423 protein-coding genes, 6 tRNA genes, 1 other RNA gene, 3 pseudogenes and 2 riboswitches (2 of these 435 cut by a window edge) are annotated in these 459798 nt (G+C 71.2%); of the genes and pseudogenes, 282 read left to right on the top strand and 151 right to left on the bottom strand.

The features are described from left to right. The 4 genes from ACWPQI_RS16835 to ACWPQI_RS16820 form a co-directional block, all read left to right on the top strand. A protein-coding gene (locus tag ACWPQI_RS16835; protein WP_474738399.1) for a non-ribosomal peptide synthetase crosses the window boundary here: on the top strand, positions 1-11609 show its 3' portion. The gene continues 520 nt to the left of window position 1, outside the view; 11609 of the gene's 12129 nt are visible here — the last part of the coding sequence; its start codon lies off the left edge, out of view; the stop codon is at positions 11607-11609. A gap of 553 nt (positions 11610-12162) precedes the next feature. Beyond that, positions 12163-18003 carry an amino acid adenylation domain-containing protein gene (locus ACWPQI_RS16830; RefSeq protein ID WP_474738398.1) on the top strand — a complete coding sequence of 1947 codons (5841 nt, stop codon included), beginning with the start codon at positions 12163-12165 and terminating at the stop codon, positions 18001-18003. 226 nt (positions 18004-18229) lie between these two features. Next, the gene (locus ACWPQI_RS16825; RefSeq protein ID WP_304433755.1) at positions 18230-31888 is read left to right on the top strand and encodes a non-ribosomal peptide synthetase; all 13659 of its coding nucleotides are present in this window, start codon (positions 18230-18232) and stop codon (positions 31886-31888) included. Positions 31889-32030: 142 nt separating this feature from the next. Next, on the top strand, positions 32031-33059 hold the full coding sequence (locus ACWPQI_RS16820; protein ID WP_010595609.1) for an alpha/beta hydrolase: 1029 nt from the start codon (positions 32031-32033) through the stop codon (positions 33057-33059). An 82-nt stretch (positions 33060-33141) separates the two neighbouring features. Here the strand turns inward: ACWPQI_RS16820 and ACWPQI_RS16815 are convergent, their stop codons facing one another. The 5 genes from ACWPQI_RS16815 to ACWPQI_RS16795 form a co-directional block, all read right to left on the bottom strand. Then, the gene (locus tag ACWPQI_RS16815; RefSeq protein ID WP_017681446.1) at positions 33142-34125 is read right to left on the bottom strand and encodes a lipase family alpha/beta hydrolase; all 984 of its coding nucleotides are present in this window, start codon (positions 34123-34125) and stop codon (positions 33142-33144) included. A gap of 119 nt (positions 34126-34244) precedes the next feature. Continuing rightward, positions 34245-35102, bottom strand: coding sequence for an ABC transporter permease (locus ACWPQI_RS16810; RefSeq protein ID WP_017681445.1), 858 nt, complete (start codon positions 35100-35102; stop codon positions 34245-34247). A gap of 7 nt (positions 35103-35109) precedes the next feature. Further along, positions 35110-35961: an ABC transporter permease gene (locus ACWPQI_RS16805; RefSeq protein ID WP_017681444.1), complete on the bottom strand. Its 852-nt coding sequence runs from the start codon at positions 35959-35961 to the stop codon at positions 35110-35112. Further along, a complete protein-coding gene (locus tag ACWPQI_RS16800; RefSeq protein WP_010595606.1) occupies positions 35958-36959 on the bottom strand; it encodes a daunorubicin resistance protein DrrA family ABC transporter ATP-binding protein in 1002 nt (333 codons plus the stop codon). Before ACWPQI_RS16800 ends, ACWPQI_RS16805 begins: the two co-directional genes overlap by 4 nt. A gap of 131 nt (positions 36960-37090) precedes the next feature. Next, on the bottom strand, positions 37091-37786 hold the full coding sequence (locus tag ACWPQI_RS16795; RefSeq protein WP_026137935.1) for a GntR family transcriptional regulator: 696 nt from the start codon (positions 37784-37786) through the stop codon (positions 37091-37093). 142 nt (positions 37787-37928) lie between these two features. On the opposite strand from ACWPQI_RS16795, the gene ACWPQI_RS16790 reads away from it, so the two are divergent. The 25 genes from ACWPQI_RS16790 to map all read left to right on the top strand — a co-directional run bounded on the left by ACWPQI_RS16790 (position 37929) and on the right by map (position 52845). After that, the gene (locus tag ACWPQI_RS16790) at positions 37929-39593 is read left to right on the top strand and encodes an amidase (RefSeq protein WP_040272334.1); all 1665 of its coding nucleotides are present in this window, start codon (positions 37929-37931) and stop codon (positions 39591-39593) included. Between the two features lie 435 nt (positions 39594-40028). Beyond that, complete coding sequence (rpsJ, locus tag ACWPQI_RS16785; RefSeq protein WP_003938093.1) at positions 40029-40334, top strand: 30S ribosomal protein S10; 306 nt, start codon at positions 40029-40031, stop codon at positions 40332-40334. A gap of 45 nt (positions 40335-40379) precedes the next feature. Next, positions 40380-41033, top strand: a complete 654-nt coding sequence (gene rplC, locus ACWPQI_RS16780; protein ID WP_003938092.1) for a 50S ribosomal protein L3 — start codon at positions 40380-40382, stop codon at positions 41031-41033. Continuing rightward, positions 41030-41713 carry a 50S ribosomal protein L4 gene (gene rplD, locus ACWPQI_RS16775; protein ID WP_458602821.1) on the top strand — a complete coding sequence of 228 codons (684 nt, stop codon included), beginning with the start codon at positions 41030-41032 and terminating at the stop codon, positions 41711-41713. Before rplC ends, rplD begins: the two co-directional genes overlap by 4 nt. Then, a complete protein-coding gene (gene rplW, locus ACWPQI_RS16770) occupies positions 41710-42015 on the top strand; it encodes a 50S ribosomal protein L23 (protein WP_003938090.1) in 306 nt (101 codons plus the stop codon). Before rplD ends, rplW begins: the two co-directional genes overlap by 4 nt. 37 nt (positions 42016-42052) lie before the next feature. Beyond that, complete coding sequence (rplB, locus tag ACWPQI_RS16765) at positions 42053-42886, top strand: 50S ribosomal protein L2 (protein WP_003938089.1); 834 nt, start codon at positions 42053-42055, stop codon at positions 42884-42886. 19 nt (positions 42887-42905) lie between these two features. Further along, positions 42906-43187 (top strand): 30S ribosomal protein S19, encoded by a 282-nt coding sequence (gene rpsS / locus ACWPQI_RS16760; protein ID WP_003938088.1) that lies wholly within the window; start codon positions 42906-42908, stop codon positions 43185-43187. Continuing rightward, the gene (rplV, locus tag ACWPQI_RS16755) at positions 43184-43582 is read left to right on the top strand and encodes a 50S ribosomal protein L22 (RefSeq protein WP_026137933.1); all 399 of its coding nucleotides are present in this window, start codon (positions 43184-43186) and stop codon (positions 43580-43582) included. Before rpsS ends, rplV begins: the two co-directional genes overlap by 4 nt. Next, positions 43582-44379, top strand: a complete 798-nt coding sequence (rpsC, locus tag ACWPQI_RS16750; RefSeq protein ID WP_003938086.1) for a 30S ribosomal protein S3 — start codon at positions 43582-43584, stop codon at positions 44377-44379. Before rplV ends, rpsC begins: the two co-directional genes overlap by 1 nt. Before the next feature lie 3 nt (positions 44380-44382). Then, positions 44383-44799 (top strand): 50S ribosomal protein L16, encoded by a 417-nt coding sequence (gene rplP, locus ACWPQI_RS16745; RefSeq protein WP_006947154.1) that lies wholly within the window; start codon positions 44383-44385, stop codon positions 44797-44799. After that, positions 44799-45035, top strand: coding sequence for a 50S ribosomal protein L29 (gene rpmC / locus ACWPQI_RS16740; RefSeq protein ID WP_003938084.1), 237 nt, complete (start codon positions 44799-44801; stop codon positions 45033-45035). Before rplP ends, rpmC begins: the two co-directional genes overlap by 1 nt. Further along, positions 45032-45316 carry a 30S ribosomal protein S17 gene (rpsQ, locus tag ACWPQI_RS16735; protein ID WP_026137932.1) on the top strand — a complete coding sequence of 95 codons (285 nt, stop codon included), beginning with the start codon at positions 45032-45034 and terminating at the stop codon, positions 45314-45316. The genes rpmC and rpsQ overlap by 4 nt, the downstream gene beginning before the upstream one ends. A 297-nt stretch (positions 45317-45613) precedes the next feature. Then, on the top strand, positions 45614-45982 hold the full coding sequence (rplN, locus tag ACWPQI_RS16730; RefSeq protein WP_003938082.1) for a 50S ribosomal protein L14: 369 nt from the start codon (positions 45614-45616) through the stop codon (positions 45980-45982). Further along, positions 45982-46299, top strand: coding sequence for a 50S ribosomal protein L24 (rplX, locus tag ACWPQI_RS16725; protein ID WP_010595602.1), 318 nt, complete (start codon positions 45982-45984; stop codon positions 46297-46299). The genes rplN and rplX overlap by 1 nt, the downstream gene beginning before the upstream one ends. A 1-nt stretch (position 46300) precedes the next feature. After that, the gene (gene rplE / locus ACWPQI_RS16720) at positions 46301-46867 is read left to right on the top strand and encodes a 50S ribosomal protein L5 (protein WP_003938080.1); all 567 of its coding nucleotides are present in this window, start codon (positions 46301-46303) and stop codon (positions 46865-46867) included. A gap of 4 nt (positions 46868-46871) precedes the next feature. After that, positions 46872-47057 (top strand): type Z 30S ribosomal protein S14, encoded by a 186-nt coding sequence (locus ACWPQI_RS16715; protein ID WP_003938079.1) that lies wholly within the window; start codon positions 46872-46874, stop codon positions 47055-47057. A gap of 184 nt (positions 47058-47241) precedes the next feature. Then, positions 47242-47640, top strand: a complete 399-nt coding sequence (gene rpsH, locus ACWPQI_RS16710; protein ID WP_017681442.1) for a 30S ribosomal protein S8 — start codon at positions 47242-47244, stop codon at positions 47638-47640. 14 nt (positions 47641-47654) lie between these two features. Beyond that, complete coding sequence (gene rplF, locus ACWPQI_RS16705; protein WP_040272340.1) at positions 47655-48194, top strand: 50S ribosomal protein L6; 540 nt, start codon at positions 47655-47657, stop codon at positions 48192-48194. Positions 48195-48196: 2 nt separating this feature from the next. Next, positions 48197-48604, top strand: coding sequence for a 50S ribosomal protein L18 (rplR, locus tag ACWPQI_RS16700; protein WP_010595600.1), 408 nt, complete (start codon positions 48197-48199; stop codon positions 48602-48604). A gap of 31 nt (positions 48605-48635) precedes the next feature. Continuing rightward, a complete protein-coding gene (gene rpsE, locus ACWPQI_RS16695; RefSeq protein WP_003938075.1) occupies positions 48636-49286 on the top strand; it encodes a 30S ribosomal protein S5 in 651 nt (216 codons plus the stop codon). Continuing rightward, positions 49286-49486: a 50S ribosomal protein L30 gene (gene rpmD, locus ACWPQI_RS16690; protein WP_006947165.1), complete on the top strand. Its 201-nt coding sequence runs from the start codon at positions 49286-49288 to the stop codon at positions 49484-49486. The genes rpsE and rpmD overlap by 1 nt, the downstream gene beginning before the upstream one ends. After that, on the top strand, positions 49483-49926 hold the full coding sequence (gene rplO, locus ACWPQI_RS16685) for a 50S ribosomal protein L15 (protein WP_003938073.1): 444 nt from the start codon (positions 49483-49485) through the stop codon (positions 49924-49926). The genes rpmD and rplO overlap by 4 nt, the downstream gene beginning before the upstream one ends. A 247-nt stretch (positions 49927-50173) precedes the next feature. Further along, positions 50174-51487, top strand: a complete 1314-nt coding sequence (gene secY, locus ACWPQI_RS16680) for a preprotein translocase subunit SecY (protein ID WP_010595599.1) — start codon at positions 50174-50176, stop codon at positions 51485-51487. Next, positions 51484-52029, top strand: coding sequence for an adenylate kinase (locus tag ACWPQI_RS16675; RefSeq protein ID WP_010595598.1), 546 nt, complete (start codon positions 51484-51486; stop codon positions 52027-52029). Before secY ends, ACWPQI_RS16675 begins: the two co-directional genes overlap by 4 nt. An 18-nt stretch (positions 52030-52047) precedes the next feature. Beyond that, positions 52048-52845 (top strand): type I methionyl aminopeptidase, encoded by a 798-nt coding sequence (map, locus tag ACWPQI_RS16670; RefSeq protein ID WP_474738397.1) that lies wholly within the window; start codon positions 52048-52050, stop codon positions 52843-52845. Positions 52846-52926: 81 nt separating this feature from the next. Here map and dtd read toward each other — a convergent pair whose 3' ends face one another. After that, a complete protein-coding gene (gene dtd, locus ACWPQI_RS16665; protein WP_010595596.1) occupies positions 52927-53364 on the bottom strand; it encodes a D-aminoacyl-tRNA deacylase in 438 nt (145 codons plus the stop codon). 171 nt (positions 53365-53535) lie between these two features. Here dtd and infA point away from each other — a divergent pair, with 171 nt between their 5' ends. The 9 genes from infA to ACWPQI_RS16620 all read left to right on the top strand — a co-directional run bounded on the left by infA (position 53536) and on the right by ACWPQI_RS16620 (position 59385). Next, positions 53536-53757 (top strand): translation initiation factor IF-1, encoded by a 222-nt coding sequence (gene infA, locus ACWPQI_RS16660; RefSeq protein WP_003886926.1) that lies wholly within the window; start codon positions 53536-53538, stop codon positions 53755-53757. 91 nt (positions 53758-53848) lie between these two features. Next, positions 53849-53962, top strand: a complete 114-nt coding sequence (gene rpmJ, locus ACWPQI_RS16655) for a 50S ribosomal protein L36 (RefSeq protein WP_003938068.1) — start codon at positions 53849-53851, stop codon at positions 53960-53962. Positions 53963-54206: 244 nt separating this feature from the next. Beyond that, complete coding sequence (gene rpsM / locus ACWPQI_RS16650; protein WP_003938067.1) at positions 54207-54575, top strand: 30S ribosomal protein S13; 369 nt, start codon at positions 54207-54209, stop codon at positions 54573-54575. Further along, positions 54575-54988, top strand: coding sequence for a 30S ribosomal protein S11 (gene rpsK / locus ACWPQI_RS16645; RefSeq protein ID WP_003938066.1), 414 nt, complete (start codon positions 54575-54577; stop codon positions 54986-54988). Before rpsM ends, rpsK begins: the two co-directional genes overlap by 1 nt. Before the next feature lie 21 nt (positions 54989-55009). Then, on the top strand, positions 55010-55615 hold the full coding sequence (gene rpsD / locus ACWPQI_RS16640) for a 30S ribosomal protein S4 (protein ID WP_003938065.1): 606 nt from the start codon (positions 55010-55012) through the stop codon (positions 55613-55615). 102 nt (positions 55616-55717) lie between these two features. Then, positions 55718-56779: a DNA-directed RNA polymerase subunit alpha gene (locus ACWPQI_RS16635; protein WP_006947180.1), complete on the top strand. Its 1062-nt coding sequence runs from the start codon at positions 55718-55720 to the stop codon at positions 56777-56779. A 31-nt stretch (positions 56780-56810) separates the two neighbouring features. Continuing rightward, on the top strand, positions 56811-57383 hold the full coding sequence (rplQ, locus tag ACWPQI_RS16630) for a 50S ribosomal protein L17 (protein ID WP_003938063.1): 573 nt from the start codon (positions 56811-56813) through the stop codon (positions 57381-57383). Between the two features lie 5 nt (positions 57384-57388). Beyond that, positions 57389-58303 (top strand): tRNA pseudouridine(38-40) synthase TruA, encoded by a 915-nt coding sequence (truA, locus tag ACWPQI_RS16625; protein WP_064066055.1) that lies wholly within the window; start codon positions 57389-57391, stop codon positions 58301-58303. 89 nt (positions 58304-58392) lie between these two features. Further along, positions 58393-59385: an alpha/beta hydrolase gene (locus ACWPQI_RS16620; protein WP_017679667.1), complete on the top strand. Its 993-nt coding sequence runs from the start codon at positions 58393-58395 to the stop codon at positions 59383-59385. A 274-nt stretch (positions 59386-59659) separates the two neighbouring features. On the opposite strand, the gene ACWPQI_RS16615 is transcribed toward ACWPQI_RS16620, so the two are convergent. Both ACWPQI_RS16615 and ACWPQI_RS16610 read right to left on the bottom strand, forming a co-directional pair. Further along, positions 59660-59794 carry a hypothetical protein gene (locus ACWPQI_RS16615; protein WP_263623492.1) on the bottom strand — a complete coding sequence of 45 codons (135 nt, stop codon included), beginning with the start codon at positions 59792-59794 and terminating at the stop codon, positions 59660-59662. Positions 59795-60089: 295 nt separating this feature from the next. Further along, positions 60090-61232, bottom strand: coding sequence for an acyl-CoA dehydrogenase family protein (locus tag ACWPQI_RS16610; protein WP_048773479.1), 1143 nt, complete (start codon positions 61230-61232; stop codon positions 60090-60092). Between the two features lie 57 nt (positions 61233-61289). Between ACWPQI_RS16610 and ACWPQI_RS16605 the strand changes: the two genes are divergently transcribed. Next, the gene (locus ACWPQI_RS16605; protein ID WP_010595592.1) at positions 61290-61871 is read left to right on the top strand and encodes a TetR/AcrR family transcriptional regulator; all 582 of its coding nucleotides are present in this window, start codon (positions 61290-61292) and stop codon (positions 61869-61871) included. Positions 61872-61889: 18 nt separating this feature from the next. Further along, entirely contained in the window at positions 61890-62456 is a 567-nt protein-coding gene (locus ACWPQI_RS16600) for an NADPH-dependent FMN reductase (RefSeq protein ID WP_040272351.1), read from the top strand. On the opposite strand, the gene eccE is transcribed toward ACWPQI_RS16600, so the two are convergent. After that, the gene (gene eccE, locus ACWPQI_RS16595; RefSeq protein WP_029540132.1) at positions 62444-64069 is read right to left on the bottom strand and encodes a type VII secretion protein EccE; all 1626 of its coding nucleotides are present in this window, start codon (positions 64067-64069) and stop codon (positions 62444-62446) included. The two genes, ACWPQI_RS16600 and eccE, sit on opposite strands and share 13 nt — an antisense overlap. Positions 64070-64174: 105 nt before the next feature. Here eccE and eccB point away from each other — a divergent pair, with 105 nt between their 5' ends. After that, entirely contained in the window at positions 64175-65629 is a 1455-nt protein-coding gene (eccB, locus tag ACWPQI_RS16590; protein WP_064066058.1) for a type VII secretion protein EccB, read from the top strand. Here the strand turns inward: eccB and mycP are convergent. Further along, positions 65575-66972 (bottom strand): type VII secretion-associated serine protease mycosin, encoded by a 1398-nt coding sequence (mycP, locus tag ACWPQI_RS16585; RefSeq protein ID WP_040272358.1) that lies wholly within the window; start codon positions 66970-66972, stop codon positions 65575-65577. The genes eccB and mycP overlap by 55 nt on opposite strands. Position 66973: 1 nt before the next feature. Continuing rightward, on the bottom strand, positions 66974-68434 hold the full coding sequence (gene eccD / locus ACWPQI_RS16580; protein ID WP_048773474.1) for a type VII secretion integral membrane protein EccD: 1461 nt from the start codon (positions 68432-68434) through the stop codon (positions 66974-66976). A 231-nt stretch (positions 68435-68665) separates the two neighbouring features. Between eccD and eccCa the strand changes: the two genes are divergently transcribed. The 10 genes from eccCa (at position 68666) to ACWPQI_RS16530 (ending at position 79433) form a co-directional block, all read left to right on the top strand. Further along, positions 68666-72649, top strand: coding sequence for a type VII secretion protein EccCa (gene eccCa / locus ACWPQI_RS16575; protein ID WP_474738854.1), 3984 nt, complete (start codon positions 68666-68668; stop codon positions 72647-72649). After that, entirely contained in the window at positions 72646-73971 is a 1326-nt protein-coding gene (locus tag ACWPQI_RS16570) for a type VII secretion-associated protein (protein ID WP_010595584.1), read from the top strand. The genes eccCa and ACWPQI_RS16570 overlap by 4 nt, the downstream gene beginning before the upstream one ends. 128 nt (positions 73972-74099) lie before the next feature. After that, positions 74100-74441, top strand: coding sequence for a WXG100 family type VII secretion target (locus ACWPQI_RS16565; protein ID WP_228287068.1), 342 nt, complete (start codon positions 74100-74102; stop codon positions 74439-74441). Between the two features lie 63 nt (positions 74442-74504). Next, positions 74505-74804, top strand: coding sequence for a WXG100 family type VII secretion target (locus ACWPQI_RS16560; RefSeq protein ID WP_225223062.1), 300 nt, complete (start codon positions 74505-74507; stop codon positions 74802-74804). A gap of 307 nt (positions 74805-75111) precedes the next feature. After that, complete coding sequence (gene rplM / locus ACWPQI_RS16555) at positions 75112-75555, top strand: 50S ribosomal protein L13 (RefSeq protein ID WP_010595582.1); 444 nt, start codon at positions 75112-75114, stop codon at positions 75553-75555. Next, a complete protein-coding gene (rpsI, locus tag ACWPQI_RS16550) occupies positions 75552-76058 on the top strand; it encodes a 30S ribosomal protein S9 (protein WP_003938048.1) in 507 nt (168 codons plus the stop codon). Before rplM ends, rpsI begins: the two co-directional genes overlap by 4 nt. Positions 76059-76220: 162 nt before the next feature. Then, positions 76221-77558 carry a phosphoglucosamine mutase gene (glmM, locus tag ACWPQI_RS16545; protein ID WP_474738396.1) on the top strand — a complete coding sequence of 446 codons (1338 nt, stop codon included), beginning with the start codon at positions 76221-76223 and terminating at the stop codon, positions 77556-77558. Positions 77559-77631: 73 nt separating this feature from the next. Then, on the top strand, positions 77632-77958 hold the full coding sequence (locus ACWPQI_RS16540; RefSeq protein ID WP_228287067.1) for a hypothetical protein: 327 nt from the start codon (positions 77632-77634) through the stop codon (positions 77956-77958). Continuing rightward, entirely contained in the window at positions 77955-79235 is a 1281-nt protein-coding gene (locus tag ACWPQI_RS16535; RefSeq protein WP_048773471.1) for a hypothetical protein, read from the top strand. The genes ACWPQI_RS16540 and ACWPQI_RS16535 overlap by 4 nt, the downstream gene beginning before the upstream one ends. A 30-nt stretch (positions 79236-79265) precedes the next feature. Continuing rightward, a complete protein-coding gene (locus ACWPQI_RS16530) occupies positions 79266-79433 on the top strand; it encodes a hypothetical protein (RefSeq protein WP_162919327.1) in 168 nt (55 codons plus the stop codon). On the opposite strand, the gene ACWPQI_RS16525 is transcribed toward ACWPQI_RS16530, so the two are convergent. Next, positions 79406-80251, bottom strand: coding sequence for a dienelactone hydrolase family protein (locus tag ACWPQI_RS16525; protein WP_040272368.1), 846 nt, complete (start codon positions 80249-80251; stop codon positions 79406-79408). The two genes, ACWPQI_RS16530 and ACWPQI_RS16525, sit on opposite strands and share 28 nt — an antisense overlap. A gap of 98 nt (positions 80252-80349) precedes the next feature. Between ACWPQI_RS16525 and glmS the strand changes: the two genes are divergently transcribed. Genes glmS through tsaD form a run of 8 tightly spaced genes read left to right on the top strand, consistent with a single transcriptional unit; the run spans position 80350 to position 88723 of the window. Next, a complete protein-coding gene (glmS, locus tag ACWPQI_RS16520) occupies positions 80350-82215 on the top strand; it encodes a glutamine--fructose-6-phosphate transaminase (isomerizing) (protein WP_017679652.1) in 1866 nt (621 codons plus the stop codon). 20 nt (positions 82216-82235) lie between these two features. Further along, positions 82236-83684: a bifunctional ADP-dependent NAD(P)H-hydrate dehydratase/NAD(P)H-hydrate epimerase gene (locus tag ACWPQI_RS16515; RefSeq protein ID WP_040272370.1), complete on the top strand. Its 1449-nt coding sequence runs from the start codon at positions 82236-82238 to the stop codon at positions 83682-83684. A gap of 58 nt (positions 83685-83742) precedes the next feature. Further along, a complete protein-coding gene (alr, locus tag ACWPQI_RS16510) occupies positions 83743-84927 on the top strand; it encodes an alanine racemase (protein ID WP_010595575.1) in 1185 nt (394 codons plus the stop codon). Beyond that, positions 84924-85982 (top strand): alpha/beta fold hydrolase, encoded by a 1059-nt coding sequence (locus ACWPQI_RS16505; protein ID WP_474738395.1) that lies wholly within the window; start codon positions 84924-84926, stop codon positions 85980-85982. Before alr ends, ACWPQI_RS16505 begins: the two co-directional genes overlap by 4 nt. Continuing rightward, complete coding sequence (tsaE, locus tag ACWPQI_RS16500) at positions 85975-86460, top strand: tRNA (adenosine(37)-N6)-threonylcarbamoyltransferase complex ATPase subunit type 1 TsaE (RefSeq protein WP_010595573.1); 486 nt, start codon at positions 85975-85977, stop codon at positions 86458-86460. The genes ACWPQI_RS16505 and tsaE overlap by 8 nt, the downstream gene beginning before the upstream one ends. Positions 86461-86490: 30 nt before the next feature. Beyond that, complete coding sequence (gene tsaB, locus ACWPQI_RS16495; RefSeq protein WP_010595572.1) at positions 86491-87195, top strand: tRNA (adenosine(37)-N6)-threonylcarbamoyltransferase complex dimerization subunit type 1 TsaB; 705 nt, start codon at positions 86491-86493, stop codon at positions 87193-87195. Beyond that, the gene (gene rimI, locus ACWPQI_RS16490) at positions 87192-87686 is read left to right on the top strand and encodes a ribosomal protein S18-alanine N-acetyltransferase (RefSeq protein WP_010595571.1); all 495 of its coding nucleotides are present in this window, start codon (positions 87192-87194) and stop codon (positions 87684-87686) included. The genes tsaB and rimI overlap by 4 nt, the downstream gene beginning before the upstream one ends. Continuing rightward, complete coding sequence (tsaD, locus tag ACWPQI_RS16485; RefSeq protein WP_010595570.1) at positions 87683-88723, top strand: tRNA (adenosine(37)-N6)-threonylcarbamoyltransferase complex transferase subunit TsaD; 1041 nt, start codon at positions 87683-87685, stop codon at positions 88721-88723. The genes rimI and tsaD overlap by 4 nt, the downstream gene beginning before the upstream one ends. A 29-nt stretch (positions 88724-88752) precedes the next feature. On the opposite strand, the gene ACWPQI_RS16480 is transcribed toward tsaD, so the two are convergent. Continuing rightward, the gene (locus tag ACWPQI_RS16480; protein WP_225223063.1) at positions 88753-90273 is read right to left on the bottom strand and encodes an Hsp70 family protein; all 1521 of its coding nucleotides are present in this window, start codon (positions 90271-90273) and stop codon (positions 88753-88755) included. A gap of 697 nt (positions 90274-90970) precedes the next feature. Between ACWPQI_RS16480 and groES the strand changes: the two genes are divergently transcribed. Further along, positions 90971-91273: a co-chaperone GroES gene (groES, locus tag ACWPQI_RS16475; RefSeq protein WP_003938034.1), complete on the top strand. Its 303-nt coding sequence runs from the start codon at positions 90971-90973 to the stop codon at positions 91271-91273. A gap of 86 nt (positions 91274-91359) precedes the next feature. Further along, positions 91360-92976, top strand: a complete 1617-nt coding sequence (groL, locus tag ACWPQI_RS16470; protein ID WP_040272379.1) for a chaperonin GroEL — start codon at positions 91360-91362, stop codon at positions 92974-92976. A 111-nt stretch (positions 92977-93087) separates the two neighbouring features. Here the strand turns inward: groL and ACWPQI_RS16465 are convergent, their stop codons facing one another. Then, positions 93088-93381: a WhiB family transcriptional regulator gene (locus tag ACWPQI_RS16465; RefSeq protein WP_010595567.1), complete on the bottom strand. Its 294-nt coding sequence runs from the start codon at positions 93379-93381 to the stop codon at positions 93088-93090. 500 nt (positions 93382-93881) lie between these two features. On the opposite strand from ACWPQI_RS16465, the gene ACWPQI_RS16460 reads away from it, so the two are divergent. From ACWPQI_RS16460 to ACWPQI_RS16450, 3 genes are all read left to right on the top strand, one after another. Continuing rightward, positions 93882-94724 (top strand): hypothetical protein, encoded by an 843-nt coding sequence (locus tag ACWPQI_RS16460; protein ID WP_010595566.1) that lies wholly within the window; start codon positions 93882-93884, stop codon positions 94722-94724. A gap of 121 nt (positions 94725-94845) precedes the next feature. After that, on the top strand, positions 94846-95424 hold the full coding sequence (locus ACWPQI_RS16455; protein ID WP_010595565.1) for a sigma-70 family RNA polymerase sigma factor: 579 nt from the start codon (positions 94846-94848) through the stop codon (positions 95422-95424). Beyond that, a complete protein-coding gene (locus tag ACWPQI_RS16450; RefSeq protein ID WP_268965464.1) occupies positions 95417-96460 on the top strand; it encodes an anti-sigma-D factor RsdA in 1044 nt (347 codons plus the stop codon). The genes ACWPQI_RS16455 and ACWPQI_RS16450 overlap by 8 nt, the downstream gene beginning before the upstream one ends. A 67-nt stretch (positions 96461-96527) precedes the next feature. Here the strand turns inward: ACWPQI_RS16450 and ACWPQI_RS16445 are convergent, their stop codons facing one another. After that, positions 96528-96938, bottom strand: a complete 411-nt coding sequence (locus ACWPQI_RS16445; protein ID WP_003938028.1) for a DUF5319 domain-containing protein — start codon at positions 96936-96938, stop codon at positions 96528-96530. Positions 96939-97212: 274 nt separating this feature from the next. Between ACWPQI_RS16445 and guaB the strand changes: the two genes are divergently transcribed. The 4 genes from guaB (at position 97213) to guaA (ending at position 103522) form a co-directional block, all read left to right on the top strand. After that, a complete protein-coding gene (guaB, locus tag ACWPQI_RS16440; protein ID WP_048773501.1) occupies positions 97213-98736 on the top strand; it encodes an IMP dehydrogenase in 1524 nt (507 codons plus the stop codon). Positions 98737-98823: 87 nt separating this feature from the next. Continuing rightward, positions 98824-99963, top strand: coding sequence for a GuaB3 family IMP dehydrogenase-related protein (locus ACWPQI_RS16435; protein WP_048773467.1), 1140 nt, complete (start codon positions 98824-98826; stop codon positions 99961-99963). 205 nt (positions 99964-100168) lie between these two features. Next, positions 100169-101902, top strand: coding sequence for an FAD-dependent oxidoreductase (locus ACWPQI_RS16430; RefSeq protein WP_474738394.1), 1734 nt, complete (start codon positions 100169-100171; stop codon positions 101900-101902). Positions 101903-101950: 48 nt separating this feature from the next. Next, the gene (gene guaA / locus ACWPQI_RS16425) at positions 101951-103522 is read left to right on the top strand and encodes a glutamine-hydrolyzing GMP synthase (protein WP_102031313.1); all 1572 of its coding nucleotides are present in this window, start codon (positions 101951-101953) and stop codon (positions 103520-103522) included. A gap of 60 nt (positions 103523-103582) precedes the next feature. Here the strand turns inward: guaA and ACWPQI_RS16420 are convergent, their stop codons facing one another. Both ACWPQI_RS16420 and ACWPQI_RS16415 read right to left on the bottom strand, forming a co-directional pair. Next, positions 103583-103819: a hypothetical protein gene (locus ACWPQI_RS16420; protein ID WP_010595558.1), complete on the bottom strand. Its 237-nt coding sequence runs from the start codon at positions 103817-103819 to the stop codon at positions 103583-103585. Continuing rightward, positions 103812-105173, bottom strand: coding sequence for a PspC domain-containing protein (locus ACWPQI_RS16415; RefSeq protein WP_140188720.1), 1362 nt, complete (start codon positions 105171-105173; stop codon positions 103812-103814). The genes ACWPQI_RS16420 and ACWPQI_RS16415 overlap by 8 nt, the downstream gene beginning before the upstream one ends. 133 nt (positions 105174-105306) lie before the next feature. Between ACWPQI_RS16415 and ACWPQI_RS16410 the strand changes: the two genes are divergently transcribed. Then, the gene (locus ACWPQI_RS16410; protein ID WP_010595556.1) at positions 105307-106581 is read left to right on the top strand and encodes an ATP-binding protein; all 1275 of its coding nucleotides are present in this window, start codon (positions 105307-105309) and stop codon (positions 106579-106581) included. Beyond that, complete coding sequence (locus ACWPQI_RS16405) at positions 106578-107240, top strand: response regulator (protein WP_010595555.1); 663 nt, start codon at positions 106578-106580, stop codon at positions 107238-107240. Before ACWPQI_RS16410 ends, ACWPQI_RS16405 begins: the two co-directional genes overlap by 4 nt. 7 nt (positions 107241-107247) lie before the next feature. Here ACWPQI_RS16405 and ACWPQI_RS16400 read toward each other — a convergent pair whose 3' ends face one another. From ACWPQI_RS16400 to ACWPQI_RS16390, 3 genes are read right to left on the bottom strand one after another with little or no spacing between them, the layout of a single operon-like run. Further along, positions 107248-107733 (bottom strand): hypothetical protein, encoded by a 486-nt coding sequence (locus ACWPQI_RS16400; RefSeq protein ID WP_059174393.1) that lies wholly within the window; start codon positions 107731-107733, stop codon positions 107248-107250. Then, positions 107730-108797, bottom strand: coding sequence for a DNA polymerase III subunit beta family protein (locus tag ACWPQI_RS16395; protein ID WP_474738393.1), 1068 nt, complete (start codon positions 108795-108797; stop codon positions 107730-107732). Before ACWPQI_RS16395 ends, ACWPQI_RS16400 begins: the two co-directional genes overlap by 4 nt. A gap of 39 nt (positions 108798-108836) precedes the next feature. Then, positions 108837-110030, bottom strand: a complete 1194-nt coding sequence (locus tag ACWPQI_RS16390; protein WP_026137517.1) for a serine/threonine-protein kinase — start codon at positions 110028-110030, stop codon at positions 108837-108839. A gap of 163 nt (positions 110031-110193) precedes the next feature. On the opposite strand from ACWPQI_RS16390, the gene ACWPQI_RS16385 reads away from it, so the two are divergent. Genes ACWPQI_RS16385 through ACWPQI_RS16375 form a run of 3 tightly spaced genes read left to right on the top strand, consistent with a single transcriptional unit; the run spans position 110194 to position 113315 of the window. Further along, a complete protein-coding gene (locus tag ACWPQI_RS16385; protein WP_026137516.1) occupies positions 110194-110979 on the top strand; it encodes a hypothetical protein in 786 nt (261 codons plus the stop codon). After that, positions 110976-112544 carry a DNA polymerase Y family protein gene (locus tag ACWPQI_RS16380; RefSeq protein ID WP_474738392.1) on the top strand — a complete coding sequence of 523 codons (1569 nt, stop codon included), beginning with the start codon at positions 110976-110978 and terminating at the stop codon, positions 112542-112544. Before ACWPQI_RS16385 ends, ACWPQI_RS16380 begins: the two co-directional genes overlap by 4 nt. A 15-nt stretch (positions 112545-112559) precedes the next feature. Next, positions 112560-113315: an alpha/beta fold hydrolase gene (locus ACWPQI_RS16375; RefSeq protein WP_026137515.1), complete on the top strand. Its 756-nt coding sequence runs from the start codon at positions 112560-112562 to the stop codon at positions 113313-113315. A 23-nt stretch (positions 113316-113338) separates the two neighbouring features. On the opposite strand, the gene ACWPQI_RS16370 is transcribed toward ACWPQI_RS16375, so the two are convergent. Beyond that, entirely contained in the window at positions 113339-113641 is a 303-nt protein-coding gene (locus ACWPQI_RS16370; protein ID WP_010595548.1) for a nucleoside triphosphate pyrophosphohydrolase, read from the bottom strand. Positions 113642-113673: 32 nt separating this feature from the next. Between ACWPQI_RS16370 and ACWPQI_RS16365 the strand changes: the two genes are divergently transcribed. From ACWPQI_RS16365 to ACWPQI_RS16340, 6 genes and pseudogenes are all read left to right on the top strand, one after another. After that, complete coding sequence (locus ACWPQI_RS16365) at positions 113674-114774, top strand: HNH endonuclease (protein WP_099528003.1); 1101 nt, start codon at positions 113674-113676, stop codon at positions 114772-114774. A 29-nt stretch (positions 114775-114803) separates the two neighbouring features. Continuing rightward, a pseudogene (locus tag ACWPQI_RS16360) lies at positions 114804-115270 on the top strand (DIP1984 family protein). Between the two features lie 505 nt (positions 115271-115775). Continuing rightward, the gene (locus ACWPQI_RS16355) at positions 115776-116258 is read left to right on the top strand and encodes a hypothetical protein (protein ID WP_010595545.1); all 483 of its coding nucleotides are present in this window, start codon (positions 115776-115778) and stop codon (positions 116256-116258) included. Positions 116259-116376: 118 nt separating this feature from the next. Further along, positions 116377-116898 carry a hypothetical protein gene (locus tag ACWPQI_RS16350; RefSeq protein ID WP_010595544.1) on the top strand — a complete coding sequence of 174 codons (522 nt, stop codon included), beginning with the start codon at positions 116377-116379 and terminating at the stop codon, positions 116896-116898. A gap of 2 nt (positions 116899-116900) precedes the next feature. Beyond that, entirely contained in the window at positions 116901-117494 is a 594-nt protein-coding gene (locus tag ACWPQI_RS16345; protein WP_010595543.1) for a YdeI/OmpD-associated family protein, read from the top strand. Between the two features lie 4 nt (positions 117495-117498). Further along, positions 117499-118371: a sucrase ferredoxin gene (locus tag ACWPQI_RS16340; RefSeq protein WP_026137513.1), complete on the top strand. Its 873-nt coding sequence runs from the start codon at positions 117499-117501 to the stop codon at positions 118369-118371. A 58-nt stretch (positions 118372-118429) separates the two neighbouring features. On the opposite strand, the gene ACWPQI_RS16335 is transcribed toward ACWPQI_RS16340, so the two are convergent. The 6 genes from ACWPQI_RS16335 to ACWPQI_RS16310 all read right to left on the bottom strand — a co-directional run bounded on the left by ACWPQI_RS16335 (position 118430) and on the right by ACWPQI_RS16310 (position 127547). Then, entirely contained in the window at positions 118430-120409 is a 1980-nt protein-coding gene (locus ACWPQI_RS16335; RefSeq protein ID WP_395705332.1) for an SDR family oxidoreductase, read from the bottom strand. 32 nt (positions 120410-120441) lie between these two features. Continuing rightward, positions 120442-122565: an MMPL family transporter gene (locus tag ACWPQI_RS16330; protein WP_395705333.1), complete on the bottom strand. Its 2124-nt coding sequence runs from the start codon at positions 122563-122565 to the stop codon at positions 120442-120444. Between the two features lie 57 nt (positions 122566-122622). Next, positions 122623-124206, bottom strand: coding sequence for an ABC transporter permease (locus tag ACWPQI_RS16325; protein ID WP_395705334.1), 1584 nt, complete (start codon positions 124204-124206; stop codon positions 122623-122625). Beyond that, the gene (locus tag ACWPQI_RS16320; protein ID WP_010595537.1) at positions 124203-125120 is read right to left on the bottom strand and encodes an ABC transporter ATP-binding protein; all 918 of its coding nucleotides are present in this window, start codon (positions 125118-125120) and stop codon (positions 124203-124205) included. Before ACWPQI_RS16320 ends, ACWPQI_RS16325 begins: the two co-directional genes overlap by 4 nt. A gap of 10 nt (positions 125121-125130) precedes the next feature. Beyond that, on the bottom strand, positions 125131-126666 hold the full coding sequence (locus ACWPQI_RS16315; RefSeq protein ID WP_059174395.1) for a multicopper oxidase family protein: 1536 nt from the start codon (positions 126664-126666) through the stop codon (positions 125131-125133). A gap of 173 nt (positions 126667-126839) precedes the next feature. Then, entirely contained in the window at positions 126840-127547 is a 708-nt protein-coding gene (locus ACWPQI_RS16310) for a ScbR family autoregulator-binding transcription factor (protein WP_010595535.1), read from the bottom strand. A gap of 375 nt (positions 127548-127922) precedes the next feature. Here ACWPQI_RS16310 and ACWPQI_RS16305 point away from each other — a divergent pair, with 375 nt between their 5' ends. From ACWPQI_RS16305 to ACWPQI_RS16285, 5 genes are all read left to right on the top strand, one after another. Next, the gene (locus ACWPQI_RS16305; RefSeq protein ID WP_010595534.1) at positions 127923-128501 is read left to right on the top strand and encodes a carboxymuconolactone decarboxylase family protein; all 579 of its coding nucleotides are present in this window, start codon (positions 127923-127925) and stop codon (positions 128499-128501) included. Continuing rightward, entirely contained in the window at positions 128498-129361 is an 864-nt protein-coding gene (locus ACWPQI_RS16300) for an RNA polymerase sigma-70 factor (protein ID WP_010595533.1), read from the top strand. The genes ACWPQI_RS16305 and ACWPQI_RS16300 overlap by 4 nt, the downstream gene beginning before the upstream one ends. A 77-nt stretch (positions 129362-129438) precedes the next feature. After that, on the top strand, positions 129439-132699 hold the full coding sequence (locus ACWPQI_RS16295; RefSeq protein ID WP_026137510.1) for an error-prone DNA polymerase: 3261 nt from the start codon (positions 129439-129441) through the stop codon (positions 132697-132699). Between the two features lie 11 nt (positions 132700-132710). Further along, positions 132711-133550, top strand: coding sequence for a DUF4349 domain-containing protein (locus ACWPQI_RS16290; protein WP_010595531.1), 840 nt, complete (start codon positions 132711-132713; stop codon positions 133548-133550). Continuing rightward, the gene (locus tag ACWPQI_RS16285) at positions 133543-133851 is read left to right on the top strand and encodes a rhodanese-like domain-containing protein (protein WP_010595530.1); all 309 of its coding nucleotides are present in this window, start codon (positions 133543-133545) and stop codon (positions 133849-133851) included. Before ACWPQI_RS16290 ends, ACWPQI_RS16285 begins: the two co-directional genes overlap by 8 nt. A 35-nt stretch (positions 133852-133886) precedes the next feature. On the opposite strand, the gene ACWPQI_RS16280 is transcribed toward ACWPQI_RS16285, so the two are convergent. The 3 genes from ACWPQI_RS16280 to ACWPQI_RS16270 form a co-directional block, all read right to left on the bottom strand. Then, positions 133887-134087, bottom strand: coding sequence for a hypothetical protein (locus ACWPQI_RS16280; protein WP_010595529.1), 201 nt, complete (start codon positions 134085-134087; stop codon positions 133887-133889). Positions 134088-134316: 229 nt separating this feature from the next. Then, positions 134317-134838, bottom strand: a complete 522-nt coding sequence (idi, locus tag ACWPQI_RS16275) for an isopentenyl-diphosphate Delta-isomerase (protein ID WP_040272413.1) — start codon at positions 134836-134838, stop codon at positions 134317-134319. Positions 134839-134962: 124 nt separating this feature from the next. Next, positions 134963-135427, bottom strand: a complete 465-nt coding sequence (locus ACWPQI_RS16270; RefSeq protein WP_010595527.1) for a tRNA (cytidine(34)-2'-O)-methyltransferase — start codon at positions 135425-135427, stop codon at positions 134963-134965. Between the two features lie 163 nt (positions 135428-135590). Between ACWPQI_RS16270 and ACWPQI_RS16265 the strand changes: the two genes are divergently transcribed. After that, positions 135591-136445 (top strand): bifunctional methylenetetrahydrofolate dehydrogenase/methenyltetrahydrofolate cyclohydrolase, encoded by an 855-nt coding sequence (locus ACWPQI_RS16265; protein ID WP_010595526.1) that lies wholly within the window; start codon positions 135591-135593, stop codon positions 136443-136445. Between the two features lie 4 nt (positions 136446-136449). Continuing rightward, positions 136450-136752, top strand: coding sequence for a DUF3017 domain-containing protein (locus tag ACWPQI_RS16260; RefSeq protein ID WP_010595525.1), 303 nt, complete (start codon positions 136450-136452; stop codon positions 136750-136752). 36 nt (positions 136753-136788) lie between these two features. Here the strand turns inward: ACWPQI_RS16260 and metX are convergent, their stop codons facing one another. After that, a complete protein-coding gene (gene metX, locus ACWPQI_RS16255) occupies positions 136789-137889 on the bottom strand; it encodes a homoserine O-acetyltransferase MetX (protein WP_029540125.1) in 1101 nt (366 codons plus the stop codon). A 23-nt stretch (positions 137890-137912) separates the two neighbouring features. Continuing rightward, the gene (locus ACWPQI_RS16250; RefSeq protein WP_234575025.1) at positions 137913-139238 is read right to left on the bottom strand and encodes a bifunctional o-acetylhomoserine/o-acetylserine sulfhydrylase; all 1326 of its coding nucleotides are present in this window, start codon (positions 139236-139238) and stop codon (positions 137913-137915) included. A gap of 86 nt (positions 139239-139324) precedes the next feature. Beyond that, positions 139325-139440: riboswitch (SAM riboswitch) on the bottom strand. A gap of 266 nt (positions 139441-139706) precedes the next feature. On the opposite strand from ACWPQI_RS16250, the gene ACWPQI_RS16245 reads away from it, so the two are divergent. From ACWPQI_RS16245 to yhjD, 4 genes are all read left to right on the top strand, one after another. Beyond that, on the top strand, positions 139707-140924 hold the full coding sequence (locus ACWPQI_RS16245; protein ID WP_010594845.1) for an NADP-dependent isocitrate dehydrogenase: 1218 nt from the start codon (positions 139707-139709) through the stop codon (positions 140922-140924). An 85-nt stretch (positions 140925-141009) separates the two neighbouring features. Beyond that, positions 141010-141813: an exodeoxyribonuclease III gene (locus tag ACWPQI_RS16240; protein WP_208643849.1), complete on the top strand. Its 804-nt coding sequence runs from the start codon at positions 141010-141012 to the stop codon at positions 141811-141813. A gap of 72 nt (positions 141814-141885) precedes the next feature. Continuing rightward, on the top strand, positions 141886-142926 hold the full coding sequence (gene trpS, locus ACWPQI_RS16235; RefSeq protein WP_040272418.1) for a tryptophan--tRNA ligase: 1041 nt from the start codon (positions 141886-141888) through the stop codon (positions 142924-142926). Between the two features lie 58 nt (positions 142927-142984). After that, on the top strand, positions 142985-144049 hold the full coding sequence (gene yhjD / locus ACWPQI_RS16230) for an inner membrane protein YhjD (protein WP_040272420.1): 1065 nt from the start codon (positions 142985-142987) through the stop codon (positions 144047-144049). Here yhjD and ACWPQI_RS16225 read toward each other — a convergent pair. Next, the gene (locus ACWPQI_RS16225; RefSeq protein WP_026137506.1) at positions 143994-144590 is read right to left on the bottom strand and encodes a TetR/AcrR family transcriptional regulator; all 597 of its coding nucleotides are present in this window, start codon (positions 144588-144590) and stop codon (positions 143994-143996) included. The two genes, yhjD and ACWPQI_RS16225, sit on opposite strands and share 56 nt — an antisense overlap. Positions 144591-144712: 122 nt before the next feature. Here ACWPQI_RS16225 and ACWPQI_RS16220 point away from each other — a divergent pair, with 122 nt between their 5' ends. Then, positions 144713-145720 (top strand): NADP-dependent oxidoreductase, encoded by a 1008-nt coding sequence (locus ACWPQI_RS16220; protein WP_010594840.1) that lies wholly within the window; start codon positions 144713-144715, stop codon positions 145718-145720. Between the two features lie 89 nt (positions 145721-145809). Continuing rightward, a complete protein-coding gene (locus ACWPQI_RS16215) occupies positions 145810-146850 on the top strand; it encodes an NAD(P)-dependent alcohol dehydrogenase (protein WP_010594839.1) in 1041 nt (346 codons plus the stop codon). A 58-nt stretch (positions 146851-146908) separates the two neighbouring features. Here the strand turns inward: ACWPQI_RS16215 and ACWPQI_RS16210 are convergent, their stop codons facing one another. The 4 genes from ACWPQI_RS16210 to sdhC are packed head-to-tail and all read right to left on the bottom strand — an operon-like array spanning position 146909 to position 150229. Further along, complete coding sequence (locus ACWPQI_RS16210) at positions 146909-147685, bottom strand: succinate dehydrogenase iron-sulfur subunit (RefSeq protein ID WP_003935736.1); 777 nt, start codon at positions 147683-147685, stop codon at positions 146909-146911. Then, on the bottom strand, positions 147685-149436 hold the full coding sequence (gene sdhA / locus ACWPQI_RS16205; RefSeq protein ID WP_003935735.1) for a succinate dehydrogenase flavoprotein subunit: 1752 nt from the start codon (positions 149434-149436) through the stop codon (positions 147685-147687). Before sdhA ends, ACWPQI_RS16210 begins: the two co-directional genes overlap by 1 nt. Before the next feature lie 15 nt (positions 149437-149451). Beyond that, positions 149452-149892 (bottom strand): succinate dehydrogenase hydrophobic membrane anchor subunit, encoded by a 441-nt coding sequence (locus ACWPQI_RS16200; protein WP_010594838.1) that lies wholly within the window; start codon positions 149890-149892, stop codon positions 149452-149454. Position 149893: 1 nt separating this feature from the next. After that, the gene (gene sdhC / locus ACWPQI_RS16195; protein WP_003935733.1) at positions 149894-150229 is read right to left on the bottom strand and encodes a succinate dehydrogenase, cytochrome b556 subunit; all 336 of its coding nucleotides are present in this window, start codon (positions 150227-150229) and stop codon (positions 149894-149896) included. A 322-nt stretch (positions 150230-150551) separates the two neighbouring features. Here sdhC and ACWPQI_RS16190 point away from each other — a divergent pair, with 322 nt between their 5' ends. The 5 genes from ACWPQI_RS16190 (at position 150552) to ACWPQI_RS16170 (ending at position 156966) form a co-directional block, all read left to right on the top strand. Then, positions 150552-150974, top strand: a complete 423-nt coding sequence (locus ACWPQI_RS16190) for a cytidine deaminase (RefSeq protein WP_026137505.1) — start codon at positions 150552-150554, stop codon at positions 150972-150974. Further along, positions 150967-152250 carry a thymidine phosphorylase gene (locus ACWPQI_RS16185; RefSeq protein WP_017679621.1) on the top strand — a complete coding sequence of 428 codons (1284 nt, stop codon included), beginning with the start codon at positions 150967-150969 and terminating at the stop codon, positions 152248-152250. The genes ACWPQI_RS16190 and ACWPQI_RS16185 overlap by 8 nt, the downstream gene beginning before the upstream one ends. 17 nt (positions 152251-152267) lie before the next feature. After that, complete coding sequence (locus tag ACWPQI_RS16180) at positions 152268-153365, top strand: adenosine deaminase (RefSeq protein WP_010594834.1); 1098 nt, start codon at positions 152268-152270, stop codon at positions 153363-153365. 39 nt (positions 153366-153404) lie between these two features. Next, a complete protein-coding gene (locus ACWPQI_RS16175) occupies positions 153405-155495 on the top strand; it encodes an ATP-binding protein (protein ID WP_029540064.1) in 2091 nt (696 codons plus the stop codon). A gap of 82 nt (positions 155496-155577) precedes the next feature. Further along, a complete protein-coding gene (locus ACWPQI_RS16170; protein ID WP_040272515.1) occupies positions 155578-156966 on the top strand; it encodes an NAD(P)/FAD-dependent oxidoreductase in 1389 nt (462 codons plus the stop codon). Here the strand turns inward: ACWPQI_RS16170 and ACWPQI_RS16165 are convergent. The 5 genes from ACWPQI_RS16165 to ACWPQI_RS16145 are packed head-to-tail and all read right to left on the bottom strand — an operon-like array spanning position 156899 to position 160233. Next, positions 156899-158131 (bottom strand): hypothetical protein, encoded by a 1233-nt coding sequence (locus ACWPQI_RS16165; protein ID WP_010594830.1) that lies wholly within the window; start codon positions 158129-158131, stop codon positions 156899-156901. The two genes, ACWPQI_RS16170 and ACWPQI_RS16165, sit on opposite strands and share 68 nt — an antisense overlap. Positions 158132-158191: 60 nt before the next feature. After that, entirely contained in the window at positions 158192-158497 is a 306-nt protein-coding gene (locus tag ACWPQI_RS16160; protein ID WP_010594829.1) for a YbaB/EbfC family nucleoid-associated protein, read from the bottom strand. A gap of 5 nt (positions 158498-158502) precedes the next feature. Further along, positions 158503-158835, bottom strand: coding sequence for a hypothetical protein (locus ACWPQI_RS16155; protein ID WP_010594828.1), 333 nt, complete (start codon positions 158833-158835; stop codon positions 158503-158505). A gap of 40 nt (positions 158836-158875) precedes the next feature. Next, positions 158876-159889 carry a C40 family peptidase gene (locus ACWPQI_RS16150; RefSeq protein WP_040272521.1) on the bottom strand — a complete coding sequence of 338 codons (1014 nt, stop codon included), beginning with the start codon at positions 159887-159889 and terminating at the stop codon, positions 158876-158878. 5 nt (positions 159890-159894) lie between these two features. Then, entirely contained in the window at positions 159895-160233 is a 339-nt protein-coding gene (locus tag ACWPQI_RS16145; protein ID WP_010594825.1) for a hypothetical protein, read from the bottom strand. A gap of 121 nt (positions 160234-160354) precedes the next feature. Beyond that, positions 160355-160421: riboswitch (guanidine-III (ykkC-III) riboswitch) on the top strand. A gap of 10 nt (positions 160422-160431) precedes the next feature. Here ACWPQI_RS16145 and ACWPQI_RS16140 point away from each other — a divergent pair. Further along, positions 160432-160746 (top strand): DMT family transporter, encoded by a 315-nt coding sequence (locus ACWPQI_RS16140; protein WP_010594824.1) that lies wholly within the window; start codon positions 160432-160434, stop codon positions 160744-160746. Between the two features lie 25 nt (positions 160747-160771). Here ACWPQI_RS16140 and ACWPQI_RS16135 read toward each other — a convergent pair whose 3' ends face one another. Genes ACWPQI_RS16135 through ACWPQI_RS16120 form a run of 4 tightly spaced genes read right to left on the bottom strand, consistent with a single transcriptional unit; the run spans position 160772 to position 164370 of the window. Further along, positions 160772-161749 carry a glycine betaine ABC transporter substrate-binding protein gene (locus ACWPQI_RS16135; protein WP_010594823.1) on the bottom strand — a complete coding sequence of 326 codons (978 nt, stop codon included), beginning with the start codon at positions 161747-161749 and terminating at the stop codon, positions 160772-160774. Beyond that, positions 161746-162540, bottom strand: a complete 795-nt coding sequence (locus ACWPQI_RS16130; protein ID WP_010594822.1) for an ABC transporter permease — start codon at positions 162538-162540, stop codon at positions 161746-161748. The genes ACWPQI_RS16135 and ACWPQI_RS16130 overlap by 4 nt, the downstream gene beginning before the upstream one ends. Further along, entirely contained in the window at positions 162537-163727 is a 1191-nt protein-coding gene (locus tag ACWPQI_RS16125) for an ABC transporter ATP-binding protein (protein WP_010594821.1), read from the bottom strand. The genes ACWPQI_RS16130 and ACWPQI_RS16125 overlap by 4 nt, the downstream gene beginning before the upstream one ends. Before the next feature lies 1 nt (position 163728). Beyond that, positions 163729-164370, bottom strand: a complete 642-nt coding sequence (locus tag ACWPQI_RS16120) for an ABC transporter permease (RefSeq protein ID WP_010594820.1) — start codon at positions 164368-164370, stop codon at positions 163729-163731. Between the two features lie 176 nt (positions 164371-164546). Between ACWPQI_RS16120 and upp the strand changes: the two genes are divergently transcribed. Beyond that, positions 164547-165170: a uracil phosphoribosyltransferase gene (gene upp, locus ACWPQI_RS16115; RefSeq protein WP_010594819.1), complete on the top strand. Its 624-nt coding sequence runs from the start codon at positions 164547-164549 to the stop codon at positions 165168-165170. Positions 165171-165535: 365 nt separating this feature from the next. After that, on the top strand, positions 165536-166231 hold the full coding sequence (locus tag ACWPQI_RS16110) for an MspA family porin (RefSeq protein WP_010594818.1): 696 nt from the start codon (positions 165536-165538) through the stop codon (positions 166229-166231). Between the two features lie 69 nt (positions 166232-166300). Here ACWPQI_RS16110 and ACWPQI_RS16105 read toward each other — a convergent pair whose 3' ends face one another. Further along, positions 166301-167776: a phospho-sugar mutase gene (locus ACWPQI_RS16105; protein ID WP_010594817.1), complete on the bottom strand. Its 1476-nt coding sequence runs from the start codon at positions 167774-167776 to the stop codon at positions 166301-166303. Beyond that, positions 167773-168585 (bottom strand): purine-nucleoside phosphorylase, encoded by an 813-nt coding sequence (locus tag ACWPQI_RS16100; protein ID WP_010594816.1) that lies wholly within the window; start codon positions 168583-168585, stop codon positions 167773-167775. The genes ACWPQI_RS16105 and ACWPQI_RS16100 overlap by 4 nt, the downstream gene beginning before the upstream one ends. Before the next feature lie 65 nt (positions 168586-168650). Between ACWPQI_RS16100 and ACWPQI_RS16095 the strand changes: the two genes are divergently transcribed. The 6 genes from ACWPQI_RS16095 to ACWPQI_RS16070 all read left to right on the top strand — a co-directional run bounded on the left by ACWPQI_RS16095 (position 168651) and on the right by ACWPQI_RS16070 (position 175399). Continuing rightward, positions 168651-169349, top strand: coding sequence for an enoyl-CoA hydratase/isomerase family protein (locus tag ACWPQI_RS16095; protein ID WP_010594815.1), 699 nt, complete (start codon positions 168651-168653; stop codon positions 169347-169349). 34 nt (positions 169350-169383) lie between these two features. Continuing rightward, the gene (locus tag ACWPQI_RS16090; RefSeq protein WP_010594814.1) at positions 169384-170544 is read left to right on the top strand and encodes a M20 family metallopeptidase; all 1161 of its coding nucleotides are present in this window, start codon (positions 169384-169386) and stop codon (positions 170542-170544) included. After that, positions 170541-171695: a M20 family metallopeptidase gene (locus tag ACWPQI_RS16085; RefSeq protein WP_010594813.1), complete on the top strand. Its 1155-nt coding sequence runs from the start codon at positions 170541-170543 to the stop codon at positions 171693-171695. Before ACWPQI_RS16090 ends, ACWPQI_RS16085 begins: the two co-directional genes overlap by 4 nt. Positions 171696-171750: 55 nt before the next feature. Beyond that, positions 171751-172785 (top strand): iron ABC transporter substrate-binding protein, encoded by a 1035-nt coding sequence (locus ACWPQI_RS16080; RefSeq protein WP_026137503.1) that lies wholly within the window; start codon positions 171751-171753, stop codon positions 172783-172785. A 104-nt stretch (positions 172786-172889) separates the two neighbouring features. Then, complete coding sequence (locus tag ACWPQI_RS16075) at positions 172890-174344, top strand: ABC transporter permease (RefSeq protein WP_052455296.1); 1455 nt, start codon at positions 172890-172892, stop codon at positions 174342-174344. Then, a complete protein-coding gene (locus tag ACWPQI_RS16070) occupies positions 174341-175399 on the top strand; it encodes an ABC transporter ATP-binding protein (protein WP_040272432.1) in 1059 nt (352 codons plus the stop codon). Before ACWPQI_RS16075 ends, ACWPQI_RS16070 begins: the two co-directional genes overlap by 4 nt. On the opposite strand, the gene ACWPQI_RS16065 is transcribed toward ACWPQI_RS16070, so the two are convergent. Further along, the gene (locus ACWPQI_RS16065) at positions 175396-175866 is read right to left on the bottom strand and encodes a gamma-glutamylcyclotransferase family protein (RefSeq protein ID WP_006939627.1); all 471 of its coding nucleotides are present in this window, start codon (positions 175864-175866) and stop codon (positions 175396-175398) included. The two genes, ACWPQI_RS16070 and ACWPQI_RS16065, sit on opposite strands and share 4 nt — an antisense overlap. Positions 175867-176044: 178 nt before the next feature. Here ACWPQI_RS16065 and ACWPQI_RS16060 point away from each other — a divergent pair, with 178 nt between their 5' ends. The 3 genes from ACWPQI_RS16060 to ACWPQI_RS16050 all read left to right on the top strand — a co-directional run bounded on the left by ACWPQI_RS16060 (position 176045) and on the right by ACWPQI_RS16050 (position 178738). Beyond that, entirely contained in the window at positions 176045-177445 is a 1401-nt protein-coding gene (locus ACWPQI_RS16060) for an NAD(P)H-quinone dehydrogenase (protein ID WP_010594809.1), read from the top strand. 61 nt (positions 177446-177506) lie between these two features. Next, positions 177507-177926: a VOC family protein gene (locus ACWPQI_RS16055; RefSeq protein WP_010594808.1), complete on the top strand. Its 420-nt coding sequence runs from the start codon at positions 177507-177509 to the stop codon at positions 177924-177926. Next, complete coding sequence (locus ACWPQI_RS16050) at positions 177923-178738, top strand: MerR family transcriptional regulator (RefSeq protein WP_010594807.1); 816 nt, start codon at positions 177923-177925, stop codon at positions 178736-178738. The genes ACWPQI_RS16055 and ACWPQI_RS16050 overlap by 4 nt, the downstream gene beginning before the upstream one ends. Before the next feature lie 63 nt (positions 178739-178801). Here ACWPQI_RS16050 and glpK read toward each other — a convergent pair whose 3' ends face one another. Beyond that, complete coding sequence (gene glpK / locus ACWPQI_RS16045; protein WP_010594806.1) at positions 178802-180316, bottom strand: glycerol kinase GlpK; 1515 nt, start codon at positions 180314-180316, stop codon at positions 178802-178804. Positions 180317-180411: 95 nt separating this feature from the next. Between glpK and glpD the strand changes: the two genes are divergently transcribed. Beyond that, on the top strand, positions 180412-182145 hold the full coding sequence (gene glpD / locus ACWPQI_RS16040; protein ID WP_010594805.1) for a glycerol-3-phosphate dehydrogenase: 1734 nt from the start codon (positions 180412-180414) through the stop codon (positions 182143-182145). A 61-nt stretch (positions 182146-182206) separates the two neighbouring features. On the opposite strand, the gene ACWPQI_RS16035 is transcribed toward glpD, so the two are convergent. Next, entirely contained in the window at positions 182207-182743 is a 537-nt protein-coding gene (locus tag ACWPQI_RS16035; protein ID WP_010594804.1) for a hypothetical protein, read from the bottom strand. A gap of 152 nt (positions 182744-182895) precedes the next feature. On the opposite strand from ACWPQI_RS16035, the pseudogene ACWPQI_RS16030 reads away from it, so the two are divergent. Together ACWPQI_RS16030 and ACWPQI_RS16025 are read left to right on the top strand one after the other, a co-directional pair. Continuing rightward, positions 182896-183447, top strand: a pseudogene (locus ACWPQI_RS16030) (TetR/AcrR family transcriptional regulator); the annotation flags it as partial. Positions 183448-183516: 69 nt separating this feature from the next. Continuing rightward, positions 183517-183774 carry a DUF7218 family protein gene (locus tag ACWPQI_RS16025; RefSeq protein WP_003935700.1) on the top strand — a complete coding sequence of 86 codons (258 nt, stop codon included), beginning with the start codon at positions 183517-183519 and terminating at the stop codon, positions 183772-183774. Positions 183775-183851: 77 nt separating this feature from the next. On the opposite strand, the gene ACWPQI_RS16020 is transcribed toward ACWPQI_RS16025, so the two are convergent. From ACWPQI_RS16020 to ACWPQI_RS16000, 5 genes are all read right to left on the bottom strand, one after another. After that, positions 183852-184646, bottom strand: coding sequence for a DNA-formamidopyrimidine glycosylase family protein (locus ACWPQI_RS16020; RefSeq protein ID WP_010594803.1), 795 nt, complete (start codon positions 184644-184646; stop codon positions 183852-183854). Beyond that, positions 184646-189163 (bottom strand): ATP-dependent helicase, encoded by a 4518-nt coding sequence (locus tag ACWPQI_RS16015; protein ID WP_474738391.1) that lies wholly within the window; start codon positions 189161-189163, stop codon positions 184646-184648. The genes ACWPQI_RS16020 and ACWPQI_RS16015 overlap by 1 nt, the downstream gene beginning before the upstream one ends. A 68-nt stretch (positions 189164-189231) precedes the next feature. Further along, positions 189232-189789 carry a hypothetical protein gene (locus ACWPQI_RS16010; RefSeq protein WP_010594801.1) on the bottom strand — a complete coding sequence of 186 codons (558 nt, stop codon included), beginning with the start codon at positions 189787-189789 and terminating at the stop codon, positions 189232-189234. A 44-nt stretch (positions 189790-189833) separates the two neighbouring features. Then, positions 189834-191204, bottom strand: coding sequence for an FAD-binding oxidoreductase (locus ACWPQI_RS16005; RefSeq protein WP_167522881.1), 1371 nt, complete (start codon positions 191202-191204; stop codon positions 189834-189836). Beyond that, complete coding sequence (locus tag ACWPQI_RS16000) at positions 191201-192745, bottom strand: AMP-binding protein (RefSeq protein ID WP_342659532.1); 1545 nt, start codon at positions 192743-192745, stop codon at positions 191201-191203. Before ACWPQI_RS16000 ends, ACWPQI_RS16005 begins: the two co-directional genes overlap by 4 nt. Before the next feature lie 138 nt (positions 192746-192883). On the opposite strand from ACWPQI_RS16000, the gene ACWPQI_RS15995 reads away from it, so the two are divergent. The 3 genes from ACWPQI_RS15995 to ACWPQI_RS15985 are packed head-to-tail and all read left to right on the top strand — an operon-like array spanning position 192884 to position 194677. After that, positions 192884-193852 (top strand): hypothetical protein, encoded by a 969-nt coding sequence (locus ACWPQI_RS15995; RefSeq protein ID WP_010594798.1) that lies wholly within the window; start codon positions 192884-192886, stop codon positions 193850-193852. A 22-nt stretch (positions 193853-193874) separates the two neighbouring features. Then, entirely contained in the window at positions 193875-194246 is a 372-nt protein-coding gene (locus tag ACWPQI_RS15990; RefSeq protein ID WP_010594797.1) for a hypothetical protein, read from the top strand. Continuing rightward, the gene (locus ACWPQI_RS15985; RefSeq protein ID WP_010594796.1) at positions 194243-194677 is read left to right on the top strand and encodes a pyridoxamine 5'-phosphate oxidase family protein; all 435 of its coding nucleotides are present in this window, start codon (positions 194243-194245) and stop codon (positions 194675-194677) included. The genes ACWPQI_RS15990 and ACWPQI_RS15985 overlap by 4 nt, the downstream gene beginning before the upstream one ends. 10 nt (positions 194678-194687) lie before the next feature. Here the strand turns inward: ACWPQI_RS15985 and ACWPQI_RS15980 are convergent, their stop codons facing one another. After that, the gene (locus ACWPQI_RS15980; RefSeq protein ID WP_010594795.1) at positions 194688-195848 is read right to left on the bottom strand and encodes a DUF4429 domain-containing protein; all 1161 of its coding nucleotides are present in this window, start codon (positions 195846-195848) and stop codon (positions 194688-194690) included. After that, positions 195845-197350 (bottom strand): L-piperidine-6-carboxylate dehydrogenase, encoded by a 1506-nt coding sequence (amaB, locus tag ACWPQI_RS15975; RefSeq protein ID WP_010594794.1) that lies wholly within the window; start codon positions 197348-197350, stop codon positions 195845-195847. The genes ACWPQI_RS15980 and amaB overlap by 4 nt, the downstream gene beginning before the upstream one ends. Before the next feature lie 36 nt (positions 197351-197386). Here amaB and ACWPQI_RS15970 point away from each other — a divergent pair, with 36 nt between their 5' ends. Beyond that, positions 197387-197836: an Lrp/AsnC family transcriptional regulator gene (locus tag ACWPQI_RS15970; RefSeq protein ID WP_010594793.1), complete on the top strand. Its 450-nt coding sequence runs from the start codon at positions 197387-197389 to the stop codon at positions 197834-197836. Positions 197837-197902: 66 nt separating this feature from the next. Then, complete coding sequence (lat, locus tag ACWPQI_RS15965; protein WP_017679599.1) at positions 197903-199246, top strand: L-lysine 6-transaminase; 1344 nt, start codon at positions 197903-197905, stop codon at positions 199244-199246. Between the two features lie 80 nt (positions 199247-199326). Here lat and ACWPQI_RS15960 read toward each other — a convergent pair whose 3' ends face one another. Then, the gene (locus tag ACWPQI_RS15960; RefSeq protein ID WP_474738390.1) at positions 199327-201264 is read right to left on the bottom strand and encodes a sensor histidine kinase; all 1938 of its coding nucleotides are present in this window, start codon (positions 201262-201264) and stop codon (positions 199327-199329) included. A gap of 224 nt (positions 201265-201488) precedes the next feature. Between ACWPQI_RS15960 and ACWPQI_RS15955 the strand changes: the two genes are divergently transcribed. Then, on the top strand, positions 201489-202313 hold the full coding sequence (locus ACWPQI_RS15955) for a tyrosine-protein phosphatase (RefSeq protein WP_010594789.1): 825 nt from the start codon (positions 201489-201491) through the stop codon (positions 202311-202313). A 31-nt stretch (positions 202314-202344) separates the two neighbouring features. Here the strand turns inward: ACWPQI_RS15955 and ACWPQI_RS15950 are convergent, their stop codons facing one another. The 9 genes from ACWPQI_RS15950 to ACWPQI_RS15910 all read right to left on the bottom strand — a co-directional run bounded on the left by ACWPQI_RS15950 (position 202345) and on the right by ACWPQI_RS15910 (position 209225). Beyond that, positions 202345-202740 (bottom strand): MmcQ/YjbR family DNA-binding protein, encoded by a 396-nt coding sequence (locus ACWPQI_RS15950; protein ID WP_010594788.1) that lies wholly within the window; start codon positions 202738-202740, stop codon positions 202345-202347. Between the two features lie 102 nt (positions 202741-202842). Then, complete coding sequence (locus tag ACWPQI_RS15945; RefSeq protein WP_017679596.1) at positions 202843-203184, bottom strand: VanZ family protein; 342 nt, start codon at positions 203182-203184, stop codon at positions 202843-202845. Further along, complete coding sequence (locus ACWPQI_RS15940; RefSeq protein ID WP_048770727.1) at positions 203181-203441, bottom strand: hypothetical protein; 261 nt, start codon at positions 203439-203441, stop codon at positions 203181-203183. Before ACWPQI_RS15940 ends, ACWPQI_RS15945 begins: the two co-directional genes overlap by 4 nt. Then, positions 203442-203822, bottom strand: a complete 381-nt coding sequence (locus tag ACWPQI_RS15935; protein WP_010594785.1) for a DUF1707 SHOCT-like domain-containing protein — start codon at positions 203820-203822, stop codon at positions 203442-203444. A gap of 20 nt (positions 203823-203842) precedes the next feature. Beyond that, positions 203843-204433: a DUF1707 SHOCT-like domain-containing protein gene (locus ACWPQI_RS15930; RefSeq protein ID WP_010594784.1), complete on the bottom strand. Its 591-nt coding sequence runs from the start codon at positions 204431-204433 to the stop codon at positions 203843-203845. 80 nt (positions 204434-204513) lie between these two features. Beyond that, positions 204514-206310 (bottom strand): acetyl/propionyl/methylcrotonyl-CoA carboxylase subunit alpha, encoded by a 1797-nt coding sequence (locus ACWPQI_RS15925; protein ID WP_010594783.1) that lies wholly within the window; start codon positions 206308-206310, stop codon positions 204514-204516. A 120-nt stretch (positions 206311-206430) separates the two neighbouring features. Further along, complete coding sequence (locus ACWPQI_RS15920) at positions 206431-207915, bottom strand: condensation domain-containing protein (protein ID WP_072786532.1); 1485 nt, start codon at positions 207913-207915, stop codon at positions 206431-206433. Positions 207916-207921: 6 nt separating this feature from the next. Then, positions 207922-208335: a SufE family protein gene (locus ACWPQI_RS15915; RefSeq protein ID WP_010594781.1), complete on the bottom strand. Its 414-nt coding sequence runs from the start codon at positions 208333-208335 to the stop codon at positions 207922-207924. Then, positions 208332-209225, bottom strand: coding sequence for a sulfurtransferase (locus ACWPQI_RS15910; RefSeq protein ID WP_010594780.1), 894 nt, complete (start codon positions 209223-209225; stop codon positions 208332-208334). Before ACWPQI_RS15910 ends, ACWPQI_RS15915 begins: the two co-directional genes overlap by 4 nt. 90 nt (positions 209226-209315) lie before the next feature. On the opposite strand from ACWPQI_RS15910, the gene ACWPQI_RS15905 reads away from it, so the two are divergent. Then, positions 209316-209717, top strand: coding sequence for a group III truncated hemoglobin (locus tag ACWPQI_RS15905; RefSeq protein ID WP_474738389.1), 402 nt, complete (start codon positions 209316-209318; stop codon positions 209715-209717). Here the strand turns inward: ACWPQI_RS15905 and ACWPQI_RS15900 are convergent. The 5 genes from ACWPQI_RS15900 to ACWPQI_RS15880 form a co-directional block, all read right to left on the bottom strand. Further along, positions 209683-210042, bottom strand: a complete 360-nt coding sequence (locus ACWPQI_RS15900; RefSeq protein WP_010594778.1) for a cupin domain-containing protein — start codon at positions 210040-210042, stop codon at positions 209683-209685. The two genes, ACWPQI_RS15905 and ACWPQI_RS15900, sit on opposite strands and share 35 nt — an antisense overlap. A gap of 93 nt (positions 210043-210135) precedes the next feature. Continuing rightward, complete coding sequence (locus ACWPQI_RS15895) at positions 210136-210933, bottom strand: class I SAM-dependent methyltransferase (RefSeq protein ID WP_017679590.1); 798 nt, start codon at positions 210931-210933, stop codon at positions 210136-210138. Positions 210934-210958: 25 nt separating this feature from the next. Further along, positions 210959-211615, bottom strand: coding sequence for a Maf family protein (locus tag ACWPQI_RS15890; protein ID WP_461874672.1), 657 nt, complete (start codon positions 211613-211615; stop codon positions 210959-210961). Between the two features lie 2 nt (positions 211616-211617). Then, on the bottom strand, positions 211618-211935 hold the full coding sequence (locus ACWPQI_RS15885; RefSeq protein ID WP_010594775.1) for an acyl-CoA carboxylase subunit epsilon: 318 nt from the start codon (positions 211933-211935) through the stop codon (positions 211618-211620). Positions 211936-212086: 151 nt separating this feature from the next. Further along, on the bottom strand, positions 212087-213727 hold the full coding sequence (locus tag ACWPQI_RS15880; RefSeq protein ID WP_010594774.1) for an acyl-CoA carboxylase subunit beta: 1641 nt from the start codon (positions 213725-213727) through the stop codon (positions 212087-212089). Between the two features lie 117 nt (positions 213728-213844). Between ACWPQI_RS15880 and ACWPQI_RS15875 the strand changes: the two genes are divergently transcribed. The 4 genes from ACWPQI_RS15875 to ACWPQI_RS15860 are packed head-to-tail and all read left to right on the top strand — an operon-like array spanning position 213845 to position 217340. Beyond that, complete coding sequence (locus ACWPQI_RS15875; protein ID WP_010594773.1) at positions 213845-214711, top strand: biotin--[acetyl-CoA-carboxylase] ligase; 867 nt, start codon at positions 213845-213847, stop codon at positions 214709-214711. 46 nt (positions 214712-214757) lie between these two features. Beyond that, positions 214758-215303 (top strand): PH domain-containing protein, encoded by a 546-nt coding sequence (locus ACWPQI_RS15870; protein ID WP_010594772.1) that lies wholly within the window; start codon positions 214758-214760, stop codon positions 215301-215303. Between the two features lie 38 nt (positions 215304-215341). After that, a complete protein-coding gene (locus ACWPQI_RS15865) occupies positions 215342-216025 on the top strand; it encodes a response regulator transcription factor (RefSeq protein WP_010594771.1) in 684 nt (227 codons plus the stop codon). A gap of 10 nt (positions 216026-216035) precedes the next feature. Continuing rightward, on the top strand, positions 216036-217340 hold the full coding sequence (locus ACWPQI_RS15860; RefSeq protein WP_010594770.1) for a sensor histidine kinase: 1305 nt from the start codon (positions 216036-216038) through the stop codon (positions 217338-217340). 36 nt (positions 217341-217376) lie between these two features. On the opposite strand, the gene ACWPQI_RS15855 is transcribed toward ACWPQI_RS15860, so the two are convergent. Next, on the bottom strand, positions 217377-217925 hold the full coding sequence (locus tag ACWPQI_RS15855; protein ID WP_096824245.1) for a GtrA family protein: 549 nt from the start codon (positions 217923-217925) through the stop codon (positions 217377-217379). Between the two features lie 227 nt (positions 217926-218152). Here ACWPQI_RS15855 and ACWPQI_RS15850 point away from each other — a divergent pair, with 227 nt between their 5' ends. From ACWPQI_RS15850 to ACWPQI_RS15840, 3 genes are all read left to right on the top strand, one after another. After that, positions 218153-219355, top strand: a complete 1203-nt coding sequence (locus ACWPQI_RS15850; protein ID WP_064066358.1) for a 5-(carboxyamino)imidazole ribonucleotide synthase — start codon at positions 218153-218155, stop codon at positions 219353-219355. Between the two features lie 22 nt (positions 219356-219377). After that, entirely contained in the window at positions 219378-219851 is a 474-nt protein-coding gene (gene purE, locus ACWPQI_RS15845) for a 5-(carboxyamino)imidazole ribonucleotide mutase (protein ID WP_048771101.1), read from the top strand. A gap of 82 nt (positions 219852-219933) precedes the next feature. Further along, positions 219934-220308 carry a hypothetical protein gene (locus ACWPQI_RS15840; RefSeq protein ID WP_010594766.1) on the top strand — a complete coding sequence of 125 codons (375 nt, stop codon included), beginning with the start codon at positions 219934-219936 and terminating at the stop codon, positions 220306-220308. On the opposite strand, the gene ACWPQI_RS15835 is transcribed toward ACWPQI_RS15840, so the two are convergent. Both ACWPQI_RS15835 and ACWPQI_RS15830 read right to left on the bottom strand, forming a co-directional pair. After that, positions 220286-220993, bottom strand: a complete 708-nt coding sequence (locus ACWPQI_RS15835; RefSeq protein WP_102031296.1) for a TIGR03089 family protein — start codon at positions 220991-220993, stop codon at positions 220286-220288. The genes ACWPQI_RS15840 and ACWPQI_RS15835 overlap by 23 nt on opposite strands. A gap of 14 nt (positions 220994-221007) precedes the next feature. Next, the gene (locus tag ACWPQI_RS15830) at positions 221008-222537 is read right to left on the bottom strand and encodes an LCP family protein (protein WP_010594764.1); all 1530 of its coding nucleotides are present in this window, start codon (positions 222535-222537) and stop codon (positions 221008-221010) included. A 131-nt stretch (positions 222538-222668) separates the two neighbouring features. On the opposite strand from ACWPQI_RS15830, the gene rfbD reads away from it, so the two are divergent. From rfbD to ACWPQI_RS15810, 4 genes are read left to right on the top strand one after another with little or no spacing between them, the layout of a single operon-like run. Further along, positions 222669-223529, top strand: coding sequence for a dTDP-4-dehydrorhamnose reductase (rfbD, locus tag ACWPQI_RS15825; protein WP_010594763.1), 861 nt, complete (start codon positions 222669-222671; stop codon positions 223527-223529). Between the two features lie 36 nt (positions 223530-223565). Continuing rightward, positions 223566-224471: a glycosyltransferase family 2 protein gene (locus tag ACWPQI_RS15820; protein WP_017679582.1), complete on the top strand. Its 906-nt coding sequence runs from the start codon at positions 223566-223568 to the stop codon at positions 224469-224471. Further along, entirely contained in the window at positions 224468-225553 is a 1086-nt protein-coding gene (manB, locus tag ACWPQI_RS15815) for a mannose-1-phosphate guanylyltransferase (protein ID WP_010594761.1), read from the top strand. The genes ACWPQI_RS15820 and manB overlap by 4 nt, the downstream gene beginning before the upstream one ends. Before the next feature lie 15 nt (positions 225554-225568). Continuing rightward, positions 225569-226324 carry an SGNH/GDSL hydrolase family protein gene (locus ACWPQI_RS15810; RefSeq protein WP_010594760.1) on the top strand — a complete coding sequence of 252 codons (756 nt, stop codon included), beginning with the start codon at positions 225569-225571 and terminating at the stop codon, positions 226322-226324. Here ACWPQI_RS15810 and ACWPQI_RS15805 read toward each other — a convergent pair. The 3 genes from ACWPQI_RS15805 to cofD are packed head-to-tail and all read right to left on the bottom strand — an operon-like array spanning position 226321 to position 229254. Further along, a complete protein-coding gene (locus tag ACWPQI_RS15805; protein ID WP_010594759.1) occupies positions 226321-226884 on the bottom strand; it encodes an NUDIX hydrolase in 564 nt (187 codons plus the stop codon). The genes ACWPQI_RS15810 and ACWPQI_RS15805 overlap by 4 nt on opposite strands. A gap of 1 nt (position 226885) precedes the next feature. After that, a complete protein-coding gene (locus ACWPQI_RS15800; protein ID WP_010594758.1) occupies positions 226886-228268 on the bottom strand; it encodes a coenzyme F420-0:L-glutamate ligase in 1383 nt (460 codons plus the stop codon). Continuing rightward, positions 228265-229254, bottom strand: a complete 990-nt coding sequence (gene cofD / locus ACWPQI_RS15795) for a 2-phospho-L-lactate transferase (protein WP_474738388.1) — start codon at positions 229252-229254, stop codon at positions 228265-228267. The genes ACWPQI_RS15800 and cofD overlap by 4 nt, the downstream gene beginning before the upstream one ends. Positions 229255-229653: 399 nt before the next feature. On the opposite strand from cofD, the gene ACWPQI_RS15790 reads away from it, so the two are divergent. Then, on the top strand, positions 229654-229917 hold the full coding sequence (locus tag ACWPQI_RS15790; protein ID WP_051059567.1) for a WhiB family transcriptional regulator: 264 nt from the start codon (positions 229654-229656) through the stop codon (positions 229915-229917). Between the two features lie 4 nt (positions 229918-229921). Here ACWPQI_RS15790 and ACWPQI_RS15785 read toward each other — a convergent pair whose 3' ends face one another. Continuing rightward, positions 229922-230416: a metallopeptidase family protein gene (locus tag ACWPQI_RS15785; protein WP_040272457.1), complete on the bottom strand. Its 495-nt coding sequence runs from the start codon at positions 230414-230416 to the stop codon at positions 229922-229924. A gap of 87 nt (positions 230417-230503) precedes the next feature. Between ACWPQI_RS15785 and ACWPQI_RS15780 the strand changes: the two genes are divergently transcribed. The 13 genes from ACWPQI_RS15780 to secA all read left to right on the top strand — a co-directional run bounded on the left by ACWPQI_RS15780 (position 230504) and on the right by secA (position 246595). Continuing rightward, a complete protein-coding gene (locus ACWPQI_RS15780; protein WP_172603582.1) occupies positions 230504-230899 on the top strand; it encodes a DUF3499 domain-containing protein in 396 nt (131 codons plus the stop codon). A 72-nt stretch (positions 230900-230971) separates the two neighbouring features. After that, positions 230972-232339 (top strand): phosphomannomutase/phosphoglucomutase, encoded by a 1368-nt coding sequence (locus tag ACWPQI_RS15775; protein ID WP_010594753.1) that lies wholly within the window; start codon positions 230972-230974, stop codon positions 232337-232339. A gap of 82 nt (positions 232340-232421) precedes the next feature. Further along, positions 232422-233507 (top strand): hypothetical protein, encoded by a 1086-nt coding sequence (locus ACWPQI_RS15770; protein WP_010594752.1) that lies wholly within the window; start codon positions 232422-232424, stop codon positions 233505-233507. Next, positions 233507-234778, top strand: coding sequence for a mannose-6-phosphate isomerase, class I (gene manA, locus ACWPQI_RS15765; RefSeq protein ID WP_010594751.1), 1272 nt, complete (start codon positions 233507-233509; stop codon positions 234776-234778). Before ACWPQI_RS15770 ends, manA begins: the two co-directional genes overlap by 1 nt. Positions 234779-234846: 68 nt before the next feature. Then, positions 234847-235509: a TetR/AcrR family transcriptional regulator gene (locus ACWPQI_RS15760; protein WP_010594750.1), complete on the top strand. Its 663-nt coding sequence runs from the start codon at positions 234847-234849 to the stop codon at positions 235507-235509. Positions 235510-235567: 58 nt separating this feature from the next. Then, positions 235568-237055, top strand: coding sequence for an adenosylhomocysteinase (ahcY, locus tag ACWPQI_RS15755; RefSeq protein WP_010594749.1), 1488 nt, complete (start codon positions 235568-235570; stop codon positions 237053-237055). A 25-nt stretch (positions 237056-237080) separates the two neighbouring features. Next, entirely contained in the window at positions 237081-237746 is a 666-nt protein-coding gene (locus ACWPQI_RS15750; RefSeq protein ID WP_010594748.1) for a dTMP kinase, read from the top strand. Positions 237747-237751: 5 nt separating this feature from the next. Beyond that, the gene (mtrA, locus tag ACWPQI_RS15745; protein WP_010594747.1) at positions 237752-238429 is read left to right on the top strand and encodes an MtrAB system response regulator MtrA; all 678 of its coding nucleotides are present in this window, start codon (positions 237752-237754) and stop codon (positions 238427-238429) included. Then, positions 238426-240171, top strand: a complete 1746-nt coding sequence (mtrB, locus tag ACWPQI_RS15740; RefSeq protein WP_190242312.1) for an MtrAB system histidine kinase MtrB — start codon at positions 238426-238428, stop codon at positions 240169-240171. Before mtrA ends, mtrB begins: the two co-directional genes overlap by 4 nt. Then, positions 240168-241934, top strand: a complete 1767-nt coding sequence (lpqB, locus tag ACWPQI_RS15735; RefSeq protein WP_026137494.1) for an MtrAB system accessory lipoprotein LpqB — start codon at positions 240168-240170, stop codon at positions 241932-241934. Before mtrB ends, lpqB begins: the two co-directional genes overlap by 4 nt. A 41-nt stretch (positions 241935-241975) precedes the next feature. Then, a complete protein-coding gene (locus tag ACWPQI_RS15730; protein WP_010594744.1) occupies positions 241976-242620 on the top strand; it encodes a ComF family protein in 645 nt (214 codons plus the stop codon). A 289-nt stretch (positions 242621-242909) separates the two neighbouring features. After that, entirely contained in the window at positions 242910-243584 is a 675-nt protein-coding gene (gene hpf, locus ACWPQI_RS15725) for a ribosome hibernation-promoting factor, HPF/YfiA family (protein WP_010594743.1), read from the top strand. A 209-nt stretch (positions 243585-243793) separates the two neighbouring features. After that, entirely contained in the window at positions 243794-246595 is a 2802-nt protein-coding gene (gene secA / locus ACWPQI_RS15720) for a preprotein translocase subunit SecA (RefSeq protein ID WP_051009385.1), read from the top strand. Positions 246596-246635: 40 nt separating this feature from the next. Here the strand turns inward: secA and ACWPQI_RS15715 are convergent, their stop codons facing one another. Continuing rightward, on the bottom strand, positions 246636-247139 hold the full coding sequence (locus tag ACWPQI_RS15715) for an Rv3235 family protein (RefSeq protein WP_010594741.1): 504 nt from the start codon (positions 247137-247139) through the stop codon (positions 246636-246638). A gap of 196 nt (positions 247140-247335) precedes the next feature. Between ACWPQI_RS15715 and ACWPQI_RS15710 the strand changes: the two genes are divergently transcribed. From ACWPQI_RS15710 to ACWPQI_RS15685, 6 genes are all read left to right on the top strand, one after another. Next, on the top strand, positions 247336-247794 hold the full coding sequence (locus ACWPQI_RS15710; RefSeq protein WP_010594740.1) for an HAD-IA family hydrolase: 459 nt from the start codon (positions 247336-247338) through the stop codon (positions 247792-247794). After that, positions 247791-249203 (top strand): WS/DGAT/MGAT family O-acyltransferase, encoded by a 1413-nt coding sequence (locus ACWPQI_RS15705; RefSeq protein ID WP_010594739.1) that lies wholly within the window; start codon positions 247791-247793, stop codon positions 249201-249203. Before ACWPQI_RS15710 ends, ACWPQI_RS15705 begins: the two co-directional genes overlap by 4 nt. A 3-nt stretch (positions 249204-249206) precedes the next feature. Beyond that, positions 249207-249719, top strand: a complete 513-nt coding sequence (locus ACWPQI_RS15700; RefSeq protein ID WP_010594738.1) for a DUF6912 family protein — start codon at positions 249207-249209, stop codon at positions 249717-249719. 97 nt (positions 249720-249816) lie between these two features. Beyond that, positions 249817-250947 carry a ferredoxin reductase gene (locus ACWPQI_RS15695; RefSeq protein ID WP_017679566.1) on the top strand — a complete coding sequence of 377 codons (1131 nt, stop codon included), beginning with the start codon at positions 249817-249819 and terminating at the stop codon, positions 250945-250947. A gap of 35 nt (positions 250948-250982) precedes the next feature. Next, positions 250983-252215 carry a fatty acid desaturase family protein gene (locus ACWPQI_RS15690; RefSeq protein ID WP_017679565.1) on the top strand — a complete coding sequence of 411 codons (1233 nt, stop codon included), beginning with the start codon at positions 250983-250985 and terminating at the stop codon, positions 252213-252215. 61 nt (positions 252216-252276) lie between these two features. Beyond that, entirely contained in the window at positions 252277-253512 is a 1236-nt protein-coding gene (locus tag ACWPQI_RS15685) for a fatty acid desaturase family protein (protein ID WP_048770748.1), read from the top strand. A gap of 134 nt (positions 253513-253646) precedes the next feature. Here the strand turns inward: ACWPQI_RS15685 and rsgA are convergent, their stop codons facing one another. The 3 genes from rsgA to ybaK form a co-directional block, all read right to left on the bottom strand. Then, positions 253647-254666: a ribosome small subunit-dependent GTPase A gene (gene rsgA / locus ACWPQI_RS15680; protein WP_040272459.1), complete on the bottom strand. Its 1020-nt coding sequence runs from the start codon at positions 254664-254666 to the stop codon at positions 253647-253649. Then, complete coding sequence (aroA, locus tag ACWPQI_RS15675) at positions 254633-255901, bottom strand: 3-phosphoshikimate 1-carboxyvinyltransferase (protein ID WP_010594731.1); 1269 nt, start codon at positions 255899-255901, stop codon at positions 254633-254635. The genes rsgA and aroA overlap by 34 nt, the downstream gene beginning before the upstream one ends. 107 nt (positions 255902-256008) lie before the next feature. Continuing rightward, the gene (gene ybaK / locus ACWPQI_RS15670) at positions 256009-256506 is read right to left on the bottom strand and encodes a Cys-tRNA(Pro) deacylase (RefSeq protein WP_010594730.1); all 498 of its coding nucleotides are present in this window, start codon (positions 256504-256506) and stop codon (positions 256009-256011) included. Positions 256507-256666: 160 nt separating this feature from the next. Here ybaK and ACWPQI_RS15665 point away from each other — a divergent pair, with 160 nt between their 5' ends. Both ACWPQI_RS15665 and rsrA read left to right on the top strand, forming a co-directional pair. Then, positions 256667-257296 (top strand): sigma-70 family RNA polymerase sigma factor, encoded by a 630-nt coding sequence (locus ACWPQI_RS15665; protein ID WP_010594729.1) that lies wholly within the window; start codon positions 256667-256669, stop codon positions 257294-257296. Then, the gene (rsrA, locus tag ACWPQI_RS15660) at positions 257293-257574 is read left to right on the top strand and encodes a mycothiol system anti-sigma-R factor (RefSeq protein WP_010594728.1); all 282 of its coding nucleotides are present in this window, start codon (positions 257293-257295) and stop codon (positions 257572-257574) included. Before ACWPQI_RS15665 ends, rsrA begins: the two co-directional genes overlap by 4 nt. A gap of 66 nt (positions 257575-257640) precedes the next feature. On the opposite strand, the gene ACWPQI_RS15655 is transcribed toward rsrA, so the two are convergent. Next, positions 257641-257715 (bottom strand): 50S ribosomal protein bL37, encoded by a 75-nt coding sequence (locus ACWPQI_RS15655; RefSeq protein ID WP_022597109.1) that lies wholly within the window; start codon positions 257713-257715, stop codon positions 257641-257643. Between the two features lie 96 nt (positions 257716-257811). Between ACWPQI_RS15655 and ACWPQI_RS15650 the strand changes: the two genes are divergently transcribed. Both ACWPQI_RS15650 and ACWPQI_RS15645 read left to right on the top strand, forming a co-directional pair. Then, positions 257812-258027: a biotin/lipoyl-binding carrier protein gene (locus ACWPQI_RS15650; protein ID WP_003939128.1), complete on the top strand. Its 216-nt coding sequence runs from the start codon at positions 257812-257814 to the stop codon at positions 258025-258027. Between the two features lie 17 nt (positions 258028-258044). Continuing rightward, positions 258045-259523: a sensor histidine kinase gene (locus ACWPQI_RS15645; protein ID WP_040272462.1), complete on the top strand. Its 1479-nt coding sequence runs from the start codon at positions 258045-258047 to the stop codon at positions 259521-259523. A gap of 102 nt (positions 259524-259625) precedes the next feature. Here the strand turns inward: ACWPQI_RS15645 and ACWPQI_RS15640 are convergent, their stop codons facing one another. Together ACWPQI_RS15640 and ACWPQI_RS15635 are read right to left on the bottom strand one after the other, a co-directional pair. Next, positions 259626-259880: a WhiB family transcriptional regulator gene (locus ACWPQI_RS15640; RefSeq protein ID WP_003939130.1), complete on the bottom strand. Its 255-nt coding sequence runs from the start codon at positions 259878-259880 to the stop codon at positions 259626-259628. A gap of 224 nt (positions 259881-260104) precedes the next feature. After that, complete coding sequence (locus ACWPQI_RS15635) at positions 260105-261055, bottom strand: diacylglycerol/lipid kinase family protein (protein WP_010594726.1); 951 nt, start codon at positions 261053-261055, stop codon at positions 260105-260107. Positions 261056-261102: 47 nt separating this feature from the next. Here ACWPQI_RS15635 and ACWPQI_RS15630 point away from each other — a divergent pair, with 47 nt between their 5' ends. After that, positions 261103-261531: a hypothetical protein gene (locus ACWPQI_RS15630; protein WP_010594725.1), complete on the top strand. Its 429-nt coding sequence runs from the start codon at positions 261103-261105 to the stop codon at positions 261529-261531. Here the strand turns inward: ACWPQI_RS15630 and ACWPQI_RS15625 are convergent. Next, positions 261501-262001, bottom strand: coding sequence for a GNAT family N-acetyltransferase (locus ACWPQI_RS15625; protein ID WP_102031290.1), 501 nt, complete (start codon positions 261999-262001; stop codon positions 261501-261503). The two genes, ACWPQI_RS15630 and ACWPQI_RS15625, sit on opposite strands and share 31 nt — an antisense overlap. Before the next feature lie 93 nt (positions 262002-262094). Between ACWPQI_RS15625 and ACWPQI_RS15620 the strand changes: the two genes are divergently transcribed. Further along, positions 262095-262883, top strand: a complete 789-nt coding sequence (locus ACWPQI_RS15620) for a ParA family protein (protein ID WP_102031961.1) — start codon at positions 262095-262097, stop codon at positions 262881-262883. 18 nt (positions 262884-262901) lie between these two features. On the opposite strand, the gene ACWPQI_RS15615 is transcribed toward ACWPQI_RS15620, so the two are convergent. Then, a complete protein-coding gene (locus tag ACWPQI_RS15615; protein WP_010594722.1) occupies positions 262902-264119 on the bottom strand; it encodes an Rv3212 family protein in 1218 nt (405 codons plus the stop codon). 9 nt (positions 264120-264128) lie between these two features. Then, positions 264129-265745 carry a DEAD/DEAH box helicase gene (locus ACWPQI_RS15610; RefSeq protein WP_010594721.1) on the bottom strand — a complete coding sequence of 539 codons (1617 nt, stop codon included), beginning with the start codon at positions 265743-265745 and terminating at the stop codon, positions 264129-264131. Between the two features lie 212 nt (positions 265746-265957). Between ACWPQI_RS15610 and ACWPQI_RS15605 the strand changes: the two genes are divergently transcribed. Continuing rightward, positions 265958-266656, top strand: a complete 699-nt coding sequence (locus ACWPQI_RS15605; RefSeq protein ID WP_026137492.1) for a ferritin-like fold-containing protein — start codon at positions 265958-265960, stop codon at positions 266654-266656. Positions 266657-266702: 46 nt separating this feature from the next. Continuing rightward, a complete protein-coding gene (locus ACWPQI_RS15600) occupies positions 266703-266933 on the top strand; it encodes a DUF3107 domain-containing protein (RefSeq protein WP_003939138.1) in 231 nt (76 codons plus the stop codon). A gap of 85 nt (positions 266934-267018) precedes the next feature. Here ACWPQI_RS15600 and ACWPQI_RS15595 read toward each other — a convergent pair whose 3' ends face one another. Further along, complete coding sequence (locus ACWPQI_RS15595; protein WP_017679558.1) at positions 267019-267696, bottom strand: HTH-type transcriptional activator FasR; 678 nt, start codon at positions 267694-267696, stop codon at positions 267019-267021. Positions 267697-267970: 274 nt separating this feature from the next. On the opposite strand from ACWPQI_RS15595, the gene ACWPQI_RS15590 reads away from it, so the two are divergent. From ACWPQI_RS15590 to ACWPQI_RS15580, 3 genes are all read left to right on the top strand, one after another. Then, complete coding sequence (locus tag ACWPQI_RS15590; RefSeq protein WP_372446902.1) at positions 267971-268969, top strand: DUF3152 domain-containing protein; 999 nt, start codon at positions 267971-267973, stop codon at positions 268967-268969. A 49-nt stretch (positions 268970-269018) separates the two neighbouring features. Next, positions 269019-270221 carry an adenylyltransferase/sulfurtransferase MoeZ gene (gene moeZ, locus ACWPQI_RS15585; protein WP_372446878.1) on the top strand — a complete coding sequence of 401 codons (1203 nt, stop codon included), beginning with the start codon at positions 269019-269021 and terminating at the stop codon, positions 270219-270221. A 93-nt stretch (positions 270222-270314) separates the two neighbouring features. Next, the gene (locus ACWPQI_RS15580) at positions 270315-271169 is read left to right on the top strand and encodes a TIGR02569 family protein (protein WP_010594716.1); all 855 of its coding nucleotides are present in this window, start codon (positions 270315-270317) and stop codon (positions 271167-271169) included. 12 nt (positions 271170-271181) lie between these two features. On the opposite strand, the gene ACWPQI_RS15575 is transcribed toward ACWPQI_RS15580, so the two are convergent. After that, positions 271182-271847, bottom strand: a complete 666-nt coding sequence (locus tag ACWPQI_RS15575) for a FadR/GntR family transcriptional regulator (protein ID WP_059174414.1) — start codon at positions 271845-271847, stop codon at positions 271182-271184. Positions 271848-271902: 55 nt separating this feature from the next. On the opposite strand from ACWPQI_RS15575, the gene ACWPQI_RS15570 reads away from it, so the two are divergent. The 7 genes from ACWPQI_RS15570 (at position 271903) to ACWPQI_RS15540 (ending at position 281381) form a co-directional block, all read left to right on the top strand. Beyond that, positions 271903-273198: an MFS transporter gene (locus tag ACWPQI_RS15570; RefSeq protein WP_010594714.1), complete on the top strand. Its 1296-nt coding sequence runs from the start codon at positions 271903-271905 to the stop codon at positions 273196-273198. Between the two features lie 96 nt (positions 273199-273294). After that, positions 273295-274758 carry an MFS transporter gene (locus ACWPQI_RS15565; RefSeq protein WP_010594713.1) on the top strand — a complete coding sequence of 488 codons (1464 nt, stop codon included), beginning with the start codon at positions 273295-273297 and terminating at the stop codon, positions 274756-274758. A gap of 44 nt (positions 274759-274802) precedes the next feature. Further along, complete coding sequence (gene nirB / locus ACWPQI_RS15560) at positions 274803-277316, top strand: nitrite reductase large subunit NirB (RefSeq protein ID WP_010594712.1); 2514 nt, start codon at positions 274803-274805, stop codon at positions 277314-277316. 56 nt (positions 277317-277372) lie between these two features. After that, positions 277373-277795, top strand: a complete 423-nt coding sequence (gene nirD, locus ACWPQI_RS15555; RefSeq protein WP_010594711.1) for a nitrite reductase small subunit NirD — start codon at positions 277373-277375, stop codon at positions 277793-277795. Beyond that, positions 277792-278976 carry a uroporphyrinogen-III synthase gene (locus ACWPQI_RS15550; RefSeq protein ID WP_040272478.1) on the top strand — a complete coding sequence of 395 codons (1185 nt, stop codon included), beginning with the start codon at positions 277792-277794 and terminating at the stop codon, positions 278974-278976. Before nirD ends, ACWPQI_RS15550 begins: the two co-directional genes overlap by 4 nt. 45 nt (positions 278977-279021) lie before the next feature. Continuing rightward, complete coding sequence (locus ACWPQI_RS15545) at positions 279022-279726, top strand: sirohydrochlorin chelatase (protein ID WP_010594709.1); 705 nt, start codon at positions 279022-279024, stop codon at positions 279724-279726. A 65-nt stretch (positions 279727-279791) separates the two neighbouring features. Next, positions 279792-281381 carry an FUSC family protein gene (locus ACWPQI_RS15540; protein WP_048771107.1) on the top strand — a complete coding sequence of 530 codons (1590 nt, stop codon included), beginning with the start codon at positions 279792-279794 and terminating at the stop codon, positions 281379-281381. Positions 281382-281391: 10 nt separating this feature from the next. Here ACWPQI_RS15540 and ACWPQI_RS15535 read toward each other — a convergent pair whose 3' ends face one another. The 4 genes from ACWPQI_RS15535 to ACWPQI_RS15520 all read right to left on the bottom strand — a co-directional run bounded on the left by ACWPQI_RS15535 (position 281392) and on the right by ACWPQI_RS15520 (position 285182). Then, on the bottom strand, positions 281392-283128 hold the full coding sequence (locus ACWPQI_RS15535) for an NTP transferase domain-containing protein (protein ID WP_474738387.1): 1737 nt from the start codon (positions 283126-283128) through the stop codon (positions 281392-281394). Between the two features lie 432 nt (positions 283129-283560). Then, positions 283561-283857 (bottom strand): MGMT family protein, encoded by a 297-nt coding sequence (locus ACWPQI_RS15530; RefSeq protein WP_010594705.1) that lies wholly within the window; start codon positions 283855-283857, stop codon positions 283561-283563. After that, entirely contained in the window at positions 283858-284634 is a 777-nt protein-coding gene (locus tag ACWPQI_RS15525) for an alpha/beta fold hydrolase (RefSeq protein ID WP_010594704.1), read from the bottom strand. Beyond that, a complete protein-coding gene (locus ACWPQI_RS15520; RefSeq protein ID WP_202637477.1) occupies positions 284631-285182 on the bottom strand; it encodes a winged helix-turn-helix transcriptional regulator in 552 nt (183 codons plus the stop codon). The genes ACWPQI_RS15525 and ACWPQI_RS15520 overlap by 4 nt, the downstream gene beginning before the upstream one ends. Positions 285183-285234: 52 nt before the next feature. Between ACWPQI_RS15520 and ACWPQI_RS15515 the strand changes: the two genes are divergently transcribed. The 3 genes from ACWPQI_RS15515 (at position 285235) to ACWPQI_RS15505 (ending at position 292514) form a co-directional block, all read left to right on the top strand. Continuing rightward, positions 285235-285645 carry a PaaI family thioesterase gene (locus ACWPQI_RS15515; protein WP_010594702.1) on the top strand — a complete coding sequence of 137 codons (411 nt, stop codon included), beginning with the start codon at positions 285235-285237 and terminating at the stop codon, positions 285643-285645. A 117-nt stretch (positions 285646-285762) separates the two neighbouring features. Further along, positions 285763-289089, top strand: coding sequence for an ATP-dependent helicase (locus tag ACWPQI_RS15510; RefSeq protein WP_102031287.1), 3327 nt, complete (start codon positions 285763-285765; stop codon positions 289087-289089). Further along, positions 289086-292514, top strand: coding sequence for an ATP-dependent helicase (locus ACWPQI_RS15505; RefSeq protein WP_237210791.1), 3429 nt, complete (start codon positions 289086-289088; stop codon positions 292512-292514). The genes ACWPQI_RS15510 and ACWPQI_RS15505 overlap by 4 nt, the downstream gene beginning before the upstream one ends. Here the strand turns inward: ACWPQI_RS15505 and ACWPQI_RS15500 are convergent. After that, on the bottom strand, positions 292461-292853 hold the full coding sequence (locus tag ACWPQI_RS15500) for a DoxX family protein (protein ID WP_064066110.1): 393 nt from the start codon (positions 292851-292853) through the stop codon (positions 292461-292463). The two genes, ACWPQI_RS15505 and ACWPQI_RS15500, sit on opposite strands and share 54 nt — an antisense overlap. Before the next feature lie 103 nt (positions 292854-292956). On the opposite strand from ACWPQI_RS15500, the gene ACWPQI_RS15495 reads away from it, so the two are divergent. Further along, entirely contained in the window at positions 292957-294024 is a 1068-nt protein-coding gene (locus tag ACWPQI_RS15495; protein WP_010594695.1) for a potassium channel family protein, read from the top strand. 26 nt (positions 294025-294050) lie between these two features. Continuing rightward, entirely contained in the window at positions 294051-294953 is a 903-nt protein-coding gene (nudC, locus tag ACWPQI_RS15490) for an NAD(+) diphosphatase (RefSeq protein WP_017679544.1), read from the top strand. A gap of 5 nt (positions 294954-294958) precedes the next feature. Here nudC and ACWPQI_RS15485 read toward each other — a convergent pair whose 3' ends face one another. Then, a complete protein-coding gene (locus tag ACWPQI_RS15485) occupies positions 294959-295570 on the bottom strand; it encodes a TetR/AcrR family transcriptional regulator (RefSeq protein ID WP_017679543.1) in 612 nt (203 codons plus the stop codon). Between the two features lie 105 nt (positions 295571-295675). Here ACWPQI_RS15485 and ACWPQI_RS15480 point away from each other — a divergent pair, with 105 nt between their 5' ends. Further along, positions 295676-296521 carry an SDR family NAD(P)-dependent oxidoreductase gene (locus ACWPQI_RS15480; protein WP_203010855.1) on the top strand — a complete coding sequence of 282 codons (846 nt, stop codon included), beginning with the start codon at positions 295676-295678 and terminating at the stop codon, positions 296519-296521. Positions 296522-296557: 36 nt separating this feature from the next. Here ACWPQI_RS15480 and ACWPQI_RS15475 read toward each other — a convergent pair whose 3' ends face one another. Further along, positions 296558-296812: a mycoredoxin gene (locus ACWPQI_RS15475; protein ID WP_172603605.1), complete on the bottom strand. Its 255-nt coding sequence runs from the start codon at positions 296810-296812 to the stop codon at positions 296558-296560. 114 nt (positions 296813-296926) lie between these two features. Between ACWPQI_RS15475 and ACWPQI_RS15470 the strand changes: the two genes are divergently transcribed. Both ACWPQI_RS15470 and ACWPQI_RS15465 read left to right on the top strand, forming a co-directional pair. Continuing rightward, positions 296927-299059: an ATP-dependent DNA helicase UvrD2 gene (locus ACWPQI_RS15470; protein ID WP_225222608.1), complete on the top strand. Its 2133-nt coding sequence runs from the start codon at positions 296927-296929 to the stop codon at positions 299057-299059. Between the two features lie 385 nt (positions 299060-299444). Further along, positions 299445-299723, top strand: a complete 279-nt coding sequence (locus ACWPQI_RS15465) for a WhiB family transcriptional regulator (protein WP_010594688.1) — start codon at positions 299445-299447, stop codon at positions 299721-299723. Positions 299724-299739: 16 nt separating this feature from the next. Here ACWPQI_RS15465 and ACWPQI_RS15460 read toward each other — a convergent pair whose 3' ends face one another. The 3 genes from ACWPQI_RS15460 to ACWPQI_RS15450 form a co-directional block, all read right to left on the bottom strand. Further along, positions 299740-301071, bottom strand: coding sequence for an ABC1 kinase family protein (locus ACWPQI_RS15460; RefSeq protein WP_010594687.1), 1332 nt, complete (start codon positions 301069-301071; stop codon positions 299740-299742). 47 nt (positions 301072-301118) lie between these two features. Then, positions 301119-301967, bottom strand: a complete 849-nt coding sequence (locus ACWPQI_RS15455; protein WP_474738386.1) for a TOMM precursor leader peptide-binding protein — start codon at positions 301965-301967, stop codon at positions 301119-301121. A 94-nt stretch (positions 301968-302061) separates the two neighbouring features. Further along, entirely contained in the window at positions 302062-303558 is a 1497-nt protein-coding gene (locus ACWPQI_RS15450; protein WP_017679540.1) for a zinc-dependent metalloprotease, read from the bottom strand. Between the two features lie 88 nt (positions 303559-303646). Here ACWPQI_RS15450 and ACWPQI_RS15445 point away from each other — a divergent pair, with 88 nt between their 5' ends. Then, on the top strand, positions 303647-304672 hold the full coding sequence (locus tag ACWPQI_RS15445) for a YlbL family protein (RefSeq protein ID WP_017680863.1): 1026 nt from the start codon (positions 303647-303649) through the stop codon (positions 304670-304672). A 14-nt stretch (positions 304673-304686) separates the two neighbouring features. On the opposite strand, the gene ACWPQI_RS15440 is transcribed toward ACWPQI_RS15445, so the two are convergent. Next, positions 304687-305292: a PPA1309 family protein gene (locus ACWPQI_RS15440; protein ID WP_010594682.1), complete on the bottom strand. Its 606-nt coding sequence runs from the start codon at positions 305290-305292 to the stop codon at positions 304687-304689. 156 nt (positions 305293-305448) lie between these two features. On the opposite strand from ACWPQI_RS15440, the gene ACWPQI_RS15435 reads away from it, so the two are divergent. Then, complete coding sequence (locus ACWPQI_RS15435) at positions 305449-308445, top strand: UPF0182 family protein (protein ID WP_461874710.1); 2997 nt, start codon at positions 305449-305451, stop codon at positions 308443-308445. Between the two features lie 67 nt (positions 308446-308512). Here ACWPQI_RS15435 and ACWPQI_RS15430 read toward each other — a convergent pair whose 3' ends face one another. Then, positions 308513-309091: a transglycosylase family protein gene (locus ACWPQI_RS15430; RefSeq protein WP_461874712.1), complete on the bottom strand. Its 579-nt coding sequence runs from the start codon at positions 309089-309091 to the stop codon at positions 308513-308515. A gap of 434 nt (positions 309092-309525) precedes the next feature. Here ACWPQI_RS15430 and ACWPQI_RS15425 point away from each other — a divergent pair. Further along, positions 309526-309602, top strand: a tRNA-Met gene (locus tag ACWPQI_RS15425). Positions 309603-309654: 52 nt separating this feature from the next. Here the strand turns inward: ACWPQI_RS15425 and ACWPQI_RS15420 are convergent. Next, positions 309655-311298: an acyl-CoA synthetase gene (locus ACWPQI_RS15420; protein WP_048770764.1), complete on the bottom strand. Its 1644-nt coding sequence runs from the start codon at positions 311296-311298 to the stop codon at positions 309655-309657. Positions 311299-311420: 122 nt separating this feature from the next. On the opposite strand from ACWPQI_RS15420, the gene ACWPQI_RS15415 reads away from it, so the two are divergent. Beyond that, the gene (locus tag ACWPQI_RS15415; RefSeq protein ID WP_017680859.1) at positions 311421-311594 is read left to right on the top strand and encodes a hypothetical protein; all 174 of its coding nucleotides are present in this window, start codon (positions 311421-311423) and stop codon (positions 311592-311594) included. 149 nt (positions 311595-311743) lie between these two features. On the opposite strand, the gene ACWPQI_RS15410 is transcribed toward ACWPQI_RS15415, so the two are convergent. The 3 genes from ACWPQI_RS15410 to hisN all read right to left on the bottom strand — a co-directional run bounded on the left by ACWPQI_RS15410 (position 311744) and on the right by hisN (position 315275). Continuing rightward, complete coding sequence (locus tag ACWPQI_RS15410) at positions 311744-312952, bottom strand: acyl-CoA dehydrogenase family protein (RefSeq protein WP_010594677.1); 1209 nt, start codon at positions 312950-312952, stop codon at positions 311744-311746. Positions 312953-312995: 43 nt separating this feature from the next. Further along, positions 312996-314390, bottom strand: coding sequence for an acyl-CoA dehydrogenase family protein (locus ACWPQI_RS15405; protein ID WP_026137793.1), 1395 nt, complete (start codon positions 314388-314390; stop codon positions 312996-312998). Between the two features lie 90 nt (positions 314391-314480). After that, positions 314481-315275 (bottom strand): histidinol-phosphatase, encoded by a 795-nt coding sequence (hisN, locus tag ACWPQI_RS15400; protein WP_017680856.1) that lies wholly within the window; start codon positions 315273-315275, stop codon positions 314481-314483. Between the two features lie 78 nt (positions 315276-315353). Between hisN and prfB the strand changes: the two genes are divergently transcribed. The 17 genes from prfB (at position 315354) to ACWPQI_RS15315 (ending at position 327625) form a co-directional block, all read left to right on the top strand. Further along, positions 315354-316478, top strand: a complete 1125-nt coding sequence (gene prfB, locus ACWPQI_RS15395) for a peptide chain release factor 2 (protein WP_010594673.1) — start codon at positions 315354-315356, stop codon at positions 316476-316478. Positions 316479-316538: 60 nt separating this feature from the next. Continuing rightward, positions 316539-317393: a mechanosensitive ion channel family protein gene (locus ACWPQI_RS15390; protein ID WP_167522837.1), complete on the top strand. Its 855-nt coding sequence runs from the start codon at positions 316539-316541 to the stop codon at positions 317391-317393. After that, the gene (locus ACWPQI_RS15385; RefSeq protein WP_010594671.1) at positions 317390-317833 is read left to right on the top strand and encodes an Rv3103c transmembrane domain-containing protein; all 444 of its coding nucleotides are present in this window, start codon (positions 317390-317392) and stop codon (positions 317831-317833) included. Before ACWPQI_RS15390 ends, ACWPQI_RS15385 begins: the two co-directional genes overlap by 4 nt. Before the next feature lie 31 nt (positions 317834-317864). Continuing rightward, positions 317865-318554 (top strand): cell division ATP-binding protein FtsE, encoded by a 690-nt coding sequence (ftsE, locus tag ACWPQI_RS15380; protein WP_010594670.1) that lies wholly within the window; start codon positions 317865-317867, stop codon positions 318552-318554. Between the two features lie 60 nt (positions 318555-318614). Further along, a complete protein-coding gene (gene ftsX, locus ACWPQI_RS15375; RefSeq protein WP_010594669.1) occupies positions 318615-319520 on the top strand; it encodes a permease-like cell division protein FtsX in 906 nt (301 codons plus the stop codon). Positions 319521-319613: 93 nt separating this feature from the next. Beyond that, positions 319614-320087 (top strand): SsrA-binding protein SmpB, encoded by a 474-nt coding sequence (gene smpB / locus ACWPQI_RS15370; RefSeq protein WP_010594668.1) that lies wholly within the window; start codon positions 319614-319616, stop codon positions 320085-320087. Between the two features lie 20 nt (positions 320088-320107). After that, on the top strand, positions 320108-320938 hold the full coding sequence (locus tag ACWPQI_RS15365) for a DMT family transporter (protein WP_026137791.1): 831 nt from the start codon (positions 320108-320110) through the stop codon (positions 320936-320938). Between the two features lie 101 nt (positions 320939-321039). Then, positions 321040-321408, top strand: a transfer-messenger RNA (tmRNA) gene (gene ssrA / locus ACWPQI_RS15360). Between the two features lie 67 nt (positions 321409-321475). Next, positions 321476-321832 carry a fluoride efflux transporter FluC gene (locus ACWPQI_RS15355; RefSeq protein WP_010594666.1) on the top strand — a complete coding sequence of 119 codons (357 nt, stop codon included), beginning with the start codon at positions 321476-321478 and terminating at the stop codon, positions 321830-321832. Then, positions 321829-322173 (top strand): fluoride efflux transporter CrcB, encoded by a 345-nt coding sequence (gene crcB, locus ACWPQI_RS15350; RefSeq protein WP_026137790.1) that lies wholly within the window; start codon positions 321829-321831, stop codon positions 322171-322173. Before ACWPQI_RS15355 ends, crcB begins: the two co-directional genes overlap by 4 nt. A 78-nt stretch (positions 322174-322251) precedes the next feature. Further along, entirely contained in the window at positions 322252-323886 is a 1635-nt protein-coding gene (gene pgm / locus ACWPQI_RS15345; RefSeq protein WP_474738385.1) for a phosphoglucomutase (alpha-D-glucose-1,6-bisphosphate-dependent), read from the top strand. A gap of 62 nt (positions 323887-323948) precedes the next feature. Further along, on the top strand, positions 323949-325157 hold the full coding sequence (locus ACWPQI_RS15340; protein WP_017680855.1) for an MFS transporter: 1209 nt from the start codon (positions 323949-323951) through the stop codon (positions 325155-325157). 26 nt (positions 325158-325183) lie between these two features. After that, complete coding sequence (locus tag ACWPQI_RS15335; RefSeq protein WP_010594662.1) at positions 325184-325672, top strand: MauE/DoxX family redox-associated membrane protein; 489 nt, start codon at positions 325184-325186, stop codon at positions 325670-325672. A gap of 37 nt (positions 325673-325709) precedes the next feature. Then, complete coding sequence (locus ACWPQI_RS15330; RefSeq protein WP_010594661.1) at positions 325710-326456, top strand: DsbA family protein; 747 nt, start codon at positions 325710-325712, stop codon at positions 326454-326456. 133 nt (positions 326457-326589) lie between these two features. Next, positions 326590-326665: transfer RNA gene (locus ACWPQI_RS15325), tRNA-Ala, on the top strand. Between the two features lie 73 nt (positions 326666-326738). Next, positions 326739-326811, top strand: a tRNA-Ala gene (locus ACWPQI_RS15320). 397 nt (positions 326812-327208) lie between these two features. Beyond that, a complete protein-coding gene (locus tag ACWPQI_RS15315) occupies positions 327209-327625 on the top strand; it encodes a DUF7144 family membrane protein (protein ID WP_010594660.1) in 417 nt (138 codons plus the stop codon). Here the strand turns inward: ACWPQI_RS15315 and ACWPQI_RS15310 are convergent, their stop codons facing one another. Then, the gene (locus tag ACWPQI_RS15310; protein WP_017680853.1) at positions 327626-329128 is read right to left on the bottom strand and encodes an AMP-dependent synthetase/ligase; all 1503 of its coding nucleotides are present in this window, start codon (positions 329126-329128) and stop codon (positions 327626-327628) included. Then, positions 329121-329906, bottom strand: coding sequence for an IclR family transcriptional regulator (locus tag ACWPQI_RS15305; RefSeq protein ID WP_017680852.1), 786 nt, complete (start codon positions 329904-329906; stop codon positions 329121-329123). Before ACWPQI_RS15305 ends, ACWPQI_RS15310 begins: the two co-directional genes overlap by 8 nt. A 242-nt stretch (positions 329907-330148) precedes the next feature. On the opposite strand from ACWPQI_RS15305, the gene ACWPQI_RS15300 reads away from it, so the two are divergent. Continuing rightward, entirely contained in the window at positions 330149-331426 is a 1278-nt protein-coding gene (locus tag ACWPQI_RS15300; RefSeq protein ID WP_010594657.1) for a LuxR C-terminal-related transcriptional regulator, read from the top strand. Here ACWPQI_RS15300 and ACWPQI_RS15295 read toward each other — a convergent pair. After that, positions 331410-331958: a gluconokinase gene (locus ACWPQI_RS15295; RefSeq protein WP_010594656.1), complete on the bottom strand. Its 549-nt coding sequence runs from the start codon at positions 331956-331958 to the stop codon at positions 331410-331412. The genes ACWPQI_RS15300 and ACWPQI_RS15295 overlap by 17 nt on opposite strands. Before the next feature lie 33 nt (positions 331959-331991). Next, a complete protein-coding gene (locus ACWPQI_RS15290; protein WP_003938109.1) occupies positions 331992-332306 on the bottom strand; it encodes a WhiB family transcriptional regulator in 315 nt (104 codons plus the stop codon). Between the two features lie 265 nt (positions 332307-332571). Here ACWPQI_RS15290 and ACWPQI_RS15285 point away from each other — a divergent pair, with 265 nt between their 5' ends. The 3 genes from ACWPQI_RS15285 to ACWPQI_RS15275 all read left to right on the top strand — a co-directional run bounded on the left by ACWPQI_RS15285 (position 332572) and on the right by ACWPQI_RS15275 (position 335427). Further along, positions 332572-333657 (top strand): S-(hydroxymethyl)mycothiol dehydrogenase, encoded by a 1086-nt coding sequence (locus ACWPQI_RS15285; protein ID WP_010594655.1) that lies wholly within the window; start codon positions 332572-332574, stop codon positions 333655-333657. Between the two features lie 26 nt (positions 333658-333683). Beyond that, positions 333684-334343 carry an MBL fold metallo-hydrolase gene (locus ACWPQI_RS15280; protein WP_017680850.1) on the top strand — a complete coding sequence of 220 codons (660 nt, stop codon included), beginning with the start codon at positions 333684-333686 and terminating at the stop codon, positions 334341-334343. 61 nt (positions 334344-334404) lie between these two features. Next, positions 334405-335427 (top strand): CobW family GTP-binding protein, encoded by a 1023-nt coding sequence (locus ACWPQI_RS15275; RefSeq protein ID WP_026137788.1) that lies wholly within the window; start codon positions 334405-334407, stop codon positions 335425-335427. A 33-nt stretch (positions 335428-335460) separates the two neighbouring features. On the opposite strand, the gene ACWPQI_RS15270 is transcribed toward ACWPQI_RS15275, so the two are convergent. The 4 genes from ACWPQI_RS15270 to ACWPQI_RS15255 all read right to left on the bottom strand — a co-directional run bounded on the left by ACWPQI_RS15270 (position 335461) and on the right by ACWPQI_RS15255 (position 339763). Next, entirely contained in the window at positions 335461-336915 is a 1455-nt protein-coding gene (locus tag ACWPQI_RS15270; protein WP_165276451.1) for a DEAD/DEAH box helicase, read from the bottom strand. Between the two features lie 175 nt (positions 336916-337090). Further along, positions 337091-337537: a molybdenum cofactor biosynthesis protein MoaE gene (locus ACWPQI_RS15265; RefSeq protein ID WP_010594651.1), complete on the bottom strand. Its 447-nt coding sequence runs from the start codon at positions 337535-337537 to the stop codon at positions 337091-337093. Continuing rightward, a complete protein-coding gene (gene moaCB, locus ACWPQI_RS15260) occupies positions 337530-338576 on the bottom strand; it encodes a bifunctional molybdenum cofactor biosynthesis protein MoaC/MoaB (RefSeq protein WP_017680847.1) in 1047 nt (348 codons plus the stop codon). The genes ACWPQI_RS15265 and moaCB overlap by 8 nt, the downstream gene beginning before the upstream one ends. Then, on the bottom strand, positions 338573-339763 hold the full coding sequence (locus ACWPQI_RS15255; protein WP_043805479.1) for a molybdopterin molybdotransferase MoeA: 1191 nt from the start codon (positions 339761-339763) through the stop codon (positions 338573-338575). Before ACWPQI_RS15255 ends, moaCB begins: the two co-directional genes overlap by 4 nt. Positions 339764-339882: 119 nt before the next feature. Between ACWPQI_RS15255 and moaA the strand changes: the two genes are divergently transcribed. Continuing rightward, positions 339883-340944, top strand: coding sequence for a GTP 3',8-cyclase MoaA (moaA, locus tag ACWPQI_RS15250; RefSeq protein WP_048770775.1), 1062 nt, complete (start codon positions 339883-339885; stop codon positions 340942-340944). Then, positions 340937-341197 carry a MoaD/ThiS family protein gene (locus ACWPQI_RS15245; protein WP_010594647.1) on the top strand — a complete coding sequence of 87 codons (261 nt, stop codon included), beginning with the start codon at positions 340937-340939 and terminating at the stop codon, positions 341195-341197. Before moaA ends, ACWPQI_RS15245 begins: the two co-directional genes overlap by 8 nt. Before the next feature lie 30 nt (positions 341198-341227). On the opposite strand, the gene nadE is transcribed toward ACWPQI_RS15245, so the two are convergent. After that, a complete protein-coding gene (gene nadE, locus ACWPQI_RS15240; protein ID WP_010594646.1) occupies positions 341228-342067 on the bottom strand; it encodes an ammonia-dependent NAD(+) synthetase in 840 nt (279 codons plus the stop codon). 75 nt (positions 342068-342142) lie between these two features. On the opposite strand from nadE, the gene ACWPQI_RS15235 reads away from it, so the two are divergent. Together ACWPQI_RS15235 and ACWPQI_RS15230 are read left to right on the top strand one after the other, a co-directional pair. After that, positions 342143-342916 carry a fructosamine kinase family protein gene (locus ACWPQI_RS15235; protein ID WP_010594645.1) on the top strand — a complete coding sequence of 258 codons (774 nt, stop codon included), beginning with the start codon at positions 342143-342145 and terminating at the stop codon, positions 342914-342916. After that, positions 342913-343461, top strand: a complete 549-nt coding sequence (locus ACWPQI_RS15230) for a nucleosidase (protein WP_010594644.1) — start codon at positions 342913-342915, stop codon at positions 343459-343461. Before ACWPQI_RS15235 ends, ACWPQI_RS15230 begins: the two co-directional genes overlap by 4 nt. A 9-nt stretch (positions 343462-343470) precedes the next feature. Here the strand turns inward: ACWPQI_RS15230 and ACWPQI_RS15225 are convergent, their stop codons facing one another. Next, positions 343471-344262: an META domain-containing protein gene (locus tag ACWPQI_RS15225; protein ID WP_026137785.1), complete on the bottom strand. Its 792-nt coding sequence runs from the start codon at positions 344260-344262 to the stop codon at positions 343471-343473. A 5-nt stretch (positions 344263-344267) separates the two neighbouring features. Further along, on the bottom strand, positions 344268-344897 hold the full coding sequence (locus ACWPQI_RS15220) for a TetR/AcrR family transcriptional regulator (RefSeq protein ID WP_010594642.1): 630 nt from the start codon (positions 344895-344897) through the stop codon (positions 344268-344270). An 87-nt stretch (positions 344898-344984) separates the two neighbouring features. Between ACWPQI_RS15220 and ACWPQI_RS15215 the strand changes: the two genes are divergently transcribed. The 8 genes from ACWPQI_RS15215 (at position 344985) to nrdF (ending at position 353565) form a co-directional block, all read left to right on the top strand. Further along, positions 344985-345545, top strand: a complete 561-nt coding sequence (locus ACWPQI_RS15215; RefSeq protein WP_010594641.1) for an NAD(P)H-dependent oxidoreductase — start codon at positions 344985-344987, stop codon at positions 345543-345545. 140 nt (positions 345546-345685) lie between these two features. Further along, positions 345686-346234 carry a 2Fe-2S iron-sulfur cluster-binding protein gene (locus tag ACWPQI_RS15210; protein WP_010594640.1) on the top strand — a complete coding sequence of 183 codons (549 nt, stop codon included), beginning with the start codon at positions 345686-345688 and terminating at the stop codon, positions 346232-346234. Then, on the top strand, positions 346231-347220 hold the full coding sequence (locus ACWPQI_RS15205) for an FAD binding domain-containing protein (RefSeq protein WP_040275046.1): 990 nt from the start codon (positions 346231-346233) through the stop codon (positions 347218-347220). The genes ACWPQI_RS15210 and ACWPQI_RS15205 overlap by 4 nt, the downstream gene beginning before the upstream one ends. Next, positions 347217-349331: a xanthine dehydrogenase family protein molybdopterin-binding subunit gene (locus ACWPQI_RS15200; RefSeq protein WP_040275048.1), complete on the top strand. Its 2115-nt coding sequence runs from the start codon at positions 347217-347219 to the stop codon at positions 349329-349331. The genes ACWPQI_RS15205 and ACWPQI_RS15200 overlap by 4 nt, the downstream gene beginning before the upstream one ends. 193 nt (positions 349332-349524) lie before the next feature. Beyond that, positions 349525-349755 carry a redoxin NrdH gene (locus ACWPQI_RS15195; RefSeq protein ID WP_003936942.1) on the top strand — a complete coding sequence of 77 codons (231 nt, stop codon included), beginning with the start codon at positions 349525-349527 and terminating at the stop codon, positions 349753-349755. Positions 349756-349825: 70 nt separating this feature from the next. Continuing rightward, positions 349826-350254: a class Ib ribonucleoside-diphosphate reductase assembly flavoprotein NrdI gene (nrdI, locus tag ACWPQI_RS15190; protein WP_454297008.1), complete on the top strand. Its 429-nt coding sequence runs from the start codon at positions 349826-349828 to the stop codon at positions 350252-350254. A gap of 93 nt (positions 350255-350347) precedes the next feature. After that, on the top strand, positions 350348-352513 hold the full coding sequence (gene nrdE, locus ACWPQI_RS15185; protein ID WP_017680840.1) for a class 1b ribonucleoside-diphosphate reductase subunit alpha: 2166 nt from the start codon (positions 350348-350350) through the stop codon (positions 352511-352513). Positions 352514-352557: 44 nt separating this feature from the next. Beyond that, the gene (nrdF, locus tag ACWPQI_RS15180; RefSeq protein ID WP_017680839.1) at positions 352558-353565 is read left to right on the top strand and encodes a class 1b ribonucleoside-diphosphate reductase subunit beta; all 1008 of its coding nucleotides are present in this window, start codon (positions 352558-352560) and stop codon (positions 353563-353565) included. Between the two features lie 73 nt (positions 353566-353638). Here nrdF and ACWPQI_RS15175 read toward each other — a convergent pair whose 3' ends face one another. Together ACWPQI_RS15175 and ACWPQI_RS15170 are read right to left on the bottom strand one after the other, a co-directional pair. Next, positions 353639-354700: an ABC transporter substrate-binding protein gene (locus ACWPQI_RS15175; protein ID WP_017680838.1), complete on the bottom strand. Its 1062-nt coding sequence runs from the start codon at positions 354698-354700 to the stop codon at positions 353639-353641. Between the two features lie 31 nt (positions 354701-354731). Beyond that, positions 354732-355721, bottom strand: a complete 990-nt coding sequence (locus ACWPQI_RS15170; RefSeq protein ID WP_010594633.1) for an ABC transporter substrate-binding protein — start codon at positions 355719-355721, stop codon at positions 354732-354734. A 258-nt stretch (positions 355722-355979) separates the two neighbouring features. Here ACWPQI_RS15170 and ctaD point away from each other — a divergent pair, with 258 nt between their 5' ends. The 3 genes from ctaD to ACWPQI_RS15155 all read left to right on the top strand — a co-directional run bounded on the left by ctaD (position 355980) and on the right by ACWPQI_RS15155 (position 359973). Further along, the gene (gene ctaD, locus ACWPQI_RS15165) at positions 355980-357734 is read left to right on the top strand and encodes an aa3-type cytochrome oxidase subunit I (RefSeq protein WP_081005275.1); all 1755 of its coding nucleotides are present in this window, start codon (positions 355980-355982) and stop codon (positions 357732-357734) included. A 174-nt stretch (positions 357735-357908) separates the two neighbouring features. After that, positions 357909-359123 (top strand): phosphoserine phosphatase SerB, encoded by a 1215-nt coding sequence (serB, locus tag ACWPQI_RS15160; RefSeq protein WP_017680837.1) that lies wholly within the window; start codon positions 357909-357911, stop codon positions 359121-359123. Between the two features lie 124 nt (positions 359124-359247). Then, on the top strand, positions 359248-359973 hold the full coding sequence (locus tag ACWPQI_RS15155; RefSeq protein ID WP_395704366.1) for a peptidyl-tRNA hydrolase: 726 nt from the start codon (positions 359248-359250) through the stop codon (positions 359971-359973). Here the strand turns inward: ACWPQI_RS15155 and glgX are convergent, their stop codons facing one another. Continuing rightward, entirely contained in the window at positions 359974-362007 is a 2034-nt protein-coding gene (gene glgX, locus ACWPQI_RS15150; RefSeq protein WP_017680835.1) for a glycogen debranching protein GlgX, read from the bottom strand. It abuts the gene before it with no gap. Positions 362008-362184: 177 nt separating this feature from the next. Here glgX and ACWPQI_RS15145 point away from each other — a divergent pair, with 177 nt between their 5' ends. The 7 genes from ACWPQI_RS15145 (at position 362185) to ACWPQI_RS15115 (ending at position 367724) form a co-directional block, all read left to right on the top strand. Then, positions 362185-363018: an ABC transporter ATP-binding protein gene (locus ACWPQI_RS15145; RefSeq protein ID WP_026137783.1), complete on the top strand. Its 834-nt coding sequence runs from the start codon at positions 362185-362187 to the stop codon at positions 363016-363018. A gap of 174 nt (positions 363019-363192) precedes the next feature. Continuing rightward, a complete protein-coding gene (locus ACWPQI_RS15140) occupies positions 363193-364020 on the top strand; it encodes an NUDIX hydrolase (protein ID WP_010596607.1) in 828 nt (275 codons plus the stop codon). 10 nt (positions 364021-364030) lie between these two features. After that, entirely contained in the window at positions 364031-364810 is a 780-nt protein-coding gene (locus ACWPQI_RS15135; RefSeq protein ID WP_010596606.1) for an enoyl-CoA hydratase/isomerase family protein, read from the top strand. A gap of 53 nt (positions 364811-364863) precedes the next feature. Continuing rightward, complete coding sequence (locus ACWPQI_RS15130) at positions 364864-365835, top strand: class I SAM-dependent methyltransferase (protein WP_026137782.1); 972 nt, start codon at positions 364864-364866, stop codon at positions 365833-365835. A gap of 1 nt (position 365836) precedes the next feature. Next, the gene (locus ACWPQI_RS15125) at positions 365837-366994 is read left to right on the top strand and encodes a THUMP-like domain-containing protein (RefSeq protein WP_017680833.1); all 1158 of its coding nucleotides are present in this window, start codon (positions 365837-365839) and stop codon (positions 366992-366994) included. Between the two features lie 56 nt (positions 366995-367050). Continuing rightward, positions 367051-367347 (top strand): ArsR/SmtB family transcription factor, encoded by a 297-nt coding sequence (locus ACWPQI_RS15120; RefSeq protein WP_017680832.1) that lies wholly within the window; start codon positions 367051-367053, stop codon positions 367345-367347. Next, a complete protein-coding gene (locus ACWPQI_RS15115) occupies positions 367344-367724 on the top strand; it encodes a VOC family protein (RefSeq protein WP_010596602.1) in 381 nt (126 codons plus the stop codon). Before ACWPQI_RS15120 ends, ACWPQI_RS15115 begins: the two co-directional genes overlap by 4 nt. Before the next feature lie 28 nt (positions 367725-367752). Here ACWPQI_RS15115 and ACWPQI_RS15110 read toward each other — a convergent pair whose 3' ends face one another. Next, a complete protein-coding gene (locus ACWPQI_RS15110) occupies positions 367753-369054 on the bottom strand; it encodes an outer membrane protein assembly factor BamB family protein (RefSeq protein ID WP_010596601.1) in 1302 nt (433 codons plus the stop codon). A 97-nt stretch (positions 369055-369151) separates the two neighbouring features. Here ACWPQI_RS15110 and ACWPQI_RS15105 point away from each other — a divergent pair, with 97 nt between their 5' ends. Together ACWPQI_RS15105 and ACWPQI_RS15100 are read left to right on the top strand one after the other, a co-directional pair. Beyond that, positions 369152-369913, top strand: coding sequence for an acyltransferase (locus ACWPQI_RS15105; RefSeq protein WP_010596600.1), 762 nt, complete (start codon positions 369152-369154; stop codon positions 369911-369913). Between the two features lie 14 nt (positions 369914-369927). Beyond that, the gene (locus ACWPQI_RS15100; RefSeq protein ID WP_040275056.1) at positions 369928-371418 is read left to right on the top strand and encodes an amidase; all 1491 of its coding nucleotides are present in this window, start codon (positions 369928-369930) and stop codon (positions 371416-371418) included. 12 nt (positions 371419-371430) lie between these two features. Here ACWPQI_RS15100 and ACWPQI_RS15095 read toward each other — a convergent pair whose 3' ends face one another. The 3 genes from ACWPQI_RS15095 to ACWPQI_RS15085 are packed head-to-tail and all read right to left on the bottom strand — an operon-like array spanning position 371431 to position 374998. Then, positions 371431-372675 (bottom strand): glycosyltransferase family 4 protein, encoded by a 1245-nt coding sequence (locus ACWPQI_RS15095; RefSeq protein ID WP_010596598.1) that lies wholly within the window; start codon positions 372673-372675, stop codon positions 371431-371433. Beyond that, positions 372672-374222, bottom strand: coding sequence for a 1,4-alpha-glucan branching protein domain-containing protein (locus ACWPQI_RS15090; RefSeq protein ID WP_064066651.1), 1551 nt, complete (start codon positions 374220-374222; stop codon positions 372672-372674). The genes ACWPQI_RS15095 and ACWPQI_RS15090 overlap by 4 nt, the downstream gene beginning before the upstream one ends. Continuing rightward, complete coding sequence (locus ACWPQI_RS15085) at positions 374219-374998, bottom strand: class I SAM-dependent methyltransferase (RefSeq protein WP_253261051.1); 780 nt, start codon at positions 374996-374998, stop codon at positions 374219-374221. Before ACWPQI_RS15085 ends, ACWPQI_RS15090 begins: the two co-directional genes overlap by 4 nt. Before the next feature lie 230 nt (positions 374999-375228). On the opposite strand from ACWPQI_RS15085, the gene ACWPQI_RS15080 reads away from it, so the two are divergent. The 9 genes from ACWPQI_RS15080 to ACWPQI_RS15040 all read left to right on the top strand — a co-directional run bounded on the left by ACWPQI_RS15080 (position 375229) and on the right by ACWPQI_RS15040 (position 385009). Then, on the top strand, positions 375229-376014 hold the full coding sequence (locus tag ACWPQI_RS15080) for an electron transfer flavoprotein subunit beta/FixA family protein (RefSeq protein WP_010596595.1): 786 nt from the start codon (positions 375229-375231) through the stop codon (positions 376012-376014). Between the two features lie 46 nt (positions 376015-376060). Beyond that, positions 376061-377017, top strand: coding sequence for an electron transfer flavoprotein subunit alpha/FixB family protein (locus ACWPQI_RS15075; RefSeq protein ID WP_010596594.1), 957 nt, complete (start codon positions 376061-376063; stop codon positions 377015-377017). 137 nt (positions 377018-377154) lie between these two features. Then, positions 377155-377994: a GNAT family N-acetyltransferase gene (locus ACWPQI_RS15070; protein ID WP_010596593.1), complete on the top strand. Its 840-nt coding sequence runs from the start codon at positions 377155-377157 to the stop codon at positions 377992-377994. Positions 377995-378037: 43 nt separating this feature from the next. Beyond that, positions 378038-378892, top strand: a complete 855-nt coding sequence (locus ACWPQI_RS15065; RefSeq protein ID WP_268965635.1) for a lysophospholipid acyltransferase family protein — start codon at positions 378038-378040, stop codon at positions 378890-378892. 42 nt (positions 378893-378934) lie between these two features. Beyond that, positions 378935-380161: a cysteine desulfurase family protein gene (locus ACWPQI_RS15060; RefSeq protein WP_010596591.1), complete on the top strand. Its 1227-nt coding sequence runs from the start codon at positions 378935-378937 to the stop codon at positions 380159-380161. Positions 380162-380166: 5 nt separating this feature from the next. Further along, complete coding sequence (gene mnmA, locus ACWPQI_RS15055; protein WP_026137780.1) at positions 380167-381258, top strand: tRNA 2-thiouridine(34) synthase MnmA; 1092 nt, start codon at positions 380167-380169, stop codon at positions 381256-381258. Continuing rightward, the gene (locus tag ACWPQI_RS15050; RefSeq protein ID WP_010596589.1) at positions 381255-382307 is read left to right on the top strand and encodes a methionine synthase; all 1053 of its coding nucleotides are present in this window, start codon (positions 381255-381257) and stop codon (positions 382305-382307) included. The genes mnmA and ACWPQI_RS15050 overlap by 4 nt, the downstream gene beginning before the upstream one ends. Positions 382308-382317: 10 nt before the next feature. Further along, positions 382318-384441, top strand: coding sequence for an NAD-dependent DNA ligase LigA (gene ligA / locus ACWPQI_RS15045; RefSeq protein ID WP_026137779.1), 2124 nt, complete (start codon positions 382318-382320; stop codon positions 384439-384441). A 79-nt stretch (positions 384442-384520) separates the two neighbouring features. Next, the gene (locus ACWPQI_RS15040) at positions 384521-385009 is read left to right on the top strand and encodes a GNAT family N-acetyltransferase (protein WP_010596586.1); all 489 of its coding nucleotides are present in this window, start codon (positions 384521-384523) and stop codon (positions 385007-385009) included. 9 nt (positions 385010-385018) lie between these two features. On the opposite strand, the gene ACWPQI_RS15035 is transcribed toward ACWPQI_RS15040, so the two are convergent. Beyond that, the gene (locus ACWPQI_RS15035; RefSeq protein WP_003936974.1) at positions 385019-385669 is read right to left on the bottom strand and encodes an ACT domain-containing protein; all 651 of its coding nucleotides are present in this window, start codon (positions 385667-385669) and stop codon (positions 385019-385021) included. 290 nt (positions 385670-385959) lie between these two features. On the opposite strand from ACWPQI_RS15035, the gene gatC reads away from it, so the two are divergent. Continuing rightward, a complete protein-coding gene (gene gatC, locus ACWPQI_RS15030; RefSeq protein WP_003936975.1) occupies positions 385960-386259 on the top strand; it encodes an Asp-tRNA(Asn)/Glu-tRNA(Gln) amidotransferase subunit GatC in 300 nt (99 codons plus the stop codon). Next, positions 386256-387731, top strand: coding sequence for an Asp-tRNA(Asn)/Glu-tRNA(Gln) amidotransferase subunit GatA (gene gatA / locus ACWPQI_RS15025; protein ID WP_017680823.1), 1476 nt, complete (start codon positions 386256-386258; stop codon positions 387729-387731). The genes gatC and gatA overlap by 4 nt, the downstream gene beginning before the upstream one ends. A 28-nt stretch (positions 387732-387759) precedes the next feature. Here the strand turns inward: gatA and ACWPQI_RS15020 are convergent, their stop codons facing one another. Next, complete coding sequence (locus ACWPQI_RS15020) at positions 387760-389085, bottom strand: alpha/beta-hydrolase family protein (protein WP_010596582.1); 1326 nt, start codon at positions 389083-389085, stop codon at positions 387760-387762. Continuing rightward, positions 389070-389648 (bottom strand): hypothetical protein, encoded by a 579-nt coding sequence (locus tag ACWPQI_RS15015; RefSeq protein ID WP_225222834.1) that lies wholly within the window; start codon positions 389646-389648, stop codon positions 389070-389072. Before ACWPQI_RS15015 ends, ACWPQI_RS15020 begins: the two co-directional genes overlap by 16 nt. A 104-nt stretch (positions 389649-389752) precedes the next feature. Between ACWPQI_RS15015 and ACWPQI_RS15010 the strand changes: the two genes are divergently transcribed. The 4 genes from ACWPQI_RS15010 to gatB all read left to right on the top strand — a co-directional run bounded on the left by ACWPQI_RS15010 (position 389753) and on the right by gatB (position 394339). Further along, positions 389753-390967 (top strand): sensor histidine kinase, encoded by a 1215-nt coding sequence (locus ACWPQI_RS15010; RefSeq protein WP_082061362.1) that lies wholly within the window; start codon positions 389753-389755, stop codon positions 390965-390967. A 57-nt stretch (positions 390968-391024) separates the two neighbouring features. After that, the gene (locus tag ACWPQI_RS15005; RefSeq protein WP_167522819.1) at positions 391025-391651 is read left to right on the top strand and encodes a response regulator; all 627 of its coding nucleotides are present in this window, start codon (positions 391025-391027) and stop codon (positions 391649-391651) included. A gap of 85 nt (positions 391652-391736) precedes the next feature. Then, positions 391737-392768 (top strand): 6-phosphofructokinase, encoded by a 1032-nt coding sequence (locus ACWPQI_RS15000; RefSeq protein ID WP_010596578.1) that lies wholly within the window; start codon positions 391737-391739, stop codon positions 392766-392768. Between the two features lie 59 nt (positions 392769-392827). Next, positions 392828-394339 (top strand): Asp-tRNA(Asn)/Glu-tRNA(Gln) amidotransferase subunit GatB, encoded by a 1512-nt coding sequence (gene gatB, locus ACWPQI_RS14995; protein ID WP_017682349.1) that lies wholly within the window; start codon positions 392828-392830, stop codon positions 394337-394339. A gap of 72 nt (positions 394340-394411) precedes the next feature. Here gatB and ACWPQI_RS14990 read toward each other — a convergent pair whose 3' ends face one another. Continuing rightward, positions 394412-394828, bottom strand: a complete 417-nt coding sequence (locus tag ACWPQI_RS14990) for a VOC family protein (protein ID WP_268965604.1) — start codon at positions 394826-394828, stop codon at positions 394412-394414. 277 nt (positions 394829-395105) lie between these two features. Between ACWPQI_RS14990 and ACWPQI_RS14985 the strand changes: the two genes are divergently transcribed. Further along, positions 395106-396056 carry a linear amide C-N hydrolase gene (locus tag ACWPQI_RS14985; protein WP_119699862.1) on the top strand — a complete coding sequence of 317 codons (951 nt, stop codon included), beginning with the start codon at positions 395106-395108 and terminating at the stop codon, positions 396054-396056. A 24-nt stretch (positions 396057-396080) separates the two neighbouring features. On the opposite strand, the gene ACWPQI_RS14980 is transcribed toward ACWPQI_RS14985, so the two are convergent. Further along, positions 396081-397193: a PQQ-dependent sugar dehydrogenase gene (locus ACWPQI_RS14980; protein ID WP_017682351.1), complete on the bottom strand. Its 1113-nt coding sequence runs from the start codon at positions 397191-397193 to the stop codon at positions 396081-396083. A gap of 112 nt (positions 397194-397305) precedes the next feature. Here ACWPQI_RS14980 and ACWPQI_RS14975 point away from each other — a divergent pair, with 112 nt between their 5' ends. Beyond that, positions 397306-398097, top strand: a complete 792-nt coding sequence (locus ACWPQI_RS14975; RefSeq protein WP_061064830.1) for a DoxX family protein — start codon at positions 397306-397308, stop codon at positions 398095-398097. 54 nt (positions 398098-398151) lie between these two features. On the opposite strand, the gene ilvD is transcribed toward ACWPQI_RS14975, so the two are convergent. Further along, entirely contained in the window at positions 398152-399993 is a 1842-nt protein-coding gene (ilvD, locus tag ACWPQI_RS14970) for a dihydroxy-acid dehydratase (RefSeq protein ID WP_010596572.1), read from the bottom strand. Between the two features lie 121 nt (positions 399994-400114). Further along, complete coding sequence (locus tag ACWPQI_RS14965) at positions 400115-400588, bottom strand: PH domain-containing protein (protein WP_043805945.1); 474 nt, start codon at positions 400586-400588, stop codon at positions 400115-400117. 266 nt (positions 400589-400854) lie between these two features. On the opposite strand from ACWPQI_RS14965, the gene ACWPQI_RS14960 reads away from it, so the two are divergent. The 6 genes from ACWPQI_RS14960 to ACWPQI_RS14935 all read left to right on the top strand — a co-directional run bounded on the left by ACWPQI_RS14960 (position 400855) and on the right by ACWPQI_RS14935 (position 409102). Then, positions 400855-402801, top strand: coding sequence for an acetolactate synthase large subunit (locus tag ACWPQI_RS14960; protein WP_026137646.1), 1947 nt, complete (start codon positions 400855-400857; stop codon positions 402799-402801). Beyond that, positions 402798-403301 (top strand): acetolactate synthase small subunit, encoded by a 504-nt coding sequence (gene ilvN / locus ACWPQI_RS14955; protein ID WP_010596569.1) that lies wholly within the window; start codon positions 402798-402800, stop codon positions 403299-403301. Before ACWPQI_RS14960 ends, ilvN begins: the two co-directional genes overlap by 4 nt. A 50-nt stretch (positions 403302-403351) precedes the next feature. Continuing rightward, the gene (gene ilvC / locus ACWPQI_RS14950; RefSeq protein WP_029540232.1) at positions 403352-404353 is read left to right on the top strand and encodes a ketol-acid reductoisomerase; all 1002 of its coding nucleotides are present in this window, start codon (positions 403352-403354) and stop codon (positions 404351-404353) included. 76 nt (positions 404354-404429) lie between these two features. Next, positions 404430-406208, top strand: coding sequence for a SulP family inorganic anion transporter (locus ACWPQI_RS14945; protein WP_302069557.1), 1779 nt, complete (start codon positions 404430-404432; stop codon positions 406206-406208). A gap of 212 nt (positions 406209-406420) precedes the next feature. Then, on the top strand, positions 406421-408013 hold the full coding sequence (serA, locus tag ACWPQI_RS14940) for a phosphoglycerate dehydrogenase (RefSeq protein ID WP_010596566.1): 1593 nt from the start codon (positions 406421-406423) through the stop codon (positions 408011-408013). Positions 408014-408091: 78 nt separating this feature from the next. Beyond that, the gene (locus tag ACWPQI_RS14935) at positions 408092-409102 is read left to right on the top strand and encodes a 3-isopropylmalate dehydrogenase (protein WP_010596565.1); all 1011 of its coding nucleotides are present in this window, start codon (positions 408092-408094) and stop codon (positions 409100-409102) included. Positions 409103-409147: 45 nt separating this feature from the next. On the opposite strand, the gene ACWPQI_RS14930 is transcribed toward ACWPQI_RS14935, so the two are convergent. Then, entirely contained in the window at positions 409148-410320 is a 1173-nt protein-coding gene (locus ACWPQI_RS14930) for an MFS transporter (RefSeq protein WP_064066645.1), read from the bottom strand. Between the two features lie 114 nt (positions 410321-410434). On the opposite strand from ACWPQI_RS14930, the gene ACWPQI_RS14925 reads away from it, so the two are divergent. The 5 genes from ACWPQI_RS14925 to ACWPQI_RS14905 all read left to right on the top strand — a co-directional run bounded on the left by ACWPQI_RS14925 (position 410435) and on the right by ACWPQI_RS14905 (position 413289). Continuing rightward, complete coding sequence (locus ACWPQI_RS14925) at positions 410435-411211, top strand: fumarylacetoacetate hydrolase family protein (RefSeq protein ID WP_017680301.1); 777 nt, start codon at positions 410435-410437, stop codon at positions 411209-411211. A 68-nt stretch (positions 411212-411279) separates the two neighbouring features. Further along, positions 411280-412752, top strand: coding sequence for a glutamate--tRNA ligase (gene gltX, locus ACWPQI_RS14920; protein ID WP_010596560.1), 1473 nt, complete (start codon positions 411280-411282; stop codon positions 412750-412752). Between the two features lie 162 nt (positions 412753-412914). Then, a tRNA-Gln gene (locus ACWPQI_RS14915) sits at positions 412915-412986 on the top strand. A gap of 92 nt (positions 412987-413078) precedes the next feature. Continuing rightward, positions 413079-413154, top strand: a tRNA-Glu gene (locus ACWPQI_RS14910). A 59-nt stretch (positions 413155-413213) separates the two neighbouring features. After that, a tRNA-Glu gene (locus ACWPQI_RS14905) sits at positions 413214-413289 on the top strand. Between the two features lie 56 nt (positions 413290-413345). Here ACWPQI_RS14905 and ACWPQI_RS14900 read toward each other — a convergent pair. The 3 genes from ACWPQI_RS14900 to ACWPQI_RS14890 are packed head-to-tail and all read right to left on the bottom strand — an operon-like array spanning position 413346 to position 414845. After that, positions 413346-413513 (bottom strand): DUF5302 domain-containing protein, encoded by a 168-nt coding sequence (locus ACWPQI_RS14900; RefSeq protein ID WP_010596559.1) that lies wholly within the window; start codon positions 413511-413513, stop codon positions 413346-413348. Positions 413514-413559: 46 nt separating this feature from the next. Next, positions 413560-414102 (bottom strand): pyridoxamine 5'-phosphate oxidase family protein, encoded by a 543-nt coding sequence (locus ACWPQI_RS14895; protein WP_010596558.1) that lies wholly within the window; start codon positions 414100-414102, stop codon positions 413560-413562. Between the two features lie 41 nt (positions 414103-414143). Beyond that, positions 414144-414845, bottom strand: a complete 702-nt coding sequence (locus ACWPQI_RS14890) for an IclR family transcriptional regulator (protein ID WP_010596557.1) — start codon at positions 414843-414845, stop codon at positions 414144-414146. Between the two features lie 129 nt (positions 414846-414974). Between ACWPQI_RS14890 and leuC the strand changes: the two genes are divergently transcribed. From leuC to ACWPQI_RS14875, 3 genes are all read left to right on the top strand, one after another. Further along, positions 414975-416393, top strand: a complete 1419-nt coding sequence (gene leuC / locus ACWPQI_RS14885) for a 3-isopropylmalate dehydratase large subunit (RefSeq protein ID WP_010596556.1) — start codon at positions 414975-414977, stop codon at positions 416391-416393. Between the two features lie 26 nt (positions 416394-416419). Then, a complete protein-coding gene (gene leuD / locus ACWPQI_RS14880; RefSeq protein ID WP_017680306.1) occupies positions 416420-417016 on the top strand; it encodes a 3-isopropylmalate dehydratase small subunit in 597 nt (198 codons plus the stop codon). A gap of 169 nt (positions 417017-417185) precedes the next feature. Further along, on the top strand, positions 417186-417923 hold the full coding sequence (locus ACWPQI_RS14875) for an HU family DNA-binding protein (protein WP_048770802.1): 738 nt from the start codon (positions 417186-417188) through the stop codon (positions 417921-417923). Between the two features lie 132 nt (positions 417924-418055). Here ACWPQI_RS14875 and ACWPQI_RS14870 read toward each other — a convergent pair whose 3' ends face one another. The 3 genes from ACWPQI_RS14870 to cofC are packed head-to-tail and all read right to left on the bottom strand — an operon-like array spanning position 418056 to position 421995. Then, positions 418056-418994, bottom strand: a complete 939-nt coding sequence (locus ACWPQI_RS14870) for an NUDIX hydrolase (protein ID WP_010594219.1) — start codon at positions 418992-418994, stop codon at positions 418056-418058. An 8-nt stretch (positions 418995-419002) separates the two neighbouring features. Continuing rightward, on the bottom strand, positions 419003-421219 hold the full coding sequence (locus ACWPQI_RS14865) for an RNA degradosome polyphosphate kinase (protein ID WP_017680309.1): 2217 nt from the start codon (positions 421217-421219) through the stop codon (positions 419003-419005). Positions 421220-421269: 50 nt separating this feature from the next. After that, complete coding sequence (gene cofC / locus ACWPQI_RS14860) at positions 421270-421995, bottom strand: 2-phospho-L-lactate guanylyltransferase (protein ID WP_099527997.1); 726 nt, start codon at positions 421993-421995, stop codon at positions 421270-421272. Positions 421996-422111: 116 nt separating this feature from the next. On the opposite strand from cofC, the gene ACWPQI_RS14855 reads away from it, so the two are divergent. The 14 genes and pseudogenes from ACWPQI_RS14855 (at position 422112) to holA (ending at position 436051) form a co-directional block, all read left to right on the top strand. Continuing rightward, the gene (locus ACWPQI_RS14855) at positions 422112-423110 is read left to right on the top strand and encodes an NAD(P)H-dependent glycerol-3-phosphate dehydrogenase (protein ID WP_010594222.1); all 999 of its coding nucleotides are present in this window, start codon (positions 422112-422114) and stop codon (positions 423108-423110) included. 4 nt (positions 423111-423114) lie between these two features. Continuing rightward, positions 423115-424236 carry a cystathionine gamma-lyase gene (locus ACWPQI_RS14850; RefSeq protein WP_026137647.1) on the top strand — a complete coding sequence of 374 codons (1122 nt, stop codon included), beginning with the start codon at positions 423115-423117 and terminating at the stop codon, positions 424234-424236. A 49-nt stretch (positions 424237-424285) separates the two neighbouring features. Further along, a complete protein-coding gene (locus tag ACWPQI_RS14845; protein WP_026137648.1) occupies positions 424286-425392 on the top strand; it encodes a D-alanine--D-alanine ligase family protein in 1107 nt (368 codons plus the stop codon). Between the two features lie 30 nt (positions 425393-425422). Continuing rightward, positions 425423-426727: a glutamate-5-semialdehyde dehydrogenase gene (locus tag ACWPQI_RS14840; RefSeq protein WP_010594225.1), complete on the top strand. Its 1305-nt coding sequence runs from the start codon at positions 425423-425425 to the stop codon at positions 426725-426727. Between the two features lie 66 nt (positions 426728-426793). Then, a complete protein-coding gene (locus ACWPQI_RS14835) occupies positions 426794-427675 on the top strand; it encodes an AAA family ATPase (RefSeq protein ID WP_003937011.1) in 882 nt (293 codons plus the stop codon). Position 427676: 1 nt separating this feature from the next. Further along, entirely contained in the window at positions 427677-429128 is a 1452-nt protein-coding gene (locus ACWPQI_RS14830) for a vWA domain-containing protein (protein WP_017680311.1), read from the top strand. 70 nt (positions 429129-429198) lie between these two features. Next, positions 429199-429870, top strand: a complete 672-nt coding sequence (nadD, locus tag ACWPQI_RS14825) for a nicotinate-nucleotide adenylyltransferase (RefSeq protein WP_010594227.1) — start codon at positions 429199-429201, stop codon at positions 429868-429870. Then, positions 429867-430262: pseudogene (gene rsfS / locus ACWPQI_RS14820) on the top strand (ribosome silencing factor); the annotation flags it as partial. The gene nadD and the pseudogene rsfS, both read left to right, overlap by 4 nt. A 155-nt stretch (positions 430263-430417) precedes the next feature. Continuing rightward, positions 430418-431071 (top strand): histidine phosphatase family protein, encoded by a 654-nt coding sequence (locus tag ACWPQI_RS14815; protein ID WP_010594229.1) that lies wholly within the window; start codon positions 430418-430420, stop codon positions 431069-431071. Further along, positions 431058-431831, top strand: a complete 774-nt coding sequence (gene octT / locus ACWPQI_RS14810) for a diglucosylglycerate octanoyltransferase (RefSeq protein ID WP_026137649.1) — start codon at positions 431058-431060, stop codon at positions 431829-431831. The genes ACWPQI_RS14815 and octT overlap by 14 nt, the downstream gene beginning before the upstream one ends. Positions 431832-431836: 5 nt before the next feature. After that, positions 431837-432655 carry a DegV family protein gene (locus ACWPQI_RS14805; protein WP_026137650.1) on the top strand — a complete coding sequence of 273 codons (819 nt, stop codon included), beginning with the start codon at positions 431837-431839 and terminating at the stop codon, positions 432653-432655. A gap of 92 nt (positions 432656-432747) precedes the next feature. After that, positions 432748-433551, top strand: coding sequence for a ComEA family DNA-binding protein (locus ACWPQI_RS14800; RefSeq protein WP_010594233.1), 804 nt, complete (start codon positions 432748-432750; stop codon positions 433549-433551). After that, complete coding sequence (locus tag ACWPQI_RS14795; RefSeq protein WP_474738384.1) at positions 433548-435086, top strand: ComEC/Rec2 family competence protein; 1539 nt, start codon at positions 433548-433550, stop codon at positions 435084-435086. Before ACWPQI_RS14800 ends, ACWPQI_RS14795 begins: the two co-directional genes overlap by 4 nt. Next, entirely contained in the window at positions 435083-436051 is a 969-nt protein-coding gene (gene holA, locus ACWPQI_RS14790) for a DNA polymerase III subunit delta (protein ID WP_010594235.1), read from the top strand. The genes ACWPQI_RS14795 and holA overlap by 4 nt, the downstream gene beginning before the upstream one ends. 61 nt (positions 436052-436112) lie before the next feature. Here holA and rpsT read toward each other — a convergent pair whose 3' ends face one another. Next, positions 436113-436373 (bottom strand): 30S ribosomal protein S20, encoded by a 261-nt coding sequence (gene rpsT / locus ACWPQI_RS14785; protein WP_003937021.1) that lies wholly within the window; start codon positions 436371-436373, stop codon positions 436113-436115. Between the two features lie 342 nt (positions 436374-436715). Between rpsT and ACWPQI_RS14780 the strand changes: the two genes are divergently transcribed. Next, on the top strand, positions 436716-437597 hold the full coding sequence (locus ACWPQI_RS14780; protein ID WP_010594236.1) for an aquaporin: 882 nt from the start codon (positions 436716-436718) through the stop codon (positions 437595-437597). 38 nt (positions 437598-437635) lie between these two features. Here the strand turns inward: ACWPQI_RS14780 and ACWPQI_RS14775 are convergent, their stop codons facing one another. After that, the gene (locus ACWPQI_RS14775; protein WP_026137651.1) at positions 437636-438205 is read right to left on the bottom strand and encodes a type II toxin-antitoxin system PemK/MazF family toxin; all 570 of its coding nucleotides are present in this window, start codon (positions 438203-438205) and stop codon (positions 437636-437638) included. Between the two features lie 187 nt (positions 438206-438392). On the opposite strand from ACWPQI_RS14775, the gene lepA reads away from it, so the two are divergent. Together lepA and ACWPQI_RS14765 are read left to right on the top strand one after the other, a co-directional pair. After that, complete coding sequence (lepA, locus tag ACWPQI_RS14770; protein ID WP_230831611.1) at positions 438393-440180, top strand: translation elongation factor 4; 1788 nt, start codon at positions 438393-438395, stop codon at positions 440178-440180. Positions 440181-440186: 6 nt separating this feature from the next. Next, positions 440187-441119, top strand: coding sequence for an NAD(P)H-dependent flavin oxidoreductase (locus ACWPQI_RS14765; protein ID WP_010594239.1), 933 nt, complete (start codon positions 440187-440189; stop codon positions 441117-441119). Positions 441120-441123: 4 nt separating this feature from the next. Here ACWPQI_RS14765 and ACWPQI_RS14760 read toward each other — a convergent pair whose 3' ends face one another. Next, entirely contained in the window at positions 441124-443082 is a 1959-nt protein-coding gene (locus ACWPQI_RS14760; protein WP_010594240.1) for a glycoside hydrolase family 15 protein, read from the bottom strand. 64 nt (positions 443083-443146) lie between these two features. Here ACWPQI_RS14760 and ACWPQI_RS14755 point away from each other — a divergent pair, with 64 nt between their 5' ends. Together ACWPQI_RS14755 and ACWPQI_RS14750 are read left to right on the top strand one after the other, a co-directional pair. After that, positions 443147-443353 carry a hypothetical protein gene (locus ACWPQI_RS14755; protein ID WP_010594241.1) on the top strand — a complete coding sequence of 69 codons (207 nt, stop codon included), beginning with the start codon at positions 443147-443149 and terminating at the stop codon, positions 443351-443353. A gap of 98 nt (positions 443354-443451) precedes the next feature. Then, on the top strand, positions 443452-444468 hold the full coding sequence (locus ACWPQI_RS14750; protein ID WP_010594242.1) for an extracellular solute-binding protein: 1017 nt from the start codon (positions 443452-443454) through the stop codon (positions 444466-444468). Between the two features lie 68 nt (positions 444469-444536). Here ACWPQI_RS14750 and ACWPQI_RS14745 read toward each other — a convergent pair whose 3' ends face one another. The 6 genes from ACWPQI_RS14745 to ACWPQI_RS14720 form a co-directional block, all read right to left on the bottom strand. Beyond that, positions 444537-445418, bottom strand: coding sequence for a universal stress protein (locus tag ACWPQI_RS14745; protein ID WP_010594243.1), 882 nt, complete (start codon positions 445416-445418; stop codon positions 444537-444539). A gap of 72 nt (positions 445419-445490) precedes the next feature. After that, positions 445491-446246, bottom strand: coding sequence for a sirohydrochlorin chelatase (locus ACWPQI_RS14740; RefSeq protein ID WP_010594244.1), 756 nt, complete (start codon positions 446244-446246; stop codon positions 445491-445493). Next, positions 446243-447565, bottom strand: a complete 1323-nt coding sequence (locus ACWPQI_RS14735; RefSeq protein WP_010594245.1) for a sulfate adenylyltransferase subunit 1 — start codon at positions 447563-447565, stop codon at positions 446243-446245. Before ACWPQI_RS14735 ends, ACWPQI_RS14740 begins: the two co-directional genes overlap by 4 nt. 2 nt (positions 447566-447567) lie before the next feature. Then, complete coding sequence (cysD, locus tag ACWPQI_RS14730) at positions 447568-448512, bottom strand: sulfate adenylyltransferase subunit CysD (protein ID WP_010594246.1); 945 nt, start codon at positions 448510-448512, stop codon at positions 447568-447570. Continuing rightward, positions 448509-449246, bottom strand: coding sequence for a phosphoadenylyl-sulfate reductase (locus tag ACWPQI_RS14725; RefSeq protein WP_010594247.1), 738 nt, complete (start codon positions 449244-449246; stop codon positions 448509-448511). Before ACWPQI_RS14725 ends, cysD begins: the two co-directional genes overlap by 4 nt. Further along, positions 449243-450970 (bottom strand): nitrite/sulfite reductase, encoded by a 1728-nt coding sequence (locus ACWPQI_RS14720; RefSeq protein ID WP_010594248.1) that lies wholly within the window; start codon positions 450968-450970, stop codon positions 449243-449245. Before ACWPQI_RS14720 ends, ACWPQI_RS14725 begins: the two co-directional genes overlap by 4 nt. Positions 450971-451482: 512 nt before the next feature. Between ACWPQI_RS14720 and hemW the strand changes: the two genes are divergently transcribed. Continuing rightward, the gene (gene hemW, locus ACWPQI_RS14715) at positions 451483-452685 is read left to right on the top strand and encodes a radical SAM family heme chaperone HemW (protein WP_102031218.1); all 1203 of its coding nucleotides are present in this window, start codon (positions 451483-451485) and stop codon (positions 452683-452685) included. Between the two features lie 118 nt (positions 452686-452803). Here hemW and ACWPQI_RS14710 read toward each other — a convergent pair whose 3' ends face one another. Next, positions 452804-453139 carry a type II toxin-antitoxin system VapB family antitoxin gene (locus tag ACWPQI_RS14710; protein WP_010594251.1) on the bottom strand — a complete coding sequence of 112 codons (336 nt, stop codon included), beginning with the start codon at positions 453137-453139 and terminating at the stop codon, positions 452804-452806. Positions 453140-453288: 149 nt separating this feature from the next. Between ACWPQI_RS14710 and hrcA the strand changes: the two genes are divergently transcribed. From hrcA to ACWPQI_RS14690, 4 genes are all read left to right on the top strand, one after another. Beyond that, positions 453289-454332, top strand: a complete 1044-nt coding sequence (gene hrcA, locus ACWPQI_RS14705; RefSeq protein WP_017680320.1) for a heat-inducible transcriptional repressor HrcA — start codon at positions 453289-453291, stop codon at positions 454330-454332. Between the two features lie 72 nt (positions 454333-454404). After that, entirely contained in the window at positions 454405-455556 is a 1152-nt protein-coding gene (gene dnaJ, locus ACWPQI_RS14700; protein ID WP_010594253.1) for a molecular chaperone DnaJ, read from the top strand. Positions 455557-455565: 9 nt separating this feature from the next. Further along, entirely contained in the window at positions 455566-456327 is a 762-nt protein-coding gene (locus ACWPQI_RS14695) for a 16S rRNA (uracil(1498)-N(3))-methyltransferase (RefSeq protein ID WP_017680321.1), read from the top strand. Positions 456328-456340: 13 nt separating this feature from the next. After that, positions 456341-457132 (top strand): alpha/beta hydrolase family protein, encoded by a 792-nt coding sequence (locus ACWPQI_RS14690; RefSeq protein WP_026137654.1) that lies wholly within the window; start codon positions 456341-456343, stop codon positions 457130-457132. Between the two features lie 4 nt (positions 457133-457136). Here ACWPQI_RS14690 and ACWPQI_RS14685 read toward each other — a convergent pair whose 3' ends face one another. Further along, complete coding sequence (locus ACWPQI_RS14685; protein ID WP_010594256.1) at positions 457137-458711, bottom strand: MFS transporter; 1575 nt, start codon at positions 458709-458711, stop codon at positions 457137-457139. A 127-nt stretch (positions 458712-458838) separates the two neighbouring features. On the opposite strand from ACWPQI_RS14685, the gene ACWPQI_RS14680 reads away from it, so the two are divergent. Both ACWPQI_RS14680 and ACWPQI_RS14675 read left to right on the top strand, forming a co-directional pair. After that, positions 458839-459513, top strand: a complete 675-nt coding sequence (locus ACWPQI_RS14680; protein ID WP_048771123.1) for a TetR/AcrR family transcriptional regulator — start codon at positions 458839-458841, stop codon at positions 459511-459513. 62 nt (positions 459514-459575) lie between these two features. Then, positions 459576-459798: the beginning of a PhoH family protein gene (locus tag ACWPQI_RS14675; protein ID WP_010594259.1), read on the top strand. Its footprint extends 845 nt past the window's final position; 223 of the gene's 1068 nt are visible here — the first part of the coding sequence; the start codon lies at positions 459576-459578; the stop codon falls past the right edge of the window.

Here is a 459798-nt window from a genome sequence, read left to right as displayed (position 1 = left end):
CGCACGCCGGCATCGCCGGCGTGATCTCCGCCGAGCGCGGGCACTACGAGGTCGATGCGGACGCGCGGGTGCTGCACGTGTGCTCGCCGAGCTTCGACGTCTCCCTGCTCGAGTTGCTGACCGGATTCTCCGCGGGTGCGACGGTCGTGGTGGCCCCGGCATCGGTGGGCGGCGGCGCCGACCTGGCCGACGTCCTGGCTGCCGCTGCGGTGACGCACGTGTTCATCACCCCGGCGGCGCTGAGCTCGGTGGATCCCGCGGGGCTGACGGACCTGCGGGTCGTGGTGGCAGCCGGGGAGGCGTTCGGACCGGAACTGGTGAACCGCTGGTCGGCTCCCGGCCGGCGGTTCTTCAACGCGTACGGGCCTACGGAGGCGACGATCCTGGCCACCAGCAGCGCGCCGCTGGTGACCGGCGAGCCGATCACGATCGGCACCCCGATCCCGGGTGTGGGAGCGTACGTCCTCGACGGCCGGTTGCGGCCGGTGCCGCCAGGGGTGGTCGGTGAGCTGTATCTGGCCGGCGCTCAGGTCGCGCGCGGCTACCACCGTCGACCGGGGCTGACGGCGGAGCGGTTCGTGGCCGATCCGTTCGGGTCGGATCCGGGAACCCGGATGTACCGGACGGGGGACCTGGTCCGCCGCGCGGCCGACGGTCCGATCGAGTACCTCGGGCGCAGCGATTTCCAGGTCAAGATCCGCGGGTTCCGGGTGGAACTGGGAGAGATCGACGCCGCGCTGACGGCGCGGCCCGACATCGAGTTCGCGGCGACCCTCGGGAAGGTGCTGCCGTCCGGGGAGGCGGCACTGGTCTCGTACGTGCTGCCGGCGGCCGGAACCCGGCTGGAGGTGCCGGCGGTGCTCGCCGGGCTGGCCGAGACGTTGCCCGCCCACATGGTGCCTGCCCTGGTGACGGTGCTCGACGCGGTGCCGCTCACGCCGGTGGGCAAGCTCGATCGGGCGGCGCTGCCCGAACCGGTGTTCGCCCAACGGGAATACCGGGCGCCGCGCACCCCGGTCGAGGAGACCGTCGCGTCGGTGTTCGCCGAGGTGCTCGGCCGCGAGCGCGTCGGACTGGACGATTCCTTCCTCGAGCTGGGTGGGAATTCCCTGCTGGCGACCCGGTTGGTGGCGCGCCTGGGCGCCGCCCTGGAGACCCGGGTGCCGGTGCCGGTGGTGTTCGCGGCGCCGACCGTGGCCGCGTTGGCGGCGCACCTGGAGTCGGGTAGCCTTGCGGCCCAGTCGGTTCCGTTGACGCCGCGGGAGCGTCCGGACCACGTGCCGCTGTCGTTCGCGCAGCAGCGGATGTGGTTCCTCAATCGGTTCGATCCGACCTCCGCGGCCGACAACATCCCGGTGGCGATCCGGCTGACGGGCCGACTCGACGTCGGTGCCCTGCGAGAGTCCGTGTACGACATCGCAAGCCGGCACGAGGTCCTGCGGACCCGGTATCCGGAGCGGGACGGGCTGCCGTACCAGGCGATCGTTCCCGTCGCCGGGTACACGCCCGACTGGGTGTCGGAGTCGGTGCGGCCGACGGATCTGGCGGACCGGATCGCCGACGCGGTGGCCACCGGTTTCGACGTGACCGCCGAAGTGCCGTTCCGGGTGCGGCTGTTCCGCGTCGCGGACGACGAGCACGTGCTCGTGTTCGTGGCACACCACATCAGCGCCGACGGTTGGTCGATGGCGCCGCTGACCCGAGATCTGATGACCGCGTATGCCGCGCGTGCCGCCGGCGGGGAACCCGGATGGGAGCCGCTGCCGCTGCAGTACGCGGACTTCGCGCTGTGGCAGCGCGAGGCGCTCGGATCGGAGGGGGACGCCGGCAGTCCACTCGCGGCGCAGGCGCGGTACTGGCAGCGGGTCCTCGCGGATCTGCCCGAGGAGTTGCACCTGCCGACCGACCGCGCCCGCCCCCCGGTGCAGTCCTTCGCCGGCGGCCGGATCGCCTTCGCCATCGATGCTCCGACGCATCGGCGGGCCGCGGAACTGGCGCGGCAGAACGGGTCGACCCTGTTCATGGTCCTGCACACCGCACTCGCGGTGTTCCTCGCCCGGATGTCGTCGTCGCACGACATCGCCGTGGGTACCGCGGTCGCCGGCCGCGGTGACGCCGCGCTGGACGAGATGGTCGGCATGTTCGTCAACACCCTGGTGTTGCGGACCCGGATCGATCCCGGTTCCGGGTTCGCGGACCACCTCGCACGAGTCCGCGACAGCGACCTCGAGGCGTTCGCCCACGCGGAGATCCCCTTCGAGCGGGTGGTGGAACTGCTCGCGCCGGAGCGTTCGACCGCGCGGCACCCGCTGTTCCAGGTGGCCCTCGCACTCGAGAACCTGCCCCCGGCGGGGCTCGAGCTGCCGGGCCTGAGCCTGGCGGCGGTGCCGTTCGAGGTGACCACCGCGAAGTTCGACCTGTCGCTGACCCTGCGCGAGCACACGGACCTCGACGGGGAACCGGCGGGAATGTCGGCGGAGCTCGTCTTCGCCCGGGATCTGTTCGACGACGAGACGGTGGCCGGATTCGCGCGACGGTTCGTGCGGTTGCTGGCCGGCGCCGTGGCGGAGCCGGCCGTGCCGGTCGGCGACCTCGCGCTCCTCACCGGCGACGAGGCCGCCCGGCTCACGCGGGTCCCGGACGCCGCGCCGGGCGGTGCCCGCACGCTTGCCGAGATCCTGACGGCGGCGGTCTCTCGCAACCCCGAGGCGCCGGCCGTCCGGTACCGGGACCGGACGATCACCTACCGCGAACTCGACGAGTCGTCGTCGCGGCTCGCGCGGGAGCTGGCCGCACGCGGCATCGGCCCCGACGACGTCGTGGCCCTGGCGTTCCCGCGTTCGTACGAGATGGTGCTCGGGGTGTGGGCGGTCGCGAAGGCCGGCGCCGCGCACCTTCCGGTGGACCCGTCCTATCCGGTGGACCGGGTCCGGTACATGCTCGCCGATTCCGGTGCGGCGGTGTGCCTCACCTCCACCGAATACGCCTCCGCGCTGCCCGGATCCGCGGTCCGGCTGGAACTGGACGATCCCGAGTTCGCGCGGGCCGTCGCGGCACGATCCGCCGCCGGGGTGCCCGAGCGCGTACGGCCGCTGTCGGCGCAGCACGCGGCATACGTCATCTACACGTCGGGGTCGACCGGGCAGCCCAAGGGAGTGGTGGTCACCCACGCCGGCCTCGACCCGCTCCTCGAGACCGCCGTGACCCTGTACGGCGTGACGTCGCGGGCGCGCTTCCTGCACGTGTGCTCGCCGAGTTTCGACCCGTCGGTGCTCGAATGGATGGTCGCGTTCTCCCAGGGTGCGACGCTGGTCGTGGTGCCGTCCACGATCGTCGGCGGGCCGGAACTGGCGGAACTGATCCGGGCCGAACGGGTCAGCCACACCATCATCACCCCGGCCGTCCTCGGGACGGTCGATCCGTCGGGCCTCGAGAGCCTCGAGGCCGTATCGGTCGGCGGGGACGTGACCTCGCCGCACCTGCTGGCACGGTGGGCGCCGGGGCGGAAGTACTTCAACGGCTACGGGCCGACCGAGACGACGATCATCTCCTCGTTCGCGCGGCTGCAGCCCGGGCGTCCGGTGACCGTCGGCCGGCCCGTCCCGGGAGTGTCCGCACTGGTGCTCGACTCCCGGCTGCGGCCGGTGCCGACCGGCGTCGTGGGCGAGCTGTACCTGGCCGGGACTGCTCTCGCTCGGGGATACCACCGGCGCAGCGGCCTGTCGGCCGCGCGGTTCGTGGCGAATCCGTTCGGGACGCCGGGCACCCGGATGTACCGAACCGGTGACCTGGTGCGATGGCGCGGCACCGGTGCGGTCGCCGAGCTGGAATACCTCGGGCGCGGCGACTCCCAGGTCAAGCTGCGTGGATTCCGGGTCGAACTCGGCGAGATCGACGCCGCGCTCGAGCGGCATCCGTCGGTCGCGCAGGCGGCGACGGTGCTGCACCCCGATCCGCACGGCGGGGACAGGCTGGTCGGTTACGTCGTCGGCGCCGCCGGCGCCGTGCCCGACCCTGCACACCTGCGCGAGTTCCTCGCCGGGAAGCTGCCGCACCACATGGTGCCCGGCCGTGTCGTCGTGCTCGACGCCCTGCCCCTCACCGGCGGAGGCAAGCTGGACAAGCGGGCACTGCCGGTGCCGCAGCCCGAGTCGACCGAGTACTGCGCCCCGGCGACGGACGACGAGCAGGCGGTCGCAGACGTGTACGGCGCCGTGCTCGGGCTCGAGCGGGTCGGCCGCGCCGACGACTTCTTCGCGCTCGGCGGCAACTCGCTGCTCGCGATGCAGGTCGTCGCGCGGCTCGATGCCGCCCTCGGCGTCCGGGTGCCGGTGCGGACGTTGTTCGAGGCGCCCACGGTGTCGGCCCTGGCGGCGCGGATGGGGGACCCCATCGCCGTCCCGTCCCGGACGCCCCTGCGGCGCCGGCAGCGCCCCGAGCGGATTCCGCTGTCGCTCGCGCAGCGGCGGATGTGGTTCTTCAACCGGTTCGACCCGGACTCCGCCGCCTTCAACATCCCGCTCGTGCTGCGACTGACCGGCGAGCTGGACGTGCCCGCCCTGCAGGCGGCACTGCGCGACCTGCTCGCCCGGCACGAGGCGCTGCGCACCGTCTTCCCCGACTCCGATGCCGGACCGTTCCAGTTGATCGTGCCGGTCGAGGACGTACCGGTCGATCCGGCGCCGCAGGACGTGACCGAGGACGAGCTGCCCTCGCGGATCGCCGCACTCGTCTCCCGCGGCTTCGACGTCACCGCCGCGGTACCCGTCCGGGCGGCCCTGCTGCGCCTCACCGACCGGGACCACGTGCTGGTCGTCGTCGTCCACCACATCGCCGGCGACGGCGGATCCCGGGCCCCGATGGCCCGGGACCTGGCCACCGCGTACCTGGCCCGGAGAGCGGGCGACGAGCCGGCGTGGGAACCCCTGCCCGTCCAGTACGCCGACTACGCACTGTGGCAACAGGATGTGCTGGGATCCGAGGACGACCCCGACTCGCTGCTCTCGCGTCAGATGCACTACTGGACCACGGCGCTGGCGGGCCTGCCGGACCTGCTGGAGCTGCCGACCGACCGCCCGCGGCCCGCCGTGCAGACCGGACGCGGCGCGAGCGTCGACTTCACACTGGACGAGTCGTCGGCCGCCCGGCTCGATCGGCTCTCGCGGGACCACGGGGTGACGTTCTTCATGCTCGTGCACGCCGCGCTCGCGGTCCTGCTGGCCCGCCTGTCCGGTACCGACGACATCCCCGTCGGGGCACAGGTCGCCGGCCGCGGCGAGGAGGCACTGGACGATCTCGTGGGGATGTTCGGCAACACCCTCGTGCTGCGTACCCGGATCGACCCGGACGCCACCTTCGCCGAGATCCTCGCCGCCGTGCGAGAGGTCGACCTCGCCGCGTTCGGCAACCCCGACGTTCCGCTCGAACGTCTCGTGGAGGTCCTCGATCCCGTCCGGTCCACCGCGCATTCGGCGCTGTTCCAGGTGCTGCTCGTGGTGCACAACTTCGCCCGCTCCGAGATCGCACTGCCGGACCTGCAGATCGCGCCGGTCGGAACGCCCCCGGGCGGCGCCAAACTCGACCTCGAGCTCCACCTGACCGAGATGCGCGACGAGCAGGGTCGCCGCGAGGGGATAGCCGGGTCCGTCGTCTACGCCTGTGACCTGTTCGACGAGGGCACCGTGCGGACGTTCGCTGCGAGGCTCGTGTCGATCCTGGAGGTGGCGGCGGCCGATCCGGGCGTTGCGGTCGGCGGCATCGACCTGCGCACGGCGGAGGAACGCGCCCGGCTCGACGAGCTGAACCGGACGGCTGCGCCGCTCGGCGACCGGTCGGTCCTGGACGCGTTCACCCGGCAGGCGCGGCGCACCCCGGACGCGACGGCAGTCGTCTTCGAGGACACCGCGCTGACCTACGCGCAGTTCGCCTCCCGGGTGGACCGGCTCGCACGGCGTCTCGTCGCGTGCGGCGTCGGTCCCGAGCGCCTGGTCGGTGTCCACATGAGCCGATCGGTCGAGATGATGGTCGGCATCTATGCGGTGCTCCGGGCCGGTGGCGGGTACGTGCCGCTCGACCCGGAGCATCCCGCCGAGCGAACGGCGTACGTCCTCGACACCGCCGAGCCGGTGCTGGTACTGACCACGACGCACGACCGGGGCACGCTCCCCGGATCCGTCCCGGTGCTCGTGGTCGACGAATCGGACGTCGCACCGACGCCGGTCACCGAGTTCGCCGACCACGAGCGGCTGGCGCCGCCGCACGAGGCGCACATCGCCTACGTGCTCTACACCTCCGGGTCGACGGGCCGGCCCAAGGGGGTAGCCGTCACCCACGGCGCCGTCGTCAACCAGATGACCTGGATGCGCGAACGCTACGACTTCGGCGTCGGGGACACGGCTCTGCAGAAGACCCCTGTCACGTTCGACGCGTCGGTGTGGGAGCTGTTCTTCCCGTTGCAGGTCGGTGCACGCCTCGTGATCGCGGCACCGGGAGGCCATCGCGACCCGGACTACCTGGCCCGTCTCTCGCGGCAGTGGGCCGTCGGCATCCTCGAGTTCGTCCCGACGATGCTCGCCCTGTTCCTCGCGGATCCCGACCTCGAACTTCCGGCGACGCTCAGGTATCTGTCCGTCGGTGGCGAGGCGCTGCCCGCCGAGCTCGCGGCACGATTCGCGGAACGCTCGGATGCGCTGCTGGACAACACGTACGGTCCGACCGAGGCGACCGTCACCGCGACCGTGCTGCGGTGCGACGGACGTCGCGGCGATGCCGGCACCGTTCCGATCGGCCACCCGATCCGCAACACCACCGCCTACGTTCTCGACGGGCGGCTGAACCCGGTGCCGATCGGGGTGCCGGGGGAGCTGTATCTCGGTGGGGTGCAACTTGCCCGTGGCTACCACGGCCGACCGGATCTGTCCGCGGAACGGTTCGTCGCGCACCCCGGCGGGGCGCGGATGTACCGCACCGGCGACCGGGTCCGATGGTTGCCGGACGGAACCCTCGAATTCCTGGGCCGCAACGACTTCCAGGTGAAGGTGCGCGGCCTGCGAATCGAGCTGGGGGAGATCGAGGCGGCACTCCTGGCGCAGCCGGAGATCGCGCAGGCCGCCGTGACCGTCCACGACGGGACCCACGGTGCGCAGCTCACCGCGTACGTCGTGCCGGCGGACGGTGCCGCGGTCGACGGTGCCACCGTTCGTGCGGCCGTGGGACGCGTGCTGCCGCGGTACATGGTGCCCGACGTGGTGACCGTGCTCGGGACGCTCCCGCTCACCACCTCCGGGAAGGTGGATCGCCGAGCCCTGCCCGAACCCGTCCCGGCCGTCCGGGAGTTCCGCCCGCCCGCCACCGCGGTCGAAAGGACCGTCGCCTCGGTGATCGGGGAGGTGCTCGGCGCGGAGCGACTCGGTCTCGACGACGACTTCTTCGCGCTCGGCGGGAATTCGCTGATCGCCACGCGCGTCGTCGCCCGGCTCGGGGCGGCGCTGCACGCGTCGGTCCCCGTGCGCGTGATCTTCGAGGCGTCGACGATCGAGTCGCTGGCGGCAGCCGTGGAACGCCGCATCGGGTCCGGCGGCTCGCCCGCCCTGGCCGCCCGGCCGCGTCCGGAACGGATTCCGCTGTCGCCCGCCCAGCAGCGGATGTGGTTCCTCAGCCGGTTCGAGGCGACCGCCGCGGCCTACAACATTCCGATGGCAGTGCGGCTGACCGGGCGACTCGATCGGGCGGCGCTGCAGTCGGCGATCGCCGACGTCGTCGCCCGCCACGAGGTCCTCCGGACCTTCTACCCCGAGGTCGACGGGGTGCCGGTCCAGCAGATACTGCCCGCCGGCGCCGGTGCGCCCGCCCTGGACCCGACGGACGTCGACGAACCGGCACTCCGCGCCGCCGTCCGGTCGGCGGCGGCGACCCGGTTCGATGTCACCGGGTCCGTGCCGGTCCTCGTGCGGCTGTTCCGGTTGTCCCCGGCCGAACACGTCCTGCTCGTCGTGGTGCACCACATCGCAGCGGACGGATACTCCGTGGCGCCGCTCGTCCGTGATCTGGCCCACGCGTACAGCGCGCGCCAGGCGGGCCGCGAACCTGCGTGGCAGCCACTTCCCGTGCAGTACGCGGACTACACCCTGTGGCAGCGGGACCTGTTGGGCAGCGAAACCGACCCGGCGTCGCGTGTCTCCCGCCAGCTCGCCTTCTGGGCCGACGAACTGGCCGGTCTGCCCGACCAGTTGCCGGTGCCCACGACCCGGCCGCGGCCCCCGGTTCAGTCCTACCGGGGCGACCGGGTTCCCGTCACGATCGATGCGGACCTGCACGGCAGGGTGGCGGCACTCGCGGCGGCAACGAGGACGACGCCGTTCACCGTCGTGCACGCCGCCTTCGCGGTGCTGCTGGCCCGGCTGTCCGGCACCGAGGACGTCGCCGTGGGCACCCCGGTGGCCGGCCGAGGCGAGGCAGCCCTCGACGACCTGATCGGGATGTTCGTGAACACCCTCGTGTTCCGGACGCGGGTCGACCCGGCCGCCTCCTTCACTTCGCTGCTCGCGCAGGCCCGGGAGAAGAACCTCCAGGCCCTGGCCCACGCGGACGTCCCGTTCGAACAGCTCGTCGAGGCGCTGGCGCCGGCCCGGTCCATGGCGCGGCATCCGCTGTTCCAGGTGGGCCTGTCGTTCCAGAACCTCGGAGCGGTCGATTTCGAACTCCCCGGCCTGACGGCGGCCCGGGTCGACGTCACAGGGGAGATCGCCCAGTTCGACCTGCACCTGATCGTCGGTGACAGCTACGCGGCGGACGGGACGCCGGCGGGGATCGGCGGGCATCTGTCGTACGCCACCGATCTCTTCGACGGCCACGCGGCGGCGTCCGTCGCGGACCGGTTCGTCCGGATCCTGGGCGAACTGGTCTCGGCTCCCGACCGCGCGGTCGGCGACGCCGATCTCCTCGTCGACGGGGAACGACAGGCGCTGCTCGAGGCCGCGAACGACACCCGCGTCGACAGTCCGGGCGGCGACCGTGCGGGCGGCGACTGTGCGGTCGGCGACTGCTTGCCCGATCTGCTCCGGCGCCAGGTACGCGAACGCCCGGACGAGGTCGCGCTCGTCGGGGACGGGGTGCAGTTGACGTACGGTGAACTCGGCGACCGCGTCGCCCGGCTGGCCCGCGCGCTGGTGGCGGTGGGTGTCGGGCCGGAGGTCCGGGTCGGTCTGCTGATTCCCGGATCGGTGGAGCTCGTCGTCGCGATGTACGCGGTGTCCGCCGCCGGGGGCGCGTACGTTCCGCTCGATCCGTCGCTTCCGGCCGCACGGCTGGTGCGCATGGTCGCGGCGGCGCGGCCGGCGACGGTGCTCGTGTCCGCGGCATCCGCCGGCGTCGCGAGCGAGGTGGTGCCGGAGCCGGTCCGGGTTCTCGATGTCTCGAGGGTGGATCTGTCGCAGCACTCGGCGGCCCCGGTGACCGACGCGGACAGGACTGCGCCGCTGCATCCCGCGAACCTCGCCTACATCTTGTTCACGTCGGGATCGACGGGTGTGCCCAAGGGCGTGGCGGTGGACCACGGCGCGGTGGTCAACCAGTTGCGTTGGCTGCATGCGGAGTTCGAGTTCGGTCCGGGGGAGGTGACGGTACAGCGGACCGTGGCCACGTTCGACCTGTCGGTGTGGGAGTTCTGGGGCGCCACGACATGCGGCGGCCGGCTGGTGGTTGCCGATCCCGAGTCCCGCCGCGATCCGGACCGCCTGCTCGCGCTCGTCGAACGCGAAGCCGTCACGACGCTGTACCTGGTTCCCTCACTGCTGAGCGCCCTGATCTCTGGTGCAGGCGGAGAGCTGCCCACCTCGGTGCGACGGGTGCTCTCGATCGGGGAGACGCTCCCGGGGGCTGTCGCCGGGGCGTGCCGCCGGTCGAGCCGGGCGGAACTCGTCAATCTTTACGGACCCACCGAGGCGGCCGTGTCGGTCACGGCACACCGGGTCACGGCGGCGGACGCCGACCAGGTGCCGATCGGGTTGCCCGAGTGGAACACCCGCGTCTATGTACTCGACCGGCGCCTGCGCCCCGTGCCCACCGGAGTGACCGGTGAGCTCTATCTGGCGGGCCGGCAGCTCGCGCGGGGATACAGCGGAAGCCCCGGGGTGACCGCGGACCGGTTCGTTGCCGACCCCTTCGGGGCCGGGGGACGGCTGTACCGCACCGGCGATCTGGCCCGGTGGACCGCTGAGGGAGTCCTCGAGCACGTCGGGCGTGGCGACTCCCAGGTCAAGCTTCGCGGATTCCGGATCGAGCTCGGCGACATCGAGGCCGCGCTGCTGCGCCTGCCCATCGTGTCGGCCGCGGTCGCGACGGTGCATCAGGACGCGGCGACCGGCGCGCGGATCGTCGCGTATGTCGTTGCTGCACAGAACGAATCGGACTTCGATGCGACGTCCCTGCGCAGCGAGCTCGCGGACGAACTGCCGAACTACATGGTGCCGGCTTCGATCGTGCGCCTGGACCGGCTCCCCGTCGGGGCGACGGGCAAGGTCGATCGTGGCGCGCTGCCCGTGCCGATGCCCGCGCGGGCGTCCTACCGGGCTGCGGCGACGCCGGTCGAGCGCGCGGTTGCGCAGGTGTTCGCGGACGTCCTCGCCGCGGACCGGGTCGGATCCGACGACGACTTCTTCGTTCTCGGCGGGTCCTCCCTCGTGGCCGTGCGGGTGACCCGTGAGCTCACCCGCCGACTCGATCGTCCGATCCCGCTCGAATGGGTGTTCGCTCATCCGGCGGTGGCCGACCTGGCGGACCGGATCGAGCGGTCGGCGGACGAGGAGCTGGCGGCAAGCGGAGGCTCCGACTCGGCCCTGGCCGTGCTGCTGCCGCTGCGCGAGGGCGACGAGGGGCGCGATCCGGTGTTCTTCGTTCACCCGGTGATCGGGCTCGCCTGGAGTTTCGCGTCGCTCGCCCGGTACGTCGAGCCGGGCCGCCCGGTCTACGGATTGCAGTCCCCGGCACTGTCGGGCGAGTCGGATCTCCCCGATTCGATCGCGTCCTGGGCGGGCCGGTACGTCTCGGAGGTCCGGCGGGTCCACCCGGACGGTCCCTTCCATCTGGTGGGGTGGTCCCTCGGCGGAGTGATCGCGCACGAGATGGCGGTCCAGCTCCAGCGGGCCGGACTCGAGGTCGGTTCGCTCGTGCTCCTCGACTCCTCCCTGCCCGACGCCGTGCGCTCCTCGGTCGATCCGGTCTCGGTGGCGGCAGTGGCCCTGAATGCGAGCCACGGTGGCGGACCCGGTGGGGTCGAGGACGGTCTCGAGGTGCTCGCCGACGACATCGACCCGGATCTGTCGGCGTCCGTCCTGACGAGCATCGAGCGCTCGTTCGATGCGCTCGAGGGGCATGTTCCGGGCCGGTACGAGGGGCGCATGCTGTTCGTCGGCGCCGCGTCGCAGGCCGGGCCGGACGCGGACTCGGGCCGGGACTGGGCGCCCTACGTCGCGGACGAGGTGCATCGGCACGACCTTTCCGTCTCGCACTGGGAGATGACCGGGCCGAGGGCGTGTCCTCGTCTCGGACCGCTGTTGGCAGGCTGGACGTCGGACGGTTCCTGCCCGGAATGCGGGTGTGCCGCGCGCTGACTCGTAGGGGTGCGGCATTCCGCGGGCGTGGCCTGCGCGCGCCTGCTGTGTCCGAGGTCACGTCGGACGCCGAAAGTGAATTGTCCAATCGGTGGACGAACCGGGGACGGTGTCGGCACCCGGCCGGGTGGCGACCGAGGCTGCCGGATCGAATTGCCGGGTCGACACGGGCGTCTCCCGCCGTGCGTTCCGCGTCTCTGTTCCGAAACCACAGGTGACGGGTCTGCCCCGGCAGGGAGGCGGAGGCTTGCGGGCGCCGCTCACGCGTGGGGCGACTCCGGAACGGCGCTGCGGCGTGCGACGAATCGGGCATCCGCACGGGCCGCGCGGGCACGGCCGGGCGCTGTCCGGAATGCCGGTCTACCTGCCGGTAACTTAGTTACTGGACGTACGAACAGGTGGCACGGTTTGTTTTCGTGTGGAATGGTGACGAAGTGCTCTTGCGCCGGGAATCGTCGGGGTTCCGGTGCGCGAGACGACAGCGAAGCGGCGTCCGCCGGGGAGGGCGGATGTGGCGGCAGTTCGTGCTACCCCGGCGATGAGCGGACCCGGCATGCGCACGCGCACAACGGATCCGGAATTCGGAGGGGACAGCAAGGTGGTCTACCCAACCGTCCGTGGCAAGCTCCGCGCGTCCCGGCGCCGGACGCCCACGACGATGCTGCCGCACCTGCTGTCGGCCGCCGTCGAACGCGACCCCGCAGCGCCCGCCCTCACGGCGGAGGGACACACCCTCACCTACCGGGAGGCCGACGCCGAATCGTCGCGGCTCGCCCGCCTGCTCATTGCGCGGGGCATCGGCCCCGAGGACCGCGTCGCGGTGCTTCTCACCCGCTCGATCCGGTCCGTTCTCGCCGTCTGGGCGGTGGCCAAGGCGGGCGCCGCGTTCGTCCCGGTGGACCCGCTCTATCCAGCCGATCGGGTCCGGTACATGCTGTCGGACTCCGACGCCCGTCTCGCACTCACGGTGGTCGCACACCGGGGGGTCGTGCCCGAGGGGTTCGACACCCTCGTCCTGGACGAGCCCGATACCCGGAGGGAACTCGACGCCTGCCCGGCCGACCCGCTCACCTTCGTCGACCGCGTACGTCCACTGCGCCCCGACCATCCCGCATACGTCATCTACACCTCGGGCTCGACGGGACGGCCGAAAGGGGTGGTGGTCACCCAGGCCGGACTCGCGGACTTCTGTGCCGAGCAGGTCGAGCGCTACCGGCTCACCCCCGCCGCCCGGACCCTGCATTTCGCGTCCCCCAGCTTCGACGCATCGGTGCTCGAACTGTTGCTCGCCGTCGGATCCGGATCGACGATGGTCGTCGCTCCGCCGTCCGTGTACGGCGGCGACGACCTGGCCGAGCTGCTGCGGAGGGAACGGGTCACGCACGCGTTCGTGACGCCGGCCGCCCTCGCCTCGGTCGATCCCACGGGCCTGGACGACCTGGAGACGGTGGTGGTCGGCGGCGAGGCGTGCCCTCCGGACCTGGTGGCGCGCTGGGCGCCCGGCCGCCGGTTCCACAACGGGTACGGCCCCACCGAGACCACGATCATGACCAGCATCTCCGGGCCGCTCGCGCCCGGGGCACCCGTCACCATCGGCAGGCCCGTTCGCGGAGTCGCCGCCCGGATCCTCGACACCCGCCTGCGGCCCGTGCCGGCGGGCACGGCCGGCGAGCTGTACCTGACCGGATCCGGCCTCGCCCGCGGGTATCACGAGCGACCCGGACTGACGGCCACCCGTTTCGTCGCCGCCCCCGGCGGCGCCCGGCGGTACCGCACCGGCGACCTGGTACGGTCCCCGCGTTCGGCACGAGAGGGCATCACGTACCTGGGCCGCAACGACTTCCAGGTCAAGGTGCGTGGCTTCCGCATCGAGCTCGGGGAGATCGACGCGGCGTTCGCCGCGCATCCCACCGTCGACTTCGCCGCCACCGTCGGTTACCGGGGCGCGACGGGGGACACCCGTCTCGTCACGTACGTGCACGCCGCCGCCGGTTCCGCGATCGACGTCGCCGTGCTCACCGCGTTCGTCGCCGAGCGGCTGCCGGCCCACATGATCCCGTCGTCGGTGATCGCGTTGGAGACCATCCCGCTGACGCCCGTGGGCAAGCTCGACCGGGCGGCTCTGCCCGAGCCCGAGATCGCGTCGGCTCCGTACCGGGCGCCGGCCTCCGCCGCGGAGGTGGCCGTGGCGGAGGCGTTCGGCGACGTGCTCGGGGTGCAGCGGGTCTCGGTCCACGACGACTTCTTCGACCTGGGCGGCAACTCGCTGCTCGCCACGCGGGTGATCGGCCGGATCAGGGCAGCGCTCGGCGTCACCGTGTCGGCCGCCGACCTGTTCGACGCCACCACGGTCGAGGCGCTCGCAGCCCGGGTGGCGGCCGCGCCGACGGCCGCGCGCGGCCTGCTGCCGCGGCGCCCGCGCCCCGACCGGATCCCGCTCTCGCCCGCGCAACAGCGCATGTGGTTCCTCAACCGCCTCGACCCGGACTCGGCGGTGTTCAACATCCCGCTCGCCGTCCGGTTGTCCGGCAGGCTCGACGTCGACGCGATGCGGGCCGCCGTGCGGGACGTCGTCGCGCGACACGAGACGCTCCGGACGGTGTACCCCGAGGTCGACGGCGTCGGTGAGCAGCGCATCCTCGACGTCGGCGACGTCCCGCTCGACCTCGGGCCGGAGGACGCGACCGACTCCGACGCCCCGGCCCGGCTCGCGGCCTTCGCGGGAGGGCGGTTCGACGTCACCGGCGAGGTTCCCGTGCGAGTCCGGCTCTTCCGCCTCGCCGACCACGAGCACGTGCTCGCCGTGGTCCTCCACCACATCGCGGGCGACGGCTCGTCGCTGGGTCCGCTCGTCCGGGACCTCGTCACCGCCTACACCGCGCGCTCGACGGGCCGGGAACCGGCGTGGGAACCGCTGCCCGTCCAGTACGCCGACTACACCCTGTGGCAGCTCGACGCCCTCGGCGACGAGGACGATCCCCGGTCGGGCACGGCCCGGCAGCTGGCCTACTGGCGGCGCGCCCTCGACGGCATCCCCGAACACCTCGAGCTCGCCACCGACCGGCCCCGGCCTCCCGTCGTCGGTCATGCGGGGGACCGGGTCTCGGCGCACGTCGACGAGACCACCTACGACGCGATCAGCGCACTCGCCCGCGAGCGCGGCGTGACACCCTTCATGGTGCTGCACGCCGTCCTCGCGGTGCTGCTGGCGCGCGTGTCGAACACGCACGACGTCGTCGTCGGCACGCCCGTCGCGGGGCGCACGGCCCCCGAACTCGACGGGCTGATCGGCATGTTCGTCAACATGCTCGCCCTGCGGACCGACGTCGACGCCGCCGACTCGTTCGCGACACTGCTCGAGCAGGTCCGCGACACCGACCTGCACGCGTTCGCGCACGCCGACGTCCCCTTCGAACGCCTCGTGGAGGTGCTCGATCCGGTCCGGTCCACCGCACGCCACCCGATCTTCCAGGTCGGGTTCTCCTACCAGAACTTCGCCCGGGAAGCCCTCGAGCTGCCGGGCCTGCGGATCACTCCGGTCGAGAGCGATTCGTACGCAGCGCGTTTCGATCTGCACGTCACGGTGGTCGATCACGCCGTGGGCGGCGGCCCGGGCGGTTTCGACATCGAATTCGGTTACGCCACCGACCTGTTCGACGCACCGTCGGTCCGGCGTCTGCTCGCGCGGTATCTGCGGATACTCCGGGCGGTCGTCGACGACCCCGCTGCCGTCGTCGGCGACATCGACCTGCACGACTCTGCGGAACTGGCCGAGATGATGCGGGCATGGGAAGCCGAACAGGCCGACCTCTCCGCCGGCCGGACCCTCGTCGACCTGTTCGACGAGCAGGTCGCGGCCACCCCGGACGCCCCCGCCCTCGTGTTCCGCGGCGGCACCCTCACGTATCGGGACTTCGACGCGCGCGTCAACCGGCTCGCCCGTCACCTCGTGACCCAGGGTGTGGGGCCCGAATCCACAGTGGCTCTCTGTATCCGGCGTTCGGTCGACCTCGTGGTGGCGATGTACGCCGTCGCCAAGGCCGGCGGCGCCTACCTGCCGCTGGACCCCGACCACCCCGCGGCCCGCAACCGGTACGTCCTCGACGCGGCGGCCCCGCAGTGCGTGCTGTCGACCACCGCCGACCGGGTCGACGCCCTGGCGGGCCGGAGGGTGCTCGACGTCGACCGCCTCGACCTGGGCGACCTCGATCCCGCGCCGCTCGCCGACACCGACCGGCGTGCGCCGCTGCGCGCCGCGAACACGGCGTACGTCATCTACACCTCCGGATCGACCGGACGCCCGAAGGGCGTGGCCGTGCCGCACGAGGCGATCGTCAACCAGATCGCCTGGAAGCGGGCGCACTACGATCTCGGTCCCGACGACGCGGTCCTGCTCAAGACGGCCGCGACCTTCGACCTGTCGGTGTGGGAGTTCTGGTCCGCACTCACGTGCGGCGCCCGGCTGGTGATCGCCGCCCACGACGGGCACCGCGACCCGTCCTACCTCAACGACCTGATCCGCCGCGAGAAGGTCACGATCCTGCACGTGGTGCCGTCGATGCTCGAGGCGCTGCTCGAGGACTCGGCCGGCACGCTGCCCGGCACCCTGCGCCGCGTCCTCGCCATCGGCGAGGTACTGCCCGCCCCGACGGCGCGACGCACGCTCGGCGCCTCGAAGGCGGACCTGGTGAACCTGTACGGCCCGACGGAAGCCGCGGTCTCGGTGACCGCGCACGCGGTCACCGCCCCGACGCACACCTCCGTGCCCATCGGCGATCCCGTCCCCAACACCCAGACGTTCGTCCTCGACGAACGGATGCATCCCGTGCCGCCGGGCGTGGCCGGTGAGCTGTACCTCGCCGGCGTGCAGCTCGCCCGCGGATACCTGGGCCGTCCCGGCCTGACCGCCGAGCGGTTCGTCGCCAACCCCTTCGGTGCGCCCGGCACCCGCCTCTACCGCACCGGGGACGTGGTGCGCTGGCGCATCGACGGCGACGACCCCGGCCGCGGCACCCTGGAGTATCTCGAGCGCGCCGACTTCCAGGTCAAGGTGCACGGGTTCCGGATCGAGCTCGGCGAGATCGAGGCCGCGCTGCGCGCCCAGCCGTCGGTCCGCGACGCCGCGGTCGCCGTCCACGGCGGGGACCGGCTGGTGGCCTTCGTGGTTCCGGCCGCCGGGCGGATCGACGTGGCCCGCCTCCGCGCGGCGCTCGCCGAGACCCTGCCCTCCTACATGGTGCCCGCCGGCGTCGTCACCCTCGATGCGCTACCGCTGAACCCGCACGGCAAGCTCGACCGTGCGGCGCTCCCCGAGCCGGTGATCGCCCCGCGGCACCACCGCCCGCCGCGCACTCCGCTCGAGACGGAGGTCGCCGCCGCCTACCGCGAGGTTCTCGGGCCGGCGGGGGACGCCGGCGGGTTCCGAGTCGGTCTCGACGACGACTTCTTCGACCTCGGCGGCACGTCGCTGAGCGCGGTGCGGGTGATCGCCCGGCTGCGCGAACGCACGAACCTGCCGGTGTCGTTGCAGTGGATGTTCCTCACCCCGACCGTCGCAGCCCTCGCCGCCCGGATCGAGGGATCCGCCGGCGACCCGGGTGATCACACCGCCGGGTTCGACGCGGTGCTGACGTTGCGCCCGGGCGGTGCCGCCGAGCCGGTGTTCTGCATCCATCCGGTGATCGGTCTGTCGTGGAGCTTCGCGGGCCTGGCCCGCCACCTCGACCCCGAGCGGCCCCTCTACGGTCTGCAGTCGCCGGCCCTGAGCGACGACGAACCGCTGCCCGAGAGCATCGACGCGTGGGCCGCGGGGTACGTGGAGCGGATCCGGCGGATCCAGCCCGCCGGCCCCTATCATCTGGTCGGCTGGTCGCTCGGCGGCATCATCGCCCACGCCGCCGCGGTCCGGCTGCGGGCGGACGGCCACGAGGTCGCCACCCTCGCCCTGCTCGACGCGCACCCACCGGGTGCCCCCACCGAGACGGTCCCGTCCGCGGTCTCCGTCGCCGACCTGCTCGGCGCGATCGGAACCGACGTCGGGGCCGGCCTCGACCCGGCGCAGTTCACTCCCGAGCAGGCACTGGAACTGGTCGCCGACCTGCCGGCCCCGTTCGACGTGCTGACCCTGCCCCGCCTCGAGCGCATCTTCGAAGGCGTGCGCCGGTCCTACCGGCTGCTCGCGGAGCACCGGCCCGCCCGCTTCGACGGGGACCTGCTGTTCTTCGCCGCGGGCGAGGACGGAACCTCGGCTGCCCGCGCCCCGCAGTGGCGGACGCATGTCGCCGGCACGCTGGCGGTCGAATCGGTCCAGGCCACCCACTGGAAGATGACGTCGCAGGAGGCCCTCGCCCGGATCGGTCCCGTGCTCGACCGCTGGATCGGGGGTGCCCGCTGACCCGTACCGCTCGTCGTCCTCCCGGTGGACGCGGAGTGTGATCCGCGCCCGACCTCCCGGTTTCGACCGTAACGAAGCCCCGGACACCCCGATGGTCTAATGGGGCTGGCGCGTGCCGCCCTGCACTGTCGTGTGCAGGGGGCGACGGCCGGGACGAAGAGGGATACGCGAGGTGGATGATGCTGGGTGTGCACGCGCAGGACGACCGGCGACGGAGCACGCGGGGATGAGTGTCGACGGTTCGGGGGACCGACGGCCGGACGACTCACGAGGCCGCCGGCCGGCCCGGCAGCGACCCAGCCGCAGGCGCGGACCCCGCGCCGCCCTTCTGCCCCAGCTCCTGGCAGCAGCAGTCGAGCGTGATCCCGCCGCGGCCGCGGTGGTGTTCGAGGACCGCACCCTGAGCTACGGCGAGCTCGACTCGGCCTCCTCCCGCCTGGCGCGACTGCTCATCCGGCGCGGGATCGGACCGGAGGACGTGGTCGCCGTCGCGTCGACCCGGTCGATCGAGTCGGTGCTGTCGGTGTGGGCCGTCGCCAAGGCCGGCGCGGCGTTCGTGCCCGTCGATCCCAACTACCCGGAGGACCGGGTCCGGCACATGATCGACGACTCGGGAGCCCGCGCCGGACTGACCCTCACCGCCTCGGTACCGGACCTGCCCGGCTCGGTGCCCTGGATCGCCCTCGATTCCACCGAGACCCGCGCCGCCCTCGCCGAACAGTCCGCGGCACCCGTCGCGCTCGACGACCGGGTCCGGACGCTGCGGGCGGAGCACCCCGCGTACGTGATCTACACCTCCGGTTCCACGGGCCGGCCCAAGGGCGTGGTCGTCACCCACACCGGACTGGAGGGCTTCTGCGCCGAACAGGTCGAGCGCTACGCGCTGACCCCGGCCTCGCGCACCCTGCACTTCGCGTCCCCCAGCTTCGACGCGTCCGTCCTCGAGTTGCTGCTCGCCGTCGGTGCGGGCTCCACCATGGTCATCGCCCCACCGTCCGTGTACGGCGGCGAGGACCTCGCGGAGCTGCTGCGCAGCCGGCAGGTCACCCACGCCTTCGTCACGCCCGCGGCGCTGGCGTCCGTCGACCCGGCCGGGCTGGACACCCTCGCGATGGTGGTCGTGGGCGGCGAGGCGTGCCCGCCGGACCTGGTCGCGCGATGGGCACCCGGCCGCCGATTCTTCAACGGCTACGGACCCACCGAGACCACCATCATGACCAACATCTCGCACGCGCTGCAGCCCGGCGAGCAGGTCACGATCGGCCGGGCAATCCGCGGAATGACCGCGCACGTGCTGGACGAGCGACTCAACCCGGTCCCGGCCGGAGTCGTGGGGGAGCTGTATCTCGAAGGCCCCGGCCTCGCCCGCGGCTACCATCGACGCGCCGCGCTGACCGCCGAGCGGTTCGTCGCCGGAGTCGGCGGCACCCGCCTGTACCGGACCGGTGACCTCGTCCGATCGGGCGAGGCCGGGCTGATCTACATGGGGCGCAACGACTTCCAGGTCAAGATCCGCGGATTCCGGATCGAGCTCGGGGAGATCGACGCCGCGCTGGCCGCGCACCCCGATGCCGACTTCGCGGTGACGGTGGGACGGGAGGCCCCCTCCGGGGAGGCCCGGCTGGTGTCGTACGTCCATCCCGTCCCGGGTGCGGACGTCGACCCCGACGCCCTGACCGAGTTCGTCTCCCACCGGCTGCCGGCCCACATGGTGCCGGCCGTGATCGTGCCGCTCGACCGGATCCCGCTGACCCCGGTCGGCAAGCTCGACCGGTCGGCCCTGCCCGAACCGGAATTGCCCACGCACGAATACCGCGCACCCCGTTCCGCCACGGAACAGGCCGTGGCAGAGGTGTTCACCGAGCTGCTCGGCGCCGAACGAGCCGGCCTCGACGACGACTTCTTCGAACTCGGCGGCAACTCCCTCGTCGCCACCCGCGCGGCCGCCCGCCTCGGGGAACGCCTCGCCACCCGGGTCCCCGCGCGGCTGTTGTTCGAGGCGTCCACCGTCGAAGGCCTCGCCGCACTCGTCGAACCCTCCGTCGGGGCGGGCGCGCAGCAACCGCTCGTCGCCGGGCCGCGCCCCGATCCGATCCCGCTGTCGCTGGCTCAGCAGCGGATGTGGTTCCTCAACCGGTTCGATCCGGCGTCGGCCGCGAACAACATCCCCGTCGCGCTGCGCGTCCGCGGGGCACTCGACGTCGATGCCCTGCGGCGGGCCCTCGCCGACGTCGTGGCACGGCACGAGGTGCTGCGCACCGTCTATCCCGAGCACGACGGCATCGGATCGCAACTGATCCTGCCGCCGGAGGAGGCGGCGCACCCGCTCGACCCGGTGCCGACGGCGCCCGACGAGATCGCCGCAGCGGTCGCCCGGCTCGCGACGGCCGGCTTCGACGTCACGTCCGAGGTGCCGCTGCGGGTCGAACTACTGCGGTCGGCCGACGACGAGCACGTCCTCGTCGTGGTCGTCCACCACATCGCCGCCGACGGCGCCTCCATCGCCCCCTTCGTGCGGGACCTGGTCACCGCGTACGTCGCACGCAGCGGCGGGGCGGCCCCCGCGTGGGAACCGCTCGCGGTGCAGTACGCCGACTACGCCCTCTGGCAGCGCGCCGTGCTCGGTGACGAGTCCGACCCCGCATCACCGGCGGCGCGGGAGATCGAGTTCTGGCGGGGCGCCCTCGCCGACCTCCCCGACCGTCTCGACCTGCCGACCGACCGGCCTCGGCCGGTGGAGGCCTCGGGCCGCGGCGCCACCGTCGACTTCGAGGTCGACGCCGCCCTGCACGAGGCGGTCGAAGCCGCCGCCCAGGCGACCGGCACGTCCGCGTTCATGGTCGTCCACGCCGCGCTGGCGGTACTGCTGTCGCGCCTGTCGGGCACCGCGGACATCGCGATCGGCACACCCGTCGCCGGCCGCGGCGAGCGCGCACTCGACGATCTCGTCGGCATGTTCGTCAACACCCTCGTGCTGCGCACCCGGGTGGAGCCCGACGCCACGTTCGCCGAACTGCTCGGCCGGGTCAGGGACGTCGACCTCGCGGCATTCGACAACGCGGAGCTGCCGTTCGAGCGGCTCGTGGAGGTGCTCGATCCGGTGCGATCGGCCGGGCACCACCCGCTGTTCCAGGTGGCGCTGTTCTTCCAGAACCTCGACCGCGCCGAGGTGACCCTGCCGGACGTCGAGATCGAATCCGTCGACCTCGGTGGGGCCGTCGCCAAGTTCGATCTGCAGCTGACCGTCTCGCCCCGCGAGGAAGCCGGGAAGCCCGCCGGAATGTCGGCGCAGTTCACCTACGCGACCGACCTTTTCGACGAGTCCACGGTGCAGGGTTTCGCCGGGCGCCTGATCCGTCTGCTCGCAGCCCTCGCCGCGGGCACCGACCGCGTGGTGGGCGACCTCGACCTCCTCGACACCGCCGAGCACCGCGCCCTCGCCGCGGGCAACGACCGTGCCGTGCATCCGGTCCGGGCGGCCGGGTTGCTGGCCGCGTACCGGGACGCCGCTGCCCGTCGCCCGGACGCGGCGGCCGTCGTCTTCGGCGACGAGACGCTCACCTACGCACAGTTCGACGCGCGCGTCAACCGGCTCGCCCGGTATCTCGTCGGTCTCGGTGTCGGACCCGAAACCCTTGTGGCACTGGCTATCCGGCGTTCAATCGACCTCCCGGTCGCGATCTACGCGGTCGTCGCGGCGGGCGGCGCCTACGTCCCGCTCGATCCCGACCACCCGGCCGACCGCATCGGGCACATCCTGTCCACTGCGCAACCGGTGTGCGTCCTGAGCACCCGCGCGGACGCGGCGGACCTGCCCGGCACGGTCGCCCCCGTCCTGGTCGACGACCTCGACCTGCGGGGCTACGCGCCCGACCCGATCCGGGACGACGAGCTGGCCGGCCCGATCCGTCCCGGCACCCCCGCCTACGTGATCTTCACGTCCGGCTCCACGGGACGCCCCAAGGGTGTGTGCGTCTCACACGAGGCCATCGTCAACCAGCTCGAGTGGATGGCCCACGAGTACGAGATCGCCGCCGGCGACGTCTATCTGCAGAAGACCGCCACCACCTTCGACGTGTCGCTGTGGGGCTGGTTCCTGCCCCTGCGCGCCGGCGCCGCCCTCGTCGTCGCCACCCACGACGGTCACCGCGACCCCGTGTACGTCGCCGAGACGATCGCGCGGCACGGAGTGACGCTGACGGACTTCGTGCCGTCGATGCTGAGCGTGTTCGCCGCGCATGCGCCAGCCGGTACCTGCTCGACGCTGCGGCACGTGTTCGTGATCGGCGAAGCCCTCCCGCCCGAGACCGTCGACGCCTTCCGTCGCGTCTGCGCTGCCGCGGTGCACAATCTGTACGGCCCCACCGAGGCCGCGGTCTCGGTGACGTACTGGCCCGCCGGCGACGAGCAGCAGAGCGTGCCCATCGGCGTGCCCGAGTGGAACGTGCGCGTCTACGTCCTCGACGGCCGGCTGCATCCGGTGCCGGTCGGTGTGCCCGGCGAGCTGTACCTCGCCGGAGTGCAACTCGCGCGCGGCTACGTGGGCCGGCCGGACCTCACCGCGGATCGCTTCGTCGCCGACCCGCTCGGTGCCCCCGGCGCTCGCATGTACCGCACCGGTGACCTCGTCCGGTGGCGCCGCACCGCGAGCGGTGAGCAGGTTCTCGACTACATCGGTCGTACCGATTTCCAGGTCAAGTTCCGTGGTCAGCGGATCGAGCTGGGGGAGATCGAGTCGGCGTTGCTCGCCCAGCCCACGGTCGGCCAGGCGGTCGCACTCGTCGTCCCCACCGTCACCGGTGAGCAGTTGGTCGGGTATGTGGTCCCCGCGCCGGGTGCGACGGTCGAGACCGCACAGCTGCTCGGCGCAGTCGCCGAGACCCTCCCCGCGTACATGGTGCCCTCGGCGCTTGTCGTGCTGGATGCCTTCCCCCTCAACGCGAGCGGCAAGCTGGATCGTAAGGCGTTGCCGGAGCCGGTGTTCGAGACCCGTGGCTTCCGCGGTCCGCGCACACCCGTCGAGGAGATCGTCGCGGGCGTCTTCGCCGACGTGCTCGGCCTCGACCGCGTCGGGTTGGACGACGACTTCTTCGCGCTGGGTGGCAACTCGCTCGTCGCGACCCAGGTCGCGGCGCGGCTCGGTGCGGCACTCGACACCAAGGTGGCGGTCCGCGTGCTGTTCGAGACCCCCGGGGTGGAGGCGCTCGCGACCCGGCTCGAATCCGAGTTCGGCCGGACCCGACGCGTCGCCCTGCGCGCGCGGCCGCGGCCGGAGATCATCCCGCTGTCCCTCGCCCAGCAGCGCATGTGGTTCCTCAACCGCTTCGACCCCGATTCCGCGGTGAACAACCTTCCGCTGGCCATCCGGCTCCGGGGGAACCTCGACGTCGAGGCGTTGCGGGCGGCGATCGACGACGTGGTGTTCCGGCACGAATCGCTGCGCACGGTGTATCCGGAGGTCGACGGGGTACCGCGCCAGGTCGTACTGCCCACGGCGGATCCGGCCGCCGGACTGGAGCCGGAGCCGGTGAGCGAGACCGGCCTCGCTGCCGCGGTCGCCGCCGAGATCGGTGCCGGGTTCGACGTGACGACCGGGGTCCCGTTGCGCCTGAAGCTGTTCCGGCTGTCCAGTCGGGAACATGTGCTCGTCGTCGTGCTGCATCACATCAGCGGTGACGGATTCTCGATGGGGCCGCTGACGCGCGACGTGATGCTCGCGTATGCCGCCCGGGCCGCCGGCCGGGAACCCGACTGGGCGCCGCCGGCGATCCAGTACGCGGACTACGCGCTGTGGCAGCGGGAGGTTCTCGGCGCCGAGGACGATCCCCGCTCGGTGCTCGCGCAGCAACTCGGCTACTGGCGCGGAACGCTGTCGGGCATCCCGGACCAGCTGGACCTGCCCACGGACCGGCCCCGCCCGCCCGTCGCGTCGAATCGAGGTGCCCTGACCGGCTTCTCCATCGACGCCGGCACGCACGCGGCGCTGGCGGCGCTCGCCCGGGCGCACGGCGTCACGCTGTTCATGGTGGTCCACGCGGCGCTGGCCACCGTGCTCGCGCGGCTGTCCGGCACCGAGGACATCGTGATCGGTACGCCCGTCGCCGGGCGGGGCGAGGCCGAACTGGACGACGTCATCGGCATGTTCGTCAACACCCTGGTGCTGCGCACGCCGGTCGGGCCCGGCGACACGTTCGCCGCGCTGCTCGGGCGCGTCCGTGAGACCGACCTGGAGGCATTCGGGCATGCCGACGTGCCGTTCGAGCGCATCGTCGAGGTCCTCGATCCGGAGCGGTCCCAGGCGCGGCACCCGCTGTTCCAGATCGCGCTCAGCTTCCAGAACCTGGCGCGCACCCGCCTCGAACTGCCGGGACTGACCGTCGAACCGGTCGACTTCGACGTCGATCAGGCGAAGTTCGATCTGCAGGTGACCGTCTCGGACGTGGTCACCGAGGACGGCGAGCCGGACGGGCTGTCCGTGGCGTTGACCTATGCGACCGATCTGTTCGACGTCGGCACCATGGAGTCCTTCGCCCAGCGGTTCACCCGCGTCCTCACGGCGGTAGCCGCCGACCCGGCCACCGTGGTCGGGGACATCCCGCTCCTGCCGGACGAGGAACGCGCCACCGTGCTCGAGGCATGGAATTCGCCGGGCACTCGAGCCGCCGACGGGACTCTCGTCGGCCGGTTCCAGGCGCAGGCCCACCGGACCCCCGACGCGGTCGCCGTCACCGCCGGTGACCGCAACCTGACCTACGGGGAGCTGGCGTCGCGCGTGAACCGCCTCGCCCGCACCCTGATCGACCGGGGGGTACGACCGGACACCCTCGTGGCCGTGGCGCTCCCACGCACCGAGGAACTCGTCGTCGGGCTCCTCGCCGTGCTGCAGGCCGGCGGCGCCTACCTGCCGCTGGACCTGACGTATCCGGCCGACCGCCTCGAGTTCATGCTCCGCGACGCCGCCCCCGTCTGCGTGCTCGTCTCGGGCACCGACCGGGAAGCATTGCCCGACAGTGCTGTCGAGGCGATCGACGTGTCGGCTCTCGAGTTGTCCGCGATCTCGGACGCGCCGGTCGGCGACGACGAACGACAGGCCCCGCTACGCGGCGACAACCTCGCGTACGTCATCTACACGTCCGGTTCCACCGGCCGCCCCAAGGGCGTGCAGGTGCCGCACCGGACGGTACTGGAACTGTTCGAGAACACCTGGCCCGCATTCGAGTTCGGCGAGCACGACGTGTGGACCATGTTCCACTCCTACGCGTTCGACTTCTCCGTGTGGGAGTTGTGGGGACCGCTGCTCCACGGCGGCCGGCTCGTCGTCGTCGATCACTACACCTCGCGCTCGCCCGAGGACTTCCGCGCCCTGCTGGCCCGGGAGCAGGTGACCGTGCTCAACCAGACACCGTCGGCGTTCTACCAGCTCGCCGAGGCGGACCGCGCGGCGGCGGAAGGCGGCGGGGAGTCCGGCCTCCCGGCGCTGCGGTACGTGATCTTCGGCGGTGAGGCACTCGATCTGCGGCAGCTCGCCGGCTGGTACACCCGGCACGCCGAGGATGCGCCGCGGTTGGTCAACATGTACGGCATCACCGAGACCACCGTGCACGTCTCGCACCTCCCGCTCTCCGCGGCCGACACGACACTCGCCGCGAGCGTGATCGGCCGCGGCATCCCGGGCCTGGGCATCTATGTCCTCGACGCGCGCCTGCAGCCCGTCCCGGTCGGCGTGCCGGGGGAGATGTACGTGCGCGGGGCGCAGCTCACGCGCGGGTACCTGGGACGCGCCGACCTCACCTCCGGCCGATTCGTCGCCGATCCGTTCGGCGCTCCCGGCACCCGCATGTACCGGACCGGTGACATCGCCCGCTGGAACGCGCACGGCATGCTCGAGTACGCCGGGCGCAGCGACTCGCAAGTCCAGCTGCGCGGATTCCGCATCGAACTCGGGGAGATCGAGGCTGCTCTCACCGGGGTCGACGGTGTGGCACAGGCCGTCGCGGTCGTACGCACCGACGAGCGCACCGGCGACCGTCTCGTCGGCTACGTGGTGCCGCGCGCGGGCCGGGACCTCGATCCTGCGGCGGTGCTGGACTCGGTGGCCCGGTTCCTCACCGGCTACATGGTTCCCGACGCGATCGTGATGCTCGAGGCGTTGCCGCTCACCGCCAACGGCAAGCTCGATCGCAAAGCCCTTCCCGCTCCGGTATTCAAGGGTGACAAGAAGTTCCGTGCCCCTGGCACGGCCGCCGAGATCGCGATCGCGGAGGTCTTCGCGGAGGTCCTGGGAGTGGAACGGATCGGCGCCGACGATTCGTTCTTCGCGCTCGGAGGCGACAGCATCGTCTCGATCCAGCTGGTGTCGCGGGCGAAGGCCCGCGGTGTGGTCTTCACCCCCCGCGACGTGTTCGAACGCAAGACCGTGGCCGGGCTCGCCGAGGTCGCGCGCGTCGGTGCGGAGGCGGCGGCCCCCGCGCTGGCCGAGCTTCCCGGCGGCGGCGTCGGCGACATCCCGTTGACGCCGATCGTCCGGTACATGGTCGAACGCGGCGGCCGATTCGATCGTTACACCCAGACGCTCGCGCTGGAACTGCCGGCCGGCATCGACCGCGACGGCGTCGTGGGAACCCTCACGGCCGTCCTCGACCGTCACGACATGCTCCGGGCCCGATTGCGCCGCAACGACTCCGGTGACTGGGAGCTGTCGACCACGCCGCCGGGCAGCGTCGACGTCGATGCGCTCGTCACCCGCGTCGAGGTCGCGGCCGGGACGGACGAACAAGCGCTCGCCGACCTCGCCGCGCGGGCACTCGACGAGGCCGAGTCGCGCCTGCGACCGGCCGAGGGCGTCGTGCTGCAGTTCGTGTGGCTCGACCCGGGCGCGGCGCGCACCGGACGGCTCGTCGTCGTCGCGCACCACCTCGTCGTCGACGGCGTCTCCTGGCGCATCCTGGTCCCGGATCTCGTCACGGCGTGGGCGCAGCTGTCGAACGGTGGGCGGCCCGAGCTCCAGCCGGTCGGCACGTCGTTCCGGCGCTGGGCGCACGCCCTCGCCGAGACCGCGGTCCCGGCCCGTTCGGCCGAGCTCGGGCTGTGGCGCTCGATCGTCGAGGGCCCCGATCCGCTGCTCGGCGCGCGCCCGTTCGATCCAGCGGTCGACCTCGCCTCCACGGTGGACAAGGTGCGGATCCAGGTCGATCCCGCGACGACCGACGCGTTGCTGACGACGTTGCCCGCACGGTTCCACGGCGGCGTCAACGACGCCCTGCTCGCCGCGCTGGCGCTCGCCGTCGCCCGCTGGCGCCGCGACCGGGGCGTCGACGAGCCGTCCGCGCTGGTCCGGCTCGAGGGGCACGGTCGCGAGGAGGAGGTCGTCCCCGGCGCGGACCTCGGCCGCACCGTCGGCTGGTTCACCACCATGTACCCGGTCCGGCTCGATCTGTCCGGTGTGGATCTCGACGACGCGTTCGCCGGGGGCCGCGCCGCGGGCACCGCGATCAAGGCCGTCAAGGAGAACCTGCGCGCCGTACCGGACAAGGGCATCGGCTACGGGTTGCTGCGCTACCTCGACCCTGCCGCCGGAGCCGTGCTCGGGTCGCTGCCCGCCGGGCAGATCAGCTTCAACTATCTCGGCCGGATCGACGCCGGCGAGATCCCCGAAGGTGCTGCGGGGCTCGGCTGGCTGCCGGCCGGCGACCTCGGCGACCTGTCGGGCCGCGACGATGCCGACGCCCCCGCGATGGCCACGATCGACATCAACGCGGTCGTGATCGGCGGCCGGCTCGGAGCGAACATCGGGTATGCGAGTGGCCTCCTCGGCCGCGACGACGTCGAGAAGCTCGCCCAGTTGTGGGTGCGCGCCCTCGAAGCGCTCGCCGCACATGCTGCCCGACCCGATTCGGGCGGCCTGACCCCGTCCGACGTCCCTCTCGTGCATGTGGGCCAGAGCGACCTGGACACCTGGGAGACGCGGTACCCCACCCTGGTCGACGCGTGGCCGCTCGCCCCGCTGCAGTCCGGCCTGCTCTTCCACGCGATGCTCGCCGACGGCCGAGCCGACGTCTACACCACCCAGGTGTTGCTCCACCTCACGGGCCGGGTCGATGTGGCCCGGTTGCGCCGGGCGGCGGAGGCGCTGCTCGAGCGCCATCCCAATCTGCGCACGGCGTTCGTCGCCGGCGAGTCCGGAGAACCGGTACAGCTGGTGCTCGACGACGTCGCCCTGCCGTGGCGCGAGGTCGACTCGCTCGGGGCGGACGGCTCCGAACTGGAGTCGACGGTGCGTGCGGACCAGGACGTCCCGTTCGACATGGCCGCCCCGCCGCTGATCCGCTTCCTCGTGGTGCGGACCGCCCCGGACGCGTGGACGCTGGCCGTCAGCAGCCACCACATCCTGCTCGACGGGTGGTCGATGCCGCTGCTGCTCAAGGACCTGCTCACCCTGTATGCCACCGACGCCGACGCGACGATCCTGCCGCGGGTACCTGCGTATCGCAGCTATCTCGAGTGGTTGGCCACGCGCGACCACGTCCGGTCCCGTCAAGCCTGGGCGGACGCACTGGCGGGCCTCGAGGAGCCGGCCATGCTCGCCGAGGTGCTCGGTGACGGCGAGACGGGAGCCGCGGGCGGCGCGGAGCACCGCGTGGCAGTCGACGCCGACACCACCGCTGCACTGACCGAGTACGCGAGCCGGATCGGCGTCACCGTCAACACCGTCCTCCAGGCGGCCTGGGCCGTGCTGTTGGCGCGGTCGACCGGCCGCGACGACGTGGTGTTCGGAACCACCGTCTCCGGCCGGCCCGCCGGACTCGACGGTGTCGAATCGATGGTCGGGTTGTTCATCAACACGATTCCGGTGCGCGTCCGCCTCGACCCGGACACCACGGTCGACGCGTCGCTGCGTGCCCTGCAGGCAGAGCAGGCGGACCTGCTCGACCACCACCACATCGGGCTCGCGGAGATCCAGCAGCTCGCCGGGACCGGCGCGCTGTTCGACACCCTGCTGGTGTACGAGTCGTACCCGATCGACCGGAGCGGCCTCGAGCAGGCGAGCTCGATCGACGGCATGATCGTCGCCGGCGTGAACACTCGCGATGCGACCCACTATCCGCTCACGGTGGTGGCCACGGTCGAAGAGTCGCTGACCTTCGGGTTCAAGTACCGCAGGGACGTCTTCACGGCGTCCACCGTGCAGGTCCTCGCGCAGCGCTACCTCCGGGTGCTCGGCGGCTTCGTCGCCGGAACTGCCGGGACGACAGGACAGCTCGAGATCCTCGGCGACGCCGAGCGGGACGATCTCGTCCGGCGGACCGGAGGCCCGGCGGAACCTGCCGTGCCGTTGGCCGACCTGCTGTCCGCCGCCGCCCGCGACCCGCAGTCGCCCGCCCTGTCGTACGACGGTCGCGAACTGACCTATGCCGAGCTCGACGCCCGCTCGTCGAGGCTCGCGCGTCTGCTCATCGCGCGCGGCGTCGGACCCGAGGACGTCGTGGCCGTGGGACTGACCCGCTCCTTCGAGTCCGTCGTCTCGGTGTGGGCGGTCGCCAAGACCGGCGCAGCGTACGTTCCCGTCGATCCCAACTACCCCGCAGACCGGGTCCTGCACATGGTCACCGACTCCGGGGCGCGGACCGGCCTGACCGTGGCGGCCGAACGCACTGTCCTGCCCGACACGATCCCGTGGGTGGTGCTCGACGACGATGGGATCGAGTCCGAACTCGACGCGCTGTCGACTGCGCCGGTGACCGACCGCGACCGGCTGCGTCCGCTGCGCGTGGACAATCCCGCCTACGTCATCTACACCTCCGGTTCCACCGGGCTGCCGAAGGGCGTCGTCGTCACCCACACCGGGCTGGCGAACTTCGCCGCAGAACAGCACGAGCGTTACGCCCTCGGCCCGGCGACCCGGGCGCTGCACTTCGCGTCGCCGAGCTTCGACGCGTCGGTGCTCGAACTGCTGCTCGCGGTCGAGCCCGGGGCCACGCTGGTGATCGCGCCGCCCACCGTCTACGGCGGCGCAGACCTGGCGGACCTGCTGCGCCGCGAACGCGTCACCCATGCGTTCGTGACTCCGGCGGCTCTCGCGTCGGTCGACCCCGCGGGTCTCGACGACCTGCGGACCGTCGTGGTCGGCGGCGAGGCCTGCCCACCCGAGCTCGTCGCGCGATGGGCGCCGGGCCGGGCGTTCCACAACGGGTACGGGCCCACCGAGACCACCATCATGACCAACATCAGCGATCCGCTCACCCCCGGCGGTCCGATCACCATCGGCGGGCCGCTCCGGGGCACACGCTCGCTCGTCCTCGACGGCCGGCTCCGTCCCGTGCCGGTCGGGGTGGCGGGTGAGCTGTACCTGTCCGGCGTCCAGTTGGCCCGGGGTTACCACGCCCGGGCATCGCTGACCGCCGCCCGGTTCGTCGCCGACCCGTACGGCACCGGCAACCGTCTCTACCGCACGGGCGATGTCGTGCGATGGACCGAGTCCGGTGAGATCGAGTACGTGGGCCGGTCGGACTTCCAGGTGAAGATCCGCGGCTTCCGGATCGAACTCGGGGAGATCGACGCCGTGCTCCGTCGAGATCCGTCGGTCGACTTCGCCGTCACCGTCGGCCGGACGTCCGAGGCGGGGGTCGTGAGGTTGGTCTCCTACGTGACCGCGCGGCCGTCGGCGACCGTCGACACCGCCGCGTTGCTGGCCTCGGCGGCGAGGGCGCTGCCGGGGCACATGGTGCCGTCGTCGATCGTCGTCCTCGACGACGTGCCTCTCACCCCGGTGGGCAAGCTCGACCGTGAGGCGCTGCCGGAACCGGACACCGCCACCCGCCCGTACCGCGCCCCGGAGACCGAGGTGCAGCGGGTCGTCGCGGACATGTTCGCCGAAGTGCTCGGGCTCGACCGGGTCGGCCTCGACGACGACTTCTTCGAACTCGGGGGCAATTCCCTGGTGGCGACCCAGGTCGTCGCGCGCCTGCGGGATGTCCTCGGGGTGCAGGTGCGGGTGCCGTGGCTGCTCGCGGCACCGACGGTGGCGGCGTTCGCCGCACGTCTCGGAGGCGGCGTCGGAGAGGACGCGGCGCTCGCCGTCGTACTACCGCTGCGCGCCGGTGAGCCCGACGTGACGCCGCTGTTCTGCATCCATCCGATGATCGGCCTGGCGTGGCCCTATGCGGCCCTTGCCGCGCGGCTCGCTCCCGGCCGCCCGGTCTTCGGGCTGCAGACGCCGGCGCTCACGGACCCGGGATTCGTGCCGACGTCGATCGAGGCGCTCGCGCGGCGATATGCCGACGAGATCGTGCGGGTCCGACCCGGCGGCCCCTACCGGCTGGCAGGCTGGTCGCTCGGGGGTGTGCTCGCCCACGCGGTGGCGGTGGAGTTGCAGGCCCGAGGCCTGCGAGTCGAACACCTCGCGATGCTCGACTGCATTCCGCGGATCGACACGGACCGCTTCGGCACGGAATTCGCCGAGAATCTCCGCAGCCTCGGAGTGGACGTGGATCCGGAGGCGCTCCGCGACGGTCTGCCGCCGGAGGCGGCGAGCGCCGTGGCTGCCGCGGTGCCCGCCGAACTGATCGACCTCGACGCGCAGCGAGTACAGCGCATCTTCGCTACCGCGGTGCTCTCCCCGGAGTTGATCAACCGGCACGAGCCGGGACTGTTCGCCGGCGACGTCGCCTTCTTCAGTGCGCGTGACGAACACCCGAGCGAAGCGGATGCGGCGAACCTGTGGGCCCCGCACGTGACCGGCCGGGTCCGGAACCGGTTCGTACCGGGGGCGCACGGCGCGATGATGGATCCCCCCGCACTCGACGTGATCGTGCCGGAGTTGGATCGTGACTCGATCGATGTGACGGATGTGATCGGTGAGGTTTATGACCCGCCGTCCGCAAGGTAACGTTCGTCCGCGTGCTGTCGATTCAGTACATGCTGCGCCGCAGGGCGCACCCCGGTCCGCCGGGGTTCGGGGACGCCCGCCTGCCGGGCCTGAGGAGGTTGACGGAATGAGTGTTGTCGAGTCGCGGAGCCGCGCTCGGAGGATGGGAGCAGCCGCGATCTCGGCGGCGGTACTTGCGCTGCCGCTGTTCACGGGCGCCTCGTTCGCCTCGGCCGACCCGGTGGCCGACACGCTGCAGCCCATCACGGCCGTCACGTCCGAGAACGGGTCGTACATCACCAAGATCGAGAACTACGGTGAGCAGCAGCTGCTCGTCTGGGTGTACTCGGCGTCGATGGACGAGGAGATCCTGCTGGACGTGTGGCGCCCGGCCGACACCAGCAAGCCCGCGCCGACGCTGTACCTGCTCAACGGCGCCGGCGGCGGCGAGGACATGGCCACGTGGCGGGGCCGTACCGACGCGATCGAGTTCTTCAAGGACAAGCACGTCAACGTCGTCTCGCCCGTCGGCGGCATGTTCAGCTACTACACCGACTGGAAGAACCCCGATCCGCAGCTCGGTGTGAACAAGTGGGAGACCTTCCTGACCAAGGAGATTCCGCCGCTGGTCGACGGGGCCCTCGGTACCACCGGAGTCAACGCCGTCGCCGGCATCTCCACCTCGGGCACCTCGGTGTTCCAGCTGCCCATGGCCGCGCCGGGGCTGTACCGGGGTGTCGCTGCCTACAGCGGATGCGCACAGACGTCCGACCCGATCGGCCAGCAGTTCGTCAAGATCACGGTCGAGACGTGGGGCAGCGGCGACACCGAGAACATGTGGGGACCGACGAACGACCCGATGTGGGCGGAGAAGGACCCGTACGTCAACGCCGAGAAGTTGCGCGGGCTCGAGATGTACATTTCCAACGGCAGCGGCCTGCCCGGTCCGCACGACACGCTGACCGGCCCGGAGATCGACGGTGACGCGGGAGTGCTGGCCAACCAGATCGTGGTCGGCGGCGTGATCGAGGCCGCAACCAACTACTGCACCCACAACCTGAAGAACCGGCTCGACAGCCTGGGCATCCCCGCGACCTACAACTTCCGCGAGTCCGGAACCCACTCGTGGGGCTACTGGCAGGACGACCTGAAGGACTCGTGGCCGGTGCTGCAGCGAGCCCTCGGCATCTGATCTCCGGTCCTCGGATCACTCGTACACGCGAACGGCCCCTCCCGGCGGGAGGGGCCGTTCGCGTGCCGCGACTGTCGAGTGTCTAGCCGGTGGGAGGCGCCGTGCACGGGGCCGGCACGGTCTCGGCGTACTGCGGATCGAGAGCCGACTTCACCAGGTGCAGCGACTCGGGCAGTTCGAGCAGGGCGAGGTGATCGGCCGGGCTGGTCGGACACGCGTCCTCGAGCCACACGTTGTGCACCACGCTGTTCTCGCTGGGCTGCAGGAAGGCATTCTCCGGTGGCGTGGCGACCGTGTCCTGACGGGTGGCGATCGAGGTGTACTCGATTCCCGGCAAGGTCTCGGCCCCGGAGTTGAGCCGGGCCAACACGCGCGATCCGATCAGCTGCTGACGTCCCGCGATACCGAAGACCATCTGCGCGAGGCGTTCGGTGGCCCATTCCTCGTTCCCCAGCCCGAGACGGGCGAACAGGGAGTACAGCTGCTGCATGCCATTGAACGTGGTTCCGTGGTTGGTGGCGCCGAGCATCACCAGTTTGTCGACCTTGTTGCGGTCCGGGTCCACCGGGTCCGCGCCACCCTCGAACCGCAGGTACTGGCGGGAGACCGGTCCACCCTGCGAGTGCCCCACGAGGTCGACCTGGTCCGCTCCGGTGTGAGTGAGCACCGCATCGACGAACTCGCCGACCTGCTTCGCGGAGTCCTCGATGCTCCCGACCCCCCAGACCATCAGCTCCGGGTCGACCAGCGAGCGGATGCCGCCGTAGTTCAGGGCGTAGACGCAGTAGCCGAGATCGGCGAGCTGCGGGGCTGCAACGGCCCACGTGCCGGTCATGTCCATCCTCGTCCCGTGGACGAGAACAACCGGCCGGGGATGCTCGGGGGAGGGCACACAGTCGAGGTCGTTCGCTCCGGCGGGACTCGGCCCCATCGAGTCGAGCAGCGCCGGCAAGGACGTGGGCTCCGCGGCAGTCGTGGGCTCCGCGGCAGCCGTGGGCAGTGCCGGCCCGGCGGCGGCCAGGGCGGCCGCCATCACGGCGACGGTGATCCGGCGGGCATACTTCATCGGCATTCCTCCGTGGGCCGCACTGGGTGACAGTGCCTCGGCTGCTTGCTGCAGCCGTTGTGCGGCCGCGGTCGGCGGACAGGATAACAGCCGGGGGTGGCCGCTCGGGGTCGCCGCGATCAGCCCTCCTCGGCCGCGCGCCGATAGCCCCGGATGGCCGGCACCGTGAACAAGGCGACGGCGAGGAAGAACCACAGCAGTGTCTTGACGAGCGGTTCGGCGAGCGGACCGCCCATCGCCAGCGCCTTCATCGCGTCGATCGCACACGACATCGGCTGGTTCTCCACGATCGGTTGCAGCCACCTCGGGTAGGCCATCACCGGGACGAACCCGGAGTTGAAGAACATCAGCAGGGTGCACCCGATCGACACCAGTTCCACGAGAGGCAGCTTGCTCGACATGGTGGCGAGGACGGTGACCATGAGGGCGAACCCGATCCCGAAGAGGATCGGGATCACCAGAATCCCGAGCACGGCGAGGTATCCCTGCGTGAACCGGAACCCCAGAGCCACCCCGGCCGCCAGGATGACGATGGTGGTGGCCAGCACCCGGACCGCCTCGGCGAACATCCGGCCCAACAGCCCGGCCGCCCGGTGGATCGGCAGGGTGTAGAAGCGGCCGAGCAGTCCCGTCTGCCGCTCCGTACGCAGACCCACGGCGCTGACCACCGAGCCGAACATGGCACCGACGAGGATGATCATCGGGACCGTGCCGTAGATCGCGGGCTGACCGGTCGCGGCGGTCACGGTGTTGCCGAGCACGACCCGGAACATCAGCAGGGTCAGCGCGGGGTAGAGCAGAGCCTGGATCATCGTCGCGGGATCGCGCGCCCAGCGCAGCAGCAGGCGCCCGCACTGGATTCGGCTGTGCTCCCACAGCGCCGCCGACGATCGCTCCGGGTGGGCGCGCGTGGGGTCCAGGAAGGCGAATGCGGCGCCGTCGGCGTCGACGGGCCGGGCGTCGGGCGTTCCGGTCATCTGCGGATCACCCCCGCCTCGTGCTGGCCCACACGGCGAGCGGCGCGAACACGAGCGCGAGACCCGTGCACCAGGCCACGGTGGGGAAGAGGACCTGCCAGGTGACGCCGCCCTCCGCCATGTCCTGCATGGCGAACGAGAACTGCGAGATGGGCTGGTTGCGGACGAACGGCCGGATCCACTCGGGGAAGCCCTCCTCCGGGACGAAGCCGCACGAGAGCATGCCGAGGATCAGCTGCGGCAGCGTCAGGGCCTGCGCGGTGGCCTCGGGACTCTTCGACAGCGTGCCGATCGCGTCGGCGCCCAGCGCCAGGACGAGACTGATCGCCAGGGCGGTGGCACAGAACAGCATCGCCTGGGCGAATCCCGCCGAGAACCGGAACCCGATCGCGTACCCGAACAGCAGCGCCCCCGCCAGGGACACGACGGACCGCAACATCGCGCTCGACATCCGGGAGAGCAGCGGGACCGCGCTGAACACGGGCATGGTCTGCAACCGGCTCGTCAGGCCCGTCATCGCCTCGCCCGAGGACAGCTGCGCCGCCGAGATGGCGGTGAACGCCATCGCCTGCAGGACGATGATCGGCATCAGGTACTGCGCGTAGTCGATGCCCTGCAGCGACATGACGAACTTCAGCGGCAGGTAGAAACCGAGGCCGAAGACGACCGGGGTGATCGCGGCGACGACGAGCTCGCCGTACCGCGCCATGGTGCGAACGGTGCGCATCGTGAGCGCACTCCACTGGTTGAGCACCGTCGGGTCGGCCCGTCGGTGCGAACCGACCCGCTTCTCCGGGAGGGTGATCTTCGCGTCGTGCCGCACCCGCTGGGCGCTGATGCTCTTGGTGTGCACGGTCACGCCGGCTCTCCCGTCGTCGGTTCCTGGGCATCGGCGCCGGCCGTGTGGCCGGTGAGGCTGAGGAACACGTCGTCGAGCGACGGCCGGCGCAGACCGATGTCGGCCAGCTCGATCCGGGTGGGTGCCAGCCGGCGCAGGGCCTCGGCGAGGGTCGCCGGACCGTGCGGCGCCGGGATGGAGACCCGGTCGTTGGAGTCGGACGCGGCCAGTTCCGCCCGGACGTCGCCCGGGACGAGGTTGCCGAGTGCGTGCACCACCCACGGCAGGGCCTTCGGATCGGCCGGGACGATCTCGCAGTAGCTGCCTCCGGTCGAGGCCTTGAGCTGGTTGGCCGTGCCCTCGGCGACGACGGTGCCCCGGTCGATGACGATGATGTTGTCGCTGAGCAGGTCGGCCTCTTCGAGGTACTGCGTCGTCAGCAGCACCGTGATGCCCTGCTTCTTGAGCGCGCCGACCAGGGACCAGACGCCCTGCCGGCTGCGGGGATCGAGACCGGTGGTCGGCTCGTCGAGGAAGACCACCTCGGGGCGCACGACGAGACCGCACGCGATGTCGACGCGGCGGCGCATGCCGCCGGAGTAGTGCCGCACCGCCCGTTTGCCGGCGTCGACCAGGTCGAATTCGCGGAGCAGATCGTCGGCGCGCTGGCGGGCGGCCGCGCGGTCGAGACCCATCAGACGGCCGAAGAGGATCAGATTCTCCCGGCCCGACAGCGTCTCGTCGAGGGCGGCGTACTGCCCGGTCATCATGATCGAGCGGCGCACGGCGGCCGGGTCGGCGACCACGTCGTGTCCCGCGATCACCGCGCGCCCGCTCGTCGGGCGCAGCAGTGTGGACAGGATCTTCACCGTCGTGGTCTTGCCGGCGCCGTTGGGACCGAGAATGCCGAGGACCGAGCCGCGCGGGGCGGAGAACGTGATGCCCTTGAGGGCATGGACGTCGCCGAACGACTTGTGCAGGTCGTCGACGAGGACCGCTTCGTCGTGGTATCTCAGCATCACTCTCCGCCGTGGAACTCTCGGTCGGCCGCTCGCGGACCCGTCGACGAGTAGATCCCGCCGTCACGCCGCGATGTTACCGGCCGCCCCGTGCGGTCCGGGTGGCCTGCGAGTGCCGCGCGGCGGCCGCGTCAGCTCCAGACGCCGATCTCGTCGAGGTGCCGGACCAGGCGCCGGGCCCCGTCGGTGAAGTGCCGGCGGGTCTCCTCACCTGCGGAATCGGTGTCCGCGCGGCCGAGCGCGTCGATCAGGCGGCGGTGCGACGCGACGGCGGCGGCGCCCCAGGCGGGGTCGGACGAATAGAAGTGCACCGGGGTGTAGCGGGTGGCGTTGAGTAGGAACCACGACAGTTTCCGCGCGCCGGTCACGCGGTTGAGGGTGCGGTGGAACGCGAATTCGAGGTCCTCGATCCGCGCCCCGTCACCGCCGCGCACCGCCTCGGCGAGACGTTCGTTGAGGTCGGAGAGTTCCGCGACGGTCTCCGGGGTGATCGCCGCCGCCGCCCGGCGCGCGAGCTCCTCCGCGATCTGTCCCTGCAGCCAGAACAGGTCGTCGATGTCGCCCCGGCTCAACGGCGCGACGACGTAACCGCGGTGTGGAACGAGCTCCACGAGTCCCTCGCCGCGCAGTGTGAGCAATGCCTCACGCACGGGGGTGACGCTCACGCCGAGTTCGGCGGCGGTCTCGTCCAGCCGGATGAAGTCACCGGGCCGGACCCCGCCGGACATGATGAGGTTGCGGACGTGCACCGCCACGTCGTCCGACAGCTGTGGCCTGCGGCGCAGCGGCCGGCCCCCGGACGCCCGGGACTGGGCAGAAGACGTCATCGGCACTCCCTACAGTCCTGCGTTCCGGTATACCGGTCGGTTCCGTCCGACGGATTATCGCGCACCGGTCACCCGCCGTGGGGGAGGGTGGCTCGGTGTGCTCGCCCTGCGGGTATGCGAAGCCGGCACTAACGTCGAGCCGGTGAGTCACCGAACGTCTCGGCGCCGATTCCTCGGCACCGCTGCCGGCGGCGTCGTCGGACTCGGATTGCTCCCCGGCGTACGTGCCGAGGCCCGGCCGGTGTCTCGTCTTCCCGACCCGGCGACCGTCCCGGCCACCGATCCGGCCATGTTGAGCGCGGTCGAGGCGGCCAGTCTGCTGCAGTCCGGACAGCTGCATCCGCGCGAACTCCTCGATGCGTACCTGCGCCGTACCCGGGACCACGACGGCGGCGTCGGCGCGTGGATCCACCTCTATCCGGACCTCGCCTATGCCGCCGCCGACGCGGCGGCCACCCGGCTCACCGCCGCCCGGACGACGGGCGAGCCCGTCTCGCCGGTGTGCGGGCTGCCGATCGCGCTCAAGGATCTGTTCGCGGTGGGCGGGCTTCCGCTCACGGCGTCGAGCAACGTGCTCCGGGACAACGTCGCCGCCGGGGATTCCGGCGTGTGGCGCCGGCTGCGGGACGCCGGGGCGGTCCTGCTCGGTCACGTGCACACCGACGAGTTCGCGATCGGTGTCGTGACCCCACAGGTGGCGAACCCGTGGAACCCGCGGTACTCCCCGGGCGGCTCGTCGGGCGGCAGCGCGGCCGCGGTGGCGGCCCGCTTCGCCCCCTTGTCCGTCGGGAGCGACACCGGCGGTTCGCTGCGGCTGCCGGCGAGCGCGTGCGGCGTCTCGACGATCAAGCCGACGTACGGGCGGGTCACCTCGCACGGGATGATCCCGCTCACCTGGACCAGGGACCATCCCGGCCCCATCGGGCACAGCCTCGCGGACGCCTCGCTGCTGCTCGGTGTCCTCGCGGGCGAGGAGACGGACGACCCGGTGACGGCCGGCGGCCCCGGCGTGCCCGAGGGGGGCTACCCGCTGACACCGCCCGCCGGGGCGACCCCGCTCGCGGGCGTCCGTATCGGCCTCCCGCACGGCGCGACCGACCGGTTGGCACCGGAGCTGCGGCGGCTGTTCGACGAGTTCCTCGCGACGGCGCGCGCACTGGGTGCCGAGCTCGTTCCGGTGTCGATGCCCCACCCGCCGGAGTCGCTCCTGGCCGGTGACACCGCGGAGATGGGCGCCTACCACCGGCAGTTCGCCGACCGGATCGGCGAGTACCGCATCGACCTCGCGCCGCTCGTCAGTGCCGCAGTGGCCTCTCTGGCGCTGCCCGTCGCCGACTACTTCTCGCTGGAGCAGGACCGGCTGCGTTATCAGCACCAGTACAACGCCATGTTCCGCGACCACGAGCTCGACGTGATCGCCCTGCCGGGCGCGCTCGACGACGGCTGTCCCCGCGATGCGTTCGCGGGTCTGAGCGTGCTGTCCGGGGTGGCCGGCGACGTCCAGTGGGCCAATTACACCGGCGCCCCGGCTGTTTCGTTCCCCGTCGGCCGCTCGGCGGTGACCGGGCTGCCGTTCGGCGTCCAGCTGGGTGCGCTGCCGTGGCAGGAATCCGGGTTGATCTCGGTGGGGCTGGCCCTGCAGGAGGCGCTGCCGGTGTGGCGCGAGGTGCCGACGGTCGCGCCGGCGGCGCGGGAACTGCCGGTGGTCACGCCGACGGTTCCGGGCCCGGGTCCCGATCCGACCAATACGCTCGGGGCGGCGGCGCCGGTGCGGACGCCGGCGACCCTGTCGACCGGAGGATTGTGACGGCCGTCCTGCCGACGCGAAGTTGAGAATGCCGGGGCGGTCCTGCATACTGGTCGGGTTGCCTTGACCGGGTCACGGTTTTCCGCGGCTCGGAACGAGATCGAGTGACAGTCGCGGATCGAGCCTGACGGCCTGGTCGCGGCCACATGCAAGACGGAAGCAGTACCTCCCTGTACCCGTACGGGTACATCCGGCAGGTCGGTCCGTGGTGTCGAGCATCGGTTCGACGCTGCGGAGCGAGCAGTAGGGCGACACGCCCGACCGCGTGTGCCGGAGAACAATGACAGATGAACAGCGGCATGCGGATCGGGTGCGCCCGGTCACGAGGTGTGGAGAGTGCTGTTCGCCGTCGCCGTTCGGGCGGAACTGTGCAGACGAGGTGGTTCCCGATTCGCTCGGGTGCTACGAAACGCGGCAAGAAAAGGACACATAAGCGTGGCGGGACAAAAGATCCGCATCAGGCTCAAGGCCTATGACCATGAGGCGATCGACGCATCTGCGCGCAAGATCGTCGAGACGGTGACCCGTACGGGCGCTCGCGTGGTCGGCCCGGTGCCGTTGCCCACCGAAAAGAACGTGTACTGCGTCATCCGCTCGCCGCACAAGTACAAGGACTCGCGCGAGCACTTCGAGATGCGGACTCACAAGCGGCTGATCGACATCCTCGACCCGACGCCCAAGACCGTCGACGCGCTCATGCGCATCGACCTCCCGGCGAGCGTCGACGTCAACATTCAGTGACTTTCGAGACCAGCGAGCTTGTAGAAGACGCAGCGGAGACAACACATGACTAACCAGATCAAGGGAATCCTGGGCACCAAGCTCGGCATGACCCAGGTCTTCGACGAGAACAACCGGGTCGTTCCGGTCACCGTCGTCAAGGCCGGACCGAACGTGGTCACCCAGATCCGTACCGAGGAGCGCGACGGCTACAGCGCCGTGCAGCTCGCCTACGGTGCGATCGACCCGCGCAAGGTCACCAAGCCGGTCGCCGGCCAGTTCGCGAAGGCGGGCGTCACTCCTCGGCGCCACATCGTCGAGCTGCGTGTCGACGACACCGACGGCATCGAGATCGGCCAGGAGCTCACCGCCGAGGTCTTCGAGGACGGCGCATTCGTCGACGTCACCGGCACCTCCAAGGGCAAGGGCTTCGCCGGCACCATGAAGCGTCACGGCTTCGCCGGTCAGGGCGCCTCGCACGGTGCGCAGGCTGTGCACCGTCGTCCGGGCTCCATCGGTGGCTGCGCCACGCCGGGCCGCGTGTTCAAGGGAACCCGCATGTCCGGGCGCATGGGTAGCGACCGCGTCACGACGCAGAACCTCTCGGTCCACAAGGTGGACGCCGAGAACGGCCTGCTGCTGATCAAGGGTGCGATCCCGGGCCGCAAGGGCGGCGTCGTGATCGTCAAGACCGCAGTGAAGGGTGGTGCACGGGCATGACCAGCACCGAGACCGCAACCAAGCTGACGCTCGACGTCAAGGCCCCCGGCGGCCAGACCAACGGCACCGTCGATCTCCCCGCCGAGATCTTCGACGCCCCCGCGAACATCGCGCTGCTCCACCAGGTGGTCGTCGCGCAGCTCGCCGCGGCTCGCCAGGGCACGCACGCCACCAAGACCCGCGGCGAGGTCCGCGGCGGTGGCAGGAAGCCGTACCGCCAGAAGGGCACCGGCCGCGCCCGCCAGGGCTCGACCCGCGCGCCGCAGTTCGCCGGCGGTGGCACCGTCCACGGCCCGCAGCCGCGCGACTACAGCCAGCGCACGCCCAAGAAGATGAAGGCTGCCGCCCTCCGCGGCGCCCTCTCCGACCGGGCTCGCAACGAGCGCATCCACGTGATCACCGAGCTCGTCGCCGGGCAGGCGCCGTCCACCAAGGGCGCGCGTACCTTCCTCGCGGAGCTGACCGATCGCAAGAACCTGCTCCTCGTCGTCGGCCGTGAGGATCTCGCGGCGTGGAAGAGCGTGCAGAACCTGCAGAACGTGCACGCGATCGCTCCGGACCAGCTGAACACCTACGACGTGCTCTACAGCGACGACGTCGTGTTCAGCGTCGAGGCGCTCAACGCGTTCATCCACGGGCCGGCCGAGTCCGCCCAGGTAGAGAAGGAGGAGAGCAAGTGAGCACGATCGCGGATCCGCGCGACATCCTGCTGGCTCCGGTCATCTCCGAGAAGTCCTACGGGCTGATGGAGGAGGGCACCTACACCTTCCTGGTGCACCCGGACTCGAACAAGACGCAGATCAAGATTGCCGTCGAGAAGGTCTTCGGCGTCAAGGTGACCAGCGTCAACACCGCCAACCGTCAGGGCAAGCGCAAGCGGACCCGGTTCGGTTACGGCAAGCGCAAGGACACCAAGCGCGCGCTCGTGACCCTGTCGGCCGACAGCAAGCCCATCGAGATCTTCGGAGGGCCGGTCGCCTAGGCGGCCGGGACTCGAGAGATAGAGGACGAGAAGACTCATGGCAATTCGTAAGTACAAGCCGACAACCCCGGGTCGGCGCGGCGCGAGTGTCTCGGACTTCGCCGAGATCACCCGCTCGACGCCCGAGAAGTCGCTGGTTCGCCCGCTGCACGGCCGTGGTGGCCGCAACGCGCACGGCCGCATCACCACCCGGCACAAGGGTGGCGGACACAAGCGTGCCTACCGCCTGATCGACTTCCGCCGCAACGACAAGGACGGCATCCCGGCCAAGGTCGCTCACATCGAGTACGACCCCAACCGCACCGCCCGCATCGCCCTGCTGCACTACGTGGACGGCGAGAAGCGCTACATCATCGCCCCCAAGGGCCTGGTGCAGGGTGCTCCGGTCGAGTCCGGCCCGCAGGCCGACATCAAGCCCGGCAACAACCTGCCGCTGCGCAACATCCCGACCGGTACCACCATCCACGCGGTGGAACTGCGCCCGGGCGGCGGTGCCAAGATGGCCCGCTCCGCCGGCGCCAGCATCCAGCTGCTCGGTAAGGAAGGCACCTACGCCACCCTGCGTATGCCGTCCGGTGAGATCCGTCGCGTCGACGTGCGCTGCCGCGCCACCGTCGGCGAGGTCGGCAACGCCGAGCAGTCGAACATCAACTGGGGCAAGGCCGGCCGCATGCGCTGGAAGGGCAAGCGCCCGACCGTCCGCGGTGTGGTCATGAACCCGGTCGACCACCCGCACGGCGGTGGTGAGGGCAAGACCTCCGGTGGTCGCCACCCGGTCAGCCCGTGGGGCAAGCCCGAGGGCCGCACCCGCAAGAACAAGGCGTCCGACAAGCTCATCGTCCGTCGTCGCCGTACCGGCAAGAAGCGCTAGTCAAGGAGGGAGTTAGAGAATGCCACGCAGCCTCAAGAAGGGCCCGTTCGTCGACGACCACCTCCTGGCGAAGGTCGATACGCAGAACGAAAAGGGCACCAAGCAGGTCATCAAGACCTGGTCGCGCCGTTCCACCATTCTGCCCGACTTCATCGGTCACACGTTCGCCGTCCACGACGGTCGCAAGCACGTGCCGGTGTTCGTCTCGGAGTCGATGGTCGGCCACAAGCTCGGCGAGTTCGCGCCGACCCGTACGTTCAAGGGCCACATCAAGGACGACCGGAAGAGCAAGCGTCGATGAGCACTGAAACCACAAACAAGAGCGCTCGGGCTGTTGCGCGCCACGTGCGTGTGACCCCGATGAAGGCGCGTCGCGTCGTCGACATCGTCCGGGGCAAGACCGTGGACGAGGCTCTGTCGATCCTGAAGTTCGCGCCGCAGTCCGCGGCCGAGCCGGTCGCCAAGGTGATCGCGAGCGCCGCCGCGAACGCGCAGAACAACCTGGACCTCGACCCGAGCACGCTCGTCGTCGCCACGGCGTACGTCGACGAGGGCGCGACCCTCAAGCGGTTCCAGCCGCGTGCCCAGGGCCGTGCATTCCGCATCCGCAAGCGGACGAGCCACATCACCGTGATCGTCGAGAGCAAGGCGCCTGCGTCTGCTGGAAACCGTAACCGCCGGAAGGGAGCTCAGTAGTGGGCCAGAAGATCAACCCGCACGGCTTCCGTCTGGGCATCACCACCGACTGGAAGTCGCGCTGGTACGCCGACAAGCAGTACGCGGAGTACGTGAAGGAAGACGTCGCGATCCGCAAGTTCCTGGCCACCGGCCTCGAACGCGCCGGCATCGCCAAGGTCGAGATCGAGCGCACCCGTGACCGTGTGCGTGTGGACATCCACACCGCGCGTCCGGGCATCGTCATCGGCCGCCGCGGCGCCGAGGCCGATCGCATCCGCGCCGAGCTCGAGAAGCTGACCGGCAAGCAGGTTCAGCTGAACATCCTCGAGGTCAAGAACGCCGAGTCCGAGGCCCAGCTGGTGGCGCAGGGCGTCGCCGAGCAGCTCTCGAACCGTGTCGCGTTCCGTCGCGCGATGCGCAAGGCCATCCAGTCGGCCATGCGTCAGCCCAACGTCAAGGGCATCCGGGTGCAGTGCTCGGGCCGCCTCGGCGGCGCCGAGATGTCCCGCTCGGAGTTCTACCGCGAAGGCCGCGTCCCGCTGCACACGCTGCGTGCGGACATCGACTACGGCCTGTACGAGGCGAAGACCACCTTCGGCCGCATCGGCGTGAAGGTCTGGATCTACAAGGGCGACATCGTCGGTGGCCGTCGTGAGCTGGCCGCTGCCGCCGCCGCCCCGGCCGACCGCCCCCGTCGCGAGCGTCCGAGCCGTCCCCGTCGTTCCGGTGCCTCGGGCACCACCGCGACGAGCACCGACGCCGGCCGCGCCGCCTCCGCCGATGCACCCGCTCCGACCGAGAATCAGGAGGGCTGACGCATGTTGATCCCACGGCGGGTCAAGCACCGCAAGCAGCACCACCCGAGCCGCTCGGGTGCCGCCAAGGGTGGGACCCAGGTGACCTTCGGTGACTACGGCATCCAGGCTCTCGAGCCGGCCTACATCACCAACCGGCAGATCGAGTCCGCTCGTATCGCCATGACCCGGCACATCAAGCGTGGCGGCAAGATCTGGATCAACATCTTCCCGGATCGCCCCCTCACCAAGAAGCCCGCCGAGACCCGCATGGGTTCCGGTAAGGGTTCGCCCGAGTGGTGGGTCGCGAACGTCAAGCCCGGACGGGTGATGTTCGAGATGAGCTACCCGAACGAGGAGATTGCCCGCGAAGCCCTCCGGCGCGCGATGCACAAGCTCCCGTGCAAGTGCAGGATCGTGACGAGGGAGGAGCAGTTCTGATGGCTACCGGAACCCCCGCCACAGAGCTCCGCGAGCTGACCGAGGAAGAGCTGGTCACCAAGCTCCGCGAGGCGAAGGAAGAGCTGTTCAACCTTCGTTTCCAGATGGCCACCGGCCAGCTGGACAACAACCGCCGGCTGCGCGTCGTGCGCAACGAGATCGCCCGCATCTACACGGTGCTGCGTGAGCGCGAGCTCGGCCTGGCCTCCGGCCCGGATGCGGGTGACGCGGCATGAGTGAGGAAAAGGCAGTGACCCAGAAGGAAGAGCGCGCCAGCCGCAAGGTCCGCATCGGCTACGTCGTCTCCGACAAGATGGAGAAGACGATCGTGGTCGAGCTCGAGGACCGGGTGAAGCACCCGCTGTACGGCAAGATCATCCGCCGTACCACCAAGGTGAAGGCGCACGACGAGAACGGCGTGGCCGGCATCGGCGACCGCGTGCAGCTGATGGAGACCCGTCCGCTGTCCGCGACCAAGCGGTGGCGTCTGGTCGAGGTGCTCGAGAAGGCCAAGTAGGTCCTCCTCGCATCGTCGACGACGATCGAGTACGGCACCCACACCGTTCGCCTCGTGCGCCGGTGCGGGTGCCGTCGGTCGTTCCGGGACGATCCCGGGAACGACACGCCCGGGTCCGGGGTAGGGAGCGACCTCACGGTTCGCGGATTTGCCCTGCGTGAGGTATATCGCCTACCCTGGACGGGTTGCCTCACGGGACCCGTGTGTCTTGCGCGCGTGCGCCGTGGGCGACCGACGACCGCGTGCGTCCAGGTCGGAAATCTGACGCACACACCAATCCAGGTCAAGGAGAAGTAAGTGATCCAGCAGGAGTCGCGACTGCGCGTCGCCGACAACACGGGTGCCAAGGAGATCCTCTGCATCCGCGTTCTCGGTGGCTCGTCCCGTCGCTACGCCGGTATCGGTGACATCATCGTCGCCACCGTGAAGGACGCGATCCCCGGTGGCAACGTCAAGCGCGGTGACGTCGTCAAGGCCGTGATCGTGCGCACCGCCAAGGAGCGCCGCCGGCCGGACGGCTCGTACATCAAGTTCGACGAGAACGCCGCCGTCATCATCAAGGGTGACAACGACCCGCGCGGCACCCGCATCTTCGGCCCCGTCGGCCGCGAGCTGCGCGACAAGCGGTTCATGAAGATCGTCTCGCTCGCTCCGGAGGTGCTGTGATGAAGGTGCACAAGGGCGACACCGTGCTCGTCATCTCGGGCAAGGACAAGGGTGCCAAGGGCAAGGTCATCGCGGCCTACCCGAAGGAGAACCGGGTCCTCGTCGAGGGCGTGAACCGGATCAAGAAGCACACGGCGGTCTCGGCCAACGAGCGCGGCGCCTCCTCCGGGGGCATCGTGACGCAGGAGGCCCCGATCCACGTTTCCAACGTCGCTGTCATCGACTCGGACGGCAACCCCACCCGCGTGGGCTACCGGTCCGACGAGGAAACCGGCAAGCGCGTTCGGATTTCCCGGAAGAACGGGAAGGACATCTGACATGACCACCACCGAGAACAAGACCACACCGCGTCTGAAGACCCGGTACCGCGAGGAGATCCGCGACGCGCTGAACGCGGAGTTCGACTACGCGAACGTCATGCAGATCCCCGGCGTCGTGAAGGTCGTCGTCAACATGGGTGTCGGTGACGCCGCCCGCGACGCGAAGCTGATCAACGGCGCCGTCGCCGACCTCGCTCTGATCACCGGTCAGAAGCCGGAGATCCGCAAGGCCCGCAAGTCGATCGCCCAGTTCAAGCTGCGTGAGGGCATGCCGATCGGCGCGCGCGTCACGCTGCGCGGCGACCGCATGTGGGAGTTCCTGGACCGCCTGGTCTCCATCGCGCTGCCCCGTATCCGGGACTTCCGCGGCCTCAACGGCAACCAGTTCGACGGCAACGGCAACTACACGTTCGGCCTGAACGAGCAGTCGATGTTCCACGAGATCGACGTGGACAAGATCGACCGTCCGCGCGGCATGGACATCACCGTCGTCACGACCGCCACCAACAACGAAGAAGGCCGTGCCCTGCTCAAGCACCTCGGCTTCCCGTTCAAGGAGAACTGAGCCCATGGCTAAGAAGGCACTGGTCAACAAGGCCAACAAGAAGCCGAAGTTCGCGGTGCGCGCCTACACCCGCTGCCAGCGCTGCGGGCGCCCCCACTCGGTCTTCCGCAAGTTCGGACTCTGCCGCATCTGCCTGCGTGACATGGCACACCGCGGTCAGCTTCCGGGAGTTCACAAGAGCTCCTGGTGACGTGAACGGTGGGCGACCGCACGGTCGTCCACCGTCACTCCTGTCAGGGGCCGGTCGCAACCGTGTCCGGTCCGCATGAAACCAAGTTCGTCGTAGGCCCACGGCCGGTCCGCGCCGGCGACACGTTCGTCGCCGCTGCCGGTGTTGCATGGGAACCGCAACGAGAAAGGTGAACAGGTCAGCCATGACCATGACCGACCCGATCGCAGACTTCTTGACGCGTCTGCGTAACGCCAACACGGCGTACCACGACGAGGTGAAGCTTCCCCACTCGAAGATCAAGGCGAACATCGCCGAGATCCTCAAGCGTGAGGGCTACATCGCCGACTTCCGCACCGAGGATGCCGAGGTGGGCAAGACCCTCGTCGTCGACCTCAAGTACGGCCCGTCCCGTGAGCGCAGCCTCGCCGGTGTGCGCCGCGTGTCGAAGCCCGGCCTGCGCGTGTACGCGAAATCCACCAACCTGCCCAAGGTCCTGGGCGGCCTCGGCGTGGCGATCATCTCCACGTCCTCCGGCCTGCTCACCGATCGCCAGGCGGCCAAGCAGGGAGTGGGCGGGGAAGTCCTCGCCTACGTCTGGTAAGGGAGGCCACCACAATGTCGCGTATTGGAAAGCTTCCGGTCACCGTCCCCTCGGGCGTCGAGGTGACCATCGACGGCCAGGACGTCGCAGTGAAGGGCCCCAAGGGCAACCTCTCGCTGACCATCGCCGAGCCGATCACCATCGCCAAGGGTGAGGACGGCGCGCTCAACGTGAGCCGTCCGAACGACGAGCGTCGCAGCCGCGCGCTGCACGGTCTGTCGCGCACGCTCGTGCAGAACCTCATCGTGGGTGTCACCGACGGGTACACCACGAAGATGGAGATCCACGGCGTCGGCTACCGCGTCGCGCTCAAGGGCAAGGACCTCGAGTTCTCGCTCGGCTACAGCCACCCGGTCCCGATCGAGGCGCCCGAGGGCATCACGTTCGCGGTCGAGTCGCCGACGAAGTTCTCGATCTCGGGCATCGACAAGCAGAAGGTCGGCCAGATCGCGGCCAACATTCGCCGGCTGCGCAAGTCCGACCCGTACAAGGGCAAGGGCATCCGCTACGAGGGCGAGCAGGTGCGCCGCAAGGTCGGAAAGACGGGTAAGTGATCATGAGCCAGACCGAGAACCAGAAGGCCAAGCGGATTCCGCTCGGCAAGGACGCGTCCACCCGGCGTCGGCTGTCGAAGCAGCGTCGGCACTTCCGTCTGCGCAAGAAGGTCGCCGGCACCGCCGAGCGTCCCCGTCTCGTCGTGAACCGGTCCTCGCGCCACATTCACGCCCAGCTGGTCGACGACCTGACGGGCACCACGCTGGCGGCGGCCTCGACCGTCGAGCCGGACGTGCGTGCGCTCGAGGGCGACAAGAAGGCGCGCGGCGCCAAGGTCGGCCAGCTGCTCGCCGAGCGCGCCAAGGCCGCCGGCGTGGAGGCTGTGGTCTTCGACCGTGGCGGCCACACCTACAGCGGCCGGATCGCGGCCCTCGCAGACGCGGCTCGCGAAAGCGGGTTGAAGTTCTGATGACCATCTCTTCGAACGGAAGGAACGCCTGATGCCGGGACGTCAGCGGCGTGACGGCGGCAACGGCCCCGCCGGACAGAATGGCCCCAACACCGGGGACCAGCGTGGTGGTCGCGACCGCCGCGATCGCGACTCGCGCGGCGGCGGTGCCGCCGAGAAGTCGAACTACATCGAGCGTGTCGTCTCGATCAACCGTGTGTCGAAGGTCGTCAAGGGCGGCCGTCGCTTCAGCTTCACCGCACTGGTGATCGTGGGCGACGGCAACGGCCTGGTCGGCGTCGGCTACGGCAAGGCCAAGGAAGTTCCCGCGGCCATCCAGAAGGGTGTCGAGGAGGCTCGCAAGGGCTTCTTCCGCGTCCCGCTCATCGGCTCCACGATCACGCACCCGGTGCAGGGTGAGGCCGCGGCCGGCGTCGTCATGCTGCGCCCCGCCTCGCCGGGTACCGGTGTGATCGCCGGTGGTGCGGTGCGTGCCGTGCTCGAATGCGCGGGCATCCACGACATCCTGTCGAAGTCGCTCGGCAGCGACAACGCCATCAACGTCGTGCACGCCACCGTGGCCGCCCTCAAGCAGCTGCAGCGCCCCGAGGAAGTCGCGGCTCGCCGCGGTCTGGCCCTCGAGGACGTCGCACCTGCGGGCATGCTGCGCGCCCGGGCACAGGCCGCTGGGAGCGTGAAGTAATGGCAGAGCTGAAGATCACTCAGGTCAAGAGCACCATCGGCGCCAAGTCGAACCAGCGCGACAGCCTGCGCACCCTCGGTCTGCGGAAGATCCGCCAGTCCGTGGTCCGCGAGGACAACGCGCAGAACCGCGGCTTGATCAACGTGGTGCGTCACCTCGTCGTTGTCGAGGAAGTCACTGCTGAGGAGGCCTCCAAGTGACAATCAAGCTGCATCACCTCCGCCCGGCTCCGGGCGCGAAGACGGACAAGACCCGCGTCGGTCGCGGTGAGGGTTCGAAGGGCAAGACCGCCGGTCGCGGTACGAAGGGCACCAAGGCGCGCAAGAACGTCTCGGCGGCCTTCGAGGGTGGCCAGATGCCGCTGCACATGCGGCTGCCGAAGCTCAAGGGCTTCAAGAACGCCTTCCGCACCGAGTACCAGGTCGTCAACGTCGGCGACATCGCCCGTCTCTTCCCCGAGGGGGGGCAGGTCGGCGTCGACGAGCTCGTCGCCAAGGGCGCGGTTCGCAAGAACCAGCTCGTGAAGGTCCTCGGCGAGGGCGAGCTCACGGTGGCCGTGCAGGTGACCGCGAACAAGTTCTCCGGCTCCGCCAAGGAGAAGATCACCGCTGCCGGCGGCACCGCGACCGAACTGGCCTGACCGGTTCGCTCGTGCGTGACGCACAGCACACGAACGGCCGCACTGCAGCACGTGCTGCAGTGCGGCCGTTCGGCGTTCCCGCCCTGCCGGACACCGCGCAGTGGCATCCGGCTGCCGCGTGGACGGCCGGCCCCGACCCGGCGCCACGGCACCGGTTCCGGGCGCGCTGCTAGAGTTCAAGAGTTGTCGACCGTCGGACCCCGCGCGTCGATCCACAGTCTCCCGTTTCGCCCTGCCAGGAGGATCTTTGCTTTCCGCCTTCGTCTCGGCCCTCAGGACCCCGGACCTGAGGCGGAAGATCCTCGTCGCGCTCGGGTTGGTGGCCCTGTACCGCCTCGGCGCGACGCTGCCGTCTCCGGGCGTCGACTACGGCAACGTGCGTGCCTGCATCGATCAGCTCAGCGGCGGGGACTCCGCCGGGATCTACTCGCTGATCAACCTGTTCTCCGGTGGCGCCCTGCTGCAGCTGTCGGTGTTCGCGATCGGCATCATGCCGTTCATCACCGCGAGCATCATCGTCCAGCTGCTGACGGTGGTCATTCCGCGCTTCGAGGAGTTGCGCAAGGAAGGCCAGTCGGGGCAGGCCAAGATGACGCAGTACACGCGGTACCTCGCGGTGGCGCTCGCCGTGCTGCAGTCCACCGGCATCGTCGCCCTCGCGGCCCGCGGTCAGCTGTTGCAGGGCTGTTCCGAACCGATCCTGGCCGACGACAGCATCTTCGGCATGGTCGTGATCGTGCTGGTCATGACGGCCGGCGCGGCCCTCGTCATGTGGTTCGGTGAGCTCATCACCGAGCGCGGCGTCGGCAACGGCATGTCGATCCTGATCTTCGCCGGCATCGCCTCGCGGCTGCCGTCCGAGGGTCGCACCATTCTCGAGTCCCGCGGCGGGCTGGTCTTCACGATCGTGCTCGTCGTCGCGCTGGTCGTCATCACCGGCGTGGTGTTCGTCGAGCAGGGCCAGCGCCGGATCCCGGTGCAGTACGCCAAGCGGATGGTGGGCCGGCGCATGTACGGCGGGTCCTCGACGTACCTGCCGTTGAAGGTGAACCAGGCCGGCATCATCCCGGTGATCTTCGCGTCGTCGCTGCTGTACCTGCCGAACCTCATCGCGCAGCTGACCGGGGCCACCTCGGCCACCGACCCGAGCTGGTGGCAGCGGATCATCAACGAGTACCTGGTGAATCCGAACAACCCGGTCTACATCGCGATCTACTTCGGGCTGATCGTCTTCTTCGTCTTCTTCTACGTCGCCATCACCTTCAATCCGGAGGAACGGGCCGACGAGATGAAGAAGTACGGCGGCTTCATCCCGGGTATCCGGCCGGGACGCCCCACCGCCGAGTACCTCAGCTACGTCCTCAACCGCATCACGGTGCCAGGTTCGCTGTACCTGGGTCTCATCGCGACGCTGCCCAACTTCTTCCTCTCCGGCAGCCAGACCGCCACCAGCATCTTCGGTGGCGCCGCGGTGCTCATTCTCGTCAGTGTCGCGCTGGACACTGTCAAGCAGATCGAAAGTCAACTCATGCAGCGCAACTACGAAGGGTTCCTCAAGTGAGACTTGTACTCCTCGGTCCGCCCGGTGCCGGCAAGGGCACGCAGGCCGCCATCCTGTCGGAGAAGCTCGGCGTCCCCGCGATCTCCACCGGGGATCTGTTCCGGGCCAACATCGGGCAGGGCACCCCGCTCGGTGTCGAAGCCAAGAAGTACATCGACGCCGGCGAGCTCGTACCCGCCGAGATCACCAACAACATGGTGCGCGCCCGTCTCGCCGAGCCCGACGCCGCCGACGGCTTCCTGCTCGACGGTTTCCCCCGCAGCGTGGAGCAGGCCCGCGAACTCGAGTCCATCCTGAAGGACCTGGACACGAAGCTCGACGGCGTCCTCTCCTTCGACATCGACGAGGACGTCGTGGTCGAGCGGATGCTCGCCCGCGGCCGCGCCGACGACACCGAGGACGTCATCCGCAACCGGCTCCGGGTGTACCGCGAGGAGACGGCGCCGCTGCTCGACTACTACGCCGATGTGCTCGTCACGGTCGATGCCGTCGGCGAGGTCGACGAGATCAACGCCCGCGCCCTCGCGGCTCTCGGCAAGTAAGGACGCAGGAGCAAGACAATGGGTTTCGGGCGCAAGCGCAAGGTGGTTCCGTTCCGCACCGCCGGTGAACTGGATGCGATGGCGGCGGCGGGCGCTGTCGTCGGCGCCGCACTCGTGGCGGTGCGCAAGGCGGCGAAGCCGGGCGTGAGCACCCTGGAACTGGACCAGGTGGCGGAGGCGGTCATCCGTGACGCGGGGGCCGTCCCCTCCTTCCTGGGCTATCACGGGTTCACCGGCTCGATCTGCTCGTCGGTGAACGACCGCGTGGTGCACGGAATCCCCTCGGCGACGGAGATCCTCGCCGAGGGCGATCTCGTGTCGATCGACTGCGGCGCGATCCTCGACGGCTGGCACGGCGACTCGGCGTGGACCTTCGGCGTCGGGGAACTCGCCGCCGCCGACATCGATCTCAGCGATGCGACACGGCTGTCGATGGAGGCGGGCATCGCGGCGATGCTGCCGGACAACCGGCTCACCGACGTCTCGCACGCCATCGAGACCGGCACCCGCGAGGCGGAGCGGGTACACGGCCGGCACTACGGCATCGTCGACGGATACGGCGGGCACGCCATCGGCCGCGAAATGCACATGGACCCGTTCCTGCCGAACGAGGGCGAGCCCGGGAAGGGCCCCCGCCTCGTGGTGGGATCGGTGCTCGCCATCGAACCGATGCTGACGCTCGGCACCTACGAGACCGAGGTGCTCGACGACAAGTGGACCGTCGTCACGACCGACGGCAGCCGCGCCGCGCACTGGGAGCACACCGTCGCGGTGACCGAGGACGGCCCCCGCATCCTCACCCCGCGCCCGGAGTAGCGCGGCGGTGGCGGCGAGCGAATGCACCGCTCGCTGCCTGAGGAGCCGAACGGGATCGTCGCCCGGGCCGCCGACTCCGGTTCACACCTCGACCAGGAGGGTGACCGGACCGTCGTTCACGAGGCTCACCTCCATGTGCTCCCCGAAGACTCCGGTCTGCACGTCGGCGCCCAGCTCCCGCAGAGCCGCCGCGAACTCGTCCACCAGCGGTTCGGCGACGGCGCGGGGCGCGGCCGCCGACCACGACGGCCGCCGGCTCTTGCGCGTGTCGGCCATGAGCGTGAACTGGCTGACCACGAGGATCGGGGCCGCCAGATCGGACGCCGACTTCTCGTCCTCGAGGATCCGCATCGTCCACACCTTCCGGGCCAGCGTCGCGGCCTTGGCCGCGTCGTCGTCGTGGGTCACCCCGACGAGCACGAGCAGCCCGTGGCCGCCGACCGGGGGTGAGATCCGGGCGACCTCGCGGCCGTCGACCGCGACCGCGGCACCCGTCACCCGCTGAACCAACGCCCGCACGGTTGTCCTCCTGTATGTCGGCATTTGGCCCTGGTGGGAAAGTTCCCGTAACATAGATCGATGGTGCGCCCTGCGCGCCGGTCTGCGGGTGTCCGCAGTCCGGTCACGCCGAGCGTCACGGTAACGGACACCGATGCAACCACACGCCGAACAACACGGATCGCGGAGGATATGGCCAAGAAAGACGGAGCCATCGAGGTCGAGGGTCGCGTGATCGAGCCGCTGCCCAATGCGATGTTTCGCATTGAGCTCGAGAACGGTCACAAGGTCCTGGCTCACATCAGCGGCAAGATGCGTCAGCACTACATTCGCATCCTGCCCGAGGACCGGGTTGTCGTAGAGCTCTCGCCCTACGACCTGTCGCGTGGGCGCATCGTCTACCGCTACAAGTAAGAGCTTCCCCGGCCGCACGGTCGGGGAGAACCATGTCTGCAGCATGCCTCGTGCTCTGCCGCAGGCGTACACACAGGAGATCAGACGCACCGTGAAGGTTCAGCCGAGCGTCAAGAAGATCTGCGAGAAGTGCAAGGTGATCCGGCGTAACGGCCGGGTCATGGTGATCTGCGAGAACCTGCGCCACAAGCAGCGCCAGGGCTAGACCACCCGCTCTTCGAAGGATCGGCTTGGCAACAAGCTAGAGAAGACCTTCCAGTACCAGTCGTTCGGTCACGATTCCCGATTCGTCGGGGAGCCGCGCGATACACCCCCGGTTCGGAGGCCGGGGCCCCACTGTGTTTCGGACTACCGGCGTTCCGGCTTCGGCCGGGCCGCGGGACCACACAGTTTCACGACGCAGGGGACGGGCTGGGAGCAGACCTCCGCACACCGAATAGGAATGCCACATGGCACGTCTCGCAGGTGTCGATCTTCCCCGCGAAAAGCGGATGGAGATCGCACTGACCTACATCTACGGCATCGGCCGTACCCGCTCGAAGGAGATCCTCGAGGCCACCGGCGTGAGCCCGGATCTGCGCAGCAAGGACCTCTCCGACGAGGATCTCGCCAAGCTGCGCGAGTTCATCGAGGAGACCTACAAGGTCGAGGGTGACCTCCGCCGCGAGGTCCAGGCGGACATCCGTCGCAAGATCGAGATCGGCTGCTACCAGGGCCTGCGACACCGTCGTGGTCTGCCCGTGCGTGGACAGCGCACCAAGACCAACGCCCGCACCCGTAAGGGTCCGAAGCGCACCGTCGCAGGAAAGAAGAAGTAATGCCTCCCAAGTCACGCAGCACCGGTCCCAAGAAGACCCAGAAGGCGCGCCGCAGGGACAAGAAGAACGTCCCGCACGGTGCCGCTCACATCAAGAGCACCTTCAACAACACGATCGTGTCCATCACGGACCCGAACGGCAACGTCATCTCCTGGGCGTCCTCCGGCCACGTCGGCTTCAAGGGTTCGCGCAAGTCGACCCCGTTCGCCGCGCAGCTCGCCGCCGAGAACGCTGCCCGCAAGGCGCAGGAGCACGGTGTCAAGAAGGTCGACGTCTTCGTGAAGGGCCCGGGCTCGGGCCGCGAGACGGCGATCCGTTCCCTCCAGGCCGCGGGCCTCGAGGTCGGCACCATCTCCGACGTCACCCCCCAGCCGCACAACGGCTGCCGTCCGCCCAAGCGGCGTCGCGTCTAACGGGAAAGGAAGGTTTGAATCATGGCTCGCTATACCGGTCCCGTTACCCGTAAGTCGCGTCGTCTGCGTGTCGACCTCGTCGGAGGCGACCAGGCGTTCGAGCGTCGCCCCTACCCGCCCGGCCAGCACGGCCGCGCGCGGATCAAGGAGAGCGAATACCTGCTCCAGCTGCAGGAGAAGCAGAAGGCCCGCTTCTCCTACGGCGTGATGGAGAAGCAGTTCCGTCGCTACTACGAGGAGGCCGCCGGCCGGCCCGGCAAGACCGGCGAGGTCCTGCTGACCATCCTCGAGTCGCGTCTGGACAACGTCGTCTACCGTGCCGGTCTCGCCCGGACCCGCCGTCAGGCCCGCCAGCTGGTGAGCCACGGTCACTTCCTGGTGAACGGCAAGAAGGTCGACATCCCCAGCTACCGCGTCTCGCAGTACGACATCATCGACGTCCGCGAGAAGTCGCTGGGCACGCTGCCCTTCCAGGTGGCCCGTGAGACCCAGGGCGATCGTCCGATCCCGGGTTGGCTGCAGGTCGTCGGCCCGCGTCTGCGGGTGCTGGTCCACCAGCTCCCCGAGCGCGCGCAGATCGACATCCCGCTGCAGGAACAGCTGATCGTCGAGTACTACTCGAAGTAAGGCGCTTCGCGCCGTGGTGTCCTTCCGGTCCTCCCGAGGTCCGGGGGGACACCACATCCCGACCAGGGCGTCATATGGCGGACGCCCACAAGGAGGCACTCCATGCTCATCTCGCAGCGACCCACCCTCAGCGAAGAGGTCATCGCCGACGACCGCTCGAAGTTCGTCATCGAACCCCTCGAGCCGGGCTTCGGGTACACCCTCGGCAACTCGCTTCGTCGCACCCTGCTGTCCTCGATTCCGGGCGCGGCCGTCACCAGCATTCGCATCGACGGCGTGCTCCACGAGTTCACCACGGTTCCCGGGGTCAAGGAGGATGTCACCGACATCATCCTGAACCTCAAGGGCCTCGTGGTCAGCTCGGAAGAGGACGAGCCGGTCACCATGTACGTCCGCAAGCAGGGCCCCGGCACCGTGACCGCGGGCGACATCGTGCCCCCGGCCGGTGTCACCGTCCACAACCCGGACCTGCACATCGCCACCCTGAACGACAAGGGCAAGCTGGAGATCGAGCTCGTCGTCGAGCGCGGCCGCGGCTACGTCCCTGCCGTCCAGAACAAGGCGTCCGGCGCCGAGATCGGCCGTATTCCGGTCGACTCGATCTACTCGCCGGTGCTCAAGGTGACCTACAAGGTGGAGGCGACCCGCGTCGAGCAGCGCACCGACTTCGATCGGTTGATTCTCGACGTGGAGACCAAGAACTCGATCACCGCGCGGGACGCGCTCGCTTCGGCGGGCAAGACCCTGGTGGAGCTCTTCGGTCTGGCTCGTGAGCTGAACGTCGAAGCAGAAGGCATCGAGATCGGTCCCTCGCCCGCCGAGGCCGACCACATCGCCTCCTTCGGACTCCCCATCGAGGATCTCGACCTCACGGTCCGGTCCTACAACTGCCTCAAGCGCGAGGGTGTGCACACCGTCGGTGAGCTCGTGGCACGCACGGAGTCCGACCTGCTCGACATCCGCAACTTCGGTCAGAAGTCCATCGACGAGGTGAAGGTCAAGCTGCACTCGCTCGGCCTCTCCCTCAAGGACAGCCCCGCGTCCTTCGACCCGAGCACCGTCGCCGGCTACGACGCCGCGACCGGTACCTGGAGCGACACGGACGCCGGTTCCTTCGGCGACGCCGAGGGGAACGAGGACTACGCCGAGACCGAGCAGCTGTAGCAGCTCACGGTCCGTTACTAGGAGATTCATCATGCCCAAGCCCAAGAAGGGTGCCCGCTTCGGCGGGTCGGCCTCGCACCAGAAGGCGTTGCTGGCCAACCTGGCCACCGCGCTCTTCGAGCACGGCCGCATCACCACCACCGAGGCCAAGGCCAAGGCCCTGCGGCCCTACGCCGAGAAGCTCGTCACGCACGCGAAGGCCGGCACGCTGGCCAACCGTCGTGAGGTGCTGAAGGTCATCCGCAACAAGGACGTCGTCCACACGCTGTTCGCGGAGATCGGCCCGTTCTACGAGGACCGCAACGGCGGCTACACGCGCATCGTCAAGACGATGCCGCGCAAGGGTGACAACGCTCCCATGGCGATCATCGAGCTCGTCAAGGAGAAGACCGTCACCTCGGAGGCCGACCGCGCCCGTCGCGTCGCCGCCTCGCAGAGCGCGCCGGCCACCGAGGCCCCGGCCGAGGAGAACGTCGTCGAGGCCGTCGAGGCCGACGCCTCCGACGCGCAGGTCGAGAACGCGGACGCCGTCGTCGACGCGATCGAGGACGAGACCGCCACCGCGGCCGACGCCAAGGACGCCGACGAGGCCAAGAAGGACTAGTCCACTTGGTTTCGGCATCCGCTGAAGCGAACGAGCCCGTCGCCCCCCACCGGGGCGGCGGGCCCGTTGCTTTCGAGAACCCGTCCGCCGCCGGCGAGGACAGCACCCGGCTGCGGCTCGACATCGCCTACGACGGCACCGACTTCTCCGGCTGGGCACGGCAGCCCGGACGACGGACGGTGTGCGGGGAGATCGAAGAGAAGCTCGGGGCGGTCGTACGCACTCCGGTCCAGCTCACGGTCGCCGGGCGGACCGACGCCGGGGTGCACGCGTCCGGTCAGGTCGCGCACGTCGACGTCCCCACCGCTACCCTTCCGGACGACCTCGCCCGCCTGGTGCGACGGCTCGCGCGGTTCCTGCCGCGCGACGTCCGCGTCACCGGCATCTCCGTCGCCCCGCCCCACTTCGACGCCCGTTTCTCGGCGGTCCGCCGGCACTACGAGTACCGGCTCACCACCGCCGTCTACGGCGCCGAGCCGCTGCGGGCCCGCGACACCGTCGCCTGGCCCAAACCGGTGGACGTCGACGCCATGCGTGCCGCCTCGCGGTCGCTGCTGGGCCTGCACGACTTCGCCGCCTTCTGCAAGCGGCGCGACGGTGCGACGACGGTCCGCGAACTGCAACGCTTCGACTGGACGCGCACAGGGGACATCCTCACCGCGCACGTGAGCGCGGACGCGTTCTGCTGGTCGATGGTGCGCAGCCTCGTCGGGGCGGCGCTCGCGGTAGGGGAGGGGCGGCGCAGTGTCGAGTGGACGACCGCGCTGCTCGACGAACGGCAGCGCGCCGCGGCCGTGGCCGTGGCTCCGGCGCACGGACTCAGCCTCGTCGGCGTCGACTATCCCCCCGACGACGAACTCGCGGCACGCAACGCGGCCACCCGCGAGGTACGTGGGCCCGTCGGTCCCGGCTGCTGCTGACCCGCGGCCGAGCCTGCCGGTGATATGTTCCGACGAGCACGTCCCCCGGCCGGCCCGGCCGGGGGATCGGCATGTGAGAGGGAGGCACAGTGCTCGACCTGCCCGCGATCCGGCGGCGAGGCGCGACGGTCGCGGCGGCCCTGCTCGCCGCGGCGTCCCTGCTGACGGCACCGGCGGCCGCCGAGCCGGCTCCGGCCGGGGCCTACGTCGATCACGTGGAGGAGCGAACCGCGCGCGACTGGGTGTTGCACGTGTACTCACCGTCCATGGACCGGGTGATCCCGGTCGAGGTGATCCGGCCCGCCGACACTTCCGCTGCCCGGCCGACCTTCTACCTGCTCAACGGAGCGGGTGGGGGCGAGGACGCCGCGAACTGGCGGGAGCAGACGGACGTCCGCGAGTTCTTCGACGGCAAGAACGTCAACGTCGTCACTCCGGTGGGCGGGGCCTTCTCGTACTACACGGACTGGGTCCGTGACGACCCGAAGCTCGGCCGGCACCGGTGGGCGACGTTCCTGACGTCGGAACTGCCGCCGGTCGTGGACGCGGCACTGGGCGCCGACGGTCGCAACGCCGTGGCGGGGATGTCGATGTCGGGCAGTTCGGTGCTGGCCCTCGCGCAGCAGTCGCCGGGACTGTACGAGGCGGTGGCGTCCTACAGCGGGTGCGCGCAGACGAGCAGCGATCCTGGGCGCAGCTACGTCGAAGCCGTCGTCACGATCGGGGGCGGCGAGGTCGAGAACATGTGGGGCCCGATCGGAGGGCCGGGGTGGATCGCCAACGACGCGGCGCTGAACGCGGAGAAGTTGCGCGGGACGACGCTGTACATCTCCTCCGGCGGTGGCCTGCCGGGTCCGCACGAGGCGGCCCTGGGCGGGCAGGTGGATCCGGTCGACCTACTCGTCCTCGGATCCATCGAGGCGGCTACGGCACAGTGCACCGAGCGGCTGCGACGGACCTTCGACGAACTCGGGATCGAGGCGACCTTCAGCACAGCGGCAGAGGGCACGCACTCGTGGGGATACTGGCAGGATGCGCTGCACGAGTCCTGGCCGATTCTCGCCGAGGCGATCGGCGCGTAGCGCGGCCCGGCACGAGCGACGGAAACGGCAAGGGGCGAGGTCGGGTGACCTCGCCCCTTTCGCTACGCGCGTCGAGGCTTCTCTCAGATCAGCCAGCTGAGGAAGGAGAGCACGTGGTCGACCAGGGAGCCGAGCGAGCCGAGCAGCATGGGGATTACCTCCGATGTCGATGGACAAATCCTGGACGTACGTCCAACCAAGATCTAAGTACAGGATGTCCGCTTTGCCCAGAAAATGTGACGCAGGATACCGGGGCACGGCGAGGGTTCCGAGGTCAGTCCGCGATCATCCGGAGCAGCGCCGCGAGCGCGCGGAACGGCAGCGTCAGGACCCGCAGGAACAGGACGCCGAGCTCGGCGAGTGTCGCCACCGTCTCCGCGGCGTCGGCCGCCCTCTCCACTCGGTCCACGGCTCTGCGACCCCGTCGACGATGTCTGTCCACCGGCGCACGGTAGCAGGCGGTTCGCGAAATCTGACAGGAGGATGTTTCAGATTCCGCGGCACGAGTTATCCCGGCAGTGCCGGGGTGCGCGTGCCGCCGGGGAGGACGGCCGCGCGCCCCGGCACCGCTGCGGGCCCGCGCCCCGGCTCGACCGGGACTTCAACACCCGGCACGGCCGGGAGTTCGCGCCCGGCGCGGCCGGGAGTTCACACCCCGGCGCGGCCGGGAGTTCACACCCCGGCGCGGCCGGGAGTTCACACCGTCAGCCCGCCAGGTGCCGCGCGATGACCAGCCGCTGGATCTGGTTCGTCCCCTCGAAGATCTGGGTGATCTTCGCGTCCCGCATGAAGCGCTCGACGGGAAAGTCCCGGGTGTAGCCGTAGCCGCCGAGTACCTGCACGGCGTCGGTGGTCACCTTCATCGCCGCGTCGGTCGCGACGAGCTTGGCGACCGACGCCTGCCGCGAGTAGGGCAGACCGGCGTCCTTGCGGCGCGCGGCGTCGATGTAGGTGGCGCGGGCCGAGTCCACCGCCGCGGCCATGTCGGCCAGGACGAATCCGAGGCCCTGATGGTCGATGATCTTCTTGCCGAACGCCTTGCGCTCCTTGGCGTAGGCGGTGGCCTCGTCGAGCGCGGCCTGCGCGAGACCCACCGCGACGGCCGCGATCCCGAGGCGGCCCGAATCGAGGGCGCTGAACGCGATCGGCAGGCCCTGCCCCTCGGCCCCGATGCGGCGCTCCTCGGGGACGAACGCGTCGTCGTAGTGGGCGGTCGTGGTGGGGATGGCATGCAGGCCCATCTTCTCCTCGGGCTTGCCGAAGCTGAGGCCCTCGGTTCCGGCGGGCACGAGGAAGCAGGAGATGCCCTTGGAGCCGGCGTCGGAGGTCCGGGCGAACAGCGTGTAGAAGTCCGCCTTGCCGCCGTTGGTGATCCACGCCTTCGATCCGGAGATCCGGTAGCCGCCGTCCACGGCTGTCGCGCGGCAGGTCAGGGCCGCGGCATCGGACCCGGCCTGCGGCTCGGACAGGCTGTAGGCGCCGATCGTCTCGCCGCCGAGCATGGCGGGCAACCACCGGGCCTTCTGCTCCTCGGTGCCGTGGGTGGCCAGCGCGAAGCACGACAGGCCGTGCACACTCACCGCGACCGCGACGGCCGCCCAGCGGGCGCCGAGCTCCTCGAGCACCTGCAGGTACACCTCGTACGGCTGATTCCCGCCGCCGAACTCCTCCGGGTACGGCAGGCTCAGCAGTCCCGCCGCGCCGAGGGCGGGGAACACGCCCTCGGGGAACGTCTCGTTGCGCTCGTGTTCGACGACCCGCGGCGCGAGAACCTTGTCCGCGACGTCGCGGGTCAGCTCGATGAGGTCGTAGGCCTCGGGGGTGGGCAGCAGGCGCTCGACGGGCACGGTGACTCCTCGCTCGGAAAATAGTACTGAGAACGATACTGCAGTACTATCTGCAGTATGACAAGAGCGGGAACCCGGCGCGGCACGGCGCGGCAGGCGCAACTGTTCGACCAGCTCGTCGCGCTGTTTCTCGCCGAGGGCTTCGCCCGCTTCACCCTCGACGACATCGCCGCCCGCCTGCACTGCTCCAAGTCGACCCTGTACGCCCTCGCCGAGAGCAAGGACCGCCTCGTCCGCGCCGCCACCGTGCACTTCTTCCGCGGCGCGACCGAGCGCGTCGAAGCCGAGCTCGACGGCCGCAGCGGCGCCGTCGACCGCATCCGCGGCTACCTCGAGGCCGTCGGCCGGCAACTCGAACCCGCCTCCGCGCAGTTCATGGAGGACATGGCTGCCGCCCCCGCCGCCCGTGAGGTCTACGAGCGCAACACCCGGCTCGCCGCCGAACGCGTCCGCGACCTCATCGCCGCCGGAGTCGCCACCGGGGAACTGCGCGACGTGCACGCCGCGTTCGTCGCCGACGTCGTCGCCGCCGTCATGGTCCGCATCCAGCAGCGCCACGTCGCCGAGGCCACCGGCCTGCCGGACGCCCAGGCCTACCGCGAACTCGCCGCCCTGCTCACCCACGGCCTCACCGCCTGACCCGCCTACCATCGGCCCATGGACGCCGAAGCCCCGATTCGTCTCGAGATCGTCGTCGCCAGCGTGCGGGCCGGGCGGATCGCGCCCGTCGTCGCCGACTGGTTCGCCGCCGCCGCGCGGCAACGCCGCGAGTTCGACGTCGGCGTGCTCGACCTCGCCGACACCCCGCTGCCGCAGGATCTGTCCGGCGGCCGGGAGGCCGAGGCGTTCACCCGGCGCATCGGTGCGGCCGACGCGTTCGCGGTCGTCACCTCCGAGTACAACCACGGCTATCCGGCCGCACTGAAGACCGCCCTCGACACCGTCAAACACGAATGGCGCACCAAGCCGGTCGGATTCGTCTCCTACGGCGGGCTCTCCGGCGGTCTGCGCGCCGTCGAACAACTCCGGCAGGTCGTCGTCGAGGTGCACATGGTTCCCGTGCGCGAATCGGTCAGCTTCCACCGCGTCAAGCACGCCTTCGCCGCCGACGGCACCACCACCGACGGCGCCGCCGCCGATGCGGCCCAGCGGATGCTGACCCAGCTCGCCTGGTGGGCACGGACCGTGCGCGCCGGACAGAGCGCCGAACCCTACCCGGGCTGAGGAACCCGGCTGCGCCCACCCGCGCGCGGACGACCGAGGAACGCGGCTTCGGCGCCGACACTCACCAGCGACAACGACACCCGGCGGCCCCCAGCCGTGAGCACCACCCGATCCCCGGCCGCTCCGGGCTGCAGGATCGACACGTCCGGGCGCTCACGCGGCCACCGATCCGGATCCACGTGCACGTGGATCGCGGTCGCCCCGGCGGGAACCGCCGCCGGGCGCACACCGTCGTACACGATCGTGTCGAAACCCCGCTCGTCGCCACCGAGGCGCAACCGGTCCGGTCCCGCGGCGGCGAGCAGGGGGCGCCAGGCCGAGGCGCGATCGGTGTGGATCGCCACCCGCGCGCCGATCGCGACCGACCGGAACACCAGCTGCTGCGCCAGGTACAGCTCCCCGGCGACGTAGACGGTGCGCACGCCCCGGCCGGTCACGCGAGCTGACACGGCCGCTCCGGACTCGTCCGCCCCGACCACCTGCCCGCATCCTGTCACCGGCAGGGTCAGGGCGTCGGCGTCGCCGAGCTGCACGGTGCGCAGGGGGACCAGATCCTCGAGCCCCGCCGCGGCCGTCGGCGTCGACGCCAGCAACCCGTCCAGTTCGCGACTCCACAACCGCCGAGTGCCCGGCATCCGGCGGCTCGGCTCGGGGGACCGGCTCGTTCCGCGCAGCACCGCCCCCACCCGCACGGTTCCGGGCTCGGTGCCGGGTCGCAGGCGCACCGTGATCGTCGCCGACGACAGCGGCTCCGACCAGACGCGGGTCAAGGTCGCCCGGTCGAGGTGACCCGGTTCGACGACCGAGGCCCGGCTGAGACCGCCGGGAAGCCGTACCGCGTCGCGATCCTCCTCGAGCAGCAGCGGATCCGCGCATCCGGTGACGGACTCCACCGCCCGGGTGATCTCTCCCGCGTCGAGGATCCGCGCGGCGTGGTGCTGTTCCGCCAACGCCCGCACGACCCGGCGCGCCGCGATGCTCACGGCGCGTGCCGCGCCCTCGGCCCCGCCGCCCCGGCGCGCCACCGCGGCCGGGCAGGCGAGGGCGTCGAACCGCAGCGCGAGCCACACCGTGCGGGTCGCGGCGGCGGGCAGCGGACCGACCAGGCTCCCGTATGCCTCGCCGGCCACGGTCTCGTCGCACGCCCGGCGGCCGTGCGCGACGACGTCGATCCCGTCGAGTTCGACGTCGTGCCGCGAGAGGCACGCGGCGATCGCCGCCAGCGGAAGCCGGCGCAGGGGATCTGCCCGGTCGCGTGTCAGCCGGGTGAGGTCGCCGCCCGTCGGCACCAGCTCCACGACCGCGACGACGGCCGAGCCGTCCCAGCACACCCCGACAGGTCCGTCGCCGGCCGCGGCGACGTCGACGATCACCGGGGCGGTACGGATCGGACGGTTCCGGAATCGCCACCATTCCCGCGACCAGTCGACGGCGTCGCGCCCCCGGACCGGGACCACCACCGACACCGCGGCCAGCGCCGCCACGACCACCGAAGCGGGAAGCGGGGCGCCGGCGGCCGCCGCGATCGTCCACCCGATCAGCGCTGCACACTGCGCCCGCACGACCCCGGCCGCGGAGCGGCGCCGTGGCCGCCGGAAAACCCCATGCTGCACGACGATTCCCCCGTTCCCCCCCGAGCGACGGCCCGGTCCCCCCGATGTTCCCCGCCGGAACTGTACTGTGTTGCGGCGGAGGGGGCGTCGTACGGGGGAGGATCGATGGGAGCGCAGCCGACCACGCGCTGGCAGGTCAACGGCTACCGGTTTCTGGTGCGCCGCATGGAGCATGCACTGGTGCGGCGGGACGTGCGGATGATCCACGACCCGATGCGGTCGCAGTCACGCGCGCTGGCGGTGGGTGCCGTCCTCGCCTGTGTCGGACTCGCGGGCTGCGCCGCACTCGCCCTGTTCCGCCCGCAGGACAAGATCGGCGATGCCACCATCGTGGTGGGTCGCGAATCCGGCGCGATGCTGGTCGCGATCGACGGCACCTTCCATCCGGTGCTCAACCTGGCCTCCGCCCGCCTGGTGCTCGGGCGGCCCGACGAGCCCACCGTCGTCGCCGACGAGGAATTCGAGACGCGCCCACGGGGTTCCCTCGTCGGCATCCCCGGTGCGCCGTCGGCGCTGGCACACGTCGCGGAACCGCTGTCGTGGACGGTGTGCGACACCGTGGCCTCCGACGGAAGCCGCTCGGTCACCACAATTGTCGCCGCCGGGGAGCCCGCCTACGGCGACCGCGCACGACCGCTCACCGACGACGAGGCCCTGCTCGTCGCGGCCGACGGCAGGCACCATCTGGTGTACCGCGGATCGCGCGCCGAAGTCGACCTGTCGGACCGCGCGCTCACCCGCGTTCTCGGCCTCGATGCCGGCATGGCGCGTCCCGTCGGTCCGGCCCTGCTCGCCGCCATCCCGGAGGTGCCGCGGCTCGAGGCTCCGCGGATCCCCGGCGCCGGCGACGAGCCCCGCTATCCGATCGGCTCGCTGACCGTCGGTTCGGTGGTCCGCGTCGCAGTGCCGGACGGGAAGAAGTTCTACGTCGTGCTGCGCGACGGTGTGCAGGAGGTGTCCGAGGCGACGGCACAGATCGTCCACTTCACCGATTCGCAGGGCGCCGCGGAGATCCCTGCCGTCCCGCCGGATCTGCTACGGGACGCGCCGGCCGTGCGGGGTCTCGACGTGGACACCTTCCCCACGACCGTGCCCACGGTCGTCGATGCCGGCGACCGCCCCGTCGGATGCCTGACGTGGACCCCGGAGGCCGCCGCGGACGGACAGTCGCGGTCCGTCGTCGAGGTGTCGGCAGGCTCGGCACTGCCGCTACCCGAGGGGGCGGTGCCGGTGTCCCTGGCTCAGGCGGACGGTGGCGGGCCCGAGGCCGACAGCGCGTACCTCGCGCCCGGCCGCGGCGCGTTCGTGCAGACCACCTCCGTCGCGCCGGACAGTGCGCGGCGCGGCGCCCTCTTCTACGTCGCCGACACCGGCGTGCGGTACGGCATCGTCGACGCGGACGCCGCGACCGCCCTGGGATTCTCCGAACCCGTGCCCGCGCCGTGGCAGATCGTCGAATTGTTCGCGCCGGGACCGGCACTCGGGCGGGCGGAGGCGCTCGTCGCTCACGACGGCGTCGCACCCGATCCGGACCCGGCGCCGGTCGGCGCCGGCAGCTGACGCCGGCGTCGCAGCGACGCTGTCGCTCCCACGATCACGAGCACCACAGTCGCCGCGACGACCGCGACGTTCCGGGGCCGTTGATCCGTCGGCGCCGGTGGTGCCGGGGATGCGACGGCCACCGAACGGGGCACCTGCGGACGCTCTTCCGTCCACGGGGCGGTCACCGCCGCGAACGGGTCGATGACGCCGTGTCCCACCCGCGGATTCCAGCCCTCGGCCGGCGCGTGCGCCGTGGCCTCGATCCGCAGCGCGACGGCGCGGGCATCGAGATGCGGAAATCGTGCCCGTACCAGCGCGACGGTCGCGGATACGAGTGGCGCCGCGAAACTGGTGCCCGACACCGGAATCGGGCCCTGTGCTCCCCGATAGGCGTCGACGAGGCCGTCCGCGGTGGGATGCAGGGAGACCACACCGCTGCCGGGTGCGGCGACATCCACCCACGGTCCCGGCAGGCTGAAGCTCGACGGTGAGCCGTCGGGCTCGACCGAACCGACCGTCAGTACGTAGTCGTCGTACCAGGCCGGCGAGGCCACGGTCGTGACCGCACGCCAGGGATCCTCGCCCGGGCGGAGCGGATCGAGTCCGTGCGGATTCGACCCCCGGCAGCGCTCCTCCACATTCCCGGCGGCGGCGACGACGACGGCGTCCTTCACCTCCGTCGCGTACCGCACCGCCGCCCCGAGTTCGGGGTCGTCGATCCCTTCTGCGGCCGGAGCGCAGGCGACCTCGGAGATGTTGATGACGGTGGCGCCGCGATCCGCGGCGTGGCGCACCGCCATCGCCATCGTGCGCACGTTGCCGTAGCCGGGTGACGTGCGCGCATCCTGGTCGTCGGCGTCCGGCCGGTGCGCCGAGAAGTGGCGGCTGGACTGGCGCACGGTGAGGATCCGCGCGTCCGGGGCGCCGCCGGCGAATCCCGACCCGGCGACCGGGCGGGCCGCGACGAGTCCCGCCACCAGGGTCCCGTGGGCGTCGCAGTCCTGCGTCCCGTCGCCCGAGGAGACGTAGTCCCCGCCGGGGACCAGCCCGGGCAGCCTGGCGTTCCGGCCCACTCCGGTGTCGATCACCGCCACGAGCTGGCCCGCGCCGCGTGTCAACGGCCACACGGCCGGAAAATCCAGGAGGCGTTGCGGTTCCGGGATCGAGGCGGTGTCGTCGACGGTGGCGACGGTGGTGCACGGCGAACGTTGCGCGGTGTCGTCGACGGGGCCGGGCGCCGCGGGGGGAGGCAGGCTCCCGGCATCGGCGGGCGGGGGCTGCGCCCCGGCGAACGGGGCCGTGCCGAAGGACGAGGTCGTCAGCACCAGAGCGACGAGGAAGAGACGTGCCCCGCGGGCCACGTCAGATCCCGCGGACGGCGGCGTAGAGCCCCGTGACCCAGCAGGCCAGCGGCAGGACCGTCGCGATCGTCGCGTACTCGACGAGCTCGGCGGCGCGCCGCTGCACCGGAGTGAACGAGCGACGCGGGGCGGCCACGCCGAACACCAGCGCTGCGGCCGCGACGCCCGCGGCGAGGGCGAAGACCGCGACGGGCGGCACGGATCCGCTGATCGCGGCCGCGGCGAGCAGGGCTACCGGCACGGATGCGCCGCCTGCCACCAGCAGCGTCGCCTGGCGCGCGTCGGTATAGGTGCGGCCCCGCAGCATGATCACCGCCGCAGCGGCGAGCGCCAGGGCGGTGCCCGGTCCGACGGGGTCGTCCCCGGACAGCGGGGCTGCCGCGCACCACGCACCGGCGACGGTCAGAACGGCTCCCGCACCGACGAGACCGGTGAGGTGGTCGCGTGCCCGCGCGGCGGCCGCCGCGAGCTCGCCCCGATCGGGCAGGGACCGGTCCTCGCCGTCCGGGCCGTCCTCTCCGTCCTCGATCCGGGGTGCTCCCGCGCCGGGGCCGGGTACCGGGGGCAGCGGCAGGTCGGCGAGCTTCATGGCGAGCCGGGGAGCGAACGTCACGGTCAGCATCGCCGTGACGACGACTCCGGCTCCGACCGCGGACGCGGGGATTCCCGAGGTGGCGACGAGGAAGGCGGCCGCCGCCACCGCGGCGACGGCGGCAACCGCGGTGAAGGGCACCCGTCCGACGTCGGCCGAGACCAGGACCAGGGTTGCCGCGGCCCCCGACAGGACCGCACCGAGCATCGAGTGTGCCGGTCCGAAGGCCCCCGGCACCACGAGGATTCCGGTGACGAAGGCGGCCGGCACCGCGCAGGCGCACAGCAGCGCCACGGGGCGACGGTCGTCGCGGGCCCGGCCGAGCAGGATCCCGGCGAGCAGGAGCAGGACGGCGAGTGCGCCGCAGCCGGCCCCGGCGGCAAGCCGTCCCTCCGGCGCGGAAAGGCGCAGCAGAGCCCCCGCACCGACCGCCGTCGCGGACAGGGTGACCGCTGCCGCGACCGTCGCCGCCGCGCCCGGCGACCAGCGGCCCGTCCCGGCCTCGTCGGCGGTCGCGACGCTGTGGGTCACGTCGTCGAACAGCGGGGGTGGCGCCGGTGTCGACGCGTCCTCGAGCACGAGCAGATCGCCGTCGCGGACGCCCTGCTCGTGCAGACTCAGTGCCGCCGCGAGCCGCGACGAACCGAGGCGGGCCAGCGCCCATGCTTCGGGCTCGACCCGCTCGACGGAGGGGTCGAAGTCGTTGACGGCGCGGTGACTCGCGACGAGGTCGACGACGCCGGGCACGATCAAGGCGACGGGCACGTCGCCGGGCAGGGCGAGATCGACCTGTGTGTGCCGTGCCAGCACGGTCACCCGGCAGAGTTCGGGTGGGTCGATCCGCCCCGGTTCGGTATGCGCAGCCGTCATCGTCCATCCCCCCGTCGTCCCCCGACCGTGCTTCGGTCCGGACGGGCTCGCCCGCCCGCCCGGACCTCGCGGAGACGATACGACATCGCCTTGCGCAGACGCCGTCGCGTCCGCCTGCATGCCGATCCATCCGGTGTGCGTTACCCTTCGTCGACCGTGGGGGGACGGCCGTCGCGAGGACGGCTGCCGTGGTGGGGTGGTGGGGGTGGGTTCGTGAGCACAGTGCGGTTCGTGGGGACAGTGCGGTTCGTGCGCAGGCCGCGGCGCGAGGTGCCGCGCGTACCGGTGGGCGAGGTGGGAATGCAGGCCCCGCCGGAGATTCCGCGCTCGACGCCGGGCAATCTCCTGGCGAAGTTGCTGCCGGTCGTGATGGTCGCGGCGATGATCGGCATGGTGGCGCTGATGTTCGGTTCCGGGGTGGCGCGGAGCCCGATGTCGCTCGTCTTCCCGCTCATGATGGTCGTCTCGATGGTCGGCATGTTCGCGGGCAGCCGCGGAGGCGGAGCGAAAGCGGCGGAGGCGGACGAGGATCGAAAGGACTACCTGCGGTATCTCGACGGTCTCCGGCGGGAGGTCCACGACACCGCGGACCGGCAGCGGCGCGCCCTCGAATGGACGCATCCCGACCCGGCCGTGCTGTGGACGCTCGCGGGGACGGTACGCATGTGGGAACGTGGCGGCACCGACGCCGACTTCTGCCACGTCCGGGTCGGGCTCAGCGGCCAACGTCTCGCGACCCGGCTGATCGCTCCCGACACCGGTCCCGTCGAGGACCTCGAACCGGTGGCAGCCGTGTCGCTGCGGCGGTTCGTGCGCGCGCACTCGGTCGTGCCGGCTCTGCCGACCGCGGTGTCGCTGCGCGGGTTCGCGGCCGTGTCGTTCGGCGGCGACCGCCGCACGGCACGCGATCTGGTACGCGCGATGCTCCTGCAACTGTGCACCTTCCACAGCACGGAGGTCCTGCGAATCGCCGTCGTGTGCGGGCCGGACACGGCTGACGAGTGGGACTGGGTCAAGTGGCTGCCGCACGTGCAGAACCACGAGATCGTCGACGGGGCGGGTAGCGCCCGCGCCGTGTTCGGGTCGGTCCGCGATCTCGAGGCCGCATTCGCCGACCGCCTGACGGGGCGCGGGCGATTCGCCCGCAACGCGGCCCCGGTCGACGGTGTGCCCCAACTGGTGATCGTGATCGACGGGGGCGTACACGGCTCGGGTTCGGGGATCCTCGACGACGGACTCGACTCCGTCACGATCCTGGACCTGTGCGCGTCGATGCCCGTCGCGGCGGCCTCCCGCGGACTCGAACTCGTCGTCGGTCCGGGACGCCTGGGTGCCCGCGCCGGCGAGCGGGTGGAGACCTTCGCGGTGCCGGACGGAGCAAGCGTGGCGCAGGCACAGACGGCGGCGCGGCGACTGGCGCCGTACCGAGCCACCCACCGGGCCGCCGAGTCCGGTGCCGGTGAGAATCGGCCGGACCGGTGGGAGGAGCTGCTCGGGCTCGGCGACGTCGCACAGTTCGACCCCGGCCGGGCATGGTCGCCGCGGCGGGGGCGCAACCGGTTGCGGGTCCCGATCGGAATCGGAACCGACGGCACACCGGTCGAACTGGATCTGAAGGAGGCCGCCGAGGGTGGCATGGGCCCGCACGGATTGTGCATCGGCGCCACCGGCTCGGGAAAATCGGAGCTGTTGCGAACCCTGGTACTGGGTCTGATCGCGACGCACGCCCCCGAGTCGCTGAATCTCGTTCTCGTCGACTTCAAGGGCGGCGCAACCTTTCTCGGACTCGAGTCGGCGCCGCACGTCGCGGCGGTGATCACCAATCTCGCCGACGAGCTGGCCATGGTCGATCGGATGAAGGATGCCCTCGAGGGCGAGATGAACCGCAGGCAGGAGCTTCTGCGTGCGGCAGGTAACTTCGCGAACGTGGGCGACTACGAACGCGCCCGCGCCGGCGGTGCAGCGCTGGCACCGTTGCCGGCGCTGGTCGTCGTCGTGGACGAGTTCTCGGAGTTGCTCACGCAGCAGCCGGACTTCGCGGACCTGTTCGCCGCGATCGGCCGGCTGGGGCGGTCCCTGCACATGCATCTGCTGCTCGCCAGTCAGCGAATCGACGAGGGCCGGTTACGCGGACTCGACAGTCATCTGTCGTACCGCATTGGACTGAAAACCTTCTCGGCCAACGAATCCCGAAGTGTTCTCGGCGTCCCCGACGCCTACCACCTGCCGCCCTCGCCGGGAGCCGGATACCTCAAGTGCGACTCGGCGGAGATCGTGCGGTTCGCTGCCGCCTACGTGTCGGGGCCCTACGAGCGTCGCCGCTCGGACCGGTCGGTGACCCGGCACGGCACTGCAGCCGCCCGGCCGCGGCTGTTCACCACCGCGGAAGTGCCCCTGGCGCAGCCCGAACCCGTTCCCGAGCCGGTCGAGCCCGGCGACGATCCCCTCCCTGCCGAGGAAAGCCGCTCCGTGCTCGATGTCCTCGTCGCGCAGGTCCGCGGCCACGGCGCACCCGCGCACGAGGTCTGGCTGCCGCCTCTCGATGCGGCGCCGAGCCTGGACCGGCTCCTTCCCCGGTCGTTGCTGACCGGTGACGTGCTGCCGCGGAGCATCCTGCGCACGCCGATCGGCATCGTGGACCGCCCCTTCGAGCAACGGCGGGATCCGCTGGTGGTGGACCTCTCCGGCTCGGCCGGCAACGTGGTCGTCGTCGGAGGACCGCGCTCCGGCAAGTCGACGATGCTCCGCAGCCTCGTCCTGTCGATGGCGATGACGCACACGTCCGAACAGGTGCAGTTCTACTGTCTGGACTTCGGCGGCGGGGCGCTGGCCGGCCTCGCCGGCCTCCCGCACGTCGGCTCGGTCGCCAACCGGCTGGACGCCGACCGCGTCCGCCGGACGATCGCCGAGCTGACCGCCCTGCTGCGGCGCCGGGAGGGCCGATTCGGCGAACTCGGCCTCGAATCGATGGCCGAGTTGCGCCGTCGCCGGGCCGGCGGCGGGCCGGGTGCGGACGTGGACGCCTTCGGCGACGTGTTCCTCGTGATCGACGGCTGGCCCAGCATCCGGCAGGACTTCGAGGCCCTGGAGCCGCAGGTCGCGGTGCTGGCCGCCCAGGGGCTGTCCTTCGGCATCCACGTGGTGCTCACCGCGCCGCGCTGGGGTGACGTGCGACCGGCGATGCGGGACCACCTCGGGACCCGTCTCGAGCTGCGCCTCGGTGATCCCGCCGACTCCGAGTACGGCCGTAAGAAGGCGGCGGCGGTACCCGAGGGCCGGCCGGGCCGGGGCATCGACCGTGACGGGCTGCACGTACTGGCCGCGCTGCCGCGGGTCGACGGCAGCTCCGAGACCGTCGATCTCGCCGCGGGACTGGCGGACGCCGTGGCCGCCGTCGCCGCGGCCGCACCGGGTCGCCCCGCCCCGGTCGTCCGGATGCTGCCCGACCTCGTCGATCGCGCCGACGTCCTGGCCGCCCTCGGCGACCGGTGGGCCGCCGGCGGCGGCGCGGCCGGGGAACGGCGGCTGTTCGTACCGCTCGGCATCGACGAGGCCGAACTGGCCCCCGTGGGGATCGACTTCGCCGAACAGCCTCACCTGCTCGTCTTCGGCGATTCGGGCTGCGGGAAGACGACGGTGCTCCGCGGCATCTGCCGCAGCCTCATGGAGTCCCGCACGGGGGCGCAGGCCCGCATCATCGTCGGGGACTACCGGCGCACCCTGCTCGGCGTCGTGGAGGGGGACCACCTCGGCGGATACGCACCGTCCGCCGTGACGTTGTCGGCGATGTCCCGCGACCTAGCGGCGGTGTTCGAGCGGCGGATGCCCGGTCCCGACGTCACCCAGCAGCAGCTGCGGGAACGCTCCTGGTGGTCGGGACCCGAGGTCTTCGTCGTCGTCGACGACTACGACCTCGTCTCCGCCGCGAGCCAGTCGCCGCTGACGCCCCTGCTCGAATACCTGCCCCAGGCCAAGGACGTCGGGCTGCACCTGGTCCTGGCACGCCGCTCCGGAGGGGCCGGGCGGGCACTCTTCGAACCGGTCATCGCGCGGCTGCGGGAACTGTCGTCGGCCGGTCTCGTGATGAGCGGCAACCGCGAGGAGGGTGCACTCGTGGGTACCGCGCGTCCGCGTCCGATGCCGCCCGGGCGGGGCACCCTCGTGCAGCGCGACGGGGAGACGCTCGTGCAGACGGCCTGGCTGCTCCCGCAATGAGCGACGTCCGCACGCTGCATATGCAGGTCGTCCCGGGACGGATCCACGCACGGTGGGCCGATCGGACCGTGACGATTCCCGCCGCGGCGCCCGAGCCCCGTTCGGACGACGATGCGCACCCGGCCGCCCTGCTCGGGTACGCGGCGGCGACGGCAGGGGCACCGGACGATCTCGACACCGTGACGGTGGTGCATCCCACCGAGTGGGGCGAACGTCGTCGAGCGCAGCTGCACACGGCCGCGCGGCAGGTCGCGCGGCACGCCGTCCTCGTGACCGCCGCGGTCGCCGCGCGCCGCACCGCGCCGCCGGGCGACGGCGAGCGGTACGCGGTCGTGGAGGTCGACGGCGCCGGTGTGACGACGACGGCGCTGACCACCCCCGACGGCGAGGTCGACCGGCTCGCCCGGGATTCCGACCTGGACGAGGGGCTGCTGGACTCTCCGGCCGGGGCCCGCCGGCTCGACGAGCTGATACGGAACGTGTGTGGGTCCGTCGATCCGGACGTCGTCCTCGTGACGGGCAGTCCGGGCGAGCCACCCGGAATGCCGCTGTGCGAGCGCATCGCCGAGCGGCTCGGCCGTGGCATCCGGGTGCTACCGGTCGCAGCGTCCGAGATGCTGGCCGCGGTGCCGGATCCCGGCCCCGAGCCGCCGGCGGACGCGGCGGCGGCACCGCGCTGGCTGCACACCGAGCCGGCGTCCCGGCCGGTCGGCCGGATGCGTCGGGGCGTTGCCGTCGTCGCAGTCGTCGCAGTCGTGGCCGCCGTGGCAGCCGTGGCAGCTGTCGGCCTGGTGTGGACTTCCGGGCACCGTGCGGACCTGCACGAGGAAATCGTGAACGATCCCGCCGCGGGCGACGCGGGCGGCGTGACCCCGGGGACGAGATCTCCCACGCCGAGGGCTCCTTCGGTGCGGCACGTGCTCGGGCCCGTCCGGCTGGAGCTGCCGGAGGGGTGGGCGCTTCGTGGCCCGGCCCGTGCCGACCGTGCCGAACTCGTCCCGGTGGGCGGGAGTGATCGCCGAATAGTGCTGGTGCACAGCATTCTTCGTCGTCATCTGGACTTGGCCGGCGTGGGGGAGGTGCTGGCCCGCCGCGCGGCCGAACGAGGCGAGGTGATCCGCGACCTCGACGCCGACACCACCTTCGCGGACCGTCCGGTGATCGCCTATGTGGAGGCGCCGGACGACTTCTCGCTCGTGCGCTGGTTCGTCGTGGTCGAGTCCGGCATCCAGGTCGCGGTCGGATGCCAATTCCTCACCGGCGAATGGTCGGGCATCAAGAACGAATGCGAGCAGGCCGTGCACACGGTGACGGTCGCGTAGCGGATCGCCTCGTTCGCCGAGAAGGGAACCTGACGGCCCGGCACTGCGTCCAATCGGTGTAGGCGCGAACCGCTTCGGCCACGGGGGTCCGAAGGGACACGGAACGCGGAACTGCAGAGGAGACAGGCGTGACGCAACCAGGGCAGGGCAGTTCGAATCGGGTGGCGACCGACGTCGCGACCATGGAGACGGCGGCGCGGCAGATCGAGGACTCCCACGGAGAGCTCGAACAACTGCTCGGGGCGCTGCGTACCACGGTCTCGTCGTCGCCGGACGTGTGGCAGGGCCGGTCGGGAATGGCGTTCACCGACGTGATGTCGCGATGGGACCGCAGTGCCCTTCAGCTCAACGAGGCGCTGGCCGCGATCGTCGCCGGCATCCGCACCAACGGCCGGGCGTACGAGGGCACCGTCGAGGCCCAGGCGCAGTCGCTGAACGTCCTCGGCGACAGCCTCCACGGCACCTACTGACCCCGAAGGTCCGGCACCGACCGGACCCGATTCCGTCCGCACGACCCGACCCGAGGAGAACGAATGAGTGGACCCGATGTGATCCGGCAGGACTTCGGTGGCATCGACGACCTGCATGCGCGCGTCGTCGGGCTGCAGCGCGGCATGAACGACACGCTCGACCGGATCAGATCCCAGGTCGAACCGCTGGTGCAGACCTGGGACGGGCAGGCCCGGTCCGAGTACCACGTCACCCAGCAGAAGTGGGATCGGGCGTCCGCCGACCTGAACCTGCTGCTCGACCAGATCGCCGTCGCCGTGGCGCGGGGCAACGACGAGATGCGCAGCGTCGAATCCGAGCTGGCACGGAGGTGGCAGGCCTGAGACGACCCGGGTGACGAGCGACGTCCCGGTGGTGGAGAGGCCGCCGGGACGTCGTGCTGTGTCGAACGGGCCGGGTGCTGTGTCGAACGGGCCGGGTGCTGTGTCGAACGGGCTGGATGCTGTGTCGAACGGGTCGAGTGCTGTTTTGACCGGGCGGACACGTCCCCGGTATCGTGTCCCGTTGGCGTGTCGTACGTCGTCGTTGCTTCGTGCGCGGCGAACGTCGCTTCTCGGGTCCCAACTGGCCGCCGAGGGTGATCATCGACGACGCGCGGGCCAGCAGCGACACGATAGACGAGGAAGATCTGTGTCTACGTACACACCGAAGGCCGGCGACGTGACCCACCAGTGGCACGTCATCGACGCCACCGACGTGGTGCTCGGCCGCCTCGCGGTGCAGGCGGCGAACCTGCTCCGCGGCAAGCACAAGCCCACTTTTGCCCCCCACGTGGACGGTGGCGACTTCGTCGTCATCATCAACGCGGACAAGGTTGCCGTCTCCGGCAACAAGAAGCAGGACAAGCTCCTGTACAACCACTCCGGCTACCCGGGCGGCCTCCGTTCCCGCACCGTCGGTGAGGTTCTGGAGAAGAACCCGGACCGTCTGGTGGAGAAGGCCGTAACCGGCATGCTCCCGAAGAACAAGCTCGGTCGCGCGATCGCGAAGAAGCTGAAGGTCTACGCGGGCCCGAACCACCCGCACACCGCGCAGCAGCCGGTGCCGTTCGAAATCAAGCAGGTGGCGCAGTGACCGAGAACGTGAACGAGAACTACAGCGACGAGTACACCGACACCGAGAACGTCGAGGTCGCCGCGGACGAGTACGTGGCCGAGGAGGCCGCTGTCGCTCCTGCGCCGATCGTGTTCGACCGCCCGGTGCAGACCGTCGGCCGCCGTAAGGAGGCCGTCGTCCGCGTCCGCCTCGTGCCCGGCACCGGCAAGTTCGTGCTCAACGGCCGCACCATCGAGGACTACTTCCCGAACAAGGTGCACCAGCAGCTCGTCAAGTCGCCGCTGGTCACGGTCGAGCGCACCGAGCAGTTCGACGTGCACGCCCGCCTGCACGGCGGCGGCCCGTCGGGTCAGGCAGGCGCCCTGCGCCTGGCGATCGCCCGCGCGCTGATCGAGGTCACCGCCGAGGACCGTCCCGCGCTCAAGCGTGCCGGCTTCCTCACGCGTGACCCGCGTGCCACCGAGCGCAAGAAGTACGGCCTGAAGAAGGCCCGTAAGGCACCGCAGTACTCCAAGCGCTGATGTGCCGCCGACGCTGACCTCGTCAGCCTCGGCACCTGTTCGACCACGAGAGCAGGCGCCGGTAGAGAATTCGCTACCGGACGCCTGCTCTCGTGCATTGACGTACTTTTTGCGACAGCAGGCGGCGCAGGCCGCATTTCTCGACGTGGAGGACTTTGCTCGATGGGTCGGATGTTCGGTACCGATGGCGTGCGAGGCTTGGCGAACGCCGAGCTCACGGTCGAACTGGCGATGCGACTCGCCGGAGCGGCCGCGACCGTGCTGGCGAACGGTGCCGAGGGGCGGCGCCCCGTCGCGGTGGTGGGCCGCGACCCCCGCGCGAGCGGGGAGATGCTCGAAGCCGCGGGGACCGCGGGTCTCGCGGCGGCCGGCGTCGACGTGTTGTCGGTCGGGGTGCTGCCCACTCCGGCGGTCGCGTTCCTGACCGACGCCTACGACGCCGACCTCGGCGTGATGATCTCCGCGTCGCACAACCCCATGCCGGACAACGGCATCAAGATCTTCGCGGCCGGCGGCCACAAGCTCGACGACACCGTCGAGGACCGCATCGAGGCGATGCTGCACGGTGAGGGCGTCGTCGCACGTCCCACCGGTGCGGGTGTCGGCCGGGTGCGGACCGCCGCCGACGCGGCCGATCGCTATCTCGCACACCTCGCGTCGGCGCTGCGTACGCCGCTGACCGGACTGACGGTGGTCGTGGACTGCGCCAACGGCGCGGCGTCGCACGTCGGACCGGCCGCGTACGCCGCGGCCGGGGCCACCGTCGTCGCGCTGCATGCGGAACCGGACGGGCTCGACATCAACGACGGGTGCGGTTCGACCCACCTGGAGGGTCTGCGGGCCGCGGTCGTCGAGCACGGCGCCGACCTCGGTCTCGCCCACGACGGCGATGCCGACCGGTGCCTCGCGGTCGATGCGACGGGCGCCGTCGTCGACGGCGACGCGATCATGGCGATCCTCGCCCTCGGGATGCGGGAGGCCGGCGAACTGCACGACGACACGCTCGTCGCCACCGTGATGAGCAATCTGGGCCTGCACCTGGCGATGCGCGAAGCCGGGATTACCGTCGTCACCGCCGGGGTCGGTGACCGCTACGTGCTCGAGGAGCTGCGGCGCGGTTCCTTCAGCCTCGGCGGCGAACAGTCCGGTCACATCGTGCTGCCGGCGCTGGGCACAACGGGTGACGGGGTGCTCACCGGTCTGCGTCTCATGGAGCGGATGGTGGCGACGGGATCGTCCCTCGCGGACCTGGCCGCCGTCATGCGCACTCTGCCGCAGGTGCTGGTGAACGTCCCTGTGTCCGACAAGTCCGCGGTTGCCGAGGCACCGGCCGTCGCCGACGCGGTAGCCGCCGCGGAACGGGAACTGGGTGAGTCCGGCCGGGTGCTGCTGCGCCCGTCCGGCACCGAACAGCTGGTGCGGGTCATGGTGGAGGCCGCCGACGACGCACTGGCCCGCGCGCTCGCCGATCGCCTCGCGGGAGCTGTCGCCGCCGTCTGAGGCGCTTCTCCGCCCGGGAACCGAACCGCCGCCCGCTGCGTCCAATCCTCCGGGGGACGAGGGAGGGGGCGCGGTGCGTGACGGAATGGGACTCGACGGCGCGGTGGTCCGGTCGGTCGCCGACGGACTGGCGGACTCGGCCACCGACGCGGACTGCCGTGCGCGTGCGTTCCACACCGTCGGCTTCGGCCCGGACGCGGTCGACGACCGCTACCGGTCCGAGGCCGAAGCGGTGCGGGCGTGCTACGACCGACTGCATCGCGCGGTGGTGGAGTGGTCGGCAGCGACGGCCGCACACGCGTCGGCGCTGCGCCGCGCGGCCGGGGGGTACGCGTGGCTGGACCAGGAGACCGACTCCGTCCTGCGGGGCGTCGACATGCCGCCGACGGCATCCCGGTGACCGGGGGCGAGCGGCGGCTCGACCTGGTGCTCGACGGGGGACGGGTCGGGTTGCGCTTCTTCGCCGAGCATCTTCCGCGCGCCGAGCGGTACGCTCCCGGCCTGCCGCCCTGTTCGCACCTGGAGGAACGCTACGACGAGCAGCGCGGCACGGACCCGGCCGTCCTGCTCGTGGACGCCGACGTCTTCGCCCGGCTCGAGACCGGCCTGGATGCCGAGGTCGCGCGGCATCGTTCCGGTGTCGACGCCCTGGCGACGGCGTGGACGGGAGGGGGAGCGGCGGGTGCGGTCGACGCGCTCGTCCGCCATGTGCGAGCGGGGGAGGACCTGCGGGCAGGGCTGGGCACCGCCCACCGTGCGCTGACCGACGCCGCGGCCGCGGTGCTCGCCGTCGTCGAGGAGAAGGCCCGCGCGGCCGCCGAATTCGCGGACACGACCGTCGGCGGACGCACCGTCGAGGAGATCGACGCCATCCTGGCCGGCGCCGCGGACGGCGACGGTCCGACGGCACGCCAGCTCGCCGCGTGGGATCCGGCGCTGGGTCCGGATCTCGACCGCGCCGCCGTCACGCACTGGTGCGCGCGGTGGCGTGACGAGGTGTACCGGCCCGGCGTGGAGGCGGCGGTCGAGTCCTTCCTCGCCCTGTGCGACGACACCGACCGCGCGGTGCGGGCGGTGTTCGCCGAACTCGTCACGATGCTCGCGCCACCGGATCCGGCGGTGCGGGACGTGGGTCCGGTGACCGACCCGTGGGCGCCGCCGGGCGCATCCACGGATCTGGTCGCGGCGGGGCTACGACTTGTGACCGCTGTGGGCGGTCTCACCGGCGCGGTCCTCGATCTGGCCGCGACGGTGGTGGAGGAGGTGACCGAGGCCGTCGAGACGGCCATACCGGCGCCGCCGGATCCCGCACGGGCGCCGTCGCACGCATCCGACTCACAGGCCGGGACCACAGCCACGGAACCGGAACCGCCCACACCCGTTGCCGATTCGGGACACCTCGTTCCGGGGCAGGGCACGGCGGGAGAGGGTGCTGCGGGAGACGGCGCTGCGGAACACGGCGATGCGGGAGTCGGCACGTCGACGGCACCGCTGCCGCCCGATCCCCAGCGGGCGGGTGCGTCGGGTGACGGTGCGCCCCCTGCGCCGGCCGGGATACCCGGACCCCGGGCGGACACCGCCCGCCGGACCGGGACGGCCGGGGCCGAGGGCGCCGACCCGAACCCCGAGCAGGAGGCCGGCGACGGGGTGGTCCTGGCCGAGGCGGGGCCACTGTGATCGGACGGCTGCAGTGACGGGACGGCCGCTGTGACCGGCCGCTTCGAGCGCATCGTCGCCGAGCACCGGGAGGCGGTCGCGTGCCGCCTCGAGACCCTACGGCGCGTCCGGGATCCGCACGAGCTCCCGGTCGGGACGATGCGCGCGCCGGAGCCGGCCGACGAGGAGTTCTACCGTCCGAGAAGCTGGTTGATCTGAGTGCCGAGTTCACGGTCGATCGCGTCGGGCTCGGTGAGCACCTCGGAGCCGGGAAGCTCCGCCTCGGGATCGGCTAACGGCGCGTAGGTCTTGTCACCGGCGAGCCGGTACAGCAGGTATCCGGTGAGCAGCGCGCGGGTGACCTTCTGGGTGTTCCGCTGCGCGCCCCCGACGCCGAGGAAGGCGAGCAGGCGTCGGCCCTCGATCATGCCGTCGTCGGTGGCCTTGTGAACGACCCGCATCAGCACCTCGCCGCCCCAGGCCTGGGCGACGGCGACGGCGTCGCTGCCCATCGAGCCGAGGTCCTTCTCCGCGGCGAGCACGAGACCGGGCGCGTGCACCCGGGCGGCCAGGGCCGAGGCCGGGGGCGACGTCGGAGCCGGGTAGAGCGCCGCGACGGCCGCCACCTCGCGCCGGGACGCGGCAAGCACCGCGGCTCCCGCGCCCATGCCGTGGCCGACCAGGCCGAGCCGATCGGGGTGCACACTGATCCGGCCGGTCCCCAGGCGCACGCCCACACAGATGTCGAGGGTGGTGCCGAGATCGGCGGCGAGCCCGAGGTGCGACGGGATCGGTCCGCGTTCGGTACTCGGAGCAGCGACCACGATGCCCCACGAGGCCAGGTGCTCGAACAGCTTCGAGTACTTGTCGAGGCCGGTCATCCAGCCGTGGCCGAACGCGACGGCGGGCAGGCCGAACCCCTCGGCGGGTGTGTAGACGGTGCCCGGCTGACCTGCGAGAGCGAGGTTGCCGCGCAATACCGTGTGCGGTCCGCGTTTCGAGAGCCGCTGGGCCAGGGATTTCGGTTTCGCCGCCACGGCGTGAACGTTAGCCGATGATCAGCTTCGCGCGTGCCACCCGTCGGGGACACGGACGAGTTGTTACCGGCGGGTCGCGGACCAGTACCCTGCTAACCATGTGCGGAATCGTGGGGTACGTCGGGCACCGCCCGGCTCTCGATGTCGTGGTGGAGGCACTGCGGCGGATGGAGTACCGGGGCTACGACTCGGCCGGGGTGGCGGTCCTGGACGGCGCGGGTGGTCTGGCGGTGGAGCGCAAGGCCGGTCGGCTGGCGAATCTGGAGGCCGAGCTCGACGAGGTCGGGGCCGAGCACTTCGCCGGGACCACCGGCATGGGCCACACCCGGTGGGCCACGCACGGTCGCCCGACCGATCGGAACGCGCACCCGCACCGGGACGCGACGGGGAAGGTGGCGGTGGTGCACAACGGCATCATCGAGAACTTCGCGCCGTTGCGGGTGGAGCTCGAGAAGGCCGGGGTGGAGTTCGCCAGCGACACCGACACCGAGGTGGCGGTGCATCTGGTGGCCCGGGCGTATGCCGAGGGGCCGACCGCGGGGGATTTCGAGGCCAGTGCGCTGTCGGTGCTGCGCCGGCTCGAGGGGGCGTTCACGCTGGTGTTCACCCACGCCGAGCATCCGGGCACGATCGTGGCGGCGCGCCGGTCGACGCCGCTGGTGGTCGGGGTCGGGGACGGGGAGACGTTCGTGGCCTCGGACGTGGCGGCGTTCATCGAGCACACCCGGCACGCGGTCGAGCTCGGGCAGGACCAGGTGGTGGTGATCACCGCCGACGGGTACCGGGTGTCGGACTTCGACGGGGACACCGACGTGGCGACCCGGCCGTTCGAGATCGACTGGGATCTGGCGGCCGCCGAGAAGGGCGGCCACGACTACTTCATGCTCAAGGAGATCGAGGAGCAGCCCGCCGCGGTGGGCGACACGCTGCTCGGGCACTTCGCCGGCGGTCGCATCGTGCTCGACGAGCAGCGGCTGTCGGATCAGGAGCTGCGCGATGTGGACAAGGTGTTCGTCGTCGCCTGCGGCAGTGCGTACCACTCGGGTCTGGTGGCCAAGTACGCGATCGAGCACTGGACGCGGCTGCCGGTGGAGGTGGAGCTGGCCAGCGAGTTCCGGTACCGGGATCCGGTGCTGGACCGGTCGACGCTGGTGGTGGCGATCTCCCAGTCCGGGGAGACCGCCGACACCCTCGAGGCGGTGCGGCACGCGAAGGATCAGAAGGCGCGGGTGCTGGCGGTGTGCAACACCAACGGCGCGCAGATCCCCCGGGAGGCCGACGCGGTGCTCTACACCCGGGCCGGGCCGGAGATCGGGGTGGCCTCGACCAAGGCGTTCCTGGCGCAGGTCGCCGCGAACTACCTGGTGGGGTTGGCGTTGGCGCAGGCCCGCGGCACCAAGTATCCGGACGAGGTGGCCCGCGAGTACGCCGACCTGGCCGCGATGCCGCACCTGATCGCGCGGGTGCTCGAGACGGTCGAGCCGGTGCGGCGGCTGGCGCGGGAGCTGGCGTCGTCGTCGACGGTGCTGTTCCTGGGCCGGCACGTGGGGTATCCGGTGGCGCTCGAGGGTGCGCTCAAGCTCAAGGAGCTGGCGTACATGCATGCCGAGGGCTTCGCCGCGGGCGAGCTCAAGCACGGTCCGATCGCGCTGATCGAGGACGGGCTGCCGGTGATCGTGGTGATGCCGTCGCCGAAGGGGCGGGCGGTGCTGCACTCGAAGTTGCTGAGCAACATCCGGGAGATCCAGGCCCGGGGCGCGCGGACGGTGGTGATCGCCGAGGAGGGCGACGAGGCGGTGCGGCCGTTCGCCGACCACCTCATCGAGATCCCGGCGGCGCCGACGTTGCTGCAGCCGCTGCTGTCGACCGTGCCGCTGCAGGTGTTCGCCGCCGAGGTCGCCCAGACCCGCGGCTACGACGTCGACAAGCCCCGCAACCTCGCCAAGTCCGTGACGGTGGAATAGCGACCCCGGCGGGAGACCCGATGCGCAGCTACTACCCGTGTGAGCAGGTGCGGGCGGCGGAGGCGCCGCTGCTCGCAGCCCTGCCCGAGGGCACGTTGATGCGTCGTGCCGCGTTCGGGCTCGCCCGGATCGCGGCGACGGAACTGCATGCGCGCACCGGTTCCGTCGCCGGTCGGCACGTGAGCCTGCTCGTCGGATCGGGCGACAACGGCGGCGACGCCCTGTGGGCGGGCGCGTTCCTGCGTCGCCGCGGGGTCGCGGTCACGGCGCTGCTCCTCGACCCGGAGCGGGCCCATCAGGCGGGGGCCGCGGCGCTGCGTGCCGCCGGGGGACGCCTCGTGCCGGCCGATCCCGGGCGGATCGGTGACCCGGATCTCGTGCTCGACGGAATCGTCGGCATCTCGGGCCGGGGCCCGCTGCGCCCGGCGGCCGCGGCGGTCGTCGAGCAGATCACCGCGCCGATCGTCGCCGTGGACACCCCCAGCGGCGTGGACCCGGATACCGGTGCCGTGGACGGACCGGCCGTCACCGCGGCCGTGACCGTCACGTTCGGTGCGTACAAGCCTGTCCACGTCCTCGCCCCGGCCCGCTGTGGGCGGGTCGAGCTCGTCGACATCGGTCTCGACCTGTCCCCGGCGCACCTGGTGGCGGCCGAGCCGGCCGAGATCGGCGCGATCTGGCCGGTGCCCGGCGCCGACGACGACAAGTACAGCCAGGGCGTCGTGGGCATCGTCGCCGGGAGCGCCCGGTTCCCGGGTGCCGGCGTGCTCTGCGCCGGCGGGGCGGTGGCCGCGACGTCCGGCATGGTCCGCTACGCCGGCAGCGCCGCGCCCGTCGTCCTGGCCCGGTTCCCCGAAGTGGTGGCCGCGCCGTCGTTCGCCGAGGCGGGCCGCGTCCAGGCGTGGGTGATCGGGCCCGGCGGCGGCACCGATCACCAGGCGGCCGACACCCTGCGCGAGGTGCTGGCGACGGATCTGCCCGTCCTCGTCGATGCCGACGGGCTGACGCTGCTGTCCCGGCAGCCCGAACTGGTCCGCGGCCGACACGCCCCGACGCTGTTGACCCCGCACGCCGGGGAGTTCGCGCGGCTCACCGGCCGCCGGCCCGAGCCGGACCGGGTGACGGCGGTGCGAGCCCTGGCCGCCGACTGGGGAGTGCACGTACTGCTCAAGGGCCGCTCGACGCTGATCGCGAACCCGGCCGGGCACGTGTTCGTCAACGAGGCCGGCGGGTCGTGGGCCGCCACCGCCGGGGCGGGCGACGTCCTGTCCGGGATGATCGGGGCACTGATGTCCGCCGGTATGGCCCCGGACCTCGCCGCCGCGGCCGGTGCGCGGGCCCATGCGTTCGCGGCGGACACGGCCGCGCGCGGGGGCGTCGACGGCGCCGGGGCGCCGACGTCGGCGAGTGCGATCCTCGACCGGGTGCCCACGGCAGTACGCCGTCTGCGGGGCATGGCCGAATCGTGACCCGACACCGTCGACCGTGCTGCGGGCCACTTCGCCCGCAGTGGCAGGATCGGGACCCATGACCACGGCCGAACCCCGACCCCGCAACCACCTCCACCACGACCTGCCGCAGGCCGAGGCGCTGATCGACCTCGACGCCGTGGCCGAGAACGTGCGGCGGCTGCAGGAGTTCGCCGGGGAGGCGGCGGTGATGGCCGTCGTCAAGGCCGACGCATACAACCACGGTGCCGTCCCGGTCGCGCGGGCCGCCGTGGCCGCCGGGGCGCGCGAGCTGGGGGTGACGACCCTGACCGAGGCACTCGAACTGCGTCGCGCCGGGATCGACGTGCCCGTGTTGTCCTGGCTGCACACCGTCGACGCCGATTTCGCACCCGCGATCACCGCCGGCGTCGAGTTGGGGGTTTCGTCGACCCGGCATCTCGCGTCGATCGTTGCCGCAGCTCGGGAAACGGGCGTGACCGCGGTGCTCACCGCGAAGATCGACACCGGACTCAACCGCAACGGCGTGGCACGCGACGAATGGCCGGAATTTCTGCAGGACCTGGGCCGGGCCCGCGCCGAGGGCGCGATCCGGCTGCGCGGCGCCTTTTCCCATCTCGCACACGCGGACGAACTCGGTCACCCCGAGATCGACTGCCAGCGGGACCGGTTGCGCGAGGCCGTCGCGGATCTGAGCCGCCACGGCATGAGACCCGAGGTGGTGCACCTGTCGAACTCGGCAGCCACTGTCACGCGTCCTGACCTGCGTTTTGACATGGTCAGACCGGGTATAGCGATGTACGGGTTGTCCCCGATCCCCGAGGTCGGGGACTTCGGGTTCCGGCCCGCAATGACGTTGCGAACGAGGGTGGCGCTGGTGAAGAAGGTGCGTGCAGGGTCCGGGGTGTCGTACGGGCATCGCTGGGTGGCGCCCGTCGACACCACCGTGGCCCTGTTGCCGATGGGCTACGCCGACGGAATCCGGCGCAATCTCAGCGGCCGCTTCGAGGTGCAGCTCGGCGGACGTCGCCGCCCTCAGCTCGGCCGCGTGTGCATGGACCAGGTCGTGGTCGATCTCGGACCGGACGGGGACGGAGTAAAAGAAGGCGATACCGCGTTCTTCTTCGGTGACGGTCGTCACGGCGAGCCTGTCGCGCAGGAGTGGGCAGACCTGCTGGACACCATCAATTACGAGGTGGTCACCGGCGTGGGCGGGCGCACCGTCCGCACCTACGTCGGTGGCGGAGGAGGCGAGCGGCGATGACGCTGTTGGGCAGTCTGGGACTGTTGGGTGCGAGCCTGGCCACGCTCGGCTCGAACGCGGGACTGTACGCGGTGCGCACCGCGGGCCTGCCCGCGCACGAGATCTACGGCGAGGAAGACTTCGATGCGATGCTCGCGCTGCCCAAGCGCACCGTCCGCACCGAGGACGGCGTCGAACTCGCCGTGCGCGAGGTCGGCTCGGCTCTGGCGCCGCTGACGATCGTGTTCGTGCACGGGTACTGCCTGCGCATGCAGTCCTGGCACCTGCAGATGCGGCACCTGCAGGAGCGCTGGGGCAAGGACGTGCGGATGGTGTTCTACGATCAGCGCGGCCACGGGGAGTCCGGCGCGCCGAGGTCGAAGTCCTGCACCATCGCCCAACTCGGCCGCGATCTGGGGACGGTCATCGACACGGTCGCCCCCACCGGCCCGGTGGTCGTGGTCGGGCACTCGATGGGCGGAATGACGACCATCGCGCTGGCTGCGCAGCGCCCGGAACTGTTCGACGAACGCATCGCCGGCGTCGGACTGCTCGCCACCACCGCGGCCGGCCTGACCAAGACCGGCATCGGCCGCAACCTCGAGAACCCGGTGATCGACGGATTCCGGCACCTGGCCCGCACCGCGCCGGGCTTCGTGCAGTACACCCGCGGTGCCGCCAAGGCGATCATCGCGCCGATCCTGCGCGCGGCGTCCTACGGGACCGTGGTCAGCCCGAAGCTCGTCGAATTCTCCGACCGGATGCTGGCGGAAACCTCGGTGCTGACCATCGTGAACTTCCTGCGCACCCTGGAACTGCACGACGAGTCCGCGGCCCTGCCGGTGCTGGGTCGGGTGCCCGCCCTCGTGCTGTGCGGGGACGCCGACATGATCATCCCGTTCTCCGGCTCCGAGGAACTCGCGGCGGCACTCCCGGACGTCGAGCTCAAGCGGGTCCGCGGCGCCGGGCACCTGGTGCAACTCGAATTCCCCGAGGTCGTCGTCGGTGCGCTCGACCGGCTGATCCAACGCGGGTTCGCCCACGACGCCGGCAGGAGGCGCGCCGCAATTGGGTGACGATCTCGCCGCCGGCACGCACACCGAGCGCAGCGCCGAGCTGCCCACGGTCGAGGACACCGAGGCACTGGGCCGGCGCCTGGCAGAACAACTGCACGCCGGCGATCTCGTAGTGCTGGACGGACCGCTCGGCGCCGGGAAGACCGCCCTGACCCGTGGCATCGCGGCAGGCCTCGGGGTGCAGGGCCGGGTCACCTCGCCCACCTTCGTCATCGCCCGCGAGCATCGCCCCGGCGGTCGCACCGAGGGCGAACCCGTGGGCATGATCCACGTCGACGCCTACCGCCTCGGGGACGGACCGAACGCCCTCGACGAACTCGACGCTCTCGACCTCGACACCGACCTGACCGCCGCCGTGGTCGTCGTGGAATGGGGTGAGGGACTGGTCGAGGCGCTCACCGAACGGCACCTGCGGGTGCGGCTGCGCCGCGAACCGGACTCGGACGTGCGCACCGCCACCTGGTCCTGGGTGGGGTGACCGCCGCGCTCGGCGGTACTCTGGATACTCGTGCTCGTTCTCGCCGTGGATACCGCCACCCCCGCCGTCACCGCAGGTCTCGTCCGGGTGGACGACCGCGGTGAACCAGGGACCGCCGGCATCGAGACGCTGGCCGTGCGGGTCACGGACGATCCACGCGCCCATGCCGAGGTACTGACCCCGCAGATCCTCGAGTGTCTGTCGTCCACCGGGCACACGCCGGCCGATCTCGACGCCGTCGTCGTCGGTGTCGGCCCGGGGCCGTTCACCGGGTTGCGCGTGGGCATGGCGACCGCCGCTGCCTTCGGCGACGCCCTCGACGTGCCGGTGCACGGCGTGTGCAGTCTCGACGCGATCGCGGCCGACGTCCTGGGTGCGGACGCCGACGGTACGGGGCCGGGAGCCGGCGAGAGTGCCGGTGATCTTCTCGTCGTCACCGACGCTCGTCGCCGCGAGGTGTACTGGGCGCGGTACTCCGGCGGCGTCCGCCTCGAGGGACCGGGGGTGTGCAGGCCGGCGGATCTGAAGGCGGAGCCGTCGCAGCGGATCGCGGGATCCCGCCCGCACGTCGACCTGTTCGAGCTGCCCGCGCATCCGGTGGCCACACCCTCCCCGGCAGGGCTGGTCGCCGTGGCCGTCGCGGACCTGCTCGCCGGGGTGGAGCCCGAGCCCCTGGTGCCCCTGTACCTGCGCCGCCCGGACGCGGTGGAGACGGCGGACCGGAAGAAGAAATGACCACCCACGACCCTCGTCCCCTCGTCGACGCGCTGCAGCCGTCCGACGTCGCCCGGTGCGCCGAGCTGGAGCGGATCCTGTTCCCCGGTGACGACCCGTGGAGCGCCGACGCGTTCCGTGCCGAGCTGGCGGCACCGCAGAACCACTACGTCGCCGCCCGGGACGAGGAAGGCCGGCTCATCGGCTACGCCGGTCTCGCGCGTCTCGGCACCGCGGTTCATCCGGAATCGGAGGTCCACACCATCGGGGTGGACCCACGACAGCGGCGCCGCGGCGTCGGTGGCGCGTTGCTCGCCGAGCTGTTGCGGACGGCCGACGCCTGGGGCGGTCCCGTGTTCCTCGAGGTGCGCACCGACAACGACGCAGCGATCGCGCTGTACCGCCGGGAGGGTTTCGAGATCGTCGGGACGAGGAAGCGGTACTACCAGCCGAGCGGGGCCGACGCGTACACCATGTGCCGGCCGGACCGGCGGAAGGAGTCACAGTCGTGATCGTGATGGGGATCGAGAGTTCCTGCGACGAGACGGGCGTGGGCATCGTCCGGTGGGTCGGCGACGGCACGCTCGACCTGCTCGCCGACGAGGTGGCCTCGAGCGTCGACGAACACGCCCGCTTCGGTGGCGTCGTCCCGGAGATCGCGTCCCGCGCGCACCTCGAGGCGATCGTTCCGACCATGCGACGGGCGCTGGCTGCCGCCGGTGTCACCAAGCCCGACGCCGTGTGCGTGACGATCGGGCCAGGTCTCGCCGGCGCACTGCTCGTCGGTGTCGCGGCAGCCAAGGCGTATGCGGCGGCGTGGGACGTGCCGTTCTACGCGATCAACCATCTCGGTGGGCACGTCGCCGTGGACACCATCGAACACGGACCGATGCCACCGTGCGTGGCGCTGCTGGTCTCCGGCGGGCACACCCACCTGCTGCACGTCGAGGATCTCGGCCGTCAGCCGATCGTCGAGCTGGGCACGACGGTCGACGACGCGGCCGGCGAGGCGTTCGACAAGGTCGCCCGGCTGCTCGGACTCGGTTTCCCGGGCGGTCCCGCGCTGGACCGGGCCGCACAGAACGGTGACCGCACCGCGGTGGTGTTCCCGCGGGGGATGACGGGGCCGCGCGACGCCCGGCACGACTTCTCCTTCTCCGGGCTCAAGACGGCTGTCGCGCGGTTCGTCGAGGCGCGCGAGCGCTCCGGCGAGCCGGTCCCGCTCGAGGACGTGGCGGCCGGTTTCCAGGAAGCGGTCGCCGACGTGCTGACGATGAAGGCGGTGCGGGCCGCGCAGGACGTGGGCGTGGACACGCTGGTCCTCGGCGGTGGAGCCACTGCCAATTCCCGCCTGCGTGAGCTCGCCGAGGAGCGCTGCGCGGCCGCCGGGATCGCGCTGCGGGTGCCGCGGCCGCGCCTGTGCACCGACAACGGGGTGATGATCGCCGCGCTGGGAGCGCATCTGATCGCCGGGGGCGCCCAGCCCTCCGCGCTCACCGTCGGCACCGATCCCGGCCTGCCGGTCGAGATCGCCCAGGTGCCTGCCTGACCCGACGCTGCGGTGATCGGCGGGCGCGATCAGGCGGCCGGTGACGGTTCGATGAGAGGCGGTGACGTGCTCGTCGCCTCCTCCGCCGGGGCCGCGGTCGAGGAGGTCTCGGTCGTCGTCTCGGGTGGTGCGAACTCGGACGGCGGCGCGGACGTCGTCGAGCTCGGTGTCGTGCTCTCGGACGGCGTCGTGCCGGGCAGCGTCGGCAGCGGGACGGTCGGCAGCGGAACGCTCGGGAGGGTTCCCGGCAACTGCCACGGCCGGTCGGTGCCGGGGACGTCCGCAGGCGACTCGGGCCGCTCGCTCGTCGTCGATTCCGGTGTGCTGGGCGGCGTGGTCGTCGCCGGCGTGGTCGTCGACGACTCGGGCACGGTGGGAGTGGGATAGGGCACCGGCGTGTCCGTGCGTGCGTAGCCGTTGTCGGCAGCTGTCGTGGTGACGGCGGCGTGGGGATCCTCGGAGGGGATCTGCGTGTGTCCGGTGTCGGGGACGGCCGCCGCCGGCTGGGTCGTGGCCTGGCCGCTGGTCCCGGCGGGGGACACGGCGGTGTCGTCGGACGCGATCTGGTCGGTCGCATAGCCCGCGACGAGCGCACCGATCACGAGCGCCCCGGCGAGGGCACCGGAGACCTTGCCGCCGGGGGTGCCCGCCGTCGGGGTCGAGGCACCTACCGACGGATAGGAGGACAGTCGTGACGACGCGGCGAGCAGCGCGGCGCCGTGGGCCGCGGCGGTGGCCGGTTCCGGCACCACCGCGACGGGGCCGGCGAAGGCCGAGGTCACGGCGTCGGCCAGAGCCGGCATCGCCGCTGCGCCGCCCACGAGCGCCAGCATCTGCGGCCGCGGTTCGGTGTGGCAGACCCGCCGGGTGAACGTCGCCGCGGTGTCGCTGAGATCGGCCACCATCTCGTCGAGTTCCGTGCGGGTCAGGGGCACCGCCGGTCCGGCGTCACCGAGTTCGATCCGGGTCGTGGACGCCTCTCCGAGGGCCTCGAGTGCACCCTGACAGCGCACCGTCAGCAGGGCGGGGTCGATCGGGATGCGGCCACGGGTACGGCCGATCCGGCGGCGCACGTGGTCGTAGACGCGGGCACGGACGGCTCCGCCCCCCACGTCCCCGGTCCGGGCCGAGCGCAGCATCGACCCGGACCGTCGGTCGACGACGGAGACGGTGAATCCCGACGCCCCCAGGTCGGCGACGGCGAGGGTGTCGGCGGTGTCGACGAGCCCGGTGCTGTTCAGGTAGGCGAGCACGGCCGTCGTCTCCGGAACCAGATGGACGATGTGGCCGTCGCGCACCGACGCGGAGCGGATCGCCTCCGCGTGCTCGGAGGTTCGATAGGCCACCGCCACCGCGTCGGGGACGGCGTGTCCGTCGATCTGGGTGCTCATGAGGGAGAGGGCATCGATGACGAGGTCGCCCAGGTCGCCGGCGGTCTCGGGATCGGCGGCGAGAAATCGGTACTCGGTGGTGTGCTCTCCCGGCCCCTCGACGACGAGGGCCGAGCCCACTCCGGAAGCGCCGGTGGAAATTCCCAGCGACGTGCGCATAGTTCCCCTCCCGTGCGTGACCGGCGGACAGGGACGCGGTCGAGCCGCAAAGTCACCGAATGGTCACGCGTTCGGTCTCCGTTATCCGAACGTAACAGACGGGGGTGTGCGGGCGCGCGCCGAAAACCGCCGATCTCGGCCCGCCCGGCGGCGCGGCGGCGCGGCGTCCCTGTTCCGCCACGCGCGCCCGACGTCGGTGCCGGGCGCGGGTGGTTCGTCCGTTCGGCCGCTGTCGTCCCAGCTCGGAGCCGTACTCTCGGAGGGCGGCGCGAGTGGAGCGTCGTGGGCACGGGTGCCGAACGGACGTCATCTCGGCAGGGGAGCACCCGCGGCTCGGTTCCGGGTACGAATGGTCACAGTTCGGTCTCCTCGGTTGCGGACGCGACGGGCACGTGCGGGGTCGGCGGCCCGCGGTGGGTCCGGAGCCCGACGAACGGGGTGCACTCGTGCGGAGGTCGCCCGGGTGGGGGCCCGCTCGTCGCGGTCGTGGTGCGTCCGAGGCGACACGAGCGCATTCAGCACCCTCTGCCCTTGAGCGCTGGCACTCGCGTGTATAGAGTGCTAGTCGACGCCGAGCGTGTTCCGGCACCCGCGACGACGGGACTACGCGCGGAGTCACCGTGGTGACTGAACAAACCCTGTCCGAGGACGACAAGAGGCCTCGGACCATCGAACCCCTGAAAGTGGAGGGCTCATCGTGGCGAGCGTGAACATCAAGCCGCTCGAGGACAAGATCCTCGTCCAGGCCAACGAGGCCGAGACGACGACTGCCTCCGGCCTGGTCATCCCGGACACGGCGAAGGAGAAGCCCCAGGAGGGCACCGTCGTCGCCGTCGGCCCCGGCCGCTGGGACGACGAGGGTGAGAAGCGCATCCCCCTCGATGTCAAGGAAGGCGACGTCGTCATCTACAGCAAGTACGGCGGAACCGAGATCAAGTACGCCGGCCAGGAGTACCTGATCCTGTCGGCTCGCGACGTGCTGGCCGTCGTCGCCAAGTAAGCCGCACGCATTCCGCCCCGGAGTTCCGCCTCGGACCCGGGGCGGAGTCCGTTCCGGATCCTTCGTTCCAGGAGTAGTCGGAGAACATGTCCAAGCAAATCGAGTTCAACGAGACCGCGCGGCGGGCACTCGAGCGTGGCGTCGATCAGCTCGCCGACGCCGTCAAGGTCACCCTCGGCCCGCGTGGGCGGCACGTGGTGCTCGCCAAGGCGTTCGGCGGCCCGACCGTCACCAACGACGGTGTCAGCATCGCCCGGGAGATCGAGCTGGAGGACCCGTTCGAGAACCTCGGCGCCCAGCTGGTCAAGAGCGTGGCCACCAAGACCAACGACGTCGCCGGTGACGGCACCACCACCGCCACCGTGCTCGCCCAGGCCATCATCAAGGCCGGCCTGAAGAACGTCGCGGCCGGCGCCAACCCCATCGCACTCGGCAACGGCATCGGCCGGGCCGCCGAGAAGGTGTCGGAGGCGCTCCTTGCCGCCGCCACCCCGGTCGAGGGCAAGGAGGCCATCGCCCAGGTCGCCACCGTCTCCTCGCGCGACGAGGAGATCGGCGCCATGGTCGGCGAGGCCCTGAGCACCGTCGGCAAGGACGGCGTCGTCACCGTCGAGGAATCCTCGACGCTGCAGACCGAGCTCGTCGTCACCGAGGGCGTCCAGTTCGACAAGGGCTTCCTGTCGCCCTACTTCATCACCGACATCGACGCACAGCAGGCGGTGCTCGAGGATGCCGTCATCCTCCTCTACCGCGACAAGATCGGCTCCCTGCCCGATTTCCTGCCGCTGCTCGAGAAGATCGCCGAGAACGGCAAGCCCGTCCTGATCATCGCGGAGGACGTCGAGGGGGAGGTGCTCTCCACCCTCGTGGTCAACTCCATCCGCAAGACCCTCAAGGCCGTCGCGGTCAAGGCGCCGTTCTTCGGTGACCGCCGCAAGGCGTTCCTCGACGACCTCGCCGTCGTCACCGCCGGCACCGTCATCAACTCCGACGTCGGGTTGACCCTGAAGGATGCCGGTCTCGACCTGCTCGGTTCGGCCCGCCGGGTGGTGGTCACCAAGGACAGCACCACGATCGTGGACGGTGCCGGTACGCAACAGGACATCGAGAACCGCGTCGCGCAGCTGCGTCGCGAGATCGAGGCCACCGATTCCGACTGGGACCGGGAGAAGCTCGAGGAGCGGCTCGCGAAGCTCTCCGGCGGCGTCGCGGTGATCAAGGTGGGTGCAGCCACCGAGACCGACCTCAAGGAGCGCAAGTTCCGTGTCGAGGACGCTGTCAACGCCGCCAAGGCCGCGGTCGAAGAGGGCATCGTGCCCGGTGGTGGTTCGGCGCTCGTGCAGGCCGCCCGGGAGCTGGACGCGCTCGAGAACTCGCTCTCGGGTGACGAGGCCACGGGTGTCGCCGTGCTGCGCGCCGCGCTCGCGGCCCCGCTGTACTGGATCGCCGCTAACGCCGGCCTCGACGGGTCGGTCGTGGTGAACAAGGTGTCCGAGGCCCCCGCCGGGTCCGGGTTCAACGCAGCCACCCTCACCTACGGTGACCTGCTCGCCGACGGTGTCGTGGATCCGGTCAAGGTGACCCGGTCCGCGGTCGTCAACGCGTCCTCGGTGGCGCGGATGGTGCTGACCACGGAGAGCGCCGTCGTCGACAAGCCGGAGGAGGCGCCCGAGGCCGGTCACGGCCACGGTCACGCTCACTAGCGAGCCGGGTGCCCGGCCGCGGAGTCGGCCGGGTACCCGGGAACTGCGAAGCCCCGCACGGAACAATCCGTGCGGGGCTTCGTCGTCTCGTGGTGTCGTCCGGCGGGCCGGTCAGACCGCGATCCGCCGTCGTCGGTGCCGCGCGTACATCTCCCGTTCGGTCTCGGACATGCCGCCCCAGATGCCGTACGGCTCGGACACCGCCAGAGCGTGCTCCCGGCACTGCACGAGCACCGGGCACTGCCGGCACATCTCCTTGGCCCGGCTCTCGCGCTGCGCCCTGGCCCGGCCGCGCTCACCGTCCGGGTGGAAGAACATCGAGGAGTCCACCCCACGACACAGTCCGTGCATCTGCCAATCCCAGACGTCCGCGTTCGGTCCGGGCAAGTGGTGTGGTGCAGGCATGGGTACTCCTTTGCAGCGTGCTCGCCCGAGGCGAGCGGACCGTGGGCGGAAGGTCTTTCCCCCCAAAGCAGTTGTTCAGGCTTCGTAACCGTAAAGGTGGCGAGGAAATGGAGTCAACACTTTCGCGGAGTGGCAATTTCCATATCCCGATCTGCGAGAATTAACCGCCGAAATATTTACATCGTGGCTGATCCGTGATTGTGTCCTGAGGGTGTGCGCCTCCACGGTGCGTGCCGTCCTCCGGTTCCCGGAATGGCCCCGATCAGGGACTATAGGCCCTGCGCTGGGTGCCGGAAGGCATCCGTCCGGTTCGCCGGGGCCGAAAATTGCCACGGCGTGCGCATCTTTCGTACCGACACCGTGTCTGTAATTAACAAAACGTAAACCGGATGTTCAACCGGCCGAAGCACGGAAGTAATTGATGCGCCGTCGGTGCATATTTCTCGGAATGCACTCCACCTCCCCGCCGGACGGAGGCGAAGGGGTGCGATCATGGCCTCGTGCCCGTCACCGCCCTGCCGTCCGACACGTCCACGCTCGCCTCGGCGGCATTCGGTGCCCGGCCGGACCTGTTCCCTCTCCCGCCCGGCGGGGATCGCGTCGCGTCGTGGCACCGGGCCGTCGCCCTGGGCGGTCAGGGTCGCTACGCCGCCGCCCGCGCGGAGCTGACCCGGCTCCGCCGCGCCACGGGTCCGGACGGAGCGCTCGCGTCCCTGGCGGCGAGCACCGAGGCGTCGCTGCTGCGTCAGCTCGGCCGGCACCGCGAGGCCGCCGTCCTCGACGGACGGGCGGCCGCGGCGCTCGCCGACGCCCCGCGGTATTCCTCGTGGACCGTCGAGGCTCGGTGCGACGCCCTCACGGGGCTGGCGGCGGACGCGCTCGGGTGCGGCCGGATCCGGCCGGCCGTCCGGCTGCTGGACCGTTGCGCTGCCGCTCTCGACGCCGCCGAAGGCGTGCACGGCGCGGTGTTCCGGCGCCAGCGTGTGCGCCTGCACTGGGTCTGCGCGGAGACTGCCCTGGCCTCCGGGGACTTCGCCACCGCCCGTCGGCGTTCGGCTGCGGCCGCGGCCGAGGCCGAACGCAGCGGCTCGGTCCGGCACCTGGTCAAATCCGATCTGCTGCGGGCCGCCTCGTGGACCGGGGAGTCCGATCTCACGCCCGCCCGGGACCTGTGCCTCGACGTACTCGACCGTAGTACCGCGCTCGGTCTGGTCCCGCTGCGCTGGGCGGCCGCGATGCTGTGGGACGGGCTCGGGGGCGGGGAGGCGGCTCGGCGCGTGCGCGACGAGTCGGCGGCACTCGTCGTCCGGCGCGGTGGGAGATTCGCAACGATCCGGGTCTAGAAGCCATCCGTGCGTCCGTTCCGTCCGGTCGTGTCGCTAGTCTGGGGATGTTCCACTGCAAGTGGAAGCACACCCGGCCGGGGGGTCGTGTCACTTTGTAACGCCAGGACTTGCGCAATCGATGACTGTCATGGGTGAGGAGTTGGACTCCGCTGTCGCTGCGGCTGCGCAGGGAGATCGGACGGCCCTCGCTCAGGTTCTGAGAACCATCCGGCCCTTGGTCGTCCGGTACTGCCGGGCACGGGTCGGAGCCGCGGAGCGTGGCCAGCTCTCCGCGGACGACGTAGCGCAGGAGGTGTGCCTGGCCGTGATGACGGCGTTGCCGCGGTATCAGGACCAGGGACGCCCCTTCATGGCATTCGTGTACGGGATCGCGGCACACAAGGTCGCCGACGCGCACCGCAGCGCCGCCCGCAACCGGGCGGATCCGGTCGCGGAGGTACCCGAGTCGATGTCGCTGGACGACAGTCCGGAGGAGCAGGCGCTCAATGCGGAGACGAGCCGGCAGATGAAGCAGCTGCTGGGCACGCTTCCGGAGAAGCAGCGGGAGATCTTGGTCCTGCGGCTCGTGGTGGGCCTGTCCGCGGAAGAAACGGCAGCAGCGGTGGGAAGTACGGCAGGGGCCATTCGAGTGGCGCAGCACCGTGCCATCGCCCGACTGAAGAAGGAAGTGACGAGAGCAGGTGAGAGAAATGGGTAGGAAGCACGGCGCGGATGACGATTTCTTCGCCGATCTCGCCGACGACGGCACCCCCGTGGACATTGCGGCCGTGCGCCGTGACGACGCCCTCATCGACGCGATCTCCGGGGACGGACCGGTGCCCACCGAGACGACCGAGGAATACGAGCTCGCCACCCTTCTTGCGGGCTGGCGTGCCGAGATCCTGGCCGATCCGCTTCCTTCCGAGCCGGATCTCGACGAGATCGTCGCCGCGGTCAACCGGGAGATCGGTGCCCGCGACGCACTCGCCGAGCGCCGCTCCCGCGCCCGCACCCAGCTCCGCCTGATCCGGCCCATCGCCGGCGCCGCCGCCCTGATCGCCATCGCCGTCGGTGGTGCGACCGCCGTGTCCTACCAGGCCGAACCCGGCGACCCGCTGTGGAGTGTCAAGCAGGTCGTCTTCAGTGAGCAGGCCGAGTCGACGGTCGCCCGGATCGACACCGCCTCCACGCTGCAGGAGGCCGAGCAGCGGCTCGCCGTCGGCGACACGGAAGGCGCGCAGGAACTGATCCAGTCGGCGCAGCAGCGGTCCGGATCGGTCACCGACGCCGGCCAGCGGGACCAGCTGGGTGACTGGGTGCAGCGGCTCACCACCGAGTTGAGCAAGCTCCTTCCGCCCCCGCCTCCGCCCGTGCTGCCCGCGCCCCCGGTCCAGTCGACGCAGGTGATTCCCGCGCCGGTGCCGACCACTCCGACGACCCCGTCGACCGTGGACCCCACCATCGCCGGTACGACACCCGGTACGGGAACGGTCCCCCCGGCGACGTCCACTGAGGCACCCGGCGTCGATCTGGTGCCGCCGTCGTCGCAACCGGCACCCAGTCCGGAACCGTCCCCGGTCACGCCGCCCCCGTCCACCGAGCCGACGAGCGCACCGGTGACCCCGGAGCCCACTACCGCGCCGACGGCGGCGCCGACCACGACCCCGTCGGCGTCGGCACCGGCGCCGTCCACCTCGCTCGAGCAGCAGTCGATCAGCCAGACGATCACCGCGGTGCCCGCACCTTCGGAGTAGCCGTGACGGGAAGGGCCCGCCTGGACATTCGTCCCGGCGGGCCCTTCCCGTGGTGCGGAGGCTTCTTCTAGGAGTCGAGGCCGTACGGGTCGACCGGCAGTGCCTCGTTCATCGACGCGTCCGCGTAGCCGCGGCAGTAGTCCCATGTCACGTAGGCATCGGGGGAGGGATCGTAGGCCGGCTCGTGCGGCCGGACCGTACCGTCGACGAGCAGCTGCAGCAGGTTCGCCCGCAGCATGTCCCAGTCGTGGTAGTGATCCTGATGGCAGTCCTCGCAGCACACCACCAGGCCGCGGACGCCACGTGGCGACAGCAGCGCTTCGTACACCGCGAGGTCGGCAAGATCCTCCTCGACGGCCAGCCGCTCGGCAGGGTCGAGCGGCTGACCCGGCTCGATGGCGTCCAGTGCGGCGGACGGATCGTCGGGATCTCCAGCGAATGGGTCCGGTGGCAGACCGGGAGGCAACTGATCACGCACGACTCCACGGTACGCAGTCCGACGGGGTCCGCGCCAGCCGTCACACCGTGGACTTCCCGCGGAGCTTCGTGTACGCGTGCGGATGCGCGTGTGTGCCGGTCCCGGTGAACCGATACGATAGTTCACGAGCAGGGCACCGTTGTTCGGAGCGTCCGGGAACGGTGCGCACCGCTCGCACCATTGTCTTTCACGACATTGTGTTCCGTAATCACCGAAGCCGGGCAGGGGCCACCCGCCCGCACCGTATCGACGCGTCATGGAGGGTCCGAACCGCATGAGGAGTACCGGAGGGCACGTGCATACCGGCGGTGACGACCCCGACAAGGTCGCCATGCTGGGTCTGACCTTCGACGACGTGCTGCTGCTTCCGGCCGCGTCGGACGTCATCCCGAGCCAGGTGGACACGTCGAGCCAGTTGACCCGGGACATCCGCCTCCGGGTTCCGCTGGTCAGTTCCGCGATGGACACCGTCACCGAGTCGCGCATGGCCATCGCGATGGCCCGCGCCGGTGGCATGGGCGTCCTGCACCGCAATCTGTCCGCCGAGGCGCAGGCCGCGCAGGTCGAGACCGTGAAGCGGTCCGAGGCGGGCATGGTCACCGACCCGGTCACCTGCAAGCCGACCGCCACCCTCGCCGAGGTCGACGCCATGTGTGCGCGCTTCCGCATCTCGGGGCTGCCCGTCACCGACGACGAGGGTCAGCTCGTCGGCATCATCACCAACCGGGACATGCGGTTCGAGGTCGACCAGAACCGCCCGGTTGCGGAGGTCATGACCAAGGCGCCGCTGGTGACCGCGCAGGAGGGTGTCACCGCCGAGGCCGCCCTCGGGTTGCTGCGCCGTCACAAGATCGAGAAGCTGCCGATCGTCGACGGGCAGGGCCGCCTGACCGGACTTATCACCGTCAAGGACTTCGTCAAGACCGAGCAGCACCCCGACGCGACCAAGGACCGCGACGGCCGCCTGCTCGTGGGTGCCGCGGTCGGCGTGGGCGACGACGCGTGGACCCGGGCCATGACCCTGGCCGACGCCGGGGTGGACGTGCTCGTCGTCGACAGCGCCCACGGTCACTCCGCGGGTGTTCTCGGGATGATCGCTAAGCTCAAGGCCGAGGTCGGCGATCGGGTCCAGATCATCGGAGGCAACGTCGCGACCCGGGCGGGTGCCGCAGCGCTCATAGAGGCCGGCGTGGACGCCGTGAAGGTCGGCGTGGGTCCCGGCTCCATCTGCACCACCCGCGTCATCGCGGGTGTCGGCGCGCCGCAGATCACCGCCATCCTCGAAGCCGTCGCCGTCGCCAAGCCCGCGGGCGTCCCGGTCATCGCCGACGGCGGCCTGCAGTTCTCCGGCGACGTCGCCAAGGCGCTCGCCGCCGGCGCCTCCACGGCCATGCTCGGCTCCCTGCTGGCCGGCACGGCCGAATCGCCGGGTGAGTTGATCCTCGTCAACGGCAAGCAGTTCAAGAGCTACCGCGGCATGGGTTCGCTCGGCGCGATGCAGAGCCGGGGCGCGGGCAAGTCGTACTCGAAGGACCGTTACTTCCAGGACGACGTGCTCTCCGAGGACAAGCTGGTGCCCGAGGGCATCGAAGGTCGTGTGCCGTTCCGTGGTCCGCTGCAGCAGGTCACGCACCAGCTGATCGGCGGCCTGCGGGCAGCGATGGGCTACGCCGGTGCCGCCACCATCGAACAACTGCAGGAGGCGCAGTTCGTGCAGATCACGGCGGCGGGTCTGAAGGAGAGCCATCCCCACGACATCACGATCACGGCCGAAGCACCGAACTACGTGGTTCGGTAGAGCAGTGGTTCGGTAGAGCAAGAGTCCGCGATCGGCCCCCGCCGGAGTGTCCGGTGGGGGCATCTACCTGAGAAGAAAGGGACGCGCGTGCGCGACCTGGTTGAAATCGGCATGGGGCGAACCGCCCGACGCACCTACGAGCTGGACGACATCAACATCGTGCCGTCCCGCCGGACGCGCTCCTCGAAGGAGGTGTCGACGGCCTGGCAGCTCGACGCGTACCGATTCGACATCCCGCTGCTCGCCCATCCCACCGATGCGCTGGTCTCGCCGTCCTTCGCGGTGCAGCTGGGCAAGGCCGGCGGCCTCGGCGTCATCAACGGTGAGGGACTGTGGGGCCGGCACGCCGATGTCGATGCCGAGATCGAACGCCTCGTCGGCATCGCCGAGTCCGATCCGGACCCGGCAGCGGCGATCGCCCACCTGCAGAAGCTCCACGCCGCCCCGCTGCAGCCCGACCTGCTCGCTGCCGCGATCGCGCGGGTGCGCGATGCCGGCGTGACCACGGCCGTGCGGGTCAGCCCGCAGAATGCGCGGGCGCTGACTCCGCACCTGGTGAAGGCGGGCCTCGACCTGCTGGTCATCCACGGGACCATCATCTCCGCGGAGCATGTGGCGCACGGTGAGAGCGAGCCGCTGAACCTCAAGACGTTCATCTCCGAGCTGGACGTGCCGGTCGTCGCGGGTGGTGTGAGCGATCACCGCACCGCGCTGCACCTGATGCGTACCGGCGCGGCGGGCGTCGTCGTCGGCTACGGCTCGACGGCGGGCGCCACCACCACCAGCGAGGTACTGGGCATCGGCGTGCCCATGGCGACGGCGATCGCCGACGCGGCCGCCGCCCGTCGCGACTACCTGGACGAAACCGGTGGCCGGTACGTCCACGTCATCGCCGACGGCGACATCGAGACCTCGGGCGACCTGGCCAAGGCCATCGCCTGCGGTGCCGACGCCGCCGTGCTCGGTGCCCCCCTCGCGGTATCGGCCGAGGCTCCGGGCCGGGGCTGGTACTGGCCGTCGGCGAGTGCGCATCCGTCCGTGCCGCGCGGCGCGCTGCTGCAGGTCGCCTACGACGAGCGCCCGAGCCTGGACCGCGTGCTCACCGGTCCGTCCGACGATCCGTTCGGCTCGCTGAACCTGGTCGGCGGTCTGCGCCGTGCGATGGCGAAGTCGGGTTACTCGGACCTCAAGGAGTTCCAGAAGGTCGGCCTGACCGTCCGCGCCTGACCCGCCGCTACCCCCTTACCCGCTGTGGCCGAATGTCACATCGCGTCGATTCGATCGAAGCGGTGTGACATTCGGCCACAGCCGTTTCCGGCCCTCACCTGCGGTTTATGAAACTCATGGTTACAGTTAGGGCACCCTTGTGGCAATGGTCACAGCAAGCCCGTGCATACTGGTGAGTAACAACCAGCTTCATGGAGGTGTTTCGGTGGGTGAGCAGCGCGCGACGGACTACGACGTCCTCATCGTCGGATCGGGGTTCGGTGGAAGTGTGACGGCCCTGCGGCTCGTGGAGAAGGGGTACAGGGTCGGCATCCTCGAAGCGGGCCGGCGCTTCGCCGACGCCGACTTCGCGAAGACCAGCTGGGATCTCAAGCGATTCCTGTGGGCACCTAAGCTGGGGTGCTTCGGTATCCAGCGGATCCATCTGCTGCACGACGTCCTCATCCTCGCCGGAGCCGGCGTCGGCGGTGGCTCCCTCAACTACGCCAACACCCTCTACAAGCCCCCGGCTCCGTTCTTCGAAGACGGCCAGTGGGCACACATCACCGACTGGAACGACGAGCTCAGCCCCTTCTACGACCAGGCACGTCGCATGCTCGGCGTGGTGCAGAACCCGCACATGACCCCCGCGGACGAGATCGTCAAGTCCGTCGCCGCGGACATGGGCGTGGGCGACACCTTCATCCAGACCCCGGTGGGGGTGTACTTCGGGGAGCCCGGGCGTACCGTCGCCGACCCGTACTTCGGCGGTGTCGGCCCCGACCGCACGGGCTGCATCGAATGCGGCGAGTGCATGACCGGATGCCGGCACGGCGCCAAGAACACACTGCTGAAGAACTATCTCAGGCTCGCCGAACGGGCCGGCGCCGAGATCGTCCCCCTCACCACGGTCACCGGCCTGCGCCAGGCCCCCGACGGCACGTGGGACGTCGACACCGAGCGCACCGGCGCGTGGAAGCGGAAGAACCGTCGTACCTACACGGCCGGGCACGTCGTCCTCGCCGCCGGCACGTGGGGCACCCAGCATCTCCTGCACCACCTCAAGGACACCGGCGCCCTGCCGGAACTGTCCGACCGGCTGGGTCATCTGACCCGCACCAACTCCGAGTCGATCGTCGGCGCCGGGAAGATGAGCGTCGACCCGGACCTCGACCTCACCCGCGGTGTGGCGATCACGTCGTCGTTCCATCCCACTGCCGACACCCACATCGAGCCGGTCCGCTACGGCAAGGGTTCGAACGCGATGGGTCTGCTGCAGACGTTGATGACCGACGGCGGCGGCCGCACCCCACGCTGGCTGAAGTTCCTCGGCCAGGTGGTGAAGAACCCGGTCCAGATGGCCCGGATGCTCAGCGTCAAGGACTGGAGCGAGCGCACCATCATCGCCCTGGTCATGCAGAACCTGGACAACTCGATCGTCACCTACACCAAGAAGGGCTTGTTCGGTCGCCGCAAGGTCACCAGCCGGCAGGGCCACGGGCACCCCAACCCGACGTGGATTCCCGTCGGCAACGAGGCCACCCGCCGGATCGCCGAGAAGATCGACGGCGTCCCGGGCGGCACCTGGGGGGAGATCTTCAACGTCCCGCTCACCGCGCACTTCCTCGGTGGCTGCGTGATCGGCACCGATCCCGAGCACGGCGTCATCGACCCGTACCACCGCGTGTACGGATACCCGACGCTGAGCGTCGTGGACGGGGCCGCCGTCTCGGCCAACCTCGGGGTCAATCCGTCGCTGACCATCGCGGCGCAGGCCGAGCGCGCGGCGGCGCTGTGGCCGAACAAGGGGGAGCAGGACCTGCGTCCCGGCCAGGGGGAGGGCTACCGCCGGCTGGACCCGATCGCCCCGAACAAGCCGGTCGTGCCGGCGGGCGCTCCGGGCGCGCTGTCGCTGCCGATCGTCGAGGTTCGCACCGGGTCCGCGTCCGGCGTCGCCTGACCCGAACCGCCGTTCGTTGGACGAGGACCGGACCTCTAGACTGTTCGGGTGTCGCAAACCCAGCAGTCCAGGCCGGTCCTCGTCGTCGACTTCGGAGCCCAGTACGCGCAGCTGATCGCCCGCCGCGTCCGCGAAGCCAAGGTCTACTCCGAGGTCGTGCCGCACACCACGCCGGTGGAGGAGATCGAGGCCCGCGACCCGCTCGCCGTAGTGCTCTCCGGCGGCCCCTCCAGCGTCTACGCCGAGGGCGCACCGCAACTCGACCCGAAACTGTTCGACCTGGACGTCCCGGTGTTCGGCATCTGCTACGGCTTCCAGGCCATGGCCCAGGCGCTCGGCGGCACCGTCGCGCACACCGGCAACCGCGAGTACGGGCGCACCGAGATGTCCGTCACCGGGGGTGTCCTGCACGACGGACTGCCCGCGACGCAGCCCGTGTGGATGAGCCACGGCGACGGAGTCACCGCCGCGCCGGACGGCTTCGAGGTGACCGCCAGCAGTCCCGGCGCGCCCGTGGCCGCGTTCGAGGACCGCGCGCGCCGGCTCGCCGGCGTGCAGTACCACCCCGAGGTCCTGCATTCCCCGCACGGCCAGCAGGTGCTCAGCCGCTTCCTGCACGACATCGCCGGTATCCCCGCCGCCTGGACGGCCGCGAACATCGCCGAGGCCCTGATCGAACAGATCCGCGAGCAGGTCGGTGACGGGCGCGCCATCTGCGGCCTGTCCGGCGGGGTCGACTCCGCGGTCGCCGCAGCCCTGGTGCAGCGCGCCATCGGCGACCGGCTGACGTGTGTGTTCGTCGACCACGGCCTGATGCGCGAGGGCGAACGACAGCAGGTCGAGAAGGACTTCGTCGCCGCGACCGGGGCGAGGCTCGTCACCGTGGACGCCGCCGACACGTTCCTGCGGGAACTGGCCGGCGTGACGGATCCGGAGACCAAGCGCAAGATCATCGGCCGCGAGTTCATCCGCAGCTTCGAAGGTGCCGTCTCGGAGGTGCTCGGAGAGAACGCCGCCCACGGCGACACCGTCGAGTTCCTGGTGCAGGGCACCCTGTACCCGGACGTCGTCGAGTCCGGTGGCGGCACCGGCACCGCGAACATCAAGAGCCACCACAACGTCGGTGGCCTGCCCGAGGATCTGCAGTTCGCGCTGGTCGAGCCGCTGCGGCTGCTGTTCAAGGACGAGGTGCGGGCAGTCGGGCGCGAACTCGGCCTGCCGGAGGAGATCGTCGGCCGCCAGCCCTTCCCCGGCCCGGGCCTGGGCATCCGCATCATCGGCGAGGTCACCCGCGAACGGCTCGCGATCCTGCGTCGCGCCGACTCCATCGCCCGGGAGGAGCTCACGGCCGCCGGTCTCGACAAGCAGATCTGGCAGTGCCCGGTGGTGCTGCTCGCCGACGTGCGGAGCGTGGGCGTCCAGGGCGACGGCCGTACCTACGGCCACCCGATCGTGCTGCGCCCGGTCTCCAGCGAGGACGCGATGACCGCGGACTGGACCCGCCTGCCGTACGAGGCCCTCGAGCGCATCTCCACCCGCATCACCAACGAGGTGCCCGACGTCAACCGCGTCGTCCTCGACGTCACGAGCAAGCCGCCGGGCACCATCGAGTGGGAGTGAGACGCGGCTGCGCCCTTCGGATCGGATCCGAAGGGCGCAGTGCGTTCCGGGACGGTGCGGTCAGCGCTTCTTCTTGCCCGGCGCGAACACCAGGGCGGCGCCGACGACCACGGCGAGCGCGACGAGCAGCCAGCGGAACTCGACGTTCGCGAGCGGCTCGAGGGAGAACGGCCCGATCAGCGCCCATGCGCTGACGGCCAGCGCCGCGATCGCGGAGAGCAGCATCAGGATCGACGGGCCCCGTCGCCGGGCGCCGGACGTCGGCTCGGTGGGGTCGGTGTAGTCGGTGTCAGCCACGGCGCACCTCCGAGTTGCCGAATGCGGTGTCGAGATTCAGGGTCAGGACCGGTCCGCCGACGCCGTCGTCGCCGCCGTCGAGGCCTTGGATCGTGCACGGGTTCGAAGCCTGCTCGGTGCAGACGACGTCGACGTCGAGGTTCCGCGGCAGCAGGATCTCGGTGGCGCCGAATCGGGTCTCGACGGAGACGGTCTCGTCCTCGGTGAGTTCGAGTCCACGCAGGTCCAGTTGCAGAGCGCCCATCTGCACCGAGTACGCCGGTTGCAGTTCCGCGGCGGTGCGGGGCGAGTACAACTGTTCCCCCCACGACGAGGTGTCGATCGGTCCGACGAGGGAGGCGAGCACCACGAACCCGAGCAGGGGACCCGTCACCACCAGCAGTCCGTAACCGCGGTGCAGGAACGCCCCGACGAGCAGGCCGAGTCCGATCACCGCGAGCGCGATCGCACCGATCCGCGCGGGGGTGAGCCACGCGACCTCGCCGGCGGACGCCACCGCGCCTGCGGCCGCCGCGGCGAGCACCGCCAGGCCCAGCACGGTCGTGGTCAGCCGGGAACGCGGCTGTTTCGCGGGCACTACGGCCGTCGTGGGCGTCGGCTCGGGCAGGTCCCATGCGAACGGTGCGACACCGAGCGGATCCCACGACGGTGGCGTGGGGCGCTGCAGCAACGGATCCTGCGGGGGTGCCGGTTCCGGCCCGGGGGACTGCGCACCGGTCCGGGGTGATTCCGGTTCCGGCTTCGTCCAGAAGTCCGGGTCCGCCGGTGCGGGCCCGGGGGCGCCGGTGTGCTGCGCGAAGGGCGCCTGCTGGTACTGACTCTGCTGGTACTGACTCTGCTGGTACTGACTCTGCTGGTACTGACTCTGCTGGAACGGCGCCTGGAAGGGGTTCTGGGGGAACAGCTGCGGTGCCCCGGGCAGGACCGGTGGTTCCGGCCGGCGTTGGTACAGCAGCCACAGACCGCCGAGCATCAGCACCATGCTGACGAATCCGGAGCCGCCCACCCCGGCGCCCAGCGGACCGAAGGCACTCGCCGCGACGGCCAGCACCACCAGCAGCACCACGACCTTGGTGCTCGATTCGGAGCTCTGGCCGCGGCCGACGAGGGATTCGGCGGGGGAGACCTGATCGCCGTAGCGCGGCAGCAGCAGCCAGCCCGCCAGATACAGCACCAGGCCGGCACCGCCGAAGAAGGTGGACACGACGAACGCCACGCGGATCAGCACCGGATCCACGTCGTATCGCACGCCGATGCCCGCGCACACCCCGGCGACGTGGCCCTGTCGTGGCAGCCGGACCGGACGGGTGCGCCACATGTCCGAGAGCTGCTCGGGGAAGCTTCGCGTGTTCATGAACCACATCCTTCTGGACCGCCGCCCCGTCGCGCATCAGGGACCGACCCTGATTTCCGCGCCGGTGGGCGGTCGCCGGTTCAGGGTTCGTCCCCGATGCCCGGGACGGGGTAGGCGTGCCAGTATCGAAGGTATGCAGCCGGTTCCCTACCCACCCCTGCCCACCCCCCGCCTCGAGCGCCGGGTCGGTGGCCGGGTCGTGGGCGGCGTGGCCGGCGGTCTCGCCGACCATCTCGGGGTCGACGTACTCAAGGTGCGGGTGGCGTTCACGGTGCTGGCCGCGCTCGCCGGCCTGGGCATCGTCGCCTACGGGTTGCTGTGGGTCCTCACACCGCAGGGCTCGGACACCGAACCGCCGTCACCGACCGAACGGCGCCGGGCCCTGGGCCTTGCGGTCATCGGAGTGGGCCTGGCCGTGGGGCTTTCGTGGCTGCTCAACGGGGGCGTGGGCTCGGTGATCGCACCCGTCGTCGTGGTGGCGGTGGGCGCCGCGCTGGTCTGGCGCGAGTTCGACGCGGAGGGACCGCGTTCGGTGCTGGGCCTGCCCGCGCGCCCGACCGTGCTCACCTGGGCGCGGGTGGTCGGCGGCGCCTCGCTCATCGTGCTCGGGCTCGGCGTCGTGATCCTCGCGCAGGTCGACGTGGCGGCCCTGCGCTCGTCGGTGCTGGCGGTGCTGGTGACACTGGTCGGGGCCGGCCTGCTGTCGGTCCCGCTGTGGGTGCGGATGTGGCGCGCGCTGGAGGCGGAACGCGCCGCCCGCGTCCGCAACGAGGAACGCGAGGAGATCGCGTCGCACCTGCACGATTCGGTGTTGCAGACGCTCGCCCTGATCCAGAAGCAGGCGGACGACTCGCAGGAGGTGCTGCGCCTCGCACGCAGCCAGGAGCGCGAGTTGCGCCGCTGGCTGTTCGGCGGTGGCGAGACCCCGCACACCAGCCTGGCCGAGGCGCTGCGCACCATCGCCGGCGAGGTGGAGGATCAGTACGGGGTGTCGGTGGCGCCGGTGATCGTCGGCGACGCGGTACCCGGCGACGACGAGGACCTCACCGCCGAGTCGTTCACCGCCCTGCTCGGTGCCACCCGGGAGGCACTGGTCAACGCGGCCAAGCATGCGCGGGTGGACAGCGTGGACCTGTTCGTCGAGGTCGAACCCGAACAGGTGAGTGTCTTCGTCCGGGACCGCGGCGTCGGCTTCGACGAATCCGCGGTTCCGGAGGACCGGCAGGGCCTGGCCCGTTCGATCCGGGGCCGGGTGGAGCGTCGCGGCGGCCGGGTCGTCGTGCGCTCGAACCCCGGCAAGGGCACGGAGATCCGCATCCACATGCCCCGTGCCGGTACCGGAGCGGAGCGCACGACGACCCTAGAGTGGGAGGGCACCGACGCCCGTTCAGAGGAGCAGCCCACTTGACGTCACTCGACGCCTCCCGCCGTTTCCGTGTGTTCCTGGTCGACGACCACGCCGTGTTCCGGTCGGGGGTGCGCGCCGAGCTCGGGCGGGAGGGCGACATGGAGGTCGTCGGCGAGGCCGGCACCGTCGCGGAAGCGGTCGCGGGAATCGACGCCACCCGCCCCGACGTGGTCCTGCTCGACGTCCACATGCCCGACGGGGGTGGGGTGGCGGTGCTCGGACGGATCGCCGACGGGCCGGTGTGCCTGGCGCTGAGCGTGTCCGACGCCGCCGAGGACGTCATCGCCGTGATCCGGGCCGGCGCCCGCGGGTACGTCACCAAGACCATCTCGGGAGCCGAACTGGCCGACGCGGTGCGACGGGTCGCCGGCGGGGACGCGGTGTTCAGCCCGCGTCTGGCCGGTTTCGTCCTGGACTCGTTCACCGGCCGCTCGAGCGTGCCGGAGCCGCCGCTCGACCCCGAACTCGATTCCCTCACCCCTCGCGAGCTCGAGGTGCTGCGCCTGCTCGCGCGCGGCTACACCTACCGCGAGATCGCCGAGGAACTGGTGATCTCGGTCAAGACCGTCGAAACGCACGCGTCGAACGTGCTGCGCAAGACCCAGCAGTCCAACCGCAACGCCCTCACCCGGTGGGCGCACCGGCGGCGGATCGACTGACCGGAGTTCAGTGCGTGGGCAGGCGCGCGGTCGAGCCGGTCGCGAGTGCCGCGGCGACGTGCTCGATCCCCGCGCGTACCGTGCGGCCGTACCCGTCCTCGGGCAGGATGTCGACGCAGTCGCGGGTCGCCGTCAAGTGCTCCGTGGCTACCGCGAAGGACCCGAGACGCCGGTAGTCGTCGGCGAGATTCAGGTGCAGCGACGGCTGGAAGGCCCGCACCTGCAACGCGGCGTCGTGCCGGGCGAGCCGGTCGTCGTCGAGGGCCGCGGCCGCGTCGAGGGCGCGGAGGTCCCAGGTGAGGGAGACGGCGGGATCGTCGTACAGATCTGCCAGGTAGTGGGCCAGGGCGCAGCGGTGCAGGGGATCGCCGTGCGGCCCCACGCTCGCCCACAAGGCCACCAGCCGAGTCCGGGCGGTGGGGTCGTCGCCGGAGCGGGCGGCTGTGACCGCCTCGGTGACGGCGGCCATGATCGGGTCGGGATCGGTGGTCACGGCCGTTCCTCCCGGCGGACGGGCATGGCCAGCGTGGTCAGGTCCCCGGCCGCGGCGGAGCGGATCACGACGGGCCGGTCGTAGGAGGCGATGTCCAGCAGCACCTCCGGTCCGACGGCGGTGTCGAGGGCGGCTCCCAGCCCGTCCCGGTCGAAGGCGAGATCCAGGTCGGCGCCGGTGACGTCGGCGGGCAGCACGCGGTCGTGCCCCCGGTGGCCGACGGTGAGTGCCGTCGCCCGCACGCGAAGGTCGATCGGGCCGGCCGCAGCGTCGCGCACGGCCCCGGCCAGGGCGTCGCGGTGCACGATCGCCCGCGTGACCGGCGGGGCGAGGGCGCCGAGCATGCTGCGGTAGTCGGGGAAGGTTCCGTCGACGGCCGGGCAGCGGTGCCGCTCACCGTCGGCGCCGGTGAGGGTGAGCGCGCCCGAGTCGTCGAGAGCCAGGCCGACGTTCTCGTGTTCCCGCAGCCACGTGGCGGTCCCGCGGAGCGCGGAGCTGTCGGCGACGGTGCGGAACGGGTCCCCGGTGCGGGCCGCGGCCGTCACCGAGCCGGTGGTCAGCCGGTAACGGTTCGTCGCCGTCAGGACCACCGCCCCGGCCTCCACCTCGACGAGAACGCCTGTCAGGCAAGGAATTTCCGGATCCATGGCGACGGACGGAAGAACGCGTTCGACGGTGCCGGCGAGGAGCCGGCCCGGCACGACGACCGCCAGCGGTGCCGCGAAGGCGGTGAGGCGGGACTTGACGTCGGAGGCCAGCCGGGTCGCGCGCTCGGCCCGGCGATGCAGTTCGGCGACGTGTTCGTCGAGCAGCGCGGCACCGGACTCGGCATCGCCGTCGAGGATCCGGCCGACATCCTCGAGCGGGACGTCGAGTTCGCGGAGCTGACGGATCGTCACCGCTCGTTCGCGTTGGTCGACCGTGTAGTACCGGTAGCCGGTGACGGGATCGACCAGGGCGGGCACGAGCAGCCGGCAGTCGCCGTAGAACCGCAGCGCTCCGGGGGTGAGCCCGCTGAGCCGGGCCATGATGCCGATCGTGATCAGGTCTGGGGAGGGGGTCACGGCACCATCATCGAGCTTCGGCCGACCCGAAGGTCAAGCTCAGCTGACGGCGACCGCGACGATCAGGGCCACGATCAGCGCGAGAACGATCACGGCCACCATGACCGCCATCGCCATCGGCGCGAACGCGACGACCTTCTCCCGTGTGGTGCGCGGCGGGGGGCCGGTGGGCTGCAGCCGGCGCAGCAACTCCGCGGGGCGGGGTACGCCCCGCAGCGAGACGGGCTGGGGAGCGGCGGGCAATCCGGTGAGGGTGCCGCCGGCGCCCGCGGTGCGCCGGGATCCCACGACGGGGGCGGTGGCGCGCCGCGCCCACACGGGGACGGTTCCGTCGGCGGACAGGATCGGACGGCCGCGGAGCAGTTCCGGGTCGGCGTCGGCCCCGAGGACGACCGCGGCGAGACGATCCCGGGCCTGCTCCATCGTCGGGCGACGGGCGGGGTCGGGTTCCAGCATCGCGAGCAGGACGTCGGTCAGTGGGCCCGTGCGGGTAGGCGGGATGATCTCGGCGCGGGCGACACGGTGCAACAGGGCGATCGAGTCGGGATCGATGCCGAACGGCGGCTGACCCTCGATCGCGGTGTAGAGGGTCGCGCCCAGGGAGAAGACGTCGCTGGCCTCGGTGGGATCGCTACCGCGGGCCACTTCGGGTGCGAAGAAGGCAGGGGTGCCGGTGATCACGCCGGACCGGTCGTGGTCGCCCTTCGCGCGGGCGATGCCGAAGTCGCTGATCTTGACCGTGCCCAGCTCGCGGCCGCGCTCGGCGACGAGGATGTTGCCCGGCTTGATGTCGCGGTGCACGATCCCGGCTGCGTGGGCGGCGGCGAGCGCATCGGCGACGTGTGCGCCGATCTGCGCCACCTCGAGCGGCGGCAGGGTGTCGGCGATGTTCATCACCTGGGCGAGGCTGCGGGAGGGAAGATGCTCCATGACCAGCCACGGCTCGCCGGAATGGAGGGCGACGTCGTACATCGCGATCGCGTGCTCGTGGGTGAGGCGGGCGGCGATCCGGCCCTCACGCAGCGTGCGGCGGCGGATCTCCTCGGCGGCCCCCGTGGGCAGGCCCACGGTCGAGGTGACCTGTTTGACGGCCACGTCCCGATCGAGCAGGGTGTCGTGGGCGAGCCAGACCGCCCCCATGCCACCGCCGCCGAGTTTGGAGACGAGCCGATAACGTCCGGCCACCAAGTGATCCGGGCCGACGACGCTTGCCGCTCGCTCCTGTTCCGACACCTTCACGAGGGTAGTGGATGCCGCGGGGGGCAGCGCTTGACGGGCGCCCCCGGAATCGGGTCTACTGAAGCTGTTCGAATACATGTTCGAACAACCGCGTCTTCCCCGCGGTTTGTCGGTGGGCCGTGTTATACGCGGCCGGCGCAGGGCGAGGGGAGTTCGTGTGGGCGAGGTGGCCGAGTTTCGGGTCGAGGGTGGGTCGCAGGATCCGGTGGGTCCTTCCCGGCAGGAACGGCTCGAGGCGTTGCGTCGGCAGATCGCCGCGATCCCCGCGAGGGGGGAGAGCGCCCGTCCCCGCCCGGCAGAACCCGCCGCGTCTCCGGTGCCGGCCGATCGGTTGCTCCCGGTGCCCGAGCCTCTCGCCCGGCTGCTCCCGGACGGCGGCCTGACTCGTGGATCCGTCGTAAGCTTTTCGGGAGCAACGTCTTTGCTGCTCGGTGTGCTGGCCTCGGCCACCGCCGCCGGTGGGCATGCCGCCGTCGTCGGCCATCGCCGCCTGGGTCTGCTGGCTGCCGCCGAGATGGGGGCCGAGTTGAGCCGGATCGCGCTGATCCCCCACCCGGGGCCGGATCCGGTGGAGGTGGCCGCCGTCCTGCTCGACGGCATGGACCTCGTCGTTCTCGGTCTCGGGGGCGTCGTGGTGCCGCCGTCGCGGGCCCGGGCGGTGGTGGCTCGGGCCCGGAGCAAGGGTGCAGCCCTGGTGGTCACCGACGGCCGGTGGGACGGAGCGCACGTGCGGCTCGAGGCTGCGGTGCACGGTTACCGGGGGCTGTCGGCCCCGGCCCGGGGCAGACTGTGCGGTACCAGGTTCTCCGTGCGTGCCCAGGGACGGTCCTTCCAGCCTCGGTCGGCGCGAATGGACCTGTGCGCCGGTCGAACCGGGGTGGAGTGGCGGCCGGGCGGACCGGCGCAGGTCGGCAGTCCCCGGCCTGCCGAGGTGGCGCTGTGAGCGAACCCCGCCCGGCCCGGGTGGTGGCCCTGTGGTGCCCGGACTGGCCGGCGATCGCTGCCGCCGCGGCCGCCGACCTGCCGCCGACGGCACCGGTGGCGGTGATCTCGGCCAACCGGGTGGTGGCCTGTTCCGCACCGGCCCGGGCCGCCGGCGTGCGACGGGGCCTGCGGCGCCGGGAGGCTCAGGCTCGGTGTCCGGATTTGTATGTTGCCCAGGATGATCCGGGTCGCGACGCGCGGTTGTTCGAACCGGTGGCGGCGGCGATCGATGCGACGGCGCCGGGCGTGGAGGTGCTGCGTCCCGGTCTGGTGGTGCTCGCCGCGCGCGGCGTCGTGCGCTGGTTCGGTTCCGAGGAGGCGGCGGCCGAGCGGCTGATCGACGAGGTGGCCGCCACCGGCGTCGAATGCCAGGTCGGGATCGCCGACGAGTTGTTCACCGCGGTGCTCGCCGCCCGCCACGCCCGCCTCGTCCCGCCCGGAGGGGACGAGGAATTCCTTGCGCCTCTGAGTATTTCGGAGATCTGTCTGGAGCCGTCCCTGGCGGCCCCGGAGCGCGTCGACCTGGTGGACCTGCTGAAACGGCTCGGTCTGCGCACGATCGGGGCGTTCGCCGCGCTGTCGCCGACCGACGTCGCCTCCCGCTTCGGCCCGGACGCCGTCGCCGCGCACCGCGACGCACGGGCACGGCCGCAACGGCCGCCGTCCGGTCGTGCCCTGCCGCCCGATCTGGTGGTGGAACGTCCCTGTGATCCGCCGCTCGAACGGGTCGACTCGGCCGCCTTCGCCAGCCGGGCACTTGCCGCGGTGCTGCACACCCGGCTGGCCGCGGCGGGCGTGGCCTGCACCCGGCTGCTGGTGGCCGCCCGCACCGGCAACGGTGAGGAATTGGCCCGGACGTGGCGCTGCGCCGAGCCGCTGACCCCGGACGGCACCGCCGATCGGGTGCGCTGGCAACTCGACGGCTGGCTCACCGGGCACAGTGCAGCCCGCCCCACCGCCGGGATCGTCCTGCTGCGGCTCGAACCGGTGGAGGTGGTGGCGGCGGGATCGTTGCAGCTGGGTTTGTGGGGCGGAGTCGGCGACGAGGACGAGCGGGCCCGGCGCGCCCTGGTGCGGGTGCAGGGACTGCTCGGTGCCGATTCCGTGTTGGTGGGGGTGCTCAGTGGTGGACGTGGCCCGGTGGAACGGGTGACCCTCGTGCCGCTGGGGGAGGAGTCGGTGCCGGCGACGGATCCGTCGGCGCCGTGGCCGGGCCGGCTACCGCCGCCCGCCCCGGCTGTGGTGCTCACCACCCTGCCTCCCGTTGCGCTCGAGGATGCGGCGGGCACCCCGGTGACGGTGACCGAGCGTGGTCTGCTCAGCGGCGATCCCGACCGGCTGAGCTGGGGCAGCCGCAGCTGGCGGGTGCGCGGGTGGGCCGGGCCGTGGCCGGTGGACGAGTACTGGTGGGATCCGGCGGCGGCGCGGGCGGTGGCACGGCTGCAGGTGCGGCTCGAGGAGTCCCGGGCCCTGCTGGTGATCCACGTCGACGAGCACTGGCATGTGGAGGGCGTCTACGAGTGAGTACGCTCGATGGACGTGGAGACCAGTGTGCTGACGGCCGCGCCGAACGGGGTGGCGATCGCCTACCGGGATTCGGCTCCCAGGACGGGCCACCACCCCGTGCCGGTGCTGCTGGTGCACGGGATGGGCGGCGACGGCCGCACGTGGGACCGGTTCGCCCGGTCACTGCTCGCGGCCGGCCGGCGGGTCGTGGCGGTGGACCTGCGCGGCCACGGACGCAGTGCCCGTGCCGCGTCCTACCGTTTCGACGAGTTCGGCGCCGACGTGCTCGGGCTCTGCGAGCACCTGGGCCTCGAGACGGTCGACCTCGTCGGGCACTCCCTCGGCGGGCACACCGGATCCCTCGTCGCGCAGCAGCGCCCGGGCCTGGTGCGCCGGCTCGTGCTCGAGGAGGCCCCGCTGCCGCTGCGTCCGGGCGATCCGCCGCCGGTGCTCGGTGGGCGTCTGCCGTCGCCGGGCGAACTGTGGCACGCCTCGACGAGCCTGCTGCGCAATCCGCGCGCGACCTTCGCCTTCGACCGCTCCATGACCGGCTCGGCCATCACCCAGTTCCGCGCGCCGAATCCGATGTGGTGGGAACGTCTTGCGCAGATCACCGCGCCGACGCTGATTCTGCGGGGCGGGCCCGGCAGCATGGTCGATCCGACCCGGCTCACGGCCGCGGTGGACGTCCTCGGCGACGTCGCGGTCCACGACTTCACCTGTGGCCACAGCATCCACCGCGACCGGCACCGCGAGTTCGAGGCCACTGTGCTGCCGTTCCTCACCTGAGCACTCGTTCCGCAACGACAGAGCTATTCCAGCCAGATGCGGCGATCGAAGCCGCCGCGTTCGGCGCGCTTGGCGGCAGCCGCGGCAACCACCTCGTCCGCGGTGATCCCGAATGCGGAGAGCGCAGCCGTGAACACCTCGTGCATGTCGGCGAGTTCGCCGAGCCGCTCGTCGTCGCCCCGCGCGTGCCGGAGTTCGTGCGCTTCCTCCACGAGTTTGTCGAGCAGGGCGCAGCGGTACTCGTCCCGATCGAGTACCCGAGTGTGCGCCACCCGACCGTCGGCTTCGATGATCTCGGGAATCCGGTCGCGGACCAGCTTGCCCATCGTGGTTCCTTCCGCTGCGCTACCGTCGCGGGGTGGACGGTACCGGACCACCGACGGATCCTCTCGCGCTCGGTCAGCGCGTCGTCGCCGTCCTCGAGACCGGTGCGCGCACCGCCACCTACAAGCTGGCTGTCCTGTCGGCGCTGGTCGGCTTCTGCGTCGAACACCTGCCGGCGGACCCGGCCGCGGCGCTCGACGTGCCGATCGACGCGCTCGCCGAGCGGGTGATCGACCTGTACTGGCCCCAGGTCCGCCCGTTCGACGGGCATCGGCTCCGGCAGTCGTCGCAGCCCAGGGCTCGGATCCTGACGGCCGTGGAGGCACTGCGCGGCGCTGTGAACGCCGACGGGGTGGCCGGTCTGTCCCGCGCGAGATCGCGGAAGCCGGACCTGTACCGCGAGACCGTCGCGGAGGTCGCGCTCACGCTCGCGCAACAGCCGCTGTACCGGCTGCAGCGGGTGCCGGGCGGACGCGGTGAACCGTTCCTCTACGACGACTCCTGGCTGCACTCCGGGATCACCCGGGCGGCGATCGTCCGGCACGGCGGCGCGATCCGTCTGTTTCCGGGAGTTGCGGCGGCCCTGGCGCGCCTGTCCGGTCTGCTCACTCCGACTCTGGAGATCCTGTGGGTACAGGACGTGCGCCGGTACAACGCCTTTCTCGACGTTCCCGACATTGCGGGGCACCTGTTCGGTCGCGAGCGCGTCTCGCTCACGAAGCCCCGGGTGGCGCTTCGTGAGGCGTTCGGGGCGCGTTGCTTCTATTGTGCGGCAATACTTTCCGAGGGTAGCCCGGTCGACCACGTGCTACCGTGGTCCCGGGTACCCCTCGACGGACTGGCGAATCTCGTACTCGCCTGCGGAAGGTGCAACACCGACAAGCGGGACTCGCTGCCCGCACTCGCCCACACCGAACGGGCGTTGAGTCGGGATCGCGTCGTTCTCGAGCAGCTCGCCGCCGACATCGGCTGGCCGACCCAGTACGACCGCACCCTTGCCGCCGCCCGGGGCCTGTACCGCAGCTCACCCGCGGGCACGCCGACGTGGCAGAGCCGTTCGCGGACCGGGACGTGGGACACGGTTTTTCCGCCCGGATGGGTGGTCTCGGCGGTGCCGGAAACCGGGTACGCATGAACTCGATCGCTCGTCTACGATTCGACGTCATGCGGCTGGCGGAGGCACTCGCCGAACGAGGCGAGCTGAAACGGCGGATCGAGCAGCTCGGCGCCCGGATCGTGGCCAATGCCCGATATCAGGAAGGGGAGGAGCCCGCCGAGAATGCCGGCGAGCTTCTCGAACAACTCACCGACGCCGTCGATCGGCATGCTCTGCTGATCGCCCGGATCAACAAGACGAACACCGCTACCCCGTCGGAGACCGGACCCTCACCGATGCGTTGGCCGAACGGGACGCTCTGCAGACGCGGCACCGTGCGCTGACCGCGGCCGCGGACGCGGCCTCGGGTGGCAAGGATCGATACGGGCGACAGCTCCGGTCCGAACTGGCATACGTCTCGGCGCTGTCGGTCCGGGACCTACGGCGCACCGCCGACGATCTGGCTCGCCGGATCCGGCGGGTGGACCTCGAGATCCAGCGCGTGAACTGGGAGGTCGATCTGATCGACGAGTGATCGTGGGCAGCAGGTACCCGGATCGGAAGCGAGCACACGCCGTGGGTCGCGGTGAATCGACCCGTCTGTATCCTCCGGCGCGCGGAGGGCAGCGCAGCGGGTTCGAGTCCCGCACACGGAGCAGCCCTGCACGACGCACGAGGACACGGTGCACGCCGGCACGGTTCATCACCACGTGCTGATCCGAATCGGGGAGGGCGGGGACGGGGCACCCACGAGCCGTCGGCCGGCTGAAGTGCAGACGCAGTCAGTGTGATGCAAATCACATTCGCGTCCTCCGGGGTGCCGGCTGCGCCACCGGCGGCACGGAATCCGCAGGACAGGACGCTGTCGAGGCATCGTTGCGGTGTCGGTTCGCCGACAACGGTTTGACTCCCGCGGACGGCGGGAATGGTGTCTGGTTGCCGTCCCCCCGGCTCCGGCGGCGATTGGCAACGACGGGTTGCACGGCCGAAGATGATTGATACCGTCCGAAACACCTACTTCTTCGACGAGAGGAGCGCACATGCGCAGCACGACGAAACGACTCGCTGCCACCGTGATCGCTGCGGGTGTCGGCGTGGGGCTCGGCGGCGGTGTGGCCGCGGCCGCGCCCGAGGGCGGAAAGCACGATGGGCCGGTGCGGTACTGGGCCGACGGTAAGGACGACTGCTCCGTCGACTTCACGATCGAGAACGACACGGCCCTCGAGAACTTCACCATCGACTTCGTCGTCGACGACGAGGTGCCCACCGGCACGGACTACGGCACCGGGCCCACCGGTCGCCTCGCCGGACTGAAGTCCGTCCCCAATGGCACCGTCACCCACAACGTGCGGCTCGGTACTGTCGAGCAGCTTCCGACGTTGCCGAATCCGTTGGCGGACTCGCACGTCGTGAAGTACCGGATGATCCTCGGGCCCGAGCAGGACTACATGGATATCGGCACGTGGCACCAGACGACAATCCGCGGCTGCAACCCGATCACCAGCGGCTCCGCCGGCCTGTGACGGATGCCCCCGCAGCGCGAGCGCGCTGAGCGCCGACCACGTGAAGCGGGTGCCCGGCCGGACCGATCGAGCGGTCCGACCGGGCACCGCGCTGCCGGCCGGACGTTAGGATCGCCGCATGGCACGGACCGCGCACGACCGTCGCCTGCTGGTCGCCGCAGCGGTATTCGCGGTGTCGCAGGCCAACATCGCCCGAGTGCTCGGCCCCGCCGCGCCGGCAGTCGGACGGATCCAGACCGCCTTCTCCGCAGCGGCGTACCGCCGGGTTCTCGACGGACTCGATGCGGACGCTGTCGCGCGGTATCGCCGACACTACTACTGGGACCTGGTGCATCCCTTGATCTTTGCCATCGCACTGCGGGCCGGGGCGCGATCGCTCGCCGACCACCGGCCCGTTCCTGCGCGCATCCGCCGCGCCCTCGCCCTCGCCCCGGCGGTGGCCGCGTCCGCGGACTACGTCGAGAACGTCGCGGGTCTGTACCTGCTCGACCACCGGGACCGCATCACCGACACCACCGTCCGGGCGGCGACAACGGTCAGCACCGTGAAGTGGGTGCTCGCGCTCGGCTCTCTCGCCTACCTCTCCCAGAGCTTCCTCGGTCTGTGGACGCGGTCCGGCCTGCGCCGGCTGGGGAGATGACCATGGCCGACGAGTTGCCCGTCGAGTACTTCCCCGACCGGGAGTCCTTCGCCACCTGGCTGCGTGAGCACCACACCGATTCGCCGGGCATCTGGGTCGCGCTCGCCAAGAAGGGATCGGCGCATCCGTCGGTGAGCTACGCCGAGGTGGTCGAGGAACTGCTGTGCCACGGCTGGATCGACAGTCAGGCGCGCAGGCTCGACGACGACTTCCGCCTCCAGCGCATCACGCCGCGCCGGGCCCGCAGCCCGTGGTCGCAGCGCAACCGCGAACTCGTCGAGCGCCTCGAGGCCGAGGGCCGGCTGAGCGCAGCCGGGGCCGCGGAAGTCGCCCGCGCCCGCGCAGACGGTCGCTGGGAGCGCGCCTACCCCGGCCAGGCGACCGCGCAGATGCCGCAGGACTTCCTCGACGCCCTCGCGGGCAATCCCGCCGCGCGGGCCTTCTACGACACGCTCGACGGTCGCAACCGCTACGCGATCGTCTATCGGTTGCAGGCCGCGAAGCGCCCGGAGACCCGTGCACGCCGCATCGAGGCCTTCGTGCGGCAACTTGCCGAGGGCCGTCGCTTCCACGATCAGCCCGGACGGACACAATGAGCGGGTGAGCCCTGCATTTCCTCCCACCTGCTCCGCGGCCTCTGCGCTCGACGAGCCATTGCCCGGCACCGCCGCCACCGCTCCGGGCTGGGTGTGCCTCGAGATGCCGTCCGGCTGGGGGCGCGACGTCCTCGACGGTACCGCTCTCGGTCCCGACCTCGCCGGCGAGTTCTCGGCCGCGGCCGACGCCGCCGGCGTGCGGCTGCTGTTCATCCGGCGACCCGGACGCGACACGTCGCGTCCCGGCGGCGCCCGCACCGTGTTCCTGGCCCGGTCCGATCCGGGCAGCAGCTGGTGTGAGCGGCTCGAGGTCGGGGAACCGAAGGAACTGCTCGATCTGATCCCGCGCGTCGTCGCCGGTCCGGCACCCGGCCTCGGCCGCGCGGTGAGCCGGCCCGTCGCGCTGGTGTGCGCCCACGGCAAGCGGGACCGGTGCTGCGCTGTGCTGGGGCGTCCTGTGGCTGCGGCGCTGGCCGCGGAGTTCGGCGAGGATGTGTGGGAGTGTTCGCACACCGGCGGGCACCGGTTCGCACCCTCGCTGATCCTGCTGCCCACGGGCTACACCTACGGCCGGCTCGACGTCGCGCAGAGCCGGGACGCCATGGCGGCCGCCGCCCGCGGCGAGGTGTACCTGCCGGGGCTGCGGGGGCGCAGCAGCTGGTCCGCGGCCGGGCAGGTCGCCGAGATCGCGGTGCGCGAACGGGTGACCGCGGACGCCGATGCGTTCGTCGTCGACGAGAGCGACGCCGCAACGGTGGTGCGGCACCGCGACGGCCGTCACTGGCGCGTGCGGGTCGAGGCCCGGCAACTGCCGCCACGCCCGGTCAGCTGCGGCGCCGATCCGAAGCCGGTGCGACCACTGGTGGCGATTCTCTAGCGGTGTGCCCTTTGGGCGGTCCCAGCCGCCCAAACGGCACACCGGCGGCGCAGCCGCCTCACCAGTGCACGCCGGGCAGCAACCGGCCGACCCGGCGCAGCACCGCGGGGTTCGGCAGCATCGGACGGGGCAGCGTCCGCAGCTGCGGGGGCGTGTCGGACTTCTCGCCGCGTGCGGCGGGCGCGTCGGGGTAGGCGTGGTAGTAGAGCGCGAACATCCGATCCCGCAGAGCCGGGGCGAAGAGACCGGCGAACTCACCGACGGTGCCGATCGGCACGTCGATGCGTTTGGGCCGCTCGACGAGGGCCCGGATCACCATCTGCGCGGCGTCCTCCGGGCTGATCGCCGGTCCCGGGTTGTACGACCCGGTGGGCTCGATCATGGGGGTCCGCACGAGAGGCATGTGGAGGGTGGTGAACGTGATTCCGTCGTCCCGCGTCTCGGAGGCGGCGACGTCCGCGAATCCTTCGAGCGCGGACTTCGAGGCGATGTACGCCGCGTATCGCGGGGTGCGGGCCTGTACCCCCGCGGTGCTGATGTTCACGATGTGTCCGAAGCGGCGCGCCCGCATGTGCGGCAGCAGGGCCAGGGTCGCCCGCACCGCGCCGAAGTAGTTGACCGCCATGGTGCGTTCGAAGTCGTGCAGTCGGTCCGTCGAGTGGTACAGCCCGCGCCGGATCGAGCGGCCCGCGTTGTTGACCAGCATGTCGATGCAGTCGTGCTCGGCGAGGATCGCCTGCACGGTGTGCTCGACCGCAGCCGAGTCGGTGACGTCACACGGATAGGCGTACGCACTGCCGCCGTCCGCGCGGATCGCGGCGACGACCGCGTCGAGTTCCTCGGCGCGACGGGCGAGGGCGAAGACCACGGCACCCTCGCGGGCCGCGGCGATCGCGGTGGCGCGTCCGATCCCCGAGGAGGCACCGGTGATCAGCACGTGCCGTTCCACGAGCGGTCCGCGCGGATCGTCGCGGCGGGCCCGGTCGGGGTCGAGGTGCTCGCGCCAGTAGCGCCACAGCAGCGGGGCGTACCCGGCGAACTCGGGCAGCGTGATCCCGCTGCCGCGCAGGGCCTCCCGGGTGTTCCGGTCGGTGAACCGGCTCGGGAAGGTCAGCTGGTCGAGCACGACCGGGGGGATGCCCGCCCGGCGCAGCACGAGACGACGGACGGCGTCCAGGCCGGGAAGCGCGCTGCTCGACAACAGCGGACGCACCAGCGCGCCGGGCACACCGGCGACGGGAACGGGGGCTCCCGCCGCGGCGGCCAGCGCCGCGAACACCTCGCGCACCGGCTGTGGGCGCGAGACGAGGTGGAAGGTGCGCCCGTCCGATCCGGGACGGTGCATGAGTTCGACGATCGCGGCCGCGACGTAGTCGACCGGCACCAGGTTGGTGTCGCCGAGGTCGGGCAGGACCAGTGGCAGCCGGGACGGCAGCGCCGCCAGCGCGGCCAGGGCGGGAAAGAAGTAGTAGGGACCGTCGATCTTGGTGATCTCGCCGGTGGTGGAACTGCCCACGATCACCGACGGCCGGTAGATGCGCCGGCGCACCGGGCTCGCCCGGACCGCCTTCTCGGCCTCGAACTTGGTGCGGTGATACGGCGACGGGAAGCGCTGGCCCAGGTCGAGGTCGTCCTCGGCGAACGTGCCGCGGTGATCACCGGCGACAGCGACGGACGAGACGTGGTGCAGGGTCGCGCCCAGTTCCAGTGCGAGCGTGATCACCGCGCGCGTACCCGCGACGTTCGTGGTCGCCTGCTCCTCGCCGACGGTCAGGTCGTAGATCGCGCCGAGGTGCAGGACGTGCTCGGCCGGCGGCACCGTGGCGGGGTCGAGTCCGAGTCCCGGTTCGGTGAGATCGCCGAGCAGCGCGTGCACCCGGGACCCACCGCCCAGACGCCTGCGGAGGGCCTCGAACTTCGGCAGCGACGCCGGCCGGACCAGCACATGGATGTCGGCGTCCGGCCGGGTCCCGAGCAGTCGGCCGAGCACGTGCGTGCCGAGGAAACCGGTGCCGCCCGTGACGAGGTACGTGGCCATGGCCCGAACCTACTGCAAGGTAAGAACGGATTCTAGTGTCCGATGCCGACCTTCGCGTGCGCCCGTTTCATCCACGCCGGTGCCCACCAGTTCGCCTCGCCCATCAGCTTGACCAGCGACGGCACCAGCAGCATCCGCACCACGGTCGCGTCGATGATCAGCGCGAGGATCATCCCCACCCCCAGGAACCGCATGATCGACAGTCCCGAGATCGTGAACGCGCCGGTCACCACGATCAGCAGCAACGCCGCCGAGGTCACCACCCGGCCGGTGCGCTCGGTGCCGAACCGTACCGCCTCCTCCGTGCTCGCCCCGGCGGCCCGGGCCTCAACCATGCGCGACATCAGGAACACCTCGTAGTCGGTGGACAGGCCGAACACCACCGCCAGGATCAGCACCACGAAGCTCGGCTCCAGCGGACTGGGGGTCACGCCGAGCAGCTCCGCTCCGTTGCCGAGCTGGAACACCCAGGTGAGCACGCCGAACGTGGCGGCCAGGCTCAGACCCGCCATCGCCACCGCCTTGAGCGGGAGCACCACGGACCCGAATGCCAGGAACAGCAGCACCAGGGTGGAGAGCACCATGACCGCGATCATCGCCGGCATCGAGCGGGCGATCGCGGCATTGCTGTCGTCGACCATCGCCCGGCCGCCGCCGACGAGCAGGTCGGTGCCCGGCGGGGGCGGCAGATCCCGTAGCTCCCGGACGATCTCGCTCGCCTGCGGCGTCTCCTCCACCCCCTGGGCGTACAGCGCCTGCAGGACCACGACGTCGTTCCGCGCGGCGACGGTGACGGTCTGCGCGATGCCGTCCACGTCCGCCGCCGCGCGGGATACCGCCGTGACCGCGACCGCGGCGGGTGCGGAACCGTCGTCGCCCCGCAGCACGAGCGTGACGCCGTTGCCGGTGGAGGGGAACTCGTCGAGCAGTGTCTGGGTGGCGGCACGCGCCGGGTCACCCGCGGGCAGGGCGGTGTACTCGATCTCGCCGAAGGAGGCGCGCAGCAGCGGCGTGGCGAGCAGCAGCAGACCGGCGGTGATCGTCACCGCCACCAGGGCCGGCCGGCGCATCACCTTCGTCACCACCGACCCCCAGAAGCGCCGGGCCCGGGCCTCGCCCCGCCGCGCGGCGCCCTCACGCCACGTCAGCGCGTTGATGCGGTGCCCGAGTATCGCCAGCAGCGCGGGAATCGCGGTGAGCGAGAGCACCGCCGCGCTGAGCACGGCGGCGATCGCGCCGAGACCCAGGGACCGCAGCAGCGCCTGCGGGAACACGAGCATTCCGGCGAAGGCGCACATCAGCAACAGCCCCGAGAACATGACCGTGCGGCCCGCGGTGAGCACGGTGCGACGCGTCGCGGAGGCCGGGTCGGCGCCGGAGTCGAGCTCCTCCCGGAAACGGCTGACGATGAACAGGCCGTAGTCGATCGCCAGGCCCAGACCGATCAGCGACGTGACGTTCAGCGCGAACGAGCTCACCTCCGTGTACATCGTGAGCAGACGCAGCGTCGCCAGAGCGCTGAGGACGGCGAGGACCCCGACGAACACCGGGACCGCCGCCGCGACGAGACCGCCGAAGATGAACACTAGCAGCACCAGCGTCACCGGAAGAGCAATCGCCTCCGCGAAGAGCAGATCGCGCTCGAGCCGGGTGGTGAACGCGACGCCGACGACCGAGTTCCCCGCGAACTGCGCGTCGACACCGGGGACCTCGAGTCTCGGGAGCAGACCCTGGAACGTCGTGACGGTGATCTCCGAGCCGGGCTCGAGGGTGACGGCCGCCGCCGCGCTGCCGCCGTCCTTCGACAGCAGCAGCTGCTTCGCCGGTGGCGTGGCCGACCAGTAGGAGTCGACCGAACGGGTGGGTACCTCGGCCGCGAACCGATCGAGCACCGCGGTCACCTCGGGTCCGATGTCGGCGACGGTGCGCCCGGGTGGCGGGGTGTAGATCGCGATGATGTCGGCGGTCTGGGGACCGAAATTGTCGTCCACGATGCGCTGCACCTCGGCCGATTCGCTGCCGGGGTCGTAGAACCCGCCCTGCGAGAGTCGGCCGAACACCCCGGTGCCCCAGACGCCCGCGAGCACGACGACGACGACCGCCAACCCGAGCACCCACCAGCGCCGGTCGACGACGAATGCGGCCCAACGGTTCATGCGGTGCTCCGTTCCCGGTGACGACCCGATGCTCCGCGACTGTAGTGCGACCGGTCCTCAGCCGACGTCCCGGCGCCGGAACCCCGCGAACCCCACCGCGGCGAACAGGGCGGCCACGGCGGTGAGCACGGCGAGCCCGAGCCACTGCGGTGGTGCCGCCGTCACCACGGGCACGTGCCGGAACGGACTGATTCCCAGAATCCAGTTCCACAACCGGAACAGCGGGCCCAGGATCGTCAGCGCGAAGGCGGCGACCACACCGAGCCAGCCGAGCATCCGCGCCCGGGGCCGGGCGCCGATCACCGCGACCGCCAGCCCGACCAGCACCCACACCGCCGGAATCGTCACGAGCGCCTGCCGGATCAGATCCCCGGCCGCGATCCGTCCACCCCGCGCCGACGAGACGTACGCGAACAGCGTCGCGCCCACGAGCAGCGCCGCCGCGGGGGCGAGCAGCGCGACTCCCGCGTGCGATGCGAAGTACCGGGTCCGGGTCAGGGCCCCGGCCAGCACCGGTTCGACGCGCAGCGCCAGTTCCTCGGCGCGCAGCCGCATCATCACCTGGACCCCGAACACGGCGGCGACGATGCCCATCAGCTGCAGCATCGTCACCACGAAACCGAAGACGAGCGAGCCGCGTCCGCTCCCGAGCAGCGAGCCGAGCGCCGGGTTGTCGGCGAAGACCTCCGTGAACGTGGTGGACATGAAACCGAACACCACTCCGAGCGCCACGAACACCGTCGTCCACGCGGCGAGCGCGCCGCGGTGCAGACGCAGCGCCAGGCCCCACACGTTCGTTCCCGCCCCGCCTTCTGCGGGCCCCGGCGACGGCGCGATCACACCGACCCCGAAATCGCGCCGGGCCTGCAGGACGAACGCGATCAGCAGCAGTACCGCGGTCAGCACGAGGCAGGCCGCCAGGGGCCACCAGTCGTTTCCCGCCGCCGGGCGAACCTGCTGCACCCAGCCCAGCGGGGTCGTCCAGATCGCCCATCCGTCGGGGGCGACCACGTCGACGTAGGCGCGCACCAGCAGACAGGCTCCGAGCACCCCGATCGCCAGGGTGGTGGCGGTGGGCGCGTAGGACCCCAGCTGGGCGGTGACCGCGGCGAGCGCGCCGAACACCAGCCCGGACGCGGTGAACGTCGCGGCCAGCGTGACCGAGTCGGCGACACCGCCGCCGACGAGGATCGTCGCGCCCGCACAGACGACACCGAGCGCGACGGAGGCCAGCGACGACCACGCGACGGCCGTCGCCAGCCGGGCCTGGCGGCCGACGACGCCCGAGGCGACGAGTTCGGCCTGACCCGAATCCTCGTGGGCGCGGCTGTTGCGGATGACGGCCAGGATCGCCATCAGGGCCGTGAAGAACGCGCCGAGCGCCCCGGCCCGCCACGCGTTGAATCCGTCCGCGTAGGTCAGGTCGCGCGCCGGGCCGAACACGACCCGCAGCGCCGGGTTCGCGCCGAGGGTGGCATCGAGGGTGCGGCGGCTCGCCGCGTCCGGGAACACCCAGTCGTAGGCGAGGACCGACGACACCGACAGCGCCGTGACGAGCACGATCCACGGCGCGACGTTGCCGCGGTCCTGCTCGGCGGTGGCCCGCAGCAGCGGCCGCATCCCCGTCCACGAGGCCCTCACGTCGGGGCCTGCCCGTCGCGGCCGTGCCGGTGATAGTGCCGCAGGAACAACTCTTCGAGGGACGGTGGCGAGACGGTGATGCTGCGGATGTCGTTGCGGCCCAGAGCCGCGAGCACCGGGCCGGCGTGGCCGTGCTCGACCGCGCAGTGCACGCGCGGGCCGTCGATGCGCACGTCGTGGATCCCGGGCAGCGCGGTCAGTGCCGCCGGGTCGGCCACGGGGGCGGCGAGGACAGCGTCGATCGTCGAGCGCAGATCCGCACGCATGTCCTCGAGCGTGCCGGTCTCGACGACCCGGCCGTCGCGGATGATGCTCATCCGGTCGGCGAGCGTCTCGACCTCGCTGAGCACGTGGCTCGACAGCAGGACCGTCCGCCCGCGCCGCTTCTCCCGGGTGATCTCGTCGTGGAACACCGCGGACATGACCGGGTCGAGCCCCGAGGTCGGCTCGTCGAGCAGCAACAGTTCCACGTCCGAGGCCAGGGCCGCGACGAGCGCCACCTTCTGCCGGTTGCCCTTCGAATAGGTGCGGCCGCGTCTGGTCGGGTCGAGTTCGAACCGGTCGAGCAGGGCCGCGCGGCGCCGCCGGTCGAGTCCGCCGCGCAACCGGCCGAGCAGATCGATCGCCTCGCCGCCGGTCATTCCGGGCCACAGGCTCACGTCGCCCGGCACGTAGGCGAGCCGTCGGTGCAGGCTCACCACGTCGCGCCAGGGGTCGCCGCCGAGCAGCCCGACGTGCCCGGCGTCCGGCCGGAGCAGACCCAGCAGGACCCGCAACGTGGTCGACTTGCCGGCCCCGTTGGGGCCGAGGAAACCGTGCACCTCGCCCGCGGCGACCTCCAGATCCAGGCCGTCGAGCGCAGTGAAGCGTCCGAATCGCTTGACCAGTCCCTCGATCCGGATCGCGGACGTCATGGGACGCACGCTACTCGTGGACGGCGGTGTGGGCGGGCGGTTCGGGTGGCGGTCCCGCACCCGGGTCGACGACGACGAACTGCCCCATCATGCCGTCGTCCTCGTGCCGGAGCAGGTGGCAGTGGTACATGTACGGCGCCGCGGGATCGGGGTGACCGGTGAACCGCATCAGCAGCCGGACGGTGCGCCCCGGTGCGATGTAGACGGTGTCCTTCGGGCCGGACAGGGCGGGGTGGCCGTCACCGAGAACGCGGAAGCTCGTCCCGTGGACGTGGAAGTTGTGGATCGTGCCGCTGCTGTTGCGGACCTCCCACACCTCCGTGGCGCCGGCGGCGACGGTCTGGTCGATCCGGGACATGTCCGTTTCGCGGCCGTCGATGGTGCCGGAGCCGGTGAGGTCCAGGTGCCGTGTGACGGCGGGGGGACCGGGATCCTCGTGGGTGACCGGTTCCCCCTGCACCTGCGTGCTGGGCGTGAGCGTGCGCGCGGCGCGCAGCTCGAGGATGTCGAACTCGTCGTCACCGCCGGAGAACCTGGTCTGCCAGAAGTCCGCACCCAGGTCCGGCGGGGTACTGCGGAGCACGGTCGTCGCGCCCGCGGGCAGCGCGACGACGATCTCGGCGCGCTCGCCGGGGGAGAGCTGGATGCGGCGCATCGGTGCCGGATTCGTGAGCGGGCCGCCGTCGGTGCCGACGAGCAGGAACGGCAGACCGGTGTCGAAGGAGAAGTTGTACACGCGAGCGTTGGAGGCGTTGAGCAACCGCAGCCGGATCCGCTCGGCGGTGACGTCGAGGTAGGGCCGCGGGGTGCCGTTGACGACGATCTCGTCGCCGAGGAGGCCGACGGCGGCGAACATCGCGCCGTCGGTGGCGAGTTGGTCACGGTCGAACCGCTTGTCCTGCACCACGAGTGGGATGTCGTCGATCCCGTACCGGTCGGGCAGGGGTGGACCGCCGGCCGGGTCGTCGAGCAGGAACAGTCCGGCGATCCCGCGGTAGACGTGGTCGGCGGTGGTGCCGTGCGGGTGCGGGTGGTACCACAGCGTCGCGGCCGGCTGGTCGATCGTCCACTGCGGACTCCACGTCGCCCCCGGGGCGATCGGCTGGTGCGGGCCGCCGTCCACGGCGGCCGGCAGGTGCATGCCGTGCCAGTGCAGGGTGCTCGCCTCGTCGAGCTCGTTGGTGACGTTCACCCGGACCTGTTCGCCGCGGCCGGCACGCAGCGTCGGCCCGAGGTACGACCCGTTCACGCCCCAGGTCCGGGTGCCGGGACCGTGCCCGAGGTCCGTGGTGCCGCGCTGCATGGTCAGGTCGAACACGCGGACCCCGTCGGGTGCGATCGTGCTCGTCGCGAGCGGCGGGATGCGCAGCGCACGGTCGAAGGTGACCCGGCCGGTGGTGTCGACCACCGCCGAGTTCCACGCGTGCGCGACGAGGCCGCCCGCGATCGCCGTGAGGACGACGATCACGGCGACGAGCGCGCCGGAGAGTTGCAGCAGGACCCGCTTCACGAGATCGATACTGCTGCGGCGGGCGGGGCGGCACATCCGGGCACACACCGGAAATCGGACTGGGGGACAACCCCGAAAGGACCGGTGTGCGCGGGTGCTCCCGGCGGACCGAACGGGGGGGTTCCTCTGACGAGCGGGTGGTTGCCGGGCCCGAGGCTCGGCCGGTGCCGCGGGAACCGCCTTCTCGTCGCGAACCGGCAGGGGACCCGTCAGCGCGCAGAGCGGATCGCCGGGATCCGATCGTGCCGATCGGCCCGGACGATGCTGGGGAGCAACAGCTCCCACATCTGGTCGAGGCGGGCCTCGAGGTCCGCGCGGTCGGCGAGAACCATCGACAGCAGGTACACCCCCGCGACGGAGGAGACGAGGAACCGGGCGTGCGCGGCCGGGTCCAGTCGGGCGCTCAGTTCCTCTTCGTCCGACGCACGCCGGAACAGGGCTTCGAACACCGTGATCCAGCTTCGGTAGGCCTCGCGGTCGGCGCGTTCGTACTCGCCGGTCAGCCGCAGTCCGGCCTGGACGATCAGATCTTCGCTGAACAACCGTCCGAGCGCATGGGTGAGCGCGACCAGCTGCTCGAGGGCGGGGCCGTCGGCGTGCAGGACGGTGCCGATCGCGGCACGGGTGCGCTGTTGCTGTTCGCTGATCAACGCTTGCACCAGGGCGTCCTTGGTGGGGAAGTGGAAGGTCAGTGCTCCCTTGGTCACTTCGGCCGAGGCTGCGGCCTCGGCGAGGGCCGTGCCGTGCACGCCGTTGTCGGCGAACAACCGCGCGGCGGCGAGAAGGATCTGCTGTCGGGTCCGGATCGCGCGCTGCTGGGCCGGGCGCCCGACCGCGGGAGCCTCGGACGGCGGATTCGCAGCGGCCGGAGTGGCTGCCGGCTCGACGGTCGGTGCACCGACGCAGTCCCGGGTCATCTCCACTCCTCGCATTGTCGGCCGCCCTGCGTGACCGGGTGCGGACCGGGGGTGGTCCGTTCGGGCCGGCCCCCCGAGCCTGCCCGAACGGACCCTCACCCCTCCGCTCCCTGCGGTGCCACCAGAGGCCCGTCCGTGCCGCGGCACAAGGCACGTCCCGGAGGTCTGTCTCTGGAAGCGCTCCCAGCATACCACCGAAAAACCAGTCGTCCGGTTTTGGCGGCACCCACGCCGGTGGAGTGCTCGACGGCTGTCCCCTGCCGGGAGCCGTCCCTCGGCAGCGATTTCCGGCCCGGTGAATTCCGGCTCGAATGTCACATTCGATTCGTGGCCGGTGTCTCCATGCCGAGAGAGCAAGCAACCGAAGGAGGAATCATGACCAGCAGCACCAGGATCCCGAAGGCGGAGCTGACCGGCATCTACGGCGCGCTCGTCGAGCGGATGTCCCGGAAGATGCTCGGGGACGTGCCCGAGGGGGTGGGGGTGATGTGGCACAACCGGAAGGTGCTGAACTTCGGCTTCGGGGTCGGTCGCCGGATCCAGAAGTGGGACCGGTGTGACGAGAACCTGAAGTCGTTCGCCCACATGGCGGTGGCCAGCCTGGTCGGGTGCAGTTTCTGCCTGGATCTCGGCTACTTCCATGCCCACAACAAGGGGTTGGACGTGGCGAAGGCGCGTGAGGTGCCACGGTGGCGTGAGTCGGATGTCTTCACGCCGCTGGAGCGCGACGTCATGGAGTACGCCGAGGCGATGACGCAGACGCCGCCGACGGTCACCGACGAATTGTCGGCCCGGCTGCTGGAGGCACTCGGCCCAGCCGCGCTGGTGGAGCTGACCGCTTACATCGCGCTGACGAACTTCATGACCCGCTCCAACACCGCGTTCGGCATCGAGTCGCAGGGGTTGTCCGCCGCCTGCAATCTCGAGCCGCTCGCCGTAGCGTCGAAGTCGTGACCGACGACCCGTTCGTCGCCCACCGCAACCTGCTCTTCACCGTCGCCTACGAGATGCTCGGCTCTGCCGCCGACGCCGAGGACGTCGTCCAGGAGACGTGGCTGCGGTGGGCGGATGTGGACCGGACGCAGGTGTGGGACGCGCGGGCCTATCTGGTGCGGATCGTCACCCGGCTGGCGCTCAACCGGCTGCGGGCATTGGCGCGGCAACGCGAGGAGTACGTCGGGGAATGGCTGCCCGAGCCGCTGCTCACGACTCCCGACGTGGCCGAGGACGCCGAACTCGCCGAGAGCGTCTCGATCGCGATGCTCACCGTGCTGGAGACCCTCGGTCCGGTCGAGCGGGCAGTGTTCGTCCTGCGTGAGGTGTTCGATACGCCCTACGACGAGATTGCCGAGGCGGTGGGCAAGACCCCGGCCGCGGTCCGGCAGATCGCCCACCGTGCCCGCCGGCACGTCGCGGCGCGGCGACCGCGGATGCGGGTGGAGCCGGCCGAGCAGCTGGCGGTGGTCGAGAAGTTCATGACGGCCCTCGCGACGGGCGATGTGCAGGGCCTGATGGAGGTGCTCGCCCCGGACGTGGTGGCGATCGCCGACGGCGGCGGGGTGGTGCCGGCGGCCCGGAAGCCGATCGCCGGAGCCGAGAAGCTGGCGGCGCTGCTGATCCGCCTCGCCCAGGCCCCGGGCTTCGTGGCGGCCGGTGCCTGGCTCAATGGGATGCCGGGCGCACGTTTCGAGGTGGAGGGCGCAGCCGCTGCGGTGAGTCTGGTGGTGGAGGACGGCCGGATCACCCGCCTCTACGCGGTCAACAACCCCCACAAGCTGGGGCGGCTGGGAACGTCGGCGGAACTGCGGCGGTGACCGTCCCGCCCGGCGGGCCGCGCAATTCGAACATATGTACGATGAGCGAGGACGGTCGAGCCGAAGGCGGTGCGGGGATGGGCTGGGGGAGTGGGCCGCCGACCTGGTCGGAGCTCGAACGCGTGTTGTCGGGCCGGCCCCGACGCGACGTGGAATTCCCCGGTGACGGCAGCGACAGTCCCGCCTGGTCGCGCACCCGCGGAGAGTACGAACCGCGCGTCCGGCCGCCCGACGGGCCCGTCGTGCCCTACGCCGAACTGCACGCCCACTCGGCGTTCAGCTTCCTCGACGGTGCTTCCGGTCCCGAGGAACTCGTGGAGGAGGCGGTGCGTCTCGGCCTCGAAGCCGTTGCGCTCACCGACCACGACGGTCTCTACGGCGTCGTGCGCTTCGCCGAAGCTGCCCGCGAACTGGGGATGCGCACCGTGTTCGGCGCCGAACTCTCCCTCGCCGCCGGAGCGCCGGACGAGACGCACCTCCTGGTCCTCGCGCGCGGGCAGGAGGGGTATCGGCGGTTGTCCCGCGAGATCGCCGCCGCGCATCTGACCGGTGGGGAGAAGGGCCGGCCGCGCTACGACTACGACGCGCTCACCGATGTGGCCGGCGGGCACTGGCAGATCCTCACCGGCTGCCGCCGCGGGCACGTCCGCCGAGCCCTCGAGGTCGGGGGCCCCGAGGCGGCCGAGACGGCCCTGTGCGACCTCGTCGAGCGCTTCGGCGCCGACCGGGTCACGGTCGAGCTCACGCACCACGGCCTCCCCGAGGACGGCGAACGCAACGCGTTGCTCGCGGAACTCGCCGATCGCCGAGGTCTTTCGTGCATCGCCAGCACCGCGGCCCACTACGCCACGCCGGACCGCCGGCGACTGGCGACAGCGCTGGCCGCCATCCACGACCGGCAGAGTCTCGACGAAGCCGCGGGCCGGCTCCTCCCGACCGGGGGCGCCCACCTGCGTTCCGGCGCGGAGATGGCGCACCTGTTCGCCGCCCACCCCGGTGCGGTCCGCCGGGCCGCCGAACTCGCCCGGGACTGTGCGTTCGACCTGCGGCTCATCGCCCCGAACCTGCCCCCGTTCGACGTACCCGAGGGGCACACCGAACTCAGCCGGCTGCGCGAACTCGCCCTGCACGGGGCGCGGCACCGTTACGGCACCCCCGAGGACGATCCGGCGGCCTACCGGCAGATCGAGCACGAACTCGATGTCATCGGCCGGCTGAACTTTCCCGGCTACTTCCTCGTGGTGCACGACATCGTCACCTTCTGCAAGGACAACGACATCCTCTGCCAGGGGCGAGGTTCGGCCGCCAACTCCGCCGTCTGTTACGCCATCGGCATCACCAACGTCGACCCGGTCCGCAACGAGCTGCTCTTCGAACGCTTTCTGTCCCCGGAACGCGACGGACCCCCCGACATCGACATCGACATCGAGTCCGACCGGCGGGAGGAGGCCATCCAGCACGTCTACGCCAAGTACGGGCGGACCCACGCCGCTCAGGTCGCCAACGTCGTCACCTACCGCGGCAAGTCCGCCGTCCGCGACATGGCGCGGGCCCTCGGCTACGCGCAGGGCCAGCAGGACGCCTGGAGTCGCCAGGTCACCAGGTGGCACGGCGTGGAACAGGAGCCCGACACCGACATCCCCCCGTCCGTCCTCGCGCTCGCCGCACAGGTCGAAGGACTGCCGCGCCACCTCGGCATCCATTCCGGCGGGATGGTGATCTGCGACCGTCCCGTCGCCGACGTGTGCCCGGTCGAATGGGCCCGGATGGCGGGCCGCACCGTGCTGCAGTGGGACAAGGACGACTGTGCCGCCGCGGGACTGGTGAAGTTCGACCTGCTCGGACTGGGCATGCTGTCCGCGCTGCACTACATGATCGACCTCGTCGCCGAGCACGAAGGAGTCACGGTGGATCTCGCTCGTCTCGATCTCGCGGAGGAAGGGGTATACGAGATGCTGCGCCGCGCCGACGCCGTCGGGGTGTTCCAGGTCGAGTCCCGCGCGCAGATGGCCACCCTCCCGCGCTTGAAGCCACGCGTCTTCTACGACCTGGTGGTCGAGGTGGCGCTCATCCGGCCGGGTCCCATCCAGGGCGGGTCCGTGCACCCGTACATCCGGCGCCGCAACGGGCTCGAACCCGTCACCTACGACCATCCCTGCCTCGAGAAGGCCCTGAAACGCACCCTCGGGGTGCCGCTGTTCCAGGAGCAGCTGATGCAGATGGCTGTCGACGCCGCCGGGTTCACGGCGGCCGAGGCCGACCGGCTGCGCCGGGCGATGGGGGCCAAGCGTTCGACCGCGAAGATGGAACGGCTGCGCGGCCGGCTCTACGACGGCATGCGCGAGCGGCACGGCATCACCGGCGACGTTGCCGACCGTATCTACGAAAAGCTCTATGCCTTCGCGAATTTCGGTTTCCCCGAGAGTCATTCGCAGAGCTTCGCGGCCCTGGTGTTCTATTCGGCGTGGTTCAAGCTGCATCATCCGGCGGCATTCTGTGCGGGCCTGCTGCGCGCGCAGCCGATGGGGTTCTACTCCCCGCAGTCCCTCGTCGCCGACGCCCGCCGTCACGGTGTCGTGGTCCACGGACCGGATGTGAACGTGAGCCTCGCCCAGGCCACCACCGAGAACCGCGGCCGGGACGTGCGTCTCGGCCTCGGCGCGGTCCGCCACCTCGGTGACGCGCTCGCCGAACGGATCGTCGCCGAGCGCACGGCGCACGGCCCCTACGCGTCGTTCCCGGAACTGTCCCGGCGGGTCGAGCTGAGCACCGTCCAGGCCGAGGCCCTCGCCACGGCGGGAGCCCTCGGGGGCCTCGGTATCACCCGCCGGGAGGCGCTGTGGTCGGCGAGCGCGGCTGCGGCGCAACGGCCGGACCGGTTGCCCGGCGTCGGCGCGTCGACGCAGGCCCCCGCACTGCCCGGCATGAGCGATGTCGAGCTGGCCGCCGCGGACGTGTGGGCGACGGGGATCTCCCCGGACAGCTATCCCACCCAGTTCCTGCGCCCGCAGCTCGACGCGCTCGGCGTCGTGCCGGCGGCGCAGCTGCTGCAGGTCGCCGACGGGGCGCGGGTGCTCGTGGGGGGCGCGGTCACGCACCGGCAGCGACCCGCGACCGCCGAGGGCGTGACCTTCCTCAACCTCGAGGACGAGACCGGGATGGTGAACGTGGTGTGTTCCGTGGGGCTGTGGGCGCGGTACCGCACGCTCGCGCACACCGCACCGGCGCTGCTGGTACGCGGACGGGTGCAGAACGCGGAGGGAGCGGTGACGGTGGTCGCGGACCGGTTGCAGCGCATGGATCTGCGCATCACCGGAAAGTCCCGCGACTTCCGTTAGCATCCTGCGGCATGCGACGCCCGCTGGTGATCCTGCTCGCCCTGCTGTTCCTCGCCGGATGCGCCGGAGGCGGCGAGGGGGCGGGTGACGGAACCGCGGCCGCACCACCGCAGCCGTCCCTGTCCGACGGCACCCGCGAATCGGCACCTGCGGACGCGCAGCCCACTTCGCGCAAGGAGATCGTCACCGGGCACCTGGTGCTGCGTGCCGGCGATCCGGTCGCTGCCGGACGACAGGTGGTGACGCTCGTCGAGGCGGCCGGCGGCCGGGTGGACTCGGTCACCGAGCAGCCGGGCGCCGCCAGTGTGCTGACCGTCCGGGTGCCGGCGGACCGGCTCACCGGGACGATCGAGGACATCCGCGGGCTCGGCGACGTGACCAGCCTGACCACCACCCGCGAGGACGTCACGCTCCAGTACACCGATCTCGAGGCGCGGATCGCGGCCCTGCAGTCGTCGGTGGACCGGTTGCGCGCGCTGATGGCCTCGGCCGCGACCACCGCCGACCTCATCGAGGCAGAGAACGCGCTGGCGCAGCGTCAGAGCGAACTCGACGGTCTCGTCGCCCAGCAGCGCTACCTCGCCGACCAGATCGAGCTGTCCACGCTGACCGTGGAGATCTCGGCGGAGCGCCGGGCGGACCGGGACAGTTTCGTGGACGGGGTCCTCGCCGGATGGGGTGCGTTGCGCTCGGCGCTGGCCGGGTCGGTGGTCGCTCTGGGGGTCGCGTTACCGTGGGTGGGGTTTCTCGCCGTGTGCGCAGCCGTCGTCTACGTGGTCGTCCGGCTCGTCGCGCGGCGGGGCAGACCGGAACCAGTCCCGAACCCGGAGAGGAACGACCAGGATGCGTGAGGTCGGCCTGGCCACCCTGGACACCGCGCTCGCCGCCGGTGCCCCCGTCATCGACGTCCGTGAGCGCGACGAGTACCTGCAGGTGCGGGTGCCCGGGGTGACGCTCATCCCGCTCAGCGAGTTCGTCGCCCGCGCCGACGAGATTCCGGACGCGGACACGGTCTACGTGATCTGCGCGGTCGGTGGACGCAGTTCGCAGGCCGCCGGCTATCTGGTCGGACGTGGCATCAACGCCGTGTCGGTGACCGGCGGAACCGTGGCCTGGCAGCAGTCCGGCCGCGACGTGGAAGTCGGGGTCTGACCGGGCGCGCTCGCACGGGAGCGTCCGGCCTGCCGTCAGATCGCGGCGGCGACGATCGCCACGGCGCCTGCCACGATGGCGGCGAGGGCGACGGCCAGCAGCGCGGAACCGACCATGGCCACGGCGACGAGCGCACCCACGACCGTGAGGACGCCCGTGAGGGCGACGCCTGCGTGTGGATCCTCGAGCAGTGCCGACGGATTCTTCGGACGGTGGGGAAGATGTGGTGCCGCCATGTCTGTTCTCCGAGTCGTTCGTCCGACTGCCGGGCGGCGAGCGCGTCGCCGGGTGCCCCGGAATCGGTCCGGATACCGAGAGTCCCCGGCGCCGGTGTCACGGCCGACGCGGGAAAATCACGAAATGATAACGACGTATAACGATTCGATGCGGAGTCCGTTCTTCGTGCAGCGCAACGAGAGGCGGGACATCGACGTCCGGGCCGTCGCCCGGGACGGAGCCGCCGGCCTACCGGGCCAGCGACGGTAGCACCGCGCCGAGGACGTGCGGCATCCACGGCGCGAACACCTGGGGGGACTGCTCCACGTCGCGCACGACCTCGGTGAGGGACTGGAACCGCACCTCGGCCACCTCGCTCGGGACGGGACGGGGCGCCGTGTGCACGCGTCCGACGACGACGTGGTCGAATTCGTGCTCCATGAGCGACGAACCCGGATCGTGGGCGGAGTAGACGACCGAGGCCACCTCTCGCAGGCCCGACGGGTGCACACCCAGTTCCTCCCAGCTGCGCCGGGCCGCGGCCTCGAGCACGCTCTCACCCGGGAGCGGATGCCCGCAGCAGCTGTTGGCCCACAGGCCGGCGAAGTGGTATTTGTCCAGGCTCCTGCGCTGCAGCAGGACGTTGCCGTCGGCATCGAGCAGAAACGCCGAGAAAGCACGATGCAGCGGAGCCGGAGGGCGGTGCGCTGCCACCTTCTCGGCCGTTCCCACTTCCCGACCGTCGCGGTCGACCAGCACGACAAGAGTCACGACGTCTCCACCTCCCCGTTCCACGTTCCCACAGTTGCGGCGTTTCCCCACGACGAGGCTCCGCGCGGCGTCGAAGGGGATTCGGGGCCGTCCCCGGCGCGGATGGGTCCGTTGCCCGGCCGGTTCAGACGGCCCCCGCGAAACCGTGCTGACGCCACGCCTCGTACGTGACCACCGCCGCCGCGTTCGACAGGTTCAGCGAGCGCCGGCCCGGCAGCATCGGAATCCGCACCCGGGTCGTGACGTGGGGATCGGCGAGCACCTCGTCGGGCAGTCCCGTGGGTTCCGGCCCGAAGAGGAACACGTCGCCGGGCCGGTACTCGAGCGCGGCATACGACACGCTCGCATGTGCGGTGAATGCGTACACCCGCTCCGGCCGCAGCGCGGCCCACGCGGTCTCGAGGTCCTCGTGCACGCTCACCGACGCCAGATCGTGGTAGTCCAGGCCCGCACGCCGCAGTTTCGGCTCGGAGAGATCGAATCCGAGCGGCTCCACCAGATGCAGCTCGCAGCCGGTCCCGGCCACCATGCGGATCGCATTACCGGTGTTGGGTGGGATGCGCGGCTCGTAGAACATCACTCGGAACACCGATTCAGCTTGCCAGCCGCACCTCCGGCGGTGCCGCCGGGGACCGTCCACGCCCGGGGCGGACGGCCGTGCGGTGCCGGACGCGCGGCTGTCCGGGTACGCGAGCACCTCCGCCGGTGAGGCTGCGTCCGACGTTGCCGGGCGACCTGAGACAATGGTGGTCGTGACTGCGACGATCCTGGACGGCAAAGCGACCCGCGACGAGATTTTCGAGGACCTGAAGGCCCGCGTGGCCGCGCTGAAGGCGAAGGGCATCACCCCCGGGCTCGGCACCGTGCTCGTCGGCGACGACCCGGGATCCGCGGCGTACGTGCGCGGCAAGCACAACGACTGCGCCAAGGTCGGCATCAACTCGATCCGCCGCGACCTGCCCGCCGACACGACGCAGGAGCAGCTCGACGCGGTGATCGACGAGCTGAACGCCGACCCCGGCTGCACCGGCTACATCGTGCAGTTGCCGCTGCCGAAGCACCTGGACGAGAACGCCGCCCTCGAGCGCATCGATCCCGACAAGGACGCCGACGGTCTGCACCCGATCAACCTCGGCCGCCTGGTTCTCGGCAAGGAGGCGGCCCTGCCGTGCACGCCGCGCGGCATCGTGCATCTGCTGCGCCGGTACGAGGTCCCGATCGCGGGTGCCCACGTGGTGGTGGTGGGCCGCGGCGTCACCGTCGGCCGCCCGATCGGGTTGTTGCTCACCCGCCGCAGCGAGAACGCGACGGTCACCCTCTGCCACACCGGCACGAAGGATCTCGCGGCGGAGGTACGGCGTGCGGACATCGTCGTCGCCGCTGCGGGTGTGCCGGGACTGATCACCGCGGACATGGTCAAGCCGGGTGCGGCGGTCCTGGACGTGGGGGTGAGCCGGACCCCGGAGGGCCTGCGCGGCGACGTGGCCGCCGACGTCGGCGACGTGGCCGGGTTCCTCTCGCCCAACCCCGGTGGCGTCGGACCCCTGACCCGTGCGTTCCTGCTGGCGAACGTGGTCGAGCGAGCCGAACAGCTCGCCGGCCGCTGAGCCCGTGGTGCACCTGGCCGGCGCGGAGCGCTGGTTGCGGCTGGCCCGGCGGAACCTACCGCTGCTGGCGGTGACGGTCGTCATCGCTGCGGCGGTGATCCTCGTGGTGGCGGACCGGTGGCGTCGTGGCGCGTTCGTCTTCGGCAGCGCCACCCTGCTCGCCGGTCTGCTGCGCCTGTGGGTCCCCGAGGACGAGGTCGGGGTGCTCGCCGTGCGCAGCCGGGCCTTCGACGTGTCCGCGCTCCTCGTCGTGGGCGGACTCGTCATCGCGCTGGCGGTCTCGATCGATCCGCTCGGCACCGGATGAGCCGCCGGGCCGCGGCGGCCCGGCGGCGCGCGGCCCTCAGCCTCGTGCGAGGGTGACGAGCTCGGTCAGGAGTTTGGCGACGGCGCCGGCCTCGGTGAGGAAACCGTCGTGACCGTCCCGGGACTCGAGGACGCGCAGCCCGTCGCAGCCCGGCAGGCCGTCGGCGATCTCCTGTTGCAGGCGCAGCGGATACAGGCGGTCGGAATCCACACCGGCGACGATCGTCGGTACCGGGGTGGAGCCGAGTGCCGCGGCCACACCGCCCCGCCCGTGTCCGACGTCGTGCCGATTCATGGCCTGGGTGAGCGCGACGTACGTACCGGGGTCGAACCGCGCGACGAGTTTGTCGGCCTGGTGCTCCAGGTAGCTCTGTACCGCGTATCGCCCTCCGTTCCAGGGGTTTTCGCTTCCCTGGGGGGAGTTCGCGAAGCGGGTGTCGAGTTCGCCCTCGGTCCGGTAGGTCAGGTGCGCGATCCGCCGTGCGATGCCCAGCCCGGTCCGCGGCACACGTCCGGTTCCGTAGTAGTCCCCGCCCTGCCAGTCCGGGTCGGCGGTGATGGCGGCGATCTGCGTGGTCTGGGTGCCGATCTGGTCGGCGGTGGCGCGGGCCCCGACGGCAAGGACGAGGGCCGCCTGCACCCGTTCCGGATACCCGATGATCCACTCGAGCGTCCGCATGCCGCCCATCGACCCGCCGGTCACGGCCGCCAACCTGTCGATGCCGAGCGCATCGGCGAGCGCGACCTCGGCGGCGACCTGGTCGCGCACCGTGATGCCGGGGAACCGGGAGCCCCACGCCTTGCCGTCCGGGGCGGGCGAACCCGGTCCGGTGGTGCCGCGGCAGCCGCCCAGCACGTTCGTCGCCACAACGCACCACGTGTCGGTGTCGATCGGCGCGCCCGGACCGACCATCCCGGTCCACCAGCCGGGCGACGGGTGTTCGGGTCCGGCCGGCCCGGTCACGTGCGAGTCCCCGGTGAGGGCGTGTTCGACGAGGACGACGTTGTCGCGTGACGGCGACAGCCGGCCCCATCGCTGCACCGCCACCGTCACGTCGGGCAGGGTGGCGCCGGACTCGAGCGTCAGCGGCCCGATGTCGACGGTCCCGAGACGGCCGTCCTCCGGCGGCAGTTCCACGTGGCGCCGGTCGACGCGCGCCGTCAAGACGCGACCGCCTCGAGGCCGGTGGTGAGGTCGGCGAGGATGTCGTCGATGTGTTCGATGCCGACGGCGAGGCGGACCTGGCCGGGGGTGACGCCGGCGGCGAGTTGTTCGGCGGCGGTGAGCTGGGAGTGGGTGGTCGAGGCGGGGTGGATGACCAGCGAGCGCACGTCGCCGATGTTGGCGACGTGGCTGTGCAGGGTCAGCGCGTTCACGAACTTCTTGCCGGCGTCGACGCCGCCGGCGAGTTCGAAGGTGACGATCGCGCCGGTCCCGCGCGGGGCCAGAGCCCGGCCGCGCTCGTACCAGGGGGAGGAGTCGAGGCCGGCGTAGGCGACGGCGGTGACCTCGGGGCGGCGGGCGAGGAAGTCGGCGACCCTGCCGGCGTTGGCGACGTGGCGTTCCATGCGCAGGCTCAGGGTCTCGAGGCCCTGGGCGATGAGGAAGGCGTTGAACGGGGAGACCGCGGCGCCGAGGTCGCGCAGCAGTTGCACGCGGGCCTTGAGGGCGTAGGCGGGGGCGCCGAGGTCGGCGTAGACCACGCCGTGGTAGCTGGGGTCGGGGGTGGTGAACTGGGGGTGGCGGGCGGTGCCGTCGGGTCCGGCGGCGGTCCAGTCGAAGGTGCCGCCGTCGACGATGACCCCGGCGATGGCGGTGCCGTGGCCGCCGAGGTATTTGGTGGCCGAGTGCACGACGATGTCGGCGCCGTGCTCGAGGGGGCGGATCAGGTAGGGGGTGGCGACGGTGTTGTCGACGATCAGCGGCAGGGCGTGCTCGTGGGCGACGGCGGCGACGCCGGGGATGTCGAGGAGGTGGTTTTTGGGGTTGGCGATGGTTTCGCCGTAGAAGGCGCGGGTGGTGGGGCGGACGGCGGCGCGCCACTGGTCGAGGTCGTCGGGGTCGTCGACGAAGGTGACCTCGATGCCGAGGCGGGGCAGGGTGTAGTGCAGCAGGTTGTAGGTGCCGCCGTAGAGGTAGGGGCTGGCGACGAGGTGGTCGCCGGCGGCGGCGAGGTTGAGGATGGCGTAGGTCTCGGCGGCCTGGCCGGAGGCGAGGAGCAGGGCGGCGACGCCGCCCTCGAGGGCGGCGATGCGTTGTTCGACCGCGTCCTGGGTGGGGTTCATGATGCGGGTGTAGATGTTGCCGGGTTCGGTGAGGCCGAACAGGGCGGCGGCGTGGTCGGTGTTGTCGAAGGTGTAGCTGGTGGTCTGGTAGATCGGCAGGGCGCGGGCGCGGGTGTCGCCGCCGGCGGGCTGTCCTGCGTGGATCTGCTTGGTCTCGAAGCTCCAGCCGTCTTCGCGCCGGGTGTTCTCGCTGTCGGTCATGATGTCCTTACTGGCCGTGGTCGGGAGGTCGGGGCGGCTAGTGACGACAGCTCATGATCACAACCCTCATGACGAATACCTCCATCGGACCGGCTTGTCGTGCGGCGTGTCGCCGGACGACCGGGTCATCACCCGGAGCACCCCACCCTGGCCGGAGGGTTGCCGACCAGCAAGCCGGGGCTTCACGCTGGTACTCATGACCTGGCGCGAGTCTAGCGGCTCGGACGGACGCTTCGGTAGGCGACCCGTGCCTGCCGGGAGAGGGCGCCTGAGCAGGTGAAAGTTACCCGCGGGTAGCCGGGGGTGCGCTTGGCGGACCGGGGCGATAGCAGTACGCTCGTCTTGTTTGGACCGTGTTCCGCACGTGTGAGCACGCCATAAATGGTTCATTGAGCCGACCACGATCGCACCCACAAAGTGGGATCGACTTGGGACCAGGGACACTTCCTAGGAGGACGCGAAGCGCACATGTCCAAGATCAAGGTTGAAGGAACGGTCGTCGAACTCGACGGCGACGAGATGACCCGCATCATCTGGCAGTTCATCAAAGACAAGCTGATCCATCCCTACCTGGATGTGAATCTCGAGTACTACGACCTCGGCATCGAGCACCGCGATGCGACCGACGACCAGGTCACCGTCGATGCGGCCAACGCCATCAAGAAGCACGGCGTCGGCGTCAAGTGCGCGACCATCACTCCCGACGAGGCCCGGGTCGAGGAGTTCGGCCTGAAGAAGATGTGGCGCTCGCCCAACGGCACGATCCGTAACATCCTGGGCGGCACCATCTTCCGTGCCCCGATCATCATCTCGAACGTGCCGCGCCTGGTGCCGGGCTGGACCAAGCCGGTCATCGTCGGCCGTCACGCCTTCGGCGACCAGTACCGCGCCACCGACTTCAAGGTCGACCGCCCGGGCACCGTCACCATCACTTTCACGCCGGAGGACGGCTCCGAGCCGATCCAGCACGAGGTGTGCCGGATTCCCGAGGACGGCGGCGTCGTCATGGGGATGTACAACTACAAGAAGTCCATCCAGGACTTTGCGCGGGCCTCGCTGTCCTACGGCCTGCAGCAGAACTACCCGGTCTACCTCTCGACCAAGAACACGATCCTCAAGGCCTACGACGGCATGTTCAAGGACGAGTTCCAGCGGATCTACGAGGAGGAGTTCAAGGCGGAGTTCGACGCCGCCGGACTCACCTACGAGCACCGTCTCATCGACGACATGGTCGCTTCCTCGCTCAAGTGGGAGGGCGGCTACGTCTGGGCCTGCAAGAACTACGACGGTGACGTCCAGTCGGACACCGTCGCGCAGGGCTACGGTTCGCTGGGCCTGATGACCTCCGTGCTCATGACCCCGGACGGCAGGACCGTCGAGGCCGAGGCCGCGCACGGAACCGTCACCCGGCACTTCCGGCAGCACCAGGCCGGCAAGCCGACGTCGACGAACCCGATCGCGTCGATCTTCGCCTGGACCCGTGGTCTCGAGCACCGCGGCAAGCTCGACAACACCCCCGAGGTGATCGAGTTCGCCCAGCAGCTCGAGGACGTCGTCATCAAGACCGTCGAGGCCGGCCAGATGACCAAGGACCTCGCCCTGCTCATCGGGCCCGAGCAGGCATGGCTGACCACCGAGGAGTTCCTCGCCGCGCTCGACGAGAACCTCCAGAAGGCCCGCGCCTGACGCACGGACCGCACACGACGGGACGCCCCTGCCGGGGGCGTCCCGTCGTCGTTCCGGGTCGGGACCGTCCGCTACGGTGACCGGCGTGCCTCATGTCGTCTCCACCGTCAACGTCAACGGTGTCCGTGCCGCCGCCGGCAAGGGTCTGCTCGCCTGGCTGGCCACCGAGCCCGCCGACATCGTGTGCCTGCAGGAGGTGCGCGCCACCGAGCAGCAGTTCCACGCGGCGATCGCGCCGGCCCTCGATGCCGGGTGGTACGTCGTGTCGGCCGAATCGGAGGTCAAGGGCCGTGCCGGGGTGGCGATCCTGTCCCGGCGCCCCGCCGACTCCTCGCGCGTCGGGTTCGACGAGGACGAGTTCGCCGCCTCCGGACGGTACGTCGAGGCGGACTTCGGCGATCTGACCGTCGGCAGTCTGTACCTGCCCACCGGGGAGGCCGGCACCCCGAAGCAGGAGGAGAAGGAGCGGTTCATGGCGTCGTTCGCGGCGCACCTGAACCACCGCGCCGCCGAGGCCGAGGCCGCGGCCCGGCACATGGTGGTGTGCGGGGACTGGAACATCGCCCACACCGAGCGTGACATCAAGAACTGGAAGGGCAACGTGAAGAAGTCCGGGTTCCTGCCCGGCGAGCGCGCCTGGCTCGATGCCCTCCTCGCCGAAGGCCGCTGGGTCGACGTGGTGCGCGCCCTGCACCCGGACGTCGACGGCCCGTATTCGTGGTGGTCCTACCGCGGCAAGGCGTTCGACACCGACGCCGGCTGGCGGATCGACTACCACCTCGCAACGGCCGGGCTGGCCGCCCGGGCGAAGGAGGCCCGCGTCGAGCGGGCCGCCACCTATGCCGAGCGCTGGTCGGACCACGCCCCGGTCACCGTGCAGTTCCGTTGACCCGGGCGGACCCCGCGATCGGAGCCGACCTCCCGGGAGTGTCCCTCCACGCACGTGAAAGTATCGACAACCATGGCGAGCACTGCAGAACAGAACACCACCACGCCGACCGCCCGGCCGCGGGTGCTGTCGGGTATCCAGCCGACCTCCGATTCGTTCCATCTCGGGAACTTCCTCGGCGCGCTGCAGCAGTGGGTTCCGTTGCAGGACGAATTCGACGCCTACTACTTCATCCCCGATCTGCACGCGATCACCGTGCCGCAGGATCCGAAGGGGCTGCGACGGCGCACTCTGCGCGCGGCCGCTCAGCTGCTCGCCGTCGGCATCGATCCGGACCGGTCGGTGCTGTTCGTCCAGAGCCAGGTACCCGAGCACGCCGAGCTGGCGTGGGTGCTGAGCTGCATCACCGGCTTCGGTGAGGCGAGCCGGATGACGCAGTTCAAGGACAAGTCCGCCAAGGAGGGCACCGAGCACGCCAGCGTCGGTCTGTTCACCTACCCCGTGCTGATGGCGTCCGACATCCTGCTGTACCGGCCGCAGCGCGTGCCGGTGGGGGAGGATCAGCGTCAGCACCTCGAGCTGACCCGTGACCTCGCGCAGCGGTTCAACACCCGGTTCGGCAAGACGTTCGTCGTTCCCGAGCCGCAGATCATCAAGGGCACCGCCAAGATCTACGACCTGCAGAACCCCACGGCGAAGATGAGCAAGTCCGCGGCCACCCCGGCCGGCCTGATCAACCTGCTCGACGATCCGAAGGTGTCGGCCAAGAAGATCAAGTCGGCGGTGACGGACAACGAGCGCGAGATCCGCTTCGACCCCGAGAACAAGCCCGGCGTGAGCAACCTGCTCACCATCCAGGCCGCGCTGTCCGGCCGGCCGGTCGACGAACTCGTCGCCGGCTACGCGGGCAGGGGGTACGGCGATCTCAAGGCCGACACCGCGGAGGTGCTCACCGAGTTCGTCGTGCCGCTGCAGGCGAAGGTCGACGAGTACCTCGCCGACGAGGCGGAGCTGCTGCGCATCCTGTCGACCGGTGCCGATCAGGCCCGCGAGGTGGCTTCCCGGACACTCGGGCAGGTCTATGACAGGGTGGGATTCCTGCCCCGCAAGTAGCCGGGGCGTGCCCCGCGCACAGCCCGGGGCGGCGGAACGCGGAAGGAGCTGCCCACCGATGGCCGACGATTCCACCGAACCGTCGAAACCGGGGTTTCTCGAGCGGCAACGAGCGGCGCATCCGTCGCTCGACCACCTGGTACGGGCCGGCCTGCGGTACCAGGAGCAGAAGGGCGACTACTACGCCGCGGGAATCACGTACTTCAGTGTGCTGTCCCTGATTCCCATCCTGATGCTGTCGTTCTCGGTGGCCGGTTTCGTGCTCGCGGGCCGGCCCGAGACCCTCGAGCAGCTGCAGACCGCGATCGCCCAGAACATCCCCGGCGAGCTCGGCGCGACGGTGCAGGGCCTGGTGGACTCCGCGATCGCATCCCGCAGCGCGGTGGGAACCGTGGGCTTGCTCACCGCCGCGTACGCGGGGATCGGCTGGATCACCAACCTGCGGGACGCGCTCACGGCGATGTGGGACCATCCGCATGTCAAGGACGGGTTCGTGCGCACCAAGGTCAACGACGCACTGACCCTCCTCGGCCTGGGACTCGCCATCGTGGCGTCGCTGGCCCTGTCGGCCGCGAGCAGCGGACCCGTCATGGACCTCTTCGTCGGGGTGCTGCGGCTCGAGAACGTGCCCGGCATCGGGGTGGCGCTGACGGTGGCGACGATCGCCCTCGCCGTGTGCGCGACGTGGTTGCTGTTCACCTGGGTGATCGCCCGGCTGCCCCGGGAACCCGTCACCTTCCGCAGCGCGATGCGGGCCGGCCTGCTCGCCGCCGTGGCGTTCGAGGTGTTCAAGCAGGTCGGCTCGATCTACCTCTCCCGGGTCACCAGCGGTCCCGCCGGGGTGGCGTTCGGCCCGATCCTCGGCGTGCTGGTGTTCGCGAACCTGACCGCCCGGATGCTGCTGTTCGCCACGGCGTGGGCGGCGTCGTCCAAGGAGAATCTGGTCCTGGCCCACGTGCCGCCCCCGGAGCTGGCTCGGATCACGCCGCGGGTGGAGGTGCACGAGGGTCCCGGCCTGCGCGGCGGTCTGGCGCTCGTCGGTGCCGGTGCGGTCGGCGGGGTCCTGCTCAGCGAGCGCTCGCGCGCCATTCGTCGAGCTGTGCGAGCGCGGTTTCGGCGGTAGCGACCGCCTCGTCCCGGTCGACGCGGGCGAGCAGCAGCGTGCTCAGCGACAGCGACGCCAGCACCCGCACCCGGTGGGCCAGCGTCTCGCCGTCGGCGGCGGGATCGAGGGCGCGCAGCGCGTGGGCGAACGCGGTCGCCAGCTCGGTGCGGTAGGCGGCGACGACCGCGCGTTGCGCCTCGTCGTGCGCGGCGAGGCCCGCGGCGCTGTTGAGCAGCAGGCAGCCGCGGCGCGGCGAGTCGTCCGGCAGGGCCGCGACGGTGCGGGCCAGCGCCCGGAAGTAGCGTGCCGCCGCATCGGCGGCGACGGGTTCGTCGGTGAGGACGCGCAGCCGGGGACGCACGACACGGTCGAGGTAGTCCCGCACGGCGGCGTCGAACAACCCGCGCTTGCTGCTGAAGGCGTTGTAGAGACTCGACCTGTTCAGGCCGGTCGCCCGCTCGAGCTCGGGGACGGACGTGGCTTCGAAACCCTTGTCCCAGAACAAATCCCGCGCTCTTTCCACGACATCGGTGGCGTCGAACCCCGGTGGCCGTCCCATGCGTCCTTCCGATCCCCCGTTGTGCAATGACCGGTCCAGTATATATTGGAAAGGTCAGTTCAATACTCCGGAGCCGCCGGGACTGTCCCGGCGGCTCGATACGTGAGGAAGGTTCACACCCGGTGACCTCTAGCACCCAGATCCAGCTGGTCCGGCGCCCCGTCGGCTGGCCGTCGCACGACGACTTCCGCACCGTGACGGCCGACCTGCCCGACCTCGGCCCGAACCAGGTCCGCGTCGTCAACGAGTTCGTCTCGGTGGACCCCTACATGCGGGGACGGATGAACGACGTGAAGTCCTACATCCCGCCGTTCGCCCTGGGGGAGACCATGACCGGCGGCGCCGTCGGCCGCGTCGTGGAGTCGACGTCGCCGGCCCACCCCGTCGACTCGGTCGTACTGCACGATCTGGGCTGGCGCGACGTCGCGCAGGGCGACGCCGCCGCCTTCCGCGTGGTCGACGAGCTGCCGGGGGTCCCGAACTCCGCCTACCTCGGCATCCTCGGGCTGACGGGACTGACCGCCTACGTCGGTCTGATGCACATCGCCCGCATGCAGCCGGGGGACACCGTCTTCGTCTCCGGGGCCGCCGGGGCGGTGGGCACCGCCGCCGGACAGATCGCCCGGCTCGAGGGAGCGAGCCGGGTGCTCGGCTCCGCCGGCTCCGAGAGCAAGGTCGCGATGCTCACCGAGCGCTACGGCTACGACGACGCGTTCGACTACAAGTCGGCGCCCGTGCGGCGTCAGCTGCGCCGGGCCGCGCCCGACGGGATCGACGTGTACTTCGACAATGTCGGGGGCGACCATCTCGAGGCGGCCCTCGACGTCCTGCGCGACGGCGGCCGGGCCGCCCTGTGCGGCGCGATCGCCTTGTACAACAACACCGAACGCACGGCGGGCCCGGACAACATGGCCAACATCATCACCCGCGGCCTGACCCTGCAGGGCTTCACCCTCGGCCACTACACCCACGTCTTCCCCGAGTTCGCGGCGAAGATGGGGCCGTGGCTCGCGGCCGGCGACGTGGTGTTCGACGAGACGATCGTCGACGGCATCGGCAACTCGGTCGATGCCTTCCTCGACCTCATGCGCGGGCGCAACGTCGGCAAGATGCTCGTCCGAACCGCCTGACGTCCGGAGCCGGAACGGCCGGCGTCGTGCAGCGGAAGATTCGCTCCAGTGCCGGGCGGGCGCACCTTCCCGGCCGTAGAGTCGGGCGCATGAAAGCCCTCCAGTACACCGAGATCGGCTCCGAGCCGGTCGTCGTCGACGTCCCCACCCCGGCGCCCGGGCCGGGTGAGATCCTGCTGAAGGTCACCGCGGCCGGCTTGTGCCACTCGGACATCTTCGTGATGGACATGCCGGCAGAGCAGTACATCTACGGTCTTCCCCTCACCCTCGGCCACGAGGGCGTCGGCACCGTCGCCGAACTCGGCGCCGGCGTCACCGGATTCGAGACGGGGGACGCCGTCGCCGTGTACGGGCCGTGGGGGTGCGGTGCGTGCCACGCGTGCGCGCGCGGCCGGGAGAACTACTGCACCCGCGCCGCCGAGCTGGGCATCACCCCGCCCGGTCTCGGCTCGCCCGGGTCGATGGCCGAGTACATGATCGTCGACTCGGCGCGCCACCTCGTCCCGATCGGGGACCTCGACCCCGTCGCGGCGGTTCCGCTCACCGACGCGGGCCTGACGCCGTACCACGCGATCTCGCGGGTCCTGCCCCTGCTGGGACCCGGCTCGACCGCGGTCGTCATCGGGGTCGGCGGACTCGGGCACGTCGGCATCCAGATCCTGCGCGCCGTCAGCGCGGCCCGCGTGATCGCCGTCGATCTCGACGACGACCGACTCGCGCTCGCCCGCGAGGTCGGCGCCGACGCGGCGGTGAAGTCGGGCGCCGGGGCGGCGGACGCGATCCGGGAGCTGACCGGCGGTGAGGGCGCGACGGCGGTGTTCGACTTCGTCGGCGCCCAGTCGACGATCGACACGGCGCAGCAGGTGGTCGCGATCGACGGGCACATCTCGGTGGTCGGCATCCATGCCGGCGCCCACGCCAAGGTCGGCTTCTTCATGATCCCGTTCGGCGCGTCCGTCGTGACGCCGTACTGGGGCACGCGGTCCGAGCTGATGGACGTCGTGGACCTGGCCCGTGCCGGCCGGCTCGACATCCACACCGAGACGTTCACCCTCGACGAGGGACCCACGGCCTACCGGCGGCTACGCGAGGGCAGCATCCGCGGCCGCGGGGTGGTCGTCCCGGGCTGACACGACGACGAAGGCTCCGCACTCGGATCGAGTGCGGAGCCTTCGTCGGGTACGGGGATCAGCGAGCGAACAGCAGCGCGCGCTTGACCTCCTGGATCGCCTTCGTCACCTGGATGCCGCGCGGGCACGCGTCGGTGCAGTTGAAGGTGGTGCGGCAGCGCCACACGCCCTCGACGTCGTTGAGGATGTCGAGACGCTCGGCGGCGCCCTCGTCACGGCTGTCGAAGATGAACCGGTGCGCGTTGACGATGGCGGCGGGACCGAAGTAGCTGCCGTCGTTCCAGTACACCGGGCACGAGGTGGTGCAGCACGCGCACAGGATGCACTTGGTGGTGTCGTCGAACCGGGCACGGTCGGCCTGCGACTGGATCCGCTCGCGGGTGGGCTCGTTGCCCGTGGCGATGAGGAACGGCTTCACGGCGCGGAACGCGTCGAAGAAGGGCTCCATGTCGACGACGAGGTCCTTCTCGACCGGCAGGCCGCGGATCGGCTCGACGGTGATGGTCACCGGCTTGCCGTCCTTGGGCAGCATGTCCTTCATCAGGATCTTGCAGGCCAGGCGGTTGACGCCGTTGATCCGCATGGCGTCCGAGCCGCACACCCCGTGCGCGCAGCTGCGGCGGAACGTGAGGGTGCCGTCGAGGTAGCCCTTCACGTAGAGCAGCAGGTTGAGCATGCGGTCCGACGGCAGCGCCGGAACCTGGAAGCTGTCCCAGTGCTGACCCTTGCCGTCCTCGGGGTTGAACCGCGCGATCTTGAGGGTGACCATCGTGGCGCCCTCGGGCACGGGTGGCAGGTTCGAGACGTCGGCTTCGTTCTTCTCGAGGGTTGTCATCAGTACTTCCGCTCCATCGGCTCGTAGCGGGTCTGCACCACCGGCTTGTAGTCCAGGCGGATGGGGGAGATCAGCTCCGTCCCCTCCTTGTAGGCCATGGTGTGCTTGAGGAACTTCTCGTCGTCGCGCTTCGGGAAGTCCTCGCGGGCGTGACCGCCGCGCGATTCCTTCCGGTTGAGCGCACCGGCGACGGTGACCTCGGCCATCTCGAGCAGGAAGCCCAGCTCGACGGCCTCGAGCAGGTCGCTGTTGTAGCGCTTGCCCTTGTCCTGGACGGTGATGTTCTTGTACCGCTCCTTCAGCGCGTGGATGTCCTCGAGCGCCTTGGTGAGCGTCTCCTCGGTGCGGAACACCGAGGCGTTGTTGTCCATGGACTGCTGCAGCTCGCTGCGGATGTCCGCCACGCGCTCCTTGCCGCCCGCGCCCAGGATCCGCTCGAGCCACTCCACGACGTTGCGGGCCGGGTCCTCCGGCAGGTCCACGTGGTCGTGGGTGTTGGCGTACTCGGCCGCGGCGATGCCGGCGCGACGGCCGAACACGTTGATGTCGAGCAGCGAGTTGGTGCCGAGACGGTTGGCGCCGTGGACGGAGACGCAGGCGCACTCGCCCGCGGCGTACAGGCCCGGGACCTCGTCCTCGTTGTTGCGCAGCACCTCACCGTTGATCTTGGTGGGGATGCCGCCCATCACGTAGTGGCAGGTCGGGTACACCGGCACGAGCTCGGTGACGGGGTCGACGCCGAGGTAGGTGCGGGCGAACTCGGTGATGTCCGGGAGCTTCTCCTCGAGGACGTCCTCACCGAGGTGCGTCACGTCGATGTAGACGTAGTCCTTGTTCGGGCCGGCGCCGCGGCCCTCGAGCACCTCGAGCACCATCGAGCGGGCGACGATGTCGCGGGGCGCGAGGTCCTTGATGGTGGGGGCGTAGCGCTCCATGAAGCGCTCGCCGTCGGCGTTGCGGAGGATGCCGCCCTCGCCGCGCACGGCCTCGGAGATCAGGATGCCCAGGCCCGCGAGTCCCGTCGGGTGGAACTGGTGGAACTCCATGTCCTCGAGCGGCAGGCCCTTGCGGAAGATGATGCCCATGCCGTCACCGGTGAGGGTGTGCGCGTTGGACGTCGTCTTGTACATCCGGCCCGAGCCGCCGGTGGCGAACACGATCGACTTCGCGTGGAAGATGTGGATCTCGCCGGTGGCGAGCTCGTAGGCGATGACGCCGGTGGCGACGGGACCCTCGGGGGTCTGCGTCAGCGAGATGTCGAGGGCGTAGAACTCGTTGAAGAACTCCACGTCGTGCTTGACGCAGTTCTGGTAGAGCGTCTGCAGGATCATGTGACCGGTGCGGTCGGCCGCGTAGCAGGCGCGCCGTACCGGGGCCTTGCCGTGGTCACGGGTGTGGCCACCGAACCGGCGCTGGTCGATCTTGCCCTCGGGGGTGCGGTTGAACGGCAGACCCATCTTCTCGAGGTCGAGCACCGCGTCGATGGCCTCCTTGGCCATGATCTCCGCAGCGTCCTGGTCGACGAGGTAGTCGCCACCCTTGACGGTGTCGAAGGTGTGCCACTCCCAGTTGTCCTCCTCGACGTTCGCGAGGGCGGCGCACATGCCGCCCTGCGCGGCGCCGGTGTGGCTGCGGGTCGGGTAGAGCTTGGTCAGAACTGCGGTGCGGGCGCGGGGACCGGCCTCGATGGCCGCACGCATGCCGGCGCCGCCGGCACCGACGATGACCACGTCATAACGATGTTCCTGCATGAAGTCGTAGCTCCCCTAGCTCGCAACGATGTTGGGGTCGAAGGTGAAGATCACATAGGTGCCCAGGCCCATGATCAGGATCATCGACACGACCAGGATCGTGTTGAGCCAGAATCGGGTCGAGTCCTTGCGGGAGTAGTCCGCGATGACGGTGCGCAGGCCGTTGCCGCCGTGGAGCTGCGCGAGCCAGAGCATCGACAGGTCCCAGAACTGCCAGAACGGGCTGGACCAGCGTCCGGCGACGAATGCGAAGTTGATGCGGTGCACGCCCTCGTCCAGCATCAGCATGATGAACAGGTGGCCGAGCACCAGGATGATCAGGGCGAGACCGGACAGGCGCATGAACAACCAGGCGTAGAGCTCGAAGTTGTTCTTCGCGGCGCGGCGCGGGGAGCGCGGATTGTCGAGGCTGGCCGGGCGGTCGTACGCCGTGCCGAGAGTCTTGGCTTCAGTCATCTCAGTGCCCCGCAAACATGTTGTAGAAGATGCGACCGGCGGCCGGGATCATCACCACGAACCAGATCGCCAGGACCGTCCAGAGCATCACCCGCTGGTACTGCGGGCCCTTGGACCAGAAGTCCACGAGCATCACGCGCAGGCCGTTGAGGGCGTGGTAGAGCACCATCGCCACCAACCCGAGCTCCATGAGACCGACGACGGGATTCTTGTAGGTCTCGATGACACTGTCGTAGGTCTCGGGATTCACCCGGACGAGTGCCGTGTCCAGGACGTGGACGAAAAGGAAGAAGAATGTCGCCACGCCTGTGATCCGGTGCAGAACCCAGGACCACATGCCCGGGTCTCCCCGGTAAAGCGACCGTGTGCGCCCCGGTGCGGGAGCGGCTTCAGTCGTGCTGCTCATCGAGTGCTGTGCCTCCAACGTCAATGGTGGACGCGTCGAGCCTCTCCAGCCTCTGGGGGATTCCGCAGCACGGGCTCGACGTGAACCTGAACCGACTTCGACCGACTTTAGTCCTATCCGAAAGTCGGGAACTAATTCGCGTGGCGGTTCGTACGGCCGCCAAATAACAAGTTAGGTATGCCTTTCCAACTGTGATCTGGCCCGGACGGGGCGGTGGACCGTGGAATCGGCCACCGTGACAGGATGGGCAACCATGCCGGACGTAGACTGGAAAACCTTGCGCGCCAAAGCACATGAGGTGATGGGCCGCGCGTACGCACCCTACTCCCGTTTCCCGGTGGGGGCTGCGGCGCTCGTGGACGACGGACGGATCGTCGTCGGATGCAATGTGGAAAATGTCTCACACGGAGTGGGCCTGTGTGCCGAATGTGTACTGGTCGGTAACTTGATCTCCGGTGGTGGCGGGCGGTTGCGCGCCGTCGCCGTCTGCGACGCGCGTGGGGCCGTCCTGAGCCCGTGCGGGCGCTGCCGGCAGATCCTCGCCGAACACGGCGGTCCCGAACTCGAGGTCGACACGCGTCGCGGTCCGCGGCCCCTCTCCGAACTGCTGCCGGACGCGTTCGGGCCCGGTGACCTGGACGCGGTGCGCGAGGCGGGAGGGACCGATCGTGCCTGACGCCCTGTCGATCATCACCCGCAAACGGGACGGCAAGGAACTCGGCGGCGCCGAGATCGACTGGATCATCGAGGCGTTCACCCGTGGTGTCGTCGCCGACGAGCAGATGGCGGCCCTCGCGATGGCGGTCTACTTCCGGGGCATGACGCGCGCCGAGACCGCCCGCTGGACCACCGCCATGATCGACTCGGGCCGGCGTCTCGACTTCACCGGACTGGGCCTGCCCACCGTCGACAAGCACTCCACCGGCGGCGTAGGCGACAAGATCACCCTTCCGCTGGCTCCGCTCGTCGCTGCCTGCGGCGTCGCAGTACCCCAGCTCTCCGGCCGCGGACTCGGCCACACCGGCGGCACCCTCGACAAGCTCGAGGCGATTCCCGGCTGGCGGGCGGAACTGAGCACCGCCGAGATCGCCGAAATCCTCGCCGACCCGGCGGTGGGTGCAGTCGTCTGCGCGGCCGGCGCCGATCTCGCCCCGGCCGACCGCCGCCTCTACGCCCTGCGCGACGTCACAGGCACGGTCGAGTCCATCCCCCTGATCGCCAGCTCGATCATGAGCAAGAAGATCGCCGAAGGCACCGGCGCCCTCGTCCTCGACGTCAAGGTCGGCTCCGGGGCGTTCATGAAGAACCTGGGCGACGCCCGCGAGCTCGCCCGCACCATGGTCGAGCTGGGCGAGGACGAGGGGCTGCACACCACCGCGCTCCTCACCCGGATGGACGTCCCGCTCGGGCGCACCGCCGGCAATGCCCTCGAGGTGCGCGAGGCCGTCGAGGTGCTCGCCGGCGGCGGCCCGTCGGACGTGGTCGAGCTGACCCTCGCCCTCGCCCGCGAGATGCTCGCCGCCGTCGGTCGCGACGACGTCGACCCCGCAGACCGGCTGCGCGACGGCACCGCCATGGACCGGTGGCGCGCGATGATCGCCGCGCAGGGCGGTGACCCCGACGCGCCGCTGCCCGCGGCCCGGTACACCGAGGAACTGCGCGCACCCGGCGACGGCGTGCTGGCCGAACTCGACGCGATGGCGGTGGGCGTGGCCGCATGGCGACTCGGCGCCGGCCGGGAACGGCAGGGCGAACCCGTGCAGGCTGCGGCGGGGATCGAGCTGCACGCGAAGCCGGGGGACCGGGTCCGCGCCGGGGACACGATCGCCACCCTGCACACCGACACCCCGGTGAAGTTCCCCGCCGCGATGGCGACCCTCGGCGAGGGCGTGCACATCGCCGATTCCGCGCCGGCGACACGACCGCTCGTCGTCGAGCGGATCACCGCCTAGCCGACTACCGTCGGGGCATGACGGAGCCGGCGACGACACTGACCGAACCCGCGCTGCGGACCGCGCCGAAAGTACTTCTGCACGACCACCTGGACGGCGGTCTGCGGCCGGGAACCGTGCTCGAACTGGCCGAGGCCTGCGGCTACCGGCTGCCGGCCGGCACGGAACCCGAACTGGCGCGCTGGTTCCGGGACTCGGCCGACAGCGGCTCGCTCGAGCGTTACCTCGAAACGTTCGCGCACACGGTGGCCGTCATGCAGACCCCGGACGGCCTCGAGCGGGTCGCCCGCGAATGCGTGCTCGACCTCGCCGCCGACGGCGTCGTCTACGCCGAGGTCCGCTTCGCCCCCGAACAGCATCTCGAGCGGGGACTCGACCTGGACTCCGTGGTCGAGCACGTGCTCGAGGGCTTCCGATCGGGGGAGTCCGCGGTGGAGGCCTCCGGTGCCCAGCCCATCCGGGTGCGGCTGCTGCTCACCGCGATGCGGCACGCCGCCCGGTCCCGTGAGATCGCCGAACTCGCGGTGCGGTTCCGCGACCGCGGCGTCGTCGGGTTCGACATCGCCGGTGCCGAGGCCGGCTACCCACCGAGCCGGCATCTCGATGCCTTCGAGTACATGCGCGCCGCCAGCGCGCACTTCACGATCCACGCGGGGGAAGCATTCGGACTGCCGTCCATCCACGAGGCCATCGCGTTCTGCGGCACCGACCGCCTCGGTCACGGTGTGCGCATCGTCGACGACATCACCGTCGCCGAGGACGGCACCGCCACTCTCGGTCTGCTGGCGAACTACGTGCGCGACAAGCGGATTCCGCTCGAGCTGTGCCCGAGTTCGAACGTGCAGACCGGCGCCGTCGACACCCTGGAACAGCATCCGTTCGACCTGCTGGCACGCCTGCGGTTCCGCGTCACCGTCAACACCGACAACCGGCTGATGAGCGACACGACGATGAGCAAGGAGATGATGCGGCTGGTCGAGACGTTCGGGTACGGCTGGTCCGACCTCGAGCGGTTCACGATCAACGCGATGAAGTCCGCGTTCCTGCCGTTCGATCAGCGGCTCGAGATCATCGACGACGTGATCAAGCCCGGCTACGCCGTCCTGATCGGCTGACGGTACCGCCGGCGGCCGCCACCTCGTAGGGTCGGGGGTATGAGGGACCGCGTCCCGCCCTCGGCAACTCTCGGCGACGTGCTCGCCGCGCGCCGACGCCGCCGGTTCGTCGGGCGTGCGGCCGAACTCGAGCTGGTACGTGCCGCCCTCGACGCACCCCGGTCCCCGTTCTCGGTGCTGTACCTGTACGGACCCGGAGGGATCGGCAAGACCAGCCTGCTCGACGAGGTCGCCGATCTCGCCGCGGGGGCCGGGTCGGCTCTCGTGCGTCTCGACGGGCGGGACCTCGTCCCCCATCCGGCCGCCGTCCTCGCCGCGTTGGAGAAGCACCTCGACGTGGGCGCGGACCGAATCGCCACCGCGTCCGGGCAACGCCTCGTGACGGTGATCGACACGTACGAGGCACTCGCACCGATCGACGGCTGGATCCGCCGGAATCTGCTGCCGCGGTTCCCGGACGACGCGGTGACCGTGATCGCGGGGCGGGATCCACCGTCGCCGCAGTGGCGCTCGGATCTCGCCTGGGGCGAGCTGCTGCGGGTGGTGTCGCTGCGCAACCTCGCTCCCCGGGAGAGCGTCGAATACCTGCGCGCCGCCGGGGTCCGGGACGACCTGCACGAGCGTCTCTGCCGCGTGACCCACGGCCACCCCCTGGCGCTGTCGCTGCTCGCCGACGCGGTGCTCCGCGGCGGCAGCGCCGACGCCGATCCGCTGACCCCCGACCTGGTGGGAACTCTGCTGCGCCGGTTCGTCGACGAGGAACCCGGCACGGTCCACCGGCGGGCACTGGAGGTGTGCGCACTCGCCCGCGTGACCACGGAATCGCTCCTGCGGGACGCGCTCGGCGCGGACGACGACTGTGCGCACGACGCGTTCCGGTGGCTTCGGAGCCTGTCCTTCGTCGAGACCGGCGCCGACGGGCTCCATCCTCACGACCTGGCCCGCGACGTCATCGACGCCGACCTGTGGTGGCGGGACGCCGACAGCTATGCCGACGTCTTCCGCCTCGTGTGGCGGCACATCCATCGGGCGCTCGACTCGACGACCGGCCGGCGGCAACAGCAGGCGATCTTCGATCTCGAGTTCGTGTTCCGCAACCTCGCCGGCGTGCTGTCGCCCGTGCAGTGGGAGAGCTGGGGCCGACACTATCCCGAGCCCGCCACCGCTGCCGACCGCGCGGCGGTCGTCGAGCTGATCGGGACCGCGGAGGGAGAGGAGTCCGCCCGGCACGCACAGTGGTGGCTCGCACGGCAACCCGACGGCTTCTTCGTGCTCCGGTACCTGGACGGGACCGTCCGCGGCGTGATCGGGCTGCTGGATCTCACCCGCGCCGCCGAGGCGGATCGGGTCCGCGACCCGGGTGCCGCGGCGGGATGGCGGGTCGCACAGCGATGTACGCCGGTGCGCGAGGGCGAGGTCGTCACCCAGACCCGGTTCGTCGTGGACCGGGAGGAGTACCAGGACCCCTCGCCGACGCTCAACGCAGTCCCGATTCTCACGATCCAGCGATGCCTCACCACCCGGGGCCTTGCCTACGACGTGCTCGCCCTGGCCGAGCCGGACCGGTGGGACGACTACTTCGCCGTGGCCGATCTGCCGCGCGTCGCCGGCGGCGATTTCGTCGTCGGTGGCCGCCGGTTCGGTCTGTTCGCCCACGATTTCCGGCGCGTCCCGGTCGACGCCTGGCTCGAGCGGGTGACGGACCGGGCGCTGGCCCGCGGTCCGTCCCCGTCCGCGCCCGGCGCACCCGTGCTGCTCGTCCTCTCCCAACCCGAGTTCGCGCAGTCGGTCAAGCAGGGCCTGCACGACCTGCGGCGGCACGATCTCCTCGCCCGCAATCCGCTGCTGCGAACTCGAGTGCTCCACGACCGGACCGGCTCCGGGGAACCCGACGTCGCGCTGCTCGAGGAGGTGCTCCGCGACGCGGTCGCCACCCTGGCCGACCACCCCCGCGACGACAAACTGCTGCGGGCCGTGGATCGGACGTACCTGCGACCGGCCGCAACCCAGGAATCGGCCGCAGCGGCGCTCGGACTGCCGTTCAGCACCTATCGCAGGCATCTGACCGCAGGTGTGGAGCGGATCGTGTCGTGGCTGTGGGACCAGGAGGTGTACGGCCGCCGGCAGTGAGCACGACCGAGCACCGAACGGACTGGTGACCGAGCACAATCCGGCCGCATGCTTCTCGCACTCGAACGAGGAGGTGCCGGAAATGGTGACACGAATCGGTGATCGTGCCGTGGTGCTCGGAGCGGGAACGGCCGGTTTGCTTGCCGCACGGGTGTTGTCGGATGCGTACTCGGATGTGGTGGTGATCGATCACGACCGGCTGCCGGACGGTGCCGCGGCGCGGCGCTGTGTACCGCAGGGACGGCACATCCATGTGCTGGTGGCCGGCGGGATGCGCGCCATCGAGAATCTGCTGCCCGGCCTCACCGCGGAGCTCGTCGCAGACGGGGCGCCGCTGGTGGACCAGTGCGGCGACGTGCGCTGGTATCTCGGCGGCCACCGCCTCCGGCAGACGGAGAGCGGCCTGACGGCGGTGAGCGCGAGCCGGCCGAATCTCGAACATCGGATCCGGTCCCGCGTCGCCGCACTGCCCGGAGTGCGGATCGTCGACCGGTGCGACGCGCTGGGGGCGATGGTGAGCGGTGACGGTCGACGGGTCACCGGCGTGCGCGTGCTCCGCCGGGCGGACGGCAGCGTCGAGGAAGTGCTCGACGCCGATCTCGTCGTCGACGCCACCGGGCGTGGTTCGCGAACCCCGGCGTGGCTCGAGCAGCTCGGATACCCCCCACCCGAGCGGGAGGAGGTCCGCGTCGATCTCACGTACGTCACCCGTACCTACCCTGCCGATCCGGCACGCATGGGCGGCGACCTGGGTATTCTGCTCGCGCCGTCCCCGCCGGACCCGCGCGGCGCCGCCCTCCAGACGATCGAGAACGGTCGCTGTCTCGTGACGGCGGTCGGCATGCTCGGTCACCGGCCCCCGGCCTCACCGGAGGGCTGGGTGGACTTCGTGCGGTCCTTGCCGTGGCCGGACGTGTACGACGCGATCCGGGACGCCGAGCCGCTCGACGCACCCCGGTCGTACCACTTTCCGGCGAGCCGGCGCTTGCGATACGAACGGTGCCGGCGGCTGCCGCAGGGGCTGCTGGTGATCGGCGACGCGGTGTGCAGCTTCGACCCGATCTACGCGCAGGGCATGAGCGTCGCGGCGTTCGAAGCCGTGCTCCTCGCCGAACACCTTGCCCGCGGCCGGGAACCGGACCCGCACCGGTGGTTCCGGGACGTGGCGAAGGTCGTCGCCGTGCCCTGGGACATGGCGACCGGCGGTGACCTAGCCTGGCCGGAGGTCCAGGGCCGGCGCGGCGCGAAAGTGCGCGTGGCCAACCGCTATCTGCCGCTCGTCCACGCCGCTGCCGTGCAGGATGCCGAGGTGGTCCGCGCATTCTTCCGGGTCGCGGCGATGGTGGACCCGCCGGGGCGGCTGGTCGCCCCGCCGATACTGCGCCGGGTGCTCCGGCGATCGATCAGTGCTTGTGCAGCCGGGCCTCGAACTCCCGCTCGAGAGCCCGCCACGCCTCTGCCTCCGCGGTGAACGGCGCGCTGGGCGCGAGCCGTGTCGGATCCGGTTCGAGCACGTAGTTGACGAACCAGCCCAGCTCGGTGGAGCCGGCCAGCGTGGCGTCGGTGCTGTCGTCCTCGGCGTAGTTCGCGGCGTCGGTGAACAGCTCGACCGCCAGATCCAGCTGATCGGCGTCCACCGCCTCGGTGCCGTGCTCGATGTCGTCCGCGATCCCGGGCAGCACGTACACGTTCTCGTCCGTCACGTCGATCTCGAGGGAACCGTCCGTCGCCGCGTGCCGGATGTCGTCGTAGGTGCTCAGCGCCGCCAGGTCGTGGTCGTGGTGGTCGGCGAGATAGCGCGCCAGCGCCCGCTCGGTGGGGAACACCAGGATCGTCCCGTCCCGGCCGAGGAACAACGCATCGTCGTCGACGTAGCAGCGCAGGGTGAACCACGTGCCGTCGGAGGCGATGATCTTGACCGGGTCGATCCCGACCGCGGTCCAGAAGCTCGTCTCCTCGTCCTCGTCCCCGTCGACGAACTCGTACTCCTCGTCCTCCGCCTCCTCGGCCGCGTCCTCGGCCTCGACGACGTTCTCCTCGGCCGCGACGAGTTCCGCCTCGGCTTCGGCGACGAGTTCGGGGTCCACCTCGGGCGACTTCACGACGCCGTCGATCGCGTCGAGCACCGCGTCCCAGTCCTCGGCGACGGCCGCGCCGACCCGATTCCACAGTTCCACGCCCTCGCGGCCCTCGAACGCCGCGACTCCGTGGCTCAGCAGCGCCTCGATCTCGGCGCGCTCGAAGAACTTCGTCACCGGCTCGAGTTCGCACACGTCGCCGAGGACGGACGCGATGTCGAACGTGTTCTGCAGTTCGGCGACGGACTCCGGATCCGCGTCGTCCGCCACGAGTTCCGGCACGCCGATCAGGTCGTACGAATGGCTCTCGTCCGGCTCGAACTCCTCCGCCGCGAGTTTCGACACGACCGGCCAGGCCGGATGCTCGACGAGGTCGTTGTCGGCGCCGGAGCGGACGAACGCAACGAGCTCGGCCACCGCGCCGAACGCATACAGATCGTCACCGTGGCCCAGGAACGCCTCCCATTCGTCGTCGCCCTCGCGCCACCGCGGCGCCCAGAGGGTCGCGACGTCGCCGTCGGTGAGACCGAGCTCGATCGGGACGATGTCTCCAGCCATGGTCGCCAAGCCTAGCCACCTCCGGGCCGAAGACATAGCGGAGCGGCGGTGAGACAGCCGTCACCCGAGCGCGCCACGGAGATCCCCGAGCAGACGGGCCCGTTCGGCGGCGGCGACCCGTGCGGCCTCGTGCGCCGTGGCCAGGATCGATGCCGCCACGTCCCGGGTGCGGTGCCCGCGCAACGTCTCGGCGAGCCACAGTCCGGTCAGGGCGCCGTTGCCGTCCACCTCGGCCCGCACGAGACCGTCCGGACTCGTCGCAGTGCCCGAGACCACGCCGAGCGCGGCCACGCAGTCCTGCAGGGCCCCGAGCCTCGTGCGCACACTCTCCACGATCTCCGTCACGCGCTGGTCGCTCGCCGACATCGCGCTCACCACCGGAGCGCCGCACGAGTTCCGGCCGCGTGCCCGTCGTCGCGGCGCGCCCGCTGCACGGCATCGTGGGTGGTCAGGCCCAGCCGGTTCAGCAGTCCTTCCGGCATGCCTCCGTCCGCCAGTTCCTCTCGGTGCCGCGCGGCGGCCTCGAGTGTCGTGAGTCGGCACAGCGACACGATCTGCTCGGCCAGTTGTGCTGTGCCGTAGCGTAGTTCGCTCTGATCGATGTGAAGGTCGACGGGCAGGCCCTGTTCGGTGGTGCGCACCGAGATGGTGCCGGCCCGGTTCCGGGCGGTCGCCGTCGTGATGGTCGTCTCCGGGGTGTCCATACCGGACTTGGACGCGCACCCGCACCGATCGGTTCCCGTGTCACCCGGTGGGCCGGAAGAATCCCTGGAATCCCATCCCGCTGTTCGTGGTCCGGATCGGCGACACTTGCACCGGGTCACCCGCCTCGACCATGAGGCCGTTTCCGACGATCATCGCGACGTGCCCGTCCCACACCGCGAGATCGCCGGGTTGCACCGCGCTCGCATCGACTGCGGTTCCCACGTCCTGATCCTGGGCCAGGCGCGGAATCTGTACTCCGGCCTGTCCGTACGCCCACTGGGTCAGTCCGCTGCAGTCGAGGCCCTGCCCCGGCACGGTCCCACCCCACACGTAGGGCGTGCCCTGCTGGGAGAGCGCGTGACGCACCGCATCGGCCGCCGCCCGATTCGGTGCGACGGCCACGCTGCCGTCCGGTAGCCGCACCTCGGTTCCGGGGCCGCCGAAGGCCCGCGGCTCGCCGGACTGCGACGCGGCCGGACCCTGGCCCGGCGACACGGCCGGATCCTGGCCCGGCGACACGGCCGGATCCTGGCCCGGCGGTGCGGCCGAGGCAGGATCCGACGGCATCAGCTCTGCCATCCGTGCCGTGTGCTCCGCCAGCGCCGAGGTGACCCGGGCCAGGACGTCGAGTCCCGCTGCGATGTGCTCGACGGCCGCCACCAGCAGCATCATCTGTGCCTGCGGGAGGGCGGCAAGGGGAGCGGAGCGCTCGGCCAGCGTCGTGAACGAGTCGATCAGCCGGGCGATCTCGGCGGCGCCGGTCACGACGGTCGTCGTCGCGTCCACCGCGACGTCGGCGATGGCCGTCCCGCGGTCGGCGGCGGCGACGAGGTCGGCCAGGGCCCGTTCGCCGCTGCGGACGGCGGTCTCGGCGGCAGCGCCCGCCCAGTCCCACGCGAGCTCGCCCAGCGCGGCCCGGCCCACCGTGTGTACGCCCTCGACCAGTTCCGTGCAGGAGCGCAGTGCCGCGGCCGGATCGGTGGCGACGGCGCCGGTGCCGAACGCCGACAGCAGCTCGGCCAGGGGAGCGGTGAGCAGATCCACCTCCGGCATGCCGGTCACCGCGGCGCTCCGGCGGCCTTCAGCAGTGCCGACTGGGCGGTGACGGCGTGCTCGTAGGCGGCCGCGGTGGCACCGGCGACCGCACCCATTGCCGCGAAGGTGCCGCCGAGCCGGGTCAGTTCCGTCTCGTGGGCGCGGTGGGTGGCCGCGAACGCGGCGAGGAACGCGGCGCCGACCGGACCGAATGCCGTCGTGAGTGGCGCCGGATCCACCGCGTGTGCCTCGCCGGCGGCTTCGTGGAGCCGCTCGGCCATGGCCGTAGCGGTGCGTCCGAACGCCGCGATCGTCTCGGGTCGGGCACGTACCACGTCGTGGTTGCCGGTGCCTGCGTCCATTCGGGCTGCTCCCCCTCGGTGAAACGGATCGTCCTTCGACCGGTTGGACGCAGCGGGTGGTGCCCCGGTTCCGCGTCGACGAGCCGGATTTGTTCCCCGCCACGGGTTGTGGGACCTTGGAAGCGAGCCCGGAACCCGGGTTCCCGGACGAGGGGCGCCGTACCCGGTGTGCGACAAGACGGCCCGAGGGAGCCTGTGATGTCGTGGTTGGTGCTGGTGGTGTCCGGGGTGCTGGAAGCGGTGTGGGCCACGGCATTGGACAGATCCCGAGGCTTCACCCGTCTGGTTCCGACGGTCGTGTTCGTCACGGCGCTGACCGCGAGCATGGCGGGACTGGCCTATGCGATGCGTCGATTGCCGGTGGGAACGTCCTACGCCGTGTGGGTGGGGATCGGCGGGGTGCTCACCGTGGTCTACGCGATGGCGACCGGGAACGAATCGGTCTCGGCATGGAAGATCCTGTTCCTGACCATGATCGTCGGCGGCGTGGTGGGACTGAAGTTCGTCCACTGACACGGTCGCGGGTGCCGCCGCTGTCCTACTCGACGAAGCCCTCCTGCACGAGCCAGTCGTAGGCGACCTCGGCCGGCTCCTGGCCGTCGACGTCGATCCGTCCGTTCAGTTCGATGAGAGTCTCGTCGGTCAGTTTCCGGGAGACGGGAGCGAACAGCTCCGCGATCTGCGGGTTCTCGGTGAGGGTCTCGTCGCGGACGACGACCGCCACGTTGTAGATGGGGAAGAACTTCCGGTCGTCCTCGAGCACGGTCAGATCGAGGGCCTCGATCCGGCCGTCCGTGGTGAACACCTCGCCGAAGTTGCAGTCGCCGCGCGCCGTCGCCTCGTAGATGGCGCCGGTGTCGAGCGTCCTGATGTTCTCGCGTGGGACACCGGATCCGAGCGGAATGCCGTAGGTGTCGAGCATCGGCTGCAGGCCGTCGTTGCGGTTGGCGAACTCGGATTCGACGCAGAAGGTGCGTTCGGCGACCGGGATGTTCGCGATGTCGGAGAGCGACGCCACGCCGAGTCGCTGGGCCTCGGCGCTGGTGGCCGCGAAACCGTAGGTGTTGTTCATGGGGGCGGGCGGCAGCCACACCAGGCCGTTCTCGCGCAGGTCCTCGTCGCGCACGGCCTCGTACTGCTCGCGCTCGTCGGGGATCGCTTCCTCGTGTCCGAGATAGGCGATCCAGGCCGTGCCGGTGTACTCCCACTGCAGATCGACCTGTCCCTCGAGCTGCGCCTGGCGGGAGCTGGCACTGCCGGGGATGTTGGTCAGATCCGTGACGTCCGCGCCCGCCGAACGCAGGAGGATCACTGCCATCTTCCCCAGGAGGATGCCCTCGGAGAAGTTCTTCGATCCCACCGAGATGCTCGCACCGTCGAGCGGCTCGACGGACTGCAGCGGGCCCGCGAGTTCGCCGGTGGGGACGAAACCGCCGGCGGTTCCCAATCCGCACGCGGCCAGCGTCGACGCCGCGAGGAGCGCTCCGGCGAGCCGGGACAGCAGGCGCGCGGTCACGGGCGGAGCCCCTTCGGCCGGACCGTGAACTCGAGCATGCGCCCCGCCCAGTCGACCAGAAGGGCGAGCAGCGCCACCAGCAGCGCGCCGCTGACGAGGACGGGATAGCGGAAGAGGGTGATGCCGGTGACGATGAGGGATCCGAGGCCGCCGGCGTTGATGAAGGTGGCGAGGGTGGCGGTGCCGACCAGCAGAACGAGCGCGGTGCGGACGCCGGTCATGATCACCGGCAGGGCGAGGGGCAGCTCGACCCGGAGCAACACGCCGAGCCCGGACATGCCGAGGCCGCGCCCGGCCTCGACGAGGGTCGGATCGACGCCTTCGATGCCGGTGATCGTGTTCCGCAGGACGGGCAGCACGGCATACAGGGTCAGGGCGACGACGGCGGTGCCGAATCCGAATCCCAGCCAGATGGCCAGCAGCACGAGCAGTCCGATGGCCGGCGCCGCCTGCCCGGCGTTGGCGACACCCACCGCGACGGGCGCGAGGGCGCGCGACGCGGGCCGGGTGAGGACGATCCCGAGCGGCACGGCGATCACCACGACGAGGATCGCCGAGACCACCGTGAGTTCGATGTGTTCGCGGAGGAGGGTCGAGATGGTGGCCCATTCGAGCTGGCGGGCCTCGATCGAGTCGAGGTCCGCGTTCGCGCGCCACAGCGCCCAGGCGGCGAACACCACGGCGACGACGAGTGGCAGGACGAACAGCATCGCGATACCGCCGCGCCGGCGCGGGGGAGGACCTGGACGGGTTCCGGCCCGGGAGGACGCCGGTTCGGTGTCGATGCTCATGTGTGCTGTCCCGTCTCACCGGGGCCTGCGGCCGCGGACTGCGACTCACCGCCGCGGATCCGTCCGGTCACCGATTCGAAGTTGATCAATCCCTGGAATTCGCCGTGCCGTCCCGTCACGATCGCGGCCCCGTGAGCGGAGGCGAGCATCGTGTCCAGTGCGTCGTTGAGGGTGGCGTGCCGGTCGAGGGTGACCAGGTCGTCGGGGTCGCCGTCCGGGACGGTGCCCGAACCCTGCAGTTCGCGCACCCACAGCCAGGCCACGGGACGACGGCGCCGGTCGAGGACGACGACGGTGTCGTCCCCGCGTGCCCTGGCGCGTGCGACGGCCTCCTCGGCGGAGCTGCCGACTTCCGCGGTGGTGGGTTCGGCCAGTTCGACCTCCGCGACGCGGCTGAGCGAGAGCTGTTTGAGTGTGGAACCGGCACCGACGAATTTCTCCACGAACGGGCTCGCGGGTGCCGACAGGATCGTCTCGGGGGTGTCGTACTGTGCGACGTGCCCGCCCTCCTGCATGATCAGGATCCGGCTGCCCAGTTTGACGGCCTCGTCGATGTCGTGGGTGACGCACACGATCGTCTTCCGCAGATCGTCGTGGATGCGCAGCAGCTCGTCCTGCAACCGGAGCCGGGTGATCGGGTCCACCGCGCCGAACGGCTCGTCCATCAGCACGACGGGCGGGTCGGCGGCGAGGCCCCGGGCGACGCCGACCCGCTGCTGCTGCCCGCCGGACAGTTCCCGCGGGTAGCGGTCCCGGTACCGGTCCGGGTCGAGGTTGACCAGTTCGAGCAGTTCGGTGACGCGGTCCGCGGTTCGCCGCCGGTCCCAGCCCAGCAACCGGGGCACGATCGAAATGTTCTGCGCGACCGTCATGTGCGGAAAGAGGCTGCCGCCCTGGATCACGTACCCGATCCGCCGCCGCAGGTCGTCGACGTCCGCGGACCGGATGTCGTCGCCGCCGATCCGGATGGTTCCGGACGTGGGTTCGACGAGACGGTTGATCATCTTCAGCGACGTGGTCTTGCCGCAGCCCGACGGGCCCACGAACATCACGATCTCGCCCGCGGGGATGTGCAGGCTCAGACCGTCGACTGCCGGGCGCGCCTGCCCGGGGAACGTCTTGACCACGTCGATCAGGTCGATGTCGGTGCCGCTGATCTGCGCTGCGGACGGCGGCGGCGTGTTCATGTCAGGCACGGATTCCCTTCGAGACGGTGACCTTGCCGAGCGCGAGGAGCAGCGCGTCGAGCGCCAGCGCGAGGACGACCACTCCGATCGTGCCGACCAGGGCCGAGTTCAGTGCGTTCGCGCCGCCGATCTGCGACAGGCCCGTGAAGATGAACGAGCCGAGACCGGGGCCGAGCACGTAGGCGGCGATCGCGGCGATGCCCATGGACATCTGCGTCGAGACCCGCACCCCGGCGAGGATGACGGGCCAGGCCAGCGGGAGCCGGACGCGGGTGAGCGTGCCGATCTCGCCCATGCCGATTCCGCGTGCGGATTCGACGAGGGTGCCGTCGACGCCACGCAACCCGACCACCGCGTTGCGCAGCACCGGCAGGGTCGCGTAGAAGGCGACCGCGAGGAATGCCGGTGCCACCCCGATCCCGACGAGCGGGACGAGGATGCCGAGCAGCGCGAAGGACGGGACGGTCAGGCCGACGGCACTGAGGGTGTTGGCCACCGGTTCGAGCCGGGGGATCCGGGTGACGACCACCGCGAGCACGACGGCGACGACGGTGGCGAGAAGCACGGCCTGCACGACGAGGCTCACATGCTGGTACGCGCTGAAGGCGATCTGCGCCTTGCGCTCGTCGATGTAGTCCCACATGCCCACCCGTCCCGTCCGTCCGCAGGCCCGACTGTCACGATGGCACACGTGCCCCGCGGTCGGGGCGAGTCCGGAAAACGGGACTGCGGCGGACCGTGCGGGCGGGCTGCGCCGGTGGGCTGTGCCGGGAAGCAGTCGGCGACGGCGGGCGAGCGACGGCGTTCTATCCTTCCGGCATGGATTCGCTCGTCGTCGACCACCCGCTCGCCGCTGCCCTCCTGACCACGCTGCGCGACGAGCGCAGCGACAACGCAGCCTTCCGCTACGCGCTGCGCCGGCTGACCCAGATGCTGGTGTACGAGGCGATCCGGGACGCCCCGGTCGAGCAGTTCGAGGTGCGCACGCCGGTGGCGACGACGGTCGGTGTGCGCCTTCGGCAGCCACCGCTGCTGGTGCCGGTGCTGCGTGCGGGCCTCGGGATGGTGGAGCAGGCCCATGCGCTCATCCCGCAGGCGCGGGTGGGCTTCGTCGGACTGGCCCGCGACGAGAAGACGTTCGAGCCCGTGCCGTACCTCGAGTCGCTTCCCGACGACCTGTCCGGGCTGCCGGTGTACGTGCTCGATCCGATGCTCGCCACGGGAGGTTCGATGGTGCACACGATCGACCTGCTCGTCGCGCGCGGCGCGACCGATGTCACGGCGGTGTGCGTGGTCGCGGCTCCGGAGGGGGTGGCAGCCCTGTCCGAGTCCGGTCACCCGGTCCGGCTCGTGACCGCGTCGATCGACGACGGTCTCAACGAGAACAAGTACATCGTTCCGGGTCTCGGGGATGCCGGCGATCGGCAGTTCGGCCCACGCTGACCCCCTACGCGGACCCGCTCGGGCGGTATCGGCGACCCCCGAACGCCCGTATCGCCAATTTTGTCCGAATAGTCTGTTTTGTTGCAGGATAACAATAGAGTTTCGGGTGAGGTTGGACGGCGGTGCCCGGCCGCGGGGGCGACGGGCGGTGCATGGACATCGAAATGCCAGCCCGGGAAGGGTTTTCGGTCCAGAGCGTGGGCCGCCGAGGATCTCGATCCGAGCGGCAGCGACCGGGCGGGCACCGTCTCGATTCGGGGAAGTTGATCAACTCTCCTTTTCTCCGGGCCCGCTCTGGTTACGCTCCCCGTGATCGGTTGGAACGTCCACTGTCCTCGACCGCCCACGAAAATGAGGTCCGCTCGATGATCAACACCTTCTCCGGCAGCAGATTTCGACAGTGCGCCCGGGCCACCGCACTCGGTGCGGCCGCCGTGCTGGGCATGGTGGTGGGGTCCGGTAGTGCCGGAGCCGCTGTCGACAACGCCCGGACGCTGCCCCTCGGCAACAACAACGCCATCGAAGTCCTTCAGGCCGACACGTCGATCCAGTCCTATCCGCCGCTCGACAGCTCGCCCGTCAGTTTCGAGTTCTTCCACGACGAGGTGGTGTCGGTCAACTTCACCGGGCCCGATGCCGACTCGTTCCAGGACACCAAGCTGACCATCGGATACCAGATCGGCTACCCGGTCGCGCTCAACGGGGCCGTCGTGCACATCAACACCCCCAGTCTCGACTGGGAGGTCGGCAACGAATTCGGTATCGGCGTCGAGCTCGCCCCCGAGTTCGGCCTCGGGCTCGACGCGAGCACCGGCGCGACGATCGGCGGGTCGATCATCCCGTCGCAGGAGATCGAGGTCGATCTCTCGCCGGGCGGCATCACCGACGTGGCGTTCGTCGAGGACATGGAGTTCGACGGCCGGTCGGCGACCGTCCGGCTGGCCGGAGTCCACGGCTCGGTCTCGGGGGCACTCGGCCCGGTCACGATCCGGCCGTACGCCCGGGCTGTCACCTCGAACAACGACACCGTCATCACCTACGGTGTGCCACACCGTCTCTGAGGGTGGCCGTTCCTCCGCCGGGCCGGTGGCGACCGCGAGAAGCGGCCGTCACCGGCCCGGTGTCGCGCGTCAGCGCTCACCGAGGCCGGTCGCCCACGCGCGCAACGCCTTCAGCCGCGCGGTCGCGCCGTCGCGGTCACCGTCCGCGGCGACGGACTCGAGGTAGCACTTGAGCTTCGGCTCGGTGCCCGACGGCCGGACCACGACCCGCACCGACGCGCCCTCGAGTACCACGGCGTCCGTGCGCAGCGGGCCGCTCGCCGCCGCGAGGTCGGTGGCCGTGACCGGCTCTCCGGCGAGTTCGGCCGGCAGCGCGGACCGCAACCGGCTCATGATCGCCCCGATCCGGGCGAGATCGGCCACCCGGATCGAGACCTGATCGCCGAGGTGCAGCCCGAACTCTCGGTGGAGGGCGTCGAGCGCGTCGACGAGAGTGCTTCGGCGAGCCTTCAATTCGGCGGCATAGTCCGCGACGACGACCGCCGTCGCGATGCCGTCCTTGTCGCGCACCGCATCCGGGTCGACGCAGTGACCGAGGGCCTCCTCGTACGCGTACACGAGTCCGTCGCCCGCGCGAGCGAGCCACTTGAAGCCCGTGAGGGTCTGCGCGTAGCGGGCGCCCCGTGCGGCGGCGAGTCTGCCGAGCAGGGCCGAGGAGACGATCGTCGTCGCCACCAGCGCGCCGCGCGGGGCACCCGCGAGAATCCGGTCCCCGAGCAGCGCCCCGGTCTCGTCGCCGCGCAGCATCCGCCAGCCCTCGGGCGTGGGGACGCCCACGGCGCATCGGTCCGCATCGGGATCGAGGGCGAGCGCGATGTCCGCGCCCACGTCGGCGGCGAGTGCGAGCACGGCATCGGCGGCCCCCGGTTCCTCCGGATTGGGGAACTCGACGGTGGGGAAGCGGGGATCGGGGGCGAACTGGGCGTCCACCACGTGCACGTCGCCGAAGCCCGCGGCGTGCAGCGCCGCGACGGCGGTCTCGCCGCCGACGCCGTGCAGCGGTGTGAGCGCGATGCGCAGGGTGCGCGCCGTGCCGCGCGGTAGGGAGGCGACGCGCGCCAGATAGCGCGCCACCAGGTCGTCCCCGGTGGGCGCGACGGCGGTGCGCGGCACGGACGACGCCGCGCCGACGGCGTCGATCGCCCTCTCGATCTCGCGGTCGTCCGGCTCGACCAGTTGTGCACCGCCCCGGGTGTAGACCTTGTAGCCGTTGTCCGGGGCCGGGTTGTGGGACGCGGTGATCTGCACGCCCGCGACCGCATCGAGGGCCCGCACGGCGTACGCCGTCACCGGGGTCGGCAGCGGGCGCGGCAGGGCCACGACGTCGAAACCGGCGGCCGCGAGGACCTCGGTGGCGGCGGCGAAGAACTCGGCGGATCCGGTGCGGGCGTCGCGGCCGACGACCACGGTGCCGCCGCCGCACCCGCGCGCGTCGAGCCATCGGGCCAGGCCCGCGGTGGTGCGGACGACCACGTCCTCGTTGATGCAGCCGGGTCCGTCGCCGACGGGACCGCGCAGCCCGGCGGTCCCGAAACGCAGGCTCACAGCCGGCCCGCCAGCTCGCGCAGCAGGTCGCCCATACGGGTCGCGGCGGCCCGTCCCGCCGCGAGGACCTCGTGGTGGTCCAGGTGCTCACCGGTGAGTCCCGCGGCGGCGTTGGTGACCAGGGAGATGCCGAGCACCCGCGCGCCCGCGGCACGCGCGGCGATGGTCTCGTGCACGGTGGACATGCCCACCAGGTCGGCGCCGAGCGTGCGCAGCATGCGGATCTCGGCGGGGGTTTCGTAGTGCGGGCCGGGCAGTCCTGCGTACACGCCCTCGTCGAGGGTGGGGTCGATCTCGCGGGCGAGGGCGCGCAGCTCCGGACAGTAGGCGTCGACGAGGTCGACGAACTGGGCGCCGCGCAGGGGCGAACGGCCGGTGAGGTTGAGGTGGTCCGAGATCAGCACCGGCTGACCGACCGTGTGGTCGGGCCGGATGCCGCCGGCGGCGTTGGTGAGCACGACGGTGTGCGCGCCGGCCGCGACGGCGGTGCGCACCGGGTGCACGACACGGCTCAGGTCGTGCCCCTCGTAGGCGTGGGTGCGGCCGGCGAGGAGCAGCACCGGGGTCTCGCCGACCCGCACCGAATGCACGGTGCCCGAATGCCCTTCGGCGGTGGGCGGGGCGAACCCGGGAAGTTCGCCCATCGGGACGTCGGCGACCGCCGGGCCGAAGCGCTCCACCGCGGCGCGCCAGCCCGAGCCGAGGACCACCGCGACGGGGTGTTCGGGCACGCCGGTGCGTTCGGCGAGTGCCGCGGCGGCGCGGGCGGCCTCGGCAGGGGGGTCGGCGATGGCGTCGGGTGTTCCCATGTCGGTCGACCCTAGCGCCAAGCCTGTTGTTACTCGTCGGTAGGTTGTGGCGCTATCCTCTCCGCATGCCATACCTCGACCGCGACGGCGACGTCTTCGTCCTCCATCTCGGCGACCGCTCCGGCGGCGACACCGAGAACCGCTTCCATCCCGGCTGGCTCTCCGCCGTCCACGAGCTGCTCGACGAGGTCGTCGCCCACGACGGCCCGGCCGCGCTCGTGACCGCGGCCACCGGGAAGTTCTGGAGCAACGGCCTCGACACCGACTGGATCTTCGGCAACCTCCCCGACCTTCCGGGCTACCTCGATTCCGTGCACGAGTTGTACGTGCGGATCCTGACCTTCCCCGCGGCGACCGTCGCGGCGGTGCAGGGCCACGCGTTCGGTGCCGGTGCGATGCTCGCGCTGACCCACGACTTCCGCGTGATGCGGTCCGATCGCGGCTTCTGGTGCCTGCCCGAGGTGTCCCTGAACATGCCGTTCACCGTGGGCATGTCCGCGCTCCTGCGCGAGCGGCTGCCGATCCAGGCCGCGGTCGAGGCGACCACGACCGGCCGCCGGTTCGGCGGCGCCGACGCCCTCGCGGCGGGCATCGTCGATCGCGCCGTCGACGGTGATGCCGTGCTGGCCGCCGCCGTCGAACGGGCCGCCGCGCTGACGGGCACCCGCGGCGCCAACCTGGCGGGCATCAAGCGTGGTCTGCATGCACCGCTGATCGCGGCACTCGAGACGAAGACGGACGAGTCGAACTTCCGCCTCGGGTGAGGTGCGCGCTTTCCGCCCGTGCCAGACTGAGCGGGTGACGAGCGATGCGGACAGGGCGATCGAGGCTGCGTCGGACGGCCTGATCGCCCTGTCGCATTCGATCCATGCCGAGCCGGAACTGGCCTTCGACGAACACCGCAGCGCCGCGAAGATCGTGGACCTGCTGCGCAGCGGCGGATTCGAGGTCCGCACCGGGATCGCCGATCTGCCCACCGCATTCGACGCCCGGTTCGGCAGCGGAGACCTCGTGGTCGGCCTCTGCGCCGAATACGACGCGCTGCCCGGCATCGGGCACGCGTGCGGGCACAACATCATTGCTGCTGCCGCCGCCGGCGCGGGCCTGGGACTGGCCGCCGTCGCCGACGCGCTCGGCGTCACCGTCCGCGTCATCGGCACACCCGCCGAGGAGACCGGCGGCGGCAAGGTGCTCATGCTCGAACGCGGGGTGTTCGACGACGTCGGCATGGCCCTGATGGTGCACCCGGGTCCGTTCGACATCACCGGGGCGACGTCGCTGGCCCTCGCGGACATCGCGGTCAGCTACACCGGCCGCGAGGCGCACGCCTCCGCGGCTCCCGAGTACGGCCGCAACGCCGCCGATGCGGCGACCGTCGCGCAGGTCGCCGTCGGCCTGCTGCGGCAGCACCTGCTGCCCGGTCAGCAGATCCACGGGATCGTCAGCGACGGCGGCACCGCCCCGAACATCGTGCCCGCGCACACGGAACTGCTGTACTACCTGCGGGCGGCGACCGCGGAGTCCCTCGCCGACCTGTCCGAGCGCGCCGGCAGCTGCTTCGCCGCCGGGGCCCTCGCCGCCGGCTGCACGCACGAGATCCGCACCGTGTCGCCGACCTATACGGAACTGACTCCCGACCCGTGGCTGGTCCGGGCTTATCGTGAGGAGATCATCGGTCTCGGGCGCACGCCGCTGCCCGTCGAGGAGGAAGGATCGCGCCCGCTGGGCAGCACGGACATGGGAAACGTGACGAACGTGGTGCCGGGTATCCACCCGGTGATCGGTCTCGACTCCGGTGGCGCGGTGACTCACCAGGCGGCGTTCGCCGACGCGTGCGTCACCGCCTCGGCGGACCTCGCCGTCCTCGACGGCGCCCGCGCGCTGGCCGCGACGGCGGCCCGGGCGGCGGCCGATCCCACGCAACGTGCGCGGCTGCTCGAGAACGTGGCACGCCGATGAACCCGTACATCGAGAAGTGGCTGGGCGAGCACACCGACGACCTGTCGGGGTGGCGCCGGCACATCCACGCCAATCCCGAACTGGCCCGCCAGGAGTACGCGACCACCGAGTTCGTCGGGAGCACGCTCGCGGCCGCCGGGCTCGAACCGAAGGTGCTGCCGCGCGGCACGGGCCTGATCTGCGATCTCGGTCCCGACGGGCCGCGGATAGCCCTGCGCGCCGACATGGACGCGCTGCCCATGCAGGAGATGACGGGCCTGCCGTTCGCCTCCACCGTGCCGGGTGTGGCGCACGCCTGCGGGCACGACGCCCACACGACCGTGCTCCTCGGCGCGGCCCTGGCGTTGAACTCGGTGCCCGAGCTGCCGGTGGGGGTGCGGCTGATCTTCCAGCCCGCCGAGGAGGTGATGCCCGGCGGCGCGCTCGACGTGGTGGCCGCCGGCGCGCTCGAAGGCGTGGCCCGGATCTTCGCGCTGCACTGCGATCCCAGACTCGAGGCCGGCAAGGTGGGGGTGCGGGTCGGGGCGATCACCTCGGCCGCCGACACGGTCGAGCTGGTTCTCGACTCGCCGGGAGGGCACACCTCCCGCCCGCACCTGACCGGCGATCTGGTGTACGGACTCGGCACCGTGATCACCGGGCTGCCCGGCATGCTCAGCCGGCGCATCGACCCCCGTACGAGCACGGTGATGGTGTGGGGCGCGGTCGCGGCGGGCAAGGCCGCGAATGCGATTCCCCGCACCGGCATGCTGACCGGCACCGTCCGCACCGGCGACCACGAGACGTGGGAACTGCTCGAACCGATGGTGCGGGAGATCGTGCACGGCCTGCTCGCGCCCACGGGACTGAGCTACGAGCTGGACTACCGGCGCGGGGTGCCGCCCGTCGTCAACGACGAGGTGTCGGCCCGGATGGTCGAGGACGCGGTGCGGGCGATCGACCCGGACGCGCTGGCGGACACCCCGCAGTCCGGCGGCGGGGAGGACTTCTCCTGGTACCTCGAGCAGGTTCCGGGTGCGATGGCCCGGCTGGGTGTGTGGCGGGGGAGCGGGCCGAAGCTCGACATCCACCAGCCCGATTTCGACCTCGACGAGCGCGCCCTGGCGGTCGGCGTACGGGTGATGACGAACCTGGTCCTGGGATCAGGTTAGGCTTGCACAACCTGTACATCGCCTGTGAGCCGTCGCTCACGCCAGGAGGTCCGGAATGCAGTTTCGACGCAGAGCCGTCGCAGTAGTGTCGGCCGGGGTACTCGCCGCCGCGTTGGCCGCGTGCGGCAGCGACTCGGGTGGGTCCGAGGGCGACTCGACCGGCGCGCTCACCCTGTACTCCGGGCGCAGCGAGAACCTGGTCGCCCCGCTGATCGACCAGCTCGAGGGCACGCTCGGCTTCGAGGTCGACGTCGTCTACGGCAGCACCCCGGAGATCACCGGGAAGCTGGTGGAGGAGGGTGACTCCTCGCCCGCCGACGTGGTGTTCACCCAGGACGCGGGTGCCCTCGGCCTGCTCGACCAGGCGGGGCTGCTCGAGACGCTGCCGGCCTCGGTGACCGACCTGGTTCCCGCCGACTACCGCGCTGCCGACGGCACCTGGGTGGCGACCTCCGCACGTGCCCGCGTACTCGTCTACAACGACGAGAAGGTGCAGCCGCAGGACCTGCCCACCGGCATCGACGGTCTGCTGGACCCGAAGTGGAAGGGCCAGATCGGCTTCGCCCCGACCAACGCGTCGTTCCAGGCGTTCGTCACCGGGCTGCGCGTCGCCCGCGGCGAGGACGGCGCCCGCGCCTGGCTCGAGGCCTTCAAGGCCAACGAGCCGGTGGCGTTCGAGGGCAACGGCCCGCTGATGGAGGGGGTCGACGCCGGCCAGGTCACCCTCGGTCTGACCAACCACTACTACTGGTACGGACTCGCGGACGAGCGCGGTGCCGAGAACCTGAACGTGCAGGTGTACTACTTCCAGGCCGGTGATCCGGGCGCACTGGTGAACATCGCCGGGGCGGGCGTCGTGCGGACCACCGACCAGAAGGAACAGGCGGAGCAGTTCGTCGCCGCGCTGCTCTCGCCCGAGGCACAGACCTACTTCGCCGACGAGACGTCCGAGTATCCGGTCGTCGAGGGTGTCGAGACGAAGGATCAGCTGCGTCCGCTGTCCGAGATCGGTAATGCCGACATCGAACTCGCCGAACTCGCCTCGCTCGAGCAGACCCAGGCGTTGCTGCAGGAGTTGGGATTCATCTGATCCAGCTCGCCTCGCTCCGTCCCACCCGGCGCAGCCGGCCCGTTCTCACGCTGGCCGCGCTGGGTGTCTCGGTCTTCGCACTCGCCCCCGTGGCGCACCTGGTCATGCGCGCGTTCGCCGACGGCCCCGACCGGGTGTGGTCGCTGGTGTTCCGGCAGCGCACCCTCGATCTGGTGTGGCGCAGCGGCATTCTCGCGCTCACCGTCACCGTGGCCTGCCTCGTCGTCGGCGTCACCGCCGCATGGCTCACGGCACGCACCGACCTGCCCGGCCGGCGGTGGTTCGCCCTCGCGCTGAGCGTTCCCCTCGCCATCCCGTCGTACGTGTCCGGGTTCGTGTACATCGCCCAGTTCCCCGGACTCGCGGGCTTCGCGGGTGCTGCGCTGGTCCTGACCGCGGCGAGCTTCCCGTACGTGTACCTGCCGGTGTCCGCCGCGCTGGCCTCGGTCGACCCGGGGCTCGAGGAGGTGGCGCGCACCCTCGGCCGGTCCCGGCTGCGCACCACGCTCACCGTCACCCTGCGACAGGTGTGGCCCACCGCGGCGGCCGGCGGCCTGCTGGTGGCGCTGTACACCCTCAGCGACTTCGGTGCCGTCGCGCTGATGCGGTACGAAGCGTTCACCCTCGCCATCTACGGCAGCTACCGGGGGTTGCTCGACCGCACCCCCGCGGCGGTGTTCGGCCTGGTGCTCGTCGTGCTCGCCGTCGCGCTGACCGTCTCCGAACGCCGGGTGCGCCGGGGGGCGACCGCGCGCATCGGCTCCGGCGCCCCACGGCCCGCCGCGCCCGTGCCGCTGGGCCGGCAGCGGTGGACGGCCCTGGCGTTCCTCGCCGTCGTGCTGACGGTCGGCGTCGGCGTGCCGCTCGCCGGACTCGCGCGCTGGCTGTGGTTCTCGCAGCAGGCCGCGATCGACTGGGCGGGGATCTGGACGGCGACGACGTACACCCTGTGGGTGGCGGCCCTCGGTGCGCTGCTGACCACGGCGCTGGCCCTGCCGGTCGGCATCCTGGCGGCGCGTTCGACCTCGCCGGTCTCGCGGTTCACCGAGAGCGCCGCCTACGTCGGATTCGCGCTGCCCGGCATCACCGTGGGCCTGGCCCTGGTCTTCTTCGGGATCCGACTGCTGCCGCAGTGGTACCAGCACACCCCGATGCTCGTGATGGGCTACGCGGTGTTGTTCCTGCCGCTCGCCGTCGGCTCGATCCGCGCGGCGGTCGCCTCGATTCCGCTCGGCCTCGAGGACGCGTCCGCGACCCTCGGCAGCGGACGGATGCGGACCGGCATCCGGGTGATGATCCCGCTGGCCGCGCCCGGAGTCGTCGCGGGGACGGCACTGGCGTTCCTCACCATCGCGAAGGAACTGCCGGCGACGTTGTTGCTCCTGCCGATCGGGGAGGACACCCTGGCGTCACGGATGTGGAAGTACACCGAGACCCTCGAGTACGGGTCGGCGGCCCCGTACGCGGCGATCCTGGTGCTCGTCGCCGCGCTGCCGTCCCTGGTGCTGGGCCGGTTGCTGCGCGGCCGGGTCGATGCGGAAAGTGGCGGTGAGGAATGAGCGGGCTCTGTCTCGAGGGCGTCTGCGCCCGGTACGGGCGGACGGAGGTCGTCAGCGACGTCTCGCTGACGGTGGAACGAGGCGCGCTGCTGGCCGTGCTCGGGCCCTCGGGCGGGGGCAAGACCACCCTGCTGCGGGTGGTCGCGGGTCTGCACCCGGCGAGCGCGGGACGCGTCGTCGCGGACGGGCGCGACCTCACGGCGCTGCCGCCGGAACGCCGGGGGGTGGGACTGGTCCCGCAGGAGGGCGCTCTCTTCCCGCACCTGAGCGTCGCACGCAACGTCGGCTACGGGCTCGTGCAGCCGACGTGGCGGTCGATGGTGCGGCAGCAGGCCGTGCGGCAGCGCCGCGTGGAGGAACTGCTGGAACTGGTCGGCCTGGCCGGCACCGGTCAGCGCAAGCCTTCCCAGCTGTCCGGCGGTCAGCAGCAGCGGATCGCGCTGGCCCGGGCGCTCGCGCCCAATCCGGCCGTCGTCCTGCTCGACGAGCCGTTCAGCGCTCTCGACGCCGGGCTGCGGTCCAGCCTGCGCACCGAGGTCCGCACCCTGCTGCGGGACCAGGAGGTCGCCTCCGTGCTCGTCACCCACGACCAGGCCGAGGCCCTGGCCATCGCGGACACGGTCGCGGTGATGCTCGGCGGGCGTGTCGCCCAGGTGGGCACGCCGGAGGAGGTCTACCGGTGGCCCGCGACGCTCGAGGTGGGCGCCTTCGTCGGGGATTCGGTCGTGCTCGACGCCGATGCGGCCGGCGACCGCGCGCACACGGTGATCGGTGCGGTTCCCCTCGCGACCCCGGCCCACGGCAAGGGCCACGTGCTCGTACGCCCGGAACAGGTGCAGGTCGCCGCGGCCGACGAACCGTCGAAGTTCACCGTGCTCGACGTCGCCTTCGGGGGCGCACTGACGGAGGTGCGGGTGACCGGGGCCGGGCAGACGATCCGGGCGCACCGGGCCGCGTCGCACGACGTGCAGGCCGGGGATCCGGTGACGCTGCGGGTCGGCGTCCCGGTGCCGTTCTACCCGGCTCGGCCGGCCGAGGCCGAGAAGACGGCCTAGAAGCTGTCGGGCCGGCCGGGCCCGACGTTGCGGCTGTTGCGGGTGCGCAGATCCCGCACATAGTCGGCGGGGGCTCCGGCGATCTCGGCGGCGTCGGCCATCACGCCCAGGTAGCGCGCCGACGGCAGGCCGCCCTCGTACGCGTCGAGGACGTACAGCCAGGCGAGCACGGGCCCGTCGTCGGTGTCCACCCGCAACCGGATCTTGCGGTGGATGCCGAGTTCGGAGCCCTCCCAGCGGTCGAGGCTGCGTTCGTCCTCGTCGGGCACGTCGTAGAGCACGACGAACACCTTCGAGTCGGGATCCTCGACGACGGTGGCGAGCGCGCCCTCCCAGCCGATGTCGCCGCCGCTGAAGGTCAGCCGCCAGCCGTGGAGCCAGCCGGTTCCGGCCATCGGCGAATGCGGGCAGCGCTGCAGCATCTGCTCGGGATGCATGTTGGAGCCGTAGGCGGCGTAGATCGGCACGGGGTACAGGCTAATGGCTGACCGTCCGGCGCAGGACACGGGGCGCCGGCCGCTTCGTGGCGGCGTCCGCGTGCGCGGGACGGTGCCCGTGACATAGCGTGTCTGCGGACGTTCGGCAACCCCGGCGCCCGCACACACCGGACCGAGGACCATCTCGGAATCGATACAGAGGAGAACAATGACCCGGATCGTGATCATCGGCGGCGGCCCCGCGGGCTACGAAGCGGCGCTGGTGGCGGCCCAGTACGGCGCGGCCGTGTCACTGATCGATTCGGACGGGATCGGCGGCGCCTGCGTGCTCTTCGACTGCGTACCGTCCAAGACGTTCATCGCGTCCACGGGCATCCGCACCGACATGCGCCGGGCTGCCGACCTCGGCGTGCGGCTCGAGAGCGCCGGGGTGGCGCTGCCCGAGGTCAACACCCGTGTCAAGAGCCTCGCCCGGGCGCAGTCCGCGGACATCCGCACCAAGCTCGAGGCGGCCGGCGTGCAGCTGCTCAGCGGCCGCGGCGAGCTCATCGACACCCAGGTCGGAATGGCGGCGCACCAGGTGCGCGCCGACCTCTTCACGGGCGAGGAGCGGATCCTCGATGCCGACGTCGTGCTCATCGCGACCGGCGCGAGCCCGCGGGTGCTGCCCGGCGCGGAGCCGGACGGTGACCGCATCCTCAACTGGCGTCAGCTCTACGACCTCGACGCGCTGCCCGAACACCTCGTGGTCGTCGGCTCCGGTGTCACCGGCGCCGAGTTCGTCTCCGCCTATACGGAGGTCGGCGTCCAGGTGACGCTCGTCTCGAGCCGCGACCGGGTGCTGCCGCACGAGGACGAGGACGCCGCCCTCGTGCTCGAGGACGCCTTCGCCGAGCGGGGCGTGAACCTGGTCAAGCACGCCCGTGCCGACGCCGTCGAGCGCACCGGGGACGGGATCCGGGTCAAGCTGGCCGACGGCCGCATCGTCGAGGGCAGCCATGCGCTGATGACGGTGGGCTCGGTGCCGAACACCGCCGGCCTCGGCCTGGAGAAGGTCGGCCTGCAACTCGACCGGGGCGGCTACATCCAGGTCGACCGGGTCTCGCGCACGTCCGTCTCGGGGATCTACGCCGCCGGCGACTGCACCGGGCTGCTGCCGCTGGCATCGGTGGCCGCGATGCAGGGCCGCATCGCGATGTACCACGCCCTCGGCGAGGGGGTCAGCCCGATCCGGCTCAAGACCGTCGCCTCCGCGGTGTTCACCCGGCCCGAGATCGCCACGGTCGGCGTGAGCCAGGCCGCGATCGACAAGGGTGAGGTCCCGGCCCGCACCGTGATGTTGCCGCTGCACACCAATCCCCGCGCGAAGATGGCGGGGCTGCGCCGTGGTTTCGTGAAGATCTTCTGCCGTCCCGCCACCGGCGTCGTGATCGGTGGCGTGGTGGTCGCCCCCACCGCCTCGGAGCTGATCCTGCCCATCGCGATCGCGGTGCAGAACAATCTCAGCGTCGACGACCTCGCCCACACCTTCTCGGTCTATCCGTCGCTGACCGGGTCGATCACCGAGGCGGCGCGTCAGCTGATGCGGCACGACGATCATCTGGACTGAGCGGGATGGTCGGCGTCGACGTTCTTGACTCTCTCGCTGGGGGAGGGTCGACGGTGGAGGCATGCGAACGAACAGCATCTTCCCCGTGGTCCCCGCTCACGACGTCGCCCGCAGCCGCGACTTCTATGCCGGGCTGCTCGGTCTGCGTGTGGTTTTCGACAGCGGCTGGTATGTCCAGTTGCAGGCGGCGACCGACGAGACCGTGCAGCTCGGTCTCGTGGCACGCGGCCACGAGACGATTCCCCGAGCCCATCTCTCCGCTCCCGCCGGCGTGCTGATCTCGGTGGAGGTCGACGACGTGGACGCCGTGTATGCGCGCGCCGGCGACCTCGCACTCCCGGTCGCGTCGGACCTGCGCGACGAGGACTTCGGGCAGCGGCACTTCATGACCGTCGATCCCGACGGCCTGCTCGTCGACGTGATCACGGTGATCCCGTACGCGCCGGAGGTTGCCGGAAGCGGGGCGGTGGTGACCGGGTGAGCCCGGCCGACGGCTGGCTGAGCATCGGCGAGTTCGCGCGGATGTCGCGGCTGAGCGTCAGGACGCTGCGCCACTACGACCGCGAACGGCTGCTCGCTCCAGGCCGGGTCGATCCGCGTACCGGATACCGGTACTACTCGCGGGAGCAACTCGCCTCGGCTCTGCGCATCGCGGTGTTGCGCCGAGCCGAGGTGTCCGTCCCCGCGATCCGTCTCCTCCTGCAGGACCCCGGACACACCGAGGCCGTCCTCGCCGCGGAGCGGGAACGGATCGAGCGCGAGGCCGACCGTAAGCGCCGCGCGCTCGCCCTCGTCGCGTCGCTCGCCGAGGCCGAAGCCGGCGGACTCTCCGTGCGCCGGCACCGGGTCGAGGATCGAACGGTCTTGTGGCGCAGTGGGGAATCGACCGCCGAATCTCTCGATTCGGATGTGACGAATCTCGTGACGGCGCTGCTGACCGAGGCGTCGAGCGCCGGGCTGCCCACCGACGCGCCGGTGGTGGGGCAGTACCCGGCCACCCTCGACGGCGTGGTGCAGTTCGGCGTCGGTCTCGAGTTGCGGTCCCCGCCCGGACGTGCGGAAACTGCCACGACGACGCTGCCGGGCGGGGCGTTCGCGGGCGTGGACTTCGTCGGTCCGGTCGCGCTGCTCCCGGTCGCCTACCACGCACTGTTCGGGTGGCTCGACGAGCGCGGTCTCGCGGCCGAGGGGCCGTTCCGGGAGTACTACCTCGCCGACCCGCGCGACGTCGCTCCCGATGCGATGCGTACGCGGGTGCTGCACCCCGTCCCCGGTGACCACGTTCCGGGATGAGGGGTCCCCGAGGCCGGCGCGCCGAGGCTCCCGCGCCGGCCTCGCCCCACCGGATCGACCGACTCAGGCCCAGCCGTAGGTCCGTTCGACCGCCCGGTTCCACTCGGCGTAGAGCCGTTCCCGCTCGGCGGCGTCCATCTTCGGTTCCCAGGTGCGGCCGGCCGCCCAGTTGTGGCGGATGTCGTCCTCACCCTCCCAGAAGCCGACCGCCAGGCCCGCCGCGTACGCCGCGCCGAGCGCGGTGGTCTCGGAGACCACGGGGCGGACCACGGGGGCGCCGAGGATGTCCGACTGGAACTGCATCAGGGTCTCGTTGACGACCATCCCGCCGTCCACCTTCAGCGTGTGCAGTTCGACACCGGAGTCGGCGTGCATCGCCTCGATGACCTCACGGGTCTGGTAGGCGGTCGCCTCGAGTGCGGCCCGCGCCAGGTGCCCCCGGTTGACGAAGCGGGTGAGACCGGCGATCACCCCGCGCGCATCGGGTCGCCATCGCGGTGCGAACAGTCCCGAGAACGCCGGTACGAAGTAGGCACCGCCGTTGTCGGGGACGGTCGCGGCGAGGTCCTCGATCTCCGCGGCCGTGCGGACGAGCCCCAGATTGTCGCGCATCCACTGCACGAGCGAGCCCGTGACGGCGATCGAACCCTCGAGGGCGTACACCGCCGGGGCGTCGCCGACGCGGTAGCAGACGGTGGTCAGCAGCCCGTGCTCGCTGCGCACCGGCGTCGTCCCGGTGTTGAGAAGCAGGAAGTTGCCGGTCCCGTAGGTGTTCTTGGCCTCACCCGGCGACAGGCATGCCTGGCCGAACGTCGCGGCCTGCTGGTCTCCGAGGATGCCGGCCACCGGGACGCCGGCCAGCGGTCCGCGGTCGCGGGCGTATCCGTAGATCTCGGACGAACTCCGGATCTCCGGCAGCATCGACATCGGAATGCCGAAATCCGCACAGATGTCCGGATCCCATTGCAGCGTCTCGAGATTCATGAGCATCGTGCGCGAGGCGTTGGTGACGTCGGTGAGGTGCACCCCCGGCTGCCGGTTGCCCGCGCCGGTGCCGCCGGTGAGATTCCACAGGATCCAGCTGTCCACCGTCCCGAACGCGAGTTCGCCGGCCTCCGCCTGCTCCCGGGCGCCCTCGACGTTGTCGAGGATCCACCGCACCTTCGGGCCCGCGAAGTACGTCGACAGCGGCAGGCCCGTGGCGTCGCGATACCGGTCCACGCCCGCGTCCCCGGCGAGCTGCTCGACGAGGCGATCGGTGCGGGTGTCCTGCCACACGATCGCGTTGTGGACGGGCCGGCCCGTGGAGCGTTCCCACACCACCGTGGTCTCACGCTGGTTGGTGATCCCGATCGCGGCGATGTCGGCGCGCGTGAGATCCGCCTTCGCCAGGGCCAGGGCGGCGACCTCGCGAGTGTTGATCCACAGTGTTTCCGGATCGTGTTCCACCCAGCCGGCGCGGGGAAGGATCTGTTCGTGCTCGGTCTGGGCCCAGGCCACGATGCGACCGTCGTGGTCGAAGATGATGCAGCGACTCGACGTGGTCCCCTGATCGATCGCGGCGATGTATCGGGTCACGGCAACCTCTCCGGGCGTGTGGTTCGGGACGGCAGTCTGCGGACGAACCTACTACCCTGAGTGCGGAAACGTCGGCGACTCACGGGAGCAATGCGGTGACCAACCAACCAGGCGTCCAGGTCCTCGGGCCGCAACAGCGCCGTGACGCATGGCGACGACTCGGCTCGGAGCACTTCGACGTGGTGGTCGTCGGCGGCGGTGTCGTCGGCGCCGGCGCCGCCCTGGACGCCGCCACCCGCGGGCTGCGGGTCGCACTGGTGGAGGCGCGGGACTTCGCCTCGGGCACGTCGAGCCGCTCGTCGAAGATGTTCCACGGCGGGCTGCGCTATCTCGAGCAGCTCGAGTTCGGCCTCGTCCGTGAGGCGCTGCGCGAGCGCGAACTGTCGCTGTCGACGCTGGCCCCGCATCTGGTCAAGCCGCTGAAGTTCCTCTTCCCCCTCACCCACCGCGGGTGGGAGCGCCCGTACGTCGCTGCGGGCATCTTCCTCTACGACCGGATGGGCGGCGCCAAATCCGTGCCCGCGCAGAAGCATCTGACCCGGTCCGGCGCGCTGCGCATGGCACCCGGGCTCAAACGCAACTCGCTCGTGGGCGGGATCCGGTACTACGACACCGTCGTCGACGACGCCCGCCACACCATGACGGTGGCTCGCACCGCCGCCCACTACGGCGCCGTCGTACGCACGTCGACCCAGGTGGTCGGGTTCCTGCGCGAGGCCGACCGGGTCTCCGGTGTACGGGTGCGCGACTCGGAGGACGGCTCGGTCACCGAGGTGAGGGCGCACGTGGTGATCAACGCCACGGGGGTGTGGACCGACGAGATCCAGGCCCTGTCCCGGCAGCGCGGCCGGTTCCGGGTGCGCGCCTCGAAAGGCGTGCACATCGTGGTGCCGCGCGACCGGATCGTCAGCGACTCGGCGATCATCCTGCGCACCGAGAAGTCCGTGCTGTTCGTGATCCCGTGGGGCAGCCACTGGATCATCGGCACCACCGACACCGACTGGAATCTCGACCTCGCCCACCCCGCCGCGACGAAGGCCGACATCGACTACATCCTCGACCACGTGAACCGGGTCCTGGTCGTCCCGCTCACCCACGGCGACATCGACGGCGTGTACGCGGGACTGCGGCCGTTGCTGGCGGGGGAGAGCGACGAGACGTCGAAGCTCTCGCGCGAGCACGCCGTCGCCCGGGTCGCGCCCGGTCTCGTCGCGATCGCCGGCGGCAAGTACACCACCTACCGGGTGATGGCCGAGGATGCCGTCGACCTGGCGGCCGAGGACATCCCCGCCCGCATCGCCCCGTCCATCACCGAACGGGTGCCGCTGGCGGGGGCCGACGGCTACTTCGCGCTCGTGAACCAGACGATGCAGCTCGCCGAGCGGTACGGCCTGCATCCGTACCGGATCAAGCATCTGCTCGACCGGTACGGGTCGCTGATCGACGAGGTGCTCGAGGCGGCGGCCGACCGTCCCGAGTTGCTCGAACCGCTCACCGACGCCCCCCAGTACCTGCAGGTGGAGGTCGTGTACGCGGCGGCCGCGGAGGGCGCGCTGCACCTCGAGGACATCCTCGCGCGCCGCACCCGCATCTCCATCGAGTACCCGCACCGCGGCGTGCACTGCGCCGAGCAGACCGCCCGCCTGGTGGCACCCGTCCTGGGCTGGGACGCCGCGACGGTGGAGCAGGAGATCGCGACCTACCGGGCGAGGGTCGACGCCGAGATCGAATCGCAGAGCCGGCCCGACGACGAGTCCGCCGACGCGCTGCGGGCGGCTGCCCCGGAGGCGCGCGCGGAGATCCTCGAACCGGTGCCCACCGGCGCCTGAGACGCCCTCGGCGCGACGGCGGCCCGGCCGTCGAGGACGCCGACGTCGGTGGGTCGACGTGTCAGTGGGTCAGGACGACCTTGACGAGCACCACGGTCGCGGCCACCGTGGTGAGCGCGACGGCACTGACCAGCGAGGTCCGGCCCGGCCGCTCCCCCTTGAGGCGACCGATGACGAAGACGATCCCCCCGATCCGTGCCAGCACGGCGACCTCGGCGAGCAACTGGGCGGTGCGCGGTTCGAGCCAACCCAGCCAGCCGATTCCCAGGATCACGCACGGCAGCACCGCCGAACTCAGGATCGGCACGGAGTTGCGCAGTTCGGCGAGCTTCTCCGCCCGGGTCAACGGGGTGCCCTGGCGCACGGTGTGCCCGACCGCCTCGGCGAACACGTGGGCGACGAACGTCGACAGTGCCGTGCCGAGCACGATCGCGATGCCGACGTACTTCGGCCCGGTGACGATCGGCACGAGGGCCGCGAGCACCAGCACGTTGCCGTAGATGTAGGCGCTGATGCGACTGGCGGCGTTGCCGCGGTCGAGCGGCATGCGCCGGGAGAACAACGGGCCGTGCAGGAGTGCGTTGGCATCGGAGTCCATGCCGACCAGGGTGACAGACCGGGGAGCGTACCGAGACGGCAACCGCGTGCATCCGTCGCGGCCGGCCCGGCGCGTAGGATCCGACGTCGCAGACGGTCGACGACGGGATCGCGGTGGTGGAGAGGGTGCGACGGCGCTGGGGCGGCACCGACATGGCGGAACGCCGGCGGGCACGCCGCGACGCGCTGCTGTCGGCGGGCATCGATCTGCTCGGCGCGCCCGACGGACCGGCGGTCAACGTACGCGCCGTGTGCCGGGCGGCCGGACTGACCGAACGGTACTTCTACGAGAGCTTCGACGACCGGGACGCGTTCGTGCGCGCCGTGTATGCGGCGGTCGGGGAACACGTGCGCGCAGTGCTGGAGGGCGCGGTCGGCACGGTCCCGCAGCCGCGGGACGTTCCCGGGGCGGCGGTCCGGGCCTTCGTCGAGCTGATCGTGGACCGCCCGGCCGTGGGCCGGGTGCTGCTGCTCGGCCCGCTGCGGGAACCGGCCCTCGGCGGGCAGGGCCTCGATCTCGCTCCCGCATTCGTGACGCTCGTCCGGCAGCAGCTCACCGCGATCGCCGATCGCGACGAGCGGCACCTGGTGGCCGTGGGGTTGGTCGGGGCACTGACGAGCCTGTTCATCGGCTACCTGGACGGCACCGTCACGGTGGCGCCGGAGCGGTTGGTGCGGCACTGTGTGAGCCTGCTGGTCCAGGCCGGAGGTGTACGGCCCCGGCCGGAGGGGTATCCGCACCACGACAGCACGCTCGACGAAAGGAGGGGCATCATGCCCAGGTCGTCGATCAAGGACGAGAAGCTCTATCAGGAACTACGTGACGACGGCGCCTCCAAGGAGAAGGCCGCCCGAATCTCGAACGCGGCCGCGAATCGTGGCCGTTCCTCCGTCGGGCACAAGGGCGGCAAGTCGGGGTCCTACGAGGATTGGACGGTCGACGAGTTGAAGAAGAGGGCGAAGGAACTCGGGATGTCGGGTTACTCGTCCAAGCGCAAGAGCGAGCTCATCGACGCTCTGCGCAACCACTGAGGCGCAACCACTGAGGCGCAACCACTGAGCCGACCGCGCGGTCGCCGCGCCGGCTCGGCCGGCGGAGCGGGGGCGACTCACCCGTCCTCGCTCCGCGGCTGACAGTGCGGGCACCAGTCGATCTTGCGGTCCGGGTCCCCGGCCGACCCCAGCATCCCGGTGCGGATCACCGTGCCGCACCGGCGGCACGGCTTGCCCGCGCGCCCGTACACCCATGTGCCCCGGCCGGGCCGGCGGTCGCCGGTGGTGATCCGGCTGACACGGTCCCGATTGAACATCAGCAGCCGGTGCGCCAGATCGACCCAGGCGGCCGGATCTCCCGCGTCCGCAACCGGAGTCGCCGGGTGTACGCCCCGCAGGAAGCACAGTTCGCACCGGTACACGTTGCCCACCCCGGCCATCACCCGTTGATCGAGCAGCGCCAGACCGACGGGGCGGCCCGGGTCGCGCGCCAGGTTCGCCGCCGCGACGGCCGGGTCCCAGTCCGGCCCGAGCAGATCCGGGCCCAGGTGTCCCACGGCCTCCGCCTCGCGGTCGCGGTCCAGGACCTCGACGGTGCCGAGATCGAAGCCGACGGCCTCGGCGTCCGCGACCGCCAGCACGATCCTCGCGTGGTATCCCTGACGGCGCCAGCGCGTCCCGGGTGGGTGGACGTCCCACACTCCCTCCATCTTCAGGTGGGTGTGGACGGTGTGTGCACCGGCGCGGATCAGCAGGTGCTTGCCGCGCGCGAGCACCTCCTCGACCACGGTGCCGGTGAGGTCGACCGTCGCGTACCGGGGCACGCGGATATCGCAGCGCGTCAACGGCTTTCCCGCCAGTGCGCCGCGCAGGAGAGTGGCCGCCCGGAAGACGGTGTCGCCCTCGGGCATCAGGCCCTCAACCGGAAGCCGCGCGGGGTGGCCGAGAAGCCGGCCTCGGCGAGGAACTCGGCGAACGAGTGGCCGTGGATGGAACTGCCGTCGACCTTCTCGACGACGAGAGTGTCCAGGCCCCCGCCCTTGACCGTCCCGGCCAGCGACGTGCACGCGCCGCGGAGAGTTCCCGGGTCGTCGCTGAACGTCAGCACCGTGCGGCCGCCGCGTTCGACGAACAGTCCCAGTTCGCCGTCGACGAGTACGACGAGTCCGCCGGCCTTGCGGCCGGGACGGTGCCGCGGCGAGTCCTCGGGGGCGGCCGACTTGGGCCACGGCAGGGCCGCACCGTACGGATTCGCCGGGTCGCAGGCGGCCAGGGTCACCGCCGGGGTGTCGGTGTGGCGGCCCTCGAGCGATTCGCCGTAGGACCGCAACCGGTCCACGACCTCCGGCGTCGAGAACTGGGCACCGCCGAGCGTGTCGACGAAGTAGCCGCGCCGGCACCGACCGGTCTCCTCGAACCGGCTCAGCACCTTGTACATCAACGCGAAGCCGCCCGGCACGCCCTCGGCGACGACCGCGCCGCGGGTGACCACGCCGTAGCGCTCGAGCAGCAGGTCCGCGGTGGCGTGGGTGCGCACCGTCGGGTCGGTTTCCCGTTCGGGCAGCAGCGACCACCGGCCGCCGACCGTCGGGGGCCCGCTTCGGCTCGGCAGTGCCGGACGTCCGCGGTACATCCGGGCGCGCGGGGCCCGCCGGGGCGTGCGATGCGCGGGGGTGGCGCGTGAGGTGTCGCCGACGAGGGCGCGCAACGCGGCCGGCGCGTCGCCCGAGACGAGTCCGGCCCACACGAGATCCCAGAGAGCCGAGGAGGTTTCCGCGTCCGTGGTGCCCAGGGCGTCGGTGAGCTGGCGGAAGAAGTACGCCCCGCCGCCCGCGAGCGTGTCCAGGATGCCGTGATGGACGTCGGTCCTGTCGATCTCGGCTGCCGGTGCGAGGGTCAGCGGAGCAGTGTCGGCCAGGTGCAGCGAGACCCAGCCGTCCTTGCCGGAGATCTGCCCCGAGCCGGCCCACACGACTTCGCCCGTCGTGGTGAGTTCGTCGAGCATCGTCGGGGAGTAGTCCCGCACCCGGGGGGCGAGGATCAGCGGCTCGAGTGCGCTCGCCGGCACCGGCACCCCGGCCAGCTGCTCGACGACCGTGGCCACTCCGTCCACTCCGCGCAGGCCGCCGCCCACGTGCTGCCACGCCGGCAGGAACCGGCCGAGGGTGGCGGTCCCGACGGGTTCGACCTCCTGTCGTGCCGCAGCGAGCGACCGTCGGCGCAGCCGCCGCAGTACCTCGGTGTCGCACCACTCCGCGCCCGTCGCGCCGGGGCGGAACTCTCCTGCGCTGACCCGTTTCTCGGCAGCCAGCCGATGCAGCACGTCCTGCACCACCGCGGTGCCGAGTCCGAATCCGGCCGCCGCCTCCGCCGCGGTGAACGGGCCGTGGGTGCGGGCGTACCGGCCGATCAGGTCGCCCAGCGGATCGGGCACCGGCTCGACGAACGCCGTCGGCACGCCGATCGGCAACGGGACCCCGAGGGCGTCCCGGAGACGTGAGGCGTCCTCGATGGCCGACCACCGCTCCCGGCCGGCGAAGGACACCTTCAGCACCCGGCGCTGTGCGTCGAGTTCGTCGAGCCAGGCGGCCGGATCGGCGGTGGTGCGCTCGGCGATTTCGGCGTCGGTGAGGGGGCCGAGCAACCGGAGCAGGTCCGCGACACCCTCGGCGTCGCGGGCTCTGCGGTCGGGGGCGAGGTGCTGCAGCTCGAGCTCGGCCCGGGCGATGACGTCGGCGTCGAGCAACTCGCGCAGCTCCACCCGGCCGAGCAGTTCGGCGAGCAGGGTCGAGTCCAGGGACAGGGCCGCGGCGCGCCGCTCGGCCAGGGGACTGTCGCCTTCGTACATGAACGCGCCGACGTAGTCGAACAGCAGCGAGGTCGCGAACGGCGACGCGGTGGCCGTCTCGACCTCCACGATCCGGACCTGCCGCCGGGCGACACGGCCGAGCAGGTTCCGCAGCGCAGGCAGGTCGTAGACGTCCTGGAGGCATTCCCGCACCGTCTCGAGCAGGATCGGGAAGGTGGGGTAGCGACGCGCCACGTCGAGCAGCTGGGCCGACCGCTGACGCTGCTGCCACAGCGGCGCCCGCTTGCCGGGATTGCGGCGGGGCAGCAGCAATGCGCGCGCCGCGCACTCCCGGAAGCGGGACGCGAACAGTGCCGAGCCGCCGACCTGCTCGGTGACGAGGTCCTCGATCTCGTCGGTGTCGAAGGCGAAGACCTCCGCCCCGGGCGGGGCGTCCTCGGTGTCCGGGAGCCGGACGATGATGCCGTCGTCCGACGCCGTGGGTGCGGCCTCGACGCCGTACCGGTCGAGCAGTCGCGCGCCCACGGCGAGTGCCCACGGTGCATGCACCCGCATCCCGTACGGGGAGTGCAGCACCAGGCGCCAGTCGCCGAGTTCGTCGCGGAATCGCTCGACCACCAGGGTGCGGTCGGTGGGCAGCTGCCCGGTGGCGGTGCGCTGCTCCTCGAGCAGCCGGGTCAGGTTCGCGGTCGCGTTGTCGTCCAGGCCGCCGCGACGGCACCGGGCGGCGGCGTCCTCCGGATCGGCGTGCCCGAGTTCGCGCACGAACGCCCCCAGGGCGGCGCCGAGTTCGGCCGGGCGGCCGACCCCGTCGCCGTGCCAGAACGGCAACCGGCCGGGCTGTCCGTAGGCGGGGGAGACCAGCACCCGGTCGAAGGTGATCTCCTCGATGCGCCAGCTCGTCGCGCCGAGCGCGAACACGTCGCCCACCCGGGACTCGTACACCATCTCCTCGTCGAGTTCCCCGACGCGCGTGGCCTTCTCGCCGACCATGTACACGGTGAACAGGCCGCGGTCGGGGATCGTGCCGCCCGAGGTGACGGCCAGCCGCTGCGCGCCGGGCCGGCCGGTGAGAGTGCCGGCGGTGCGATCCCACACCACCCGGGGCCGCAGCTCGGTGAACTCGTCCGACGGATAGCGCCCGGCCAGCAGGTCCAGCGTCGACTCGTACGCCGAGCGCGGCAGCGTCGCGAAGGACCCGCTGCGCCGAACCGTGTCGAACCACTCGTCCACGTCGACCGGCTCGAGCGCGACCGCGGCGACGGTCTGCTGTGCGAGCACGTCCAACGGGTTGGCCGGGACCTGCAGAGCCTCGATGTGCCCGCCCACCATCCGTTCGACCGTGACCGCGCAGTGCACCAGGTCGGTGCGGTGCTTGGGGAACAGCACCCCGCGGGAGACCTCGCCGACCTGATGGCCCGCCCGTCCGACGCGCTGCAGGCCGCTCGCCACCGACGGGGGCGCCGAGACCTGGATCACCAGGTCGACCGCGCCCATGTCGATGCCGAGTTCGAGGCTCGAGGTCGCGACGACGCAGCGCAGCCGCCCGGATTTGAGGTCGTCCTCGATCAGGGCCCGCTGGTCCTTGCTCACCGAGTCGTGGTGGGCCCGCGCCAGCAGCGGTTGTGCGCCGAACGCGACCTCGGTGGGCGCCCCGAGCTGCGCCGGGGGCCGCGGCCGGTGGTCCACCGCCTCGCCCTCGCGTTCGGCGTGGATCTCGTTGAGCCGGGCCGTCAACCGCTCGGCGAGGCGGCGGGAGTTGGCGAACACGATGGTGGAACGGTGCGCGACGATGAGGTCGACGATCTGCTCCTCGACGTGCGGCCAGATCGACCCGGCCTGCGGGACCGCGGGCATCCCGTCGTCCGACAGTTCCGGCTGTACGCCCAGTTCGGTCATGTCCTCGACGGGCACCCGCACCGTCAGATCCCACGTCTTGGCCGACGGCGGGGCGACGATGCGGATCGGCGCCGCCCCGGCGAGGAACCGGCCCACCTCCTCGTGCGGGCGCACCGTCGCCGAAAGGCCGATCCGCTGCGCGGGCCGCCCGAGCAGCACGTCGAGCCGTTCGAGCGAAAGCGCAAGGTGGGAGCCGCGTTTCGTGCCGGCGACGGCGTGCACCTCGTCGACGATGACGGTCTCCACCCCGGCGAGCGTCTCGCGCGCCGCGGAGGTGAGCATGAGGAACAGGGACTCGGGGGTGGTGATGAGGATGTCCGGCGGGGTGCGGATCAGGGCGCGCCGGTCGGTCGCCGACGTGTCGCCCGAACGCACGCCGACGGTGATCTCCGGCGGCTCGAGGCCGAGCCGGCGCGCGGTCTGGGTGATGCCGACCAGCGGCGAGCGCAGGTTCCGTTCCACGTCCACCGCGAGGGCCTTGAGCGGGGAGACGTAGAGCACCCGCGTGCCGGGGTGCCCGGCCGGGGTGGCCGCGAGGCGGTCGAGCGACCACAGGAACGCCGAGAGCGTCTTGCCCGACCCGGTCGGGGCCACCACCAGGGTGTGCGCGCCGGTCGAGATCGACTCCCAGGCCCCGAGCTGCGCGGCGGTCGGGGCCTCGAACGCGCCCGCGAACCACTGCCGGGTGGGCTCGGAGAATCGGCTCAGGACATCGGTCACCGTTCCATGGTGCACCGCCGGTACGACACCGCGGGCACCTCGCGGGTTCCGGACCCGGGTACCCGGCGTCAGTCGGCCAGCGCGAACCGCGCCAGCTGGGCGCAGTGGTGCGACGCCCAGCGGCACCTGCCGGTACGCATCACGCGGCCGACGAGTGCGGCAGCGGCCGGCTCCCACGGCATCGCGGCGAACTGCGCACGGCTGGCCGGCTCGCCGGACCAGCCGATCGACACGATGGGTCCGTCGAGCCGGAACCGCAGCTCCGAATGCGTTGCCGCGAGCACTTCCACGCTCGTGCCGGCCGTCGCCTCGAGGTCGTCGACGGCGACGCTGACCCGTCCGCCGAGCCGGCGTGCCTGCGCGGCCGGAGCCTCGACGTACAACCCCGCGGCCTCGATCGCGCCGACGTGCACGCTCACGAGCGGTTCGGTGGAGCCGTCGCGCGGCGGCAGGCACACCACCGACCAGTACTCGCGTTCACTCATCCGCGGGTTGGGTATCGCGGCGCGGACGTAGTCGCGCAGCCACGTCGTCGCCGCGGTGAACTCCGGGTACTGCTCGAACGTCCGGTAGCGGGTGTCGCGCAGCGGCAGACCCGCCGGGGACAAGGGCGTACGGGCGTTCACTGGATCTGGTCCTCGTGCACGCGGTCACCGTACTCGATCTTGTTTCAGAGGATGACGCCCGGATTGAGAATCGAGTCCGGGTCGAGTGCCGCCTTGATCCGCCGGGTCAGGTCCATCACGTCGGGACCCACCTGATCCGGCAACCACGCCTTCTTCAGCCGGCCCACCCCGTGCTCGCCGGTGATGGTGCCGCCCAGCGCGATCGCCAGGTCCATGATCTGCCCGAACGCCAGGTGCGCCCGCGCCGTCTGGTCGGCGTCGGTGGGGTCGTACACGATCAGCGGATGGGTGTTGCCGTCCCCGGCGTGCGCGATCACCGCCACCGTCACCGCATTGCGCTCGGCGATCTCGGCGACGCCCCCGACGAGTGCCGGCAGTGCCGGCAGGGGAACGCCGACATCCTCGAGCAGCAGGCTGCCGGTCCGTTCGACCGCCGGGATGGCCATCCGCCGCGCCGCCGCGAACGCCTCGCCCTCCTCGGGGTCGTCGGTCGAGAACACCTCGTCGGCGCCGGCGTCCTCGCACGCCTTCACCATCGTCGCGATCTCCTGCGCCGACGCCGTACCGGGCGCGTCGGACCGGGCGATGAGCATCGCCTCGGTGGTGCGGTCCAGCCCCATGTGCAGCGCGTCCTCGACCGCGTTGATCGAGGCACGGTCCATGAACTCGAGCATCGCCGGGCGCAACGTCGCCGTGACGGCCAGCACCGCGTCGGCCGCGGCCTGGACCGAGCCGAACGTGGCGACCATCGTCGACGCCGGCGGCTGCGGCGGGAGGAGCCGCAGCGTCACCTCGGTGATGACGCCGAGGGTGCCCTCGCTGCCGACGAACAGCTTGGTCAGCGACAGCCCCGCCACGTCCTTGACGCGCGGTCCGCCGAGCCGCACCGCGGTGCCGTCGGCGAGCACCACCTCGAGTCCGAGCACGTAGTCCGTGGTGACGCCGTACTTCACGCAGCACAGCCCACCGGCGTTGGTCGCCGCGTTGCCCCCGATGGTGCACATCTCGAACGACGACGGGTCGGGCGGATACCACAGCCCGTGCTCGGCCGCGGCCCGCTTGACCTCGGCGTTGAGCAGTCCCGGCTGGACGACCGCCGTGCGGGTGACCGGGTCCACGGCGACCGCCCGCATCCGCTCGGTGCTCAGCACGATCCCGCCCGGGACGCCGCCCGCCCCGCCGGACAGGCTGGTGCCCGCGCCACGCGGCACCACCGGCACCCGGTGCGTGCTCGCCCACCTCAGTGTGGCCTGCACGTCCGCCGTGCGGGTGGCCCGCACGACCGCGCGCGGCACCGCCGCGTCCGGGTCGCGGGCCCAGTCCTGCCGGTACCCGGCGAGCAGGTCCGGATCGGTGATCAGCGCGCCGTCCGGGAGCTGGTCGGCGAGTTCGGCGAGATCGGCGGGCACGGTCAGCCTGCCGGGGTGAGGTAGCGGGCACGCAGCTTGTGCTTGACGAGTTTGCCGGTGGGCGTGCGCGGCAGGTCGTCGGAGAAGTCGATGCTGCGCGGCGCCTTGAAGTGGGAGACGCGCTCGCGGACGAAGTCGAGGAGCTCGCGCTCGACCTCGGGCCCGGGCTCGACGCCGTCGGCGAGCTGGACGACGGCCTTGACCTCCTCGCCCATCTCCTCGTTGGGGACCCCGATCACGGCGACGTCGTACACCTTGGGATGCAGGGTGAGCACGTTCTCCGACTCCTGCGGATAGATGTTCACGCCGCCGGAGATGATGGTGAACGCCGCCCTGTCGGTGAGGTACAGGTAGCGCTCCTCGTCGAGGTATCCGATGTCGCCGCTCGTGGTCCACGTCGGATGGTCGGGATGGGTGGCCTGGCGGGTCTTCTCGGGATCGTTGTGGTACCGGAACGGATGCTCGTCCCGTTCCCACCACACGGTGCCGACCGCGCCGGTGGGTAGTTCGCGGCCCTCGTCGTCGCAGATGTGGACGATTCCCATGACCCCGTCGCGCCCGACCGACCCGGGATGCGCGAGCGCCTGCTGCGAGTCGATGAACGTGGCGCCGGCACCCTCGGTGGAGGCGTAGTACTCGTACACGACCGGACCCCACCACTCGATCATCGCGCGCTTGATCTCCGGCGGGCACGGTGCCGCCGCATGGATGGCGACCTTCAGGCTCGACACGTCGTACCTGCCGCGCACCTCCTCGGGAAGCTTGAGCATCCGCACGAACATCGTCGGGACCCACTGGCTGTGCGTGACCCGGTATCGGTCGATCAGGGTGAGTGCCTCCTCGGGCTCGAACCGGTCCATGAGGATCACGGTGCCCCCGACCGACTGGATGGTGCCGCAGAAGCGCAGGGGGGCAGCATGATAGAGGGGAGCGGGGCACAGGTAGACGGTGTCGGCGTCGAATCCGTACATCGGCGCGAACACCGCCGTGTAGGGATCCGGAACGTCCTGCACCTGGCCCTCGGGCAACTTCGGCTCGATGCCCTTGGGCCGTCCGGTCGTTCCGGACGAGTACAGCATGTCCTGGCCACGCGGCTGCGACTCGAGGGGCGAGGTGTCGAACGCCGCGAGTGCCTCGGAGTAGTCGTCGAAGCCGGGCAGCACACCGCCGTACACGAGCCGTCGGTCCACGTTCGGGTAGGCCTCGGTGCCGGTGTCGATCGCGGTGGCCGCACCGGCCGAGGCGACGAGCACCTTCGCACCGCAGTCGTTCACCACGTACGCGGCCTCGGACGGGGTCAGATGCCAGTTCACCACCGTGATGTACAGGCCGGACCGCAGCGCCGCCCAGTAGACCTCCATGACCCGCAGGTCGTTGTCGGAGATCAGCGCGATGTGATCGCCCGGCTCGAGGCCCGCGGCGCGCAGGTACTTCGCGAGGCGGACGGAGTTCTCGTCGAGCTGCCGGTAGGTGAGCGACTCCCCGGTGGCGGGCCGCACGATAGCGGGCTTGTCGGGCGTCGTGGCGACGAAGTTCCCAGGAAACATGTTCCCTGGTCTACCACAGCTGTGGCCCGGGTCACGTGAGTCGCGCGCCCGCGGTGCCGTCGCTCGACCGGACCGCCCGGCCGGGCGTACCCTCACCCGCACGTGCACGGCACCGCAACACGCGGACGGGAGGACGACGTGGCGCTCGCTCTCGAGAAGGACCGCCTGGTGTTCGAGTTCCCGGAGGTGCATCCCGCCGCCCGCATGGCCGTCTCCTTCCACCGCACCCTGCGGGTGCCGGACGACGGCAACACCTATCCGTTGCCGCCCGGCCTGGGCCGGTTCCCGCTGCGGACCGTCGCCGAACTCGACGAGGCCGCGCTGCCGTCTTCGTGGCGATCCCACGGCGGCCTCGTGATGCCGATGTGGCAGGCGGAGGCGTGCTGGCTCGGGTTCGAGTCCCGGTACCCGTTCCTGGTCAAGGTCGGCGCCGGGGACGTCGACGCGCTCACCGGCGAACCCTGGTCGCCGGAGCCGGACTTCGGACGCGAGGACTATCTCGAGGTGCCGGCGCAACCGTGGCTCGACGGCTACGTCGTGGCGCACGGCCGGGTGCGCCAGTTCGTCGCGATGCCGCTCGGGTCCGGCTACAGCCTCGAGGAGCAACTGCGGTCCGGGCCGGCGCGGGGCGGGATCCGCGTCGCGGCCCGCCCCATGCGGGCGCAGCGATGGGAGGAGCGCGCCGGATTCGACGCCCGGCGCCCGCTGCCCGCCTTCGCGCCGGCCCCGGCGATGGGACTCGGTGCCGGCGGATCCGTCGACCAGGGCGTCGCCACCCCGGTCGAGTCGCACGACGCGTGGGATCTCGACCACCGCTCCGTGGTCGAGGTGCACCTGGTGAACAGCGAGCAGTGGCGCGCGATCACGGACCAGGATCCACCGACCCGGCCCCCGGCCGCGAGCGACTACACGGCGCGCGGCTTCCCGTGGTTCGAACTCTACGACGAGACCGTCGCGCGGCAGGGGGCGGCGCCACTCGCGGACGTCGACACCGTCGCCGACGTCGGGCGCCGGCGGGGAGAGCCGTTGCCCGACAACGAGACCGTCACCGTGCCCGAACCCGTCCGGATCCGGCCGGCCCCGCGCGAGCCTGGCCGTCGCGGATGATCCGACGGTATCGTCTGTCGACATGGGGCGGATCACCCAGCGTGTCGAACCGGAACCGCTTGCCGACTGGCTGATCGGGCACGGTCGCGCGGCGGTCGCCTTCGACGAGGCCGGGTCGGTCACCGCGCTGCCCGCGCGGGTCCGGCGGCGCGACGGCCGGTTGTGGGTCGGTGTGCCGCGGGAATCGGTGCCGCCGTCGGCCGGACTCGATCGGGTCACCGTCCTGCTCGACGACGGCGAATTCTGGTTCGAGCTGCGGGCGGTGAACTGGCGCGGACGCCTGACGCCGGCGGACGCCCCCGACGGTCGGGAGGACCTCGCCTGGTTCGTCTTCACGCCCCGACGCGCCACCGCGTGGGACTACGCGACCCTGCACGAGGAGCGGGACTCGTGAAGGCCGACGACGCCGTCGTGCGCGACTTCCTCGACCGCGCCCGCGTCGCGCGCCTGGCGACCCGCTCACCGAAGGGCGCGGCGGCCCTGGCGCCCCTGTGGTTCGTGCAGGTCGACGGCCGGCTGTACTTCGGCACCGGGCGCGACACCGTGGCGGCGCGCAACGCCGCCGCGAATCCCGACGTCGTCGTGCTGCTCGACGACGGCGAGCGCGGACCGGTCCTGCGGTTGCGCGGCCGGGCCACCGTGCGGCCGGGGGCGCCGCCCGCGGCCGTCACGGCCCGTTTCGGGCGGAAGTACTACCTGGGCGGATGGCGCTCGGAGCTGTCGCACGCGCGGAGCTGGTTCCTGCGTACCCGGTACTACGGGCAGAGCGCGCCGGCCACGATCGTCGTCGAACCGGGAGAGGCCGAGCTGCTGCGGCGGCCCTGAGGGGTGTCCCTCACGACGGCGGTCCGGCGTTCACGGCGGCGACGTGCCGCAGCCAGTCGGCCAGCGCCTGGAACCGCTGCCGATCGGGGTGGTGGAACACCACGGTGTCGGGATCCGTCGGCGCCGGCGCACCGTCCCGCCCGCTGCCCGTCACGATCCGGAGCATGCCGTCGGTCTGCGGCAGCGCCGGACGGAACTGCACGTCGCTCACGTCCCGCAACCGGATCCTTCTGGGCGTCAACGGAACCGGTCCCAGAGCTCGTGCCACGGGACCCTCCCGCAGGATCCACAGCCGGTCGCCCTGCACGACGATCTGCCCGCCCCACCCGTGGTACCGGCGCATCGGCAGCACCGGGTCGGGCGGGTCGGCGACCGGTCCGGGCGCCAGCCGTGGCACCGTCACCGGCGGCCCGTCGAGGACGCGCTCGTCGATCTCGTCGGCCGGGGTCACCGACACCGTCACCTCGGCGGCCAGCCGGGATCCGCTCACCGCGGCCCGTGCGGCGGTGCGCAGCCCCCGCCCGGACAGGTGCGTCACGATCGGCAGCAGACGCGCGCTGGACCGCCGGCCGAGATACCCGCACGGTCGATCGTCCACCCGCACCTCCACCAGCGCGCCGTCCGCCTCGTGCAGGGTGACGAGCAGGGCGTACTTGCCGGGCGGGTCGGCGTAGGGGTGCAGCAGGTCGAAGTGCTGTTCCTCCCCGGTGACCTGCAGGGTGCGACCCGAGGGCAGCAGCGTGTAGGGCACGTCCGGCGGATCGTTGCGGGGCACCAGCCTGGCCGGGGCGCCGAGGCTGACCGTGACGCGCGCGATGATGCGCCCGCTGCGGCCGGGGTCGTCGTTGTAGGTGCCCGCGTCCGCGGCCCAGATGCGGCCCGGCACGGTCGGCAGGTACCCGCCGGCGACGACGCGGCGCAGCACCGGCCCGTAGCGCAGCGCGTCGCCGTCGCCGAGGATCCCGACCGTCAGCCCGTCCGCGCGCACGCTCACGCCGTGCGTCTCCGGCAGCAGGGACACGTCCCTGCGGATCTCGGCGCCGGCTGGGTCGAACGCCGCACCGAGGGTCCGCACGATGTGCTCGGTCCAGGCGAACTCGCCCTCGATCTCGGTGTCGAACCGGTCCGGTCGGCACCCCCACAGCCGATACGGAACCAACTTGTCGCTCAACCGAACTCCACGCCCTGCGCCAGGGGGAGATCGCCGGAGAAGTTGACGGTGTTCGTGGCGCGGCGCATGTACGCCTTCCACGAGTCCGAACCCGACTCGCGTCCGCCGCCGGTCTCCTTCTCGCCGCCGAACGCGCCCCCGATCTCGGCGCCGGAGGTGCCGATGTTGACGTTGGCGATGCCGCAGTCCGAGGCGGCGAGGAAACGCTCGGCCTCACGCTGGTCGGTGGTGAAGATCGACGACGACAGCCCTTGGGGCACCCCGTTGTGCAGGGCGATCGCCTCGTCGAAGTCGTCGTAGGTCAGCACGTAGAGGATCGGAGCGAACGTCTCCTCGCGCACCACGTCCGTCTGCGCCGGCATCCGCACGACCGCGGGCCGGACGTACACCCCGTCGCCGGGGACCTCGACCGGATCGCCGCCCGTGACGAGAATGCCGCCGTCGAGCTCGGCGCGCTCGAGCGCCGCCCGCATCGCGGCGTGGGCACGGCCGTCGATCAGCGGGCCCACGAGCACCCCCTCGCCGAACGGATCACCCACCCGCAGTCCCGAATACGCCTTGGCGATCCGCTCGGTCAGTTCGTCGACGACCGAACGATGGGCGATGAGCCGTCGCAGGGTGGTGCAACGCTGACCGGTGGTGCCGGCCGCGGCGAACACCACGGCCCGCACGGCGAGGTCGAGGTCGGCGGAAGGGCCGACGATCGCACCGTTGTTGCCGCCGAGTTCGAGCAGGCAGCGCCCGAACCGCGCCGCCACCCGGGGCGCGACGATGCGGCCCATCCGGATCGAGCCCGTTGCGCTGACCAGCGCGACGCGGGGGTCGTCGACCAGCGCCTCACCGACGGCGGCGTCGCCGACGAGGACGTGGTGCAGGCCGCCGGGGGCGCCCACGTCGCGTGCGGCCCGTTCGAGCAGGGCGTGGCAGGCCGACGCGGTGAGCGGCGTCTTCTCCGACGGCTTCCACACCACCGGATCGCCGCACACCAGCGCGATCGCGGTGTTCCAGGACCACACGGCGACGGGGAAGTTGAACGCCGAGATCACCGCGACCACCCCCAGCGGATGCCACGTTTCCATCAGGCGGTGGCCGGGTCGCTCCGACGGCATGGTGTGGCCGTAGAGTTGGCGCGCGAGGCCCACCGCGAATTCGCAGATGTCGATCATCTCCTGCACCTCGCCGAGCGCCTCGGAAGGGATCTTCCCGGCCTCGAGCGTGACGAGTTCGGCGAGATCGGACTTGTGCTCGCCGAGCAGTTCCCCGAGCCTGCGGACCAGCCGTCCTCGCACCGGCGCAGGAACCTGCCGCCAGCGTTCGAAGGCCGTGCTCGCCGCGGTGACCGCGGCATCGACATCCTCCGCGCGTGCCGGGTGCAGGCGCGCGAGCTCCGAACCGTCGATCGGGCTGGTGACCGGGTGCGGGCCGTCGAGCGCGGGCGCGCCCGCCCCGCAGCGGCGCAGCGCGGCCACGGCGCGATCGTGGAGATTGCCAGTCGGATTCATCGTCGATGTCCTTTCCGGGTCGGTTAGCCTGCGCTGATGGCGGAAAACTCGAAGGAGTCCCTGGACGAGATCGACCGGCTGCTCATGCGCGAACTGGTGGTGGACGGCCGGGCGACGCTGGCCACGCTCGCCGAGAAGGCCGGGTTGTCGATCTCCGCGGTGCAGTCCCGGGTCCGCCGCCTCGAAGCCCGGCACGTGATCCGCGGATACACGGCGAAGGTAGATCCCGAGGCGCTCGGGCTGATGCTGTCGGCGTTCGTCGCGATCACTCCTCTCGACCCGTCCCAGCCGGACGACGCGCCGGCGCGGTTGCGGCACATCGACGCCATCGAATCCTGCCACTCCGTGGCCGGGGACGAGAGCTACATCCTGCTCGTGCGCGTCGCCTCACCGCGGGCACTCGAACAACTCCTCCAGGAGATCCGCGCGACGGCGAATGTAGCCACCCGCAGCACGGTCATCCTCCAAACATTTTACGAACGATAGCGTGGCTGTGGATCGATCTTCCGGCATGTGACCGTCGAGGGGAGAAATTTGACGTACCCTCGTGGCATGAGCACTGCATTCCGACACCCGGACGGTGCCCGCGAGCTGCCCCCGAGCCGGGTACATGCCGTTCTGCGCGAACATCTGCTGGTGGACGGGTTCGATCTCGTCCTCGACCTCGACCGATCACGGGGGGTGCGGCTCGTCGACCAACGGGACGGCACGGCCTACCTCGACATGTTCGGGTTCTTCGCGTCCTCCGCGCTCGGGATGAACCACCCCGACATCGTCGACGACCCGGCGTTCACCACCGAACTCGCCGCGGCCGCCGCGAACAAGCCGAGCAACTCCGACATCTACACCGTGGCGATGGCCCGGTTCGTCGACACCTTCGCCCGGGTGCTCGGCGACCCGGCCCTGCCGCACCTGTTCTTCGTCGACGGTGGCGGACTCGCGGTGGAGAACGCACTCAAGGCGGCCTTCGACTGGAAGAGCCGGCTCAACGAGGCTCGCGGACTCGGCTCCGACCTCGGGGGCAGCGTTCTCCACCTCTCCGAGGCGTTCCACGGCCGCACCGGTTACACGATGTCCCTCACCAACACGGACCCGGTGAAGACGGCCCGGTACCCCAAGTTCCGCTGGCCGCGCATCGACGCGCCCTACCTGGCCGCCGACCGCGACGTCGAGGCCGCCGAGGCGCACGCACTGCAGCAGGCGCACCGGGCGTTCGCCGAGAACCCGCACGACATCGCGTGTTTCATCGCCGAACCCATCCAGGGCGAGGGCGGCGACCACCACTTCCGGCCCGAGTTCTTCCAGGCCATGGCCGAACTGTGCCGCCGGCACGATGCGCTGCTGATCTTCGACGAGGTGCAGACCGGCGTCGGGCTGACCGGAAGCACATGGGCGTACCAGCAGTTCGGCGTCACCCCCGACATCGTCGCCTTCGGGAAGAAGACCCAGGTCTGCGGCATCATGGCCGGCGGCCGGATCGACGAGATCCCCGACAACGTCTTCGCGGTCTCGTCGCGCCTGAACTCCACCTGGGGCGGCAACCTGACCGACATGGTCCGTGCCCGGCGCATTCTCGAGGTGATCGAGCGGGACCGGCTCGTCGACCGAGCGCGGATGACCGGGGCACATCTGCTGTCCGGGCTGAAGCAGCTCGCCGTCCGCCACCGGCTGGTCGGCGAGCCCCGAGGGCGCGGCCTGATGTGTGCGTTCACCCTGCCCACACCGGCGGTGCGCGACGCCGTGCTCACCCACCTGCGGGTCGACGAGCACGTGCTGATGATCGGCACCGGGCAGCGCGGCATCCGGTTCCGGCCGCCGCTGACGGTCACCACCGCCGAACTGGACGAGGCACTCGACGCCCTGGATCGGGTCCTGGGGACGATCGCGCGGACCTGACGGCCCCCTCGGAGTCGCCGCGGGGCGGCGGAGGTGACCCGCGCGGTGTGCGATCGCGAACCGTCCACCGGGTGTTCCGGTCAGGACCCGGCGTCGACGCGGAACGGCAGGGTGACGTCGACGGTCGTGCCGCCGCCCTCGGGGCTGTCGAGGACGAACTCGCCGCCGAGCGCGGCCGTCCGATCGCGCAGCCCGTCGAGCCCCCCGCCGGGCGTCGGCCGCGCGCCACCGCACCCGTTGTCCCCGATCGTCATACGCAGCATGTCGCCCGTCCGGTGCAGGCCGATCCGGACGACGGTGGCCCCGGAGTGCTTACCGGCGTTGGTGACGGCCTCCGCGCCGATGAGGTACGCGGCGAGTTCGACGGGGGCCGAGGGGCGTTCGCCGAGCGCGTCGTCGATGTCCACGGGCACGGGTGCCCGCTCGGCCAGTGAGCGCAGCGCCGCCGCGAGTCCGCGCTCGGTGAGCACCGCCGGATACACGCCTCTGGCGAGCTCTCGCAGTTCCCGCAGCGCGACGTCGAGTTCGGCGGCACCGTCCGCGAGCAGCCGCCGCAGGGTCGGCTCGTCCCCGGCACGCTGTGCACGGCGCAGCAGCAGCGACGCGGCGACGAGACGCTGCTGCGCACCGTCGTGCAGGTCGCGCTCGAGGCGCCGGCGCTGGACGTCACCGGCCGTGACGATCCGTTCGCGGGAGCGCCGCACCTCGTCGAGCCGGAGCTGCAGGTCCGCGTGCAGCCGCTCGTGCTCGAGGGCCAGGCCGGTGGCGCTGCGGACCGCGGCGAGCAGCTCGGGTTGCGTCTCGAGCGACGGGTCGTACACCAGCGCGCCGACCGGTGTGCCGGCGCGCTCGAGGACGGTCGCCGCCCGGGGATCCGAGCGGCGGGGCAGAGCACGCACCGCACCGTCCGGATCGACGTACGCCGCCCGCTCCGGGACGTACGTCCACAGCACCAGGCTCGGGTCGTGCACGGCGCGTCGGAGCGCGTCGACGAACCCGGCACCGAGCGGCGCGGTGCCGATCTCGACCATCGCGTCGCTGACCGCAGCTCGGGCGAGCCGGTACCGGAGTAGGCCGATCGCGACCGCGAGCGGGAACAACGCCGTGGCCGGGTAGCGCAGGTTGAGCACCCAGGTCGGGGGCGACCAGGGCAGGTTCACCGCGCTGGAGAGCACGGCGAGTGTGATCACCGCCGAGAGGCCGTATGCGACCCTGAGCGGTGCGAATCCCGACCGGTACGCGGGCGACCCCGAACGCCAGCGCACGATCACCACCACCACGAGCGTCACCACGATCAGGAACGCGCAGAACCCGACGACGAGCTGCACGGTCCGCGCGAGGGACGGATCATCGCGCAGGAGAAGTAGATTCGTCGATGTCGACGGGGATGCCGCGGGTGCGGTCCGCGGATCGAAGAACAGCCACTCGGCCACGATGCCGACGGTGGCGAGGATCCAGGCGGCTCCGACGAACAGGCGTTGCCACGGTCGTTCCAGCCGACCGGTCGGGAATCCCACGAGGGCCTGGAGCAGGACGGGTAGGTACAGGTTCGTCGCCACCGCGCCGACGGTGAAGGCCACGGGTTCGCCGGAGCGCCGCAGACCGCCGAGGAACCACAGCAGGCCGGCCATGAGGATGAGAGGACCGGTCAGGTCGTGCGGGCGGGTGTTCCATGCGATCGCCCCGGCCACGACGAACGCCACACCGGCGCCGAGGAACAGCCCCAGTTCGGTCGGCCCGAACACCGGGAGGAACGGGCCCTCGGCGGCGGCGAAGGACTCGCGCGGCCCGAGCAGGAGCGTGCGCGCCGGATCCCGCAGTCCCGTCGGCGACCGGTCCACCGTGGCGGCGATCGCCGCGACCAGCACCGCAGTGACCACGACGAGTAGCTGGATCACTCGTTGCCGCACCCCGGCCTCCTCCCGGACCGTCTCAGTCTCCTCCCGCGTCGGCGTGGGCACCACCGTGCTGGCACGGGACGCCTCCGGTGTCACCACGGTGCCGGAATCCGGTGTCACCACGGATCCGCCGACCGTCTCGGCTGCCGGCGCAGCCGGCATGAGTGCGACTGCCGGCGCAGCCGGCATGAGTGCGGCTGCCGGCGCAGCCGGTACCCGTGTCGATCGATCGGTCGACGAGGGGGCACACACGGACACCGTCACCGGGCTGCCGGAGTTCCCCGGCCGCGCGACGCCGGTGGCACGGTCACGACAGCGTGAACCCACCCCGTTAGGGTGGGCCCATGTCGGACTCCGCCGCCGGTAGCCCTGCCCGAACGCCGGGGCCCGGGCTCGAACCGAAGTCGATCCCCAACCTGCGCGACCTCGGCGGGTGGACCACCGGGGACGGCGCGTCGGTGCGCTGGGGCGTGGTGTACCGCTCGACCGACCTGAGCCGGGTCACCGACGCGGATGCGCGCGCACTCGAAGGACTGGGGCTGACGACGGTCGTGGATCTGCGAACGGCCGCGGAACGGGAGGCGGCGCCCGACCGGGTGCCGGCCGGCGTCCGGCATGTGCCGCTCGACGTGCTCGCCGATCGTGAGCACGGTTCGATCGCCGCACACATGAAGGAGTTGCTGACCGACGCCGCGTTCGCCCGGGAGGTTCTCGGGGACGGCCGTGGCGCCGAGTACCTGCGGGGCAGCTATCGCGACTTCGTGCTGCTGCCGAGCGCCCGGGCGGCGTACCGGACGCTGCTGCGCTCGCTGCTCGTCGAGGACGGGACCCCGGTTCTCGTGCACTGCACCACCGGCAAGGACCGCACCGGCTGGGCCGCAGCCGTGCTGCTGCTGGCGCTCGGTGTGGATCGCGACTCGGTGTTCGAGGACTACCTGCGGACCAACGAGATGCTGCTGCCGGCGTTCGAACCGATTCTCGCCGCGCTCACCGCGAAGGGAGTCGAGCGTGCGGACCTCGAATCCGTTCTCGGCGTCCGCGCCGAGTACCTCGAGGTGGCGTTCGCGACGGCCGAGGACGAATTCGGGTCGTTCGACCGGTACCTCGACGACGGATTGGGGCTCACGACCGCCGATCGGGACCGACTCGGGCAGGCTCTGCTCGGGTGAGATCCGGACCGACGCTACCGCGCGACCCGGATCATCCGACGCGACCGTCCCACTCGCGCACCAGCCTCGCCGGCGCCGTGACCCGGAACGACATGTCGAGCAACTCGGCGATCTCGTCCCAGTCGACGTCGGCCCGCTCCAGATCGAACCCGATCCACCCCGACGGACCGAGGTACGCCGGGTCGTAGGTGTGGGGCTGCCCGAGCAGGGCCTCGCGCTCGGCGGCGTCCGGTTTGACGATCAGCGATCGCGGGAACTGCACGCCCGTGGCCTTGACGGACCCGCCGTACACGGCGAACGCAGTCCTCGTGTAGAAGAACGGCCTGCCGTGCGAGATCTTCTCGGCGGCACCCGGGAAGGTCAGCGCCAGCCCACGTATCCGTGTCAGCAGCGGATCGGCCTCGTCGAACATGACGGGATGCGGCATACGCGCAGCGTACCGTCCGGCGGCGACACCACGACCGGCGTCCGTTCTCGCTGTTCGCGACGTCCCGGGCGGCGGGGAAGTCGTCCCGGCGGTCGCGGGCGCCTACGTCCGTGCGCGGGAACGACGACGCACCGCGGCGTACAGCGCGATGCCGAGCAGCGCCCCGGCCAGGTCCGCGCACCAGTCCCACACCGACCCCGACCGGCGCACCGCGACGGCGGCCTGGAGGACCTCGGTGAGCGCCGCGTACACGGCGAGCCAGGCGACGGTCGCGGCGGGCGGGATCCGGGCGAAGCGGGAGGCGTACGCGAGCACCGCGAACATCAGCGCGTGCGTGATCTTGTCGGCGTGCGGGAAGCCGGACGGGGTCGTATCGCCCGGCAGCATGAGCAGCACGGTGACGACCACGAGCGTGAGCGTCACCGGCGCGAACCGGGCGGTCATGGACGTTCGGTGACCGTCATGCCCCAGGCGCCCTCGGCGAACCGTCGCACGGCCGCCGAACCCGCGGCCAGGGCGGCGGAGCCGCCGGGTTCGGCGGTGCCGGTCAGCGTCCCGTCGGGACGCAGTTGGACGGTGGCTTCGACGGCGGCGGTCGTCGCCTCCCGGACCGACCAGTGGTAGCCGGTGTCCGCGGCCCACGCCTCGGGGTCCTCGGCGAGCAGATACCAGTTGCCCGCGTTGATCTCGACGGGCTCCACTCAGCAGCCACCCTTCGTGCCCTTGGTCGCGGAGAACAGGATTCCCGCGACCGGGATCAGCAGGAACCACAGCCAGTTGTCGAAGGCGAAGAACAGCACCAGCGCGACGAACGGGACCAGCGCCATGGCGGTGGTGCGCCACTTCTCCCACTGCTCGGCCTTCGCGGTGTCCTGTACCGGCGCAGGCGTGTTCGGGGTCGCGGGGGGCAGGTCGGTGAACAAGGTGTCGAGCTCGGCGCGGGTGGTGGCCGCTGCCGCCTTCGCGCTGCGCTCGTCGAATTCGGCGAGGGTGAGCCGGCCGGCACCGAAGTGCTCACCGAGCAGGTTCAGTGCCTGTTCGCGTTCGACGGTGCCGATACGGACCTCGGGGGAGTCGGCCATGGGTCCACACTAATGTGTCGTCAGCGACCGGTCCCGCCGGTGCCGGTCCGGAATGCTCTGGAGATGATCAGGATCAGCGCGACCGCGGAGATCAGCAGCGCCACCGGATGCCGCAGTACCAGGGCCGGGGCGACGGCGAACATGCTCATCGCCAGCAGCCACACCACGTCGGGAATGTCGCGGGGGGCGGGCGGTTGCGGTTCCCGGGGGGCGGGGGCCGGAGCGACATCGCGCAGGAAGGCCGGCTCGGCCGGACGTGGCCGCCCGCCGCGGGCGCGGACGGCGAGGACGGCGACGGTGGCGGCGGCGCCCGCGCCCGTCATGATCCACACGCCCGGTTCCAGGAGTGCGTGGAGCGCCAACAGTCCGAGCACCACGACCGGGACCAGGAACCACCACCCGCGCCGACGTCCGTCGGTCCGGCCGGTCAGGGGAGGCAGGTCGGTGAACAGGAGTGCGAGGTCGCGGCGGGTGGTGGCGGCGGCGATGCGACCGCTGCGGTCCTCGAATTCGGCGAGGGTGAGCCGGCCGGCACCGAAGTGCTCGCCGAGCAGGACCTGAGCTTGCTCGCGCTCGACCGTGCCGACACGGATTTCCGGTGAATCGGCCATGTCACCACCCTAGACCCGGGACGGCCGACGGCGCGCCCCCGGAATCCGAGGATTCCGGGGGCGCGCCGTCGGACGCGGGACTACTTGAGCTCGGCGAGCACCGTGCCCTGGGTGATGGCGGCGCCCGGCTCGACCGCCAGGCCCGTGACGACACCGGCCTTGTGCGCGTTGACCGGGTTCTCCATCTTCATGGCCTCGAGCACCACGATCAGGTCGCCCTCGGCGACCTCCTGGCCCTCGGAGACCGCGACCTTGACGACGGTGCCCTGCATCGGCGCGGTGACCGCGTCACCGGAGGCCTTGCCGCCGTGGGCGCCGCCGCGCTTGCGCGGCTTCGGCTTCTTGCGCAGCGCCCCGCCGGCCGCAGCGCCACCGGCGCCGAGGGTGAACTGACCGGGCAGCGACACCTCGACGCGACGGCCGCCGACCTCGACGACGACGTTCTGCCGCGGCAGGGCCTCGTCCTCGTCCTCGGTCGCGGCCGCACCGCCGGTGTACGGCTCGACGGTGTTCTCCCACTCGGTTTCGATCCACTTGGTGTAGACGTCGAACTTCTCGCCGTCCCCGACGAACGCGGGGTGCTCGACGATGTGCCGGTGGAACGGGATCACGGTGGCCAGGCCGTCGACCTCGAACTCGGCCAGGGCGCGGCGGGCGCGCTCGAGCGCCTGCTGCCGGGTCTCGCCCGTGACGATCAGCTTGGCGAGCATCGAGTCGAACTGCCCGCCGATGACGTCGCCCTGCACCACGCCGGAGTCGACGCGCACACCCGGGCCCGAGGGCTCGCGGTACACGCTGATCGGGCCGGGGGCCGGCAGGAAGCCGCGGCCGGCGTCCTCGCCGTTGATGCGGAACTCGAACGCGTGCCCGCGCGGGGTCGGGTCCTCGGTGATCTCGAGCTTCTCGCCGTTGGCGATGCGGAACTGCTGGCGCACCAGGTCGATGCCCGCGGTCTCCTCGGTGACCGGGTGCTCGACCTGCAGGCGGGTGTTGACCTCGAGGAAGGAGACGGTGTCGCCCTGGACCAGGTACTCGACCGTGCCGGCGCCGTAGTAGCCGGCCTCGCGGCAGATGGCCTTGGCGGACTCGTGGATGCGGCGGCGCTGCTCGTCGGTCAGGAACGGCGCGGGGGCCTCCTCGACGAGCTTCTGGAAGCGGCGCTGCAGCGAGCAGTCGCGGGTGCCGGCGACGATGACGTTGCCGTGCTGGTCGGCGATGACCTGCGCCTCGACGTGGCGGGCCTTGTCGAGGTACTGCTCGACGAAGCACTCGCCGCGGCCGAAGGCGGCGACGGCCTCGCGGGTCGCGGATTCGAACAGCTCGGGGATCTCCTCGATGGAGTGCGCGACCTTCATGCCGCGGCCGCCACCGCCGAAGGCCGCCTTGATCGCGACCGGCACGCCGTACTCCTTCGCGAACTCCACGACCTCGTCGGCATTGGCGACGGGGTCCTTGGTGCCCGCGGCCATCGGCGCCTGGGCGCGCTCGGCGATGTGCCGTGCGGTGACCTTGTCGCCGAGGTCGCGGATGGCCTGTGGGGAGGGGCCGATCCAGATCAGGCCGGCGTCGATCACGGCCTGGGCGAAGTCGGCGTTCTCGGACAGGAAGCCGTAGCCGGGGTGGATCGCGTCGGCGCCGGACTTGCGGGCGGCGTCGAGGATCTTGTCGAACACCAGGTAGGACTCGGCGGAGGTCTGGCCACCGAGCGCGAATGCCTCGTCGGCGAGCTTCACGAACTGGGCGTCGGCGTCGGGTTCTGCGTAGACGGCCACGCTCCCGTAACCGGCGTCCTTGGCGGCTCGGATGACCCGCACAGCGATCTCGCCGCGGTTGGCGACGAGCACCTTCGTGATGTGCGCGCTGGCATGACTGGGCACGGAGCCTCCTGTTGATCGATCGTTAGGTTATTGCCGTCTCTGGGAGTGTAGGCGCCAATCCGATAGACGATGTAACCGGATAGCCACTACACCCTACGGGTCGCCCGGAACCCGGCAACGTTACCGGTCGGTAGTCGGATCGCCCCGGTTCGCGGGTTCCGGCGTGTCCCACGCGCGACCCTCGCTCACCTCGTGCATCAATTCTCGGACCCGCTCGACGAACGGCGGCACGTTGGCCACGGCGGTCGGCGTGTCGGGAAACCGGCCCGCCAGGTTCACGCCCTTCGGGCTGCGGTTGAACCACAGGAACACGTCGTGCGTGTAGCTGCGGCTGCGCAGTGTCCGGGCGTTCCACTGCGGCCACTGCGCGGCCATGGGGACGAAGCGAACGTCCATGTACGACACCAGGAATCGCGGTCGCATGGGTATCCCCAGCAGTTCGCCGACGAGGTCGAACGGGACCCGGGCGCTCGCCCGGGTGCGGCGCAGTTCGGCACCGGCGCGCGCCACGAGCGTCGCGAAGTCCGCGGTCCCGGTCGTGTCGATCTCGACCGGACGCAGCCCCACGAACCAGCCGAGGGCTCCGGCCCACATCGGGCCGCTGCGGGTGTGGGCGGGCGCGATCGTCCGGAACAGTTCGATCCCCGCGAGTTCGACCGCGGCCCGGGCGAGACACGCCAGCGTGCCGGCGAAGAATCCGTGCCCGGCCTCCCGGCAGCGGGCGGCGAACCGGTTGGCCCGTTCGTCGTCGAGCATCCGCACGGACAGCCGACGCTGCGGCGACCCGTCGACGGGCCGGGGGCCGAGGGGCAACGGGAACTCGGGCATGCCGCCGCCGGCGGTCAGGGCGTCTCGCCAGATCCGCACGGCCTCGTGGTCGCCGGCCAGGTCGGCGGCGTCCGCCCGTTCCGCGGCACCGAAGTCGATGTAGCTGCCCACGGGGAACAATCCGGCCGGCCGGCCGGATCGCTCCTGCTCGTACAGGGCGGTGATCTCGTGGGCGACCAGGACGACCGAGTAGGCGTCGGCCACGGCAGGGTCAGCGGCGAAGAACACCGTGAACGACGAGCCGGACGCGTCCGCGTCCTCGGGTTCGAGGGTGGCGAAGACGTACGCCGGCCACGTGTGCGGTTCGGTGCAGTCGGCGAGCAGTTGCTCGAGGTGCTCGCGGATGTCGTCCGGAGCGGAGGGCAGGTGTCGGACGTACCGGACCGACACCGCACCGGCGGGCGCGGTGCGCCGGGTCGCGCCGGCGGGCGCGGTGCGCCGGGTCGCGCCGGCGGCCGCGTCGCGCCGGTGCGCGCCGGCGGCCGCGTCGCCGCCCAGGGCGACGTGGCTGCGCAGCGGTTCGTGGCGGTCGATCCAGCGTTCGAGGGCCCGCCGGAACGGTTCCTGTTCGAGATGCCCGCGGACCTCGAAGGCGGTACCCAGCCACGCATCCGGAACGTCGCCGTATCGGCTGCCCGCGGTGCGGCGCAGATGCGCCTCGTGGACGTACGACACCGGCCGCGGATCGGTCGTCCAGGCATCCTCCGCGGCGCACGGCAGCCATTCGGTCAGCACACCCGCCGGGATCGGGTAGTCCGCCAGCTCGGTGAACTCCATGACATCTCAGGTGCGCAGATGCCGCTTGATGCGCGCCAGCATTGCGCTCATCCCTCGCAGGCGCAGCGGGCTGACAGCTTCGGCCAGGCCGAGGGCCGAGTAGAAGTCGTCGGGGACCTCGAGGATCTGTTCGGCACTGAGGCCGTCGAGCCCCTGATGCAGGATGGACGCGAAGCCGCGGGTGGTCGGGGCCTCGGGGGGCGCGCTGAAGTGCAGCCGCACATGCTCACGGTCGGCCGTGTCGACCGACAGGAACAGCGGTGACTGGCACTCGGGCACCGGCTCCATCGCCGCCTCCTCGAGTTCGGCGGGAATCGGCGGAAGTTCCCGGCTGAACTCGAGCAGCAGCTGCAGCTTGTCCTGGCCGTCGACCGCGGCGAAGTCGTCGACGATCTCGGCGAGAGGTGCGGGCAGGGTCACCGGGCCGGCACCTCTCCGGGCTCCTCGCCCTTGACGATCGGCACCCGTACCGCATTGCCCCACTCGGTCCACGACCCGTCGTAGTTGCGGACGTGCTCGTAGCCGAGGAGATGGGTCAGCACGAACCACGTGTGGCTCGACCGTTCGCCGATGCGGCAGTACGCGACGACGTCGGCGTCCCGCGGGATGTCGGCGTAGATCTCCTCGAGCTCGGTGCGCGACCGGAACCGGCTGTCCGGTGCCGCTGCCCGCGCCCACGGAATGGACACCGCGGTGGGGATGTGCCCGCCGCGCAGCGCACCTTCCTCGGGGTAGTCCGGCATGTGGGTGCGCTCGCCCGTGTACTCCTGCGGGGAGCGCACGTCCACGAGCGGTCCCTTGCCGAGGTGGTCAAGGACGTCGTCCTTGAACGCCCGGATCGCGGCGTCGTTCCGCTCGACCACCGGGTAGCCGCTGGTGGTGCTCACCGGGATGTCGAGGGTGGTGTCGCGGTTCTCGGCGATCCAGGCGTCGCGGCCGCCGTCGAGCAGACGCACGTCCTCGTGACCGAACAGCGTGAACACCCACAGCGCGTAGGCGGCCCACCAGTTCGACTTGTCGCCGTAGATGACGACCGTGTCGGTGCGGCGGATGCCCTTGCGGTCCATCAGGGCGGCGAACTGGGCGCCGTCGATGTAGTCGCGGGTGACCGGGTCGTTGAGGTCGAGATGCCAGTCGATCTTCACGGCGCCGGGGATGTGGCCGACGTCGTACAGCAGCACATCCTCGTCCGATTCGACGACCTTCACCTCGGGTGCGCCCAGGTGGGCGGACAGCCACTCCGTCGACACCAGGCGGGTCGGATCGGCGTAGGCGGCGAAGGACGGGTTGGCGTCGGGCGCGACGGGCACAGGTGGCTCCTGAGGCAGTGGTGACAGTTCGGTGATCGACAATCCGGTGACGACGTGCGCCGTCGATTCTAGGCGGTACCGTCGGGCAACGTGCTGTGCTCCCCGTCCGCCCCGACGGACCTCGCGACCCGCGCCGACATCGATCGGCTGCTGCGCCGGTTCTACGAGCGCGCGCTGGTCGATCCCGTGCTCGAGGCGCCGTTCTCGACCCTCGCCGTGATCGGCCTCGACGACCATCTCCCGACGATCGGGGACTTCTGGGAGCAGGTGCTGCTGCGCACCGGCCGCTACCGCGGCGCCCTGGTGCCGGTGCATGCCGCGCTGCACCGCCAGTACGGGCTCGACGCGGCCCGATTCGACCGCTGGGTGCGGCTGTGGAACGAGGCCGTCGACGAGTTGTTCGCCGGGACGAACGCCGACCGCGCCAAGGCGAACGCGGCGTCGATCGCGGCGGCGCTCAGCGCGCGGCTGGATCGAGCATCGTCAGCATGAGCCGCGACGGCTCGACTGCTCGTACCGCGTGCGGCAGGCGGGTGGTCATGTGCACCACCCCGCCCGGCTCGAGGTCGACGGTGCGCCCGTCGGCGGTCACCTGCAGGTGGCCGGTGAGGGCCTGCAGCAGGACCGGAAACGCGGCCGTGTGCTCGCGCAGTTCCTGCCCGGCGTCGAAGGCGAAGACCACGACGCGGGCACCCTCGGCGACGAGGACGCGCTGCGGGCGCGGTCGGTCCGGGTAGGGCTCGACGGCGTCGCGGACGTCGGCGAGGTGCGACAGGGCGGGGGCGGCGGGTTCGGGCTGCGGCGCGGCGGGGCTCACGACCGCAGGCTACCGCGGCTTCGTCGCGACGATCGCCCTACCGCGGCTTCGTCGCGACGATCGCCCTACCGCGGCTTCGTCGCGACGATCGCCCTACCGCGGCTTCGCCGCGACGATCGCCACGGCCGCGATCGACTTGCGGTACGTCGTGAACGTCGCGCGCATGCCCAGCACCCGCTTGCGGGCGTCGCCGTCGCGCAGCACGTTGCGTACGAAGCGCAGGGTGCCGAGGACGCCCTCGTCGGCGACGAACCGCGCGGGCCGCAGCAACGCCATCGGGGCGAGCCGCACGACGTCGACGCGCAGGCCGGCGTCGGTGAGCAGGGACCGCCACTCGGCGACGGTGAGCGGACGGGCGTTGACCTTGATGGAGCGGGCCAGGCCCTGCCGGATCTCGGTCTTCACCGCGTCGTCGAGCTCGTCGGGCACGAGGGCGAGCTCGTGGATCGCGTACCGGCCACCGGGGCGCAACGTGCGCACGGCCTCGGCGACGATGCGGGCCTTGGCGGCGTCGGTCTGCATGGTGAGCATCGCTTCGCCGACGACGACGTCGGCGTCCGCATCGGGAAGGCCGGTGGCCGCGGCGTCCGCGACGACGCAGCGACCGCGGTCGCCGATCGCGTCGCGGGTCAGCTCCGCGGCGGTCTCGTCGTGCTCGACGCCGGTGTACGAGAGCGGCGCCGAAGCCAGGATCTCCCGCGCGGTCCGACCGAGGCCGGGGGCGAGTTCGACGACGTCGCTGCCCTCGATGCCCGCATCGACGAGCAGGCGCGTGGTCATCCCCGCGCCGCCGGGACGCAGCACGCGCTTGCCGAGGCGAGCGAGCAGCCAGTGGCCGGGCAGGTGGGCGGAGTCGCGCTCGGACATGGGCAGGGCATGGGGATCGCTCATGCCTCGATGTTAAGGGAAGGCAATCCTAAATAGAAGGGGCCTCGGCGGTGTTCGACGCCCAGAGCCGCGCCACCGACACGCCCACCTCGGCGAGCAGTCGTCGCACCAGCGGCAGGCCGATCCCGATCACCGAGGACGGGTCGCCCTCGACGCGCTCGACGAACCACCCGCCGAGGCTGTCGAGCGTGAACGCCCCCGCCACCTGCAGCGGCTCGCCGCTGGCCAGGTAGGCCTCGAGGTCGGCGTCGGTGGGGCGGCCGAAGTGGACGGTGGTGCTGCTGTGGCCGGCGGCGCGGGCGACGACTTCGCCGCCGCCCAGGCGCAGGACGCTGTGGCCGGTGAGCAGGTCGGCGCTGCGGCCCGCCATCGCCCGCCAGCGCTCGCGGGCGACCTCCACGGTGCCCGGCTTGCCCTGGAGCTGCCCGTCGACCAGCAGCATCGAGTCGCAGCCCACGACGAGGGTGTCGTCACCGAGACCGTCGCGCACGAGGGCCGGCACGACGTCCGCCGCCTTCGCCCTCGCGAGCTCGGTGACCACCAGTTCGGGTGCCGCGGCGGGACCGAGCTCGGCGATCAGTGCATCCTCGTCCACCGCCGAGACCCGCACGATCGGGTCGACCCCGGCCGCGCGCAGCACGGACAGCCGGGCCGGGGACGCCGACGCGAGCACCAGCCTGGCCACGATCAGCCCAGGTTCGGGTACGAGTACGGCGAGAACGGCGCCGTCCGGCGGTGCATCCGCGTGGGGTCGCCCCACGTCTCGCGCGGGCGGTCGTCCTCTGCCGGGGCGGCGGATCCGGAGGCCGCGGCGAGCACCGCGACCAGCGCGGCGATCTCGACATCCGAGGGGTTGCCCTTGACGATCCGGATCGCCGCGGACGTCTCGGGGCCGGCGGTCTCGGCCGCCGGCGCCGTCGACTCGGCCGACTCTGCCGACTCGGCCGCTGCGACCTCGGTCACCTCGGTGTCGATGATGGTCTTCTCCTCAGCTACCGCAGTCACAACACACCTCCCGGGAGGTTACCGGAGGCGGCGGGCAGGGCGCGGGAGCGGGCGCGCTGCGCGTTCGAAGTCATGTCGTCCCTCTCGTGGGTCGGGGCCCGGCCGGCTCGGCGGAACCGAACCGGCCGGGATGGTCTCGGCCGAGTGGCCGTCAGAGGGGGATGTTCCCGTGCTTCTTCGGCGGCAGCGTGACCATCTTGCGCTCGAGCAGCCGCAGGGCCGCCACGATCTGCCCGCGCGTGTGCGACGGCGGGATGACCGCGTCGACGTAGCCGCGCTCGGCGGCGACGTACGGATTCACCAGGGTGTCCTCGTACTCGTTCTGCAGCTCGAGGCGCAGCGCGTCGACGTCCTCGCCGTTCTTGGCCGCTTCGAGCAGGCGCTTGCGGTAGACGAAGCCGACGGCACCGGAGGCGCCCATCACGGCGATCTGCGCGGTCGGCCACGCCAGGTTGACGTCCGCACCCATGTGCTTCGAGCCCATCACGTCGTACGCGCCGCCGTAGGCCTTGCGCGTGATGACGGTGATCTTGCCGACGGTGGCCTCGCCGTACGCGTACAGCAGCTTCGCGCCGCGGCGGATGATGCCGTTGTACTCCTGCTCGGTGCCCGGCAGGAAGCCCGGCACGTCGACGAGGGTGACGATCGGGACGTTGAACGCGTCGCAGGTGCGCACGAAGCGCGCGGCCTTCTCCGAAGCGTCGATGTCCAGGCAGCCCGCGAACTGGGTGGGCTGGTTGGCGACGATGCCGACGCTGCGGCCGTCGACGCGGCCGAAGCCGACGATGATGTTCTGGGCGCGCTCGGCCTGCACCTCGAGGAACTCGTCGTCGTCGAGCAGGCGACGGATCACCTCGTGCATGTCGTAGGGCTGGTTCGCCGAATCCGGGATCAGGGTGTCGAGCTCGAGATCCTCCTCGGTGAGCGAGTCCTCGATCGAGCCGACGATCGGGTCGGTCGGCGCCGTGCGGGGCGCGGCGGCCTGATTGTTGCTCGGCAGGTACGACAGCAGGTCCTTGACGTAGTCCAGGGCGTCCTGCTCGCCGTCGGCGACGTAGTGCGCGACCCCGGACTTGACCATGTGCGTGTGGGCGCCGCCGAGATCCTCCATGGTGACGTCCTCGCCGGTGACGGTCTTGATGACGTCGGGTCCGGTGACGAACATCTGGCTGGTCTGGTCGACCATCACCACGAAGTCGGTCAGGGCGGGGGAATAGACGTGTCCGCCGGCGGCCGGGCCCATGATCAGCGAGATCTGCGGGATCACGCCGGAGGCCTGCACGTTGCGGTGGAAGATCTCGCCGTAGAGGCCGAGGGAGACGACGCCTTCCTGGATGCGCGCGCCGGCGCCCTCGTTGATGCCGATCAGCGGACGGCCGGTCCGCAGCGCGAGGTCCATGACCTTGACGATCTTCTCGCCGTAGACCTCGCCGAGACTGCCGCCGAACACGGTCGCGTCCTGCGAGAACACGCACACGTCGCGGCCGTCGACGGTGCCGTAGCCGGTGACGACGCCGTCGCCGACCGGCCGGTTCTCGGCCAGGCCGAAGTTGGTGCTGCGGTGGCGGGCGAGCTGGTCGAGCTCGACGAACGAGCCTTCGTCGAGCAGCGCTTCGATGCGCTCACGGGCCGTGAGCTTGCCCTTCGCGTGCACCTTCTCGACGGCGGCCGCACCGCTCGGGGCCTGCGCCTGAGCCTGGCGATTGCGCAGGTCCGCCAGCTTGCCGGCGGTCGTGTGGATATCGGGCGTGCTCGCCGCCTCGGGCGCGGACGGCTCCTGGACAGTGGTCATGGGCCATGAGCTTAGCGAGCGTCAGTCAGCGAGCGCGCACCGAGCCCCCGCTTGTGTTGAATCATTGAACTGAAGCTACCGGCGAGTACGGTTCGCCGCCCATCCTAGGCTGTGCGGATGCCCACCGAACCCGAACCGCAGCGTCCGCCCGTCGACCCCGCGCCCGCGCGAGGCGAACTCGACGTCGAACGGTTGCGCGCCGCCCTCGTGCGCGGCGCCGATCCCGACGCGTTCTACCGGCGCCTCGACGTGGTCACCGAGACCGCCTCCACCAACGCCGACCTGCTCGCTGTCGCCCGCGACCCCGGCACCGACCGCCGCGTGCTGCTCGCCGAGTTCCAGCACGGCGGCCGGGGGCGGCACTCGCGGGGATGGGCCGGCGTTCCCCGCGCTCAGGTGATCGTCTCGGTGCTGCTGCGCATGCCCGGCATCGACCTCGCCGACCTGGGCTGGCTGCCGCTGCTGGCCGGCACCGCGACCGTCGACGCGATCCGGTCGGTGACCGGGGTCGATGCCGAGCTGAAATGGCCCAACGACGTCCTCGTCGAGGGCCGGAAGGTAGCCGGAATTCTCGCCGAGGTCGCCGGAACCCATCCCGAGCCCGCCGTGGTGGTCGGGATCGGACTCAACGTCTCGCTCACCGAGGACGAGTTGCCGGTACCCACCGCGACGTCGCTCGCGCTCGCCGGGGCGACCGATCTCGATCGCACCGCACTCGCCGAGGGGCTGCTGCGCGAACTCGGCCGCCGCTGGCAGCAGTGGTACGTCGCGGGCTGGGACGTCACCGGACCGGCCGCGGCGTACCGCGAACGGTGCGGCACGCTCGGGCGCCGGGTGCGAGCGGTGCTGCCCGGCGACACAGAACTGCACGGCGTCGCGGTCGACGTCGACGAGCAGGGCCGCATCGTCATCACCCCGGACGACGGCGGCGAGCCGATCGCGGTGTCGGCCGGGGACATCACCCACCTGCGCCCGGTGCCCTGACCCGCCCTCGAGCACCCCGCATCGCGGCTGTGTCATCGTGTCCGGCATGGGATACCCGGAGGACGCCCTCGCCGCCGAGGAACGGCTGCTGCTGCACCGGCACCCGCACTGGAAGATGCTCATCGTCCCGGCGGCGATCTTCCTCCTCGCCACCGCGCTCGCCGGATTTCTGCTCGGCCTGAGCCAGGCCCGGCTCGACGGCTCCACCGCGAGCACCCTGACGATCGTGCTCGCGGTGGCGTGGGCGGCGATCGTCGCCTGGCAGTGCCTGGCGCCGCTCGTCGGCTGGCTGTCGACCCACTTCATCGTCACCGATCGACGGGTCCTCGTCCGGCAGGGCGTTCTCACCCACTCCGGCATCGACATCCCGATGGGACGCATCAGCAACGTGCAGTTCCGGCACGGCCTGCTGGACCGGATCCTGCGCACCGGCACCCTCGTCATCGTCTCCGCGGCCGACGACCCGCTCGAATTCGACGACATCCCCGACGTGCAGCGCGTGCATGCCCTGCTGTATCAGCAGGCCTTCCACGCCGACCCGGTGCGGGGCGGGGAACCGCGGACCGACGGGCCGAGCCGCAAAGCCTGGTAACGCGCCGTGCGCCCGGTGCCGATCCGTACGCTGGATCCGTGACCGCAGTCCTGCTCGCCGAAGACGACGAAGCCATCGCCGCGCCCCTGTCCCGCGCGCTGGGCCGGGAGGGGTACGACGTCACCGTCGAACAGACCGGTCCCGACGCGCTCGAACGGGCGCTGTCCGGTGAGTACGAACTGCTCATTCTCGACCTCGGACTGCCCGGCATCGACGGCCTCGAGGTGTGCCGGCAGATCCGTGCCCACCGCTCCGACCTCGCCGTCCTGATGCTCACCGCCCGCACCGACGAGGTCGACTTCGTCGTCGGTCTCGACGCCGGCGCCGACGACTACGTCGGCAAGCCCTTCCGGCTCGCCGAGCTCATGGCCCGGGTCCGGGCGCTGCTGCGCCGCCGCGGGGGTGGCGAGCCCGAGGACGTCGTCGAGGTCTCCGGGATCCGGCTCGAACGGGCGGCCCGGCGCGTGCTCGTCGACGGCTCCGAAGTCACCCTCGCCAACAAGGAATACGAACTGCTGCGGGTGCTGCTCGAACACGCCGGCCAGGTGGTCTCCCGTGACGCCATCCTGCAGGAGGTCTGGGGCGACGCCGACCTGCGGGGTTCCAAGACCCTCGACATGCACATGTCCTGGCTGCGCCGCAAGATCGGCGACGAGGGCCCGGCCGGGGAACGACGCATCGCTACCGTCCGCGGTGTCGGATTCCGGCTGAACACCGACTGACGGGGCCGGGGTGCGCAGCCGAATCCTGTTCGCGGTCCTCGCGGGCTCCCTGCTCGTGGCCCTGCTGCTCGGAGTCCCGCTCGCCTACACCGCCTGGTTGTTCGTCGAGGACACCGCACGCCGCGACCTGCAGGGCCGGCTCGAGCGCATGTCCGCGGAGGTCATCGCCCAGGAAGGCGCCGACGGCCTGGTGGTCGGGGGACTCGACACCAGTTCCCTGCGGCTCGTCGTCCCCGACGGCGGACGCCTCCTCGTCGTCTACCCGACCCCCGAGGACGCCGCGGCCCGGCTCGACATCGGTGCCGCCACCGTGCCCGACCCACTGGTCGAGTCCCTGTCGATGGGAACGTCGGGATCCCTGCGGCTCGAGGCGCCGTCCGAGGACATGCGTCTGCTGCAGCGGCAGGTTCTCGTCGGGGTGACGCTGCTCGTGCTGCTGTCCGTGGCTGTCGGTGCCGTCGTCGCCGTCGTCACCGCGCGCCGGCTGGCGGACCCCTTGCGCGACGTCGCAGCGCGGGCCCGCCGGCTGGGCGAAGGCGACTTCCGGCCCGATCCGCGCCGGCACGGCATCCCCGAACTCGACCGCGTCTCGGACGTCCTCGACGCCGCCACCGTCGAGATCGCCGGTCGCCTGCAGCGCGAGCACGCCCTCGTCGGCGACGTCTCGCACCAGCTGCGGTCCCGGCTGACCGCGGTGCGGCTGCGCCTCGACGAGCTGTCCACCCACACCGACCCGGCCGTCGTCGAGGAAGCCGAGGAAGCGATGCGCCAGGTGGACCGGCTCACCACCGCCATCGACGAACTGGTCCGCGCGTCCCGCAACAGCGGTTCCGAACTGCGCACCGAGGTGTCCGTCGTCGGGGAGCTGACGGGGGTGATCGCGGACTGGCGAGGCCCCTACAAGGAAGCGGGGCGGGAGTTGCACCTGAGCGGGGATCCGTCGCTGCGCAGCCGCGTGACCGGGTCCCGGCTGCGCGAGGCCGTCGCGGTGCTGGTCGACAACGCGCTCATGCACGGCGACGGCACGTGCACCGTGTCCGTGCGGCGGGTCTCGACCCTCGGCGGCGGATCGACGGTGTGCGTGGAGGTCACCGACGAGGGGGACGGTGTCAGCGACGAGCTGGCGCCGCACATCTTCGACCGCGGCTTCTCCGGTACCGGCTCGACCGGTGTGGGCCTGGCCCTCGCCCGGGCTCTGACCGAGGCCGACGGTGGGCGCCTGGAACTGCAGCGCCGCCGCCCCGCCCTGTTCGCACTGTTCCTCGGCTCCACCCGTGACGAGTCCACCCACACGGGGATCCGGGAACCGCGCTGAACCGTGAGTGGGGGCGGGACCGGAGTCAGCCCGGGTTCAGGAGTGTCCCAGGCCTTCCTCGGCGAGTTCCTCGTGCCCGGGAACCTCGTCCCCGTTCGGATTCATCTCCTCCGGGAACACGAAGCGGCGGAAGCACCAGAACCGGAAGACCATCTGCAGCAGATTGCCGATGATGTACGCGCTGACGAAGTCGGCGATGTTCTCGACGGTGAGGCTGACGTCCGGTACCCGCAGGTCGAACACGTAGCTCGAGATCCACAGCGGGATGAAGCTCAGGACCACGCCGATGCCGCTGACGGCGAAGAACAGCAGCGCCTCGTGGTGCCGTTCCCGGCCGCCCCGGTTCTTGAACGACCACTCCCGGTTGAGGACGTACGAGCAGATCACGGCGATCACCCCGGCGATGACCTTGGCGGTCACCGGCTTCTCCTCGAGCACCGTGAGCTTGAGGGTGTAGAAGATGACCGAGTCGACGACGAAGGTGGTGCCGCCGACGATCGCGAACTTGATCAGCTCGTGGTGCCGCAGCAACAGCCCCCGGAGAGGCTCGGGGACTCGGTTCACGGCCGCATCGACGAAAGACACCCGGACGAGTCTACGAAACCGTGGCTCGAAGACACGAACCCGCCGGTGGATTATCAGCTTTACCACAGGAACGCGGGGGTGTCGCGCGGGACGCGGCGCCACCCCCGTCGCCCGCTGTGACACCATGGTGAGCCGTGACCGCTACACCCCCGGACTCGGCCGCCGCGACCCCCGCCCCCGCGGCCGGCGACACCCCCTCGCACACTCCCCGCACGCTGCCCGCCGGTATGCCGGTCGTCGCGATGGTCGGCGGCGGTCAGCTCGCCCGCATGACCCACCAGGCCGCGATCGCGCTCGGCCAGACCCTGCGGGTGCTGGCCGCGAGCCCGGACGATCCGGCCGCCCGGGTCAGCCCCGACGTGGTACTCGGCAGCCACACCGACCTCGACGCGCTGCGCAGTGCCGCGACCGGCGTCCACGCCCTCACGTTCGACCACGAACATGTGCCCACCGAGCACCTCGAGGCGCTGCAGCGCGAAGGCGTCAGCGTGCAGCCGCCGCCGCAGGCCCTGATCTATGCGCAGGACAAGCTCGCGATGCGTCGGCGCCTCGCCGAGCTCGGCGCACCGGTGCCGCCGTTCGCCGAGCTCACCTCGGTCGAGGACCTCACCGCTTTCGGCGACGAGCACGGCTGGCCCGTCGTGATCAAGGCCGCCCGCGGCGGCTACGACGGCCGCGGTGTGTGGATCACCGGCGACGCGGACGAGGCGCAGCGGATCGTCGCGGAGCAACTCGCCGCCGGGGTGCCGCTCATCGCCGAAGAGAAGGTCTCGTGGCGGCGGGAGCTGTCCGCGATGGTCGCGCGCTCGCCGTTCGGGCAGGGCGCGAGCTGGCCCGTGGTCGAGACGGTGCAGCTGAACGGGCAATGCGCCGTCGTCATCGCGCCCGCCCCGAACCTGCGGGCCGACGTCGAAGCCGCCGCCGAACAGCTGGCACTGCGCATCGCCGCCGAACTCGGTGTCGTCGGGGTCATGGCCGTCGAGCTGTTCGAGACCGAGACCGGCGAGTTGATCGTCAACGAACTCGCGATGCGGCCGCACAACTCCGGGCACTGGGGCATGGACGGTGCCCGCACCGGCCAGTTCGAGCAGCACCTGCGTGCGGTGCTCGACTACCCGCTCGGCGACACGTCGCCGATCGCGCCGGTGACGGTGATGGCGAACGTGCTCGGCGCCCCCGAGGCGCCCGAGATGAGCATGGACGAGCGGCTGCACCACCTGTTCGCCCGGATGCCCGACGTGCGTGTGCACCTCTACGGCAAGGGTGAGCGCAAGGACCGCAAGATCGGGCACGTCAACGTGCTCGGGGACGCGACCGGGTCGATCGACGACCCGCAGTACGTGGCGGCGGTGCGCGAACGCGCGGAGCGCGCGGCGCACTGGCTCTCGCACGGAGTGTGGACCGACGGATGGGATTCTCACGGTGACTGACGGAGCACAGGTCGGCCTGATCATGGGCAGCGACTCGGACTGGCCGACGATGCAGGCTGCGGCCGAGGCGCTCGTCGAGTTCGGCATCCGCTTCGAGGTGGGGGTCGTCTCGGCCCACCGCACCCCGCAGCGCATGCTCGACTACGCCCGCGACGCCGCCGGACGTGGCATCAAGGTGATCATTGCCGGCGCCGGCGGCGCCGCGCACCTGCCGGGCATGGTCGCCTCCGCGACGCCCCTTCCGGTGATCGGCGTGCCGGTGCCGCTGAAGTACCTCGACGGCATGGACTCGCTGCTGTCGATCGTGCAGATGCCCGCCGGGGTGCCCGTTGCGACCGTCTCCATCGGCGGAGCCCGCAACGCCGGGCTGCTCGCCGCCCGCATCCTCGGCGCGGCCGACCCCTCGCTGCGGGAACGGATGGAGCAGTTCCAGGCCGGCCTCGAGCAGATGGTGCTCGAGAAGGACGATGCGTTGCGGCAGAAGCTGCTCGGCTGACTTCGTGCACGTACGCGCGCTTTTCGGTCGTCCGCGCTCGAAATCGAGCGCGCGGACGACTGCGCGCCGCGCGGATCGTTCTGTGCGCGCGTCGCGCGGTGACCCGCAGGCCCGCGCGGTGACGGCCCTGGCGCTGTTGTGGGCGCGCGTGTGGGGCGGCCGCATCGACTTCGACGACGAGTTCGGTCTCTACCTCTGCACCGGAATGCGCGGCGGCTACGCCCGCTCGGGGACGACGATCGGCGGGGCGTTCCTCACCGGCCGGTCACCGTCGCGCCGGATCCTGCGGCACGAGGCGGTCCACGCCGATCAGTGGGCGCGGCACGGCATCGGCTTCGCGATCCGATATCTCCGGGAAGAGCTGCGCCGTCCCGGTGCCCGCAACCGGTTCGAGATCGAGGCCGGCCTCGCCGACGGCGGCTACACCGGCGGGGTCAGCCGTCCAGACGGACGGTGATCTTCTCGCTCGCGGCCCGTCGCTCCGTGGCCGCCGGATCCGGGTTGCTCACCTGCACCAGCGACGCGCCGGCGGCGAGGACGGCGAGCAGGCCCTCGATCAGTGCCTGCGGGGTGCTCCAGTCGCGGCTCGACAGCACCCGGTCCGCACCCGTGATGCCTGCGGCCGCGGCGGCGCCCCGGGCCGCGGCCACCACGTCGTCGGCCGTCCGTCCGTCGAGCACCGGCCCGCCGTCCCCGGCGGAGCGGAACTGGTCACCGTGCACCCGCACGTGCGTCGCATAGTCGGTGACCCCGACCGGCAGGTCCGGCACGGGCCGGCCGAACGCGTCGAGCGAGAGGACCGCGACCTCGGCGGCGTCCGCGACCTCGTCGAGACGGTCTGCGGTGACCAGCGCGAGATCCGCGTCGTCGGGTTCGAGCACCACCTCGGCGCCGGCCCACCACGCGCCGAGCAGGACCGCGGCGCTCTGCCAGTGGGCCGGGAGCAGGACGGCCACCCGCCCGCCGGGCAGCAGGCCGAACTCGTCGCGCACCATGTTCGCCGTCTTGGCGGCCCAGTTCGCGAGGGTGACCGCGGACAGCTCGATCCGGGCGCCGGATTCGTCGTCGTACCACGTGATGCGGGGGCCCGCCGGGTCGGCGGCCAGGATCGGATCGAGCAGGGTGTCGGTCAGCGTGGTCACAGTGTCCTCGTTCGTCAGTTCACACAGCGGGGGCCGGTGGAGCCGGCATCGATCGGCGGGCCGGGCGGAACGGACGTCGGGGTGGCCCCGGCGCTCACGAGTTCCGAGCCGGAGGCCACGGAGGTGACGCTCGCGTCCGCGCCCGGACCCGTGTAGTCCTCGGTGAGCACCACCCGCACCGTGTCGGCGTCGAGCGCCGGGTCGGCGGCGGTCGCCAGGCCGCCGAGTGCCGCCGCGACGGCACGCGCCTGGTCGGACCGGGGGTCGGCGGCGAAGACCGTCGACTCGTCCACTGCGCGGCCGGTGTGGTTGCCCACACCACCCTCGACGAAGCCGTCACCGACGAGCGCGGCCGCCACGCGGGAGGCCAGACCGGCGACGCCGCCGGCGTTGGCAACGTCCACCGTGATCGTGCCGGCCTCGACGTCCGGTGCCGGATCCGTCGTGGCCTGCGACCCGCCGTCGCCCGGATCGACGAGGTCGGCGACGAAGCTGCGCACCTCCTCCGGATCCACCTGCACCACGGATTCGCCGTAGTCGGTCATCGCGTTGAGGTCCTGGACGGGGATCGTCGAGAACTGCACGGCGCCGCCGGCCAGGTCCTGCATCCGGGTGGCCAGATCGAGGATGTCCCAGTCGGAATCGAGGACCACCGACCGCTGCACGGCCGCGCTGAGCTGGTTCAGCTTGGACGGGTTGCTCAGCGTCTTCGCGCTGAGCACCTTCTGCACGAGCGACGCCATGAACACCTGCTGCCGCACGATCCGGTCCAGGTCCCCGCGCGGCAGGTCGTGGCGCTGCCGGACGAAACTCAGAGCGTCCGCGCCGTCGAGGGTCTGTTCGCCGGCGGGGAAGTTCGCCCCGGACAGCGGCTCGTCGACCGCGTTGTTCAGGCAGACGTCGACGCCGCCGACGGCATCGGTGAGCAGCACGAACCCGAGCAGACCGACCTCGGCATAGTGGTCGACGGTGACGCCGGTCAGGTCGGCGACCGACTCGACCAGCGCCTCCCGGCCTGCCTGCGTGGCCGCCTTCTCGGCGGCCGCGTCGGACTCGCCCGCCTCGACGAGTCGCAGCCGCTCGGTCTCCTTGGTGGCGCCGAACGCGGCATTGATCTTCGACATGCCGATGTCGGGCACCTCGACGTAGGTGTCGCGGGGGATCGAGATGGCGGTCGCCGAGGTGCCGTCGAGCGGCACCCGGATCAGGATGATCGTGTCGGTGTTGTTCGCCACCTCCTCGCCGGCCCGCAGCGCGTCGAGTTCGCGCTGGGACAGCGGATTGCCGTGGGCGTCGGTGCGGCTGTCGGTGCCCACCAGGAGGATGTCGAGGGCGCCGTCCCGGCCGTCGCCCAGGGTGAGCCCACCCACGGTGGCGAGGGAGGAACGCAGCGAATCGATACCGCGCCACGCGACGCCGGTGGCGACCAGGGTGAGCGCCGCGGCGACGGCGACGGCGATCCGCAGCGGCCGCCCGCGCAGGACTCCCGATCCTCCCCCCGCGTCGCGCGCCGGAGCTCGGCGTGTGGGCGGTTCTGGCGGCACCTGGCGGTCCTCTCGTCGGGCGTCGGGGTCGCACCCAGGCTACTGCCGTGACGGCGGCCCTTGTGGCACCCGCCGCGGCGTGCCCGGCTCGTACCGGGTGACAGCCGCCGGGGCATGCCACACTCGTGCCCGTGCAGACCGTTCTCGTCACCGGAGCCCGCGGACAACTGGGCCGTCACCTGCTCGCCCGCGGCGCCGCGGCCGGCCTCCGGATCCGGGGCGCCGGGTCGGAGGAGGCGGACATCACCGATCCCGGCGCGGTCGCCGCGCTCGTCGAGCCCGGCGCCGTCGTGCTCAACTGCGCCGCCTACACCGCGGTCGACGCGGCCGAGACGCATCCCGAGGACGCCGCCGCGGTCAACGAGCACGGCCCGGCCAACCTGGCCGCCGCATGCGCCGCAGCCGGCGCCCACCTGATCCACGTGTCCACCGACTACGTGTTCGCCGGCGACGGGAACCGCCCGTACCGGGTCGGCGATCCGACCGGGCCGCGCACCGTCTACGGGCGGACCAAGCTCGCCGGGGAGCGGGCGGTGCTCGACCGGCTGCCGAGCGCCCACGTGGTGCGCACCGCGTGGCTCTACACCGGCGACGGCAACGACTTCGTCGCCACCATGCTCCGGCTCGAACGCGAACGCGACACGGTGCGCGTCGTCGACGACCAGGTGGGCTGCCCCACCTACGCCGCCGATCTCGCCGACGGGATCCTCGAACTCGCCGCCCGCGCGGGTGCGGTGCCCGGCGGGGTCCTGCACGCGACGAACTCCGGGGAGGCCAGCTGGTTCGACCTCGCTCGTGCGGTGTTCGCCGAGGCGGGTGCCGACCCGGGCCGGGTGCAGCCGTGCGGCAGCGACGAGTTCGTGCGCCCCGCGCCTCGTCCGGCGTACTCCGTCCTCGACGGCAGCGCATGGGCCGCGGCCGGGCTGACGCCGCTCCGGCCGTGGCGGCCGGCACTGCGGGCCGCGATCGGCGCACTGCGGACCCGGGCGTGATTCGGCGCGGCCGAGGCCGGCGGCTAAGGTGACGGCGTGAGTTCGACGCTGACCGTGGTGACGGTGACCTACTCGCCCGGTGAGCATCTGGAGCACTTCCTGACCTCGCTGACCGGCGCGACGAACCTGCCCACCCGGGTGATCCTGGCGGACAACGGGTCCACCGACGGCTCTCCGGAAGAGGCCGCGGCGCGGCACCCGAACGTGCGGCTGCTGCACACCGGCGGCAACATCGGCTACGGCGGTGCCGTGAACCGGGCCGTCGCGGAGGTCGACCCGGCGGAGGAGTTCGTCGTCGTCGCCAATCCCGACGTGCGCTGGGGACCCGGGTCGCTGGACCGGCTGCTCGAGGGGGCGCGTCGCTGGCCGCGGGCCGCGTCCCTGGGCCCGCTGATCCACGAGCCCGACGGCACCGTCTATCCGTCGGCGCGATCGGTGCCCGGGCTGGTCTCCGGCGCGGGGCACGCGTTGCTCGGCACGGTGTGGCCGAAGAACCCGTGGACGCGGCGGTACCGGCAGGAGAACGAGACCGTGTCGGAACGGGCGGTGGGGTGGTTGTCCGGCTCGTGCCTGCTGGTGCGGCGGGCGGCGTTCGATGCGGTCGACGGCTTCGACTCGCGCTATTTCATGTACATGGAGGATGTCGATCTCGGCGACCGGTTCGGCCGGGCGGGCTGGCTCAACGTGTACGTGCCCTCGGCGGAGGTCACGCACGCGAAAGGGCACGCTGCCGGCCGGCATCCGGAGCTCATGCTGCCGGCCCACCACGAGAGCGCCTACCGGTTCCAGGCGGACCGGCACCCGCATCGGTGGCAGGCGCCGCTGCGATGGACGCTGCGGGCCGGGCTCGCCGCCCGGTCGAGGATGTCGGTGGCCGCGGCGGCGCGCGAACGGGCGCGGACGGCCGAGGCGGGTAACACCACGGAACAGGGGACACGATGACGAACGATGCTGCGCCGCACACCGATGCGGTGATCCTGGTGGGCGGGCAGGGAACCCGGCTGCGGCCGCTGACGCTGTCCGCGCCGAAGCCGATGCTGCCCACCGCCGGCGTGCCGTTCCTGACGCATCTGCTCACCCGTATCCGCGCGGCCGGCATCAAGCACGTGGTGCTCGGTACCTCGTTCAAGGCGGAGGTCTTCGAGGACTACTTCGGTGACGGCTCGGAACTGGGACTCGAGATCGAGTACGTCACCGAGGCCGAGCCGCTGGGCACCGGCGGCGGCATCCGCAACGTCCTGCCCCGGTTGCGGGCCGACAACGTCATGGTCTTCAACGGTGACGTTCTCGGGGGAACGGACCTCGGCGCGGTGCTCGACACACACCTGCGCACCGACGCCGACGTGACCCTGCACCTGGTGCGTGTCGGCGACCCGCGCGCGTTCGGGTGCGTGCCCACCGACGAGGAAGGCCGGGTGACCGCGTTCCTGGAGAAGACGCAGGATCCGCCGACGGACCAGATCAACGCCGGCTGTTACGTCTTCAAGCGCGAGATCATCGAGTCGATCCCCGAGGGTCGTCCGGTGTCCGTCGAACGTGAGGTCTTCCCGTCCCTGCTGGCGGAGGGCAGGCGGGTGTACGGGCACGTCGATGCGGCCTACTGGCGGGACATGGGCACGCCGGAGGACTTCGTCCGCGGCTCGGCCGACCTGGTGCGCGGCATCGCGCCGTCGCCCGCCCTGGGTGGCCAGCGCGGCGAATCGCTCGTCCATCCCGGTGCCTCCGTCGCGCCCGGCGCCCTGCTGATCGGGGGCACGGTCGTCGGCCGCGGCGCCGAGATCGGCGCCGGCGCACGTCTGGACGGTGCGGTGATCTTCGACGGCGCGCGGGTCGAGGCCGGTGCGGTGATCGAGCGGTCCATCATCGGATTCGGCGTCCGCGTCGGCCCCCGCGCCCTGATCCGCGACGGCGTCATCGGCGACGGCGCCGACATCGGGGCGCGCTGCGAGCTGCTGCGCGGCGCCCGGGTCTGGCCCGGGGTGCAGATTCCCGACGGCGGGATCCGTTTCAGCACCGACGTATAGCGCGGGGGATCTGCGATGAAGTTCGAACGATATGTGGCACTGGGGGATTCGTTCACCGAAGGCGTCGGGGACCCGGATCCGGCCCGGCCCAACGGGTTGCGGGGCTGGGCGGATCTCGTCGCCGAGGAACTCGCCCGCGACAATCCGGAATTCGGATACGCCAATCTCGCCGTGCGCGGACGACTGCTGCGCCCGATCCTCGACCAGCAGCTCGACGTGGCAGTGGCGATGCGGCCCGACCTGGTGACGATCTATGCCGGCGGCAACAACCTCATGCGCCCCAAGCTCGATCTCGACGCGCTGGCCGCCGAGTACGACGAGGCGATCGGCAAGCTCGCCGCGACGGGTGCCCGGGTGCTCGTGTGGACGGCCTACGACGGCAGCTGGGCGCCGGTGTTCCGGATCCTGCGCGGACGCTGGGCCGTCTACAACGAGCTCGTCCGGGAGATCGCCGACCGGCACGGCGCGACGATCGTCGACTTCTGGCGTTTCGCGGAGTACCGCGACCTGCGGATGTGGGATTTCGACCGGCTCCACATGTCGTCGGCCGGCCACCGGAACATGGCGATCCGCGTGCTCGATCTCCTCGGTGCGGCACACACGCTCACTCCGACCGAGTTCGAGGCCGCGCCGGTGGTGTCCGCGGCGAAGCGGGCCGAGGACCGCCGGTGGGCGCGGGAGTTCCTGATTCCCTGGGTCGGGCGGCGTCTGCGCGGCACGTCCTCCGGGGACGGTATCGCGCCGAAACGCCCCACGTTGCAGCCGGTCTAGCCGGCCGCCCGGACGCGTGCGCCGGCGAGGCCGAGCAGGTGCCCGAGGGTGTCGTGCTCGGCCTCGGGCGGTAGCGCATCGACGGGCCACCACCGCAGGTCCGTCGATTCCGTGCTCCGGACGGGTACGGCCCCCGGTGGCGCGACGACGAGGAACCGCAGGTCGAGATGCCGGGTCGGGCGACCGAGCGAGCAGGTGATCGGGTGGGTGTGCGCCGAGAGCAGTTCCGGATCGATGGTCAGATCCTCGATTCCGGACTCCTCGGTCGCCTCCCTCAGCGCCGCGTCGACGACCGTCTCGTCGGATTCCTCGCAGTGCCCGCCGAGCTGGATCCACCGTCCCACCCGGGGATGGAGGGTGAGCAGCACGTGCCGACGGTCGGCATCGAGCACGAGCGACGACGCGGTGACGTGGCCGGGAACGTGCCGGCGCAGACATCCCTCGGGTGCGGCGTCGAGAAACGCCAACATGGTGTGCCGCAGCGACTCCGCGTCCGCCGAATCGGTCCGCCAGGCCCGCAGCCGGTCGACGGCCGAGGCGTGCAGTGTGGACGCGCTCACCTCACAGCTCCAGCAGCAGGTCGCCGGCCGCGGGGGCGACGCGCGGCGTCGCCGGCTCGAGGGGATGTCCGACCGCGATCGCGCCGAGCGGCGACCAGTCCGCGGGCAGGCCGAGTTCACGCCGCACGACGTCCGGGGCGAAGATCGTCGACCCGATCCAGCAGCTGCCGAGCCCGCGGACGGCGAGCGAGACCAGCAGCCCCTGTACGGCGGCGCCGGCGGCGACGGTGAACATCGTGGCCTCGGCGGCGGTACGCCGGGCGTCGGGGTAGCGGTGGGCGCCGTCGGGAACCCAGAACGGGATCACCACCTCGGGCGCGTCGTAGAGGATGGCACCGCGGCCCACCCGTCGGTCGATCGCCGCCGGGGCGAGCCCGTCGCCGGCGAGATCGGCGGCCCAACGCTCGCGCATGCGGTCGAGCAGCCGGCGGCGCACCTGCTCGGTGCGGACCCAGACGAACCGCACCGGGTGGGTGTGGTGCGGCGCCGGAGCGGTGAGGGCCTCGGCGACGGCCTCGCGCAGGTCTTCGGGATCGACCGGTTCCGAGGAGAATTCCCGCACCGACCGGCGCAGCAACAGCGCCTCGCGGCGGCCGGACTCGAGTGCCTCGGCGGTGCCGAGCCAGAACAGGTCGTCCTCGCCGCGGCGGATGAGTTGCTGGGCGGTGGAACCGTTGTCGGGCAGGTCGAGGCCACGGATCACCGCGACCGGAACCCCGCCCAGCTTGCCCTTGACGAGGTCGCCCGCGGCCGCGATCTCGTCGGCGACGGCCACGGAGGTGACGAACAGTTCGTTGCCCTGTCCGTCACGAGATCCCGCGTACTCGTGCAGGACCGGGATGCCGGCCGCCCCGATCGCCGCGTCGGTCTGGCCGACGCGCCAGGCCCGGCCCATCGTGTCGGTGACGACCACCGCGACGCTCACGCCGAGCAGTGTCCGCAGACGCTCGCGCAGTGCCGCGGCGCTCGCATCCGGATCCTCGGGCAGCAGGGCGAGTTCGGAGGCGGCGACGTTCGAGCCGTCGATCCCGGAGGCGGCCTGCACGATCCCGAGCCGGTTCTCGGTGATCAGGGTGCGTCCCTTGCGCGCGAGCACGCGCACCGCCTCCTGGTCGACGAGGCGGCGCCGGAGCGCGTCGCGGGCGTCGGGGTCGGTGGGGGAGTCCACGATGCGGCCCTCGACCTTGGAGAAGATCTTGCTGGTGACGACGAGGACGTCCCCGTCGGCGAGCCAGGGGGCGGCGTCGGCCAGTGCGGCGGCGAGGTCGTCGCCGGGCCGGAACTCGGGCAGGCCCGGCACCGGGCGGATCTCGATCGGCCGCCCGGGGGAGTGGTCGCGCACTCCGGCGGCGGTGCCGACGGCCGTGTCGGAGGGCGTAGTCACAGCGTCACTCCTGCCAGTTCGAGTGCGGCGCGAGCCATTTCGGCTGTCGCGTCGGGATCGGTCATGAGCAGCGGCACGCTGCGCACCTCGACGCCGGGCACGTCGGCGGCGTCGGTGGAGTGGATCAGCCAGCCGTCGAGCAGGCCTGCGCCGCTGCGGGCGCCGTAGTGCCGTCCCACGCCCTGGGCGGTGGTCTCGACGCCGATCACGCCGAGGCACGCGTCGGCCATGCCGCGCAGCGGTTTTCCGTCGATCACCGGCGACAGTCCGACGATCCTCGCGGACGTGGTGCGCAGCGCGCCGCGCAGTCCGGGGATCGCGAGGATCGCGCCGATGCTCACTACCGGGTTGGAGGGGGCGAGGATCACCACGTCCGCCGAGTCGATCGCCTCGAGCACACCCGGTGCGGGGGCGGCCTTCTCGGCGCCGATGTGCGCGAAGCTGTGCGTGGGCACCTGGGCGCGGTGCCGGACCCACCATTCCTCGAAGTGCACGGCGCGTTGCTCGCCGTCGGCCGGATCGGTGATGACGACGTGGGTCTCGCTGCGGTCGTCGGAGACCGGGAGGAGGGCGACGCCGGGTTTCCAGCGGTCGCACAGCGCCTCGGTCACGGCCGAGAGCGGGTACCCGGCGTTCAGCAACTGGGTGCGCAGCAGGTGGGTCGCGATGTCGCGATCGCCGAGGCCGAACCAGTCCGGGGTGGCGCCGTACGCCGCCAGCTCCTCCTTCGCGTGCCAGGTCTCGTCGGCCCGGCCCCATCCGCGTTCGGCGTCGATCCCGCCGCCGAGGGTGTACATGCACGTGTCCAGGTCGGGGCAGATCCGCAGCCCGTGCATCCAGACGTCGTCGCCGATGTTGACGATCGCGGTCACCCGGTGCGCGGCGTCGGGGTCGAGGTCGCGGCCGGGTTCGATGCCGAGGAGCCGGCGCACGCCGGTGAGAAAACGCGCACCTCCGACGCCGCCGACCAATACAGTCACGTTCACAGGGCAAGCGTAGGCGGTGTGCCGCGAGAGCTGCCGGGGTGCCTGCGCGCCCGGGCGGCAGGTGCGCAGCGGCGCGGAGGAGAACCCCGGATGGTAAGGCAGCGGCACCGCTCGGCTTGACCGCGACACGCCCCACGTGTCTAATCACATAAGTGTCATTCCCAGTGAACCGGAGCCGAGATCGGTTGGGGTGAACTGTATTCGAACGCATGTTCGATCGGAATGGCGCGGAGTGGGCCGGTTTCGACGAGAGTTGCAGCGCTGCAGGTGAGGAGGCGAACGATGGCCGACGAGCGCGAATGGTTCGAGAGCTCTCGGATCGACACTGCAGGCATCGGCACGGCAGGCGAGGACGTCCGGGACATCGACGGCATCGGGGGGGACGCGTCCGCGCGGCCCGTGCTCAGTCTGATCGATGGTTTCGGCGACCCGTCCGACGGTGTCGACGAACAGTGGCAGGAACGCGCGTTGTGCGCGCAGACGGATCCCGAGGCGTTCTTCCCCGAGAAGGGGGGATCGACCCGGGAGGCGAAGCGGATCTGCTTGGGGTGCGAGGTCCGGGACGAATGTCTCGAATACGCGCTGGCCAACGACGAACGCTTCGGCATCTGGGGCGGTCTGTCGGAGCGCGAGCGGCGACGCCTCAAGCGCGGCATCGTCTGAGGCGTCAGTCCTCGTCGAAGCCACCGAGTTCGGGGTCGACGACCTCGGGCTCGACGCCGAGGTACGTCGCGACCTGGTGTACGAGGACGTCGTGCACCAGGTCGGTGAGATCCTCGGGATCCTTCGCCCGCAGTTCGAGCGGGCGGCGGAAGAGCACGATCCGGGCCCGCGTCGCCGCGCCACGCCGGTCGATCCCCGCCGGGACGAGCCGCGACAACGGCACCGGGCCGTCCGCGACCACCTCCGACGGCCAGGTCACCGAGTCCGGGTCGAGGGCGCGGATCTTGGGCACCTCGTCGACGGCGATGTCGAGTTTGGTCAGCCGGTCGTGCCACTGCGCGTCGATCGGGGCGAAGGCCCCCAGCACGAGCAGATCGAACTTCTCCGCGCGCGAGCGCCACGCCGGCACCTCGTGCGGGAACAGCGGGCCGCGCACACCACGGCCGCGACGCGCGACCGAGCGGGACGTCACGGGTCTGGGACGGCGCGATCGGGGCATGCCTGGACAGTACGACACGCAAATCCGTACCCGGTTCTCCGGTGTGTCCGGATAGTCCCGGAGCGCACGGCGCGCTACTCTCCGACTGTGAGATCACTGCGTCGATGCTGCCGGCCTGGGTGCAAGAACCCTGCTGTTGCGACGCTGACCTACGTGTACTCGGACTCCACCGCAGTCGTCGGGCCCCTGGCGACGGTCGCCGAGCCCCACTCGTGGGATCTGTGCGAATCGCACGGCTCGCGGATCACCGCACCGAAGGGGTGGGAACTGGTCCGGTACGAAGGTGCCTTCACCGCCGGTACCCCGGACGAGGACGACCTGACCGCCCTGGCCGAGGCGGTACGCGAAGCCGGGCTCGGCGAGCGGGGCCGCACCGACTCCGACGACACCGATTCCGGTGTCCCCCCGGCGCTGGCCGCACCCCCTACCGCCCGCACCGGCCGGCGTGGTCATCTGCGCGTGTTGCCCGATCCCACGTCCTGATCGTCGCGCACTAGGCTGACCGTGCCCCGCCGCGGAGGCGGCGGCGCCAGTCGACGATCAGGAGCAGCAACAGTGGCGAGAACTGCCGAGTCCGTGTCCGCCGTGGTCAAGGCGTACGACGTGCGTGGCCTGGTGGGAGAACAGCTCGACGCCGGATTCGTCCGGGACGTCGGAGCCTCCTTCGCCCGCCTGATGCGTGACGGCGGCGCCACCCGCATCGTGATCGGGCACGACATGCGCGCCTCGTCCCCGGAGCTGTCCCAGGCCTTCGCCGCCGGCGTCACCGCCCAGGGGCTCGACGTCGTCCACATCGGCCTGGCCTCCACCGACCAGCTGTACTTCGCGTCCGGGATCCTCGAGGCTCCGGGCGCCATGTTCACCGCGAGCCACAACCCGGCGCGCTACAACGGCATCAAGCTGTGCCGGGCCGGGGCCAAGCCGGTCGGACAGGAGACCGGGCTCGCCACCATCGCGGCCGAACTCGTCGCCGGCGTCCCGGACTTCGACGGAGCCCCCGGCGCCGTCACCGAGCGGGACGTGCTGGCCGACTACGCCGCGTTCGTCCGCTCCCTGGTGGACCTGTCCGCGATGCGCCCGCTGAAGGTCGCCGTCGACGCCGGCAACGGCATGGGCGGGCACACGGTGCCCGCGGTGTTCGGCGCGCTCCCGATCGACCTCGTGCCGCTGTACTTCGAACTCGACGGAACCTTCCCCAACCACGAGGCCAATCCGCTCGATCCCGCCAACCTGGTGGACCTGCAGAAGCTGGTGCGCGACTCGGGGGCCGACCTCGGCCTCGCGTTCGACGGTGACGCCGACCGCTGCTTCGTCGTCGACGAGCGTGGTGAGCCGGTCACGCCGTCGGCGGTCACCGCGCTGGTGGCCTCGCGCGAACTCGCGAAGGAACCCGGATCGACGATCATCCACAATCTCATCACGTCCCGCGCGGTGCCGGAGCTGGTCACCGAGCTCGGGGGCAAGCCCGTCCGCACCCGCGTCGGGCACTCGTTCATCAAGCAGCAGATGGCCGAGACGGGGGCCGTGTTCGGCGGCGAGCACTCGGCGCACTACTACTTCCGCGACTTCTGGGGCGCGGACTCGGGCATGCTCGCGGCCCTGCACGTGCTCGCCGCGCTCGGCGGCCAGGACCGGCCCCTGTCCGAGCTGATGCGCGAATACGACCGGTACGCCGCGTCCGGGGAGATCAACTCCACCGTCGACGACGCCACGGAGCGCACCGCCGCCGTGCTCGAGGCCTTCGGCGACCGTGCCGAAGCCGTCGACCGGCTCGACGGCGTGACCGTCGATCTCACCGACGGTGCCTGGTTCAACCTGCGGGCCTCCAACACCGAGCCCCTGCTGCGGCTCAACGTCGAGGCCCGCACGGCCGAGCAGGTCGACGCGCTGGTGAGGGAAATCCTGGCCATCGTGCGCGCGTGACGGAATTATCCGTGGCGGGGATAATCGAGATCCCGGGGCGCGGTCCCGGGTCGGTGCGAGTCGGAAGGACGGTGGCGCAGCCATGACGGCTCCCTCTTCGATCCTCGACTTGGACGACACCGGTGCCCTGATCGACGCCGACGTCGACGGGATCCTGCGATTCGCCGCGCTCGGCGGGGCACAGATCCGCGCCACCGCCGCGGCCGTCGACGAGCAGATCCTCGATCGCCTGCACGGCCTGCACCCGCGCAGCGTGGTGCTCGTGTGCGGCGACGCGCGCGCGGCCCGCGCGGGCGAGCTGGTCGTCGCGATGCTCGCGGCGCGCTCGGCCGTGCCGCTGGTCACGGCCCCCGTCACCCCGCCCTGGGTCGGCCCGCTCGACGTCGTCGTCGTGGCCGGTGACGACGCCGGCGACCCCCAGCTCGTCGAATCGGTCGCCGCGGCCCTGCGGCGCGGCGCCGAGGTGGTCGTCGACGCCCCGGACGAGGGACCGATCCGGGCGGCGGCGGCGGGCCGGGCGATGCTGCTGCCGCCGCGGATCCGGGTGCCGGTGGCGTACTCGCTCCTACGGCACCTGGCGGTGTTCCTCGCGGTGGTGGCGGCGATGGAGGCCACCCGCACGGCAGGCGCGGTTCCCCCGCTGGCCGATCTCGCCGACTCGGCCGACGGCGAAGCCGGCCGCGACCAGCCTGGCAGTGAGGTGTTCCGGAACCCGGCGAAGGCGCTCGCCGCCCGCATCCAGTCCCGGCGGGTCGCCCTGGCGGGTGACTCGGCGGTGACGGCCGCGCTGGCCCGGCACGCGGGGGAGTCCCTGCTGCAGGTGGCCGGCGTGATCGCCGCGGCGGCGGCGTTGCCGGACGTTCTCGCCGCACGGGACCGGCTCGTCGCGATACCCCCGGCGGGTGGGGAGTCGTACGATCCGTTCTTCCACGACGAACAGCTCGACGGGCCGGTGCCCGCACCCCCGGCGCGGGTGTTCGTGGTGAGTGTGGAGGAAGATCGGCGGCAGGCGGAGCGGCGCGCGGCAGCGCTGCCGGACATGGAGTTGGTATCGGTGGTGGGGGAGTTCGAGGCGAAAGCGGTGCCGTCGGTGCCGGAGCAGGTGGCGGTGCTGGCCGTGCGATTCGAGATGGCCGCTGCCTATCTGCGGTTGGTCGGTGGTCGGTAGTGCTCCGACTCGAAGGTGCGCTGCGTTCGTATGCCTGGGGTTCGCGCACCGCGATCGCGGCACTGTGCGGCCGGACGGTGCCGTCCGCTCATCCGGAGGCGGAACTGTGGCTGGGTGCGCACCCCGCAGACCCGGCGCGGGTGGTGAGCACCAACGGTGACGGCCCGGGTGGGGGCACCTCCCTGCTCGATGTCCTCGAGGCCGACCCGGGTGGGCATCTCGGGCCGGCGACACTGAGCCGGTTCGGGCCGCGGCTGCCGTTCCTGCTCAAGTTGCTCGCCGCCGAGGAACCACTGTCGCTGCAGGCGCATCCGAGTGCCGAACAGGCTGCCGAGGGCTTCGCCCGGGAAGAGGCCGCGGGCCTGCCCCTGGAGTCGCCGGTGCGGAACTACCGCGATGCGAGCCACAAGCCCGAGCTCGTCGTCGCCCTCACCCGGTTCGAGGCGCTCGCCGGCTTCCGGGATCCGCACCGCACCGTCGAGCTGCTCGCCGCCCTCGAGGTACCCGAACTCGATCCGTACGTCGGGCTGCTCGCCGGGCAACCCGACTCCGACGGCCTGCGGGCGCTGTTCACCATCTGGATCACCCTCCCGCAGTCGGTGCTGTCGGCCCTGCTGCCGCGGGTACTCGACGGCTGCGTGACCTACCTGGCGACGCACAACGGCGACGGCGTAGCCCCGTTCGCCGAGGAAGTGCGGACAGTGCTGCAGCTCGCCGAGTTCTATCCCGGCGACGCGGGCGTACTCGCCGCGGTCCTGCTCAACCGGATCACCCTCGAGCCGGGACAGGGCCTGTTCCTCGCAGCGGGGAACCTGCACGCGTACCTGCACGGCATGGCCGTCGAGATCATGGCCAACTCGGACAACGTGCTGCGCGGCGGACTCACGCCGAAACACGTCGACGTGCCGGAGCTGCTGCGAGTGCTCGATTTCCGGCCCGTGGACGTGCCGATCCTCGAGCCCGAGCCGGCCGGCCCGGGGGAGGTGCGCTACCGGACTCCTGCCCCGGAGTTCGCCCTGTCGCGGATCGATCTCGCCCCCGGCTCGGGTGCGGCGCCGGACGGCGTCGCGCTGCCGCCGTGCGGTCCGCAGATCCTGCTGTGCACCTCCGGGTCCGCCGGCGTGGAATGCGAGGGGCGGACCCTGCAGCTGGCGGCCGGGCAGGCGGTCTGGCTCTCCGCGTCCGACCCGGCCGTCACGGTGCGCGCCGCCGGCGGGCCGGCGCAGCTGTTCCGCGCCCGGTTGGCGGAGACGGGCATCCCCGTCGACTGACGTGGACCGGCCCGGCGGCGACGGACGCTCGTGTTGACGGGATCGGCCCCGCGTGAAACCGTCGCGGCATGTCGATCGTGCACGAATCCGCCACCGCCGGGGAGCCTCCGCGAGCCGGGGAACCCGAAGACCGGCAGCGCGTACCGTTCCACGAGGCCAGCCGGATGCTGCTGCGCAATTCGGTGCTCGATGCCATGCGGGACCTGCTCACCGCCCGTGACTGGTCCGCGATCACCATGACGGACGTCGCGCGGGGTGCGGGCGTGAGCCGGCAGACCCTGTACAACGAGTTCTCGTCGCGGCAGGGCCTCGCTCAGGCGTACGCACTGCGCCTGGTCGATCAGTTCGTCGACGCCGTCGACGACGCGATCTACACCCACGTGGGACAGGCGCGCCCCGCCCTCGTCGAGGGGTTCACCTCGTTCTTCGTCGAGAGCAGTGCCGACCCGCTGATCCAGTCCCTGCTGCGCGGCGAGGCCAAGCCGGATCTGCTGCGGCTGATCACCACGGACGCGGCGCCGCTCATCGAGCGGGCCTCCGCTCGGCTCTCGGAGACCTTCCAGCGCAGCTGGGTACAGGCGTCCGCGGCGGATGCGGGCATCCTGGGGCGGGCGATCGTGCGCGTCGCGATGAGCTACATCTCCATGCCGCCCGAGTCCGACCGGGACGTCGCCGCGGACCTGGCCGAGCTGCTCGGCCCGTTCATCGATCGCTCCGCCCGGCGCGACTGAACAGCGAGTTGTATAGCCTGTTGGCAGAACCGACTGCCAACAGGAGAGGCATCCTCACGTGTCCGACAACAAGCTCGTGGCCGACCAGCGGAACGGGATCGACTTCAAGGTCGCCGATCTGTCCCTCGCCGAATTCGGCCGCAAGGAGATCCGGCTGGCCGAGCACGAGATGCCCGGTCTGATGGCGTTGCGCCGCGAGTACGCGGAGGTGCTGCCGCTGAAGGGTGCGCGGATCTCCGGCTCGCTGCACATGACGGTGCAGACGGCCGTGCTGATCGAGACGCTCGTCGCCCTCGGCGCCGAGGTGCGCTGGGCCTCGTGCAACATCTTCTCGACCCAGGACCACGCCGCCGCCGCGGTCGTCGTCGGCCCGCACGGAACCCCGGAGGAGCCGAAGGGCGTACCGGTGTTCGCATGGAAGGGTGAGACGCTCGAGGAGTACTGGTGGGCGGCCGAGCAGATGCTCACCTGGCCCGCCGCCGCCGACGGCACCCCGCGCCCGGCCAACATGATCCTCGACGACGGTGGCGACGCCACCATGCTGGTGCTCAAGGGCGCGCAGTTCGAGAAGGCGGGCGTGGTGCCGCCGGTGGACGAGGACCACGACTCCGCCGAGTACCGGGTCTTCCTGGCGCTGCTGCGCGAATCCCTCGCACAGGACGCCAAGAAGTGGACCGCGATCGCCGAGTCGATTCGCGGCGTCACCGAGGAGACCACCACCGGCGTGCTGCGGTTGTACCAGCTCTCGGCCGGCGGCGATCTGGCGTTCCCCGCGATCAACGTCAACGACTCGGTCACCAAGAGCAAGTTCGACAACAAGTACGGCACCCGGCACTCGCTGCTCGACGGGATCAACCGCGGCACCGACGTCCTCATCGGCGGCAAGGCCGCCCTGGTGTGCGGTTACGGCGACGTCGGCAAGGGTTGCGCGGAGGCGCTGCGCGGGCAGGGTGCGCGGGTGTCGGTCACCGAGATCGACCCCATCAACGCACTGCAGGCGCTGATGGACGGCTTCGACGTCGTCACCGTCGAGGGCTTCATCGAGCAGGCCGACATCGTGATCACCGCGACCGGCAACAAGGACATCATCACCTTCGATCACATGCGTCGCATGAAGCACCAGGCCATCCTGGGCAACATCGGCCACTTCGACAACGAGATCGACATGGCCGGCCTCGAGCGGGCGACGGACGTCACCCGCATCAACATCAAGGCGCAGGTCGACGAGTTCCGCTTTGCAGACGGGCATTCCATCATCGTGCTGTCCGAGGGCCGGTTGCTGAACCTCGGCAACGCCACGGGTCACCCGTCGTTCGTGATGAGCAACTCGTTCGCCAACCAGGTGATCGCCCAGATCGAGCTGTGGACCAAGCCGGACGAGTACGACAACGAGGTCTACCGTCTGCCCAAGCACCTGGACGAGAAGGTCGCCCGCATCCACGTCGAGGCCCTCGGTGGTGAGCTGACCAAGCTGTCCAAGGACCAGGCCGAGTACATCGGGGTCGACGTCGAAGGCCCGTACAAGCCCGAGCACTACCGGTACTGAGCGCGGGAATCGCAGGACACCGCCGATGGGCGCGTTGATCGTCGTGGAGGGGCTCGACGGGGCCGGCAAGAGGACACTGTCCGCCGGCCTCGTCGAGTCCTGGCGCGCAGCCGGATTCGTCGTCGCGACGCGTGCGTTCCCGCGTTACGGGACCTCGGTGCACGCCGACCTCGGGGCCGAGGCGTTGCGGGGCCGGCACGGCGACACCGCCTCGAGCATCGAGGCGATGGCGCTGCTGTGGGCCCTCGACCGCCGTGACGCCGCCGACGAGTTGCGGAAACTCCTGGCGGACAACGACATCGTCCTGCTCGATCGGTACGTCGCGTCCAATGCCGCCTACACCGCCGCCCGGCACCACGAGGACGGCTCGGGACCGGCGGTGGAGTGGGTCCGCGAGCTCGAGTTCGAGCGGTTCGCGCTGCCCGTGCCGGATCTGCAGCTGCTGCTGCGGGTGCCGGTCGAGCTGGCGGCTCGCCGGGCCCGTAGCCGCGCCGCGGCCGACACGGCCCGCGACCGGGACGCCTACGAACGGGACTCGGGTCTGCAGGCCCGCACCGGGCAGGTGTACGACGACCTCGCACGCCGACAGTGGATGTCGCCGTGGCGGGTTGCCGGACCCGATGCCGATCCGCGACAACTCGCCGCCGACATCTCAAATCAGCTTCACCACGGTCGAGGAGTGACACGATAGAAGCCATGAAGCCGAGGATTCTGGTTGTCGACGACGACACCGCGCTCGCCGAGATGCTCACGATCGTCCTGCGGGGCGAGGGATTCGAGCCGTTCGTGGTGGGAGACGGTTCGCAGGCGCTGAACGCGGTCCGGGAGATCCGGCCCGACCTCGTCCTGCTCGACCTCATGCTCCCGGGCATGAACGGTATCGACGTCTGCCGGGTGCTGCGCGCCGACTCGGGCGTGCCGATCGTGATGCTCACCGCCAAGTCGGACACCGTCGACGTGGTGCTCGGACTCGAATCCGGCGCCGACGACTACATCGTCAAGCCGTTCAAGCCGAAGGAGCTCGTGGCCCGGGTGCGCGCGCGGCTCCGTCGCACCGAGCAGGAACCGGCCGAGGTGCTCTCCATCGGCGACATCGCCATCGACGTTCCCGCCCACAAGGTCACCCGCGGGGACGAACTGATCTCCCTCACCCCGCTCGAGTTCGATCTGCTGGTGGCGCTCGCGCGCAAGCCGCGGCAGGTGTTCACTCGTGAGGTGCTGCTCGAGCAGGTGTGGGGTTACCGGCACGCGGCCGACACCCGCCTGGTGAACGTCCACGTGCAGCGCCTGCGGGCGAAGGTCGAGAAGGATCCCGAGAACCCCGAGGTGGTGCTGACGGTGCGGGGCGTCGGCTACAAGGCCGGACCGCCGTGATCGGTGGGTACCGACTGCGGCGGCGGATCACCAGGAGGACTCTGCCGCTGCTGAGGTGGTCACGTGCGGTGAGCAACCGGCTCGCCCACACGTGGCGGCGATCGCTGCAACTGCGGGTCGTGGTCTCGACCCTGTCGCTGTCGCTGATCGTGATGCTCGTCCTCGGTGTCGTCCTCACCAGCCAGATCACCGAACGGCTGCTCGAGGTGAAGATCAACGCCGCCACCGAGGAGGTCGAGCGGTCCCGCGCCCTCGTCGAGGGCCAGCTCGCCGGCGCCGACGACTCCGGCTCGCTGCAGGTCCGGCTCGACGGAGCCGTTGCGGCGCTGACCAATCGCGGCAGCGACGCGGGCGAGGACACCGGCGTCGCGGGCACCTTCGACCCGGCGCTGATCGTGCCGGGCGACGGTCCGCGCGCACCGACGTCGAGCGGGCCCGCCGACCAGATCCCCGAGAACCTGCGTGCCTTCGTGCAGAAGGGCCAGATCGCCTACCAGTTCGCGACGGTGTCGGATCCCGACGGTTATTCGGGCCCGGCGCTGATCGTGGGCACGCCGACGGCGTCGGACATCTCCACCCTCGAGCTGTACCTGGTGTTCCCGCTGGCGGGCGAGGAGAACACGTTGTCCCTGGTGCGCGGCACGCTGCTCGTCGGTGCCGGGGTGCTGCTCGTGCTGCTCGCCGCGATCTCGATGATCGTCGCCCGCCAGGTCGTGCTGCCGATCCGTTCGGCGTCGCGCATCGCGGTCCGGTTCGCCGACGGCCGGCTCAAGGAACGCATGCCGGTGCGTGGCGAGGACGACATGGCGCGCCTGGCCATGTCCTTCAACGAGATGGCCGAGAGCCTGTCGCGGCAGATCACCCAGCTCGAGGAGTTCGGCAACCTGCAGAAGCGGTTCACCTCGGACGTCAGCCACGAGCTGCGTACCCCGCTGACGACGGTGCGGATGGCCGCCGATCTCATCCACGACGGCAGCGACGAACTCGACCCGTCCCTCAAACGCGCCTCGGAGCTGCTCGTCACCGAGCTCGACCGGTTCGAGAGCCTGCTGGGCGACCTGCTCGAGATCAGCCGCCACGACGCCGGCGTCGCCGAACTCGCCGCCGAGCAACTCGACCTGCGCATGTGTGCCCGCGCCGCGGTCTCCACCGTCCGGCACCTCGCCCGCGAGAGCGGCACCGAGCTGATCGTCGACCTGCCGGGTGAACCCGTCGACGCCGAGGTCGATCCGCGCCGCGTCGAGCGCATCCTGCGCAACCTGCTCGCCAACGCCATCGACCACGGAGAGGGCAAGCCCATCCTGCTGCGCCTGCGCGCCGACGACAGCGCCGCCGCGTTCATCGTCCGGGACCAGGGCGTCGGTCTGCGGCCCGGCGAGGAGAAGCTCGTCTTCAACCGCTTCTGGCGGTCGGACCCGTCCCGGGTGCGGCGGTCCGGCGGAACCGGGCTCGGCCTGGCGATCAGTGTCGAGGACGCCAACCTCCACAACGGCAAGCTCGAGGCCTGGGGTGAACCCGGCCTGGGATCCTGCTTCCGGCTCACCCTGCCGCGACAACGGGGACGCAAGGTCGGCCGCAGTCCGCTGCCGCTGGTCCCCAGCACGGTCCGCGCGGTACAGGGCCGTCCGCTGCCGGGTGCGGCGGACGAGGACGCGTCCGTGGACGCCGACGCCGGCGAGGACTCCGCGACGGCTGCGCACCCGGCAGTGGTACCGGTCCCGCCCGAAGGGGCCACCCCATGAGGGGCGCGAGGACGCTGCTCGCGGTGCTGACGGGCCTGGTCCTCGCCGTGTCCGGCTGTGCCAGCCTGCCGGACTCGTCGTCGCCCCAGGCGGTGGGCACCATCGCGCGCGAGCCCACCACCACGTCGGTCCCGGCTCCGGCGCCGGGACGGGAACCGGATCTGCTCCTGCGGGACTTCCTGCGCGCCAGCACGGACCCGGCCAACCGTCACCTCGCCGCCCGGCAGTTCCTCACCGCCGACATGTCGGCCGAGTGGGACGACGCCGCCAGCGCCACGATCGTGGACAAGGTCGACGTGCTGCCGGAGTCGCGCAGCGCCGATCGCGCGACGTACGTCATCCGCGCCAACCGGGTCGGCCACCTGGAGGAAGGCGGGGTCTACCGTCCCGACGAAGGACCGTTCGAGACCAAGATCACCCTCGTGCTCAGCGGCGGCGAATGGCGCATCGACGAGATGGGTCCGGGTGTGGTCATGGACCGCCCGCAGTTCCTCAACGGCTACCAGCGGCGTTCGCTGTACTTCGTCGACCCGTCCGGGCGCACGGTCGTCCCCGACCCGCGCTGGATCGCCGCCACCCAGGACCAGACTGCGGCCCAGCTGATCGACCTGCTCACCGAGGGGCCGAAAGCGGCCCTGGCACCCGCCGTGCGCACGGAACTCGGCTCGGGAGTGTCCGTGCGGGGGCCGATCACCAAGGCCGACGGCCGCACCACCCAGGTCGGTGTCGGTCTCGGTGGTATCCGGATCGACTTCCTGGGGCTGCGACCCCTGAGCAAGGAGAGCCGCGAGTTGCTCGCCGCCCAGGTGATCTGGACCCTCGCCAACGCCGAGATCACCGGCCCGTACGTCCTGCTCGCGGACGGTCAGCCCCTCGACGAGCGATTCCCGAACGGCTGGACCACCGCGGACGTCGCGTCGATGAACCCGCTGGCCACCTCGAGCGCCACCATCGGTCTCCACGCCCTGCGCGGTGGCGGGCTCGTCAGCGTCGCCGAGACCGGGGTCACCCCGGTACCCGGGACCTTCGGCACCGCCACGAACCTGCGCTCCGTGGCGTTGTCGCACGACGGTGAACTGGCGGCGGCCGTCGCCGACACCGGACGTCCGGAAGCCGCCGCCGAGTTGGTGATCGGTCCGTACCGCGACGGCCCGGCGGCGCGCGCCCTCGACGCCGACTCGATCACGCGGCCTACGTGGGCGCTCGACGACAATTCCGTGTGGTCCGTGGTCAACGGCACGAACGTGGTGCGTGCGGTGCGTGAGCCGGGCACCGGCCGGATCACGGTCCTGCCCGTCGACGCCGGAGCCGTGCGGGCGGTGGGCAACACGATCAGCGATCTGCGGCTCTCCCGCGACGGCGTGCGCGCGGCGATGATCGTCGACGGACGCGTGTACGTCGCGGTGGTCGTGCAGAGATCGAACGGGGAATTCTCCCTCACGACACCCCGGGAGATCGCCATCGGTCTCGGCAGCCCCGCCCTGTCCCTGGACTGGAGCACGCCGGACACCGTGGTCGTGGCACGGGCCGCGTCCGACGTCCCGGTCGTGCAGGTCGCGGTCGACGGCTCGCGAATGGACGCCCTGCCGAGCCGCAACCTCACCCCGCCGGTCGTCGCCGTCGAGGCGTCGACGACCTCGGAGTTCGTGGCCGACTCGCGGGCGGTGTTCCAGCTGAACAACGCCGATCCGGCCGGCGACCGGTACTGGCGGGAGGTGCCCGGCCTGACCGGGCTGCAGGCGGTTCCCGTCCTGCCGGGCTGACGGCTCGGGGAGATGTCGGGGTCGGCGGTCACACTGTCGCGGTGCTGACGTCGCTGCTGGATCTGGTGCTGCCCGTCGAGTGCGGCGGTTGCGGCCGCCCCGGCGTCGGCTGGTGCCGGCGCTGCGCCCGGGACCTGGCGGACGCGCCGGCCCGGGTCCGGCCCCGCGTCGATCCCGGCGTTCCGGTGTGGGCGCTGGGGACGTACGGCGGTGCGCGTCGCCGCGCCGTGATCGCGGCCAAGGAACACGGCCGGCGCGACCTGGCCGGTCCGCTCGGCCTCGCGCTGGCCACCGCCGTGTCACGGCTGCGGCGCTGGGGGGAGCTGCCCGCCGGGCCTCTCGTCGTGGTGCCCGCCCCGACGCGAACCCGGGCGGCACGCTCTCGCGGGGGCGACCCGGTGACGCGTGCGGTGCGGGCGGCCGCCGGACACGACCGGCGCCTCGAGGTCTGCGGCCTTCTCGTCACCGGACGTGGTGTCCGCGATTCGGTGGGGTTGTCGGCTGCGCAGCGGCAGCGCAATCTGGCCGGGCGGGTGCGGGTGCGGACGGCGGGCCCGCCTCCCGGAGCGGAGGTGCTGCTCGTCGACGACGTCGTCACGACCGGCGCCACCGCCACGGAATCGGTGCGGGTTCTGCGGGCGGCGGGCCATCGCCCGTGCGGGGTGCTGGTGATCGCCGCCGCATGAGAGCCGGAGGGTCTGAGAGCCGGAGCGCCTGAGAGCCGGAGGGCCTCGGGGCCGCAGGCCGGGGAGCCGGGAAAGGTGGGGACATCGGTCCCGCCACCAGGTGACGACGGCGTGAAATTGAGCGGAACGGTGGCACTCCCCGCCGTTCCGTACTACCGTCGCCCTCAGACCCGAAAACACAGGTAGCGGGCGCAAAACGCCCTTCAGCCGTCGTGTCGGGCGGAGCGCATCTCGCGCTCGTCGATCATGCCGGCGCGCGAGCTGCGCCGGCCGTACTCGGGAGGTACGAGTGACGATCCCTTCGAAGTCCAAGGTTCCCGCTCCAGAGACCGAAGCCGGTACTGCGGAGTCCAACGGTCCCCGCGCCGACGTCGTCGTCAAGGGGCGCAACGTCGAGGTCCCGGATCACTTCCGGGTCTACGTGTCCGAGAAGCTCGCTCGGCTCGAACGTTTCGACCCGACGATCTTCCTGTTCGACGTCGAGTTGCAGCACGAGCGCAACCGCCGGCAACTGAAGAGTTGCCAGCGAGTCGAGATCACCGCTCGGGCCAAGGGGCCGGTGGTGCGTGCGGAGGCATCCGCGGACAGCTTCTACGCTGCCTTCGAGTCCGTGACGGACAAGCTCGAGGCGCGACTGCGCCGCACGAAGGACCGCCGCAAGGTACACCACGGGGAGAAGACCCCTGTCTCGGTGGCCGAGGCCACGGCTGAACTCGCCAGGGACGACTCGCTCGGGATATCGCCGGAGATCTCGCTGGACCAGTACGAGCCCGAGCCGTCCGGGCCGGGCCGGATCGTGCGAACGAAGGAACACACCGCCGAGCCGATGACCGTCGACGACGCGCTGTACGAGATGGAGCTGGTCGGTCACGACTTCTACCTGTTCCACGACAAGGAGACCGACAGCCCGTCCGTCGTCTACCGCCGGCACGCGTTCGACTACGGGTTGATCCGGCTCGTGTGACGACTGCGCCGCCCGGCGGCGGCACCGTGCGTGCCACCCCGCCGATCGGTCGCCCGTGGTCACCTCGTCGAAAGACCGCCTACCATGGAATCCGGCCGGGGTCGATACAGGCCTCGGCCGGATTTTCGTTGTCCGTGCTGTACCCGAGATTGAGGACGAACACGCCCGTGCTGTCGCTGTCGAAGCTGCTCAGAGTCGGTGAAGGTCGCATGGTCAAGCGGCTCAAGCACATCGCCGACCACGTCGATTCCCTCTCACCCGAGTTCGAGTCCCTGACCGACGAGCAGTTGCGGGCCAAGACGGACGAGTTCCGTCGTCGCTACCAGGCGGGTGAGACCCTCGACGAGTTGCTGCCCGAGGCGTTCGCCACAGCGCGCGAGGCGTCGTGGCGAGTGCTGGGCCAGAAGCACTACCCCGTTCAGATCATGGGCGGCGCGGCGCTACACTTCGGCAACATCGCCGAGATGAAGACCGGTGAGGGCAAGACCCTGACCTGTGTGCTGCCGGCCTACCTCAACGCCATCGCCGACGAGGGCGTGCACGTGGTGACGGTCAACGACTACCTCGCCAAGCGCGACTCCGAGTGGATGGGCCGGGTGCACCGGTCCCTCGGTCTCGAGACGGCGGTGATCCTGTCCGGTCTGACGCCCGCCGAGCGGCGCACCGCGTACGCCGCCGACATCACCTACGGCACCAACAACGAGTTCGGCTTCGACTACCTGCGCGACAACATGACGCACTCGCTCGACGATCTCGTGCAGCGCGGCCACAACTTCGCGATCGTCGACGAGGTCGACTCGATCCTCATCGACGAGGCCCGGACGCCGCTGATCATCTCCGGCCCGGCCGACGCGTCGAGCAAGTGGTACGCCGAGTTCGCGCGGATCGCGCCGCTGCTGAAGAAGGACGTCCACTACGAGGTGGACATCAAGAAGCGCACCATCGGCGTGCACGAAGCGGGGGTCGAGCTGGTCGAGGACCAGCTCGGCATCGACAACCTGTACGAGGCGGCCAATTCGCCGCTGGTGAGCTACCTCAACAACGCGATCAAGGCCAAGGAGCTGTACCAGCGCGACAAGGACTACATCGTCCGGGACGGCGAGGTGATCATCGTCGACGAGTTCACCGGCCGCATCCTCGTCGGACGTCGCTACAACGAGGGCATGCACCAGGCCATCGAGGCCAAGGAACGGGTCGAGATCAAGGCGGAGAACCAGACGCTCGCCACGATCACGCTGCAGAACTACTTCCGCCTCTACGACAAGCTCTCCGGCATGACGGGCACCGCCGAGACCGAGGCCGCGGAGCTGCACCAGATCTACGAGCTCGGGGTGATCCCGATCCCGACCAACAAGCCGATGGTCCGCGCGGACCAGGGCGACCTGATCTACAAGACGGAGACGGCGAAGTTCGCGGCCGTCGTCGACGACGTCGCCGAGCGGCATGCCAAGGGGCAGCCGGTCCTGATCGGCACCACCAGCGTCGAACGCTCCGAATACCTGTCCGCGCAGTTCACCAAGCGCGGCATTCCGCACAACGTGCTCAACGCCAAGTTCCACGAGCAGGAGGCGACGATCATCGCCGAGGCCGGGCGGTCCGGCGCGGTGACCGTCGCGACCAACATGGCCGGCCGCGGTACCGACATCGTGCTCGGCGGCAACCCCGACATCCTCGCCGACGTGGAGCTGCGCAAGCGGGGTCTCGACCCGGTCCACACGCCCGAGGAGTACGAGGCGGCCTGGGACGAGGCGATCGAGCGGATCAACGCCGAGGTCAAGGCCGACGCCGACAAGGTCAGGGACGCGGGCGGCCTGTACGTCCTCGGCACCGAGCGGCACGAGTCCCGCCGGATCGACAACCAGCTGCGCGGCCGCTCCGGCCGGCAGGGCGACCCGGGTGAGTCGCGCTTCTACCTCTCGCTCGGTGACGAGTTGATGCGCCGTTTCAACGGCGCGGCACTCGAATCGATCATGACGCGCTTGAACCTGCCGGACGACGTGCCGATCGAGGCGAAGATGGTCTCGAAGGCCATCAAGAGCGCCCAGACCCAGGTCGAGCAGCAGAACTTCGAGATCCGCAAGAACGTCCTGAAGTACGACGAGGTGATGAACCAGCAGCGCACCGTCATCTACGACGAGCGTCGCCGCATCCTGCGCGGGGAGGACCTCGAAGGCCAGGTCGAGCACATGATCACGGATGTGGTCACCGCCTACGTGGACGGCGCCACCGCAGAGGGCTACGTCGAGGACTGGGACCTCGAGCAGCTGTGGACGGCCCTGCGAACCCTCTACCCGGTGGGCCTCGATCACAAGGAGCTCGCCACCTCCGCGGACGGCGAACCCGCGGATCTCAGCCGGGAGGAACTGCGCGAGGCGTTGCTGAAGGACGCGCACGCCGCGTACGCCCGCCGTGAGGCGGAGATCGACGCCATCGCCGGTGAGGGCGGCATGCGCGAGCTCGAGCGTCGGGTCCTGCTCTCGGTGCTCGACCGCAAGTGGCGCGAACACCTCTACGAGATGGACTACCTCAAGGAGGGCATCGGCCTGCGGGCGATGGCCCAGCGCGACCCGCTCGTGGAGTACCAGCGCGAGGGCTACGACATGTTCGTCGGGATGCTCGAGGGCCTGAAGGAGGAGTCCGTCGGATTCCTGTTCAACCTGCAGGTCGAAGCCGCGCAGGCGCAGCCGGGCCCGGGCGGCGGCGTCACCGCCGCGTCCGCGGCGGCCACCGCGCAGGCCGCCCCCACCCTGACGAAGCCGGCTCCCGCCCCGGCGGCCCCCGCGCCGGCTCCGGCACCCGCGCCCGCCCCGGCGACGCTGCGTGCGAAGGGCCTCGACGAGGACGACGACCGCAGTCTCACCTACACCGGGCCGGCCGAGGACGGCAGTGCCCAGGTTCGGCGCAGTCCCGCGACGTCGTCGCCGGCCGCGTCCGCACCCGGAACGACGGGCACCCGTCGGCAACGCCGGGAGGCGGCACGCAAGCAGTCCAAGGCGCAGCGCCGCCGCTGACGATGCGTCCGGGCCGGAGGTTGCCGGCCCGGACGCACGGTCAGCCCAGCCACACCGTGGTGAGCAGCCATCCGTGCGGCGTCCGGCGTGAGACGGGGTGGCGCGAGATGCGGCCGGCCAGCGCGAACACGCGATGGCCGCGGCCGTAGGAACCGAACAACTCGGCGGTGTCGGCGTCCACCGCACGCAGCCGGGTCCGCAGGAGCACCGCCGTCCCCGGATCGCTCGTCTTCGCGCCGACGGCAACGGTCGCATGCAGCGACGGATGGAGCACGGCAGCGAGCTGGGGCTCGGGACGGCGCCGGTCGGCCACTTCGAGGATCAACCGAGCCGCGAGGTCGGCGAATCGGCGTGCCGCCGGATCGACCTCCGGCAGTGGCCGCCCGATCGGCGGCACGGCCTTCACATGCATCGAACGGCCGTCGTGCGGGGTGAGGCGCCGCCTCGTGTGCCGGCGGTGTGGTCCGGCCGGACAGCACCGCTGCACCGGCGGCTCGAACGGAGCGATGCGTCGGACGTAGTGGGCGTCGTGCTGAGGGGTCATCGATTCTCCCGGTTCCGAGGGACGCCGTCGGCGCGGAACGGCCGACGGCGGGTGCGTAGACCCCGGGAGAGGACGGAGCCGCCGGTCATGGTGCCACATCCGTCTCGCCGTGTCGCCGTGTCGCCGTGTCGCCGTGTCGCCGTGTCGTTCGGGTCGTTGCATCGCCTGACCGGTGCGCGCGAACTAGGGTGGGGCGATGCGTGGACTGGTGCTCGATTTCGGTGGGGTGCTCGCGGGCCCCGGCACGGACGCGGCCGCGCTCGGCGGGATCCTCGCCGAGGTGCGCCGGCGCGGCGTGCGCACCGCGATCCTCAGCAACGATCCGGGTGGCCCCGCGGCCGCACCCCTGCGCGATCTGGGGCGGGGCCGGCTGGTGGACGAAGTGGTGCTGTCCGCGGACGTGGGCACCGCGAAACCCGATCCGCGCAGCTACCTGGCGGTGGCCCGGCGTCTCGGGCTCGAACCGTCGGCGTGTGTGTTCGTCGACGACCTGCGGGTGAACGTGGACGGTGCGGTAGCCACGGGAATGGTCGGCGTGCATCACGCCGATGCCGCCGAGGTGGTGGCGGAACTGACGGTGCTGTTCGGTCTCGACGAGCCGTCGCAGGCCGGAGCGGCTCGACGGGACGAGGACGAGAGGGATGCGGGGCGATGACCCACCGGATGTCGGCTCAGGACGCGTCGTTCTACTTTCTGGAGACGAGCAATACGCCCATGCACATCGGGTCGCTCGCCATCCTGGAGCAGCCGAGCGGCGGGCTCGACTACGAGGACGTGCTGCGGCTCGTGGAGCGCCGGCTGGCCGCGGTGCCGCGGTATCGGCAGAAGGCGCGCGAGGTCGCCCTCGGCCTGGCGCGTCCGGTGTGGGTCGACGACCGCGACTTCGACATCACCTATCACGTGCGGCGGTCGGCGCTGCCGCGGCCCGGCTCCGAAACGCAGCTGCACGAGCTGTTGGCCCGGTTGATCTCCCGTCCGCTCGACCGCTCCCGGCCGCTGTGGGAGATGTATCTCGTCGAGGGCCTCGCCGGCGACCGGTGCGCCCTGTTCACCAAGACCCACTCGGCGCTGGTGGACGGCGATCAGGCGCTCGAGATCGGGCAGGTGCTGTTCGAGCCCACCGAGACTCCCCGGGTGGATCCGGAGGAATTGTGGATGCCGGAGCCCGAGCCGAGTGACTCGGCGCTGCTGCTCGGCGCGCTCGCCGAGCTGGTGGCCAGGCCCGGTGAGGCGGTGTCGGGAGTGCGGGCGGCCGTCGGCGATCTGGCCGCGACGGCCGGGGAGGCGCTGGACGTGGTGGGCCGGCTGGCGCGCACCGCCGCCCAGTCCGCGCCCGACAGCCCGTTGAACGCCCCGATCTCCCGTAACCGCCGGTTCGCGGTGGTCAAGGCGGACCTCGAGTTGTACCGGAAGATCCGGGCGCGCTACGGCTGCACCGTCAACGACGTCGTGCTGGCGGTGATCGCGGGGGCGCTGCGGTACTGGCTGCTCTCCCGCGGGGAGCCGCTGACGGAGGCGACGGTGGTCCGGGCGATGGTGCCCATGTCGGTCTACGCGGAGGACCCGGACGTGCCGGAGGCGGGCCGGGAGGAATCCGAGACGGGTCCGCGCGGCGAGGTCTCGACCTTTCTGGTCGACCTCCCGGTGGGGGAACCGAACGCGGTCGTCCGTCTGTCCCACATCTCGCACGCCGGGGAGGCCTACTCTCGGCAGGGCCGCCGGGTCCCGGCGCGGTCGATGATGCGACTGTCCGGGTTCGCGCCCGCGACCATGCATGCCGTCGGGGCTCGTGTCGCGAGCGGATTCTCTCAGCGCATGTTCAACCTGATGATCACCAACGCGCCGGGCCCGCAGCATCCCCTCTACCTCGCCGGGGCCCGGGTCCTCGAGATGTATCCGATCTCGCCCCTGCTGAAGAATCAGGCGCTGAGCGTCGCGTTGACGTCGTACGACGGCAACGTCTACTACGGTCTCAATGCGGACCGCGACGCCATGCCCGATGTGGAGGTGCTGACGTCGCTGCTGCACGAGTCGCTCGAGGAGTTGTTGGATGCCAGTAGGTGAGTTGTGACACGGGTGTACGTACCGGCGACCATCGAGACGTTGAAGCGGTTGGTCGCCGACAGTGAGTTCGAGGCGGTGAGCGGCACCGCGTTCGCGGTCACCCCGGCGCTGCGCGAGGCGTACACCTCCGGTGACGACGAGGAACTCGCCGAGGTCGCGATGGCCGAGGCCGCCCGCGCCTCGTTGCGGCTGCTCGCCGGCCGGGCCGACGACGACCCGCCGCCCGAGTTCGGCCTGCGCCGGGTGGTGGTGGCCGCGGACGTCGACGGCGTCACCCTGCGTCCCGACCTCGACGACGCGGTGGTCCGGCTGCCCGGTCCGGTGCCGCTGTCCGCGGTGGCGTCGGTGCATGTGGACCTCGCCACTGCGGAACCGGACATCGCCCGGGCCCTGCCGGTCGTCGATGCGGCCGACCTCGGCGACGAGGAGGCGGAGTTCGTGCTGGGCGACGCCGAGGACCACGAACTCGCCTGGTACGCCACGCAGGAGCTGCAGTTCCTGCTCGAGCTGCTCTGACCCCGCGAGTGTGATCACCGTCTCGGCCCAACCTACGCCTCCGTAGGGAACTGGTAACCTACGGAGGCGTAGCCCCTGGACGAGGAGAAGTGATCGGATGGGTCTGAAGGACTGGATCGAGCGGCCGGCGGCGCACGTCGCGACGAAGGACCGATCCGTGTCGAACATCCTGCGTGGTGCGGCCGCGCGGCTGACGACACCCCTCCTTCCCGACGACTACCTGCACCTCGCCAACCCCCTGTGGTCGGCGCGCGAGCTGCGTGGACGCATCGTCGAGGTCCGCCGCGAGACCGCGGACTCCGCGACACTCGTCATCAAGCCCGGCTGGGGCTTCGACTTCGGATACGCGCCGGGCCAGTACATCGGCATCGGGTTGCACGTCGACGGCCGCTGGCACTGGCGTTCGTACTCACTGACGTCCTCGCCCACGTGGGACCGCAAGCTCATCTCGATCACCGTCAAGGCCATGACCGACGGGTTCCTCTCGACCCACCTCGTCAGCGGCGTGCCCGCCGGCACGATCGTGCGGCTCGCCGAGCCCAAGGGCGAGTTCGTCCTGTCCGACCCCCCGCCGGCGAAGATCCTGTTCCTCACCGCGGGCAGCGGCATCACCCCGATCATCTCGATGCTGCGCACCCTCGACCGCCGGTCCGTGCAGGCCCATGCCGAACTGCCCGATGTGGTGCACGTCCACTCGGCGCCCACCGCCGCCGAGGTGATGTTCGCCGACGAGATCGCCCGATTCGGGGCGGATCACGAGCAGTACCACCCGTACGTGCGCCTGACGCGGGAGCAGGGCAAGTTCGCCCTCGCCGAGCTCGACACCGTGTGCCCCGACTGGCGGGAGCGTCAGGTGTGGGCGTGCGGACCGCAGGCGATGCTCGACGACATCGACCGGTTCTGGGACTCCGCGGGCCTGTCCGAGCGGCTGCACCTGGAACGCTTCGCCGTCTCCCGCGCGGACACCTCCGGCGCCGGCGGGACGGTGACCTTCGCCAAGTCCGGCAAGACCGTCGCCGTCGACGGTGCGACGACCCTGCTCGAGGCCGGTGAAAGCGCCGGCGCGCTGATGCCGTTCGGCTGCCGGATGGGAATCTGTCAGACTTGTGTGGTGCCCTTGGAGAAGGGGCATGTCGTCGACCTCCGGTCCGGCAAGGAACACGCCGAGGGGGAGCGGGTACAGACCTGCATCTCCGCGGCTGCCGGAGACTGCACGCTCGGCGCCTGACGCACTACCCACCCGTTCCAGGGGGAAGGACCCCGGTGGCAATCACCGACATCACCGAGTTCGCTCACCTCACCGACGCGGACATCGAGGAACTCGGCCGCGAGTTCGACGCGATCCGTCGCGACATCGAGGACGCCCGAGGGCTGCGCGACGCCCGCTACATCCGCAACACCATCCGTCTGCAACGCGTCCTCGAGATCGGCGGTCGCGCGGCGCTGTTCGGCAGCCGCCGGCGTCCGCTGTGGCTGCTCGGCACGGGCCTGCTCTCGCTGTCGAAGATCATCGAGAACATGGAGCTCGGGCACAACGTGATGCACGGGCAGTGGGACTGGATGAACGATCCGGAGATCCACTCGACCTCGTGGGAATGGGATCAAACGGGTCCGTCGCAGCACTGGAAGCGCGCCCACAACTACGCGCACCACACCTACACGAACATCGTCGGGATGGACGACGACGTGGGCTTCGGCATCCTGCGGATGACGCGCGACGAGAAGTGGCGGCCGATCAACCTGCTGCAGCCCCTGGCCAACCTGATCCTCGCAGCCACGTTCGAGTGGGGCATCGCACTGCACGACCTCGATGCCGAGAAGAAGGCTGCCGGGGTGCCGGAAGGCCAGTGGAACTCCCAGCCCACCAAGGACTTCGCGCGCAAGATCGCGCGGCAGCTGGGCAAGGACCTGGTGCTGTTCCCGGCCATGACGGGCCGTGCGTGGCGCAGCACGATCACGGCGAACCTCACGGCGAACCTGGTGCGGAACCTGTGGGCGTACGTGGTGATCTTCTGCGGCCACTTTCCCGACGGCGCCGAGAAGTTCACCGTGGCGCAGTACGAGAACGAGACGCAGGGGCAGTGGTACCTGCGGCAGCTGCTCGGTAGCGCCAACATCGATGCCGGCCCGGTGATGGCCTTCATGACCGGCAATCTGAGTTACCAGATCGAGCACCACCTGTTCCCGGACCTGCCCAGCAACCGCTACCCCGAGATCGCGGAGCGGGTCCGCGCGCTGTGTGCGAAGTACGACCTGCCGTACACCAGCGGTCCGCTCGGTAAGCAGTACCTGCTCGCGCTGCGCACGATCCACAAGCTGGCACTGCCGGACGCGTGGCTGCGGGCCACGTCGGACGACGCCCCGGAGACCTCCTCCGAGCGCAAGTTCCGGCGTCCCGATCTGCCGCGGGTGCGGTCGGTGGGGGAGCGTCGTGAGGGGCTCGCGACCGCGCTGCGGACCCTGCGGGCCGCCAAGCGCGCCACCCGCCGGAAGTGATCTGCCGCACAAGCTACATCTCCGTAACCTACGGATTCGTAACTTACGGTACGGTAGGCGCATGGCCATTTCGGACATCAAGGAGTACGCGCACCTCACCGAGGCGGACGTCGAGGCCCTCGGCCGGGAGCTCGACGCCATCCGGCGGGACATCGAGGACTCCCGCGGCGAGCGCGACGCCCGCTACATCCGCAACACGATCCGACTGCAGCGCGGCCTGGAGCTGAGTGGGCGTGCGGTGCTGTTCGGCAGCCGCCGGCGGCCGCTGTGGCTGCTCGGTGCGGGCCTGCTCGGCCTCTCGAAGATCGTCGAGAACATGGAGCTCGGGCACAACGTGATGCACGGGCAGTGGGACTGGATGAACGATCCCGAGGTCCACTCCGTCCACTGGGAGTGGGACAACGCCGACCCGTCCGCGCACTGGAAGCAGACCCACAACTACCTGCACCACAAGTACACCAACATCCTCGGCATGGACGACGACGTGGGATACGGCCTGCTGCGGGTGACGCGCGACCAGCGCTGGCAGCCGTTCAACTACGGCAACATCGTCTACAACGCCCTGCTCGCCCTGCTGTTCCAGTACGGCGTCGCGGTCCAGCACCTCGAACTCGGCAAGGTCGCCAAGGGCCGCGACGACCGCGCCGAGACCAAGCGCAAGCTGCGCGAGGTGGGGGACAAGATCGGTCGCCAGATCGCCAAGGACTACGTGGTCTATCCGGCGCTGACGGGTAAGGCGTGGAGGTCCACGCTCACCGCGAACATGACGGCCAACGTGATCCGCAATCTGTGGACCAACGCGGTCATCTTCTGCGGGCACTTCCCCGACGGCGCCGAGAAGTTCACCAAGGCCGACGTCGACAACGAGACGCAGGCGCAGTGGTACCTGCGCCAGATGCTCGGCAGCGCCAACATCTCCGGCGGCCCGGTCATGGACTTCATGACCGGCAACCTGAGCTACCAGATCGAACACCACCTGTTCCCGGACCTGCCGTCGAACCGGTACGCCGAGATCGCGGTGCGGGTGCGCGAGCTGTGCGACAAGTACGACCTGCCGTACACCACCGGCCCGCTCGCCGTGCAGTACTTCAAGTCCTGGCGCACCATCGCCAAGCTGTCGCTGCCGAACAAGTACCTCGCGGACACCCCGGACGCGGCCCCGGAAACCGCGTCCGAGCGCGGCTTCGGCGGCACCGCCGTCGTGGACCCTGCGACCGGCCGGCGCCGCGGCCTGGCCACCGCGATCCGCGAGAACCGCCGGGTCCGCGGCGTGCGCCGTCTCCTCGGCATGCGCTGATCCCGAATCCACACCGAGCGCCCGGCGTCCCTGTGACACCGGGCGCTCGGCGTCCCTGTGACACCGGGCGCTCGGCGTCCCTGTGACACCGGGCGCTCGGCGTCCCTGTGACACCCGGCGTCCGGGGACCGGGCTCACCAGGATTCGTTGGCGGCGATCGCGGTCAGCAGTGTGCGCACCGCCATCGCGCGGCGCCCGGACTTGCCCTCGAGGGCGTCGAGTGCGCACTCGGGGTCCGCGGGCGGGCCCAGGTGGGTGCAGCCACGGGGACAGTCCTCCACCGCGTCGGCGAGATCCGAGAACGCGGCGATCACGTCGTCGGCATCGATGTGAGCGAGCCCGAACGACCTGATCCCGGGGGTGTCGATCACCCACCCGCCGCCCGGCAACGGCAGCGCCACCGACTGCGTGGAGGTGTGCCGGCCCTTCCCGACCCCCGAGACCTCGCCGGTGGCGCGGTCGGCATCCGGGACGAGCCGGTTGACCAGAGTGGACTTTCCCACGCCGGAATGGCCGATCAGCGCGGTCGACCTGCCCGCCAGCATCGCCGTCAGCTCCGACAGGTCCTGCTCGCGGCCCGCCAGCACCACGGGAACGTCCAGATCCGCGAACTGCGCCGTGAACTCCCCGGGATCGGCCAGATCGCTCTTCGTCAGGCACAGCACCGGTTCCAGCCCGCCCGCAAACGCGGCGACCATGGACCGTTCGACCAGCCCGGTCCGCGGCGGCGGATCGGCCAGTGCGACGACGATCAGCAGCTGCTCCGCGTTGGCCACGACGATCCGCTCGAACGGGTCGGTGTCGTCGGCGGTGCGGCGCAACACCGTGGTGCGTTCCTGTACCCGCACGATGCGCGCAAGCGTGTCGGGCCGCCCCGACAGGTCCCCGACCACCGCGACCCGATCCCCGACGACGACAGGGGTACGGCCGAGCTCCCGGGCCCGCATCGCGACGACCGGCCGCGCGGGATCACCCTCCAGCACGCAGCCCCACCGGCCACGGTCGACGGAGACGACCATCGCTTCGACGGCGTCCCGATGGGCCGGCCGGTCCTTCGTGCGCGGCCGCGAGCCCTTGCCCGGACGGATCCGGACGTCGGTCTCGTCGTAGGTCCGCCGGCTCAGGAGCGCGCTCCCCTCAGCATCCCGGCCCACAGCTCGGGGAAGCCGGGCAGGGTCTTGGCCGTCGTGCCGATGTCCTCGACCTCGATGCCGTCGACGACGAGTCCCACGATCGCGCCCGCCGTCGCCATCCGGTGATCCGCATACGAATGCCAGCGTCCGCCGTGCAGCGGCGCGGGCACGATGTGCAGGCCGTCCGCAAGCTCGGTGGCGGAACCGCCGAGCTTGCCGAGCTCCGTGACCAGGGCGGCCAGGCGGTCCGTCTCGTGCCCGCGCAGGTGGGCGATGCCCCGCAGCGTGGACGGGGTGGTCGCCAGCGCCGCGAGTGCGGCGACCGTGGGGGCGAGCTCGCCGACGTCGTGCAGGTCGACGTCGAGGCCGCGCAGATGCTTCGGGCCTCGCACGGTGAGCGTTCCGTCGGACAGTGCGACGTCGGCACCCATCTGCTCGAGGATTCCGCGGATCGCGTCGCCGGCCTGGGTGGTGCGCTGCGGCCATCGCGGCACCGACACCGTGCCGGCCGTGACGGCCGCGGCCGCCAGGAACGGGGTCGCGTTGGACAGGTCGGGCTCGACGACCCGGTCCACGGCGCGGACCGGGCCCGGTGCGACCCGCCAGGTGTCGGGCACGGACGTGTCGACCGTCACCGCGGACTCGCGCAGCATCTCGACGGTCATGTCGATGTGCGGCATGGACGGCACGGCCGCCCCGGCGTGCCGCACCGTGACGCCCTCGACGAACGCGGCGGCGGAGAGCAGCAGACCCGAGACGAACTGTGACGACCCCGACGCGTCGATGGTGACGGTGCCGCCGCGCAGGGAGCCGCGCCCGCGCACGGTGAAGGGCAGGGTGTCGCCGTCGACGTCGGCGCCGAGCGAGCGCAGGGCCTCGAGGACGGTGCCCATCGGGCGGGTACGCGCCTGCTCGTCACCGTCGAAGAAGACGTCGCCGTCGGCCAGCGCCGCGAGGGGCGGCACGAATCGCATCACCGTTCCCGCCAGGCCGCAGTCCACCCGGGCGCCGTGCAGCCGGCCGGGGATGACGTGCAGCGTGGTGCCGTCGTCTCGCTCGTCGATCGTCGTGCCCAGTCCGCGCAGGGCCGCGATCATCAGGTCGGTGTCGCGACTGCGCAGCGCACCGGTCACGGTGGACGGGCCGTCCGCGAGCGCAGCGAGGATCAGGGCGCGGTTGGTGATCGACTTGGACCCGGGCAGCGTGACGGAACTGTCGACGGGTGACTCGGCTCGGGGCGCACTCCACGGATTCACCCGTCCATCTTCGCCTATCCGCAGCCGGCAGCCACCTGCCACACCCCGCGGCCGGGTGCGGTCCGCGGCGCGGGTGGTCGGCGCGGCACCTCCCGGGCGCCCCCGCATCAGGCCCCGGCGGTGATCGGCGCCACCACTGCTCCCGTGAGCCGCACCAGGTCCGCCGGGGCGAGTTCGATCTCGAGGCCGCGGCGTCCGGCGCTGCACAGGACCCGGTCCCACTGGTGCGCGGAGGCGTCGACGGCGGTGCGCAGCCGGCTGCGCTGACCCAGCGGTGAGATTCCCCCGAGGACGTAGCCGGTGGCGCGTTCGGCGTCGCTGCGTTCGGCCATGACCGCCTTGCCGCCCCCGAGGGCGGCCGCGGCCGCCTTCAGCGACAGCGTCGCCGGGACCGGGATCACGGCCACCGCGAGCTTGCCGTCGGAGAGCTTGATCACGAGGGTCTTGAAGATCTGGGCGGGGGCCACCCCGAGCCGCTGCCCGAGGAGCTCGACGGCCTCGGAACCGAACGAGCCGGCTCGCGGGTCGTGCGGGTACTCGTGGACGCGGTGGGTGACTTTCTCGCGTGTCAGCAGCGTGGTCGCGGGAGTGGAGGTCGAGGCCATGCGCGTCAATGTAGGGAACAAGCACCCACCCTGTCGTGTTGATTCCGGGTGGCCGCCACGATCGGCGTGGCCGGTGACCGAGAGCGAGGAGTGCCGCGTGCCTGTGCTGTGCCCGTCCCGGCCGGTAGCCTTCACGGATACGGCAAGTGAAGGGATCGGTGTGGTCGAGGAGTCTGGTACGGAACTGGCCGAACGGTTCGAGCGGGATGCATTGCCCCTGCTCGATCAGCTCTACGGCGCGGCGCTGCGGATGACCCGCAACCCCGCGGACGCGGAGGATCTGGTTCAGGAGACGTATATCAAGGCGTTCTCCGCCTTCTCCTCGTTCAAGGAGGGGACCAATCTCAAGGCGTGGCTGTACCGCATCCTGACGAACACCTACATCAACTCCTACCGCAAGAAGCAGCGCCAGCCCGCTCAGTACCCCACCGAGGAGATCACCGACTGGCAGCTGGCGGCGACGGCCGAGCACAGCTCCACCGGTCTGCGGTCGGCCGAGGTCGAGGCGCTCGACGCGCTTCCCGACGACGACATCAAGGCCGCGTTGCAGGAGCTGCCCGAGGAGTTCCGGATGGCGGTGTACTACGCCGACGTCGAGGGTTTCCCGTACAAGGAGATCGCGGAGATCATGGGCACGCCCATCGGCACGGTCATGTCACGGCTGCACCGCGGCCGCAAGCAGCTGCGCGGCCTGCTGGCCGATGTCGCGCGGGAGCGAGGATTCAACCGGAGCGGGGCCGTGGACGCTGCTGTCGGACACGGCGTGGACAACAAGGAGGTCTCGAGGTGAGCGAGTCGGCCGACTTCGATCAGCTCGACTGTTCCGCAGTGATCGCGGACGTCTATCTGCTGCTCGACAGCGAGTGCGACGACCGGTCGCGTGAGCGTCTGCAGCGCCATCTCGACGACTGCGGGTCCTGCCTCGAGGCGTACGGGCTCGAATCCCAGCTCAAGTCCCTGCTCAGCCGCAAGTGCGGCGGCGAGCACGCCCCGGAGGGCCTGCGGGAGCGGCTGCTGGTCGAGATCCGGCGGACCGTCGTCGTGACGCGCACCGACGTCCGGGATTGACCACCCGACACGCGTGAGGGGGCCGGAAGCAGCTGCTTCCGGCCCCCTCACGCGTGTGTGCGCGCCTCAGGCGTTGGGACGCTTGCCGTGGTTGGCGGCGTTACCCTTGCGACTGCGCTTCTTGCGGCCTCGCTTACCCATGGTCCGATCTCCTTTCTGGTTCATTACAGTGTTTCACGTGTGGTCCGGTGGCCCTGAAAGCAGGGCCACCGTCTTCTTCGTGGAATGAGGTGCCCGATGGCCGAAGACGTGCGCGCCGAGATGGTCTCCACCGTGTTCGAGGTGGTGGTGCAGGAAGGGGACGTCGTCGCCGAGGGCGACACGCTGGTGATCCTGGAGTCCATGAAGATGGAGATTCCGGTGCTCGCCGAGACGTCGGGCACCGTGACCTCACTGGACGTGGTCGTCGGCGACGTCGTGCAGCAGGGCGACCTCATCGCGGTCATCTCCTGAGTCCGCACGTGCCGCCCGTGTCCACCCTCAGCGCTCTTCTCGCCGAGCACACCGACCTGCCGGGCGGTGCGGTCGACCACCTGCAGCGAGTCGTCGGCGAATGGCAGTTGCTCGCGGACCTGTCCTTCGCGGACGTCCTGTTGTGGGTGAGCGCCGAGCCGAGTGGGGTGGTGTGCGTGGCGCAGTGCCGCCCCACCACCGCATCGACCGTGCTGCCCGAGGACATGGTGGGTTCGGTGGTGTCCGAGCGGGAACACCCGCACGTGTTGCGGGCCCTCGAGACCGGAGTGGTCGTCTCTGCGGACGCGCGGCCCAGCCACGTCGCGCCGCTGCGCCGGCAGGCGGTGCCGGTCCGCTGGGACGGGCAGGTCATCGCCGTTCTGAGCCGCGACGCGGCCACCGTGGCCAGGCGCACCAAGAGCGCCCTCGAGACCGCGTACCTCGAGTGCGCCGACGCCCTGTTCACGATGATCTGCGAGGGCACCTTCCCGACCACGGAATTGCGTTCGGACACCAAGTCGAGCCCCCGCGCGGGCGACGGCTTCATCCGCCTCGACCGGTCCGGCCGGGTGGTGTATGCGAGCCCGAATGCCCTGTCCGCCTACCACCGGATGGGGTTGAACTCCGACCTGCTCGGCCAGAACCTGATCGAGACGACACGCGCGCTGGTGACCGATCCGTTCGAGAGCGAGGACGTCGAGAGCTACCTGCGGGGTGCGGTGCGCGGCAAGCTGGGACGGCCCATGGAGATCGAGGCACGCGGGGCCACCGTGCTGCTGCGTGCGCTGGTGCTCGCGCCCGGCGGCCGGCTCGAGGGTGCGGCGGTGGTCATCCGCGACGTCACCGAGGTCAAGCGGCGCGATCGGGCGTTGCTGAGCAAGGATGCCACGATCCGGGAGATCCACCACCGGGTGAAGAACAACCTGCAGACGGTCGCGGCCCTGCTGCGGCTGCAGGCGCGACGCACCGGCAACACCGAGGCCCGGCAGGCGCTGGCCGAGGCGGTGCGCCGGGTGACGTCGATCGCGCTCGTGCACGAGGCGCTGTCGATGTCGGTGGACGAGGAGGTCGATCTCGACGACGTCGTCGACCGGCTGATCCCCATCGTCGTCGACGTCGCGGCCGTGGGCAGTCAGGTCCGGGTGCGCCGGGAGGGCAGCCTGGGGGTATTCCCCGCCGAGCGGGCGACACCGCTGGTGATGGTGCTCACCGAACTCGTGCAGAACTCGGTCGAGCATGCCTTCGATCCGGGTGCGGCCGGCACCGTGACGCTGCGGGCCGAGCGGTCGGCCCGCTGGCTCGACGTGGTGGTCCACGACGAGGGCAAGGGACTGCCGGAGGGATTCGACCTCGAGAGCTCGGACCGGTTGGGCCTGCAGATCGTCCGCACGCTCGTCGCCGCCGAACTCGGCGGCACGTTGCGGCTCGAGCGGGGCGCGACGACGGGAACGGATGCGCGGCTGCGGGTTCCGCTGGGCCGGGTGGCGCTCGGCTGAGCCCCGGTGGGGAGTCCGGCGGGAACCAGGCCCGCGGAGGCAGGAAGGCCCGGCACCGAAGCGGTGCCGGGCCTTCCCGGAGATCTGTGGCGGTGGGCCGTGTCAGACCGCGGAGCGCGCCCGGGTGCGGGCGTTGCGGCGCTTGAGGGCACGACGCTCGTCCTCGCTCATGCCGCCCCACACGCCCGCGTCCTGACCGGACTCGAGGGCCCACGAGAGGCACTCGGCGGTGACGGGGCAGCGGTTGCACACGAGCTTGGCGTCGGCGATCTGCGCGAGGGCCGGGCCGCTGTTACCGACGGGGAAGAACAGCTCGGGATCCTCGTCGCGGCAGATGGCCTTGTGGCGCCAGTCCATGCTTCTACTCTCCTTCGATAGTGCTCGTCGCACCGGCTGATCGTGGTGGCAAGTTCATGCGTGCGTCGGCAAGTGTTTCCGCGCGGTTACTTGTGAATGCTTTCACGAACCAGCGTGAAGTCAATAGGAATCGACACGACCGTGGGGAAGCTCACGCCGGCTGTGGCCCGTTCCGGGACTCGAACTTCCTTTGTACACCGCGGAACACAAAAATGTAACCCGGGTCACTCCACGGACGGGGTGGGTGCCACGACCTCGAGCACGGCCGGAACCGACACGAACTCCACCTCGGTGCGAAGACCGAGGTAGTCCCCGTCCACCTGCAGGCCGATCGGCCGGCTCGATTCCGCTCGCACCCGTGCGACGTCGTCGACCCGCACCAAGCGGCGGGAGTTCGGATTCCCGTGGCGCGCGAGCAACTGGCGGACCACCCGCAAGCTTGCGAACACCGCCGTCGTCGTCATCGCGAAGACACCGAGCCCGGTGTCGAACGAGGTGCCCGGATTGGTGTGCACCGGGCGCTTGTCCAGATAGGTCCACGGGCTCGAATTGGAGACGAACGCGTAGTACACGCCCGGGATCGGCGGCCGTCCGGGCAGCGTCAGCGTCAGCGCGGGCTCGGCACCCTTGGACTTGAAGAACTGCGTGATCGAATGCACGACGTATCGGGCGGTCGTGACCTTCCGCCCGCCCAGCCGGCTCAGGTCGACGGCCTCGCACACCTGTGCGTCGAGTCCGAGCCCCGCATTGAAGACGAACCACCGGCCGTCGCAGTGGCCGAGACCGATCCGGCGGGTCGTGCGCCGGGCCAGCAGATCGAGCAGTTGCGCGGTCGCCTTCACCGGATCGGCGTCCACACCCAGCGAACGGGCGAAGACGTTGGCCGACCCGCCGGGGACGACCGCGAGCAGCGGGAGCGTGGGGTCGGCAACCCGCTCGGACGGGGTACCGAGCAGGCCGTTGACGATCTCGTTGACGGTGCCGTCGCCGCCGTGCGCGACGACGACGTCCATTCCGTCGGCGTGCGCCGAGCGGGCCAGTTCGGCGGCGTGTCCCCGATGGGTGGTGTGGGCGACGGTGAGGGAGACCCGATCGGCGAGCGCGCGGGCCAACCGGTCGCGACCGGCCGGAGTGGTGGTCGTCGCGTTGGGGTTCACGATCAGCAGTGCGCGCACGGAGCATCAGCCTAAGTGGTCTCGCACGGGTCCACTACGCTGGCCGGGTGTCCACCGAGTCGCCACGCAGCACCGTCCCGTCCACCGTTCGAGCGGCGGGTGGTCTCGTCGTCCTCGAAGGCGTGATCGCGATCGGTTTCGCTGTGGTGTCCGTGGTCCGGGCACTGACGGGCGGGCACGACCAGACGGTCGGAAACGGCTACGGCCTCGCGCTGTGGCTGGGAATCCTGTTCGGTGGCGTGCTCGCGGCCGGGATCGCGCTGTTGCGCGGACAGCGCTGGGGACGGGCCGTGGCGATCGTCGCGCAGCTGCTGTTGCTGCCGGTGGCCTGGTCGCTGCTGACCGATTCCCACCAGGTCGTGCTCGGCATCCTGTTGACCCTGATCGTGGTGCCGGCGCTGGTGCTGCTGTTCAGCCCGCCGACGACGCGCTGGCTGGCCCAGGACTACGCGCCGGATGCCGACGACGCGGCCTGACCCCGGCCGAGCGCGGTGAGCGCCTGCCCGCTGAGACGGAAGGTGGTCCACTCGTCCTGCGGGACCGCGCCGAGCGAACGGTAGAACCCGATCGACGGCGTGTTCCAGTCCAGCACCGACCAGCTCAGGCGGCTGTAGCCGCGGTCGACGCACTCGCGGGCCAGCGCCGCGAGCAGAGCGCGGCCGTGTCCCTGCCCCCGGTGCTCGGGCCGGACGTACAGGTCCTCGAGATAGATGCCGTGCACCCCGTCCCAGGTGGAGAAGTTGCGGAACCACAACGCCATGCCCATCACCGTTCCGTGCGCGTCCTCGGCCACGTGGGCGAACGCGGCGGCATCGGCCCCGAACAACGCCGTGTGCAGCTGCTCGGGCACGACGGTGCACTCGTGGCGGGCCTTCTCGTACTCGGCCAGTTCGTAGACGAGGGCGGTGAGGGCGTCGACGTCGGCGGGACGGGCGCGGCGGATCACGATCGGGCCTTTCGTGAGGTTCGGCGACCCGCCGAAGGGCGGATGTCGCGGTCGATTCTCGCGTTCGGGCGAGTTTTCAGCGAGGATCGACCCGTGACAACGGTACTTGCGGTGGCAAATCAGAAGGGTGGCGTCGCGAAGACGACCACCGTCGCGTCTCTGGCGGCCGCCCTGGCCGGGCTGGGGCAGCGGGTGCTCGTCGTCGACCTGGACCCGCAGGGCTGCCTGACGTTCTCGCTCGGGCACAACCCCGACCGGCTCGAACGGTCGGTGCACGACGTGCTGGTGGGGGCGGCGGAGGCCAAGGAGGTTCTGCTCGATACCGGCGAGGGGTTCACGTTGCTGCCCGCGACGATCGACCTCGCCGGCGCCGAGGCGCTGCTGCTGATGCGGCCGGGGCGCGAGTTCACCCTTCGCCGGGCGCTGGCGCCCCTGCTCGACAGCTTCGACGTCGTCGTGATCGACTGCCCGCCGTCGCTGGGCGTGCTCACGCTCAACGGCCTGACCGCGGCGCAGTCCGTGCTCGTGCCCCTGCAGTGCGAGACCCTCGCGCACCGCGGCGTCGGGCAGCTGCTGCGCACCGTCGCCGAGGTCAAACAGATCACCAACCCGGACCTCGAGCTGCTCGGTGCCCTGCCGACCCTCTACGACGCCCGCACGACGCACAGCCGTGACGTGCTCGCCGACGTCGCCGACCGGTACGACATGCCGGTGCTCGCGCCGCCGATCCCGCGCACCGTCCGCTTCGCGGAGGCGTCGGCGTCCGGAGCCTCGGTGCTGGCCGGCCGGAAGAACAAGGGCGCCGAGGCCTACCGCGTGCTGGCCGAGAACCTGCTCGCCCATTGGCGCGACGGCAAGGAGCTGGTCACCTTCACGTCGTGACCGGTGGCCCGGCCGGGCTCACCGCAGCACCACGACCTGCGGCCCCCGCTGCTCGAGCACCGCACTCCCGGCGACCGCGACGTTCACGACACCGGTCCCGTCGCGCGCGACCGGAATGCGCTGCCGTTCCGTCCCGGTGGCCGGATCGACCACGGCGAGGGCGTCGCGCACCGGAAGCAGCAGCGCTCCGGCCATGGCACTGCCGGTGCCCGTCGTTCCCGGCACCGTCCACTGCGGCACCAGGTCGTCGCCGCCGAGGGCGACGGTCTGCGTGCCCGACCACCACGTGAGGATCGAACCCTGGGCCGTCGCGGGGAACACCGCCTCCGGTGTCGCCGCGGCCGACAGCGGGTGCCGCGCGGTGACCGTGCCCGCGGCGTCGTACACGGCGAGCACGGGCCCGGAGGACGCGGTGGGCGGCAGATACAGCACCGTGCGCTCGCCGGTCACCGCGACGACCCGCGTACCGCCGTCGTCCGGTCCCAGTTCCGGTAGCACCGACGAGGCGATCTCCGCCGGCTGCGAATCGGCCTCGGGGGTCGTCTCGAGCAGCGTCAGGCGGTCGGCTTCCTCACCGGGGCAGCGTTCGACCACCGCAAGCCGGCTGTTGCTCGCCGCGGCCGAGTTCAGCGTGCATCCGCTGCGGGGCTGGGCCCCCGGCACGACGGGCGCGTCCACGCGTCCGTACTCGAGTGTCCGCACGAGATCGGACCGCCACAGTTCGAGACGAGTGTCGCCCCGGGAGATCACGTGGGTGTCGGCAGCGGTGAGGGTCACCGCGTCGTCGGCGTCGCTCGAACGTTGCGCGCCGCGCATTCCCGAGTCGGGAAGGAGCTGGGTGACCTGGCTGCATCCCCGCCGGTCGCGGTAGACCGCGACGGCGGTGCGCCAGTCCTCGACCACACCGCACAGCGGTATGTCGCGGTCGTAGCGCCACAGTTCGGCGCCCGAGTCGAGGGCGCGGCCGGTGACGGTGCCGCCGTCCCCGGTGACCACGACGGCGCCGACCGCGATCGGACGGGACGTCGCGCCGCTGGGGGCGCGCCACGCCTCCGTCAGGGTCGACGGCACGACGGTCGCGGACGGTGGCGGCTCCGGTGCCGCGTCGGTCGTGACGGACACGGTGCCACGCGCATCCGAGCGCAACCAGACGACGCTCGCCGCCGCGACGACCGCGACGGCGAGCACGAGTGCTGCGATCAGATCCGCCCGGGTTCTGCGCTCCGGTGCGATCATCGCGAGCGGCTACTGGGCAGCCGAAGCCGTGACCGTTTCGCTGTTCGCGACGGTGTCGCCGGTCGCGGCGGAACCGCCGCGGCGCCGCCGACGGCGCCGCCGTGCGGGCGCTGTTCCGCTCCCGGACTCCTCGCTCTGCCCCGAGGCGGAACTCGCGCCCGCCGTCTCGGGACCGGTGCCGGAGTGCTCGCCGCCGCCGGTCTCCGGCCGGCCGCCGCGCGTGCGCCGGCGGACCCGGGTGCGCTTGGGTCGTGCCGCATCCTCGGAGCCCTCCTCGCGGGCGGGCCGCTCGGTCGGCGTCTTGCGGACGGTTCCGGTCGTGCCGTCGGGGATGCCCAGCTCCTCGAACAGGTGCGGCGAGCTCGAGTAGGTCTCGACCGGATCGGGCATGCCCAGATCGAGGGCCTTGTCGATGAGCTGCCAGCGCGGAATGTCGTCCCAGTCGACGAGGGTGACGGCGATACCGGTGCGCCCCGCCCGGCCGGTGCGGCCGATGCGGTGGACGTAGGTCTTCTCGTCCTCGGGGCACTGGTAGTTCACGACATGGGTGACGTCGTCGATGTCGATGCCGCGCGCGGCCACGTCCGTGGCGACCAGCACGTCGATCTTGCCCTTGCGGAACTTGTCCAGCGCCTTCTCACGAGCGATCTGCCCCAGGTCACCGTGCACGGCCCCGACGGCGAAGCCGCGCTCGGCGAGCTCGTCGGCGACCTTCTGCGCGGTGCGCTTGGTACGGGTGAAGATCATGGTGGCGCCACGACCCTCGGCCTGCAGCACGCGCGCCACCAGTTCCGCCTTGTCGAGCGCGTGCGCGCGGTAGACGAGCTGGTTGGTGCGCTCGTGCACCGCGGAGGACTCCGGTTCCTCGGCGCGGATGTGTGTCGGGCGGGTGAGGAACGTGCGGGCGAGCGTGATGATCGGCCCGGGCATCGTGGCCGAGAACAGCATCGTCTGGCGACGGTCGGGCACCATGCCGAGGATGCGCTCGATGTCGGGGAGGAAGCCGAGGTCGAGCATCTCGTCCGCCTCGTCCATCACCAGCACGCCGATCTTGCCGAGGATCAGGTGACCCTGGTTGGCGAGGTCGAGCAGCCGGCCCGGGGTCCCCACGACGACGTCGACGCCCTTCTTCAGCACGTCGACCTGCGTTTCGTACGGACGTCCGCCGTAGACGGACAAGATCTTCAGGGCACCGGTGGAGCCGGGGAGGTACTTGGCGGCGTTCTCGAGGTCCTGGGTGACCTGCAGGCACAGCTCGCGCGTCGGCACGATCACCAGCGCGCGGGGCGTGCCGTCGAGGGCGGTGGTGCCGGACTCGGCGGTGGTGAGGCGGTGCAGCAGCGGGACACCGAACCCGAAGGTCTTGCCCATGCCGGTGCGTGCCTGTCCGATCAGGTCGTCGCCGGCGAGGGCGAGGGGGAGCGTCAGCTCCTGGATGGCGAAGGTGCGCTCGATGCCGATCTCGGCGAGAGCGCGGACGATCTCGTCCCGCACGCCCAGTTCGGCGAACGTGGGCGGGGTGTGGGTGGCGTCGAGTTGGGCCGACACCGTGGTTTCGGTGGCGTCGTCTTCGTGGTCGACAGTGATCTTGCTCAGGGGTCTGGCCTTCCTGGTCTCGGCACGCACGCACGAGTGGAGAGGCGACCGGGCCTGCGCCTCAGCGGCCGGTAGGGCTCTGCGAGGCGCGGCAGCGATCTGCGATCGGGTGCGCGCACATCATCGGTGAAGTCCGCGGGGCCGGTGGTCGGCGCCTCGAGGCGCGGCCTTCCGGAACCATTGTACCGGGTGCGAGTGCCGTGAGCCGCGCGGTCGCCGGCCGGGTACTACGCTGTGTCGTCATGGGAGCCGAAACGTCACCGTCACCGTCCCGTCCATCCGCCGCCCCGGTGCGCGTGCCGGCCGACCATCCCGGCGTCGCCGAGCTGTTCGCGGTGCTCGCCTACGGTGAGATCTCGGCCTTCTATCGCCTTGCCGACGATGCGCGGATGTCGCCGAGCCTGCAGGGGCGGGTGGCGTTCGCAAGCATGGCGGCGGCGGAGATGAGCCACTTCGAGACGCTGCACGCCGCCCTGACCGCGCGCGGTGTCGAAATCTACGCGGCGATGGAGCCCTACCGGCGTGCCCTCGACGCCTACCACGCGTCCACGAACCCGTCGAACTGGCACGAGTCGCTGGTCAAGGCATATGTCGGCGACGGCATCGCCGCCGACTTCTACCGCGAGATCGCCGGTACCCTCGCCCCCGAGGTGGCCGAGGTCGTACGAGAGGTGCTCGCCGAGACCGGGCACTCGGAATTCGTGGTGCACGAGGTCCGCGAGGCGGTGCGGCACAGCGCCGCCGACAAGGACCGGCTGATGCTGTGGGGGCGGCGGCTGCTGGGCGAGGCCATCACCCAGGCCCAGTACGTGATGGCCCAGCGGGAGGATCTCACCGATCTGGTGATCGCCGCTACCGGTGATCTCGCCGACATCGCGGCGTTGTTCGACCGGATGCAGCTCGAGCACGCCGACCGGATGGCAGTGCTGGGACTGCACTAATCTGGGCGGGGACAGCTGTAGAGCCCTGAGAGTTCGGAGGTCGACCGTGGAGGTCAAGATCGGTGTTGCGGACAGTCCCCGCGAGCTCACCGTGGTCAGCGAGCAGACGCCCGACGAGGTCGAGTCGCTCGTGACGCAAGCCCTGGCCGGCGACAAGGACGGCGTCCTGACGCTCGTCGACGAGAAGGGCCGCAAGCTCATCGTGCAGGCATCGCGGGTCACCTACGTCGAGATCGGCCCCGCCGACATCCGCAAGGTCGGGTTCGCGGCGAGCTAGAACGACGGCATCACGACGGAAGGGCCGGGGCGACTGCCCCGGCCCTTCCGTCGTTGCGGGCGCGACCCTCGGTCGGCGCCGTCGCTCATCGCCGGCGCAGCTCCGGCTGCAGCGGCACGTGCGACAGACCACCCCAGGCGAGCGCGACCGTGGTGTCGACGGCGTCTTCCTTCGGGATCGGCCGGGCGGCCTCGAGCCAGTAGCGGGCCGTGAACTGGCTGGTGCCGACGAGGCCGACCGCCAGGATGCGCGCCCGGTACGGGTCGAGCCCGGAGTCGTGGCTCACCAGGTCGAACACCGCGTCGACGCACGCCTCGGTGGCCTGCTCCACGCGGTTCGCCACCTGCGGCTCGCCCATCAGATCCGACTCGAACACGAGCCGGAAACCCTGCGAGTCGTTGTCGACGAAGTCGAAGAACGCCTGCACCGCAGCGCGGACGCGCTGCCTGTTGTCGGTGGTCGACCGCAGGGCCTGGCGGACACCGGAGATCAGGCTGTCGACATAGCTCTGCAGTACCGCGCAGTACAGTTCGAGCTTGCCGGGGAAGTGCTGGTACAGCACCGGCTTGCTGACCCCGGCGCACTCGGCGATCTCGTCCATGCCGGCCGCGTGGTACCCGCGGGTGACGAAGACTTCGCTGGCTGCAGCGAGGAGCTGGACCCGGCGCTCGTCCCGCGGCATCCGGGCGCCGCGTCGAGTGCCGGTGCCGTTGCCCGAGCTGGTGGCGCGGCCGGACGATGTCCGGGCTGCGAGTTCGGTCATGTCGCTCCCAATCCGAGATATTCGTCGAAGTGATACCTACCACTACGACGTGCAATCGTCTCTGCACGTTACAGGCCGGGGGCCCTCGAGGTGCGGCGCACCCCTACCCACGAGTATCCCAGCCGAGGGGCTACTGTGCGCGGCGCCACAGCGGCGCGGGGGCGGTCGCGTGCCGCGCTTCGCGACCCGGCACGTCCGGCGACGACCGTGTGAGATTCTGGCAGCCGTGACCGAGCGAGCAGGAGCCGACGTGGCGGACACACCGCGCCGCCCGGTGCGCAGTCCGCACCGGACACCCGAGGACCGGCCGTCCGAGTGGCGCCGCACCCGCGCCCCTTCCCACCAGCCCCTGCGAGCCCAGTGGGATCCCGTTTCGGGGGAGAGCACCCGCCCGCGTCCGCCGCGCCCGGATCGCGGGGTGCGCCGGCAGAGCCGGCTCGGGCGCTTCGTCGCGACCTACGGATGGCGGGCCTACGCCGTTCCCGTCCTCGCGATCCTCACGGTGATCGTCGGGGTGGACGCCCTGCGCGCCGGTGGCGATCGACCCGAGCCCGCGGCGGCCGGGGACGCGGTAGCCGAATCCGGCGGCGTGGTGGGTGTGCCCGCGCCGGTCGCCGACGGCACGTTCCCCGCCGATCTGCCGTCCGGTGCGCTCCCGGAGGGTGGGCCGTTCACGGCGGCCGGAACCGGCACCTGGCGGGTCGTGCCGGGGACCGGCGATCAGGTCGGCACCGGCCGCGTCTACACCTACACAGTGGAGATCGAGGACGGCGTCGACACCACCGGCTACGGCGGCGACGCCGCATTCGCGCGGATGGTCGACGAGACCCTGGCCAACCCGAAGAGCTGGATCCAGGACCCGGCGTTCGCATTCCGGCGCGTCGATCAGGGTGAGCCCGACTTCCGGGTGTCGCTGACCTCCCAGATGACGATCCGGCAGGGCTGCGGGTACGACATCGAACTCGAGGTCTCGTGCTTCAACCCCGGCGTGGGCCGGGTCCTGCTCAACGAGCCCCGCTGGGTGCGGGGCGCCGTCGCGTTCCAGGGGGACATCGGCTCCTACCGCCAGTACCTGATCAACCACGAGATCGGGCACGCCATCGGCTTCGCCGCCCACGAAGGGTGCGGGAGCGACGGAGGCTTGGCGCCGATCATGATGCAGCAGTCGTTCGGCACGGCCAACGACGACATCGCCGGGCTCGACCCCGAGGGCGTCGTCCCCCGCGACGGGCTGACGTGCAGGTTCAATCCGTGGCCGTATCCGCGAGCATGAGGATGGGACAATCGGGGAACCGCCCGATCGAACCGGCCGAGGAGCTGTCGTGACGTCACTGCCATCCCTGGTGGAATCCGGTGCACTGCCACCTCTGGTGGAACCCGCCGCGGACCTGACCCGCGAGGAGGTGGCCCGTTACAGCCGGCACCTGATCATCCCCGGGGTGGGGGTGACGGGGCAGCGACGGCTGAAGAACGCGCGGGTGCTGTGCATCGGTGCCGGCGGCCTCGGTTCCCCGGTGCTGCTCTACCTCGCCGCGGCCGGGGTCGGCACCCTCGGCATCGTCGAGTTCGACGACGTCGAATCGTCCAACCTGCAGCGGCAGGTGATCCACGGGGTCGCCGACGTGGGCCGGCCCAAGGGGGAGAGCGCCCGCGACACGATCCGGGGGATCAACGAGAACGTGGCGGTGCGCCTGCACCCGGTCCGGCTCGACCGCAGCAACGCCGTCGAGCTGTTCGAGCAGTACGACGTGATTCTCGACGGCACCGACAACTTCGCGACCCGCTACCTCGTCAACGATGCGGCGATCCTCGCCGGCAAGCCGTACGTATGGGGGTCGATCTTCCGGTTCGAGGGACAGGTGTCGGTGTTCTGGGAGGCCGCGCCGGGCGGGCGGGGACTGAACTACCGGGACCTGTACCCGGAGGCGCCTCCGCCGGGCATGGTCCCGTCCTGTGCGGAGGGCGGTGTCCTCGGGGTGCTCTGTGCGTCCGTCGGGTCGATCATGGCCACCGAGGCGATCAAGCTGATCACCGGCATCGGCGAGTCGCTGCTCGGACGGCTGATGATCTACGACGCTCTCGCGATGAGTTACCGGACGGTGACGTTGCGCCGTGATCCGGGCCGGGTGCCGGTGACGGAGTTGGTCGACTACGAGTCCTTCTGCGGTGTCGTGCCGGACGACGCCGCCGAGGCCGTGGCCGAGTCGACGATCACCCCGACCGAACTGCACCGGCTGCTCGAGTCGGACCGGGAGATCGAACTGATCGACGTGCGCGAGCCGGTCGAGTGGGACATCGTCCACATCGACGGGGCGCGGCTGATCCCGAAGGACCGCATCCTCTCCGGAGAGGCGCTGGCGGAGCTGCCGCAGCACAAGCCGATCGTGCTGCACTGCAAGACCGGGATCCGCTCGGCCGAAGCGCTCGCCGTGCTGAAGAAGGCCGGGTTCTCGGACGCCACGCACCTGCAGGGCGGCGTGCTCGCGTGGGCTCAGCAGGTGGACCCGTCACTGCCCGTGTACTGAGGGAACACGGTGAGATAACGATGCGGGAATGCTGTCCCCGGGTAACGGAGTGCCTTCCCTGAAGGCGGCGGCGCCGACTGTACGGTGTGCCCCGTGAGTCCCCTCGAACCCCCGCAGCACGTGCGCTCGACCTTCGGCCTACGCGACGTCGAACCGGTCCCGCTCGGGGCGGACTGGGACGGTGGCTGGCGCTGCGGCGACGTCGTGCTCTCGCCGGTCGCCGACCACGCCCGGGCAGCGTGGTCGGCGAAGGTGCGCGAGAACCTCGACGTCGACGGGGTCCGACTGGCGCGGCCGGTTCGCTCCACCGACGGCCGCTACGTCGTCTCCGGCTGGCGCGCCGACACGTACATCGTGGGCACCTCCGAACCACGGCACGACGAGGTGGTGGCGCTGTCGCTCCGGCTGCACGCCGCCACCGCCCAACTCGAGCGACCGCGCTTCCTCATGCAGCCGCCCGTGGCGCCGTGGGAGGACGTCGACGTGTTCGTCGCCGCCGACCGCGCGGCCTGGGAGGCGGTACCGCTGCGCACCGCCCGCGCCGCCGGCGCCCCCGACACCGTCACGCCCGACGGACGCAAGAGCATCGATCTGATCAACCAGCTCGCGACGTTGCGCAAGCCGGTCCACCTGCCCGATCAGCTCGTGCACGGCGACCTGTTCGGCACCGTGCTCTTCGCCGGCAGCGCCGCACCCGGCCTGACCGACATCACCCCCTACTGGCGACCCGCGTCGTGGGCGGCCGGCGTCGCCGTCGTCGATGCGCTGTCGTGGGGCGGCGCCGACGACGAGCTCATCGGCCGCTGGGAGGACCTGCCGGAGTGGCCGCAGATGCTGCTGCGCGCGGTGATGTTCCGGCTCGCCGTGCACGCCCTGCATCCGCGCTCGACGGAGGAGGCGTTCCCGGGGCTGGCACACACCTCGGATCTGGTGCGTCTGCTCCTCTAGGTCTCGCCTCCTCTAGGCGTCACTGCCGCGCAGCTCCCCGAACATCGCGAGGGCGGCGGCCGCGGCGCGACCCGGGTCTCCTGCGACGACGGCGAGCACCAGTTCGCGGTGCTCGTCGTGGAAGCCTGCGCCGGTCTCTTCGACGCGACGGCGGATCGTCTCCTCGATGACGGGTATCAGCGAGTCGTAGAACTCGAGGTACACGGCGTTGTGGCTGGCCGCGACGATCGCGCGGTGCAGGGCGACGTCGGCGGCGAGGGCGGCGGCCGAACGCGGGTCCGCCCACGCGCGCATCCGCGCGTCGAACAGTTCGGTCAGGTGTTCTGCGTCCGCCCGGGTGCGGCGCTGCGCGGCGAGCGCCGCGGCGGTGACGTCGAGCGCCTGCCGCAGTTCGAGCACGTCCTGTTCGTGGGCGTCGGCGAAGTAGGTGCCGAGTGCGCTGCCCACCTCCGAGGTGGCGACGACGTAGGTGCCCGATCCCTGCCGTCGCTCGAGCAGCCCCGAATGCACGAGTGCCTGGACGGCCTCGCGCACGGTGTTGCGGCCCGTGCCGGTCAGCTCGGCCAGGATGGGTTCGGTCGGGATGCGGGTGCCCACTGCCCAGGCGCCGGTGCGGATGTGGCCGCGTAACTGCTCGGTGACCTGGGCGACGAGACCGGTGCGTCGCACGGTGCGCATGGGGCTCCTTCCTGCATCCGGAAAACACCTTCGACGATATACATCGGGTCATCCTATGATTCGCTCCGTGGTTGTCACCGATGCCGGATCCACGTCCCTGCTGCGGGGACGTCTCCTCGTCTTCGTCGCGATCGTGATGTCCGCCCTCACGCTGCGCCTCGCCGTGACCTCGTTCAGTCCCCTTGCCGAACAGATCCGCGCCGAACTCGGCTTCGCGCCTGCCGTGGTGGGTGTCTTCGGGATGGTGCCGACCGCGATGTTCGCGGCGTTCGGTCTCCTCACCCCGGTCATCGCACGGCGAGCGGGGCTCGAGACCACGGCCCTGATCGCGATGCTGGCCGCCGGAGTCGGCATGGCGGCCCGCGCGCTGACTCACGAGACGTGGACACTGCTCGCGTTCTCGGCGCTCGCCCTCGCCGGAATGGGCGTCGGCAACGTGGTGATCCCGCCGCTGGTCAAGCGGTACTTCTCCGACCGGCTCGCCGTCGTGAGCACCGTCTACATCGTCGGCGTCCAGATCGGCACCGTGTTGCCCGCCCTGGCCGCGGTCCCCGTCGCGGAAGCCGCGGGGTGGCGCTGGTCGATCGGTCTGTGGGCGGCGTGGGCGTTCGCCGCGGCGATTCCGTGGATCGGCGTACTCCACCGGGCCCGGGGTGCGAAGCCGGGCACCCGCGACGCGCCCCCTTCCGCCCCTGCACCCGGCCGGGTGTGGCGCTCGCCCGTCGCATGGGGCATGGCCGGCATGTTCGGCATGACCTCCCTGATCACCTACTCGATGTTCACCTGGATTCCCGCCGTACTGCTCGACGCCGGGGGCAGCGAGGCACTCGGGGGCGCGATGACCGCGCTGTTCTCCTTCGTCGGCCTGGCGGCCTCGTTCGTCGCCCCCGCCGCGTGCGCCCGCATGCGGGATCCCTTCCCGCTCGTCCTCGTGTGCGTGGCGAGCTACGCCGTGGGGTTCACCGGCCTGCTGCTCGCACCGCTGACGGCCACCGCCCTGTGGGTGCTGGCGATCGGCGTCGGGCCGACCACCTTCCCCATGGCACTGACCCTGATCAACCTGCGCACCCGCACCCATGCGGCGTCGGCGGCGCTGTCCGGGTTCACCCAGGGCCTCGGGTACACCGTCGCCTGCGCCGGACCGGTCCTGGTCGGGGTGCTGCGCGAGATCACCGGTGGCTGGACGGCACCGTTCGTGTTCCTCGGCGGCGCCGCGTTCGTGGTCCTGATCGCCGGCCGGGTGGCCTGCCGGCCGCGGTACGTCGAGGACACCTGGGGCGGCTCCGGCGCCGATCCGCACCCCGCGCACCCCCGCGGCGACGACCTCACGGAGACCTCCTGCCGCAGGTGAGCATCTCTTGACGCGGCAGTCACCGAGGGCAGCACCGCGGCAACACCCGTTTCCTACCTTGGGTCCATCGATACCGACCCGAGGAAGGGGCATGGGGTGGCCGCAACGACCGGAATATCACCGACCGAAGGCCTGCGTGCGAAGTTCGCCCGCAAGCACCGCATCGAACACTGGGACGCCGAGGACACGGCGGCATGGGACGCCGGCGGCAAGGAGATCGCGAAGCGGAACCTGATCTGGTCCGTCCTGGCCGAGCACGTCGGCTTCTCCGTCTGGTCCATCTGGTCCGTGATGGTGCTGTTCATGCCGACCGACGTCTACGGCATCGATGCCGCCGGCAAGTTCTTCCTCGTCGCCGTGCCTACCCTGGTCGGTTCGCTGCTGCGCATCCCCTACACGGTCGCCACAGCCCGGTTCGGCGGTCGCAACTGGACCGTGTTCAGCGCGCTGGTGCTGCTGATCCCCACCGTCGCGACCCTGTACCTCATGCTCAACCCCGGCTTCTCCTACACCACCTTCCTGGTGGTGGCCGCGATCGCCGGCCTCGGCGGCGGCAACTTCGCGTCGTCGATGACCAACATCAACGCCTTCTACCCGCAACGGCTCAAGGGTTGGGCGCTGGGCCTGAACGCGGGCGGCGGCAACATCGGCGTGCCGGTGGTGCAGCTCGTCGGCCTGCTCGTCATCGCCACCGTCGGCAACACCGAACCGTGGATCGTGTGTGCCGTCTACCTGGTGCTGTGTGCCTTCGCCGCGCTCGGCGCGGCCCTGTTCATGGACAACCTCGGTGATCAGCGCGCCGACCTGCGAGCGATGGGGGAATCCCTGCGCTACCGCGACTCGTGGATCCTGAGCTTCCTCTACATCGGCACCTTCGGCTCCTTCATCGGTTTCAGCTTCGCGTTCGGCCAGGTACTGCAGATCAACTTCCTCGCCGGGGGCGCGACCGCCGCCGAGGCGGCCCTGCACGCCGCACAGATCGCGTTCGTCGGTCCGCTGCTCGGATCGATCGCCCGGCCGCTCGGCGGCAAGCTGGCCGACCGCATCGGGGGCGGCCGGATCACGCTGTACACGTTCGCGGCAATGGCCCTCGCGGCCGGACTGCTCGTCACCGCCGGCACCCTCGACGACGCCACCGCCGGCGCCGCCACCGGCGGAATCATGGTGACCTTCGTCCTCGGGTTCATCGCCCTGTTCCTGCTCTCGGGTATCGGCAACGGCTCCGTCTACAAGATGATCCCGTCCGTCTTCGAAGCCAAGGCGCAGAGCCTCGACTCGCTCGACAGGGCCGGGAAGGCCGCCTGGGCGCGCAGCATGTCCGGCGCCCTGATCGGTTTCGCCGGCGCCATCGGCGGTCTCGGCGGCGTCGGGATCAACCTGGTGCTGCGCGCCTCCTACAGCAGCGAAGCCAAGTCGGCGACCATGGCGTTCTGGGTGTTCCTCGCCTTCTACCTGGTCTGCATCGTCGTCACCTGGGCCGTGTTCCTGCGCCGCCCCAGCGCCCCCACCGGGCAGACGCCCGCCGAGCGCGACGTCACCACCGTGGCCGTCCGCGCCTGAGGGCGCCCCGGCCCCACCCGCACACCAAGGAAGAAGGAAACGGTATGAGCCACAAGTCTGTCGTCGTCGTCGGGCACGGCATGGTGGGCCACCGATTCGTCGAGGCGCTGCGCACCCGTGACGAGAACGACCTCTGGTCGGTGACGATCCTGTGCGAAGAGCCGCTGCCCGCCTACGACCGCGTGGGACTGTCCTCGTACGTCGGTTCCTGGGATTCGAGAGAACTCGCCCTCGCCGGCAACGAGTACGAGGGTGACGACCTGGTCGACCTGAGGATCGGCACCCGGGCCGCGGCGATCGACCGGGCCGGGCGCACCGTCACCACCGACGCCGGCGAGGTGATCGGGTACGACGCGCTCGTCCTGGCCACCGGCTCGTACCCCTTCGTCCCGCCGATTCCCGGCAAGGATCTGGCCGGGTGCTTCGTCTACCGCACCCTCGACGACCTCGACGGCATCCGGGCCGGCGCGCAGCAGGCCGCGCCGGGTGCGGTCGGCGTCGTCGTCGGTGGTGGACTCCTCGGGCTGGAGGCAGCCAACGCGCTGCGGATGCTCGGCCTGACACCGCACGTCGTCGAGTTCGCGCCGCGGCTCATGCCACTGCAGGTCGACGAGGGCGGCGGCGCGCTCCTCGCCCGCCTCGTCACCGACCTCGGCCTGACGGTGCACACGGGCGTCGGCACCGCCGGGATCACCGACGGTCCCGACGGGTTGCGGGTGGAACTGTCCGACGGATCGGTGATCGACGCCGCGCTGCTCGTGTTCTCGGCCGGGGTGCGCCCCCGCGACGAGCTGGCCCGCGACGCGGGGCTCGAGCTGGGCCCCCGCGGCGGCGTCCGCACCGACCTCGGCTGCCGCAGCACGACCGACGACGCGATCTACGCCGTCGGCGAATGTGCCGCCGTCGACGGCACCTGCTACGGACTCGTCGCGCCCGGCTACAGCACGGCAGAGGTCGTGGCCGACCGGCTCCTCGGCGGCGGCGCCGAGTTCCCGGGGGCCGACCTGTCGACCAAACTCAAGCTGCTCGGGGTCGACGTCGCGAGCTTCGGCGACGCGCACGCCGCCACCCCGGGCGCCCTCGAGGTCGTGCTGTCGGACGCGGCCAAGGGCACCTACGCCAAGCTGGTCGTCTCGGACGACGCGAAGACACTGCTCGGCGGCATCCTCGTCGGCGACGCCTCCGCGTACGGGTCGCTGCGGCCGCTCGTCGGCCGGGAGCTGCCCGGCGACCCTGCGGCGCTGATCTCGCCGGCGGGGGAGAAGCCGGGCGCCGGGTCGCTGCCCGACGACGCCGAGGTGTGCTCGTGCAACGGGGTCACCAAGGGGGCGATCTGCGGCGCCATCGCCGACGGCGCGTGCGACATCGCCCAGGTCAAGGCGTGCACGGGCGCCGGCACCACGTGCGGCGGGTGCCTGCCCACCGTCAAGCAGCTCCTCGCGGCGTCCGGCGTGGTCATGTCGAAGGCGCTGTGCGAGCACTTCGATCAGTCCCGGGCCGAGCTGTTCCAGATCGTGCAGGCCACCGACACCCGCACGTTCTCGGCACTGATCGCCAAGTACGGCCGGGGGACCGGCTGCGACATCTGCAAACCCGTCGTCGCCTCGATCCTCGCCTCGACCGACTCGGATCACATCCTGGGCCGGCAGCAGGCGGCGCTGCAGGACACCAACGACCACTTCCTGGCCAACATCCAGAAGAACGGCACCTACTCGGTGGTGCCGCGGATGCCCGGCGGGGAGTGCACCCCCGAGCAGCTCATCGTCATCGGCGAGGTCGCCCGCGACTTCGGGCTGTACGTCAAGATGACCGGAGGACAGCGCATCGACCTGTTCGGCGCGCGGGTCGAGCAGCTGCCGCTCATCTGGAAGCGACTCGTCGACGCCGGCATGGAGTCCGGCCAGGCCTACGGCAAGTCGTTGCGCACCGTGAAGAGCTGTGTGGGATCGACCTGGTGCCGGTACGGCGTGCAGGACTCGGTCGGCATGGCCGTCGACCTCGAGCTGCGCTACCGCGGGTTGCGCTCCCCGCACAAGCTCAAGTTCGGTGTCTCCGGCTGCGCACGCGAGTGCGCCGAGGCGCGCGGCAAGGACGTCGGGGTGATCGCGACCGAGAGCGGCTGGAACCTGTACGTGTGCGGTAACGGCGGCCAGTCGCCCAAGCATGCGCAGCTGCTCGCCGGCGGTCTCGACGACGAGACGCTCGTGAAGTACATCGACCGGTTCCTGATGTTCTACGTGCGCACCGCCGACCGGCTGCAGCGCACCGCGCCCTGGCTCGAGGCCCTCGACGGCGGTCTCGAGCACCTGAAGGCGGTCGTGTGCGAGGACAGTCTCGGCATCGCCGGCGAGCTCGAGGCGGCGATGGCCAGGCACGTCGCCGGATACCGGGACGAGTGGGCCGGCGTCCTGGAGGATCCCGAGAAGCTGTCCCGGTTCGTGTCGTTCGTCAACGCCCCCGACGTGGCCGACCCGACCGTGCGGTTCGACGACTCGGGCAAGCGGAAGGTGCCGGTACTGGTCGGAATGCCCTCTTACCGCGAGGGAATCTCGGGTTAACCCCCGAGAAACACCGGCCCCGGAGAATTCCGTCCGTAGTTCCAAGGAGGACATTCATGACCGTCATCGAGACGCACACCACCGAACGCGCGTCGCGCGCCACCGTGTACGACGGGCGTCTGGAATGGACGTCGGCCTGCCCGCTCAGCCACCTCATCCCCGGTCGCGGCGTCGCCGTGCTGCTGCGCGGCGGGGAGCAGGCCGCGCTGTTCCTGCTCGACGACGGCACGTTGCGGGCGGTGGGCAACTTCGACCCGTTCGGCCGGGCCGCGGTGCTGTCGCGCGGGATCGTCGGCGACCGCAGCGGGGAGCCGACCGTCGCGTCCCCGCTGCTCAAGCAGGTCTTCTCGCTGGACGACGGACGCTGCCTCGACGACCCGTCGGTCCGCCTGCCCGTGTACGACGTGCGGGTGTGGGCCGGAGTCGTCCAGATCCACAGTCTCGTGCCCGTGCACCGCGGTTACGGCGAGCGTTCGTGAGCGAGGACACCGCGCCGCTGCACGGCTTCACGATCGGCATCACCGCCGCGCGCCGCGCCGACGAGTTCGCCACCCTGCTGACCCGGCGCGGCGCGGAGATCGTCCATGCACCCGCCATCCGCATCATCCCGCTCGCGGACGACGCCGAGCTCGAGCGAGTGACGCGCGACATCCTCGACACCCCGCCGGACATCACCGTGGCCACCACGGCGATCGGCTTCCGCGGCTGGATGGGGGCCGCGGACGGCTGGGGCCTCGCCGAGCAACTCGGCGAGGCCCTGGGCGGCAGCCGCATCCTCGCCCGCGGGCCGAAGGTCACCGGCGCGATCCGCGCGGCCGACCTGCGGGAGGAGTGGTCCCCGGCGTCCGAGTCCTCCGCCGAGGTGCTCGAGCACCTCCTGGCGGAGGGCGTGGAGGGGGTGCGGATCGCGGTGCAGCTGCACGGCGCCCGGACCGAGTGGGAGCCCGGTGCGGACCTGTGCGAGGTGCTGCGCGACGCCGGTGCCGACGTGGTGGCGGTCCCGGTGTACCGGTGGACCCCGCCCGACGATCCCACCGCGATGGACCGGCTCATCGAGCAGATCGCCGATCACAGCATCGACGCGGTGAGCTTCACCAGCGCCCCGGCCGTCGCGTCGCTGCTGCTGCGTTCCAAGGCCACCGGCATGCTCGAGGCGATGCTGCGCGCCCTGCGCACCGGCGTCACCGCGGTGTGCGTGGGTCCCGTGACGGCCGCGCCCCTGGTCGAGCTGGAGGTGCCGGTCTCGGCGCCGGGCCGGGCACGGCTCGGATCCCTCGCCCGGCACCTCGCCGAGGAGCTGCCGCGGCGCGCCCACCGCATCGAGGCGGGCGGGCACGTGCTCAGCGTCCGCGGCCGGTGCGTCGTGGTCGACGGGGAGATCCGCTGCCTGGCGCCCGCCGCGATGGCGTTGATGCGAACCCTGGCCGCCCGCCCCGGCCGGGTCGTCTCCCGTGAGGAACTGCTCGCCGCGCTGCCCGGGGGCGGAGGCGACACCCATGCCGTGGAAACGGCGGTGGCGCGGCTGCGGTCCGCGCTCGGCGCCCCCGCGATCGTGCAGACCGTCGTCAAGCGCGGCTACCGGCTCGCGGTGGACCCCACCGGCGGCGCCGACAAGGACTACCCCGTCGGCGGCGCCGACAAGGACTACCCGATCGGCTAGAGGCATCGTCCCCGGCCGACCCGTTCCCGACCAGGAGTTGTGACCATGACCGACCCGGCTCTGCTGCTCGTCGCCCACGGCACGCGCAATCCGCGCGGCGTCGAGACGATTGCGGCCCTCGCCGACGCCGTCTCCCACGAGGTGGGCACGACCCGCGTCGCCTTCGTCGACGTCCTCGGACCTTCGCCGTCGGAGGTGCTGCGCCGCTCCGGGCGACCCACCGTGCTGGTGCCCGCCTTCCTCGCCTCCGGCTACCACGTGCACGCCGACGTACCCCGGGAGGTCACCGACAGTGGGCATCGCGCCGTGGCGGTCACCCGCGCGCTGGGACCCGATCCCGTGCTCGCCCGGGTGCAGCTGCAGCGCCTCGCCGCGGCCGGCTGGCGACCAGGGGACGCGGTGGTGCTCGCCGCGGCGGGCTCCTCCGACCCGCGCGCCGTCGGCGACGTGCGCCGGGCCGCGGGCATGTTGTCGGCCCTCGCGCGCGTCGCCGTGCGCGTCGGGTACGTCGCCACGGGATCTCCACGCGTGCCGGACGTCGTCGCCGAACTGCGCGCCGCGGGTGCGGGCCGGGTGTTCGTCGCGTCGTACCTGCTCGCCGACGGCCTGTTCCACGCGCGTCTCGCCGACGCGGGCGCCGACGGCGTGGCGGCACCGCTCGGAGTGCACGACTCGATCGTGCGCCTGGTGGCCGACCGGTACCGGTCCGCGGCCACGGCGCTGCTCACCGCGGAGCCGCTGCGCAGGTGAGCTTGCCGACACGGCGCGGGCGATGAGAGCTGCGCCCCGTATCGTCGATCCCCGTGTCCGAAGCGATGGTAGAGCCGGGAGCCGGGTCCCGGAGTGACGCGGCGTGCCCGCCGCTCCCGGCACCGGGGCCGGCCCGGACGCTCCTGCTCGGCGTGCCCAGGCGAGGCCGGCGCTGGCCCGGCGCGCTGCGCGCCGCCGTCGCGGTGGCGCTGCCCGGCCTCGCCGGTCTTGCGTTCGGTCACGGACCCGTCGCCGCGACCGTCGCCCTCGGGGCGTTCGCCGTCGTGTACGGCGAGGGTCGCGCCTACCGGGCGCGGTGGAAGGTGGTGCTGTTCGTCGCGGCGGCACTCGTCGTGCTGGCCGGTGTGGGTGCCGGGGTCGGTGTGCTCGTGCAGTCGGGGGCGTCGTGGACGTGGCTCCTGCTCGTGGCGGTCATGACGGCCGTCGTCGCCGTGGGTGCCTTCCTGGTCGACGCGTTGCGGTTCGGTGCCCCCGGTGCGTTCCTGCCGCTGCTGACCCTGGAGATCGCCGCGGCGCTGCCGAGTGCCGGTGTGCCGGTCGGCGCGGTCGTGTCGTGGACGGCGGTGGGTGCGGGCACGGCGGTTGTCGTGTCGATGTCCGGCGTGGTGGTCCGGCCCCGCACGCCCGAGCGTGTCGCGGTGGCGGCGGCCGTGTCGGCCGTCGACACCTGCCTGCGCGCCCCGGCGGCGCTCGGCCCGCGGCACGAGGCGGTCCGGGCACTGCACGCCGCATGGATGTGCCTGCACGACGGGCGGATCGGCGACGGTGACCATCCGCTGACCCGGGCGCTCCGAGCGGCGCATCTGCGGCTCGCGACCCTCGTCGCGGGCACCGACGAGGGCGCCGCCTCCGAGACCGACGACCTGCGACCGCAACCGCCACTGCCGCGCCCGTCGGCGCGATACCGGCTCGCCCGGGCAGCTCGGCCCGGCAGCCGATCCTGGACCATCGTCGTGCGCCTTGCCGTGGCCGGTCCCGTCGCGGGCGCACTGGCACTCGCGGGCGGTGTCGGACGACCGGACTGGGCGGTGATCACGGCGGCGATGGTGCTGCATCAGGGACCCGACCGGGTGCTGGGCAGCTACCGGGGTCTGCACCGGTTCGCCGGTACCGTCGTGGGCCTCGGCGTGCTGGCCGCGGTCGTGTGGGCGGCGCCGACGGCCGTGGGGGTCGTCGTGGTGGTGGCGGTGCTGCTGGCCGGAACCGAGGAATACCTCGTCCGCAACTACGGGGTGGCGATGGTGTTCATCACGCCGCTCGCGCTGCTGCTCGGGGGCGGTGGGGTGCCGCACGACTTCACCGTGGTGGCTCGCGACCGGTTGCTCGAAACGGTGATCGGCGTGCTCGCCGCCGTCGCGGTGCTGTGGTTCGTGTTGCCGTCCGCGCATCGCCGCGTGCTGCGCTTCGCCGACGCGCGGGTCGCCGAGACGGTCGCCACCATCGTGCAGGCGCGCGCGGCGGGGGAGCGGACCGCGCTGCCGGAACTGTGCCGCGACCTGGAGTTCGATCTGCACGCCGCGACGACCGCAGCGATCGTCGCGGCCCACTCCGAACCCGCCTGGACGCGCGAGCGGTGGCCGGAGCACCGGCGACTCCACGAGACCGGATACCGGGTCCTCACGCATCCGGGCTGACCGGTGCCGGTCACTGCGGCAGCGGCACCAGCTCCACCGGATCGCCGTTCTCCGCGCCGGGTGGCACGAGCGCGATCGCGCGCCGTCCGATCAGTCCCGCCAGGTGCGCGGTGCGGACCGCGTTGTCGCACACCCACGATCCGTTGCCGGTCTGTCGGGCCGGCAGCAGCCGGGTGACGTCACCGCTCACCTGCGAGGCGTTCGCCAGCGGTGCGGTCCACGGTGCCTGCGGCCGGCGGCCCGTCAGACCGTCGACGACGGCGGGCAGCATCACCAGCAGCGTCGCGACGGCCGCGACCGGATTGCCCGGCAGGCCGAGCACCACTCGGCCGTCCGGCAGCACGGCTGTCACCTGGGACCCGCCCGGCTTGCACCGGACCCGTTCGACGACGATCGACGCGCCGGCCCGCGCCAGCGCAGAGCGCAACTGGTCCGCGGCCCCGCCGCCGGTCGCCCCGGCGACGACGATCGCGTCGACGCCGGTGGTCTCGCCGAACAGCCGGTCGAACCCGTCGCCGGTGTCGCGCAGGTGCGCCTCCCCGGCGACGGCGGCCCCGCACCACTGCACGAACCGCGGCAGGACGGGACCGAGCGAATCTCGGGTCTGACCCTCGCGCAGCGGCCCGTCGCGGCGGATCTCGTCGCCGGTGACGACCACGTGGACCCGCACGGGTCCGCGGACCTGTACGGCGGTCACCTCGCCGCTCAGCGCCGCGGAGATCACCGCCGGGCCCAGGGCGACGCCCGCCGCGGCGAGTTCGACGCCGGGCGCCCAGTCCTCCCCGCGACGGCGCGCGTCGTCGCGCACCGGGGCATCGGGTATCCGGGTGACGGTGCCGTCGGTCACCTCGACGTGTTCGTCGCGCACGACCGTCGTGGCGCCGGGCGGCAGGTAGGCGCCGGTGGCGATGCGCGCCGCCTGGCCGTTCTGCAGGGTGAACGGCTCGGTCGCGCCGGCCCGGTGGACCTCGGCGCGCAGCAGCCACGGTCCGTCGCCGGCGACGGCGTATCCGTCCATCGCCGACACCGCGGCTCTCGGCAGCGCCTCGGCGGCGACGAGCGGTGCGGCGAGGGTGGCGCCCTCCGCCTCGTGCGGCGCGCGGGTGCGGACCGGCAACCGCGGCAGCGACTTCCGGAGCGCCGCGCGCGCGGCCTCGGGGTCGGCCGCGATCAGCCCGGAACGGGCGGCCCGGGCCTGCGCGAGCTCCTGCGGTGTGTCGCAGTCCGCGGTCCCCGCCACCGGGACCGTGACGTATCGCTCCGGCAGCAGGGCCTTCATCGGTTGATTGGCCGGATCCGCCCCCAGCGCGGCGAGGTGGCCGGAGAGCGCGGGACCACGCCACGCGGCGAGCAGGAACTGGATCCGCCCCGAGTCGTCGACCGCGAACGCCGCGTCGGATCCCGGGGCTCCGCGCAGGGCCTCGACGAGTGCGGCGACCGTGTCCGCGGTGAGGAACGGCAGGTCCGCGGCGAGGGTCAGCACCACCGGCTCGTGGACGCCCGCGGCGGCGAGCGCGGCAACCGGCCCGGCCCCGGCGGGCTCTTCCTGTACCTGAATCACCGCGGGGTCGAGATCGTCGCGTCGTGGTCCGACGACGGCGATCCGCCGGCACCCGCCCACCGCGGTCACGGCGATGTCGAGCAGTCGCCGTCCCCCGACGACGAGCGCGGGCTTGTCGACACCGCCCATGCGGGTCGCGCGCCCACCCGCGACGATGACGGCCTCCACGTCGGTCAGCGAACTCATGAGGTCATGCTGCCCGACGCCGGCCGGCGCGGCGTGCCGGGCCGGGTCAGTCCGGCGTGTGACGACTGCGCGGCGGCCCGCCGATCCCACACCGGCCCCCGCGTCGGCGGGGTGCGCGGCGGCCGGTGCACGCGTGCGGGAGGTCCTGCTGCGGCGCCTGCCCGGGCGGCGCGGTTCGCACCGCCCGCGGGGGTGTCGCTGTGCTGCCGGCTGCGGGACGGCCTCGGCTCCACCCGTCTCGTCGCCGCGGCGGAACGGCAGGACTCGTCCTGCCGCCGGGCACCCGATTCGGCGCCGGTCGTGCGTTCGACGACCATCAGCGCCGGCCGTTCACCCAAGCGGTCGCGGACCTACTCGCCGCGGTCGACGTGCCGGCCGGGCTCGGCGCGGCCGTCCTGGAGCCGCGTGCAGCGGCACCAGGTGTGAGCCGGTTCAGAACCGGTGTCGCGCCGCCGCGAGATCGACCCGGCCGTCGCGGATCGGCACTCCCTCCCGGCCCAGCCTGGCGAGCTGCCGGTGGGCCAGGTGCGCGGCGGGCCTCCCGGAGGCCGGGACCACCCGGTGCCACGGCAGGTCCGCGCTGTCGGTCCGCATGATCCAGCCCACGGTGCGCGGGCTGGACAGTCCGGCCGCCGCCGCGACGTCGCCGTAGGTGGTCACGCGGCCTTCGGGGACCGCCGCGACCAGTTCCCGGACGCGTTCGACGTCGGCCTCGCTCGTCGCCGGCACCTACAGCAGCTTCCGGACGAGGGCCGCCGTCTCCTGCGGTCGTGCCTGTTCGATCATGTGGTCGCAGTCGAGGTCGAGTGTCGTGAGGTTCGTGCCGAGCCGGTCGGCGAGGGCGGCCCGGAACTCGTCGGTGACGTACGGCGGCTGCACCTTCGCGGCCCGCGCGACGATCGTGGGCAGGTGGGCCGGGGGCAGGACGAACTCGCGTGCCAGCTCGCTCCACGACGCCACGAGCGCGGGAACGCACAGCCGCCAGTTGACCCGGCCGGAATCGAGGGTGACCAGGTGCTCGGCGAGTTCGGCGTCGAGCAGCGCGGGATCGACCTCACCCCAGGAACCGTTCGTCTTGTCGGCACGGGCCTCGGCCGCGTCCGTGTAGTCGGGGTGCTGCACCGTCAGCTCCGCGATCTCGAGCATGCGTTCCGGCGGCAGCCCGATCGCCGGATCCAGCAGCACCAGACCGCGCACCCGCTCGGGCGCAGCCGCGGCCAGATGCACGGCCAGGGCACCGCCGAACGAATGGCCGACCACCAGCACCGGACCCGAGGCGTGGGCGTCGAGGACGGTGAGCAGGTCCCGTACGTGTGTCTCGAAGTTCCACGGCGGCGTCCACGGGGAGCGGCCGTGTCCGCGCAGGTCCGGCGCGAGCACCCGTGCATGGGGGAGGTGCTGCGACGCGAGGTGCTCCCAGCGCCGGCCGTGACCGGTGAGGCCGTGCAGGGCGAGCAGCTGCGGACCGTCGACGGGACCGAACAGGTGGGTGTGCAGTTCGTTCACCCGTCGATTGTGTCAGGGCCGCGGCCGGCTCCAGGGGCAGCCGATGCGCTCGCACGGGGCCGGTGCGGCCGTGCCGGCCGATCGGCAGGGACGGGCCGGGCTCCCGGACCGGGGGTGGATTCGGTCTCGCGGGCGGTCAGACCGGCCGTGCCGGCGGGAACGACCACCGCGGCGACGGGGCGGCCGCTCACCCGGTCACGAACCACCACGGGGGGTCCGTCCTCGTCGGCGCAGTAGCGGTCGCCCCACTGGAGCAGTGCGACCAGGACGGGGAAGAGGTCCATGCCCTTGTCGGTGAGCCGGTACTCGTTGCGGGTGCGGTGTCCGGCCTCCCGGTACGGCACCGGGCGCAGGATTCCCGCCGCCACCAGTTTGCGCAGGCGGTCGGCCAGGATCGGCTCGGACATCCCGATGTGCCGCCGCATGTCGTCGAACCGGCGCACGCCGTTGAACGCCTCCCGCAGGACGAGCAGGGTCCACTTCTCGCCGATCACGTCCAATGTCCGCTGCACGGAACAGTTCGTCGTGTCCGTCTCCAACCAGCGCATGCCCCGAGGCTAGCCCCTTGCTCACTGCAATTTCAGAAGTTAGCGTGGCGCCATGGACACCACCGGTACCGATCTCCCCAGCGACAGCGCCTTCCTGCAGGCCGCGGGCCTCGTGCTCGACGAGGTCTCCGGCACCCGGGTCACCGGGCACATCGATCTGGGGCGGGACCATCACACCCCGTGGGGCGTCGTGCACGGCGGTGTCTACACCACCGCCGTCGAATCCGCGGCCAGCGTCGGAGCCAGCGCCGCTGTCCAGGACCGCGGCCAGTTCGCGGTCGGGGTCCACAACAGCACCGACTTCCTGCGCTCGAGCACGGGTGAGCGCGTCGACGTCGTCGCCGAACCACTTCAGCAGGGCCGCGTCCAGCAGCTGTGGCTCGTCACCGTCACCGGCACCGAGAGCGGCAGGACCCTGGCGCGCGGTCAGGTCCGGCTGCAGAACGTTCCGCTGCCCGGCTGACTCGCCGCTCGCGGTCGGTTTCATGGTCGCCGCTCGCGGTTGTGCTGGATTCACCGCTCGCGGCGGTGCCGTCTTCGCCGCTCGCGGCGTGTCGGACCCGTCTGCTGGAATGGCCGCATGACCGACGCCGACCTTCGCCCCGACGCCCGGCCGCAGCAGGTCGAGGTGCGTCTGGTGCCGAGGCCGGACGAGGCACCCCCGCAGCGCCGATGGCCCGAGGACGTGCAGCGGCTGTTCGCGGACTCGCCGCCCCTGCCGCAGTGGCGGCCGTGGCAGGTGCTGGGCGGTCCCGGGACGGGAAAGACGGCGCTGCTCGTGGACCTGGCCGTCGCCCGGATCGTCGCCGGCGCCGACCCGGAATCGGTGCTGGTGCTCACCCATTCGCGACGCGCCGCCACCGAGGTCCGCGAGGCGATCACCGCCGGGTTGCTCCGCGCGGGGGTGGCTGGCGGCGGTCCCCGCGCCACGCGGGAGCCACTGGTGCGCACCGTCCACTCGTACGCGTTCGCGGTGCTGCGGCTGCAGGCGTCCACACACGGCAACCCGCCGCCGCGCCTGATCACCGGAGCCGAGCAGGACGCCGTCCTGCGCGAGTTGTTGCGCGGAGATCTCGACGACGGCGCAGGAATGTGGCCCGAGCGGCTGCGGCCCGCGCTCGGCATGACCGGTTTCGCAGTGGAGCTGCGGGACCTGATGCTGCGCGCCAACGAACGCGGTCTCGGCCCGGAGGACCTGATCGAGCTCGGGCAGCAGCGATCGCGACCGGAATGGGTCGCCGTCGGCGAGTTCGCCGCCCGGTACGAGCAGATCATGCTGCTGCGCGGTGCCGTGGGCATGGAGGCCCCCGAGGCCACCGCGCCCGCCCTCGACGCCGCCGAACTCGTCGGTGCCGCCCTCGCCGCATTCGTCACCGATCCGGACCTGCTCGCGCGGGAACGCTCCCGGATCCGGCACCTGCTCGTCGACGACGCGCAACATCTCGATCCGCAGGCCGCGCAGTTGGTGCGCGTCGTCGGCCTCGGCACCCGCACCACCACCATCGCCGGTGACCCGGACCAGGCGGTCTTCACCTTCCGCGGTGCCGACCCGGCCTTTCTCGCCTCGCTCGCCGACGACGACCCGAGCCGCCGCGTGGTGCTCGGAACCAACCATCGCGCCGCCCCGGAGGTGGCAGAACTCGTCGGCCGGATCACCCGGCGGCTCTCCGGTCTCCCGCCGCACCGCGGCGCACCCGCCGTCCCCTCGGACGATCCGGGAACCGTGCGGGTCCGGGTGCTGCCGACGCCGGCGAAGGAGGCCGCGCTCGTCGCAGACACGCTGCGCCGCGCCCACCTCGTCGACGGGGTGCCGTGGTCCCGCATGGCCGTCGTGGTGCGGTCGGTGCCGCGTTCGCTCGCTCCGCTGCGGCGGGCCCTGCTGGCCGCCGGGGTGCCGGTGACCACAGCTGCATCCGAGCTTCCGCTGGCCCGCCAGCACGGGGTCGCCGGGCTGCTGCTCGTGCTGCGGGCGCTGTCCGGGCTGCCGTTCGGTGGTGAGGAGGCGCTCGCCCTGCTGTCCGGTCCCGTCGGCGGAGCCGAACCGGTCGCGCTGCGCCGCCTGCGCCGGGGCCTGCGCCGGGTCGAACTCGCCGCCGGGGGCGACCGTGACTCGGCCGAACTGCTGCGGCTGCTGCTCGTCGACGACGAGAGCGAGGACGCCGAACGGCTCGTGCACGGCCTCACCGACGTCGAGGCGGCGCCGCTGAAGAAGGCGCAGTCCGTGCTGCGCAAGGCACGGGAGGCCGCGCGCCGCGGCGGCGGGATCGAGGACGTGCTGTGGGAGGCGTGGCAGGCCACCGGCCTCGAACGCAAGTGGTCCGCGGCATCCGAACGCGGTGGACCCGTCGGCGCGCAGGCGGATCGCGACCTCGACGGCATCGTGGCGCTGTTCGACGCCGCCGCCGACTACGTCGACCGGCTGCCGCGCGCCCAGCTTGCCGGATTCGTCGACTACCTCACCGAGCAGGAGATCCCGGGTTCCGTCCGCGCCCGCCTCGTCGCGCAGGCAGAGGCGGTGACCGTCGTCAGTGCGCACTCGGCGGCCGGCCGCGAGTGGGACGTCGTGGCGGTCGCAGGCGTGCAGGAGGGCCTTTGGCCGAGCCTGCGGGCCCGCGGCACCCTGCTCGGGATCGAGACGCTGATCGACGCGGTCTCCGGGGCCGACGACGGTGGCGACGGCACGACGCGGCTCTCCCGCACCGCCCCGCTGCTGGCCGACGAGCGCCGCCTGTTCCTCGTCGCGTGCAGTCGCGCGCGGCGCACCCTCCTCGTCACCGCCGTGGAATCGGTCGGCGGCGACACCGACATGGTGCGGTCCCGGTTCGTCGACGAGTTGGTGGGCGCGGCCTCGGACGACGAGGTCGACGAGCCGGGGGAGGACGTCTCGGTACTGCCGGAGGAGATCCGCACCCGCGTGCTCGCGCTGCCCACCCTCGTCGCCGAGCTGCGCAGCGTCGTGTGCGATCCCGTGGTGGCCCGCGACGACCCTCAGCGGCAACGCCGGGCAGCGGCACAGCTCGCGCGGCTCGCCCGGGCCCGGGTGCGCGGCGCACATCCGGACCAGTGGTACGGCACCGCCGAACCCAGCACGCAGCAGGAACTGTGGGACCCCGGGGCCGACGCGGTGCCGCTGTCGCCGTCGACGGTCGAACAGCTCACCACGTGCCCGCTGCGGTGGATGTTCGAGCGGCACGGTGGCTCCGACGGCGACAACACCCACGCTGTCGCGGGGAGCCTGGTGCACACGCTGGTCCAGGCGCTCGCCGGACGGATCCCGCCGGACCAGGTGGAGCGGGCGCTCGAACGGGCTTGGGACTCGGTCGATCTCGGCTCGCAGTGGTACGCCCGTCGCGAGCTCGAGCGCACCCGCGCCATGCTGGACACGTTCTCGGCGTGGCTGCGCGGTACCCGTGGCGAGCTCACCGAGGTCGGTGTCGAGATCGCCGTCGACGGCATCCTCGAACCCCGGACCGACGACGAGCCGCGGGTGCGGTTGCGTGGCCGGATCGACCGGCTCGAGCGGGACCCCGAGGGGCGGCCGGTGATCATCGACGTCAAGACCGCGCGCCATCCCGTCACCAAGGAAGCGGCGCAGGAGCACGCGCAGCTGGCGGCCTACCAGGTCGCCGCCGCGGCCGGCGCGATCGACGGGCAGCCCGCCGCCGAACCCGGCGGGGCACGGTTGGTGTTCGTCGCCAAACCTCACAACAAGGAGGGCGCCACCCAGCGGGTGCAGCCTCCGCTGGACGCCGAGACGCTCGACCGTTGGCGTGACGTGATCCACGAAGCAGCCGCGGCCACCCGGGGACCGCAGTTCCTGGCCCGGGTCAACGACGGGTGCCGGCACTGCCCGGTCCTGTCGAGCTGCCCGGCGCACGACGAGGGCAGGCAGGTGACGGGACAGTGACACCACCGACGGTGACCGCGGCCGAGTTGGCAGCCGCGCTCGGGCAGTTCCCGCCGACCGACGAGCAGGCCGCGGTGATCGAGGCGCCGCTGCGGCCCACGCTCGTCGTCGCCGGCGCCGGGGCCGGCAAGACCGAGACGATGGCGGCGCGGGTCGTCTGGCTCGTCGCGAACGGTTTCGTCGACCCGGAACAGGTGCTGGGCCTGACATTCACGCGCAAGGCCGCCCAGCAGCTCACCACCCGGATCCGCCGGCGGCTCGCGAAGCTCGCCGGTTCGCCGCTGGTGCGCGACCTCGACCCCACCGGCGGGCTACGGGCCCGCATTCTCGCCGGGGAGCCGGAGGTGGGCACCTATCACTCGTACGCCGGGCGACTGCTCGGTGAGCACGGGCTGCTGTTGCCCATCGAACCGTCGGCGACGCTGCTGTCCGAGACCGAACTGTGGCAACTCGCGTATCGCGTGGTCAGCGCCTGGGACGGCGACCTCGACACCGACCGCAATCCCGCGTCGGTCACCGAGTGCGTGCTGGCGCTGGCGGGACAGCTCGCCGAGCACCTCGTCGAGCCGGACGACCTGCGCGTCGCGCACACCGAGCTGGACAAACTCGTGCACACGCTGCCCGCGGGCCCCAAGCAACGTGGGGGCCCGGCGAAGACCCTGCTGAACATTCTCGACGTGCAGCAGTCGCGGATCGAACTGCTGCCCCTGGTCGAGCGGTTGGCGCAGACGCTGCGCCGCGAGGGCGCGCTGGACTTCGGCAGCCAGATGTCGCTCGCGGCCCGGATGGCGCGCGACCACCCGGAGGTGGGCCGTGCCGAGCGGGCCCGGTTCCGCGTGGTGCTGCTCGACGAGTACCAGGACACCGGCCACGCCCAGCGCGTCCTGCTGTCGTCGCTGTTCGGCGGTTCGCCGTCCGGCAGGACCGAGGACCCCATGCCCGCCGTGACCGCGGTGGGCGACCCGATGCAGTCGATCTACGGATGGCGTGGCGCGTCCGCGGCGAATCTGCCCCGGTTCTCGACGGACTTTCCGCTGGCGGACGGCAGCCCCGCACCGCGGCTCGAGCTGCTCACCAGCTGGCGCAACCCCCCCGAGGCCCTGGAGCTGGCGAACTCGGCGTCGGAGCCGTTGCGGCACAAGGGTGTCCAGGTGAGCATGCTGCGCGCCAAGCCCGAGCCGGTCACCGGTGACGTCCGGCTCGCCCTGCACACCGACGTCGAGGCCGAACGGGAATGGGTGGCGGAGCGGATCGCCGCCGAGTACGCGGCCGCCCGGGAGTCCGAGGCGCCGCCGCCCACCGCGGCGGTGCTGGTGCGCCGCAACGCCGACGCCGCACCGATCGCCGAGGCACTGCGCGCCCGCGGGCTGCCCGTCGAAGTCGTCGGTCTCGGCGGCCTGTTGCACACCCCCGAGGTCGCGGACGTGATCGCCATGCTGCGGCTGGCCGCGGACCCGACGGCTGGCAGCGCGGCCGTGCGGGTGTTGACCGGGGCCCGCTGGCAGCTCGGCGCCGCCGACCTGCAGGCGCTCTGGCGACGGGCCGGTGAACTCGCCATCGGGGGCCGGTTCGGCGTCGGCGGCTCGGTCACCGACTCGGCCGCCCTGGCCGAGGCGCTCGACAGCGCCCTGCCGGGCGAGCAGTCCGAGCAGGCGGGGATCGCCGACGCACTCTCCGATCCCGGTCCACCGCACCGCTATTCGGAGTTCGGGTACGCGCGCATCGTCGCGCTCGGCAAGGAACTGGCGTCCCTGCGGGAGCGGCTGGGCCAGCCGCTGACGGAACTCGTCGCGGAGGTGGAACGGGTCCTGGGCATCGGCATCGAGGCGCAGGCCAGGGCCGGCAGCGACGGCGGAGTCGGCCGGGAGAACCTCGACGCCTTCGCCGACGTGGTCGCCGGGTACGCGAGCCGCGGTTCGGCGACGTTGACCGGCCTGCTCGCCTATCTCTCCGCGGCGGAGGAGATCGAGGGCGGACTCGCCCCGGGCGAGGTGCAGGTCGCCACCGAGCGGGTGCAGGTGCTCACCGTGCACTCGGCCAAGGGCCTCGAATGGGAGGTGGTGGCGGTTCCGCACCTGACGGCGGGGGTGTTCCCCTCGTCGACGGCGGGCAGCACCTGGCTCGGCGCCCTCGGGGAACTGCCGCCGTCGCTACGTGGCGACCGGGCACTGCCGGACGAGAACAGCGAAGGTGTCCCCGTCCTCGATCTCGAGGACGTCTACGACCGCAAGTCGCTCGAGGACCGCATCGACACGCACAAGGACGCCCTCAAGCACCGGAAGATGGACGAGGACCGGCGTCTGTTCTACGTCGCGCTCACCCGCACGGAACGAGCCCTGTTCGTCTCCGGCCATCACTGGGCCGAGTCCGGAACGGAGCCGAAGGGACCGTCCCCGTTCCTGTCCGAACTGCACGAGCTGGTGGCGGAGCGACCCGGACTCGGTCGCGTCGAGATCTGGGCCCCGGCGCCGGAGGCCGGCACCGAGAACCCGATGACCGCGGATCCGCACACGGCCGTGTGGCCCCGCGATCCCCTCGGGCTCCGGCGCCCCTTCGTCGAGCAGGGCGCGGCCCTGGTCCTCGCGGCACTCGAGGAGCCCGAACCCGCGCCTCCGGCGAACCCGGACGACGACCCCGACGACTGGGCCGCGGACGTCGACGCGCTCCTCGCCGAACGGGCCCGTCGTGCCGAGCAGCGTGCCGAGGTGACGTTGCCCGCGCAGATGTCGGTCAGCCAGTTGGTGGATCTGGCTGCGGACCCGGCCGCGCTGGCCGCGCGACTGCGCCGCCCCTTGCCGTTCCGGCCGAACCCGCTCGCGCGGCGCGGCACGGCTTTCCATGCCTGGCTCGAACGCCGGTACGGCGCCACACGGCTGCTCGATCTCGACGAGCTGCCCGGCGCGGACGACGCCGGCGGCGACGAAACCGAACTCGACCGGCTCCAAGAGGCATTCCTGCGGTCGCAGTGGGCCCAGCGCAACCCGGTGGAGGTGGAGGTCCCGTTCGAGACCTCGCTGGCCGGGGTGGTGATCCGCGGCCGGATCGACGCGGTGTTCGAGGATCCGGACGGCGGCTGGACGGTCATCGACTGGAAGACCGGTGCCGAGCCCGACGAGGACCGGCTCGAGGCGGTGGCGATGCAGCTGGCCGCGTACCGCCTGGCCTGGGCGCAGCTGATGGCAGCCCGCACGTTCCGCGCGACCGGCCGGCCGGCCGAGCCGCCGCTCGGCAAGGTCCGGGCCGCCTTCCACTACGTGCGCACGGGACGGACCATCGCACCCGAGGACCTGCCCGGAGCCGAACGGCTGGACCGGCTGGTGCGCAGTGCCGGCGCGGACCGTCCGTCGGCCGGCGAACGAGAGCGACCGGCGTCAGCGGCGCGGGGCGTTGCGCCGGGCCGTGAGCGCCTGGGAGATCAGGGGTAGTTGCAGGGGCAGCCGGGCCACCGCGACCGCCTTCGCGGCCGGGGAGAGCCGCTCACTCCGCAGCCACGTCACGGCCATCTGCACGTTGGCCGGGAACACCGCGATCAGCAGCGCCGCGGCCAACGTCCCGCCGAGCCGGCGGGTCCGCGGAATCGCAAGTGCCGTCCCCACGGTCAGCTCGGCGATCCCGGATGCGTACGTGTACGTGCGCGGCGAGCCCGGCAGCGCCGTCGGCACGATCCGGTCGAAGGGGCGAGGGGAGGCGAAATGCGCCGCGCCCGCGCCGAGGAGGAGCGCGGACAGCCGCAGCGCCGCGCGCTGGGACGGGTGGGTGGACATGCGCGCCACACTAGCGGCCGACGCGTAGGCTGCGAGCCGATGTCAGCAACGAGAACGTCGGTGACCGTGTCGCCGGAGCAGAGAACACCGCGGGAGTGCCGCCATGCCGGGTAGGTTACGCGGCCGCTTCAGCCGTTCCGACGTGCTCACCGAGCGCCCGGACTTCGCGCTGGTGGGCATCCTGCGGGTGCCGCAGTTGCAGACGAGTCCGAGCCGGGCCATCACCCGTCGCGTCGGATATGCGGTGGCGGCATTGATGTTCGCCGTGCTGGTGGTCTACCTGGACCGGGACGGCTATCGCGACGCCCAGGGTGACCCGCTGTCGCTGCTGGACTGCATCTACTATGCAACCGTCTCGCTGTCGACCACCGGGTACGGCGACATCACCCCGTTCACCCCCGAGGCGAGACTGATCAATGTCCTGGTCGTCACGCCGCTCCGGATTTTCTTCCTCATCGTCCTGGTCGGTACGACGCTCTCGGCGCTGACCGAGAGTTCGCGCCAGGCGTTCAAGATTCAGCGTTGGAGGCGCCGCGTGCGTAATCACACCGTCGTCGTCGGATACGGCACCAAGGGCCGCACCGCGGTGGATGCGATGCTGGGCGACGGGGTTCCGCCCTCGGAGATCGTCGTCGTCGACACGGATCCGGTGGTGCTCGAAACCGCCGCGGGACAGGGCCTGGTGACCGTGCAGGGTTCGGCGACGAAATCGGATGTGCTGCGCCTGGCCGGGGTTCAGCACGCAGCAGCGATCATCGTCGCCGCCAACCGGGACGACACCGCGGTGCTCGTCACGCTCAGCGCGCGCGAGATCGCTCCGAGGGCAAAGATCGTCGCGGCCATCCGCGAATCGGAGAACACGCATCTGCTGCGCCAATCCGGCGCGGACTCGGTGGTCATCTCGTCGGAGACCGCGGGCCGGTTGCTCGGCATCGCCACCACGACCCCGAGCGTCGTGGAGATGATCGAGGATCTGCTCACCCCGGAGGCGGGATTCGCGATCGCCGAACGGGACGTCGAGCCGAACGAAGTGGGCGGCTCGCCCCGGCACCTGTCCGACATCGTGCTCGGCGTCGTGCGCGACGGTCGCCTGCTGCGCGTGGGGTCCCCCGAGGTCGACGCCGTGGAGGCGGACGACAAGCTGCTCTACATCCGGCGGGTGTCGGGCTGAGCCCGCGCCGCCGCTAGGGTGCAGGCGTGAGCCGTTTCCAGCTGTCCGACACCCCCCTGCTCTCCCGCGCGGTCGTCGACCGCGCCGAGGAGCTGCGGGGCGACGCCGCGGCCCTGCACGACGGTTGGTCGCAGGCCCTTCTGCTACGGGTCGATCGTCACGGGCAGGTGCCGGTGGACGGCGACGCACTGGTGTTCGCCGCGGCGGTGGAGCTGGGACCCGAGCCGGTTCCGGGCGCGGTGTTCCTCGGTGTGCGCGGCGACCGGCACGTGTGGGCGATCCGGGTGCTCGCGCAGACCGGAACGGTCGCCGATCTGCGCCGGGTGGGGGAGCGGCTCGACGACGCCGACGCGGGTCTGATGGTGACCGCGGTGGCCCTGCTCAATTGGCACGACAGCGCGGGTTTCAGTTCGCTGGACGGAGCGCCGACCGAGCCGACCCTGTCCGGCTGGTCGAGGATCAGTACCAGCACCGGTCACGAGGAGTTCCCGCGGACCGACCCGGCGATCATCTGTCTCGTGCACGACGGCGCGGACCGGGTCCTGCTGGCGCGACAGCCGGTGTGGCCGGAGCGACGGTTCTCCGTGCTCGCCGGGTTCGTCGAGGCGGGGGAGTCGCTCGAGTCCTGCGTCGTGCGGGAGATCCGCGAGGAGGTCGGCGTCGACGTGCGCGAAGTGCGATATCTCGGTAGCCAGCCGTGGCCGTTCCCGCGCTCGGTGATGATCGGGTTCTCGGCCGTCGCCGATCCGGACCGTCCGCTGGCCTTCCTCGACGGCGAGATCGCCGAGGCCCGCTGGTTCACCCGCGACGAGGTGCGGGCCGCGCTGGCGCTCGGAGACTGGGCCTCCCCGGCCGACGCCCCGTTGTTGCTGCCCGGATCGATCTCGATCGCTCGGGGCATGCTGGAGGGCTGGGTCCGGGGGAGCTGAACCGGTCAGGACCGGGGCCACAGCAGACCGGTGAGCACGGTCTCGACGAGGTGATCGGTGTACTCGTAGGTCAGCGGACCGGAGCGCAGCAGCCAGCGCTGGGCGACGGGGGCGAAGAGGGTGTCGACGACGGCGTCGAGATCCACTTCGGGGGACAGCTGACCCTGTCGCTGCGCCGCGCACAGCCGCTCCTTCTTCAACCGCCGCGTCGGCTCGTCGAGGCGACGGGAGTATTCGGCGGCCAGGGACTCGTCCTCGAGGACGGCGACGGTCAGCGCGCGCAACGGCCGTTCGAACCGGGGATCGTTCAGTTCGTCGACGGTGGCGCGCAGCACCGCCTTGATGTCGGCGACGAGATCGCCCGTGTTCGGTAGGCCCTGCGGGTCCTCCGGTTCGCCGCCCACGTTTGCGTCGAGGTAGGCGTCGAGCAGCACCGATCCCTTCGACGGCCACCACCGGTAGATGGTTTGTTTCCCGACGCCGGCTCGGGCAGCGATCGCCTCGATGCTCGACTTGCCGTAGCCCACCTCACCGACCAACTCCACCGCGGCGGTCAGGATCGCTGTCCGGGCGGCGTCGCTGCGGCGGGTGATTCTCGGAGGCATGGAACACAGCATAGGCCAAACCGAGACGAGACGGACCGTCTTGACTGAGAGGGGCGGTGGTCCCATACTGGCACGGCGAGACGATCCGTCTCGTCTAGTATTCGAGGAGGTGCCGACATGGTCGAGCAGCGGATATGGCTGGTCACGGGGGCGAGCCGCGGGCTGGGCCGAGCGTTCACCCGGGAGGCGCTCGCCGCGGGAGACCGGGTGGCCGCCCTCGCCCGCACCGCGACCGCAGCGCCCGAGTACCGGGACGACGAGCGGGTACTCACCGTCGACGTCGACGTGACCGACCGGTCGGCGGTGTTCGCGGCGGTCGAGCGGGTCGTCGACCACTTCGGTCGCCTCGATGTCGTCGTCAACAACGCCGGGACGATGTGGACCGGCTTCGTCGAGGAGTTCACAGAGGAGCAGGCACGCGCCCAGATGGAGACCAACTTCTTCGGAGCGCTGTGGGTCACGCAGGCGGTGTTGCCGGCGCTGCGCCGACGTCCACCGGGCCGGCTGCTGCAGATCTCCAGTGTTGCGGGGATCGCGGCATTTCCCACCACCGGGTTGTACAGCGCGAGCAAGTTCGCACTGGAGGGACTGAGCGAGGCGGTCGCTGCGGAGGCCGTACACTTCGGGGTCGCCGTGACGATCGTCGAACCCGGCGGATACTGGACGGACCTGTACAAGGACATGCCCGCCACTGCGCCGCTCGACGACTATGCGGCGCTGCGCGCCGAGCTGGCGGCGACGTCGGACGCCGACGGCGTCGACAGCGAGCCGGCGCTCGCCGCGGCTGCGGTCCGGGCAGTCGTGGACAGCGACGATCCACCGAGACGGTTGATCCTCGGCAGCGTCGTCTACGACGCCGCGGTCGGACTCGCGCAGGACCGCATCCGGGACTGGGCGGCATGGGAGAAGGTCAGCCGGGCGGCCGAACATGCCGTGCCGGCCCCGCCGGGATACACCACCTGAGGTCCTCGGTGCCCCCGGCGGATGCGGTGCCGTCCGCTAGAGGCCGAGCGCCTGCTGGACCGCGGACAGCGGGGGATTGGTCGCGGTGCTGCCGTCGGCGAACTGCACGGTGGGAACGACGTGGTTTCCGTTGTTGACGCTGCCGACGAACTCGGCGGCCGACGGGTCGGCTTCGATGTCGATCTCGGCGTAGCCGATGCCGTGCTCGTCGAGCTGGCGCTTGAGGCGACGGCAGTAGCCGCACCAGTCGGTGGTGTAGAGCGTCAGGGCGGGAGCGTCGGTCGTAGTCACGGTGCGCACAACAACCACCGTCTGTCCGCTGTTCCGTCCTGCGGTCAAATGTGTTCTCCGCCACAGTCGGTGTGGGCCGGATGCCTGTCACCCCGTCCTGCCATGATGGAGCCCATGCGCGCAGAGACATCGGTGGAGGGACTCGATCCCCAGCAGGCCGCGGCGGTCCTCGCGCCGCGGGGCCCGGTGTGTGTCCTCGCCGGCGCAGGTACCGGAAAGACCCGGACCATCACCCGCCGCATCGCGCACCTGGTGTCCCACGGACACGTCGCGGCGGGCCAGGTCCTCGCTGTCACGTTCACCGCGCGCGCCGCCGGAGAGATGCGCGGCCGCCTGCGCGAACTCGGCGTGGGCGGTACGGGTCCGCAGGTGCAGGCGCGCACCTTCCATGCCGCCGCGCTGCGGCAGCTGCGTTACTTCTGGCCGCAGGTGGTCGGCGACACGCCGTGGCAGCTGCTCGACCGCAAGTTCGCGGTCGTCTCCCAGGCCGCGCACCGGGCCGGGTTCGCCACCGACACGGACACCGTGCGCGACCTGCTCTCGGAGATCGAGTGGGCGAAAGGATCGCTCGTCGCGCCGGAGGACTATCCGGCCGTGGTGGCCCGCGCCCGGCGTGAGCCCCCCGCCGACGCCGCGCGGGTCGCTGCCGTCTACGCCGGCTACGAGTCGCTCAAGGTGCGCGACGACGGCATCTACCTCGACTTCGACGACCTGCTGCTGCACACGGCCGCCGCGCTCGAGGAGCACAGCGCCGTCGCCGAGGAGTTCCGCGACCGCTACCGCTGTTTCGTCGTCGACGAGTACCAGGACGTCACGCCCCTGCAGCAGCGGGTGCTCGACGCGTGGCTCGGCGACCGCGACGACCTCACCGTCGTCGGCGACGCGAACCAGACGATCTACTCGTTCACCGGTGCCACCCCGCAGTACCTGCTCGACTTCTCCCGCCGGTTCCCGGACGCGACGGTGGTCCGGCTCGAACGTGACTACCGGTCCACCCCGCAGGTCGTGGCCCTCGCCAACCAGGTCATCGGCGCGGCGCGCGGCCGCATCGCCGGGACCCGGCTCCAGCTCGTCGGCCAGCGCCCGCCCGGACCGGAGCCGGCGTTCGCCGAATACGACGACGAGCCCGCCGAGGCGCAGGCCGTCGCCAAGGCGATCGCCAAGCTGCTGGGTTCGGGGGTACCGGCCGCCGAGATCGCCGTGCTCTACCGCATCAACGCGCAGTCGGAGGCCTACGAACACGCGTTCACCGAAGCCGGTATCCCGTACCAGGTCCGCGGCGGCGAGGGCTTCTTCACCCGGGCGGAGGTGCGGCAAGCGGTCGGGGCGCTGCGGCAGGCGCAGGCCCGAGACGACCTGCCCGAGGGCGCCGATCGCGGCGCCGCCCTGGTCACGCTGGTGCGAGCGGTGCTCGCCCCGCTCGGGCTGAGCGAGACCGAACCTGCCGGTGCGCAGGCCCGCGAACGCTGGGAATCGCTGCGGGCCCTCGTGCAGCTCACCGAGGAACTCCTCGGGCACGAGCCCGACCTCGATCTCGACGGACTGTTGCGCGACCTCGCGGCGCGGGCGGAGGCACGGCACCCTCCGACGGTGCAGGGCGTGACACTCGCGTCGCTGCACGCGGCCAAGGGCCTGGAATGGGACGCGGTCTTCCTCGTCGGTCTCACCGACGGGACCCTGCCCATCGTGCACGTCGTCGGTGACAGTTCGACACCGCCCGACGAGGCAGGCATCGAGGAGGAGCGCCGGCTGCTGTATGTCGGCGTCACCCGCGCGCGCGTGCACCTGCACCTGTCGTGGGCGCTTTCGCGCACCGAGGGCGGTCGCCGGTCGCGGCGGCGATCACGGTTCCTGCACGGTCTGATCCCCGACGATTCGCCGGCGTCACGGATTGCGGCTCCCCCGTCGCCGAAGCGTAAGCGGCCGCAGTGCCGCGTGTGCGGCAAGCCCCTCATGGGATCGTCCGCGACCATGCTCGGACGCTGCGAGGGTTGCCCGTCGAACCTGGACGAATCGCTGCTGGTGGCATTGAAGGACTGGCGCCGGGAACGGTCCAAGGAGATGAAGGTCCCCGCCTACGTGGTGTTCAGCGACAACACGCTCATCGCCATCGCCGAGCAGCAGCCGGGCGACGACCGCGCCCTCGTCGCCATCCCCGGTATCGGGGCGAAGAAGCTCGAGCAGTTCGGAGCGGACGTGCTCGCTGTCGTGCGTGGTGAACGCGCCTCCGACACCCTCGATCTCTAGCGGCTCCGCGGATGCGGCAAAACCGCAGGTAGAAAATGGGTTGTGCGATCGACGGCCGAGTTTCTAGGCTGGAGGTCGATGTCACGGGAAAGGCCCGTGCGCGGACGACGTCAGGAGGTGGCCCCGATGCTCGGCTTCGATGCAGCTGCAGTGGTGGTCGCCGTCCCCGTCGCCGGCGCCCCCGTCGCCGCCGGTGCGTGCACTCCGCGCGTCGCCCGCGTGCGAGCAGCCGCCCTTTCGTCCGTGTCCCGAAGCCACCGAGGTCAGCCCCGGTAATCTTCGATTCGCCTTCCGGCCACGGACACCGCCCAGCGGACCGTGGCCTTCTTCGTCTTCTGCCCGGTTCGCTCATCGCATCCGAAACCAGACAGAGGAGACATCCCTCGTGCAAACCGCAACGCTCGACGTCGACCGAACGACGCGCGTGCGCGAGTTGCCCTGCCGCGGCGACGATCCGGATCTGTGGTTCGCCGAATCACCGACCGAGTTGGAGCGGGCCAAGGCGCTGTGCGGCCGGTGCCCGATTCGAGCCCACTGCCTCGCCGCGGCACTCGACCGGGCCGAGCCGTGGGGTGTGTGGGGCGGCGAGATCTTCGAACGGGGCGCCGTCGTCGCCCGCAAGCGCCCGCGGGGGCGTCCCCGCAAGGAACTGGTGTGCGCCTGACCGGGCTGCCGGGACGTCAGTCCACCGGGTCGGTGAAGCCCGGCAGCCACTCCGACAGGATTCGCATGTACGGCGCGTGCGCGTCCAGCTGAGCGCAGATGCCGACCGAGCCGAGGAGTACGCGGACGATGTTCGCGTACTCCGGCGGCAGGTTCAGAGCCCGCGCGGTCCGGAAGTTGGATCCGGAGAAGTCGGTGGCGGTGCCCGCCGCCTTCTGCAGCCACGCCCGGGTGAAGTGGAAGGACTCCGTGTGGATCGGGTCGGTGAACGGGCGCAGGTAGTCCGCGATCTCCTGCTCGGTGACCTCCCTGCCCGGCAGGACGAACCGGTTCTCGTAGAGCAGTGTGGTCAGCTCGTCGAAACGTTCCTCGAGGGCCAGCCGCACCATCCGGCCCAGCACCGGGGGCAACCCGTTCGGCATCGCGGCCGTGGCCCCGAAGTCGATGACGCCGAGCCGGCCGTCGTCGAGCAACATGAAATTGCCCGGATGGGGGTCGCAGTGCAGCAGGCCCACCTGTGCCGGGGAGGCGAAGTGGAACTCGGCGAGCAGCGCCCCCGCCCGGTTGCGCTGCTCGCGGGTACCCTCCGCGATGATCGTGGACAGCGGTGTCGCCGTGAGCCATTCGGTGACGAAGACCTTCGGGGAACTGGCGACCACCCGCGGCACGACGAACCGGGGATCGTCGCCGAACACTTTGGCGAAGGCCCGCTGATTGTCGGCCTCGATCCGGTAGTCGAGCTCCTCCTCGGTGCGCGCGGTCAGCTCGTCGAGCACCGCGCGCACGTCGGTGCCCGGCATCACCGTCGCGAACAGACCCGCGAACCGGGACAGGGTCCGCAGATCGGCGCGCAGCGCCTCGTCGGCGCCCGGGTACTGGACCTTCACCGCGACCTCGCGGCCGTCCGCCCACGTCGCCCGGTGGACCTGGCCGATGCTCGCCGACGCGGTGGGAACGTCGTCGAACGAGGCGAACCGTTCCCGCCAGCCGGCACCGAGCTGCTGATCGAGGACACGGTGGACCGTCTTGGCCGGCAGCGGCGGAGCAGCCGACTGCAGCTTCGTCAGCGCCTCCCGGTACGGTTCGGCGAACTCCTCCGGCACCGCGGCTTCCATCACGCTCAGCGCCTGGCCGACCTTCATGGCTCCGCCCTTGAGCTCACCGAGCACCGTGAACAGCTGTTCGGCAGCCTTCGCCGCGAGCTCGGCGTCGATCTCCTCGCGGTCCCCGCCGGCCAGACGCCGGCCGAACCCCACCGCGGCACGACCTGCGATCCCGAGGGGGATGCTGGCGAGCTTGGCGGTGCGGGAACTGCTTCTCCGGGGGATTTCGGCCACGCCCACCATCATGCCTGACGCCGTCCCCCCGGCGCGGGGCGCCGTGGGTCGACCCCGCGTCACGCCGGCGGGCCGGCGCACCCGCAATCCGGGTGCCGGTACCAGCGCCGCGACGCGAGCCGGTGACTGCGCAGGTCCACCTCGAGGGTCCGGTCCAGTGTCGCGGGCGCCGCGGTCGTGAGAATCGCGTCGAGCTCGGCGAGGGCGAGAGCCGCGGTCGCCAGCACCGCCGGGGGCTCCGCACAGCCGAGGCGGTCGCACAGTTGCGCCGCGAGCTGCGGCCAGTGCGGGTCGAGGTCGGTGCGGGTGAGATCCGCGCAGCGCAGACAGCTCGTGCGCCCCGGGACGACGAACGGCCCCACGATGCCACGGCCGTCGCGCAGCAGCACGGGCAGGTGCGGCACGCGGTGCCGCATCAGCTCCCGGACGAGCCGGGGATCGGGGACCAGTGCGTCGGCGAGGAGCACGCACTGCACGTCCCATCGAGCGACGTCACTGTCGCCGGTGTAGGCGGCGGACCGGCTCAGCCGGGTGCCCGAGACCGTCAGTTGGGCGACCAGCGTATCCGCCAGGGGCCCGCGCCCGTGCACCCGCACCCGGGGAGCCACCGGTACGGTCCCGCCCGGGTCCCGGACCGCGCCGACGGTGGTCAACTCGTCGAGCAGGACGGTGACGGCATCGTCCGCCAGCCCGGCCTGCGCCGTGCGGGCCAGAATCTCCGCGCGCGACGAACGCCCGTCGAGCAGGCTCAGCACCGTCGACAGGGCGAATGCGTCGAGCCCTGCGCCGGGGGAGAGGACGGCGGCGGTATCGGGACCCCACCCGAGTTGGACCGAGCCGTCCGGGCGACGGAGCACTTCGAGGGCAGGATCGAGCGCAGGTCCGGGCTGGTGCATGGCCGTGGTCATGCCCGCCAGTCTGCGGCACCCCGGGCCGCGCCCCGGGTGCCCGAGGCCGGTTGTCCACAGGGGGAAACCGCGATCTACCAGCGTCGAAGCGCGCTCAGGCGGATTCGTCGGGATCGGTGGACTCGCCGGAGTCGCCCTTCTCCCGCTCGGCACGCTCGCGTGCCTCGGTCTCGCGCAGCTGTGCGATCGGATCGTCGAACGTGGTCGTTTCGCCGCCGAGGATCCGATCGAGGAAAGCGGCCGGGTTGTCCAGGTCCGACGAGTCCGGCAGCAGGTCCGGATGGGCCCACACCTTGTCCCGTGCCTCCGTCCCGGCATCGGCGGTGAGGCGGCGCCACAGGACGGCGGCCTCGCGCAGTTTCCGCGGCCGCAGCTCGAGACCGACGAGTGTGGCGAAGGTCTGCTCCGCGGGCCCACCGCTCGCACGGCGACGGCGCAGCGTCTCGCTCAACGCGGCCACCCCCGGCAACCGGTCGCCGAGGGCATCGGCGACCACGGTCTCCACCCAGCCCTCGACCAGGGCGAGCAACGTCTCGAGGCGCTCGAGGGCCTGCTTCTGCTCGGGAGTGGTCTGCGGCTCGAACGCCGCGCCCTTGAGCAGTTCCTCGATCTTCGACGGGTCCGTCAGCGCCGCGGGGTCGATGCCCTGCGCGAGGTCCTCGATCGCGGAGAAGTCCATCCGGATGCCGCGCGCGTAGTCCTCGACGGTGGACAGCAGGCGTGATCGCAGCCACGGCACGTGGCTGTAGAGCCGCTGGTGTGCCGCCTCACGCGCGGCCAGGAAGACGAGAACCTCCTGCGCCGGCTGCTCGAGCCCCTCACCGAAGGCATCGATCGCGGCGGGCATCAGCGCGGCGGTGCCCTCGGGCCCGAGGGGAAGACCGATGTCGGTCGAGGTCAGGACCTCCTTGGCCAGCTGTCCGAGGGCCTGGCCGAGCTGGGAGCCGAACGCCAGGCCACCCATCTGGGAGAACATCCCGAGCATCGGCCCCGCCATCGCCCGGGCCTCCTCCGGCAGGCCCTGGACCCACATGCCGTTGACCTGCTCGGCCACGGGATCGCACAGGCGCTTCCACGTTCCGAGCGTGTTGTCGAGCCAGTCCACGGGCGTCCACGCGACGGTGCGGGTCGCGCCGGCGGGCAACGTCGTCGCGCCGTCGAGCCACAGCTCTGCCAGGTGCGCGGCGTCGCGGACGGCGTCCGCGGACCCGGACGAGACGGGGGTCACGGAGCCGATCTGCTGGCGGGCGAGCTTGGCGGCCACCTCGTAGTTGACGGGTCCCGAACCACCGGACCCCATCGCGCTGCCCATGCCGCTGAGCATCTGCCCGAACTGCGTCAGCATCTGCCCGAGCGCCGCCGGGTCGAAGCCCTGCGCTCCGAACGGGTTGTCGCCACCGGCCCCGAACGGGGCACCGCCTGCGCCGGGCGCACCGAAACCGAAGGGAAAACCGCCGGGAGTGCCGCCCTGGGACCCGCCCCCTGCCGAGCCGGCACCCTCGGCACCGGATCCCTCGGCGCCGGAACCGGAATCCTTCCTGCGGTCCGGGTCGTCGTCGGGATTCGAGAATCCGAAAGGCGTGTCGCTCATGTCGTCAACGGTACAAGGCCCACCGCGCAGCGGTGGCCCCCGCGATCACGCTGACCGCGAACACCGCCGCTCCGGATACCCTGGCCGGGTGAATCGACGGCTCGTGACGATCCTGGCGGTGCTGTTCCCCGCGCTGCTGCTGGTGACGGTGGCGCTGAATGTGAAGGTGCCCTACGTGGCGCTCGGCCCCGGCCCGACGTTCGACACCCTCGGCGAGGTCGACGGCAAGGCGGTCGTCGCCATCGAGGGCACCGACACCGACCCGACCACCGGCGAGCTCGTGATGACCACGGTCGGTGTCAGTGACCGCCTGACCGTGGCGCAGGCCCTCGCGGCGTGGCTCGGCAGCCGGTACGGGATCGCCCCGCGCGAACAGATCTACCCACCCACCGCGACCCGGGAGCAGGTCAAGGAGGCGGACGCCGCCCAGTTCGAGCAGTCCGAACGCAGCGCAGAACTCGCCGCCCTGCATCATCTCGATCTGCCCGTCGTCCTGCGCGTCGCCCGGGTCGGCGAGTCCGGGCCGTCCGCCGGGGTGCTGCGCGAGGGCGACCGGCTCGTCAGCGTCGCGGGGGAGCCGGTGACCACCGCCGGCAGCGTGCAGCGCGCCGTCGCCGCCGTCGCCCCCGATACGCCGGTCGACATCGGGATCGTGCGGGACGGTGTCGAGCAGACCGTCGCGGTGACCGTGGGCGCCCGCCCCGACGATCCGGAGAAGGGTTTCCTCGGCATCAGCCCCGAGGAGGTGCCGGACGTGCCGTTCGACGTGACGTTCAACCTCGCCGACGTCGGCGGGCCGTCGGCAGGGCTGATCTTCAGCCTTGCGGTGGTCGACAAGCTCAGCCCCGGCGAGCTCAGCGGCGGCGCGGTCGTCGCGGGGACCGGGACCATCGATTCCGACGGGGCCGTCGGCCCGATCGGCGGCATCACCCACAAGCTCGTCGCGGCGTCGGAGGACGGCGCGACGGTGTTCCTCGTGCCCGCCGACAACTGCGCCGAGGCACGCAGCGCTGCTCCCGACGGCATGCGGCTGGTCGAGGTCGAGACCCTCGAGGGCGCGATCGGTGCGCTCGGCTCGCTCGCCGGCGGGGGCGACGCGCCGAGCTGCGGGTAGACGCGGGACCGGCGCTAGTCGTCGCCCGGTTCGAGGGTCGCGTACAGCGCCGCCACCACGTTGGGGGCGAGGTTGTCGTAGGTTCGCAGCTCGATCCCGGCGAACGGGTCGTCCTCGTCGGTGGGCCGCAACTGCAGCAGCGACAGCGACGGGCCGTCCCGCAGCACCGCCGCGATCAGTCGCGCATCCCGCCGCTCCGGATGGCCGTGCGCCGCGACGCGGGCGGCCTCGTCGGCGGCGTGGGGATCCGCCAGCAGCGGGACCAGCGCGTCGTCCAGATCCGACTCCGCGCTCGGCGGCAGCACCACGATCTCCTGCACCAGGGCACAGCCGGCGACCGATTCGGGCCAGCTGGTGGTGGCGAGGAACTCGTCGAGGGCGGGGCTGCCGCCCTCGACGTCGTCCGGGAAGGCGTCCTGCTCCACCGGGGTGTACTCGTGGCCCGCGTCGAGCTGGTCGAGCAGCGTCGGTTCCGACGCCGCCAGCAGGGCCGTCGGCACCAGCGCGAACATCTGGGGTGGCTGCCCCCAGCCACCGGCGTCGACGAAGTCGACGATCTCACCGACGCACCGGCGCAGGGCGTCTTCGGACGGGACGGGATAACTGTCGCTCACGGACATATCCTTGCACCGTCGCCAGGTCTCGTCGCCGCCGCGGCGTGGTGGCCGCCTCATTCCGTAGAGTGGGGCGAAACGGTCACCGCGAGTGCCGTGGGTGACAGTCGAGGTGAACAGCTGCGGCGCATCCGCGTCGCCGGAGAATTGGGAGTGTGGCACGTGGGCATGAGGCCCCCCACCGGAGTACCTTCGCTGTCGAAACGCAGCAAGATTCTGCTGAGCCTGGCCGTGGTGGCCGCGGTGCTGCTGCTGGTCGGTCCCCGACTGGTGGACGCCTACACCAACTGGCTGTGGTTCGGTGAGGTCGACTTCCGTGACGTGTACGTGAAGGTGCTGCTGACCCGGATCGTCCTGTTCGTCGTCGTGGGCCTGTTCGTGGGCGCCGTGGTGTGGCTCGCCATGCTCCTGGCGTACCGATCGCGCCCCGTGTTCGTGCCCGCATCCGGGCCCAACGACCCCATCTCGCGGTACCGCACCACGGTGATGTCCCGGCTGCGCACCTTCGGCCTCGGCATCCCGATCGTGCTCGGGCTGCTGTCCGGCCTGATCGCGCAGGCGAGCTGGGTGACCGTGCAGATGTTCTTCAACGGCGGCTCGTTCGGCACCACGGACCCGCAGTTCGGGCTGGACGTCGGCTTCTACGCCTTCGACCTGCCCTTCTACCGCTTCCTGCTGAACTGGATGTTCGTGGCCGTCATCCTGGCGCTCTTCGCCAGTCTGGTCACCCACTACATCTTCGGCGGCATCCGGCTCGCCGGCCGCGGTGGCAGCCTCACCCGCGCCGCCCGCATCCAGCTGGCCGTACTGGCCGGCATCTTCGTCGCGTTCAAGGCGGTCGCGTACTGGCTCGACCGGTACGCACTGCTGTGGAGCGGGCGCAAGGAGCCCACGTTCACCGGCGCGGGATTCACCGACATCAACGCCGTGCTGCCCGCCAAGCTGATCCTGATGGCGATCGCCGTCATCTGCGCGGTGGCGTTCTTCGCGGCGATCGTGCTGCGCGACCTGCGTATCCCGGCGATGGCGACCGCGCTGCTGGTGCTCTCGTCGATCCTCGTCGGGGCCGTGTGGCCGCTGGTGGTCGAGCAGTTCTCCGTCCGGCCGAACGCCGCCGTCAAGGAGGCCGAGTACATCGAGCGCAACATCGCGGCGACCCGTCAGGCCTACGGCATCACGGACGAGACCGTGGAGTACCAGGACTACCCCGGCGTGGGCAGCACGTCGCCGCGCAACGTGCCGGCGGACGTGACGACGATCGCCAACACCCGTCTGCTCGACCCCAACGTGCTGCCGCGCACCTTCACCCAGCAGCAGCAGCTGAAGAACTTCTACGGGTTCCCGCCGTCGCTGGACATCGACCGGTACGAGATCGACGGGCAGCGCGAGGACTACATCGTCGCCGCCCGCGAACTGTCGCCGTCGAGCCTGACGGGCAACCAGACCGACTGGATCAACAGGCACACGGTGTACACCCACGGCAACGGCCTGGTCGCCGCCCCCGCCAACCGGGTGAACGCCGCCGCGAGCGAGTCCGCGGAGGAGGCCGCCAACAGCAACAGCGGCTACCCGGTGTACATGGTCAGCGACATCGCGTCGCTCGAGTCCGGCAACCAGGTGATCCCGGTCGAGCAGCCGCGGATCTACTTCGGTGAGGTCATCGCGCAGGAGGAGCCCGACTACGCGATCGTCGGTGCCGCCGAGGGCGAGGCCCCGCGGGAGTACGACACCGACACCGCGCAGTACACCTACACCGGCTCGGGTGGCGTGTCGATCGGCAACTGGTTCAACCGCCTCGCGTTCGCCTCGAAGTACGCCGAACGCAACATCCTCTTCTCGAGTGCGATCGGCAGCGAGTCGAAGCTGCTGTTCAACCGCGATCCGCGGGACCGGGTGACGAAGGTCGCGCCGTGGCTCACCGCCGACGGCGACGCATATCCCGCGGCGGTCGACGGCCGCATCGTGTGGGTCGTCGACGCCTACACCACGCTCGACAACTACCCGTACGCGCAGCGCAGTTCGCTCGAAGGTCTCGTCGAGGACAGCGTCGACCAGAACACCGGCCGGCTGCTGCCCCGCAAGGAGGTCTCCTACATCCGGAACTCGGTGAAGGCGACAGTCGATGCGTACGACGGCACCGTGACCCTCTACCAGGTCGACGACCAGGACCCGGTCCTGAAGGCGTGGATGGGTGTCTTCCCCGATGCGGTGACCCCGCAGGACCAGATCTCCGACGAGCTCCGCTCGCACTTCCGGTACCCGGAGGACCTGTTCAAGGTGCAGCGCGAGATGCTCGCGAAGTACCACGTCGACGACCCGCGCGAGTTCTTCACCAACAACGCGTTCTGGTCGGTGCCGAGCGACCCGACGGTCGAGACGACGGCCAATCAGCCGCCCTACTACGTGCTGATCGGTGACGAGGAGACGGCCCGCCCGTCGTTCCGGCTCACCTCCGCGATGGTGGGCTTCAACCGGCAGTTCCTGTCCGCGTACATCTCGGTGAACTCGGACCCCGACAACTACGGCAAGTTCACGATCCTCCGATTGCCGACCGACACCCAGACCTTCGGTCCCGCACAGACGCAGAACGCGATGATCTCCGACACGCGCGTCGCGTCGGAGCGCACTCTGCTCGAGCGGTCCAACCGGATCCAGTACGGCAATCTGCTGACGCTGCCGATCGCCGAGGGCGGCATCCTGTACGTCCAGCCGATGTACACGGAACGCAACTCGGCGAGCGGAAACACCTCCACCTTCCCGCAGCTGTCCCGGGTGATCGTCAGCTATCGCGAACCCGGGCCCGCCGGTGGGGTGCGGATCGGCTATGCCCCCACCCTCGCCGCGGCACTGGACCAGGTCTTCGGCGGCGGCGTCGGTAGCGCGGCCACCGCACCGGGTGGCGAGTCGACACCCCCGGCACCGGCCGAGGGGGCAGAGGGGACACCGCAGGACGGCCAGGCGGCGGCACCGGCTCCCGCTCCCGCGCCGAACCCTGCGCCCGCTCCGGCGCCGGCGGATCGGACGGCGGCAGTCGCCGAACTCGACGCGGCGCTCGCCGAGCTCAGCGCGGCGCAGAGCTCCGGCGACTTCGCAGCGTACGGTCGGGCGCTCGAACGAGTGCAGGCGGCGGTGGAGGCGTACCAGTCCACCGGTGGCTGATCTCCTGCCGCGACGGAAGCGGGGCCCCGCGCACATCGTGCGCGGGGCCCCGTCGTTCGGGGACGAATCAGCGTCCGGGCAGTGCGACGCCGACCACCTGGTCGAACTGCGCAGCGAAGCCGTGCTGCGCGGCGAACTCGCCGGCGACACCGAGCGCCTGCTCCACGGCCTGGTCGACCGGCGCGGCCTCGGGTGCCGGTGCTGCGGGTGCCGGGGTCGCGGGTGCCGGTGCTGCGGGTGCCGGTGCTGCGGGTGCCGGAGTTGCGGGTGCCGGGGTTGCGGGTGCTTCGGGCGCGGGCGCGGCCTCGCTCCCGGTGGTCAGGTACTGACCGCAGACCGGCCACGCGCCCGGGCCCTGGGTCTGCAGTGTGTTCTCCGCGACGCGGATCTGCTCGGCCTTCGAAGCGGTGTGCGGGCTGCCGGTGCCGCCGTTGGCCGCCCAGGTGCTCTGCGAGAACTGCAGACCGCCGTAGTAGCCGTTGCCGGTGTCGATCGACCAGTTGCCGCCGCTCTCGCACTCCGCCACCGCGTCCCAGTTGTGCGGGGCAGCGGAGGCGGTGCCGGTGGCGAGGCCGAACGGCACCGCCACGAGGGCGCCGGTGACAACGGCCGTGCCGAGGCCACGCTTGCTGAAGAAAGTGGTCATGCGGGATGAATCCTCTCCGCGCTCGCCGACGCCGGACCCCGGGCACCGCTCGGTCGTGGCGGTGCGGACAGTCGGCCGGGTCGCGTCGCTGCCCCCCGAAGGTTTCGTCGTACCGGATCCCGCGGGGCAGCTCGGCGGCGGCGGGACGGCGTCGGCTCGGTGGTTTCGAGCCGCGACCGACCGTACCGATGCGTCGCGACCCGGGCTACCGGCCGCAACCGTGCCCCGGGTGTCCATCAGATGGGACGAACGACCCGCTTTTGCGCAGGTCGCCGCGGCATGTCGACCTTCCCGTCACGCGATCGTTATACCTCCGTTATGTGAGGAGGAACATGTGCCGAGTGTGGTCCAGGACACGCGACGGTGCCCGAAAAAGGCCTTCGCCCAGGCGATTTGCATTCCGTTCACCGAGCCGTGTAACTTCGTTCCTGCAACGCGGGGTGGAGCAGCTCGGTAGCTCGCTGGGCTCATAACCCAGAGGTCGCAGGTTCAAATCCTGTCCCCGCTACCACGCCGAAGGGCCCGGCACCGGTTCATCCGGTGCCGGGCCCTTCCGCATGAGATCAGGGCTTCATGTCGACGAGTACGCGTCGCAGCAGCTTCCCCGTCGCATTGCGCGGCAGTTCGTCGAGGAAGACGACGTCACGCGGGACCTTGTAACGCGCCAGGTTCGCCTTGACGTACTCCTTGATCTCCTCGGCGTCGCGCGCGGAGCCCTCGGCCGGCACCACGAAGGCGCGCAGCCGGTGACCGAAGTCCGGATCCTCCACCCCGACCACCGCGGCGTCGAACACGTCGTCCCTTTCGACGAGAAGGTTCTCCACCTCCAGCGGGTACACGTTCTCGCCACCGGAGACGATCATGTCGTCGTCCCGGCCGTCGACGAACAGCAGTCCCTCCTCGTCGAAGTGCCCGACGTCGCCCGTCGAGAGCAGTCCGTTGATGCGCTCCTTGTCCCGGCCGTCCGTGTAACCGTCGAAGCTCAGCCCGCTCGCGACGAAGATCCGGCCCACCTTGCCGGGCTCGGTGATGCGGTTGCCTTCCTCGTCGTACAGTTCCACCCGGCACGTCACCGGGGGCCGGCCGGCCGTGCCCGGTGCCCGGCGGATGTCCTCGGGCGTGGCGACGGTGGCCACCGCGCATTCGGTCGACCCGTACAGGTTGTGCAGGACGTCGCCGAAGTACTCGCGGGTGCGCCGGCACACGTCCGGCGACAGCGCCGAGCCGGCGGAGAAGATGATCTGCAGGCTCGACGTGTCGAACCGGCCGATCGCCTCGCCCCCGAGGTCCAGGATCCGCTGCAGCATCGTCGGCACGACGACGAGCACGTTCGCCCGGTGCCGTTCGATCAGGCGAACCGTCTCGAGCGGGTCGAACCGCCGCTCCATCACCACGGTCTGGCCCAGCGCCAGCGCGAGTCCGAACTGCGAGATGCCGGTCCCGTGGAACGCCGGCGCCGCCATCAGCATCGTCTGTCCCGGCCGTAGCGGTACCCGGTCCAGGAACTGCGCCGAGGCGAGCGGCGACGTGCGCTCGCGCGGGGCACCCTTGGGCGTGCCGGTCGTGCCGCTGGTGAGCAGCACGAAACCACCGAGTGTGCTCGGCGCGGGAACGGCGGACCGATCGAACTGTGCGAGCACGGACTCGATGCCGGGTGGTCCCGGCTCCTCACCCTCGGGCCACGAGCTGTACGTCCGCACATCCGGCGGCAGGGCTGCGGCCACCGCCGCGAACTCGGCGTCGTAGACGAACGTGCCGACACCTTCACGTTCCGCGACGTCCGCGAGCTGGCGCGGAGCGAACCCGGTATTCATCATGACCAGCTTCGCGCCGAGTTTGGCGGCCGCGAGCATGGTGAGAACGAGTCCACGGTGATTGCGGGCCATCAGGCCCATCACGTCCCCCGCCGCGACCCCGTCGGCCTGCAGCGCCCGTACGAGCGCATTCGACTGTCCCTCGAGCTCCTCGTAGCTCAACCGGCCACGCTCGTCGACGAGGGCGACGGCGTCGTAGCCGCGCGCGGCGTGGGCATGCACCGGTCCGGCGAACGGGCCGTAGCGGCTCACGGCGACGAGGGTGCCGATTCCGTGGTCGACCCGGGGGAAGTGCAGCAGGCCGGAGCGCGCGAGTACCCGCACGGCACCCAGTGTGTCGGTCACCTCCCCGACGGCCCCGGTGATCCTGTCCTTGATGTCCTGCCCGGGCATGCTGTCCCCTTCGAGCTCGTGCCGGATTCGTCACCGCAACCCTAGTGGTGATGCACTTCACAGAAGTGGACATTCGTCCGATCTACCGGGGGTGTCAGGGCCGGGGGATTCCCGCCCGAGCAGTGCCGGTCGCAGCCGTCGGACGGCTGATCGCGGCCACCCCGGTGATCGCGGTCATCGCCCTGCTCGGTGTCGTGGCGGCCACGCCGGCGTCCTGGCTGGTCGAGCGGGTGGGGGAGCAGGACGAGGCGAGCCAGGCGGCGACTCGGGCACAGGTGGCCGCGCCGACGGCCTAGGTGGTCGCGCTCCGCGACGAGCTCCGTCGCGCGCGAGGGTGATCCCGCCCGGCCGCGCGGGTAGCGGTCCGGTCCGGAGCGTGAGAGGGCCCCCGCCGTCGGTGAGTACGGCGGGGGCCCGACCCCTCGGAGAAGTGGTCTGTGACCGGCTACTTCAGTTCGGCGCTCGACAGGCCCAGCAGCCGTCGCGCGATGATGAGCTGCTGGATCTGCTGCGTGCCCTCGAAGATGTCGAGGATCTTCGAGTCGCGCGCCCACTTCTCGAGCAGTGGACGTTCGGAGTAGCCGTAGGTACCCGCCAGCTCGACTGCCTTGAGGGTGACCGCGGTGCCGGTGCGGCCGGCCTTGGCCTTGGAGATCGACGCCTCCAGCGAGTTGGGTTGCTTGTTGTCGGCCATCCACGCGGCCCGCAGCGCCTGCAGGTAGGCCGCCTCCCAGTCGGCCTCGAGCGCGAGGAATTCGGCGGCCGCAGCGTGCTGGTTGCAGGCCGGGACGTCGTAGGACACCTCGACACCGGCCTCGGCGAGGACGCCGCGCAGTTCCTCGAGCGCCGCGCGGGCGACGCCGATGGCCATGCCGGCGACGATCGGACGGGTGTTGTCGAAGGTCTGCATGACCCCCGCGAACCCCTTCTCGACGTTCACCTCGGGGCTGCCGAGCAGGTTGTCCTTCGGAATCCGGCAGTTGTCGAGCACGAGGACGGCCGTGTCGGAGGCCTTGATGCCGAGCTTGTGCTCGAGGCGGGCCACGCTGAGGCCGGGGGCGTCCCGCGGGACGACGAACGACTTGATCGCCGCGCGCCCCTTCGACCGGTCGACGCTCGCCCACACGACCACGTGGGTGGAGCGTTCGCCGGCGGTGACGAAGATCTTCTCGCCGTTGAGGACCCACTCGTCGCCGTCGAGGACGGCGGTGGTGGTCACGGCGGCGGAGTCGGAGCCGAAGCTGGGCTCGGTGATGGCCATCGACGCCCACACCTTGCCGAAGCGCTCGAGCTGTTCGTCGGTGGCGACGGCGGCGATCGCCGAGTTGCCGAGGCCCTGATAGGGGATCGAGAGAGTCAGACCGACGTCGCCCCAGCAGGTTTCGATCACGTTGAGCAGCGACGCCATGTTGCCGCCGTTGACGTTGCCGGCCTGCTTCTTGGGCTCGTCGCCGCGGCCGAGCGCCGCGCCCGAGGCGCCCTGGCCGGAGTCGTTGAGGCCCTCGACCATCGCCGCCATCGTGTCCAGTTCGACGGGGTACACGTGCTCGGCGAGGTCGTACTTGCGTGAGACGGGACGGAAGATCTGCGCGGCGACCTGGTGGGCCTGGTTCGCCGACGCCTTGAGCCTCTTGGGAAGTTCGAGATTGATCATCGCGGGTTCCTAGGTGTGAGGGGACGCTGCCGGATCGGGCGGCTCAGACGAGGACGACGCCCTCGGCGACGCCCACGGCGCGCAGGTCGCGGTACCAGCGCTCGACGGGGTGTTCCTTGGTGAAGCCGTGGCCGCCGAGCAGTTGGACACCGTCGAGGCCGATCTGCATACCCTTGTCGGTGGCGAGCTTGCGGGCCAGCGCCGCCTCGCGGGCGAAGGACAGGCCCTGATCGGCCCGGGCGGCGCCGCGCAGCGTGACCAGCCGGATCCCGTCGAGCTCGATCTTGATGTTGGCGACCATGAAGGCGACGGCCTGCCGATGGCTGATCGGTTCGCCGAAGGCTTCCCGTTCGTTGACGTAGGGGACGACGTAGTCGAGCACGGCCTGTCCGGTCCCCGCGGCGAGGGCGGACCAGCCGAGCCGGGCGAGGCGGACGGCGTCCGCGTACTGCTCGGCGCGCACGTCGGCGTCGGCGTCGCCGAGGAGGGCGGACTGCGGCACGGCGACGTCGGTCAGGTGCAGCCGGCCGAGCCCGGCGGCGCGCAGACCCATCGACGGGTCGGCCTCGATCACCAGGCCCTTGCTGTCGGATTCGACCAGGAACAGCGACGGCTTTCCGTCGAGTTCGGCGGCGACGACGAACAGTTCGGCGCTGCCGGCGGCCGGCACCAGGGACTTGACGCCGGTGAGCCGGTAGCCGCTGGGGGAGCGCACCGCCTTGGTCTGCAGCGCGAAGGGGTCGAACAGGGCGCGCGGCTCGGTGATCACGACGCAGGCCTGGGGGACGTCGTCGCCGGCGAACGCCGGCAGGTACGTCCGCTGCTGCTCCTCGGTGCCCCACTGGGTGAGGGCGACCGCGACGCCGCTCGGCGCGAGGATCGGCAGCGCCAGCCCCATGTCGCCGTGGGCGAGTGCCTCGGCGACGAGGGTGTTGGTGACGGCGCCCCGCTCGGTGGCGGCTCCCTCGAATGCCTCGGGCACGTTGACGAGGGTGATGCCGAGTTCGGCGGCCCGGGCGAGGAGGTCGGCGGGGGCGGCGGCTGCCTCGTCGGCATCGTGCGCAGCGGGCCGCAGGATCTCGGCGGCGAACTCGCGGACGGTCTCGGCGATCATCTGCTGATCGTCGGTGGGGGTCAGGTCGAACAGGTCGGTGCGGACGGCGGTGTCGAGGCGCTGCGGTGTGCCGGATCCGCCGGTGACCTTCTTGAAGGTGCGGGTGGCGGCGCCGAGCGTCTTGAAGCCGGTCTTGGTGGACTGGTAGGTCACCCGGTCGATGGCCTGCCGGAGGTTGTACCGGTCCGCGAGTTCCGAACCGGTGATCCGGGTGAGCACACGCATCGCCGCGCCCATGGCGTCCCGCCGGAGGGGGTTCAGGCCCACGGCGGACGTATCGCGGGGGGTGTTCCGGGCCACACTGTCTTGCTTGCTCATGATCACCAGAGGTTTCTCGATGTGGGGACGGACGCCCACAATCTTACTGCGGAGTAAGATTGCTGTCTACTATCGAGTAAGTTGGTGGTGCGTGCCCTATCCGGCGTGCTGCAGACGGGTGAGCACACCGTCGTGCAGCGCTCCGTTGGTGGCGACCGCGCTGCCACCGTGCGGGCCGGCCGCACCGTCGAGATTCGTGAACCGGCCCCCGGCCTCCCGGACCAGCACGTCCAGCGCAGCCAGGTCCCACAGGGACACCTCGGGCTCCAGTGCGACGTCCACCGCGCCCTCGGCGAGCAGGCAGTACGAGTAGAAGTCGCCGTAGGCCCGCACCCGCCACACCTCGTCGGTGAGCGCGACGAACTCGTCGCGCCGGCCGCGGTCGCGCCAGCCGGACAGGCTCGAGAAGCTCAGCGACGCGGCGGACAGCTCGGCGACCTGCGAGACCGAGATGCGGCGCGGCTGCCCGCCGTCGTACGCCAGCCACGATCCCGCGCCGGCCGCGGCCCACCAACGGCGGTTCAACGCCGGGGCGCTCACCACCCCCACCACCGGCACGCCGTCGTCGAGCAGGGCGATCAGGCTGGCCCACACCGGCACACCGCGCACGAAGTTCTTGGTCCCGTCGATCGGATCGACCACCCACTGGCGGCCGGTGAACACCGCGTCGCCCCCGAACTCCTCGCCGAGGATCGCGTCCCCCGGGCGCTCGGCGCCGAGCGTGCCGCGCACGGCGCGTTCGACGCCGAGATCGGCATCCGACACCGGGGTCAGGTCCGGCTTGTCGGTGACGGTCAGGTCCAGGGCGCCGAACCGGGTGCGGGTGATGGCGTCCGCCTCGTCGGCGAGGCGCAGGGCGAGATCCAGATCGGCCGAGAAGTCCGTGCTCATGCCCCAGACGCTAGTCGAGGCCCACCCGGCCCCCAGCGGTGGCGAGGTCACGCCGCACACCCGGTAGCCTTGAGAATCGTGCATCCCGATGTTTCCGCAGACCTGGCCGAACTGGCGACCACCCTCGAGACCGTCGAGGCGGTCCTCGACGTGGACGAGCTGCGCCGGCGCATCGACGAACTCGAGCACCAGGCCGCCGACCCGGAGTTGTGGAACGACCAGGAGCATGCGCAGCAGGTCACCAGCCAGCTCTCGCACGCCCAGGGTGAACTGCGGCGCGTCGAGGAGCTGCGCTCACGGCTCGACGACCTGCCGGTGCTCTACGAACTCGCCGAGGGCGAGGAGGGGGAGGACCGCACCGTCGCGCTGGCCGACGCCGACGCCGAGCGTGCCGCCCTGCGCACCGACATCGAGGCGATGGAGGTGCGGACCCTGCTCTCCGGCGAGTACGACCAGCGCGACGCGCTGGTCAACATCCGCGCCGGCGCCGGCGGCGTCGACGCCGCCGACTGGGCCGAGATGCTCATGCGGATGTACATCCGGTGGGCCGACAAGCACGGCTATCCGGTGGAGGTCTATGACACCTCGTATGCGGAGGAGGCGGGCATCAAGTCCGCGACCTTCGCGATCAAGGCGCCCTACACGTACGGCACCCTCTCGGTCGAGATGGGCACCCACCGGCTCGTGCGTATCAGCCCCTTCGACAACCAGGGCCGGCGCCAGACGTCGTTCGCCGAGGTCGAGGTGCTGCCCGTCGTCGAGACGACCGACCACATCGACGTCGACGAGAACGACATCCGCGTCGACGTGTACCGCTCGTCCGGCCCGGGCGGGCAGTCCGTCAACACCACCGACTCCGCGGTGCGACTGACCCACATCCCCACGGGCATCGTCGTCACCTGCCAGAACGAGAAGTCGCAGCTGCAGAACAAGGTCTCGGCCATGCGCGTGCTGCAGGCCAAGCTGCTCGAACGCAAGCGGCAGGAGGAGCGCGCCGAGATGGACGCCCTCAAGGGCGACGGCGGGAGCTCCTGGGGCAACCAGATGCGCTCCTACGTCCTGCACCCCTACCAGATGGTCAAGGACCTGCGCACCGAGCACGAGGTGAACAATCCGTCGGCCGTCCTCGACGGCGACATCGACGGGTTCCTCGAGGAGGGCATCCGGTGGCGCATGCGCGAGAACCAGAAGCAGAACCAGTAGTCCGGAACCAGCGACACGGAGGATCGAACCCTGTTTCCCGGTAGCAGGATTCTCGACTGGCTGTCGAGCAGCGGTCTGCAGATCGCGCTCACGGTGCTCGGCGCCGCGCTCGTCGCGCGATTCGTGAGCTGGGTCGGTGGCCGGATCACGCGGCGCATCGACGAGACCTACCAGCAGTCCGACGCCCTGGTGCGCTCGGAGGTCACCAAGCACCGCCACTCGGTGGCGCAGGTGATCACCTGGGTGGTCATCACGTTCGTCTACATCGTCGCGACCCTGAAGGTCTTCGACTACCTGGCGCTCCCCATCGGCAGCCTCGTGGCGCCGGCCACGGTGCTCGGTGCCGCGCTCGGTTTCGGTGCCCAGCGCATCGTCCAGGACATCCTCGCCGGATTCTTCATCATCACCGAGCGGCAGTACGGGTTCGGTGACACCGTCCAGATCTCGGTCACCGGTGCCTCCGCCGATGCCGTCGGCACGGTCGAGGACGTCACCCTGCGGGTGACGAAACTGCGCAACGCCGCCGGCGAGGTCATCACCGTGCCCAACGGGCAGATCAACAAGGCTGTCAACCTGTCGAAGGACTGGGCCCGTGCCGTCGTCGACGTGCCGATCCCGGTCACCGCGGACATCGCAGAGGTCAACGACATCCTGCACGAGGTCGGGGTCGCGGCGTTCGAGGACGAGAAGCTCAGGGAACTGCTGCTCGACGAGCCGACCGTGATGGGAGTCGAGAGTCTCGAGGTCGATCAGGTCAGCGTCCGTATGGTGGCCCGGACCCTGCCCGGCAAGCAGTTCCAGGTGGGCCGCGAACTCCGGGTGCGCGTCGCGCTGGCGCTGCGCCGCAGGGGGATGAGCGTCAACCCCCAGCTGGACACCTCCACCCCGATCCACGGTATCGAGGCGGTGCAGTGAGCGAGCGACGCCGATTCCACATCCCGGACCACGTCCTCGGCGGCCGGGTGCGCACCACCACGTTGAGCCTGTGCGTGCTCTGGGTCGGCCTGTGGTTGCTGTACGTGTACCTGAATCCGGAGGACGAGCAGAACGCGGCGGCGCCGCCGGGCGCGGTCGTCGTCAGCGACGTGCCGTACGTGCCGTACGTGCCGGAGGCCCCGGTCGAGCCCACTCCGACCACCACCGTCCCCACCACCACCGAACCGGCTCCGACGACGGCCGACCCCACGCCGACGGGCACCGGATCGACTCCCGGCGGACGCGGCTCGGAGGCGGTGCCCGGTGCCCCGGCCCCGACGACCACGACGACCCAGCCCGGCCTGCGGTTGCCCGAGATCCCGATTCCCGGCCTCGGTGATTCGTCCCCCACCGAACCTACCGGCGAGTCGGTTCCTTAGGTCACCGTCCGATAACGGCTAGCATGGCGGCGTGATCCGCCTGGAGAATGTGTCCAAGTCGTACAAGACGTCGACCCGGCCGGCTCTCGACAAGGTGAGCGTCGAGATCGACAAGGGCGAGTTCGTCTTCCTCATCGGCCCGTCCGGTTCCGGGAAGTCGACCTTCCTGCGGCTGCTCCTGCGTGACGACACGCCCACCTCGGGTGACATCCACGTGGCGGACTTCCACGTCAACCGCCTGTCGGCGCGCCGGGTGCCCAGGTTGCGGCAGAACCTGGGCTGCGTGTTCCAGGACTTCCGGTTGCTGCAGCGCAAGACGGTGGCCGAGAACGTCGCGTTCGCGCTCGAGGTGATCGGCAAGCCCCGCTCGGTCATCGCGCGCACCGTGCCCGAGGTGCTCGACCTCGTCGGCCTGTCCGGCAAGGCCGACCGCCTGCCCACCGAGCTGTCCGGTGGCGAACAGCAGCGCGTCGCGATCGCGCGGGCGTTCGTGAACCGGCCGCTCGTGCTCATGGCCGACGAGCCGACCGGCAACCTCGACCCGGACACCAGCCAGGACATCATGATGCTGCTCGAACGCATCAACCGAACGGGAACCACCGTGCTGATGGCCACTCACGACCATCACATCGTCGACTCGATGCGGCGCCGGGTGGTCGAGCTCGACCTCGGGCGGGTCGTGCGCGACGAGGCGCGCGGCGTCTACGGCGTCGGCCGCTGACCGCGTTCTCCCGCTCCACCGCACTCGCCCCCTCCGGCAACCGAAGGACTTCGACACTCCATGCGTGCCAGCTTCATCCTGAGCGAGGTCGCCACCGGCCTGCGCCGCAACCTGACCATGACCGTCGCGATGATCCTGACCACCGCGATCTCCCTCGGCCTGTTCGGCGCGGGCCTGCTCGTCGTGCAGATGGCGGACAAGACGCAGCAGATCTTCCTCGACCGGGTCGAGGTGCAGGTGTTCCTCACCGAGGACATCTCGACCCTCGACCCGGACTGCGAGCAGGACATCTGCCGGACCCTGCGCTCGGACCTCGAGAACACCCCGGCAGTGGTGTCGGTGCAGTACCTCAACCGCGAGGACGCCGTCGCCGACGCGACCGAGCGGGTCTTCAAGGACCAGCCGGAACTCGCCGAACTCGTCAGCCCCGAGAGCTTCCCGGCCTCGTTCAAGATCAAGCTTTCCGACCCCGACCGGTTCGGGGTGATCGAGGACCAGTTCGCCGTCCGCCCCGGGGTCGACAGTGTCCTCAACCAGAAGGACCTCGTCGAGAGGCTGTTCAGCGTGCTGGGCGGCGTCCGCAACGCCGCGTTCGCGATCGCCACGGTCCAGGCGGTCGCTGCGATCCTGCTCATCGCGAACATGGTGCAGATCGCCGCGTTCACCCGCCGCACCGAGGTGGGCATCATGCGGCTGGTGGGCGCGACCCGCTGGTACACCCAGCTGCCGTTCCTGCTCGAGGCCGTCGTGGCGGCCGTGATCGGCGCGGCGCTGGCCATCGCCGGGTTGTTCGCCGCGAAGGGTGCCTTCGTCGACGAGGTGCTCTCGGAGGTCTACGAGGCCAACATCGTCGCCCGCATCTCCAACAGCGACGTACTGCTCGTCTCGCCGATCCTGGTGCTGGTGGGCGTCGGCATGGCGGCGTTGACCGCCTACGTCACCCTGCGCCTGTACGTGCGCGAATAGCTCCGCGCCGGTGCGCGGGAATATCCGGTTGTCTCCGCTACCTATGCTGTACACAGATCTGTCGGACGCATCGAGGACCGGAGGGGCCCGAAAGTGAAGGAAAAGGGCCGCAAGGTCATTGCGACCAACCGCAAGGCGCGGCACAACTACACCATTCTGGACACGTACGAGGCCGGAGTCGCACTCCTGGGCACAGAGGTCAAGAGCCTGCGCGAGGGCAAGGCCTCGCTCGTCGACGCGTTCGCCACCGTCGACGACGGTGAGGTGTGGCTGCGCGGGTTGCACATCCCCGAGTACGGACACGGTACGTGGACCAACCACGCCCCGCGGCGCACTCGCAAGTTGCTGCTGCACCGCCGGGAGATCGACAACCTCGTGGGCAAGACCCGCGAGGGCAACCAGACCCTGGTGCCGCTGTCGATGTACTTCTCCGACGGCAAGGTGAAGGTCGAGCTGGCGCTGGCCCGGGGTAAGCAGGACTACGACAAGCGCCAGGATCTGGCCCGTCGCACCGCCGAGCGTGAGGTGACCCGCGAACTCGGCCGGCGGGTGAAGGGCATGCGCTGACGGCGATCGTGCTCGCCCTGGTGGCCGCGGTCGGCTACGGGGTGAGCGACTTCCTCGGCGGAGTCGCGTCCCGGCAGGTGGCGGCGCTGCGGTTCGTGCTCGTGTCGTACCCGCTGTCGCTGTTGCTGGTGCTCGCCGTCGCGCCGCTCGTCGGCGGTGACGTCACGGCCGGGTCGCTCGGCTGGGGTGCGGCGGCCGGTGTGGCCGGCGGCGTCGCGATCTGGTGGTTCTATCTCGCGCTCGCCGCCGGTCCGATGTCGGTGGTGTCCCCACTCACCGCCGTGCTCGTGGCCGGGATCCCGGTGCTCGTCGGCATCACGGCGGGGGAGCGGCCCGGACCGGTCGCCTACGCCGGAATCGCGATCGCCCTCGTCGCCGTCGTGCTGGTCAGCAGGGAATCGAGGGAGAGCGTCGCCGGGGACGAGCAGCCACGCTTCACCGCGAACGTGGCGTGGCTGACCGTCGGCTCCGGGGTCGCGTTCGCGCTGATGTTCGTCGCGCTGCACCGAGTCCCCGAGGGCACCGGCCTGTGGCCTCTCGGCATGTCGCGGCTCACCGCGACGCTCGTGGTGTGGGCCGTGGCTCTGGGGGTGCGGCAGCTGATCCGGCCGCCGGGGCGGGTGTACCCGCACATCGTCGCGGTCGCGGTCCTGGACGTGATCGCCAACGGTGCGCTGATGTTCGCCTTCCAGGGCGGCATGCTGTCGCTGGTCAGCGTCATCGGCGCGCTGTACCCGGCGGCGACCGTGCTGCTGGCGATGATCGTGCTGGGCGAGCGTATCGGGCGTGGTCAGACGGCCGGCATGCTGCTCGCCCTCACCGCCGTAGGCATGATCACCGCGGCCGCGTGACGGCTGTGATCCACGTCATCCGCGGCGCGGCGGAAATGGGAATGACGAAGGGGGGTCCGCGCGTTAGAGTGGGTAGTCCTGCGAAGGTCGCAGGTACGTACGGGGCTGAACGGTTTCGACTGCGTACGTTGAGCTAGGGGAAGCGTGTCGGTGCAGGCAAGAGACCACCGTAAGCGTCGCTGCAAACCAATAAGCGCCGAGTCTACTCAGCGCGAGTACGCCCTCGCTGCCTAAGCGAGTGCGTCTCTGTCAGACCGGGTGTGCTCCCGCCCCGGATCCTGGCATCGACTAGGGAGCTTCACCGTACGGCTCGGTCGCGGAGCCGGACGGGACAGCAAACAGCGACTGGGATCGTCATCTCGGCTTGTTCGCGGGACCGGGAGATCCAAGTAGAGACATAGCGAACTGCACACGGAGAAGCCCTGGCGAGGCGGCGGAGGACCCGGGTTCGATTCCCGGCAGCTCCACCGGAACGCGAAGGACCCCGGCCACCCGGCCGGGGTCCTTCGCATCTGCCGGACCTCTACGGTTACCGGCATGGAGTACAAGCCGACGGCCGTGGTCGCCGCGGGCGGAGCGGTGGGCGCCGTGGCCCGGTACGCCCTGGCCGTGCAGTTCCCCGGCATCTGGACGATCGCGGCGATCAACGTCGCCGGCTCGCTGCTGCTCGGCCTCGTCGCCGCGCTGCTCGGTCCCGATCGCCTGTGGCGCCTGTTCCTGGGTGTCGGCGTACTCGGCGGCTACACCACCTTTTCCACGTTCGCCGTCGACACCGTCCGCCACCCCGCGACGGCCGTCCTGTACGTGACTGTGACCCTCGTCGGGGCACTCACGGCGGCACGCGTCGGGATGGCCACCGGTGAGGCGTGGCGGCACCGGTCGGCGACCCGATGACCGTCCTGCTCGTCGCCGTCGGCGGCGGTGCCGGTGCGGTCCTGCGCTACCTCGCGGGCCGGCACGTCCGCTCCTATCGCAGCGTCCCGGTGGCGACGATGACGGTCAACGTTCTGGGCTGCCTGCTGCTGGGCCTGCTGTCCGGCGCCGCGCTGGCACCGGCGACGTTCGCGCTGCTCGGCACCGGATTCTGCGGAGGCCTGACCACCTATTCGACGTTCGCCGTCGAAGCGGTCGGTCTCGTACGCGTGCGCCGCCCGGCCACCGCGACGGCATATGCGGTGGTGAGCGTGCTGGCCGGGACGGCCGCGGCCTGGGCCGGGTTCGCCCTCACGTCCTGACCGCCGGCGATCGACGCGCGCGGTGCACGCAGGCCGGGCAAGATGAGCAGGGCAAGGTCGGGTGGACGAGGAGGTCACATGGCGCACGAACGAGCGGGACAACCGGCGGCAGCCGCGGATCTGGAGGATCTCGCGCACCTGGTCACCGCGTACTACACGGTGACGCCGGACCCGCAGGATCCGTTGCAGCAGGTTGCCTTCGGCACCTCGGGTCACCGCGGATCGAGCCTCGACGGCGCCTTCAACGAGCAGCACATCCTCGCCACGACCCAAGCGATCGTCGAATACCGGGCGGCGCAGCAGGTCACCGGGCCGCTGTTCCTCGGCCGCGACACCCACGCGCTGTCGGAACCGGCATGGACGAGCGCACTCGAGGTGCTCGCCGCCAACGGCGTCGATGTGGTCGTCGACGCCCGCGACCGCTACACACCCACCCCGGCCGTGAGCCACGCGATCCTGCGGCACAACGCCGCCGCCGGATCCGGGGCCCGCGCCGACGGGATCGTCGTCACCCCGTCGCACAACCCGCCCCGCGACGGCGGATTCAAGTACAACCCCCCGCACGGTGGGCCGGCCGACACGGACGCGACGTCGGCGATCGCGGCGCGCGCCAACGAGCTGCTCGCCGCGGGACTCGACGGGGTGCGCCGGGTCCCTGCCGCCCGGGCGCTCGCCGCAGCCGGCCGGCACGACTTCCTCGCCGCCTACATCGACGACCTGCCGAACGTCGTGGACCTCGACGCCGTCCGCGAGGCCGGGCTGCGCGTCGGCGCCGACCCCCTCGGCGGTGCGAGCGTCGACTACTGGGGCGAGATCGCCGAGCGGCACCGGCTGGACCTGACCGTCGTCAACCCGCTCGTCGACGCCACGTGGCGGTTCATGACCCTCGACACCGACGGCAAGATCCGGATGGACTGCTCGTCGCCCAACGCGATGGCGTCGCTGATCGGCACCCGCGACCGCTACGACCTGGCCACCGGCAACGACGCCGACGCCGACCGGCACGGCATCGTCACCCCCGACGGGGGGCTGATGAACCCGAACCACTACCTCGCGGTCGCCATCGACTACCTGTACCGGCACCGTTCCGGGTGGTCCGCCGAGGCGAAGGTCGGCAAGACCCTCGTGAGCTCGTCGATGATCGACCGGGTGGCCGCGGGCCTGGGCCGCGGGCTGCTCGAAGTTCCGGTGGGCTTCAAGTGGTTCGTTCCCGGCCTGCTCGACGGCACCCTCGGATTCGGCGGGGAGGAGAGCGCCGGCGCGTCGTTCCTGCGGCGCGACGGCTCGGTGTGGACCACCGACAAGGACGGCATCCTGCTGGCCCTGCTCGCGTCCGAGATCACCGCCGTGACCGGCACGACCCCGTCCCGGCGCTACGCCGAGCTCGCCGAGCGCTACGGCGACCCGTCGTACGCCCGGGTGGACGCACCCGCCACGCGGGAGCAGAAGGCGGTGCTGGGGAAGCTCTCGCCCGAACAGGTCGACGCCACCGAACTGGCCGGCGAGCCGATCACCGCGACCCTCACCGCCGCGCCGGGCAACAGTGCCGCGATCGGCGGACTGAAGGTCACCACGGAGAACGCGTGGTTCGCGGCCCGGCCGTCGGGCACCGAGGACGTGTACAAAATCTACGCCGAATCGTTCCTCGGCCCCGACCATCTCGCGCAGGTCCAGGACGCGGCCCGCGACCTGGTGTCCCACGTTCTCGGCTGAGTCCGTACCGGCGGGACGCGCCTGCCGGACCGGTCGTGCGCGTCGCTAACATCAGGCCCATCATGCGAACACGCGACGCCGCCTTGCCGCGGGAGATCTGGGTCCTGGTCAGCGCGGCCTTCGTCATCGCTCTCGGCTTCGGTCTCGTCGCGCCCGCGCTGCCGCAGTTCGCGCGCAGTTTCGGCGTCGGGGTCACCGCGGCGTCCGTCGTGATCTCCGCGTTCGCGGCCATGCGGCTGCTGTTCGCTCCCGCCAGCGGAAAACTCGTGCAGCGGCTGGGGGAGCGGCCGGTGTACACCGCCGGTGTGCTCATCGTGGCGCTGTCGACCGGCGCCTGCGCCTTCGCGACGGACTACTGGCAGCTGCTGCTGTTCCGGGCGCTCGGCGGGATCGGCTCGACCATGTTCACCGTCTCGGCGTTCGGGTTGCTGATCCGCATCTCCCCACCGAACGCGCGGGGCCGGGTGTCGGGGCTCTACGCGACGAGCTTCCTGCTCGGCAACATCGGCGGTCCGCTCGTCGGCGGCGCGCTGGTAGGACTGGGGTTGCGGGCACCGTTCCTGATCTATGCGGTGGCCCTCCTCGTCGCAGCGGCCGTCGTGTTCGTGAGCCTGCGCCACTCCGCGCTCGCCGCGCCGGACTCGGGCGCCGGCATGCCCGCGATGCGGCTGCGGGAGGCCCTGCGGTCGCCGGTGTACCGGGCCGCACTCGGATCGAACTTCGCCAACGGCTGGGTCGTCTTCGGCGTGCGGGTGGCGATGGTGCCGCTGTTCGTCGTAGAGGTGCTCGGACGCGACGCCGGGCTCGCCGGGGTGGCGCTGACGGTGTTCGCCGTGGGCAACGCCCTGGTCCTGATGGTCTCCGGGCGGTTGTCCGACCGGTTCGGCCGCCGCCCGTTCGTCCTGCTGGGGCTCGTGGTGTGCGGGACCAGCACCATCGCGATGGGCCTGACCACGAACCTCGCGCTGTTCTTCGCGACCTCACTGCTGGCCGGCGTCGGGTCGGGCCTGATGAACCCGGCCCAGCAGGCGTCCGTCGCCGACGTCGTCGGCAGCAAGGCGCGCGGCGGCCCGGTGCTGGCGACGTTCCAGATGACCGCCGACGTGGGCGCGGTGATCGGACCGGTCGCCGCCGGAGTCCTGGCGCAGCACCTGTCGTACGGGGCCGCCTTCGCCGTGACCGGTGCCGTCATGCTGCTGGTGGCCGTGCCCTGGGCGCTGGCGCCGCGGCTCACCCGGGAACCCGCGGTGACCGAAGCCACGGAGCGCTGAGCGTCGACCTCGGTACTGTCGATGACGTGTGGATTCCCCTGCTCAGTCTGATCGCCCGGCTCGGTCTCGCCGCCGTGTGGCTGATCTCCGGCTGGATCAAGTTCGTCGATCCGTCGCAGACCGTGGTGGCCGTCCGCGCGTACCAGCTGCTGCCCGAGGTCCTCGTGCGGCCCGTCGCGGCCGGGCTGCCGATCCTCGAGCTCGTGCTCGGACTGCTGCTGCTGATCGGGCTCGCGGTGCGCGCGGCAGCGGTCGTGGGGGCGGCCGCGCTGCTGACGTTGATCGGCGTGATCGCGTCGGTGTGGGCGCGCGGGCTGTCGATCGACTGCGGGTGTTTCGGTGGCGGTGGGGCCGCCGACGTGGACGGCTGGGACTACGCCGGAGAAATCGCACGAGACCTCGGCTTCCTCGCCCTGGCCGCATGGCTGACCGTGTTCCCCCGCAGTCCGCTCGCGCTCGGTCCCGGCTCCCGGGCGAGGCTCTCAGCACGCACTCAGCCCGCGATGGCAGAGTGATCCCGCATCGATACCCGGACAGCGAAGGGCAGATTTCGTGAGCGCCAAGAAGGTCAAACCGGTCAAGTACACGCCGGAGCCGACGTCGAGCAAGTCCACCTTCATCCTCGGCGGGATCGCGGTCGTGGTGATCGCGGTGCTGGTCATCGGGGGGGTGCTGTGGCAGGCGAACCGGAGCAAGGCGCGCAACGAGGGCTACGGGACGGTGCAGAACGCGGCGGTGCAGGTGGAGTTGCAGGACGACGGGGTCGTCCTCCTCGGCCTCCCCGACGCCGCGACGACGATCGACCTGTTCGAGGACCCGCTGTGCCCGTACTGCGCCGAGCTCGAGCACAAGCACGGTCAGGAACTCGCGCAGGCGATCGACGCCGGCGACGTCGCTGTGCGATACCACATGCTCGCGTTCCTCGATCAGCTCTCGGCGAGCGGCGACTACTCGACCCGCGCGGTCGCGGCCGGTCAGTGCGTCGCGCAGGCCGGGGACGCGACGGCGTTCTCCGCGTTCCACGGTGCGCTGCTCTCGCCGGAGAACCAGCCCGCCGAGCGGGGCGACAGCGACCTCACCAATGCCGAGCTGGCACAGATGGCACGGGACGCCGGGGCGTCCGACGAGGCGGCGCAGTGTGTCGCCGACGGCGCGCGCGTCGAGCAGGCTGCGGTCGACGCGGAGGCGGGACGGCAGGCGCTCGCGGCGGCGGGCGCGTCCGGCACCCCCGCGGTGGTGCACAACGGCACCGTGATCGACGCACTCGGTAACGACAACTGGGTGGCCGAGCTCGGCTGAGGTGGCGGCGACGGTGGTCGGACGGACGACCGCCGTCGCCTCCCGGTCCGCACTGACCAGGCGATTTGTTGTCGTCGACGGCGATGGTGTAATTTTCTCTTCGCACCGGGGAGTAAATCCCGGGTGACGGTACGGGGCTATGGCGCAGCTGGTAGCGCACCACACTGGCAGTGTGGGGGTCAGGGGTTCGAGTCCCCTTAGCTCCACCATCGCGACACGAGGCGAGAGTGAATGCTCTCGCCTCTTGTCGTGAGAGGCCACCTCGGGTGGTCCGGTTGTTCAGGGGCTATGGCGCAGCTGGTAGCGCACCACACTGGCAGTGTGGGGGTCAGGGGTTCGAGTCCCCTTAGCTCCACTCCCGCACCCTCTCCACCCCCTCCGGGACGCCCCGATCGTTGTGCGGCCGGACCGGTATCCCGGGCAATGCCGACATTTTCCCCCTCGGAACCTGCTTCATGCTCTCTCGTAGCGGCGCACACTGTGATGGATCGCTTCGAAAACGGGAGAGGTGAGCTGTCGTGTCCGAAGGTTCGAACATTACCCCGGGTTCTTCTGCCGGTGCCGGTGCCGGTGCCGCACCGGGTGCGGGTGCTACAGCCGGTTCGGGTGCTACTGCCGGTTCGGGTGCTACTGCCGGTATGGGTGCCACTGCGGCAGCGGGTGCGTCTGCGCGCCATGCGGGTGGTGCCCACGAGGGTGGCGGCCCCGCCGCCGCTGTCCGCCACGGATCGGGGCCGGCGACCGGCTCGGGATTGAAGCAGGGTTTCGCCGCCGGCACGTCGATCGCGGCCGGCATCCTGCTGGCCACGGTCGGTGTCCTGCAGTTCCTGCAGGGCATCGCCGCGATCGCCAAGGACGACATCATCGTCGTGGGGCAGGAATACACCTTCTCCTGGGACGTCACGGCGTGGGGCTGGGTGCATCTGATCCTGGGCATCCTGGTGGCCGTGGTCGGTCTCGCGCTCGTCACGGGGGCGACGTGGGCGCGCGTCGCCGCGATCGTCATCGCGGCGCTGTCGATCATCGTGAACTTCCTGTGGCTGCCCTACTACCCGGGCTGGTCGCTCGCGATCATCGCGATCGACGTGGTGGTGATCTGGGCGGTGTCGACCTGGGACGCCGATCGCACCTGGGACGCCGGTCGTACCGAGCCGGGCTACCGTCCCTGATCAATCCTCGTACAAACGCTGCACGACGTCGGCGCAGCGCACGAGCACCCGCTCCGGCAGCGGGTGCCCGTGCGCGTCGACGTCCGTCGGCGGAAGCGGTGCGGGCAGCACGATGAACCGGCGAATGCGTTCCCAGCGGCCGAGGTCCGCGTTGAGCCGGTCGACGGCGGCCGCGGCCTCCGCCGGTGGGATCGGCCGGTCCGACATGGGGACGACCAGTCCCACGCAGTAGGGCCGGAGTTCACCTGCCACGACGAGGTCCGCGTCGGGCAGCAGTGCCCGGAACCGGCGTGCGACGGCAGCAGGCGCGACGTACTTGCCGGTGGAGGTCTTGAACACCTCCTTCTTACGGCCACGCAAGGTGACGAATCCGTCGTCGTCGACGGCGCCGCGGTCGCCGGTATGGAACCAGCCGTCGCGGTCGATGGCGGCCGCGGTGCGTTCGACATCGTCGTGGTACCCGGCCATGACCGCAGGGCTGCGGACGAGCAGTTCCCCGTCGGGGGCGATACGAACCTGCGTGCCGGGCAGGGGCCGGCCTACGGAGCCGAGACGCCGGCTGTCCGGGCGGTTGACGCAGGACGGTCCCGCCGTCTCGGTGATGCCGTAGCCCTCGAGGGCCGGCACACCGGCCCCGTCGAACCACTCGGCCAGCGGGCGGGCGAGCCGGGCCGACCCGGACAGCACGAATCGCAATCGACCCAGATCCGCGGCGCCGGACTCGACGCCGGTGCGGATCTTGCCCAGTACATGGGGAACGGATCCGAGGAAGGTGGGCCGGACGTCGCCGAGGTGCCGCACCACCCGGTCGGCGCGGCCGTCGACGAACGTCGGCAACCCCAGGTGCACGCCCACGAACAGCAAGGCGCGCCCGAAGACGTGGGAGAGCGGCAACCAGAGCAGTTGCAGGTCCGAGGAGGTGAGCATCCCCAGGCGGGCCATCGCCCGGGCTTCGTAGGCGACGGCAGCGTGCGACAGACAGGCACCCTTGGCGGTGCCGTCGGAACTGGAGGTGTAGATCAAGGTGGCCAGGTGGTCGGGGGTTACGCCCGCGATGCGGGCCGCCACCGCTTCAGGATCGGCGGCCAGGAGGCGCCGGCCCTCGTCCTCGAGCTCCCCGAGCCGATTCAGGTACAGCAGTGGCGTGGTGGGCAGCGGCCGGTCCGTGAACGTCAGCACGCTGCCCGAGTGCCGGAGCAGTGCCGCCACGTCCGCCGGCGGGGTAGCGGGGTAGATCGGCACGGTGACCGCCCCCGCACACACGATCGCCAGGTCGGCGAGGATCCACTCGTAGCTGGTGACGGCGCAGACGGCGACGTGCGCGCCCGGGGCGATGCCCCGTCCGATCAGCCCGGCGGCCAGCGCAGTGACCCGGCTGCCGACCTCGCCCCACGACACGCTCGACCAGTCGTCACCCGCGGGATGCCGGAACGCCTCCGCATGGGGCGTGCGGGCGACCCGGTCGAACAGCAACCGCGGCACGGTGCGGGCGGGTTCAGCCATCGCTGCTCGTCAATCCGCCGGGTCGCAGGGCGCGGCCGATCGCACGCGCCGCGGTGCGCACGAGCTGGGTCAATGCGGTGACCTGCGCGGTGTCGGCGGCCGCGACGATCGACAGTGCCGCGACGGCGATCCCGGGCCGCTCGAAGATCGGTGCGGCCACCGAGACTGCCTCCATCGTCACCTGGCGGTCGCTCACCGCGATCTCGGAACGGCGCACCTCGGCCAGGACCCGGCGCAGCTCGGCCGGTGAGGTGAGGGTGCGTTCGGTGAACCGTTCCAACGGCCGCGACAGCACCTCCTCCTGAACGGAGCGCGGGGCGAACGCGAGCAGCACGAGTCCCAGGCCGGACGCGTGGAGGGGAAAGGGACTGCCGACCCGGGCGAGGGTCTTCACCGCCCGCTGACCCCCCAGCCGTTCGACGAACACCACTTCTGTGCCCTCGCGCACGCCGAGCTGCACGTTCTCCTGGGTGATCTGCGACAGGTCTTCCAACACGGGCAGTGCCAGCTCGCGCAGCAGCGCACCGCGGGGCGCGAGGGCCCCGACCTGCCACAACCGGAGCCCGACGCTGAAGCGGCCGGACGAGTCGCGCTCCAGCGCGCCCCATTCGGTGAGATCCCCGGCCAGCCGGTGCACTGTGGTGAGCGGCAGACCCGTGCGCCGGGAGATCTCGCTCAGGGTCAGGCTGGGCTGCTCACGCGTGAACGCCTCGAGAAGGGTGAGCGCCCGTACCGTGACGGAACCGGTGGCCGGGCGGGCGGCGCCGGTAGGGGTCACGGTGTGTTCACCCCTTCCTCGGGAACTGCTCCGGCCGGGCCGGTACGACTCTGAGCGGAATGCTAGTCCAGCACTCGAGCGCGTTGTTCGGTTGCAGCATCGGATCCCGGTCGCGTCGATCCGGCGCGGTGAGCAGCACCGCCGCCCCGGGACGTGCACCCGGCCCGCCGACCTGCGCGCCCGGGGGAGCGCCCACCGAGCGGGGAGCCGGTTCCCCGGGCGTCCGCGCTATCGTGGCCGGAGTGAGCACCGCGATCCCGGCCCCCGACACGCTGATCACGCACCTACGGGACGTGCTGGTCGGGCCGCTCACCGAGATCGGCCAGCGCTTCTCGGCGCTGCTCACCGACCTGGTCCCGCACACCGCCCTGGTGATCTTCACGCGGGAATGCACCGGGCGGCCGCGCAAGGTGGCCGGCGACCCCGGTGTCGTCGACCGGGTGACCATCGCCGAACTCGACCGCATCCGGAGCGAACTCGCCACCGGGCAGATCCGTCGCGGCCCGGCCCGGATCGCGGGCCGGGACCGCGACGTGTGGGTGATCCTCGACGCCACCGATACGCTGCTCGTGCTCGTCCCGGACGGTGCCCGCACCGCCGCGATTCCCCTCGAGCTGGTCCGGGCACTGTTCGCCGTCGTGGCCACCGGCATCCAGCTCCAGGTCCGCAACGCCAGCCCGGCGTATCTCGCCGAATCGCGTGCCGCCTCGTCCGAACGCGCACGGACCGTCGCCGAGCTCACCGAGGCCCATGCGATGACACTCGAGTCGATCCTCGCGACGTTGCGGTCGAAGGACCTCGACGACACCCGGGCGCGCATCACCGCGCGTGAGACCGCCACCAATGCCCTCATCGGGCTCCGCTCGGCCGTCGACCGTCACCGCGAGCTCGCCGAGGAGGCAGTGACCACGGCCTTCGCTCGGCTGCACGGCGAGCTGCGTGGTCTGCTCCGGCACCGCGAGGTGGTTCTCGAGATGGTCGCCCCACCCGTGGACGGGCGGGCGCTGCCCGGAGAGGTCGCGCATGCCGCCCGGGCTCTCGCTCGCGGCGCGGTGCTCGCGATGTCCGCGCAGGCGGACCTCGGCCGCGTCCGGGTCGCCTGGCACTGTCACGGCGGCGACCTGCTGATCGACATCCGGGACGACGGGGACGGCGAGGCCGACGCCGCCGACCTCGCGCGGCAGTTGCGGGACCGGGCCGAGACCCTCGGCGGCACCGTGGAGGCCGAGTCCACACCGGGATGGGGTTGCCGCGTCGCGGCGCGGCTACCGCTCGACATGCCCGCTCCGGTGGCCGGTAGCTCCGCACTCGAGGCGCTGGCGGTGCTCGCGCCCCGTGAGGTGGAGGTGCTCGAGCACCTCGTCGCCGGCCGGCGGAACCGGGTGATCGCCGAGCGGCTCGGCGTCAGCGAATCGACGGTCAAGTTCCACGTGGCGTCGGTGCTCCGCAAGCTCGGCGTGAGCACCCGCGGAGAGGCGGCCGCGCTCGGCGCGGAGGCGGGGATCAAGGCCGCGGGCTGACGTCCGTCCCGGGCGTCCACTCGGCCGCGCGCCTGACGATTTCGGCGGCGATCTCGGCGGGCTCGGCGTCGATGCCGACGACGATCGCCGCCTCGTCGGGTTCGAGCGGCTCGAACGCGGCGAACTGCGAGTCCAGCAGGCCGGCCGGCATGTAGTGCCCGCGCCGTGCGCGCAGCCGTTCCCGGATCTGTTCGCGCGTGCCCGCCAGGTACACGAAGACCACGTTCTCACCGGCCAGGTCGTCGCGGTAGCTGCGGCGCAGTGCGGAACACGTCACCACCCCCGGTCGGTTTCGCGCGGTGTGGTGCCGGATCCACTCGCCGATCGCCGCGAGCCACGGCGCTCGGTCCGCGTCGCCGAGTGGCCGGCCGGCGGCCATCTTCTCGACGTTGGCACGCGGATGCAGGTCGTCGCCCTCGAGCAGGTCCCATCCGAGGGTGTCGGCGACGAGTGCCGCGACGGTCGACTTACCGGAGCCGGACACTCCCATGATCACGAGAACCGGTGCGCCGGAGCGGCCGGGTGAGTCCATCTGTGCCTCCGTCGGTCGACGCCGGGGCGCTCGTCAGCGCCCCAGCATGCCCCACCGGGTGGACCGATTCACGGCGGCCCGGCGCGAGCGACGCTCGGACTCCGACATTCCACCCCAGACACCGTACGGCTCCCCGACTTCCAGGGCGTGGGTGCGGCAGCGCTCGAGAACCGGGCATCGGGCGCAGACGAGCTTGGCGCGGTACTCGCGCAGCTCGCGCGCGTGCCCACGTTCGCCGTCGGGATGGAAGAAGGCCGACGACTCGTGGCCGCGGCACGCAGCGTGCAGCTGCCAATCCCAGCTCTCGCTGCGGGGGTGGGGGAGGGTCACCGTGTTGGCGATCGACATTGCACTCCTCGGGCCTGCGAGGGGTCGCCTCGCCTGGACGCTGCGCCCTGTGAGGGCGGTCATACCGAAGCCTAACCCGACTTCCGTACTCGATCAACGACACTTCTGCATTCTTCAGGCAAAAGTGGCGCGGCTGGTCTTTCGGGCAGGTGAAGCCCGTCCTTCGATCAGGTACCGGGGCGTCTCGCCGCCGATAGCGTGTGCGCATATCGCGATACGTCGCCGACGTCGCGCGAGCACCGCACGAGAAGAAGGAGACACCGTCATGCCACAGCAGGTCCGGGGCGTCGTCGCCCGCGCGAAGGGCGCTCCCGTCGAGGTCGTGCCGATCGTCATCCCCGATCCGGGGCCGGGCGAGGTCGTCGTCGCGATCGCCGCGTGCGGGGTGTGCCACACCGACCTGCACTACCGGGAGGGCGGCATCAACGACGAGTTCCCGTTCCTGCTCGGCCACGAGGCCGCCGGGGTCGTCGAGTCCGTCGGTGAGGGCGTCGACTCGGTCGCGGTCGGCGACTTCGTCGTCCTCAACTGGCGGGCCGTGTGCGGGCAGTGCCGGGCCTGCAAGCGGGGCCGTCCGCAGTACTGCTTCGACACCCACAACGCGACGCAGAAGATGACCCTCGAGGACGGGACCGAGCTGACCCCGGCTCTGGGCATCGGCGCGTTCGCCGACAAGACCCTCGTGCACGCCGGGCAGTGCACCAAGGTCGACCCCAGCGCCGACCCGGCCGTCGTCGGCCTGCTCGGGTGCGGGGTGATGGCCGGACTCGGTGCCGCGGTCAACACCGGCGGGGTCACCCGCGGCGACTCGGTGGCGGTCATCGGCTGCGGCGGTGTCGGCGATGCCGCGATCATGGGTGCCCGCCTCGCCGGCGCCGACAAGATCATCGCGGTGGACCGGGACGCGAAGAAGCTCGAGTGGGCCACCGACCTGGGCGCGACCCACACCGTCAACGGCGCCGAGACCGACCCGGTCGAGGCGATAGCGGAGCTGACCGGCGGCTTCGGCGCCGACGTCGTCATCGACGCCGTCGGCCGCCCGGAGACGTGGAAGCAGGCCTTCTACGCGCGTGATCTGGCCGGCACCGTCGTCCTCGTCGGCGTGCCCACCCCGGACATGACCCTCGAGATGCCGCTGATCGACTTCTTCTCCCGAGGCGGGTCGCTCAAGTCGTCGTGGTACGGCGACTGCCTGCCCGAGCGGGACTTCCCCATGCTGGTCGATCTCTACCAGCAGGGCCGGCTGCCGCTCGAGAAGTTCGTGACCGAGCGCATCGCCCTCGATCAGGTGGAGAAGGCGTTCGAGACCATGCACCGCGGCGAGGTGCTGCGCTCGGTGGTGGTCCTGTGACCGGGGCGAGCGGAGCGACGGGGGATGTGACCGGGGCGAGCGGAGCGACGGGGGATCGGCACCGTCTGCGTATCGACCGGGTCGTCACCCACGGCACCTTCGCCCTCGACGGCGGCGAGTGGGAGGTCGACAACAACATCTGGCTCGTCGGTGACGACGACGAGGTGGTCGTGATCGACGCCGCGCACACCGCACAGCCGATCGTCGACGCCGTCGGGGGCCGGAAGGTGGTGGCGATCGTGTGCACGCACGGGCACAACGACCACGTCACCGTCGCCCCGGAACTGGCCGCGACGCTCGACGCGCCGATCCTGCTCAACCCGGCCGACGACGTGCTCTGGGAGATGACCCACCCCGGGGTGCGGCACCGGCCGCTCGAGGATGGTGATCGGATCACGGTGGCGGGCACCGACATCCAGGCCATCCACACTCCCGGGCATTCGCCCGGCTCGACGTGCCTGTATCTGCCGGAGGCGGGTGAGCTGTTCACCGGCGACACCCTGTTCTCCGGCGGGCCGGGGGCGACGGGGCGCTCCTACTCGGACTTCCCGACCATCATCGGCTCGATCCGGGACAAGCTGTTCGCGCTGCCCGCCGAGACGAAGGTGCACACCGGTCACGGCGACGGCACGACGATCGGCACCGAATCCCCGCACCTCGAGGAGTGGATCCGCCGGGGCAGCTGACCCGGCCGCGGTGCGTCCCGTCGCCGGACCGCCGGACGGGACGCACCGCTACGCTCGCCTCATGGCGAACGAGCGGATCCCCGTGGTGATCGTCGCAGGCTTCCTGGGCTCCGGGAAGACGACCCTGCTCAACCACCTGCTGCGCAACAACCGTGGTGCGCGAATCGGAGTGATCGTCAACGACTTCGGCGCGGTCAACATCGACTCGATGATGGTCGCGGGACAGGTCGACTCGATGGTCTCGCTGAGCAACGGCTGTCTGTGCTGCGCCGTCGACGTCGCCGACATGGACGCGATGCTCGACCGGCTCGCACACCGCTCCTCGGACATCGACGTCATCGTCGTCGAGGCCAGCGGACTCGCCGAGCCGCGCAACATGATCCGGCTCGTCGTGGGCTCGGGCAACGAGTACGTAGGCTACGGCGGACTCGTCCTCGTCGTGGACGCGGCCGAATTCGGCGGCACCCGTGAGCGGCACCCCGAACTCGACCAGCACGTCGCACTGGCAGATCTCGTGCTGCTCAACAAGACCGACCGCATCGACGGTGACGCCCACGACGAACTACTCGAATTGCTGTGCCGCCTCAACGACCGCGCCGCGATCGTGTCCACCGTGCACGGGCGCATCGATCCGGCGCTGTTGTTCGACATCCCCGAACGTCCCGAGCCGCAACCCGGCGAACAGCTCAGCCTCGACCGGTTGCTGTACGAGGAGCACGACGGCGAGCACACCCATCTGCACGACGGTTACGACGCCGTGGACTTCGATTCGCCGGTACCGCTGCACCCCCGCGCCCTCGTCGGCTTCCTCGAGGACCAGCCGGCCGGGGTGTTCCGAATCAAGGGGTACGTCCACGTCGTCGCCGGTGGTCGAACGCGCACCTATCTGCTGCACACCGTGGGCGACCACATCCGCTTCGACCCGGTGCGGCGTACGGGCGACATCCCTGCCACCACCCGGCTCGTCGTGATCGGTGCCGACCTGGACCCCGATGCGGTACGCGCCCGGCTCGCCGCGTGCGTACCCACCGAACCGGTGCCGGCCGATGCAATGCTGGCCGTGCACCGGTTCACGCCGCGCTGAGCGAAGGTGCGTGGACCCCCTACCGGGGTTTGTCTACCCCCGCGCGACGGTCGCCGACGTGCGGTTCGGGCGACGACGGCGGCTGCCCGGCTGTGCGCCGCGTTCCTGCCGTGCCGCCGGCTGCTCCTGCCGCGACGAGCTCTGCTGCCGGGCGGCACCGCCGCCGTGCTGCCGGGCGGCACCGCCGCCGTGCTGTCGGGCGGCACCGCCGCCGTGCTGTCGGGCACCGCGCTGAGCGGTCGCCCCGCTGCCGCCGCGTCGGGCCGGCCGTCGCGATGCGCCACCCGAGGGAGCCGCGGCCTGCTTGGCCGACGGTGCCACGTGCGGGGCGATCTCGCCGACCAGGTCCAGCACGTGCTCCGACTTCGCCGTCACCCGTACCGGGGTGACCTTGATCGCAGCCTTGCGCATGATGACGGCGAGATCCTTGCGCTGTTCCGGCAGGACCACGGTCACGACGTCGCCGGTGCTCCCGGCGCGGGCCGTACGACCCGAGCGGTGCAGGTACGCCTTGTGTTCGGCCGGCGGGTCCACGTGCACCACCAGTTCCACGTCGTCGACGTGCACGCCGCGGGCCGCGACGTCGGTGGCCACGAGCACCCGCGCCTCCCCGGAGGAGAACGCCGCGAGGTTGCGGTCGCGTGCGTTCTGCGACAGGTTGCCGTGCAGATCGACGGCGGGAATGCCGGACTCGGTGAGCTGACGGGCAAGCTTGCGGGCCTGATGCTTCGTGCGCATGAACAGGATTCGCCGGCCCGTGCCGGAGGCCAGGGTCCGCACGAGGTCCTTCTTCGTGTCGGCGTTGTCGACGTCGAACACGTGGTGCGTCATCGCCGCGACCGGGGAGTGCGCCTCGTCGACCGAGTGCAGCACCTCGTTGCGCAGGAACCGCGTGACGAGCTTGTCGACCCCGTTGTCCAGCGTGGCCGAGAACAGCAGGCGCTGACCGTCCTTCGGCGTCGCGTTCATGATCCGCGTCACGCCGGGAAGGAAGCCGAGATCGGCCATGTGGTCGGCCTCGTCGAGCACGGTGATCTCCACCGCGTCGAGTGTGACGAACTTCTGCCGCATCAGGTCCTCGAGCCGGCCCGGGCAGGCGATCACGATGTCCACGCCGCGGCGCAGCGCGTCGACCTGACGGTTCTGCGAGACCCCGCCGAAGATGGTGGTCACCCGCAGCCCGGCGACCCGCGCAAGGGGTTCGACGACCGCGGCGATCTGCGTGGCCAGCTCGCGGGTAGGGGCCAGCACCAGTCCACGCGGGCGGCCCGCGGCGCGGGTGGCGCCGCCGGCCAGGCGCGCGGTGAGCGGGATGGAGAACGCCAGCGTCTTGCCGCTGCCCGTGCGGCCGCGGCCGAGCACGTCACGGCCGGCCAGCGTGTCGGGCAGCGTGTCGACCTGGATCGGGAACGGGCTGGTGATGCCGTTGTCGTTCAGGGACGCCACCAGGGTCCGGGGAACGCCGAGGTCGGAGAAGGAAACGGTCATAGGTACAGAACTGCCTTTCGATGCAGCGTGCACGCACTCCGAGACGATCTCGGAGGGCGCAGTGGATCGCCGCAAGGAAAGCCGATGCCGGTGTTGCATGCGGAGCCGGGCACGATCCCGGCCCGCCGGTATCCCACGACGGTGGGCATCGTCGTGATGCCCGAACTACCGCAGCCTACCCCACGCCGGGATGCTCGTCGGCGCACGCGTCGAGACCCACCCACTCGGACAGACCGTCGTCGAATCGCTGCCGCTTCCAGATGGGGACCTCGCGTTTGATGCGTTCGACCAGTTCGGCGCACACGGCGAAGGCTTCGGCCCGGTGCGGTGCCGCCGCCGCCGCTACCAGCGCGAGATCGCCGATGGTGAGATCGCCCACTCTGTGGACCGCGGCGACCGGCAGTCCCGAATCGGCAGCCACCTGTTCGCAGCAGCGGCGCAGGAAGTGCTCCGCCTCGGGATGGGCCTGGTACTCCAGCGCCTCGACCGAGCGCCCCCCGTCGTGGTTGCGCACCACGCCGCTGAACACCACGACCGCGCCGTGCTCCGGGCCGGCCACGGCGGCGTCCACGGTTCCCGGATCGAGCGGTTCGCTCGAGATCCGCGCCAGCAGTTCACTCATGCGCTCCTCCTCCGGCGACCTGAGCCAGCAGGTGGCCGAGAATCGGCTCGAGCACCGCCAGCCCGTCCTTCACGCCGCCCGGCGAGCCGGGCAGATTGACCACGACCGTGCGGCCCACGAGTCCGGCCACACCGCGCGACAGCGACGCGTGCGGGGTGACCTGCAGGCCGCGCAGGCGGATGGCCTCGGCGACCCCCGGCAGCTCGCGGTCCAGCAGTGCCAGCGTCGCTTCCGGCGTCGCATCCGTCGGGGAAGCACCGGTCCCACCGGTGGAGATCACGAGTGCGGGATCGCCGGCGAGCGCATCCTCGAGTCCCCACGCGATGTCCGCGTCGGCGTACACCAGCGGACCGCGCACCGTGAAGCCGCGCGTCTCGAGGAATTCCGCGATCAGCGGGCCCGTCCTGTCCTCCCGCGTACCGGCGGCCACACCCGTGGACGCGACGAGCACCGTCGCCGGTGCGCCCGTCTGCTCGACGAACTCGGCGTCCTCCGGCGCGACGGTCCCGGCCTCCCCGGCAGTGGTGGTCTCCTCCTCGCGACGACGCCAGTGCCCGCGTTTGCCGCCGTCCTTCGAGAGCAGCCGCACCCCGTTCAGCGCCGCGGCGGGGTCGACGGCCTTGACCATGTCGTGCAGCGTCAGCCCGGCCACCGCGACGGCGGTGAGGGCTTCCATCTCGACGCCCGTGGGGCCCTTCGTCTTTGCCGTGGCTTCGATCGTGATCGCGTTGCCGGTGAACCCGAAGGTGACCTGCACCGACGACAACGCGAGCTGGTGACACAGCGGAATCAGCTCCCACGTGCGCTTCGCCGCAGCGATCCCGGCGATCCGCGCGGTGGCGAGCACGTCCGCCTTGGGCATGTCGTCGGCCCGCACCAGCGACACCACCTCCGCGGTGGTGACGAGCTCGCCGGCGGCGACCGCGACGCGGGCGGTGTCGGACTTGCCGGACACGTCGACCATCCGGGCGCGGCCACGGTCGTCGAGGTGGCTCAGCGGCCCGCTGTCGGGCGTGGTGACGTCGTGCGGTTCGGTCATAGAGGCAGCACCCTTACGAGTTCTCCGGGTTCGAGGCCCGTGGTGTCGGCGGGGATGTCGAGCAGCACATCCGCGGTGGCCATCGCGGCGATCAGGTGGGACCCGGCACCGGGGATCGCCACCACGGCGTCGCCGTCGCGCCGTCCGCGCAGGAACTGACGCTTGCCGGGAACGGAGGCGAGACTCGTTGCCAGAGGGCGCTTCTCGGGGTCGATCGCGGGCAGGCCCGCGGCGGAGCGCAGCACCGGCCTCGCGAACACCTCGAACGAGACCAGTGCGCTGACCGGATTGCCGGGAAAGGTCAGCACCGGTACCGCATCCACGAGCGCCGTGCCCTGCGGTCCGCCCGGTTGCATCGCCACGGAGACGAACTCGGCACCGCGCGGGCCGAGCACGTCCTTGACGACTTCGAAGTCGCCTTTCGACACCCCACCCGAGGTGAACACCACCTCGGCCACGGAGGCAGCGTGCGCGAGTTTCGCTGCGAACACCTCCGCGTCGTCGCCGCTGCGATCCACCGAGACCACCAGCGCGCCGTTGGCGGCCGCGCCGGCGGCCAGGGCCGGCCCGTTCGAGTCGTGGATCCTGCCCGTCGCGAGAACGCTGCCGCCGGGCACCAGTTCGCTGCCGGTCGAGATCACCGCCACGCGCGGCCGGGTGCGGACGGGCACGTGGGTGAGACCGACGGCGGCGAGGGCCGCGACGTGCCGGGCGGCGACGACGGTCCCCGCCGGCAGCAGGGGGCGGCCGCGACCGATGTCGCTGCCGCGTTCGCGCACGAACGCGCCCGGGGCGGGCGCTGTGCGCACGGTGACGTGACCTCCGCCGTCGGTCACGGTGTCTTCGACCGGGACGACGGCATCGGCGCCGACGGGCAGCGGCGCCCCGGTCATGATCTTCGTCGCAGTTCCCGGCACGTGCGTCGACTCGCCGTCACCGGCTGCCAGGACGGCACGAACGGGCAGGGTCACCGGTGCGGTGGTGACCGACGCCGTGTCGACCGCGTAGCCGTCCATCTGGGAGTTCCGGAAGGTGGGCAGGTCGATCGGAGCGACGAGGTCCTCGGCCAGTACCCGGCCGAGCGCCTCGAGCAGCGGGACCGGCTCGGTGCCGCGGATCAGCAACGGGGAGAGCAACGTCGCCACGTGTCGCGCATGCTCCTCCACCGACCGCCTGCCGCCCGCCATGGACCAATCCTAGGCACATCGGTCACGGCGCCGTGCGGCCTCGTCCGGGTCGTGTCCGTGCTCCTCCCACGCGACGGGGCGCGCGACGGCATACTGAGGGTCATGAGGACGGAGGCCCGATGACGGCGGTGCACGTGGGGATCCCGGCGGTGCGCCCTGCCGCGGCCGACGACGTCTCCGACCGGCCCGACACCCCCGTACTGCTGGACCGGTTCGGGCGCGTCGCCCGCGACCTGCGGGTGTCGATCACCGAGAAGTGCTCGCTGCGGTGCACGTACTGCATGCCCGAGGAGGGTTTGCCGGCGATCCCGCGGGAGCGGCTGCTCAGCGCCGAGGAGATCGTCCGTCTCGTGGCCGTCGCGGTGCACCGGCTCGGTATCCGGGAGGTCCGCTTCACCGGCGGCGAACCGCTCATGCGGCGGGACCTCGAGCAGATCGTCGCCGGGTGTGCCCGTGCCGTCCCCGGCATCCCGCTGGCGGTGACGACCAACGCGGTCGGTCTCGCCCATCGTGCCCAGGCGCTGGCGGAGGCGGGCCTGACCCGGGTCAACATCTCCCTCGATTCGGTCGACCGCGCGCGGTTCGCGCAGCTGACCCGGCGTGACCGGCTCGATTCGGTGCTGGACGGGATCCGCGCCGCCAAGGCGGCGGGGTTCGCGCCGGTGAAGGTCAATGCCGTGCTGATGCCGCAGACCCTGGACGGGGCTACGGACCTGCTGGCCTGGTGCCTCGACGAGGGCGTGCAGCTGCGGTTCATCGAGCAGATGCCGCTCGACGCCGACCACGAGTGGGCCCGCGCGAACATGGTCCCCGCGCAGCGGCTGCTCGACGTGCTGGCCGCCCGTTTCTCCCTCACCGAGGTGGGGCGCGAGGATCCGTCCGCGCCGGCCGAACGCTGGGCGGTCGACGGCGGGCCCGCGACGGTCGGCATCATCGCGTCGGTGACCCGGTCGTTCTGCTCCGACTGCGACCGCACCCGCCTGACCTCGGAGGGCACCGTGCGCTCGTGCCTGTTCAGCGACCGGGAGACCGATCTGCGGGCGGCGCTGCGCGGCGGGGCGGGCGACGACGAACTCGCCGCGCTGTGGCGCGGCGCGATGTGGAACAAGTGGGCCGGGCACGGCATCGACGCGGCGGACTTCACGCCGCCGCAGCGCAGCATGGGAGCAATCGGTGGCTGAGACGACGACGGGTATCGAGGTGCGGTATTTCGCCGCGGCGGCGGATGCGGCCGGGGTGGAGAAGGAGACGGTGGCGTTGCCGCCGACGGCGGACCTGGGCGCGCTGAAGGCGGCGCTGGTCGACCGGCACGGCGCCGAGATGGCGCGCGTGCTGTCGGTGGCGGCGTTCCTGGTCGACTCCGAACTCACCCGTGACCTCGGACGCGCCGCCGGCCCGGCGGTCGACGTGCTGCCCCCGTTCGCCGGCGGCTGACGGGATCGCCCGCCCGGTGCCGGGTGCCCGTCAGCGCCACCAGGTGTCGAGCGGCGACACCGGCACGGTCCGCTTGTGGCGGGTGTTCAGGTACGTCCGTTCGAGCTTCTCGGCGAGCGCCGGGGTGACGTCCTTGCCCTCGAGATAGTCGTCGATCTCCGCATAGGTCATACCCAGGGCCACCTCGTCCGGAAGGGCGGGCCGATCCTCCTCGAGATCCGCGGTCGGGACCTTCTGCCACGTGCTGTCGGGAGCCCCGAGTTCGCGGAGCAGGGCCGCGCCCTGCCGCTTCGTCAGGCCGGTGAGCGGGGTCAGGTCCACCCCGCCGTCGCCGTGCTTGGTGAAGAACCCGGTCACCGCCTCGGCTGCATGATCGGTCCCGACGACCAGAAGCCCGAGCTGACCGGCGATCGCGTACTGCAGGATCATCCGCTCACGGGCCTTGATGTTGCCCCGCACGAAGTCGCTCAGCTGCGACCCGTTGCCGTAGATCTCGTGCATGGCCTGCCCGGCCTCGGCGGCGGAGGCATCGGCACCGGGCTTGACGTTGATCCGCAACGAGCGGTCGGGGCCGATGAATTCCATCGCGACCTGCGCGTCGTGCTCGTCGGACTGTTCGCCGTAGGGCAGTCGCACGGCGACGAACTCGGCCTCGTGGCCCTCCGCGCGCAGTTCCTCCGCGGCGAGCTGGGCGAGGCGGCCGGCGAGTGTGCTGTCCTGGCCGCCGCTGATGCCGAGAACGAATCCCTTGGCGGAACTCGACACGACGTAGTCCTTCAGGAACTGCACGCGGGACCGGATCTCCGCCTGGGGGTCGATCGTCGGCCGGACGCCGAGTTCCTCGATGATCTGCGCGCGAAGGTTCGTCATCGTTCGAACCCTAGCGGGACGTCCGGCGGTGTGCTCGGGTGACATGCGCGGCGCGCGGCGGGCACACTCGTGACGATGAGCAGCGACCTCTTCCGCAAGCACCGGGCCGGGGCCCACCCCGACTTCTTCCGGGCAGAGGCCGCAGGGCTGGCCTGGCTCGCGGCCGCGGGCATGTCCGTCGTCGCCGTCCGCGAGGTCGCGGCGGACCACATCGATCTCGAGCGGTTGACCGAGGTGGCCCCCAGCGTCGCCGCGGCCCGGGGGTTCGGTGCGCGCCTCGCCCGCATGCACGCTGCGGGCGCCGGCGGGTTCGGTTGCCCACCGGACGGATTCGACGGCCGGCTGTTCATCGGCAAGCGCCCGATGAGCAGCACCGTCCACGCGAGCTGGGGCGAGTTCTACGTGGCGGAACGGGTCGCGCCGTTCCTGCGGATCGCGGTCGACGCCGGCAGCGTCACCGCGGCGCAGCTGCCGGACATCGAGCAGGCCTGCGCGCGCGTCGCCGCCGGCGAGTTCGACGACGACGAGTCGCCCGCCCGCCTGCACGGTGACCTGTGGAACGGCAATGTGCTGTGGACCGCCGCGGGTGTGGTGCTGATCGACCCGGCGGCGCACGGCGGTCACCGGGAGACGGATCTGGCGATGCTGGAGTTGTTCGGCTGCCCCCACTTCGACGAGATCGTCGCGGCCTACGACGCCACGTGCCCGCTGCGCGAGGGGTGGCGCGAGCGCGTGCCGATGCATCAGCTGCATCCGCTGGCGGTGCACGCGGCGGGCTACGGTGCAGGGTACGGGCGGGCGCTGCACCGGGCGGCGCTCGCGACCCTCGCGCTGGGAGAGAAGAGTTGACCGAGATCCTCGTCGTCGCCGCCACGAAGTCCGAGGCAGCGCACGTCCCGGCGCGCTACGAGACGGTGATCACCGGCATCGGCAAGGTGCACGCAGCCGTCGCGGTGACCGAGGCGCTGGCCCGGCACCGGCTCGGGACCCCGCCGACGGTGGTCAACATCGGGACCGCCGGCGCGCTGCACGTGCACCACGGCGGGCTCTACCTGCCGTCGGCGGTGATCAACCACGACATCAGCAGCGAGGTGCTGCGCAGCCTCGGCTATCCGGTCGAGGACGTACTCGAACTCGACGACGGCGACGGGACGGTGCTCGCCACGGGCGATTCCTTCGTCTCGGACGCGCAGGTGCGTGACGCGCTCGCCGCCCGCGCCGACCTCGTCGACATGGAGGGTTTCGCGATCGCTCTCGCCGCGTCCCGCATGGGCGCGCCGTGCCGGCTGGTCAAGCACGTCAGCGACCACGCGGACGAGACCGCGCTGGACTGGCCGGCCAGGGTCGACGCCAGCGCCCGCGAACTCGCGCAGTGGCTGGTGGAGCGGTACTGAACCGGCTCGTCAGCGCGCGGTGTACCCGAGACCGGTGACGCCGTCCGCGGCGGTCAGTCGCATCTGCGCGCCCTCGACCGTGTAGCGCACCTCGCCCGACAGCACGGCCAGGACGGCCGACTCGATGTCTGCGAGCTCCGGGTCGGGGCACGCCGCGCGGGTGGTGGCCAGCGGCCCGAACGTCAACGCGGTGTCTCCGACGGCGGCGTTGCCCGTGAACCGGTTGCAGCCGGTGCTGCCCGAGACCGTGCCGTCGGCGGCGACGGTCAGCGTGGGCGCGGCCTTCTCGAGGACCCGGGAGGTCGAGACCGCGGTGGCCGTGACGAGCTCGGTGAGCACCCACTGCGTGCCCACGACGGGACGGTCCGGGTCGGCGACCGTGCGGTCGAGCAGTGAGACGGACACGTCGCCGCCGTCGAGGGTCAGCACGTCGCCGTCGAGGTGCCAGCGCGGCTGCGCGGCGAACAGGTCGGACAGCCAGGTGTCGGCGCCGTCGATCGGCGGCGGGCACGACATGAGGGTGCTGGCGAGCCGATCGGCGCGCAGCACCCCGTCGGCGAGATCGACCGCGCCCACCGACCGGTTGCAGCCGGCGGTCGCGGCGATCCGGCCCGACTCGGGGAACTCCACGACGAGGGGTCCGCCGCCGGGAATCGGTGGGCCCGACACCGCGGTGGAGACGAAGGCGCGTCCCGTGAGCACGGCGGGGTCCTGGGGCGCGGTGGCGGCGCCGTCGCCCGCGCAGGCGGCCGTCGTCGCCGCCAGGGTGAGGAGCACCGAGAGCCCGAGCGTCCGCAGCATGCCGGTCACCGTACCGTCCGCCCGGCGGCGGCCGGTGCCGTGACGACGCGGCGCGCGAGGTCCGCCCACCCGTCGGCGAGCCGGTCGAGCGAATACCCGAGATCGCGCCACTGATGCAGGACCAGGGTGGCCTCGAGGGGGGCGAACAGGGACTGGGCCAGCAGCGGCAGGTCGCCGTCGACCCCCGCGGTGCGCAGCAGGAACTCGATGTGGGTCAGGCTCACCGCGCGCGCCGGGGCGTTGAACCGGGCTTCGGCGGAGCTCTCGGCGGCCCGCAGCACCTCGCCCTGCACCTCCACGAGGCGGATGCGGGCCCGGCCGAACGCGACGAGCCGGTCGACGGGATCGGCGCCGGGGCCCAGGGGCGGGGGACCGGTGAGGAACTGCCGCTGCAGTGCCTGTTCGGAGTGGTCGAGCAGGGCACGCATGAGTCCCGCGCGGGAGCCGAAGCGCCGGAAGACGGTGCCCTTGCCGACCCCGGCGCGGGCGGCGACGGCATCCATCGTGACCGCGTCGACGCCGCGTTCGGCGACGAGGAGCGAGGCCGCCTCGAGGAGCCGGCGCCGGTTGCGGGCGGCGTCGCATCGTTCGACGCTCTCGTCCCCGGCGAGCGGCAGTAGCGGAATGTCCACCACGTCACAGTACCGCCCGGGAACATAAGTGGACCGCAGTCCGTTTATAGTGGCGTCAGACCCGGACACCCGAATCGAAGGAACACTCCCATGTCCCAGACCCGCGTTCTCGCTCTCGTCGGCAGCCTGCGCTCCGCCTCCGTCAATCGCCGCCTCGCCGAGACCGCGGCCGCCGTCGCGCCGCAGGGTGTCGAGGTCGCCGTGTACGAAGGCCTCGCCGAGGTGCCTTTCTACAACGAGGACCTCGACGGCGAGCCGGGCGCGCCCACCGCCGCCGAAGCGCTGCGCGTCGCGGCGAACGAGGCCGACGCCCTCCTGCTCGTCACCCCCGAGTACAACGGCACCATCCCCGCCGTCCTCAAGAACGCCATCGACTGGCTCTCCCGCCCGTACGGCGCCGGTGCCCTGGCCGGCAAGCCCGTCGCCGTGATCAGCGCCTCACCCAGCGGCAACGGCGCCAAGTGGGCGCTCGAGGAGACCGTCAAGGCGCTCGGCATCGCCGGCGGCCGGACCGGCCTGCAGCTGTCCATCGCCGGCACCCTCGACAAGTTCGGCGACGCCCACCCGAAGGAGAACGCCGAGGTCGCCGGGCAGATCTCCGCGCTGCTCTCCGAGCTTGCCGCCGCGCGTCGCGAGCTCGTCGACGCCTGACCCGATCACGCCTCGGACGGCCCCGGACCGCGCGCGGTCCGGGGCCGTCGGTGTCTGTGCCCGATTCCCGTCCGCGGCCGTGATTGCCGGGGCATGCTGCGGGGAATACCTCGCCAGTCCCCATCGCGACGGAGGAGCCCATGGCGCACGAGAGCGACAGTCCCGGCGAACACGAGCACACGATCACCCTGCGCGTCGACGGCCGTGAGCGCCGCTGCACCGTCGACGTGCGCACCACGATCCTCGACGCCCTGCGCGACCGGCTCGGGATCTACTCTCCGAAGAAGGGCTGCGACCACGGTCAGTGCGGCGCGTGCACGGTCCTGCTCGACTCCCGGCGCATCGTGAGCTGCCTGTCGCTCGCAGTCGCCCACGACGGCGCCGACGTCGTCACCGCCGCCGGGATCTCGGACGACGGGCCGTCGCACCTGCCCCAGGCGTTCGTCGAATGCGACGCGTTCCAGTGCGGCTACTGCACGCCGGGCCAGATCTGCTCCGCTGTCGGCATGTTCGACGAGATGGCCAAGGGTGCCCCGAGCCACGTCACCGCGGACCTCACCCAGGATCCCGAGCCGACCGACGACGAGATCCGCGAACGCATGAGCGGAAACCTGTGCCGCTGCGCGGCCTACCCGAACATCGTCGAAGCGCTCCGGCACGTCGCGCGCGGGGAAGGACACTGCTCGTGAAGACGTTCCGCTACGAGACGCCCGCCGATCCCGCCGCCGCGGTTGCCGCGGTCGCCGGCCACCCGGGCGCCGCCTACCTCGCCGGCGGCACGAACCTGGTGGACCACCTCAAACTCGGGGTCACCGCGCCCGACGTGCTCGTCGACGTCTCCCGTCTGCCGCTCGACGTCGTCGCGGAGACCGCAGAGGGCGGACTGCGGGTGGGCGCCAACGTGCGCAACAGCGACCTGGCCGCCCACCCGATCGTCCGCCGTCGGTACCCGGTCCTGTCCCGGGCACTGCTGGCCGGGGCGTCCCCGCAGCTGCGCAACATGGCCACCACCGCCGGCAATCTGCTCCAGCGCACCCGCTGCGTGTACTTCCGGGACCCGTCGACCCCGTGCAACAAGCGCGCCCCGGGCAGCGGCTGCACCGCACTCGGCGGCTACACCCGCTACCACGCCGTCCTCGGCGCCTCCGAACACTGCGTCGCCACCCACCCGTCGGACATGGCGGTCGCGCTGCTCGCGCTCGACGCCGAGGTGACGGTGCTCGGCGCGCAGGGGGAGCGGTGCATTCCCGTCGAGCAGCTCTACCGCCTTCCCGGCGACAGCCCCGAGCGCGACACGGTGCTCGAGCGCGAGGAGCTGATCCTGCACGTCGAGATCCCCGCCCCCGAGGGCGCCGTCTCGACGTACCGCAAGGTGCGCGACCGGGCGTCGTACGCGTTCGCGCTCGTCTCGGTGGCGGCGGATCTGACGATCGTCGACGGGCTGATCACGGGATGCCGCGTCGCTCTCGGCGGCGTCGCGCACCGGCCGTGGCGCGCCCATCGGGCCGAGCACGTCCTGCTGGGCAGCGCCCCCGGCGACGCTGTCTTCGCCGCGGCGGCCGACGCGGAACTCGCCGATGCCCGGCCCCTCGACGGCAACGAGTTCAAGGTGCCGCTGCTGCGCCGCACCCTCGTCTCGGTGCTGCTCGAACTCACCTCGGAGGCAGTCGCATGACCCCCTCGGCCCAGCGCCCGATCGGCACGTCGACGGCGCGGGTGGACGGCCCGCTCAAGGTGGCCGGCGCCGCGCCCTACGCGTACGAGCATCCGTTCGACGACCCCGCCTACCTCGTCCCGGTCACGGCGACCGTCGCGCGGGGAACGGTGACCCGCGTCGAGACCGCCCAGGCGCAGGCCCTGCCCGGCGTACTCGCCGTTCTCACCCCGTGGGATGCGCCCCGGCTGGCGGACACATCGGAGGCCGAGTACGCGGTCCTGCAGGACCCGGCCGTCGCCTTCCGGGGGGAGATCGTCGCCGCCGTGGTGGCCGAGACACCCGAGATCGCCCGACACGCCAGCGAACTGGTGCAGGTCGAGTACGAGTCCGCACCACACGACGTCGCGTTCCGGCCCGATCATCCGCGCAGTTATGCCCCCGAACAGGCCAACGGCGGCTATCCCACCGACTCGGAGCAGGGCGACGCCGCTGCGGCCGAGGTCGCGGAGCGCGACGGCGTCGTGGTCGACGGCTGGTACTCCACACCCGAGGAGCACAACAACCCGCTCGAACCGCACACCGTCGTCGCGGTGTGGTCCGGGGAGTCGTTGACGCTGTACGACTCCACGCAGAGCACCCACGGCGTCGTCTCCACCCTGGCGCCCGTGCTGGGTCTGCGCCCCGAGCAGATGCGGGTGATCAGTCCCTACGTGGGGGGCGGTTTCGGCTCGAAGGGGGCGCCGCACGCCCACGACGTCGTGGCGGCGATGGCGGCGCGCCTGCTGCCCGGCCGGGCGGTCAAGTTCGCGGTGTCCCGGCAGGACATGTTCGGCTACGTCGGGTACCGCCCGCCCACCGTCTCGCACGTCCGGTTGGTCGCGAGCCGGGAGGGGCGGCTCGAGGCGGTGGTACACGAGGCCTTCTCGCAGTCCTCGCACGTGCGTGAGTACGCGGAGCAGACGGCGGTGTCGTCGCGGGGGATGTACGCCGCGCCGTATCGGCGTACCTCGCACCGCATCGTCGCCCTCGACGTGCCTGCTCCCTACTGGATGCGGGCACCGGGGGAGGCGCCGGGGATGTTCGCGGGGGAGGTCGCGATGGACGAGCTCGCGGTGGCGTGCGGGCTGGACCCGATCGAACTGCGAGTGCGCAACGACCCGCCCGTCGACCCCGAGTCCGGACGTCCGTGGTCGTCGCGACGGCTGGTGGAGTGCCTGCGTGAAGGTGCGCGGGTGTTCGGCTGGGATCCGGCCGACCGCACCCCCGGCACCCGCCGCGACGGCCGGTGGCTCGTCGGCACCGGAGTCGCGGCAGCGAGCTATCCGCACCTGCTCAACCCCGGCACCGAGGTCGCGGTCCGCCACGACGGTGACGGTCGCTACACCGTGCGCACGGGCGCCGCGGACATCGGGACCGGTGCGTGGACCGCGCTCACGCTCATCGCGGCCGATGCGCTCGGATGCGGGCCCGAGGACATCCACCTCGAGATCGGTGACTCGGCCCTGCCGAACGCCACGGTCGCCGGCGGGTCCTCCGGCACCTCGTCCTGGGGCACCGCGATCGTCGCCGCGGCCCACGCCTTCCGCAAGCGGCACGGTGACCGCCCGGATCCGGGCGCCGAGGCCTCGGCGACGGCCGAGGAGAACCCCGCCCTCGAGCACTACCGAATCCAGTCGTTCGGCGCGCATTTCGCCGAGGTGCGGGTGGACGTCGACACCGGCGAGATCCGGGTGCCGAGGATGCACGGCGTGTTCTCGGTGGGGCGGGTGGTCAACCCCCGCACCGCACGTTCGCAGCTGATCGGCGGGATGTGCTTCGGCATCTCCATGGCGCTGCACGAGGAGAGCATCCGCGATGCCCGCACCGGGCACGTGGTCAACCACGATCTGGCGGAGTACCACATCCCCACCCATGCCGACATCGGTGACGTGGACGCGACCTGGCTCGACGAGGACGACCTGCACGCGACACCGATGGGGTCGCGCGGGGTCGGGGAGATCGGGATCGTCGGTAGCGCGGCGGCGGTCGTCAACGCCCTGTGGCACGCCACCGGGGCGCGGGTACGACGGCTGCCGGCGCGCCTCGAGGACGTGCTCCCGCACCTGCCCGACAGCGCTGCGGGCGAGTGACGACCTGGGAATATCAAGGCTGTAACTCACAACATCTCGCGTTCTATGATTCTGTCGGCCACTAGGTGTAGTGTCTAGAGCGCTGGAAGGCTTGATCGTTTCCGGTCCCTCGGGGAAGCGGGATCGCAGTGGTACGACGGGCCTCGAGGCACTGCTGTGCAGTCAGTCGTCAGGTTGCCGAAAAGGGGAAGCCATGAACATCACCGTCTACACCAAGCCTGCCTGCGTTCAGTGCAATGCCACCTACCGGGCCCTCGACAAGGCCGGTATCGAGTACTCCGTCGTCGACATCTCGGAGAACCCCGAAGCGCGGGACTACGTGATGGCCCTCGGTTACCTGCAGGCCCCCGTGGTGGTCGCCGGCGACGAGCACTGGTCGGGCTTCCGCCCGGACCGGATCAAGGCCCTCGCCGTCGCCGCCTGACCCCGTCGCGAGCCGACCCACCGCCCCTGCGGCCGGTCGCCGGACCCGAGCGAAGTGATGTGAGACATCCATGACCTCGTTGGTGTACTTCTCGAGCGCATCGGAGAACACACACCGATTCGTCCGGCGACTGGGGTTGCCGGCCACCCGGATCCCGTTGCACGACCGGGCCGGCGCCTTCGAGGTGCACGAACCGTACGTGCTGATCCTGCCGACCTACGGCGGTGGCACCACCGCGACCGGCCGGGACACGAACTTCGTGCCCAAGCAGGTGATCCGGTTCCTCAACAATCCGCACAACCGTGCGCTGATTCGCGGGGTCATCGCCGCCGGCAACACCAACTTCGGCGAATCCTATTGTTACGCCGGGGATGTGGTTTCCCAGAAGTGCAAGGTTCCGTACCTCTACCGGTTCGAACTCATGGGTACCGCCGAGGACGTCGAGCGCGTCCGGGAGGGCCTGACGCAGTTCTGGACGCAGTCGTTGCAGTCGGCCTGACCGCGACCCCACCCGTCCACTCCATCAACGCTGCGCCGCCGTCGGGGGCTACGGGCGCGGCGAACCCGTCTACTCACAGTGGGAGCAAGCACCGTGACCGTCACCGATGCCGCGCCGGCAGCGAGCGCCAAGATCGACGAGTCCCTCAAGGGCCTCGACTACCACGCGCTCAACGCGATGTTGAACCTGTACGGACCCGACGGCGAGATCCAGTTCGACAAGGATGTCGCCGCCGCCCGCCAGTACTTCCTGCAGCACGTCAACCAGAACACGGTGTTCTTCCACAACCTCGACGAGAAGCTGGACTATCTCGTGGAGGAGAACTACTACGAACCCGAGGTGCTCGAGCAGTACTCCCGGCCGTTCGTCAAGCAGCTCTTCGAACACGCCTACTCGAAGAAGTTCCGCTTCCCGACGTTCCTGGGCGCGTTCAAGTACTACACCTCGTACACGCTCAAGACGTTCGACGGCAAGCGCTACCTCGAGCGGTTCGAGGACCGCGTCTGCATGGTCGCGCTGACCCTGGCCGCCGGCGACGAGCAGCTCGCGACCCACCTGGTCGACGAGATCATCTCGGGCCGGTTCCAGCCCGCGACCCCGACGTTCCTCAACTCCGGCAAGAAGCAGCGCGGCGAGCCCGTCTCCTGCTTCCTGCTGCGGATCGAGGACAACATGGAGTCGATCGGCCGCTCGATCAACTCGGCGCTGCAGCTGTCCAAGCGCGGCGGCGGAGTCGCATTGCTGCTCAGCAACATCCGCGAGCACGGCGCGCCGATCAAGCAGATCGAGAACCAGTCCTCCGGCGTCATCCCCATCATGAAACTGCTCGAGGACTCCTTCTCCTACGCCAACCAGCTCGGGGCCCGCCAGGGCGCCGGCGCGGTGTACCTGCACGCGCACCACCCCGACATCTACCGATTCCTCGACACCAAGCGCGAGAACGCGGACGAGAAGATCCGCATCAAGACCCTCTCGCTGGGCATCGTCGTCCCCGACATCACGTTCGAGCTCGCGAAGCGCAACGAGGACATGTACCTGTTCTCGCCGTACGACGTCGAGCGCATCTACGGAGTGCCGTTCGCCGACATCGACGTCACCGAGAAGTACTACGAGATGGTCGACGACAAGCGCATCCGCAAGTCGAAGATCAAGGCGCGCGAGTTCTTCCAGACCGTCGCGGAACTGCAGTTCGAGTCCGGCTACCCGTACATCATGTTCGAGGACACCGTCAATCGGGCCAATCCCGTCAAGGGCAAGATCACCCACTCGAACCTGTGCTCGGAGATCCTGCAGGTCTCCACACCCTCCACCTTCAACGAGGACCTGTCCTACAGCCATGTGGGCAAGGACATCTCGTGCAACCTGGGATCGCTCAACATCGCCAAGGCGATGGACTCGCCGGACTTCGCGCACACCATCGAGGTGGCGATCCGGGCGCTGACCGCCGTGTCGGACCAGACCCACATCTACTCGGTGCCGTCGATCGAGCAGGGCAACAACGACTCCCACGCGATCGGGCTCGGGCAGATGAACCTGCACGGCTACCTCGCCCGCGAGCGCATCTTCTACGGCTCCGAAGAGGGCGTCGACTTCACGAACATCTACTTCTACACCGTGCTCTACCACGCGCTGCGCGCGTCGAACCGGCTCGCCATCGAGCGGGGTACGTACTTCAAGGGCTTCCCCGAGTCGAAGTACGCCTCGGGCGAGTTCTTCGACAAGTACACCGACCAGGTATGGGAGCCGGCCACCGCCCGCGTGCGGCAGCTCTTCGCCGACGCCGGCGTGGCGATTCCCACGCAGGACGACTGGCGCGCGCTGAAGGCGTCGGTCCAGGAGCACGGCATCTACAACCAGAACCTGCAGGCCGTGCCGCCCACCGGGTCGATCTCGTACATCAACAACTCCACCAGCAGCATCCACCCGGTGGCGTCGAAGATCGAAATCCGCAAGGAAGGCAAGATCGGTCGCGTCTACTACCCGGCTCCCTACCTGACCAACGACAACCTGGAGTACTTCCAGGACGCGTACGAGATCGGGTACGAGAAGATCATCGACACCTACGCGGCGGCCACCCAGCACGTCGACCAGGGCCTGTCGCTGACGTTGTTCTTCAAGGACACCGTCACCACCCGCGACGTGAACAAGGCGCAGATCTACGCCTGGCGCAAGGGAATCAAGACGCTGTACTACATCCGGCTGCGGCAGATGGCGCTCGAGGGCACCGAGGTGGAGAACTGCGTGTCCTGCATGCTGTGACGAATCTTGCCGGTACACATCGAAACTCAGGTAGGGAAAGACAGATGACCTCCGCACCCCGCGCGCATTCGCCGTCCCACGGCGCCCACGTCAAACTCGTCGACCGTGTCTCGGCGATCAACTGGAACCGCGTTCCGGACGAGAAGGACTCGGAGGTGTGGGACCGTCTCACCGGCAACTTCTGGTTGCCCGAGAAGGTTCCGGTGTCCAACGACATCCCGTCATGGGGCACGCTCACCGAGTACGAGCAGGAACTGACCATGCGGGTGTTCACCGGTCTGACCCTGCTCGACACGATCCAGGGCACCGTCGGCGCCGTGTCGCTGATCCCGGACGCGGTGACCCCGCACGAGGAGGCGGTGCTCACCAACATCGCGTTCATGGAGTCGGTGCACGCCAAGTCGTACTCGAGCATCTTCTCGACGCTGTGCTCCACCCGCCAGATCGACGACGCGTTCCGCTGGTCGGAGGAGAACGAGAACCTGCAGCGCAAGGCTCAGATCGTCCTCGACTACTACCAGGGCGACAGTCCGCTCAAGCGCAAGGCCGCCTCGACCCTGCTCGAGTCGTTCCTGTTCTACTCGGGCTTCTACCTGCCGATGTACTGGTCGTCGCGGGCGAAACTGACCAACACGGCGGACATGATCCGGCTGATCATCCGCGACGAGGCGGTGCACGGCTACTACATCGGCTACAAGTACCAACGCGGACTCGAGCAGATCACCCAGGCCGAGCGCGACGAGCTCAAGGACTGGGTCTTCGAGCTGCTCTTCGAGTTGTACGACAACGAAACCCAGTACACCGCAGACCTCTACGACGAGGCCGGCCTCACCGAGGACGTCAAGAAGTTCCTGCGGTACAACGCCAACAAGGCCCTGATGAACCTCGGCTACGAGGCGCTGTTCCCCAAGGACGAGACCGACGTCAACCCGGCGATCCTGTCCGCGCTGTCGCCGAACGCCGACGAGAACCACGACTTCTTCTCCGGGTCGGGCAGCTCGTACGTGATCGGTAAGGCAGTCGTCACCGAGGACGAGGACTGGGACTTCTGATCCCCCACCCGCTGTGACCGAATGTCACATGGGTTCGATGTGATCGAACCCATGTGACATTCGGTCGTCGGGCTCAGTTCGAGTAGCCGTTGAGGGTGTTGCGTACGTCCGTCAGAACGGCTTTCGCGGCCACCGGGCCGGGCGTGGACCACACGAGGTCGTCCACTGCGAACAGCCGGCTGTCGGTGACCGCCCCGAGGTCGAGCCAGGCCTCGGAGTCCATCACCTCACTGCCGTGTGCGACGCCGTCCTCGCCGGCGAATCGGACGTAGATCAGGTCGCCCTCCGCGGCGGCCGGGTCGTCCTCGTCGAGCGGGGCGGCGGCACTCCCGTCCTGCACACCGAACCGCTGTGCGGGCGGGCGCGCGACGCCGGTGTCGGCGAGGACCTGGCCGGCGAACGACGCGGTGCCCTCGACGACCGCGCCGTCACCGGTGAACCGCACGATCGACGCCTGGGTCTGTGACGCGGTCGTCGCCGTGCCCACGTCCGTTGCGGTGGCGCGGTAGTCGTCGAGCACTCGGCCGGCCGCCTGTGAGCGCCCGAGTGTCTCTGCGGCGCGGAGGAACTGCTGCCGCCAGAACACCGGATCGGAGCCGACGAGCACCGTCGGAGCGACGTCGCCGAGGCGGCGGTAGAGCTCCGGGTCGGCCGAGGAGCCGAGGATCAGATCGGGCTCCGCACCGTCGATGAGCGCGACGTCGGGCGCCGACGTCGCGCCCACCGAGGGCAGTTCGGCGATGCCGGTGCCGAGGTACTCGGCACGGGCGACGTCGGTGGTCGTGCCGACCACGCGCTCCCACAGGCCCAGTGCGCACACCGCGTCCATCGCGGCAGCGTCGAGGACGACGATCCGCTGCGGGTCGACGGGCACCTCGGAGATGCCGCCGGTGTGGATCACCGATCGGGTGCCGCCGGCGGGCTGGCCCGGATCGAGGGGACTGGGTAGCGCGCACGCGGTCGTGGTGTCGCGTTCGATGCCGACGACGGCAGCCCCGGCGATGCGGGTGGTCGTGCGCACGATGCTGCTCGCCGGATCGTCGGTCGTCTCCGCGCATCCCGCCAGGCCGAGTGCCGCCACGGCAGTGAGGGCGACGGTGCACGTGACGGCGCGGGACCGGGACGCTGCGGGCATACGACCACTCCTGTCTAGGGGACGGTCCAGGTTAACTGGTGTGCGGATCGACCCCGAAAGCCTCGGCGAGGTCGTCGAGGATCTTGTGCGCGCCCTGGACGGACACCGGCGTCATCCAGAGGCTGTCGTCCACGTCGACCTTCCGGCCGCGCAGGTTCTGCCACAGCGGATTGGACAGGAACGGCTGCGCCGCCGCCTCGGACTTGCCCTCCCCGTCGCGGTACATGCTGACGAAGATCACATCCGCATCCGCCTCGCCGATGAGTTCGGGGCTGATCGCATTCATGATGCTGCTCGGATCGGCCGGATCGGGTCCCTGGCTCGCGGGCCGGGCCAGGCCGGCATCCTCGAGGACGATGCCGCTGAACGACGTGGTGCGGTAGAGGCGGGCGGTGGGCTCGCCGGCGAAGCGGACCACCGAGACGGTGGGGTTGCCGGCCGTGGCGTTGATCTCGTCGCCGATGGCTTTCGCCCGGGCCTCGTAGTCGGCGATCTTCTGCTCGGCGAGGTCCTCCTTGCCGAGGGCTCGCGCGGCGAGCCGGATGTTGTCCTTCCAGGTCGGTCCGGTGCTCTGGGAGAACACCGTCGGTGCGATGGCGGACAGCTTGTCGTAGTTCTCGCCGTCGCGCACGTCCGCGGACAGGATCAGATCGGGCTGCAGAGCGGCGACCTTCTCGAGACTCGCATCGGACACCGCGCCGACCGACGTCGCGTCCGCGGCGAACTGCTCGCGCGTGTCACCGAGGTAGTCGGGCAGGCCCTCGGTGCGGTAGTCGACGTAACCGACGAGTTCGGATTCGAGGAGCAGCGTCGCATCCGCATAGCTGGTGTCGAGCGCGACGACCCGCAGCGGCGGGGAGTCGAGAGTGGTCGTTCCGCGGAAGTGCTCGACGGTACGGGGGAAGCCCGCGGTGGCCGGGGCCTGCTCGGCCGTCTCGCCGGAGGAGCAGCCGGCGAGCAGCACGGCCGTGAGGGTCGTCGCGAGCGCGGCGATGCCGCGGCGCAGGGGGAGGGGGTGCAAGGTGAACCTCGTCTCTCGGGACCTTCATACTTAGGAGACGCTTACCTTATGTCCTGGAGGAAACGGGAGGTGCGGGGGGTGGTGGACGGCCCCCGGGTTGCGTGGGTCACAGACCCCCGTGGGTATGCTCGAGGGCCGAGTACGACACTGAGTAGGACCCGGTGAGCGTGCGGTGGTCGCACCGTCTACGATTCGATCAGCGCAAGCCAGAGAACGTTCGCCTCGCACTGCGAGTCGAGCGCGCAATCAGGAGGATTAGTGACTGCCGTAGCGCCCCAGCCAGTCCCGGAGATAGCTGCAGCGAGGCCGTACCCGCCGCGGCAGGGACCCAAGGGCTCGTTCTTCTACAAGATGATCACGACCACGGATCCCAAGATGCTCGGGATCATGTACATGGTCACCTCGTTCGCGTTCTTCCTCATCGGCGGCGTGATGGCTCTGCTCATCCGCACCGAACTCGCGGTTCCGGGTCTGCAGTTCCTGTCGAACGAGCAGTACAACCAGCTGTTCACCATGCACGGCACGATCATGCTGCTGATGTACGCGACCCCGGTCGTGTTCGCCTTCGCGAACTACATCCTGCCGCTGCAGATCGGCGCCCCCGACGTCGCGTTCCCGCGCCTGAACTCCTTCAGCTACTGGCTGTACCTGTTCGGCGCCACGATCGTGACCGCCGGCTTCATCACCCCCGGTGGTGCGGCCGACTTCGGCTGGACCGCGTACAGCCCGCTCACCAGCGAGCTGCACTCGCCCGGCGTCGGCGGTGACTTCTGGGTCCTCGGCCTCGGTGTGATGGGTCTGGGCACCATCCTCGGTGCGGTCAACTTCATCACCACCGTGGTGTGCCTGCGCGCCCCCGGCATGACCATGTTCCGGATGCCGATCTTCACCTGGAACATCCTCATCACCAGCGTGCTGATCCTCCTGGCGTTCCCGCTGCTGACCGCTGCGTTCTTCGGCCTCTTCGTCGACCGCCACCTCGGTGGGCACATCTTCGACCCCGCCAACGGCGGTGTCATGCTGTGGCAGCACCTGTTCTGGTTCTTCGGTCACCCCGAGGTGTACATCATCGCGCTGCCGTTCTTCGGCATCGTCTCGGAGATCTTCCCAGTCTTCTCCCGCAAGCCGATCTTCGGCTACACCGGCCTGGTCTACGCGACCCTGGCGATCGCGGCGCTCTCCATCGCGGTGTGGGCGCACCACATGTACGCCACCGGCGCCGTGCTGCTGCCGTACTTCTCGTTCATGACGTTCCTGATCGCGGTGCCCACCGGCGTGAAGTTCTTCAACTGGATCGGCACCATGTGGAAGGGCCACCTGACGTTCGAGTCGCCGATGCTGTTCTCGGTCGGCTTCATCGTCACCTTCCTGTTCGGCGGCCTGTCCGGCGTCATCCTCGCCAGCCCGCCGCTCGACTTCCACGTGACGGACTCCTACTTCGTCATCGCGCACTTCCACTACGTGCTCTTCGGCACCATCGTGTTCGCCACCTACGCCGGCATCTACTTCTGGTTCCCGAAGATGACCGGGCGCATGCTCGACGAGCGCCTCGCCAAGTGGCACTTCTGGCTGACCTTCCTCGGCTTCCACACCACGTTCCTGGTGCAGCACTGGCTGGGCAACGAGGGCATGCCGCGCCGCTACGCCGACTACCTGCCCTCGGACGGGTTCACCACCTTGAACATCGTCTCGACCATCGGTGCCTTCGTCCTCGGCGCCTCGACCCTGCCGTTCCTGTGGAACGTGTTCAAGAGCTACCGGTACGGGCAGGTCGTCACGGTCGACGACCCGTGGGGCTACGGCAACTCCCTCGAGTGGGCTACCACCTGCCCGCCGCCGCGGCACAACTTCTACGAGCTGCCGCGCATCCGCTCCGAGCGCCCCGCGTTCGAGCTGCACTACCCGCACATGGTGGACCGCATGCGTGCCGAGGCCCATGTCGGCCCGGGCAGCAACAAGCACAACCATGTGGCGCTGAGCGAGGGTGCCGAAAGGACCCCCGCCGACCGCTGATCCGTACCCCGGATCGACGCCTCCCGAGGCCCCGCCCGTCCCCGACGGGCGGGGCCTCGCGCGTTCTGCCGAGGGGACCCCTGCTCACTCGGCACCCCGTTCACCTGCCACAATGAGTGGGCAAGTGCCGCGACTGACGAAGGATCGGAGACGTAGGTGGCGTCTGACACCGCGATGCTGGTGACTGTGACGGGGCCGGACCATCCCGGCGTGACCTCGGTGCTCTTCGCGGCGCTCACCCGGCACGACGTCGATCTGCTCGACGTCGAGCAGGTCGTGATCCGCGGCCGGCTCACCCTCGGGGTGCTCGTCTCCTGCCCCGCAGATCCCGACGCGCTGCAGGACGAGATCGAGGCCGCCATGGCGACCATCGGCATGCACGCCCAGGTCCAGACCGGTGTCGAGCCGGGTATCGGCTCGTCCGTGTCCACACACGCCCTCGTGGTCCTCGGCAGCCCCGTCAGCGCCCGGGCCCTGCGCTCGGTGGGCCGCGAACTTGCACGGCAGGGCGCCAACATCGACTCCATCCGGGGAATCGCCGACTACCCGGTGACCGGACTCGAACTCATGGTCACCGCCGCCGACCCCGGTTCCGAGGCCGACGCCCGACTGCGGGCCGGGCTCGCCGAGCTGGCCGCCGGCCTCGAGGTCGACATCGCCGTGGAACGCGCCGGTCTCGCCCGTCGCTCGAAGCGGCTGATCGTGTTCGATGTCGACTCCACCCTCGTCCAGGGCGAGGTGATCGAGATGCTTGCCGCACACGCCGGCGTGGAGGACAAGGTCCGCGCTGTCACCGAGGCAGCCATGCGCGGCGAGATCGACTTCACCGAGTCGCTGAACCAGCGGGTCGCCACCCTTGCCGGCTTGCCCGCATCGGTCATCGACGAGGTCGCCGAGAACCTCGAACTCACCCCCGGTGCCCGGACCACCATCCGCACACTGCGGCGTCTCGGGTTCCGCTGCGGCGTCGTCTCCGGGGGCTTCCGCCAGGTCATCGACGGTCTCGCCCACGAACTCGAACTGGATTTCGTCCGGGCCAACACCCTCGAGATCGTCGACGGCAAGCTCACCGGCCGCGTCGTCGGTGAGGTGGTGGACCGGGCCGCCAAGGCGCGCGCCCTGCGGGAGTTCGCCGCCGAGGCCGGCGTGCCGATCGAGCAGACCGTCGCCGTCGGCGACGGCGCCAACGACATCGACATGCTCGGAGCGGCCGGACTCGGCATCGCGTTCAACGCCAAGCCGGCGCTGCGTGAGGTCGCAGACACGGCTCTGTCCCACCCGTACCTGGACGCGGTGCTGTTCGTCCTCGGCGTCACCCGCGACGAGGTCGAGGCCGCAGACCGGGTCGACGGCACCCTGCGCCGCGTGCCCCTCGACACCGGTGCCTGAAACCACCGCACCGCACGGTGCCGATGTCGCGGCCGGCCCCGGTGCCGATGTCGTGGCTCGCCCCGGTGCCGATTTCGTGGCTCGCCACGGTGCCGATTTCGTGGCTCGCCACGGTGCCGATGTCGTGGCTCGCCACGGTGTCCTCGCCCGGGGCTACGGGCATCGACCCGACCCGGACGACCCGGGGGCGGTGCTCGCGATGCCGATCGTGCTGCACATCTCCAAGCAGGACCCGCCTGCCCGCAGCGCACTCCTCGAGGCCGCTGCGATGGCGACGGTCGCGTTGTGCCTGGATCCGCGCGTCGGGACCGGACCGGAAGGCGAACCGGGACCGTGGCGCGAGCCCTATCTCGCGTGGACCGCCGCACGAATCCGCAAGGTCAGCCGCCGCGCCCGCGGCGCTCAGTGGCGCGCCGCGCAGGAGGTCGACGGAATCACCGTCGAACACCGCGGTGCGCAGGCCCGAGCGCTGGTCCCCGGACCCGTGGGACACCTGGATCCGCGCATCTCGCGGTTGCAGATCGGGGGCACGGACCTGCCACACGACACTCCGGACGATCCGCCCGCCGGCGTTCCGGTGCTGTGGATCGATGCCGCGCTCGACATGACGGTCGGGAAGGCCGCGGCGCAGGTCGGCCACGCCGCGATGCTGTTCGCCGGCGCCCTCGACGCCGAGCATGCCGGCGCCTGGGCCGAATCCGGTTTCGTGTGTGCCGTGCGTGATGCCGACCCCGCCCGGTGGCGGCACCTGACGAAGCGGGTCGCGGACGGCACGGCCGTGGCGGTGCGCGACGCCGGATTCACCGAAGTGGCTCCGGGGTCGGTGACGGTGATCGCCGTCCCGGGCTGATCACTTCGTGATCCGGAACACGAGCAGGGTCGGCCCCGTCAGGGGCAGTGTCGTGCCGGCGGGCAGCGGTGTGAGGTCCGCCGGTTCGCCGTCGACGGAGCTCGAGTCGAAGACACACACCATGTCGCCGCGATACCACTCGGCCCGGCCGAGTGTGACGGCGGCGGGTCCGCCCGCGTGGAGCACGAGCAGACCGCTGCTGTCCGCCAGCGGAACGCCCGCGCGGGTGACCGTGCCCAGCTGCGAGCCGTCCACCCACGCCTGCAGCGTCCGCCGGTCTTCGTCGAGCCAGTCCGCGTCCTGCAGTTCTCGCCCGTCCGCGCCGAACCACACCAGGTCGGGGTACCCGACCTGACGGGCCCGGCCGTCGAAGAAGCGGCCCTGCCGCAGCACCGGGACCACCTTGCGCAGACGCAGCGCCTGCCGCACGAACTCCACCAGGTCCCGGTCCGCGTGCTCCCAGTCGAGGGGCCAGGCGTCGCGGACCGGGACGTCGGCAGGCACACAGTAGGCATTGTTGTTGCCACCCTGGGAGTGCCCGAACTCGTCCCCGGCGAGCAGCATCGGGGTGCCGGTCGACAGCAGCAGGGTCGCGACGAGCGCACGCACGTGCCGGGCGCGGGCAGCCACGACGAGGGGGTCGTCCGTGGGTCCTTCGACGCCGTGGTCGACGGATTCGTTGTTGTCACTGCCGTCACGGCCCTGCTCGCCGTTGGCCTCGTTGTGCTTGCGCCGATAGCTGACGAGGTCGGCCATCGTGAAGCCGTCGTGCGCCGTGACGAAGTTGATCGACATCCACGGTCGGCGGGTGTGCCGGCCGTAGAGGTCCTCCGAGCCCGCGAGCCGGGAGGCGACCTCCCGAATTCCCGCCCCGCGTGCCCAGAAGCGCCGTACCGAGTCGCGGTAGCGGTCGTTCCACTCCGACCACTGGGGACCGATGTTGCCGAGCTGGTAGCCGGGCAGGGTCGCGTCCCAGGGTTCGGCGATCAGTTTGAGCCGGGTGAGGACAGGATCGGTGGTGATCGCGGTGAACACTGCCGCGCGCGCGTCGAAGTCGCCGCCCCGAGGGCGGGCCAGTGCACTGGCGAGGTCGAACCGGAAGCCGTCCACGCCCATTTCCGTCGCCCAGTACCGCAGGCTGTCGCAGATCATCCGCACCGCCACCGGGGAACTGCCGTCGACGGTGTTGCCGCAGCCCGTCAGATCGATGTCGTGGCCGGTGGCATCGAGGAGGTAGTAGCCGGGTGCGTCGAAGCCCCGCCAGGACACGTGCGGGCCGTCCACCGACCATTCGCAGGTGTGGTTGTAGACCACGTCGAGGATCACTTCCAGTCCCGCCTCGTGCAGCGTGTCGACCATCGTCCGGAACTCCGCGATCTCGTTGCCGGGAGTGGTCGCGTAGCCGGGGTGCGGTGCGAAGTACGACGCGGTGGAGTAACCCCAGTGGTTGCGCATGCCGCGGACCCGTACTGGTGGCTCGGTGAGGAAGGCGTGCACGGGCAGCAGTTCGACGGCGGTGACACCGAGGCCGACCAGGTGGTCGAGGACGGCGGGCGCCGTCAGCCCCAGATAGGTGCCACGCCACTGTTCGGGGACGTCGGGATGGCGGGCGGTGTAGGAGCCGACGTGCAGTTCGTAGATCACCGTCTGCTCCCACGGCGTGCCCGGCCGGTGGTGCCGGGACCCGGCGGGGGTGTCGGTCACCACCGACAGCGGTGTGTGGCCCAGCGAGTCCACGGTCGACGCCTCACCGAACGGGGTGCGTTCGTAGCCGAGGAGGCGGCTCATGTCGCCGATGTCGCCGGTCAGCTGCCGACCCCACGGGTCGAGCAGCAGCTTGTGCGGGTTGGCGCGGAGCCCGGTCCGGGGCTGCCACGCGCCGTGCACGCGGTATCCGTAGCGCTGGCCCGGGCGGACTCCCGGCACCTCACCGTGCCAGACGCCGTACGTCTTGTCCGGCAGGTCGATGCGGTCCTCGCGACCCGTGTCGTCGATCAGGCAGAGCTGGACGCGGCTGCCGTGGGGTGCGTGCACCGCGAACCGGGTCCCGTCGTCGCCGGGGAAGGCGCCCAGAGGAAAAGGACCGGCGCCGGACCGGGCGACGGCAGGACCCGCCGGCGGCTCGCCGGGTACCGGTGAAGGGTGCGGAGGGGGCGAGGGGTACGACACGGAAGTGATCCTGCCGTGAACCGGGCTCGCGCGTACGCAAAGATGGTCGGCGTGGCCAAACCTGATCCCGATCTGCTCATCGAATTCGACGACGTGCTCGTACGGCGGGGCGGCAACGTCCTCGTCGGTCCCGTGTCCTGGAAGGTGGAACTCGACGAACGTTGGGTGATCCTCGGGCCGAACGGAGCGGGCAAGACGTCGCTGCTGAGGATCGCTGCGGCTGAGACGTTCCCCACATCGGGGACGGCGCACGTGCTGGCGGAGACGTTCGGGAAGACCGACCTGTCCGAGCTGCGACCGCGGATCGGGATGTCGTCGTCGGCGCTGGCGAACCGTGTCCCGTCCGACGAGAAGGTCGTGGACCTGGTGATCTCCGCGGGGTACGGCGTGCTCGGGCGCTGGCGCGAGCGGTACGACGAGGTGGACAGTGCGCGTGCCGTGGAGATGCTCGAGAGCCTCGGCGCCGAGCATCTGGCCGACCGCACCTACGGCACCCTCTCCGAGGGGGAGCGCAAGCGTGTCCTCATTGCCCGCGCGTTGATGACAGACCCGGAACTGCTGTTGCTCGACGAGCCTGCGGCCGGCCTGGATCTCGGGGGGCGTGAGGAACTCGTGGCTCGGCTCGGAGTACTGGCGGCCGATCCGGACGCTCCGGCCATTGTGCTGATCACCCATCACGTGGAGGAGATCCCGCCGGGCTTCACCCACGCGATGCTCCTCAAGGAGGGGCAGGTGGTCGCGCAGGGCCTTCTCGACGACGTGATCACGGGCGAGAACCTCAGCGAGGCGTTCAGTCAGGCGATCGCCCTGGACAAGGTGGACGGCCGGTTCTTCGCCCGCCGCAGGTACCAGCCCGGGCGGCACCGCCGCGCGTAGCGGAGCGGAGCCGTGGCCAGGCGGCACAGCCGCGCGTAGCGGGGCGGAGCCGTGGCCAGGCGGCACAGCCGCGCGTAGCGGGGCGGAGCCGCGGCCGAAAGCACGGCCGCGCGTCGTGGGGTGGCGCCGGCAGGTGGATGAGTCGTGGGTCACGTCATGCCGTAACTTGTGCGTATGGCTATCGAACGTTCGGGAGAACTCGCGGCGGCGGTGCCGCTCAAGGATGCCTCGACGGTGATCCTCGTCCGGGACGGCGACCGTGGCGTCGAGGTGTTCCTGCTGCAGCGCGTGCGCGGCATGGCGTTCGCGGGCGGGATGACGGTGTTCCCCGGAGGCGGCGTCGATCCGTCGGACAGCGCTGCAGCGGTGGCGTGGGCCGGCCCGCCCGTGCAGTGGTGGTCGGAGCGGTTCGGCACATCCGAGAACCTGGCGCAGGCGCTCGTTCTCGCGGCGGTGCGCGAGACGTTCGAGGAGTGCGGTGTCCTTCTCGCCGGGCCGACGCCGGACACCGTGGTGGCGGACACGACCGCGTTCGCTCCGGCACGCAGGCAGCTCGAGGCCCGGGAGTTCACCTTCGGTGAGTTCCTCGAGCGCGAGGGTCTGGTGCTGCGGGCGGACCTGCTGCGGCCGTGGTCGAACTGGATCACGCCGGTCGGGGAGGGCCGTCGTTACGACACCAGGTTCTTCGTGGCGGCGGCCCCGGAGGGGCAGATTGCCGACGGTGACACGAGCGAGGCCGACGCGGTGCGGTGGCAGACTCCACAGGAGGCGATCGCGCACTGGCAGGAGGGTGGAAGTGTGCTGCTGCCCCCGACCTGGAGCCAGTTGACGGCATTGTCGCGGTTCGGTTCGGTCGCGGAGATCCTCGCTGCGGAGCCGCAGATCACGCCGATTCTGCCGACCCTGATCACGGGAGACGAGGAGCTTCGGGTGGAGTTCCCCGAGCAGGACGGCTACTACGAGGCGGGGCCGCATCCGTGGGCCGCCCGGGGTGCCAACTAGCCTGTGCCTCATGGCTGAATTCGTGACGCTCGAGGTCTCCGACGGTATCGGCACCATCCGGCTCGACCGGCCGCCGATGAACGCACTCAACCGGCAGGTTCAGGAGGAGATCCGGGCCGCTGCTCGCGAGGCGACCGTGAACTCCGACGTCAAGGCCGTGATCGTCTACGGCGGGGAGAAGGTGTTCGCTGCCGGCGCGGACATCAAGGAGATGGCGGAGCTGAGCTACGTGCAGATGAGCGAGATCATCGCGGACCTGCAGTCGGCGCTCGGGTCGGTGGCGGACATCCCGAAGCCCACGGTCGCTGCGATCACCGGCTATGCGCTGGGCGGCGGTCTCGAGCTCGCGCTGGGTGCGGATCGGCGGATCGCCGGCGACAACGCGAAGGTCGGAGTGCCGGAGATCCTGCTCGGCATCATCCCGGGCGGCGGCGGAACCCAGCGCCTGGCTCGCCTGATCGGCCCGTCGAAGGCCAAGGATCTCGTGTTCACGGGCCGTTTCGTCGCGGCAGACGAGGCTCTGCAGATGGGGCTGGTCGACGAGGTCGTCGCCCCGGACGAGGTATATGCCGCGGCGCGCACGTGGGCATCGCAGTTCACCCGGGGCGCCACCCGCGCGCTGGCGGCGGCGAAGGCAGCGATCGATCAGGGTCTCGATACCGACCTGGACACGGGCCTGAAGATCGAGCAGCACGTCTTCGCGGGCCTGTTCGCCACGAAGGACCGCACGATCGGCATGGAGTCGTTCGTGGCCAACGGTCCGGGAAAGGCGGAGTTCGTGGGGGAGTAGGCACCCCGGAACTGGAACTTGTTCACAGCTTACCGATGGGTAGGATGCCCTTCATGACTGCAAGCAGGACCGACGGGGTCGACCCCGCGCCGAACCCGCACGCCACTGCCGAGGAGGTTGCGGCCGCCCTTCAGGACACCAAGCTCGCGCAGGTGCTCTACCACGACTGGGAGGCCGAGACCTACGACGAGAAGTGGTCGATCTCCTACGACGAGCGCTGCATCGACTACGCGAAGGGCCGTTTCGATGCGGCCGCGGGCGAGCAGCCCCTCCCGTACGGGCGGGCCCTCGAACTCGGTTGCGGCACCGGTTTCTTCCTGCTGAACCTCATGCAGGCCGGAGTCGCGCGGACCGGCTCGGTCACCGACCTGTCGCCCGGCATGGTCAAGGTGGCGCTGCGCAACGCCGAACATCTCGGTCTCGAGGTGGACGGCCGGGTGGCCGACGCCGAGACGATCCCGTACGACGACGACACCTTCGACCTCGTCGTCGGGCACGCGGTGCTGCACCACATCCCGGACGTCGAGCAGTCGTTGCGCGAAGTGCTGCGGGTGCTGAAGCCGGGTGGCCGGTTCGTGTTCGCCGGTGAGCCCAGCACGGTCGGAAACTTCTACGCGCGCTGGCTCGGCCGGCTCACGTGGGAGGCCACCACCACCGTCACCAAGCTGCCGTTCCTGCGGGACTGGCGGCGGCCGCAGGCCGAACTCGACGAATCCTCGCGCGCCGCGGCGCTCGAGGCAGTCGTCGATCTGCACACCTTCGACCCGTCGGACCTGGAACGGATGGCGGCCTCGGCCGGCGCGGTGCAGGTGAAGGCCAGCAGCGAGGAGTTCGCGGCCGCGCTGCTGGGCTGGCCGGTCCGCACCTTCGAGGCCGCGGTGCCCGCGGAGAAGCTGGGCTGGGGCTGGGCGCGCTTCGCGTTCGGTGGGTGGCGGACGCTCAGCTGGGTGGACGAGAAGGTCCTCCGGCACGTCGTCCCGCGCAGCTTCTTCTACAACGTCATGATCACCGGCGTGAAGCCGTAGGGTGGGTTACGCGTTCACCCTCGCCGACGTCGCGTACCTGCGTTCGGCGCAGGGGGCGGCCGATCTCGCGGAGGTGGCCGCCCGGGAGCTGTCCACGCGCACGCGCCTGGCCGACATCGGCTGGGCGCGTACGCGTTTCGGCGACCGGGCCGCTCCGCTGATCGAGACGGTGCTGGTGCGCCGCAAGGCGGTCGCGAAGCTGCCCGCCGCGGGCGGTTGGCTGTCGACCGACGACGCTCTGCAACAGGCGACGCCGGCGCCCGTCGCCGCGCACCGGGCACGCCGGCTCTCCGGTCGGCGGGTCCACGACGTGACGTGCTCGATCGGGGCGGAACTCGCGGCCCTGACCGGGGTCGCCGAGATGGTGGTCGGCAGCGACCTCGACCCGGTTCGTCTCGCGATGGCCGAGCACAACGTTCCCGGAGTGGCGCTGGTCCGTGCCGACGCGCTGCGGCCGGTCACCCGTGGTACCACCGTGATCGCCGATCCGGCCCGTCGTTCCGAGGGCCGGCGCACCCACGATCCGGCAGCACTGATGCCGCCACTGCCCGACCTGCTCGACGCCTATGCCGGGCGCGACCTGGCCGTCAAGTGTGCCCCGGGGCTGGATTTCGATGCGCTGGACTGGCCGGGGGAGGTCGAGGTGGTCTCGCTCGACGGGGGTGTCCGTGAGGCGTGCCTGTACTCCCCGGGTCTCGCGGCGCCGGGTGTGCGGCGACGGGCGAGCGTGTTGCGTTCGGACGGTGCCGGGTTCGAGATCACCGACGCGCAGCCGGACGAGCTGCCCGAGAGGGAACCGGGAGAGTGGATCGTCGATCCGGACGGGGCGATCGTGCGTGCGGGACTGGTGCGGCACTACGCGGCGGCACACGGTCTGTGGCAACTCGATCCGCGCATCGCGTATCTCACCGGCGACGCACTCCCCGCGGGACTGCGTGGATTTCGCATCCTCGACCGGTTGAAGTACTCGGAAAAGTCTCTGCGGCAAACTCTTTCGTCGATGGACTGCGGGGCGGCGGAGATCCTCGTGCGGGGGGTCGACGTCGATCCGGCGGTGCTCCGGCCGCGGCTCAAGCTCCGCGGTTCGCGGTCGCTGAGCGTCGTGCTGACGCGGATCGGCCGCACCCCGACGGCATTCGTCTGCGAGCCCAGTCGCTGAGCGTGCCGGGCCCGATCCCGTGCGACCATTGATATGCAAGCAAACACTTGCGTATCATGGGTGGTGTGGTCGACGTCTTCAAAGCGCTGGCGGATCCGACCCGCCGGGCCATCCTCGACGAGCTCGTCGAGCGGGACGGCCAGACGCTGTTCGAGCTGTGCACCCGGCTGATCTCGCGGCACGGCCTGGGTTCGTCCCGGCAGGCGATCTCGCAGCACCTGGCAATCCTCGAGGAGGCCGGTCTGGTCCGGACCCGCCGCGAGGGGCGGTCGAAGTTCCACCACGTGGACGTTGCACCACTGCACGGCCTCGCCGACCGATGGACGGTCGCGCAGCGAAAGGAGTCGCAGTGAAGGTCACCCTCACCAGTGTGTTGGTCGACGACCAGGACAAGGCGCTCGCCTTCTACACCGAAGTCCTGGGCTTCGTGAAGAAGACCGAGGTCCCCCTGGGCGAGGCGCGGTGGCTCACCGTCGTCTCGCCGCAGCAACCGGACGGGCCGGAGGTGGTGCTCGAACCCGACGGGCATCCCGCCGTCCGCCCCTTCAAGGAGGCCCTCGTCGCCGACGGCATCCCGTTCACCTCGTTCGCGGTCGACGACGTGCACGCCGAGTACGAGCGGCTGCGCGGCCTCGGGGTGCGGTTCACCCAGGAGCCCCTCGAGATGGGCGGTGTCACCACCGCCGTATTCGACGACACCTGCGGCAATCTCATCCAGATCGCCGGCTGACCCGAATCGCCGCGCGCGGCGATTCGGGTCAGCGGAGCACGTACACCTCGCCCGGCAGGGTCGTCGTGACGAACTCACCGGACGGCCCGACCGCGGTGCCGACCGAGAAGCCGGCCGCGCCGGGCAGGGTTTCCGCGTCGAGCGTCTCCCCGCTCGCGGCGTCGAACACGAGCGCGGCCAACCCGTCGTCGGCGCGGGCCACCGTGTACCCGAGGCCGTCGGCGGTCAGGGCCGGCACCCCCAACTGGCGCACGTCGTCGCGGCGCCACACGATTTCGGCGGCCTCGCCGGTGTCGCGCAGCGCGACCAGGTCCCCGGTCCGGCCCCCCGGCGCGAGGACCAGCAGTCCCTCGGCGGACACCGCGGGGCCGGCGGAGGCCACGTACCCGAGGCCGTGACTCCACCGGGGTGCCCCGGTCCCGGCGTCGAGTGCCCACAGGGCCCCCTCGCCGTCGTGCACGTACACCGTTGCGCCGTCCGCGGACAGCACGGGACTGGTGGCCGCGCCGCCCGGCAGTTCCGTCTGCGACCATTCCTCGACCACGCGCGCATCGTCGCCGCCGGTGTAGCGCATCGACACGACGGCGGCCCGATCGGCGCCGGGCCGCCACAGGGTCACCAGAATCCGGCCGGTACCGAGATCGACCGCCGGGGTGGTGGCCACCGGGCAGTCCTCCGATCCGCCGAAGCAGGCGACCAGACCGTGGTCGTTCGGCAATCGAGGCACGTTCGTCCCGTCCGTCGCCGCGGGCGTGGGCACGAGGTCGAAGATCGGCGCCGCGTGCTTGCCGGTCTGTGGGTCGAGAACGTTGACCTGCCCGAAATGTGTGACGAACAACAGGTTTCCGTCACCGGTGAACTGTGCGGTTCCCGGCGTGCCGCTCACCGGAATGCGCCAGCGCCGCTGGCCGTGCTCGTTGAACGACACCATCGCGCCCTCTTCGCCGACGTAGATGTTGGCCATACCGTCGACGGCGGGAGTCACCCCGGCGACCCCCGGCGCAAGGCGGGTGCACCACCGCTTGCGGCCGGTGTCGATCTGGAACGAGACGAGGTTGCAGCCCACGGTGGTCGCGCCCGTGACGAAGATCTGCCCGTTGGCGGCGACGCTCGCAGGGGAGGTGACGGCGCCGCCGAGCGGGCGCGACCACGCGGGCGCGACGTCGCGCAGCCCGTCGGCCTGCGCGGTGCTGCTGTTGCGGGCGTCGGCGTACCGCCCCGGCCACGCCCCGGCGGCGAAGACGTCGACCGGGCCGCTGCTGCTGCCGCATCCGGTCAGCACCAATGCCGCCGAGGTCGTCAGCATCACCGTCCGCAGGGCAGCCCGCATCACTCATCTCCTCGCCGTGGCTCGAATGACCCGATGTGCCACACTATCGGGCCGGGTGGCGCACTCCGCGCACGAGGCGGACCGTACGCTGGCAACCATGACGAGCATGTGGGGCGCACCGTTGCGCACGAGGTGGCGCGGTTCCCGGCGGCGGGACCCGGACCAGGCCCGATTCCTCACCGTCGCCTCGCTGCGATGGGTGCTGGCGCACAAGGCGTACACGCCGTGGTACCTGGTGCGATACTACCGTCTGGCCAAGTTCAGGCTCGCGAACCCGCACGTCGTCCTGCGGGGCATGGTGTTCCTCGGCAAGAACGTCGAGATCCACTCCACCCCGGAGCTGTCCAGGCTCGAGATCGGGCGGTGGGTGCACATCGGCGACGGCAACGCCATCCGCTGCCACGAGGGGTCGCTCCGCATCGGAGACAAGGTGGTCTTCGGCAAGGACAACGTCGTCAACACCTACCTCGACATCGAGATCGGCGCCTCGACGCTCGTCGCCGACTGGTGTTACATCTGCGACTTCGACCATCGCACCGAGGACATCACCTATCCGATCAAGGACCAGGGGATCGTCAAGGGCCCGGTGCGGATCGGACCCGACACCTGGATCGCGACGAAGGTCACGGTACTGCGCGGCACCCGCACCGGACGCGGCTGCGTCCTCGGTGCGCACGCGGTGGTCAAGGGCGACATCCCGGACTACAGCATCGCGGTCGGAGCGCCGGCCAAGGTGGTCAGGAACCGTCGCACGGACTGGGAGTCCGGGGCCGCCGACCGCGCCGCCTACGTCGCCGCGCTCGAGGACATCGCGCGCAAGAAGGCCGGCCGCGAACCGGCAGCGGAACCCGGATCCTGATCAGGGGTCCTGCGATGGACTACGCCGACTACCGCCACTACGACGCCGTGGGGCTCGCCGAGCTCGTCGCCGGTCGTGAGGTCACGCCACGCGAACTGCTCGACGCGGCCCTCGCCCGCCTCGAGGCAGTGGAACCGACGCTGAACACCGTCGTACGCCGGCTCGACGAGCAGGCGCGCCGCCGGGCCGACGAGCCGCTCGAGGGCCCGTTCGCGGGTGTTCCGTTCCTGGTCAAGGATCTGCTCCAGGACATCGCCGGGTTACCGACCGGCAGTGGGAGCCGGTCCCTGGCGACCCTGCCCGCCGCGCGCAACGCGGTGGTGGTCGATCGTTGGCTGAGTGCGGGACTCGTCGTGTTCGGTAAGACGAACACCCCGGAGTTCGGGACGAAGGGGGTCACCGAGCCCGTGGCGAACGGCCCGACCCGTAATCCGTGGAATCCCGCGCACACCCCGGGTGGGTCCTCCGGCGGATCGGCGGCGGCAGTCGCCGCCGGCGTGGTCCCGGCGGCCGGCGCGAACGACGGTGGCGGCTCGATCCGCATCCCTGCTGCCTGTTGCGGTCTGGTCGGCCTGAAGCCGGGCCGGGGCCTGGTGCCGAGCGGTCCCGCGGTGGACGAGGACCGGCACGGGGCGGTCAGCAACGGAGTCGTCACCCGGACGGTGCGCGACGCGGCGGTCATGCTCGACGTGCTGGCCGGCGCCGACCCGAACGGACCCTATCTCCCGGCGGTATCGCCGGAGTCGTATGCCTCCGCGGCGAGCGTCCCCCCGCGGGCGCTGCGCATCGGATTCGCGACGGAGTCCCCGATCGGCACGGGGGTCGATCCGGAGGCCGTCGCGGCGGTCGAAGACGCCGCGACGCTGCTCGACGAGCTGGGCCACGTCGTCGAGCCCGCCGCGACGGGAATCGACGAGCGACGGCTGTCCACCGACTGGCTGACGATGTGGTTCGCCTGGCTCGCCGCCGACGTCCGGCAGGCGCGCCGGAGCACCGGGTGTGGGCCCGAGGCGTTCGAGCCGGACACGCGGTTCCTCGCCGCGCTCGGCGACTCCGTCCGGCCGTCGGACTATCTTGCGTCGCTGCGCCGGTGGAACGGGTACACGCAGCAGCTCGGCGCGTTCCACGAGCGGTACGACCTGCTGCTCACTCCGACCCTGGCGTATCCGCCGGCGCGCGTGGGGGAACTGGCCACACCGCCCGCGCTGCAGCGCGCCGCGCGCCTGATCGTGACGGCTCGGCTCGGCCGTGCGGCGCGGTGGGCGGGGTTGATGGACCGCATCGTCGACGAGAACCTGGCCCGGACGCCGTACACCCAGCTCGCGAACATCACCGGGCGCCCGGCGATTTCGGTGCCACTGCACTGGACCGCGGCGGGATTGCCGCTGGGCGTGCAGTTTCTCGGGCCCTTGGGCTCGGAGGGACTGCTGCTCTCGCTCGCGGGTCAGCTCGAACAGGCCCGCCCCTGGGCGCACCGCGAACCCCCGCTGCTGCCGGCCCGGTGAGACGGGCCGGCGCTACCGGTCGGGGAGGGGGCGCTGGGGAATCGTCGGCCGTGAAAGCGGTTGGCGCACACGTCGTTTCGCTTCCGCGTACACCTGGGCGGTCTCGGCGGCCACCAACCGCCAGTCGAAGTCCTCCGTGAGACGCTCGCGCGCCGCCCGCGCCCGCATCTGGGCGGCCGCGGGATCGTCGAGGGTCCGCCGGACCGCCGATGCCAGCCCGGCGACGTCACCGGGGGCGAACGCGAGTCCGGTCTCGCCGTCGACCACCGCCTCCCCGAGGCCGCCCGCGGTCGATGCGACGAGCGGTGTCCCGGCGGCCGCGGCCTCGAGCGCGATGATCCCGAACGGCTCGTAGCGACTCGGCAGCACGATCGCGTCGGCGCGGTGCAGCCGGCCGAGCAACTCGGTGCGGTCGAGGTTGCCGACGAACGTCACCGACCGCGCGACGCGGTGCACACGCGCCTGCTCGCGCAGCCACTCGAACTGGGTGCCCTCCCCGGCGACGACGAGCGTGGTTCCGGGGTGCGTGCGCCGGATCCGGGGCAGGGCGGCGATCGCATCCTGGACCCCCTTCTCGTACTCGAGCCGGCCGACGAACAGCAGTTGCGGCGGCCCGGAGCGCGGCGCCCGCTCCCGGTAGGACCAGGCGGTGACGTCGATTCCGTTGCGGATCACCGTCGCCGGCGGCAGCTCCGGTCCGTAGAGCGCGACGACCTCCTCGTTCATCGAGGCCGAACACGTGATGAGCCGATCGGACTCGTTGGCGAGCCACCATTCGATCGAGTGCACCTGCCGGTTCATGCGGCTCGACAGCCAGCCGCTGTGCCGGCCCGCTTCGCTCGCGTGCAGGGTGGACACGAGCGGCACGTCGAAGTACTCGGCGAGCGCCACGGCCGGGTGTGCGACGAGCCAGTCGTGCGCGTGCACCACATCCGGGTACCAGCCGTCGCCGATTCCGCCCTTGGTCAGATTCAGGCCCGCCCGCACCATGGCATGGCCCATCGCGAGCGTCCAGGGCAGCATGTCCTCGCCGAACTCGAAGTGCGGCGGATCCTCGGCGACGGCCACGACGAGCACCCCCTCGGCGATGTGGCCGATCGTGGGATGGGTACCGGCATCCGTGCCGGACGGCCGGCGCGAGAGCACGACCACCTCGTGCCCGGCGGCGGCGAGTTCGGTGGCGAGGTGGTGCACGTGCCGGCCCAGGCCGCCCACGACGACCGGCGGGTACTCCCAGGAGACGATCAGTACCTTCACGACGGGGCTCCCATCCGATCGGGCAGGCGGCGGGCATCGAGCCCGGGAAACAGATTGTCCGCTCGGTTCCAGCCGGCGGCCAGCCGCGCCGCCGTCTCGTCGCGGCCGGCGGCGACCGCCGCGGCGATCTCCCGCAACGCGTGGGCATGCTTGTGGGCCCGGTCCCGCGCGTAGCCGGCGGCGGTGTCCTTGCTGACCATGAACGCCCAGTCGCTCGACACCGTCAGCAGCGCCTCGCGCAGCATCTGGTCGTGGACCCGGTTGCGCAGCGCGAGGCCCCGGGACCCGGCGCGGACCTTGTCGAGGGTGTCGAGGGTGGTGCGCACGACCTCCTCGTCGAGCTGGACGAGATCGCGTACCTGCTCGCCGGCCCACACCCGCCAGTCCTTCCCGGATCCCCAGGAGCTGTCGGGCAGTTCGACGGGGGCGCCCACGTACCCGCGGTCGCGTGCGTCGGCCAGGGTGCCCACCTCGATGCCCGCCGCCGGCAGTGCCCGCAGCAGTCGTTCCAGGAACAGGGGGCCCTCGTGCCACCAGTGGCCGAACAGTTCGGTGTCGAACGCGGCAACCACCAGGGCGTCGCGCCCGAGGCGCTCGGACTCGCGGCGCAGTCGCCGGCGGATCGTGTCGACGAAGTCGGCCACGTGCCGGTCGACGGCCGCGGACGCCAGGTCGGGGTCGTAGGGTGCCTTGTCCTGGGGGGCGACGGTCCGCCCGGTGACCCGGGCGGGCTTGAGCCCGGTGTCGTGGCAGTAGGTGTGGAAGTCGCGGTAGGCGGCATGGCCCGGATAACCGGACTTCGGCGACCACACCCGGTAGGACACCTGCAGGTCCCGGCCGAAGGCGACGACGTCGGAGTCCCACACGGTCCGCCCGAGAGACGTGTCACCGCGCAGCGCGGGACCGTCCACCATGAAGTGCCCGACCCCGGCGGCGGCGTATCCGGTCTCCATGCCGGGGGTGAAGGCGCACTCGGGAGCCCAGATTCCCGGCGGCGTGTGCGCCCAGCGTGCGTGCGCGTCGGCCAGGCCCTCGACGAGGGAGAATGCCCGCAGCCGAGGGTCGAGCAGCGGCTGGAACGGGTGGGCCAGAGGCCCGCCGAGCAACTCGACCGCGTCGGCGTCGAGGAGTTCGCGGAACACCGGCGATCCGCCGTGGCGCCAACGGGTTTCGAACTGTTCGAGGGCGGCGGTCGCCTGCCGGTGCTCACGGGCCCCGAGCGCGCGGTAGGACGGCTCCCGCATGCCCGCGGCCTCGTGGGCCCGCAACTGCCAGTTGCCCAGCCAGTGGTGCATGCCGGTCAGGCAGTGTGGATCGTCGAGCTGCGCGGCCAGCACGGGTGTCACCCCGAGGGTGACCAGGTGTGTGCGGCCCTCGGCGGCGAGCCGGCGCAGAACATCGGTCACCGGGAGATACGTTGCGGCCCAAGACTGGTAGAGCCATTCCTCGCCGACCGGCCAGCGACCGTGGTGGGCGAGCCACGGCAGGTGCGAGTGCAGCACGAGCGCGAACAGTCCCGGTTCCCGCCGGGGGGCGGGAGTGGTCACCGCGCCGGATCCTTCACCGCGATCGCGACGAGATCGAGACTGGCGTCGATGTTCTCGGGCGCGAGAAGGAAGTCGTCGACTGTCACCGCGGCGACGTCCGCGGTCAGGTCCGCGGGCCAGGGCTCGCCGGCGAGAGCGCGCTCGATCTGGGCGTCGATGAAGGAGCCGCCGTGCTTGGCGTCGAGGGCGCGCAGCACGGGCCCGTGGTGCACCCCGGTGGTGAGCGCGACGCGGAAGCCGGCTCCCTCGAGGAGTTCGTTGAGTTCGGCGGCGTTCAGTTCCCGGGTGTGGAACGGGTTGAGCGGGGTGTCGCGGCCGGGGGAGAACGTGATGCGGTTGGGGGTGCTGATGAGCAGTTCGCCGCCGTCCCGGAGCACCCGGTGGCATTCGCGCAGGAACCCGGACTGGTCCCACAGGTGCTCGATGACCTGGAAGTTGACCACGACGTCCACGGACGCGTCGGCGAGCGGCAGCTCGACGAGGTTGGCGTGCCGCATGTCCACGCGCGGGTACCGGGCACGCACGTGCGCGACGGCACTCTCGTCGTAGTCGAGCCCGACGACGGCGGTCGCGACATCCGCGATCATGTCGGCGCCGTAGCCCTCGCCGGCGCCCGCCTCGAGCACGGTGAGGCCCGCACACCGGGGGAGCAGGTCGCGGTAGACCACCTCGTGGCGGCGGAACCAGTAGTTCTCCTCCGCGATGCCGGGAACGGTGCGTTCACCGGTGAGGGGCAGTCGAGGGGCGTCGCCGGCGGGGACGGTGGATTCGCTCACCGCCCAGACATTAGCCCCACCTTTGTCGACCTCGTCGTCGGTGGTCCAGATCACAGCCGTGCGGCTCCCTTCGTGTGGTTATGGTGAACGAGGTTCCCATCCAAGTTACCAGCGGGTAACTTAGCGTAAGGTAATCTATCGCACACCCCCGTGCGAAGCACGAGAGCTCGGTCAAGGCGTTGCGCCTCGCCGATCCAAGGAAGTCATACACAGGAGGTCGACGTAGACCCATGACGAACATCGTCGTTTTGATCAAGCAGGTCCCCGACACGTGGTCCGAGCGCAAGCTCAGCGACGGCGACTTCACGCTCGATCGCGAGGCCGCCGACGCGGTGCTCGACGAGATCAACGAGCGCGCCGTCGAGGAAGCCCTGCTCATCAAGGAGCGCGACGGCGGGGAGGTCACCGTGCTCACCGCCGGTCCGGACCGCGCCACCGACGCGATCCGCAAGGCGCTGTCCATGGGTGCCGACAAGGCAATCCACCTCAACGACCCGGCCATCCACGGCTCGGACTCGATCCAGACCGCGTACGCGCTCGCGGCGGCTCTCGGCCAGATCGAGGGCGTCGACCTGGTCATCGCCGGCAACGAGGCCACCGACGGCCGGATGGGTGCCGTGCCGGCGATCATCGCCGAGTACCTCGGCCTGCCGCAGCTGACCCACATGCGCAAGCTCAACGTCGCCGACGGCAAGGTCAGCGGCGAGCGCGAGACCGACGAGGGTGTCTTCACCCTCGAGGCCACGCTCCCGGCCATCGTCTCGGTCACCGAGAAGATCAACGAGCCCCGCTTCCCGTCCTTCAAGGGCATCATGGCCGCGAAGAAGAAGGAAGTTCAGGCCCTCACTCTCGCCGACATCGGGCTCGATCCCGAGATCTTCGGCGTGTCCAACGCCGGCAGCACCGTCACCGGTGTCAGCCCGAAGCCCCCGCGTACCGCTGGTGAGCGCGTCGCGGACGAGGGTGACGGCGGCAGCAAGATCGCCGCGTACCTCGTCGGCCAGAAGATCATCTGATCGCACCCACGCGACACAGCAGACATACCAAGGGAGAGAAAGAGCAATGGCAGAAGTACTCGTGCTCGTCGAGCACGCCGAGGGTGCGCTGAAGAAGGTCAGCACCGAGCTGATCACCGCCGCCCGTGCACTGGGTGAGCCCGCCGCGGTCGTGACCGGCCCGGCCGGCACCGCCGACAAGCTGCAGGACGCGCTCGCCGCCGCCGGCGCCGCCAAGGTCTACGCCGCCGAGTCCGACGACATCGACGGCTACCTGGTGACCCCGAAGGTCGACGTGCTGGCCTCGCTCGTGGAGTCCGCCAGCCCCGCCGCGGTGATCACCGCCGCCAGCGTCGAGGGCAAGGAGGTGTCGGGCCGCCTCGCCGCACGCATCGGTTCCGGCCTGCTCTGCGATGTCATCGACGTCAAGTCCGACGGTTCGGCCGTGCACTCGATCTTCGGTGGCGCGTACACCGTCGACGCCAAGGCCAACGGTGAGGTGCCGGTCGTCTCCGTGCGCCCCGGTGCCGTCGAGGCCCAGCCGCAGGCCGGTGCCGCCGAGCGGGTGGACGTCGAGGTTCCGGCGCAGGAGGAGAACGCGGTCAAGGTCACCGCGCGCAACCCGATCGTGGGTGGCGACCGTCCGGAGCTGACCGAGGCGTCGATCGTCGTCTCCGGCGGCCGCGGCGTCGGCAGCGCCGACAAGTTCACCGTCGTCGAGGAGCTTGCCGACTCGCTCGGTGCGGCCGTCGGTGCCTCCCGCGCCGCCGTCGACTCCGGCTACTACCCGGGCCAGTTCCAGGTCGGTCAGACCGGCAAGACCGTCTCGCCGCAGCTGTACGTGGCGCTGGGCATCTCCGGCGCCATCCAGCACCGGGCCGGCATGCAGACGTCGAAGACGATCGTCGCGGTCAACAAGGACGAAGAGGCCCCGATCTTCGAGATCGCGGACTACGGCGTCGTGGGCGATCTGTTCAACGTCGCTCCGCAGCTGACCGAGGAGATCAAGAAGCACAAGGGCTGAGTCCCGAGGTCCTGCCGCGGCCCCGCACCCGTCCGGGTGCGGGGCCGCGTGCGTGCCGGGGCATGTTCACCGGACGTGCACGGAGGCGACACCGTGCCGCCCCTGCCGCGACGTACCGGCTCGATACACATTGCGCCATGACCACTTTGCTGGCGCCGGCCCGGGACCCGCGGCCGGAGGCGATGCTGTCGGGGCCGCGCTATTCCCTTCTCGTGTCCGCCGACCGGGAACACCGCGAGGCCGCCCAGCGGCTGCGTTACCGGGTCTTCGCCGCAGAACCCGGGTTCCGTCTTCCCGCAGGCATGGCGCCGGGCATCGACGCCGACCGTTTCGACGAGTACTGCGACCACCTGCTGGTGCGCGAGAACCACACCGGCGCGGTGGTGGGCTGCTACCGGATGCTGCCGCCGGACGCCGCCCGCGCCGCCGGGGGCTACTACACCGCCACCGAATTCGATCTCACCGCCCTCGATCCCGACGGTCTGCGGGCGGTGGAGATGGGACGCGCCTGCGTCGACCCCGCCCACCGTTCCGGCTCGGTCCTGTCGCTGATGTGGGCCGGGATCCTGCGCTACCTGCAACTCACCGGGCACAACTGGGTGATGGGGTGCGTGTCGGTGCCGATACGCACCCACCCCGCCGACGTGCCCGGCGCCAACGTACGGGCGGTGCGCGACGTGCTGCTGGCCCGGCACGCGGTCGAAGCGGACCGGCGGGTGCTCCCCCGGAAACCCGTCGTCGTCGACGGCCGCGCCCTCGAGGACATCCCCCCGCCCGCCCGGCCGGTGCTGCCGCCGCTGCTGCGCGGATATCTGCGGCTCGGTGCCCGCATCTGTGGCGAGCCCGCCCACGACCCCGACTTCGGCGTGGCCGACTTCGTGGCGCTGCAGAGCCTCGCCGGTGCCGACGCGCGCTACCTCGACCGGCTGCGGACCGCCGCCGAGAACGCCGAGGCGGCCGCGGGAGCACGGGCGTGAACGCCGCCGGAGGGCGGCCGTGAACACGCGCGCCCACGCCTGGATGCCGGCCAGTCCCTGCGGCGCGGGCTGCCTCCCGGCCGATGCGGGACGCGTGAATTTCGTCACGGCCGCGGGCCGGTGGATGCTCGTCGTGGCGGTGCTGACGACCGCCCCGTTCCTGACGGCCGGCCGGCTCCTGCCCCGCTCCGGGCGCCTCGCCGCCCAGCGGGCGTTCGCCCACGTGCTGCTGCGGTGTGCCGGGCTGCGGCTGACGGTGACCGACCTGCGGGGCCGGGACGAGGAGGGCGGGGGCGTGCTCGTCGTCGCCCCGCACGTGTCCTGGACCGACGTGCTCGTCCTCACCGCCGTCGCGCCCGCGGGGTTCGTCGCCCGCAGCGACCTGCTGGAGTGGGGACTGCTCGGCGCGCTGGCCCGGCGGATGCGGGTCATTCCCATCGCGCGCGAACGCCTGCGCGAGCTACCCGTCGTGGTCGCACGAATCCGCGACCGACTCGCGGCGGGGGAGACGGTCGCGGCGTTCCCGGAGGGCACCACGTGGTGCGGCAGGGCGTACGGCGGATTCCGTCCGGCGCTGTTCCAGGCCGCGATCGACGCCCAGCGCCCGGTGCAACCGGTCGGGCTCCGGTACGCCGACGCCGCCGGGACGATCGCCACCGGCCCGGCGTTCGTCGGCGACGAGACGATCGGCGCCTCGTTGCGGCGGCTGCTGCGGCACCGGGGCGTCGTGGTGGAAGTGGTGCTCGCCCCGCTCGAGCGGCCCGGCTCCGATCGCCGCGACCTCGCCGCGCGGTGCGAACGGTCCGTGCGGCGGAACGACGACGGAGCCGAACTCGCCAGGCTCGGCCGCGCCGTCCACGACACCGCCGGCCGGGAGGAACTCCGGGCCGGACGGTGAGGGCGGCGGGCGCGGAGCCCGACCCGCTATCCTGGTCCGGTCATGACCTCGAACCCCGCCGGAGCCTCCGGCACCTCGAAGACCGTCTACCTCGATCACGCCGCGACCACGCCGATGCTGCCCGCGGCCGTGTCGGCGATGACGGAGGTCTTCGCGACGGTCGGCAACGCGTCCTCCCTGCACGGGTCGGGACGCGCGGCGCGCCGCCGCGTCGAGGAGGCCCGGGAGTCCGTCGCCGCGGACCTCGGCGCCCGTCCCTCGGAGGTCGTCTTCACCTCGGGGGGCACGGAGGGCGACAACCTCGCGGTCAAGGGCATCTACTGGGCGCGCCGCGACGCCGATCCGCGCCGTCGCCGGGTGATCGCGAGCGCCGTCGAGCATCACGCGGTGCTCGATGCCGTCGAATGGCTCGTCGCCCACGAGGATGCCGAGGTCACCTGGCTGCCCGTCGAGGCCGACGGGCGGGTCGAGCCGGATGCGCTGCGCCGGGCCCTGGCCGAGCACTCCGACGAGACGGCCCTCGTGTCGGTGATGTGGGCCAACAACGAGGTGGGCACCGTGATGCCCGTCGCCGAACTCGCCGCCGTCGCCGCCGAGTACGGGGTGCCGATGCACAGCGACGCCGTGCAGGCGGTGGGTCATCTGCCGGTGGACTTCGCCGCGAGCGGGCTCGCCGCCATGACGATCGCCGCGCACAAGTTCGGTGGTCCCCAGGGGGTCGGTGCCCTGCTGCTGGGCCGCCAGGTGCCGTGCGTGCCGCTGACGCACGGCGGAGGGCACGAGCGCGACGTCCGGTCGGGAACGCACGACACGGCCGGGATCGCCGGCATGGCCGCGGCGCTGCGCGAGGCGACGGCCCAACTCGGCGAACGCGCCGCCGTCCTCACGGCGCTGCGTGACGAGCTGATCGCCGGCGTGACGGGCGTGGTACCGGACGCGATCCTCAACGGCCCGCGCGGTGCGGACCGCCTGCCCGGCAACGCACACTTCACCTTCCCCGGCTGCGAGGGCGATTCGCTGCTCATGCTGCTGGATGCGGCCGGGATCGAGTGCTCGACCGGTTCGGCCTGCACCGCCGGCGTGGCCAGGCCCAGCCACGTGCTCGTCGCGATGGGTGCGGACCCCCGCACGGCCCGTGGGTCGTTGCGATTCTCGTTGGGCCACACGTCGACTCGCGCCGACGTGGAGGCCGTCGTGGCGGCGCTGCCGCAGGTGGTGGGACGGGCGCGGGCCGCCGGACTGGCCGGCGCCGGTAGTCGAGAGAGGTGACATCGATGAGGGTGCTCGCGGCAATGAGCGGTGGCGTGGACTCGGCGGTGGCCGCGGCCCGCGCGGTCGATGCCGGCCACGACGTCGTCGGCGTGCACCTGGCGCTGTCCACGGCGCCGGGGACTCTGCGGACCGGGTCGCGGGGCTGCTGCTCGAAGGAGGATGCGGGCGATGCCCGCCGGGCCGCCGACGTGCTCGGAATCCCGTTCTACGTCTGGGATTTCGCCGACCGGTTCAAGGAAGAGGTCATCGACGACTTCGTCGAGTCCTACGCCGCCGGCCACACCCCGAATCCGTGCCTGCGCTGCAACGAGAAGATCAAGTTCGCGGCCCTCGCCGACCGGGCCGTGGCACTCGGCTTCGACGCGGTCGCCACCGGCCACTATGCCCGGCTCGAGGACGGCGTCCTGCGACGCGCGGTCGACGCCGGCAAGGACCAGTCGTACGTGCTCGGCGTGCTGACGGCGGATCAGCTCGCGCGTGCGATGTTCCCAGTCGGGGACACCCCCAAGGAACGGATCCGCGCCGAAGCGGCCGAGCGGGGTCTCGCGGTGGCGGACAAGCCCGACAGCCACGACATCTGCTTCATCCCCTCCGGTGACACCCGCGCCTTCCTCGGCGCTCGCATCGGGGTCCGTCCCGGCCGGGTCGTCGACGCACGGTCCGGCGCAGTGCTCGCCGAACACGAAGGGGTGCACGGTTTCACGGTCGGGCAGCGCAAGGGGCTGGGCATCGCCGGCCCGGGCGCGGACGGCCGCCCCCGCTACGTCACCGCGATCGAGCCGGACACCGGCACCGTGAAGGTGGGCTCCGCGGAGGATCTGAAGGTGTGGACGATCCGCGCCGAGCGCGCGGTGTGGTCCAGTGGCACCGCGCCGGCCGGACCGCTCGAGTGCGTCGTGCAGGTGCGCGCCCACGGCGGTGTCGCGGCGGCCGTCGCCGAGACCGTCGGCACCGGTCTCGAGGTGACCCTGCGCGAACCCCTCACCGGCGTGGCCACCGGACAGGCCGTGGTGCTGTACCGGCCGGACGCGGCCGGCGACGTCGTCCTCGGCAGCGGCACCATCGCCGGCACCGGTACGGCGACGACCCGGTGAGCGCGGAATCCTGGTCCGGTGTCGCTACCGGCATCGGCTCGTGGCCCGGCGTCGACGCCCGGGAGTCGGCGGCGACCGTGCTCGGCGAGCTCGAGGCGCTGCCGCACCTGGTCGAGCTGCCGGCCCGGGGCCTCGGGGCCGATCTCGTCGGCCGTACCGGCGCGCTGCTGGTCGACCTGCATCTCGACACGTCCACCACCGGATATCGGCTCGGCGGTCGTCGCGGCGTGGTCGCGGCCCGCGCCGGCGATCTGCTGCGCCGAGACCTTGATGCACTCGAAGAAGCTTGGGAGACAGCGGGACTCGGACCGGGTCGGACTCTGAAGGTGCAGGCGGCCGGACCCTTCACCCTCGCCGCGCACACCGAGCTGGCCGGCGGCCGGCGCGTGCTCACCGACGCCGGTGCCGTGCGTGACCTCGCCGAGTCCCTCGGCGAGGGGCTGGCGCGGCACGCCGCGGAACTGACCCGTCGCCTCGGCGCCGACGTGGTGGTCCAGCTGGACGAGCCCGCGCTGCCCGCCGTCCTGGCCGGGACCCTGACCGGGCGCACGTCCCTCGAGTCGGTGCCCGCGCTCCCCGAGCCGGAGGCGCAGCACCTCCTCGAGACCGCACTGGCGGCGATCGGCCGGCCCGTCGCGGTGCACTGCTGCGCCCCGGGCGTGCCGACGGGGATGCTGCGTCGCAGCGGTGTCGACGCCGTCGCGCTCGACGTCGCGCAGCTCACCGCCGCCGACCTCGACGGAGTCGGTGAGCTGATCGACGCCGGAACGACCCTCCTGCTCGGGCTGGTCCCCTCCACCGCGCCCGACGCCGCCGTCCCCACCTGGCGTGAGCTCGCCGGCCCCGCGACCGCGCTGATCGATCGGCTGGGCTTTCCCCGTGCCACCTTGCGTTCGGTCGGGGTCACCCCGCGTTGCGGCCTGGCCGGCGCCGATCCCGCGTGGGCGCGCCGGGCACTGCGCCTCGCCCGCGACATCGCCGCCGCGTTCACGGACGATCCCGACTCGCTCGGGTCCGCAGCGGCCGGGAACGTCGTATCGCTCGACTAGTCTTTCCGGCGTGAGTGAATCGACGGACGCGCCCACCCAAGCTCCGCCCGACGTGCGTGAGCGCTGGCAGCAACTCGCGGAGGAGGTGCGCGAGCACCAGTTCCGTTACTACGTGCGCGATGCGCCGATCATCTCCGACGGTGCCTTCGACCAGTTGCTCGGCGCGCTGAAGCAGCTCGAGGACGACTACCCGGACCTGCGCGTCCCCGATTCCCCCACCCAGCTCGTCGGGGGCGGCTTCGCCACCGACTTCACCGCCGTCGACCACCTCGAACGGATGCTCAGCCTCGACAACGTCTTCACCGAGGACGAGTTGCGGGCCTGGGTCTCCCGCGTGGAAGCCGAGACCGGCCCGGACCTGCACTACCTCTGCGAGGTGAAGATCGACGGCGTCGCGCTGAGCCTGGTGTACGAGGACGGCCGGCTGCGCCGGGCCGCCACCCGCGGCGACGGCCGCACCGGCGAGGAGGTCACGCTCAACGCTCTCACGATCGACGACATCCCCGAAAGACTCACCGCGACCGAGGAATTCCCGATTCCCCGCGTGCTCGAGGTGCGGGGCGAAGTGTACTTCCGGCTCGAGGACTTCCACGCGCTCAACGCCGCCCTCGTCGCCGAGGGCAAGGCCCCGTTCGCCAATCCGCGCAACACGGCGGCCGGATCGCTGCGGCAGAAGAACCCTGCGGTGACCGCGCGACGGCGCCTCGGGATGATCTGCCACGGGCTCGGCCACGTCGAGGGATTCGAGCCGGTGTCGCTGTCGCAGTCCTACGCCGCCCTCGCCGCCTGGGGGCTGCCCGTCTCCGGGCACACCGCCCGTGTCGTCGGCGTCGACGAGGTCCTCACCCGGATGCGGTACTGGGGTGAACACCGCCACGACGTCGAACACGAGATCGACGGGCTCGTGGTCAAGATCGACGAGGTGTCCCTGCAGCGGCGGCTCGGCAGCACCTCGCGCGCGCCCCGGTGGGCGATCGCCTACAAGTACCCGCCGGAGGAGGTGACCACGAAGTTGCTCGACATCCGCGTCAGCGTCGGCCGCACCGGCCGGGTCACCCCGTTCGCCTACATGGAACCGGTCACGGTCGCCGGATCGACCGTCTCCCTCGCCACGTTGCACAACGCGTCGGAGGTCGCACGCAAGGGGGTGCTGATCGGCGACACCGTGGTGCTCCGCAAGGCCGGTGACGTCATCCCCGAGGTGCTCGGACCGGTCGTGGACCTGCGTGACGGCACCGAACGCGAGTTCGTCATGCCCGCCGAATGCCCCGAGTGCGGGACACCGCTCGCCCCCGCCAAGGAGGGCGACGTGGACCTGCGCTGCCCCAACCAGCGGTACTGCCCGGCGCAGCTGCGCGAGCGGGTCTTCCACGTCGCGGGCCGCGGCGCGTTCGACATCGAGGCGCTCGGGTACGAGGCGGCCACCGCGCTGCTCGAGGCCGGGGTCATCGCCGACGAGGGCGACCTGTTCGACCTGACCGCCGACGACCTGCTGCGCACCTCGCTCTTCCGCACGAAGGCAGGGGCACTGTCCGCCAACGGCGCCCGCCTGCTCGCGAATCTTCGCGCGGCCAAGGACAAGCCGCTGTGGCGGGTGCTGGTCGCGCTGTCGATCCGGCACGTCGGCCCGACCGCCGCGCGGGCACTGGCCACCGAGTTCGGCAGCCTCGACCGGATCCGGGAGGCGTCCGTCGACGAGCTCGCCGCAGTGGAGGGGGTCGGACCGACCATCGCAGCGGCGCTGGGCGAATGGTTCGCGGTCGACTGGCACGTCGCGATCGTCGAGAAGTGGCGCGCGGCCGGGGTGCGCATGCTCGACGAGCGCGACGAATCCGTCGAACGCACACTCGAGGGTCTGTCGATCGTCGTCACCGGCTCGCTCGAGGGGTTCTCACGGGATCAGGCCAAGGAGGCGATCCTGCTCCGCGGTGGCAAGGCGGCCGGCTCGGTGTCGAAGAAGACCGCGTTCGTCGTCGTCGGGGACGCGCCGGGAACGAAGGCCGACAAGGCGGCCGAGCTGGGCGTCCCTGTCCTCGACGAGGAGGGGTTCCGCCGCCTGCTCGAGCTCGGCCCGGCCGGCGTCTCGGGTGGCACGGACGCGATCGAGGAGGAGTTCGGCGAGCTCGAGAGCTGACCGGCGGCCGGTGCCGGTGTGACGAGGATCGCGCGGGAACCGTTTGGGCGGAGGGGGTGGGCACTGCGATAGTCCTCGAGTGATCGAGATCAGACGCGTGAGCCCGGACGAGTACGACGCCGTCGGCGCCCTCACCGTCGACGTGTACGTCGGCGGCGGATTCGTCGAGCCCGACGACCCGTACGCCGAGCGTCTGCGCGACACCGCCACCCGCGACGAACACGCCGAGGTGGTGATCGCACTGGCCGACGGCGAGATCGTCGGGTCGGTGACGCTGGCCGAACCGGCATCACGCTTCGCGAACATCGCCGAGAAGGGCGAACTCGAGTTCCGGATGCTGGCCGTCGCGGCGTCGGCACGCGGGCGCGGGGTCGGGTCGGCGCTGGTGCGGCACGTCCTCGACACCGCGTACGACCGCGGTGATCGCGCGGTGGTGCTGTCCACCCAGCCGGACATGGTCGAGGCGCGCCGCATCTACGACCGCAACGGATTCGTCCCGGTCACCGAGCGGGACTGGGCGCCGGTCCCCGGCGTGGAGCTGACCACCTTGGTGCGCGAACTGGTCTGAGCCGTCCGCTCAGCCGAGGACGGTGCCGATGATGCCGGCCAGGTAGCCGAGCCGGGCCACCTCGGACGGGCGGAACTCCGGGCCGCCGGGCCGGCCGAGCATCAGTACCCGCCCGTGGGTGCCCAGCGGCGCCGCCGCCAGGGTCGTGTTCATCGTCCGCCACAGGTCGGGCACCCACTCGCCCTCGTGGTCGAGCAGCATCGGCTTCTCGAGCGGCATCCACGGCACCTCTGCCGGCCGGGTCTCGGGGGCACCGGAACTGCCCACCACCCGGTACGCGCCGTGCGGGCCGGTGTCCACGACGGTCGCCCAGCCGACGCGCAGCACCCGGGGTGCACCGTCGACGAGCACCTGCAACCGGTCGTGGCGGGCGGTGGCGACCTGGTCGATCAGCTCGAGTTCGCGGTGGGTGTCGAGGATTCCCGCATAGGGCCGGATCGAGTCCACCGTGACGCCCTCGAGGCGTTCGGCGGCCGTGATGAGCGTGTCCGGCAGCGAACCGGCATCGACGTCGACGACGAGATCGTCGATCGCGAAGCCGGCACCGCGCTCGACGACGTCGAGCGAGAGGATGTCCGCACCGACCGACCCGAGCGCAACGGCGAGTGAGCCGAGGCTGCCGGGACGATCGGGAAGCTGGACGCGTAACAGGTACGACACGAGCGTCCTTTCCCGGTTCCGAAGTCACGGCCGAGGCGGGCGGCCGGCGACGGACACCATCTTTTCACTCCCGCACCCCCGCCGGACGCCGGTCCCGCACGGCGGCACCGAGGCGAGCCGGGAAACCGCCGGTCACGCGCGCGTTGTCACACGAACGACACAGGTGTTTCTCCGAACTGCAACACGGCGGGCGGCCGGCGACGGTCCGGGGAACCGGCGAAACCGTGCCGTTCGGCACGCACTACCCTGGACGGCACGTTCGTTTCTTCATCGGAAAGGGGTCACCGAAGGTGCCTGCCATCTCCCGTGACGAGGTCGCGCACCTCGCCCGGTTGTCCCGGCTCGCGCTGACCGACGCCGAACTCGACGAGTTCGCCGGCCAGCTGGATACGATCCTCAGCCACGTCAAGGCTGTGTCGGAGGTGGCCGCGGACGATGTGGCGCCGATGGCCAACCCGAACGCGGTGACCAACGTGACCCGCCCCGACGAGGTGCACCCGGGTCTGACTCCGGAACAGGCGCTCGCCGCTGCCCCGCTGGTCGAGGACGGCCGCTTCTCCGTCCCGCAGATCCTGGGGGAGGGCGAATGAGCACCGATCTCACCCGGCTGTCCGCGGCCGATCTCGCCGAACGCATCCACTCCGGCGACCTGTCGTCGGTCGAGGTGACTCGTGCGCACCTCGACCGCATCGCCGAGGTCGACGGCGAGTACCACGCGTTCCTGCACGTGGCGAGCGACCAGGCGCTGGCCGCGGCGGCCGAGGTGGACCGCGCGGTCGCGGCGGGGGAGAGCCCGGCCTCGCCGCTCGCCGGTGTCCCGATCGCCCTCAAGGACGTGTTCACCACGACCGACATGCCCACCACGTGTGCCTCGAAGATCCTCGAGGGCTGGATGTCGCCGTACGACGCGACCCTGACGACGAAGCTGCGGCAGGCGGGCATCCCGATCCTGGGCAAGACCAACATGGACGAGTTCGCCATGGGCTCGTCCACCGAGAACTCGGCGTACGGACCCACCCGCAACCCGTGGGACACCACCCGTATCCCCGGTGGGTCCGGTGGCGGTTCGGCAGCCGCGCTGGCCTCCTATCAGGCACCGCTGGCCATCGGCACCGACACCGGCGGGTCGATCCGCCAGCCTGCCGCCGTCACCGCCACGGTCGGCACCAAGCCCACCTACGGCACGGTCTCCCGGTTCGGTCTCGTCGCCTGCGCCTCGTCGCTCGACCAGGGCGGCCCGTGCGGCCGCACCGTGCTCGACACGGCGTTGCTGCACGAGGTGATCGCCGGACACGACCCGCGCGACTCCACGTCGGTGGACGCACCCGTCCGGCCCGTCGTCGAGGCCGCCCGCCAGGGCGCGCAGGGCGACCTGAAGGGTCTGCGCATCGGGGTCGTCAAGGAACTGCACTCGGACAGCTACCAGCCGGGCGTGCTGGCGTCGTTCGACGCGGCCGTGGCCGAACTCACCGCGCTCGGCGCCGAGGTCGTCGAGGTCTCCTGCCCGCACTTCGAATACGCGCTCGCCTCGTACTACCTGATCCTGCCGTCCGAGGTCTCGTCCAATCTGGCCCGCTTCGACGCCATGCGCTACGGCCTGCGCGTCGACGACGGCACGATGAGCGCCGAGCAGGTCATGGCCGCCACCCGGGCCGCCGGGTTCGGCAAGGAGGTCAAGCGCCGCATCATGATCGGCACCTACGCGTTGTCCTCCGGCTACTACGAGGCCTACTACGGGCAGGCGCTCAAGGTCCGCACCCTCATCGCGCGGGACTTCGAGAAGGCGTACGAGCAGGTCGACGTCCTCGTCTCGCCGACCAGCCCGTTCACCCCGTGGAAGATCGGCGAGAAGGTCGACGACCCGCTGGCGATGTACCTGTCGGATCTGTGCACGCTCCCGACCAACCTCGCCGGACACTGCGCGATGTCCGTTCCGTCCGGGCTGTCCGCCGACGACGGGCTGCCCGTCGGTCTGCAGATCATGGCCCCGGCGCTCGCCGACGAACGGCTCTACCGCGTCGGCGCCGCGTTCGAGGCCGCCCGCGGCCCGATCGTCGCCTGAGCCCGGGTCCCCGGTGCGACTGCCGCCGTCAGGGGCGGTCGCACCGGGCCTGGTCCGGGCCGTAGCGGTGCCCGTGACCCGGGGGCGCGTCCAGCGCCACCGGCAGATCCAGCGTCGCCTGCACGAAGCTGACCACCGGCAGCCACCGCGGCACGGGCGCGTCGCGTCGCGCACGGGACAGATCGGGCGGTGACCACAGCAGCGAGGGTCGCCACCACACCACCGGATCCGACGTGTTCGCGGTGACGGCCGCCCCGTCCGTGCGCACCGCGCCCGCCGGTGGGCCGGCCCAGATCGCCGCGCACGGACCCGTCGCCGTCGACGCCAGGGCGGCGCTGCCCCCGACCGCGCCGAGGCTCTGCCCGTACACGTGCACCTGCGGACGCCGGACCGGGTCCAGGGCATCGATGCGGGAACGCACCGACGTGAGCAGGGCGCGGGCCGACTCCGCGGCCGCGTCCCGGTCGAACAGGAACGTCACCCAGCTGGGTGCGGACGAGTACTGCTGCGCGACGAGCGCGACGTCGCCGCCGAACAGCGCGGCGAACCCCCGCACCGCGCCGGGGTCGACCCACCCCGAACCGGTGGGCACCACCACTACGACGTGGGCGCGTGCGAACCCGCCCGCGCGCTCGAGCTCGCGGACGGCCAGCGCTGCGCGCGACCGGACGTCCGGGGCGGATCCGAGCCCCACGTACGTGCGGATCGCTCGAGCGTCGGCGCTCACGAAACGGCGGCCCTCGTCGCCCAGTGACTGCCATGCCACCAGCGACGACGGGCTCCCGGCCGCGGTGGCGGCGACGGGCGCCGTGTCCGGGTACGCCGGCCCGGCCCCGACGGGAGCAACCGCGACGACCGCTCCCAGCGTCACCGCGGCGGCCGTGGCGACGCCCGCGCGGACGTCCGCCCGCCGCCGCCACGCCTCCGGAACCCGGCCGAGCACCCGTGTCGCGCCGAGTATGCACGAGGAGCACACGCACACGACGATCCAGTGCCCCGTCCCCGTCGGGGGCCGCCCCATCGCGGCCCGCAACCCGTCCTGCCACTGCGCCGCCGCGAGAACCGTCCACCCCAGCGCGACGGCCGCGGCGAGCAGCGCCACCGCCCGCGCCACCGGGCGCGCGGATCCCGCGTTCCGCCGGCGGCACAGGCCGGCGGCTCCCGCCGCGGCTGCGGCGGCGCATCCCGAGACCGCGGCCTGCGCCAGGGCCGGACGGGGCAGCAGCGACGGCGCGAGCGAGACCCACACCGCCACCGTCACCGCCACGGTCGCCGCCACCCGCGGGCAGCGCCGTGCGAGGACGTCGAACCCCGCGCCGGGGGACGTCGCGCGCCCGCTCATCGGGGCGTCCATCGCGCCGCCGCAACCAGCGCCCACACCGCGGCCGCGTACGGAAGCGGTGACTCGGGGACCGGGGCCCCGTCGCCTTGCCGCCACGAATTCACCCGCACTGCAAACGAAGCCACAGTCGCAGTGACGCCGCACCAGTCGTCGCCGGGCGCCGTCGCGCGGCACGCCTCGTGCAGCTGCCGGCTCAGCCGGGCGTCCAGGCCGCGCCGCGCCTGCGGACCCGGTTCGTGTCCCGACGACCGCGCGTACCGCAACAGGTCGTATCCGAGATCGTGCTCCCGGCAGGGCGTTTCGAAGAAGTCCGGCAGGGGGACGGGGGAGGAGCAGCCGCCGAGCGGGTCCACCAGGATCCCGTCCTCGGTGACCGGTCGATAGTGCATCGCCGGCTCGAAGCCGTCCGGGAAGGCGTCGAGCGCCGCCCCGGTGTCGCCCTCGGACAGTGCCGCCACTGTCGCAATCACGGCGCCCGGATCCGGCTGCGCGGGCGGAGCGGGCTGTGCCCACGCGGTTCCCAGACACAGCGCTGCGGCCGTGCCCAGAAGTGCTGTCATCGGTGGTCTGCGCATGTGGCGGACGTTAGGGACGGCGGGGACTGCCGGAGATCCCGCGACGGAGCGGTCCGGCCACGAGCGTCTACCGCCACGGGGCCAGGCGGCTCTCACTCCCCGGTATGACGACAGTGCCCACGCCCCGGACCTACCGTGGTGCCGTGCGCTGGACGAGAGAACACGGCCGCGGCCGTCGGTGGACGATCGCGATCGTGGCGGTGACCCTGATCCTGTATGCGGTCGCGTGGCCCACCCTGCACCTCACCCACGAGGTGCCCGTCGCGCTGATGCCCGTCGTCGCGGCGCTCGCGGCCTGGCCGTTCGTGGCGATCCGGACCGATCCCGCCCTCGGCTGGGCGGTTTCGGCCGGGGCCGCGCTGGCGATCCCCCGCGCCTTCGACCTCGCCCCCGGCTACGACTACCCCTGGCAGGTGGTGCACATCCTCGTGCTGTGCGCGCTTCTCGTCGCGGTGAGCATGCGCGCTCCCCTGCAGGTCGCCGGGCTCGTGTGGGCGGCCACCGTGGTGCTGTTCTTCACCCACGTGCCGGGGCAGAACGGCTGGGGGTGGGCACTCGGCCTGAGCGCGATGGCGGTGTTCGGCCTGCTCGTGCGGTGGCTCGTGCTGTCCCGCCGCCAGCTTGCCCGGCAGGAGGAGCTCAGCGAACTCGAACGGGCCCGCCGGGCGATCCTCGAGGAGAAGGCCCGCATCGCCCGAGACCTGCACGACATCGTCGCGCACCACATGTCCCTCGTCGTGGTCCAGGCGCAGAGCGCCCCGTACCGTCTGCCGGACGTTTCCGAGCCGGTGCGCGCCGAATTCGACTCCATCGGGGCGACCGCGCGCGAGGCGCTGAACGAGGTGCGCGGCATGCTCGGGGTGCTCCGGAGCGAGAACCTCCCCGACGACAGGGCCGCCGGCGACGAACGGGCGCAGGACCCGCAGCCCGGCCTGGACCGGCTCGGGGACCTGTTCGAGGGGGCGCGCCGCGCCGGCATGGTCCTGTCCACCGCGGAGAACGGTGACCCGTCCGGCGTCTCGGACGCCACGGCCCTGACGGTGTACCGCATCCTGCAGGAATCGCTCGCCAATGCCGCCCGCCACGCCTCCGGTGCGCCGGTGCGGGTCCGCGTGGGCTACGGGCCGGACGAGGTGAGCGTGACCGTGTGCAACGGCCCCGGGCGGGCGGGGCCCGGGTCGGGGGACCGCAGCGGCGGGAACGGCATCCGCGGCATGGTCGACCGGGCCCTGGCGGTCGGAGGCCACCTCGTCGCCCATCCCGCCCCGGGCGGTGGTTTCGAGGTGCGCGCGCAGCTGCCGCGCGTCCAGGCCGCCTAGGCTGAGGCCGTGACGGACCCGACCCCCATCACCGTGTTGATCGCCGACGACCAGGCCATGGTTCGGCAGGGCTTCGGCGCGCTGCTCGCTGCCCAACCCGACATCAGCGTGGTCGGCGACGCTCCGGACGGCCGGCGGGCCGTCGCAGAGGCGGCCCGCCTGCGACCCGACGTGGTCCTGATGGACGTCCGGATGCCGGAGATGAACGGACTCGACGCGGCCCGGCACATCCTCGCCGGGCGGATCGATCCGCCGACGCGGGTCCTGATGCTCACCACGTTCGACATCGACGACTACGTCTACGAGGCACTGAGCCTCGGCGCCAGCGGGTTCCTGCTCAAGGACGCGCCCGCCGAGGAACTGATCCGGGCGGTCCGCGTCGTCGCCGACGGCCAGGCGCTACTCGCCCCGACCGTCACCCGCCGCCTCATCGCGGACGTCACCCGCCGGCGATCGCCGCGCCGCGGCCGCGAGCGGGCACTCGACGCGCTCACCCCGCGCGAACGTGAGGTGCTCGAGCTGATCGCGCGTGGACTGTCGAACCAGGAGATCGCCGCTCACCTGTTCGTCGCCGAGCAGACGGTCAAGACGCACGTGGGGAAGGTGTTCGGGAAGTTGCACCTGCGGGACCGGGCACAGGCGGTGGTGCTGGCATACGAGTCCGGACTGGTCGTGCCCGGGTGAGCGACGCCCGCGATCGGGATGCCGCGGGCGCCGGGCCGGGGCAGTATTGCCGGGAGGACCACCGACAACCTGCACGGAGGAACGAATGACGCGCATCGGCATTCTCACCAGCGGCGGGGACTGCCCCGGCCTGAACGCGGTGATCCGCGGAGCGGTCCTCAAGGGGAGGACCGTCTACGACCAGGAGTTCGTCGGGTTCCTCGACGGCTGGCGCGGATTGGTGGAAGGCGATGCGATCCCCTTGGACCGCAGCAAGGTCCGCGGATTGTCGCATCAGGGTGGCACCATCCTGGGCACCAGCCGGTTCGGCCCCTACCAGGGGCCGGACGGCGGCGCCGAGAACATCGCCCGCACACTCGAGCGCATGGGCGTCGACGCCGTGATCGCCATTGGCGGCGAGGGCACGGCCGCCGCCTCCAAGCGGTTGTTCGAGGAGGGCATCCGGATCGTCGGGGTGCCCAAGACGATCGACAACGATCTCGGCCAGACGGACTACACCTTCGGCTTCGACACCGCCGTCGAGATCGCCACCGAGGCGATCGACCGGCTGCGCACCACCGGCAACTCGCACAAGCGCTGCATGGTCCTCGAGGTGATGGGCCGGGAGGCAGGATGGATCGCGCTGCACTCCGGCACGGCCGGGGGCGCCCACGCCATCCTCATCCCCGAACAACCCGAGAGCATCGAGCAGATCTGCGAGTGGGTCACCAGCGTCCGGGACCGCGGCCGCGCCCCGATGGTGGTGGTCGCGGAGGGATTCACCCTGCCGGACATGGCCGAGGCGTACTCCGACAAGGGACGCGACGAGTTCGACCGGCCGCGGCTCGGCGGCATCGCCGACGTCCTCGCCCCGATGATCGAGGAACGGACAGGCATCCAGACCCGTGCCACGATCCTCGGCTACATCCAGCGGGGCGGCGTGCCCACGGCCTTCGATCGGGTACTCGCCACCCGCCTGGGTATGGCGGTCACCGATCTCGTCGCCGACGAGGAGTGGGGCCACATGGTGGCGCTGCACGGAACCGACATCGTCCGGGTCGGTTTCGACGAGGCGCTCGCCAACCACAAGCGGGTGCCGAAGGACCGCTACGAGGAGATGCGCATCATCTTCGGGTGAGCTCACGCCGGGCGTGAGCGCCGGATCGCCGGATGTCGGCACCGTCTAAAATCGAGCCCATGACTGCCGCCATGTCCGATGATCTGCTCGCCTACGACGAGGTGCTCGCGAAGTTCGAGCCCGTGATGGGCATGGAGGTGCACGTCGAGCTGCACACCGCCACCAAGATGTTCTGCCCGTGCCCGACCACGTTCGGAGCCGAACCGAACACCCAGGTGTGCCCGGTGTGCCTCGGTCTGCCCGGTTCGCTGCCCGTGGTCAACCAGGCGGCGGTGGAGTCGGCGATCCGCATCGGGCTGGCGCTGAACTGCTCGATCACGCCGTGGGGCCGGTTCGCGCGGAAGAACTACTTCTACCCGGACCAGCCGAAGAACTACCAGATCTCGCAGTACGACGAGCCGATCGCCACGGACGGCCACCTGGACGTGGTCCTCGACGACGGCACCACGTGGCGCGTGGACATCGAGCGCGCGCACATGGAGGAGGACACCGGCAAGTCGCTGCACGTGGGTGGCGCCACGGGCCGCATCCACGGGGCGAGCCACTCGCTGCTCGACTACAACCGGGCCGGGGTGCCGCTCATCGAGATCGTCACCAAGCCGATCGTCGGTGCCGGCGAGCGCGCCCCCGAGGTCGCCCGCGCCTACGTCACCGCGCTGCGGGACCTGCTGAAGGCCCTCGACGTGTCCGACGTGCGCATGGACCAGGGCTCGATGCGGTGCGATGCCAACGTCTCGCTCAATCCGATCGGAGCGGCGGAGTTCGGCACGCGGACCGAGACGAAGAACGTCAACTCCCTGAAGTCGGTCGAGGTCGCCGTGCGGTACGAGATGCGCCGCCAGGCCGCGGTTCTGACCGCGGGCGGCACCGTGGTGCAGGAGACCCGGCACTTCCAGGAGGCGGACGGCACCACCTCCCCGGGCCGGCGCAAGGAGACGGCGGAGGACTACCGCTACTTCCCGGAACCGGACCTCGAACCGATCGCTCCGAGCACGGAGTGGGTCGAGGAACTGCGCGCCACCCTGCCCGAGCTGCCGTGGCTGCGGCGCGCCCGGATCCAGGCCGAGTGGGGCATCTCCGACGAGGAGATGCGTGACCTCGTCAACGCCGGCGCCCTGGACCTGATCATCGCCACCACCGAGGCCGGTGCCCCGGCCTCGGAGTCGCGGTCCTGGTGGGTCGCCTACCTTGCGCAGCAGGCCAACAGCCGCGGCGTCGAACTCGTCGAGCTGCCCATCACCCCGGTGCAGGTCGCAGAGGTGATCGCCCTCGTCGCCGACGGCACGCTCACCAACAAGCTCGCCCGCAAGGTCGTCGACTACGTGCTCGCCGGAGAGGGCGACCCGAAGCAGATCCTCGCTGCCCACCCCGAGTTGGTGGTCGTGCGCGACGACTCGCTGATCAAGTCGGAGGTGGAGAAGGCGCTGGCCGCCAACCCCGACATCGCCGACAAGATCCGCAGCGGCAAGGTCCAGGCGGCCGGCAAGATCGTCGGCGACGTGATGAAGGCTACCCGTGGTCAGGCCGACCCGGCCCTGGTCAAGGAGCTCGTGCTCGCCGCCTGCAGCTGAGTTCTTTCAGGACATGTTCTTCCACGAGAGAGGATGGCCCGCCGGGACGGCAGGCCACCCTCTCTCGTGTGTCTACTGCGATTCGCCGGCGATGTTCACCATCCACTGGATGCCGAACCTGTCGGTGCACATGCCGAACTGGTCGCCCCACGGTGCTCGCTCGAGCGGCATGGCAACGGTTCCGCCGTCGCTCAGCTTGTCCCAGTAGCCACGCAGCTCGGCCTCGTCGTCGCCGCTGAGCGAGATCGAGATGTTGTCTCCCGGGTTGTGGCTCATCTGATCGGGGGTGTCCGCCGCCATCAGGACGAGACCGTTCGGGCTCGCCAGCATCGAATGCATGATCTTGTCCTGCTCGGACGGGTCGTCGCTCGCGTGCATCTCCGCGAACGTGCTCAGGTCCAGTTCTCCGCCGAACACGGATCGGTAGAACTCCATGGCCTGGCGGGCATTGTCGCGAAAGCTGATGTACGGATTCAGGCGTGTGGTCATGCGGGCCCCTCCCTCGGGCGTGCCACTGCTTCGGACCGATCGGCGACATTGTTGCACCGTCGCGGGCTGAGCGGGGAAGTGTGACGGAAGCAGTTGCCACACAGTGGAAGTCGAGTGATTCGGACCGTCGTGGGGGCGGGTCCTCCGCGAAAGTGCTGAGATTCGACCGAAACGTCCGTATCGTCACTGTCGTCGCGGGGAGCGGGTCGACGCTCGCGGCGCACGGGCGGCCGGATTTCCCGTCGGACATCGTGGAGGATCAATGTGCACTCGGGCAATGTGGACCGGAAGCGGGCACGGCGTTCTCGTCGGCCGGAACATGGACTGGCGCGAGGAGATGGACACGAACCTGTGGTCGCTGCCGCGCGGGGCCGACCGGATCGGGCACGACCGTGATCCCGACCCCATGGCCTGGACGGCCCGCTACGGCAGCCTGGTGGCCACCGTCTGGGACAACGCCACGAGCGACGGGATCAACGAGGCCGGTCTGGCCGCCCACGTGCTGTGGCTCGCGGAAGCCGATTTCGGGGAACGGAACCCGGATGTTCCCGCGCTCGCGGTGTCCCTGTGGCCGCAGATCTTCCTGGACCTGTGCGGGACCGTCGACGAGTGTCTCGCGCTGATGGCCGACCGGCCCTTCCAGGTCCGTCCGCTGATCGAACCGCGGTCCCAGCGTCCCGCAACCGTGCATCTCGCCCTCGAGGACGCGAACGGCGACTCCTTGATCCTCGAGCACATCGGGGGAACGCTGCGGGTACACCACGACCGCGCACACACCGTGATGACGAACTCGCCGCCGTACGACGAGCAGATCGAACTCCGGAAGAACTTCACCGGCTTCGGGGGATCCGAGCCGCTGCCGGGCACGACGGAAGCGTCCGACCGCTTCGTCCGGGCAAGCTACTATCTCGACCGGCTGCCCACCGTGGAGACGCCGGCCCGTGCGTATGCGGCGCTGCTGAGCGTCATGCGCAACGTCGCGCAACCGTTCGGCGAGCCCGATCCGCAACGGCCGAACATCTCGATGACGATCTGGCGCACGCTGACGGACCTGACCGAAGGACTGTACATGTTCGAGTCGTCGTTCAGCCCGAACATCGTGTGGACCCGGTCGGCCGACCTGGACTTCTCGACCTGCCGCAGGCTCGACCTGTCGAAACCGGGTCTGCTGGGCAACGTGAGCGGCGCGTTCACCGACGCGGCCGAACCGCCCTTCACGCTGTCGTGAAGGACCCGTGCCGAACGGGTCCGGCTAGTCGAAGCCGCCGCCCCCCGCGGGGAACTGGATCAGCACGACCCGATCGTCGTTCGGGCCCGGTTCGCCGCCGGACTTGTTGACGGTGGACACCCACAGCTGCCCGTCGCCACCGACCGCCGCGCCGCCGAGCCGGCCGTAGCGGTCCTGCACGGCCGTCACGGGCGCGGCCGTCACCGCCCCGGTTCCGGGGTCGACGGCAACCACCGCCACCGCCTTGCCGTCCGTCAGCGACACCGCGACGGCGTCCGCGCCGGCCGCGCATCCGGCCACGCCCGGACGCTCGGGCCACGTCCACGCCGGGGATGCACTCACCGCGCCGTCCACGTCGACACGCTGCAGCCGGTCCTCGAGGACGGTGCGGTCGGTGATCCACAGGTTTCCGGCGGGGTCCCGGCACACGTCACCCGCCGTCCCGATCCCGGACAGCACGACCGACGGCGCGGCAGCCGCACCCGGCGCCGGCACGGGCATGCGCAGCAGCTTCCCGGCGAGCGACCCCGGATCGGCCGCCGCGGCCGCATCTCCGGCGTTGCCGGTCAGCACCACCAGGTCGGTGGGGGAGGTGAACTCGAGCGCGCCCGCGTTCCCGCTCGCCCCCCGCGGGATCCCGGTGAACACGGGCTTGGGGACGTCGCCCGCGGCGAGCCGCACGACGCGGTTGTCGGTCGGGGTGGTGATGTAGGCGTAGAGCAGCCGATCCTCGTCGTAGGTCGGCGACAGCGCGAGATCGAGCAGCCCGCCGTCGCCGGATCCGTCGACCGGCACGGTCGCCACCTCCACCGGCTCCGTCTGCGGCGCCACCCGCAGGATCCGGCCCGTGCGCCGCTCCGCGACGAGAGCGGAACCGCCGTCGGGCAGGGTGACCAGTCCGCCGGTGGTATCGAGACAGGTGGCGACCACCGCGGGATCGGGGTCCTGACACGGGCCCGGCGGTGTGGGCGGTGCGCCCGTCGTCGTGGTTGCCGTCGGGGGTTCGAGCGGTTCGAGTTCGGCGCCCGCGTCGAAACTCGGTTCCGGGGTGAACGGCGTGGTGGTTGCGTCGTCGAACCGGGCGCACGACGTGGTGAGGGCGAGCAGACCCACGATCGACGCGACCGTCGTTCGCATCCGTCGCGACCCACCGACTCTCGCGCGCCTCGTCATGTCCATGACGTTACCGGGGCGGCGCGCCCCGCCTCGGTTCCCGGGTCGGCCCACCCGGTCGACCTACCCTGGTTCGGTGACCGACAAGGCGAAAGACCACATCCCGGAGCCGACGCCGCAGGATGCCGCGGAGCCGGTGTCGAGTCCCTACGACGAACCCACGCTGGAGTTGCGGCGCCCTCGTTCGTCGATGCTCGAATCCGACGACGACCTCGACCTCGACAACTCCGCCTTCGACCGGCCGGCGCAGTACGGCTACGAGGACTCCGGCGTCGCGCCGACCGAGCAGCTGTACCGGTACGAGCCCGGCGGCGCGACCGCGGCCGCCGTCGACGCGGAGGCGGGGGTGTCGACCGGTCCGGCCGAGGCGCGGCGCGGCACCCTGGACCTGGGGCTGCTCGTGCTGCGGCTCGTCGTCGGCGGCACGATGGTGGTGCACGGGCTGCAGAAGCTGACCGGTTTGTGGGGCGGTCCCGGCATGGACGGGTTCGAGGCGATGCTCGCCGACGCCGGCTACCAGCGTCCGGCCCTGCTCGCGGTGCTCGGCGCGGTGGGGGAGGTCGCGGCCGGAGCGCTGCTGATCCTCGGGCTGCTCACCCCGCTGGCCGCCGCCGCAGTGCTGGCGATCATGATCAACGCGTGGCTGTTCCGGCAGTCCGCCGAGCCGGGACTGCAGTACTTCGCGCCCGACGGGGTCGAGTACGAGACCCTGCTCGCGGCCACTGCGGCCGTGATCGTCCTGACCGGTCCGGGCCGCATCGCGATCGACGGCACCCGCGGCTGGGCGACCCGGCCGTTCATCGGCTCCTTCGTCGCACTGCTGCTCGGCGTCGCCGCCGGGGTCTGCCTCTGGCTGTTCGGCCGCTGACGCGGCCGGTGTGTCCTTCGGGCGGCCAGGGCAGCCCGAAGGACACACCGGTGCCTACGGCACCTTCCGGACGGCCCCCTTGTCGGCCGAGGTGGCCAACGCGGCGTAGGCGCGCAGGGCGGTGGTGACCGTGCGCTGCCGGTCGACCGGCTGCCACGGCCGCTCCGACGCCTCCATCTTGGCGCGCCGCTCGGCGAGAACGGCGTCGTCGACGAGGACCTCGAGGGTGCGCGAGGGAACGTCGATCCGGATCCGGTCGCCGTTCTCGAGCAGACCGATGACCCCACCGGACGCAGCTTCGGGCGAGATGTGCCCGATCGACAGCCCGGAGGTGCCACCGGAGAAGCGGCCGTCGGTGATCAGGGCGCACTGCTTGCCCAGGCCCGCGCCCTTGAGGAACGCGGTGGGGTGCAGCATCTCCTGCATGCCGGGGCCGCCCGCGGGTCCCTCGTAGCGGACCACCACCACGTCACCGGGCTGCACCTTCTTGCCGAGGATCATCGAGACGGCCTCCTCCTGCGACTCGACGACGAGCGCCGGGCCCTCGAAGGTGAACAGATCCTCGTCGATGCCGGCGGTCTTGAGGATCGCACCGTCCGGGGCGAGGTTGCCGCGCAGGACGACGAGTCCGCCCTCGACGGTGTAGGCGTGCTCGACGTCCCGGATGCAGCCGCCTGCGGCGTCGGTGTCCAGCGACGACCAGCGGTTGTCGGTGGAGAAGGGCTCGGTGGTGCGGACGCCGCCGGGAGCCGCGTGGAACAGCTCGACGGCCTCGTCGGAGGCCTTGCCGGAACGGATGTCCCACGTGTCGAGCCACTCGTCGAAGCTCGCGGTGTGGACGGTGGTCACGTCCGTCTCGAGCAGGCCGCCCCGGCGCAGCTCACCGAGGATCGCCGGGATGCCGCCGGCCCGGTGGACGTCCTCCATGTGGTAGTCCGAGTTGGGGGAGACCTTCGACAGGCACGGCACCTTGCGGCTGATCGCGTCGATCGTGGTGAGGTCGAAGTCGACCTCGCCCTCCTGCGCGGCGGCGAGCGTGTGCAGCACGGTGTTGGTCGAGCCGCCCATCGCGACGTCGAGCGCCATGGCGTTCCGGAACGCGGCGGGGGAGGCGATGTTGCGCGGCAGGACCGACTCGTCCTCGTCCCGGTACCAGCGCAGCGCCGCCTCGACGACCGTGGTCCCGGCCCGCTCGAACAGCGCGCGGCGTGCGGAGTGGGTGGCCAGCGTCGAGCCGTTGCCGGGCAGTGCCAGTCCGAGCGCCTCGGTCAGGCAGTTCATCGAGTTCGCGGTGAACATGCCCGAGCACGACCCGCACGTCGGGCAGGCGCTGCGCTCGACCTCGTCGAGGCCCTCGTCGGTGACGGCGTCGTTGGCCGACGCCGAGATCGCCGTGATCAGGTCGGTGGGGGCCTGTGCGACACCGCCGACGACCACCGCCTTGCCGGCCTCCATCGGACCGCCCGAGACGAACACCGTCGGGATGTTCAGGCGCATCGCAGCGTTGAGCATGCCCGGGGTGATCTTGTCGCAGTTGGAGATGCACACCAGCGCGTCGGCGGTGTGCGCGTTGACCATGTATTCCACCGAATCGGCGATGATCTCGCGGCTGGGCAGGGAGTACAGCATGCCGCCGTGACCCATGGCGATGCCGTCGTCGACGGCGATGGTGTGGAACTCGCGCGGTACACCGCCCGCGGCCCGGACCGCCTCGGCGACGATGTCGCCGACGTCCTTGAGGTGGACATGGCCGGGCACGAACTGCGTGTAGGAGTTCGCAATCGCGACGATCGGTTTGCCGAAGTCGGAGTCGGTCATGCCGGTGGCGCGCCACAGGGCGCGGGCCCCGGCGGCATTGCGTCCGGCGGTGGTGGTGCGTGACCTCAACGGGGGCATCGGATTCCTCGGGGGCTAGGGCTCTTCGGGCTGCATGCTGCGCGGGCGCGGCGACACCGGGGGCCGGGCTCCCCCGGGCGGGGCGGGAGCGGGCCTGGGCGACGTCGAATCTACCCGTGTGCTATTTCGACTCGACGTCCGCGTCCGGCTCGGTGTCCGCGGCCTGTTCCCGTGCCTGCGCGTCGTGCGCGGCGGCGTACGGGTCGGTGATGCGCCCGCCGCTGCCCGCGGCGAGCTGGGGGAGGCGGCCGAACGTGACGACCGGGAGGGGTACCTCGGTGCCGTCGGTGCGGCGCGCGCGTGCCCAGCCCCGCTTGGGGAACCGCAGCCCGTCGAGCTCGTCCCACTCGAGCGTCCGGGTGGAGAACGCGGATCGGGCCGTGATGCCCTCGGGGCCGACGACGGTGCGCACCCGCAGCACCCACGCGGCGACGAGGAACGGGATCACCACCATCCAGCCGAACGCGGCGGGCCAGGCCAGCGCCGGAGAGGCCACTCCGAGCAGCACGAACCCGCACGCGAGCAGGGCGAGCCGGGAAATCTGGATGACCTGCGGCTGCTGTTCCGCCGTATGGGATGATGGGCGTGGTGGCACGGGCTGCTGTGGAGATGACACCTCACCATCTTCCCATTGCAGCCGAGGCATCTCACATTCTGGGACAGGTGACCGAACCAAGTTGACTGTCGGACGTTCGCGCGCCTACCGTCGAGCGCGTGAATCAGAATGGGTTGCTCGTAATCGGCCGGCGCGTCGTCGCCTGAGCCGCTTCTCGCAACTCGCCCACGACGCGCCACCCTCGTACAGCAGATGCTGCTGACGGGGGTTTTTTGTTGCCCGGAGCCAGAACCAGAGGAATCGCAGTGAGCGCACCAACCGCAAGGCCTCAACCGTCGCCGCGCAAGCCCGGGGCTGCGGCCCCGTCGCCCGCGGCCGCGGCCGCCCAGCCCGGTACCCGACGCCAGGTCGCCCCCGAGCGGGTCACCGGCGCCCAGTCGGTGGTCCGAGCCCTCGAGGAGCTCGACGTCGACACGGTCTTCGGCATTCCGGGCGGTGCGATCCTTCCCGTCTACGATCCGCTGTTCGACTCGCAGAAGGTCCGGCACGTGCTGGTCCGCCACGAGCAGGGCGCGGGCCACGCCGCGACCGGATACGCCCAGGCCTCCGGCAAGGTCGGCGTGTGCATGGCCACCTCCGGCCCCGGCGCCACGAACCTCGTCACCCCGCTCGCCGACGCGCAGATGGACTCCGTTCCCGTCGTGGCGATCACGGGTCAGGTCGGCCGCGGTCTGATCGGCACCGACGCCTTCCAGGAGGCCGACATCTCGGGCATCACCATGCCCGTCACCAAGCACAACTTCCTCGTGACCGACGGAGCCGAGATCCCCCGCGTCCTCGCCGAGGCGTTCTACCTCGCCGCATCCGGCCGTCCGGGGGCCGTCCTGGTGGACATCCCGAAGGACATCCTGCAGGCCCAGACCACCTTCAGCTGGCCGCCGGAGATGCACCTGCCCGGCTACCGTCCCGTCACCAAGCCGCACGGCAAGCAGGTCCGTGAGGCCGCACGCCTGATCGCCGAGGCGAAGTCGCCCGTGCTGTACATCGGCGGCGGCGTGATCAAGGCGGAGGCCTCTCCGGAGCTGCTCGAGCTGGCCGAGCTCACCGGTATCCCGGTCGTCACGACTCTCATGGCCCGCGGCGCCTTCCCCGACACCCATCAGCTCAACTGCGGCATGCCCGGCATGCACGGCACCGTCGCGGCGGTCGCCGCCCTCCAGAAGTCCGATCTGCTGATCACGCTCGGTGCACGGTTCGACGACCGCGTCACCGGTCAGCTCGACTCGTTCGCGCCCGACGCGAAGGTCATCCACGCGGACATCGACCCGGCCGAGATCGGCAAGAACCGGCACGCCGACGTGCCGATCGTGGGTGACTGCAAGGAGGTGATCGTCGAGCTGATCGAGGCGATCCGGGCGGATCTCGCGACGGGTACCACGCTCGACTACGCCCAGTGGTGGGAGTACCTCGACGGGATCCGGCGCACCTACCCGCTCAGCTACGACCGGCCGGCCGACGGCATGCTCTCGCCGGAGTACGTGATCCAGATGGTCGGCAAGCTCGCCGGACCGGACGCGATCTACTGCGCCGGCGTCGGGCAGCACCAGATGTGGGCTGCGCAGTTCATCGACTACGAGAAGCCGCGGACCTGGCTCAACTCCGGTGGGCTGGGCACCATGGGCTACGCCGTGCCGGCGGCCATGGGCGCCAAGATGGGTGTGCCCGACGCCGAGGTGTGGGCCATCGACGGTGACGGCTGCTTCCAGATGACGAACCAGGAGCTGGCGACCTGCGCGGTCGAGGGTGTGCCGATCAAGGTCGCACTCATCAACAACGGCAACCTCGGCATGGTCCGGCAGTGGCAGACGCTGTTCTACGAGGAGCGGTACTCGAACACCGATCTGTCCACCCACACCCTGCGCATCCCCGACTTCGTCAAGCTGGCCGAGGCTCTCGGCTGTGTCGGCATCCGGGTCGAGCGCGAGGAGGACGTCGAGGAGGCGATCCGCCGGGCGCAGTCCATCGACGACCGTCCGGTCGTCATCGACTTCATCGTCGGTCAGGACGCCCAGGTGTGGCCGATGGTCGCCGCCGGCACCAGCAACGACGAGATCATGGCGGCGCGGGGCATCCGTCCGCTCTTCGACGAGGACGAGGCGGCCGCGGAGCCGGCCGTCATCCACGAGGCACTCGAGCACGAGCGGCACCCGGAACAGCGCGGTGCCGCAGCACCAGGAGAGGATCGTCAGTGAGCACCAGTCACACCCTCAGCGTTCTCGTCGAGGACAAGCCGGGCGTGCTGGCCCGCGTGGCGAGCCTGTTCTCCCGCCGCGGGTTCAACATCGAGTCCCTCGCGGTGGGCGGCACCGAGATCCCGGAGATCTCCCGGATGACGATCGTCGTGACCGTCGACGAGTTTCCGCTCGAGCAGGTGACCAAGCAGCTCAACAAGCTCGTCAACGTCATCAAGATCGTCGAGCAGGAAGAGGATGCCTCGGTCGCCCGCGAGCTGCTGCTGATCAAGGTGCGGGCGGACGCGAGCGTGCGCACTCAGGTCATCGAGACGGTGAATCTGTTCCGCGCCAAGGTGATCGACGTCTCGCCCGAATCGCTCACCATCGAGGCCACCGGTACCCGCTCCAAGCTCGACGCCCTGCTGCGGATGCTCGAGCCCTACGGCATCCGCGAGATCGTGCAGTCCGGGGTCGTCGCGGTCGGACGCGGTCCGAAGTCGATCACGGCCACCCGTTAGCCTGAACACACCCTTATTTGCTGAGAGAGGTAACAACTGTGGCAGTCGAGATGTTCTACGACGACGACGCCGATCTGTCGATCATCCAGGGCCGCAAGGTCGCGGTGATCGGCTACGGCAGCCAGGGACACGCGCACTCGCTGAGCCTGCGTGACTCGGGCGTCGAGGTGCGCATCGGCCTGAAGGAGGGCTCGAAGTCGCGGGCCAAGGCGGAGGAGGCGGGCCTGGCGGTCGGCACCCCGGCCGAGGTCTCCGAGTGGGCCGACGTCATCATGGTGCTGGCGCCCGACACCGCGCAGGCGTCGATCTTCACCGAGGACATCGCGCCGAATCTGAAGGACGGCGACGCGCTGTTCTTCGGCCACGGCCTGAACATCCACTTCGGTCTCATCGAGGCACCGGAGTTCGTCACGGTCGCGATGGTCGCCCCGAAGGGCCCCGGCCACCTGGTGCGCCGGCAGTTCGTCGACGGCAAGGGCGTGCCCGCGCTCATCGCCGTCCACCAGGACCCGAAGGGGGAGGGCCAGGCGCTGGCGCTGTCCTACGCCAAGGGTATCGGCGGCACCCGCGCCGGCGTCATCAAGACCACCTTCAAGGAGGAGACCGAGACCGACCTGTTCGGTGAGCAGGCCGTGCTCTGCGGTGGCACCGAGGAACTGGTCAAGACCGGTTTCGACGTCATGGTCGAGGCGGGCTACGCCCCGGAGATGGCGTACTTCGAGGTGCTGCACGAGCTCAAGCTCATCGTCGACCTCATGTACGAGGGTGGCATCGCCCGCATGAACTACTCGGTGTCCGACACCGCGGAGTTCGGTGGCTACCTCTCCGGCCCGCGTGTCATCGACGCCGGCACGAAGGAGCGCATGAAGGAGATCCTGAAGGACATCCAGGACGGCACCTTCGTCAAGCGTCTCGTCGCGAACGTCGAGGGCGGCAACAAGGAGCTCGAGGGCCTGCGTAAGCAGAACGCCGAGCACGGCATCGAGGTCGTCGGCAAGCAGCTGCGCGACCTGATGAGCTGGGTGGACCGGCCGATCACCGAGACCGCCTGATCGGATCCCGCCGCTTCGACGGCCCGGCACCGCTGTGGTGCCGGGCCGTCGGCGTTCCCGGGTGGATAATGCCCTGATGTCCTGGGGTCTGGGAAAGCTGCCGGGGGTCGCCGTTGCCCGCACCTACCGGCGGGAGTGGCTGCGCCCCGACCTCACCGCCGGTCTGGCGCTCACCGCGCTGCTCGTCCCCGCGGGCATGGGCTACGCGACGGCGGCCGGCCTGCCCGCCTACGCCGGGTTGTACGCCACGATCGTCCCGCTGCTGGTGTACGCCCTGCTGGGGCCGTCGAAAGTGCTTGTGCTCGGTCCCGATTCGGCCCTCGCGCCGCTCATCGCCGCGGCGGTGCTCCCGCTCGCCGCGACCGGCGATCCACAGGAGGCCCTGGCCCTCGCGGGAGTCCTGGCCCTGCTCGTGGGTGTGATCCTCGTCGCCGCCGGTTTCCTGCGGCTCGGCTTCGTCACCGAACTGCTGTCCAAACCGATCAGGCTCGGCTACCTCAACGGCATCGCGCTGGTCGTCGTGGTGGGGCAGCTGCCGACACTGTTCGGCTTCGCGATCGACGAACCGGGTCTGCCCCAGGACCTCGCCGCGATCGTCCGCGCGGTCGCCGCGGGTGACGTCGACCCCGTCGCCACCGCCGTCGGGGTGACGTCCCTGGTGGTGATCGTGGCGTTCCGCCTCCTGCGGGCGCGCATCCCGGGTGTCCTGGTCGCCGTGGCCGGAGCGTGTGGGGTGTCCGCGCTGCTGGGCCTGACGGAGCGGATCGCCATGGTCGGGGCGCTGCCCTCCGGGTTGCCGGCACCGTCCGTGGCCGCGGTGAGCTGGGCCGACGTGCTCGCGCTGCTCGGCCCGGCAGCCGGCATCGCGCTCATCGCGTTCGCGGACACGGGGGTGCTCTCGCGGACCTTCGCGGCCCGCCGCGGCGACGACGTGGACGGCAGTACCGAGATGAAGGCCATCGGCGCCGCCAATGTCGCGACCGGTCTGTTCGGGGGATTCCCCATCTCGGCCAGCTCGTCCCGCACGCCCGTCGCCGAGCAGAACGGCGCCCGCACCCAGCTCGTCGGGGTGGTCGGCGCCGTCGCTGTCCTGCTGTTCGTGCTGCTCGCCCCCGGCGTGACCGCCTATCTGCCCGAGGCGACGCTCGCAGCGGTCGTCCTGGTCGCGGCCTCGGCGCTCATCGACGTGCGCGGGGTGGTCCGCATGTGGCGGATGAGCCGGATCGAGGCCGGCCTCGCGGCGGCGGCCTTCCTCGGGGTGGCGCTCGTCGGAGTTCTGGAGGGGATCCTCGTCGCTATCGGCCTCTCGTTCGTCGCCGTCGTGGGGCACGCATGGTCGCCGTACCGCACCGAGCTCGTCGAGCTCACCCGTGTCGCGGGCTTCCACGACATCAACCGTCACCCCGAAGGGCATCGCATCCCCGGTCTGCTGCTGGTGCGGTTCGACGCCCCCCTGTTCTTCGCCAACGGTTCGATCTTCGACGACTACGTCCGCTCGCTGGTCGCGCAATCGCCCGAGCCGGTCGAATGGGTCGTGATCGCTGCCGAACCGATCACCGGTCTCGACACCACCGCCGTCGACGAACTCGTCGACCTGGACCGATACCTCGCAGGCAGGAAGATCCGCCTGGCCTTCGCCGCCATGAAGGGGCCCATCAAGGACCGGCTCGTACAGTTCGGGGTGGGGGACCGGTTCACCCCCGACCGCTTCTATCCCACTGTGCGGACAGCGGTCGTCGCGTTCCGGCACCGCGCGGCGTCGTCGTCCCCGGAACCTTCGCCGCGCGGTAACCCCGATCACACCGCGGGTCGCGTGCCGAAGTCGCTGCCGCGCAAGAGAAATCGTCGGCGCTGAGCTCCCGCACCCGGTGCCGGCCGGCGCGTGCCGCCGACCGGGCGCTGCCCCGGCCGGCACGCCCGTCGCGAAATCCACTGCGGCTCGCAGGGTGGCGGTCCGGAAGAGACACGTACGCACTAAACTGAGCCGGGTCACGGCTGCTTCGCGCACCTCGGGGTGCGGCGCCGTCGACGACCCGTCAGACAAACCAACCACAGGGGAGTTCGCACGTGAGCCAGAATGGCCGTCCCGTTGTCCTGATCGCCGACAAGCTGGCGCAGTCGACCGTCGATGCGCTCGGTGACGGCGTCGAGGTGCGCTGGGTCGACGGCCCGGACCGTCCCGCGCTGCTCGCGGCGGTGCCCGAGGCGGACGCCCTGCTGGTCCGTTCGGCGACCACGGTCGACGCCGAGGTCCTCGCCGCCGCCACGAAGCTGAAGATCGTCGGTCGCGCCGGCGTCGGCCTCGACAACGTCGACATCCCGGCCGCCACCGAACGCGGTGTGATGGTCGTCAACGCTCCGACGTCCAACATCCATTCGGCTGCCGAGCACGCCGTGGCGCTGTTGATGGCCACGGCCCGGCAGATCCCCGCCGCCGACCGCACGCTGCGTGAGCGCACCTGGAAGCGGTCGAGCTTCAACGGTACCGAGATCCTGGGCAAGACCGTCGGCGTGGTCGGCCTGGGCCGGATCGGACAGCTGTTCGCCCAGCGTCTCGCCGCCTTCGAGACCCACGTCATCGCCTACGACCCCTACCTGCCGCCGGCCCGTGCCGCCCAGCTGGGGATCGAACTGGTCGACATCGACGAGCTGATCGAGCGCGCCGACTTCATCTCCGTGCACCTGCCCAAGACCAAGGAGACGGCGGGGCTGATCAACGCCGAGCGCCTCGCGCGGGCCAAGGACGGCGTCATCATCGTCAACGCCGCCCGCGGTGGTCTCATCGACGAGGACGCCCTCCACGACGCCCTCGTCTCCGGCAAGGTTCGGGCCGCCGGCCTCGACGTCTTCCACTCCGAACCCTGCACGGACTCGAAGCTGTTCGACCTCGACAACACCGTCGTCACCCCGCACCTGGGCGCCTCCACGACCGAGGCCCAGGACCGCGCCGGCACCGACGTCGCCAAGAGCGTGCTGCTGGCTCTGGCCGGCGAGTTCGTCCCGGACGCCGTGAACGTCTCCGGCGGTCCGGTCGGCGAGGAGGTCGCACCGTGGCTCGAGCTCGTGCGCAAGCTCGGTCTCATCGCCGGCACGCTGTCGCCGGAGGCGGTGCAGAACGTGCAGGTCGTCGCCAGCGGTGAGCTGTCCGCGGAGAATGTCGAGATCCTGGGCCTCGCGGCACTGCGCGGTCTGTTCTCCGCCAGCAGCGACGAGCCGGTCACCTTCGTCAACGCCCCGGCCCTCGCCGAGCAGCGCGGCGTCAGTGTGGAGGTCGACAAGCACAGCGAGGCCTCCACGCACCGCAGCGCGGTGGAGGTCCGCGCCGTGGCCGCCGACGGACTCGTCACCACAGTCACCGGCGCGCTGACCGGCCTGCAGCAGATCGAGAAGATCGTCAACATCAACGGCCGCAGCTTCGACCTGCGTGCCGAGGGCCACAACCTCGTCGTCCACTACGAGGACCGGCCGGGCGTGCTCGGGGTCCTCGGCACGGTCCTCGGCAACGCCGGGATCGACATCCAGGCGGCGGCGCTGAGCCAGGACGTCGAAGGACCCGGCGCCACGGTGATCCTGCGGGTCGACCGGGTCGTCGGCGACGCCGAGGTCGCCCAGATCGTGGAGCAGCTCGACGCCCGCGTCGCGCAGGTCGACCTGTCCTGAACCACCCCGCTGTACCCGATGGCCGCGATCGTCGAACACGGTCGCGGCCGTCGTCGCGAAGAGGAAGAGAGTGTGTCCATGAAGCTAGCGGTCATTCCCGGTGACGGCATCGGTGTCGAGGTCACGGCAGAGGCCCTCAAGGTGCTCGGGACGCTCGTCCCCGACCTCGAGACCACCGAGTACGACCTCGGCGCCCGGCGGTACAACGCCACCGGGGAACTGCTCCCGGACGCCGACCTGGCGGCGATCCGCGCGCACGATGCGATCCTGCTCGGCGCGATCGGCGACCCCTCCGTCACCCCGGGCGTGCTCGAGCGGGGTCTGCTGCTGAACATGCGGTTCGCGCTCGATCACCATGTCAATCTGCGGCCGTCGCGGTTGTACCCCGGGGCGAGGTCCCCGCTCGCGGCCCAGCCGGAGATCGACTTCGTCGTGGTGCGGGAGGGCACCGAGGGCCCCTACACCGGCAACGGCGGTGCCATCCGCGTCGGAACCCCCCACGAGATCGCCACCGAGGTCTCGATCAACACCTGGTTCGGAGCCGAACGCGTCGTGCGGTACGCCTTCGAGCTCGCGCAGAGCCGCCGCAAGCACCTCACCCTGATCCACAAGACCAACGTGCTCTCCAACGCCGGTGCCATCTGGACGCGTGCGGTCGAGACGGTGGGCGCGCAGTACCCGGACGTCGAGACGGCCTACTGCCACATCGACGCCGCCACCATCTACATGGTCGACGACCCGGGCCGGTTCGACGTGATCGTGACCGACAACCTGTTCGGCGACATCGTCACCGATCTCGCCGGTGCGGTCACCGGGGGCATCGGCCTGGCAGCCAGCGGCAACATCGATGCCTCCGGCACCAACCCGTCGATGTTCGAGCCGGTCCACGGCAGCGCCCCGGACATCGCGGGCAAGGGTATCGCCGACCCGACCGCGGCGATCCTGTCGGTCGCCCTGCTGCTACGCCACCTCGGCCGGCCGGACGAGGCGGCCCGGGTCGAGCGTGCGGTCGAGGCGGACCTCGCCGCCCGCGGCGCGGGTCCGATCGTGACCACGGAGGTCGGCGACCGCATCGCGGCCGCCCTCTGACCCCGTCCCGGTGCGGCCTCCCGGCGTCCGGGAGGCCGCACCGGCTCATTTGCGGGGGACCAGGGGCACCGCGGCGGCCGGGATCAGCGCGGCGAGCGCGAACGCCGCGGGAAAGCCGGCCAGTGCGATGAGCCCGCCGAACGCGGGACCCACGCACGCCGCGGCGACGAACTGGCCGGTGTTCTGGATGCCCAGCGCGCGGCCACCCCAGAACGGTCCCGCGATCTCGGCGACCGCGGTGAAGGCCAGGCCGTTCGGGGCCACCGTCGTCACCGAGGCCACGATCAGGAGCGCGACGGCGACGGCCGAGTCGGTGAGCGCGGCGGCCGCGAGCGCGGCCATGGACAGCACCACCGAGAGCGCCACGAGCCGCAGCGGCCGCAAGCGGCTGCCGACCCGGTCGGACCACCCGCCGGCGGCGACGCGACCCAGCGCACCGAGGAACTGCGCGGCGGTGATGACCAGGCCCGCGGCGGACTCGGTCCAGCCGCGCTCGGAGATCAGCCACACCAGCGCATAGGTCCACACCACGTACTGCGGCACCACCAGCAGGACCGACGCCGCGTGGATCCGTTGCAGCGACCGCCCGGCGCGGTAGGGGTTGTCGAGCAGGCCGAGTTCGGCGGCCCGGGCGCGTTCCGGCCGCGGTGGATCGACGATGCCGATCGCGCACGCTACCGCGGCGACGGCACACACCGCGGCGGCGAAGGCCAGGGCCGAGCCGATTCCGTGGTCGCGCGCGAGCGGAGGAATGGTCAGTGCGGCGACGGCGACGCCGAGCGGCAGCGACATCTGCCGGATCCCCATGGCGAGACCGCGCTGATGCGGTGGGAACCAGCCGACGACGACGCGGCCGCTCGCGGCGTTGGCGCTCGCCGCGGCGGCGCCGCCGAGGGCCAGCATGAGCGCGAGCATCGGCGCTGTCCCGCTGGCGGCGGCCGCGGCCGCGGCCGCCGCGGCCAGTGCGAGTCCGACGGCCAGGACCCGCCGCTCGCCGTACCGATCGGCCAGGGCACCCCATGCGACGAGACTGAAGACGACTCCGAATAACGGTGCGGCGGAAAGTGTTCCGGCCTGTGCAAGCGTGAGGCCCCAGTCCTCGTGCAGCGTGGGGATGAGGAAGGCGGCGCCGTTGACGAGGACTGCCTGAGCCGCCTGCGCGAACACGCCGAGCGCCAGGATGACCCAGCGCCGCGCGCCGATGTCCCGAACCGTCATGTCATCTCACTATCTGAAACAAGAATCCCGTAGAGTGAACTTCTGTGTGGGAGCCTATACCTGGGCGACGTGGTCCGCAGGGCTGCGGGCGGCGGCACGGATAGACTCCCCGGCATGCGCCTAGGTCGAATTGCCAGCCCGGACGGTGTCGCCTTCGTCAGCATCGAGGGGGAGGGGGACGCCGCGATCGCGAAGGAGATCGCCGAACATCCTTTCGGCACCCCGACCTTCACCGGCCGCAGCTGGCCGCTCGCCGACGTCAGGCTCCTGGCGCCGATCCTGGCGAGCAAGGTGGTCTGCGTCGGCCGCAACTACGCTGCCCACGCGGCCGAGTCCGGCAACGAGGTCCCCGACGAGCCGGTGATCTTCCTCAAGCCGAACACCTCCATCGTCGGCCCGGGGGCGCCGATCGTGCTCCCGCCGAGCAGCAACCTCGTCCACCACGAGGCCGAACTCGCCGTCGTCATCGGCCGCCCCTGCAAGGACGTTCCGGCCGCGAAGGCGCTCGACGTCGTCCTCGGCTACACGGTGGCCAACGACGTCTCGGCGCGTGACCATCAGCAGCAGGACGGACAGTGGACGCGGGCCAAGGGGCACGACACGTTCTGCCCCCTCGGGCCCTGGATCGAGACGAACATCGATCCCACGGATCTCGAGATCACCGCGCAGGTCGACGGACAGACGCGTCAGCGGAGCCGAACGTCGTTGATGGTGCACGACATTCCGAAGCTGATCGAGTGGGTCTCGGCGGTGATGACCCTGTTGCCGGGCGATGTGATCCTCACCGGCACCCCGGAGGGCGTCGGACCGCTCGTCGACGGCGACACCGTCTCGATCACCGTCGAGGGCATCGGCACGCTGACCAACCCGGTGACCGCCAAGCGCAGGTAGGCCGCGGCTTCGCGATCGGCCGGGACTAGCCTGGAGGGGTCTTTTCGATCCCTCGACCCGAGTGAGCCATGACCAACAGCGAAGTACGCGTTCGTTTCTGTCCGTCCCCGACCGGAACCCCGCACGTGGGCCTCGTGCGCACCGCCCTGTTCAACTGGGCTTTCGCCCGTCACCACGGCGGCACCTTCGTGTTCCGCATCGAGGACACCGACGCCGCCCGCGACACCGAGGAGTCGTACCGGGCCATCCTCGACGCGCTCCGGTGGCTCGGGCTCGACTGGGACGAGGGCCCCGAGGTGGGCGGCCCGTACGAGCCGTACCGGCAGTCGCAGCGGCGAGACCTGCACCTCGACGTCGTCGCCCGGCTGCTCGACGCGGGCGAGGCGTACGAGTCGTTCTCCACGCCGGAAGAGGTCGAGGCGCGCCACCGCGCTGCCGGCCGCGACCCGAAGCTCGGCTACGACAACTACGACCGCGATCTGACCGCCGAGCAGCGGCAGGCGTACCGCGAGGAGGGGCGCAAGCCCGTCGTGCGCCTGCGCATGCCCGATCACGACCTGACCTGGAACGATCTGGTCCGCGGTGAGACCACGTTCAAGGCCGGCACCGTGCCCGATTTCGCACTGACCCGCGGCAACGGCATCCCGCTCTACACCCTGGTCAACCCCGTGGACGATGCCCTCATGCGGATCACCCACGTGCTGCGGGGCGAAGACCTGCTCTCGTCGACGCCGCGCCAGCTCGCCCTCTACGAGGCGCTGCAGCGCATCGGCGTGACCGATTTCACGCCCGAGTTCGGTCACCTGCCGTTCGTGATGGGTCAGGGCAACAAGAAGCTCTCCAAGCGCGACCCCGAGTCCAATCTGTTCATCCACCGCGACCGCGGCTTCATCGCCGAGGGCTTGCTCAACTACCTCGCGCTCCTCGGCTGGGGGCTGGCCGACGACCGTGACGTCTTCTCGCTCGACGAGATGGTGGCCGCGTTCGACATCGCCAAGGTGAACTCGAATCCGGCGCGGTTCGACCAGAAGAAGGCCGACGCCATCAACGCCGAGCACATCCGCCTGCTCGAGCCGGGCGACTTCACGGCACGGCTGAAGTCGTTCCTCGTGGAGCACGGCCGTATCACCGCGGACGTCGACGACGCCCGGTTCGCGGAGGCGGCCGAGCTGGTCCAGACCCGCATCGTGGTGCTGTCGGACGCGTGGGACCTGCTGAAGTTCCTCTACGTCGACGAGGCCGACTTCGTCCTCGACGAGGCGGCCGCAGCCAAGAACCTCGGTCCCGACGCCGCGCCCGTGCTCGATGCGACGATCGCTGCGGCCGGTGGCGTGGCCGAGTGGAAGGCGGCGTCCCTCGAGGAGGCCCTCAAGGCCGCGCTGATCGACGAGCTCGGCCTCAAGCCTCGCAAGGCCTTCGCGCCGGTGCGCGTGGCCCTCACGGGCTCGCACATCAGTCCGCCGCTGTACGAGTCCATGGAACTGCTCGGCCGGGACGTCTCGCTGGCGCGTCTGCGTGCCGCCCGCGCCCGCATCGCCTGAGCCGGTCCGGGCCCGGCGGCGGGATCGCCCGTGGCCGGGCCGGGCCGGATTTACCCGGCCTGACCAGGCGATTTGTAATTGGGGGCACCGATGGTGCTAACCTTCTTCTCGGTTCGGAACGGAGGCCGCACCGCCGCGAGGCGGGTCTCCGGAACAAGCCATTGGGGTATGGTGTAATTGGCAACACAGCTGATTCTGGTTCAGCCATTCTAGGTTCGAGTCCTGGTACCCCAGCGTCTGCCCGGTGATTTTGTCACCGAGCCTCGGCCGGTTAAGCTGGCTGAGCCTCCGCCGCAAGGTGGGGGAGTACCGGAGAAGAAGTTCCTGGCCCCGTCGTCTAGCGGCCTAGGACGCCGCCCTCTCAAGGCGGTAGCGCGGGTTCAAATCCCGTCGGGGCTACCACGGAAGGCCCTTCGATCGCGAGTTCGAAGGGTGTTCTTCTCCGAGCAGTGAAAGTTCCTGGCCCCGTCGTCTAGCGGCCTAGGACGCCGCCCTCTCAAGGCGGTAGCGCGGGTTCAAATCCCGTCGGGGCTACCAAACGAAGGTCCCTGCCGATCCACGGATCGGCAGGGACCTTCGTCGTTCTGCGCTCGTCAACCACTCTTGCGCCGGAAATTGCGGCGGTGGTCGGCGCTGCCGTGCGGCGCCTGCGCCTTGGCCCTCCCGTCGAGATGGTCCGTGCCGCGGCGGGCGTGCTGATTCTTGCGTTCGAGGGCTGCGCGGAACTGCTCCGCGATCCGCTCCTCGTTCGGCTCGTGCATCGCTGTCTCCCTTCCCCACCCGGTACTCGGCCGGGCCATCGGGAATCTAACCCGGCAGCCCTGCGTCTGTCGCCCGGTTTTCCAGCGATTCGAACAGGTACGGCGCGGTGCTGCCGCCGATCGGCATGGCCGCCAGTCCCAGCTTGCGGTGATCCCAGGACCGGGTTCGTTCCGCGACGACGCGCACCGCGACACGCTTGTGCATCATCTGCTCGATCGCGGGACGCACGTCCTCGGTGTACGGGCCCGTGTAGCGCTCCCACACGCTCCGGCACACGCGGAACAGCACGTCCCGGTCCTCGACCACCTCGGCATGCCCCTCCAGGGAGACTCCGCGCAGCGTGTCGTACGTGTGGCCGTCCTCGACGAGCGCGCTGATCCGGTTGTCGCGCCGCAGATTGACCGCCTTCTGCGACTTCAGCTTCGTCTCGAACCACATCTCGCCGTCGAGCACGGCGTACCACATCGCGACGAGGTGGGGGAGGCCGCCGGGGCCGACGGTGGCCATCGTCGCGACGCGGCTGCGGCCGAGGAAGTCGCCGATCTCGGCGTCGGACATCGTGATCTGTGCGCGCTGGTGGGTTCCCATCCGTGCACTGTGGCACAGGAGCCGGCGGATGCGACAGCCTTCTAGAGCCGCTTGTGCAGGGCGTCGGCGGCCGCGAGCAGGTCCGCGGCCCACCGCGCTCCGGGCCGGCGGCCCATCCGGTCGACGGGTCCCGAGACGGAGATGGCGGCGACGACCGAACCGGAGGCATCGCGCACCGGTGCGGCCACCGAGGCGACGCCGGGTTCGCGTTCGGCGACGCTCTGCGCCCAGCCCCGGCGACGCACCTCGGCGAGCACCCGCTCGCCGAATGCGGCCTCCGGCAGGATCGCCCGCTGCGTCGCGGCGTCGGCCCAGGCGAGCAGGACCCGCGCGCCGGACCCGGCAGTCATCGGCAGTCTCGCACCCACGAGGACGGTGTCGCGCAGACCTGTCGGTGGTTCGAGTGCGGCGACGCATACCCGGTGCGTGCCCTCCCGCCGGTACAACTGCACGCTCTCCCCGGTGATCTCGCGCAGCCGCGGGAGAACGAGCGAGGCCGCATCGACGAGCGGGTCACCCGCGCCCGCGGACAGTTCGGCCAGGCCGGGGCCCGGTCGCCACTGGCCGTCGCCGTCGCGCGCGAGCAGCCGGTGCACTTCGAGCCCGACCGCGAGGCGGTGGGCAGTGGCGCGGGGTAGTCCGGTGCGAGCGCACAGTTCGGTGAGGTTGCACGGTTGCCGAGCCACCGCGTGGAGGACCGCCATGGCTTTGTCCAGCACTCCGATCCCGCTATGCTGTCTCATAGGTCGATACCTCCGTCTCGCATAATGGGAAGCATAGCCCACGCGGAAACCGGCGGGGACGACAGTATTCGCGGCCCGGGACAGCCCGAGAACGGGAACCGCGTTCGTCACGTACGACAGGTGGAGAAGATGGCTGGAAAGACTCTGGCGGAGAAGGTGTGGGACCAGCACGTGGTCGTGCGCGGTACGGGAGAGGGGGCGGCACGGCAGCCGGACCTGATCTACATCGATCTGCATCTCGTGCACGAGGTCACGAGCCCGCAGGCGTTCGACGGACTGCGGCTGGCGAATCGGCCCGTGCGGCGCCCGGACCTGACCATCGCGACCGAGGACCACAACGTGCCCACGGTCGACATCGACAAGCCCATCGCCGACCCCGTCTCGCGCACCCAGGTCGAGACGTTGCGCCGCAACTGTGAGGAGTTCGGCATCCGGCTGCATCCGATGGGGGACGTGGAGCAGGGCATCGTCCACGTCGTCGGACCACAGCTCGGACTGACGCAGCCGGGCACGACGGTGGTGTGCGGCGACAGTCATACCTCCACCCACGGCGCCTTCGGTGCCCTGGCGATGGGTATCGGCACCAGCGAGGTCGAGCATGTGCTGGCGACCCAGACGCTTTCGCTGCGCCCGTTCAAGACGATGGCGATCACCGTCGACGGCGAACTGCCCCCCGGCGTCTCGAGCAAGGACCTGATCCTCGCCGTCATCGCCGAGATCGGCACCGGCGGCGGCCAGGGCTACGTGCTCGAGTACCGCGGCGAGGCCATCCGGAAGCTGTCGATGGAAGCGCGGATGACCATCTGCAACATGTCCATCGAGGCGGGCGCCCGGGCCGGGATGATCGCACCGGACGAGATCACCTACGAGTTCCTGAAGGGCCGCCCGCACGCCCCGCAGGGCGCGGACTGGGACGCCGCGGTGGCGGCGTGGGAGCAGTTGAAGACCGACGAGGATGCGGTTTTCGACGCCGAGGTCCGCATCGACGGGTCGGCTCTGACGCCCTTCGTCACGTGGGGCACCAACCCGGGGCAGGGCGCGCCCCTCGGTGCGTCGGTGCCCGATCCGGCGGCGATGGCGGACGAGAGCGAGCGCCTCGCGGCCGAGAAGGCACTGCGGTACATGGGACTCGAACCCGGGACGCCGCTGCGGGAGGTGCCCGTCGACACCGTCTTCGTCGGGTCGTGCACCAACGGCCGGATCGAGGATCTGCGGGCCGTCGCCGACGTCCTGCAGGGCCGCACGGTCGCCGACGGTGTCCGCATGCTCGTCGTGCCCGGATCGATGCGCGTTCGTGCCCAAGCCGAAGCCGAAGGTCTCGGTGAGATATTCACGGCCGCAGGGGCGGAATGGCGTCAGGCCGGCTGCTCGATGTGCCTGGGCATGAATCCGGACCAGTTGGCACCGGGTGAGCGCTGCGCTTCGACCTCGAACCGGAACTTCGAAGGCCGCCAAGGCAAGGGCGGACGCACCCACCTCGTCTCGCCTCAGGTCGCGGCGGCGACTGCGGTGCGCGGCACTCTCTCCGCTCCGGCGGATCTGGACTAGGTCACGGAACCGAAGGAGAATTTTCGATGGAAGCCTTCACCACTCACAAGGGAATCGGCGTCCCGCTGCGCCGGTCGAACGTCGACACCGATCAGATCATCCCTGCGGTGTACCTGAAGCGAGTCACTCGAACCGGATTCGAGGACGGGCTGTTCGCCGCGTGGCGCACGGATCCGTCCTTCGTGCTGAACACCCCGCCGTTCGACCGGGGCAGCGTCCTGGTGGCCGGCCCGGACTTCGGCACCGGGTCCTCGCGCGAGCACGCCGTGTGGGCGCTGTCCGACTACGGTTTCCGCGTCGTCATCTCGTCCCGCTTCGCCGACATCTTCCGGGGCAACGCCGGCAAGGCCGGATTGCTGGCCGCGCAGGTCGAACAACCGGACGTCGAATTGCTCTGGAAGCTCATCGAACAGCAGCCGGGGCTGGAGCTCGAGGTCGATCTCGGCGCTCGTACCGTGACCGCCGGAACCACCGTGGTGCCGTTCAGCATTGACGACTACACCCGGTGGCGGCTGTTGGAGGGTCTCGACGACATCGGACTCACGTTGCGCCAGGTAGAGGCGATTTCCGAGTACGAAAACGCAAGGCCTTCTTGGAAACCACGAACCCTTCCGGCGCCCTGATCGAGTCCTCGAATCGAGCCTCGGCGGGCCGGATCCGACTGCACGTCCGGATCCGGCCCGCCGGCAATTTGCATGAGAATTGGCGTGGCACATAGACTCTTGCCCGTTTGCGGGTCTACCGTGGACTCGAGTCGGTCTGACGGTGGACCGTAATGTGCGGAGGAATGCAATGAACAAGGCAGAGCTGATCGATGTTCTGACCGAGAAACTCGGTTCGGACAGGCGCACAGCAACGGCGGCCGTGGAGCACATGGTCGACGCGATCGTGCGTGCAGTGCACTCGGGCAAGAGCGTCACCATCACCGGATTCGGTGTCTTCGAGCAGCGCCGCCGCGCAGCCCGGGTCGCGCGCAACCCGCGTACGGGTGAGACCGTGAAGGTCAAGCCGACGTCGGTGCCGGCGTTCCGCCCCGGCGCTCAGTTCAAGGCGGTCATCGCCGGTTCGCAGAAGCTCCCCGCGACTGGTCCGGCCGTCAAGCGCGGCGCGGCTGCGGCGGCCAAGAAGACCGCGGCGGCGAAGAAGACCGCCGCCAAGAAGACCGCGGCGGCGAAGAAGACCGCCGCCAAGGCCGCTCCGGCGAAGAAGACCACGGCGGCCAAGGCTCCGGCCAAGACCACCGCGGCGAAGAAGACCACCGCGGCCAAGAAGACCACGGCGGCCAAGGCTCCGGCCAAGACCACCGCGGCCAAGAAGACCACCGCGGCCAAGAAGACCACGGCGGCCAAGGCTCCGGCCAAGACCACCGCGGCCAAGAAGACCACCGCGGCCAAGAAGACCACGGCGGCCAAGGCTCCGGCCAAGACCACCGCGGCCAAGAAGACCACCGCGGCCAAGAAGACCACCGCGGCGAAGAAGACCACGGCGGCCAAGAAGGCACCGGCCCGCAAGGCCGCCGCCAAGAAGTAGCAGTTCCGGCACGGCGCGGGTCCGGAAGACCGTCGCCGAGAAGGGGCGCCGCCGAGAGCGGCGCTACCGCCCGGGTCCCGTCCGTTCGGCGGCCATCGGGGGAGATCTCCCCCGATGGCCGCCGACGTGCGTTCAGGCGGCGCCGGGGGGCAGTGGGCTGTCGATGTGGTCCACTGCGACGAGCCGGTCGCCGGCCAGCGACAGGACCCAGGTGCTGCCCTTCCGGTTACGCGTGTTCGGCGCGACCACCCCGTCGTGCTCGGCCCACCATCGCACGAGGTCCGGAATCACCTTGCCCTGGCTGCAGATCACCGGCACGCCACCGCGCTGGGCGAGCTCGAGTGCCCGCTTGCGTCCGAGTTGCGGATCGGCGCCGTATTCCTCCTCCGTCAGGGAGGGCTCGACGGCGACCTCGACCCCGAGCCGGTCCGCGAGCGGTTGCACCGTCTGCACACAGCGCGCCCGGTCCGCGGCGACCACGCTGTCGGCGCCGAACGCGAGCAGTTGAGGCACGAGGGCCTGGGCCTGGGCGCGGCCCGCCGCGTCGAGGGGCCGGTCCCGATCGTCGCCGCGGTGGTTCTTGCGGCTGCCGGCCTTCGCGTGCCGCACGATCAGCACCGTCGCCGTGTCCGGCGGCAGGGCCTGGAAGCGCCGCAGCACCGTATGGTCCATCGGGTACGACAGGGCCGCGTAGGCGTCGTCGGGTGCGAGCCAGCGCAGTTCGTCGACCTCGTCGTTCGGGACGAACCGGCCGCTGCATGCCGCGGCGGCCCAGTAGTCCACTCGCTTGAGCTTCCGGTGACCCGGAACCGGGTAGGTGACCTTGCCGAGAGACCGGCCGAGGCGCGCGGAAATCCCGGTCTCCTCCTCGATCTCGCGTACGGCGGCGACGACGGGAGTCTCGCCGGGATCGAGCTTGCCCTTGGGGAAGGACCAGTCGTCGTAGCGCGGCCGGTGCACGACGGCGATCTCGATACGGTTCCGGGCGGTCGGGTTCCTTCGCCACAGGACGGCCCCGGCGGCGAAGATGTTGGCTCGCATTGCGTTGTCGGAAACGGGGGACACCGACATCCTTCCGATCAGGAGCTGCGGCTGCGCATGAGCTCTTCTTGGTGGTCGCGGGCGGCGGTTCCCGGTGCCGGCGACGCGAGCCAGGTGCCGTCGGCCCGCAACGTCCAGCACCGGGTCGCCGGATCGAGCGCCGACTCGAAGATCGAGTCGAGTTGCGCAGCCAGCCGGGGATCCTTCACCTGGGCCATCACCTCCACCCGGCGGTCGAGGTTGCGATGCATCATGTCTGCGCTGCCGATCCAGATCTCGTCGGCCGCCCGGAAATGCAGGACGCGCGAATGCTCCAGGAATCTTCCGAGAATGGACCGCACCGTGATGTTCTCACTGAGCCCCGGCACTCCGGGCTTGAGCGCGCAGATGCCGCGCACGACGATCTCGACCGGTACCCCGGCGCGGGAGGCACGGTACAGCGCGTCGATGACCTGTTCGTCGACGAGCGCATTGGCCTTCAGGCGGATCCCGGCGTCGCGTCCGGCCTGGTGGTGCTCGATCTCGGTGTCGATCCGTTCGATGATGCCCGACCGCACGCCGTGCGGGGCGACGAGCAGGTTGCGGTACTTCGCCTTCCGCGAGTACCCGGTGAGAGTGTTGAACAGGTCGGTCAGGTCCGCGCCGATCTCCGGTGCCGCGGTGAGCAGACCGACATCCTCGTACAGACGCGCAGTCTTCGGGTTGTAGTTGCCGGTGCCGATGTGGCAGTAGCGGCGGATGAGCGAGCCCTCGCGGCGGACCACGAGGCACGTCTTGCAGTGGGTCTTGAGACCCACCAGGCCGTACACCACGTGCACGCCGGCCTGCTCCAGCTTGCGGGCCCACTTGATGTTCGCCTGTTCGTCGAAGCGTGCCTTGATCTCCACCAGCGCCACCACCTGCTTGCCGGCCTCCGCCGCGGCGATCAACGCGTTGACGATGGGGGAGTCGCCCGAGGTGCGGTAGAGGGTCTGCTTGATGGCGAGCACCTGGCTGTCGGCTGCGGCCTGCTCGATGAACCGCTGCACGCTGGTGGAGAAGGAATCGTAGGGGTGGTGCACCAGCACGTCGCCCTCGCGCAGCGTCGAGAACACGCTCTTGGGGGTCTCGCGCTCGCCGAAAGCGGGGTGGGTGGCCGGCACGAACGGCCGGTCCTTCAGATCGGGCCGGTCGACGTCGTGCACCTGCCACAGACTCGACAGGTCCAGCAGTCCCGGCAGCTGCACCACGTCGGCGGGATCGACGTCCAACTCGCGCAGCAACAGTTCGAGCATGTGCTCGGTCATGTCGTCGGCGACCTCGAGGCGCACCGGGGAACCGAAACGGCGACGGGCGAGTTCCCGCTCGAGTGCCTGCAGGAGGTCCTCGTCGCGGTCCTCCTCGACCTCGAAGTCGGCGTTGCGGGTGACCCGGAAGGCGTGGTGCTCGACGATCTCCATCCCCGGGAACAGCACGTCGAGGTGTGCCGCGATGAGTTCTTCGAGCGGAAGGAATGCGTCGATCTCGTCCGGTGAGCCGTCCCGCCGGACCCGCACGAAGCGATCGACGTTGTCGGGCACCTTGACCCGAGCGAAGTGCTCGCCGGCGGACTGGCGATCCTTCACGGTGACAGCGAGGTTGAGGCTCAGCCCGCTGATGTACGGGAACGGGTGCGCCGGATCGACCGCGAGCGGGGTCAGAACCGGGAACACCTGCTCGGCGAAGTGAGCGGTCAGGCGCTGCTTCTCGTCGTCCGCCAGATCGTCCCACCGGATGATCGAAATGCCTTCGGCAGTCAGAGCGGGCAGGACCGAGTCGAGGAAGACGAGGGCGTGGCGGCGCGCGATCTCCTGGGTGCTGCGCGCGATGAGCGCGAGTTGCGCTCGTGGCGACAGCCCGTCGGCGGAGCGGACCGACAAGCCGGTCTCGGCGCGACGCTTGAGGCCGGCGACGCGCACCATGTAGAACTCGTCGAGATTCGAAGCGAAGATGGCGAGGAACTTGGCGCGTTCGAGCAGCGGCAGCGACGTGTCCTCGGCCAGCGCGAGCACCCGCGCGTTGAAGTCGAGCCAGCTCAGTTCGCGGTTGAGGTAGCGGTCCGGGGGCAGACCGTCGGCGACGGCCTGCAGCGTCGTGGCGGCGGGCGGGGCGCTCGGCGCCGAGGCCGAACGGGTAGCGGTCGCACCGTCGAGGCCGCCTCCTCCGTCGCCGGATGCCCCGGCGAACCCGGGAGGGTCGGTGTCGATGCGCTGGTCCGTGGAATCGCCGTGTTTCACACGTCGATCATCCCTCAGTTTCGGAACGGCGGACAATCCGTCGGCGTCCGTCACCCGAAGTCGGGATGACGAACAGGCATCGGCCATCCGATCCGTCCGAGCGCCGACGCCGTCGCGGGCCCGACGCCCTGCACCGTCGCGGCCTCGAGGTCGGCGACGGTGTCGACGTCGAGCCGCAGCCCGGGCCAGTCCCCGGGTAGGGGGCGGGCGCCCGCCCGCACGTGACGGTGCGCCGAATCGGGACCGAACAGCGGGACGAGGGGTCCGGGCGTGCAGTGCAGCAGCGCCGAGGTGCCGGTGCCGGTGTGGTCCACGACGACCGCCCGGCCGGCCTCGCGTGCCGCGGACAGCGCCGCGGACAACTCGGCGGGCCGCAGCGCCGGCAGGTCCGCGTGCAGCGCGATCAGATCCACGCCCGGCTCGCGGCAGCGCACCCGGTGGGCGGCGGCGGCGAGCGCTGCGTTCAGTGGATCGACGGAGGCGGGATCGACGGAGGCGGGATCGACGGGGGCGGGATCGACGGATGCGCCGGCCGTGCAAGCCGCCGGGGGATCGGCGAGTGTGTGCGCGCCCGCGCCGAGGGCGAGCGCGGCGACGTCGGCGTCGGTGGTGATGACGGTGACGGCGAGCCCCTCGACCGCCAGCGCCGCGTGCAGGGTGTCGGCGAGCATCGCGAGCACCAGGGCGGCTCGGTCGCCGGGGTCGAGGACGTGCGCGAGCCGCGACTTCGCCAGGCCGAGGGCCTTGACGGGAATCAGCACGTGCGCGGTGGTCATGGTCGTCGATTCTGCCAGTCGGCGGCGACGGCGGTCGCGGGCGCGGGCGGTGGGCGATACTGGAGCAGCCGCGGCGCTGGTCTGCGGACGGGATCGGACACGAGTAAGGGGACTGCGTGAGCAAGGCTGCGGTGTTGGGAGCGGGGTCGTGGGGGACGGCCTTCGCCAAGGTGCTGGCGGAGGCCGGAACGGACGTGACGATCTGGGCGCGGCGTGCGGAGGTGGCCGAGGCCATCGCCACCCGGCACGAGAACCCGGACTACCTGCCCGGCGTCGAACTGCCCGCCACGGTGCGCGCCACCGCGGATCATCGCGTCGCTCTCGACGGAGTGGACTTCCTCGTCCTCGCGGTGCCGTCGCAGACGTTGCGCGCGAATCTCGGGGCGTGGCGCGACGACATCGGTCCCGACGCGACCCTGTTGAGCCTGGCGAAGGGCATCGAGAGCGGCACCCTCATGCGGATGAGCCAGGTGATCGCTCAGGTGACCGGCGCCGAGCACGACCGCATCGCGGTGCTGTCCGGACCGAATCTCGCCCGTGAGATCGCCGATCGGCAGCCCGCCGCCACGGTGATCGCATGCTCCGACTCCACTCGCGCTCTCGAGATTCAAAGAGCATGTGCCACTGGTTATTTCAGGCCGTATACGAATACGGACGTGATCGGCTGCGAGATCGGTGGCGCGTGCAAGAACGTCATCGCCCTCGCGTGCGGCATGGCGGCCGGGGTCGGACTCGGTGACAACACCGTCGCCTCCATCATCACTCGCGGCCTGGCCGAGATCACGCGGCTGGGAACTGCCCTCGGCGCCAAGCCGGCCACGCTGGCCGGACTCGCCGGCGTGGGCGACCTCGTGGCCACGTGCACCTCGCCCCTGTCGCGCAACCGGTCGTTCGGCGAGCGGCTGGGACGGGGAGGGACACTCGAGAGTGCGCAGGAGGCCACCCACGGCCAGGTGGCCGAGGGGGTCAAGTCGTGCACCTCCGTCCGGGCGCTGGCGGCCAGTTACGACGTGGAGATGCCGCTCACCGACGCCGTGCACCGCGTCTGCTACGAGGGCATGTCGGTGCCCGAGGCGATCGGACTGCTCCTCGGCCGTCGAGTCAAGCCGGAGTGAGGGCGTGCCGGGGGACTCGACGCGTTGCGTGAAAGCTGTTGCCGCCGAACATGTGCCGGGGGAGCCGCTGCAACCCGGCCCGGTTCTCGCGGCCCCCTACCAGCTCGGGGCGGAGGGCACCGAAACCGACACCTACGCCCGCGCCTCCCATCCGGGCTGGCGGGCCCTCGAATCCGCGCTGGCCGCGCTCGAGGGCGCGGCGGCAGCCCGGGTCGTCGGATCCGGAATGTCGGCGGTCACCGTCGCGCTGCGGTCGCTGAGCCGGGGCGGCGGCACCGTCGTCGTCCCCGCCGACGGGTACTACCAGGTGCGGGCCTACGCGCGCGAATGCCTCGAACCCCTCGGCATCACGGTTCACGAACTCACCTGCGCCCAGTTCGGCGACGGAGGTCTACGCGCGGTCCTCGCCGGTGCTGGTGCGGGCGCGCTCGTGCTCGCCGAGACCCCGTCCAACCCGGGACTGGACGTCGTCGACCTGCGCGCCACCGCGGCACTGTGCCGGACCGCAGGCGCCCTGCTCGTGGTGGACAACACCACCGCCACCCCGCTGGGGCAGCAGCCACTCGCGCTGGGCGCGGACGTCGTCGTCGCCAGCGGCACGAAATCGCTCAGCGGGCACAGCGATCTGCTGATGGGGTACCTCGCCGTGGCCGACGGCGCACTCGTGCCACCCCTCGACCGCGAGCGCCTGCTCTCCGGCACCGTCCTCGGTCCGTTCGAGACGTGGCTGGCACACCGAAGCCTGGGCACCGCCGGGTTGCGCTTCGACCGGCAGTGCGCCAACGCGCTCGCCGTGGCCACGATGCTGCGTGAGCATCCCGCGGTCGGTGGCGTCCGATACCCCGGTCTGGACGACGATCCCGCGCACCCCGTCGCCGCGGCGCAGATGCGCCGGTTCGGGCCGCTGGTGACGTTCCGGCTCGACGACGAGCAGCAGTTCCACCGGTTCGTCGCGGTGAGCGAGCTCGTCACCGCCGCGACCAGTTTCGGGGGCATCCACACCACCGCGGACCGGCGTGCCCGCTGGGGTGATCCCGTACCGCCCGGCTTCGTGCGGTTGTCCTGCGGGATCGAGGACACCGCCGACCTGCTCGACGATCTCGACCGTGCGCTCGCCCGGCGCTGAGCAGGACTCGGATACCGGCCGGGCGGGCGGCACCGGTACGGTTTGTGCCGTGAGCACACCCCGAATCCGGGTGGCCGTCGTCTTCGGTGGCCGCAGCAACGAGCACTCCGTCTCCTGCGTTTCGGCAGGCAGCATCCTGCGCCACCTCGACCCGCAACGCTACGAGGCCGTCCCGATCGGTATCACCACCGACGGCGCCTGGGTGCTCGCCGACTCGGACCCGGAACGGCTCGCCAAGGCGGGCCGCGAACTGCCGACCGTCGACGCGGACGGTTCGGCGCTGGTGCTCACCGCCGATCCCACCCGGGCCGGTGACATCGTCGCCCTCGCCGAGGGCGAGTTCGGCAAGGTCCTCGCCTCCGTCGACGTCGTGTTCCCCGTGCTGCACGGCGCCTATGGCGAGGACGGCACCATCCAGGGGCTGCTCGAACTCGCCGGCGTCCCGTACGTGGGACCGGGCGTCCTCGCCAGCGCCGCCGGGATGGACAAGGAGTTCACCAAGAAGTTGCTGGCCGCGGAGGGTCTGCCCGTCGGATTCCAGGTCGTGCTGCGGCCCGGCACCGCGACCGTCACCGAGCAGCAGAAGCAGCGTCTCGGCCTCCCCGTGTTCGTCAAGCCCGCCCGCGGCGGATCCTCCATCGGGATCAGCCGTGTCGCCGACTGGGCGGCGCTCGATGCGGCGATCGACAAGGCTCGCCGGCACGACCCGAAGGTGATCGTCGAATCCGCGATCGTCGGCCGCGAGGTCGAATGCGGTGTACTGGAGTTCCCCGACGGCGACGTGCGCGCCAGCGTCGTCGCCGAGATCCGGATGCCCGACCCGTCCGGCGATCACGAGGCGTTCTACGACTTCGACACCAAGTACCTCGACGACGTGTGCGAGTTCGACGTGCCCGCCAAGCTCGACGACGACGTCTCCGACCGGATCCGGGACCTCGCGGTCCGCGCCTTCCGCGCCCTCGACTGCCAGGGCCTGTCCCGGGTCGACTTCTTCGTCACGGAGGACGGGCCGGTGATCAACGAGATCAACACCATGCCCGGGTTCACGTCGATCTCGATGTACCCGCGCATGTGGGAGGCCAGCGGCCTCGAGTACCGCACGTTGCTCTCCACCCTGGTCGACACCGCCCTGGCCCGGGGGACCGGGCTGCGCTGAGCCGTCCGGACGCGGACTAGTCTGGAGGCCATGACTGCCGTGACCCCTGACTCATCTGCGACCGTTTCCGGGGACGTCCGGGCGACCGGCGCCGGGGACACCCGCGAGGCCGTGCACGCCGCGGCCCGTCGCGCCCGCGTCGCCTCCCGCCGGCTCGCCCTGCTCACCACCGCGCAGAAGGACGCCGCCCTGCACGCCGCGGCGGACGCCGTGCTCGCCGCGTCCGACGCGGTGCTCGCTGCCAACGCCGAGGACATCGAGACCGCCCGCGCGGCAGGCACCGAGGAATCCCTCCTCGACCGGCTCCGTCTCACCCAGGCCCGGGTCGAGGGCATTGCGGCGGGGTTGCGCCAGGTCGCGGGGCTGCCCGACCCGATCGGCGAGGTCGTCCGCGGCTCGACCCTGCCCAACGGCCTCGAGATCCGGCAGATGCGGGTGCCGCTCGGCGTCGTCGGGATGGTGTACGAGGCCCGGCCGAACGTGACCGTCGACGCCTTCGGGCTGGCCCTCAAGTCCGGCAACGCGGCCCTGCTGCGCGGGTCGTCGTCCGCCGCCCGTTCCAACGCGGCGCTCGTCGAGGCCCTGCGCGGCGCCCTCGCCACGCAGGAACTGCCGGAGGACGCCGTGCAACTGCTGCCGAGCGCGGACCGATCCTCGGTCACGCACCTCATCCAGGCCCGCGGACTCGTCGACGTCGTCATCCCTCGTGGCGGCGCCGGCCTGATCTCCGCCGTCGTCCGCGACGCCACCGTGCCCACCATCGAGACGGGCGTGGGCAACTGCCACGTGTACGTGCATGCGTCGGCCGATCCGGAGATGGCCGAGAAGATCGTGGTCAACGCCAAGACCCGCCGGCCCAGCGTGTGCAACACCGCCGAGACGATCCTGGTGGACAAGGCCGTCGCCGACGACGTCGTGCCCCGGCTGCTGCAGGTACTGCGCAGCCACGGCGTCACCGTGCACGGCGACCTGCCCGGCCTCGAACCGGCCACCGAATCGGACTGGGCCGACGAGTACCTGAGCCTCGACGTCGCGCTCGCCGTCGTCGACGACCTGGACGCGGCCGTCGCGCACATCGACCGGTACGGCACCGGGCACACCGAGGCCATCGTCACCTCCGACCTCGCCGCGGCCCGTGAGTTCTCCGCGCGGGTCGATGCCGCAGCCGTCATGGTCAACGCTTCGACGGCGTTCACCGACGGCGAGCAGTTCGGGTTCGGCGCCGAGATCGGCATCTCCACCCAGAAGCTGCACGCCCGCGGCCCGATGGGACTGCCGGAACTCACCTCCACCAAGTGGGTGGTCTGGGGCGACGGCCACACCCGGCCGGCCTGAGGTCGGCCCGACGGCGTCGACGAGACCCCGCACCCCGACCGGCCTGCCCCGACGAAAGGACACAGCGTGGACCGTGCGCTGCCGACCACCCCGCCGATCTTCGCCGACGTCGACGAGGTGATCGACCGCCTCGCCGAGACGGGATACCTCGCCGACAAGGCCACCGCCACCGCGGTGTTCCTCGCCGATCGCCTCGGCAAGCCGCTGCTCATCGAAGGCCCCGCCGGGGTGGGCAAGACCGAGCTGGCCCGGGCGGTGGCGCAGACCTCCGGCGCCGAGCTGGTGCGGCTGCAGTGCTACGAGGGGGTCGACGAGTCGCGGGCGCTCTACGAGTGGAACCACGCCAAGCAGATCCTGCGGATCCAGGCCGGTACCGACCACTCCTGGGACGCGACCAAGCAGGATGTGTTCTCCGAGGAATTCCTTCTGCCGCGCCCGCTGCTGACGGCCATCCGCCGGGAGGACCCGACGGTGCTGCTCGTCGACGAGGTCGACAAGGCCGACGTGGAGATCGAGGGTCTGCTGCTCGAGGTGCTCAGCGACTTCGCGGTCACCGTGCCCGAACTCGGCACCATCAGCGCCACCCGCAAGCCCTTCACCGTGCTCACCTCGAACGCGACCCGCGAGTTGTCCGAGGCCCTCAAGCGACGCTGCCTGTTCCTGCATCTCGACTTTCCCGATGCCGACCTCGAGCGCCGCATCCTGGCGAGCCGGGTTCCGGAGCTGCCGGAGGCGGTCGCCGAGCAGCTCGTCCGCACGGTCCGGGTGCTGCGCGGCATGCAGCTCAAGAAGCTGCCGTCGGTGGCGGAGACGATCGACTGGGGCCGCACACTGCTCGCCCTGGGCCTGGACACCCTCGACGACGCGGCGGTCCGGGCCACGCTCGGCGTGATCCTCAAACACCAGTCCGATCAGCTGCGGGCCGCGGCCGAGCTGCGGTTGAACTGACATGGCCGGGGCACGCCCGCCGCTGCGGGACCACGGGCCGTCGGCGCCGCACGGGCTGCCCGGCCACCTCGTCGGGTTCGTCGAGGCGCTGCGCCGCCGCGGCATCCCCGTAGGACCGTCGGAGACCGTCGACGCCGGCCGGGTCATCTCGGTGCTCGACCTGCTCGACCGCGACGCCCTGCGCGAGGGGCTGGCGTGCGCTCTGCTGCGCCGGCCCACCCATCGGCCGACCTTCGACGCCCTGTTCGACCTGTGGTTCCCGGCAGCGGTGGGACGCCGCGAGGCCGGCGGGATCGATCCGACGCTGCCACGCACCCCGGACGGCGAGATCGATTTCGAGGCGCTGCGGGACCTGATCGCCGAGATGCTCGCCGACGACTCCGCCGAGGCGTTCGAGCTCGTCGAGTTGCTGACCGCGCAGATCGTCGAGGAACTGGGCCAGTACACCTCGGGTGACAAGTCGTCGTTCTCGGCGTACCAGGCCCTGCGCCAGGTCTCGCCCGAGACACTGGTGTCGAAGATCCTCGAGGGACTGCTCGGCAATGCCGGTCCCGAGGAGCGGGCTCAGGACACCGAGTACGCCACCGAGGTGGCCCGCCGCACGGCAGCGCGCCGGGTGGCGGACTTCCGGGCGATGGTCGAACGCGAGACGCGGCGCCGCACCGCCGAACAGGTCGGACGCGACCGCGTCGCCACGTACGGGGTGCCCAGACTGGCCGAGGAGGTCGACTTCCTGCGAGCCACCGACGCCGAGCTCACCGCGCTGCGCCGCAGCGTCACCCCGCTGGCGCGGCTGCTCGCGAGCCGGCTCGCCGCGCGCCGGCGACGGGCCCGCGCGGGGGCGATCGACCTGCGCCGGACCCTGCGCAAGTCGATGTCCACCGGCGGAGTGCCCATCGACCTCGTCAATCGCAAGCCACGCCCCGCCCGTCCGGAGCTCGTGGTGCTGTGCGACGTCTCCGGATCGGTCGCCGGCTTCTCCCACTTCACGCTGCTGCTCGTGCACGCCTTGCGCGAGCAGTTCTCCCGCGTCCGGGTGTTCGCGTTCATCGACAGCACCGACGAGGTCACTCACCACTTCTCCGCCGGCGCGGATCTCGGGGTCGCCATGTCGCGGATGCTGCGTGAGGCCGAGCTGATCGCCTACGACGGCCACTCCGACTACGGTCACGCGCTCGGCGTGTTCACCGAGCGGTACGCGCACAGCCTCACCAGCCGCAGCTCACTGCTCGTGCTCGGCGACGCACGGACCAACTATCGCGATCCCAACCTCGCCGCGCTCGAACACCTGGTGGCCGTTGCCCGGCACGCCCACTGGCTCAATCCGGAACCACGCGGCCAATGGGGAGCCGGAGATTCGGCGGCCGAGGTGTACCGCGAGGTGATCACGATGCACGAGTGCCGGTCCGCACAGCAGCTGGCGCAGGTGGTGGCGGCCCTGCTGCCGGTGTGAACCCGTAAGCTGGACCATCGTGCACGAGCCATCCGTCCCGAATTCCCCGCCGCGCCGGCGCGTCGGTGTCATGGGCGGAACCTTCGACCCCATCCACCACGGGCATCTCGTCGCAGCCAGCGAAGTAGCCGACCGGTACGATCTCGACGAGGTCGTGTTCGTGCCCACCGGACATCCCTGGCAGAAGTCGGGACACGATGTCAGCACGGCAGAGGACCGCTATCTGATGACGGTCATCGCGACCGCCTCGAATCCGCAGTTCTCCGTCAGCCGGGTCGACATCGAACGCGAGAAGGCCACCTACACCGTGGACACACTGCGCGACCTGCGTGCCCTGATGCCCGACGCCCAGTTGTACTTCATCACCGGCGCCGACGCGATGGCATCGATCCTGTCGTGGCAGGACTGGGCCGAGCTGTTCGAGCTGGCCCGGTTCGTGGGGGTGTCGCGTCCGGGCTACGACCTGCACGTCGAGCACCTCGCCGAGCATCTCGCGAAGCTGCCGTCCGACACCGTCGGTCTCGTCGAGATACCTGCGCTGGCCATCTCGTCGACCGACTGCCGGACGCGGGTGCGTGAGCACAGACCCATCTGGTACCTGGTGCCCGACGGGGTGGTGCAGTACATCAGCAAGCGCAACCTGTATCGGCCCGCGAACTCGCGGCGCCCCGACGGCACGACGACCGTGTCTCATCCCCACCCCGAGTCCTGTCCCCACCCCGAGAGGAAGACCCCGCAGTGACGGCAACTGCAGAAGCCATCGAGATGGCACGCATCGCGGCCCGCGCGGCCGACGAGAAACTGGCCACCGACGTGGTGGTGCTCGACGTGTCCGAGCAACTGGTCATCACCGACTGCTTCGTGATCGCGTCCGCGGCCAACGAGCGCCAGGTCAACGCGATCGTCGACAACGTCGAGGAGAAACTGCGGCTCGCCGGGCACAAGCCCGTGCGGCGCGAAGGCACCCGCGAGGGTCGTTGGACGCTGCTGGACTACGTCGACGTGGTGGTGCACATCCAGCACGACGACGAACGCAACTTCTACGCACTCGACCGGTTGTGGAAGGACTGCCCGGTGATCACCGTCGACGGCATCGGCGCGCCCGCGCCGGCGGGTGACACCGGCGCGCCCGCGCCGGCGGGTGACACCGGCGCGCCCGCGCCGGCGGGTGACACCGGCGCGCCCGCGCCGGCGGGTGACACCGGCGCGCCCGCGCCGACCGGTGACACCGGCGCCGGTGCAGCGGCAGGCGGCACCACTCCCGTCCCGGACGACGCACCGGGGGACCGGTGACCCACGCGGTACCGGTCCGGCGGCTGATCCTGGTACGCCACGGCCAGACCGAATACAACGCCACCAGTCGCATGCAGGGGCAGCTCGACACCGAGCTGTCCGCGCTGGGGCGGCGGCAGGCCGTGGCCGCGGCCAGGGTCCTCGTCGAGCACAGTCCCGTGGCCATCGTCTCGTCCGATCTGCGGCGCGCCTACGACACCGCCGTCGAACTCGGTGACCAGGCCGGGCTGCCGGTGGAAATCGATCCGAGGCTGCGCGAGACCCATCTCGGCCGGTGGCAGGGCCTGACCCATCACGACGTGGACGCGGTGTCCCCGGGGGCCCGCGCGGCGTGGCGGGCCGACGCCACCTGGGCACCCCCCGAGGGTGAGAGCCGGGTCGACGTGGCGCGGCGCAGCGCCCCGGTGATCCAGGAACTGCTCGACAAGCACGAGCAGTGGGTGCATCGGCCGATCATCGTCGTCGCGCACGGCGGACTGATCGCGGCACTCACGGCCGCCCTGCTCGATCTTCCGGTCGACCGGTGGCCGGTCCTCGGCGGACTCGGCAACACCGGCTGGGTCCAGCTCAGCGGATACGGTGACCGGCCCGCGTGGCGCCTCGACGTGTGGAACGCGACGGCGACGGTGGCGGCCGATGACGTCCTCTGAGCCACGGCCGACGGCCGGTCCGCGCCGGCCGACGCTGCTGGTGATCGGGGACTCCCTCAGCTACTACGGCCCGAAGGGCGGGCTCCCGGCGGACCATCCGCGAATCTGGCCGAACATCGTGGCGCGCGAACTCGACTGGGACGTGGAGCTCGTCGCACGGATCGGGTGGACGACCCGCGACGCGTGGTGGGCCATGACCCAGGATCCGCGCGTGTGGGCGACGATCCCGCGGGCCGGTGCCGTCGTGCTGGCCGTCGGGGGCATGGACACCCTGCCGTCCCCGCTGCCGACGGCGCTGCGCGAAACACTGCGTTACGTACGCCCACCGCGGTTACGCCGCGTCGTACGGGAGACCTACGGGTGGCTGCAGCCCCGGCTGTCCCCGCTCGGCTGGCCGGTGGCCCTGCCGCCGCGGGTCAGTGTGGACTACCTCGAGACCATCCGCGAGTCGCTGGCGTACATGCGGCCGGACCTTCCGGTGATCGCCACGCTGCCGTCGGTACACCGCAGCGCGCAGTACCGCGCGGTGCACCGCGGTCGTCCCGCCGCAGCCCGGGCCATCAACCGGTGGGCGTCCGAGAAGTCGGTTCCGCTGGTCGATCTCGGCGAGGCCGTGCACGCGGACATCCACTCCGGGGACGCGAATCCGGACGGCATCCACTGGGGTTGGAACGGGCACAGCGAAGTTGCCGCCGCGGTGGCCGAGGCGGTACGGATGGTGCACCGGGATGCGCGCGTCGCCGCGGAGAACATACGGTAGGCGGCGTGTCTGTAGTAGTGGTGACCGATTCGTCGTGCTGTCTCGACCCGGAACTGGTGGAGCGCTACGACATCCGTGTCGTGCCGCTGCACGTGATCGCGGACGGTGTCGAGTTGCGCGAGGGCGTGGACGACCTGCCCGCCGACCTCTCCGGCGTCACGACCTCCGGTCCCTCCCCGGCGGAACTGACGGAAGCGTACGCCGAGGCGCTGTCCGACAGCGGCGGCGACGGGGTGGTGGCCGTGCACCTGTCCCGTGAACTGTCGGGTACCTGGTCGGCTGCCCGCTATGCCGCCGATGCCCTCGGCGACCGGGTGCAACTGGTCGACAGTCGAACCACCGCAATGGGTCTGGGATTCGCTGCTCTGGCGGCGGCGGAAGCCGCCCGGTCCGGTGCGGATGTGCGGGCGGTGTACGAACGGGCGGTGGAGGTCGCCGCCCACAGCCGGACACTGCTGGTGGTCGACCGGCTCGACCACCTGCGCCGCGGCGGCCGCATCGGTACCGCCACAGCGCTGCTCGGCACCGCTCTGGCGATGAAACCCGTGCTGCACCTCGTCGACGGCCGGCTGGTGCTGCGGGAGAAGACCCGCACCATGACCAAGGCGATGACGAAACTCGTCGACGGCGTCGTCGACACCGCGGAGCCGGTGACCGCGGTGGCCGTGCACCACCGCGAGGCCCCCGAACGCGCCGAGCGGCTCGCCGCGGAACTCGCCGGCCGGCTGCCCGCCGGGACGCCGCTGTCGGTGTCGGAACTCGACGCGGTCCTCGGCGCCCACGTCGGTCCCGGCGCCGTCGGGGTGGTCGTCTCCCGAGCGTAGGAGTTGTCCACAGGCGGACGGTTCATCCACAGATTCGACGACTCGTCCCAGCCTTCGCGGTGGCGGCGGTCGTGTCCGGTTAGCGTCGCGCCATGGGCAGCAGCGACGAGCACGACCTCGTGCGCAGACGGCTCGACGGGATCGCCCGGTCCGCCGGCGACCGTCCTCCGGCGGCGCCGGACGACGATCCGTACCCGTGGTACGACGCGGCCGGCACCGCCGATCCGCCGGGTCCGTTCGAGCGGTTGCGTGCGGCCCGCTGGCAGACCGGTCGCGGCGGGACCGGGGCCCTGGCGGTGGTCGGTGTCGTGGTCGTGCTCGTCACGCTCGTCGTGACCTGGCGCGATCGTCCCGTCGCGGAACCGGTTCCGCCGCTGCCGGCGGTGGAGGTCGCAGCACCGCCGGCGGATCCCGTTGCGCCCCGGCAGGACTCGGCGCCGGAGGAGGTGGTGGTCAGTGTGGTGGGCCTGGTGGGCAAGCCCGGCCTCGTACGAATCGCGCCCGGCTCGAGGGTGGCCGATGCGCTCACGGCCGCGGGCGGCGCCCTCGAGGGGGCGGACCTGACCGGATTGAACCTGGCGCAACGCCTCGCGGACGGCGACCAGATCGTGGTCGGCACCCTGCCACCGGTTCCGCCGGCGAGCGGAATCTCCGGCGCCGCAGGGGCAGGGGACGCCGGAACGTCCGGCGCGCCCGAGGCCGGGGGGCCGGTGAATCTCAACACCGCCGACGAGGCGGCCCTCGATGCGCTGCCCGGCGTCGGTCCTGTCACCGCCGCCGCGATAGTCGCGTGGCGCCGGGACAACGGTCCGTTCAACGACGTCGAACAACTCGCCGAGGTCGACGGGATCGGTCCCGCGCGGCTGGCGCGCCTGCGGACGCTGGTGGTGGTGTGACCGAATCCGGCCGTGACGACGCGCGCCTGGTACCGAGCGCGGCCGCGGCGTGGGCCGCAACCGCGCTCGGGTTGCACGCCGGCTGGCAGGTTGCGCTGGGGCTCGCGGCGATTGCCGCGCTGTGCGCGGCGGCCACGCTCGTGCCGATACGCCGGGGGCGGTTCCGTGCCGGGGCCGCCCCGCTGCTCGCGGCTCTCGTCGTCGCCGCCGGGTCCTCTGCGGCAGTCGCACTACGGGTATGGGCGGTCGAGACGCATCCGCTTGCCGGCGCGGCCGCGCGTGACGGCTGGGCCACCCTGGCGGTCGAACCGACCGAGGATCCGAAAAGACTGGGGGACAGCGGATTCGGGGGAGATCAGGTCCTGGTCCCGGCGAGAGTGCACCGCGCCGACCTGGGGGCCGGTCGGTACACCGGCGGCGGGGCCGTCGTGGTGTTCGCCCCCGCCGAGGAGTGGGCGGAGCTGCTGCCGGGGCAACGGGTCACCCTGCGCGGCCGGCTCGCCGAATCCGGCGGCGCGAACCTGACGGTGGCCGTGGTCCGGGCCGACGGCCCACCCCGGTCGGTGCAGGCTCCCTCGCGGGTGCAGCAGTGGGCGGGGCGGATCCGCGAGCGACTCGCCTCGGCGTCCGGAGCGGTGCTCCCGCCCGCTGCGGCCGGCCTCCTGCCGGGCCTCGTGGTCGGCGACACCTCACGCCTGCCCGACGACGTGCGGGAGAGCTTCCGGGTAGCGGGCCTGACCCACCTGACGGCGGTGTCCGGTGCCAACGTCAGCATCGTTCTCGGCGCGGTGCTGCTCGCCGTGCGGGGACTCGGCCTCGGCCCCCGCACGGGCGCCGCTCTCGCGGCCGTCGCGCTGGTGGCGTTCGTCGTCGTCGTGCGCCCGTCGCCGAGCGTGCTGCGTGCCGCCGCGATGGGCGCGATCGGATTGCTCGCGCTCGTGACGAGCCGACGACGGAACGGGCTGCCCGCCCTGGCGGCCACGGTCGGGGTGCTCCTCGTCGCCGCACCCGAACTCGCGACGGACGCCGGGTTCGCCCTGTCGGTCGCGGCCACCGCCGGCCTGGTGCTGGTGGCACCGCTCTGGGTGACCCGGCTGCGGGCCCGCGGGTGGCCCCGCGCGGCGGCCGAGGTGTTCGCCGTCTCGGCGGCCGCATTCGTCGTGACCGCACCGATCGTCGCCGCGCTGTCCGGCACCGTCAGCGTCGTGGCGATCGCGGCCAACGTCCTGGTCGCACCGGTGCTTCCGCCGTTGACCGTGCTCGGTACCACCGTCGCGGCGGTCTCCGCGGTGTCGCCGGCCGTGGCGGAGCTGCTCGCTCGCGGGACCGCGCCCATGCTGTGGTGGATCCTCGAGGTGGCAGCGCGTGCCACGGCCCTGCCCCTGGCGGAGGTGCCCGTCCCGGCGGGCGTGAGCGGAGCGGTCGCCGTCGTCGGCGGGCTCGTCGCTGCCCGGTACCTGCTGCGGCTACGGCGCGGACGCCCGGCCGGGGCACCGACGGTGATGTCCGGGGGACGTGGCACGATCGATCGGTGACCAACCCGCAGTTGCATCTCGTGCTCGGTGACGAAGACCTCCTCGTCGAACGGGCCGTCGCGCGGATCGTCGGTGCCGTCCGGGCCCGGACGGGGTCTGGTCCCGAGCTCACCGTCTCGCGGCTGCGCGCCGGCGACGCCGGCGCCGCCGAACTCGCCGAGCTGCTGAGCCCGTCGCTGTTCGCCGAGGACCGGGTGGTCGTCCTCGAATCCGCCGCGGAGGCCGGCAAGGACGCCGTCGCACTGATCGTCGACGCGGCGACCGACCCACCCGAGGGGGTGACCCTCGTCGTCCTGCACAGCGGCGGTGGCCGCGCGAAAGCCATGGTGGGCGAACTGCAGAAGTGCGGCGCCGAGACCCACGAGTGCGCCCGGATCACCAAGCCGGCCGAGCGCGTGGACTTCGTGCGGGCCGAGTTCCGCACCGCCGGTGTTCGAGTAGCACCGGAGGTCGTGCAGGCCGTGATCGACGCCGTGGGCTCCGACCTGCGGGAGCTGGCGGCGGCGTGCAGTCAGCTCGTCGCCGACACGGGCGGCAAGATCGATGCTGCCGCCGTGCAGCGTTACTACTCCGGCAAGGCCGAGGTCACGGGGTTCGAGGTGGCCGAGAAGGCCGTCGCGGGTGACGAGGCCGGGGCGCTGGAATCGCTGCGGTGGGCGACGCATCGTGGTGTCGCGCACGTCCTGCTCGCCGACGCCCTCGCCGATGCCGTCCACACGATCGCACGAGTCGGTTCGGCCGGGCGCGGCGACCCGTTCAAGATGGCCTCGGAACTCGGGATGCCGCCCTGGAAGGTGAAGAAGGCCCAGGGGCAGGCACGCACGTGGGATCCCCGATCGATCGGGGCGGCGCTGCGAGTGGTGGCCGATCTCAATGCCGACGTCAAGGGCGCGGCCGCGGACGCCGACTACGCGGTCGAGCGCGCCGTGCGCCGCGTCGCGGAGCTGGCCGGCCGGACCCGTTAGACGACGGAAGCCGCCCGGTCCGAGGACCGGGCAGCTTCCGGAGCAGAGCTTGCGTTCTACCTCAGAGTCCGTTGGCGACCTTGGCCAGAGCGGACTTCTTGTTGGCGGCCTGGTTGGCGTGGATGACGCCCTTGCTGGCTGCCTTGTCGAGCTTGCGGCTGGTGGAGACGAGGAGCTCGGTGGCCTTGTCCTTGTCACCGGCGGCCGCGGCCTCGCGGAAGGAACGGATCGCCGTGCGCAGCGAGGACTTGACCGACTGGTTGCGGAGTCGGTTGCGCTCGTTGGTGCGGATCCGCTTCACCTGGGACTTGATGTTGGCCACGCGTAAAATCCTGTCGTCTTGCTGGTAGTTGGTCGGAAAGCTCTGGGCGCACTACGGCACCGACGGACCACGATACCAGCGGCCCGGCGGAACCCCAAAACTGGTACCCGGGACCGCACACCGGGTGCCGATACGGTCGCGTCCGGCCGGCCTGCCGGGAACTGTCCTCGACGTCACCGGAAGTTGTTGTGGCGGTCATCCGGCTTGCGTAGTGTCCGCTGTGTTCTGTTGCGGTAGTGCTGTGCGGCCGGTGGGCCCGTCTTCGACCCGCGGTGTTCGCCAGTGCGGATGTTCGACACATCGGATCCGGTCCTTCGGGGCCGCACGACGCGAGGTGGGCGCATGACGAACGAACACGAGACTGGTCCCGAGGACCGGGCGGCGAACCGGAAGGCGGACCGGGTACGCGGCGGTGCCGAGCCCGAGACGGCGCTCGAAGCCGTCGAGAAGGAAGAATTCTCGGACGCGAAGAAGTACGCAGCGGAGGCGATCGGCACGTTCGTGCTCGTGTTCTCCGCGGTCGGCACGGCGGTCTTCGCCGGAGACAAGGTCGGCAATCTGGGCGTCGCGCTGGCGTTCGGGCTGACGCTGCTCTTCCTCGTCTACGCCATCGGGCCGATCTCCGGGTGTCACGTGAACCCGGCGGTGACGGTCGGTCAGCTCGCGATCGGGCGGGTCACCGCCAAGCGGGCGGTGTTCTACATCGTGGCCCAGATCCTCGGCGGGCTCGTCGCGGGCGTGACGATCTACTCGGTGGCGCAGTCGCTCCCGACCTACGACCGGGCCGCGCAGGGACTCGGTGCCAACGGTTGGGGACCGCACAGCCCGTCGGCAGTGGAAGGACCGCTGGGCGGGGTGCTCATCGACGGTTACGGAATCGGCGCGACCATGATCGTGGAGGTGCTGCTGACCGCACTCCTGGTGTTCGTGGTGCTCGCCGCGACGGACCAGGCCTCGGACGTGCTGCTGGCCGGCGTGTCGATCGGCTTCACCCTGACAGTGATCCACCTGATCTCGATCCCGATCGACAACACCTCCGTCAATCCGGCCCGGAGCATCGCGGTCGCTCCGTACCAGGACGGTGCGCTCGCGCAGCTCTGGCTGTTCATCCTGTTTCCGCTGATCGGCGGCGCCCTCGGGGCGCTCGTCTACCGGTCGCTGTTCGGCCGGTTCGCCGGGCTGCGGCCGTCCGTGGCGCCGCCGGCCGGCGTCCGCCGACGGTGACGGGACGCGGCTACCGCCGACGGTGACAGGACGGCCGGCTACCGCCAGCCGTAGTCGGCGCGCAGGCGCGCCGCGACCTGCTCGAACCGGGACCGGCCGAGCACCGCGCCTTCGCGCCGGATGCCGTCCTCGGGCACGTCGAGCACGCGGTCCAGCCGGACCCAGCTGGGCCGGTTGCCGGCGTCCCAGCTGCCGTTACCGAGCGCCAGCCAGTCCCGGTGACCGTCCCGGTCGTCGTTCGACGACAGCATGAGGCCGAGCAGGGTGCCGCCGTTGCGTCCGACGACGAGCACGGGCCGGTCCTTGCCCTTGGTCGCGTCCTCCTCGTAGGCCACCCACGTCCACACGATCTCGCCCGGGTCGGCGCGGCCGTCGAGATCGGGGGCGTACGCGATCTGCCGGGCGCGCTGCGCGGTGGGGGAAGTACGGGAGGTCACCGGACGGCCCGGCTTCGGGACCGGTCGGGTGGTGTCGGCTGTCCCGGAGCCGAGGGCGGTCCGGGCCCGGTCGAGAGCGCCGGAGCGCTGCATCTGCTCGAGCAACCGCGGCCCCTGCTCGACCGCGAGCCGTCCCAGTTGCCTGCCGAGTTTCTTCCATGTGCCAGCCACGTCGGCGAGCTTAGCGGCGCCCGCCGCCGCACAGGTGCGGCCGCGGGACCGGACCCGCCGCGACTTGGATATTCTGCAGGGGTGACCGCGGCCCGCCAGGGCTGCTGCCCGTCCGAGTCAGGAGCCCGACATCAGCACCTTCGCCGACACCACGTTCACGGACCCCGCGAAGATCCGGAACTTCTGCATCATCGCGCACATCGACCACGGCAAGTCGACGCTCGCGGACCGCATGCTGCAGCTCACCGGTGTGGTCGAGGAGCGCCAGATGCGTGCTCAGTACCTCGACCGGATGGACATCGAGCGCGAGCGCGGGATCACCATCAAGGCCCAGAACGTGCGGCTGCCGTGGCAGGTCGACGGCGAGGACTACGTCATGCACCTCATCGACACGCCCGGGCACGTCGACTTCACGTACGAGGTCTCCCGTGCGCTCGAGGCGTGTGAGGGTGCGGTGCTCCTCGTCGATGCCGCCCAGGGCATCGAGGCGCAGACCCTCGCCAACCTCTATCTCGCTCTCGACAAGGACCTGACGATCATCCCGGTCCTGAACAAGATCGATCTGCCCGCGGCCGACCCGGACCGCTACGCCGCCGAGATCGCACACATCGTCGGCTGCGAGCCCGAGGAGGTGCTGCGGGTGTCGGGCAAGACCGGGGTGGGCGTGCGGGAACTGCTCGACGAGGTGATCCGGCAGGTACCGCCGCCGGTCGGCGACCGCGACGCGCCCGCCCGCGCGATGATCTTCGACTCGGTGTACGACACCTACCGTGGCGTCGTCACGTACGTGCGTGTGGTCGACGGCAGGATCGTGCCGCGCGAGAAGATCAAGATGATGTCCACCGGCGCCACCCACGAGCTGCTCGAGGTGGGCATCGTCTCGCCCGAGCCGAAGGTCACCACCGGGCTCGGAGTCGGCGAGGTCGGCTATCTCATCACCGGCGTGAAGGACGTGCGTCAGTCAAAGGTCGGCGATACGGTCACCTCGGCGCGGGGCGGCGCCGCCGAACCCCTCACCGGTTACCGGGAACCCCGCCCGATGGTCTACTCCGGCCTGTATCCGGTCGACGGGTCGGACTATCCCGTCCTGCGCGATGCCCTCGACAAGCTGCAGCTCAACGACGCCGCGCTCACCTACGAACCCGAGACGTCGGTGGCACTCGGCTTCGGTTTCCGGTGCGGCTTCCTCGGCTTGCTGCACATGGAGATCACCCGGGAACGACTCGAGCGCGAGTTCGGCCTGGACCTGATCTCCACCGCTCCCAACGTGGTCTACCGCGTGGTCCTCGAAGGTGGGCAGGAGCACATCGTCACCAACCCGTCGGACTGGCCCGAAGGCAAGGCCCGCGCGATCTACGAGCCGATCGTCAAGTGCACGATCATCTCCCCGAGCGAGTTCATCGGTTCGATCATGGAGCTGTGCCAGTCGCGGCGTGGCGAACTCGGCGGCATGGACTACCTGTCCGAGACCCGGGTCGAGTTGCGCTACACCCTGCCGATGGCCGAGATCATCTTCGACTTCTTCGACTCGCTGAAGTCCCGCACCCGCGGCTACGCCAGCCTCGACTACGAGGAGGCCGGGGAGCAGGAGGCCGCACTGGTGAAGGTGGACATTCTGCTCCAGGGCGAGGCCGTCGACGCGTTCAGCGCGATCGTGCACAAGGACGCGGCCGCCGCGTACGGCAACAAGATGACCACCAAGCTCAAGGAGCTGATCCCGCGTCAGCAGTTCGAGGTGCCGGTGCAGGCGGCGATCGGGTCGAAGATCATCGCCCGGGAGAACATCCGTGCGATCCGCAAGGACGTGCTCGCCAAGTGCTACGGCGGCGACATCAGCCGCAAGCGCAAGCTGCTCGAGAAGCAGAAGGAAGGCAAGAAGCGGATGAAGACGATCGGCCGGGTGGACGTCCCGCAGGAAGCGTTCGTGGCCGCGCTCTCGTCCGAGGCGTCCTCGGACAAGCCGAAGGGGAAGTAGTCCACCGTGCTCGAGACCTGGCTCACCCGCACCCTGGGCATCACCGTCCCGCTGCTCGGCGCCCCCATGGGCGGCCGTGCCGGCGGCCGCCTGGCCGGGGAGGTGACCCGGGCCGGCGGGCTCGGCCTGATCGGGGCCGCGCGCTACAACACCTCGGAGTGGCTGGCCGCCGAGTCGGCGGTGGCTCGTGAACTCGGGGGTGGACCGCTCGGTTTCGGGCTGATGACCTGGTCGCTCGCCGACGACGACAGTCTGCTCGACGCGGTGCTGGCCGAACGGCCCCGCGTGGTGTCGCTGTCGTTCGGCGACCCGGCCCCCTACGTGCCGCGCGTGCGGGCGGCCGGTGCCGTCGTGATCTCGCAGATCAACACGATCGACGACCTGCGGGTCGTCGAGGCCGCCGGGGTCGACGCCGTCGTCGCCCAGGGGCACGAGGCCGGCGGTCACACCGGACACATCGGGACGTTGCCGCTGCTGCAGGAGGTGCTCGAGTCGACGTCGCTTCCGGTGCTCGCCGCGGGTGGCATCGCGTCCGGGCGGGGACTGGCTGCGGTGCTCGCGGCCGGTGCGGAGGGCGCGCTCGTCGGCACGGCGTTGCTGGCGAGTCCCGAGACGGTGGGACCGGAGTACGCCCGGGACCTGCTCGTCGCGGCGCGCAGCAGCGACACCGTCTACACCGACGTCTTCGACCGGGCCCGGCACCAGCCCTGGCCGGCGCGGTGGGGTGGCCGGGCCCTGGCGAACGACTACACCGCCGAATGGCACGCGCGCGGCGCCGACGAGGAGACGCTCGCCGCCGCGTACGACGCGGCCGACCCCCGGCGGGGCGTGGTCTACGCCGGGGAGGCCGCCGGGCTCGTGCGGGAACAACGGCCCGCCGGCGAGATCGTCCGGGACATCGCGGACCGTGCGGAGGAACTGTTGCGCCGATCCTGGTAGCGGGTCACGGCGCACGGCGCGCGGGCTGGAACTCGCCGGCCGCGATCTGCTCCTCCGCCCGGATAACGTGCACGACCGCATTGATCTGGGCCAGGTGGGTGAAGGCCTGGGGGAAGTTGCCCAGGTGCCGGCCCGAGCGCGGGTCGATCTCCTCGGCGTAGAGCTTGAGCGGGCTGGCGTAGCCGAGGAGCCGTTCGCACAGGATGCGGGCCCGTTCCACCTCCCCGATCTCCACCAGGGCGGAGACCAGCCAGAACGAGCAGATCGTGAAGGTGCCCTCCTCGCCGGTCAGCCCGTCGTCGGTCGAGTCCACCCGGTACCGCAGGACCAGTCCGTCCTCGGTGAGTTCGTCCTCGATCGCCAGGACCGTCGCCCGCACCCGCGGATCGTCGGCCGGCAGGAACCGCAGCAGCACCACCAGCAGCGCCGAGGCGTCGAGGGAGGGGTGCCCGTAGCGCTGGGTGAACACCCCGCGCTCGTCGACGCCGTGCGCGAGGATGTCCGCCTTGATCTCGTCCGCCACGGCCTCCCACCGCACCGCGTAGTCGGGGCGGCCGTGTGTGCGCGCCAGCCGTGCGCCCCGGTCGAGCGCGACCCAGCACATCACCTTGGACGAGGTGAAGTGCTGGGGCTCACCCCGCACCTCCCAGATGCCGCGATCGGGCAGGCGCCAGTGCTGCTCGGCCTGCCCGACGAGGCGTTTCACGGCCGGCCAGAAGGACTGGGGCATGTGCCGGCGGGTCCTCGCGTGCAGGTACACCGAGTCCAGCATCGCGCCCCAGATGTCGTGCTGCACTTGATGATACGCATCGTTTCCGATCCGTACCGGACGCGCTCCGTCGTAGCCGCACAGGTGCTCGAGCTGCGATTCGGTGAGCACCCGCTCGCCGCCCACGCCGTACATGACCTGCAACGGCTGCAATGTGCCGTCCTCGCTGCGGGACGCGTCGGAGATGAAGGCGAAGAACGCGTCGGCCTCCCGGTCGAGCCCGAGCGTGTACAGACCCCACAGCGCGAACGTCGAATCGCGTACCCACGCGTAGCGGTAATCCCAGTTCCTTTCTCCGCCAGGTGTTTCCGGAAGGGATGTGGTGGCCGCGGCGAGCAGTGCCCCGGTGGGCGCGTAGGTCAGTCCCTTGAGGGTCAGTGCGCTGCGCTGCAGGTAGCTGCGCCAGGGGTGATCGGGGAAACGACCGGTGGTGATCCACTCCCGCCAGAAGTCCGCGGTCTCGGCCATCTTCGCGGCGGCCTCCTCGTACGTCCCCGGGCACGGCACGTCCGACCACGACAGGGCGACGAACGCCTTGTCGCCCTTGCGCATCCGGGTTCGTGCCCGTGCCTCCCCGTCCTCGAGGCCGAGCCGGAGATCGGTGGTGAGCCGCAGTTCGGGGTGCTCCCCGGGTTCACCGGCGGTGCAGTACGCCGTGGCCTCCTCGTACACCTTGCCCGTGTACTCCCAGCGCGCCGGGGCGCGATGGTAGTCGAACGCGGGGGCGCAACTGACCTCGAGTTCCACGGTCCCGCTCACGCAGCGGACGGTGCGCAGCAGCATGTGCTCGGCGTCCCAGTCCGTCGGTGTCCGCGTGTGGGTCCGCGACCGCTCCTGGACGGCATGCCACGGCGCCATCACCAGGGCGTCGCGCACCACTATCCATCCCGTCTCGGTCTGCCACGTCGTCTCGAGGATCAGTCCACCGGGCAGGTACCGGCGTGCCGCCGGGACGGTGCGGTCGTGCGGGCCGATGCGGAAGTAGCCGGCACTGCGGTCGAGGATCGCCCCGAACACGCTGGGCGAGTCCGGCCGGGGCAGGCACATCCATTCGACCGCCCCGTTGCGGGCGATGAGGCAGGTCGTTTCGCAGTCCGACAGGAACGCGTAGTCGTCGATCGGCGGGTAGGGGCTCCGGTGCGGCGGGTGCGAATGCGCGGACGAGAGCCCCGATCCTTCAAACGTGTGTGCCATCACCACATGATCCCGGCACCCGGCCCCCGGCGTCCACCGAACGGGTGCCGACTAGGGTGGGGGCGTGGATCGGGCGGCATCGTGGTGGGACGGCTTCGAGTTGTGGCTGGCCGGCCTCCCGTTCGTCCCGCAGGTCGCGCTCGTGCTGGGTGTCGTGGTGCCGGTGTGCGCCGGCGTGGCCTGGTTGCTCGACCGTGCCCTCGCGGGCGTCCTCGCGGCCGTCGGGCGCAGGGAGCCGGCCGCGTCCGAACCGAAGACGGAGGATCGCTGACATGCCGCGCTCACGCGTGACCCTCACCCTGGCCGCCCTGCTCGTTCTCGTCGTCGTGGCCTGGCTGCTGACCCGTTGATCCGCGCCGGAGGTGTGTCGTGAGATTCCGTCCGAGCCGGCACGTCGTCGCGCTCGCAGCCGCCGCCGCGCTCACGGCGTGCTCGGCCGGTGACGGGCGGGGGAGCGACGACGGTGGGGCCGGCGCCGGCCCCACCGTCGACCTGTACGCCGCCGAGGGGGCCCGGGCAGCGCTGGACGCGGTGATCGCCGCGTTCGGCAGCACCGACGCCGGCGAGGACGTCCGCTTCGACGTCACGTCCGGTCCGTCCGCGCAGCAGGCTGCCGCCGTCGTCGACGGCGCCTCGGCGGATTTCGTGACCTTCGCCACGGTGCCGGACCTGTCCGGGCTCGTCGATGCCGGGTTGGTCGACGCGGACTGGAACGCGGGGGCGTACCGGGGGATTCCGTACGGATCCGTCGTGGCGATGCTCGTGCGGGAGGACAACCCGTGGGGCGTGACGGACTGGGACGACCTGCTCGCTCCGGGCCTCGAGGTGATCACGCCCGACCCGTCGGCTTCCGGCGCGGCCGAGCTCAACCTGCTCGCCGCCTACGCCGCGACGAGCAACGGCGGTGCCGACCCGCAGGCGGGCCGGGACTACCTCACGGCGCTAGTCGGTGACCACATCGAGTCCTGGCCCGCGAGCGCCGAAGAGGCCGTGGAGATGTTCGTGCGGGGTGCCGGCGACGTGCTGCTCCTGTCGGAACGCGACGCGGTCCGGCTCGAGCGCGACGGCGCCGCGGTCCGGCGCGTGCCCTTGACCACCACCCTCCGGATCGACAGTCCCGCGGTGGTGATCGACAACGCGCCCGACGTGGTGGCCGCTCAGGAGTTCAACGACTTCCTCTACACCGCGCAGGCGCAGAGGATTTGGGCTTCCGCCGGATTCCGGCCGGCCGACCCGGGCGTCGCGCGGGAGTTCGCCGGAGACTTCCCGGCCCCCGAAACGCTGTGGACCGTCGACGATCTCGGTGGCTGGAGTGCGGTCGAGGCCGAGCTGTTCCGGCCCGGCACCGGCAGCATCGCCGTGATCTACGCCGAGGCGACGAAGTAGGAGGATGCCGCCCCCACGGTCGAGGCGCTCGAAATTCCTTGCGCGAAGCGGAGTTCTGGGACCGAGGGTCATTCCCGGCAGATGAGCACCGGGCAGCGGGAATGGTGGAGCAGGCCCTGACCGGTGGAGCCGAGGAGGGCCGACGCGATCGTGCTGCGACCGTGGCTGCCCACCGCGACGAGTTGCGCGTCGACGGAGCGCTCGATGAGGGCCACCATCGCGCCGCGGCGCTCGAGCTCGGGCCGCACCTCGACGTCGGGATATCGCTCGCGCCACCCGCCCAGGCTCTCCGCGAGGTCGGCGGCCTTCTGCTGCGCGTACGTCGACCAGTCGACGAAGCGCGCGGACTCGTCGTAGCCGCGCAGGGTGGACTGCTCGGTCCACGCGTGCACCGCGATCAACGGGACGCCGAGGAACGAGGCGAACTCGAACGCGTGCTCGATGGCGGCCGTGCTCAAGGCGCTGCCGTCGACACCGACGACGACCGGCCGGGTGTCCACCTCCTCGTGGTCGCCTTCGCCCCGCCACGCCACGACCGGGCAGCGGGCCTGGTTGGCGACGCGGACGACGTCGGAGCCGGCGAACATCGAGCGCAGTTCCCCGGTCGTGGTTCGGCCGACCACCAGCAGACGGGCCGTATTCGACAGTTCGACGAGGGTCTTCGCCGGGGGGCCCGACCGGCTGCTGCAGTCGACCTCGACATCCGTACGACCGTCGAGCGCCGCGCGCCGGGCACGTTCGAGCAGCCGTTCGCTGTCGGCCTGCAAGAGCTTGGCGAACTCCTCCCTGGATCTGCCGGTGGCGCTCGGCGCCTCGGGGAGCACGTTGACCAGGTGCAACGGCTCACCGAAGATCCGGGCGGCGGACGCGGCCCAGTGCGCCGCGGAGAACGAGCCGTCCGAACCGTCGACCCCGACGACGATCCCGTGCCGAATCGGTGCTGTGGCCATGACGATGCCTCCTTGCCTCGAGTCCAGTCTGTGCCGACAGGACCGGAGTGCGCCAGAGGCAATCGGTGGGCGTCAGGCGGTGCGACGCGACGCGACCCCGGCGTGCACGAGCGACTGCCGGTAGCGCTCGTCGACCACGAACCCGACGGCGGGGGAGTCCGCGAGGGTGCCGGAACAGACGACCTCCGGGAACTCCGCCCGGGCGGCGGCGACGGCGCGGTCCCACAGCAGTCCGGGCGCGAGCATCCAGGGGGCGAGCACGAGCGTGCTGGCACCGGCGGCACGCAGGTCCGCCAGGGCGTCGACGACCGTCGGCGCCGCGGCGGTGGCGAAGCACGTGCGGCCCCACGCCCACGCCGTGCCCCGCAGCAGGCGCGGGGTGATCGCCGCGGTGGCGGCATTGGCGTCCCGGCGCCGGGATCCGACCGCGCACAGGGCGACGCCCACGCTCGGGTCGGTCCGGGAGACACCGGCCGCGCCGATCGTCTCGCGGACCGCGGACACGAGACGGTCGTCCGCGCCGAGGACGTCCGCCTGGACCACGTCGAGACGCGGATGCCGGACGCGGGCCTCGGCGAGGAGCGCGGGCAGATCGACCCGGGCGTGGAAGGCGCTGCCCAGCAGCAACGGGACCACCACGACGCGGCGGTGCCCCTCGGCGGCGACGGCATCGACGACCTGCCCCACCGAGGGGGTGTTCAGATCCAGGAACGCAAGCCGCACCTCCCGGTCCGGGTGGCGGTCCCGCAGCGCCGCCAGCGCGGCAGCCATGGCGCGCGCCGAGCGCGGGTCACGGCTGCCGTGCGCGACGGCGACGAGGGGGATCATGCGGGGACGCGGTCCCCGAGCTCGATCTCGGCGAGGCTGTTGCCCACCAGGCCCGCGGCGAGGGTGTTCCCACCGGCGGGGTCGATGAGCAGGAAGCTGCCCGTGCGGCGGTTGACCTTGTAGTCGTCGGCCGCGATGGGTTCGGCGACCCGGACGGTGATGCGGGCGATCTCGTTGAGTTCGAGCGACTCGGGGGCGGGAACCGACGTCAGGGTCTGTTCGTCGAAGCGCTCCTCGAGCGTCCCGACGATCGCCTGGGTCGTGCGGGTGCCGTGCTTGAGCAGCAGCCGGGCGCCGGGCCGCAGCGGCTTCTCGGCCAGCCAGCACACCGTCGCCTCGAACTGGCCGATCGGTTCCGGGGCGGCGGCCGGGGCGGCGATGACGTCCCCGCGCGAGACGTCGACGTCGTCCGCGAGGACGAGGGTGACGCTGCGGCCGGCATGGGCGAACGCGAGCTCGCCGTCGGCGGTGTCGATCCGCTCGATCGTGGTCCGGGTGCCCGCGGGCAGGATCACGACCTCGTCGCCGGGCCGGACGGTGCCTGCCGCGATCTGTCCGGCGTAGCCGCGGTAGTCCGGGTAGTCGGCGGTGCGGGGCCGGATCACGTACTGCACCGGGAACCGCAGCCCGATCTCGTGGCGGCCGTGGACGTCGGCGTCGACCGGGACGGACTCGAGGTGCTCGATGAGCGTCGGGCCGTCGTAGTACGGCGTGTTCTCCGAACGGACCGCGACGTTGTCGCCGTGCAGTGCGGAGACCGGGATCTCCTGCACGTCCTCCGGCGACCAGCCGAGCGACCGGGTCAGCTCGTTGAACCGGCCGCAGATGTCGGCGAACACGGCCGCCGGGTCGTCGACCAGATCGATCTTGTTGACCGCCAGCACGAGCTTGGGCACGCCGAGCAACGCGAGCACGGCGGCGTGCTTGCGGGTCTGCGCGACCACACCCTTGCGTGCGTCGACGAGCAGCACCACGAGCTGGGCGGTGGATGCCCCCGAGACGGTGTTGCGGGTGTACTGCACGTGTCCCGGGGTGTCCGCCAGCACGAAACTGCGCCGGGGGGTGGCGAAGTAGCGGTACGCGACGTCGATGGTGATGCCCTGTTCGCGCTCGGCACGCAGGCCGTCGACGAGCAGGGACAGGTCCGGGGTGTCGAGCCCCTTGTCGACCGAGGCGCGGGTGACCGCGTCGATCTGGTCGGCGAGCACGGACTTGGTGTCGTACAGGAGCCGGCCCACCAGGGTGGACTTGCCGTCGTCGACACTGCCGGCGGTGGCGAGCCGGAGCAGCTGCGTGCTGTGCACGGGGAGGTCGCTCATGATCAGAAATATCCCTCTCGCTTGCGGTCCTCCATGGCCGCTTCGGACACGCGGTCGTCGCCGCGGGTGGCGCCGCGCTCGGTGAGCCGCGACGCGGCGACCTCGTCGAGGATCGCCTCGTTGTCGGCCGCCTCGGACAGGATCGCGCCGGTCGTGGACCCGTCACCGACCGTGCGGTAGCGCACCGACCGGACCTCGAGTTCCTCACCCTCGGCCGGGCCGCCCCACACGCCGGGTGTCATCCACATGCCGTCCCGCCGGTACACCGGGCGCTGGTGGGCGTAGTAGATGCTCGCGAGTTCGATGTCCTCGCGGGCGATGTACCGCCAGATGTCGAGCTCGGTGAAGTTGCTCAGCGGGAAGACCCGCACGTGCTCGCCCGGGGCGTGCCGGCCGTTGTAGAGGTTCCACAACTCGGGCCGCTGCCGCTTGGGGTCCCACTGGCCGAACGCATTGCGCAGGGAGAAGATCCGTTCCTTGGCGCGGGAGCGTTCCTCGTCGCGGCGGCCGCCGCCGAACACCGCGTCGAAACGGTTGTCGGCGATGGCGTCGAGCAGCGGCACCGTCTGCAGCGGGTTGCGGATCCCGTCGGGCCGCTCGGTGAGGCGGCCGTCGGCGAGGTAGTCCTCGACCTTCGCCACGTGCAACCGCAACCCGTACTTCTCGACGACGTGGTCGCGGAACTCGAGGACCTCGGGAAGATTGTGCCCGGTGTCGACGTGCAGCAGCGCGAACGGCAGGGGCGCCGGCCAGAAGGCCTTGAGCGCCAGGTGCAGCAGGACCGTCGAGTCCTTGCCGCCCGAGAACAGGATCACCGGGCGCTCGAACTCGCCGGCGACCTCGCGGAAGACGTGGATCGCTTCCGACTCGAGGGCGTCGAGGGTGTCGAACCTGGTGCCGTCCGACGTGTTCCGGGATTCGGTGAATTTCGTGTCGATGAGTGTCATGAGGCGTGCAACCCGCATTCGATCTTGGCTCGGCCGGCCCACCGTCCGCTGCGCGGATCGGCTCCGGGTAGTGGTTTGGCGGTGCAGGGGGCGCACCCGATGGAGGGGTAGCCCTCGTCGACCAGGGGATTGACGAGGATCCCGTGTTCGTCGATGTAGTTCTGCATGTCCTCGTCGGACCACGCGGCGATCGGGTTGATCTTCACCAGCCCGAAGGCGTCGTCGAAGGAGATCAGCGGGGCGTTGGCCCGGGTCGGGGCCTCCACCCGGCGGATGCCGGTGACCCACGCCTGGTAGCCCGCCAGGGTCTGCTTCAGCGGCACCACCTTCCGCAGGCGGCAGCACTCGTTGGGGTCCCGCGCGAACAGGTCCTTACCGAGCAGGGCGTCCTGCTCGGCCACCGTCTGCTGCGCCTTGGCCTCGACCAGGTTCACGCCGTACACCTGCGCGACGGCGTCCCGGGTGCCGAGGGTCTCGGCGAAGTGGTAACCGGTGTCGAGGAAGAGCACGTCCACGCCGGGGTGCACCTGCGCCGCGAGGTGCACGAGCACCCCGTCCTGCATGTTCGACGCCACGATGTACGAGTCGCCGAAGTTCTCCTCGGTCCACTGCAGCAGGTCTTGCGCCGAGGCGCCCTCGAGAGCGGCCGCCCCCTGCGCGGCCAGTTCCCGCAGTTCCTCCGTCGTCCGTGTCGTCGTCACGTTCCGTCCTTCGATCGTCTGCTCCCCGGTCATCGCAAATCGGCCTCGTCCGCGCGCAACACCCACTGCGAGAAGCGTTCTCCCGCGTTGCGGTGCTTGACGAAGTTGCGCACCACCCGCTCGATGTAGTCGCCCGTCTCGGCGCTGGTCACCTTGTGCTGGCGCAGCTTGCGGCCGAATGCCGCGTCCATGCCGAGCGTCCCGCCGAGGTGCACCTGGAATCCCTCGACCTGGTTGCCGTCCCCGTCGTCGACGAGCTGGCCCTTGAAGCCGATGTCGGCGACCTGCGACCGTGCGCACGAGTTGGGGCAGCCGTTGATGTTGATCGTCACCGGAACGTCCAGCTGGGCGTTGACGTCGGCGAGGCGCTGCTCGAGTTCGGGCACCAGCGCCTGCGAGCGCTTGCGGGTCTCGACGAACGACAACTTGCAGAACTCGATGCCCGTGCAGGCCATCAGGTTCTTGCGCCACGGCGTCGGGTTCGCGGGCAGACCCAGCTCGTCGAGGTCGGCGATCAGCTGATCGACCTTCTCGTCGGCCACGTCGAGCACGATGAGCTTCTGGTAGGGCGTGAAGCGGATGCGATCGGATCCCGCCTTCTCGGCCGCGTCGGCGACGGCGGCGAGGATCGTGCCGGAGACCCGGCCCGCGATGGGGGCGACGCCGACCGCGTTGAGTCCGTTGCGCAGTTTCTGCACGCCCACGTGGTCGATCGGTCGAGTCGGCTGCTCCGGGGCGGGCCCGTCCAGCATCGGCCGCTTCAGGTACTCCGTTTCGAGAACCTCGCGGAACTTCTCCACGCCCCAGTCCTTGACCAGGAACTTCAGCCGAGCCTTCGACCGCAGCCGGCGGTAGCCGTAGTCGCGGAAGACCGACACGACGGCCTCCCACACGTCGGGTACCTCGGCGAGCGGGACCCACGCGCCGACCCGTTGCGCCAGCATCGGATTCGTCGACAGGCCACCGCCGACCCACAGGTCGAACCCGGGGCCGTGCTCCGGGTGGTTCACGCCGACGAACGCGACGTCGTTGATCTCGTGCACCACGTCCTGCTGGCCGGAGATCGCGGTCTTGAACTTGCGCGGCAGGTTCGAGTACTTCGGGTCGCCGATGTAGCGGCGGACGATCTCCTCGACCGCCGGTGTGCCGTCGATGATCTCGTCGAGGGACTCGCCGGCGAGGGGGGAGCCGAGGACCACGCGCGGGCAGTCGCCGCACGCCTCGGTCGTCTTCAGGCCGACGGACTCGAGGCGTCGCCAGATCTCCGGGACGTTCTCGACTTCGATCCAGTGGTACTGGACGTTCTCGCGGTCCGACAGGTCGGCGGTGTTGCGCGCGAACTCGGTCGAGATCCCCGCGATGGTGCGCAGCTGCGCGAGATTCAGGGCGCCGCCGTCGCAGCGCACCCGCATCATGAAGTACTTCGCCTCGAGCAGATCGATGTTCTCGTCGCCGGTGTAGGTGCCGTCGTAGCCCTGTTCGCGCTGCGTGTACAGGCCCCACCAGCGGAACCGGTTGCGCAGGTCGGTCCGGTCGATGCCGTCGAATCCGGTGTGCGCGTAGATGTCTTCGATGCGACGGCGCACGTTGAGCGGGTTGTCGTCCTTCTTGACCTGCTCGTTGGGGTTGAGCGGCTCACGGTATCCGAGAGCCCACTGGCCCTCCGCGCGCCGTTTGGCGGGGCGAGCAGGCCGGGGGCGGGGCGCGGCGGTTTCGGTCGTATCGCCGGCGGGGGAGACGTCGGTGGTCGACGACATACGGGTACTCCTGGAATTCGCGGGGGACCGGATCGGGGGTCGGCAGGGCGGGCTGAGCCCGGCGCGGACATGCCTCGATCCGGCAGGAATCGGGGCTGCCGGAGGGGGTGGGCCGACTATCGACAGTCGGCGCAGAAACCGGCGGTGCAGGACAGACACCGCGATGCACAGACGCGCTTGAGGTCGACGTGGCGTCGCGCCACGAGTCGCACTCCGGGTCCGGTCATGGGGACCATTGTGCCATGTCACGGCCCTGTTCTCGAAACGTGGCGGTATTTACACCGGAAATCGGGGAAATGCCGAGGTGGCAGGGCCGGACCCGGAGTGGCGTGTCCGGGTCGTGTTCGAGCGACAGCCCCGTGCGGCTTCCGGAACACCGGCCATCCGGAACACAGGCCTTCCGGAACACAGGCCTTCCGGAACACAGGCCTTCCGGAACACTGGCCTTCCGGAACACTGGCCTTCCGGAACACTGGCCTTCCGGAACACTGGCCTTCTGGAACACTGGGGGAGTGAGCGGAACGGGTGTCGGAGTCGGTGCAGGACTCGAGCTGCCGGCTTCGGCGCTGGCCGGGATCGGTTCCCGCCCGTTCGGTGTGTACGTGCACGTCCCGTTCTGCGCGACGCGCTGCGGCTACTGCGACTTCAACACCTACACCGCCGGGGAGCTCGGCACGTCGGCGTCCCCGCAGTCGTGGCTCGAGGGCCTGCGCCGAGAGCTCGATGCCGCGGCGCAGCTACTCGGGTCTCCGCCGGCGCAGACCGTCTTCGTCGGTGGTGGTACCCCGTCGTTGCTCGGTGCCGACGGCCTGGGGCAGGTGCTCGGCGCGGTGCGATCGAGTTTCGGCCTCGCCCCCGGCGCGGAGGTGACGACGGAGTCCAACCCGGAGTCGACGTCCCCGGACTTCTTCGACCGGATCCGTGCGGCCGGATACACGCGCGTGTCGCTGGGCATGCAGTCGGCTGCCCCGCACGTGCTGGCGGTACTCGACCGCACGCACACCCCGGGCCGGGCCGTCGCGGCGGCGGGCGAGGCACGCGCCGCCGGGTTCGGCCACGTCAATCTCGACCTGATCTACGGGACCCCGGGGGAGCGGGACGAGGATCTCGACGCGTCCCTCGATGCCGTGCTCGCGGCGGGGGTCGATCATGTCTCGGCGTATGCACTGATCGTCGAGGACGGCACCGCGCTCGCCCGCCGGGTGCGGCGGGGTGAGTTGCCGGCCCCCGACGACGACGTGCTCGCGGCCCGCTACGAGCGCATCGACGCGCGGCTCGAGGCCGCCGGTCTGACCTGGTACGAGGTGTCGAACTGGGCGCGTGCCGACGATCCGTCGGCCCGGTGCGCCCACAACCTCGGCTATTGGGACGGCGGCGACTGGTGGGGGGCCGGGCCGGGGGCCCACAGCCACGTCGGCGGCGTGCGTTGGTGGAACGTCAAGCACCCGGCGCGCTATGCGGACGCGCTCGCTGCCGGTGAACTCCCCGTCGGCGGCAGCGAACTGCTCACCGCCGCCGACGTCCACACCGAGCGGGTGATGCTCGAGGTGCGGCTGCGCACCGGCCTGCCGCTGGACGTGCTCACCCCGGACGAACAACGCGCCGCCGAGACGGTCGTCGCGGACGGCCTCGCCGAACTGCGCGCCGGCCGGCTGGTGCTCACCGACCGGGGCCGGCTCCTCGCCGACGCCGTGGTGCGCACGATCCTGACCTGAGCTGCACGGCGGTGGGCCGCCCTGAGCTGCACGGCGGCGGGCCGGCTCGAGCTGCACGGCGGCGGGCCGGCTCGACCGCCCGGCGGCGTGACACCATGCCCGCGCGGCAGTGCGACGTCTACGACTCGGCGGCGTCGGTGTCCGCCGTGTGCGGGAACAGGACGTCGTAGTCGAACACCCGCGCGTGCAGGACGGTGCGGTTGCGCAGCGCCGAGCGGACGGCGCGGTGCAGGCCGTCCTCGAGGTACAGCACGCCCTTCCACTGGACGGCGTGGGGGAAGAGGTCGCCGTAGAAGGTGGAGTCCTCGGACAGCAGCCGGTCGAGTTCGAGCACCTTCGTGGTGGTGACGATCTGGTCCAGCCGCACCTGCCGGGGAGGGATCTGCGCCCAGTCGCGCAGCGAGAGCCCGTGGTCGGGATACGGCTTGCCGTCCCGGACGCCCTTGAAGATCATGGCACCAACTTACGACGCATCGTCGGCGGGCGCCGTGCCGCTCGCCACCCCGGCCCGGCGACTAAACTGGAGCGAAACGGCACGCAGTGCACCGTCCTGCGGTGATGCGTGCCGTTCCGGGTGCGACTGCAGAGACGGAGGTGGGCGGGGTGTCGAGCACCGAGGAACGACGCTTCGAGGTGTTGCGAGCGATCGTGGCCGATTACGTGTCCACCAAGGAACCGATCGGTTCGAAGACCCTCGTCGAACGCCACAACCTGGGTGTGTCCAGCGCGACGGTCCGCAACGACATGGCCGTGCTCGAGGCCGAGGGCTACATCACCCAGCCGCACACCAGCTCGGGCCGGGTTCCCACCGACAAGGGTTACCGCCAGTTCGTCGACCGGATCGCCGACGTCAAGCCCCTCTCGGGAGCCGAACGCCGCGCGATCCTGCAGTTCCTCGAGTCGGGCGTGGACCTCGACGACGTGCTGCGCCGCGGCGTCCGGTTGCTGGCGCAGCTGACCCGGCAGGTCGCGGTGGTGCAGTACCCCACGCTGTCGGCGTCCTCGGTCCGCCATCTCGAGGTCGTTGCGCTGACTCCTGCGCGATTGCTGCTGGTGCTCATCACCGACTCCGGCCGGGTGGACCAGCGCATCGTCGAGCTCGGTGACGTTCTCGGCGAGGAGGACCTGGCGCGGTTGCGGGATCTGCTCGGGGCGGCGCTGACCGGTAAGCGGCTCGCCGCGGCATCGATCGCGGTCAGCGAGCTCGCCGGGGACGCGCCCGACGGACTGCGCGATGCGGTCATCCGGTGCGCGACCGTGCTGGTGGAAACCCTCGTCGAACATCCCGAGGAACGGCTCGTGCTCGGCGGCACGGCGAACCTGACACGCAACGCCGCCGACTTCGACGCGCATGCGGGCTTCCCCGGCTCGTTGCGTACCGTGCTCGAGGCGCTCGAGGAGCAGGTGGTGGTTCTCAAGCTCCTGGCGGCGACCCAGGACGCCGGGCGGGTGACGGTGCGGATCGGCGAGGAGACCCAGGTCGAGCAGATGCGCGGCACGTCCGTGGTGTCCACCGGGTACGGTGCCGCGGGCACCGTCTTCGGTGGCCTCGGTGTGCTCGGCCCCACCCGGATGGACTATCCGGGGACGATTGCGTCGGTGGCTGCGGTCGCCCGCTACATCGGTGAGGTGCTCGGCGAACGCTGAGCGCCGGTCGGCGCCGACGGACCATCCGACGACACAACTAGCTGTGCGAATAGAGAAGGACGAAGAACTCACGTGGCACGGGACTACTACGGGACGCTCGGCGTGTCGAAGAACGCGACCGATCAGGAGATCAAGCGGGCGTACCGCAAGCTTGCGCGCGAGCACCACCCGGATGTGAACCCGGACGAGGCGGCGCAGAAGAGGTTCCAGGAGATCTCCACGGCGTACGAGGTGCTCTCCGACCCGGAGAAGCGGCGCATCGTCGATCTCGGCGGGGATCCGCTCGAAACCGGCCCGGGGGCGGCGGGCGGGGGCTTCTCGGGAGCCGGCTTCGGTGGTCTCGGCGACGTGTTCGAGGCGTTCTTCGGCGGCGGGGCGACAACGTCCCGCGGACCCCGGGGCCGCGTCCAGCCCGGCGCGGACTCGCTGCTGCGCACCCGGCTGACACTCGAGGAGTGCGCCACCGGTGTCACCAAGCAGATCGCCGTGGAGACCGCGATCCTGTGCGACGGGTGTGCCGGGTCCGGTACCCACGGCGACTCCAAGGCCGTACGGTGCGAGACGTGTGGCGGCGCCGGTGAGGTGCAGTCGGTGCAGCGCTCGTTCCTGGGTCAGGTCATGACGTCGCGCCCGTGCCCGACGTGTCGCGGCGCCGGGGAGACGATCCCGGACCCGTGCCGCAAGTGCGGCGGCGACGGCCGGGTGCGGGCCCGCCGTGAGATCACGGTCAAGGTGCCGGCCGGTGTCAGCAACGGCATGCGTATCCGGCTGGCGGCGCAGGGCGAGGTCGGCCCCGGCGGCGGCCCCGCCGGCGACCTGTACGTCGAGATCATCGAGCAGGCGCACGACGTGTTCGTGCGCGACGGCGACGACCTGCACTGCACGATCCGGGTCCCGATGGTCGACGCGGCACTCGGTACCACCGTCGTGCTCGACACCCTCGTCGACGGGCCCGCCGAGATCACCGTCGATCCCGGTACTCAGCCCGGGTCGGTGGTGGTGCTCCGCGGCCACGGCATGCCCAAACTGCGTTCCGGGGTGCGCGGGGACGTGCACGCCCACCTCGAGGTCGTCGTCCCGGCGAAGCTCGACGGCAAGCAGGTCAAGCTGCTCGAGGAGTTCCGGCGCAAGCGCGAGCACGAGGTGCCCGAGGTCGTCACCACCGGCTCGCAGCACGCCGGGGGCTTCTTCTCCCGGCTGCGCGACGCGTTCAGCGCGCGCTGAGGCCGCGCGGTGGCCGCTACCCTGTTCTACCTCGATCCGCTGCCCGAGGCGGGAGCGGTCGCGGTCCTCGACGGCAAGGAGGGTCGCCACGCGGCGACCGTGCGGCGCATCGCGGTGGGCGAGCGTCTCGTCCTGTCGGACGGGCGCGGCCACCTCGCCGACGTGGAGGTGACGGCCACCGCGAAGGACCGGCTCGAGGCCCGCGTCCTGGCGCGTCGGGAGGTTCCCGCACCGCGCCCCCGGGTCACCGTGGTGCAGGCATTGCCGAAATCCGATCGTTCCGAACTGGCGGTGGAACTGGCGACGGAGGCGGGCGCGGACGCGTTCGTGCCGTGGCAGGCTGCGCGGTGCGTCGCCCGGTGGGACGGACCGAAGGCCGCCAAGGGCGTCGGGCGATGGCAGGCCGTCGCGGTGGCGGCCGCGAAACAGTCCCGGCGTCCGCACGTGCCCGAGGTCGCGCCGGTCCATCGGACCGCGGACGTCGCCGAGGCCGTGCGCGCGACGGTCGCTCGCGGGGGCGTCGCGGCGGTCCTGCACGAGTCCGCGACCGACCCCTTCGGTTCGCTGCCCCTGGCCGCTGCCGCCGAACTGCTGCTCGTGGTCGGGCCGGAGGGCGGCGTCGACGACGCCGAGCTCGCGGCGCTGACGACGGCGGGAGCGCGGCCGGTGCTGCTCGGGCCGACGGTACTGCGAACGTCCACGGCTGCGGCGGTCGCGCTGGGCGCGGTGGGTGTGCTGACCCCGCGTTGGGATGCGCGACCGCTCCACTGACACACTCGAGAACATGTCCCGAGTGCGCATCGCCTACGGTCCGCAGCCGCAGCAGTTCGGCCACCTGTACCTGCCGGACGCCACGGATCCGGGCGTGCCCGTACCGGTGGTGATGGTCGTCCACGGCGGATTCTGGAGCGGCGAGTACCACCTCACCCTCGGTACGCCACTCTCGCTCGAACTTGCCGCGCACGGCGTGGCCGCCTGGAACGTCGAGTACCGGCGGATCGGTGCGGGCGGGCGGTGGCCGGAGATGTCCGCCGACATCGTCGCCGCCCTCGACGCCGTCGCTACCGCGGTGGCCGAGCGGGCCCGGGCCGGGGGCGTCGCACTGGATCCGGACCGGGTGCGGGTGGTCGGGCACTCGGCCGGTGGTCAGCTCGCCGTGTGGCTCGCGGGCCAGCGAACGCAGGTGCGTCCCGAACTCGTCGTCGCCCAGGCGGGTGCGCTCGACCTCGCGTCCGCGGGCGAACGTGGCCGCCGGGTGGGCTACATCGAGGATCTGTTCGGTCAGCCCTACGAGGCGGACCCGCAGTTGTACCGGTCGGCGTCGCCCCGGCACCGGGTGCCGATCGGGGTGCCGGTCGCGCTCGTGCACGGCACCGAGGACGCACAGGTGCCGGTGAGGGTCGCCGAGCGCTATGCCGAGGCGGCGGCCGCCGCGGGTGATCCGGTGGCACTGCACGTCGTCGACGGTGAGGATCACTTTGCGTTCCTCGACAAGCGGACGCGCAGCTGGGCGCTGTCGCGCGAGCTGCTGCTCGCCCCGGAGCCGATCGGTTCGCGGGTGCGTCGGGAGGGCTGACGGTTCAGCGGCGCGGGGGCAGGACCGCGGTGACGACGACGGCGCCGACGGCCAGGGCGACGCCGCCGACGAGGCTTGCCGACGTGATCGCCTCCGAGAACGCGTCGGCCGACGCGTCGAGAAGCGGTCGGGCGTAAGAGGAGGCGAACGGGTTCTTCGCCAGCTCCTCGGCGACGAGGGCAGCGCCGCCCACGGAATCGCCCGCGGCGGCGACGGCCGTGTCGGCCTGCGCGGCCGTCGGCCCGTCGAGGTTCGCGAGCGGTAGTCCGGTGAGGAACGCGGAGATCTCACGCTGGTACGTGGTGGCCAGGACCGAGCCCAGCACGGCGATGCCGAGGGATCCGCCGAGTTCGACGGCGGTGTCGTTGAGGCCGCCCGCGGCGCCGAGTTCGGGCTCGGGGAATCCGCTCATCACGAGGTCGGTGGCCGGCGGAGCGGCCAGCCCGATGCCGAGGCCGAGGAGAACGAGCGCGACGAGGAAGATCGTGTATCCGGAACCGGCGTCGAGGAGGGTCAGAGTGAGGACTCCGGCGGCGGCGACCGCCGTGCCGGCACCGATCGCGACGCGCGCGCCGAGACGCGGCGCCAGCCGGCCGCTCACGGCCGATCCGACCGAGACCGCGGCGGCCAGTGGAAGCAGGCGCAGGCCGGTCTCGAGCGGACTGTAGCCGAACACGAACTGGAACTGCTGCGCCACGAAGTAGATCGCCCCGAACGACGTGAGGAAGAGCAGCAGCACGGACAGGCACGCACCTGCGACGGACCGGTCGGCGACGCGCCCGAGGGCCAGCAGCGGCTGCGGGTGCCGCAGCTCCCAGGCGACGAAGCCGCCGCCGGCGAGGAGGGCGACCGTCAGCGCGCCGAGCGCCGTTGCGTGCCAACCGAAGTGGAAACCCTCGATGATGCCGGCGACGAGCGCGCCGACGGCGGCTACGGACAGGGCGCCGCCGACCCAGTCGATGCGGGTGACGTGCTCGGCCCGCGAGGGCGGCACCAGTGCGAGCGCCCCGACCGCGGCGAATGCCGCGATCGGCACGTTGACGAGGAACGTCGAGCCCCACGCGTGCTGTTCGAGCAGCCACCCCGCGAGCAGGGGCCCGAGCGCGATCGCCAGTCCGGACGTCGCGGCCCACGCGGCGATTGCGCGGGGTCGTTCCGCGGCGGGGAACATGGCGACGAGCAGGGACAGGGTTGCGGGCATGATCACCGCGGCGCCGACGCCCATCGTGATGCGGGCGCCGATCACTTCGGCCGCGGTGCCGGCGAGGCTGCCGAACACGGCGCCCCCGGCGAAGACGGCGAGGCCGGTGAGGAGGGCGCGCCGGCGGCCGTAACGGTCGCCGAGGACGCCCGCGAGCAGCATCAGCGCGGCGTAGGGCACGGTGTAGCCGTCGATGACCCACTGCAGGTCGGTGCTGGTCAGCTGCAGTTCGCGCAGCATGCTCGGCGCCGCGACGATGAGTGCGGTGTTGGCCATCACGACGATCAGCAGGCTCAGGCAGAGCACCGCGAGGCCGGCCCACCGGCGCGGATACGGGCGGGTGGGATCCGTGGCCGGACGGACCAGGCTCGAGGTCATCGGCGCTCCTCACGACATGCCGGTGCGGCGGCAATTTGCACATCCATGTGCAAGTTAGAAAGTTGCACACCTGTGTGCAAGTAAAGTTGACGGACGTCACACTCTCCGGTGGAAGAAGGTGTTCAGCGTGGCCGAACCGGGCCGGGAGCCGCGGCGGCGGACGAGCCGGAACCGAGCCCGGATCCTCGAGGCGGCGATGGGGTGTTTCGCGGCCGACCCGGACGCCAGCATGGACGACGTCGCCCAGGCTGCCGGCGTGGTGCGCCGCACCGTCTACGCCCACTTCCCGAGCCGCGAGGCGCTCGTCGACGGCATCGCGGAAGAGGCGGCCGCCGCGCTCGCGGCGGCGGTCGACCGGCCGGATCCCGAGGAACCCGACCTGGCGCTCGCCGTCGCCGCCCTCATGACCTGGCCCGTCGGAGACCGCTTCCGCGTGCTGTTGTCCTTCGCGCGCAAGGAGGTCGGCGACGAGCGCATCGGTGAGCTCATCGCCCCGCTGCGCACCCGCACCCTCGCGATCGTGGAGCGGGGCCGCCGGTCGGGGGTGTTCTCCGCGTACCTGCCGCCCGTCGTCCTCGTCGGGATGCTCGAGGGGCTCACGATGGCCACCCTCGAGCAGGCCAACCGCGGCATGGTGCACGACGCGGGTGAGTCGGTCGCCCTGGCCGCCCTCGTCCTGATGGGGGTTCCACCGGAGCGTGCCGTCGCCGTCGTCCAGCGGGCCCGGCGAACGCCGTGGGATCAGCACCGGGCACCCGCGCCGGGCGGCAATGCGGTGGGGCGCGGAGACACCCGGCGCTAGACTGACATCGTCACGACACCCGTCGTGCGCCAGCCGACCCGAAAGCAGGCCGTACCGTCCACGTGAGTGAACCAGACGACACCCGAGACACCGGGAACGCCGAACGGACCACCGTCCGTTCCAACTTGGACCTGCCTCCCGAAGCTGCGGCACCGCTGCTCGGCTCGGCCGACGAGAATCTCATCGCCCTCGAACGGGCACTCGGCGCGGACATCCACGTACGCGGCAACTCCGTCACCCTCACCGGCGCGCCCGCGGACGTCGCGCTCGCGGAACGGGTGCTCG

Source organism: Rhodococcus sp. LMD, from assembly GCF_056108245.1.
Note: the sequence above shows the minus strand (reverse complement) of the source record. Positions and strands in the feature narration are given on the sequence as shown.

Bases quoted from the DNA above. Each gene is read 5' to 3' on its own strand.
- ACWPQI_RS16830 (WP_474738398.1), top strand. From the start codon at position 12,163: ATGCGCACGCGCACAACGGATCCGGAATTCGGAGGGGACAGCAAGGTG.
- ACWPQI_RS16825 (WP_304433755.1), top strand. From the start codon at position 18,230: ATGAGTGTCGACGGTTCGGGGGACCGACGGCCGGACGACTCACGAGGC.
- ACWPQI_RS16820 (WP_010595609.1), top strand. From the start codon at position 32,031: ATGGGAGCAGCCGCGATCTCGGCGGCGGTACTTGCGCTGCCGCTGTTC.
- ACWPQI_RS16815 (WP_017681446.1), bottom strand. From the start codon at position 34,125: ATGAAGTATGCCCGCCGGATCACCGTCGCCGTGATGGCGGCCGCCCTG.
- ACWPQI_RS16810 (WP_017681445.1), bottom strand. From the start codon at position 35,102: ATGACCGGAACGCCCGACGCCCGGCCCGTCGACGCCGACGGCGCCGCA.
- ACWPQI_RS16800 (WP_010595606.1), bottom strand. From the start codon at position 36,959: ATGCTGAGATACCACGACGAAGCGGTCCTCGTCGACGACCTGCACAAG.
- ACWPQI_RS16795 (WP_026137935.1), bottom strand. From the start codon at position 37,786: ATGACGTCTTCTGCCCAGTCCCGGGCGTCCGGGGGCCGGCCGCTGCGC.
- rplC (WP_003938092.1), top strand. From the start codon at position 40,380: ATGACTAACCAGATCAAGGGAATCCTGGGCACCAAGCTCGGCATGACC.
- rplD (WP_458602821.1), top strand. From the start codon at position 41,030: ATGACCAGCACCGAGACCGCAACCAAGCTGACGCTCGACGTCAAGGCC.
- rplB (WP_003938089.1), top strand. From the start codon at position 42,053: ATGGCAATTCGTAAGTACAAGCCGACAACCCCGGGTCGGCGCGGCGCG.
- rpsS (WP_003938088.1), top strand. From the start codon at position 42,906: ATGCCACGCAGCCTCAAGAAGGGCCCGTTCGTCGACGACCACCTCCTG.
- rplV (WP_026137933.1), top strand. From the start codon at position 43,184: ATGAGCACTGAAACCACAAACAAGAGCGCTCGGGCTGTTGCGCGCCAC.
- rplP (WP_006947154.1), top strand. From the start codon at position 44,383: ATGTTGATCCCACGGCGGGTCAAGCACCGCAAGCAGCACCACCCGAGC.
- rpmC (WP_003938084.1), top strand. From the start codon at position 44,799: ATGGCTACCGGAACCCCCGCCACAGAGCTCCGCGAGCTGACCGAGGAA.
- rpsQ (WP_026137932.1), top strand. From the start codon at position 45,032: ATGAGTGAGGAAAAGGCAGTGACCCAGAAGGAAGAGCGCGCCAGCCGC.
- rplX (WP_010595602.1), top strand. From the start codon at position 45,982: ATGAAGGTGCACAAGGGCGACACCGTGCTCGTCATCTCGGGCAAGGAC.
- rplE (WP_003938080.1), top strand. From the start codon at position 46,301: ATGACCACCACCGAGAACAAGACCACACCGCGTCTGAAGACCCGGTAC.
- ACWPQI_RS16715 (WP_003938079.1), top strand. From the start codon at position 46,872: ATGGCTAAGAAGGCACTGGTCAACAAGGCCAACAAGAAGCCGAAGTTC.
- rpsH (WP_017681442.1), top strand. From the start codon at position 47,242: ATGACCATGACCGACCCGATCGCAGACTTCTTGACGCGTCTGCGTAAC.
- rplF (WP_040272340.1), top strand. From the start codon at position 47,655: ATGTCGCGTATTGGAAAGCTTCCGGTCACCGTCCCCTCGGGCGTCGAG.
- rplR (WP_010595600.1), top strand. From the start codon at position 48,197: ATGAGCCAGACCGAGAACCAGAAGGCCAAGCGGATTCCGCTCGGCAAG.
- rpsE (WP_003938075.1), top strand. From the start codon at position 48,636: ATGCCGGGACGTCAGCGGCGTGACGGCGGCAACGGCCCCGCCGGACAG.
- rpmD (WP_006947165.1), top strand. From the start codon at position 49,286: ATGGCAGAGCTGAAGATCACTCAGGTCAAGAGCACCATCGGCGCCAAG.
- map (WP_474738397.1), top strand. From the start codon at position 52,048: ATGGGTTTCGGGCGCAAGCGCAAGGTGGTTCCGTTCCGCACCGCCGGT.
- infA (WP_003886926.1), top strand. From the start codon at position 53,536: ATGGCCAAGAAAGACGGAGCCATCGAGGTCGAGGGTCGCGTGATCGAG.
- rpsM (WP_003938067.1), top strand. From the start codon at position 54,207: ATGGCACGTCTCGCAGGTGTCGATCTTCCCCGCGAAAAGCGGATGGAG.
- rpsK (WP_003938066.1), top strand. From the start codon at position 54,575: ATGCCTCCCAAGTCACGCAGCACCGGTCCCAAGAAGACCCAGAAGGCG.
- rpsD (WP_003938065.1), top strand. From the start codon at position 55,010: ATGGCTCGCTATACCGGTCCCGTTACCCGTAAGTCGCGTCGTCTGCGT.
- ACWPQI_RS16635 (WP_006947180.1), top strand. From the start codon at position 55,718: ATGCTCATCTCGCAGCGACCCACCCTCAGCGAAGAGGTCATCGCCGAC.
- rplQ (WP_003938063.1), top strand. From the start codon at position 56,811: ATGCCCAAGCCCAAGAAGGGTGCCCGCTTCGGCGGGTCGGCCTCGCAC.
- ACWPQI_RS16605 (WP_010595592.1), top strand. From the start codon at position 61,290: ATGACAAGAGCGGGAACCCGGCGCGGCACGGCGCGGCAGGCGCAACTG.
- ACWPQI_RS16600 (WP_040272351.1), top strand. From the start codon at position 61,890: ATGGACGCCGAAGCCCCGATTCGTCTCGAGATCGTCGTCGCCAGCGTG.
- eccB (WP_064066058.1), top strand. From the start codon at position 64,175: ATGGGAGCGCAGCCGACCACGCGCTGGCAGGTCAACGGCTACCGGTTT.
- eccD (WP_048773474.1), bottom strand. From the start codon at position 68,434: ATGACGGCTGCGCATACCGAACCGGGGCGGATCGACCCACCCGAACTC.
- ACWPQI_RS16570 (WP_010595584.1), top strand. From the start codon at position 72,646: ATGAGCGACGTCCGCACGCTGCATATGCAGGTCGTCCCGGGACGGATC.
- ACWPQI_RS16560 (WP_225223062.1), top strand. From the start codon at position 74,505: ATGAGTGGACCCGATGTGATCCGGCAGGACTTCGGTGGCATCGACGAC.
- glmM (WP_474738396.1), top strand. From the start codon at position 76,221: ATGGGTCGGATGTTCGGTACCGATGGCGTGCGAGGCTTGGCGAACGCC.
- glmS (WP_017679652.1), top strand. From the start codon at position 80,350: ATGTGCGGAATCGTGGGGTACGTCGGGCACCGCCCGGCTCTCGATGTC.
- ACWPQI_RS16515 (WP_040272370.1), top strand. From the start codon at position 82,236: ATGCGCAGCTACTACCCGTGTGAGCAGGTGCGGGCGGCGGAGGCGCCG.
- alr (WP_010595575.1), top strand. From the start codon at position 83,743: ATGACCACGGCCGAACCCCGACCCCGCAACCACCTCCACCACGACCTG.
- ACWPQI_RS16505 (WP_474738395.1), top strand. From the start codon at position 84,924: ATGACGCTGTTGGGCAGTCTGGGACTGTTGGGTGCGAGCCTGGCCACG.
- rimI (WP_010595571.1), top strand. From the start codon at position 87,192: ATGACCACCCACGACCCTCGTCCCCTCGTCGACGCGCTGCAGCCGTCC.
- ACWPQI_RS16480 (WP_225223063.1), bottom strand. From the start codon at position 90,273: ATGCGCACGTCGCTGGGAATTTCCACCGGCGCTTCCGGAGTGGGCTCG.
- groL (WP_040272379.1), top strand. From the start codon at position 91,360: ATGTCCAAGCAAATCGAGTTCAACGAGACCGCGCGGCGGGCACTCGAG.
- ACWPQI_RS16465 (WP_010595567.1), bottom strand. From the start codon at position 93,381: ATGCCTGCACCACACCACTTGCCCGGACCGAACGCGGACGTCTGGGAT.
- ACWPQI_RS16455 (WP_010595565.1), top strand. From the start codon at position 94,846: ATGACTGTCATGGGTGAGGAGTTGGACTCCGCTGTCGCTGCGGCTGCG.
- ACWPQI_RS16450 (WP_268965464.1), top strand. From the start codon at position 95,417: ATGGGTAGGAAGCACGGCGCGGATGACGATTTCTTCGCCGATCTCGCC.
- guaB (WP_048773501.1), top strand. From the start codon at position 97,213: ATGAGGAGTACCGGAGGGCACGTGCATACCGGCGGTGACGACCCCGAC.
- ACWPQI_RS16415 (WP_140188720.1), bottom strand. From the start codon at position 105,173: ATGAACACGCGAAGCTTCCCCGAGCAGCTCTCGGACATGTGGCGCACC.
- ACWPQI_RS16410 (WP_010595556.1), top strand. From the start codon at position 105,307: ATGCAGCCGGTTCCCTACCCACCCCTGCCCACCCCCCGCCTCGAGCGC.
- ACWPQI_RS16370 (WP_010595548.1), bottom strand. From the start codon at position 113,641: ATGGGCAAGCTGGTCCGCGACCGGATTCCCGAGATCATCGAAGCCGAC.
- ACWPQI_RS16355 (WP_010595545.1), top strand. From the start codon at position 115,776: ATGCGCAGCACGACGAAACGACTCGCTGCCACCGTGATCGCTGCGGGT.
- ACWPQI_RS16350 (WP_010595544.1), top strand. From the start codon at position 116,377: ATGGCACGGACCGCGCACGACCGTCGCCTGCTGGTCGCCGCAGCGGTA.
- ACWPQI_RS16345 (WP_010595543.1), top strand. From the start codon at position 116,901: ATGGCCGACGAGTTGCCCGTCGAGTACTTCCCCGACCGGGAGTCCTTC.
- ACWPQI_RS16335 (WP_395705332.1), bottom strand. From the start codon at position 120,409: ATGGCCACGTACCTCGTCACGGGCGGCACCGGTTTCCTCGGCACGCAC.
- ACWPQI_RS16330 (WP_395705333.1), bottom strand. From the start codon at position 122,565: ATGAACCGTTGGGCCGCATTCGTCGTCGACCGGCGCTGGTGGGTGCTC.
- ACWPQI_RS16320 (WP_010595537.1), bottom strand. From the start codon at position 125,120: ATGACGTCCGCGATCCGGATCGAGGGACTGGTCAAGCGATTCGGACGC.
- ACWPQI_RS16315 (WP_059174395.1), bottom strand. From the start codon at position 126,666: ATGTGCCGCCCCGCCCGCCGCAGCAGTATCGATCTCGTGAAGCGGGTC.
- ACWPQI_RS16310 (WP_010595535.1), bottom strand. From the start codon at position 127,547: ATGACCCGGGACTGCGTCGGTGCACCGACCGTCGAGCCGGCAGCCACT.
- ACWPQI_RS16305 (WP_010595534.1), top strand. From the start codon at position 127,923: ATGACCAGCAGCACCAGGATCCCGAAGGCGGAGCTGACCGGCATCTAC.
- ACWPQI_RS16295 (WP_026137510.1), top strand. From the start codon at position 129,439: ATGGGCTGGGGGAGTGGGCCGCCGACCTGGTCGGAGCTCGAACGCGTG.
- ACWPQI_RS16290 (WP_010595531.1), top strand. From the start codon at position 132,711: ATGCGACGCCCGCTGGTGATCCTGCTCGCCCTGCTGTTCCTCGCCGGA.
- ACWPQI_RS16285 (WP_010595530.1), top strand. From the start codon at position 133,543: ATGCGTGAGGTCGGCCTGGCCACCCTGGACACCGCGCTCGCCGCCGGT.
- ACWPQI_RS16280 (WP_010595529.1), bottom strand. From the start codon at position 134,087: ATGGCGGCACCACATCTTCCCCACCGTCCGAAGAATCCGTCGGCACTG.
- ACWPQI_RS16250 (WP_234575025.1), bottom strand. From the start codon at position 139,238: ATGACCGACAGCGAGAACACCCGGCGCGAAGACGGCTGGAGCTTCGAG.
- ACWPQI_RS16245 (WP_010594845.1), top strand. From the start codon at position 139,707: ATGTCCAAGATCAAGGTTGAAGGAACGGTCGTCGAACTCGACGGCGAC.
- trpS (WP_040272418.1), top strand. From the start codon at position 141,886: ATGGCGAGCACTGCAGAACAGAACACCACCACGCCGACCGCCCGGCCG.
- yhjD (WP_040272420.1), top strand. From the start codon at position 142,985: ATGGCCGACGATTCCACCGAACCGTCGAAACCGGGGTTTCTCGAGCGG.
- ACWPQI_RS16225 (WP_026137506.1), bottom strand. From the start codon at position 144,590: ATGGGACGGCCACCGGGGTTCGACGCCACCGATGTCGTGGAAAGAGCG.
- ACWPQI_RS16215 (WP_010594839.1), top strand. From the start codon at position 145,810: ATGAAAGCCCTCCAGTACACCGAGATCGGCTCCGAGCCGGTCGTCGTC.
- ACWPQI_RS16210 (WP_003935736.1), bottom strand. From the start codon at position 147,685: ATGACAACCCTCGAGAAGAACGAAGCCGACGTCTCGAACCTGCCACCC.
- sdhA (WP_003935735.1), bottom strand. From the start codon at position 149,436: ATGCAGGAACATCGTTATGACGTGGTCATCGTCGGTGCCGGCGGCGCC.
- ACWPQI_RS16200 (WP_010594838.1), bottom strand. From the start codon at position 149,892: ATGACTGAAGCCAAGACTCTCGGCACGGCGTACGACCGCCCGGCCAGC.
- sdhC (WP_003935733.1), bottom strand. From the start codon at position 150,229: ATGTGGTCCTGGGTTCTGCACCGGATCACAGGCGTGGCGACATTCTTC.
- ACWPQI_RS16190 (WP_026137505.1), top strand. From the start codon at position 150,552: ATGCCGGACGTAGACTGGAAAACCTTGCGCGCCAAAGCACATGAGGTG.
- ACWPQI_RS16180 (WP_010594834.1), top strand. From the start codon at position 152,268: ATGACGGAGCCGGCGACGACACTGACCGAACCCGCGCTGCGGACCGCG.
- ACWPQI_RS16175 (WP_029540064.1), top strand. From the start codon at position 153,405: ATGAGGGACCGCGTCCCGCCCTCGGCAACTCTCGGCGACGTGCTCGCC.
- ACWPQI_RS16170 (WP_040272515.1), top strand. From the start codon at position 155,578: ATGGTGACACGAATCGGTGATCGTGCCGTGGTGCTCGGAGCGGGAACG.
- ACWPQI_RS16165 (WP_010594830.1), bottom strand. From the start codon at position 158,131: ATGGCTGGAGACATCGTCCCGATCGAGCTCGGTCTCACCGACGGCGAC.
- ACWPQI_RS16160 (WP_010594829.1), bottom strand. From the start codon at position 158,497: ATGTCGGCGAGCGACCAGCGCGTGACGGAGATCGTGGAGAGTGTGCGC.
- ACWPQI_RS16155 (WP_010594828.1), bottom strand. From the start codon at position 158,835: ATGGACACCCCGGAGACGACCATCACGACGGCGACCGCCCGGAACCGG.
- ACWPQI_RS16150 (WP_040272521.1), bottom strand. From the start codon at position 159,889: ATGCCGGAGGTGGATCTGCTCACCGCTCCCCTGGCCGAGCTGCTGTCG.
- ACWPQI_RS16145 (WP_010594825.1), bottom strand. From the start codon at position 160,233: ATGGACGCAGGCACCGGCAACCACGACGTGGTACGTGCCCGACCCGAG.
- ACWPQI_RS16140 (WP_010594824.1), top strand. From the start codon at position 160,432: ATGTCGTGGTTGGTGCTGGTGGTGTCCGGGGTGCTGGAAGCGGTGTGG.
- ACWPQI_RS16130 (WP_010594822.1), bottom strand. From the start codon at position 162,540: ATGAGCATCGACACCGAACCGGCGTCCTCCCGGGCCGGAACCCGTCCA.
- ACWPQI_RS16125 (WP_010594821.1), bottom strand. From the start codon at position 163,727: ATGAACACGCCGCCGCCGTCCGCAGCGCAGATCAGCGGCACCGACATC.
- ACWPQI_RS16120 (WP_010594820.1), bottom strand. From the start codon at position 164,370: ATGTGGGACTACATCGACGAGCGCAAGGCGCAGATCGCCTTCAGCGCG.
- upp (WP_010594819.1), top strand. From the start codon at position 164,547: ATGGATTCGCTCGTCGTCGACCACCCGCTCGCCGCTGCCCTCCTGACC.
- ACWPQI_RS16110 (WP_010594818.1), top strand. From the start codon at position 165,536: ATGATCAACACCTTCTCCGGCAGCAGATTTCGACAGTGCGCCCGGGCC.
- ACWPQI_RS16100 (WP_010594816.1), bottom strand. From the start codon at position 168,585: ATGGGAACACCCGACGCCATCGCCGACCCCCCTGCCGAGGCCGCCCGC.
- ACWPQI_RS16095 (WP_010594815.1), top strand. From the start codon at position 168,651: ATGCCATACCTCGACCGCGACGGCGACGTCTTCGTCCTCCATCTCGGC.
- ACWPQI_RS16085 (WP_010594813.1), top strand. From the start codon at position 170,541: ATGAACCCGTACATCGAGAAGTGGCTGGGCGAGCACACCGACGACCTG.
- ACWPQI_RS16080 (WP_026137503.1), top strand. From the start codon at position 171,751: ATGCAGTTTCGACGCAGAGCCGTCGCAGTAGTGTCGGCCGGGGTACTC.
- ACWPQI_RS16075 (WP_052455296.1), top strand. From the start codon at position 172,890: ATGCGCGCGTTCGCCGACGGCCCCGACCGGGTGTGGTCGCTGGTGTTC.
- ACWPQI_RS16070 (WP_040272432.1), top strand. From the start codon at position 174,341: ATGAGCGGGCTCTGTCTCGAGGGCGTCTGCGCCCGGTACGGGCGGACG.
- ACWPQI_RS16060 (WP_010594809.1), top strand. From the start codon at position 176,045: ATGACCCGGATCGTGATCATCGGCGGCGGCCCCGCGGGCTACGAAGCG.
- ACWPQI_RS16055 (WP_010594808.1), top strand. From the start codon at position 177,507: ATGCGAACGAACAGCATCTTCCCCGTGGTCCCCGCTCACGACGTCGCC.
- ACWPQI_RS16035 (WP_010594804.1), bottom strand. From the start codon at position 182,743: ATGGACTCCGATGCCAACGCACTCCTGCACGGCCCGTTGTTCTCCCGG.
- ACWPQI_RS16025 (WP_003935700.1), top strand. From the start codon at position 183,517: ATGCCCAGGTCGTCGATCAAGGACGAGAAGCTCTATCAGGAACTACGT.
- ACWPQI_RS16020 (WP_010594803.1), bottom strand. From the start codon at position 184,646: ATGCCCGAGGGCGACACCGTCTTCCGGGCGGCCACTCTCCTGCGCGGC.
- ACWPQI_RS16000 (WP_342659532.1), bottom strand. From the start codon at position 192,745: ATGTTTCCTGGGAACTTCGTCGCCACGACGCCCGACAAGCCCGCTATC.
- ACWPQI_RS15990 (WP_010594797.1), top strand. From the start codon at position 193,875: ATGGGGCGGATCACCCAGCGTGTCGAACCGGAACCGCTTGCCGACTGG.
- amaB (WP_010594794.1), bottom strand. From the start codon at position 197,350: ATGAATCCGACTGGCAATCTCCACGATCGCGCCGTGGCCGCGCTGCGC.
- ACWPQI_RS15970 (WP_010594793.1), top strand. From the start codon at position 197,387: ATGGCGGAAAACTCGAAGGAGTCCCTGGACGAGATCGACCGGCTGCTC.
- lat (WP_017679599.1), top strand. From the start codon at position 197,903: ATGAGCACTGCATTCCGACACCCGGACGGTGCCCGCGAGCTGCCCCCG.
- ACWPQI_RS15955 (WP_010594789.1), top strand. From the start codon at position 201,489: ATGTCGGACTCCGCCGCCGGTAGCCCTGCCCGAACGCCGGGGCCCGGG.
- ACWPQI_RS15950 (WP_010594788.1), bottom strand. From the start codon at position 202,740: ATGCCGCATCCCGTCATGTTCGACGAGGCCGATCCGCTGCTGACACGG.
- ACWPQI_RS15945 (WP_017679596.1), bottom strand. From the start codon at position 203,184: ATGACCGCCCGGTTCGCGCCGGTGACGCTCACGCTCGTGGTCGTCACC.
- ACWPQI_RS15935 (WP_010594785.1), bottom strand. From the start codon at position 203,822: ATGGCCGACTCCCCCGAGGTCCGTATCGGCACCGTCGAACGCGAACAG.
- ACWPQI_RS15930 (WP_010594784.1), bottom strand. From the start codon at position 204,433: ATGGCCGATTCACCGGAAATCCGTGTCGGCACGGTCGAGCGCGAGCAA.
- ACWPQI_RS15920 (WP_072786532.1), bottom strand. From the start codon at position 207,915: ATGGAGTTCACCGAGCTGGCGGACTACCCGATCCCGGCGGGTGTGCTG.
- ACWPQI_RS15895 (WP_017679590.1), bottom strand. From the start codon at position 210,933: ATGAGCGATCCCCATGCCCTGCCCATGTCCGAGCGCGACTCCGCCCAC.
- ACWPQI_RS15880 (WP_010594774.1), bottom strand. From the start codon at position 213,727: ATGACCACTGTCCAGGAGCCGTCCGCGCCCGAGGCGGCGAGCACGCCC.
- ACWPQI_RS15875 (WP_010594773.1), top strand. From the start codon at position 213,845: ATGCCCACCGAACCCGAACCGCAGCGTCCGCCCGTCGACCCCGCGCCC.
- ACWPQI_RS15870 (WP_010594772.1), top strand. From the start codon at position 214,758: ATGGGATACCCGGAGGACGCCCTCGCCGCCGAGGAACGGCTGCTGCTG.
- ACWPQI_RS15850 (WP_064066358.1), top strand. From the start codon at position 218,153: ATGCCGGTCGTCGCGATGGTCGGCGGCGGTCAGCTCGCCCGCATGACC.
- purE (WP_048771101.1), top strand. From the start codon at position 219,378: ATGGGCAGCGACTCGGACTGGCCGACGATGCAGGCTGCGGCCGAGGCG.
- manB (WP_010594761.1), top strand. From the start codon at position 224,468: ATGACGAACGATGCTGCGCCGCACACCGATGCGGTGATCCTGGTGGGC.
- ACWPQI_RS15810 (WP_010594760.1), top strand. From the start codon at position 225,569: ATGAAGTTCGAACGATATGTGGCACTGGGGGATTCGTTCACCGAAGGC.
- ACWPQI_RS15785 (WP_040272457.1), bottom strand. From the start codon at position 230,416: ATGCCCCGATCGCGCCGTCCCAGACCCGTGACGTCCCGCTCGGTCGCG.
- ACWPQI_RS15770 (WP_010594752.1), top strand. From the start codon at position 232,422: ATGACGGCTCCCTCTTCGATCCTCGACTTGGACGACACCGGTGCCCTG.
- ACWPQI_RS15760 (WP_010594750.1), top strand. From the start codon at position 234,847: ATGTCGATCGTGCACGAATCCGCCACCGCCGGGGAGCCTCCGCGAGCC.
- ACWPQI_RS15750 (WP_010594748.1), top strand. From the start codon at position 237,081: ATGGGCGCGTTGATCGTCGTGGAGGGGCTCGACGGGGCCGGCAAGAGG.
- mtrA (WP_010594747.1), top strand. From the start codon at position 237,752: ATGAAGCCGAGGATTCTGGTTGTCGACGACGACACCGCGCTCGCCGAG.
- lpqB (WP_026137494.1), top strand. From the start codon at position 240,168: ATGAGGGGCGCGAGGACGCTGCTCGCGGTGCTGACGGGCCTGGTCCTC.
- secA (WP_051009385.1), top strand. From the start codon at position 243,794: ATGGTCAAGCGGCTCAAGCACATCGCCGACCACGTCGATTCCCTCTCA.
- ACWPQI_RS15715 (WP_010594741.1), bottom strand. From the start codon at position 247,139: ATGACCCCTCAGCACGACGCCCACTACGTCCGACGCATCGCTCCGTTC.
- ACWPQI_RS15710 (WP_010594740.1), top strand. From the start codon at position 247,336: ATGCGTGGACTGGTGCTCGATTTCGGTGGGGTGCTCGCGGGCCCCGGC.
- ACWPQI_RS15705 (WP_010594739.1), top strand. From the start codon at position 247,791: ATGACCCACCGGATGTCGGCTCAGGACGCGTCGTTCTACTTTCTGGAG.
- ACWPQI_RS15695 (WP_017679566.1), top strand. From the start codon at position 249,817: ATGGGTCTGAAGGACTGGATCGAGCGGCCGGCGGCGCACGTCGCGACG.
- ACWPQI_RS15685 (WP_048770748.1), top strand. From the start codon at position 252,277: ATGGCCATTTCGGACATCAAGGAGTACGCGCACCTCACCGAGGCGGAC.
- ybaK (WP_010594730.1), bottom strand. From the start codon at position 256,506: ATGGCCTCGACCTCCACTCCCGCGACCACGCTGCTGACACGCGAGAAA.
- ACWPQI_RS15650 (WP_003939128.1), top strand. From the start codon at position 257,812: ATGGCCGAAGACGTGCGCGCCGAGATGGTCTCCACCGTGTTCGAGGTG.
- ACWPQI_RS15640 (WP_003939130.1), bottom strand. From the start codon at position 259,880: ATGGACTGGCGCCACAAGGCCATCTGCCGCGACGAGGATCCCGAGCTG.
- ACWPQI_RS15615 (WP_010594722.1), bottom strand. From the start codon at position 264,119: ATGATCGCACCGGAGCGCAGAACCCGGGCGGATCTGATCGCAGCACTC.
- ACWPQI_RS15605 (WP_026137492.1), top strand. From the start codon at position 265,958: ATGGGAGCCGAAACGTCACCGTCACCGTCCCGTCCATCCGCCGCCCCG.
- ACWPQI_RS15595 (WP_017679558.1), bottom strand. From the start codon at position 267,696: ATGACCGAACTCGCAGCCCGGACATCGTCCGGCCGCGCCACCAGCTCG.
- ACWPQI_RS15575 (WP_059174414.1), bottom strand. From the start codon at position 271,847: ATGCGCACCGTGCGACGCACCGGTCTCGTCGCCCAGGTCACCGAGCAG.
- ACWPQI_RS15570 (WP_010594714.1), top strand. From the start codon at position 271,903: ATGATTCGCTCCGTGGTTGTCACCGATGCCGGATCCACGTCCCTGCTG.
- nirB (WP_010594712.1), top strand. From the start codon at position 274,803: ATGAGCCACAAGTCTGTCGTCGTCGTCGGGCACGGCATGGTGGGCCAC.
- nirD (WP_010594711.1), top strand. From the start codon at position 277,373: ATGACCGTCATCGAGACGCACACCACCGAACGCGCGTCGCGCGCCACC.
- ACWPQI_RS15545 (WP_010594709.1), top strand. From the start codon at position 279,022: ATGACCGACCCGGCTCTGCTGCTCGTCGCCCACGGCACGCGCAATCCG.
- ACWPQI_RS15540 (WP_048771107.1), top strand. From the start codon at position 279,792: ATGGTAGAGCCGGGAGCCGGGTCCCGGAGTGACGCGGCGTGCCCGCCG.
- ACWPQI_RS15535 (WP_474738387.1), bottom strand. From the start codon at position 283,128: ATGAGTTCGCTGACCGACGTGGAGGCCGTCATCGTCGCGGGTGGGCGC.
- ACWPQI_RS15520 (WP_202637477.1), bottom strand. From the start codon at position 285,182: ATGCGCTGGTTGGAGACGGACACGACGAACTGTTCCGTGCAGCGGACA.
- ACWPQI_RS15515 (WP_010594702.1), top strand. From the start codon at position 285,235: ATGGACACCACCGGTACCGATCTCCCCAGCGACAGCGCCTTCCTGCAG.
- ACWPQI_RS15510 (WP_102031287.1), top strand. From the start codon at position 285,763: ATGACCGACGCCGACCTTCGCCCCGACGCCCGGCCGCAGCAGGTCGAG.
- ACWPQI_RS15500 (WP_064066110.1), bottom strand. From the start codon at position 292,853: ATGTCCACCCACCCGTCCCAGCGCGCGGCGCTGCGGCTGTCCGCGCTC.
- ACWPQI_RS15495 (WP_010594695.1), top strand. From the start codon at position 292,957: ATGCCGGGTAGGTTACGCGGCCGCTTCAGCCGTTCCGACGTGCTCACC.
- ACWPQI_RS15485 (WP_017679543.1), bottom strand. From the start codon at position 295,570: ATGCTGTGTTCCATGCCTCCGAGAATCACCCGCCGCAGCGACGCCGCC.
- ACWPQI_RS15480 (WP_203010855.1), top strand. From the start codon at position 295,676: ATGGTCGAGCAGCGGATATGGCTGGTCACGGGGGCGAGCCGCGGGCTG.
- ACWPQI_RS15470 (WP_225222608.1), top strand. From the start codon at position 296,927: ATGCGCGCAGAGACATCGGTGGAGGGACTCGATCCCCAGCAGGCCGCG.
- ACWPQI_RS15460 (WP_010594687.1), bottom strand. From the start codon at position 301,071: ATGATGGTGGGCGTGGCCGAAATCCCCCGGAGAAGCAGTTCCCGCACC.
- ACWPQI_RS15455 (WP_474738386.1), bottom strand. From the start codon at position 301,967: ATGACCACGGCCATGCACCAGCCCGGACCTGCGCTCGATCCTGCCCTC.
- ACWPQI_RS15450 (WP_017679540.1), bottom strand. From the start codon at position 303,558: ATGAGCGACACGCCTTTCGGATTCTCGAATCCCGACGACGACCCGGAC.
- ACWPQI_RS15440 (WP_010594682.1), bottom strand. From the start codon at position 305,292: ATGTCCGTGAGCGACAGTTATCCCGTCCCGTCCGAAGACGCCCTGCGC.
- ACWPQI_RS15430 (WP_461874712.1), bottom strand. From the start codon at position 309,091: ATGACCACTTTCTTCAGCAAGCGTGGCCTCGGCACGGCCGTTGTCACC.
- ACWPQI_RS15420 (WP_048770764.1), bottom strand. From the start codon at position 311,298: ATGCCCGGGCAGGACATCAAGGACAGGATCACCGGGGCCGTCGGGGAG.
- ACWPQI_RS15410 (WP_010594677.1), bottom strand. From the start codon at position 312,952: ATGATCAATCTCGAACTTCCCAAGAGGCTCAAGGCGTCGGCGAACCAG.
- hisN (WP_017680856.1), bottom strand. From the start codon at position 315,275: ATGAGCACGGACTTCTCGGCCGATCTGGATCTCGCCCTGCGCCTCGCC.
- ftsX (WP_010594669.1), top strand. From the start codon at position 318,615: ATGCGTGCCAGCTTCATCCTGAGCGAGGTCGCCACCGGCCTGCGCCGC.
- ACWPQI_RS15355 (WP_010594666.1), top strand. From the start codon at position 321,476: ATGGAGTACAAGCCGACGGCCGTGGTCGCCGCGGGCGGAGCGGTGGGC.
- crcB (WP_026137790.1), top strand. From the start codon at position 321,829: ATGACCGTCCTGCTCGTCGCCGTCGGCGGCGGTGCCGGTGCGGTCCTG.
- pgm (WP_474738385.1), top strand. From the start codon at position 322,252: ATGGCGCACGAACGAGCGGGACAACCGGCGGCAGCCGCGGATCTGGAG.
- ACWPQI_RS15340 (WP_017680855.1), top strand. From the start codon at position 323,949: ATGCGAACACGCGACGCCGCCTTGCCGCGGGAGATCTGGGTCCTGGTC.
- ACWPQI_RS15310 (WP_017680853.1), bottom strand. From the start codon at position 329,128: ATGGCTGAACCCGCCCGCACCGTGCCGCGGTTGCTGTTCGACCGGGTC.
- ACWPQI_RS15295 (WP_010594656.1), bottom strand. From the start codon at position 331,958: ATGGACTCACCCGGCCGCTCCGGCGCACCGGTTCTCGTGATCATGGGA.
- ACWPQI_RS15290 (WP_003938109.1), bottom strand. From the start codon at position 332,306: ATGTCGATCGCCAACACGGTGACCCTCCCCCACCCCCGCAGCGAGAGC.
- ACWPQI_RS15285 (WP_010594655.1), top strand. From the start codon at position 332,572: ATGCCACAGCAGGTCCGGGGCGTCGTCGCCCGCGCGAAGGGCGCTCCC.
- ACWPQI_RS15275 (WP_026137788.1), top strand. From the start codon at position 334,405: ATGGCGAACGAGCGGATCCCCGTGGTGATCGTCGCAGGCTTCCTGGGC.
- ACWPQI_RS15270 (WP_165276451.1), bottom strand. From the start codon at position 336,915: ATGACCGTTTCCTTCTCCGACCTCGGCGTTCCCCGGACCCTGGTGGCG.
- ACWPQI_RS15265 (WP_010594651.1), bottom strand. From the start codon at position 337,537: ATGAGTGAACTGCTGGCGCGGATCTCGAGCGAACCGCTCGATCCGGGA.
- moaCB (WP_017680847.1), bottom strand. From the start codon at position 338,576: ATGACCGAACCGCACGACGTCACCACGCCCGACAGCGGGCCGCTGAGC.
- ACWPQI_RS15255 (WP_043805479.1), bottom strand. From the start codon at position 339,763: ATGGCGGGCGGCAGGCGGTCGGTGGAGGAGCATGCGCGACACGTGGCG.
- moaA (WP_048770775.1), top strand. From the start codon at position 339,883: ATGACGGCGGTGCACGTGGGGATCCCGGCGGTGCGCCCTGCCGCGGCC.
- nadE (WP_010594646.1), bottom strand. From the start codon at position 342,067: ATGACGAACCTTCGCGCGCAGATCATCGAGGAACTCGGCGTCCGGCCG.
- ACWPQI_RS15235 (WP_010594645.1), top strand. From the start codon at position 342,143: ATGAGCAGCGACCTCTTCCGCAAGCACCGGGCCGGGGCCCACCCCGAC.
- ACWPQI_RS15225 (WP_026137785.1), bottom strand. From the start codon at position 344,262: ATGCTGCGGACGCTCGGGCTCTCGGTGCTCCTCACCCTGGCGGCGACG.
- ACWPQI_RS15215 (WP_010594641.1), top strand. From the start codon at position 344,985: ATGTCCCAGACCCGCGTTCTCGCTCTCGTCGGCAGCCTGCGCTCCGCC.
- ACWPQI_RS15210 (WP_010594640.1), top strand. From the start codon at position 345,686: ATGGCGCACGAGAGCGACAGTCCCGGCGAACACGAGCACACGATCACC.
- ACWPQI_RS15200 (WP_040275048.1), top strand. From the start codon at position 347,217: ATGACCCCCTCGGCCCAGCGCCCGATCGGCACGTCGACGGCGCGGGTG.
- ACWPQI_RS15195 (WP_003936942.1), top strand. From the start codon at position 349,525: ATGAACATCACCGTCTACACCAAGCCTGCCTGCGTTCAGTGCAATGCC.
- nrdI (WP_454297008.1), top strand. From the start codon at position 349,826: ATGACCTCGTTGGTGTACTTCTCGAGCGCATCGGAGAACACACACCGA.
- nrdF (WP_017680839.1), top strand. From the start codon at position 352,558: ATGACCTCCGCACCCCGCGCGCATTCGCCGTCCCACGGCGCCCACGTC.
- ACWPQI_RS15175 (WP_017680838.1), bottom strand. From the start codon at position 354,700: ATGCCCGCAGCGTCCCGGTCCCGCGCCGTCACGTGCACCGTCGCCCTC.
- serB (WP_017680837.1), top strand. From the start codon at position 357,909: ATGCTGGTGACTGTGACGGGGCCGGACCATCCCGGCGTGACCTCGGTG.
- ACWPQI_RS15145 (WP_026137783.1), top strand. From the start codon at position 362,185: ATGGTCGGCGTGGCCAAACCTGATCCCGATCTGCTCATCGAATTCGAC.
- ACWPQI_RS15140 (WP_010596607.1), top strand. From the start codon at position 363,193: ATGGCTATCGAACGTTCGGGAGAACTCGCGGCGGCGGTGCCGCTCAAG.
- ACWPQI_RS15135 (WP_010596606.1), top strand. From the start codon at position 364,031: ATGGCTGAATTCGTGACGCTCGAGGTCTCCGACGGTATCGGCACCATC.
- ACWPQI_RS15130 (WP_026137782.1), top strand. From the start codon at position 364,864: ATGACTGCAAGCAGGACCGACGGGGTCGACCCCGCGCCGAACCCGCAC.
- ACWPQI_RS15120 (WP_017680832.1), top strand. From the start codon at position 367,051: ATGGGTGGTGTGGTCGACGTCTTCAAAGCGCTGGCGGATCCGACCCGC.
- ACWPQI_RS15110 (WP_010596601.1), bottom strand. From the start codon at position 369,054: ATGCGGGCTGCCCTGCGGACGGTGATGCTGACGACCTCGGCGGCATTG.
- ACWPQI_RS15105 (WP_010596600.1), top strand. From the start codon at position 369,152: ATGACGAGCATGTGGGGCGCACCGTTGCGCACGAGGTGGCGCGGTTCC.
- ACWPQI_RS15100 (WP_040275056.1), top strand. From the start codon at position 369,928: ATGGACTACGCCGACTACCGCCACTACGACGCCGTGGGGCTCGCCGAG.
- ACWPQI_RS15080 (WP_010596595.1), top strand. From the start codon at position 375,229: ATGACGAACATCGTCGTTTTGATCAAGCAGGTCCCCGACACGTGGTCC.
- ACWPQI_RS15075 (WP_010596594.1), top strand. From the start codon at position 376,061: ATGGCAGAAGTACTCGTGCTCGTCGAGCACGCCGAGGGTGCGCTGAAG.
- ACWPQI_RS15070 (WP_010596593.1), top strand. From the start codon at position 377,155: ATGACCACTTTGCTGGCGCCGGCCCGGGACCCGCGGCCGGAGGCGATG.
- ACWPQI_RS15065 (WP_268965635.1), top strand. From the start codon at position 378,038: ATGCCGGCCAGTCCCTGCGGCGCGGGCTGCCTCCCGGCCGATGCGGGA.
- ACWPQI_RS15060 (WP_010596591.1), top strand. From the start codon at position 378,935: ATGACCTCGAACCCCGCCGGAGCCTCCGGCACCTCGAAGACCGTCTAC.
- mnmA (WP_026137780.1), top strand. From the start codon at position 380,167: ATGAGGGTGCTCGCGGCAATGAGCGGTGGCGTGGACTCGGCGGTGGCC.
- gatA (WP_017680823.1), top strand. From the start codon at position 386,256: ATGAGCACCGATCTCACCCGGCTGTCCGCGGCCGATCTCGCCGAACGC.
- ACWPQI_RS15020 (WP_010596582.1), bottom strand. From the start codon at position 389,085: ATGGACGCCCCGATGAGCGGGCGCGCGACGTCCCCCGGCGCGGGGTTC.
- ACWPQI_RS15015 (WP_225222834.1), bottom strand. From the start codon at position 389,648: ATGCGCAGACCACCGATGACAGCACTTCTGGGCACGGCCGCAGCGCTG.
- ACWPQI_RS15010 (WP_082061362.1), top strand. From the start codon at position 389,753: ATGACGACAGTGCCCACGCCCCGGACCTACCGTGGTGCCGTGCGCTGG.
- ACWPQI_RS15005 (WP_167522819.1), top strand. From the start codon at position 391,025: ATGGTTCGGCAGGGCTTCGGCGCGCTGCTCGCTGCCCAACCCGACATC.
- ACWPQI_RS15000 (WP_010596578.1), top strand. From the start codon at position 391,737: ATGACGCGCATCGGCATTCTCACCAGCGGCGGGGACTGCCCCGGCCTG.
- gatB (WP_017682349.1), top strand. From the start codon at position 392,828: ATGACTGCCGCCATGTCCGATGATCTGCTCGCCTACGACGAGGTGCTC.
- ACWPQI_RS14990 (WP_268965604.1), bottom strand. From the start codon at position 394,828: ATGACCACACGCCTGAATCCGTACATCAGCTTTCGCGACAATGCCCGC.
- ACWPQI_RS14985 (WP_119699862.1), top strand. From the start codon at position 395,106: ATGTGGACCGGAAGCGGGCACGGCGTTCTCGTCGGCCGGAACATGGAC.
- ACWPQI_RS14980 (WP_017682351.1), bottom strand. From the start codon at position 397,193: ATGCGAACGACGGTCGCGTCGATCGTGGGTCTGCTCGCCCTCACCACG.
- ilvD (WP_010596572.1), bottom strand. From the start codon at position 399,993: ATGCCCCCGTTGAGGTCACGCACCACCACCGCCGGACGCAATGCCGCC.
- ilvC (WP_029540232.1), top strand. From the start codon at position 403,352: ATGTTCTACGACGACGACGCCGATCTGTCGATCATCCAGGGCCGCAAG.
- ACWPQI_RS14945 (WP_302069557.1), top strand. From the start codon at position 404,430: ATGTCCTGGGGTCTGGGAAAGCTGCCGGGGGTCGCCGTTGCCCGCACC.
- ACWPQI_RS14935 (WP_010596565.1), top strand. From the start codon at position 408,092: ATGAAGCTAGCGGTCATTCCCGGTGACGGCATCGGTGTCGAGGTCACG.
- ACWPQI_RS14930 (WP_064066645.1), bottom strand. From the start codon at position 410,320: ATGACGGTTCGGGACATCGGCGCGCGGCGCTGGGTCATCCTGGCGCTC.
- ACWPQI_RS14925 (WP_017680301.1), top strand. From the start codon at position 410,435: ATGCGCCTAGGTCGAATTGCCAGCCCGGACGGTGTCGCCTTCGTCAGC.
- gltX (WP_010596560.1), top strand. From the start codon at position 411,280: ATGACCAACAGCGAAGTACGCGTTCGTTTCTGTCCGTCCCCGACCGGA.
- ACWPQI_RS14900 (WP_010596559.1), bottom strand. From the start codon at position 413,513: ATGCACGAGCCGAACGAGGAGCGGATCGCGGAGCAGTTCCGCGCAGCC.
- ACWPQI_RS14895 (WP_010596558.1), bottom strand. From the start codon at position 414,102: ATGGGAACCCACCAGCGCGCACAGATCACGATGTCCGACGCCGAGATC.
- ACWPQI_RS14890 (WP_010596557.1), bottom strand. From the start codon at position 414,845: ATGAGACAGCATAGCGGGATCGGAGTGCTGGACAAAGCCATGGCGGTC.
- leuC (WP_010596556.1), top strand. From the start codon at position 414,975: ATGGCTGGAAAGACTCTGGCGGAGAAGGTGTGGGACCAGCACGTGGTC.
- leuD (WP_017680306.1), top strand. From the start codon at position 416,420: ATGGAAGCCTTCACCACTCACAAGGGAATCGGCGTCCCGCTGCGCCGG.
- ACWPQI_RS14875 (WP_048770802.1), top strand. From the start codon at position 417,186: ATGAACAAGGCAGAGCTGATCGATGTTCTGACCGAGAAACTCGGTTCG.
- ACWPQI_RS14870 (WP_010594219.1), bottom strand. From the start codon at position 418,994: ATGTCGGTGTCCCCCGTTTCCGACAACGCAATGCGAGCCAACATCTTC.
- cofC (WP_099527997.1), bottom strand. From the start codon at position 421,995: ATGACCACCGCGCACGTGCTGATTCCCGTCAAGGCCCTCGGCCTGGCG.
- ACWPQI_RS14840 (WP_010594225.1), top strand. From the start codon at position 425,423: ATGACTGCCGTGACCCCTGACTCATCTGCGACCGTTTCCGGGGACGTC.
- ACWPQI_RS14830 (WP_017680311.1), top strand. From the start codon at position 427,677: ATGGCCGGGGCACGCCCGCCGCTGCGGGACCACGGGCCGTCGGCGCCG.
- nadD (WP_010594227.1), top strand. From the start codon at position 429,199: ATGGGCGGAACCTTCGACCCCATCCACCACGGGCATCTCGTCGCAGCC.
- octT (WP_026137649.1), top strand. From the start codon at position 431,058: ATGACGTCCTCTGAGCCACGGCCGACGGCCGGTCCGCGCCGGCCGACG.
- ACWPQI_RS14800 (WP_010594233.1), top strand. From the start codon at position 432,748: ATGGGCAGCAGCGACGAGCACGACCTCGTGCGCAGACGGCTCGACGGG.
- ACWPQI_RS14780 (WP_010594236.1), top strand. From the start codon at position 436,716: ATGACGAACGAACACGAGACTGGTCCCGAGGACCGGGCGGCGAACCGG.
- ACWPQI_RS14760 (WP_010594240.1), bottom strand. From the start codon at position 443,082: ATGGCACACACGTTTGAAGGATCGGGGCTCTCGTCCGCGCATTCGCAC.
- ACWPQI_RS14745 (WP_010594243.1), bottom strand. From the start codon at position 445,418: ATGGCCACAGCACCGATTCGGCACGGGATCGTCGTCGGGGTCGACGGT.
- ACWPQI_RS14740 (WP_010594244.1), bottom strand. From the start codon at position 446,246: ATGATCCCCCTCGTCGCCGTCGCGCACGGCAGCCGTGACCCGCGCTCG.
- ACWPQI_RS14735 (WP_010594245.1), bottom strand. From the start codon at position 447,565: ATGAGCGACCTCCCCGTGCACAGCACGCAGCTGCTCCGGCTCGCCACC.
- cysD (WP_010594246.1), bottom strand. From the start codon at position 448,512: ATGACACTCATCGACACGAAATTCACCGAATCCCGGAACACGTCGGAC.
- ACWPQI_RS14725 (WP_010594247.1), bottom strand. From the start codon at position 449,246: ATGACCGGGGAGCAGACGATCGAAGGACGGAACGTGACGACGACACGG.
- ACWPQI_RS14720 (WP_010594248.1), bottom strand. From the start codon at position 450,970: ATGTCGTCGACCACCGACGTCTCCCCCGCCGGCGATACGACCGAAACC.
- ACWPQI_RS14710 (WP_010594251.1), bottom strand. From the start codon at position 453,139: ATGATCTTCAAGGGCGTCCGGGACGGCAAGCCGTATCCCGACCACGGG.
- ACWPQI_RS14690 (WP_026137654.1), top strand. From the start codon at position 456,341: ATGTCCCGAGTGCGCATCGCCTACGGTCCGCAGCCGCAGCAGTTCGGC.
- ACWPQI_RS14685 (WP_010594256.1), bottom strand. From the start codon at position 458,711: ATGACCTCGAGCCTGGTCCGTCCGGCCACGGATCCCACCCGCCCGTAT.